Origin of the sequence: 'Nostoc azollae' 0708, assembly GCF_000196515.1 — a bacterium.
Lineage (GTDB): Bacteria > Cyanobacteriota > Cyanobacteriia > Cyanobacteriales > Nostocaceae > Trichormus_B > Trichormus_B azollae.
Genome location: NC_014248.1, coordinates 2,571,029 through 2,975,000, shown reverse-complemented (window position 1 = coordinate 2,975,000; position 403,972 = coordinate 2,571,029). Strand labels below are relative to the sequence as shown.

At 39.0% G+C, this 403,972-nt stretch carries 375 protein-coding genes, 4 tRNA genes and 66 pseudogenes (1 of these 445 only partly in view); 211 read left to right on the top strand and 234 right to left on the bottom strand.

Annotated features, from left to right (window positions below):
• On the top strand, positions 1-254 hold the 3' portion of the coding sequence (locus AAZO_RS38280) for a hypothetical protein (protein WP_266885045.1). 1 nt of this gene lie to the left of the window's left edge; 254 of the gene's 255 nt are visible here — the last part of the coding sequence; only part of the start codon is in view: it crosses the left edge, with 2 bases visible at positions 1-2; it ends in the stop codon at positions 252-254.
• 538 nt (positions 255-792) lie between these two features.
• Here AAZO_RS38280 and AAZO_RS43775 read toward each other — a convergent pair.
• The 3 genes and pseudogenes from AAZO_RS43775 to AAZO_RS13770 form a co-directional block, all read right to left on the bottom strand.
• A pseudogene (locus AAZO_RS43775) lies at positions 793-1,718 on the bottom strand (IS1634 family transposase); the annotation flags it as partial.
• Positions 1,719-2,693: 975 nt separating this feature from the next.
• Positions 2,694-3,371 (bottom strand): response regulator transcription factor, encoded by a 678-nt coding sequence (locus tag AAZO_RS13775; protein ID WP_013191734.1) that lies wholly within the window; start codon positions 3,369-3,371, stop codon positions 2,694-2,696.
• A 331-nt stretch (positions 3,372-3,702) separates the two neighbouring features.
• A complete protein-coding gene (locus AAZO_RS13770; RefSeq protein ID WP_228371191.1) occupies positions 3,703-4,032 on the bottom strand; it encodes a (2Fe-2S) ferredoxin domain-containing protein in 330 nt (109 codons plus the stop codon).
• Positions 4,033-4,605: 573 nt separating this feature from the next.
• Between AAZO_RS13770 and groES the strand changes: the two genes are divergently transcribed.
• Together groES and groL are read left to right on the top strand one after the other, a co-directional pair.
• Entirely contained in the window at positions 4,606-4,917 is a 312-nt protein-coding gene (groES, locus tag AAZO_RS13765) for a co-chaperone GroES (protein ID WP_013191733.1), read from the top strand.
• Between the two features lie 126 nt (positions 4,918-5,043).
• Entirely contained in the window at positions 5,044-6,675 is a 1,632-nt protein-coding gene (gene groL / locus AAZO_RS13760; RefSeq protein ID WP_013191732.1) for a chaperonin GroEL, read from the top strand.
• Between the two features lie 377 nt (positions 6,676-7,052).
• Here the strand turns inward: groL and AAZO_RS13755 are convergent, their stop codons facing one another.
• The 6 genes and pseudogenes from AAZO_RS13755 to nagZ all read right to left on the bottom strand — a co-directional run bounded on the left by AAZO_RS13755 (position 7,053) and on the right by nagZ (position 14,513).
• A complete protein-coding gene (locus AAZO_RS13755) occupies positions 7,053-8,657 on the bottom strand; it encodes an NAD(P)H-quinone oxidoreductase subunit 4 (protein WP_013191730.1) in 1,605 nt (534 codons plus the stop codon).
• A gap of 267 nt (positions 8,658-8,924) precedes the next feature.
• Positions 8,925-9,452 carry a hypothetical protein gene (locus AAZO_RS13750; RefSeq protein WP_013191729.1) on the bottom strand — a complete coding sequence of 176 codons (528 nt, stop codon included), beginning with the start codon at positions 9,450-9,452 and terminating at the stop codon, positions 8,925-8,927.
• Between the two features lie 104 nt (positions 9,453-9,556).
• Entirely contained in the window at positions 9,557-10,468 is a 912-nt protein-coding gene (gene thrB, locus AAZO_RS13745) for a homoserine kinase (RefSeq protein WP_013191728.1), read from the bottom strand.
• 446 nt (positions 10,469-10,914) lie between these two features.
• On the bottom strand, positions 10,915-11,181 hold the full coding sequence (locus tag AAZO_RS13740; protein ID WP_013191727.1) for a lipoxygenase family protein: 267 nt from the start codon (positions 11,179-11,181) through the stop codon (positions 10,915-10,917).
• A 301-nt stretch (positions 11,182-11,482) separates the two neighbouring features.
• Positions 11,483-13,202: pseudogene (locus AAZO_RS13735) on the bottom strand (NADH-quinone oxidoreductase subunit M).
• 219 nt (positions 13,203-13,421) lie between these two features.
• Positions 13,422-14,513 carry a beta-N-acetylhexosaminidase gene (gene nagZ / locus AAZO_RS13730; RefSeq protein ID WP_013191725.1) on the bottom strand — a complete coding sequence of 364 codons (1,092 nt, stop codon included), beginning with the start codon at positions 14,511-14,513 and terminating at the stop codon, positions 13,422-13,424.
• Positions 14,514-14,696: 183 nt separating this feature from the next.
• Between nagZ and pds the strand changes: the two genes are divergently transcribed.
• The 4 genes from pds to AAZO_RS13710 all read left to right on the top strand — a co-directional run bounded on the left by pds (position 14,697) and on the right by AAZO_RS13710 (position 18,802).
• Positions 14,697-16,136 carry a 15-cis-phytoene desaturase gene (gene pds / locus AAZO_RS13725; protein WP_013191724.1) on the top strand — a complete coding sequence of 480 codons (1,440 nt, stop codon included), beginning with the start codon at positions 14,697-14,699 and terminating at the stop codon, positions 16,134-16,136.
• Positions 16,120-17,052 carry a 15-cis-phytoene synthase CrtB gene (gene crtB / locus AAZO_RS13720; protein ID WP_013191723.1) on the top strand — a complete coding sequence of 311 codons (933 nt, stop codon included), beginning with the start codon at positions 16,120-16,122 and terminating at the stop codon, positions 17,050-17,052. The genes pds and crtB overlap by 17 nt, the downstream gene beginning before the upstream one ends.
• 130 nt (positions 17,053-17,182) lie before the next feature.
• A tRNA-Ser gene (locus AAZO_RS13715) sits at positions 17,183-17,274 on the top strand.
• Positions 17,275-17,479: 205 nt separating this feature from the next.
• A complete protein-coding gene (locus AAZO_RS13710; RefSeq protein ID WP_013191722.1) occupies positions 17,480-18,802 on the top strand; it encodes an ABC transporter substrate-binding protein in 1,323 nt (440 codons plus the stop codon).
• A 186-nt stretch (positions 18,803-18,988) separates the two neighbouring features.
• Here the strand turns inward: AAZO_RS13710 and AAZO_RS13705 are convergent, their stop codons facing one another.
• Positions 18,989-19,699, bottom strand: coding sequence for a hypothetical protein (locus AAZO_RS13705; RefSeq protein WP_013191721.1), 711 nt, complete (start codon positions 19,697-19,699; stop codon positions 18,989-18,991).
• Between the two features lie 354 nt (positions 19,700-20,053).
• On the opposite strand from AAZO_RS13705, the gene ygfZ reads away from it, so the two are divergent.
• Complete coding sequence (ygfZ, locus tag AAZO_RS13700) at positions 20,054-21,034, top strand: CAF17-like 4Fe-4S cluster assembly/insertion protein YgfZ (protein WP_013191720.1); 981 nt, start codon at positions 20,054-20,056, stop codon at positions 21,032-21,034.
• A 149-nt stretch (positions 21,035-21,183) separates the two neighbouring features.
• On the opposite strand, the gene AAZO_RS13695 is transcribed toward ygfZ, so the two are convergent.
• Positions 21,184-21,921: a DUF5331 domain-containing protein gene (locus tag AAZO_RS13695; RefSeq protein WP_013191719.1), complete on the bottom strand. Its 738-nt coding sequence runs from the start codon at positions 21,919-21,921 to the stop codon at positions 21,184-21,186.
• 180 nt (positions 21,922-22,101) lie between these two features.
• Here AAZO_RS13695 and AAZO_RS38275 point away from each other — a divergent pair, with 180 nt between their 5' ends.
• Positions 22,102-22,524 (top strand): hypothetical protein, encoded by a 423-nt coding sequence (locus AAZO_RS38275; RefSeq protein WP_041640440.1) that lies wholly within the window; start codon positions 22,102-22,104, stop codon positions 22,522-22,524.
• Between the two features lie 213 nt (positions 22,525-22,737).
• A complete protein-coding gene (locus AAZO_RS38270) occupies positions 22,738-23,001 on the top strand; it encodes a hypothetical protein (RefSeq protein ID WP_228371190.1) in 264 nt (87 codons plus the stop codon).
• Between the two features lie 99 nt (positions 23,002-23,100).
• On the opposite strand, the gene AAZO_RS35405 is transcribed toward AAZO_RS38270, so the two are convergent.
• Positions 23,101-23,253 (bottom strand): hypothetical protein, encoded by a 153-nt coding sequence (locus AAZO_RS35405; protein WP_266889527.1) that lies wholly within the window; start codon positions 23,251-23,253, stop codon positions 23,101-23,103.
• Positions 23,238-23,468, bottom strand: coding sequence for a helix-turn-helix domain-containing protein (locus AAZO_RS33830; protein WP_041640436.1), 231 nt, complete (start codon positions 23,466-23,468; stop codon positions 23,238-23,240). The genes AAZO_RS35405 and AAZO_RS33830 overlap by 16 nt, the downstream gene beginning before the upstream one ends.
• A gap of 412 nt (positions 23,469-23,880) precedes the next feature.
• Between AAZO_RS33830 and AAZO_RS13675 the strand changes: the two genes are divergently transcribed.
• The 3 genes and pseudogenes from AAZO_RS13675 to AAZO_RS13665 all read left to right on the top strand — a co-directional run.
• A complete protein-coding gene (locus tag AAZO_RS13675) occupies positions 23,881-24,450 on the top strand; it encodes a hypothetical protein (RefSeq protein WP_228371189.1) in 570 nt (189 codons plus the stop codon).
• Between the two features lie 285 nt (positions 24,451-24,735).
• Positions 24,736-25,053 (top strand): annotated as a pseudogene (locus AAZO_RS13670) (ISLre2-like element ISCst1 family transposase); the annotation flags it as partial.
• A gap of 274 nt (positions 25,054-25,327) precedes the next feature.
• Positions 25,328-25,844, top strand: a pseudogene (locus AAZO_RS13665) (ATP-dependent helicase); the annotation flags it as partial.
• Here the strand turns inward: AAZO_RS13665 and csx18 are convergent.
• Positions 25,813-25,980 (bottom strand): CRISPR-associated protein Csx18, encoded by a 168-nt coding sequence (gene csx18, locus AAZO_RS35400; protein WP_228371708.1) that lies wholly within the window; start codon positions 25,978-25,980, stop codon positions 25,813-25,815. The pseudogene AAZO_RS13665 and the gene csx18 sit on opposite strands and share 32 nt — an antisense overlap.
• A gap of 595 nt (positions 25,981-26,575) precedes the next feature.
• On the opposite strand from csx18, the gene AAZO_RS43770 reads away from it, so the two are divergent.
• The gene (locus tag AAZO_RS43770; RefSeq protein WP_144031398.1) at positions 26,576-26,830 is read left to right on the top strand and encodes a transposase family protein; all 255 of its coding nucleotides are present in this window, start codon (positions 26,576-26,578) and stop codon (positions 26,828-26,830) included.
• A gap of 195 nt (positions 26,831-27,025) precedes the next feature.
• On the opposite strand, the pseudogene AAZO_RS13655 reads toward AAZO_RS43770, so the two are convergent.
• Positions 27,026-28,135 (bottom strand): annotated as a pseudogene (locus AAZO_RS13655) (ISAs1 family transposase).
• A 54-nt stretch (positions 28,136-28,189) separates the two neighbouring features.
• Here AAZO_RS13655 and AAZO_RS13650 point away from each other — a divergent pair.
• From AAZO_RS13650 to AAZO_RS13640, 4 genes and pseudogenes are all read left to right on the top strand, one after another.
• Positions 28,190-28,603, top strand: coding sequence for a transposase family protein (locus AAZO_RS13650; protein WP_081462785.1), 414 nt, complete (start codon positions 28,190-28,192; stop codon positions 28,601-28,603).
• A 475-nt stretch (positions 28,604-29,078) separates the two neighbouring features.
• Entirely contained in the window at positions 29,079-29,225 is a 147-nt protein-coding gene (locus tag AAZO_RS35395) for a hypothetical protein (protein ID WP_013191716.1), read from the top strand.
• Between the two features lie 29 nt (positions 29,226-29,254).
• Positions 29,255-29,500: pseudogene (locus tag AAZO_RS30365) on the top strand (dynamin family protein); the annotation flags it as partial.
• A gap of 82 nt (positions 29,501-29,582) precedes the next feature.
• Positions 29,583-30,460 (top strand): annotated as a pseudogene (locus tag AAZO_RS13640) (dynamin family protein); the annotation flags it as partial.
• Positions 30,461-30,492: 32 nt separating this feature from the next.
• Here the strand turns inward: AAZO_RS13640 and AAZO_RS13635 are convergent.
• The 9 genes and pseudogenes from AAZO_RS13635 to glmM form a co-directional block, all read right to left on the bottom strand.
• Positions 30,493-31,077: pseudogene (locus AAZO_RS13635) on the bottom strand (Uma2 family endonuclease).
• 129 nt (positions 31,078-31,206) lie between these two features.
• The gene (locus AAZO_RS13630; RefSeq protein WP_013191715.1) at positions 31,207-31,845 is read right to left on the bottom strand and encodes a peroxiredoxin; all 639 of its coding nucleotides are present in this window, start codon (positions 31,843-31,845) and stop codon (positions 31,207-31,209) included.
• 125 nt (positions 31,846-31,970) lie between these two features.
• Positions 31,971-33,152, bottom strand: a complete 1,182-nt coding sequence (gene hpsP / locus AAZO_RS13625) for a hormogonium polysaccharide biosynthesis glycosyltransferase HpsP (protein WP_013191714.1) — start codon at positions 33,150-33,152, stop codon at positions 31,971-31,973.
• 2 nt (positions 33,153-33,154) lie between these two features.
• Positions 33,155-34,330, bottom strand: a complete 1,176-nt coding sequence (gene hpsO / locus AAZO_RS13620; RefSeq protein ID WP_013191713.1) for a hormogonium polysaccharide biosynthesis glycosyltransferase HpsO — start codon at positions 34,328-34,330, stop codon at positions 33,155-33,157.
• 125 nt (positions 34,331-34,455) lie between these two features.
• Positions 34,456-35,436 (bottom strand): hormogonium polysaccharide biosynthesis glycosyltransferase HpsN, encoded by a 981-nt coding sequence (gene hpsN, locus AAZO_RS13615; RefSeq protein ID WP_013191712.1) that lies wholly within the window; start codon positions 35,434-35,436, stop codon positions 34,456-34,458.
• Positions 35,437-35,480: 44 nt separating this feature from the next.
• Positions 35,481-35,963 (bottom strand): glycosyltransferase, encoded by a 483-nt coding sequence (locus AAZO_RS38265; protein WP_266885001.1) that lies wholly within the window; start codon positions 35,961-35,963, stop codon positions 35,481-35,483.
• Positions 35,964-36,012: 49 nt separating this feature from the next.
• Positions 36,013-36,639, bottom strand: coding sequence for a hypothetical protein (locus AAZO_RS38260; RefSeq protein WP_228371188.1), 627 nt, complete (start codon positions 36,637-36,639; stop codon positions 36,013-36,015).
• 93 nt (positions 36,640-36,732) lie between these two features.
• Positions 36,733-38,358 carry a hormogonium polysaccharide biosynthesis protein HpsL gene (hpsL, locus tag AAZO_RS13605; RefSeq protein ID WP_013191711.1) on the bottom strand — a complete coding sequence of 542 codons (1,626 nt, stop codon included), beginning with the start codon at positions 38,356-38,358 and terminating at the stop codon, positions 36,733-36,735.
• 67 nt (positions 38,359-38,425) lie between these two features.
• A complete protein-coding gene (gene glmM / locus AAZO_RS13600) occupies positions 38,426-39,901 on the bottom strand; it encodes a phosphoglucosamine mutase (RefSeq protein ID WP_013191710.1) in 1,476 nt (491 codons plus the stop codon).
• Positions 39,902-40,380: 479 nt separating this feature from the next.
• On the opposite strand from glmM, the gene AAZO_RS13595 reads away from it, so the two are divergent.
• A complete protein-coding gene (locus AAZO_RS13595) occupies positions 40,381-41,097 on the top strand; it encodes a biliverdin-producing heme oxygenase (protein WP_013191708.1) in 717 nt (238 codons plus the stop codon).
• Positions 41,098-41,311: 214 nt separating this feature from the next.
• Here AAZO_RS13595 and AAZO_RS35390 read toward each other — a convergent pair whose 3' ends face one another.
• The gene (locus tag AAZO_RS35390; protein ID WP_187289488.1) at positions 41,312-41,455 is read right to left on the bottom strand and encodes a hypothetical protein; all 144 of its coding nucleotides are present in this window, start codon (positions 41,453-41,455) and stop codon (positions 41,312-41,314) included.
• Positions 41,456-41,621: 166 nt separating this feature from the next.
• Positions 41,622-41,963 carry a CHAT domain-containing protein gene (locus AAZO_RS26725; RefSeq protein WP_049790714.1) on the bottom strand — a complete coding sequence of 114 codons (342 nt, stop codon included), beginning with the start codon at positions 41,961-41,963 and terminating at the stop codon, positions 41,622-41,624.
• A gap of 53 nt (positions 41,964-42,016) precedes the next feature.
• Here AAZO_RS26725 and AAZO_RS30360 point away from each other — a divergent pair.
• A protein-coding gene (locus tag AAZO_RS30360) for an IS5 family transposase (protein WP_085940207.1) occupies positions 42,017-42,810 on the top strand; the annotation gives its coding sequence in 2 pieces (ribosomal slippage) (positions 42,017-42,368 and positions 42,368-42,810; 795 coding nt in all).
• A gap of 861 nt (positions 42,811-43,671) precedes the next feature.
• Here the strand turns inward: AAZO_RS30360 and AAZO_RS13575 are convergent.
• Positions 43,672-45,678, bottom strand: a complete 2,007-nt coding sequence (locus tag AAZO_RS13575; protein ID WP_013191705.1) for a DICT sensory domain-containing protein — start codon at positions 45,676-45,678, stop codon at positions 43,672-43,674.
• Between the two features lie 540 nt (positions 45,679-46,218).
• Here AAZO_RS13575 and AAZO_RS13570 point away from each other — a divergent pair.
• On the top strand, positions 46,219-48,495 hold the full coding sequence (locus tag AAZO_RS13570) for an amylo-alpha-1,6-glucosidase (RefSeq protein WP_013191704.1): 2,277 nt from the start codon (positions 46,219-46,221) through the stop codon (positions 48,493-48,495).
• 204 nt (positions 48,496-48,699) lie between these two features.
• Positions 48,700-49,026, top strand: a pseudogene (locus AAZO_RS42510) (element excision factor XisI family protein).
• A 151-nt stretch (positions 49,027-49,177) separates the two neighbouring features.
• On the opposite strand, the gene AAZO_RS13565 reads toward AAZO_RS42510, so the two are convergent.
• A complete protein-coding gene (locus AAZO_RS13565) occupies positions 49,178-49,504 on the bottom strand; it encodes a DUF2973 domain-containing protein (protein WP_013191703.1) in 327 nt (108 codons plus the stop codon).
• 233 nt (positions 49,505-49,737) lie between these two features.
• Positions 49,738-50,063 (bottom strand): annotated as a pseudogene (locus AAZO_RS13560) (DUF2605 domain-containing protein).
• Positions 50,064-50,282: 219 nt separating this feature from the next.
• Here AAZO_RS13560 and AAZO_RS35385 point away from each other — a divergent pair.
• The 8 genes from AAZO_RS35385 (at position 50,283) to AAZO_RS38245 (ending at position 56,763) form a co-directional block, all read left to right on the top strand.
• Positions 50,283-50,474 carry a hypothetical protein gene (locus AAZO_RS35385; protein ID WP_013191701.1) on the top strand — a complete coding sequence of 64 codons (192 nt, stop codon included), beginning with the start codon at positions 50,283-50,285 and terminating at the stop codon, positions 50,472-50,474.
• Positions 50,416-52,236: a threonine--tRNA ligase gene (thrS, locus tag AAZO_RS13555; RefSeq protein WP_013191700.1), complete on the top strand. Its 1,821-nt coding sequence runs from the start codon at positions 50,416-50,418 to the stop codon at positions 52,234-52,236. The genes AAZO_RS35385 and thrS overlap by 59 nt, the downstream gene beginning before the upstream one ends.
• A gap of 434 nt (positions 52,237-52,670) precedes the next feature.
• Complete coding sequence (locus AAZO_RS13550; RefSeq protein ID WP_013191699.1) at positions 52,671-53,387, top strand: response regulator; 717 nt, start codon at positions 52,671-52,673, stop codon at positions 53,385-53,387.
• A 42-nt stretch (positions 53,388-53,429) separates the two neighbouring features.
• Positions 53,430-55,103 carry a SpoIIE family protein phosphatase gene (locus AAZO_RS13545; protein ID WP_013191698.1) on the top strand — a complete coding sequence of 558 codons (1,674 nt, stop codon included), beginning with the start codon at positions 53,430-53,432 and terminating at the stop codon, positions 55,101-55,103.
• A gap of 3 nt (positions 55,104-55,106) precedes the next feature.
• The gene (locus tag AAZO_RS13540) at positions 55,107-55,550 is read left to right on the top strand and encodes an ATP-binding protein (protein ID WP_013191697.1); all 444 of its coding nucleotides are present in this window, start codon (positions 55,107-55,109) and stop codon (positions 55,548-55,550) included.
• A 175-nt stretch (positions 55,551-55,725) separates the two neighbouring features.
• Positions 55,726-56,166, top strand: a complete 441-nt coding sequence (locus AAZO_RS13535) for a hypothetical protein (RefSeq protein WP_013191696.1) — start codon at positions 55,726-55,728, stop codon at positions 56,164-56,166.
• A 131-nt stretch (positions 56,167-56,297) separates the two neighbouring features.
• On the top strand, positions 56,298-56,573 hold the full coding sequence (locus AAZO_RS38250) for a M10 family metallopeptidase C-terminal domain-containing protein (RefSeq protein WP_041640427.1): 276 nt from the start codon (positions 56,298-56,300) through the stop codon (positions 56,571-56,573).
• The gene (locus AAZO_RS38245) at positions 56,548-56,763 is read left to right on the top strand and encodes a hypothetical protein (RefSeq protein ID WP_041640424.1); all 216 of its coding nucleotides are present in this window, start codon (positions 56,548-56,550) and stop codon (positions 56,761-56,763) included. Before AAZO_RS38250 ends, AAZO_RS38245 begins: the two co-directional genes overlap by 26 nt.
• 61 nt (positions 56,764-56,824) lie before the next feature.
• Here AAZO_RS38245 and AAZO_RS13520 read toward each other — a convergent pair whose 3' ends face one another.
• Both AAZO_RS13520 and AAZO_RS13515 read right to left on the bottom strand, forming a co-directional pair.
• Complete coding sequence (locus AAZO_RS13520) at positions 56,825-57,241, bottom strand: ketosteroid isomerase family protein (protein WP_013191695.1); 417 nt, start codon at positions 57,239-57,241, stop codon at positions 56,825-56,827.
• A 114-nt stretch (positions 57,242-57,355) separates the two neighbouring features.
• Positions 57,356-57,877, bottom strand: coding sequence for an orange carotenoid protein N-terminal domain-containing protein (locus tag AAZO_RS13515; protein WP_013191694.1), 522 nt, complete (start codon positions 57,875-57,877; stop codon positions 57,356-57,358).
• Between the two features lie 268 nt (positions 57,878-58,145).
• Here AAZO_RS13515 and queG point away from each other — a divergent pair, with 268 nt between their 5' ends.
• Both queG and AAZO_RS13505 read left to right on the top strand, forming a co-directional pair.
• Complete coding sequence (gene queG / locus AAZO_RS13510) at positions 58,146-59,117, top strand: tRNA epoxyqueuosine(34) reductase QueG (protein WP_013191693.1); 972 nt, start codon at positions 58,146-58,148, stop codon at positions 59,115-59,117.
• Entirely contained in the window at positions 59,092-59,727 is a 636-nt protein-coding gene (locus AAZO_RS13505; RefSeq protein WP_013191692.1) for an HAD-IA family hydrolase, read from the top strand. The genes queG and AAZO_RS13505 overlap by 26 nt, the downstream gene beginning before the upstream one ends.
• A 243-nt stretch (positions 59,728-59,970) precedes the next feature.
• Here AAZO_RS13505 and AAZO_RS13500 read toward each other — a convergent pair.
• Positions 59,971-60,347: pseudogene (locus tag AAZO_RS13500) on the bottom strand (hypothetical protein).
• A gap of 222 nt (positions 60,348-60,569) precedes the next feature.
• Here AAZO_RS13500 and AAZO_RS13495 point away from each other — a divergent pair.
• Positions 60,570-61,045, top strand: a pseudogene (locus tag AAZO_RS13495) (orange carotenoid protein N-terminal domain-containing protein).
• A 69-nt stretch (positions 61,046-61,114) separates the two neighbouring features.
• Here AAZO_RS13495 and arfB read toward each other — a convergent pair.
• The 5 genes from arfB to AAZO_RS13470 all read right to left on the bottom strand — a co-directional run bounded on the left by arfB (position 61,115) and on the right by AAZO_RS13470 (position 66,333).
• Entirely contained in the window at positions 61,115-61,528 is a 414-nt protein-coding gene (arfB, locus tag AAZO_RS13490) for an alternative ribosome rescue aminoacyl-tRNA hydrolase ArfB (protein ID WP_013191691.1), read from the bottom strand.
• Positions 61,529-61,786: 258 nt separating this feature from the next.
• Positions 61,787-62,533: an ABC transporter ATP-binding protein gene (locus tag AAZO_RS13485; protein ID WP_420807021.1), complete on the bottom strand. Its 747-nt coding sequence runs from the start codon at positions 62,531-62,533 to the stop codon at positions 61,787-61,789.
• A 213-nt stretch (positions 62,534-62,746) separates the two neighbouring features.
• On the bottom strand, positions 62,747-63,964 hold the full coding sequence (locus AAZO_RS13480) for an ABC transporter permease (protein WP_013191688.1): 1,218 nt from the start codon (positions 63,962-63,964) through the stop codon (positions 62,747-62,749).
• Complete coding sequence (locus tag AAZO_RS13475; RefSeq protein ID WP_013191687.1) at positions 63,930-65,432, bottom strand: efflux RND transporter periplasmic adaptor subunit; 1,503 nt, start codon at positions 65,430-65,432, stop codon at positions 63,930-63,932. The genes AAZO_RS13480 and AAZO_RS13475 overlap by 35 nt, the downstream gene beginning before the upstream one ends.
• A gap of 346 nt (positions 65,433-65,778) precedes the next feature.
• A complete protein-coding gene (locus AAZO_RS13470; RefSeq protein ID WP_338026860.1) occupies positions 65,779-66,333 on the bottom strand; it encodes a TetR/AcrR family transcriptional regulator in 555 nt (184 codons plus the stop codon).
• Positions 66,334-66,579: 246 nt separating this feature from the next.
• On the opposite strand from AAZO_RS13470, the gene AAZO_RS13465 reads away from it, so the two are divergent.
• Positions 66,580-67,452 carry a tetratricopeptide repeat protein gene (locus tag AAZO_RS13465; RefSeq protein ID WP_013191684.1) on the top strand — a complete coding sequence of 291 codons (873 nt, stop codon included), beginning with the start codon at positions 66,580-66,582 and terminating at the stop codon, positions 67,450-67,452.
• 187 nt (positions 67,453-67,639) lie between these two features.
• Here the strand turns inward: AAZO_RS13465 and AAZO_RS13460 are convergent, their stop codons facing one another.
• The gene (locus AAZO_RS13460; RefSeq protein ID WP_013191683.1) at positions 67,640-68,044 is read right to left on the bottom strand and encodes a response regulator; all 405 of its coding nucleotides are present in this window, start codon (positions 68,042-68,044) and stop codon (positions 67,640-67,642) included.
• Positions 68,045-68,422: 378 nt separating this feature from the next.
• On the opposite strand from AAZO_RS13460, the gene gyrA reads away from it, so the two are divergent.
• The gene (gyrA, locus tag AAZO_RS13455) at positions 68,423-70,930 is read left to right on the top strand and encodes a DNA gyrase subunit A (protein ID WP_013191682.1); all 2,508 of its coding nucleotides are present in this window, start codon (positions 68,423-68,425) and stop codon (positions 70,928-70,930) included.
• A 697-nt stretch (positions 70,931-71,627) separates the two neighbouring features.
• Positions 71,628-71,807: a chlorophyll a/b-binding protein gene (locus AAZO_RS13445; protein WP_013191680.1), complete on the top strand. Its 180-nt coding sequence runs from the start codon at positions 71,628-71,630 to the stop codon at positions 71,805-71,807.
• A 120-nt stretch (positions 71,808-71,927) separates the two neighbouring features.
• Here the strand turns inward: AAZO_RS13445 and rpoD are convergent, their stop codons facing one another.
• Both rpoD and gyrB read right to left on the bottom strand, forming a co-directional pair.
• Positions 71,928-73,100: an RNA polymerase sigma factor RpoD gene (gene rpoD / locus AAZO_RS13440; protein ID WP_013191679.1), complete on the bottom strand. Its 1,173-nt coding sequence runs from the start codon at positions 73,098-73,100 to the stop codon at positions 71,928-71,930.
• 1,227 nt (positions 73,101-74,327) lie between these two features.
• On the bottom strand, positions 74,328-76,265 hold the full coding sequence (gene gyrB / locus AAZO_RS13435; protein ID WP_013191678.1) for a DNA topoisomerase (ATP-hydrolyzing) subunit B: 1,938 nt from the start codon (positions 76,263-76,265) through the stop codon (positions 74,328-74,330).
• A gap of 215 nt (positions 76,266-76,480) precedes the next feature.
• On the opposite strand from gyrB, the gene miaA reads away from it, so the two are divergent.
• A complete protein-coding gene (gene miaA, locus AAZO_RS13430) occupies positions 76,481-77,380 on the top strand; it encodes a tRNA (adenosine(37)-N6)-dimethylallyltransferase MiaA (protein WP_013191677.1) in 900 nt (299 codons plus the stop codon).
• A gap of 168 nt (positions 77,381-77,548) precedes the next feature.
• On the opposite strand, the pseudogene AAZO_RS13425 reads toward miaA, so the two are convergent.
• Both AAZO_RS13425 and AAZO_RS13420 read right to left on the bottom strand, forming a co-directional pair.
• Positions 77,549-77,946 (bottom strand): annotated as a pseudogene (locus AAZO_RS13425) (helix-turn-helix domain-containing protein).
• A 10-nt stretch (positions 77,947-77,956) separates the two neighbouring features.
• On the bottom strand, positions 77,957-78,229 hold the full coding sequence (locus tag AAZO_RS13420; RefSeq protein ID WP_013191676.1) for a type II toxin-antitoxin system HigB family toxin: 273 nt from the start codon (positions 78,227-78,229) through the stop codon (positions 77,957-77,959).
• Positions 78,230-78,735: 506 nt separating this feature from the next.
• Here AAZO_RS13420 and AAZO_RS13415 point away from each other — a divergent pair.
• Positions 78,736-79,359 carry a TMEM165/GDT1 family protein gene (locus tag AAZO_RS13415; protein WP_013191675.1) on the top strand — a complete coding sequence of 208 codons (624 nt, stop codon included), beginning with the start codon at positions 78,736-78,738 and terminating at the stop codon, positions 79,357-79,359.
• A gap of 109 nt (positions 79,360-79,468) precedes the next feature.
• Here the strand turns inward: AAZO_RS13415 and AAZO_RS13410 are convergent, their stop codons facing one another.
• On the bottom strand, positions 79,469-80,326 hold the full coding sequence (locus AAZO_RS13410; protein WP_013191674.1) for a tetratricopeptide repeat protein: 858 nt from the start codon (positions 80,324-80,326) through the stop codon (positions 79,469-79,471).
• 382 nt (positions 80,327-80,708) lie between these two features.
• Here AAZO_RS13410 and AAZO_RS13405 point away from each other — a divergent pair, with 382 nt between their 5' ends.
• Positions 80,709-81,728, top strand: coding sequence for a hypothetical protein (locus AAZO_RS13405; protein ID WP_013191673.1), 1,020 nt, complete (start codon positions 80,709-80,711; stop codon positions 81,726-81,728).
• Positions 81,729-81,803: 75 nt separating this feature from the next.
• Here the strand turns inward: AAZO_RS13405 and AAZO_RS13400 are convergent, their stop codons facing one another.
• From AAZO_RS13400 to AAZO_RS13385, 5 genes are all read right to left on the bottom strand, one after another.
• Entirely contained in the window at positions 81,804-82,973 is a 1,170-nt protein-coding gene (locus tag AAZO_RS13400; protein ID WP_013191672.1) for a homocysteine biosynthesis protein, read from the bottom strand.
• Positions 82,974-82,996: 23 nt separating this feature from the next.
• Positions 82,997-83,254, bottom strand: coding sequence for a DUF4351 domain-containing protein (locus AAZO_RS26720; protein ID WP_013191671.1), 258 nt, complete (start codon positions 83,252-83,254; stop codon positions 82,997-82,999).
• Positions 83,255-83,339: 85 nt separating this feature from the next.
• The gene (locus tag AAZO_RS33820) at positions 83,340-83,564 is read right to left on the bottom strand and encodes a DUF7873 family protein (protein WP_144031298.1); all 225 of its coding nucleotides are present in this window, start codon (positions 83,562-83,564) and stop codon (positions 83,340-83,342) included.
• Positions 83,565-83,601: 37 nt separating this feature from the next.
• Positions 83,602-83,901 (bottom strand): DUF7873 family protein, encoded by a 300-nt coding sequence (locus AAZO_RS26715; RefSeq protein ID WP_049790713.1) that lies wholly within the window; start codon positions 83,899-83,901, stop codon positions 83,602-83,604.
• Between the two features lie 86 nt (positions 83,902-83,987).
• On the bottom strand, positions 83,988-85,106 hold the full coding sequence (locus AAZO_RS13385) for an AI-2E family transporter (RefSeq protein WP_013191670.1): 1,119 nt from the start codon (positions 85,104-85,106) through the stop codon (positions 83,988-83,990).
• 521 nt (positions 85,107-85,627) lie between these two features.
• On the opposite strand from AAZO_RS13385, the gene AAZO_RS13380 reads away from it, so the two are divergent.
• The 3 genes from AAZO_RS13380 (at position 85,628) to ftsH (ending at position 88,343) form a co-directional block, all read left to right on the top strand.
• A complete protein-coding gene (locus tag AAZO_RS13380; RefSeq protein ID WP_266884946.1) occupies positions 85,628-86,188 on the top strand; it encodes a DUF1614 domain-containing protein in 561 nt (186 codons plus the stop codon).
• Positions 86,175-86,342: a DUF1614 domain-containing protein gene (locus AAZO_RS41410; protein ID WP_266884942.1), complete on the top strand. Its 168-nt coding sequence runs from the start codon at positions 86,175-86,177 to the stop codon at positions 86,340-86,342. The genes AAZO_RS13380 and AAZO_RS41410 overlap by 14 nt, the downstream gene beginning before the upstream one ends.
• Positions 86,343-86,405: 63 nt before the next feature.
• Positions 86,406-88,343, top strand: a complete 1,938-nt coding sequence (gene ftsH / locus AAZO_RS13375; protein ID WP_013191669.1) for an ATP-dependent zinc metalloprotease FtsH — start codon at positions 86,406-86,408, stop codon at positions 88,341-88,343.
• 118 nt (positions 88,344-88,461) lie between these two features.
• On the opposite strand, the gene AAZO_RS26710 is transcribed toward ftsH, so the two are convergent.
• Positions 88,462-88,650: a type II toxin-antitoxin system HicB family antitoxin gene (locus tag AAZO_RS26710; RefSeq protein ID WP_228371187.1), complete on the bottom strand. Its 189-nt coding sequence runs from the start codon at positions 88,648-88,650 to the stop codon at positions 88,462-88,464.
• Between the two features lie 264 nt (positions 88,651-88,914).
• Between AAZO_RS26710 and AAZO_RS13365 the strand changes: the two genes are divergently transcribed.
• The 4 genes and pseudogenes from AAZO_RS13365 to AAZO_RS13355 all read left to right on the top strand — a co-directional run bounded on the left by AAZO_RS13365 (position 88,915) and on the right by AAZO_RS13355 (position 91,252).
• The gene (locus AAZO_RS13365) at positions 88,915-89,178 is read left to right on the top strand and encodes a CHAT domain-containing protein (protein ID WP_013191668.1); all 264 of its coding nucleotides are present in this window, start codon (positions 88,915-88,917) and stop codon (positions 89,176-89,178) included.
• 104 nt (positions 89,179-89,282) lie between these two features.
• Positions 89,283-90,620: pseudogene (locus tag AAZO_RS43765) on the top strand (IS66 family transposase).
• 116 nt (positions 90,621-90,736) lie between these two features.
• Positions 90,737-90,910, top strand: a pseudogene (locus AAZO_RS30330) (CHAT domain-containing protein); the annotation flags it as partial.
• Positions 90,911-91,072: 162 nt separating this feature from the next.
• Positions 91,073-91,252: a CHAT domain-containing protein gene (locus AAZO_RS13355; RefSeq protein WP_013191666.1), complete on the top strand. Its 180-nt coding sequence runs from the start codon at positions 91,073-91,075 to the stop codon at positions 91,250-91,252.
• A gap of 123 nt (positions 91,253-91,375) precedes the next feature.
• On the opposite strand, the gene AAZO_RS13350 is transcribed toward AAZO_RS13355, so the two are convergent.
• Positions 91,376-93,169, bottom strand: coding sequence for a WD40 repeat domain-containing protein (locus AAZO_RS13350; RefSeq protein ID WP_013191665.1), 1,794 nt, complete (start codon positions 93,167-93,169; stop codon positions 91,376-91,378).
• 386 nt (positions 93,170-93,555) lie between these two features.
• Between AAZO_RS13350 and AAZO_RS13345 the strand changes: the two genes are divergently transcribed.
• Entirely contained in the window at positions 93,556-94,242 is a 687-nt protein-coding gene (locus AAZO_RS13345) for an SDR family oxidoreductase (protein ID WP_013191664.1), read from the top strand.
• A 98-nt stretch (positions 94,243-94,340) separates the two neighbouring features.
• On the opposite strand, the pseudogene AAZO_RS13340 reads toward AAZO_RS13345, so the two are convergent.
• Together AAZO_RS13340 and AAZO_RS13335 are read right to left on the bottom strand one after the other, a co-directional pair.
• Positions 94,341-94,797: pseudogene (locus AAZO_RS13340) on the bottom strand (secondary thiamine-phosphate synthase enzyme YjbQ).
• A gap of 24 nt (positions 94,798-94,821) precedes the next feature.
• A pseudogene (locus AAZO_RS13335) lies at positions 94,822-96,033 on the bottom strand (pyridoxal phosphate-dependent aminotransferase).
• A gap of 180 nt (positions 96,034-96,213) precedes the next feature.
• Here AAZO_RS13335 and AAZO_RS30325 point away from each other — a divergent pair.
• The 5 genes and pseudogenes from AAZO_RS30325 to AAZO_RS13315 all read left to right on the top strand — a co-directional run.
• Positions 96,214-96,494 (top strand): annotated as a pseudogene (locus AAZO_RS30325) (DUF2887 domain-containing protein); the annotation flags it as partial.
• 649 nt (positions 96,495-97,143) lie between these two features.
• Positions 97,144-97,578 carry a DUF1830 domain-containing protein gene (locus tag AAZO_RS13330; protein ID WP_013191663.1) on the top strand — a complete coding sequence of 145 codons (435 nt, stop codon included), beginning with the start codon at positions 97,144-97,146 and terminating at the stop codon, positions 97,576-97,578.
• Between the two features lie 292 nt (positions 97,579-97,870).
• Positions 97,871-98,332 (top strand): DUF4079 domain-containing protein, encoded by a 462-nt coding sequence (locus AAZO_RS13325; protein ID WP_013191662.1) that lies wholly within the window; start codon positions 97,871-97,873, stop codon positions 98,330-98,332.
• 152 nt (positions 98,333-98,484) lie between these two features.
• On the top strand, positions 98,485-99,039 hold the full coding sequence (locus tag AAZO_RS13320) for a hypothetical protein (protein ID WP_013191661.1): 555 nt from the start codon (positions 98,485-98,487) through the stop codon (positions 99,037-99,039).
• Positions 99,040-99,174: 135 nt separating this feature from the next.
• Positions 99,175-99,957: an ABC transporter ATP-binding protein gene (locus AAZO_RS13315; protein WP_013191660.1), complete on the top strand. Its 783-nt coding sequence runs from the start codon at positions 99,175-99,177 to the stop codon at positions 99,955-99,957.
• Positions 99,958-100,013: 56 nt separating this feature from the next.
• Here the strand turns inward: AAZO_RS13315 and AAZO_RS13310 are convergent, their stop codons facing one another.
• Positions 100,014-100,784: a response regulator transcription factor gene (locus tag AAZO_RS13310; RefSeq protein WP_013191659.1), complete on the bottom strand. Its 771-nt coding sequence runs from the start codon at positions 100,782-100,784 to the stop codon at positions 100,014-100,016.
• A 504-nt stretch (positions 100,785-101,288) separates the two neighbouring features.
• Here AAZO_RS13310 and AAZO_RS13305 point away from each other — a divergent pair.
• The 3 genes from AAZO_RS13305 to AAZO_RS13295 all read left to right on the top strand — a co-directional run bounded on the left by AAZO_RS13305 (position 101,289) and on the right by AAZO_RS13295 (position 105,061).
• On the top strand, positions 101,289-101,543 hold the full coding sequence (locus tag AAZO_RS13305; protein WP_013191658.1) for a DUF6761 family protein: 255 nt from the start codon (positions 101,289-101,291) through the stop codon (positions 101,541-101,543).
• Between the two features lie 427 nt (positions 101,544-101,970).
• Positions 101,971-103,155 (top strand): homocitrate synthase/isopropylmalate synthase family protein, encoded by a 1,185-nt coding sequence (locus tag AAZO_RS13300; protein WP_013191657.1) that lies wholly within the window; start codon positions 101,971-101,973, stop codon positions 103,153-103,155.
• A 403-nt stretch (positions 103,156-103,558) separates the two neighbouring features.
• On the top strand, positions 103,559-105,061 hold the full coding sequence (locus AAZO_RS13295; RefSeq protein WP_013191655.1) for an MFS transporter: 1,503 nt from the start codon (positions 103,559-103,561) through the stop codon (positions 105,059-105,061).
• A 54-nt stretch (positions 105,062-105,115) separates the two neighbouring features.
• Here AAZO_RS13295 and grxD read toward each other — a convergent pair whose 3' ends face one another.
• From grxD to AAZO_RS13280, 3 genes are all read right to left on the bottom strand, one after another.
• Positions 105,116-105,439 (bottom strand): Grx4 family monothiol glutaredoxin, encoded by a 324-nt coding sequence (gene grxD / locus AAZO_RS13290; protein ID WP_013191654.1) that lies wholly within the window; start codon positions 105,437-105,439, stop codon positions 105,116-105,118.
• Positions 105,440-105,574: 135 nt separating this feature from the next.
• Positions 105,575-105,811, bottom strand: a complete 237-nt coding sequence (locus AAZO_RS13285; protein ID WP_013191653.1) for a BolA family protein — start codon at positions 105,809-105,811, stop codon at positions 105,575-105,577.
• Between the two features lie 117 nt (positions 105,812-105,928).
• Positions 105,929-106,492: a hypothetical protein gene (locus AAZO_RS13280; RefSeq protein WP_013191652.1), complete on the bottom strand. Its 564-nt coding sequence runs from the start codon at positions 106,490-106,492 to the stop codon at positions 105,929-105,931.
• A 489-nt stretch (positions 106,493-106,981) separates the two neighbouring features.
• Here AAZO_RS13280 and AAZO_RS30320 point away from each other — a divergent pair, with 489 nt between their 5' ends.
• The 4 genes and pseudogenes from AAZO_RS30320 to AAZO_RS13270 all read left to right on the top strand — a co-directional run bounded on the left by AAZO_RS30320 (position 106,982) and on the right by AAZO_RS13270 (position 110,019).
• Complete coding sequence (locus AAZO_RS30320) at positions 106,982-107,188, top strand: transposase family protein (protein ID WP_266884922.1); 207 nt, start codon at positions 106,982-106,984, stop codon at positions 107,186-107,188.
• 63 nt (positions 107,189-107,251) lie between these two features.
• Positions 107,252-107,470 (top strand): annotated as a pseudogene (locus AAZO_RS41400) (IS5/IS1182 family transposase); the annotation flags it as partial.
• A gap of 44 nt (positions 107,471-107,514) precedes the next feature.
• On the top strand, positions 107,515-107,667 hold the full coding sequence (locus tag AAZO_RS41395; protein WP_420807065.1) for a hypothetical protein: 153 nt from the start codon (positions 107,515-107,517) through the stop codon (positions 107,665-107,667).
• 240 nt (positions 107,668-107,907) lie between these two features.
• Positions 107,908-110,019: pseudogene (locus AAZO_RS13270) on the top strand (S8 family serine peptidase).
• A 182-nt stretch (positions 110,020-110,201) separates the two neighbouring features.
• Here AAZO_RS13270 and AAZO_RS13265 read toward each other — a convergent pair.
• From AAZO_RS13265 to grxC, 3 genes are all read right to left on the bottom strand, one after another.
• Entirely contained in the window at positions 110,202-110,972 is a 771-nt protein-coding gene (locus AAZO_RS13265) for a lysophospholipid acyltransferase family protein (RefSeq protein ID WP_013191651.1), read from the bottom strand.
• A gap of 117 nt (positions 110,973-111,089) precedes the next feature.
• Positions 111,090-111,587: a tRNA adenosine(34) deaminase TadA gene (gene tadA, locus AAZO_RS13260; RefSeq protein ID WP_013191650.1), complete on the bottom strand. Its 498-nt coding sequence runs from the start codon at positions 111,585-111,587 to the stop codon at positions 111,090-111,092.
• A gap of 19 nt (positions 111,588-111,606) precedes the next feature.
• On the bottom strand, positions 111,607-111,915 hold the full coding sequence (gene grxC / locus AAZO_RS13255; protein ID WP_013191649.1) for a glutaredoxin 3: 309 nt from the start codon (positions 111,913-111,915) through the stop codon (positions 111,607-111,609).
• A 216-nt stretch (positions 111,916-112,131) separates the two neighbouring features.
• Here grxC and glpX point away from each other — a divergent pair, with 216 nt between their 5' ends.
• Together glpX and AAZO_RS13245 are read left to right on the top strand one after the other, a co-directional pair.
• Positions 112,132-113,169, top strand: a complete 1,038-nt coding sequence (gene glpX / locus AAZO_RS13250; protein ID WP_013191648.1) for a class II fructose-bisphosphatase — start codon at positions 112,132-112,134, stop codon at positions 113,167-113,169.
• 119 nt (positions 113,170-113,288) lie between these two features.
• On the top strand, positions 113,289-114,575 hold the full coding sequence (locus tag AAZO_RS13245; protein ID WP_013191647.1) for a glutamyl-tRNA reductase: 1,287 nt from the start codon (positions 113,289-113,291) through the stop codon (positions 114,573-114,575).
• Between the two features lie 86 nt (positions 114,576-114,661).
• On the opposite strand, the gene AAZO_RS13240 is transcribed toward AAZO_RS13245, so the two are convergent.
• From AAZO_RS13240 to AAZO_RS13225, 3 genes and pseudogenes are all read right to left on the bottom strand, one after another.
• Positions 114,662-115,447 carry an ABC transporter ATP-binding protein gene (locus AAZO_RS13240; RefSeq protein WP_013191646.1) on the bottom strand — a complete coding sequence of 262 codons (786 nt, stop codon included), beginning with the start codon at positions 115,445-115,447 and terminating at the stop codon, positions 114,662-114,664.
• Between the two features lie 238 nt (positions 115,448-115,685).
• A pseudogene (locus AAZO_RS13235) lies at positions 115,686-116,966 on the bottom strand (IS701 family transposase).
• Between the two features lie 556 nt (positions 116,967-117,522).
• The gene (locus tag AAZO_RS13225; protein WP_013191645.1) at positions 117,523-118,638 is read right to left on the bottom strand and encodes a branched-chain amino acid ABC transporter permease; all 1,116 of its coding nucleotides are present in this window, start codon (positions 118,636-118,638) and stop codon (positions 117,523-117,525) included.
• A 238-nt stretch (positions 118,639-118,876) separates the two neighbouring features.
• Between AAZO_RS13225 and AAZO_RS38230 the strand changes: the two genes are divergently transcribed.
• From AAZO_RS38230 to AAZO_RS32800, 3 genes and pseudogenes are all read left to right on the top strand, one after another.
• Positions 118,877-119,062 carry a hypothetical protein gene (locus tag AAZO_RS38230; protein WP_013191644.1) on the top strand — a complete coding sequence of 62 codons (186 nt, stop codon included), beginning with the start codon at positions 118,877-118,879 and terminating at the stop codon, positions 119,060-119,062.
• Between the two features lie 44 nt (positions 119,063-119,106).
• A pseudogene (locus AAZO_RS30305) lies at positions 119,107-119,331 on the top strand (cytotoxic translational repressor of toxin-antitoxin stability system).
• A 96-nt stretch (positions 119,332-119,427) separates the two neighbouring features.
• Positions 119,428-120,452, top strand: a pseudogene (locus AAZO_RS32800) (IS630 family transposase).
• Positions 120,453-120,543: 91 nt separating this feature from the next.
• Here the strand turns inward: AAZO_RS32800 and AAZO_RS43760 are convergent.
• Positions 120,544-120,648, bottom strand: a complete 105-nt coding sequence (locus AAZO_RS43760; RefSeq protein ID WP_144031397.1) for a pentapeptide repeat-containing protein — start codon at positions 120,646-120,648, stop codon at positions 120,544-120,546.
• Positions 120,649-121,115: 467 nt separating this feature from the next.
• Between AAZO_RS43760 and AAZO_RS13205 the strand changes: the two genes are divergently transcribed.
• From AAZO_RS13205 to AAZO_RS26695, 6 genes and pseudogenes are all read left to right on the top strand, one after another.
• The gene (locus tag AAZO_RS13205; RefSeq protein ID WP_041643098.1) at positions 121,116-122,699 is read left to right on the top strand and encodes a glucose-6-phosphate isomerase; all 1,584 of its coding nucleotides are present in this window, start codon (positions 121,116-121,118) and stop codon (positions 122,697-122,699) included.
• Between the two features lie 308 nt (positions 122,700-123,007).
• Positions 123,008-123,325: a hypothetical protein gene (locus AAZO_RS13200; protein ID WP_041640409.1), complete on the top strand. Its 318-nt coding sequence runs from the start codon at positions 123,008-123,010 to the stop codon at positions 123,323-123,325.
• Positions 123,322-123,680 (top strand): annotated as a pseudogene (locus AAZO_RS13195) (aspartyl protease). The gene AAZO_RS13200 and the pseudogene AAZO_RS13195 overlap by 4 nt, the downstream one beginning before the upstream one ends.
• Positions 123,681-124,383: 703 nt before the next feature.
• Positions 124,384-124,710 carry a helicase C-terminal domain-containing protein gene (locus AAZO_RS26705; protein ID WP_049790711.1) on the top strand — a complete coding sequence of 109 codons (327 nt, stop codon included), beginning with the start codon at positions 124,384-124,386 and terminating at the stop codon, positions 124,708-124,710.
• A 27-nt stretch (positions 124,711-124,737) separates the two neighbouring features.
• A complete protein-coding gene (locus tag AAZO_RS26700) occupies positions 124,738-125,118 on the top strand; it encodes a hypothetical protein (RefSeq protein WP_144031295.1) in 381 nt (126 codons plus the stop codon).
• Between the two features lie 282 nt (positions 125,119-125,400).
• Complete coding sequence (locus tag AAZO_RS26695; RefSeq protein WP_049790709.1) at positions 125,401-125,862, top strand: hypothetical protein; 462 nt, start codon at positions 125,401-125,403, stop codon at positions 125,860-125,862.
• Positions 125,863-126,621: 759 nt separating this feature from the next.
• Here the strand turns inward: AAZO_RS26695 and AAZO_RS13185 are convergent.
• Together AAZO_RS13185 and AAZO_RS13180 are read right to left on the bottom strand one after the other, a co-directional pair.
• Positions 126,622-127,752: an aldo/keto reductase gene (locus tag AAZO_RS13185; protein WP_013191641.1), complete on the bottom strand. Its 1,131-nt coding sequence runs from the start codon at positions 127,750-127,752 to the stop codon at positions 126,622-126,624.
• A 244-nt stretch (positions 127,753-127,996) separates the two neighbouring features.
• Positions 127,997-128,494: a bifunctional nuclease family protein gene (locus AAZO_RS13180; protein ID WP_013191640.1), complete on the bottom strand. Its 498-nt coding sequence runs from the start codon at positions 128,492-128,494 to the stop codon at positions 127,997-127,999.
• A gap of 579 nt (positions 128,495-129,073) precedes the next feature.
• Here AAZO_RS13180 and AAZO_RS13175 point away from each other — a divergent pair.
• Positions 129,074-129,751, top strand: coding sequence for a riboflavin synthase (locus AAZO_RS13175; protein WP_013191639.1), 678 nt, complete (start codon positions 129,074-129,076; stop codon positions 129,749-129,751).
• A 142-nt stretch (positions 129,752-129,893) separates the two neighbouring features.
• On the opposite strand, the gene AAZO_RS13170 is transcribed toward AAZO_RS13175, so the two are convergent.
• Both AAZO_RS13170 and AAZO_RS13165 read right to left on the bottom strand, forming a co-directional pair.
• Complete coding sequence (locus tag AAZO_RS13170) at positions 129,894-131,483, bottom strand: M23 family metallopeptidase (protein WP_013191638.1); 1,590 nt, start codon at positions 131,481-131,483, stop codon at positions 129,894-129,896.
• Positions 131,484-131,520: 37 nt separating this feature from the next.
• The gene (locus AAZO_RS13165) at positions 131,521-132,333 is read right to left on the bottom strand and encodes a biotin--[acetyl-CoA-carboxylase] ligase (protein ID WP_013191637.1); all 813 of its coding nucleotides are present in this window, start codon (positions 132,331-132,333) and stop codon (positions 131,521-131,523) included.
• Between the two features lie 77 nt (positions 132,334-132,410).
• Between AAZO_RS13165 and pgeF the strand changes: the two genes are divergently transcribed.
• The 3 genes from pgeF to AAZO_RS33790 all read left to right on the top strand — a co-directional run bounded on the left by pgeF (position 132,411) and on the right by AAZO_RS33790 (position 134,141).
• A complete protein-coding gene (gene pgeF, locus AAZO_RS13160; protein WP_013191636.1) occupies positions 132,411-133,187 on the top strand; it encodes a peptidoglycan editing factor PgeF in 777 nt (258 codons plus the stop codon).
• A gap of 593 nt (positions 133,188-133,780) precedes the next feature.
• On the top strand, positions 133,781-133,996 hold the full coding sequence (locus tag AAZO_RS13155) for a hypothetical protein (RefSeq protein WP_041640406.1): 216 nt from the start codon (positions 133,781-133,783) through the stop codon (positions 133,994-133,996).
• A gap of 10 nt (positions 133,997-134,006) precedes the next feature.
• The gene (locus AAZO_RS33790) at positions 134,007-134,141 is read left to right on the top strand and encodes a histidine kinase dimerization/phospho-acceptor domain-containing protein (RefSeq protein WP_144031293.1); all 135 of its coding nucleotides are present in this window, start codon (positions 134,007-134,009) and stop codon (positions 134,139-134,141) included.
• Between the two features lie 90 nt (positions 134,142-134,231).
• On the opposite strand, the gene AAZO_RS38220 is transcribed toward AAZO_RS33790, so the two are convergent.
• A complete protein-coding gene (locus AAZO_RS38220; RefSeq protein ID WP_013191635.1) occupies positions 134,232-134,450 on the bottom strand; it encodes a hypothetical protein in 219 nt (72 codons plus the stop codon).
• Positions 134,451-134,598: 148 nt separating this feature from the next.
• Positions 134,599-136,208, bottom strand: a pseudogene (locus tag AAZO_RS43755) (IS1634 family transposase).
• Positions 136,209-136,460: 252 nt separating this feature from the next.
• On the opposite strand from AAZO_RS43755, the gene AAZO_RS26690 reads away from it, so the two are divergent.
• The 3 genes from AAZO_RS26690 to AAZO_RS13130 all read left to right on the top strand — a co-directional run bounded on the left by AAZO_RS26690 (position 136,461) and on the right by AAZO_RS13130 (position 137,262).
• Positions 136,461-136,679 carry a hypothetical protein gene (locus AAZO_RS26690; RefSeq protein ID WP_049790708.1) on the top strand — a complete coding sequence of 73 codons (219 nt, stop codon included), beginning with the start codon at positions 136,461-136,463 and terminating at the stop codon, positions 136,677-136,679.
• Positions 136,680-136,790: 111 nt separating this feature from the next.
• Positions 136,791-136,967: an ATP-binding protein gene (locus tag AAZO_RS41390; RefSeq protein WP_081462781.1), complete on the top strand. Its 177-nt coding sequence runs from the start codon at positions 136,791-136,793 to the stop codon at positions 136,965-136,967.
• Positions 136,968-137,082: 115 nt separating this feature from the next.
• A complete protein-coding gene (locus AAZO_RS13130; protein ID WP_013191634.1) occupies positions 137,083-137,262 on the top strand; it encodes a hypothetical protein in 180 nt (59 codons plus the stop codon).
• Between the two features lie 11 nt (positions 137,263-137,273).
• On the opposite strand, the pseudogene AAZO_RS13125 reads toward AAZO_RS13130, so the two are convergent.
• Positions 137,274-137,769, bottom strand: a pseudogene (locus AAZO_RS13125) (Uma2 family endonuclease).
• Positions 137,770-137,817: 48 nt separating this feature from the next.
• On the opposite strand from AAZO_RS13125, the gene AAZO_RS30280 reads away from it, so the two are divergent.
• Positions 137,818-138,626 (top strand): IS5 family transposase gene (locus AAZO_RS30280; RefSeq protein WP_228371185.1). Its coding sequence is split into 2 segments (ribosomal slippage): positions 137,818-138,154 and positions 138,154-138,626, totalling 810 coding nucleotides; the frame shifts between segments, so codons are not numbered across the junction.
• Between the two features lie 7 nt (positions 138,627-138,633).
• Here the strand turns inward: AAZO_RS30280 and AAZO_RS38195 are convergent.
• The 5 genes and pseudogenes from AAZO_RS38195 to csaB all read right to left on the bottom strand — a co-directional run.
• Positions 138,634-138,717, bottom strand: a pseudogene (locus AAZO_RS38195) (Uma2 family endonuclease); the annotation flags it as partial.
• Positions 138,718-138,750: 33 nt separating this feature from the next.
• Entirely contained in the window at positions 138,751-139,071 is a 321-nt protein-coding gene (locus AAZO_RS26685; RefSeq protein WP_013191631.1) for a hypothetical protein, read from the bottom strand.
• A gap of 72 nt (positions 139,072-139,143) precedes the next feature.
• Positions 139,144-139,383, bottom strand: a complete 240-nt coding sequence (locus AAZO_RS26680; protein ID WP_013191630.1) for a hypothetical protein — start codon at positions 139,381-139,383, stop codon at positions 139,144-139,146.
• A gap of 185 nt (positions 139,384-139,568) precedes the next feature.
• Positions 139,569-139,829 (bottom strand): hypothetical protein, encoded by a 261-nt coding sequence (locus tag AAZO_RS13105; RefSeq protein WP_041640400.1) that lies wholly within the window; start codon positions 139,827-139,829, stop codon positions 139,569-139,571.
• A gap of 92 nt (positions 139,830-139,921) precedes the next feature.
• Positions 139,922-140,968, bottom strand: a complete 1,047-nt coding sequence (gene csaB, locus AAZO_RS13100) for a polysaccharide pyruvyl transferase CsaB (RefSeq protein WP_013191628.1) — start codon at positions 140,966-140,968, stop codon at positions 139,922-139,924.
• 40 nt (positions 140,969-141,008) lie between these two features.
• Between csaB and AAZO_RS13095 the strand changes: the two genes are divergently transcribed.
• From AAZO_RS13095 to hisA, 3 genes are all read left to right on the top strand, one after another.
• Positions 141,009-141,344 carry a DUF2499 domain-containing protein gene (locus AAZO_RS13095; protein ID WP_013191627.1) on the top strand — a complete coding sequence of 112 codons (336 nt, stop codon included), beginning with the start codon at positions 141,009-141,011 and terminating at the stop codon, positions 141,342-141,344.
• On the top strand, positions 141,341-141,631 hold the full coding sequence (locus AAZO_RS13090) for a DUF3593 domain-containing protein (protein WP_013191626.1): 291 nt from the start codon (positions 141,341-141,343) through the stop codon (positions 141,629-141,631). Before AAZO_RS13095 ends, AAZO_RS13090 begins: the two co-directional genes overlap by 4 nt.
• A gap of 230 nt (positions 141,632-141,861) precedes the next feature.
• Positions 141,862-142,635 (top strand): 1-(5-phosphoribosyl)-5-[(5-phosphoribosylamino)methylideneamino]imidazole-4-carboxamide isomerase, encoded by a 774-nt coding sequence (gene hisA, locus AAZO_RS13085; protein WP_013191625.1) that lies wholly within the window; start codon positions 141,862-141,864, stop codon positions 142,633-142,635.
• A gap of 332 nt (positions 142,636-142,967) precedes the next feature.
• On the opposite strand, the pseudogene AAZO_RS13080 reads toward hisA, so the two are convergent.
• Positions 142,968-144,081 (bottom strand): annotated as a pseudogene (locus AAZO_RS13080) (hypothetical protein).
• A gap of 106 nt (positions 144,082-144,187) precedes the next feature.
• Positions 144,188-145,162, bottom strand: a pseudogene (locus AAZO_RS13075) (hypothetical protein).
• Positions 145,163-145,670: 508 nt separating this feature from the next.
• Here AAZO_RS13075 and AAZO_RS13070 point away from each other — a divergent pair.
• The 7 genes and pseudogenes from AAZO_RS13070 (at position 145,671) to AAZO_RS13040 (ending at position 154,207) form a co-directional block, all read left to right on the top strand.
• A complete protein-coding gene (locus AAZO_RS13070) occupies positions 145,671-146,423 on the top strand; it encodes a winged helix-turn-helix domain-containing protein (protein WP_013191624.1) in 753 nt (250 codons plus the stop codon).
• A gap of 53 nt (positions 146,424-146,476) precedes the next feature.
• Positions 146,477-147,808: a sensor histidine kinase gene (locus AAZO_RS13065; protein WP_013191623.1), complete on the top strand. Its 1,332-nt coding sequence runs from the start codon at positions 146,477-146,479 to the stop codon at positions 147,806-147,808.
• Between the two features lie 29 nt (positions 147,809-147,837).
• Complete coding sequence (gene phoU, locus AAZO_RS13060) at positions 147,838-148,503, top strand: phosphate signaling complex protein PhoU (RefSeq protein ID WP_013191622.1); 666 nt, start codon at positions 147,838-147,840, stop codon at positions 148,501-148,503.
• Positions 148,504-149,065: 562 nt separating this feature from the next.
• A pseudogene (locus AAZO_RS13055) lies at positions 149,066-149,668 on the top strand (Crp/Fnr family transcriptional regulator).
• Positions 149,669-149,818: 150 nt separating this feature from the next.
• Positions 149,819-151,447, top strand: coding sequence for an iron uptake porin (locus AAZO_RS13050; RefSeq protein ID WP_013191621.1), 1,629 nt, complete (start codon positions 149,819-149,821; stop codon positions 151,445-151,447).
• A 565-nt stretch (positions 151,448-152,012) separates the two neighbouring features.
• Complete coding sequence (locus AAZO_RS13045) at positions 152,013-152,693, top strand: hypothetical protein (protein ID WP_013191619.1); 681 nt, start codon at positions 152,013-152,015, stop codon at positions 152,691-152,693.
• A gap of 272 nt (positions 152,694-152,965) precedes the next feature.
• Positions 152,966-154,207 (top strand): S-layer homology domain-containing protein, encoded by a 1,242-nt coding sequence (locus AAZO_RS13040; RefSeq protein WP_013191618.1) that lies wholly within the window; start codon positions 152,966-152,968, stop codon positions 154,205-154,207.
• 59 nt (positions 154,208-154,266) lie between these two features.
• On the opposite strand, the gene AAZO_RS13035 is transcribed toward AAZO_RS13040, so the two are convergent.
• Positions 154,267-155,643 (bottom strand): GAF domain-containing sensor histidine kinase, encoded by a 1,377-nt coding sequence (locus AAZO_RS13035; RefSeq protein WP_013191617.1) that lies wholly within the window; start codon positions 155,641-155,643, stop codon positions 154,267-154,269.
• A 404-nt stretch (positions 155,644-156,047) separates the two neighbouring features.
• Here AAZO_RS13035 and AAZO_RS13030 point away from each other — a divergent pair, with 404 nt between their 5' ends.
• Positions 156,048-156,365: a DUF3155 domain-containing protein gene (locus tag AAZO_RS13030; protein ID WP_013191616.1), complete on the top strand. Its 318-nt coding sequence runs from the start codon at positions 156,048-156,050 to the stop codon at positions 156,363-156,365.
• Positions 156,366-156,895: 530 nt separating this feature from the next.
• Here AAZO_RS13030 and AAZO_RS13025 read toward each other — a convergent pair.
• Entirely contained in the window at positions 156,896-157,426 is a 531-nt protein-coding gene (locus AAZO_RS13025; protein ID WP_013191615.1) for a cofactor assembly of complex C subunit B, read from the bottom strand.
• 125 nt (positions 157,427-157,551) lie between these two features.
• On the opposite strand from AAZO_RS13025, the gene AAZO_RS13020 reads away from it, so the two are divergent.
• The 5 genes from AAZO_RS13020 to rpsN all read left to right on the top strand — a co-directional run bounded on the left by AAZO_RS13020 (position 157,552) and on the right by rpsN (position 162,607).
• On the top strand, positions 157,552-158,121 hold the full coding sequence (locus AAZO_RS13020) for a DUF3611 family protein (protein ID WP_013191614.1): 570 nt from the start codon (positions 157,552-157,554) through the stop codon (positions 158,119-158,121).
• A gap of 79 nt (positions 158,122-158,200) precedes the next feature.
• On the top strand, positions 158,201-159,481 hold the full coding sequence (serS, locus tag AAZO_RS13015; RefSeq protein ID WP_013191613.1) for a serine--tRNA ligase: 1,281 nt from the start codon (positions 158,201-158,203) through the stop codon (positions 159,479-159,481).
• A 440-nt stretch (positions 159,482-159,921) separates the two neighbouring features.
• Entirely contained in the window at positions 159,922-161,010 is a 1,089-nt protein-coding gene (gene rseP / locus AAZO_RS13010; protein ID WP_013191612.1) for an RIP metalloprotease RseP, read from the top strand.
• Positions 161,011-161,399: 389 nt separating this feature from the next.
• Entirely contained in the window at positions 161,400-162,074 is a 675-nt protein-coding gene (nth, locus tag AAZO_RS13005; protein WP_013191611.1) for an endonuclease III, read from the top strand.
• Positions 162,075-162,304: 230 nt separating this feature from the next.
• A complete protein-coding gene (gene rpsN, locus AAZO_RS13000) occupies positions 162,305-162,607 on the top strand; it encodes a 30S ribosomal protein S14 (RefSeq protein ID WP_041640396.1) in 303 nt (100 codons plus the stop codon).
• A gap of 78 nt (positions 162,608-162,685) precedes the next feature.
• Here the strand turns inward: rpsN and AAZO_RS12995 are convergent, their stop codons facing one another.
• On the bottom strand, positions 162,686-163,015 hold the full coding sequence (locus AAZO_RS12995) for a hypothetical protein (RefSeq protein ID WP_013191609.1): 330 nt from the start codon (positions 163,013-163,015) through the stop codon (positions 162,686-162,688).
• A 216-nt stretch (positions 163,016-163,231) separates the two neighbouring features.
• On the opposite strand from AAZO_RS12995, the gene aat reads away from it, so the two are divergent.
• Entirely contained in the window at positions 163,232-163,810 is a 579-nt protein-coding gene (aat, locus tag AAZO_RS12990; protein WP_013191608.1) for a leucyl/phenylalanyl-tRNA--protein transferase, read from the top strand.
• Positions 163,811-163,849: 39 nt separating this feature from the next.
• Here the strand turns inward: aat and AAZO_RS12985 are convergent, their stop codons facing one another.
• On the bottom strand, positions 163,850-164,749 hold the full coding sequence (locus AAZO_RS12985; RefSeq protein WP_013191607.1) for a cell division protein FtsX: 900 nt from the start codon (positions 164,747-164,749) through the stop codon (positions 163,850-163,852).
• Positions 164,750-164,940: 191 nt separating this feature from the next.
• Between AAZO_RS12985 and def the strand changes: the two genes are divergently transcribed.
• The 5 genes from def (at position 164,941) to AAZO_RS12955 (ending at position 170,028) form a co-directional block, all read left to right on the top strand.
• A complete protein-coding gene (gene def, locus AAZO_RS12975; RefSeq protein ID WP_013191606.1) occupies positions 164,941-165,504 on the top strand; it encodes a peptide deformylase in 564 nt (187 codons plus the stop codon).
• 12 nt (positions 165,505-165,516) lie between these two features.
• Complete coding sequence (locus AAZO_RS12970; protein WP_013191605.1) at positions 165,517-165,720, top strand: hypothetical protein; 204 nt, start codon at positions 165,517-165,519, stop codon at positions 165,718-165,720.
• Between the two features lie 425 nt (positions 165,721-166,145).
• Positions 166,146-166,952, top strand: coding sequence for a PD-(D/E)XK nuclease family protein (locus tag AAZO_RS12965; RefSeq protein WP_013191604.1), 807 nt, complete (start codon positions 166,146-166,148; stop codon positions 166,950-166,952).
• 48 nt (positions 166,953-167,000) lie between these two features.
• Positions 167,001-169,304 (top strand): single-stranded-DNA-specific exonuclease RecJ, encoded by a 2,304-nt coding sequence (recJ, locus tag AAZO_RS12960; protein WP_013191603.1) that lies wholly within the window; start codon positions 167,001-167,003, stop codon positions 169,302-169,304.
• Between the two features lie 307 nt (positions 169,305-169,611).
• On the top strand, positions 169,612-170,028 hold the full coding sequence (locus tag AAZO_RS12955; RefSeq protein WP_013191602.1) for a zinc-binding metallopeptidase family protein: 417 nt from the start codon (positions 169,612-169,614) through the stop codon (positions 170,026-170,028).
• On the opposite strand, the gene AAZO_RS12950 is transcribed toward AAZO_RS12955, so the two are convergent.
• Entirely contained in the window at positions 169,976-170,449 is a 474-nt protein-coding gene (locus AAZO_RS12950; protein WP_013191601.1) for a hypothetical protein, read from the bottom strand. The genes AAZO_RS12955 and AAZO_RS12950 overlap by 53 nt on opposite strands.
• A gap of 269 nt (positions 170,450-170,718) precedes the next feature.
• Here AAZO_RS12950 and AAZO_RS12945 point away from each other — a divergent pair, with 269 nt between their 5' ends.
• A complete protein-coding gene (locus AAZO_RS12945) occupies positions 170,719-172,359 on the top strand; it encodes an alpha/beta hydrolase (protein ID WP_013191600.1) in 1,641 nt (546 codons plus the stop codon).
• A 613-nt stretch (positions 172,360-172,972) separates the two neighbouring features.
• Here AAZO_RS12945 and AAZO_RS30275 read toward each other — a convergent pair.
• Positions 172,973-174,407: pseudogene (locus tag AAZO_RS30275) on the bottom strand (IS66 family transposase).
• Positions 174,408-174,913: 506 nt separating this feature from the next.
• Positions 174,914-175,195: an Npun_R1517 family heterocyst differentiation transcriptional regulator gene (locus tag AAZO_RS12920; protein ID WP_013191599.1), complete on the bottom strand. Its 282-nt coding sequence runs from the start codon at positions 175,193-175,195 to the stop codon at positions 174,914-174,916.
• A gap of 1,454 nt (positions 175,196-176,649) precedes the next feature.
• Here AAZO_RS12920 and ndhM point away from each other — a divergent pair.
• Entirely contained in the window at positions 176,650-177,006 is a 357-nt protein-coding gene (gene ndhM, locus AAZO_RS12910) for an NAD(P)H-quinone oxidoreductase subunit M (protein ID WP_041640356.1), read from the top strand.
• A 373-nt stretch (positions 177,007-177,379) separates the two neighbouring features.
• Here ndhM and AAZO_RS41385 read toward each other — a convergent pair whose 3' ends face one another.
• A complete protein-coding gene (locus AAZO_RS41385; protein ID WP_266884809.1) occupies positions 177,380-177,508 on the bottom strand; it encodes a hypothetical protein in 129 nt (42 codons plus the stop codon).
• Between AAZO_RS41385 and AAZO_RS12905 the strand changes: the two genes are divergently transcribed.
• The 3 genes from AAZO_RS12905 to AAZO_RS12895 all read left to right on the top strand — a co-directional run bounded on the left by AAZO_RS12905 (position 177,500) and on the right by AAZO_RS12895 (position 181,913).
• On the top strand, positions 177,500-179,434 hold the full coding sequence (locus AAZO_RS12905; RefSeq protein WP_228371184.1) for a PP2C family protein-serine/threonine phosphatase: 1,935 nt from the start codon (positions 177,500-177,502) through the stop codon (positions 179,432-179,434). The two genes, AAZO_RS41385 and AAZO_RS12905, sit on opposite strands and share 9 nt — an antisense overlap.
• 109 nt (positions 179,435-179,543) lie before the next feature.
• Complete coding sequence (locus AAZO_RS12900) at positions 179,544-181,178, top strand: CHAT domain-containing protein (RefSeq protein ID WP_013191596.1); 1,635 nt, start codon at positions 179,544-179,546, stop codon at positions 181,176-181,178.
• Between the two features lie 90 nt (positions 181,179-181,268).
• Positions 181,269-181,913, top strand: coding sequence for a hypothetical protein (locus tag AAZO_RS12895; RefSeq protein ID WP_228371183.1), 645 nt, complete (start codon positions 181,269-181,271; stop codon positions 181,911-181,913).
• Between the two features lie 330 nt (positions 181,914-182,243).
• Here AAZO_RS12895 and AAZO_RS12890 read toward each other — a convergent pair whose 3' ends face one another.
• The 7 genes and pseudogenes from AAZO_RS12890 to AAZO_RS26670 all read right to left on the bottom strand — a co-directional run bounded on the left by AAZO_RS12890 (position 182,244) and on the right by AAZO_RS26670 (position 189,399).
• Positions 182,244-183,614, bottom strand: a complete 1,371-nt coding sequence (locus tag AAZO_RS12890) for a PrsW family glutamic-type intramembrane protease (RefSeq protein ID WP_013191594.1) — start codon at positions 183,612-183,614, stop codon at positions 182,244-182,246.
• Positions 183,615-183,847: 233 nt separating this feature from the next.
• Positions 183,848-184,296, bottom strand: a pseudogene (locus AAZO_RS12885) (nitrate reductase associated protein).
• Positions 184,297-184,426: 130 nt separating this feature from the next.
• Positions 184,427-184,885, bottom strand: a complete 459-nt coding sequence (locus AAZO_RS12880) for a phosphate-starvation-inducible PsiE family protein (RefSeq protein WP_013191593.1) — start codon at positions 184,883-184,885, stop codon at positions 184,427-184,429.
• A gap of 522 nt (positions 184,886-185,407) precedes the next feature.
• Positions 185,408-187,175, bottom strand: a pseudogene (locus AAZO_RS12875) (molybdopterin oxidoreductase family protein); the annotation flags it as partial.
• Positions 187,176-187,226: 51 nt separating this feature from the next.
• Positions 187,227-187,544: pseudogene (locus AAZO_RS12870) on the bottom strand (ISLre2-like element ISCst1 family transposase); the annotation flags it as partial.
• Between the two features lie 1,180 nt (positions 187,545-188,724).
• Positions 188,725-188,853, bottom strand: a complete 129-nt coding sequence (locus AAZO_RS41380; protein WP_266884798.1) for a hypothetical protein — start codon at positions 188,851-188,853, stop codon at positions 188,725-188,727.
• Between the two features lie 297 nt (positions 188,854-189,150).
• Positions 189,151-189,399 carry a hypothetical protein gene (locus AAZO_RS26670; RefSeq protein ID WP_049790706.1) on the bottom strand — a complete coding sequence of 83 codons (249 nt, stop codon included), beginning with the start codon at positions 189,397-189,399 and terminating at the stop codon, positions 189,151-189,153.
• A 270-nt stretch (positions 189,400-189,669) separates the two neighbouring features.
• On the opposite strand from AAZO_RS26670, the gene AAZO_RS12860 reads away from it, so the two are divergent.
• From AAZO_RS12860 to AAZO_RS12850, 3 genes and pseudogenes are all read left to right on the top strand, one after another.
• Positions 189,670-190,110, top strand: coding sequence for a QcrA and Rieske domain-containing protein (locus AAZO_RS12860; protein ID WP_013191591.1), 441 nt, complete (start codon positions 189,670-189,672; stop codon positions 190,108-190,110).
• Between the two features lie 2 nt (positions 190,111-190,112).
• Positions 190,113-190,912, top strand: a pseudogene (locus AAZO_RS12855) (LysR family transcriptional regulator substrate-binding protein); the annotation flags it as partial.
• 146 nt (positions 190,913-191,058) lie between these two features.
• A pseudogene (locus AAZO_RS12850) lies at positions 191,059-192,158 on the top strand (anthranilate phosphoribosyltransferase family protein).
• Here the strand turns inward: AAZO_RS12850 and AAZO_RS12845 are convergent.
• The 7 genes from AAZO_RS12845 to AAZO_RS12825 all read right to left on the bottom strand — a co-directional run bounded on the left by AAZO_RS12845 (position 192,135) and on the right by AAZO_RS12825 (position 198,098).
• The gene (locus AAZO_RS12845) at positions 192,135-193,040 is read right to left on the bottom strand and encodes an MBL fold metallo-hydrolase (RefSeq protein WP_013191590.1); all 906 of its coding nucleotides are present in this window, start codon (positions 193,038-193,040) and stop codon (positions 192,135-192,137) included. The pseudogene AAZO_RS12850 and the gene AAZO_RS12845 overlap by 24 nt on opposite strands.
• 11 nt (positions 193,041-193,051) lie before the next feature.
• Positions 193,052-193,435, bottom strand: coding sequence for an aspartate 1-decarboxylase (gene panD / locus AAZO_RS12840; protein WP_013191589.1), 384 nt, complete (start codon positions 193,433-193,435; stop codon positions 193,052-193,054).
• A gap of 173 nt (positions 193,436-193,608) precedes the next feature.
• On the bottom strand, positions 193,609-194,118 hold the full coding sequence (locus AAZO_RS12835) for an inorganic diphosphatase (RefSeq protein ID WP_013191588.1): 510 nt from the start codon (positions 194,116-194,118) through the stop codon (positions 193,609-193,611).
• 235 nt (positions 194,119-194,353) lie between these two features.
• On the bottom strand, positions 194,354-194,542 hold the full coding sequence (locus tag AAZO_RS38190; protein WP_081462779.1) for a TLTLP motif-containing protein: 189 nt from the start codon (positions 194,540-194,542) through the stop codon (positions 194,354-194,356).
• Between the two features lie 198 nt (positions 194,543-194,740).
• Positions 194,741-194,929 carry a hypothetical protein gene (locus AAZO_RS33775; RefSeq protein ID WP_144031291.1) on the bottom strand — a complete coding sequence of 63 codons (189 nt, stop codon included), beginning with the start codon at positions 194,927-194,929 and terminating at the stop codon, positions 194,741-194,743.
• 702 nt (positions 194,930-195,631) lie between these two features.
• Positions 195,632-196,603: an Npun_F2552 family protein gene (locus AAZO_RS12830; RefSeq protein ID WP_013191586.1), complete on the bottom strand. Its 972-nt coding sequence runs from the start codon at positions 196,601-196,603 to the stop codon at positions 195,632-195,634.
• 88 nt (positions 196,604-196,691) lie between these two features.
• Entirely contained in the window at positions 196,692-198,098 is a 1,407-nt protein-coding gene (locus AAZO_RS12825) for an aspartate ammonia-lyase (protein WP_013191585.1), read from the bottom strand.
• 117 nt (positions 198,099-198,215) lie between these two features.
• On the opposite strand from AAZO_RS12825, the gene AAZO_RS12820 reads away from it, so the two are divergent.
• The 3 genes and pseudogenes from AAZO_RS12820 to AAZO_RS30260 all read left to right on the top strand — a co-directional run bounded on the left by AAZO_RS12820 (position 198,216) and on the right by AAZO_RS30260 (position 200,219).
• Positions 198,216-198,779, top strand: a complete 564-nt coding sequence (locus AAZO_RS12820) for a Uma2 family endonuclease (RefSeq protein WP_013191584.1) — start codon at positions 198,216-198,218, stop codon at positions 198,777-198,779.
• Positions 198,780-198,800: 21 nt separating this feature from the next.
• Complete coding sequence (gene pgsA, locus AAZO_RS12815; RefSeq protein WP_013191583.1) at positions 198,801-199,310, top strand: CDP-diacylglycerol--glycerol-3-phosphate 3-phosphatidyltransferase; 510 nt, start codon at positions 198,801-198,803, stop codon at positions 199,308-199,310.
• Between the two features lie 174 nt (positions 199,311-199,484).
• Positions 199,485-200,219, top strand: a pseudogene (locus AAZO_RS30260) (Uma2 family endonuclease).
• A 120-nt stretch (positions 200,220-200,339) separates the two neighbouring features.
• Here the strand turns inward: AAZO_RS30260 and AAZO_RS12795 are convergent.
• On the bottom strand, positions 200,340-201,272 hold the full coding sequence (locus AAZO_RS12795; RefSeq protein ID WP_013191582.1) for an NAD-dependent epimerase/dehydratase family protein: 933 nt from the start codon (positions 201,270-201,272) through the stop codon (positions 200,340-200,342).
• Positions 201,273-201,685: 413 nt separating this feature from the next.
• Between AAZO_RS12795 and AAZO_RS12790 the strand changes: the two genes are divergently transcribed.
• Positions 201,686-202,822, top strand: a complete 1,137-nt coding sequence (locus AAZO_RS12790) for a glycosyltransferase (RefSeq protein WP_013191581.1) — start codon at positions 201,686-201,688, stop codon at positions 202,820-202,822.
• 117 nt (positions 202,823-202,939) lie between these two features.
• Positions 202,940-203,698 (top strand): undecaprenyl-phosphate galactose phosphotransferase family protein, encoded by a 759-nt coding sequence (locus AAZO_RS12785; RefSeq protein ID WP_013191580.1) that lies wholly within the window; start codon positions 202,940-202,942, stop codon positions 203,696-203,698.
• A gap of 341 nt (positions 203,699-204,039) precedes the next feature.
• Here AAZO_RS12785 and AAZO_RS38185 read toward each other — a convergent pair whose 3' ends face one another.
• Positions 204,040-204,195 carry a hypothetical protein gene (locus AAZO_RS38185; protein ID WP_228371182.1) on the bottom strand — a complete coding sequence of 52 codons (156 nt, stop codon included), beginning with the start codon at positions 204,193-204,195 and terminating at the stop codon, positions 204,040-204,042.
• Between the two features lie 206 nt (positions 204,196-204,401).
• Here AAZO_RS38185 and gmd point away from each other — a divergent pair, with 206 nt between their 5' ends.
• The 3 genes from gmd to AAZO_RS12765 all read left to right on the top strand — a co-directional run bounded on the left by gmd (position 204,402) and on the right by AAZO_RS12765 (position 207,090).
• Positions 204,402-205,481 (top strand): GDP-mannose 4,6-dehydratase, encoded by a 1,080-nt coding sequence (gene gmd / locus AAZO_RS12775; RefSeq protein WP_013191579.1) that lies wholly within the window; start codon positions 204,402-204,404, stop codon positions 205,479-205,481.
• Between the two features lie 23 nt (positions 205,482-205,504).
• Positions 205,505-206,449: a GDP-L-fucose synthase family protein gene (locus AAZO_RS12770; protein WP_013191578.1), complete on the top strand. Its 945-nt coding sequence runs from the start codon at positions 205,505-205,507 to the stop codon at positions 206,447-206,449.
• A gap of 74 nt (positions 206,450-206,523) precedes the next feature.
• Positions 206,524-207,090, top strand: a complete 567-nt coding sequence (locus AAZO_RS12765) for a 5-formyltetrahydrofolate cyclo-ligase (RefSeq protein WP_013191577.1) — start codon at positions 206,524-206,526, stop codon at positions 207,088-207,090.
• A 38-nt stretch (positions 207,091-207,128) separates the two neighbouring features.
• Here the strand turns inward: AAZO_RS12765 and AAZO_RS12760 are convergent.
• The 4 genes from AAZO_RS12760 to AAZO_RS12745 form a co-directional block, all read right to left on the bottom strand.
• Positions 207,129-207,202: transfer RNA gene (locus AAZO_RS12760), tRNA-Pro, on the bottom strand.
• Positions 207,203-207,341: 139 nt separating this feature from the next.
• Positions 207,342-207,707 (bottom strand): DUF1818 family protein, encoded by a 366-nt coding sequence (locus tag AAZO_RS12755; RefSeq protein WP_013191576.1) that lies wholly within the window; start codon positions 207,705-207,707, stop codon positions 207,342-207,344.
• 76 nt (positions 207,708-207,783) lie between these two features.
• Complete coding sequence (locus AAZO_RS12750) at positions 207,784-208,275, bottom strand: hypothetical protein (protein ID WP_013191575.1); 492 nt, start codon at positions 208,273-208,275, stop codon at positions 207,784-207,786.
• An 81-nt stretch (positions 208,276-208,356) separates the two neighbouring features.
• Entirely contained in the window at positions 208,357-208,593 is a 237-nt protein-coding gene (locus AAZO_RS12745; protein ID WP_013191574.1) for a DNA-directed RNA polymerase subunit omega, read from the bottom strand.
• A 311-nt stretch (positions 208,594-208,904) separates the two neighbouring features.
• Between AAZO_RS12745 and AAZO_RS12740 the strand changes: the two genes are divergently transcribed.
• From AAZO_RS12740 to AAZO_RS12735, 4 genes are read left to right on the top strand one after another with little or no spacing between them, the layout of a single operon-like run.
• Positions 208,905-209,429, top strand: a complete 525-nt coding sequence (locus tag AAZO_RS12740) for a tyrosine-type recombinase/integrase (protein WP_266884769.1) — start codon at positions 208,905-208,907, stop codon at positions 209,427-209,429.
• Between the two features lie 60 nt (positions 209,430-209,489).
• On the top strand, positions 209,490-209,873 hold the full coding sequence (locus AAZO_RS26665) for a DUF4158 domain-containing protein (protein ID WP_049790705.1): 384 nt from the start codon (positions 209,490-209,492) through the stop codon (positions 209,871-209,873).
• Between the two features lie 39 nt (positions 209,874-209,912).
• Positions 209,913-210,056 (top strand): hypothetical protein, encoded by a 144-nt coding sequence (locus AAZO_RS35360; protein WP_187289483.1) that lies wholly within the window; start codon positions 209,913-209,915, stop codon positions 210,054-210,056.
• The gene (locus AAZO_RS12735; protein ID WP_049790704.1) at positions 210,040-210,753 is read left to right on the top strand and encodes a Tn3 family transposase; all 714 of its coding nucleotides are present in this window, start codon (positions 210,040-210,042) and stop codon (positions 210,751-210,753) included. The genes AAZO_RS35360 and AAZO_RS12735 overlap by 17 nt, the downstream gene beginning before the upstream one ends.
• A 278-nt stretch (positions 210,754-211,031) precedes the next feature.
• Here the strand turns inward: AAZO_RS12735 and AAZO_RS12730 are convergent, their stop codons facing one another.
• On the bottom strand, positions 211,032-211,325 hold the full coding sequence (locus tag AAZO_RS12730) for a hypothetical protein (protein ID WP_013191572.1): 294 nt from the start codon (positions 211,323-211,325) through the stop codon (positions 211,032-211,034).
• 775 nt (positions 211,326-212,100) lie between these two features.
• The gene (locus AAZO_RS12725; protein ID WP_013191571.1) at positions 212,101-212,727 is read right to left on the bottom strand and encodes a CPP1-like family protein; all 627 of its coding nucleotides are present in this window, start codon (positions 212,725-212,727) and stop codon (positions 212,101-212,103) included.
• A 699-nt stretch (positions 212,728-213,426) separates the two neighbouring features.
• Here AAZO_RS12725 and AAZO_RS12720 point away from each other — a divergent pair.
• The gene (locus AAZO_RS12720) at positions 213,427-214,143 is read left to right on the top strand and encodes a response regulator transcription factor (RefSeq protein WP_041643064.1); all 717 of its coding nucleotides are present in this window, start codon (positions 213,427-213,429) and stop codon (positions 214,141-214,143) included.
• A 588-nt stretch (positions 214,144-214,731) separates the two neighbouring features.
• On the opposite strand, the gene AAZO_RS30255 is transcribed toward AAZO_RS12720, so the two are convergent.
• A complete protein-coding gene (locus AAZO_RS30255) occupies positions 214,732-214,929 on the bottom strand; it encodes a DUF2811 domain-containing protein (protein ID WP_081462911.1) in 198 nt (65 codons plus the stop codon).
• A gap of 951 nt (positions 214,930-215,880) precedes the next feature.
• Here AAZO_RS30255 and AAZO_RS12710 point away from each other — a divergent pair.
• Positions 215,881-217,596 (top strand): iron uptake porin, encoded by a 1,716-nt coding sequence (locus AAZO_RS12710; RefSeq protein ID WP_013191569.1) that lies wholly within the window; start codon positions 215,881-215,883, stop codon positions 217,594-217,596.
• A 139-nt stretch (positions 217,597-217,735) separates the two neighbouring features.
• Here the strand turns inward: AAZO_RS12710 and hisIE are convergent, their stop codons facing one another.
• The gene (gene hisIE, locus AAZO_RS12705) at positions 217,736-218,386 is read right to left on the bottom strand and encodes a bifunctional phosphoribosyl-AMP cyclohydrolase/phosphoribosyl-ATP diphosphatase HisIE (RefSeq protein ID WP_013191568.1); all 651 of its coding nucleotides are present in this window, start codon (positions 218,384-218,386) and stop codon (positions 217,736-217,738) included.
• Positions 218,387-218,580: 194 nt separating this feature from the next.
• Here hisIE and hemL point away from each other — a divergent pair, with 194 nt between their 5' ends.
• Positions 218,581-219,879: a glutamate-1-semialdehyde 2,1-aminomutase gene (gene hemL / locus AAZO_RS12700; RefSeq protein WP_013191567.1), complete on the top strand. Its 1,299-nt coding sequence runs from the start codon at positions 218,581-218,583 to the stop codon at positions 219,877-219,879.
• Between the two features lie 467 nt (positions 219,880-220,346).
• Here the strand turns inward: hemL and AAZO_RS30250 are convergent, their stop codons facing one another.
• Complete coding sequence (locus tag AAZO_RS30250; RefSeq protein ID WP_338026846.1) at positions 220,347-220,520, bottom strand: metallothionein; 174 nt, start codon at positions 220,518-220,520, stop codon at positions 220,347-220,349.
• A 523-nt stretch (positions 220,521-221,043) separates the two neighbouring features.
• On the opposite strand from AAZO_RS30250, the gene AAZO_RS12695 reads away from it, so the two are divergent.
• Positions 221,044-222,645 (top strand): serine/threonine-protein kinase, encoded by a 1,602-nt coding sequence (locus AAZO_RS12695; RefSeq protein ID WP_013191565.1) that lies wholly within the window; start codon positions 221,044-221,046, stop codon positions 222,643-222,645.
• Positions 222,646-222,920: 275 nt separating this feature from the next.
• Here the strand turns inward: AAZO_RS12695 and AAZO_RS12690 are convergent, their stop codons facing one another.
• A complete protein-coding gene (locus tag AAZO_RS12690) occupies positions 222,921-223,139 on the bottom strand; it encodes a hypothetical protein (protein WP_013191564.1) in 219 nt (72 codons plus the stop codon).
• A gap of 147 nt (positions 223,140-223,286) precedes the next feature.
• On the opposite strand from AAZO_RS12690, the gene cobW reads away from it, so the two are divergent.
• Together cobW and AAZO_RS12680 are read left to right on the top strand one after the other, a co-directional pair.
• Positions 223,287-224,336, top strand: coding sequence for a cobalamin biosynthesis protein CobW (cobW, locus tag AAZO_RS12685; RefSeq protein WP_013191563.1), 1,050 nt, complete (start codon positions 223,287-223,289; stop codon positions 224,334-224,336).
• Between the two features lie 3 nt (positions 224,337-224,339).
• The gene (locus AAZO_RS12680; RefSeq protein WP_041640312.1) at positions 224,340-224,804 is read left to right on the top strand and encodes an ABA4-like family protein; all 465 of its coding nucleotides are present in this window, start codon (positions 224,340-224,342) and stop codon (positions 224,802-224,804) included.
• 50 nt (positions 224,805-224,854) lie between these two features.
• Here the strand turns inward: AAZO_RS12680 and AAZO_RS12675 are convergent, their stop codons facing one another.
• The 3 genes from AAZO_RS12675 to AAZO_RS12665 form a co-directional block, all read right to left on the bottom strand.
• Positions 224,855-225,073: a hypothetical protein gene (locus AAZO_RS12675; RefSeq protein WP_013191561.1), complete on the bottom strand. Its 219-nt coding sequence runs from the start codon at positions 225,071-225,073 to the stop codon at positions 224,855-224,857.
• Between the two features lie 104 nt (positions 225,074-225,177).
• Positions 225,178-225,480, bottom strand: a complete 303-nt coding sequence (locus tag AAZO_RS12670; protein ID WP_013191560.1) for a DUF3181 family protein — start codon at positions 225,478-225,480, stop codon at positions 225,178-225,180.
• A gap of 114 nt (positions 225,481-225,594) precedes the next feature.
• Positions 225,595-225,852 carry a hypothetical protein gene (locus AAZO_RS12665; RefSeq protein WP_013191559.1) on the bottom strand — a complete coding sequence of 86 codons (258 nt, stop codon included), beginning with the start codon at positions 225,850-225,852 and terminating at the stop codon, positions 225,595-225,597.
• A 425-nt stretch (positions 225,853-226,277) separates the two neighbouring features.
• Between AAZO_RS12665 and AAZO_RS38180 the strand changes: the two genes are divergently transcribed.
• A complete protein-coding gene (locus AAZO_RS38180; RefSeq protein WP_081462777.1) occupies positions 226,278-226,556 on the top strand; it encodes a hypothetical protein in 279 nt (92 codons plus the stop codon).
• A gap of 15 nt (positions 226,557-226,571) precedes the next feature.
• Positions 226,572-226,865: a hypothetical protein gene (locus AAZO_RS12655; protein ID WP_013191558.1), complete on the top strand. Its 294-nt coding sequence runs from the start codon at positions 226,572-226,574 to the stop codon at positions 226,863-226,865.
• Between the two features lie 169 nt (positions 226,866-227,034).
• Here AAZO_RS12655 and AAZO_RS42505 read toward each other — a convergent pair.
• The 3 genes and pseudogenes from AAZO_RS42505 to AAZO_RS38170 all read right to left on the bottom strand — a co-directional run.
• A pseudogene (locus tag AAZO_RS42505) lies at positions 227,035-227,286 on the bottom strand (response regulator); the annotation flags it as partial.
• Positions 227,287-227,683: 397 nt separating this feature from the next.
• The gene (locus tag AAZO_RS38175) at positions 227,684-228,106 is read right to left on the bottom strand and encodes a hypothetical protein (protein ID WP_228371181.1); all 423 of its coding nucleotides are present in this window, start codon (positions 228,104-228,106) and stop codon (positions 227,684-227,686) included.
• A gap of 211 nt (positions 228,107-228,317) precedes the next feature.
• On the bottom strand, positions 228,318-228,650 hold the full coding sequence (locus tag AAZO_RS38170; RefSeq protein WP_228371180.1) for a hypothetical protein: 333 nt from the start codon (positions 228,648-228,650) through the stop codon (positions 228,318-228,320).
• A 467-nt stretch (positions 228,651-229,117) separates the two neighbouring features.
• On the opposite strand from AAZO_RS38170, the pseudogene AAZO_RS12640 reads away from it, so the two are divergent.
• Positions 229,118-229,316 (top strand): annotated as a pseudogene (locus AAZO_RS12640) (DUF2795 domain-containing protein).
• Positions 229,317-229,521: 205 nt separating this feature from the next.
• Here the strand turns inward: AAZO_RS12640 and moaC are convergent.
• Positions 229,522-230,025: pseudogene (gene moaC, locus AAZO_RS12635) on the bottom strand (cyclic pyranopterin monophosphate synthase MoaC).
• Positions 230,026-230,058: 33 nt separating this feature from the next.
• On the opposite strand from moaC, the gene AAZO_RS12630 reads away from it, so the two are divergent.
• Positions 230,059-230,132, top strand: a tRNA-Arg gene (locus tag AAZO_RS12630).
• Between the two features lie 167 nt (positions 230,133-230,299).
• Here the strand turns inward: AAZO_RS12630 and AAZO_RS12625 are convergent.
• The 6 genes and pseudogenes from AAZO_RS12625 to AAZO_RS12600 form a co-directional block, all read right to left on the bottom strand.
• A complete protein-coding gene (locus AAZO_RS12625; RefSeq protein WP_013191554.1) occupies positions 230,300-231,529 on the bottom strand; it encodes an MFS transporter in 1,230 nt (409 codons plus the stop codon).
• Positions 231,530-231,576: 47 nt separating this feature from the next.
• Positions 231,577-232,566, bottom strand: coding sequence for a glycosyltransferase family 2 protein (locus AAZO_RS12620; protein ID WP_013191553.1), 990 nt, complete (start codon positions 232,564-232,566; stop codon positions 231,577-231,579).
• A 99-nt stretch (positions 232,567-232,665) separates the two neighbouring features.
• Positions 232,666-233,343, bottom strand: coding sequence for a C40 family peptidase (locus tag AAZO_RS12615; protein ID WP_013191552.1), 678 nt, complete (start codon positions 233,341-233,343; stop codon positions 232,666-232,668).
• A gap of 71 nt (positions 233,344-233,414) precedes the next feature.
• Entirely contained in the window at positions 233,415-233,615 is a 201-nt protein-coding gene (locus tag AAZO_RS12610; RefSeq protein WP_041640302.1) for a hypothetical protein, read from the bottom strand.
• A 257-nt stretch (positions 233,616-233,872) separates the two neighbouring features.
• On the bottom strand, positions 233,873-234,082 hold the full coding sequence (locus tag AAZO_RS12605) for a BrnT family toxin (protein ID WP_228371179.1): 210 nt from the start codon (positions 234,080-234,082) through the stop codon (positions 233,873-233,875).
• Positions 234,083-234,997: 915 nt separating this feature from the next.
• Positions 234,998-235,177, bottom strand: a pseudogene (locus AAZO_RS12600) (ATP-binding protein); the annotation flags it as partial.
• A 386-nt stretch (positions 235,178-235,563) separates the two neighbouring features.
• Between AAZO_RS12600 and AAZO_RS12595 the strand changes: the two are divergent.
• Positions 235,564-236,502: a serine hydrolase gene (locus AAZO_RS12595; protein ID WP_013191549.1), complete on the top strand. Its 939-nt coding sequence runs from the start codon at positions 235,564-235,566 to the stop codon at positions 236,500-236,502.
• A 51-nt stretch (positions 236,503-236,553) separates the two neighbouring features.
• Here AAZO_RS12595 and AAZO_RS12590 read toward each other — a convergent pair.
• From AAZO_RS12590 to AAZO_RS12555, 9 genes and pseudogenes are all read right to left on the bottom strand, one after another.
• Positions 236,554-237,218: pseudogene (locus AAZO_RS12590) on the bottom strand (DUF2887 domain-containing protein); the annotation flags it as partial.
• Positions 237,219-237,231: 13 nt separating this feature from the next.
• Positions 237,232-238,673: pseudogene (locus tag AAZO_RS30240) on the bottom strand (IS66 family transposase).
• Positions 238,674-238,748: 75 nt separating this feature from the next.
• Positions 238,749-238,954: pseudogene (locus AAZO_RS12580) on the bottom strand (DUF2887 domain-containing protein); the annotation flags it as partial.
• 149 nt (positions 238,955-239,103) lie between these two features.
• On the bottom strand, positions 239,104-239,319 hold the full coding sequence (locus AAZO_RS41375) for a Uma2 family endonuclease (protein ID WP_266889504.1): 216 nt from the start codon (positions 239,317-239,319) through the stop codon (positions 239,104-239,106).
• Positions 239,320-239,453: 134 nt separating this feature from the next.
• The gene (locus AAZO_RS41370) at positions 239,454-239,594 is read right to left on the bottom strand and encodes a Uma2 family endonuclease (protein ID WP_266884729.1); all 141 of its coding nucleotides are present in this window, start codon (positions 239,592-239,594) and stop codon (positions 239,454-239,456) included.
• 263 nt (positions 239,595-239,857) lie between these two features.
• Entirely contained in the window at positions 239,858-240,796 is a 939-nt protein-coding gene (dmeF, locus tag AAZO_RS12570) for a CDF family Co(II)/Ni(II) efflux transporter DmeF (protein ID WP_013191548.1), read from the bottom strand.
• Between the two features lie 177 nt (positions 240,797-240,973).
• Entirely contained in the window at positions 240,974-241,318 is a 345-nt protein-coding gene (locus tag AAZO_RS12565; RefSeq protein ID WP_013191546.1) for a type II toxin-antitoxin system PemK/MazF family toxin, read from the bottom strand.
• On the bottom strand, positions 241,315-241,590 hold the full coding sequence (locus tag AAZO_RS12560) for a ribbon-helix-helix domain-containing protein (protein ID WP_013191545.1): 276 nt from the start codon (positions 241,588-241,590) through the stop codon (positions 241,315-241,317). Before AAZO_RS12560 ends, AAZO_RS12565 begins: the two co-directional genes overlap by 4 nt.
• A 187-nt stretch (positions 241,591-241,777) precedes the next feature.
• A complete protein-coding gene (locus tag AAZO_RS12555; RefSeq protein WP_013191544.1) occupies positions 241,778-243,367 on the bottom strand; it encodes a helix-turn-helix domain-containing protein in 1,590 nt (529 codons plus the stop codon).
• 954 nt (positions 243,368-244,321) lie between these two features.
• Between AAZO_RS12555 and fdxB the strand changes: the two genes are divergently transcribed.
• From fdxB to AAZO_RS12505, 10 genes and pseudogenes are all read left to right on the top strand, one after another.
• Positions 244,322-244,615: a ferredoxin III, nif-specific gene (fdxB, locus tag AAZO_RS12550; RefSeq protein WP_013191543.1), complete on the top strand. Its 294-nt coding sequence runs from the start codon at positions 244,322-244,324 to the stop codon at positions 244,613-244,615.
• A 573-nt stretch (positions 244,616-245,188) separates the two neighbouring features.
• On the top strand, positions 245,189-246,154 hold the full coding sequence (locus AAZO_RS12545) for a cytochrome c oxidase subunit II (protein WP_013191541.1): 966 nt from the start codon (positions 245,189-245,191) through the stop codon (positions 246,152-246,154).
• A 41-nt stretch (positions 246,155-246,195) separates the two neighbouring features.
• Positions 246,196-247,842 carry a cytochrome c oxidase subunit I gene (gene ctaD / locus AAZO_RS12540; RefSeq protein ID WP_013191540.1) on the top strand — a complete coding sequence of 549 codons (1,647 nt, stop codon included), beginning with the start codon at positions 246,196-246,198 and terminating at the stop codon, positions 247,840-247,842.
• 163 nt (positions 247,843-248,005) lie between these two features.
• Positions 248,006-248,602 carry a cytochrome c oxidase subunit 3 gene (locus tag AAZO_RS12535; RefSeq protein WP_013191539.1) on the top strand — a complete coding sequence of 199 codons (597 nt, stop codon included), beginning with the start codon at positions 248,006-248,008 and terminating at the stop codon, positions 248,600-248,602.
• Between the two features lie 204 nt (positions 248,603-248,806).
• Positions 248,807-249,379: pseudogene (locus AAZO_RS12530) on the top strand (Uma2 family endonuclease).
• Between the two features lie 476 nt (positions 249,380-249,855).
• Complete coding sequence (locus AAZO_RS12525) at positions 249,856-250,173, top strand: hypothetical protein (protein ID WP_041640272.1); 318 nt, start codon at positions 249,856-249,858, stop codon at positions 250,171-250,173.
• 41 nt (positions 250,174-250,214) lie between these two features.
• Positions 250,215-250,472: a hypothetical protein gene (locus AAZO_RS12520; RefSeq protein ID WP_013191538.1), complete on the top strand. Its 258-nt coding sequence runs from the start codon at positions 250,215-250,217 to the stop codon at positions 250,470-250,472.
• Between the two features lie 352 nt (positions 250,473-250,824).
• Positions 250,825-251,310, top strand: coding sequence for a hypothetical protein (locus AAZO_RS12515; RefSeq protein ID WP_013191536.1), 486 nt, complete (start codon positions 250,825-250,827; stop codon positions 251,308-251,310).
• A 221-nt stretch (positions 251,311-251,531) separates the two neighbouring features.
• Entirely contained in the window at positions 251,532-252,143 is a 612-nt protein-coding gene (locus AAZO_RS12510) for a cysteine dioxygenase family protein (RefSeq protein WP_013191534.1), read from the top strand.
• Positions 252,144-252,329: 186 nt separating this feature from the next.
• Positions 252,330-252,803, top strand: coding sequence for an ArsC/Spx/MgsR family protein (locus AAZO_RS12505; protein ID WP_013191533.1), 474 nt, complete (start codon positions 252,330-252,332; stop codon positions 252,801-252,803).
• 85 nt (positions 252,804-252,888) lie between these two features.
• On the opposite strand, the gene mutL is transcribed toward AAZO_RS12505, so the two are convergent.
• The gene (gene mutL / locus AAZO_RS12500; protein ID WP_041643059.1) at positions 252,889-254,583 is read right to left on the bottom strand and encodes a DNA mismatch repair endonuclease MutL; all 1,695 of its coding nucleotides are present in this window, start codon (positions 254,581-254,583) and stop codon (positions 252,889-252,891) included.
• Between the two features lie 192 nt (positions 254,584-254,775).
• Between mutL and AAZO_RS12495 the strand changes: the two genes are divergently transcribed.
• Positions 254,776-255,102 (top strand): rhodanese-like domain-containing protein, encoded by a 327-nt coding sequence (locus AAZO_RS12495; protein ID WP_013191531.1) that lies wholly within the window; start codon positions 254,776-254,778, stop codon positions 255,100-255,102.
• A gap of 293 nt (positions 255,103-255,395) precedes the next feature.
• On the opposite strand, the gene AAZO_RS12490 is transcribed toward AAZO_RS12495, so the two are convergent.
• The 8 genes from AAZO_RS12490 to AAZO_RS12455 form a co-directional block, all read right to left on the bottom strand.
• On the bottom strand, positions 255,396-256,787 hold the full coding sequence (locus AAZO_RS12490) for a UDP-glucose dehydrogenase family protein (RefSeq protein WP_013191530.1): 1,392 nt from the start codon (positions 256,785-256,787) through the stop codon (positions 255,396-255,398).
• Between the two features lie 80 nt (positions 256,788-256,867).
• The gene (locus AAZO_RS12485; protein WP_013191529.1) at positions 256,868-257,803 is read right to left on the bottom strand and encodes a UDP-glucuronic acid decarboxylase family protein; all 936 of its coding nucleotides are present in this window, start codon (positions 257,801-257,803) and stop codon (positions 256,868-256,870) included.
• Between the two features lie 570 nt (positions 257,804-258,373).
• On the bottom strand, positions 258,374-260,539 hold the full coding sequence (locus AAZO_RS12480) for a cation:proton antiporter domain-containing protein (protein ID WP_041643053.1): 2,166 nt from the start codon (positions 260,537-260,539) through the stop codon (positions 258,374-258,376).
• 256 nt (positions 260,540-260,795) lie between these two features.
• The gene (locus AAZO_RS12475; RefSeq protein WP_013191527.1) at positions 260,796-261,452 is read right to left on the bottom strand and encodes an HAS-barrel domain-containing protein; all 657 of its coding nucleotides are present in this window, start codon (positions 261,450-261,452) and stop codon (positions 260,796-260,798) included.
• A 94-nt stretch (positions 261,453-261,546) separates the two neighbouring features.
• The gene (locus tag AAZO_RS12470; protein ID WP_013191526.1) at positions 261,547-261,741 is read right to left on the bottom strand and encodes an NAD(P)H dehydrogenase subunit NdhS; all 195 of its coding nucleotides are present in this window, start codon (positions 261,739-261,741) and stop codon (positions 261,547-261,549) included.
• 96 nt (positions 261,742-261,837) lie between these two features.
• Positions 261,838-263,151, bottom strand: a complete 1,314-nt coding sequence (gene rodA / locus AAZO_RS12465) for a rod shape-determining protein RodA (RefSeq protein ID WP_013191525.1) — start codon at positions 263,149-263,151, stop codon at positions 261,838-261,840.
• Between the two features lie 99 nt (positions 263,152-263,250).
• Positions 263,251-264,321, bottom strand: a complete 1,071-nt coding sequence (locus AAZO_RS12460) for an Mrp/NBP35 family ATP-binding protein (protein ID WP_013191524.1) — start codon at positions 264,319-264,321, stop codon at positions 263,251-263,253.
• A gap of 133 nt (positions 264,322-264,454) precedes the next feature.
• Positions 264,455-264,979, bottom strand: a complete 525-nt coding sequence (locus tag AAZO_RS12455) for a hypothetical protein (protein ID WP_013191523.1) — start codon at positions 264,977-264,979, stop codon at positions 264,455-264,457.
• Positions 264,980-265,354: 375 nt separating this feature from the next.
• Between AAZO_RS12455 and hemF the strand changes: the two genes are divergently transcribed.
• From hemF to psb29, 3 genes and pseudogenes are all read left to right on the top strand, one after another.
• Positions 265,355-266,401: an oxygen-dependent coproporphyrinogen oxidase gene (hemF, locus tag AAZO_RS12450; RefSeq protein ID WP_013191522.1), complete on the top strand. Its 1,047-nt coding sequence runs from the start codon at positions 265,355-265,357 to the stop codon at positions 266,399-266,401.
• Between the two features lie 374 nt (positions 266,402-266,775).
• Positions 266,776-267,135: pseudogene (locus tag AAZO_RS12445) on the top strand (STAS domain-containing protein); the annotation flags it as partial.
• A 294-nt stretch (positions 267,136-267,429) separates the two neighbouring features.
• Positions 267,430-268,137, top strand: a complete 708-nt coding sequence (gene psb29 / locus AAZO_RS12440; RefSeq protein ID WP_013191519.1) for a photosystem II biogenesis protein Psp29 — start codon at positions 267,430-267,432, stop codon at positions 268,135-268,137.
• Between the two features lie 143 nt (positions 268,138-268,280).
• On the opposite strand, the gene AAZO_RS12435 is transcribed toward psb29, so the two are convergent.
• From AAZO_RS12435 to AAZO_RS12425, 3 genes are all read right to left on the bottom strand, one after another.
• On the bottom strand, positions 268,281-268,643 hold the full coding sequence (locus AAZO_RS12435; protein ID WP_013191518.1) for a phage holin family protein: 363 nt from the start codon (positions 268,641-268,643) through the stop codon (positions 268,281-268,283).
• 435 nt (positions 268,644-269,078) lie between these two features.
• Entirely contained in the window at positions 269,079-269,735 is a 657-nt protein-coding gene (locus AAZO_RS12430; protein WP_013191517.1) for an ExbD/TolR family protein, read from the bottom strand.
• On the bottom strand, positions 269,725-270,513 hold the full coding sequence (locus AAZO_RS12425) for a MotA/TolQ/ExbB proton channel family protein (RefSeq protein WP_013191516.1): 789 nt from the start codon (positions 270,511-270,513) through the stop codon (positions 269,725-269,727). Before AAZO_RS12425 ends, AAZO_RS12430 begins: the two co-directional genes overlap by 11 nt.
• Before the next feature lie 224 nt (positions 270,514-270,737).
• On the opposite strand from AAZO_RS12425, the gene AAZO_RS12420 reads away from it, so the two are divergent.
• Entirely contained in the window at positions 270,738-271,040 is a 303-nt protein-coding gene (locus AAZO_RS12420) for a YkvA family protein (RefSeq protein ID WP_013191515.1), read from the top strand.
• A 54-nt stretch (positions 271,041-271,094) separates the two neighbouring features.
• Here the strand turns inward: AAZO_RS12420 and AAZO_RS12415 are convergent, their stop codons facing one another.
• Positions 271,095-274,325, bottom strand: coding sequence for a glycoside hydrolase family 15 protein (locus AAZO_RS12415; RefSeq protein WP_013191514.1), 3,231 nt, complete (start codon positions 274,323-274,325; stop codon positions 271,095-271,097).
• Positions 274,326-275,248: 923 nt separating this feature from the next.
• Positions 275,249-275,786: pseudogene (locus AAZO_RS12410) on the bottom strand (isocitrate lyase/PEP mutase family protein); the annotation flags it as partial.
• A gap of 293 nt (positions 275,787-276,079) precedes the next feature.
• On the opposite strand from AAZO_RS12410, the gene AAZO_RS12405 reads away from it, so the two are divergent.
• The 4 genes and pseudogenes from AAZO_RS12405 to AAZO_RS35350 all read left to right on the top strand — a co-directional run bounded on the left by AAZO_RS12405 (position 276,080) and on the right by AAZO_RS35350 (position 279,169).
• Entirely contained in the window at positions 276,080-276,325 is a 246-nt protein-coding gene (locus tag AAZO_RS12405; RefSeq protein ID WP_081462776.1) for a helix-turn-helix domain-containing protein, read from the top strand.
• A 304-nt stretch (positions 276,326-276,629) separates the two neighbouring features.
• A pseudogene (locus tag AAZO_RS38165) lies at positions 276,630-277,152 on the top strand (nitrilase-related carbon-nitrogen hydrolase); the annotation flags it as partial.
• Positions 277,153-277,190: 38 nt separating this feature from the next.
• Positions 277,191-278,612, top strand: coding sequence for an aldehyde dehydrogenase family protein (locus AAZO_RS12400; RefSeq protein WP_013191512.1), 1,422 nt, complete (start codon positions 277,191-277,193; stop codon positions 278,610-278,612).
• Positions 278,613-278,722: 110 nt separating this feature from the next.
• Positions 278,723-279,169, top strand: a pseudogene (locus AAZO_RS35350) (DUF3598 family protein).
• A gap of 46 nt (positions 279,170-279,215) precedes the next feature.
• Here AAZO_RS35350 and AAZO_RS12390 read toward each other — a convergent pair.
• Entirely contained in the window at positions 279,216-279,461 is a 246-nt protein-coding gene (locus tag AAZO_RS12390; protein WP_144031289.1) for a hypothetical protein, read from the bottom strand.
• Between the two features lie 56 nt (positions 279,462-279,517).
• On the opposite strand from AAZO_RS12390, the gene AAZO_RS35345 reads away from it, so the two are divergent.
• Entirely contained in the window at positions 279,518-279,685 is a 168-nt protein-coding gene (locus AAZO_RS35345) for a hypothetical protein (protein ID WP_187289480.1), read from the top strand.
• 127 nt (positions 279,686-279,812) lie between these two features.
• Here the strand turns inward: AAZO_RS35345 and AAZO_RS35340 are convergent, their stop codons facing one another.
• On the bottom strand, positions 279,813-279,989 hold the full coding sequence (locus AAZO_RS35340) for a hypothetical protein (RefSeq protein WP_187289479.1): 177 nt from the start codon (positions 279,987-279,989) through the stop codon (positions 279,813-279,815).
• Positions 279,990-280,593: 604 nt separating this feature from the next.
• Here AAZO_RS35340 and hisS point away from each other — a divergent pair.
• The gene (hisS, locus tag AAZO_RS12380; RefSeq protein WP_013191508.1) at positions 280,594-281,982 is read left to right on the top strand and encodes a histidine--tRNA ligase; all 1,389 of its coding nucleotides are present in this window, start codon (positions 280,594-280,596) and stop codon (positions 281,980-281,982) included.
• On the opposite strand, the gene AAZO_RS12375 is transcribed toward hisS, so the two are convergent.
• Together AAZO_RS12375 and AAZO_RS30225 are read right to left on the bottom strand one after the other, a co-directional pair.
• Positions 281,963-282,820, bottom strand: coding sequence for a maleate cis-trans isomerase family protein (locus AAZO_RS12375; RefSeq protein ID WP_013191507.1), 858 nt, complete (start codon positions 282,818-282,820; stop codon positions 281,963-281,965). The two genes, hisS and AAZO_RS12375, sit on opposite strands and share 20 nt — an antisense overlap.
• A gap of 20 nt (positions 282,821-282,840) precedes the next feature.
• Positions 282,841-283,020: pseudogene (locus tag AAZO_RS30225) on the bottom strand (hydantoinase); the annotation flags it as partial.
• Between AAZO_RS30225 and AAZO_RS12370 the strand changes: the two are divergent.
• Positions 283,015-283,353: pseudogene (locus tag AAZO_RS12370) on the top strand (aspartyl/asparaginyl beta-hydroxylase domain-containing protein); the annotation flags it as partial. The pseudogenes AAZO_RS30225 and AAZO_RS12370 sit on opposite strands and share 6 nt — an antisense overlap.
• Positions 283,354-283,362: 9 nt before the next feature.
• Here the strand turns inward: AAZO_RS12370 and AAZO_RS30220 are convergent.
• Positions 283,363-283,617 (bottom strand): cupin domain-containing protein, encoded by a 255-nt coding sequence (locus tag AAZO_RS30220; RefSeq protein ID WP_228371178.1) that lies wholly within the window; start codon positions 283,615-283,617, stop codon positions 283,363-283,365.
• Positions 283,618-283,712: 95 nt separating this feature from the next.
• Between AAZO_RS30220 and AAZO_RS43750 the strand changes: the two are divergent.
• A pseudogene (locus AAZO_RS43750) lies at positions 283,713-283,931 on the top strand (alcohol dehydrogenase); the annotation flags it as partial.
• Between the two features lie 235 nt (positions 283,932-284,166).
• On the opposite strand, the gene AAZO_RS38155 reads toward AAZO_RS43750, so the two are convergent.
• The 5 genes and pseudogenes from AAZO_RS38155 to AAZO_RS12345 form a co-directional block, all read right to left on the bottom strand.
• Positions 284,167-284,406 (bottom strand): ATP/GTP-binding protein, encoded by a 240-nt coding sequence (locus AAZO_RS38155; RefSeq protein WP_228371177.1) that lies wholly within the window; start codon positions 284,404-284,406, stop codon positions 284,167-284,169.
• 14 nt (positions 284,407-284,420) lie between these two features.
• Entirely contained in the window at positions 284,421-285,029 is a 609-nt protein-coding gene (locus AAZO_RS38150) for an adenylyltransferase/cytidyltransferase family protein (RefSeq protein ID WP_228371176.1), read from the bottom strand.
• Positions 284,993-285,199, bottom strand: a pseudogene (locus tag AAZO_RS38145) (nicotinamide mononucleotide transporter). Before AAZO_RS38145 ends, AAZO_RS38150 begins: the two are co-directional and overlap by 37 nt.
• A 296-nt stretch (positions 285,200-285,495) precedes the next feature.
• Positions 285,496-286,420, bottom strand: a pseudogene (locus tag AAZO_RS12350) (IS701 family transposase); the annotation flags it as partial.
• A 72-nt stretch (positions 286,421-286,492) separates the two neighbouring features.
• Entirely contained in the window at positions 286,493-286,678 is a 186-nt protein-coding gene (locus AAZO_RS12345) for a nicotinamide mononucleotide transporter family protein (protein ID WP_013191503.1), read from the bottom strand.
• Between the two features lie 70 nt (positions 286,679-286,748).
• Between AAZO_RS12345 and AAZO_RS12340 the strand changes: the two genes are divergently transcribed.
• Positions 286,749-287,147, top strand: coding sequence for a nuclear transport factor 2 family protein (locus AAZO_RS12340; protein WP_013191502.1), 399 nt, complete (start codon positions 286,749-286,751; stop codon positions 287,145-287,147).
• On the opposite strand, the gene AAZO_RS12335 is transcribed toward AAZO_RS12340, so the two are convergent.
• On the bottom strand, positions 287,144-287,608 hold the full coding sequence (locus AAZO_RS12335) for a hypothetical protein (protein ID WP_041643043.1): 465 nt from the start codon (positions 287,606-287,608) through the stop codon (positions 287,144-287,146). The genes AAZO_RS12340 and AAZO_RS12335 overlap by 4 nt on opposite strands.
• 191 nt (positions 287,609-287,799) lie before the next feature.
• Between AAZO_RS12335 and AAZO_RS12330 the strand changes: the two genes are divergently transcribed.
• The 4 genes from AAZO_RS12330 to AAZO_RS33755 all read left to right on the top strand — a co-directional run bounded on the left by AAZO_RS12330 (position 287,800) and on the right by AAZO_RS33755 (position 288,859).
• The gene (locus AAZO_RS12330; protein ID WP_041640176.1) at positions 287,800-287,982 is read left to right on the top strand and encodes a hypothetical protein; all 183 of its coding nucleotides are present in this window, start codon (positions 287,800-287,802) and stop codon (positions 287,980-287,982) included.
• Between the two features lie 12 nt (positions 287,983-287,994).
• Positions 287,995-288,144, top strand: a complete 150-nt coding sequence (locus AAZO_RS35335) for a hypothetical protein (protein ID WP_187289478.1) — start codon at positions 287,995-287,997, stop codon at positions 288,142-288,144.
• Positions 288,145-288,416: 272 nt separating this feature from the next.
• A complete protein-coding gene (locus AAZO_RS26655) occupies positions 288,417-288,665 on the top strand; it encodes a hypothetical protein (RefSeq protein WP_144031288.1) in 249 nt (82 codons plus the stop codon).
• An 8-nt stretch (positions 288,666-288,673) separates the two neighbouring features.
• Positions 288,674-288,859: a hypothetical protein gene (locus AAZO_RS33755; RefSeq protein WP_144031287.1), complete on the top strand. Its 186-nt coding sequence runs from the start codon at positions 288,674-288,676 to the stop codon at positions 288,857-288,859.
• 1,166 nt (positions 288,860-290,025) lie between these two features.
• On the opposite strand, the gene cydB is transcribed toward AAZO_RS33755, so the two are convergent.
• The 33 genes from cydB to rplC form a co-directional block, all read right to left on the bottom strand.
• Positions 290,026-291,039: a cytochrome d ubiquinol oxidase subunit II gene (gene cydB, locus AAZO_RS12320; RefSeq protein ID WP_013191500.1), complete on the bottom strand. Its 1,014-nt coding sequence runs from the start codon at positions 291,037-291,039 to the stop codon at positions 290,026-290,028.
• An 8-nt stretch (positions 291,040-291,047) separates the two neighbouring features.
• Positions 291,048-292,493 carry a cytochrome ubiquinol oxidase subunit I gene (locus AAZO_RS12315; protein WP_013191499.1) on the bottom strand — a complete coding sequence of 482 codons (1,446 nt, stop codon included), beginning with the start codon at positions 292,491-292,493 and terminating at the stop codon, positions 291,048-291,050.
• 252 nt (positions 292,494-292,745) lie between these two features.
• A complete protein-coding gene (gene prfA, locus AAZO_RS12310) occupies positions 292,746-293,840 on the bottom strand; it encodes a peptide chain release factor 1 (RefSeq protein WP_013191498.1) in 1,095 nt (364 codons plus the stop codon).
• Between the two features lie 98 nt (positions 293,841-293,938).
• A complete protein-coding gene (gene rpmE / locus AAZO_RS12305) occupies positions 293,939-294,172 on the bottom strand; it encodes a 50S ribosomal protein L31 (RefSeq protein WP_013191497.1) in 234 nt (77 codons plus the stop codon).
• Positions 294,173-294,289: 117 nt separating this feature from the next.
• Positions 294,290-294,706, bottom strand: coding sequence for a 30S ribosomal protein S9 (gene rpsI, locus AAZO_RS12300; RefSeq protein WP_013191496.1), 417 nt, complete (start codon positions 294,704-294,706; stop codon positions 294,290-294,292).
• The gene (gene rplM / locus AAZO_RS12295) at positions 294,706-295,161 is read right to left on the bottom strand and encodes a 50S ribosomal protein L13 (RefSeq protein WP_013191495.1); all 456 of its coding nucleotides are present in this window, start codon (positions 295,159-295,161) and stop codon (positions 294,706-294,708) included. The genes rpsI and rplM overlap by 1 nt, the downstream gene beginning before the upstream one ends.
• A gap of 95 nt (positions 295,162-295,256) precedes the next feature.
• Positions 295,257-296,084, bottom strand: coding sequence for a tRNA pseudouridine(38-40) synthase TruA (truA, locus tag AAZO_RS12290; RefSeq protein WP_013191494.1), 828 nt, complete (start codon positions 296,082-296,084; stop codon positions 295,257-295,259).
• Between the two features lie 113 nt (positions 296,085-296,197).
• Positions 296,198-296,548 (bottom strand): 50S ribosomal protein L17, encoded by a 351-nt coding sequence (gene rplQ, locus AAZO_RS12285; protein WP_013191493.1) that lies wholly within the window; start codon positions 296,546-296,548, stop codon positions 296,198-296,200.
• Between the two features lie 33 nt (positions 296,549-296,581).
• Complete coding sequence (locus AAZO_RS12280; protein WP_013191492.1) at positions 296,582-297,526, bottom strand: DNA-directed RNA polymerase subunit alpha; 945 nt, start codon at positions 297,524-297,526, stop codon at positions 296,582-296,584.
• A 348-nt stretch (positions 297,527-297,874) separates the two neighbouring features.
• Positions 297,875-298,270: a 30S ribosomal protein S11 gene (gene rpsK / locus AAZO_RS12275; protein ID WP_013191491.1), complete on the bottom strand. Its 396-nt coding sequence runs from the start codon at positions 298,268-298,270 to the stop codon at positions 297,875-297,877.
• Positions 298,271-298,323: 53 nt separating this feature from the next.
• Positions 298,324-298,704, bottom strand: coding sequence for a 30S ribosomal protein S13 (rpsM, locus tag AAZO_RS12270; protein WP_013191490.1), 381 nt, complete (start codon positions 298,702-298,704; stop codon positions 298,324-298,326).
• 105 nt (positions 298,705-298,809) lie between these two features.
• Complete coding sequence (gene rpmJ, locus AAZO_RS30210; protein ID WP_013191489.1) at positions 298,810-298,923, bottom strand: 50S ribosomal protein L36; 114 nt, start codon at positions 298,921-298,923, stop codon at positions 298,810-298,812.
• Positions 298,924-299,038: 115 nt separating this feature from the next.
• The gene (gene infA / locus AAZO_RS12265) at positions 299,039-299,263 is read right to left on the bottom strand and encodes a translation initiation factor IF-1 (RefSeq protein WP_006276978.1); all 225 of its coding nucleotides are present in this window, start codon (positions 299,261-299,263) and stop codon (positions 299,039-299,041) included.
• A gap of 237 nt (positions 299,264-299,500) precedes the next feature.
• Positions 299,501-300,055 carry an adenylate kinase gene (locus AAZO_RS12260; protein ID WP_013191488.1) on the bottom strand — a complete coding sequence of 185 codons (555 nt, stop codon included), beginning with the start codon at positions 300,053-300,055 and terminating at the stop codon, positions 299,501-299,503.
• The gene (secY, locus tag AAZO_RS12255) at positions 300,055-301,368 is read right to left on the bottom strand and encodes a preprotein translocase subunit SecY (protein ID WP_013191487.1); all 1,314 of its coding nucleotides are present in this window, start codon (positions 301,366-301,368) and stop codon (positions 300,055-300,057) included. The genes AAZO_RS12260 and secY overlap by 1 nt, the downstream gene beginning before the upstream one ends.
• Positions 301,369-301,487: 119 nt before the next feature.
• Positions 301,488-301,931: a 50S ribosomal protein L15 gene (gene rplO / locus AAZO_RS12250; RefSeq protein ID WP_013191486.1), complete on the bottom strand. Its 444-nt coding sequence runs from the start codon at positions 301,929-301,931 to the stop codon at positions 301,488-301,490.
• Between the two features lie 48 nt (positions 301,932-301,979).
• Complete coding sequence (gene rpsE / locus AAZO_RS12245; RefSeq protein ID WP_013191485.1) at positions 301,980-302,504, bottom strand: 30S ribosomal protein S5; 525 nt, start codon at positions 302,502-302,504, stop codon at positions 301,980-301,982.
• 83 nt (positions 302,505-302,587) lie between these two features.
• Entirely contained in the window at positions 302,588-302,950 is a 363-nt protein-coding gene (rplR, locus tag AAZO_RS12240) for a 50S ribosomal protein L18 (protein ID WP_013191484.1), read from the bottom strand.
• Between the two features lie 2 nt (positions 302,951-302,952).
• Entirely contained in the window at positions 302,953-303,501 is a 549-nt protein-coding gene (gene rplF / locus AAZO_RS12235; RefSeq protein ID WP_013191483.1) for a 50S ribosomal protein L6, read from the bottom strand.
• Positions 303,502-303,648: 147 nt separating this feature from the next.
• A complete protein-coding gene (gene rpsH, locus AAZO_RS12230) occupies positions 303,649-304,050 on the bottom strand; it encodes a 30S ribosomal protein S8 (protein ID WP_013191482.1) in 402 nt (133 codons plus the stop codon).
• Between the two features lie 20 nt (positions 304,051-304,070).
• Positions 304,071-304,619 carry a 50S ribosomal protein L5 gene (rplE, locus tag AAZO_RS12225; protein ID WP_013191481.1) on the bottom strand — a complete coding sequence of 183 codons (549 nt, stop codon included), beginning with the start codon at positions 304,617-304,619 and terminating at the stop codon, positions 304,071-304,073.
• A gap of 117 nt (positions 304,620-304,736) precedes the next feature.
• Complete coding sequence (gene rplX, locus AAZO_RS12220; protein ID WP_013191480.1) at positions 304,737-305,084, bottom strand: 50S ribosomal protein L24; 348 nt, start codon at positions 305,082-305,084, stop codon at positions 304,737-304,739.
• Positions 305,084-305,452, bottom strand: a complete 369-nt coding sequence (gene rplN, locus AAZO_RS12215) for a 50S ribosomal protein L14 (RefSeq protein WP_013191479.1) — start codon at positions 305,450-305,452, stop codon at positions 305,084-305,086. Before rplN ends, rplX begins: the two co-directional genes overlap by 1 nt.
• Positions 305,453-305,494: 42 nt before the next feature.
• On the bottom strand, positions 305,495-305,746 hold the full coding sequence (gene rpsQ / locus AAZO_RS12210) for a 30S ribosomal protein S17 (protein WP_013191478.1): 252 nt from the start codon (positions 305,744-305,746) through the stop codon (positions 305,495-305,497).
• Between the two features lie 6 nt (positions 305,747-305,752).
• Positions 305,753-305,980 carry a 50S ribosomal protein L29 gene (gene rpmC / locus AAZO_RS12205; RefSeq protein WP_013191477.1) on the bottom strand — a complete coding sequence of 76 codons (228 nt, stop codon included), beginning with the start codon at positions 305,978-305,980 and terminating at the stop codon, positions 305,753-305,755.
• 3 nt (positions 305,981-305,983) lie between these two features.
• Positions 305,984-306,409, bottom strand: a complete 426-nt coding sequence (gene rplP / locus AAZO_RS12200) for a 50S ribosomal protein L16 (protein ID WP_013191476.1) — start codon at positions 306,407-306,409, stop codon at positions 305,984-305,986.
• A gap of 82 nt (positions 306,410-306,491) precedes the next feature.
• Positions 306,492-307,247 (bottom strand): 30S ribosomal protein S3, encoded by a 756-nt coding sequence (gene rpsC, locus AAZO_RS12195; RefSeq protein ID WP_013191475.1) that lies wholly within the window; start codon positions 307,245-307,247, stop codon positions 306,492-306,494.
• 55 nt (positions 307,248-307,302) lie between these two features.
• On the bottom strand, positions 307,303-307,662 hold the full coding sequence (gene rplV, locus AAZO_RS12190; RefSeq protein ID WP_013191474.1) for a 50S ribosomal protein L22: 360 nt from the start codon (positions 307,660-307,662) through the stop codon (positions 307,303-307,305).
• A gap of 161 nt (positions 307,663-307,823) precedes the next feature.
• Positions 307,824-308,102, bottom strand: coding sequence for a 30S ribosomal protein S19 (gene rpsS / locus AAZO_RS12185; RefSeq protein WP_013191473.1), 279 nt, complete (start codon positions 308,100-308,102; stop codon positions 307,824-307,826).
• Between the two features lie 149 nt (positions 308,103-308,251).
• Positions 308,252-309,115, bottom strand: a complete 864-nt coding sequence (gene rplB / locus AAZO_RS12180; protein WP_013191472.1) for a 50S ribosomal protein L2 — start codon at positions 309,113-309,115, stop codon at positions 308,252-308,254.
• Between the two features lie 131 nt (positions 309,116-309,246).
• Positions 309,247-309,561: a 50S ribosomal protein L23 gene (locus AAZO_RS12175; RefSeq protein ID WP_013191471.1), complete on the bottom strand. Its 315-nt coding sequence runs from the start codon at positions 309,559-309,561 to the stop codon at positions 309,247-309,249.
• Entirely contained in the window at positions 309,554-310,186 is a 633-nt protein-coding gene (rplD, locus tag AAZO_RS12170) for a 50S ribosomal protein L4 (protein ID WP_013191470.1), read from the bottom strand. Before rplD ends, AAZO_RS12175 begins: the two co-directional genes overlap by 8 nt.
• Positions 310,187-310,255: 69 nt before the next feature.
• Positions 310,256-310,891 carry a 50S ribosomal protein L3 gene (gene rplC, locus AAZO_RS12165; protein ID WP_013191469.1) on the bottom strand — a complete coding sequence of 212 codons (636 nt, stop codon included), beginning with the start codon at positions 310,889-310,891 and terminating at the stop codon, positions 310,256-310,258.
• Positions 310,892-311,760: 869 nt separating this feature from the next.
• Here rplC and ndhN point away from each other — a divergent pair.
• Entirely contained in the window at positions 311,761-312,237 is a 477-nt protein-coding gene (gene ndhN, locus AAZO_RS12160; protein WP_013191468.1) for an NAD(P)H-quinone oxidoreductase subunit N, read from the top strand.
• Positions 312,238-312,301: 64 nt separating this feature from the next.
• On the opposite strand, the gene AAZO_RS12155 is transcribed toward ndhN, so the two are convergent.
• Positions 312,302-312,760, bottom strand: a complete 459-nt coding sequence (locus tag AAZO_RS12155) for a hypothetical protein (RefSeq protein ID WP_013191467.1) — start codon at positions 312,758-312,760, stop codon at positions 312,302-312,304.
• Between the two features lie 275 nt (positions 312,761-313,035).
• Between AAZO_RS12155 and AAZO_RS12150 the strand changes: the two genes are divergently transcribed.
• Entirely contained in the window at positions 313,036-313,368 is a 333-nt protein-coding gene (locus tag AAZO_RS12150; protein WP_013191466.1) for a XisI protein, read from the top strand.
• Between the two features lie 176 nt (positions 313,369-313,544).
• Positions 313,545-314,084, top strand: coding sequence for a DUF3172 domain-containing protein (locus AAZO_RS12145; protein WP_013191465.1), 540 nt, complete (start codon positions 313,545-313,547; stop codon positions 314,082-314,084).
• A 220-nt stretch (positions 314,085-314,304) separates the two neighbouring features.
• Here AAZO_RS12145 and AAZO_RS12140 read toward each other — a convergent pair whose 3' ends face one another.
• The 3 genes from AAZO_RS12140 to AAZO_RS12130 are packed head-to-tail and all read right to left on the bottom strand — an operon-like array spanning position 314,305 to position 317,602.
• A complete protein-coding gene (locus tag AAZO_RS12140) occupies positions 314,305-314,835 on the bottom strand; it encodes an AMIN domain-containing protein (RefSeq protein ID WP_013191464.1) in 531 nt (176 codons plus the stop codon).
• A 4-nt stretch (positions 314,836-314,839) separates the two neighbouring features.
• Complete coding sequence (locus AAZO_RS12135; protein ID WP_013191463.1) at positions 314,840-315,352, bottom strand: hypothetical protein; 513 nt, start codon at positions 315,350-315,352, stop codon at positions 314,840-314,842.
• Positions 315,353-315,358: 6 nt separating this feature from the next.
• A complete protein-coding gene (locus tag AAZO_RS12130; RefSeq protein ID WP_013191462.1) occupies positions 315,359-317,602 on the bottom strand; it encodes a cation:proton antiporter in 2,244 nt (747 codons plus the stop codon).
• Positions 317,603-318,835: 1,233 nt separating this feature from the next.
• Here AAZO_RS12130 and AAZO_RS12125 point away from each other — a divergent pair.
• From AAZO_RS12125 to AAZO_RS12095, 9 genes are all read left to right on the top strand, one after another.
• The gene (locus tag AAZO_RS12125; RefSeq protein WP_013191461.1) at positions 318,836-320,530 is read left to right on the top strand and encodes an ABC-F family ATP-binding cassette domain-containing protein; all 1,695 of its coding nucleotides are present in this window, start codon (positions 318,836-318,838) and stop codon (positions 320,528-320,530) included.
• Between the two features lie 581 nt (positions 320,531-321,111).
• Positions 321,112-321,237, top strand: a complete 126-nt coding sequence (locus tag AAZO_RS41365; RefSeq protein WP_266889166.1) for a PIN domain-containing protein — start codon at positions 321,112-321,114, stop codon at positions 321,235-321,237.
• 139 nt (positions 321,238-321,376) lie between these two features.
• The gene (locus tag AAZO_RS12115) at positions 321,377-322,207 is read left to right on the top strand and encodes an AAA family ATPase (protein ID WP_228371701.1); all 831 of its coding nucleotides are present in this window, start codon (positions 321,377-321,379) and stop codon (positions 322,205-322,207) included.
• Positions 322,152-322,409, top strand: a complete 258-nt coding sequence (locus tag AAZO_RS38140; protein ID WP_266889164.1) for an AAA family ATPase — start codon at positions 322,152-322,154, stop codon at positions 322,407-322,409. The genes AAZO_RS12115 and AAZO_RS38140 overlap by 56 nt, the downstream gene beginning before the upstream one ends.
• A 103-nt stretch (positions 322,410-322,512) precedes the next feature.
• A complete protein-coding gene (locus AAZO_RS38135; RefSeq protein WP_013191460.1) occupies positions 322,513-322,965 on the top strand; it encodes a hypothetical protein in 453 nt (150 codons plus the stop codon).
• A gap of 51 nt (positions 322,966-323,016) precedes the next feature.
• The gene (locus AAZO_RS38130; RefSeq protein WP_228371629.1) at positions 323,017-323,247 is read left to right on the top strand and encodes a hypothetical protein; all 231 of its coding nucleotides are present in this window, start codon (positions 323,017-323,019) and stop codon (positions 323,245-323,247) included.
• A 240-nt stretch (positions 323,248-323,487) separates the two neighbouring features.
• The gene (gene gpmI / locus AAZO_RS12105) at positions 323,488-325,086 is read left to right on the top strand and encodes a 2,3-bisphosphoglycerate-independent phosphoglycerate mutase (RefSeq protein WP_013191459.1); all 1,599 of its coding nucleotides are present in this window, start codon (positions 323,488-323,490) and stop codon (positions 325,084-325,086) included.
• Positions 325,087-325,232: 146 nt separating this feature from the next.
• Positions 325,233-325,466 carry a preprotein translocase subunit SecG gene (gene secG / locus AAZO_RS12100; RefSeq protein WP_013191458.1) on the top strand — a complete coding sequence of 78 codons (234 nt, stop codon included), beginning with the start codon at positions 325,233-325,235 and terminating at the stop codon, positions 325,464-325,466.
• 7 nt (positions 325,467-325,473) lie between these two features.
• Entirely contained in the window at positions 325,474-326,268 is a 795-nt protein-coding gene (locus AAZO_RS12095) for a peptidase (RefSeq protein WP_013191457.1), read from the top strand.
• 225 nt (positions 326,269-326,493) lie between these two features.
• Here AAZO_RS12095 and AAZO_RS42500 read toward each other — a convergent pair whose 3' ends face one another.
• The 12 genes and pseudogenes from AAZO_RS42500 to AAZO_RS12050 all read right to left on the bottom strand — a co-directional run bounded on the left by AAZO_RS42500 (position 326,494) and on the right by AAZO_RS12050 (position 336,046).
• On the bottom strand, positions 326,494-326,583 hold the full coding sequence (locus AAZO_RS42500) for a hypothetical protein (RefSeq protein WP_338027199.1): 90 nt from the start codon (positions 326,581-326,583) through the stop codon (positions 326,494-326,496).
• 100 nt (positions 326,584-326,683) lie between these two features.
• Positions 326,684-326,770 (bottom strand): annotated as a pseudogene (locus AAZO_RS42495) (DUF29 domain-containing protein); the annotation flags it as partial.
• A 163-nt stretch (positions 326,771-326,933) separates the two neighbouring features.
• Entirely contained in the window at positions 326,934-327,911 is a 978-nt protein-coding gene (locus tag AAZO_RS12085) for an orange carotenoid protein N-terminal domain-containing protein (RefSeq protein WP_013191455.1), read from the bottom strand.
• Positions 327,912-328,449: 538 nt separating this feature from the next.
• Positions 328,450-329,598, bottom strand: a complete 1,149-nt coding sequence (locus tag AAZO_RS12080) for a glycosyltransferase family 4 protein (RefSeq protein ID WP_013191454.1) — start codon at positions 329,596-329,598, stop codon at positions 328,450-328,452.
• Positions 329,599-329,907: 309 nt separating this feature from the next.
• Positions 329,908-331,551 (bottom strand): MFS transporter, encoded by a 1,644-nt coding sequence (locus tag AAZO_RS12075; RefSeq protein WP_013191453.1) that lies wholly within the window; start codon positions 331,549-331,551, stop codon positions 329,908-329,910.
• Positions 331,538-332,446, bottom strand: coding sequence for a DNA repair protein RecO (gene recO / locus AAZO_RS12070; RefSeq protein ID WP_013191452.1), 909 nt, complete (start codon positions 332,444-332,446; stop codon positions 331,538-331,540). The genes AAZO_RS12075 and recO overlap by 14 nt, the downstream gene beginning before the upstream one ends.
• A gap of 97 nt (positions 332,447-332,543) precedes the next feature.
• Complete coding sequence (gene deoC, locus AAZO_RS12065) at positions 332,544-333,212, bottom strand: deoxyribose-phosphate aldolase (RefSeq protein ID WP_041640179.1); 669 nt, start codon at positions 333,210-333,212, stop codon at positions 332,544-332,546.
• A gap of 199 nt (positions 333,213-333,411) precedes the next feature.
• A complete protein-coding gene (locus AAZO_RS12060; RefSeq protein WP_013191450.1) occupies positions 333,412-334,551 on the bottom strand; it encodes a DNA cytosine methyltransferase in 1,140 nt (379 codons plus the stop codon).
• 435 nt (positions 334,552-334,986) lie between these two features.
• Entirely contained in the window at positions 334,987-335,172 is a 186-nt protein-coding gene (locus AAZO_RS33750; protein WP_144031286.1) for a hypothetical protein, read from the bottom strand.
• Between the two features lie 8 nt (positions 335,173-335,180).
• A complete protein-coding gene (locus AAZO_RS26650) occupies positions 335,181-335,429 on the bottom strand; it encodes a hypothetical protein (protein ID WP_049790701.1) in 249 nt (82 codons plus the stop codon).
• A gap of 272 nt (positions 335,430-335,701) precedes the next feature.
• On the bottom strand, positions 335,702-335,851 hold the full coding sequence (locus AAZO_RS35330; RefSeq protein WP_187289478.1) for a hypothetical protein: 150 nt from the start codon (positions 335,849-335,851) through the stop codon (positions 335,702-335,704).
• A 12-nt stretch (positions 335,852-335,863) separates the two neighbouring features.
• A complete protein-coding gene (locus AAZO_RS12050) occupies positions 335,864-336,046 on the bottom strand; it encodes a hypothetical protein (RefSeq protein WP_041640176.1) in 183 nt (60 codons plus the stop codon).
• Positions 336,047-336,123: 77 nt separating this feature from the next.
• On the opposite strand from AAZO_RS12050, the gene AAZO_RS35325 reads away from it, so the two are divergent.
• Positions 336,124-336,273 (top strand): hypothetical protein, encoded by a 150-nt coding sequence (locus AAZO_RS35325; RefSeq protein ID WP_013191449.1) that lies wholly within the window; start codon positions 336,124-336,126, stop codon positions 336,271-336,273.
• 203 nt (positions 336,274-336,476) lie between these two features.
• Positions 336,477-336,755: a hypothetical protein gene (locus tag AAZO_RS12045; protein WP_049790700.1), complete on the top strand. Its 279-nt coding sequence runs from the start codon at positions 336,477-336,479 to the stop codon at positions 336,753-336,755.
• Between the two features lie 200 nt (positions 336,756-336,955).
• On the opposite strand, the pseudogene AAZO_RS30200 reads toward AAZO_RS12045, so the two are convergent.
• Positions 336,956-337,920, bottom strand: a pseudogene (locus tag AAZO_RS30200) (IS701 family transposase).
• Between the two features lie 496 nt (positions 337,921-338,416).
• Positions 338,417-338,728 (bottom strand): hypothetical protein, encoded by a 312-nt coding sequence (locus tag AAZO_RS12030; protein ID WP_013191447.1) that lies wholly within the window; start codon positions 338,726-338,728, stop codon positions 338,417-338,419.
• A gap of 386 nt (positions 338,729-339,114) precedes the next feature.
• Between AAZO_RS12030 and AAZO_RS12025 the strand changes: the two genes are divergently transcribed.
• Positions 339,115-339,468, top strand: coding sequence for a hypothetical protein (locus AAZO_RS12025; RefSeq protein WP_013191446.1), 354 nt, complete (start codon positions 339,115-339,117; stop codon positions 339,466-339,468).
• A gap of 148 nt (positions 339,469-339,616) precedes the next feature.
• Here the strand turns inward: AAZO_RS12025 and AAZO_RS12020 are convergent, their stop codons facing one another.
• The 6 genes from AAZO_RS12020 to AAZO_RS11990 all read right to left on the bottom strand — a co-directional run bounded on the left by AAZO_RS12020 (position 339,617) and on the right by AAZO_RS11990 (position 346,107).
• Positions 339,617-339,823, bottom strand: coding sequence for a hypothetical protein (locus AAZO_RS12020; protein WP_013191445.1), 207 nt, complete (start codon positions 339,821-339,823; stop codon positions 339,617-339,619).
• A gap of 178 nt (positions 339,824-340,001) precedes the next feature.
• Positions 340,002-341,429, bottom strand: a complete 1,428-nt coding sequence (locus tag AAZO_RS12015) for a YcjF family protein (protein WP_013191444.1) — start codon at positions 341,427-341,429, stop codon at positions 340,002-340,004.
• Between the two features lie 795 nt (positions 341,430-342,224).
• Positions 342,225-342,965: an amino acid ABC transporter ATP-binding protein gene (locus tag AAZO_RS12005; RefSeq protein ID WP_013191441.1), complete on the bottom strand. Its 741-nt coding sequence runs from the start codon at positions 342,963-342,965 to the stop codon at positions 342,225-342,227.
• 56 nt (positions 342,966-343,021) lie between these two features.
• Complete coding sequence (locus AAZO_RS12000; RefSeq protein ID WP_013191440.1) at positions 343,022-344,044, bottom strand: amino acid ABC transporter permease; 1,023 nt, start codon at positions 344,042-344,044, stop codon at positions 343,022-343,024.
• Positions 344,045-344,075: 31 nt separating this feature from the next.
• The gene (locus AAZO_RS11995; protein ID WP_013191439.1) at positions 344,076-345,002 is read right to left on the bottom strand and encodes an amino acid ABC transporter permease; all 927 of its coding nucleotides are present in this window, start codon (positions 345,000-345,002) and stop codon (positions 344,076-344,078) included.
• 37 nt (positions 345,003-345,039) lie between these two features.
• Complete coding sequence (locus tag AAZO_RS11990; protein WP_013191438.1) at positions 345,040-346,107, bottom strand: amino acid ABC transporter substrate-binding protein; 1,068 nt, start codon at positions 346,105-346,107, stop codon at positions 345,040-345,042.
• A gap of 667 nt (positions 346,108-346,774) precedes the next feature.
• Here AAZO_RS11990 and AAZO_RS11985 point away from each other — a divergent pair.
• Positions 346,775-347,332 (top strand): type III secretion system chaperone family protein, encoded by a 558-nt coding sequence (locus tag AAZO_RS11985; protein ID WP_013191437.1) that lies wholly within the window; start codon positions 346,775-346,777, stop codon positions 347,330-347,332.
• Between the two features lie 78 nt (positions 347,333-347,410).
• Positions 347,411-348,055 (top strand): DUF3318 domain-containing protein, encoded by a 645-nt coding sequence (locus tag AAZO_RS11980; RefSeq protein ID WP_013191436.1) that lies wholly within the window; start codon positions 347,411-347,413, stop codon positions 348,053-348,055.
• An 89-nt stretch (positions 348,056-348,144) separates the two neighbouring features.
• On the opposite strand, the gene AAZO_RS11975 is transcribed toward AAZO_RS11980, so the two are convergent.
• Entirely contained in the window at positions 348,145-348,942 is a 798-nt protein-coding gene (locus tag AAZO_RS11975) for a 7-carboxy-7-deazaguanine synthase QueE (RefSeq protein WP_013191435.1), read from the bottom strand.
• A 343-nt stretch (positions 348,943-349,285) separates the two neighbouring features.
• On the opposite strand from AAZO_RS11975, the gene AAZO_RS11970 reads away from it, so the two are divergent.
• The 9 genes from AAZO_RS11970 (at position 349,286) to AAZO_RS11930 (ending at position 358,527) form a co-directional block, all read left to right on the top strand.
• Positions 349,286-350,338 (top strand): anti-sigma factor antagonist, encoded by a 1,053-nt coding sequence (locus AAZO_RS11970; protein WP_013191434.1) that lies wholly within the window; start codon positions 349,286-349,288, stop codon positions 350,336-350,338.
• A 413-nt stretch (positions 350,339-350,751) separates the two neighbouring features.
• Positions 350,752-352,041: a glycosyltransferase family 4 protein gene (locus AAZO_RS11965; RefSeq protein ID WP_013191433.1), complete on the top strand. Its 1,290-nt coding sequence runs from the start codon at positions 350,752-350,754 to the stop codon at positions 352,039-352,041.
• 324 nt (positions 352,042-352,365) lie between these two features.
• Positions 352,366-352,824 carry a ribosome silencing factor gene (rsfS, locus tag AAZO_RS11960; RefSeq protein WP_013191431.1) on the top strand — a complete coding sequence of 153 codons (459 nt, stop codon included), beginning with the start codon at positions 352,366-352,368 and terminating at the stop codon, positions 352,822-352,824.
• Entirely contained in the window at positions 352,821-353,318 is a 498-nt protein-coding gene (locus AAZO_RS11955; protein WP_013191430.1) for a CGLD27 family protein, read from the top strand. Before rsfS ends, AAZO_RS11955 begins: the two co-directional genes overlap by 4 nt.
• A 93-nt stretch (positions 353,319-353,411) precedes the next feature.
• Positions 353,412-354,365, top strand: a complete 954-nt coding sequence (locus AAZO_RS11950) for an asparaginase (protein ID WP_013191429.1) — start codon at positions 353,412-353,414, stop codon at positions 354,363-354,365.
• A 53-nt stretch (positions 354,366-354,418) separates the two neighbouring features.
• Positions 354,419-354,492: transfer RNA gene (locus AAZO_RS11945), tRNA-Met, on the top strand.
• Between the two features lie 798 nt (positions 354,493-355,290).
• The gene (trpB, locus tag AAZO_RS11940; RefSeq protein ID WP_013191427.1) at positions 355,291-356,532 is read left to right on the top strand and encodes a tryptophan synthase subunit beta; all 1,242 of its coding nucleotides are present in this window, start codon (positions 355,291-355,293) and stop codon (positions 356,530-356,532) included.
• A gap of 731 nt (positions 356,533-357,263) precedes the next feature.
• Entirely contained in the window at positions 357,264-357,809 is a 546-nt protein-coding gene (locus AAZO_RS11935; protein ID WP_013191426.1) for a CAP domain-containing protein, read from the top strand.
• Positions 357,810-357,897: 88 nt separating this feature from the next.
• Positions 357,898-358,527, top strand: a complete 630-nt coding sequence (locus AAZO_RS11930) for a ribonuclease H-like domain-containing protein (protein WP_013191425.1) — start codon at positions 357,898-357,900, stop codon at positions 358,525-358,527.
• Between the two features lie 69 nt (positions 358,528-358,596).
• On the opposite strand, the gene AAZO_RS11925 is transcribed toward AAZO_RS11930, so the two are convergent.
• Positions 358,597-359,046 carry a rhodanese-like domain-containing protein gene (locus tag AAZO_RS11925; protein ID WP_013191424.1) on the bottom strand — a complete coding sequence of 150 codons (450 nt, stop codon included), beginning with the start codon at positions 359,044-359,046 and terminating at the stop codon, positions 358,597-358,599.
• Between the two features lie 328 nt (positions 359,047-359,374).
• Positions 359,375-359,497 carry a hypothetical protein gene (locus AAZO_RS41360; protein WP_266889141.1) on the bottom strand — a complete coding sequence of 41 codons (123 nt, stop codon included), beginning with the start codon at positions 359,495-359,497 and terminating at the stop codon, positions 359,375-359,377.
• A gap of 327 nt (positions 359,498-359,824) precedes the next feature.
• Between AAZO_RS41360 and AAZO_RS11920 the strand changes: the two genes are divergently transcribed.
• Positions 359,825-360,541: a response regulator transcription factor gene (locus AAZO_RS11920; RefSeq protein ID WP_041640169.1), complete on the top strand. Its 717-nt coding sequence runs from the start codon at positions 359,825-359,827 to the stop codon at positions 360,539-360,541.
• 240 nt (positions 360,542-360,781) lie between these two features.
• Positions 360,782-361,552 carry an endonuclease/exonuclease/phosphatase family protein gene (locus AAZO_RS11915; RefSeq protein ID WP_013191422.1) on the top strand — a complete coding sequence of 257 codons (771 nt, stop codon included), beginning with the start codon at positions 360,782-360,784 and terminating at the stop codon, positions 361,550-361,552.
• A 276-nt stretch (positions 361,553-361,828) separates the two neighbouring features.
• On the opposite strand, the pseudogene AAZO_RS11910 reads toward AAZO_RS11915, so the two are convergent.
• Both AAZO_RS11910 and pdxA read right to left on the bottom strand, forming a co-directional pair.
• A pseudogene (locus AAZO_RS11910) lies at positions 361,829-362,008 on the bottom strand (IS701 family transposase); the annotation flags it as partial.
• A 153-nt stretch (positions 362,009-362,161) separates the two neighbouring features.
• Positions 362,162-363,199, bottom strand: coding sequence for a 4-hydroxythreonine-4-phosphate dehydrogenase PdxA (gene pdxA / locus AAZO_RS11905; RefSeq protein ID WP_013191421.1), 1,038 nt, complete (start codon positions 363,197-363,199; stop codon positions 362,162-362,164).
• Between the two features lie 239 nt (positions 363,200-363,438).
• Here pdxA and petM point away from each other — a divergent pair, with 239 nt between their 5' ends.
• From petM to AAZO_RS11855, 9 genes and pseudogenes are all read left to right on the top strand, one after another.
• A complete protein-coding gene (petM, locus tag AAZO_RS11900) occupies positions 363,439-363,543 on the top strand; it encodes a cytochrome b6-f complex subunit PetM (protein ID WP_013191420.1) in 105 nt (34 codons plus the stop codon).
• 141 nt (positions 363,544-363,684) lie between these two features.
• Entirely contained in the window at positions 363,685-364,683 is a 999-nt protein-coding gene (locus tag AAZO_RS11895) for an SDR family oxidoreductase (protein ID WP_013191419.1), read from the top strand.
• Positions 364,684-364,996: 313 nt separating this feature from the next.
• Positions 364,997-365,914, top strand: a complete 918-nt coding sequence (locus AAZO_RS11890; RefSeq protein WP_013191418.1) for an NAD(+) kinase — start codon at positions 364,997-364,999, stop codon at positions 365,912-365,914.
• A gap of 321 nt (positions 365,915-366,235) precedes the next feature.
• On the top strand, positions 366,236-366,943 hold the full coding sequence (gene nblR / locus AAZO_RS11885) for a response regulator transcription factor NblR (RefSeq protein ID WP_013191417.1): 708 nt from the start codon (positions 366,236-366,238) through the stop codon (positions 366,941-366,943).
• 149 nt (positions 366,944-367,092) lie between these two features.
• Positions 367,093-369,914, top strand: a pseudogene (locus AAZO_RS43745) (zinc-dependent metalloprotease).
• 95 nt (positions 369,915-370,009) lie between these two features.
• Positions 370,010-370,636: an alpha/beta hydrolase gene (locus tag AAZO_RS11875; protein WP_041643013.1), complete on the top strand. Its 627-nt coding sequence runs from the start codon at positions 370,010-370,012 to the stop codon at positions 370,634-370,636.
• A gap of 265 nt (positions 370,637-370,901) precedes the next feature.
• Positions 370,902-371,114: a protein IsiD gene (gene isiD / locus AAZO_RS11865; RefSeq protein WP_013191415.1), complete on the top strand. Its 213-nt coding sequence runs from the start codon at positions 370,902-370,904 to the stop codon at positions 371,112-371,114.
• A gap of 72 nt (positions 371,115-371,186) precedes the next feature.
• Positions 371,187-372,428, top strand: coding sequence for a bifunctional phosphopantothenoylcysteine decarboxylase/phosphopantothenate--cysteine ligase CoaBC (gene coaBC, locus AAZO_RS11860; protein ID WP_013191414.1), 1,242 nt, complete (start codon positions 371,187-371,189; stop codon positions 372,426-372,428).
• Between the two features lie 264 nt (positions 372,429-372,692).
• Positions 372,693-372,941 carry a type II toxin-antitoxin system Phd/YefM family antitoxin gene (locus AAZO_RS11855; RefSeq protein ID WP_013191413.1) on the top strand — a complete coding sequence of 83 codons (249 nt, stop codon included), beginning with the start codon at positions 372,693-372,695 and terminating at the stop codon, positions 372,939-372,941.
• A 399-nt stretch (positions 372,942-373,340) separates the two neighbouring features.
• Here the strand turns inward: AAZO_RS11855 and AAZO_RS33740 are convergent.
• Positions 373,341-373,762: pseudogene (locus AAZO_RS33740) on the bottom strand (DUF4277 domain-containing protein); the annotation flags it as partial.
• A 410-nt stretch (positions 373,763-374,172) separates the two neighbouring features.
• On the opposite strand from AAZO_RS33740, the gene AAZO_RS30170 reads away from it, so the two are divergent.
• Positions 374,173-374,355 carry a type II toxin-antitoxin system RelE family toxin gene (locus AAZO_RS30170; RefSeq protein ID WP_228371700.1) on the top strand — a complete coding sequence of 61 codons (183 nt, stop codon included), beginning with the start codon at positions 374,173-374,175 and terminating at the stop codon, positions 374,353-374,355.
• Between the two features lie 76 nt (positions 374,356-374,431).
• Here the strand turns inward: AAZO_RS30170 and AAZO_RS11845 are convergent.
• The 3 genes and pseudogenes from AAZO_RS11845 to AAZO_RS11835 form a co-directional block, all read right to left on the bottom strand.
• Positions 374,432-377,602, bottom strand: a pseudogene (locus AAZO_RS11845) (efflux RND transporter permease subunit).
• Positions 377,592-377,840 carry a hypothetical protein gene (locus tag AAZO_RS30165; protein ID WP_085940225.1) on the bottom strand — a complete coding sequence of 83 codons (249 nt, stop codon included), beginning with the start codon at positions 377,838-377,840 and terminating at the stop codon, positions 377,592-377,594. Before AAZO_RS30165 ends, AAZO_RS11845 begins: the two are co-directional and overlap by 11 nt.
• Before the next feature lie 59 nt (positions 377,841-377,899).
• The gene (locus tag AAZO_RS11835) at positions 377,900-379,213 is read right to left on the bottom strand and encodes an efflux RND transporter periplasmic adaptor subunit (protein WP_013191412.1); all 1,314 of its coding nucleotides are present in this window, start codon (positions 379,211-379,213) and stop codon (positions 377,900-377,902) included.
• 555 nt (positions 379,214-379,768) lie between these two features.
• On the opposite strand from AAZO_RS11835, the pseudogene AAZO_RS30160 reads away from it, so the two are divergent.
• The 3 genes and pseudogenes from AAZO_RS30160 to AAZO_RS11820 all read left to right on the top strand — a co-directional run bounded on the left by AAZO_RS30160 (position 379,769) and on the right by AAZO_RS11820 (position 383,816).
• Positions 379,769-381,209, top strand: a pseudogene (locus AAZO_RS30160) (IS66 family transposase).
• A 400-nt stretch (positions 381,210-381,609) separates the two neighbouring features.
• Positions 381,610-381,948 (top strand): annotated as a pseudogene (locus AAZO_RS30155) (sensor histidine kinase); the annotation flags it as partial.
• Between the two features lie 389 nt (positions 381,949-382,337).
• Complete coding sequence (locus AAZO_RS11820) at positions 382,338-383,816, top strand: site-2 protease family protein (RefSeq protein ID WP_013191411.1); 1,479 nt, start codon at positions 382,338-382,340, stop codon at positions 383,814-383,816.
• A gap of 85 nt (positions 383,817-383,901) precedes the next feature.
• Here the strand turns inward: AAZO_RS11820 and AAZO_RS11815 are convergent.
• Positions 383,902-385,070: pseudogene (locus AAZO_RS11815) on the bottom strand (glycoside hydrolase family 10-like protein).
• A 279-nt stretch (positions 385,071-385,349) separates the two neighbouring features.
• Here AAZO_RS11815 and AAZO_RS11810 point away from each other — a divergent pair.
• From AAZO_RS11810 to AAZO_RS11800, 3 genes are all read left to right on the top strand, one after another.
• Positions 385,350-385,730, top strand: coding sequence for a hypothetical protein (locus AAZO_RS11810; protein ID WP_013191410.1), 381 nt, complete (start codon positions 385,350-385,352; stop codon positions 385,728-385,730).
• Positions 385,731-386,367: 637 nt separating this feature from the next.
• The gene (locus AAZO_RS11805) at positions 386,368-386,697 is read left to right on the top strand and encodes a hypothetical protein (protein WP_013191409.1); all 330 of its coding nucleotides are present in this window, start codon (positions 386,368-386,370) and stop codon (positions 386,695-386,697) included.
• A gap of 206 nt (positions 386,698-386,903) precedes the next feature.
• Positions 386,904-387,134 (top strand): bromodomain-containing protein, encoded by a 231-nt coding sequence (locus tag AAZO_RS11800; protein ID WP_013191408.1) that lies wholly within the window; start codon positions 386,904-386,906, stop codon positions 387,132-387,134.
• 631 nt (positions 387,135-387,765) lie between these two features.
• On the opposite strand, the gene AAZO_RS11795 is transcribed toward AAZO_RS11800, so the two are convergent.
• Together AAZO_RS11795 and AAZO_RS11790 are read right to left on the bottom strand one after the other, a co-directional pair.
• On the bottom strand, positions 387,766-388,935 hold the full coding sequence (locus tag AAZO_RS11795; protein ID WP_013191407.1) for a helix-turn-helix domain-containing protein: 1,170 nt from the start codon (positions 388,933-388,935) through the stop codon (positions 387,766-387,768).
• A gap of 626 nt (positions 388,936-389,561) precedes the next feature.
• Positions 389,562-390,773, bottom strand: coding sequence for a glycosyltransferase family 4 protein (locus AAZO_RS11790; protein WP_041640146.1), 1,212 nt, complete (start codon positions 390,771-390,773; stop codon positions 389,562-389,564).
• Positions 390,774-391,010: 237 nt separating this feature from the next.
• On the opposite strand from AAZO_RS11790, the gene AAZO_RS11785 reads away from it, so the two are divergent.
• The 4 genes and pseudogenes from AAZO_RS11785 to AAZO_RS35320 all read left to right on the top strand — a co-directional run bounded on the left by AAZO_RS11785 (position 391,011) and on the right by AAZO_RS35320 (position 395,618).
• Complete coding sequence (locus tag AAZO_RS11785; protein ID WP_013191404.1) at positions 391,011-392,033, top strand: glycosyltransferase family 2 protein; 1,023 nt, start codon at positions 391,011-391,013, stop codon at positions 392,031-392,033.
• Positions 392,034-392,420: 387 nt separating this feature from the next.
• Positions 392,421-393,164, top strand: coding sequence for a transcription factor RcaD (locus tag AAZO_RS11780; RefSeq protein WP_420807049.1), 744 nt, complete (start codon positions 392,421-392,423; stop codon positions 393,162-393,164).
• Between the two features lie 61 nt (positions 393,165-393,225).
• Positions 393,226-394,713, top strand: a pseudogene (locus AAZO_RS11775) (IS1380 family transposase).
• A gap of 353 nt (positions 394,714-395,066) precedes the next feature.
• Entirely contained in the window at positions 395,067-395,618 is a 552-nt protein-coding gene (locus AAZO_RS35320) for a hypothetical protein (protein ID WP_187289691.1), read from the top strand.
• 27 nt (positions 395,619-395,645) lie between these two features.
• Here AAZO_RS35320 and AAZO_RS38115 read toward each other — a convergent pair whose 3' ends face one another.
• Positions 395,646-396,287 carry a hypothetical protein gene (locus AAZO_RS38115; protein ID WP_228371628.1) on the bottom strand — a complete coding sequence of 214 codons (642 nt, stop codon included), beginning with the start codon at positions 396,285-396,287 and terminating at the stop codon, positions 395,646-395,648.
• A 99-nt stretch (positions 396,288-396,386) separates the two neighbouring features.
• A complete protein-coding gene (locus AAZO_RS38110; RefSeq protein WP_081462770.1) occupies positions 396,387-396,665 on the bottom strand; it encodes a hypothetical protein in 279 nt (92 codons plus the stop codon).
• A 274-nt stretch (positions 396,666-396,939) separates the two neighbouring features.
• On the opposite strand from AAZO_RS38110, the pseudogene AAZO_RS11755 reads away from it, so the two are divergent.
• The 4 genes and pseudogenes from AAZO_RS11755 to AAZO_RS11740 all read left to right on the top strand — a co-directional run.
• Positions 396,940-397,217, top strand: a pseudogene (locus AAZO_RS11755) (DNA translocase FtsK); the annotation flags it as partial.
• A gap of 297 nt (positions 397,218-397,514) precedes the next feature.
• On the top strand, positions 397,515-397,778 hold the full coding sequence (locus AAZO_RS38105; RefSeq protein WP_266889125.1) for a transposase family protein: 264 nt from the start codon (positions 397,515-397,517) through the stop codon (positions 397,776-397,778).
• Positions 397,779-398,307: 529 nt separating this feature from the next.
• Positions 398,308-399,001, top strand: a pseudogene (locus AAZO_RS30140) (FtsK/SpoIIIE domain-containing protein); the annotation flags it as partial.
• Positions 399,002-399,138: 137 nt separating this feature from the next.
• Positions 399,139-400,023 (top strand): ParA family protein, encoded by an 885-nt coding sequence (locus AAZO_RS11740; protein WP_013191402.1) that lies wholly within the window; start codon positions 399,139-399,141, stop codon positions 400,021-400,023.
• An 83-nt stretch (positions 400,024-400,106) separates the two neighbouring features.
• On the opposite strand, the gene bioF is transcribed toward AAZO_RS11740, so the two are convergent.
• The 5 genes from bioF to AAZO_RS11720 all read right to left on the bottom strand — a co-directional run bounded on the left by bioF (position 400,107) and on the right by AAZO_RS11720 (position 403,844).
• Complete coding sequence (bioF, locus tag AAZO_RS11735; RefSeq protein ID WP_013191401.1) at positions 400,107-401,276, bottom strand: 8-amino-7-oxononanoate synthase; 1,170 nt, start codon at positions 401,274-401,276, stop codon at positions 400,107-400,109.
• Between the two features lie 27 nt (positions 401,277-401,303).
• On the bottom strand, positions 401,304-401,942 hold the full coding sequence (ruvA, locus tag AAZO_RS11730; RefSeq protein WP_013191400.1) for a Holliday junction branch migration protein RuvA: 639 nt from the start codon (positions 401,940-401,942) through the stop codon (positions 401,304-401,306).
• Between the two features lie 327 nt (positions 401,943-402,269).
• Entirely contained in the window at positions 402,270-402,500 is a 231-nt protein-coding gene (locus AAZO_RS26630; protein ID WP_049790697.1) for a hypothetical protein, read from the bottom strand.
• A 197-nt stretch (positions 402,501-402,697) separates the two neighbouring features.
• Positions 402,698-402,835, bottom strand: a complete 138-nt coding sequence (locus AAZO_RS43740; protein WP_420807064.1) for a transposase family protein — start codon at positions 402,833-402,835, stop codon at positions 402,698-402,700.
• A gap of 250 nt (positions 402,836-403,085) precedes the next feature.
• A complete protein-coding gene (locus tag AAZO_RS11720; protein WP_013191399.1) occupies positions 403,086-403,844 on the bottom strand; it encodes a sucrose-phosphate phosphatase in 759 nt (252 codons plus the stop codon).
• Between the last annotated feature and the right edge of the window lie 128 nt (positions 403,845-403,972).

The window sequence follows — 403,972 nt, the reverse complement described above, 5'->3', positions numbered from 1 at the left end:
TGCTAGAGAGACCTTTGGGATTAGATAGCACAACAAGTTCAAAACTACCAACCAGCAAGGGACTTAAAAAGTCAAATCAAATACGGACAAAAAGTTTAAGAGAAAAAGGAAAGCGAGCATCAGGAGGACTGAAAGGTCATCCAGGGCAGAGACTTCAACTTGTATTGCAGCCAGAAAACATGCTAGAACATCCAACACCATGCTCATGTCTTGGATGTGGGTGTGATATATGTGTTGTAGTAGCAAAAAAATAATCAAGTGACAAGTATTTGATATATCTGCCCCACAAATTATCGTTACAGAAGACAGAGTGCCAGTCAAAGAATGTCCAGAATGTAAAACTTGAGGGGGCGACAAAGAACTTAAAGAGGTTGCTCTCTAAGCATCATAGCCATCAGACCCTGCTGATAAAATGGCTGTTTATTGCGAACGGCAGCCATCATTTCCAAGACCAATTTTTGACACTCATTCATAGAAACTATCCAAAAAGCACTGTGTCTTCTTCTAGTTCTTTGATTGTCACAAGGACGACAAACATAACATTGTTTTCTTGTAACCCATATTCCGCACTTAAATAAGTAGCATAAATCAACTACATTGACAGGGAATTCATAACTATAGTTTTTAAAATCCAGTAGCCATGAAAATATAAATAAATTATGCACGTCAAAGTTCCAGCTTTCTTATTGTGTAAGATAAGCTAGTTAGACAACAATGTTGAAGTTGAACTTCAATTTTTCAGTCACTTATGAAAATACAAGACTATGCAATAGTGAATTAGAGATTTGAAAACTAAGAAAATAAATAATACTTTTGACAAGCTGTAGGTAGGAATTGGGAAATTCGACAAGGTTCCTCTGTCAAGTTCAGAATCCTATGAACTCCTTCTGTAATCAGAAAATGAATCCCTTGAGAACATACGCCAGTTGCTGCCTCTTCCACAGGACCTTCCCTAACAGGTCGGGGAATCCGCCCAACACACTGGCTCTGAAATATCCAATGTAAAGTAGGGGATTGTGTAAGTTTATTCAGTTGATTTTTAACTGTCGCTTTTTCCGTCTTTAACGAGATTCTTAATTTTCTTTGTCCCAGATCATAAAGCAAAAGACACAATGCCATTAACATCATCATTGTCTCTACTCTTTATATATTTTCTACAAAAAGACTATGGGCGAAAAATAACGGGTCTTTGATAAATCTAAATCCTCTTTCTCTTGATTTCTCTTCTCTATATATTCTCAATATTTCTATGGTTTATAATTCGCTTGTCTCTAAAATATTCGTTGCTAAAGTAAATCGACCAAAAGAGTTATGATGTTGGGTGATTAACTCCTGATTTTCTATTAGTTTACCTCTTACTTGATAAACTACTGTTTGTCATTTATTTAACCGGTCAGTAATTTCTAAGTCCGATATTTTATGATATTTTAATTTTGCTGCCAGTTCTTTAATTTTTAATTGCGCGATGTCTATTCAAATTATCCTTTGACTAATCTACTTACTTGTTTACTGATTTTTAGCAACTCCTCTTGAATGCTTTGGGTTAATTTCTTTAAGTCTGCTTTTTTTCTGTCTGCACTTTCTACTCATAGCCATCTTTGCTCTATTCCCCCATAAGATACGTTTTCTTCTTGATAGCTATATCCTTTGATTTCACTTGGTTTCAGTTCTGTACTGGTAAATGCTTTGACCAAGTTTTTGGCTTTTTTAACCGACATTCCACACTTCATTTTGTAGTACAAGCACAGATGTAAAAGGTAGCAAACACAGGTTAAATATAAAAACAGAGTTTATCTAGTAATAAATATACTCAGTATTATAAATACTGCCAAAGAATTGATTCACGATTGCATAGTCTGATCTTTTTATAACTGATTGAAAGGTTCAAATTAAACATTGTTGTCTAACTAGCTTTTTTAAACGCCATAAAAAAGTTGGATTTTCTGTGTGCATAATTTATTCTTTATGCTTACTTGATTGTTAAAAAGAATATTTTTTAATAGATGGTTAATATAGTTTATCTGTACTATTTATCGAATTGCAGAATGTAGGATCAATAATTTCTGGATTCCCCTTCCCCACTTTTGTGAGAACAAGGACAAGGTTCAGGGGAATGAGATTAAAACAGGATCGATCATTCTATGAAGTTCTTTTAATAAGTTGATAGTTTGGTTTGTGGTGGGTTATGTTGTCGTTAACCTACTCTACGGTTATTTCCAGTCGAGGAAATGGGGTATTTGCGTGAGGTCGTGTAGTAATATTTTTAGGTGATATCAGGGTTGGAATATAGGGCTTGAGGACTGTATCATAAATTATGAATTATGAATTATGAAGTTTAAATTTAAAAAATCCAAATTTAGCTTCACAATCCATAATTTACGAGAAATAGTGGGAAGTTTGAAATCCTACCAACCAGTAATAACCTGAAAATCCAAAAAATTTTCATGTTTTTACGTCCTTTAGGGGCTTTGTCCCCAGTCACGCAGTCGGGACATCGACTGTTGGGTTAGGTGATGTCAGACGAGTTATGCCCGCAATCGTTGTTCAACCCCAGAATTCCACCCCTTCAAGGGGTGGGAGTATGTCAAAAGCTTTGAGACTGAGTGCAGAAGAAAAATCTAGTGTTGAGTTTTGAGTTAAGACACTGTAACCCAAAACTCATAACTTTGAAATTTCAGAAATCAGCCAAGCTTTTAAGCCATTTGATTTTCAATTGCCCAACGTGCTAATTCAGTACGGTTGTGGAGATTGGTTTTACCCAACATATTGGAAACATGGCTTTCAACGGTACGCTGACTGACATTTAATTCTTCAGCAATTTCCCGGTTGGCTAAACCCCTAGCTACAAACTGTACTACTTTCAGTTCTGTTGGGGTCAACTGGACATCGAAGGGAACCTGGATACGGGAACCATTTTCCCCTCCTTTTGTTTGGTGTTCTTTCCAACGGATAGTTTGCTTAAGTGAGGATTCTACTTGTGCTACGAGTTCTTCAGGTTCAAAGGGCTTGACCATATATACGTCAGCACCTTTGTTCAGTCCTTTAACTCGGTCTGCACTTTGTCCCTTAGCGGAGAGGAAGAGAACGGGAATCCAACTTGTACGTTCATTTTGTCGTACTTGTTCCACAAAAGTGTATCCGTCCATTTCCGGCATCATCACGTCACAGATGATCATATCTGGAACTTCATGTTCTAAAATTTCCAGAGCTTCTCGTCCATTTTCGGCTGTGATGACTTCGTATCCCCGGAATTCTAAGTAATCCTTCACCAGCAAGATGAGGTTAGGGTCATCATCAATCAATAGAAGTCGTTTGTGATCTTTCATGCTGGGCTCTTTCATAGCAGTGGCACTTGTCGCGCGTCGATCCATCAAGGTCTTGAATAGTTATCCTTTATGGTGGATTATTGAGATGTTGTTTTTTCCCACTTAACTTGCCTTTGCTGCCTAAAAGTCTAAAAGGTGATGGACACTTTGAAGAAAATAGTAGCTAGATGACAAAATTCCAGTAAGGATACGGAGAGCAATAGTATTTATAATGCGTTATTATATGTTGCTTTGAAAGGGGCGGGCTAAAAAACCTGATTGATTAAATAATAATCTGTCTGGCTGACAAGTTCAGTATTTAGCTGAAGATGGACCTGGCTCAAAACTCACCCGCACTTTCATTTGCTTACTTTTGCTCTGCTATATCCCTTGGATGTTAAGCCTCAATCAGAGGTTCACAAGAAACCAGGGAAGTTTCTGGCAAAGGATGGGTTAAAAATGCTTGTGCTTCAACCACCATTATGCCGATTAAGTGTTCTGGGATGATCCGCTCAATGACTTCCGGTTTTGTTTGGCTATACCAGACCCCATCTGGGTAAACTACCATTATCTGCCTAGAACAACAAACACGCAAGCAGTTAGTTTTAGTTCTGAAGATGCAAATGGGATGACTCTCGTGAAATGGGTTGATGTGTCGCTCTTTGAGTCGCAGTTTCCAGCATTCCCAGAATTCTAGATTAGCCTGTTTTGACCAGTTGTGAATCACTATCTGCTCAGAACAAACATAAAGCTGTTCGTTGAAGAATTGCCAGTCCTAGAACGTCTACACAATTACTTAGGGCTTTAAGTTCCTTGGCTTTAGTAGTTTTGGGGATTGGACAGCAATTCTTTAGCTCACTGTATTGTTACTCATTAAGCGACTCCCTGATTACAGTTCTATAACAATTTCTCAGCTTTGCAAATAAAAGTTGTCCATATAAAAATATTCATTACTTACGCAACAGAACCAGACAACAAAAACAATTAGGCATTTATACTTTACCTGAAGTAACTTTTTGGTTCAGGTAGAAGGTGACAGGTGACAGGTGAGTCAGCGTGGTCTTGGGGGTTTCCCCCAAGACCGACTGTCGTATCGCTAAAGCATTCACGCAGCCTGCCGGAGGCATCATCCAAAAGGTAACGGAAAGAAGGCAAAAGGCAGGATGGCAACAACTGACAACTGATAGCTGAATTTAGTTCGGAAACCCGTACAGAAAACATTATTGCCATTTGTCACTGCTTTTCGGTAGATTAGCACTCAGGAGTCGAGAGTGCTAACAAGCGAGCACAAATTAAAATTATGGCAGCTGTATCTCTAAGCGTATCTACAGTTAAACCTTTGGGCGATCGCGTTTTTGTAAAAGTGACCGCCGCTGAAGAAAAGACCGCAGGTGGTTTGTATTTGCCTGACACCGCTAAGGAAAAACCCCAAGTAGGCGAAGTAGTAGCCCTTGGACCTGGCAAGCGGAATGATGACGGTAGCCGCCAAGAATTGGAAATTAAAGCCGGTGATAAAGTGCTTTACTCCAAGTATGCTGGCACCGACGTTAAGCTCGGCACTGAAGAATATGTACTGCTTTCTGAGAAAGATATTCTAGCAGTGGTCAGCTAGTTCGGTGATGAGGGGTCAAACAAGTCAAAAGTCAAAAGTCAAAATTTTGAGTTGGCAAGTTATACCCCAGCAAATGGCTGAAAAATTGACAACTAACAAATAACCAATTCAAAAATTACACAGATTATGGCAAAGCGCATTATTTACAACGAAAACGCCCGTCGCGCCCTTGAGCGTGGTATTGATATTCTGGCTGAAGCTGTTGCTGTCACCCTTGGACCAAAAGGTCGTAACGTAGTTCTAGAGAAAAAATTTGGCGCACCACAAATCGTTAATGATGGTGTAACTATTGCTAAAGAAATTGAATTAGAAGACCATATTGAAAACACTGGCGTGGCTTTAATTCGTCAAGCTGCTTCTAAAACTAACGATGCTGCTGGTGATGGTACAACCACCGCTACCGTTTTAGCTCACGCCATTGTTAAAGAAGGCTTGCGGAACGTGGCTGCTGGTGCTAATGCAATTCTGTTGAAGCGCGGTATTGATAAAGCTACTGCTTTCTTAGTTGAAAAAATTGCTGAACACGCTCGTCCTGTAGAAGATTCTAAAGCGATCGCACAAGTTGCGGCAATTTCTGCTGGTAACGACGAAGAAGTTGGTAGCATGATTGCTCAAGCTATGGACAAGGTGGGTAAAGAAGGCGTAATTTCCCTGGAAGAAGGGAAGTCTATGACCACCGAACTCGAAGTCACTGAAGGGATGCGCTTTGATAAAGGGTATATCTCTCCTTACTTTGCAACTGATGCAGAGCGGATGGAAACCGTGTTTGATGAGCCTTACATTTTGTTAACCGACAAGAAAATCGCTTTAGTACAAGATTTAGTACCTGTACTTGAGCAAGTAGCTCGTTCCGGTCGTCCTTTGGTGATTATCGCTGAAGATATCGAAAAAGAAGCTTTGGCTACTTTGGTAGTTAACCGTTTGCGCGGTGTACTCAACGTTGCGGCTGTTAAAGCTCCTGGTTTTGGCGATCGCCGTAAGGCTATGCTAGAAGATATCGCTGTCTTAACTGGTGGTCAACTCATCACTGAAGACGCTGGTTTGAAGCTAGATACTACCAAGCTGGATAGCCTGGGTAAAGCTCGCCGCATCACTATCACCAAAGACAACACCACAATTGTTGCTGAAGGTAACGATGTTGCAGTTAAGGCTCGTTGCGAACAAATCCGCCATCTGATGGAAGAAACAGAATCTTCCTACGACAAGGAAAAACTCCAAGAGCGTTTGGCTAAATTGTCAGGTGGTGTAGCTGTAGTTAAAGTTGGTGCAGCTACCGAAACCGAAATGAAGGACAAGAAACTACGCTTGGAAGACGCTATCAACGCTACCAAGGCTGCTGTAGAAGAAGGTATTGTTCCCGGTGGTGGTACAACCTTGGCTCACCTTACACCCCAGTTAGAAACTTGGGCTAACAGCAACCTCAAGAATGAAGAGTTAACTGGTGCTTTAATCGTTGCTCGTGCTTTACCTGCTCCTCTGAAGAGGATAGCAGAAAACGCTGGTCAAAACGGCGCTGTAATTGCAGAAAGAGTAAAAGAGAAAGATTTCAACATTGGTTTCAACGCTTCCACCAACGAATTTGTTGATATGTTGGCTGCTGGTATTGTTGATCCCGCAAAGGTAACTCGTTCTGCACTGCAAAACGCAGCTTCTATCGCTGGTATGGTGTTGACAACCGAATGTATTGTTGTTGACAAGCCAGAACCTAAAGATGCTGCTCCTGCTGCTGGTGCTGGTGGTGGAGATTTTGATTACTAAGGTCTTTTCCTAGTTTAAATAACGGCCGCTTCCGTAAGGGGCGGCTATTTTTCTGAATAAACCACGAAGAGGATTTGGTTTTCCTGATCCATCAAAATGTCTTTGACAGACTAGTAGTACCGCAGTGTGGAAGTAAAAATCAATACAGTGTAAGCGTCCCAGAGATTTGGAATGGTTAGTTTATTTACGCCGTACTGTACTATTTTTGGCTCTCAAACTCAAGCTGGTAGTAATGTTGTCGCTCCGTTGCTCACTTTGGTGACAATCCTCAGGTTTCAAAAACGTTACGACAAAATTAATTATAGGGGCAGTTTTACAACCACCCCTAAAACCCCTCTTAATTTAAGATTTAGCAGCGCCCTTGACGAGCTTTATAATTACTCAGATATATTAACGAATTCAGAACTAGCTAAGGTTGGAGCAGTAAAGATTTGTGAGTACAAGTTAGAGGGTTCTTGACGAGCCACAACTGGTAACACTTGACGAGCGTGAGTAGCAACTTCAACAGTCTTCACATCATAGGTTTGTGTAGCTAACTTAGGATAGAAACCAATCCCGATTATAGGAAGTAATAAACAAGCGGTGATGAACAATTCACGAGGTTTAACATCAGCGACTACAATATCTAAATGTAAGTCTTTGCTTTGCTTACCGTAGAATACTTGACGCAACATGGACAGTAAATAGATGGGAGTCAAAATCACACCAACTGCGGATAGGAAGATGACTACTACTTTGAAGCTGGAACTGTAAACATCACTGGTGCCAATACCCAGGAACACCATCAATTCACCGACGAAACCACTCATACCAGGTAAAGCCAGAGAAGCCATTGAACCGATAGTAAACAGAGCGAAGGTTCTGGGCATTACTTTAGCCATGCCGCCCATTTTATCCATCATTAAGGTGTGAGTACGTTCGTAAGTTACACCAGAGAGGAAGAATAAACTAGCAGCAATTAAACCGTGAGAAAGCATCTGTAATACAGCACCGCTGATACCAATTTCTGTGTAAGATGCAATCCCGATTAATACAAACCCCATGTGGGCGATGGAAGAGTAAGCTAAACACCGTTTGAGGTTGGTTTGAGCTAAGGCGCAACAAGCACCGTAAACAATATTGACTACACCTAAAATTGCTAAGATTGGAGCGAAAACAACGTGGGCATCGGTTAACATCTCTAGGTTAAAGCGAATTAGTGCATATCCGCCCATCTTCAACAACACACCAGCTAATACCATTGAACCGGGAGCAGATGCTTCACCGTGAGCATCAGGCAACCATGTATGGAAGGGGAAAATTGGTAGTTTTACACCGTAAGCGATTAAGAAACCTGTATATAGTGCAAGTTCTAGGGCTTGGGGATATTCTTTCATTCCCAATTCTGTCATGTTGAAGGTGAAGTTATCACCATAGAAAGCCATTGCAAAACCAGCTACCAGAATAAATATAGATGCTGCTGCGGTGTAAATAATAAATTTGGTGGCTGCATAGCGGCGGTTTTTTCCTCCCCAGATGGAAATAAGCAAGTAAACGGGTACTAACTCAATTTCCCACATTAAGAAGAACATTAATAAGTCTTGGGCGAGGAATACGCCTAATTGGGCGCTGTACATCACCAACATTAATGCATAAAATAAACGCGGCTTATTGGTTACTTTCCAAGCCGCAAATACTGCGAGTGTGTTGATTAAGCCTGTTAAGAGTATCAAGGGCATTGATAAACCATCAATTGCTAAAGCCCAGTTAAAGCCTATTTGGGGTATCCAAGCGTAGCTTTCTGTCATTTGCAGGGCTGAACTTTGGAAATCATAACCCTGCCAAAGGGCAAAAATCATTAATGCAAAGTCTGCAAAAGCTACTCCTAGACCATACCAGCGAACTGTTTTACCGTCTTTATCAGGCATGAAGGGAATGGCCAGGGATGCCACTAAGGGCAAGAAAATTATGGCTGATAGCCAAGGGATTTGTATCGGATTCATCACTGTTGACAATCAATTTTTAGTTTTTCTTTTAATTACATTATATTAAGGAATCGTTACTTTTGTAAACAATTTCCTTTACATATTTTCAAATGAGAGGATTTTCTAGTAATAAATACTTACCAAAATCGTCTCATAGCCATTCTATGAGTAAAGTTTTGTAACGTCAAGAAAAAAGCGGACTGATTTGCCGCTTCTTTAAGTTTGAATATTTATTCAAATTTTTGATGTTGATTTGATAAAGTATTGATTACTGGGTTTTAATACCTAAACTATGCGGTTTACAATTGTCCATACTTCTCGATCAGAACGAACGTGGGGAACGGAGATGGTTTTCAATCCGGTAATGAAGGGTTTATAGTAAACCTGCCAATACATGGGGGTAAGTTCATCAGCACAAGCTTTCAGAAGTTTAATTTCGGTTGCAAGTTCCCCAGCGAGTTGATTAACTCTCTGTGCATGGGTTTGGGCAATTTTTTTGGCAGCTTCTAATTCTTCTTCTTGTTGGGAAAGACTTTTTGAGAAGACTTCCGACTGATTGAGATAGGTTTGTCTCTGATGTTTTTGTTTTTCTAAAAAGGCGAGCGCTCTATCTATACCTTGAAGTTCCGCGGCAATTTGCGGATTTTCTCTGGCTTGACGGCGATATGCCTCAACTATTGCTAACGCTGAATCATTTTCCCCGGACTCTACATTAGTATTAGTCAGTGCAGTATTAGTCAGTGCAGCCCGTTCTTCCTGGAGTGCTTGAATTTGTGAGTTAAGTTCCTTAATGTTTGCCTGAATTTTCTCCATACATAATAATATATGGGTAATTGCTAATTAGTAATTGTCAAGAAAAATAAAGTCAAAAGTCAAGATTTAAAACCTCCTAACTCCTGACTCCTAACTCCTGAGTCCTAAAAAATAGTTACTCCTTGGATATCGAGGGGTAGCGATTGCGCTACAGATTTAATTCCTACTTGTTTCCAGGCATTTCTCATTGCTGTTGCTACTCCTGGTGTATGCAATTCATCTGTTAAAGCTAACAAAGTCGGTCCTGCACCACTAATTACCATGCCATAAGCACCAGCAGCCACAGCAGCAGCTTCTACAGCGTCGTAACCGGGAATTAAGGCTTGACGATAGGGCTGATGGAGCTTATCTTGTAAAGCAGCCCTTAACCATTCTTCCCGATGAGTTGCTAAACCTCGCAGTAATAAACCAAAATGGGCAGTATTGAAAATCGCATCACCACGACTGACTTCAGTTGGTAAAACTTGCCGTGCTTCTAAGGTTGATAACTCAAAATCAGGAATTGCTATCACTGGAACTATCTGCCGATGCCAGGTAATATCACAAATTTCCCAACCTGTAAGGCCAGTAGCTGCTAGACAGCATCCTCCTAATAAAGCTGGGACAACATTATCAGGATGTCCTTCCATTGCGATCGCTAACTCCATCACCTGCAACTCAGACAAAGGAGAACCCGCCAACACATTACCAGCAACCAACCCACCCACAATAGCAGTAGCAGAACTACCCAAACCCCGCGCCAGTGGTACACCCAACTTAATCTCTATTTTCACAGATGGCGATGTCTGCTCTATATATTGATATAACTTCAAAAAAGCCTGGTATAACAGATTACTCTCATCCGTTTGTACCTTTTCGGCTTCCGTGCCAGAAACTTGAATAATTAACCCCCTCTCATTTCTAGTAAACTTAAATTCGTTGTACAGCTTTAAAGCTGCACCAATGCAGTCAAAACCAGGGCCTAAATTAGCAGTGGTGGCAGGAACCTTAACAGTAATAGTAGAAATGACAGACATTGTGACGATTAAAAATAAAAGTTAAAAATTAAAATTGGCTTATTTGACTAGCATCCCATGTAAAGAGACCATTTTTCCATCAGCCATCAGAAATTTTTTCACCTAAGGATAGGAGGGAGGCGGCAAGGGAGAGAATATTTTTAGCAATGCTCAATACCCAATCACCAATCACCTCAATTAAATAGGAATACTTTGGGGAATACGGGAAGGGAGCAGGTAAATGTAAGGCTTAGATAAAGAAGCATTACGATTAGCTATTTTCTGTTCTATTTCCAGCAGAGCAGTTTGAAACTTCTCAAAAGCCTGTTTTGCCGAAGATTTTCAGAACAGTTTACCTAAAGTCAACAGTGATTTACTAGAGTATAAAGGTGTCATTGTTAACACATCCACCAAAACAATTTGCTTAATCGTTTCCAATCTATTGGGCAACCTTGTAGTCAAAGGAATTATATTATTGCCATCTCTGGTAAATAAATCTGATAAAGATTCATAGAGGGCAAAGGGATGATTAGGATAGGAATCCATCCAGCATAGTCATATTGAGCAAAATTGACAGCCGAGTGTTGAGCAGTTACCGTGAAAATAATTTTAGTAGCAATATTAATTAGATAAGCTATGCTATCCAACTGGTTATTTTTTTCAGGTGGCAGCAGACCCTTAATATTGCCATTAGTAATCAGTTTCTTCTTTCCATCGTTGTAATTCTTGATCATTAACTAGATCCGCATCAGTTTTATAATGGGTGTTCAGAACTAAATTATCGCTGATTGTTCAAGAGTAGTTAGTTAATTTCACTTAAATTTAATCCTTGACCAGGAGAATTTATTATCAAAAATTTTGTATATTGTCAGTTAACAGATAAGAAACTTAATTTTGTGGTCAGATATGAAAGGGCTGTGGGGTTTAGGACAAACTATTTTTACCTACAGCCCACAGCCTGTTTTCAGTTAGGAAGAAGTTGAAAAATTGACTGCAAAACTGTAACTTTTCCCTCTGAATAGAGAAATATCAGGTTTACTTCAAAGTTGCTAAAACTGAGTTAATTTCAGGTTCAGAGATTTTCGGTGTCAAGAATCCATCAGCATAAATGCGAGGATTGCTTTGGGAGATGATTGTATAAGATTGGCGAACATGAGTGTTTACAGCCACGGTCTTGGCATCATACATCTGCATAGCCACCTTGGGACAGAAACCAATGCCGATAATCAGCACTATAAAACAAGCGGCGATAAAGACTTCACGGGGTCTAGCGTCACTGTATACTGCTTGGCTAGGTAGGAGGCAATCTGTACCAAAACAAACTGTTCCTTCATCTTCCTGATTTTCGAGCCCAGCATTATTAATGTCACATATCAATGCTGCATCGTTGCCATAAAACACCTGGCGTAGCATGGAAAGAAGATAAATAGCTGTAAGGATGACTCCGACAGCAGCGAGAAAAACTGTGACGGTGCAGAAAGTAGAACTATACACATCACTGGTTGTCACACCAACAAAAACCGAAAGTTCACCAACAAAACCACTCATTCCTGGTAAAGCTAAAGATGCCATTGCACCTATTGTAAACAGTGCAAATACTATGGGCATCCCTTGAGCAATACCACCCATATCTTTCATTACCATTGTGTGAGTGCGATCGTAAGTAACACCTGCGAGGAAAAACAATACTGAGGCAATGAAACCGTGTGATATCATCTGCAACATTGCCCCATTCATTCCTACATCGGTGAAAGAGGCTAAACCTAACAGCACAAACCCCATGTGAGAAATTGAAGGAAAAGCCAAACGCCGTTTCATGTTGGTTTGGGCAAAGGAATTTAATGCACCATAAATAATATTGACAACACCAAGAACAGCTATCACTGGTGCAAAATAAAGATGAGCATCAGGCAGAAGTTCTATATTCAGGCGAATCAAACCATAGTCGCCCATTTTTAACAACATACCTGCCAAAATCATGGATACAGGGGAAGATGCTTCACCGTGGGTATCAGGCAACTAGGTATGTAAGGGTAAAATAGCTAGTTTAACGCCAAAGGCTATAAATAAACCTGCATATAGTAGCATTTGTAAACTAAGGGGATAATCTTTCAAAGTCAGGGACGTGAGATCAAAACTCATATTGCCGCCACCGTATAAACCCATTGCCAGGGCTGCTACTAAAATAAATATAGAAGCTGCTGCGGTATATAATATAAATTTTGTCGCTGCGTAGCGTCTTCTTTGTCCACCCCAAATGGAAATTAATAGATATATATACGGGAACAAGTTCCACTTCCCAATATACGGGAACAAGTTCCACTTCCCACATGATGAAAAATAACATCAAGTCTTTGGCAACGAACACTCCTACCTGTGAGGAATACAGCACGAACATCAGAAAGTAAAATAAGCGTGGTCTGCGGTCAACTAGCCAAGCAGAAAACATGGAAAGGGTGGTGACAAATCCCCCTAAAAGCACGAGGGGAACGGAGATACCATCAACTGTAACGCTCCAGTTTAGTCCCAACTGAGGCATCCAGGAAAAATTTTCTACAATCTGAAAACTAGCATCACTAGCATCGTAATGCTGCCAAAAGGTATAACAGATTAAGGCAAAGTCAGCAATACCTACACCTAGGGCATACTAACGGATAATTTTACCGTCTTTATATGGTATTACCGGAATCAGGAAGGATGCAAGGAGTGGCAACAAGACAATCGCGGTCAGCCAAGGAAATTGTTCTGCCATCATCTTAATAAGAAAAAATACTCATTTGTGTAATAAAGTTATTGTACTAATGTTTGTAACATTTTCTTTATAATTCTTTATCTCACATAGACATAGATAAATATCAATTGCTGGTTGAGGAGTTGAGGAGTATGAAGGATTAAAAAGTAATTCCCGATTTCCAAAGGGTTTAAGGGTGTAGGATAAGAATAATAGTCCTCTTGCCCAATGCCCCATGCCTTGTTAAATGGTAAAAGTAGAAGTGATCGCTAATTCTGCATTTTTGACTAAAATCTCTTTTTCCAGGGCATACACTGGATATTGGGGAGTTCCTTCCAATAATTTCTCAATTCTCTCCCTTGCTGCTACTACAACTTTCTCATCCAAGCTGCCGTTACTCAAAGAAGCGGTAAAATCCTCAGCTATTTGATATGTCCTTTCTATTGAAGAAGAATTGATATTGCGAGAAACAATAAATAAATCGCAACCTGCATAAAAAGCCCGCGCTACTGTTCCCGACTGCATAAACATCTCAGAGACGGCTTTCATATCCAAGTCATCGGAAACAACCACACCCTGAAAATTGAGTTCTTCCCGCAGGATGTGATTTAAAATCGTCCTTGACAATGTGGCTGGAACTTCAGCATCTATTTGCGGGAACAGGATATGGGCAGTCATAATCAACGGTATCTGTTCCTCAATCAATGTTTTGAAAGGTATTAATTCCCGTCTTTGCAATTCCTCTACAGTTAAATTGAGAGTTGGTAATTCCACGTGAGAATCTTGGCTGGTGTCTCCATGTCCAGGAAAATGTTTTGCACAAGTGATCATACCTCCTTGCTTGAGTCCCCGATAATATTCCCGCGCACGTTGACTAGCGGTTTCAGGAGTAGTTCCAAAAGCGCGGGGTCCAATAATTGGGTTTTGGGGGTTGGAGAAAATATCAGCAACGGGAGACCAAGAAACATTGATTCCTAGTGATCTTAATTCGCAAGCAGTTGCCTTAGCTACTTCTTGCGCATGAAATTTTAATAGATAACTGAGAGGAAATCGAGTAATCGGTAATGGCATTCTAACAACTCTTCCACCTTCATGATCTATGGTCATAAACATGAAAGTACGTTCAGTATATTCACGTATACTGTGATTTAGTTGGTTAAAATTTTCTACCCAAATCTGATATGGTACACCATCAAGAAAGTTTTTGGCGAAAAATATCACCCCAACAGGTTTTAATTCACTTAACGCCCTTTTATCATCATCATTGAGGCTTGTTCCAGAAACACCGAGAATCAGATGATTACCAAAGCTTTGGATATGTTGTGATGGTGACATAACTGAGAAAATAAAGATTAAAATTCTCTCTCAAGCATAAGCCACGTGACAGGAAGCAAAAAGCAAGTTTTTTCCCCACACTCCACACCCTCTTTTTCCAGAAACAAGGCCAAATGTAACAGAATGCAAAGTATAATGAGAACAAGAAAACAATTAAGAAATATTGAAGAACAGTAGGTTGAAATGCGAGTAGCGATCGCCGGTGCCGGTCTAGCAGGACTTTCCTGTGCAAAATATCTCACAGATTTAGGTCACACTCCCATTGTCTTGGAACGCCGAGACGTAGTGGGCGGCAAAGTGGCAGCTTGGAAGGATGCTGATGGAGACTGGTACGAAACAGGACTGCACATTTTTTTTGGGGCTTATCCCAATATGTTGGAGTTATTTAAAGAACTAGACATTGAAGATCGTTTGCAGTGGAAAGAACACGCAATGATCTTCAATCAGCCAGAAGCACCAGGTACATACAGCCGCTTTGATTTTCCAGATATACCCGCCCCCTTAAATGGTGTGGTGGCAATTCTGGGCAACAATGATATGTTGACATGGCCTGAAAAAATTAGTTTTGGTCTTGGTTTAATCCCAGCCATGCTAAAAGGTCAAAAGTATGTGGAAGAAATGGATAAATACTCTTGGAGTGAGTGGTTAAAACTGCAAAACATTCCCCCCAGAGTAGAGAAAGAAGTTTTCATTGCTATGTCAAAAGCATTGAATTTCATCAATCCAGATGAAATTTCTTCGACGGTCTTGTTAACTGCCTTAAATCGGTTTTTACAAGAAAAAAATGGCTCAAAGATGGCGTTCTTGGATGGTTCACCTACTGAACGCCTGTGTCAGCCAATCATCAACTACATCACAGAACGCGGTGGCGAAGTACGATTAAATGCACCATTAAAAGAGATTCAACTCAACGAAGATGGCAGCGTTAAATCCTTCTTACTACGGGGTTTAGATGGGGCAGAAGATGAAGTATTTACAGCAGATATTTATGTATCTGCCATGCCTGTTGACCCTTTAAAGGTGATGTTACCTAAACCTTGGCAGGAAATGGAGTTTTTCCAAAAACTAGAAGGTTTGGAAGGTGTGCCTGTAATCAACGTACATTTATGGTTCGACCGGAAATTAACAGATATTGATCATCTGCTATTTTCCCGTTCACCCCTCCTCAGCGTTTATGCTGATATGAGTAATACTTGCCGTGAATATGCCAGTCCTGACCGTTCTATGCTGGAATTAGTTCTAGCGCCGGCTAAAGATTGGATATCTAAATCTGATGAGGAAATTGTTACTGCAACTATTACCGAGTTGGAAAAACTCTTCCCGCAACATTTTGGGGGAGATAACCAAAGCAAACTGCTGAAATATCACGTCGTGAAAACTCCACGTTCAGTTTACAAAGCCACACCAGGAAGGCAAAAACACCGTCCCTCTCAGCAAACTCCCATTTCTAACTTCTATCTGACTGGAGATTACACCATGCAACGCTACCTAGCCAGTATGGAAGGTGCCGTACTTTCTGGTAAGCTGACAGCACAGGCGATCTCGGAAGCACCACTGATAGCAAATTCCTCTGGCCTGCAAACGCTAACTCGACCGCCCGCAACGAATGCTGCAACTGCCTGATTCCCCCCCGCGCATGAAAACGCTGGTCTCTGTAGACGAGTCCTACAAACTTTGTCAGGAACTCACAGCCAAGTATGCCAAAACCTTTTACCTGGGTACATTGCTGATGAGTCCGGCAAAACGTCAATCTGTTTGGGCAATATACGCTTGGTGTCGCCGTACAGATGAATTAGTAGATGGCCCTGCATCTACTATAACCACGCCAGAAACCCTAGACCTATGGGAAAAGCAGCTGGAATCAATTTTTGCGGGACACCCATTAGACAATTACGATGTAGCTTTAGTAGATACACTCCAACGCTTTCATATGGATATTCAGCCCTTTCGGGATATGATTAACGGTCAGCGGATGGATTTATATCGCAGTCGTTATCAAACCTTTGAGGAGTTATATCTCTACTGCTACCGAGTGGCTGGTACTGTCGGCTTGATGTCAACCACGATTATGGGCATAGATACCAATATCTATACAGCACCATGGCATCAAGACCAACAACCTTATCTTCCTATAGAAGAAGCGATCGCATTGGGTATTGCTAATCAACTGACCAATATTCTTCGGGATGTCGGTGAAGATGCACGTAGAGGCAGAATCTACATTCCCCTAGAAGACTTGGCAAAATTCAACTACACGGAAGAAGACTTTTTTAAAAGTATTGTAGATGACCGTTGGCGTTCCCTAATACGCTTTGAAATCGACCGCGCCCGCAAATTTTATACCAAAGCCGATAGGGGAATTAGTTACCTAGCGGCAGATGCTCGTTGGCCTGTATGGTCTGCATCCATGCTCTATGGACAGATTCTAGATGTGATTGAACGCAATGATTATGATGTGTTCAATCAGCGTGCTTACGTCCCCCAGTGGAAAAAGTTACGTACCTTGCCAGCAGCTTGGATGCGATCGCAAGTGTTATAATCGGTCAATAGTTATTGGTCATTAGTCATTAGTTCAGTCGCAACCGACCACTGACCACTGACCATTGACCATTAACAAAATAACTATTGACCAAATCAAAAACATCTGATAATATTATTATCTATGACCTGGAGAGGTGGCTGAGTGGTCGAAAGCGGCAGATTGCTAATCTGTTGATGGAATCGTAAGGTCCATCCGAGGGTTCGAATCCCTCCTTCTCCGTTTTTAGCTGAGATGTAAAATATATATTTCGTATAGAATGTATTTTGTGTTTTAATATATAAATTAATATTTATTTAGGCATATATACTTCCACTCGGTGATGTTATTATTTAGGCTTTGTAGCCTTGATAGGATTGATCTGGATTTAAAACCTAGTATTATCCTACTTTCAAGCTGCTGAACATCCCAGGAGTGAAAGTTATCCATGTCGAAAATTAGTGTTTCCCTCGCTTTGAGTTTAGTTACCCTAGCCAGTGGCTTTTTCATGGACGCTTGTGAAAATACCACCACCACAACTAACCAAACACCCGATGGAACTGCCGCTACCACAGCAGCGAACACCACAAAAATAGGTAATGCCAAAGGATTAAAAATTGGTAGTTTGTTACCAACAACTGGTGACTTAGCTTCCATCGGTCAGCAAATGGTAGGTTCATCTCCTCTTCTGGTAGAAACCGTTAACGCTTGCGGGGGTGTAAATGGAGAGAAAGTGAGTCTAGTAGAAGTAGACGACCAAACAGACCCCAAAGCTGGTGCTGCGGGTATGACCAAATTAGCTACCGTGGATAAAGTGGCTGGTGTAGTTGGTTCTTTTGCCAGTAGCGTTTCCACTGCGGCTATCTCTGTAGCTACACCCAATAAAGTCATGCTGGTTTCCCCTGGTAGCACCAGTCCCGTATTTACCGATAAAGCGCAAAAAGGTGATTTTAAAGGTTTTTGGACGCGGACTGCTCCCCCAGATACCTACCAAGCATTAGCTTTAGCTCAACTTGCTAAGAAAAAAGGTTTTAAAAGAGTTTCCACCGTCGTGATTAACAATGACTATGGTGTAGGTTTTGAAAAAGCATTTGTACAAACTTTTGAAAAACTAGGTGGCACAGTGGTTAATAAAGATAAACCCGTCCGCTACGACCCCAAAGCCCAAACCTTTGATACTGAAGCCGGTGCCACTTTTGCTGGTAAACCAGATGCAGTCTTGGCTGTGATGTACGCTGAAACAGGAAGTTTATTCCTCAAAGCTGCCTACCAACAAGGTTTGGCGAAGGGAGTACAAATTATGCTCACAGATGGAGTCAAATCAGATAGTTTCCCCGAACAAGTAGGTAAAAGTCCTGACGGCAAATATCTTCTGTCGGGTGCTATTGGTACAGTTCCCGGTTCTGATGGTAAAGCATTAGCGGCTTTCAAAAAACTTTGGCAAGAGAAAAAAGGCGGTTTACCAGGAGAATACGCACCTCAAGCTTGGGATGCAGCTGCTTTGTTAATCTTGGCAGCACAAGCGGCTAAAGAAAATACTGGCGTTGGTATTGCTGGTAAAATCCGGGAAGTAGCTGGTGGAGAAGGGACAGAAGTAAGTGATGTGTGTGAAGGACTGAAACTCTTAAAAGAGGGTAAAAAGATTAATTACCAAGGTGCAAGCGGTAACGTAGATGTTGATGCTAATGGTGATGTCGTTGGTGTCTACGATGTGTGGACAGTAGGAGACGACGGCAAAATTAAGGTAATTGACAAAGTTAGCCCTAAATAGAAGGTCTAGGAGTGTAGGGGGAAATATGATTTTTCTTTTGCCTCATTTCACCTGTCACCTATTCCCCAATACGGTTCAGATAATCCTCCCCTGCATCCCCAGCTTGCCTAAACAGATAATTTTCCTGAACCCGTATTTGACCTATTCCCCATTCCCACCGCTGTCTTAGTCACTGGTGGTTATGCTTTAAAAGCCGCTGAAGTTGTAACCTACACCGACTAATAAACCGACATCAGTTTGATCGAAAAATCCCGCGTTTACAGCTGCTGTGGCGGTAAATCTGTTGTTGAGGGGTATATCAACACCACCAGTGACTAAGACAGCGGTTTCAGAGTTATCACCTGTTTTTAGGGCTACACCTACTCCCACATACGGAGCGATAGGGAGGGATTCAGTAAATGCATCTCCCAGTGACTGAAAGGAAAAGTCGTAGGTGACAGGAATCAAAAATGTCGTATTGTCGCCTAATATGCCTGAGGGTCTTAGAGATAAAGACCTTGTGAAACCAATTTTGCTGATGACTGTAAAGTTACCGTCAGCTAAGGATGAATTCCCACCACTTAAACCAACATTGCCGCCTACTCCAATGTAGCTGCTACCACCACGGGTAGGTCTTGCTAAACTCACATCTGCTTGGGCTACTTGATTGGGCTGTTCTGTGTCTTCTGTTAGCATTATTGATGAAGTAGCTACTGTCCCTGGAACGGGTATCATGGTGCGATCGCCAATTTCCTCGGCGGTGGGACTGGGAAATTGCTGAAGTTCAGCAGCTTTGTTCGCTGTGGGTTCTCCACTCGCTTGAATTTCAAGCGTTACAGCGTTTGCGGACAGGCTACTACTTATAACTGCAAGGGTAGCTAGACTTGGCAAACAAAAAAGATTTGTACGTAGAGACATAATATTCACATTCACTCCTACAAGAATTGTGAAGACAACAAAATAATGATTGCTGTGGATTTAATGTAGCAAATTTGAGCAATACTCAACATTCAACACCAAAAAATCGTTTCTTACATCTTTATTTTGACGTATGCAATTTGGTCATGAGCAATTATTAAATGCTGGAGGTGACAGGAGGCAAAAGAACAATCCTATTTCGGTTATATAAAACCTACACCCTGTTTTCGGTCAATATAGGAATCCGATTTGATTACTATAGTTTCTTTAAACCAAAACAAGTTGAATCGTCAAACTCTTGTTTGCTAATATTTTTGTTGCGAAAACATTGAAACAGGGTGACTGTTGATCACTATGCCAACATCTGCAATTGACGGTAAAGACACAGCAGCTATTCAAACAGCAAGAGAAGGGGTGGTTGTGTGCGATCGCTCTGAATGGGGAATCATCCGTGTAGCGGATGATGATCGTCTGCGGTTTTTACATAACCAGAGTACAAACGATTTCCAACGTCTCAAACCGGGAGAAGGCTGTGATACTGTCATGGTGACATCCACTGCCAGGACAATTGATTTAGTCACTGGTTATGTTTTAGATGATGCTGTCTTCCTGTTGGTTTCACCTGGTCGTCGTCACTTTTTACTGCAATGGTTAGACCGTTATATTTTCTTTACGGATAAGGTGCAGTTAACGGATATCACCGAAGACACTGGTACTTTTAGCCTCATCGGACCCGGTAGTGATGCCATGATTGAGAAGTTGGGTGCTGGCTCACTCATTGGTCAACCCTATGGTAGTCATATCTTGGTGGATGGGTTAAGAGTGGCTGTGGGTAGCGGTTTGGCTTTACCTGGATATACCCTAATTTTCCCGATCGCTCAGAAACAAAAAATTTGGGAGCAAATATTAGAATATGGTGGGTTAGAGTTGAGTGATCGCGGTTGGGAAATGTTGCGAATATTACAAGGTCGTCCTGCACCAGATTTAGAACTGACTGATGATTATAATCCGCTAGAAGTCGGTTTATGGCAGACAGTTTCCTTCAACAAAGGCTGCTACATCGGTCAAGAAACCATTGCCAGATTAAACACCTACAAAGGTGTAAAACAATATCTTTGGGGAATTCGCCTCAATGCGCCCGTAGAACCAGAAACCATAATTACTATTGGAGATGAAAAAGTTGGTAAACTTACCAGTTATACAGAAACTCCAGATGGTCACTTTGGACTAGGGTACATTCGTTCTAAAGCAGGTGGAGTAGGTTTAAAAGTGCAAGTAGGAGAAACTGCGGGAGAAGTCGTTTCCATCCCGTTTGTTTCTCACGAGTATCCGTAGCAGGATCAGTTATCAGTTATCAGTCACAGCAGATTGGAGTTCAATGAAGTACAGAATCTAAGTTGAAACCTAGACAGCAAGAGAGTTTTACTCCTGACTCCTGACTCCTGCTGTATCAGTTATCAGTTATCAGTTCACTGTACACTGTCTTATTTTACACCTTGACAAAACTCATCAATCCAAGAAGGTAAACTACGGGCATTACTACCAGATGAGATAGGAGAAAGGTCTTTGACTGGGATGGTCGTAAATTGACCATTGTGATTAAGTTCTTTGAGGGAAGTGGGAACTTGTTTAGTAATAGTGAGCGATCTCTTGGGTGTTTGTTCCCGTCCCACTCCAGAAAGCGGTTTGGCTGGAGAATGGTCATTCATTGGTGTGGCTAATCCTACCGCTGAAACAGTTTGGTGCTTTTGTTCCACACCTGACGTAATCCTTATTAATACCTGTTTATTGTCCTGGGGCGCTCTGGAATGGGGCTTTTGTGATACCAAAGTCTTGACAGAAGCAGGACGATTACTTTGTGCTAAGGGTGTATCGACAAGGGCAATCTTAGCGGGAGGCTTACTGACAATCTGATTTTTAGCCTGGGTTTTCGTTAAAGAACGCTCTGATTTTAATAATCGGAACTCTTCATCAGGATTAAAGTGAAGACCCAAAGCCGCGACTATTTGATCAGGATTATTATTCAAATCCAGGATAAAAGGAAGTATTTGCTTTAACTGCGGTTCTAAAACAGACAGAGTTGCCAAAATATAACCAGACGAAGGTCGTCGGACACCATTATAGGAACGCCAAATTTTCATTTTGACTAGCCAAGGACGGTTTTCCTCGCAGTAACCCAGCCACTTCAGTTTTAAAGATTGACGTAGCTGCTGAATGTCCATCAGTTGCCTCACTTCAGTGAACAATAGTGCAGTATTTAGTATATTTTTAATTTTAGGTTGTTCTATCTAGGCCAGATGCCTAAAAATGGTGTCAATTAATTATTACCATGTTCGACTCAGCCTCTAATAGTACAAATATCTAGGCCAGATGCCTAAAAATGGTGTCAATTAATTATTACCATGTTCGACTCAGCCTCTAATAGTACAAAACTACAGGCACAACTAGCCAGGAAATACTTTGAGTTACATCCTTCTGCACAAAAGATGATCCAGTTGTTTTCGGTAATTTATGCACCAATAGACAAAAATTCATTCATAAGTTGTCTCAGTAGAATTGGTGCGTTACATGAAAACAATAAACCTTGGGTGACTAAAACCCTCAGTCGCCAAATTGATAAATTGTTAACAGCAGGTTTGTTAGTACAGAAAAGCAGAACAGACCCTGAATGTCACCAGCTACTCACAGAAATTGCTACTCGTCATGCTGTACAAACAGGACAATTCGATATACTAGTTATAGTAGTAGAAGAAAATCTATCAATACAAACTCACTGGCAAAATGGATCTCGGGTTTTTTACTATCTGCGTCAGTGTGTTAGATAAATCCGCATTGGTCTTTATCGTCAAGACCCTGGCTTTATTAATAAGCAAATTTAAGATTACCATAAATATAGTTATAGCGAAGAAAAAATAGTTATAGAAAATCTCTTAGAGCAAATATGTAATAACCACTTTGATGCAGATTGGTTTAAAACCCTACCACTAGGATTATATGAAAGTAGCATATCTAGTATGCTCCTCAATTCAGCATTGAAATTGTCTGAATCCGAAGATGCCTTTGCATTACTGGAAGAAGAATATTATGAACCTGGGAAATATTCCTCAGATTATCTGCATCTGATTTTGACAGAACAAATGCTGTTAAGAGGTTGTACCGAAGATGCACAAGATTGTTTGGAGAGGATATCCGAAGAATATCAAGATAACGCCGCCGTCTTTTGGGGTTGGTTGAGTTTTCTGCGGGTAAATATTAGAGAGGTCCGGAAATTTAGAAAGGAGTATGTGTGTGGCTTTCCATAGTGTTAAGATTAGGAAGGAGCCAAGGAAAGAATCAGGGTTGGCAATAGGTACGGATAGTTCCTATCCATGAAGATGTTGATAACTAATTTATAACTGACCTCATATCCATAACATGTATGAAATGGGCAAAACTAATGAACCAATTCCTAATGTGACTAAACCACAAATAGTAAGAATTACTTGTGAGTAAATTGGGGAATTCAGGCGAAATCTTTCTTGAGGTACCCGGAATGTTTTTACAAGTCTAATGATGACCTGTTCAACAACAATACCCTTGGTGGAAAACTCTTTGTTTCCTGCCTTTTGTTCTGAGTCGCCATAGCATAATCGCTATCATGTTTTTCTACCTGTTCAAGGAGACTAGCAGGGAAAACATTTCCTAATATCTCTAGTGAGTAATGAAATGTGTCCTTTGCTTCCGTTTTCCATATACCGAAATGCAAACCTAAAACCTCAAATGTTGGCATTTTCCTCCAATAGCACAAGCATAGACATACCTGTTGTTTTATCTCTAGTTTCCCTTTCCCCCCTCCTCCTTTCTGATTTATACCTATCTTTTTACTTTCTATCTCACCTTGAAGTTTTTTATGCTACATCTCAGTTCGGGCTAACAAGTCTTGAAACTGATGGTTAGTTATTCCCAGTATTTGTTTTGTACAATGTGGATATTCTTGAATATAGTTAATTTAGTGGATTTTTCCTTTTGGTACACCCTCAAAATTCCCTTCTACCATTTTTTTGACACCAAGTTAATTTTCCTGACAGGTCTATTATACAGATGCCCTCAAACGCCTGAAAAAAGCCAAGGGCAAACGCCAAATATATTTTAATACAATGGGCTGTTTATTTTTTATTCTTGCCTTGTTAAAAGATGTTTCAGTGCAACGCCTGCGGGAAGCAGAAGATTACACCATTTTAATGTCTCGTCAATCAGATCATTTTCTTGGGTTTATTTATGCCAGACTGAAAATGATACTGCAAGTCCAGCAAGGTGATATCACCCAAAAAGAATTTATAGTCAGCCCCCATATTTCATCTGTGGAAGAAGAAAATAGTTTTCAAACATTATTTTGTTCTTTGTGCCTTTACTGGATGAATGCTGAAAGTCCCAAAAAACCCTTACCTAATTTATTAGAACCATTGTATCGGAGAGCGATCGCATCCGATCATCACTGGCTGGCAATGGAAACCCCAGAACTCTTATCCCGACTCAAACCCAGTAGTAACTACAAGCAACAAGCAGAGGTACTTCGAGAAGATAGTAATATTCAAACCATCGTAGACCTCATGGAGCCCCAGGAAGCGTGGAAAGTTTGTCTCAATGCCCTGGTAAATCTCCACAAAGAAGCACAAACAACAGGAAAAGCCGAGTCAGAACTGCGTTTAGCATGGTTCATTACGGGAGCAACGCGATTTTATGAGGTTGGCCAAAACGTGTGCGATCACTAAACCCAAAACAGGCATCGATAAAAATCATTTACCGTGCTATCGAAGTATTGTATATATATGTATCAGATGAAATTACCTAAGTAGATTTATCAGATGAGAGAAATTGAGACAGACTGGTATTCTGGTCAAAAAAAAGGTAGGATTTCCAAATAAAAAACAGGGAACGCCTACCATTAATGACAAAAAATATATATTCAAGTCTTGATTTGACCAAATGTTTGAAAGATTTTCAAGAGTAAGTTAGGCAACTTTTAGAGAAGAAAAGATTAGAGAAGCTGCATTAATATGGATGAATTTATTGCTTCAGCAGTAGGAGAGCATTCTAAAACTCTGGTTAAAGAAAGAGATTATCTTTTACGTGCCTATTGGGAAGAACGTTTGAATTATGCTGAAGTTTTAGCCCGTAAATTACCTATTGGTAGTGGAGCTATGGAACGTTTAATCCGCCAAGTTGTCAATTTAAGAATGAAAGGAAACAGTAGATTTTGGTTAAAAGAAAATGCGGAAATTATGTTACATCTTCCTTGTCAATGGATAGCTGGAAGTTGGCATAATTTCTGTAATTCCATTTTTACCTCTTTTATGCATCTTCAAACCGTCTAATATTCTATACCTACAACTCCCATTTAACAGAATTTTCTATGCTAATCAATACCTGCTTATTTGATTACTGGCGTAAGCAGCTTATTCCCACTAGCCACAAATTATTGAATGCAAGTCTTCTGAGGATATTTTGAGAAGATACTTTGTCTTGCAATTTTATTTGCTTCATGTGATTTATTTTACTTTAATTCCAGAAAAATATTTTAGCGATGTCTGTGGTTAGCGTAGCTAAAAGCACACTTCTCGCCCCACCTCACAACATCGCGTTGCTCCCATCTGTAGTTGTATGGAAGCATATAATGATGGTTCTTATTACGGCAAAGTTGACTATGGCTTCAGTGAAAAAGCCATCTTGGCATTAATTGGACATCCATTAGTGTATTGGGAAGATACGCCTAATATCCGTCTAGAAATCGTCAAGGGAGAACCAGAACTGCTGGTTAAAAAAGAAAAATCAGGCCGTCTCACCTTGGAATTTTCCCCCAAAATCACAGAATCACAGAATATTCCGAATATTAAAGAAACTCCCACCCGCATAAAGGTCATTGAAATTACACCCGAACACCGACCCATAGCTGACATTCTGGGTAGGGACAATCAATTAAACGTACCCATCATTGCCCAAAAACAAGTTTTAGCAGCCATTAATGCCGTCTGTGGCATCCATCGTCAGCGTCCATTCTGATATTGGTGGAGAAGAAGTACCCGCCCAAACGATACGCCATATTCACCTCTTACCTGCCAATACCAGATTAAAAATCACCCTATTATCCCGTCCCTTTGGCCAAGGTGACTTACCATTAAACTACCCAACAACACCGATAAAGTGCAAATAATTACCGCCAATAAACCCAATGGCGCAATAATTAGCACAATCCAGGTAATTCCCCCATTCACAACCGCCACCAACCAACTACGGTAATGCATCAACCTCTTAGCTACAGACAGAGACATAATGAACCTGCCTTTTCAAATTCAACAGGTTCATTATGTCACCCTATAGAAGAGGCGTATTCCAATTTTTATATCCATGTTGAATAGACCTATCTTTAAAAGAAAGTTTGTGGGGAAATAAACAGAAAGAATGTAACTGTGTATATCAATAATGACAATTCCCCTAGAAAGAATAGAATTATACCCCCAGGAATCAAAAAGACTAATTGGGATTAAGAGTATGAAGACTTTATCACATTAGTAGCATTAGCAGAAAAAGGTATCTAGAGAAACAAGCAGAAATTGAAAAAAGAAAAATTCAGTTAATAGCGTCTGGAGGAGGACGTCAAGCAGAAATAACCCCAAAGGAGGGAGTATGTCTATGCCTAGCCTAGTAGACCTCAGACAGCAGCCAACATTTGAAATTCTATGATTATTGTTTGATCTATGGAGGACAAAAGCAAATAACACATTTAATTATTGGGTATAAATTCTGAGGGAAATTTTACCTGTCTCCCAAATAGAAGAAGCAAAAAAAGATGAACGAAAGTATCAAGAAATATGGGAAAGAGTGAGTGAGTATAAATGAATAATAGATAGTGGAGAAAAAGCTATAGAAAGACTAGGTGACTATCAAGAGCGGAAAAAATATTATTCAGGCAAGAAGAAAGTACACACTCTGAAAAATCAATTTATAGTATTGCCAGGAGGTGAAGATATAGTTGATATTTATATTGGAGAATTAGGTAATATAAGTGATATTTCCAGGGGAAACGCACCTTATTTCCTAATAAAAACTAATGAGGATTTTAAAATCATCTATATATATAAGTGCAAAGCTTGATGGATATATAAACAAAATCAATCACTTTTTTATTAAGCGATGAATTAGCTTATCTCCAATTGAATAACTCTTAGCTAAGGATAAATGAGCTAACTATTCATCCATAAATAAGTAAACTTATCTGTAAAAATAAGTAGAAGAAAATATTAAGTAAATTGTTGACAAGTTAGTTGAGGCTAAAGCTAAAACTCTTTCTCAAGAGTTATTATCCATTTCTGCCAAAAACTGTTTATTGTTTATCCCCCGCTTCACGGGGTTCTCTTTACCCAAAAGATCGACTGCTATCTGCCGCATTACTGCAAAGTTTTGTGGAGCATTATCTTTCCTAATCCGGCAGTCATCTTGTTTGAAAGCTACATCTAATACCCAATGCAATGAATTTTCTATTGCCCAATGGCTGCGGACAGAATTAGCCAATTGTTCTGTATTTGAGTCAAGACTACTAATAAAATAACCAGTCTCTACTGTTGTTTTATCATCCAGTTATCCGATAGATTCTACCATCCCAACACTTTTTAGATTTGACCAAACTGAATCAGGGTCAAGCTGAAACCCAATTCCAGGTAACATCACATAATTGCGGATCTCATGACGACCATGCCCTGTTTGTTCGGGTTTATATGTGCTATGTTGAAGCTCTTGAAAACCTGTACTTATCCCTGACTTAAATAGCTGTTCTACTGACTCATACAGATTACCTTGGTTCTTTTTTAAAGTAATTACATAATCTGCATTTTGTTGCGTAATTAACTTTACTATGTCTTTGTGACACCTGATGGCATCAATCCTGACAATACATCCAGCTAATTCTAAAACCTTTAATAATTCGGGAATTGCTGTAATTTCATTTGACTTCTCATGCACCTTCACCTGTCCCAACACTAATCTATTTGTAGTTGCCCATACACTTACCATTTGGATTGCACTCTAGTCACTATTTTTACCATGAGAACTACATAAAGTTTTCCCGTCAATTGCCACAACTTCACCATCCCTTATCTTATGTACTGATTTCATCCAGTTCAAGAAACAATTTTGAAATTTTTGCGGATTCAATTGTGCAAATACCCTTCCAAATGTGTCCTGGGACCGGAGCCCATTTCCTAGTTCTAAAAAGGTTTTTAACCACTTATATTTTGTGCAGCCATACAGTTCAATTGCCACCCAACTATCTGCTTCACAAATTACTGCACAAATTCCAATGGTAAGAATGTCAATTAACTTGTGTCGTTTCCTCCCCTCTACTCTTGGATCTTCCATCTGTGCAAGGTGGTCATTAATCGTGATTTTGGGCTTGAGCTTCACACTTTTTGGGACTTTCTTCTTCTACTTTTACAATGACTTTACCATCAGAGCCTCATTGGTCAACCTCCATATCATCAGCCCTCCCTACCTTTCTCGTTTCTTAATATATGTACCATATTTACATGCGTTCGCCCTGGCGATATTACACTATTTAGAAATAATCGCGAAAACCTAAATGCCAAACAAAGATTTTTGGGAGACAAAGCTTATATAGGAGAAGAATTTATTACCACACCTTATAAGAAGCCCAGAAAAGCTGAACTTTCAGAGATTCAAAAAGAACAAAATAAGAAAATATCATCAAGAAGAATTGGTGTTAAACATCTCATATGTAGAGTCAAAACTTTTCGATTGGCTAGTGATAGATTTCCTTTAGGTGGACATCGTTATAATCCGGTGATAATGGCAGTATGTGGATTAGTTAGGTTAGATCTAAATTATTCATTTATACTAAGTCATAATATTTGAATTATCAGCCTTTAGATTATCTTTTTTAGAAAGCTATGTTTCTCAAAACTTTTAGTAATTTTCATATTTTCATCCCCAAACCCTTATTTTTGCCTTCAGCCATAATTAGTGTTTCATCCCAGTTATACTTCGTGTAACGCTTTCACCGTAAGCTTTTTATCTTTTGTGGACAAGTCTAATGTACTTGAGTTATCCCCTCTCAAATTTTGCCGTATAGCTGAATCCATTCTCCATGTCTTACACTCCCCCAGGTCATCCAATTTTGGATTGATTCTACAGATATAGGACTTACGCAAGTGTCACAATCAAGTTTCTTGTAGGCTGCATCAGACCTAACATCCTCTAAATGAGTCAAAACAACTCTTCCCAGTTCGTCTGTTTACATAATTGAGGTTAAAACTGTGATTTTGCTCTTGGGTACAATTAACAGGGTAAGTTAATATATAAGGGTATTAACTACAGAGGTTGGATATAAATGACATCACCTGATGAACATAATAGAGAACTGCAACGTAAAGTTGAAATGCGACTTCGGGAAATGGAAGATAGAATCCATGCTACTGATACGCCTTTGTATGAAACTGAGAAATATCAACCAGAAAATTCTCAAAATCTGGGATGAAAAAATTGATTCTTGGTGCACTTTTGGTATCTCAAGTTGTTTATGATGCAGTCGAAGAATGTTTTGATGCTTATGAAGAAGAAGTCAGTCAACGCATTGATAATGATATCAATTCTCGTAAATCGGAGTTAGATAATCTCCTCAGACAAAAAACTACAGATGAAATTAATCGTTAAGCTGAATTCAGGCGGTTGAAAACTTTGCAGGAAGGTATTATTGAGCAACTACAAAAAATTCAATCTGCATACAGCAACTTATTAGCTTACTATAGCTAACTAAATTTAGAGACCCACAACAAGATCCCCGACTTCTTAAACAAATCGGGGATCTGAATACCAATTATTAAATCGAGGAAATATGCACCAAAAATATCAAAATTATAGTCAACTAATCCATTCTATTAAATCTGTTTGTAAATTAATGGATTTGAACCCGGAATCAACTCTATATAAAGATGTAATTGCTGTCTGCAATCATTTAAATAATCCTAATTGTCAGATTGCGGTATTTGGTATTTTTAATCATGCTCAATAAAATTTGTTAAATGCGATTTGCCAACATCGCATTTAACAAATTTTATTTAATACCGACTACTGGTGCTGCAATTCCTGTTAAATATGGTTCAACTCTCCGCACACGCATTATGTTGGTAGATGGGACAGAAGTCTATCGCACTGGAACAGGGGTTTTACAACAGTTTGCAGTTTTAGATGGAAATAGACAGATGAGAAAAGATGTTGCATCTGTTGAGGTTTTTTGTCCTGATTCCTTTTTAGAAAGGGGTGTAGAATTTGTATACTTACCGGGAACCAATGACATGACAGATTGTAGATTTACCAGTAACCAATGACAGAGAAGCACAGGATACTTTAGTGCGCGAGCGCTTACTAGAAACAGATTTAGTTATACAATTATTAGATGCTCGTAAATTGATGACTATAGGTGAACGGGAAAACTGACGAGATTGGTTATTAGAACGGGGGATTAAAACCGTTAATTTTGTTGCTAATTTCTTAAATTAACTCTAACCAGAAGAACAAAAACAAGTTTATAATCGTTTGTTATTTGTTGCAGAAAGTTTCCCTGTTGAACTACCAGTGGGTTTTAGTAACTTGTATAGAGTTGATGCTTTACCTGCTTTACGCGCTAGATTAAAAGGTGATGTAGCAGCAGCAAATAGTAGCAGTTTAGTAGCTTTTGAAACAGCTTTACAGAATATAGTTAGAATTTTACAACATCTAATATTTTAGATGATTATAATGGCTATTTACCGAATTTTACCCATATTCAAAACAAATCCCGGTAAAACACTTCCACAACTGACAGTATCAGGATCTTCTAAACATTTCTCTGTTTGTCCAGGACGATAAATATAAACTCGGCGATTTTTTCGGTCGATTAATAAGCCTAATTGTATTCCTGGTTCCTGGATATATTCTGTGATTTTATCTTTTAAAGGTTGCAAGTTATCAGAAGGCGATCCCAATTCAATGACAAAATCAGGACAAATAGGTGCAAACTACTTTTGTTGTTCTGGTGTGAGGGTATTCCATCTGTCTAATTGTATCCAGGAAGCATCAGGAGAAAGTTCTGCACCTGTGGAAAGTTTAAACTCTGTGCTGGAAGAAGAAGCAATACCTGTACCATCTTTTTCTGACCATACCCACAATTGTCCAAGGATGTTAATTTCTCGATTTCCTGTTTCTGAACCTGCTGGTGACATAATTGATATTTGTCCAAATCTATTTCTTTCAATGCGTAAGTCGCGGTTTAGGTGACAGAATTCAAAAAATTGTTCGTCTGTGATTGACATTGATGGTGGAAACTGAAAAACTAAAGGGGATGAAAGCATGGTTAGTTTCTCCTACTTTAGTGACCCAACTCATTTTATCTTATCGTTAGAGTTGTGAATATATATAAAAATGGTGGGTTACGCTATCGCTAACCCACCCTACGAAATGAATATTAATGTTACTGCAAATTATTTGTTAGGTTGGGGAGTCATCCGCAAATAAGGTTTGATTTCTTGATAACCTTTGGGGAATTTCTCTTTCAGAACTTCGGGATCTTTCAAGGATGGAACAATTACGCAGTCGTCACCATCTTTCCAGTCTGCTGGTGTAGCAACGCTGTAGTTATCTGTTAATTGCAAAGAGTCAATTACTCGCAATAGTTCATCAAAATTGCGTCCGGTGCTGGGGGGGTAGGTGAAAGAAAGACGCAGTTTTTTGTTGGGGTCAATGACGAATACGGAACGCACTGTGATGTTGGCAGCTGCTTTGGAGTGAATCATATCATAAAGGTCAGAAACCTTTTTGTCAGCATCTGCTAAAATTGGGTAATTGAGGGTGGTGCTTTGGGTTTCTTCAATATCTCCCACCCAGCCATTATGGGAGTCTACATTATCAACGCTGAGTGCGATCACTTTGACGTTGCGTTTGTCAAATTCTGGTTTTAACTTCCCAACGGTACCTAATTCTGTGGTGCAAACAGGTGTAAAGTCAGCAGGGTGAGAAAACAGCACTACCCAGCTGTCACCTGCCCATTCGTAAAAATTTATGTCGCCCTGTGTAGAGGCTTGAGTAAAGTTGGGTACTGTATCACCAAGATGGAGAGCCATGCTAGATTCCCTGTAATTAGAAAAGATAACTATTTTACTGTGCCATCATGACACAAAACGACTATTATCCCATCGAGATTGCGCTGTTTGCAACAAAATTTTAAATTTTTTAACTCTTGGTGACATTAAAATATAGTATTCTCAACCACAATTTCTCGGTAAGCTTGAATTACTTGTTGTGTGATCGCATCCCAACTAAAATGTTGTAAGGCGTATTTTTGGGCATTTAATCCCCGACGTTGACATTCTTGGAGATTTGACAACGCTGTTGTTAATAATCTCACTATTGATTCTACATCCGTTGTCCCCACCCAACCAGACTCACTATCTAACACCTGTTGATAAATATGCACTTGATCAGAAATAACCACAGGTGTTCCTGCTACCATCGCTTCTGCAACAGCAATACCAAAATTTTCATAGTATGACGGTAAAACAAATAAATCAGCAGTTTGCAATAAACTTATTTTTGCTTCACCAGTCACAAACCCAGTTATCGTAGTATGTGATTTTAACTGGGAATTTTCAATCTCAGATTTAATTTTTTGCTCATATATTGGGTCTTGGGGATTTGTACCCGCTAAAACAAAATGAAAATCCAAACCCTGTATTGATAATTTTTGTAATGCTGGAATTAATAATTCTAAACCCTTTTTTGGATCAATACGTGACATAAATAAAATTACGGGTTTATCATTATCAATACCAAACTTATTTCTAATATTTTCAGTATTATTTTCGGGAGGAATAACACCCAAAGGAATCACTAAATCTTTTGTACTTACTCCAAATCTTGATGATATTTTCGCCTCTTGTTCACTAGTAAAATGAATTCCAGATGCACCTGCTAAATTCCGACGTTCTAATAGTGCAACATAAAGCTGCTTTAATTGTTCTTTCTTCCTTAAATCAGATGGGTCAAGTGTTCCCAAAGGACGTAAAATATAAGGTAAACTTTGCTGACGACAGACAATAGCCGCTGCACTACTGATAGGAGAAAATAAAGCATGAATATGGGCAATATCGAAATATTGAGCGTTATTTTTCAAAAATTTTAATAAATCGAGAGAAAATTTATATCTACGAAATGGTGCACAGCGAAAATAAATGACTTCATAACCATCTTGTTTGATGGGAATATTTAAAGGAACATCCAGCGGCTTTTGACCATTATCACCATTACTATCAGTCGTCAAAATAGTGACTTCTACACCCGCTTTTGCTAATGCTGGTGCTAGTCCTAATACCATTTGACTAGGTCCACCATAAATCAGAGAAATAGAGGGGATAATTTGTAATGTTTTCATTATTAATTGTTGTTGATTAATTGTTCATAAAATTCTAATTGTTGTTTAGCTACAGCTTTGTTAGTATAATTTGCCATTGCTTTTCGATAACCCCTTTGTCCCAAATCATGAACTAAATCTGGATTTTCTATTAACTGCGATAAGCAATTAGACAAAGCCTGATCATCACCTTCAGGGAAGATTAAACCAGCATCACCAATGACATGAGGAATTTCCCCAGAGTTAGAACCAATAACGGGCACTTTACAAGCCATTGCTTCAATTAAAACATGACCAAATTGTTCTTTCCAACCTATAGCAGTCAGGGTTTTAAATTTATAAGTAGTTTCTGAAGTAAGAACCAAAGTATTCATTAAATTAATGTAATTGGCAACTTCATGATGAGGGACACTTTCTGCTATTGTTAGCCTATCTTTAATACCATTTTCAGTGGCTATTTTTAGTAATTCATCATGCAAGTCACCTCTACCTAACAGTAGCAATTTCCAAGATTTATCTTGTATATTTATCAAGGCTTGTAACAAAGTTAATAAACCTTTTTCTAGTACAAATCTACCAACAAATCCTACTATAAAATCATCTTGAAAAATTCCCAATTTAGTAGCTAATTCTGGTTGTGGATTAGGAGTAAAGAGTGTTTCATCTACACCCAACTGGGGTAAAACTTTAATTGCACCTTTATATCCTCGTTGACGTAAGATTTGAGCTCCATCTTGATTACCAGAAATAATTCCATGACTATGATTTAGGTTAAATTTTTCTAGTAAAGCAATTGGTAATTTTAATTCGTAGGGTAAATTCCACCAAGTAAAAAATACATTCTTAGCTTTTAATCCTAATAACTGATTTAAAATAATCATTTGTGTATAAGCCAAACCCCTAGAACCTTGTTCTACATGAATAATTTGGGGACGAAATTTTTGTAATAATCCAATTAAATCTGCACCAAAAGTGAGCAGTCCTTGATGATTTTGGCTAAAATTAGATATTGGCACTATTTTAAATCCATCTTCATCACGATATTCAGTTTCAATAATTCTATTTTGTACACCTCCAGGTTTCCATTTCTTGGGAACTACAACTGTAACTTCAATTCCTGGTTCTAGTTTTGCTAAAACCCGTAATTTTTCACAGTTCAGGTCTACTATATAGGTATGACCAGCAACTAAAATTCTCATGGTAGGATTTGAGGATAAATTTACGAATTTCCTTGAGAAATTTTAAAACATAAAAAATAGATAAACACAGAGACAATCATTTTTTTTATTATTTAATTTATCTGTGTTTATCTGCGGGCACAAAATTAAACTTGTTGATCTAAACGACTGTAAATTTGTCCATCATTCCATGCTGATTGAATCATAGTACCCACAGCTTTGAGAAAACCTAAGAAATAGAAAATACTGCGAGTGGCAACTTTAATGGGAGAAGCACTTTTATAACAAGGGGGATGTCCGAGAACGTGACAATCAAATAAACGTCCGTAAAGTCGTAAAGCTTGGGTAAAGGTAAGATTTTTTAGACCTAGTAGAAAATGATTGTGATAGAAGGTAAGTTGATATTGGAGCGATCGCATACTAATATCATGACAACCTCCAGTGTCTTCCCCTAAATGTACCAAATAAGCTTCCGGGTCATACCAAATTTCATATCCACTCTGCCGAAACCGTAAACAAAAATCTGATTCTTCCCGTACCGCACTACCCCGAAACCTTTCATCAAACTGAATTCCGTACTTGGTAAAAACTTCCCGACGGAAAGACATATTGCAACCTCTAGCAGTTAAAACTTGCTGAGGTTTAGTAGTATGTACTAAATCAATATGATACCAAGCAATACCAGGATCCATTGCTTCCGGGGGTAAATACTCAATTTCCAATTCTCCCCGAGAGTCCCCTAATTTCATTCTGTCAAATACCCTACCTGCAACCGCCCCTATTTTCGGGTTTTCCACATAATTCTTACCATGGGCAGCTAAAAAACCTGGTGTTAACTGTATATCGTCATCAATAAATAAAATAATCTCACCTGATGACCTCCGTACAGCATAGTTACGCGCCCCTGGTAAACTCGCCCAATCTAGGCTAAACAATTTAATTTTACCAGATGCTGCCATGTCTGCCAGGAAAGCTTTAGTTTCTGGTTCATGGGTTTGGGTTTGATCCACTACCAAAACTTCAAAATGGGGATAATCTTGTTTTAAGACATCAAGAATACTATCCTGTAGCAATTTCTCTCTTCGGTATGTAGGTATAACTACGGAAATTAACGGGTAATTATTCATAACGTTTGTTGGTTAAGATTGTATTGATTCATTGGATTCCAATGTTACTTGGCTGCTGCTGTATAGAGAAGATCAAATAATTCATTTTGTTTTTCGGCGTTATTGACGTTTTGGGCTTGGGCTAAAGCCCCGGCGCTTAAATATTCATAATGTTCTCGTTTATCTGATCTATCCAAAAATTTGATAATTTGTTCCAAAGCTGCTTCTGCTAAATAATCGTAAGTACCATTTAAAACTTCCCAATATTCCTCTGTTTGCAATTTTTCCCCATGTAGCCAATTTTTCCATTCTCTAGATTCATTTAGGGGTACTTCTAACAAGAATCCATTTTCACCCGGAGTAATTAATTCTGGTAATGCACATATATTAGTGGTAATTGCTGGTGTGGCTACAGAAAATCCTTCAGCAATGCTAAACCCATAACTATCTTGTAAAGTAGGCATGAATTGAAAATGACTTTTTGATAGTACATCAATCACTTGTTGATTAGGAAGACTTTTGTAGTAATTAACATTATCTAAATCCAATAACTTTAAATCTTCTGCATACTTGTTTCTATCAGGAAAATCTGTAGGTCTACCTGCACCAATACCCAGCCCTGATATAATATTTATTTATTTTGATATTTAAACCTAATGCTTTGGCTCTCTTAGCAACCCTTAAAGCCACAATTCCGCCTTTCCTAGCCAGATGATGACCTATGAAAACGAATTGGAGAGGTTGTTTTTCATCGTAAACTTTAGCATGGTTAACCCTGACAGGAAAGTTGGGATGAATCACGGTTAACTTTTGCTTAACTTTTTCTGCTATATTCCAATTTTCTATCTTTTTTGTGATGCGGAATTTAGCAAAACTTGACATAGCAATGATTTTTTTGCAGTTGTCTAGTACTAACCGATTATTTAAAATAGGGTAGACTGTAGATTCTAATTGATTTCTGGAATTGCTATATAAAGATAGATGGTCTTCAACTGTAAGAAACCAAGGTTTATTGGTATAGATAATTCTATTGAAAGAGTGAATTACTTCGTAGCCATCCCATATTGGTTGCCAAGGGATAAAGCCAGAGAAAGGTTTCCAGAGTTTTTCTATTGGATATCTGCCTGTAGGAAAATTTTTGGTTTTAATGAAAGTATGTCGAGAGTTCCTGGGCAAGTTGGGAGTGCTGATATGTTGTGTACCTGTGATAACTACTTTTACCATTTTTATCTCCTCTGATTTTCTCAAGAGTTAAATTTAGATTTTCTGATTTGTATTCTTCCTGATAATTTATATTCAGATATGTTCATATTTAGATTATTTTTGATACAGCCGTTTTTTCTGACCTTTGGTATTGATGGTTGTTTCTTCTGGCATTTCTTGTTTATCCAGAATTGGTAATTTGAATATTATTCCTGCACACAACCAATAATAAACAGCAACTGGATCGACATCTAGGGGGTAGTAGTAAGTATTGTAACTGATAAATAGTACGAACACCCACATACTAGCACCATAGGTTCGTAAGTTACGGTTTTTTATTGTGCGATATGTCTTAAAAGTAGCAACGGTTAGACTGGTGACAAAGACCAAAAAAGCCAAGACTCCGACAATTCCAACTTCATACAGCACTTTAGGATAGTAGGTTTCCACCAACTTGGTTGAACCAAATACACGGGCAGAGTTCGTAGCTCGACCTAAGCCGCTACCTATAGGAGTATCAACACTTTTCCAGTTTTCTTGCAATTGATCAACTATAAAGTGATGAGGTGGTGATGCATTCCATCGACCGATAAAACTGTTCATTCTGTCTTGTACGATAGTGGGATTAGCTGCCATTGCAATTACCAAAATTACAGCGAAAGCTCCTCCCAAGGGGATAACCTTTTTGAGGTTGACCAATGGACCAGTTAACAACAACAAAAGCGCGAAACATACTGGTACTAAAGCTAAGGCTATTCTTTGTCCAGAGATAACTGCGTTAAAAAAGACTAATCCTAAAGTAACCAAACTGATCAGCCGCCAAATAATAGATTTGTCGCTAAAAGTTGTAGCAAATGTAAAAAAGGTGCTGGAAATTAAGAACCATGCCCACTGCCAAGGGGCTACAAATGTTCCTGGTAAGCGAATTACTCCTTGTTCTGGTGTGTATAAGAGCGCACCACCAACTAAACACCGAGCATCAAGTGTTGCCTTAAATAAAGCGTCTCCTTCAACGCCTACCGTCCCTTTACATACTCCAATTGTGAGGAAGATAAATTGAATAACTCCCAAGATGCCGCAGACTAGTATGAGGAGAATCTGAAGGCGGGATAACAACCAAAAATCCTGCTGATTAAGAATTAGGTAATAGACGCAAGTAATTACAGGAAAATATCCTAGAAATACTTTTAATCCCAGAATTCCTATGCCTATAGGTATATCGCCACGAGCCGGATTTAACTGCTGTCCACCATTTATCATCACTAGGGTGAGGATAGAACAGCTAAGGAGAATCAAAAATGGGGTTTTGATGGATTGAGGAATAATGAAGGGTTGTTTTTGCTTTTTGCAACTTTGCCACAGAGCGATCACTACTGGAACATAGAAAGCATCTTTAGCTAGTTGAAGTACAGGACTGTTGCCCAAGAAGTAAATAATAGTACCGGCGAATGGTACATACATAACAAAGGCAAATAGAGCAGGTAGCGGGTTTTTATAACAAAGGGTAATGACTATGATACCTAATGCACCAGGAACTGCTAATTTAATTCCACCGACGAAAAATAGCAGCATTCCTAAAAATAGTCCGCTTCCTACCAGTTTGCCAACTAAGCTGGTCAACTCTTTACGTGCTATGGTGGCTTTGCGCTTTTGGGCTAACTCTTCTTTCAAGCTCAGGCGGGTTTTCTCTGGTGAAGATTGCTTTTTTCCACGCAGAGATTTCTGCTTTGTTTTTGCCATGACTTTTTTGGAAGATTTATGTTTCTTATGCCTGGAAACTCCTGACTCCTGATTCCTGTATTCTTCTTCAAGCGATGTGTTTTTGTACTTGTGTTACCAATTCATTTGTCCAATAGTTAGCCAGTTCAGCATTAGCAGCTTCTACCATGACTCTGATCACTGGTTCTGTGCCAGAAGCGCGGACTAGGATTCTCCCACTATCTCCCATTGCTGCTTCAGCTTGGGCGATCGCACTTTGTACTGGTTGACAATCTTGCCATCCTAAACGCCGTTCCCTATCTGTTACTCGCACGTTCCGCAACAATTGGGGATAGGTTTGGAAACTTTGATCCACCATTTCTCCTAAGGAAACACCAGCTTCTTTGACTACCGTGGCTATGTGCAGGGCTGTTAATAAGCCATCGCCAGTAATGCCATAATGACGGCAAAGAATATGACCTGATTGTTCACCGCCTAACATTCCGCCAGTCCGTAGCATTTCTGCTTGTACATACTGATCACCTACGGCAGTACGCACCAATTTACCACCCAATTGCTGCCAAGTTTTTTCAAAGCCTAAGTTAGCCATGACAGTAGAAATAATTAGGTTGTCTGGCAGTTGTTGTTTTTGTTGGAGGTGACGACCCCAGAGATAAAGAATATAGTCGCCGTTAACTTGCCTACCAGTATTATCTACAGCTAAAACCCGGTCTGCATCACCATCAAAGGCAAAACCCATATCGGCATTATTTTCTTTAACTGCTCCTTGGAGAATATCCATGTGTGTAGAACCGCAGTTAACATTTATGCGATTGCCATCTGCTTCATTATGCAGACAGATTACCTCAGCCCCCATTTGTGTAAAAACCGCAGGTGCTAACCCCACCGCTGCACCCCATGCCAAATCTAAAACAATCTTCATACCCCGCAGATTGACCGCAGGTTGTAAAGGTTCTTGCAAGGCTTCACCATAATGCCCCACCAACTCTGTCCGGGAGTAATGCCTACCCCAATTATTGACACCAGAGGTATATGAAATATTCCCCCGCAGTCCAGCTTCAATTTCTGCTTGCAATCCTGGTGATAGCTTCGTACCATTTGCACCAAAAAGTTTAATACCGTTGTCTTCCGGTGGATTGTGACTAGCAGAAATCATGACTCCACCAATAGCATCAGTAATGCTAACAAGATAAGCCACACAAGGAGTCGGGCATAACCCTAAATACCAAACTTCTATCCCTGCTGCTGTTAACCCGGCACTCAAGGCCATTGCTAACATATCACTAGAGTTTCTGGAGTCTTGTCCCAAAATAATTGGACCAGATTGAGGTGTATGAGTACACAAGACAATCCCTGCCCAAAAACCTATTTGCACGGCTAAAGGCGCACTCAGTAATTCTCCAACTTTGCCGCGAATGCCATCTGTACCAAATAAAGAAGTAGCTGGTAAGGGAATGAGATTAATCGCTGAACTGCTGCCAATACCTGTTTTCATCCCTTCAGATTCTTCATTAATAGAACCATCCGAAATGCGGCCGTTAGTCCGAGCTATTGATGAAACCATACTTTTAACACTCCACACAATCACACAGGAGAATAGCACTTTACTTTATTTTCAACAATTCTGGGGAAATTCTTGTTCAACAATCAGTGCTTAATCATTTTTATTAATGACTATTTATTTTAACAAATGTATTTTAAGTAAAAATACAGATAGTTACTCATTAGAGATCTCCATGAATGTAGAGACGTTCTATGGAACGTCTCCACAAAGGTTCTAGATATCGCATATTTAATTTTTGGAGATGTCTATTGTTAATGATGAATCTTTTATGTATATGTATATATTTGCTTTCCCATGAAGATACACAAATTTTATTTTTTTTAGGCTCCTTGTATATAAATATACAAGTTAACCACAACTTAAAAAATATTAATATAAATTCTCATCAAATACTTCTAATCTAACGTTTTAATGACATTTTTTAGTCATTCGTAAAACAAAACTCCAGCAGTTAACTTTTTAAAATTGAGAAATTTAACATGAGCAGCAATTTAGCCTCCAAATTACGAATAGGGACAAAAAAAGCACACACTATGGCAGAAAACGTAGGTTTTGTCAAGTGTTTCTTAAAAGGGGTAGTGGAAAAAAGCTCCTACCGGAAATTGGTTGCTAACTTTTACTTCATCTACTCCGCTATGGAAGAGGAGATGGAAAAACACAAGGATCACCCCGTTGTCGGCAAAATTTATTTTCCCCAACTCAACCGCAAGCATACCTTAGAACAAGATTTAACTTACTACTACGGTTACAACTGGCGGGAGCAGATTAAATTATCCTCCGCAGGTGAAGCTTATGTACAGCGTATCCGGGAAATTTCGGCAAAAGAACCAGAATTGTTAGTTGCTCACTCCTATACTCGTTATATGGGAGATTTATCTGGGGGACAAATTCTCAAAGGTATTGCCCAAACAGCAATGAACTTGGGTGAAGGAGAAGGTACAGGCTTTTATGAGTTTGCTGATATTACCGATGAGAAAGCATTTAAAGCCGAATATCGCCAAAATTTGGATGCTATGCCCATTGATGATACAGCAGGTGATCGCATTGTTGAAGAAGCTAATGCCGCTTTTGATGTCAATATGAAAATGTTCCAAGAATTAGAAGGCAACTTAATTAAAGCGATCGGTGTCATGGTGTACAACACCATGACACGGAAACGCACACGAGGCAGCACTGAATTAGCTACTGCTGAATAATCATGGTTTTATAGCAGGAGTCAGGAGTCAGAATTCAGAAGTAAAACCCTTTTGTAGTCTGAATTTTACCATTCATTAATGTCCTAATCACCCTGTCTAGTGCTATAAGTATTTTTAACTTCAAATATCTAGGGGTAATTACCCTGTGATTGTTTTCTCTTGATGAAGGCAACCGGAGGGAGATTACCCCTAATATCAATTCAAAATTCAAAATTCAAAATAGACCAACAGCATGGGTTACACCCGCAAAATTCAAAATTTCCCTATTTAAAATTTCCTTAAATAAACTTTTAAAATCATCAATATCAGCAGTTATACAAGCACTGAGAACTAATAAATTAACTGCTGGTTTCTCCAATTTCAATTTTTCAATTTTATTTAACTTTATTCTTTAATCACCCCAGAACTGAATATAAGATTGCTCAGGTTTTCCAGGGTTAAATTCTGCATTGGTAGCTAAATGAAGAATTCCAAAACGTTGTTTTTATCTTTGTTTTTGTAAATTCTTAATTGTGAATTCTTGATTAATAAATTTTTTTGCCTGACCTCAAATCTTGAGTAATTTTATTTAATTCTACTCGTACTGCTGGCAAAGATTCAAGTTGCGCTTGAGAAAATTCCGATGCGCCCATTCCTAAAACTTGTAAATTATTAATCCGTGTGAAATCAGGTTTTATCAGATTAAAAGCCGGAATTCGAGCAATGCTATACTTTTCTACCAAAAAATGCTCTCCATCATGTAATGATGCTATGGGGAGAGTTCTTAAACCGAATGCTAAATAGAAAAGTATCGTATCTACTTCTTCAGTTTTGAGCGTAGATTCTAAGAGGCTATTGATAAAGTAAATGTAAAGGGGAGTAGACAAGGAATGTTGGAAGGATAGGATACATAAAATGTAGTGTATTTACATAGCTACTGATGGAACGAAAGTCTTACCCCACAGACTTAACTGATATGGAGTGGGAAATCCTGGCCCCATTGATTCCACCAGCCAAAGAAGGAGGGCATCCACCCACAACAGATATGGGTGAAATATGTAATGCCATCTATTTTCATTTGAAAACTGGATGTCAATGGAATATGCTTCCAGGTGACTTCCCGCCAAGGTCAACGGTATATAGCTATTACAGGAAATGGCAGGGCCAGGGGGTTTGGGAAAAATTCAACCATACATTGGGTGGTCAAGTTCGCTCGAAATTAGGTAAATCAACACAACCTATTGCGCTCGCCGCAGACAGTCAGTCGGTCAACACTGACCAAAAAAAGGGGATGTGTATGGTTTTGACGGATGTAAAAAGGTAAAAGGAAGAAAGGGGCATACTTTAGTTGATAGCCTGGGACTTATGTTGAAACTTGTTGTTAGTGAAGCGAATGCCCCAGAACGAATACTTGCTGCCTATGCACTAATGGAACTGCTAGAGGAACCCACAGAATTATTGGAAAAAGTCCAAGTTTTATGGGTTGATTCCGGTTATGACGGTGATAAATTTGCACTTGCAGTTTGGTTCCTGATTCAAGCTCATGTTGAAGTCATAGGACCTACTGAGCAAGAATTTAAAGTTTTACCACAACCCTGGGTAGTAGAAAGAACATTTGGGTGGTTTAACCAATATCATCGTCTAAGCAAGGATTATGAGCGCTTAATACAAATGAGGGAAGGGGCTATATATGCTCTTATGACTAGAATTATGCTACTTCCTCTTGTCTGCTAAACATTTACTTTATAAATCATCTCTAATCGTTTTTCCATCCAGTTATAGAGTTTTTGGGTTAGTTCTAAGTATGATTTAGTCCTAGGTCGGCTGGGACTGGTAATTTCTACATTGAGTTTTTTAAAAATATTAATTAAAGTCTGATTATCAGCATCTTTAACACTAAAACCTTTGGGTTTATTTCCAGGTGTAATGATGACTAGTTACAATTGTTTTGCTCGTGGACATATCCAGACTACAGAAGGTTTTATGGCAGATGGCAGTTTGTTGAGATAATTTAGAAAGTGTTTTGGCTATGTAGTTAGCCATTAATGAAACATTAGCCAGATTTTATCCAAAATATGTTTCATAATCTCTTTCTGAATGTTTTTCAACTTGGTTTACTGCTTCAATAAAGTTTTGGGTTTTGAGAAATCTGTCCTAATCTTCTTCTTTGACAGCGAGTGCAGGTTGATTGTGTAAGTAGGTGGGCGGAAAAATTTATAACTATGTCATGGCGAATGCAGCAAAGGGGAATCAAGCAATCCGAAGGGTTTCCAGTAATTTACATCTTGTTACATAGTTATGTTTCTTTGTGTCTACCTACTTTAAATGAAATTAAAAGTAATTGTACATAAAAATATTAAGGTTAATTCTAAACAATAACTAATGCTTTTTCGCCATTTATTATGAAACATGGTAATATTTTGAATGTAGAGTGGAAAAATGTTTTTGTTTATGTAATTTATGTACAATAATTGTTCATTCATTTTAGAAATTGGTGTTATTTTACAGCAGAATCAAGAATTCAGGTCGCCCACAAGGAGCGACGCTGTATAAATCTAATAAGCTATCAATAGCTTATGAATAGCTTAAACAAAGTTAGTGTGCGATCAATGATGGTTTTTCCTCCACGCTTCCTTGAACAATAGGAATTGTAAAGTGGAACTGACTACCTTGGTCTTTACCATTAGACTCTGCCCAAATTTTTCCGTTCCAGCCGTTGACTATTTGCCGACAAATGGCCAAACCTAGACCTGTACCACCAGCAGTTCTTCGCAACGCTCCTTCTTCTTGATAAAAGCGGTCAAATACTATTTCTAATCGGTTGGGTTCTATGCCACGTCCAGTATCGGCTACCGTGACTTCAACCATTTGATTGCGGTTGCGAGTAGCTTTAATGGAAATTTCTCCTTCTGCTGGTGTAAATTTACAAGCATTATCTATAAGTTTTGCTAGTACCTCCACTAACCAATCACCATCAGCCCTGATTAGAGGTAAAGTTTTACCAATTTGCGTTTTAATTTGCGGTATCTTTTCCGTTGATGACCGTGTACGCAGTCGGCTGAGGGCTAAATCTACACATTCTTGTAAGGTTAAAGATTCTGGATGCCATTCCACGCGACCACTTTCTAAGTTGGAAAGGGTGAGGAAATCTTGCACTAGTTTTCGCATCCGTTCTGAGTCAGAGAGGGCTGTACTGAGCATTACTTGTTGTAATTCCCAGGGCATATCTGGTTCAGTAGCCAAGCTTTCTAGACAAACTTGAATTGTAGATAGGGGAGTACGCAATTCATGCCCGGTAATGGCTATGAGGTTGCTGCGGGTGCGGTCTAGGGCTTCTAGTTGCTGATTGAGTTTTTCTAAGTTGGCAAAGGCTTCTGCTTGAATTAGGGCTGCTCCTATTTGGGTGGCGATCGCTTTGACTAAATCTAACTCCCCTGGTTGCCACTCATGGCTGGGAAAATAACAGTAATGCAATTCAACGATTCCTAGCAGTCGTCCCTGAAATAATACTGGTTCCATTAACCAAGAACGCACGCCAAATTGCTTGACTATTAACGATAAAGCTGGCGAATTTTTAACGCGATAGTCGGCGACAGTATCTGTAACACAGACTCCCTCAAGTTTTTGCAGTATTTCTTGAAACAGAGGATTTAGTTGTAAATCCCACGTTTGACCGAGGACAGATGGTACACCCTGATTTAAAAATTCATGTTCAATTGTGGCTGTGGCATCGGTAGCTTGAGCGCGATAAATTAGACAACGACCTGCTTCTAAATGTTGACCTAATTCTTGAGCCGCTACCTGTAAAATTTCCTGGGAGTCAAGCGATCGCCTAATTGCCGTACTAATTGAATTTACTAACCTTTCTTTTCTGGCTTGGGCAGTAATCGAACGGTAGGCTTTATGTAATTTATATTGACTAGCTTGTAAATAAGTTACTAATCGCTGTACAAAAGGGTCAGTATCAATATCACAAGCATATTCATTTTGAATTGCTGCGCCCAATTCTCTTCTTGATTCCCCGATGCCAAATCTCTGGCATACCTGAGCAACTTTATCCGCCAATTCTGGTCTGTAAACCAAAATCCTGCTTAATATCAACTCTGCGGCTTTGAGACTGACTCCTCTCTCGGAAGTCCAAATCCCCTCGAATCTTCGCGCCGTGTCCATATCTAAACTGGGGATCATATCTGGTAACTCCTGACTTTTGGCGATCGAACCGAGGTTTTCTCGACACACTAAACAGGTAGCATAATTATTAGCTACTACCACTAAATGCCACTCTTGACTTAAAGCATCATCCGGCTCAAAAGCTACCTTTTCATAATATTCCGAGCTATTAACAAACTCTGTTTCAGGTGCGGATAATACGTATATTTGATTACTACGCTGGGAAAGTCGTTGATAGCGATGCGCTTCTTGACGGTAGAATCGCTCTCGTTGGAAACTAGCAATAATCAGGGGTTGATCCAAGGTGGCAGCTAAAACCTGATCTTCCATTGCATGGGAGAGCGCCGTTAGTGAAGCCTTGAAATATAACTGAGGACGCAGGTAGGGTAGTGACTGTAGCAAATCACTCAACACAGAAGTCGAAATGCTCATGAATATCGTTAAACGGCCAATCTAGACAAGATCCACTTCACAGAAGGATTGTACAAATTCAAACTGGTCATTGGTCATTGGTCATTGGTCATTGGCGAAGAGAAAAAACTTTTACCTATCACCCATTACCTATTACCAATTCCCAATTGGTAGGCCTTATAAAGCACCTACCTGTCCAGATATTAACCCAAAACACACCCTGGTAAGTTTGGGTACTGCTGATGCTTGACAAAACTAAAAAAAATTTTAACTGAACATATGATTGAGTATTTTGTATGCCCAGCATCTCTCAATGCTCATCAACGCATAAATTAGTAGAAAATCCCCAGTTTCCAGCCTTGACTTCAGCTTCAGTAGGTATAGATTTATAGGGATTTGGGAACAGGGAACAGGTGACAGGTCTAGTTATCTGTTATCAGGGAAAAGGGAATAGATAATTTTTTATTCTCCGTCATCTCCCCCATCTCCCCCATCTCCCCCATCTCCCAGTTCCCAGTTCCCAGTCCCCAGTCCCCAGTCCTGTATAGGGAAATTTGGCTCATGACACCGGATACGTTGATTACCCCAGACAAAATTGTCCTAGATGGAAAAACTTTCATTTCTGCAGAGCAGATATATGTCCCAGAATGGCCTTGCGTTGTTAGTGAAAGACCACAGCCAACTTTGACGGTTAAAGATGATGATTTGTTTTTGGTGACAGATACGATAGGGAACATTTCTGGTTGTTCTCTTCAGGATGGCAATGCGAGTATGGGTCTGTTTTGTGCTGATACCCGGTTTTTGAGTCGTCTGGAGTTGCAAATTAATGGGCGATCGCCTGTTTTACTAAGTAGCACTGCAGACAAAGGCTTTGCACTCTCAGTTTTGTGTACAAACCCCAGAATTGACAATCACCTGAATGCTGATACCATAGGCATTCGTCGGGAATTGGTACTCAACGGTGCATTATTTGAAGAAATAGAAGTTGCCAACTACAGCACCACCAGCATCACTTTTGAACTCAGTCTCAGCTTTGATGCGGATTTTGTGGATTTATTTGAAGTCCGGGGTCATAGCCGCAAACAAAGGGGTAAATTATTACGATTAGCAGAGCCAACACACTTAGAAGAAACAGGTGATGGTCTCCTACCCCCAGCGACTCAACTCAATCGGGAAGAGTCACTGATACTGGCTTATCAAGGTTTAGATGGTGCGGTAATGGAATCCCGTATACAATTCCAGCATCAACAACCAGATTATTTCCAAGGTTACACTGCGATTTGGAAATTAGAATTAGCTTCTCACGAAACTAAAAAGCTGGGTTATCGACTGCATAAGTTAACCAATAATCAGCCCAGTTCTGGTGTGAATGCTGCTACTACCTTGGCACAAGCTAAAGCATCTGAGTTAATGGAAGAGCAAAATTGGGTACAACAAATTACCCGCATTAGCTCAGATAAAAGTCTTTTCAATCGAGTCATTGAAAGGGCTGAAGAAGATATGTATTTGTTACGCCAATCTTTTGGTAAGTACAAAACTGTTTCGGCTGGTGTACCTTGGTTTTCCACTTTGTTTGGACGGGATTCTATTATTACTGCTTCCCAAACATTGATGTTAAATCCCCAAATTGCTAAAGAAACTTTGATACTATTGGCAGCATATCAAGGTAAAAAGGAAGATGAATGGCGGGAAGAAGAACCAGGCAAGATTTTACATGAGTTACGGATGGGAGAATTAGCACGCTGTCAAGAAATTCCCCACACACCTTATTACGGAACAGTTGATGCGACTCCTCTATGGTTGATGTTGTATGCTGATTACTATGCTTGGACTCATGATCAAGAAACTCTAGAACAACTGTGGCGAAATGCTATATTGGCAATGGATTGGATTGATAGGAATCTCCAAGAAACTGGCTATCTCAGCTATTACCGTAAATCCAAAGGTGGTTTGATTAACCAAGGTTGGAAAGACTCTGGTGATTGTATTGTTAACCGCAAAGGGGAATTAGCCAAAGGTTCAATTTCTCTTTGTGAGGTGCAAGCTTATGTCTATGCTGCCAAAATTAAATTAGCAGAAATTGCTAGGATGAAAGAACGCCTAGATTTGGGAGATCGTTGGCAGCAAGAAGCCAAAAACCTCAGAGTTAGATTTAATAAAGATTTTTGGATTGAAGATGAAGATTTCTGCGCTTTGGGTTTAGATGGAGAAGGAAAACAAGTAGATAGTATTACTTCTAATCCTGGACATTGTTTACAATTAGGGATTTTTACACCAGAAAAAGCCTATAGTGTGGCGGAAAGATTGCGAGCACCTGATATGTTTAATGGTTGGGGAATTAGAACTTTAAGTAGTTTATCACCGGCTTATAATCCAATGGGTTATCACATTGGTTCTGTTTGGCCTCATGATAATTCTCTGATTGCGATGGGGTTGCGATCGCTCGGTTTAATAGATCAAGCTTTGGAATTATTTCAAGGTTTATTTAACATGACTTTTCAGCAATCTTATCAACGTCCACCAGAACTGTTTTGCGGTTATGAATTGAACGGTGATAATGCTCCTGTACAGTATCCTGTTGCTTGTACTCCGCAAGCTTGGGCTACGGGCAGCATCTTTCAACTATTGCAAATGATGGTGAACTTAGTACCAGATGCACAAAATAATTGTTTGCGAATTATTGACCCTGCTTTGCCAGAATCAATCAATCGTTTATCATTACACAATTTGCGTGTTGGTGGGACTATTCTCGATTTGGAATTTGAGCGAGTTGGTAGCACTACTTCCTGTCGGGTTGCGAACAAACGCGGTAATCTGCGAGTGGTGATAGAGGCCTAAACAAGATAAATAGGGATAGATATAAGAGGGATGGGATATTTACAAATCAATTCCCATTCTTCTTTATTGAGTCAACTTCATTGGGTAATCTCCAGAATTAAACCAATTATTTTTGATATTATGATTATAATATATACTCAAAGCATACCAAGTTATAACCATGATTAACTTAGATTTTAGTTCCTTAAACCAGGAGATTGTTTTATAGAAAGAATAAATTACTCGGAAACTATTCAAAATATTTTAAGCAACCATTCTGTCGATCATATAGCTAATGGCACAGAAGTTCAACTTTTATTTGACATAGAACGCCATCATTATCAAGTATTAAAGATCGGCTCGAAAGAATAACGGAGAACTTATGGAGTAATTATTCATGTTGATATCAAAGATGATAAGAGGATATAAAGAGATGGTGAAGAAATCGGTATTGCTAACGAATTAACCGCTGCTGGTGTACTAAAATAAGATATTGTTTTAGGATTTCACGCTCCTTATAAACGCCAATTTACAGGTTTTGCTGTTGGATAATTAGCATTGTAAACAAGTAAATTTATTACCTAAGTTCTAAGCTTTAGTGTAGGTATTACCTGTTTGTTGGAAATTAGTTAAAGCCAAAATTAGGGGTAAAGTACAACTCTAAACCCCTACAGATTCCCAAATTATAAAAATAATGAATTAATTAAGCTTCTTCTGAACGCTCAATTTTTTGACCAGGAGAAGATTCATAAAGAGCATCCAACTTTTGACGCGCATCTTCCACATTAATTGAACGCATCACCAATAGAGGTTCCTTAATTAAATTACCTGCACTATCTAATAATTCTGGATGGGGTATAGATTGTTTTTTTGCTGCATAATAGCCAAAGCTACCTTGATTACCCGCTGAGGATCTTACTGGATAAGGCCGTTCCCTGTCAAAACTGAACATAATCAGATTGCGAATTAAATTACCCACAGCGATAAATGCAAGAACGGTGAAAGCTAATATGTAAAGTAGGTGTAGCATATAATTATCCTCCAAGGGTAACAAGTTTTAAAACTTTAATATCGTAATGCTTGACTTCCGCTAAACCGTGATTTACGGTGGTGGCGAATGTTAAATTGGCTATTTGTGATGTGATATTTTGTAATCCTATGAGGATTAAGGTAACATGGGATACATTATTTCTTTATGAAAATAATGTTAAGGTTTTTTTCCTATCGTTGCGACTTAATGTACTGTTTTTTTAAACAGTTAAGTCACACTTGCTTTGGTTGACGATAGCGCATACCTACTTTCCAACATTTGCCTAATAATTGATGGCAAGGCATTAATGTTGCCATATATATTAATTAATCCCAACTTGTTTACCAGTTGCAGTAAATAGCATCTTAGACCTGCTTAGTTCTGCTTGTGCTTGATTAATTGGATTGAGTAAATCACATTGCTCTTGATCGCTAATAAATGAGACAATGTCATTTTGTAACAGTTCACGTGATCGCGCAAACCAATATTCAAAATCCTCTAACAATATCTCTAGGACGGATTGGAGCAATTCAGGAGTTGGTGAACTGGAATCTCCCATATATAAGAAGCATATTTCTAAATCTCTTTCTAAGATTAACGCTATTTACGATTCTTAACAATACTCTAATTTTTCCATATACATTTTTTCTAAATAAAATCAGTAATTTGAGATACAAAACACTATATAGGCTGAATAAAGGATTTGTCTTGATCCATAAGATGTAGATGAAAATATGTCTAAAGGGGTGTAAGGGAGAAATCCAATGACCAATGCCCAATGAGCCATTTAGTTTTGTCAGAAGCCGCTGGTTGGGATAAATTAGGAGAATCCATGGACAGTGGACTATTATCTTCTAAAGATATTTTTCTCAACTTTATTTTTAATCACTTCGCCAAAAGTTTAACACCCGATGTCGCCAAATCAAGAAACCCAACCAGCAGAGAAAATCTATTTACCGCATACCAGTGAATCAGAGACTCTAAAAAAGATTCGCCATACAGCTTCCCATATAATGGCAATGGCTGTACAAAAGCTGTTTCCCAAGGTGCAAGTTACCATTGGACCCTGGATTGAAAACGGGTTTTATTATGACTTCGATAATCCCGAACCCTTCAGTGATAAGGATTTGAAAGCTATCCAAAAAGAGATGGTGAAGATTATTAATCGTAAACTGCCACTGGTAAGGGAAGAAGTCAGCCGTGAGGAAGCACAAAAGCTCATTGAAGGAATAAAAGAACCGTATAAGTTAGAAATCCTTGCAGATATCAAACAAGAGCCGATCACTATTTATCATTTAGGTGAAGAATGGTGGGATTTGTGCGCTGGTCCCCACGTTGAAAATACCAAAGATATTAATCCCAAAGCTATAGAATTAGAAAGCGTTGCTGGTGCTTATTGGCGGGGAGATGAAACTAAAGCGCAGCTACAACGCATTTATGCGACTGCTTGGGAAACTCCCGAACAACTAGCAGAGTACAAACGCCGCAAAGCAGAAGCACTCAGACGCGACCATCGTAAACTGGGTAAAGAACTAGGTTTGTTTATTTTCGCTGATCCTGTTGGACCTGGTTTACCCTTATGGACTCCCAAGGGAACTTTACTGAGGACGATTTTAGAAGACTTCCTGAAAAAAGAACAGCTAAAACGGGGTTATTTAACTGTAGTTACTCCCCACATCGCCAGAGTTGATTTATTTAAAACATCTGGACACTGGCAAAAATACAAGGAAGATATATTTCCTTTGATGGCTGAAGATGCTGAAGCAGCAGCTATAGAACAGGGTTTTGTTCTCAAGCCGATGAACTGCCCTTTCCATATCCAAATATACAAAGGTGAATTACGTTCTTATCGGGAATTACCGATGCGGTTAGCAGAATTTGGTACTGTTTACCGCTATGAACAATCTGGTGAATTGGGTGGTTTAACGAGAGTGCGCGGTTTTACGGTTGATGATTCTCACCTGTTTGTCACTCCCGAACAGTTAGATAATGAATTCTTGAGTGTTGTAGATTTGATTTTAACTGTATTTAGAAGTCTGCAATTGAAGAATTTTAAAGCTAGATTGAGTTTCCGTGATCCAGCCAGTGATAAATATATTGGTGGGGATGAAGTTTGGGATAAATCTGAAGGTGCGATTCGTCGTGCTGTGCAACAATTGGGAATGGATCACTTTGAAGGTATTGGGGAAGCGGCTTTTTATGGTCCCAAACTTGATTTTATCTTCAGTGATGCGCTGGATAGAGAATGGCAATTAGGAACAGTGCAGGTTGATTATAATTTACCTGAACGCTTTGATTTGGAATACGTGGCTGAGGATGGTGCGCGTAAACGTCCGGTGATGATTCACCGCGCACCTTTTGGTTCTTTAGAAAGATTAATTGGGATTTTAATTGAAGAGTATGCGGGAGATTTTCCCTTGTGGTTAGCACCTGTGCAAATTAGACTTCTGCCTGTGGGAGAAGCACAAATTGATTTTACCAAAGAAGTAGTTGCCAAGATGCTAGCTTTGGGAATTCGTGCGGAAGTTGATTTAAGTGGCGAGCGCTTGGGTAAATTGATTCGCAATGCCGAAAAAGATAAAATACCAGTAATGGCCGTAGTAGGTGTGAAGGAAGTAGAAACCAATTCTTTAAGTATTCGTACCCGTGCATCTGGGGAGTTGGGAGTGATATCTGTAGATCAGGTTGTGGGTAAAATACAGGGAGCGATTAACAACTTTAGCAACTTCTAATACAATTTCTTTGTGAGGCTGCGTCGAATTTTTAGACCTCTTCTTTTCACACTCTAAAAACTTTTTGGGTTTTTAGGGTTTTATTACAGGGTTTTCAGCCTGTTTTCTTATAAAGTTAGGCACACAAGTTTATCAGGAAAAACATAACCCCCAGTTTTACAGTCTTTAAACATAGCTTCAATCCCAAAACCTAGATGATAGATTTTCAGCATCGTTGATATATCTGGCAGATTAGTTGATAGATACCAAGGCTCTGGCTCTTGCTTACCACTTCTATCAACTTATTAGTAGCCTCATTTGCCTGAAAACTAAACAATCTACCTACTTCAATGCGAAAATTCCCGCTACACTACGGACAAATGACCTGAGCAAAGTTGTTAGACTGGTTTAGGCTCATGAAATGTAAAACTGAGTATCACTGGTGTAAGTTGACTATGAGCAAAATTCGCATCGTGCTAATTGAAGATCATGATCTCACTCGTGTGGGCATTCGTACAGCACTCTTGCAAAAAAAAGACATTGACGTTGTCGGGGAAGCTGTCAATGCTGCTGAAGGCTTGAAAATGTTAAAAAAATTACGACCAGATATTGCAGTTGTCGATATCGGTTTACCAGATAAGGACGGTATAGAACTAACCAGGGAGCTAAAAGCTACTGCTGAAGATGAAGATTTAGATACTAAAGTATTAATTTTGACACTGCATGATAATAGAGAGGCGGTATTAGCAGCTTTTGCTGCTGGTGCAGACTCCTACTGTATGAAGGATATCAGATTTGATAATTTGCTGGACGCAGTGCGAGTAACTTACAATGGCAATGCGTGGATTGATCCGGCGATCGCACGCATCGTTTTGCAACAAGCCCAACAGAATCCCATCAAACCAGAACCCATATCCTTTAGGGAACACACAGATATTGATGCAGAATCAGCAGAAAATGAACAGCCTATTGAACCTTATTCCCTCACAGAAAGGGAGTTAGAAGTATTACAATTAATAGTCGAAGGTTATAGTAATGCAGTCATCGCTCAAAGACTTTTTATCACAATTGGAACAGTAAAAACTCACGTTCGTAATATTCTTAATAAACTCTGTGCTGATGACCGTACCCAAGCAGCAGTCCGTGCTTTACGTTCTGGCATCGTGGGATAATAGGTTTGTGGAGTGTAGCTCAGGTCAAAAATGTAGTCAAATATGACTGAAACAGAGGTAGAAAAGCTCAAACTCATGGTGGTAGATGACGAGCCAGATAACTTAGATTTACTCTACCGCACCTTTTGGCGCACTTTTAAAGTATACAAAGCTAATGATGCCCATGAAGCTTTGGCTATTTTAGATCAAGTGGGAGAAATGGCTGTGATTATCTCTGACCAAAGAATGCCAGAGATGAATGGCACAGAATTGTTCAGTCGCACAGTAGAACGTTTTCCCGATACAATTCGGATTTTACTGACAGGTTTTACCGATGTTGAAGATTTGGTAGATGCAATCAACTCAGGTCAAGTATTCAAATACATCACAAAACCTTGGAAACCTGACCAACTCAAAGCATTAGTCGAGCAAGGAAAGGATACATACAGGCTAGTAAAAAAACGTACAAAAGAACTACGTCATGCCCTCCGAAGAGAGTCTTTATTTAACGCCGTCACAACCACAATTCGGGAGTCTTTGGACTATAACAGCATCTTGCAAAAGATAGTAGTTACCATTGGACAAACATTTACAGCTACAAGTTGTGTACTGAGATTGGTAGAGGGTGATCGCTTGACACCAAACCAGTTTTTCTATCATGATCCCAAATTCTCAGATATCACACTCCCCTTTGATTCCAACCCTTTAATTGAAGAAGTCCTCTACACCCAAAAATATCAATTAACCCAAGATACACATCATGACAATTCTTCTCACAGTCTAGTAGTACCATTTACCTACCAACAGCATCTACTAGCTGTCATGACCCTCTATAAATGGGGAAGTGAAAATATTTGGCAAGATGAAGATATCCAAATGATTACAGGTGTAGCAGAACAAGCAGCCTTAGCTCTCTCCCAAGCAAAACTCTACCAAAGCCTGCAAGAAAAACAACAACAAATCCGCGTAGAATTGCAAGTAGCCCGCCAAATTCAAAATAATCTACTCCGTCAAACCCTACCAGAAATTGACGGTGTAAAAATACAAGCCTGCTGTTACCCTGCACGAGAAGTAGGAGGAGATTTTTTTGAAGTCTTTGTTCATCCCAAAGGTGACTTATGGTTAGCAGTCGGTGATGTTTCCGGTAAAGGAGTACCCGCCGCTCTATTTATGGCCAGTGCTATTTCCCTATTGCGTCGGGAATTATCTCAAGAATCACCAGCCGAGCCCAATATAGTCATGCAGAATCTCAACTATGCTCTAGCTGATGACTTAATGAGTAACAATTATTTTATTACTCTTGTTATTGCAACTTACAACAAAGTCACCAAAGAACTTGTTTATGCTAATGCTGGACACATCTATCCCTTATTATGGTCACATCAAGCAACTTTAGTTACTCAACCTTATTACCTCAAAGAACGTAGCATCCCGCTAGGGATTTTACCAAAATGGCACGCCAACCCTGGTCGATTTACTCTTGCACCCGGAGACACATTACTACTAGCCAGTGATGGCATTACAGAAGCAAAAGTATCAAAAAAACCTCATTTACATAAAGATAACAATGGTATCTGTCAGCAAACACACAGTTCCATGCTCAACCAAGAAGGACTTTGGCAACTTATACAAGAGGAACCTCAACCATTGTCTCTGGAAAATTTGCTAAATCGTATTCAAACAGACAACCATGTCCAAGAAGATGACCAAACTATACTCTCCCTGGAGGTTCTGTAACTAATGAAAAGTGAGCTTCACGTACCAAGTGACTTAAGTTTTGTCAATATTGTGGAAACTTGGTTGTTGGGATGCTTGAAAATCCATCTGGGGGACTCTGTGGATTGGTCAGAACAATCTGGACGTTTGCGTCTGGCGTTGGTTGAAGCGTATTCCAACGCTGTACGTCATGCTCACAAAGATCAGCCAAGTTTGCCAATCCTACTGCGTTTAGAACTACAAGATCGCAATTTAGTGATCGAAATTTGGGACTACGGTAAAGGCTTTGATATGTCTACTTACTTTCCTCCCCATCCTACCCAAAAACAAGAAGGTGGTTATGGGTGGCTGATTATGAATCGTCTCATGGATAAAGTTGAATATCGGTTACAGGTGAATGGTGCCAACTGTCTCAAGCTGGAAACCACAATCCCAGAACTGATGGAACAGACAGAAGGCAGACCATAACACAAAACGTGCTTTATTAAGAAATGTAACCAATTTAATAACTTTTACTAAATTTATTTGATTTATTAGCGATATTTATCAAATACTTTAAGATAGAAAGGCTACTTGCAGTGATATGAGGAGAGCCTGACTTTAAAATACCAATATTTAAATACCAAATTTACAACTAAAGCTGATGAGACCTTTATTCTGCCTATCCCCCCGCTATCGTCTTGATGATGAATCACCTTGGTTAGAAGGTATCGACCCCAGTCGTCATTACTGGATTGCGGTGAATGGAGAGAAAAAGGTGACATTTGCCCTTCCAGGCTTAATAGTGTCTTCCATTGACGAGTTCAAACAGATGATTCGTAGATTTCGTTCTCTACAACCAGGCGAAATCCTGAATCTGGCCAGAATTTCCAGCCGTTGCATAATTCGCTGCGTCACGAATAACTGCTATGCGGTGGAAGCAGAAGTCAATAATGCTCCTGTATGTCATCTTTTTGATCAAGAAACTTTAGAAAGTTTGTTAATGACAGCACACCCTAATTGGCAATGTGCGCCATCACATATTGAATTAGGCAGAAATCTATTACTACGTTCTTTGGCTCAACCAACTGCTAGTAAGGGCTAAGTATTCAAAATTTAAAATTTTCGATATTTTAGAGTAAAAAAGGAGTAAATCCCGAATTTATTCGAGAAATTGGGTATTTTAAGTCTTTACAACAGAATTCAGGATTCAGGGGTGAAGATTTTTAGTTATTTATGTGCAACCAAAGGAAAATTTTTACCGTAGATCATATAGGAAATGACCAACTGCAAGGTTTAGCAGGTGATGATATCCTCTGGGGAGGATTGGGTCATGATGTCCTCAACGGAGGACTCGGTAATGATGAATTTCGTTTCCAAGGTAGTGGAGTTTTTAACACTAATTTAGGTGTTGATTTGATTACCGATTTTGCAGTTGGACAAGATAAGATTGCACTTAGTAAACCTACATTCAATGGCATTACTAATGCTATTGAATGTAGGTTTAACTGACTTTACGGTGGTTGCAAATGATCGGTTAGTAGATGCTAGTAATACTCGCATTATCTTTAGTCAAGAAACTGCCAGTCTGTTCTATAACCAAGATGGTAATGTTTTGGGTGCAGCCGCAGTATTTGAGTTTGCTTATTTAGGTAATCCTGATATTACTCTCAATGGTAGTAATTTTAGTTTAATTGCCTAATTTTTGCGCCTGGAATGTGAGATGAAAAAGGTGGGCATTGCCCACCCTAATCCCACTTTTATTATGAAGGTATGAGTGTATATTCTTTGTGGGGTGGACGTAAAGAAAGTAAGTCTTGGGGTGATGCTAAAAGTTTGATTTTGGCTTCAATAATTTCCCGTTGTGGGTTGAAGATAAATAACCACAAAACATTAACACTGCACCAAGAAGTATGTGCTTTACCTGTAACTTGAATTTGGATGTGGTGGTCTGCTAAATTTTCAGTAATTCCTTGCTGGGGTTCGGCTTTGATGTCTTGGGCTTCTCTGTTAAGATAGGTGAGTATATTTTCTTTGCCGACAACAGCAGATTCTAATGGTGGATACATCACACCATCTTCAGCAAATAATCTAACTGTAGCTGTAAAATCACCTGCGTTTAAAGTAGTAAAATAATGCAAGATTGTTAAGTCTGTAATTCCTTCAATAGTAATATTCATGTTTTTAGGTTTGTTATAGGTTTTGATTTAATTTTATTTATAAGAAAATATTCCCAGATAATTACCTGGGAACAAAAATTTTAAAAGACATTGAGGTTGGGAGAATATCAACTATTAGTCAGCTAAAGGGTCAACACCCATTTCTATAACTACTTTGCGAAAAACGGTGATTTGCTGACCAAAATCCAATTCTTTGAGTGTTTCTAACACTTGTGCACCATCACGAGACATCTGATAACCTGCTGGTACAGGTACTACAAAACCCTTCGCCATTAATTCTGCTAATTCGTACCAGAAAGCTAATTTGGTATTAGCACTAAGAATTCCATAAGAACAAGAGATTTGAGTATTTTTTTGGGCAGCTAAGTCACGCATGGCTTCCAACTGCTCTAAATGAGACATTTTTTTGATTTGATTCAACGAACCTTCTGCTAACTGTAATCTAGCAGCACCTGTAGCGGCTGGGGTGATGGATTTACCCATTCCTGTGTAAGCATACCAAAGCACGGCTAGTTGGTCATCCACGGTGAGGGCTTTGAATACAGCAATGGTGGAGGTTACAGTATCAGCTGTTTGGTTGTTGTAGTTGAAGCTGCTAGAAAAGCGAGTTGAAGCTGAATCAGAAGTGAAAGTCATTATGTTCACCACAGTTTATTAACTAAATAGTCTGTTAATTACTGGGAGGCTGGCATCACTCTGGGTTGCTTGACCTCTTGTAAATTATTCTGCATTATTTCTTAACAAATTACAAATAAAGTTTACATATAGATTGAGTAGCAAGATCAAATGTATATATTCAGTAAATAGTGTATAATATAGCCCTTAGTTAAGTTGAAAGTTAAAGATGCACAAGACACAGTAGTATTGAATCAGGGTGTCTCTAGCAAAATGGCAGATAAAAAAAATGAATCAATGTGCTTTAAACAGCAGCTTGGTTAAAGAGAAAGCTAAAGAGTTTGGTTTTCACAAAGTTGGGATTGCCGCTATAGAAGGGATAGAGAAGAAAGACGCTCAGAGGTTGCAAGCATGGACCCAACTGGGTTATCACGCACAGATGGAATGGATGAAGAATCCCCAGCGTCAGGATATTCGGTTAGTGATGCCAGATGTGCGATCGCTTGTCTGTGTGGCGCTGAATTATTACACACCAGATCAACGTCCTGAAGGTGAAGAATACGCAAAAATTTCTCGCTATGGTTGGGGACGGGATTATCACAAAATCATGCACAAAAAGCTCAAGCAATTAGCTACATGGTTAGAATCCTTGAGTGAAGGGATTAAAGCTAGATATTATGCAGATACTGGGCCTGTGCAAGATAAGGTCTGGGCTGAAAGGGCAGGTATTGGTTGGATTGCGAAAAATGGGAATGTAATTACTAGAGAGTATGGTTCTTGGGTCTTTCTGGGAGAAGTATTAACTAATATACAATTGGAGAATGATCGCCAAGCTACACAACATTGTGGAACTTGTACAAAATGTATACAGGCTTGTCCTACTGGTGCAATTACCCAGCCATTTGTAGTAGATGCTAAGAAATGCATTGCCTATCATACCATTGAAAATAGGGCAGATACATTACCAGAATCTCTTACACCCCATTTACATGGCTGGGTAGCAGGTTGTGATATTTGTCAAGATGTATGTCCTTGGAATCAGCGTTTTGCTCAAGTAACTGATGTGACAGACTTTCAGCCTTATAATGGGAATTTAGCACCTAAGCTGGTAGAATTAGCGCAAATCTCAGAAGAGGAGTGGGATAAACGATTTCCAGCATCGGCCTTGCGGCGCATTAAACCAGAAATGTTAAGAAGAAATGCTTGTGCTAATCTTGATGCATCTAGGCTAAAGAATGACCCAGAAAGTAATAATATTTGATTTTGATGGGACAATTGCAGACACAGTAGAGGCTCTTGTCAGTATTGCTAATCGTTTAGCTATAGAGTTCGATTATATACAAATTACTCCCAATGAACTTACACTTTTAAGGAATTTAACCTCTAGAGAAATTATTAGATATTCAGGTGTATCTCTGTTAAAAATACCTTTTTTATTTAAAAAAGTGAAATCAGAGTTAAAGAATAAAATTACGGAATTAGAACCTATATCTGGAGTGAAAGAAGCGTTAATAGAGCTTAATCAAAAAGGATATAGGCTGGGAGTTATTACCTCTAATTCTCAGGAAAATGTCACTGAATTCCTGAGATTTCATAACTTAAATTATCTCTTTGAATTTCTATATTCAGGAGTAACAATTTTTGGTAAAACTACAATAATTAACAATGTATTAAGGCAAAAACAACTGAAACCCGAAACAGTTATTTATGTGGGAGATGAAACCAGAGATATAGAAGCTGCCAAAAAAGCGAATATCAAAGTAATTGCAGTGAGTTGGGGTTTCAATTCTCCAGAAGCACTAGCTAAACAAAATCCAGATTTTTTGATTCACCATCCCAGTGAATTATTAGATGTAGTGAAACTTTGCTAAAAGGTAAGAATGCAGGAGTCAGGAGTCAGAATGTTTGAGAAATTGCTTAATTATCACAATACCTTCGCCAATTTACACAAAAATAGGTCTGAAATCCCATAAAATCGTTACGGTATCAATAGGATTTCAGGGTTTTGGCACAGGTTTTGTTATCAAATAGGTATTTTTGGCGTTAGCCTGAAAAAGCTGAATGCTTACGCTAAAAGCCCAACCTATTGAGTTTGACAAAAATCTAACATGGTATTACTTTTCAGATGCTTGATCTTTTTGCAAAGCTTGTTCTACTAAATCATCACTAATACTTGTTACAGCCTCAGTCCTAGAAGCACCTATTTCCTTAGCCATGTCTAGATAATCGTCAGGATTACCTGTTGGCTGTACTTCAGTCTTAGTCTCTTCTGGTTCAGGAATTTGATATTGAGGTGCACTAGCAGTTTCAGCAGCAGTTCTTCCTTCATCTGTACGGTCAATTTCGCTGACATTGAATTGCTGTGCAGCGGCATAATCAGCTTCAAAATCTACATTTGGTGCTTTTTTTCACCACTAGCTATTTGTTCAGCAGTTAATTGTGCATCGTGAGTGGAAGCTTCATTAGGATTAGGCTGTACTTTATCAGACATAACTAAAACCTTAATTAATATTAATATTGCTGGGGTAAGTGTATCCAAATAACTTACTTAAATCTTGCTCCATAAGAGAGATATTCTTCTCAATTAAAAGGCAGATAAAACCAGGGTTAGCTAATTAGTAGATATCCTTCTTCAGGTGGTAGAGCCTAATTATACAAATCTGATCGTCCTGTAAGTCTTAACTGTAAAATTACTCTGGTCTGGTGATTAATAATGACCGCGAGTTACAACAAGACAATTCCTCAAGCTCAGGGCCAGGAAACTCAAAATTTAGTAGAAGAATTTAATGGCTTAGATACCGATGCTAAATTAGCTTGGCTATATTTTGTTTATGAAAAAATGGGTGATACTATTACTCCTGCTGCTCCCACAGCCGCAGAACCAGAATTAGCTCCAATGTTGCTAGGAGACTATTTACAATTATCGGATGAGGAACAACTAGAAATTTTATGCGGGATATAGTTAACTGTCAGGATACAGACTATTCTCGTGCCTATGGGGCATTAAAAGAAAATAACCAGTTATGAGTTTGGTATGTTTGGGCAGAAGCTATGGGGGATATAGTAGTGGGAATCCCAGATAATTATGAGTCAACTAAGGCAATTAATGATTTACTGCCTCGAATTGAAGAAATAGATTTTGAAGGTCAAATTTCTGTTTTAACAACTATTGCTGGTGAGATGGGTTAGAGCGATGTCAAGCCAACTCCGACGCAAGCAGAAACAGGCAAAACTTCGAGTTTGTAAATACCTCAAAGCTCATTCTGTAATTTTGCCTCGTAGAGCTTTAATTTCGCCGCGCTTAGTTTTACTGTCAATACGTTTATTTTTAACGCGGCCTGTGGGTTTTGTGGGTTTACGTTTTGCAGGAGTGATGGTGATGCTTTTGATTAAGGTTTGGAGACGGTTGAGTGCATCTTCTTTATTCTGTTCTTGAGTCCGATGTTGCTGGGCTTTGATAACGATTATCCCATCTTTGGTGATGCGCTGGTCTCCCAAATTAAGTAAGCGTTCTTTGTAAAGCGGTGATAAAGAAGAGGCGTTGATGTGGAAACGCAGATGAATGGCTGTGGCAACTTTATTGACATTTTGACCACCTGCACCTTGAGAACGAATTGCACTAATACTAATTTCGCTAATAGGGATGGTGGTTCTGTTGGTAATTTGCAGCATGGTGGTTTAAAGTCCTTGTAAAGGATAACAAATAAATCCCATTTGTATAAAATGATGATCGAATGAAAATATCTGTTCAATATATCTCTTCATTAAAATATAATAACTACAATCAGTAAATGACTATTGTTTATCTTGATTAAAAGTTTCAAAAACTTGCCAAGTTTGTTCTGCTATATCTTGAGCAATCCATAAAATATTTTAAATCTTCTCCTTTATTCATAATATCCAGTTTATTTTTGACTTCAATACCTATCATCAAGATAACACAAGTTGATTTAACTCTGCTGGAGTGAGGTGAGAATGGACAACTTCACCATCACGAAACCAAACAATCCTCTTAGTTTGACGTGCAACTTCAGTTTCATGTGTTACCATGACAACTGTAATCCCATGGCTATTTAATTCACCAAAAATATCTAAAACTTCTTGAGTTGTGCGGGAGTCAAGTGCACCTGTGGGTTCATCAGCTAAAAGAACAACGGGACAGTTGACAATGGCGCGGGCGATCGCTACTCTTTGTTGTTGTCCCCCTGATAATTGGGTAGGTTTATTATTGAGACGTTTTTCTAAACCTACTTTGATCAATGCTTCAATTGCCCTTTCTTTTCTTTCCCTAGGCTTAACACCAGCATACACCATTGGCAGCATCACATTTTCCATCGCTGTCAATTGGTTTAATAAATGGAATTGTTGAAATACAAATCCTAGCTTTTTATTGCGAATATGCGCCAATTCTGTATCACCGATTTGGGCTACATTCAGATTATCTAAATAATAATTTCCCGAACTGGGACGATCTAAACAACCGATAATATTCATGCCTGTAGATTTTCCCGAACCAGAAGGTCCCATAATTGCACAATATTCACCTTCTTCTATCACTAAGTTGATATCATTTAGTGCTTTTACTTCTGTTTCACCAATACCATAAACTTTAAAGATATTCTCTAGTCGAATGATTTCTGCTTGTGGTGCAGGATTAGGAATACTAGAATTGGTCATAGTTAGAGTTTTAGACACGGAGATTTATCCTGATTTTGAATTATTATATTTTGAATTATTAATTGCACACAATAACGATAAACTAAACTAGGATTCAATTCCTAATCCCTGTTTTAATTCTTTGCAATTAATGCAACATTTTTATGATTACGATGCTTAATTAGCATAATTAATTTTCCGCCTCATTACTTACTACTTACCAATCAGAATTCCTCACCCACTTCTTAATGCCACAATTGGATCAAGTTGAGCAGCACGACGCGCAGGAACTACGCCAAAAAATAATCCAAGTCCACCAGAAATACCAACAGCCATTGTAATTGAAACAATGGAAATACTCGCTTCTAACGGAGTCAGGACTGATACTAACAGTATGCAACTGACACCAACTGTAGTACCAACTAAACCGCCAATTACTGAAACAATTACCGCTTCAATTATGAACTGAAGTAAAATCTCTTGCTGGGTAGCACCAATTGCTTTTCTTAATCCAATTTCTTGGGTGCGTTCGGTGACAGAAACGAGCATAATATTCATAATGCCAATGCCACCGACAAATAAGGAAATACCAGCGATCGCAGCCAGCATGGTTGTCAACGCAGAGGAAATTTGACTTACTGCTTGTAAAGCATCTTTTTGTGTACGGATCGTAAAGTCATCTTCACCGACGAGTTTATGGCGTTGACGCAGTAAATTGGTAATTTGAAACTCTGCTCCATCCACACTATCAGCATTTTTAGCGGAAGCAACAATGTAGGTTACTTCTAGTCCATAAGGAGAGGTTTTTCCCACTACCCGATTTGCTGATGTGAGAATTGGGACTAATGCTGAACCATCGTAATCTACGCCCAGATTTGAACCTTTGTCTGTTAGTACTCCAATTACTTGAAAGCTGGCATTTTTAATCCGTATCTGCTGACTGACGGGGTTAGTATTCCCAAAAAGTTTCTCTTTTAATTTTGCACCTAACACCACAACTTGGTTGCTGCGCTTCATGTCTATGTCGGTCAAAAATCGTCCTGTCGCTACTTCAAAATCTCGCACTGTCAAAAAACTGGGAGTTGTACCAATAATATTGACATCAGTATTTCGGTTTTTATAAGTAACTACCTGTCTACTATTCAGTTCGGCTGTTGTTACTGCTATTGTGGGTACTTGAGTTGCGATCGCTTTCGCATCTTCTAAAACCAGAGTTCTGGTAACATCTCTAGAAACCCGCTGAGTTTCTTCATTACCGGGAATAACAAATACAATATTCGAGCCCAAGGAATTTAGTTGATTAGCTACAAATTTTTGTCCCCCTTCCCCAATCCCAATCATTGCAATCACTGAGCCATTACCGATAATAATACCCAACATGGTCAGGGTGCTACGTAACTTATTGACGAGTAAGGTTTTACCCGCCATTTGAATGCTTTCTAGGAAGTTCATGATTTTTTTCTTCTTTGGCTTTTTGAATTTTGTAGTCTTTGGGTGGGTTCACAAATATCAAATCACCCTTTTTGACTCCCTCTAAAACCTGAGTTTCGTCTTTTATTTGGGTTCCAATCGTGATTTCTCGAAACTGGGGTTTATTATTTGCATCTGCTATTAGTACGCCGGTTTTACCATTTTCAGTCAAAATTGCTACCGTTGGTAAAGTTAAAGCATCATTAATGCGATCGCCCAAAAACGTTAAATCCACATTTAAGCCAGAACGCAGTTTATCTGCACCACTATCAATCACCACTCGCACCTGAAAAGATGTCACACCTTGTTCTACCACAGCTTCAGGTGCAATCAAGCGTACACGACCTTTAAATACTTGATCTGGATAAGTATCAGCAACAATTTCCACCTGCTGTCCCTGGCTAATTCTACCAATATCAGCTTCCGGAACTTGAGCTAAAACTTCTAAACCCATTGCTAAAGCCACAATTGAACTAGAAGTTGCTGAAGTACTCGTAGAAGCCGAAGTTGTTGGTGTCACAAAAGCCCCTATATTGGCGTATTTTTGAGTCACAACCCCCGCAAAAGGAGCACGAATAATGGTATCTTCCAACTGTACTTCCTGCTGTTTTAACTGAGCTACAGCCCCAGCTACAGACGCTTTAAGTCGAGCAATTTCTTCAGGACGGTTGCCATTTTCCAGCTTTCCCATTGTTTCTTGTTCTTGAGCAACTACGGCTTCCTGACTTTTAATATCTTCGTTGCGGTTGCCAGCTTTTTGCAGTGATAATCGGGCTTGAGCTTCTTCTAAACTAGCTTTTGATCTTTTATTTTCACTAATATATTGTTCTAGGGAATCTTGGGAAATAGCCCCTGCTTTAGCTAATCCTTGATAACGTTTTACCCTGGCTTGGGTAAGTTCTACTTGCGCTTTAGCTGAATCTACAGCAGCCTTAGCTTGATCAATTTCCTGAGAACGATTCCCCCCACGAATGATAGCTAATTGGGCTTTAGCTTGGGCTACACGGGCTTTAGCTTGGGCTATTTCTTCGGGACGGCTTCCTGCTAGACTCTCTGCTAATTGTGCTTTGGCTTCCTCTACATTAGCTTGATACTGGAGAATTCGCATTTTAATCTCGGAATTATCCATACGAGCAATAATTTGCCCCTTCTGGACTTTTTCCCCCTGTTCAATATCCAAATCGGTGATAATTCCCGGATTTTTGGGACTAATATTCACGCTTTGTACTGGTTGCACCTTCCCACTGGCTGTAATCCTCACGGTGACGCTTTTTGCTACAACTGGAACAGTGAGTTTACTAATGTCTTGTTTATTTGTGTTCTGATGTGTAACTTTCAGGACTGTAGTTGTTCCAACGACTAAAACACCAGCAGTTATTAAGCCCATCAACCAGCGTAATGGATGCTTAACTTTTTTGCCAATCAACGGAATTTGTATGTACGTAGTCATCTGATTATTTTGGAGGATTTGTACTAACAACTAAAAATCTTGTTTTAATATGTGAAAATACCCAGATGATTATTTATCAAATATTCTTTTATACTATTTCCTCTAGATTGAGTGTGCCATCACCTGATTGGGTTACTTTTATGAGTTGTGTTGAAGAAATAGTGATTGGTGACTGGAAAAACTCTTCCTTCTGCTCTTTATTTCTCATCGTCCAAAAATAAAATGTAAGTAATCACTTATTAATAATCCAAAAAAAAGTTTTATTTAATTTGTTTTGTGGGACTAATCTTGAATGGGTGCAATTCCCTGGCAGACAATCTCTACAAGATGATGGACAAACATTTGCTCATCTGTGAGTACATCTCCTGTGGGGTGCATCTGCTCTAAGAAAACATAATTCATCAATGATGCTAGATCCTAGCAATATCATAGCAATAGTTTGGGGATCTCTGGGGCGCAGCCTTCCTTGTTCTATTTCCTTCTCTAGGAAATTGGTAAATATCTTTAAATCCCGGCTAGGTCTGGAATTTGGTCTATTGATCATTTCTGGCATGGCAGTACCACGGGAACGCAACATCATCAATCGTGGTACGACTTGACGATTAAACTCTAAGATCTGAAGACACACCTGAATTAGATTTTGCTTCAGATTTCCTTTCCCAGATAAAGCCTCCAGTTCCTTAACTAAAGGAGATTTTTCAGGAATTCCCATTGACGCAAAAAAAAGTTCTTCTTTGGTGGAAAAGGGTTTGAAAATCGACGCTTCCGAAATTCCTGCCTTTTGAGCGATTTCTAAAGTGGAACCACCAAAACCCTGTTGGAGAAAGATTTCACGAGATGCATCTAAAATTTGCTGATTGGTAATTTTTTGTGTACGCGCCATAAATAAGTGTGTATTCACTTATTAATTTACTAATTTTTAATGCTAATATTAAGAATTAGGGGTGTGGAGACTGGGGACTTAGTGGGGAAGATGAGGGAGATGGGGGAGGTGGCGATAATAATTTATTCCTCCTGATTCCTGAACTCCACTCCCTTGTAATTTATGTAGCAAGCAATAACTACTGTAAAGTTTACATTTTGTCTTGAGCAGAGATGGTTTAAGCTATCTGAAAGATTCTTCGATTTGTGGTTAAGAGGCGGTAGTGTGCCAAAACACCTTCATTTAATTTGTCTTATAGTTGTCTGTAGTTTGTGGAATCTGCCAAAAGCAGTTAACGCGCAGGCGCTTATACCTCATACAGTGCAACTTGATACAGCAAAGTTGGAGAAGCAGGGGTTGACCTTGGCCCAAGAAGCGGCTCAATTAGCACAGTTTCAACAAATTGATTTAGCTTTGCCAAGAGCGAGACTGGCTACTCAACTAGCTCCTCAAAATGATAAAGTATGGTTGCTGTTAGGTGGATTACATTTACAAACTAAAGAGTTTGATGCAGCAATTACTGCATTGCAAAAAGCCCAGACGCTTAATCCCAAAAATGCTGATATTTTGTTTGCGTTGGGTTCAGCTAATTTCCAAAAGGAAAATTACCAGGCTTCAGCAGAACATTACCAAACAGGGTTGAAGTTAAAACCCAATGACCAAGAAGGCTTGTTTGATTTGGGTAATGCTTATTATAAGTTAGGTCGTTTACCAGATGCGATCGCTCAATTTAATCAAGCTATTTCCCAAGATAAGAAATTCTGGCCTGCAATTAACAACATCGGTTTAATCAAATATGAACAGGGTGATGTTCAAGGTGCGATTCAGCAATGGCAGGAATCAGTAGCTATTGATAAACAAGCCCCAGAACCTTTATTAGCACTTGCCGTAGCACTTTACACTACTGGCGACCAAAAACAAGGTTTAGCAATGGGAGAAGCGGCAATTCGCATAGACCAACGCTATGCAGACTTAGAGTTTCTTAAACAAAACCTCTGGGGTACACGCTTGCTGGTGGACACAAAAAAATTCCTAGAACTACCCCGGATTCAATCAGCCCTATATCCCCAAGAAGGTATATTAATCCCAAGTCGATAACCTGCACAGTAGGAGTACGGGAAACTGGTAATTGGTAGTTAAATTTACCATTACCAGTTGACTACTCAAATATTTGCCTAATTTCACCCATCTATAGTACATAGATTCTGTAGAGTCATAATAAGTAGCCCAAAATATTTAACATATTTTTTATTGGGTGAACTTTGTTGAGATCAGTCGTCAATTGTCAGGGTTCATTTTTGGGTAGAAGTGCCACGATCTGGTCAACAAATAGTTGATGATCAACAACTGGTTTTGAGATGTAGCCATCAGCACCACTTTGCTTAAGAAAGTTCTCGCGATCGCCTTCCATTGCGTGTGCAGTTACTAAAATTACAGGTAACTCGGCTGTTTGCGGATCAGATTTTAACATTTGTGTGATTTTTATTCCATCAACAGACTTACCGTGATACATACTGCGTGACAGAGAAACATCCATTAAAATCAAGTCAGCCTCTCCCGCTTGGGCAATTTTCATGACTTCTTCCACATCCTCCGTGTGTTTTACCCCCAAGCCACCCCGCTTGGTCAGAATCTTGGAAAAAACACGAGCATTAATCAGATCATCTTCGACAATTAAAACAGTTCTCATGAGAATTTAACTTAAATAAGTGAAGTGTGAGGGAAATCAAGTAATTTAAAACATACCTAGAGAACACTATGCTCATGTATTATTTGTGCATGAACACTGAAAAATCCCCGATTCCAGATAAAAAAACCAATAAAGAACACCATCATCAACGAGGAGTGTATGTAAATTAAATGTATAACAGATTAGCGATTGATCAAAACGGGCGTCTAATTTTCGATTGAATGATCAATTATAAATCCCCAGCATTAAGGATAGTGTTTTTTATCCTCTGAGGATCAAAATTGTGTAAGTATTGCTATTTCATCCGTTAAGCTGTGGTTCCTACAGTGTTAAGTTTCAGAGACTTTTGTGTAGTTAAAATTCAGGGAAAAGAGCTTCATGGCAAAACAGTTAAACCTGCTCTCAACAGGACAGGTCATCACAACAGCCCTGCACACCGAGATGCAACGGTCTTACCTAGAATATGCCATGAGTGTGATAGTCGGGCGAGCCTTACCAGATGTGCGCGATGGCTTAAAGCCCGTGCATCGGCGGATTTTATATGCCATGCACGAACTCGGCTTAACACCAGACAGACCCTATAGAAAATGCGCCCGTGTAGTTGGCGACGTATTAGGTAAGTACCATCCTCACGGAGATCAGTCAGTTTATGATGCCTTAGTCAGACTTGTGCAGGAGTTTTCCAGCCGTTACCCCTTATTGGCAGGACATGGTAACTTTGGCAGCGTTGATAATGACCCACCAGCAGCAATGCGTTACACAGAAACGCGCCTCGCTCCAGTTGGTCATGAAGGAATGTTGACGGAAATTGGTGAAGAAACTGTCGAATTTATTGGCAACTTCGATAATTCCCAACAAGAACCAACAGTATTACCTGCTCAGTTACCATTCCTCTTACTCAATGGCTGTGCTGGTATCGCTGTGGGAATGGCGACCAATATTCCACCGCACAACTTAGGAGAAGTAGTTGATGGCTTAATAGTTTTAATTGACAATCCAGATTTGACGGATGAAAAGTTATTCGAGATCATTCCCGGTCCAGACTTTCCTACAGGTGGGGAAATCGTCGGTAATTCAGGAATTCGGGAAGCATATACCACCGGAAAAGGCGGAATTGTATTGCGGGGTGTGGCAACTCTAGAAGAAATGCTACCCACTAAGGGAAGTAAGCGCCGGACAGCAATTATCATTACAGAACTGCCCTATCAGGTGAATAAAGCGGGTTGGATTGAAAAAGTAGCGGATTTAGTCAATCAAGGGCGTTTACAAGGAATTTCTGATTTGCGGGATGAGAGCGATCGCGAGGGAATGCGAGTAGTCATTGAACTCAAGCGCGACACAAACCCCCAAGAAATTCTCCAGCACTTGTATCATCAAACCGCCTTACAAACAACCTTTGGGGCGATTCTTTTGGCTTTAGTAGAAGGACAACCCCGTCAGTTAAGCCTGCGGCAGACGTTGCAAGAATTTCTCAACTTCCGAGAACATACCCTCAACCGTCGCTACAGTTACGAACTAGGCAAAGCTGAAAACCGAGTAAACCTTGTTGCTGGCTTATTGAAAGCTTTATCTAAGCTAGATGAAGTAATAGCCATTTTACGCCAAGCAGCTGATGGCAGTACAGCAAAAATGAACCTTTGTCGCCAACTCGATTTGAGCGAAGTGCAAGCGGATGCAATTTTGTCCATGCCATTACGCCGCCTTACCAGCTTAGAACAGCAAAATTTGCAACAGGAATTTGACAGCCTCAACGAGCAAATTACCTCATTGCGGAGATTACTCGAAGACAGACGGGAATTACTAAAAGCATTGAAAAAAGACTTGCGAAGTCTCAAACGCAAATACAGCGACCCTCGACGCACCAAAATTTTAGCGATCAACGAAACCCCCATCAAATCAGAAAAAGGAACAACAGAAACAGAGGACAATCCAAAATCCAAACTCCAAACGCCAAAATCGGAACAGCCTCCAGAAGAAGCAATTCTCGAATTTACCCAGCGTGGTTATGTGCGTCGTCTCTCCCCCACAGGAAAAAAGCCGAAAGCAGAAAACGGTTTGCATGAAAACGACTTCATTATTCAAACTGAGTTAACTGACACTGAGAAAGATTTGCTAATCCTGAATACTGGAGGCAAAGTTTACCCAGTCAAAGTAGGAGACATTCCCGCCATCACTGGACGTTCTCCACGGGGAACTCCATTAATTACCATGCTTACTAGTACGGCACAAGGCAATGTAGAAGGTGTTGTCAACCGCTTTGTGTTGCCAGAAACACCAGAAAGGTCTCAAATGCTTCTCCTGACTAAACAAGGGCGGATTAAGCGCCTATCTATGGAAGAATTTGCAAACCTCAGTCGGCGCGGGATCACGATTTTAAAACTTAAAGATGACGATGAATTATCTTTTACCCAGTTCACAACCACAGGTCAGCATCTGATTTTAGCTAGTTCTAGCGGTCGCCTGTTGCGGTTTGCAGTCAATGAAGAACAATTACCAATTATGGGTCGTGCAGCGATGGGTTTACAAGCATTCCGGCTATTGAAAAATCAGCAAATGGTTGGCTGTGCAACTGTTGGCAAAGATGACCAGTTATTGCTTGTTACTCAAGAAGGATATGCTAAACGCATACCAGCCAGTAATTTAAGGGCAGCTAATCGCGGTGATTTGGGTATCCAAATGCTGAAATTCCATAATAAAACTGACAACTTAGCTGGTATGGTACGCGCCACCCCAGGTGTAGAAGTGGCGCTAGTTAGCAATAAAGAGCGAGTGGTGCGAATACCTGTAGACACAGTACCAATCTTAGACAGAGATGCGAAAGGTGAAAGTGTCTTGCAACTCAACCGAGATGAGAAAATTATTACTGTTGTTGAAGTGGGAGTGTAGTTTCAACAAACTAGGGACATAACTAACATTGTTATGTCCCTAAAAAATCAAGTTTAAAAATAGTTGATAATCTGGCTTATTTGAAGAAATCTTCACCGGCGATACTTTGAGGTGCAGTACCTATAACCTTTCTCAAGCTCAAAGTATAAGTAGAGTCTTTGACATAAAACTTTTCATATCTGAGTCCATCAAGCTTTCCTTGACCAACCAGATTGTTCCAATCATTTCCGTTGATACGGATAGTGACAGATGGAACACAGCAGTTGTATTTGACATCTTTTGTGATTAGGCCACTTGAAAAATTCATTGTATTGTAGCGCACGATTTTTCATAAAGACCAAGAGCTACCGTACTGAGACCCTGATTGATTGATTTGATATAGTCTTGAGCTAATGCTTGTTCTTGTCCTAGAGAAAAGAACAAAGAAAGTAACTATCATTTTTTTCATTGTCTAAATCCTCTTGAGTTGTCAATTTCATTCACAGTTTTCACAGGATCTCAGAGATGCTTATTTGACTGCGAATTTTATCTCTCTAAGGAGACAATTAAGAGCTTTTTATTATGTATATGTATTCATCACTTGTAATAATAATTACATATCCCGAAAGATTAACTAATGTTGCATTTATGAAAATATTTGTTATATTAGTTTACATAAAGCAATAAAGTTTAGTAAAACCTAATTGGAGTGCGAACCATGATTAACGCAACAAGAACTATGACTTCCATACCTGAAGACCGCAACGGCTGGCGTTGGGGATTTACCCCACAAGCAGAAATTTGGAATGGTCGTTTGGCAATGATTGGCTTTTTAGCAGCCGCTTTAATTGAGTTGTTTTCTGGCCAAGGCTTCCTACATTTCTGGGGTATTCTGTAAATTTTGAGACACAAAATAAAGATCGTCTGTAAACTAAAAAACCTGGCAGTTAACTAACACTACCAGGTTCTTTATTCAATTATCAGTTACTTATTTTGACCACAACTTACCACTGACCAATTAACGAATGTATTCTTTGAGGACGCTGTTACGATTGGGGTGGCGTAATTTGCGTAGTGCCTTAGCCTCAATTTGGCGAATTCTTTCGCGGGTAACGTTGAAAATCTGACCGATTTCTTCGAGGGTTTTCATTCGACCGTCATCTAGACCATAGCGGAGTCTAAGAACATCTCGTTCACGGGGGCTGAGACTATCAAGGACTTTTTCTAGGTCTTCGCGGAGAAGATTTTTAGAAACTTGATCTTCTGGTGTTTCTCCATCAGATTCGATAAAATCACCCAAACGGGAATCTTCTTCTTTACCAATAGGTGTTTCTAATGAAATTGGCAACTGGGCAGATTTAGCAATAAACCGCAGTTTCTCGATGGTCATTTCCATACGAGTTGCAATTTCTTCTTCTGTGGGTTTGCGACCCATTTCTTGAGATAAAAGTTTGGTAGTTTTCTTGATTCGTGATATCGTCTCGTAGAGATGAACAGGTAGACGAATAGTGCGAGATTGATCAGCGATCGCTCTAGTAATTGCCTGCCGAATCCACCATGTAGCGTAGGTAGAAAACTTATAACCTTTTTCGTGGTCGAACTTTTCAGCAGCCCGAATCAAGCCCAGACTACCTTCTTGAATCAAGTCTTGGAAAGACAAGCCACGATTCATATATTTTTTGGCAATTGAAACCACAAGTCGTAGGTTCGACTGTACCATTTTATCTTTCGCTCTGCGACCAACGTGCAGGCGATAACGGAAGGTAGGTAATGGCAATTGTACCGCTTCTGCCCATTCCTTAAATTGGGGTTCGCGTTCTAACTGTTCGTACAGTCGATCCCGCACCCTTTCCAATTCCAGTAAATCCGCAATTTTCCGCGCCAATTCTATTTCTTCATCTGCTCGTAATAGACGAATACGACCAATTTCTTGCAGATAAAGACGAATCGAGTCTTCAGTATAGTGCTTTTTCTTGCTTTGTGTCCGACGACGCGATTTAGCGGCTTTTCCAGACTTTGCGTCGTCCTCATCAGACTGAGGCTCTAAAAAATCATCAATTTCGCCATCATCGGTAAGCAATAAGTCCTCTTCATCCTCAATCAATAAGAGTTCTTCTTCGATCTCAGGCGGATTTATCATTTCTAGGTCAGGCTGATAAATGCTGTCGAGTACGTTGTTAGCCTGGTTCATGCCGCGTTCCTCATGCTCCTTGCAGAATCAATTACTCAAGATGTGGTTACTGCTCTTTTGATCGAGCTATTTGTTTACCGGAAATAGGCTTTTGGCTAATTTACCTATAATTTTTCCGGTGATTTTGCCTCTAATATGGAGGCGGAGTTTTTACTTTAGTGGCAACTATCACTGTGATGTAACTTGCTCAATTAAAGTAAAATTCATCGCTGTCGCCGTTGTACATAACTTCTGATTGGCTGGCTGAAAACCAGACGCACCTTAATCAAGAAATTAACCACTTCAGACATTTATAGATATGACTGCTGGGAGATTTACTTGTCAAGACTGTTCCGATTGTAGCCTGTTTCACAGAAATTGCACTATTTTTGTGTCTTAATTACGAACTCATTAAGCAACGTGAAGCCACTTTTATCAAAAAGACATTAAAAACGGTAGTCACACCATTAAATCTTGTGGAAAACTTTTTGGTTTTGCAGTGGCATTCTCATTAGATTAAAAGGTAGACACTTGCTCCTGGGACATTCTAGGTTTTAAGTACAACAATAGTTTCCTGGCAACAGAAGATTTAGATGTTAACTCAAGTTAGCAGTACTAATGCACCCGTTTTTACGATTCGTTTATAAATTGGTTATTTTGAGAGAGCAAAGCTGGGCTAACCGCTAGGTAAATAGTGCACCGGTGGTGCTTGTTTCCAGGCACTAAGCCTTGTATATGCTAAGCCGATAACCTTAACTAAGGAGTTAAGGTTGTGGCTGAATAAGCCGATTGACAGATGAATTTAGGTTTCTGTGATTTCGGCCTTATTCACACATTAGCGCAATGCTGAGATTTCTACCTTATGCAACTTGACAAACTGTTTTTATTGTATACAACGATATTTTAATCAGTCTAGAAATATTTTGTCATTCGAGAAATATTTTGTCATTGGAGATACTGCAAGAAAGCTGGAGGCAAAAGATAAAAGGCAAAAGGCAGGAATAAAAGGTTTGTAGGGGTTCGGGTGTAGGGAACCCCATCATTAAAATCAGGGGTTTCAAATTCGGACTTTGTATTTCTGGCGCTGCGGGTCTGGATCTACATTTTTGTATTCTCCATTAATAAGTCGCGAAGCGTCCTGAACGACCTGAAGGATCTGGGCTTGTACCTTTTAGGGTCTAGGACAAACTATATTTCCCTACACCCCACACCCTGCCTAAAGAAATGATGACAGTGATTTGCTGATATTTAGATATCTAAATCAGTAAGGTTAAGTTTAGAACCATAGGTTTCGATAAATTCCCTCCTGGGTGCGACGCGATCGCCCATTAAAATGGTGAAAATGCGATCTGCTTCTGCTGCGTCTTCAATTTCTACTTGCTTCATTTTACGAGTTTCTGGGTTCATTGTAGTTGTCCAGAGTTGTTCTGGCATCATTTCACCCAAACCTTTGAAGCGTTGAATATTGTAGTTAGCTTTGGTGGGTAAGGTAGCGATATGCTGTTGTAATTCGCGCTCGCTATAACAATATTCATGATTTTTGCCTCGTTCCACTTTGTAAAGTGGCGGACAAGCAATATAAATGAACCCTTGTTCAATCAATGCCCTTTTATACCGATAGAAGAAAGTTAACAACAAAGTACGGATGTGCGCCCCATCTACGTCAGCATCAGTCATTATTACTATACGGTGGTACCGTAATTGCGCAGAATCAAATTCTTCGCCTTTTACACCTAAACCCAATGCTGTAATTAAGGATTGAACTTCGTTGTTCTTGTAAATTTTTGCGTCGTCGGTTTTTTCGATGTTTAATATTTTCCCACGTAAAGGAAGAATTGCTTGCGTCCGGCGATCGCGTCCTTGTTTGGCGCTTCCACCCGCTGAATCACCTTCCACAATAAAAATCTCAGATTCTGAGGGGTCACGGGAACTGCAATCTGCTAATTTACCAGGTAAAGGAGAAGATTCTAGGACTGATTTCCGTCTGACTAACTCCCGTGCATGACGGGCTGCTTCTGCGGCTTTAAAGGCTTGAATAGCCTTATCTAAAATCGCATCAGCGATACTGGGGTGAAATTCCAGATATTCAGTCAGGACTTCACCGACAAAAGAATCAACGATACCGCGAACTTCCGTATTACCAAGTTTAGTTTTCGTTTGTCCTTCAAATTCAGGATCCGGTACTTTAACAGAAATAACTGCAGTTAAACCTTCGCGGACGTGTTCACCACTGAGGTTAGATTCATTCTCTTTAATTTTATTCCGCTTGCGAGCGATCGCATTTAATGTCCGAGTTAAAACTGCTTTTAAACCTTCTAAGTGAGTTCCACCATCAATAGTACGAATATTATTAGCAAAACCTAGCACATTGTCAGTGTAAGCATCAGTACACCATTGTAACGAAACTTCCACTTGTACATTATTTCTTTCCCCCTGCACATAAATAATTTCTTCGTGTAAAGGCTGCTTCTCACGATTCATGTAGGCGACATACTCTTTAATACCACCCTTGTATTCGTAAATTTCTATCCTTGGTGTATCGCTTTTGAGGAGTTCGAGACGATGATCGGTGAAAATAATTTTGACACCAGCATTCAAATACGCCAACTCGCGCAAGCGACCTGATAAAGTAATGTAATCAAATTCAATACTGATAGTAAAGATTTGCGTATCTGGCTTGAAAGTAATAGAAGTTCCAGTTCTTGGTTCTTTATAAGGCTTTACTTGCAGTTCAGTAACCGGAAAACTCCGTTCATATCGCTGAAGATGCTCCTTATTATCTCGCCAAACCGTAACTTCCACAAACTCAGACAGGGCGTTAACTACAGAAATACCAACCCCGTGTAAACCTCCAGAAACTTTATAGCCACCACCACCAAACTTACCTCCAGCGTGAAGTACCGTTAATACGGTTTCTAAAGCCGATTTGCCGGTTTTTGGGTGAATATCTACGGGAATACCCCGACCATCATCTGTTACAGTCACCGAACCATCAGCGTTGATATCTACCTCAACATGGGTACAGTGACCTGCTAAAGCTTCGTCTACAGAGTTGTCCACCACCTCGTAAACTAAATGATGGAGTCCTCTCGGACCTGTAGTACCGATGTACATCCCTGGTCGTTTGCGGACGGCTTCCAGACCTTCCAGAACTTGAATCTGATCGGCACTGTAACTGCTCGTCATGAAAATTCTCCTGATGCTTGGGGTTGAACTTGCCTAAAGGACAAAAAAGTCAAATCACCCCAAAATTATAACACAAAAGCCTTGCTGCCGTCTGTAGCGCAATTTAATGGGAAGTTTATATAAGGATAGCAACCCTTTATCAAAAAAGAATTAAAAAGGTGAATTCTGCATTTTTAATTTTTAATTTTTAATTTTTAATTGGAACGAAGCGACTAATGACTAAATTAATTGTAATTTGTGGTGCGACAGGAACGGGGAAGTCTGGTTTAGCTTTGAGTTTAGCTAGGCGGTTGGGTCCGGTGATTCTGAGCGCCGATTCTCGTCAAGTATACCGCGAGTTTGACATTGGAACCGCTAAACCAACTGTGGACGAACAGAAATTAGTGCCACATTATCTAATAGATATCTGTGAACCAACTCAAACAATGACATTAGCAGATTATCAGGAACAAGCACAAACTTTAATTGCTAGTCTTGGTGTTTCCCCATTGTTGTTGGTTGGTGGAACTGGTTTATATATCCGTTCTATTGTCCAGGGGATGAAAATTCCCAGAGTGTCACCACAACCAGAATTGCGATCGCAACTTGAATCTCTTGGTCAAAATCAACTTTACCCGATGTTGCAACAAGTTGATCCAGTTGCAGCCCAAAAGATTCATGCTAACGACTTGGTGCGGACTTTAAGAGGCTTGGAAGTATATTATATTACTGGGATTCCGATTTCTGAACAGCAAGGGGAAAACCCACCCAAATATCCGATTTTGCAAATTTGTTTAGATTGTGAACCAGAACATTTAGATATCAGAATTCGTAGACGCACAGAACAAATGATTACAGATGGACTAGTTGCTGAAGTTGAATATTTATCTCAAAAGTATGGCGCGAATTTATCTTTATTGAATACTTTAGGATATCAAGAAATCAAGCAATATTTAGCTGGTGAAATTACTTTAGATGAAGCTACAGATTTAATTGCTTTGCATACCCGACAATTCGCAAAGCGTCAACGCACTTGGTTTAGACAATCTCCTAATCTTGAATATTTTAATGTGAATAATTCAGATTTATTAGAAAAGGTTCTCACTCGAATAAATGAGTTTATTACAACCTGGTAATAAACGCAATAAGCGTATTTAAAAAACCTCTCTAAGTCTCTCTTATACAAGGAGAAAGACTTTGAATTTATCCCTTATTGTTTCCTTTCTTCATAAGAGAGGGTTAGGGAGAGGTTATTAGAGACTATATTGATGTTTAATTTTTACAAACAACATAAACATTGAAGTTCAAATAAACAAACTAGGAGAAACTTTAAAATATTCTCCTAAAGCTTTTGCTTGTGCTTTACTAATGGAACGTTTATCATTTACAACTTCGGAAACAACACCACTAGAACTAATCACACCTACCAAATCAGCTTGACGAGTTCCACTAGATTCCATAATGTGTTGCAGAATTTCATGAGGTGTAGATTTATCCATTGGATAAATCTACACCTCATAATCTTCAATTACTCTGACAAGCAGTTTGTCCAGAGCTCGCTCCTCTGGAGTAAGATGTTTTTTAAAGTTAGATGTTCTGCAACTTTCAAAATACGTTCATACTCATCTTCTGTTTCAATTACTTGAAGGGGGATCTCTGCTAGTAATTGGCTATAAGTTTTATTATCAAAACTGATCGTCATTTCTCCATTTTTATTTATTGTATTCTGCGTAAGTTAACAAGTATTTGTAGTGAACTTCTTTGGTTTCGTAATTAATCCCTACAATTAAAGGGTAATCATTACCTTTGATATTAAAAACAGTAAAATTACCAACAGCTTCAGCATCACGGGAAATTTTACGCACATCCTCCAGATTTTGCCATTCGGCTTTTTTAACAGTTATATGCCAATCTTCAATCTCTTTTTTGAGATCGGGATATTTTGCTGCATCTTCGCGGAGGTTGCAAATTGAAATTAGGTGCATAGATTTTGGGTTTGGTTTTTAACTTTTTCTGATTTGTGTAAGTCATTAGTTTCTCCAGGTGTCGTCGTTATGTGTATTCTGCTCTCATTCTGAGAGTAAAAAGTCAATCAAACCTTACGAAAAATCTCTCTTAAACCCTCTTCTCTTCGTGTCCTTCGCTTCTTCATGGTTTATTTATTTCTCTGAGGAGTATGCCACAACTACCCCAAACTCTTATTCCTCCGTGTTCTCTATGCCTCTGGGGTTCGTTTTTCCAAACCCTTGACTGCCAACCGACACCAAGGTATCATTAATTATCGAATAGGAGGGCAGTAGCTGCTGGTGCAAAAGCCAGTCCATCTGAATCAACATACTGGGGATAAGCCTGGTTCACATGGCGAATAATAAGTATTTGAAAGCAAGACCTTCACTGAGTTCACACCAAACAAGTATCTGAGCTTTAGTGAGGTGATTAAACACTCATTATAAGCTCCACATAGGTAAAAATCCTTCAGAAGCTTGAGAGAATGTTAACAGCATTTACGGCAGGTTTAGTTTTAATTACCATTTCCGAGTTAGGTGATAAAACCTTTTTTCTCACTGTAGTTTTGTCGATGCAGCACCCCCGACGGGTAGTGTTTGCTGGTGTGACAGCAGCTTTAGGATTAATGACGATTTTATCAGTGATATTTGGGCAATTACTGTCTGCTGTAACAAAAGTCCCAAAAATCTATATTCATTATACAGAAATAGTTTTGTTTATTGCCTTTGGGTTGAAACTGCTCTACGATGCCAGTAAAATGTCTGTGGCTTCTGATACAGAAGTCATAGAAGAAGCAAAAGAAGCAGTAGAAAAGGTACAGTTAGACAGTCAGCAAAAAAGCCTCTGGTCAATATTACTGAAATCTTTTGTATTAACATTGATAGCAGAATGGGGTGATCGCACACAAATAGCCACCATTGCCTTAGCCGCTAGTTACAACCCCATTGGTATAACCGTGGGTGCAATATTAGGACACGCTATTTGTGCTGCGATCGCAGTAATCGGTGGTAGATTAATCGCAGGTAAAATTTCCGAACGACAAATTACCTTCATTGGCGGCCTTCTGTTTATTATCTTCGGTATCGTCGCAACCATAGAAGGAAGTTGAGGTGATAGGCGACAGGTGACAGGTGACAGAAGTAACAATTAAGAATTAAGAATTAAGTTTTTTATTGTTCCCCTACACCCCCACACCCTTAGACCCTTATACCCCTTCTTCATCGTGATGCAGTAGGAGAAGCAGACGGGGAAGGAGTTGGTATTACTGCTGCCTTATTAATTCCATCTTTATACTGAGCAGGTGCTAAAGCTCTGGCAGTCTCAAATAAAAGTTTTGCTTCTTCCACCTTACCCTGTTCCTTGAGCAACATAGCCTTTGCCAATACGGGACGAAAATCCTGGGGATCTTTCTTGATTGCTTGCTCATAAATTGAGATAGCTTGAGTATCGTTTTTCTGAAAAGCATAAACGCTACCCAAAAGCACCTGTACAGCAACCACATCAACACTTCCAGGCTGAATGGTATTTGCTTGAGTAGCAGCAGATAAAGTATCTTGCAGCAAGCCAATAGCAGCTTCTGGGCGTTGTTGACTGATTTGCAAATTGACCATACCCTGTAAAGCTTTGAGATCACCAGGTTTTGTTGCTAAGATTGAGCGATAAGTTTGGGCTGCACCTTCATTATCAGCAATTTGCTGCTTTGCTTGTGCCAGCAGTACACCATACTCAGACTGTTGTGGATTTAATTTAGCCAACTTTTCTAAAGGTTCTATTACTGCTTGAATATCAGCAGGTTTTACTTCACCTCTAGCTTTTTGACTAAGTAATTGTAGTCGTGCTTGCACAAGGCCTTTGAGAGCAGTTTGATTTTCTGGTTCCCGTTGTAAAACCAGTTCATAACCCCGAACTTCATCAGCAAGTTGTGATTTTTGGTTAGATGCAGGAGAATTAGTAGGGTTGACTGATTGGGGATTATTCAAAGCACCAATAATGGGTATCATAGAAACCCCAATAAAAGCGGCAATGGCTAAAACTAAGACGATTTGAATGATCCACCGATTACGGGGTTGAGACACAATCTTTTTCCTTATGGTGAATTTGGACGAAATTAATATTTACACAAATCGCAAAGTTAAGTTTTTCCAAAACTTTGCGGAATACGGTTATTTCACTGTGAATTTTATAACAAAAAACTATCTACACTGCTAAAGTAAGTGATGACTTTAGGAGGAGCATTCAGAATTGTAGCTATGCTATGCTTCCGAAACTAGTGTCAAGGCGCTAAATTACACATTTAGTCTCTAAATGCAAAATTTCGCGCCTTTCTGCTCGAACTGGGCGCTTTAGGATGGCTAGATTAAAAGGAAATATACTTTTATTATCAGCCGATCCAACGGTCTTTCCAGATGACTTTATTAAATCCCACAACGGGATGTGTCTCCGCCGCAAGGAGTTTTTATGAATTCCGACCTGATGCCGTCTCCTGAATCTTCAAATTCTACTGCCTCTAACCAGGCCCCAGCTAAGATTGACTTAGTCACTAAGTCTTCAAAACCTGATAACTCACTTGCTAACCTTGGCGATACTGATACCAATGGGAATGTAGTCAATCGGCAACAACCGATTCCACCTCCCAGTGAACCAATGCAGTATCGAGCCATTGGCTTAGTCCGAGGTCGCTATTGTGCCAGTAGTGATCAGTTTACCCAAGGAAGCTTGGTAACTGCTGATGGTGTAGAACTCAATGCTGTCCTTTTAGGTCGGATTATGAGTTTAGTCAAGAATCACCTGGACTTGGAAAAAGAACATCTGTGGGTAGTTTATCCCCGCACTAGACAAGAAAACGACTCTCTGCACATCCAAATTGTGGGAGTTTGGGAGCCGGAAAATCTGGCTAAAAATTCCCAAGAAGAGGATGGCACAGATTTGGCTTCACAAGTTTTAGAGAGGCCAGAAAATGGTTCTGCTAAAAAATCTGGTCGCCAAAAGCTGACGAAAGAGGAAATTTCCGAAACCCCAAAACCTTCATCAGAAATTCCTGATGGGGAATTTTCCGTACGCGGTGAGGTGGTTTACCAATCTTTTGAAACTAGGAGTTTGGTAGTTAAGATTAAGCAAGCCCCGCGTAAACCAACTGACAAACCCAAGTATTTTAAGTTGAAACTCCAAGGTGTGCTAGCTACTAAGGCTGTGGGCAAGTTTTGGGATTTCAAAGTCAAGCGAGATGCTGATGTATTAGCAATAGAAAATGCGGAAGCGATCGCTGATTTACCCAAAAAACGTAAACCGCCATTTGGTAGAAGCGCTCCCCGTCCTGGTGGTAGCCCCGGTAGAAGACCATTCACACCTAGACGCAATAATGGAGAAACTCCACGTCCGGTGAAGAAAATAGGTGCTGAAGCTTCTGCGGTGTCTAAACCTGTAACCAAACCGCCAGCACCTAAGCCAGTCAAGAAGCCTAAACCCACTGAAGAGTAGGTAATGGGGAGTGGGGACTGGGGACTGGGGAAGTAATTTTCCTGATGACCAATCACCAATCACCAATCACCAAAATTAAAAGTCCGTCCAAGGGTCTTGGGGTAGAAAAGCTCGATCCATGGGAATGGGTGAAACTGTCTCTGTGAGGGTAAATGTGCCTGCTTCTATCCATTGTTTTAACTCTAAGGCAACTTGCCGTGAGAGAAACATACTGGCTAGAGGCGCAACTCGCACCGCTTTACCCTCTATGGTGATTTTTCCTGATTTAAGTTGAGCGTAACTGACTAAACCAAAGGTGGGACGAACACGACGGGGAATGGAAAAGTCTACTATTGGTGCTACTAAGTCTTTATCTTGTACGGCGCAGCGTTCAACTACTGTTTCATTTAAAACGGGAAGTGGAACACCTACTCCTAACATTAAAGATGGTCCATAACTTTTGAAGTAACAACCCCGCACCCAACGAACATCCATTTGTTTGGCATCACCAATTAGGGCTAAAGTTGCCGATGGACCAATGGGTGTATGATTAGCTAATCGCCTTTGTAAGGGGAAGTGCTGGGTACCTTCCCAAGCGACATAACCAATTCCACCACCTAAGAATATTCGCGTCCCAATCCCCACAAGTTGCAAATCGGGATCATTGAGTAGTGGGGAAATTGCACCAGGGTTTGAGTATACGGCATTCCCTAAACGCGGTTGGAGAGGTCCAAGATAAGTATAAAGTGGGCGATCACCTCCATTTACGCCAATAATAAAATTTTGATAAAGATTGCGCGGATTAAATAAATAAAACTGATTGATAGTGTCACGGGTGACTGTAGTTTCAAAAGTAGCCCTTGGGTAACAATCGGTAACTTGCCCTAATGCTCGTACTTGCACGGGTTTACCTGCAATTAAATCTTGGATGACATGGCCACCACCACGTTCTCGCAGTTCTTCCCCGTCCATCGCTTCTACAGCACAACTGGCACCCAAGTATAAATCTACTGCACCAAAACCAGAATATGCTGGAACTCCGTCTATCCAGCAACGGCGAATTTTGATGGGAGGGTCTGTGTGTCCGAGATTAAGAATTCCACCGCTTGACTCCATTGGTTCAAAGGTACCGGTGGTAATGACATCAACTTCTTTAGCAGCTTTGGTGACACCAATTTCTGCTACTCGTGTTTTTAATTCTTCAACCGTCCACACTACGGCGCGTTTCTGGTTGATTTTTTTGTTAATTTCCGCAATAGTTCGCATTTTTCAAGTAGCGGATTGACCTTTTAATTATCGGGTGATATTGGAACCAAGTAATTGTTTAAATCATCCAGACGCGAAAAATCTAACAGCGCGTCTCCTAAATCCTCTAGTTGATTTGTAGATAAACTGTTGATTTTCTGTTCTACTTCCAAGTTAAGAACACCAAACCGACCAGTCAGAAGTCGGATAATTAAAGTCGCTTCTCCTTGTTGTCTTCCGCGTTGTTCTCCCTTTTTCTCTCCTTTTTGCAGGATATCTTGATATATCACAGATTCTTGCATGATTTCCTCCCGGAATAGTTGTTGAATCAAATCTTTCTCAAGGTGAGATATCTTTGAAAGAATAAATGAAATATTATTCTCTCATTCATTGGCAATGACATAATTTTTTCATTTCAATACGGCATTTTTTCATTTCAATACGGCTTGTCCTAACTTTTTGAGAATTTGTAATAGTTTTGGTGGTAAATTTTGGTTCGGTTGCAAAGCATTCTTGCTGCTGATCATAAAGCGAAAATTCGCTATAATCCAAAACTGCTAATCTGGAAATAAAGGTTTTGATGTAAACTAATTGCTTTTCTAGAAACAGCAAATAGGAAACAGGAACTTCTCTTAAAATCGTCGTTCCATCAACTACTATATATAACTATATCTGCTTTGGCTTGAGTGTTAGCCCAATCTTGGGTAGCACATAAGTTAAACAATTCTGCACAAGCTTGCTCATATTGACTCAGCAAGTCTTCTGCTTTCATTTGTAATGTTTGCCTTTCTGGAGAATAAACATAGCCATCTTCAGCTACTGGTGTAAATGTGCGCGAAATCCCCTGAAATATGGGAGTTTTTTGAATTAGTTGATAAATAGCTGTTTTCACTTTTGTGGCGTTAGCCTTAAGGGTTTGTAAAACGGCTATGACTTGATTTAGTTTCAATCTTATATCCTCCTCATCAATAATGATGTAGTATGACAAAGACTATTATGCTACAAATATAGTGAGTTGTCAACTTTACATCCTATTTAGCTATCTTCATCCTTTTGTGTAACTTCTAATTCCTGAATGTCGTTGATATCAGGAGATTCTACCAGCATGAGAAATTCCGTATCTTGTTGATGATTACATACCCATTGATCTAATACATCTTTAACTAATACTTCTTCTACCCAAATTTTAGCGACAACAGTTAGAGGTAATGCTAAAAATAATCCTAAAAAGCCAAAAAAGGTAACGAAAAATAATTGAGAAACTAAGGTGACTGCTGGTAGTAAAGATACCTGATGTGCCATGACTACAGGTGTGATGAAATTACTTTCAGTTTGTTGAATAAAAAAATAGAGAATCAAGACCAAAATAGGTTTCCAGGGAGAATCTAATAGAGCTATAGCCATGGCTGGAACTACACTCATTGTCGGTCCTAAGTTGGGAATTAAATTCATAAATCCCGCCAAAACTCCCAGTGCTAAAGCTGCCTTAACACCCAAAATTGACAAGCCTACCATGCTCATCAAACCCACCACACAGACAGCAATAAAAGCCCCTGTTACCCATCTTTCTAAGGAAATTTCACACTGACTTAGAATCCCCTCTACCCTGCGTCGATAAAATGACGGAAACAGCCGCACAAATACTTTCCGATACGCATTAGGATTGGCTAAAAACATCCCCGTCAAAACTAGCACTAATAAAATATTTAAAACTATTACTAAAGAGCCAGAAACAAAGGCGAAAGAGTTTCCTAATACCCGATTAAATAAAGGTTGTGCTTCTGCGATTAAGCCGTTAAGATCCGGTATAAATGGTACTAATTGCTCAGGAATTTGAGTTCTTTGTTCATCAACCCAAGTATTAATGCGTTCAAAACCTTGGGGAACTCGTAAGGTTAATTCTTGAAATTGCTGGGTAAATGGTGGAACAATTAACCAGAAAAAGCCGATCACACCAGCAAAAAAGATACTTACTGACAAAAAAACAGCTAATCCACGTTTCATCCCCAGGCTTTGGAAACTGCGTGCTAAACGATTTAAGGTAGTTGCTAAGACAACAGCAGCAAATATCAGTAGTAGCACCTCTCGCAGTTGCCACAATATATATAACGATAGAACTAAGGCGATTAAACCGATCCATTGGCCAAGTTTCACTGACTGACTCCCAAAGCTTGGTGAGACGAAATTTTCTAGTTATGCAGATAGGTTAGCTGATTTTCAGGTCTTCCAGTAGAGATATTTCGTTAATTTTGTTTCTGTGCTCGAATTCTAGAAAGTAACACAGTTATCATAATTATAGTAGGTAACATAATTAGAATTAGGGCGTTTGTTGACGTTAGTGGAATCAAAAACATTGGACCTACATACTTTATCAAAACCGAGATTAGAGTTGAAAGCAGAAGTAGTTTAATCAATAAAAATAGTTGATTTTTCATCAAAGTACGGCTTTACACATTTTTTCGGTGGGGTATACGCGAATTTAGACTTTACTGTCTAGTATCTACAATGGATATCACATACAAAACTTTACTTGACCAGATCTGCACCTGTAAAAATACACAAAATTAATTTCTTGAAAATGGGGGAACAACCGCATTTTCTAGTTACTTGGGAATTTTTCCAGGGCTGGACTTGTGTAAGTTCCAAAGTCATTGTCTTTCTATTTTCTCATCCCCATGATCTATCTACCAGTTTCATTACTGTTATTTCTGGCTTTGTTACTGTTGCTGCCATTTATTCGGTTTGCTATCGCAGTAGATGTGGTGGAAATTGCAGTAGCAAAGTTAGGTTTTTCTCCTAGCATTGCCTTTTTATTGTTGTTGCTAGTAATTATTACCAACACTATCAATATTCCTCTCTACCGTCTAGAAACTCCCGTCCAATTAGCGGATGAATTTGCTGCAATGTGGGTAAGGGAATTTTGGGGTATTCCATTAAGTAACGTGCAGAGTTTCACCGTAATAGCTCTAAATGTTGGTCGGGGATTAATACCTGTGGCTTTGGCATTATACCAATTTTCCCATGGAAATGGGTTGGCAATTGTGCTAGTTACTGCCATTGTCACTATTGTCAGCTACTTTGCAGCGCGAGTAGTACCAGGAATTGGTATTCAGATGAATCCGTTACTTGCACCTTTGACTGCGACTGTATCGGCAATGCTAATAGCTTCACCTCATGCTGCACCTGTGGCTTTTGCTGGTGGTGTTCTCGGTACTCTCATTGGTGCTGATTTCTGATTTATTACATCTCAAAGGTATTCAAGGGATGAGTGGGGAGGTATTAAGTATAGGGGGTGCTGGTGTGTTTGATGGTATTGCTTTGTGTGTGTGGGCTATTTGCTTTGTTATTAAGTTGAAAAGAGGTGATAGGGAAAAGCGAATAGGGGAATGAGGAAAATAACCCAATCACCAATTACCCATTACCAATTAGCAAATTTTATTGAGGTAAATGATCATGCCTGTAGAAACTAATAATAATAACCAGATGAAAACTCCGAAGATTCGGCAGTTTGGTGGTAGTTTTTTAATTTTACTGAGTTTGTTGTTGTTGTTGAACTTGATAGTTCCGAGTTTTTTTGGACAACGTTTGCAACAAGTTCCTTATAGTGATTTTATTGCTCAGGTAGAAGCGGGTAAAGTAGATAAAGCGGTTGTGGGGAGTGATCGCATTGAATATGCTATCAAAACCCAAACACCAGAAGGTAAGACCGTTGAACAGGTATTTAGAACCACACCTGTAGCGATTGACTTAGATTTACCCAAAATTCTCCGCGACAATAATGTCGAATTTGCCGCACCACCACGAAACGAAAATGCTTGGATTGGTACTGTATTGAGTTGGGTTGCACCTCCGTTAATTTTTTTTGGAATTTGGGCGTTTTTAATGAATCATCAAGGTGGTGGACCTGCTGCGTTAACAGTAGGTAAAAGCAAAGCACGGATCTATTCTGAAGGTAGCACTGGGGTAAAATTCCTGGATGTAGCTGGTGTGGATGAAGCTAAAGCTGAATTAGAAGAAATCGTTGACTTTCTCAAAAATGCGACTAAATACACCAATTTAGGGGCGAAAATTCCCAAAGGTGTATTGTTAGTTGGACCTCCAGGAACTGGTAAAACTTTATTAGCAAAAGCGATCGCAGGTGAAGCTGGTGTTCCCTTCTTCAGTATTTCGGGTTCTGAATTTATCGAATTATTCGTTGGTGTCGGTGCTGCACGAGTCCGGGACTTATTTGAACAAGCTAAACAACAAGCACCCTGTATCGTATTCATTGATGAATTAGACGCACTGGGTAAATCTCGCGGTGGTGCAGGTGGTTTCGTCGGTGGTAACGATGAACGAGAACAAACCCTGAACCAATTACTAACAGAAATGGATGGTTTTGATGCCAACACCGGTGTAATTATCATCGCTGCTACCAACCGTCCCGAAGTTCTCGATCCCGCTTTACGTCGTCCCGGACGTTTTGACCGTCAAATTGTCGTGGATAGACCTGATAAAATCGGTCGAGAAGCAATTCTTAAAGTCCACGCTAGAAATGTCAAACTTGCGGAAGATGTTGACTTAGGAATTATTGCTACTCGCACACCTGGTTTTGCTGGTGCAGATTTAGCTAACTTAGTAAATGAAGCAGCTTTGTTAGCAGCAAGAAATAATCGTCAAGCGGTACTCATGGCAGATTTTAATGAAGCCATTGAACGTTTAATAGCAGGTTTAGAAAAACGTTCTCGTGTATTAAATGAAATCGAGAAGAAAACCGTTGCTTATCACGAAGTAGGACACGCTATCATCGGTGCATTAATGCCTGGTGCGGGTAAAGTTGAAAAAATTTCTGTTGTTCCCCGTGGTATTGGTGCATTGGGTTATACCATTCAAATGCCAGAAGAAGACCGCTTTTTGATGGTGGAAGATGAAATTCGCGGACGCATTGCCACTTTATTAGGTGGACGTTCTTCAGAAGAAATCGTGTTTGGTAAAGTCTCCACTGGTGCTTCTGACGATATTCAAAAAGCCACTGATTTAGCAGAACGGGCAATTACAATTTATGGTATGAGCGATAAACTCGGTCCTGTTGCTTTTGAAAAAATCCAACAGCAATTTATTGAAGGTTATGGAAATCCCCGACGTTCAATTAGTCCCCAAATGACGCAAGAAATTGACCGGGAAGTGAAGGAAATAGTTGATAATGCTCACCACGTTGCATTAAGTATCCTGCAAAATAACCGCGATTTACTAGAAGAGATTGCCCAGGAACTATTGCAAAAAGAAATTCTCGAAGGTAGTTATTTACGAGAAAGGTTAACTCAAGCCAAAGCACCAGATGAAATGGATGAATGGTTGCGAACTGGTAAGTTAGATGCTGATAAACCTTTGCTGCAAACTCTTTTGGTTTAGAGTTTGTTACAGTCAATAAATGAAAGTGTAGAGACATTTCATGAAACGTCTCTACACTTTGGTATATAAACCTATAAATTTACTGACTGTGGTAAAAGTTCTACAGCATCAAGAAGTTTTAAGATACAAGTTTATAACTTACATAGCGATTCCAGCTAACTTGTTCTTCTGCTGCTTCTATCGCTAGTCTACGATGAAGTTCTGGAGTAATACGAACTTGAAACTTACCACTGTAGGTTTTTTCAGCAATAGGTTCTGGAATTTCCTCGCCATTGGCTTCCATATCCAATACTATATCTTTTACCAAACTCGTAATACCTTCTAGTGCAACATCACGGTTTTCATGGACATAAGATGGGCTAGGAAATTCAGCCTAATAATAATAATTTTTTAATAGATAGAATAGACCTCTTGCAAAATTGTTTGTGTGGTATGATAGAGGGTTTTAGATTTTATGTATTTTTGGTGTTCTTTAGGCTCACTAATTCAAACATAACCCTGTAGATCTAACTTTTGGGTAAAACAAAGATAACCCCCATTATAACATATAATTAATTCTGCAAGAGGTCTAATGTCTATATCAATAGTACCAAGCATATATGATTTATCAAGAGAAATATATCCGTGGTTAGAAAATAATAAATTATGGGCTGCTTTTGAGAATCCGCTGATAATTGGTAATCCTAATTCAGCGTATAGTCAAAAATGGTTATTCCCACCTATGCCAGAAGCAGAGAATGAACTTAAAAAAGTAGCCGATATTATGAGTTCTCAAGCCTTAATTGGTAAAGATGCTACGAAACAGGCTGTTATATCAAAGGCAGAAAATTGGTAAGGATTCAGGTGGTGGGGTATTGACAAGTGTGATAGGTGAGGCAGAATATAGCAGTTATGGAAAAGAAGCTGGGACCAAAACTAGACAGAGATTTATTGAAGTAGTTGGCAACAGAGCAACTGGTAGAAATCATTATTGACCAGGGGAAAAGTATAGAGAACCTAACAAATAAAGTAGTAGAACTGGAAAAAGAAATAGAGAAACTCAAAGTCAGTAGAGATTTAGAGACCATAACATGATCCAAACCACCGTCGGGATACATCCTCAAAGAAACCGAGAACAAACAAGAAGAGAAACCAGAAGAGAACCAGACACGAAAACGGAAATCAGGAGGACAACCAGGGCATAGGGGAAAAAGGAGAAAGGGGTTTGGTGGAGTAGATAGAATAGATTTGAGATGGTGGGACGGCAAGTGTGTGGATGGTGAGGTCAGGGGCAATTGTTTGGCGAACCAATAAAAATCCAAACACAACAAGTAGGTGAGTTGGTGGACAGGCCAATGGAAGTGGATTTGGAGTGTGTGTAGGGAAATACAAAAGGCACACTGGTCACCAGAGATAGTACCGGGACAAGATATAGGAATCACAGGACAAGCTTTTTTGGGATGGATCAATAACTAGGGCCATTGACCCTATGAAAAATAACACTTGTTGTTGTGGGAACTGGGTCAAATAGCAATTGGAGTGGGAACATTAGTAGGTACCAATGAAGGAATAGATAGTGCAGTGGCTCAAAGTATTCATAGGCTCAAACAGTGGATAAAACAAACCCAGCCTCATATCCTTGGGGATGAAACACCATAAGTAGTCAAAGGGGTGAAACAATGGTTATGGATTTTTGCTAATAGTGACTTCCCTTTATTTCATGGGTCCTGATACTCCTTGTCCTGGCGAATTAGAATCCATTGTGGGTTCAAGTTACTCTGGTGTACTCAGTTCTGATGACTTTACTGCCTATAACGGTTATGCGGTCACAGCTCAACAGAAATGCCAGGCACATCTACCCTACCCCGTCACTTCAAGACACTAATCAAGATTCCTGGCTTCAATCACCAAAAAATTGGCACAAAATTCATGGACCTCATAGATGAAGGTTTTAAAAACTACCCTTTATTCCAACAAACCCAAAACCTTCATGAATTCTTGACTTGCCCATCCTAGTTTCAACCAAAAGTTGAATCTTCCATTCATTCATTGATCAAGCCCCAGGGGAACCTGGTAAACTTTTACCTTCCTTAGGCAATAGACCTTGATCATAATTTAGCTGAACCAAGGTTAGGTTTAGCACTGATACAAGGAAAAGTCTCTGGTGGTTCTCTTTCTCTGGAGCTATTCCAACATCCTGCCAATTTATTGACGGTTATACAAACTTGTCGCCGTCAAGCACTTTCTCTAATTGAGTTTTCTGCTTTCCATACACCTTCTTTAATCCCTCTACCTTAGACCTGAATCCTTAGGTAAATTCTACTCTACTTTACTTTGCAACACATGGTATGTCTGATTCTAGAAATCCATCATCAGGAGGGTTTTTAGCCTTATAAGCTAATACTACTGAAGAGGGATTTTTGACAGCAAGTGAAATACAAGAGCTAAATTTACAAGTAGTTCAATTAGCAGTTTTAAGTGCTGGTCAAACAGGTTTGGGGCAAATACATGATCCTGGTATGCTAGGACTAGCAAGAGCTTTTCAAATTGCTGGACTTAGAAGAGTAGTTATACTAAAAACGGTTTAAAAGTGTCATTCTGAACTTTTGCGGAGCGTCTCTAAAAGAGATAGTGAAGAATCTCCGAGATACTAGAGAGCCTACGGCACGCTCCGCGTTCACCCAGTGTCCCGAAGGGATACGCTACACTATCAGTATGACATAAGTCCAAGTTTCACCAGTTTGCAGTATATGAGTTTATGCAATGTTGATGATAAAGCTACAAGCGAATTAATACCAGAATTTGTGGAAAATTTATATACAGATATTCCAGCCAAAGCTTTAAGAAAAGCATTTGTTCAATTAAAGAAAAAGTATCCTAAACAACCATATAAATGGGCATCTCTTGTTTCTTTTGGCATTTCCAGATAACTCATAGATAAAGTCTTGATAACCAAGTTAATTCTAATTAAAGCAGGTGACAGGGTTGAAAGTCTGTTTGCGTCTATGTTTTATTATCAATCCATGTCATCACCTCCTTGACGGTTGCTATATCTAACTCCGTTGCCAAATTTTAATGGTTTTATCCAAACTTCCACTGACCAACATTTCACCAGATGCTGTAAATACCAAAGCTGTCACTATGTTAGCATGGCCTGTAAATGTAGCTAATAGTTCTCCCGTTTCTAAATGCCACAATTTGATAGTTTTATCAGCACTGCCACTAGCGATAATTTGTTGATTAGGACTGAGGACAACTGCATAAACTCCATCTCTATGACTTTTGAGAGTGTGAATTAACTGCCCAGTGACTAAATTCCAAACTCTAATTGTTTTATCTTGACTCCCACTAATTAAGAATTCACTATTAGCACTGATAGCTAGGGAACTAACAATATGACAATGACCCATTAAGGTATGTATTGGTTTGATTTCTTGCTGGTTTTTCTTATTGTAATAAGATGTTAATTGCCAAACTTTGATTTTCCGATAACTGCCTGTAATCAAGATTTTTCCATCTGGGCTTACTACCATTGAGTGGGCTGCTGTATCATCTAAGCATAAGGTATTTTCAACTTGGCGATCGCGCAAATTCCAAAACAAAACTTTTCTGTCATCTCCACCAGTTGCTAACTTTTTTCCATCTGGTGTAAAAGCAACACAACGCACGCTACCATTATGCTTGTGCAGGATATCAATTAAATCCAATGCACCAGTATGCCAAATTTTAATTGTCGAATCTGCACCTACACTAACTAATGTTTGTCCATCTGCACTCAAAGCCAAAGAATTAACTTCATCTACTAATCCTGATAATACCCAAGGATATTCTGATAAAGTCTCAATTAATTGACCTTTACTTAAATCCCATAATTTTGTCTCACCACGACTACCACTAGCTAATATAGGCACAGTTTTACTGTGTTTACAACCAGAACCTTTAATTGTTAGAGTTTTCACAGAATAAGCTAAACAATTGATACCTCTGGTGTGTCCTTTTAATGTTTGCCAGCATTCCCAATCACCAATAATACTCTTTTGGGGATGATCTGATGGTAAGGTTTGAATTGTCTCTACCATTATCAATTCATCAACTAAAGTTATGTTATATTTTTTACCAATTAGTGATTCTAAATACCAAGTTAATCCTCCTGCATATAACAAGCTACTAGGAGTTAAGTTGATTTTAGGTTCAGAAAATTCTAGTTGATTTGTGGGTAAAAAACCAGTGATAATAGTTTGTTTTTCGTAGCCTAATTTAGTATTTCCTGGATAAAACAAACATAGAAAAATTAAGACTTGATAGTTCTTTACATCTTCTTGGGTGACTGACCACCGGATTTTGTCTTTTTTAATACCGTTAAAACTTTCTCCATCTGCCACGTGAACTTGAATACTAATTTTTGGGTTATTCGTCAACGAATAAGTAAACTTACTTTCACTACATAAGTTTCCTTCATCATCTAACACCATATTTTCTAAGGTGTCATGATGATATTTTCTCACCAGTTTTCCCAATCTTTCTGTAATTACCCGATCTACAATTTGTTCACGCACCAGATAATCTTCTGCTTGACTCTGAAAATATTTAGGAAAGGGAACTGTCCAATCTGGAGGGTCTGGATATTCAGGTGGTATCGGTGGAGGGTTTTTGGCTAAAATTTCCGCTTGTTGACGAGAACATTCGAGAATTTTTGCCAATGGTTCACCCCAAAATGCCATAATTTCACTGTGGCAACCTTTGACTTGACCTTCTAGGAGAGATAAATCAGTAGTCTTAGGTTTTTTAACTCTTTGGAGGAAGTCAGTTTGTTGAGCTTTTAGTAAACTAATCCAATCAATCTGCATGATAGTGGCACACTATTGCATATTTACGATAACTTATACCAATGGGTTTAGCCAGTTTGAAAACCTTTAGTTAAAAGAAATTAAGTAATTTCTACAGTCTTATAAACAACAAAATTATATTTATTCTGATGCTTAAAGATGCTTATTCATAATTATCAGACCTTTAAAAAAGGGATTTTAGTGGTATCTATATATTTCGATGATATCCATAAATTCTAACTAACTTAGGAGACAATTTACTGTTTCTAGAGAAACAGTTATAGGAATAAATGAGGTGTATTATTTACCAGACAAGCATTTTTTTTAGTAATCTGATTTCTCAAATTGAGTAAACTAAGATATATTAATTATTTATGTAACCAAAGCATCTATCTGAGAAAATATCTATGTCAAATACATCTTACATTTTTGTAGCTGGTGCAAGTCGCGGTGTTGGTCAAGAAATTGCCAAATATTTAATAGCCCAATATATCAAAGTAAAAGCACTCTTAAGGACTGAAGTTGCTGCTAAGGGATTAGAAGCTACTGGTGTTCTAACAGTGATAGGAGATGCCTTGAATGTGGATGATGTTGAACGAGCAATTTTAGGAAATGAACCTGTCCAAGCTGTGATCAGTACCCTTGGTGGTTTACCTACAAACGATGACAAACCAGATTTTATTGGTAATAAAAACTTAATTGATGCCGCAGTTAAAGCAGGAGTACAAAAGTTTATTCTTGTCACTTCCATTGGTGCTGGTGATAGTGTCGTTGCTATGCCTCCTCAAGCATTAGAGGCACTCAAACCAGTTTTAACTCTCAAAGAACAAGCTGAACAATATTTAATGAATAATGGACTTAATTATACAATTATTCGTCCTGGTGGTTTAAAGTCAGAACCAGCAACAGGAAATGGCATTTTAACCGCAGATCCGCGTATTGTTGGTAGTATTCATCGTGCTGATGTTGCCCAATTAGTTTGTCGCTGCTTAAATTCTACCAATGCTAATTATCAAGTTTTGTCAGCATTAGACAAAAACATGATTTATCCAGGTTTACCAGAATTTATAGAGTTTGATTTGGGTAATTGGTAATTGGTAATTGGTAATTGGTAATTGGTAATTGGTAATTGGTAATTGGTAATTGGTAATTGGTAATTGGTAATTGGTAAAAACTATTACCCAATCACCAGTCACCGGAAATTTTTAAAGTCACCGGAAATTTGTAACAATACTGTTCTTTTTCGCGCACCATCTAATTCAAAAAATAACACAGATTACCACGTTGCTAATGCTAATTTTCCATCAACAATGGGAATTACTTCACTGGTCGTTAACATCATTGCCATGAGGTGAGAATGGGCGTTTATGGGTTCATCTTCAGGAGCATCTCTTAAATGCAAGTCGTTGTGTCAATATTTATTTATCTGTTTCTGGTGCTAATTTCTGTATAAATACTTTTATATCCTCCAATAATCTCACTTCATTTTCGTTGATAGCTAACGCTGTTGTGGTATGCCGAGAAAATACTAAGACTTGACCATTTTTAATTGTTGTTGAATCAATAAAATCCTGGATTTCTGGGGTAATATTATGAACATTTATTCCCAGTTCGGTGGTGATTTCTAATAGTTTGTTAATAATTACCATGGTTGGAATTGGGTTTTTGAAATATTAAACTACAGATAACATCAGCGTGTATCCGATTCCATCTGTGGTTATGATCAGATCATTTTGTAATCCTTTGACTAATCTTTCTATTCCTGCTTTTGCTGTATCTTGTTGTTGTAATGCACCATAAGCAACACGCAAATAACAACCGTCTTCCATTCCAAAGGTTTTGCCAGGTATGACTGCGACTTGATGTTCTTGAATGAATCTTTTCACTAATTCAAAATCATTTATTTGGGTATGCGCTTTTAAGAAAAAGTAAAATGCCCTATTTGCAGGTGTAATAGTACATAAACCTTGGAGTTGCTTGAGTGCATAAATAACTATTTGCCTAGTTTGGACAATTGTTTTTATTTTATCTCTTAAATAGTCCTCTTTTACTTGTAAAGCCCCCAATGCAGCATAGGGGGAAATAACAGGAGGACAAATTAAAATCGTATCTTGCACTTTTTTGACTGCATTTAATAAATGTTGAGGAATTACCATATAGCCAATACGCGAAATAGCAAAATCATAAGCGTTAGAAAAGCTATAAAGCGTTGTATATTTACTACTTCCTATAAATGCACCAGGAGAAGTGTGCTTTACGCCATCATAAGTAAAATATTCATCAGCCTCATCGGTAATGTGATAAATTCCTCTTTCTCGGCAAATTTGATTAACTTGCTTTAATGCTTTTTATCAATAAACTGCACCTGTGGGATTCTTGGGTGAAATTGTGACAATGGCATGGGTTTTGGGTGTAATGGCTTTAGCTATAGATTCAGGAATTAATTGATAATCTTCGGTTGTTGCTACTAATACTGGATGATAACCCGCCATTGTAATCGCCATTTCATGATTGAAATAGTAGGGGATATTTAATATAATTTCGTCACCAGGAGAAGTAATTGCTAAAATGGCGTTCATAAAGCCTATGTTGCTGTCGGCTGTGACGACAATACAATTGTCTCTGTTAATGTCAATGCCGTTAAAATTGGATAAGTTTGCTGTTAGTACTGTTAATAATTCGGGAATTATTGTAACGGCTTTATAAAGATTATTTGTTGAGTCATTAAGGAATTTGGGTAATATTTCTATTGCTTCTGGTGCTGGGCTATAATGAACTACACCTTGTCCTAAAGAAATTGTACCGGGAGAGTTTTTAATAAGTTCTCCGACTACGGGAATAATTGGCGATTGTACCGCATGGAGGCGGTACAATTCATAATTCATAATTTGTAATTCGTAATTTGTATTAATTAAGTAATACAGGACTTGGGTAATAATAGTGTAGGTGAAAATATAAAGCCTGTATTTGTTGAATGGCAAGGGTTTTATGGTTTTCATGAACTGCATTAGCATAATACAATACATACGGAAGAGCCTTAAAATTTTGAATATATCAGGTCTTTCATGGGTAGAGACTCTAGTTTTTATAAACTATTCCAACAATATCCATCTGTGCTATTGTAATTATTAGCACAAACAGCAAAAAATGCGGATAATTATAGATTTGATTCGGTAGCGGTTAAAGAACCTAAATTTGAAATTGATGGTGTTAAAACACACCAGAAAATGATGTCCCAGAGATAGTATATTTTTGTGAGGTTCAGCTTCAAAAAGATGAACAACTTTATAAAAGAGTACTTGCCGAATCTCATTTATATTTTTACCGTAATCGGACTAGAATGTCAGTCCAGTAGAAGTAATGGATAAAAAGTACGGTTTTTGCAGAGGGTAAGATTAAAGAACATAGTATCAGGATTGTATAAAGATGCGTCCCTCACTCTGGAATGCTCCGATAGAATTATTACTGGCAGAAGAAATAAGGTAGCATAACGTATCCGTAAAACCAAGTTGTTCGTATTTTTGAGGCAGACACGCCACGAACTAAGTAGAACAACGTGAAAAAACAAAAGTATGTAACAAAATGTAAATTAGTCTGAAAATATCTTCACTTTTGCCTTTTACCTTGTCATAAAGACAATTTTTAACGCCCACTTACTTAGTTATAGGTAATATGCAAATTAAAAAATTAAATATACAAAAGCTTGTACAGGTTTAACAGGTATGGGGGATTGGCAACAGATTTTATATCTGTTAAGCTAACAAATATTATAAGGAATAATTAGTTAAAATAATATAATATCTAGATCCCCGATTTCTCAAATAAGTTGGGGATATATTCTTTTTATCAGGGAATTTTTATAAAAAAACATAACTTTAGATAGAAATAATGCAGAAAATACTAGTTGGTAGTCGGAGTTACAGCAAGTGGGGATCAGGCGATGTTAGTTTTGCTTATGTAATGTAGAATTGTGGCGTAAAAGCTCCTCAGCAGTTATGGCTCAAATATTAGATCCTCTACCACCGGAGCAATCGGGGAATATTCTCTGCTGCTACGTGAATGCCACGAGTAAAATACAGGTGGCTCGCATCTCCAATATTCCTAACTGGTACTTTGAAAGGGTCGTGTTTCCTGGACAAAGGCTAGTTTTTGAAGCCCCGAAAGAAGCTCATATGGAGATTCATACCGGAATGATGGCCAGTGCCATTTTATCGGATACAATTCCATGCGATCGCCTTGCACTCAGAGAACCCAGTAGTAATGAGGGTGATCAAGACTTAACACCAGGAAAAGAAGCTACAAACACCAATGTCATGGTGTCCGAAATTCATACAACAATTGAAGATACCACAAAACCTTTACAAAATATCACAGCCAGTATGAAAACCTACCAGTCACAGTATGAGTTTTTATTGAACCTGGGAGTGTGACCGCTGGGAAGGTTTGAAATGGCAAAATTTCAAAAATTGCTGGATTAGCATTAGTTGATAAAAAAATAATGTTTCTGAATTTACAGGTTGCTGAACTCAGCAGCCTTTTTTTATGGTGTTCAGAGAGTGATTGCTGAAGCGTATAGGTAAAATATTTCTGGCTTCTTGGGTATTATTTAAGGTTTGTAAGGTTAAAAAAGGATTTTTGCCAGAAAAAGTGGGAAGCTTGAAAGCGCACCAGTAACAACCTAAAAATTCCTTAATTTTCAATTAAAATAACCCAAGAACTCTTATGCATCTACCTTCTTTCTTATGGTTGTGGAAAATAGCCGCTTGGTCTATGGCGCTGTCAATCTTAGCGTATGCTTTTTTATTGATGACAGGTTTGTGTATATGGCAAGTCAGAAACACAGGACGTTCTCCCATCGGTGTTGTATTACCAAGGGTCAATAGTATAGTAAAAACCTTTCATTATACCATAGGCATAACTATGGTTAGTTTAGTGCTGCTGCTTCTAGTGATCGGTATTGTTGGCACTTTAGGGCATTTTGGTTCTTTAGGTCACTCTTCACATCTAGTCGCTGGCTTTATAGTAGTAGCCTTGGTTTTGGTGTCCGCTTTCAGTGCAACTCAAATTAGCCTTGGAAAAACTTGGGCTAGACCTTTACATATAAGTTTGAATACGGTTTTATTTATAGGTTTTGCTTGGGTATCTCTAACTGGTTGGAGTGTGGTGCAGAAGTACCTACCATGAAAAGGTGATAGGCAACAACTAACAGGAAAATGAAGTCATCCTATTTTGGATTGATTCCACTGTAAAATCCAAGGGCTTGTGCCATCAAGAAATTATTCGTCTTGGTTAAAATAAATAGCAGAAGAGTTTTTGACCTGAATTGTGATTTAGCCGTGACAGCCAACTCAACCGATGCCTCAGTTTCTATTTTTCATCTATCTCCCTTGATTAGAATTACCCTGTTGAGTCTATACCTAGCACTTACAGTCCCCTTAACTTTTTTAGCCTCATTTACATCCGCACCCACTCCACCAGCATTATTGTGGGTAGGAATTAGCATCGGATTTATGGGATTATATGCAGTGTTAACGGAAAGAGTAATGGTAGATGACCAGGGAATTCAAGTTACTTACCCCGTTTGGGTTCCGCGCTTTTTTCGTAAAGGTTGGTGTTTACCTTGGTCAGATGTCAAAAGCTTAAAACCCCGCACCACTGGACAAGGAGGTATGGTGTATTATTTCCTCAGCCAAGATGGAAAAGCTTATTTACTACCCATGCGTGTGGCTGGTTTTAATCGGTTGGTAAAGATTATTCAAGCAAAAACAGGCATTGATACTACAGATCTTTGTCCTTTAGCACAGCCTTGGATGTATATAATTTTATTTGGCTTTACCATCCTGTTGCTATTGGTAGATGCTTGGACTCTTAATACAGCAATTAGTCATTAGTCATTAGTCATTAGGAATAGGGAAAGGATTTTCTCCCCATCTCCCCTATATCCCCATCTCCCTCATCTTCCTCAGTCCCCAGTCCCCAGTCCCCAGTCCCCAGTCCCCAGTCCCCAGTCCCCAGTCCCTAAAAACTTGGATAATTTCACAAACCAAGCCATACTCAGGCTAGAGCAAGTTAATCTATCTACGAGGCTGAAAACTCAGGCTCAAAATAATCTGCCAGGATATCCGATTTTACAGGATATTTCTTTTGAGGTCTTTCCTGGTGATCGCATTATAATTGTCGGTCTTGCTGGTGCTGGCAAAACTTCCTTATTACGCCTCATTAACCGCTTAACTGAACCTACCAGCGGTAAAATTTATCTGGGAAATCAAGAGTATCACCAAATTTCTATTATTCAGCTACGTCAAGAGGTGACATTTGTACAACAAGAATCTAAGTTGTTGGGGATGACAGTTCGAGAAGCCTTGGCTTATCCTTTAGTTTTGCGTGGCTGGTCTAAGCATAAAATTCAGGAACGAGTGAGTTATTGGCAAGAACAACTACAAATTCCCGAACAATGGTTAGGACGCACTGAAGTACAGCTTTCAGCAGGACAGAGACAATTAGTAGCCATCGCACGTACCTTAGTCATCCAACCAAAAATTCTACTGCTAGACGAGCCAACTTTCGCCCTAGACCCTGGTAAAGCTTCCCGCTTGATCATCATCCTCAAGGAACTGACTCAAATTCATAAAACCACGATTTTGATGGTAAATCACCAACTTGACCTAGCCCAACAATTTTGTAATCGGTTATTACACCTCCAAAAAGGTCAAATATTAGCAAATCAACACAGTTCTGAGATCAACTGGGAAGACTTAAAAACCACCTTGATCCAAGCAGAATATCAAGCACCTGAGGAATGGATTTAAAGTGGTGATTGGTCATTGGTCATTGGTAAAAACCTTTTCCCACTCCCCAGTTCCCATTAAGAACTTTGAGTAGCAAGAGTAGAACGTGGATTACTGAATCTCTCTTTTGCTAACTTTGTTTGTGATTGTGGAACATTAGCGTTCAAAATTTCCATATTAAATCTATATCCCACATTGCGGATAGTTTGGATTAAACTGGGTTGGCGCGGATCAAGTTCCACTTTTTTCCGCAGTGACAAAACATGAGTATCAATAGTACGCGGATTATCAATAGCGTCAGGCCAAGCACGACGCAGTAATTCCGATCTACTCAAAGGTACTCCCCCAGCTTGCGCCAAAACATACAGCAAACTGAATTCTTGAGGTGTTAAATCAATAAACTCCCCTTGAAAACGGACACGGCGCTGTACTAAGTCAATTTGTAAAGCACCATAATCTAAGTAAGCTGGTGCAGTGGGTGTCCGCTTGCGACGAATTAACGCCTCTACCCTAGCCAGAAATTCTTGCATCCCAAAAGGTTTGCTTAAATAGTCATCTGACCCAGCTTTTAAAGCAGCGACCACATCCGCTTCATTGTTTCGAGCAGATAGCATGAGAATCAAAGGCTGTTCCTGACGATGTAACCAACGACAAAACTCAATACCGTCACCATCTGACAAATCCGCATCTAGAATAACTAAAGTTGGTTGATGGCTTAAAAATACTTCCCTTGCTTGATATATACTGGCGGCTTGATGTACTCGGTATTCTAGTTGTTGCAAGTGCCAACCCAGCAACGACCTCAGATGGGGATTCCCCTCAACGATTTCAATACAAACCGATCCCACAGTGGCAAGACCCCTTAGCGTCGATGACTTTCAAATTAACAATCTCAAGCTCAAGGTTTTGTAGTCTTTGTTACTTCAACTGCTATGATCTTTACAATTTCCCATATAAAACCTTGCAATAAATTTAATTTTGGCTTTGCTGATTTCTAAATTGGCGATTTTTTTGGAGTGAGGCCAGCAATTTTTTGTTTGCTGGTTTTACATCTTCCTAAAGAGGTATAATAAAACTTCACTAAGTCTATAGTCAAATATAGGCAATAGGCAAAAAGAGCTAATTGAAAACCGCAAAAACAGATTTTGGCAGGCAAAATAATAAAAATAGTTTACCAAATTATCAGATTTTGAGGTTTTTAGAATAGGATCTAATTAGGTTTTTAGCTGCTGAGGGGTCAGACCCAAGGTCAAAATCTTAACTTTGGGTTAATACTTAAGAAGGAATTTCTACTTCACTTTCAAGCGTGAATCATTTACAATTCTCATTCCAAAGAGATTAACACAGCAGTTATGCTCCAAGACACACAAACCATCCGTTATTACCAAAGACTTACTGACGCCTTCGTCGAGTTATGGAATCGCGGTTATCGTATGGATGATATGCGGATGTATTTGGATGGGTATCTAGCCGCACTGGGACAAAGTAACGCCATTGAGCCTTATCTGATTCATCGTTTAGAAGAGGAAGCAAGCCGCTACTTGTACGACGTATCAAACTTTGCCATCATACAAGCAGAACCAGAACGACAGCACGGCTACTACTAAAGACATTTCACTGGGCTTTTGGTTACTAACTTGTATTGCCGCAGATGATCATAGCACACTTTTCGTATTGGTCAACTGTATCCAAGGGTATGAAATTTTGGAAATACTGTTTTGAAAAAGAGCATCCCCTCAGTGTTATCCGACTGGGGGGATTTTTGGCTAAGTAGATATGCGTAAATGGCTACACCATGCAAGCAAGCTATCGTAACTCAAAGTGATATTGCAGCAAAATAAAACAACATATATAACTATTTGGTAATCTTATGTTGACTTTATCAATCAAGTAAGCAGGAACTTATCTCTATAGAGAAGTGATTAATTAATCCTGTCTTAACCATCATTTCCATTTGGAGATATAAGATTTGGGTAAACTTAATCTAAGTATTAGTAAAGTTGTAGTGCTGAATTTTATCAATTTATAGTAGATATGATTCAAATTCTTGATTCTACCTTAAGAGAAGGTGAACAAACTCCAGGTGTTTATTTTTCTCCCAAAACTAAGTTAGTAATTGCCCAGTTTTTAGATCGCATAGGAATTGATATTATTGAAGTTGGTAATCCCGCTGTAGACACCGAAATTGCATTAGCTATAAACCAAATTGCCAATGCGGGACTTAAAGCTAAAATTGGCGCTCATTCCCTTTGTAAAATAGATAGTGTACAGAAAGCTCTCGATTGTGACGTAGATTTTTTAGGGATATTTTTTAGTGTTTCCCCGCAAAGATTGTATCGTGACTATAACATCTGTTTAGAGCGAGCTATAGATAAAATTGTCGAAGTCATATCTTATGCTAGAACGCAAAAAAGTGATTTATTAATTCGCTATACACCAGAAGATACTGTGCGCTCACCTATAGAAAATGTAATTGCAGCAGCAAAGGCAGCAGTACAGGCAGGAGCGAATATTATTAGTATTGCTGATACTACTGGATATACAAATCCTTTTCATCCCCAGCGGAGTATTTATTTTTATGTAAAAACTGTGAAAGAAGAACTAGGAAAAGAAGGGTTATATCCACAAATAGAGGTGCATTGTCATAATGATAAAGGGTTGGCTTTAGCAAATGTGCTAGATGCCTATAGAGCAGGTGCGGATATTATTGATGTTGCTGTGATGGGATTAGGTGAAAGAGCAGGAATTGTTGATTTAGCTGAATTATTAATAAATTTAATAGATATGGATGAGGAAGGAAATTTTTGGCAACTTAACTATTTAAAAGATCTATACGATTTTGTCAGTGAACAGTCTCATATCTCGATTCCTCCGCATCAAGCTGTAACAGGTAAATATGCCTTTACCCACTATGCAGGTGTTCACGTTAAAGCTGTAGCAAAAGATGAGAGGCTCTATCAAAGTTTAAATCCACAAATTCTAGGGATAAAAAGTAGCGTAGCTTTAGGTATGCAGTCGGGATGCGCTGCTGTGGAACTAGCTATTAAACAGATTGGTAGGGAAGATTTGGCTAGAAACAAAGATTTAATAACTAAAATTCTCAAAGAGATTAAAGAAATTTCTAAAAGAGGAACACCAATCGACATTGAAAAAGAACTGCCAGAGATCATAGAACGTTGTACTATTAAACAACTTATGACTAAGATGATTTCAGGTTAATGAAAAAAATTTAATATTTCCGTTGAAAGACTGAAATCTAAGAGGATCTCTGAAAACTTTTTCGTAAGCATTCAGCTAATGCCTAACGGCACGCTACGCGAACAGCCATCAGCAGTCAGTTTTTTCCGACTAATGCCAAAAATACCTATTTCATAATTGGCCAATTTCTCAAACATTATGACTCCTGAGACTTGACTCCTGAGTTCTTACACTTTTTTCTGTAGAATTTAATACTTGTATATTCCCCTAAATCCTCTTAAACAGTGGGACTTTGATGAATTTATTACCCTCTTTATTAAGGGGTAAGGGTAGATGTAGATATAGATAAAACCTGATACTTCTCAGACATCCTCTAAAATAACAAAATTTAAGAATAGATCAGCATATTAGTTAACTAGCAGACATGATAGTAATAGCAAAAAGCGAAGAAGAGCAGTCTGAAAATACAGGAGAAGAAAAAAAAGCATCTGGCAAATGGTTGTCAATACTAGGTATAAGTATAGGTGTATTCATTTTTGCACTAGATGTTTATATAGTTAATTTAGCTCTGCCTATTATGGTGGAATCACTGCACACTAACTTTGCAACTATTCAATGGGTAGTTTTAAGTTATCTATTAGCGAGCGCAATTTTTGTTCTGAGTGCAGCAAAATTAGGAGATATGTGGAGCAAAAAGCAGCTTTACATTATGGGACTCATAGTTTTTACCCTCAGTTCCCTCTTGTGTGGACTTGCACCAAATGTCGGTTTTTTAATAGCCTTTCGCGCCCTTCAAGGACTGGGAGCAGCATTTATTTCAGGACTGGGAACTGCAATGATTGTAGAAGTATTTCCAGCAAAGGAGAGAGGACTGGGCTTAGGTATTAGAGCCGGAGTATTTGGACTAGGAATTATGTTAGGACCAACCGTAGGAGGACTACTAATTACTTTAGGAGACTGGCCTTTAATATTTTTAATTAATGTACCAATTGGCATTATTGCTTGTTTAATTGTTGCTTATCTTGTACCGCCTACAGCAATTGATTTCACCAAACCAAGTTTTGATGTCATTGGTACATTAATTCTTACCGTAACTTTGACTTGTTTTACACTTGGCATCACCTTATTACAAAGTGAAGGATTTGGTTATAATACAGCCCTGACTTTACTAATTGTATCTGCCATCAGCTTTGCTTGTTTTTTAGTAGCAGAAGCACGGTTAGCAGAACCAATGCTAGATTTGAGAATCTTTCGATCTCTAGAGTTTAGCCTTGGTTTATCGCTGAGGTTTTTAGGAAACTTCGTGATGGCAGGAGTTATATTGATGCTGCCTTTTTTCTTGAAACTGGTTAAACAGTATCCCACTGAACAAGCAGGTTTATTGTTAGCAGTACCACCAATTATTATTGTATTGACAGCACCGATTGCAGGGATACTTTCTGACCGATTTGGGTCACGTATTATTAGCTTAATTGGACTGGTATTAATGGCGATTGGGTGCTTAGTAGTCAGCACTTTTGATACTCAATTAACTGTAGTCAGTTATATTCTAGGAATCATTCCCTATGGCTTAGGGGTAGGAATGTTTCAATCTCCCAATAATAGCGCCATTATGGGGGCTGCACCAAAACATAGCTTAGGTATTGCTTCAGGTTTGTTGTCTTTATCGAGAATTTTGGGACAAACAGCAGGTGTTCCACTAGTAGGGGCTGTATTTTCTTCTGTGACTGTCACAAATGCTAATTTGACCATTAATATTGACGTTACTAATGCACCTATTGAATCCTTAGTTTTTGGTACACAAATTACCTTTCGTGTTGTTGCTGCTTTGTTGTTAATATCTACAATGCTTGCCGTTAGTTTATGGCAGCTAGAAAAAAATAGTTGGATATTATCATACTCCATTACCAATAAAAAAAGCCCTTGAAAATGGGATATGCCTAATTTTCAAGGACAATCAAAACAGAAAAAATCTAATATCTTAGGAAGCTAGTGCTACTTCCACTGTTTGCTGCAATTCACCTTTTTGATACATTTCAATCAAAATATCAGAACCGCCAACAAATTCACCATTAATGTAAACTTGGGGAATTGTTGGCCACTCGGAATATTCTTTGATTCCTTGACGAATTTCAGAGTCAGAGAGAACATCGAATGTCTCAAAAGGAACTCCCAATGTATTGAGAATTTGGACAACATTGTTAGAGAAACCACATTGAGGCATCAACTTGTTTCCCTTCATGAAAACCATAATCTTGTTTTGTTGTACCAAGTTATCAATTTTCTCTTTGATTTCTGGGGTCATGATTTTTTAGTTCCTTATTGCTAAGATGGGGAAGTTAATAGTTAATGCAATTCTAGATTTTGATTTGTGAACTGGAGGTATTTTATTCTCAACCCAAAATCTAAAATTTAAAATCTAAAATTATTTTGTTGCTTGTCAAGCTTCGGGAGTGGAAGTTTTGAGAGCTAAGGCATGAATCGCTTCAGTAGACATAGCTTGTTGCAACGCAACATATACTAACTGGTGTTGTTTTACCAGTCCCTTCCCTGCAAACTGCGATGAAACTACTGTTACCTGATAGTGATCACCGCCTCCAGTCAAGTCTTGCACCTGAACTTGTGCGTCTGGCAGTTCCGCCTTGATCATTTCCTCAACTTGCTGCGGAGTAATCATCGCAATTCCTGAAAAAAACTTACTTCTCTATTATTAACGCAAGTTGCTAGTTAGGATAGAATGCTGGAGTCAGGAGCAAGAACTAATTTTCTCCCCCAGTCCCCAATCCCCAGTCCCCTATTTTCCCCCTTGTCGCGGATAGGCTGTATCTACAAAACCTAATTCAAGGAGTTGTTGATAGGCTTTTCTGCCTAATTCCCGTGTGGGGTTTTGACTCTTAATAATTTGAATCAATAACGGTATAGCTAGTTCTGGCTGATTTAAGGCTCGATGTACCAATGCTAACTGATAGGTAGCTTCGTCTCGCTTTTGGGCAGTGTCTAGGGCTTTTTTCCGTTGAGAATCGGATACTCTGATATCAATGCCGGAAAAACTGGCATTTAAATCTTGGTAAAAATTAGATAGCTGATTATAAACTTGGCGTGCTTCTTGGAGTTTTTTAGCAGCTAAGGTGTAGTTTTGACCAGAAACTGCTTGTTCTGCATCTTTCATCAAGCGCTCGCCCCCTTGCATGCTCAAAAAGCTGTTATTTTGGCTAGTAGGACGGAGAGTGTTCGGGTCGTTACCATCTATAGGTTGTCCTTGGTTATTACTTACCGGTAACTGTGTTACCTGAGCCTGTACAGGTGATAGCAGACCAAGGACTGCTAGGAGCGATAAGGAAGTAGCAGTAAGGTTCATGGGATGAGTTCGTGTAACAAGTCTATAAAAAATTTAAGCAAACTTCAAGTATCTTAACTCGGTTTGTCTCCGATACAGCACATCTGACTTGAAAAAGCAAAGGATCAATGTTTTATTTTGGTGTATTCCCTACACCCTACTTTCGGTCAGTTTCAGACCCAAGGGTTTTCAGCCTATCTTTTATAATAGACCTGTCAGGAAAATTAACTTGGTGTGAAAAAAATGGTAGAAGGGAATTTTGAGGGTGTACCAAAAGGAAAAATCCACTAAATTAACTATATTCAAGAATATCCACATTGTAGAAAACAAATACTGGGAATAACTAACCATCAGTTTCAAGACTTGTTGGCCCAAGCTGAAATGTAGCATAAAAAACTTCAAGGTGACATAGAAAGTAAAAACATAGGTATAAATCAGAAAGGAGGAGGGGGGAAAGGGAAACTAGAGATAAAAGAACAGGTATGTCTATGCTTGTTCTATTGGAGGACAATGCCAACATTTGAGGTTTTAGGTTTCCATTTCGGTATATGGAAAACGGAAGCAAAGGACACATTTCATTACTGGCTAGAGATATTACGAGATATTTTCCCTCCTAGTCTCCTTAAACAGCTCGAAAAACATGATAGCGATTATGCCATGGCGATAGAACTATTGACGAAGTTTCACTTAATAGTGGACAGCATGGAACAGCCATGAGGAAGGCCTTCAGATAATCAGGAGCAAAAAAAGTATTTTCCAGGTAAGAACAAGCAGCACAGATTTAAAAATCAGTTTGTCAACTTACCAGAAGGAAAAGATATTGTCGATGTAAAAGTAGGAGAAAAAGGCCCAACCAGTGATATTAGCTTATTTCGAGAGCAACAAGAAAAGTCCCATAACAACCAAATGTTTGAAGGAGATAAAGGATATCAAGGAGAAAAGAATATTAGCACACCTTATAATAAACCACGTATAAGAAACCACGTAAAGGAGAATTAACCTCAGAACAAAAGGCAGGAAACAAAGAGTTTTCCACCAAGGGTATTGTTGTTGAACAGGTCATTAGACTTGTAAATATATTCCGGGTACCTCAACAAAGATTTCCCCTGAATTCCCCAATTTACTCACAGGTAATTCTTACTATTTGTGGTTTAGTCACATTAGGAATTGGTTCATTAGTCTTGCCCATTTCATAAATGTTATGGATATGAGGTCAGTTATGAATTTGTCATCAACATCTTCATGGATAGGAACTATCCGTAACTATTCCCAACCTTGATTCTTTCCTTGGCTCTTTCCTAATCTTAACACTATGGAAAGCCAGACACAGACTCCTTTGTAAATTTTTGAACGTGTCTAATGAATTTCTCTAGTTTAGACTGTAAAGCGGTTGAATAAAGTTCCCAGTTTTCCTGCATATTTTCTTGATTAACATTATGAGCGATAGTCTTAATTCCTCGGATTTGCAAAAAATCATAAATGAGCCTGTAAACAGTGTGGGTGTGGTTTTACAACGTGGTGGGGAAGAGTTGATTTTAGAAAAAGTTTTATATCTTTTCACCATCCGTTTAGCTGCGGAGTTTCCCAGTGAACAATTATCTAATATAGCTTGGGGTGTTTGGCAATACACCATACCCAAAACACAACTGGAATTATTTACTATTAAACCTGAGCAATTATAAACGGCTATATCTCAGGCATGGGATGAGAAAAATTTGGCTTTTGCTAGTCATGTTTACAAGTTCAGAAATAATCCTGAAACTTATGTTTATCTGAGTGATCAAGTCACAATTCAATTTGCCACTTGGGTTGATACGGAAAAAATTAAGTCTATATCTACTACTTTCAAATTACTTCAAAATAAACCAATATTATGACTACCCAATAGTATTGGAGTATTCCTTAATAAACAAGCAACGGAAAATCCTGTTACAATTACAAATTAACTGCAATTAATTCCAGAAATTTTGGCTGCTGAACCAAATATTTTTATTCAAGAAGAACCACATTATAAACCTGCTAATTCGCTTTATCCTGAACAATGTTATCTCAACCACAATAGCGGTGATCTGTTGGGAATCTGTTCTCATATTTCTGTAGAACGAGCTTGGGATATTACTCGCGGCTTGCGTTCTGTGGTTGTGGCAGTTGTGGATGACTATTTTGATTTGAATCACCCAGATTTTCAAAGTATGGGTAAAGTTGTCGCTCCTAGAGATTTGAAAGAAAATGATTTTTTACCTTTACCTGGAGAAAAAGAAACTAGTCACGGTACTGCTTGTGCAGGGATAGCTGTGGCGGAATAAAATGCTACAGGAATTGTGGGAGTTGCCCCTGGTTGTGCATTGATGCCAATTCGTATAATGGGATATTTAGATGATGAATCTATTGAAGATATATTTAACTGGGCAATTGATAAAGGTGCTAGTGTAATTTCTTATAGTTGGGGTGCGTCTGCTGTTTATTTTCCTTTATCTTTGCGTCAAAAAGCTGCTATTACCCGTGCTGCTACTCAGGGAAGAAATGGGAAAAGATGTGTAATTTTGTTTGCGGCTGGTAATGCTAACTACCAGATTTATGGTGTTATAAATGAGCAAAATTGGCCGAAGAATATTTTCAAAGGTAAGACAGCTTGCTTAAGTGGTTTTGCTCTTCATCCATATGTAATTGCTGTTGCTGCTTCTACTAGTTTGAATAAAAAAGCTGCTTATAGTAATTGGGGTGCAAATATTTCTGTTTGCGCTCCTAGTAATAATGCTCCTCCGGGGATGTGGTTTCAGGAAACGGGGTTTGTTTACACACAACCCACAATTACTACTTCTATTTCTGGGTTGGGAATGTTGACTACAGATCAGTTGGGGGCTGCTGGTTATAATCCTGGTAATTTTACTAATAATTTTGGCAGTACTTCTAGTGCAACTCCAGTTGTTGATCGTGTAGCGGCGTTAATTTTGTCAGCTAATCCTAATTTGACGGCGTAAGAAGTGAATCGGATTTTACAGGAAACTAGTGATAAAATCGTTGATCCTGATCCTGACTTACAATTAGGTTTACGTGGGGGTAGTTATGATAGTAATCGTCATTGTATCTGGTTTGCTTATGGTAAAGTAAATGTTGCCAAGGCTGTACGTGCAGCACAGCAGTTGCGCATAGTGGCATTAAATACCAGTGAAGAAATACGGGTTGTGAATAAAAAAGAAATAATGATTCCTGATTTTGATAAATTAGGAATTAGGAGTGCGAGCGCTATTAATCAAAATGTCACTGTTGCAGATATTAAGGTGATAGTTAATATTGTTCACGATTTTTTAGGAGATTTAGAAATTTATTTGATTGCTCCTAATAATCAACATGTTTTATTACACAGTCGGACTCTGGGGAGACAGACTCAGTTACAAAGGACTTATACTGTGCGCTCGCATCCTGTTCTTAAACAATTACTGTCCTTAGCAGCTAAAGGAAGTTGGCAATTACAATTTATTGATTATTCACCTCAAGATGTGGGTAAACTGAATGGTTGGGAATTAGTCATAGGATATGGCGGATAAGCACAATTAAAAATTAAAAACTCAAAACCAAGGGTATAGATACCCAGCTTTTCAAAGAATTGGGTATCTGGATTGTTAATCTGTGCTTCATTTACTTGAAAATAGCTGTAATATGGCGGGATAAAAGTATCCAGTGAAATGAGGGGAAAATTTACAGACTTTCAAGCCTGTTTCCTCCTATATCAAGAATTTGGTATTTCTGCGAAAGCATGAGACTTTACTTCTAAACCTTGATGGCTTAATTGTTGCAACTGATTTGTTAAATCTGCTGTCAGACGTTTAGCTTCTTTTTTTAAACAACCGCTGATGTAATCTGTAACTTTTATAGGTTTACCAATGTGAATGTTTACATCAGTTCCCCAATTAGGATAAGGTTGGCTGTAATTGATGCCTACTGTTAAAATTTTGATTTCTAAACCTGGGTGAACAGATGCAGCACTTAAGGCTAAACGAGAAATTCCCGACTTTAAAGCGTGAACTTTTCCATCCCGATAAATACCGCCTTCTGGATAAATAACCAACATTTCTCCCTCTACCATTAACTCCACTGTATGACGTAAAGTTGCGATCGCCGGACGTTGAGTATCAACAGGAAAACCCCCCATTCGCCTGACAAACCAACCTTGTACCCCTTTACATTCACTACTTGTCACCATAAATCGCATATCTCGACCAGTCACACAACGACCCGTAGCGTAGGGTAGGAGCAAAGAATCCCAACGAGAACGGTGGGTAGGTGCAAGAATAATTGGACCACTGGTGGGTATATTCTCTTGTCCAGTGATGTGAATGTCACCAAAGAATAAAGGTAAAACTATGTTACGTCCTAAAAGATACGCCAAAGGAGTTAACCAAGGAGAAACGCGTGAGGTACTACAAGCCACCTTGGGATTGACTAATGTATTTGTGATTTGGGATTGAGGTTTGGTAGAAGCAGAGTAAAATTCCATCATGACGGTGGCTACTAGTTAGGGAGTAAAATGTGACGCAAACTTAATTATGTCCACCGTAAATTTTCTTGAGTAACTTGTGTTTTGCTATCTGGACAGTTTCACCTCTGTCCGTTATTTTTACTGTTGGCGTTTAGTAGTAAACCAAGTCTGTAATTGATGACGACAAGCTGATTCTAGAATACCTCCTACCACTTGCAAGGGGTGATTAGAGGCAGGGCTATTAGGTATGTTGATAACAGTACGAATTGCGCCAGTTTTGGTATCGTCTACTCCATAGACAAGCGTCGCTAAACGTGCATGGACTATTGCACCAGCACACATTGGACAAGGTTCTAGAGTTACGTAAAGGGTATATTTATCCAAACGCCAATTTTGTAGAGATTGACTAGCAGCCCGAATCGCCATAATTTCTGCGTGTCCTGTTGGGTCTTGGTCGCGTTCTTTGCGATTTTCCCCTGTGGCGATTAAATTATCCGCAGCATCAACAATCACGGCACCTACAGGAACTTCTCCAGCATCACCCGCCACCTGTGCTAATTCAAGCGCGTGATTCATCCATTTTTGATGTTTTAGGTATTCTTGGTGATTGGTGATTAGTGATTGGTGATTGGTCATTCGACTTTCCCCTGCACCCCTATTCTTGAATTAAAAGCGGATCTAGTTGACCTTTTATATCCAGGGCGTACAGGTCATCACAACCGCCGATATGCTGATTATTTATAAAGATTTGGGGGACGCTGCGGGGACCGTTGGTGCGTTCTGCCATGTTTGCTCTTGCTGTTTGATTGCCGTCAATTTTGTATTCGGTGAATTTTACACCCTTCCATTTCAGCAGCACTTTGGCTCGGATGCAATAAGAACAGGTTTGGCAGGTGTAAATTTCTACGTTAGCTTTGTTACGCTCTGGGTGACGACCTAAAAGTGAGTTAAGCAGGTTTACCATACTCTGACTCTTAGAGATTTTTCTTATTTATTTTTAGCTTAGAACATTCACCGCATTAATACAAATGCACTGTCATTTTCTTTGATCTGGGCCACATTCGATATAAATAGCAGTAAAACTTAACTTTTTTCTATATGTAACCGCACTTTGGTAGACTTGAAAACTGAAATGGCCAGATACAACGACGCTAAGATAAGCAATTGAGAGGGTAGTCCTGTGGAAAATACACTTGGGTTAGAGATTATTGAGGTAGTAGAGCAAGCAGCGATCGCCTCCTCAAAGTGGATGGGTAAAGGTGAAAAGAACACTGCTGACGAAGTAGCAGTGGAAGCTATGCGGGAACGGATGAACAAAATCCACATGCGTGGTCGTATCGTCATCGGCGAAGGCGAACGCGACGAAGCTCCCATGCTTTACATTGGTGAAGAAGTCGGTATCTGTACCCAACCAGATGCTCAAAATTTCTGTAACCCTAATGAATTAGTAGAAATTGACATTGCTGTTGACCCTTGCGAAGGTACTAACCTTGTGGCCTATGGTCAAAATGGCTCAATGGCAGTTTTGGCAATTTCCGAAAAAGGTGGTTTATTTGCTGCTCCTGACTTCTACATGAAGAAGCTCGCAGCACCAGCAGCTGCTAGAGGTCATGTAGATATCAACAAGTCTGCAACAGAAAACCTCAAAATTCTTTCTGAGTGCCTAAACCGTGCTGTTGAAGAATTGGTAGTGGTAGTGATGGATCGTCCCCGTCACAAAGAACTAATTCAAGAAATTCGCACCGCTGGTGCAAGAGTAAGACTGATTAGCGATGGTGACGTTTCTGCAGCTATCTCTTGTGCTTTTGCTGGTACTAATATCCATGCGTTAATGGGTATCGGTGCTGCCCCAGAAGGTGTAATTTCAGCTGCGGCTTTACGTTGCTTGGGTGGGCACTTCCAAGGACAATTGATCTACGATCCAGAAGTCGTACAAACAGGTTTAATTGGCGAAAGCAGAGAAGGTAATCTTGCCCGTTTGCAAGAAATGGGTATTACTGACGGAGACCGAGTTTACAACTCTGATGAATTAGCTTCTGGTGAAACAGTGCTATTCGCTGCTTGCGGTATCACTCCCGGAACTCTAATGGATGGTGTGCGTTTCTTCCACGGTGGTGCTAGAACCCAAAGCTTGGTTATTTCCAACCAATCTAAAACTGCTCGCTTTGTAGATACAGTTCACTTGTTTGAAGAACCCAAGGTTATTCAACTCCGGTAGTAACTGGTGATTGGTGACTGGTGATTGGTGATAGGGGAAGAAAAACTATTACCAATTACCAATTACCCATTACCAATGATCCATTACCAATGACCCATTACCAATTACCAATTTAAGAAATGAATATTGCAGTGGTGGGGTTAAGCCATAAAACAGCCCCTGTAGAAGTTAGAGAAAAACTCAGTATTCCTGAACCCCAAACCGAAGGTGTGATCGCTCATCTCCTCAGCTATCCTCATATTGATGAAGTCGCTATCCTCAGCACCTGTAACCGTTTGGAAATCTACATTGTCAGTAATCAAATTACCCAAGGTCTTCAGGAAGTTACTCAGTTTCTGGCAGAACATAGTAAATTACCTGTCATATCTCTGCGAAAACACCTGTTTATGTTGATGCATACCGATTCGGTAATGCATATTATGCGGGTGTCTGCTGGGTTAGATAGTCTTGTCTTAGGTGAAGGTCAAATTCTGGCTCAGGTGAAAAATACTCACAAACTGGGACAGCAATTTAACGGTATAAAAACAATTTTGAATCGCTTATTTAAACAGGCGCTGACATCAGGTAAACGGGTTCGCACTGAAACTAGTATCGGTACTGGTGCAGTCTCCATTAGTTCAGCCGCTGTAGAATTAGCCCAGATAAAAGTAGAAAATTTAGCTCCTTACCGTGTAGCTATTCTGGGGGCAGGGAAAATGTCCCGGCTACTTGTACAACACCTCATTTCTAAAGGTGCAACTCAAATTAGTATTGTTAATCGTTCCCGTGAACGTGCGGAAGAATTAGCAAAGCAGTTCCCAGAACAACCTATTCAAATTCATTTGCTGCCGGAAATGATGTCAGTGGTTGCCCATTATGATTTAGTGTTTACAAGCACTTCTGCAACTGAACCAATTCTTGACCGCGCTAAATTAGAAATGATTTTAGACCCTAAGCATTCACTAATGTTATTTGACATTTCTGTACCTCGTAACGTGGATGCAGATGTGAATGATTTGGCAAATGTGCAAGTATTTAATGTGGATGATTTGAAGGCAGTTGTGGCACAAAATTATGAAAGCCGCCGTAAAATGGCACAGGAAGCTGAAAAAATTCTAGATGAAGAAGTAGAAGCTTTTGATGTGTGGTGGCGTAGTTTAGAAACTGTATCTACTATTAGTTCTTTGCGGAATAAAATCGAAAGCATCCGGGAACAGGAACTAGAAAAAGCTTTATCTCGCTTGGGTTCAGAATTTGGTGAAAAACACCAAGAAGTGATTGAGGCTTTAACAAGAGGAATAGTTAATAAAATCTTACATGACCCAATGGTACAATTACGGGCACAACAGGATGTTGAGGCTAGACGTAACTGTATGCAGACTCTGCAAATGTTATTTAACTTAGATACAGGTGAGCAGTTTAGCTGAAATTGTCAGAGATTAGAAATCAGGAGTCAGGAGTCAGGAGTTCTTGAATTTTAACTTTTGACTCCATTGAGAGTTTTTTTAACTACTTATTGACCTAAATAAGCCTCTAAAACTTTGGTATTACGTTGAATTTCTGTAGGAGTACCAACGGCTAAATTTTGCCCTTCAGCCAGAACCCAAACCCGATCGCACAGGGACATAATCACATGCATATTGTGTTCAATAATTAAAAAAGTTAGTCCGGCTTCACAATTCCACTTGAGAATGCGATCGCAAATATCATCAATCAATCTCGGATTCACCCCCGCAGCAGGTTCATCTAATAAAATTAACTTAGGATTAGTCATCAAAGCCCTTCCCATTTCTAATAGTTTGCGCTGTCCACCAGATAAACCACCAGCATAGTCATTTGCTTTTTTTTCCAACCCTACAAATTCTAACAAAAACATTGCCCTTTCTTTAAGTTGTTTCTCTTCTTTTGCAACAACATGAGGTTGAAACTGAACTTGCCAAAAGTTTTCACCAGTTTGTTTTTGTGCTGCTAATAACACATTTTCTAACACCGATAACCGCGAAAGAGTCCGCGCTACTTGAAAGGTGCGGATTAAACCTTGTTGGGCAACTTGGTATGGTTGTAGATTATGAATAGGTTCACCATCAAAAGTCACCCTTCCCTTATCTGGGTGAATGAAATTAGAAAGTAAATTAAATAAAGTAGTTTTACCAGCACCATTAGGACCTATTAAACCTGTAATGCTACCTTTAGCAACTTCTATATTGGCATCTTTAACAGCTTGAATACCACCAAAACTTTTACAAAGTCCAGTAGCAGCTAATAGGGGAAGTTGGGGAGATTCGATATTATTTACCATAGAAACTTATGCTCAACTTATTCTGGAATTTTTAGTGTGATTTCAATTATGGCAATTTACTAATTTAGCCAAAATACCTAAAATCTTCTTGATATCTTTAATATAAAGTTAACTGAAGTCAATGTAAACTACTGAATCTTGCAGTTTTAAAAATTTCCACATATTTCCTGTAGTTACGACTCCATATATCGAATGTATATAATTGCCTTCCTTTTGATTAACGGGACGTAAACAAAAATCAAGGCCAAATGTAGCCCAAACTGGCGTGATAAGAAGGAAATACGTCCGGATTCCAGTTGAACCAATCAATAAATAGAAAAGATATGGCTGTTCTCAACGCTTCTAAAGCTCCAGTAAAAGTATTCAAAGGTTTCTTAGCCCACCTTGGTCTTAATCCTCCAGTCCACTGATGGCCAAGAATAAAAGTGTAGGCACAGAAAACCAAAATAAAATGGCGCAGTAAACTGCTGTTATCTCCAACTTGAGATTCGTTGAGTCCTAACCATCCCTTGGCTTCCCTGTAAACAACTTCTACCCAATTTCTTTGAGAATATGTATCAACTATCCATTGGGGTGTGACAATTGATGAAGAAACATTGGTAATAAGGTAGTCAATATCAGTGGCTTGGGAGAAAGTAGAACCGTTGATGACGATAGCAATATTGCCCTTTCCAGTTAAGGGTGATATTTCTACTTCTTGAGTTACTACCCATAATGTTTTGGGTTTATCTAACTCCAGTTGAATTTCTGTAAAAGCCTCTTGGGGTAAACTTTGTGCTAATTCATCTAATCTAATTATTTGTGGACTATCCTCTTGGTCACTGGCAAGGACCTTGGGATTTTTAGCTAATCCTTCTAAATACTTTCAATTCCGATTTTCTATCTTTAATAAGAAAGATGTATTGTTGCCATATCCAGGATCTATAATTACTATTCCTAGTTGATAATCACGGCTTAAGGTCAGATCTATTAATTTAATTCCTAACTCAGGTTTATTCTCAAATCGAGGGTCTTGTTTCCCTTTGGGTAAAGAATCACCGTGGTGATATAACTCTATATCTAATGGTAAGCTTTTACTGCCATCATTCATATAGATGTGTTGTTACTACTACTATTCCATTATCCCTTGTCCCAATTTCTCCAATACATTTTCTTCCTACTCCATCCCTAAAATTCCTGCTTTTTCTATGGCCATAATCATCAATTATTAAGCTAAATCCTCTGGTGATTCTCCTCTGACTACACTTGTTCATAATCTCTAACCGACGGTCATTGACTTGGGAACTGGACCAAGGTGCTTCAGTTGAAACGTGGTGTAATCGAACGTGGTATTATCGGTGGTACGTCACCCATCGGCCATTCTCTGCCATTTCAAATAGGTTTTTTCTCTGACTTTCACCCAATCATCCCCCTAAATCATGTCTAAACTCTCTTTTTTGCGCTTGATGAGTAAATACATCATCAAATGACACCATCTTTCAAACCATGGTGCCATTGCTGCGCCAGTGGTTTCTTTCATCAGCTTCTTTTAACGTGAAAGCTACACCAAAATTCCATTATACTTCTTTTTACTCTTAACTTTTGTTTCAGTCCCGTTAAATAATCGTGCGGCTATCGTCTCTGCTCCACATTGACCTAATCCGAGCTTAATATTTTCATCTTTTGGTTTAACTATGGTGACAACAGGAGAAGTAATAAATAATTGTTCTGGTGATTTACTAATTATAAAATCACAAACTCCATTTTAACCCTGTTCTGGTTCAACATTAAAGTCAACACCGGAGAATAAACTAATTTCTTCGGTAAAAATATTTTTGATTTCAATTAGAACTGGAGCAATGCTCATTTCTTAACGAGCTTTTTCCCTATTGATTCCTAATGCCAAAGGAACGTTAGTTTTTAGGACAGCATTTAAAATTGGACTACATTCTCTTTATGGTGTGTCTGCAAACAAATCTATTTTTCCATTAATTTTTAAATTAAATTTCTTCACTACCTCCTGTAGTTTAAAATCGCTATAAGCCATTAAATTCACCTCCTGAAAACGGCTGATAATCCCAATGCCCAATTACCAATTACTTCCCAAGAGTAAGTTCTTCCTTTTTACCTAGAAAACCTTGAGGTCGCCAAATCATCAGTACCATGAGAATTAGACCGATAAACATAATCCGAAAAGCACCGATACGTTCCACATCTAAAGGAACTATTTTCGGTAAAAGTTCCCGTGTTAAGGCATCATAAGCAAAGTAAATTACTGCACCCAAAATTGTGCCAATGTTATTTCCAGAACCGCCCAAAATTACCATAATCCAAGCATCAAAGGTAAGTTGGGGTTGAAAATTATCGGGGTAAATGGCGCTGAGTTGCCACGCGAAGAAAGCACCAGCTATACCTGCGATCGCACCGCCTAACATTAAAGATTGTAGTTTATACCAAAAGACATTTTTACCTAATGCTTTGGGAATTTCTTCATCTTCGCGGATAGCTTTGAGGATTCTACCCCAAGGAGATTTTACTAAAAGTTCTAACCGCCAAAAAACAAATGCTAATACTAACAAAGCCAACAACATCAAACCAGCTTTAGGATTGTAGTTATATAGTCCCATCACACCAGCAACATAAATTGTTAATAACAACACACCTAAAATTATTCCCACTATTAAACCTGAAAAGAATTCTTGGTTGTTGCAATTGCTTGGGGATTTTCGAGCCGTTTTCACCCAGCGCCACAAGCAAAAGACGGTGATGATTGTTAGCAGAGTAAGTACGCCAATCATCAGCAATCGCAAAAATAAACTTGGCGTTGTATTCAAGGGTATAACATAACTTTGTACACCGAACGCCCCAGATACCCAAGTATTAGCAATTGGTAACTCCTGATTATTTATTACCAACCGTACCAGTTCTCCTGTGCCTATAGTGACAATACCCAGATAATCTTCCCGCAAGCGTAAAGTTGCAAAACCAATTACTAAACCCAACAAAGCGGCCACAATTGCCCCTGCTATAGTTGAAAATAATAGAGGCACGCCCTTTAAACTTAATAAAACTGTTGTATACGCTCCCAAGGTCATAAAAGCAATATGACCAAAGTTAATTAACCCTGTAAAACCCCACTGCAAATTAAGTCCCAGTCCAAACAGGGTAAAGGTAGCGGTAGAAATAGCGAGAAAAATAAGATATTCAATCATAATTAGTCAGTGGCCATTGAGCATACATGGGGCATGGGGCATGGGGCATGGGGCATGGGGCATGGGGCATGGGGCATGGGGCATGGGGCATAGCGCATTAGATTTTCCCCTATACACCCCTACACCCTACTCCCAATTTCCGAATGCAACAGGCTGAATGTAGTGTACCTTGGGTATTGTCAAGTGTTAACTTGAACTAGGGCTATTGTTACTAGGGCGTGGATAGTTATCAACTATTATGAATTTACTACGGATTAGAATCCATCACCTGATCGAGCAAATAGCCGATGAGGATCTGCAAAGTTTTTGGGAGATTGTCCAAGCCTTGCATTTTGACTCTTATATGGAACAAGTTAAGCGATCACAGCATCCGTGGGACATACTAACCCATAATGAGGCAGTACGATTGTTAATGTTCCTATGAATTTCAAAAATCAACGTTAACAAACAAGAATTGGGTGAGCTAGAGTGAATCTCGAAGTGCTTTATGCAAGGTCTTTTTTAGTAGACCTGAAAAGTTTAGAACCCGCTGCTTATGAACGGGTATATAATTTTGTATTTGTTGAATGTGCTGCTGACAGGTGGCATTGACATAGCCTTCCCGAATTGCGACAGCTGGATAAGGAAGGTATTTTTTATCGCTTTACCATAGATAACTATCTGATAGGCATAGAAATTACGGGAGAAATATAGAAATCATATTTGATTTTTGAAAAAGACTAAGAGATAATACCGAGAAAGTGTCTTGTCTAATAGCTAACAATCAGCAACCAGGAGCTACAATCTAAAATTGCAGAACTACAAGGATTTATAGATGAGCGTCCAGATGCAAGGGAAGTAAGAAAAGCATTGGCAGTGAAGCTGGTTTATCAAAGCTACAAGTATGAGGAAATTCAAACAATTTTAGATGTTTCAGTTGGTTCAATAACAACATGGAAACAAGCCTATGAGAAAGATGGAATTTTAGGACTGCGCCTGAAACACAAAGGGAGAAAAAGCCACTTGAATACTTAAAAAAGAGAAGAAGTACTGGCTTGGTTACAAACGAAGGAATGTTGGGAGCTTGGCGAACTTGAGTATAAATTGGCCTTTGAATATGATGTACTCTATGAATCAAAACGTAGTTATTACGACTTGTTTGATGCGGCAGGAATTAGTTCGAAGAAAACATCTTCAGCAAATTCAAAAGCTAATGAAGAAGCAGTTGCCGCAAAAGAAAAGAGATTTCATCATTGTTGGCGAGCCGCCGAGAAGATATAGAAGCTGCGCTATTGAGAGTTTTGCTATTAGATGAGTGTCATTTACTTTGGGGAGATAGCATTGGATATGTTTGGGGTAGAACTGACCAAGAAATAAGCATTCCAATTAGTATTAGTAACGAACGAGATAAACAAACTTATTATGGAGCAGTTGACTATTTAGGTAAAAATTTATTGTTGAAAACCTATGATACAGCTAACTCAAAAAATACTATTGATTATCTCAGCTATTTACTAGAAGAGTCACCTAACCAACAATTACTTATTTTTTGGGATGGAGCTAGTTATCATCGTTCAAAAGAAATTCAAAATTTTTTAGCATCTATTAACCAAGGTTTACCTTTAGAGCAATGGAAAATTTATTGCGTCCGCTTTGCTCCTAACTGTCCCTCTCAAAACCCCATAGAAGATGTTTGGTTGCAAGGGAAAACTTGGCTGCGACGTTTTTGTGCTTTAATCGCAACATTTTCTCATCTTAAGTGGATGTTTGAGTGGTTCATTCAAAACACTACCTTTGATTTTCCGTCTCTCCAGATGTACGGAGCATTTTCATAAATCAAATACTAGTCCTATAGTCAAATTTTTGCGCGTCATTCCTAAGCCTGATGTTTAAAAAAATACTGTTTCAGCTATTTCTTCTTATAATTCACCCGTAGAGGTCAGCTTTAACCAAACTAGCATGATCGAAGTTGGCAACAGTTAGATCGAAGTCTTCAAAAGTGGATTGGAATAAACTGGCTTGATTCCAGATATAGTAATCCTAAATGAATCATAAGTAAATACTATTAGTGGTTTGTAACTTATATAACTAGAATTTAAAGCTATGAATTACCCTTAATATATCACTTCAACCACAAAACACAAATTTATTTGGTATTTATGTTATCTTTAATTAATTAATTAATTAATTAATTAAGTATTTTCTGAGCAAATTTTCTCACCAATGATTCCGGATTCCTATAGTTTTGCTAAAATTGCAAAGTTTTTTGAAATAAATGTTTGCGTTATCTATCATATTGCATAACGCTGTGTGTCCCTCGCTCGTTTTGAGAGTTTTTTCTGCTACCCCTCTTTATTGAGCCCATAGGGTAAGTTGATATCATCAATCTTGCTCCCCTGCCTCTTGATTACAAACTGTATAAGACAAAGCAGGGATCGCCAAAACCATACATTAAACTGGAGTTTGACCAAATAAACATATGTGAGAATTCCCTCATGATGGATGCTAAGGCTCTTTGGCAACGATACCAAGATTGGTTATATTACCACGAGGGACTAGGACTGTATCTAGATATCAGCCGGATGCGGTTTGATGATAGCTTTGTGGAGTCGTTGCAGTCGAAGTTTGACAAGGCGTTTGCGGATATGGCAGCTTTGGAGAAGGGAGCGATCGCAAACCCCGACGAAAACCGCATGGTAGGTCACTACTGGCTAAGAAATCCCGATTTAGCCCCCTCCCCAGAACTGACCCAAGAAATTGTGCAAACCTTAGAACAAATAGAAGCTTTTGCTGACCAGGTACATACTGGTGCAGTTCATCCCCCCAAAGAAAGCCGCTTTACTGATATCATATCCATCGGTATTGGTGGTTCTGCTTTGGGTCCCCAGTTTGTCGCTGAAGCCCTTTCCCCAGACTCCCCACCCCTTAACATTCATTTTATCGACAATACCGACCCCAGAGGTATCGACAGAGTTCTCTCCCAAATCAATAACCTAGCCAGCACTTTAGTATTAGTCATTTCCAAATCTGGCGGTACCCCCGAACCCCGCAATGGCATGATTGAGGTGAAAAAAGCCTACGCTGCCAAAAATCTAGACTTTTCTAAATATGCAGTGGCTGTTACCGGACCAGATAGCAACCTGGATAAAGTCGCAAAATCTGAAGGTTGGTTAGCCCGGTTTTCAATGTATGACTGGGTGGGTGGACGTACCTCAGAAATGTCTGCTGTAGGGCTAGTACCTGCGGCTTTACAGGGTATTGATATCCGCGCCATGTTAGAAGGTGCCAAAGAAATGGATGACGCTACTCGCGTCGCTGATTTGAAAAATAACCCCGCCGCACTTTTGGCTTTGGCTTGGTACTATTCCGGTAAAGGTAAAGGCGGAAAAGACATGGTTGTCTTACCTTACAAAGACAGCTTGTTATTATTCAGCCGTTACCTGCAACAATTGGTCATGGAATCCTTGGGTAAAGAAAAAGACCTAGATGGTAAAATCGTGTATCAAGGTATTGCCGTTTATGGTAACAAAGGTTCTACCGACCAACACGCCTATGTACAACAATTGCGCGAAGGTGTGCCTAACTTCTTTGCTACTTTGATTGAAGTATTAGAAGACCGTCAAAGAAAATCTCCAGAAATTGATCCTGGTGTAACATCTGGTGATTATCTCTGTGGTTTCTTGTTAGGAACTCGTCAAGCATTGTATGAGAATAATCGTGATTCAATTACAGTCACCATTCATCAAGTTAATCCCCGCACTGTTGGCGCGTTAATTGCATTGTATGAACGGGCTGTAGGTTTATATGCCAGTTTGGTAAATATCAATGCTTATCACCAACCAGGTGTAGAAGCTGGTAAAAAAGCTGCGGCTGTAATTCTCGATTTACAACAAAAAGTAATGACAGTATTGCAAACAGAAAGGAAAGCACTTTCTATTTCTGAAATTGCTGATAAAGCTGGTGCTTCAGAACAAATAGAAGCAATTTACAAAATTCTCCGTCATCTCCATACTAATAATCGCGGTGTGGTGTTAACAGGTGATTTAGCTAAACCTGGCAGTTTAACTGTTTCTCTCAGTTAAATCACATTATTCTTGTTAATTAGATCCTCGATTTCTTGAAGAAATCGAGGATTTTGTTTTTGCATAATCTTTCCCGAACTCCTCTCCGATGAGGAAAGGGGTAGTTAAATTCTCCACCAGGTCAAGAAAGAAATCAATAAATTTAAGCCTCTCCCCCACAGGGAGAGGATTGGAGAGGGGTTATTCAATGTTTATTTTGTATCAATAAAAATAGACAATAGACAGAAAATAATACAGGGTTATTTTGACAGTCAAATAATGATTTTCTAGAATTAGGATAATTAATTGGTAACATGAAGTTTAAAAACATGACTAAATTAACACCAAAATCACCAAGGAGAAGAGGAAGAATTTTTCCTGCTCTGACTTTATCACCGGAAGAATTAGCTAGGCTTAAAGCTGAAGATGAGGCAGAATATCAACGTTATCGAGCAATTTTTGAAAGATTACGTCCTGATTTGATCACATATGATTATGGTTGGTATATTGCGATTGAGCTAAATAGTGGTGATTATGTGATTGATCAAGATAAAGAACCCGCACACAAGAAAGCGCGTGAAAAGTTTCCAAATGCAGATCACTGTGTTTTTTGTTTGAATGAATTTGGAGCAGTTGGCAGAATATGATACAGGGTTATTTTGGTGAGAGGAGGCAGTTATTTTTTGAAATTGAATTACTGCTGATAGTTTGAACTTACCTATAGATGCCCTTTTTGATCCGGGTTTCACAGGTTTTATAGCGTTTAATACACAAGATTTAGATAGTCTCCAATGGGATTATATAGACAAAGAAACTCTGTGAACTACTCAGGGTGAAATTACCTTTAAAAGATATTTCGCTAAGGTGATATTGGATACTCAGAAGTATGAAATTCCTGTGTATGCTGGGGATGAGTTGACGGAGATTTTATTGGGTTCAGAGTGGTTGGAGTTTTTCCCTTTGGTGGTGAATTTTCAAGCTGGTGTTTTGAGTTTGGGATGAGTTTTAATAACGAACCGCAGAGACCGGGAGAGCGCATAGGAAATATAAACTATATACTTATACTCCCAGCATCCTACCTATATTAGACCTCTTGCAAAATTAATTTTTTGTTATAATAGGGGCTTATCTTTGTTTTAGCCAAAAGTTAGAGTTACACGGTTATGTTTGAATTAGTGATCGCAAAGAACACCAAAAATACATAAAATCTAAAATTCCCTATCATACCACATAAACAATTTTGCAACAGGTCTACTGTCTTAAATTAGCTACACTATGATACATATGCAAGTAAGGTATAGAGTTGATATGGAGGCTTGAGCTTAAATGGTAGATTTTAAGAAACTGCTAGAATCCTAAAATCAGCAAGTTGTTATAGAACCAACCGAAATTTTCCGACCCTTACCAAAGCCACCAGGTATAAATGACCTTTACACCAGCCAAGACCAGGTATTAAAAGAATGGTTTAATCGGAAAAAAGAGCGCGATCTTGTAATAAAGTTACATACAGGGGGTGGAAAAACCCTTGGCTAAGATCAGTGATGATAGTGCTATCATTCGTACATTTGATTCTGATTATAATTCAGTGGCCAAGCCTATTACATCCAACTCATGAGCTGGTGTGAGTGAACGAATGATTCTCGCTCCAGAATTGATGTTTCCTATGGATAATATACAGCATATTCTCTAGAATATAGCTAAATGGATGGCTGATGAACAAAAAGAAGGAACTGTAATTCTGACACCATCTAAGGAAACTGATAATTTATGGCAAAATGTGGCAACATTTGCTGATAACACTGATTATGTTAAGGAACTTCAGGATGGTAAATCACGAGGTCTATTTGTATTTTCTAATCGTTACGATGGAATAGACCTTCCTGATTCTAGCTGTAGACTATTGATTATCTCAGGATTGCCTTTTGGTAGCAGTGAATATGAGCAACATAGAGCAAATACATTTGCAGGTGGTTCTGAATTTAGTAGTGCTTTAGCTCAACCTATTGAGCAATGTATGGGACGAGGTGCGTGAGGAGCAGGTGACTATTGTGTAGTAATTGTGACGGGCAATGATATGGCCGCATGGCTAGGGCGTTATGAACAATTCTTGACTAAAAGTACACGCGCTCAGTTTCAAATGGGACAAGAAATTAGTAAAAGTATATCTGATAACAAAGAGTTGCATGAAACTATAATGAAGTGCTTAATAATGAATTGCTTAACTCGTGATACAGATTGCATTGAGTATCATGCAAAATCTTCAGCCATTCTTACAGAATCTATTGAACAAGAACAAAGCTCATTGACTCAAGCTAAAACCGAAAGAAAAGGATTCCAGTTAATGCGTACTGGTTATTTTGATAAAGCAATATCTAAGTTAGAAGATTACTGGGAGAACACAGAAAAAGTTGACCTAACAAGTAGAGGCTGGTTAAAATAATTAGCTGCTCGTGCTGCACATTCTTGGGAAAGAACTGATTTATCTCAAAAATATCAAAAGCAAGGGTATCCAGATAATCCTAGTTTATTACGTCCTAAAATTATTCCCTCATACGTCCAACTGACACAACTAGGTAAGCAAGCTGAAGAAATTGTTAGTCAAATTATTACTTACAAAAGCCTCAGACGTGGTTATACTCGATGGTTTAATCAAGAGGTTTCGCATTTAGTTCCACAAGCATCTGCTAATCAATTTAAGCAAGCACTAGAAAGACTTGGCACTATGTTGGTTTTTGTGTCACAAAGACCAGAGAATATTTATGGTATTGGACCTGATCTTCTTTGGTTACTCAACGAAAATTTAGGATTAGTTATCGAAGCCAAAAGTCGTAAACACCCGAAAAATCCTTTAAATAAGGATAATTATGGTCAATTATTAACATCTGTAGAATGGTTTAAGAAAGAGTATCCAAATTACAAATATATAGCTGTCTCGGGTCATCAGAACATTAATATAACCAAAGCCATAGTCACTAATGATGGTTCTAAAGCATTAACACAAGATCAGTTAAATCAGCTTATTACTGATACTAGACTTTTACTAAAAAAACTATGCGAATCAAATGTTTCTGACGATGCACTTGTTATTAGATGTGAGAACCTACTGTCTACTTCTTCGTTAAAACCCGAGTTATTGATAGAGGAATATCTTGTAAAATTTGCATCTGATACCAACAGAAATTGATGTAATTTAATTACAGCGTATAATTTCAAAATCCTTAATTTATCGATGGAAACCAATCAAAATCAGGTAGCTTTATCGCGTATCTTTTGACATTGCCCGGGTTTGTACTGAGAGGTGCAAGATATGAGTAAACATAAAGCTGATAATGCAAATCAAACTAGGAGCAAGGTTTAAACTTTTTAAACCTTGCTCCTTTTTATTGAATCATGTTATTTATAAATGAATTTATCGACCAATTATGTTGTGTTTTAAATCAAAAGCTAACATTACAACAATAATTTTAATTTCTATGTCACTACAGCCAAAATATTGTTTATTTTCTCGATCTTGCTTATCAAGCTCTCAATTGATATACATAAATAGCAATAGAGAATTTACGGCAATTATAAATTCCCCAGTTAAAAAACACCGAATATAAAAGTGTTATAATAATGGTTTAACGAATTTCCAAAGATATAGGAAAGTCAAACATGAAAGTTAGAGGTATAAAACGTGGTCAAAACATTACATTGAAATCCTAGAATAAATTAATAACATTCGAGATGGAACAGAAATAGTATTAGATTTAGATTTTATTAGGAAGCAAATTTCCGAACCACAATTATCTTTAACAGCAGAGGAAAAATTAGCTAAATTAAATAAATTTATGGTATATGGGAAAATCAACCTGATTTAACAGAAACATTTGCAGAAATTGACTAACAACGCCATACTTACCCTGCTTTTACTGCTCATTGCTGATTGCTAACTCCTGCTATATTAACCCCACAATCTTCTCCCAGCTTTCCCATTTAATCTTTCATGGGTATCTGCTAACAAAGCCGGAATATCTAAACTACCAGGACATTTAGGTAAACATTCACCGCATTCTATACAACGATTTCCCTTCATTCCTGGAAACCAATGACCAGCATTTTCAAACATTCCATAACGATATTTGCCATAATCGTTCATATCATAAGCTACAGCTAAATTTCTTAATCTTAAAACTTCAGGAATATTGATATTCTCAGGACAAGGTAAACAAGCATAGCACTGACTACATTTATCAGTTCCTAAAACCTGATTTTGCTGATTTTCTAATTTTTCAAAAACACTAATTTCTGCTGCTGTTAATTCACCAACATCATCAGCAACTTCTAAAGGTGCAATTAATTCTTCTGGAGTTGCAGCACCTAAACTCAAGGTTGTAATGCGGTTATCACTCAACAAAAACCGATAATTTAATTCTAAAGGTGTAAATGGCTGACAGAGTTCTTTTAAAGTTCCTGGTGGTGTATAAAGTCTTCCTCCCTTATCAGCAGGAGAAATAATAAACACACCCATATCTTTTTCAATTACTGCTTGAATAGCTGAAGTATTTCGTTGGAGAAAATAATAATAATGTAGATTGATAAATTCAAATAAATCTGTATTGATTGCTGCCAAAATTATATCTAAACCACCATGTGTAGAAAAACCAATATGTTTGACTCTGCTATCATTTACTGCTTCTTTTACAGCTTGCATACAGCCGTTTTTGGATTGTACCCATTCTAAATGTTCTCTAGTATTTAAACCATGAATAGCCAAACAATCGAGATAATCTAAATTTAACCGGTTTAATGACTCATCAATACATTGACGCATGGTGTCAGCATTAGCACAGGGGGGAATTTTGGTGGTGATATATAACTGATTTCGCGGTACTGATAAACCACGTTTTATTGCTGCACCTAAATACTCTTCACTTTTTCCATAACCTCTAGCTGTTTCTACGTGATTAATACCTAAAGATAAAGCTTTTTCAATAGTTCTATGGGCATTTTCCGCGTTAGCTAAATAACGCATTGTTCCTAGAGAAAAAACCGAGAACTGTAAATTAGTTTTACCAAAACGTCGATATTGCATAAAGTCAGAGAACAGAGAACAGAGAACAGAGAACAGAGAACAGAGAACAGAGAACAGAGAACAGAGAACAGAGAACAGAGAACAGAGAACAGAGAATAGAGAATAGGGAATAGGTGACAGGTGACAGGTGACAGGTGATAGGTAACAGATAGAAAATTATTCTCCCCAATCTTCCTCATCTCCCCAATCTTCCTCATCTTCCCCACCTCTCTACACCCTACACCCCACACCCTCTTCTTTTTTCTTAACCGTCACCATTACCAAATCGCTTGATCAAGTCTTGAGGACGAAGATTAGAAATAAATTCGCGGAAGGCTTGTTGTTCAGCTTCATCAGCATCACGATCAACGGGTATAGAGGCATCGGCTACTACTTCTTCCATCACCCAAATAGGGGTATTTGTACGCAAAGCAATAGCGATCGCATCACTAGGACGAGAATCAATTTCTTTTTTTACTTCGCCATGCTGAACAATCAAAGCTGCGTAAAATGTATCCTTTTGCAAAGAATGAATAATCACCTTTTCTAAGGTCATATTCCACGCTTCCAAGATATTCACCATCAGGTCATGGGTTAAAGGTCTAGGAGGTTTTTGATGCTCCATAGCACCCATAATAGCTCTCGCTTGTTCCTGACCTATATAAATTGGTAAAGCCCTACGATCTGAACTATCTTTCAGGAGTACAATCGGACTGCGGGTTATGGCATCTAATGCTATACCAGCGACTTTCATTTCAATCATTGGCTAACCCTCAAAAATCCTTTAATCGCTTGAGTGCTATGTGGTAAATAATACCTTTGAAAAGGTTTATTTGGGACAGAAGTAAACATAGGGCTTTTCTTCTCTATAATTGCTTCTATTAAACTCCGAACTTGTAGTGAACACCAGATTATGTCAAATTCACTAAATAGAAAAGTTTTCGGTGAAGACTGGGAATAGGGGTTAAGAAAGACACTTTTAAGTTTTTCGGCTTTATCAAAAGATATTTAGGTAAATAGTGAATCTTTTGTGATCAAAGATTCACTTTGCTCTGTCTAAATAACTTTTGAGTGTCAATCAGAAAAGCTGACTATTCCCCATAGACTATACTCCAAACCTTAGCGGAACATATAACTTTATCATCTACTGAAATTGCTCTCCCAATATAATAAGCATCTTACCCAAGTATGCCTTGAGATTGATGCGAATGTGTGACTGTTCATCTACCAAAAAAAAACAGGTTATAAATTATCTGCAAAAGTTTTACATTTTTGGTCGTAATTACTCAGTTAATTTCAGCCAAAATTAAGCAATAAATAGAGTTACCTTGGCAGAAAAACCGTGTTTACAGGATTAATTCAAGGATTAGGAACAATCAAACCCTTATCGAAGGATTCTTGGCTGATAAATTTTATCAGCCATTCGGATGCAATTATGCAAGATTTAACTTATGGTGACAGTGTAGCGGTAGATGGGGTATGTTTAACAGTCGAAGAAATTTTAAAAGATGGCTTTATCGCCACCGCTTCGCCAGAAACCCAGCGTCGTACAACTTTGGGTAGAGAAGAAATCCAAGCCAGATATGTCAACCTAGAAACGTCGCTGCGAGTGGGTGGAAAAGTCGGCGGCCATTTTGTTATGGGTCATGTAGATGGGATTGGTCAATTAATCTCAGCATCACAAACTGCTACTTCTTGGGAAATGACCTTTGCTGCACCGGATGCGATCGCTCGCTATATCGTCCCTAAAGGTAGCATCGCCATCAATGGTATTAGCCTCACTGTAGCCAGATATCAACACGAACACTCCCAGTTTACAACAGCAGTCATTCCCCTCACATACTCCGAGACAAATCTCAGCCATTTAGTCCCTGGTAGTTGGGTGAACTTAGAAGCAGATATCTTGGGTAAATATGTCGAAAAATTCGTTTATCCCCGCAACCAACACAATCAAGATCCAGATCAAGCTGAATTGGATGTAATTACACCCGCATTCTTAACAGAACACGGGTATTTGTAGAGAACAGGGAACAGGGAATAGAGAACAGGGAACAGGGAATAGAGAACAGGGAACAGGCAAAAGGCAAAAGGCAGAAAGTATTATTCTCCCCATCTCCTCTGCTCCCCTAATTTTTTCACTATCACCTGTCACCTGTCACCTGTCACCTAACCCCTATCTTGCTTGTGTTGCTGAGGCCAGCTTGTAGTTGTACACCAGGGTCAACAGCAACCCAACCGTTTTGGGTCAGGTGGCGGACTTCAAAGTGCAGGTGAGGGCCTGTAGAGTTGCCAGTGCTGCCGACTCGGCCAATTACAGTTCCTGGTTCTACCGACTGACCAGGACTGACAAAGATTTCTGACATATGACCATAGAGGGTTTGTTGAGCAGAATTGTGATTAATAGTTACTGCTAAACCATAGCCACCCATCCAGTCAGCAGTATCCACTTGACCTTTAGCCGCTGCCAAAATTGGTGTCCCTGTGGGCGCACCCAAGTCTGTACCAGCGTGGAAACGTCTATCCCCAGTAATGGGATGAACCCGCCAACCAAATACAGAAGTAATGGGTGCAGCAAAAGATAAAGGAAACATCATTCCCGACCCGCTACGGTAACCTAAGGTGTTACTATAAGGTATTTGTGGTAAAATCGATGCCAGCGCAAAATCATAGGAAATAGTGCTGACACGGGGTGCCACATTATCGTCAGCCATTGGTGGTGGTAAAGTACCAAAACTGGGGGCGATAGGTGTCCCATTCACTATTGTAGTCGGTGAAAATTCGCTGGGATTAGGAATAAACCGATTAGGGCGGTATGCAGTTTTTGTATGACTGCTAGAACCAATGTTGGTATTACGCCAACTGGTATTATTATTCACAGCACTAGCAACAGTCTTAACCACACTGGGAGTTGCTGATTTGGACTCAGCCGCTACTTTCTCGAATCTGGGTGCTTTTTCCAAACTAGCAGTTTCGCTTTTTTGAATCCAAGTGGGTGCTGTTTTCTTGGGAGAATCAGCCACACGGGGACCATCAATAGGTTTTTTACCGCAAGCACCAGCAGCAATTTCTTTTTGTGAGAAAACTGCTTGACAACCACCACCACGTTCTGTAGTTGTTACAGAACTGGGAGCTTCATACTTAGCAGTTGGAGTATTGTTGTAATCTGTAGGGTCAACTAAGGCGTTATTGTAATCTTTGTTTTTCCCTGCGGTTGTCCTGCTACCAGTATCGTTGGAGTTATTCGGTGGTTGAGCCACTTCTGAGGGTTTTTCAGCTACTGAATTAGCCGGAGTTTCAACTTTGGGTTCAGACGTTCTCTCCGTGACTTTAGATTCATAATTCTCCACTTTGGGTTCAGACGTTCTCTCCGTGACTTTAGGTTCAGAATTCTCTACTTTGGGTTTGGAAGTTCTGACTGGTTCTGCTGATTGGGAAACTTGTGTCTGATGGAGTTTCTTTTTGAGTCTGACTCGTCTTTCAGCAAAATCTGGCTCTGATGGTGTAGCTTCAGCAGCAGTCTCTTTTCTCCTTGTATCTTTAACAACTATTGGCCGGGAATTCTCAATAGTGGGAACGATGTTATCTACTGATGATTCCGTTTGAGCAAATACAAGGCCACCACTAAGGAGGCTAACACTACTCAACCAACCAAGGCTCTGTGCTGATAATGTAGACGCAAAGCGTCTCTTTATTAAACCTTGAGTCCGCAAATCATCTAAGCGGTTATCGGCAGATTTATGGCGCTGCGTCATTTGTTCTCTCAGTTGTGTGTAATTAAGTCTAAAAAAGTTAAACAGAAGATTTACAGTAGCCCAAACTGATTGTACCTGGTTCGACAGAAATTTCTGGTGTGATCAGTTCCTTCGAATCATATCCAGCCATTCTTAAGCGGAGATTTCCTTCGGGTGATACCCCGACTACAGTTCGTAAAAGATTATTCACATACACTTCATCACCCATGTTTATCAGTAAATCAATATAACGAGACAACAGTATGACTATTCCTTCGATGTTCAAACACTCTAGACCGGATTCTATTCCTAGTAAAACTGTGGCTGTGAGCATTTCTAAGTTAGGAATGGGCTGAAAATGCTGGGAATCTTGCCACGATTCTAGATTGATGCCGGTTTCGGGTACTGGGTTAGCCCAGTTAATACCAACACCAATCACTGCTTGGGTAATTTGTCCTTTGTGGATTTTAGTCTCAGTTAAAATGCCACCTAGTTTGTGGCCATCCAATACTAAATCATTCGGCCATTTTATCCCTACACTCACATTACACTTTCGTAATTGTGATGCAATTCCCCAAGCACTGGCTAAGGTTAATTGGTAGCTCTCAGTAGCTTCTAGTTTAGGAGTGATGGCCACCGACAGATATAGACCACCAGAAGGAGATAACCACTGTCTTCCCCATTGTCCCTTACCTGCGGTTTGTTGGGTGGCAATAACGACAGTTCCTGGTTTTTTTCCTTGGTTAAGTAGATTCCACGCAGTTTGATTAGTTGAGGTTAAGCTGTCAAAAATATGTAGAGAAAATGGTAAATATGGATATTCTCGCCCTGCTTTGAGGACATTTACCACGAGTTGCTGATCAAATTCCACAGCCGTTCCCCTAAATGCGGTTATTCAAGTTAACATTGATTGGCGGTTTTCAATTTTTTGTTGAGGTTAGGTGAAAGATGCACACTTGGCATTGGCACAATTGGGAAGGTCTACCTTACCTTACTTGTAATCTCTTAGAACTTTGGCCCCACGGATTTTTTACACAACAATTTTGGCCACGTCTACCGCACGAGTTGACAAAGGTTTTGCAACCAGAGGCTTTAGCTTATCGTTTAAAACAGGTGCATGGCAATACTGTTTTGACTCCCCAGGAGGTAGATAGGCATTTACTAAATAGTAATGATAATTTGGCTTTGGCAGATGGTTTGATTAGTGAGCGACCTTTACAAGCGATTTGGGTAGCCAGTGCTGATTGTACACCTGTGCTGATTGGTGATGTTGAAATCGGTCAGGTAGCAGCTTTACACGCAGGGTGGCGGGGTACAGCAGCAAAGATTGTCCCCCAAGCTATTAATAGAATGCAGTCCCAAGGCAGCAAGCTGGAAAATTTGCGAATTGCAATGGGTCCAGCAATAACCGGAGAAGTTTACCAAGTTCCCGTGGAAGTGGCTGCGGAAATTGGAAGGACTATTATACCACATGATGACTCAGAAAGAATAGTTAATGCTTTACATCGTTTACCTGATTCGCCTTTATTTGCAGATCCAGAACCAGGAAAGGTGCGTTTAGATGTACGTCGGGTGAATGCTTTACAGTTGGAACAATTGGGAATTAGTGAAGAACAAATTGCGATCACACCCTATTGTACTTATCAAACTCCTGAGCATTTCTTTTCTTACCGTCGGGAAAAGGAGAAAAAAGTACAATGGTCAGGAATTGTTAGTTTATCTTAGAAAAATCAAATAACAAGTAACAGGGTTAAGAATTTTTTTGTTTCTGATTTTTATTAATACCTACGGTATATTGATAGGTTAGCGTTAGCCTTGCTTTAGGACTATAGTTAATGTCCCAACTACTTTGCCAGTTGCTATATCTGATTGCCATTGATATAGTAGTCCTATTTGCTCGTTGAACAAATTACCTATAGATCTACCCTATTTCTGCTCTATTCCCTATTTTTTGCTTCAACGAATAAGTAAGTGGGCGTTAAAAATTGTCGTTATGACAAGGCAAGAGGTGAACCACCACGGTCTTGGGGAGCCACTGCGGTGGAAGGGTTTCCCGGCATAAAGCAAGTAGCGTGGTTTCCCCCATGTAGGCGCTTCGCCTTCCCACAGGGTGCGGCTGGAGAACCCAAAGGGCAATAGGCAAAGGTGAAGAGGTTTTCAGGCTAATTTACATTTTGTAATATACTTTAGCGGTGGAAAAACATACAAAAGAAATGATTTTTGAAGCTAAATCTAATGCTTTTGCTGCCCGCAGTATTTTTGAACTATTTAATGGACAAATCCCTGAATATATTTATAAATAACCTGCATTAAATCCCATGAATCAAACTGGATTAATTCCTGGAGTAACAATCAAGGTTGATGATCAGGGAAGTGATGAACTAGCGAGAATAGCGAAGATATTTAACATCATGGCTGATTCTCTTGATGATGCTTACAGTAATTTAGAACATAGAACAGAACGTAGCGGTAATAATCTCAGAATTAGAACAGACATTACAAGAATTGAAAATCGCCCAAACATAATTAATTAAAACTGAAAAAATGTCTAATTTAGGACAATTACTAGGGGGTATTACCCATGAGGTTAATAATCCTCTCAGCTTTATTAATGGAAATATTAATCATGCAGGAAAATATATTAATGACTTATTGAAACTAGTAGATATTCTTCAATAAGCATATTTTCATATAGATTCTAATTTTCAAAAATATCTTCAGGAAATTGGTTTTGATTTTCTTTCTGAAGATTTGCCTAAGTTATGGAATTTAACCCACATTCCGCACCCTAAACTGCCACAGAGAGAAATTACGGAGAGAAAAAATCCAAGGGAGCATAAAAACAAACATATGCAGTGAAAAAAGGCATTGGAGAAACAGTAAAGCACCAAAAATACCATCAAAAGCTATTCTCAATAAGGAGCAATAAGAAAGAACACCGCCCAGAGCAGTCAACAGATAAATGAAGATATTCAAGAGATAAATCATAACTTGGAATAATAGATTGAAGTAAAAAAAGAAATTCCGCACATAGTAAAATAGAGCTATAAATCAAAGAGATTAGGTTATTTTCTGATAGAAATTAAATTAATAGAGAGAAAAACTAGGTAACTAATTGATAGGATGCAAAACAATGCTATGGTAAAAGATTCACAATGAAATCTCTCTCTTGAGTCCAGTTATAGATGTGTTTTTATTGGTTAAGTGTAACTAAATGAATAGACTGAAAGCATGGAAAAATCCAGCGTAAAGTGGGGCAGTCAGTTGGTTTGCCCAATTGATTTTCAACTGTTGATTTAGACTCTCTCAAAGGGGTTCTAATTTGTCGTTGCCCTAAAGTATAAACCAGCATACATAAACCAATAATTATTCCCAGGGACTCTATTCTCTCTGGACTTTTTAGGAAAATACTGTCTGCAAAAAATAATGGGTCTTTGACAAAAGCAAACCCTCTCTCGCAAGACTGTTGAGCTTTATTTACATTGAGCTTTATATTCACTCAAGATGGAGTCATGGGTAAGTTCATTTGAATCCAAAAGGTTTGTAGCAATAATAAAAGGCCCTGCCCTCAGAAATTCTGTATTAATTTTACTTTCATTCTGGGAGAATGTAGCTGATATTTCATAGGATATCTCTCCTGAACTATCTTTTCTCTTAGATTTGATTTGAGTAACTTTACTCTGGTTAATTTGGTGATATTTGAATTGTTGTAATAGTTTAGATAACCCCTTGATAGCATCAGCTTCACAAGCAAATTTTTCTGGTGATAACTTTTTGAAATCTTGCACAGCTTTTGATTGTGCCTTGGTAATTTTTTGTGAGAGTTTACCCAGGTCTGATTCTCTTCTTTCTTGACTTTGCACTACTAACCATCTTTGTTCTATTCCTGGATAATTTACTGTTTTTGAAGCTAGTTTATATCCGGGTAAGTTACTATCAACAAATTCTGGTTCTGGTAATGTTGATATTCATCATTGTGCTGATTGTACGCTTAATGGCACTGGACATAACCAGCTTAAATCTGACATCATTTTCAGATTGGATTCTGTATATAAGGCCCAGTCTACTACTATGAGACTGTTAACTTTTAATTGTTTTTGGTACTCTACTGCTATTTTACCAAAGCATGATGAATCTGCTTGGTTTCCCGATGCTAGTTTTAAAAATATATATTGGTATGTCTCCATCTCCTGAACATATCATTTCTATGATGGACTGTTTTAACTCCGCTCTATGGTGACCAGAATAACCGTAGGTGATGGTTATTTCTTTTGGTGATTTTACTGCTAATTCTTCTATTTCTTGATTATTTCCTACTTTTTGACTCTCAAATATTACTTCTGGTAAGCTGGTATTATATTGCAAATGTATGTGCATTTATGATGAGTCTAGCTCCCCTGCTCATAGGGATACTCCAAATTTTTGGGCTGCTTTTAAGGCGACAATAAAAAATATTCTATCCAATCCTTTTATAAATAGTTCATCCATGACTCTCCCCAGTTTATCGTCCTTGAGATATTCTGGTTTTACTCCTGGTCCTATTAGATACTCACAGGCGATTGTTTCAAAATATTGGGGAAACATATATAAGGGTTTTTATACAAATCCTAACCCGTTGATTATCATGGCTCTTACTACATGACCCGGACTTACTTTCTCTCCAATTTCAAGGATTATTTCTACTACTCCTATGGCGTCTATTATTCCTGCTACTATGCCTAAATGGTCTAGGTTTTGAATTTCCATTTTTTGAAGCTTTGATTTCACAACAGAATTATCCACAACTCCTGTTGTGATTAAGTCATTTCTTCTTCTGTTCTAATTTGATTTTTAAATCATTAAATTTTCTTTTCTTTTATCTTCTTTACAAAACTTTATTCTCTCAGTCTATTGCCATTTTCATGATACTTATTCTTATTAAGCCTTTTCTTCCTTGCAGGAGCTTTAGTTATTGTGTACTACTATCTGCGACAGTTATGGTGCGGAAGGTGGGATTTAATGAAAATAGCGAGTGAGCGCATCACCGAAATAGTCATAACTTTAATAAATGTTTATCTTTTAGACCAAGCGGAAATCAAGTCTGTTAATCTTCATAAAGGGATTGATAGCACTTTAGTAATTTTGCAGCATCGTTTAAAAGCGAACTTAAATCATCCAGAAATTGCATTAACTAAAGAACATGCTAATTTGCCTCTAATTGAATGTTATCCGGGATAACTCAATCAAGCAAGAATTTATGAATTCGCTTAGTAATACCATAGATGCTGTTCTGTCTCAGTTTGAAAACATATTACCAATAATGGAACAGGATAAAATTGCCATCCTCAAATTCTAATTCATACAAAATTTGTCAACTCTGATTTTTTAATAGTTGAAATTTCCGATGATGGTGCTGGTATGAATGAACAGGTAAAATCACAAATCTTTGATCCATTCTTTACAAATAAACCCATCGGTAAAGGGACAGGTTTAGGATTATCTATTAGTTATAAAATTCTTGTATAAAGACATCAAGGACTGATTTTGTACGAATCATAACTAGGAAAAGGGACAACGTTTTGTCTTCAGGTTCCAGTTACACAACTAGTAATAATTCAGGAGTCAGGAGTCAGGAATCAGAATGTTTGAGAAATTGGTTAATTATCAAATAGGTATTTTTGGCTTTAGCCTGGAAAAGGCAATTGGTAGAGAAAAGGTAGCTTGGGCAGCAAAAAGTTCTCCCTTGATGGACATTGATAATAATCAATCACCAAGTTTTTGTTATTTTCGAGATAAGCTTCCCTATTTCAGTGGTGAATAATATTTTTGTATTTATCCCCAGACTATTTGCAAGTTCAAAATAAATCCTGGTAAAACATCTTCTCGTGATGAATTTCAACTTGACGCATTTTCCGCTTAATTAACCAACCTAATTTAACTCTATTCATTATTGATATATTCTGGCATTTTTGTTTGCGTTCCCTGCAAACTATCACTGCGTGACATTAATTCTAAAACAAAATCTGGTGCAATTGGTAAGAAATTTTCCTGTTCTTCCGATGTGAGTGCATCTTTCTTTTTTGATCCAACCTACATCAGGAGAACGATTTGCACCATTAGGAAGTTTAACACAGGTGGAAGAATCGAAACAAACTCCTAGTTTAGTTTGACGATTCCAAAACATAAAGTCTGCTGAAATTTCAATATTACGTTTTCCCGTTCCTCCTCCTGTTGGTGATATTATCAATATCTCTCCTTTTGCATTGGGTTCAAATTTGACTTCAGAGGCTATTGATAAAGTAAATGTAAAGGGGAGTAGAAAAGGAATATTGGAAGGATAGGATACATAAAATGTAGTGTATTTACATAGCTAATCATGGCACGAAAGTCTTACCCCACAGACTTAACTGATATGGAGTGGGAAATCCTGGCCCCATTGATTCCACCAGCCAAAGAAGGAGGGCATCCACCCACAACAGATATGGGTGAAATATGTAATGCCATCTATTTTCATTTGAAAACTGGATGTCAATGGAATATGCTTCCAGGTGACTTCCCGCCAAGGTCAACGGTATATAGCTATTACAGTAAATGGCAGGGCCAGGGGGTTTGGGAAAAATTCAACCATACATTGGGTGGTCAAGTTCGCTCGAAATTAGGTAAATCAACACAACCTATTGCGCTCGCCGCAGACAGTCAGTCGGTCAACACTGACCAAAAAAAGGGGATGTGTATGGTTTTGACGGATGTAAAAAGGTAAAAGGAAGAAAGGGGCATACTTTAGTTGATAGCCTGGGACTTGTGTTGAAAGTTGTTGTTAGTGAAGCGAATGCCCCAGAACGAATACTTGCTGCCTATGCACTAATGGAACTGCTAGAGGAACCCACAGAATTATTGGAAAAAGTTCAAGTTTTATGGGTTGATTCCGGTTATGACGGTGATAAATTTGCACTTGCAGTTTGGTTCCTGATTCAAGCTCATGTTGAAGTCATAGGACCTACTGAGCAAGAATTTAAAGTTTTACCACAACCCTGGGTAGTAGAAAGAACATTTGGGTGGTTTAACCAATATCATCGTCTAAGCAAGGATTATGAGCGTCTAACACAAATGAGCGAAGGGGCTATATATGCTCTTATGACTAGAATTATGCTACTTCCTCTTGTCTCCTCAACATTTACTTTATAAATCATCTCTCAGGGTTTTCTCGACAGAGTTGATAAAATTGGTTATCGGTAACTTGGATAATGGGGTTTAAATTGACAGTGATTGCTGTCAACTTAAACCCCATTAGGGATGATATGAACTTTACCTAAACTATAAAATCAGTTGTATGTTTTGTGGCACTACTTGAATTAGTTATACTTAATCCAGGATCAAATTTCAATTTGATTGTGCAACTATATCTATCTAAAGCATCTTGAATATCTGGATTATCAAATTCTTTAGAGTTTCTATTAATAAAACAGCGTTGCCGTTCACTTGATTTGCTTAAATGATCAACAACTGAAGCATAAACAATAGCATCTTGGGGTCTCAAGTCAAGTTCAGACTGATATCTCATAACTGCCGTTAGTATCTTGACTGTCACAGGAATAACTTGGCTAACCGTTAATAACTTATCTACAACCATTTGGAATCTTTGCTGTTCTTCTTTCGCACTATTGACTAAAAACTGAGTAATCTCTTGAAAAGTATTTACCTGCTATTGGTAAGGTAGAGAATGGCCAAGCTGGTTAAGCTCATCTCTCAAATTATGTAATAATTTACCGCGTATTTTTTCTCTGCAAATCAGCGTTTCATAAGGTTCTGTTAAACTGAATGCGGGTAAAATCAAATTGATTCGTCCCGATTCTGCTAAGTTTAACAGTTGTTGACAACTTTCCTGTTGCTCCTGAAGTAGCGCCAGTTCTAAAACAAAATTCGTTTCTACATAAACACCCATTGCAATTAAACCAGTTCCTCCAATTTTAGATTGCCGTGGTGAATATTATCAAATAAACCTGAATTTACTCCCAGACAATATGGATTGTCTGGGAGTAAATTCATAGATGGTAGTGTTAATACTTGATGAAGCTAAGCTGAAACTATTATCTCAAATTCTTCGCTACTAATGTCATATTCTGAGGTCTATTTTATAGGGGAATAAGGCTTAAGAAAACGATCAGTATCCATTTCATAATCTGCCTCTCTCAAATCAATAGATAAGCCTTTATCTTTCCACAAATAAAATTTGTCTGGGAGTGCTAACAGAAAAAAATGTGCTTCTGGCAGTAAACCATGAGAATACATATTGCGGCGCATTTTAGCTGCCAAAATTTTAGATGCACCACGTTTATTTTTAGCTTCAACTAACATTTGAAAATGTCTATTCTTTCCATGTACTGCCATGTCCGCATAATACATATACAACCTCGTAATCAGGGGATAAAAAACTATGTTTATCTATTCTCTAGTAGAAGTTTATATCTCTTTCTAAAATTTCATTTTAGCACTTCCTTCAGTAATTCCCGATGTAAAAAGGCTCCATTTATCAAAGATTGTATTTTATCCGATGACAAAGATTCACTATTTTGATAATGTTCAATCCAAATTTTACTAATTACATTTGCATCATCTGGTAAATTTTCTAAATTCCATCCAGGAATAGCTAAATTTTCCATTAAGCGGTTGATTTTGGGGTCATAACTCAAAGCAAAACAACGACAACCTTCACTAGCTGCCATAATTAAACTGTGTAGACGCATTCCTATGGCCATTTCTACACCACGAAATATACCTTTTAAAAGTTGTGGATCTTCCGCACAGATAATTTTACTCAGATCTTTTAATTGTGATTGAATCTTTTCGGAAATCCCTAAATCTTCACTTTTTTGAAATGGTAATATTAAAATAAATGCTTGTGTAGCTTGTTGTAAATCAACTAAAGCAGCAATTAGCTTTGCTAAGCGCGTTTCTGTAAGTTGGGGATGATTTCTTAAAGTAACCGCAATTCTTGGTTGTGGTAAATATGCTAATCTAGGTACTGGCTTAGACTCTAACGCCCAAACCGGATCTGGTGCAAGGATATAAGGTATACCCCAATCTGATAATAAAGCAGCACTATTACGATCGCGCACACTAACTTGACTACAACCAGCAAAATTCCGCTTTGCTAACCAACGAGTTTGAGGACGCAATAAAGGACCTATTCCCTGTGCCCAAGCCACAGTTTTTAAACCCATGACTTGAGCGATCGCCATTAATCCGCCATAATAAAAAGGGCTAATGGCACTAGTCGCATCCTGCATTAAACTTCCACCACCCCAAATGAACGCATCACAAGAACGCAAAGTTTTGATTACCTGTAATAACTCCATGCGGTTATAACTTTCTATACCATAACGCCGATGAGTTTCTTCAGGATTTCCAGAAAGCACAACAGGGGTTACATCAGGTGGTAGCATTTGCAGAAGTGTGGCTAACAAAGCCTCATCACCACCATTACCCTTACCGTAATACCCAGACAACAAAACACGCATCTTCACCATTTTGAATTTTGAATTTTGAATTTTGAATTTTGAGTTGCTTATGCACGCCCTTTCTATTCCCACCTGGATTATTCACGTTTCTAGCGTCATTGAGTGGATAGCCGCTATTTGGTTAATCTGGATTTATGGTGAACTGACAAAAAACCGCAGTTGGTGGGGATTATCCTTTGCCATGTTACCAGCTTTAATCAGTGCTATGTGTGCTTGCACTTGGCATTATTTCGACAATGCAGAATCTTTAGAATGGTTAGTCACCCTACAAGCTACCATGACATTAGTGGGTAATTTTACCCTTTGGGCAGCAGCAGTATGGATTTGGCGTTCTACCAAGTCTGCAAATACAGTTGAGGCAAAAACTATCAAATCAGAGCAATGATATCAAAGGAAACCCTTTTCGCCCTTTCTCTATTTCCCTACTTGGGTTTCTTGTGGTTTATCAGCCGCAGTCCACAAATCCCTCGTTTAGGCCTATATGGATTTTACGGCACTTTGGTATTTGTCACCGTCACCATCCCCGCCGGTATCTATGCCAAAGTTGCTTATGGAGAAGCTTTAGCCAATATAGACTGGTTACATGGTGGTGCAGAGGTATTTTTAACCCTTTCCAACATTTTACTGGTCTTAGGTTTTAGTAAAGCAGTGCAGGAATTAAGGAATAGGTAACAGGTGGCTAGGGACTGGGGAAGATGAGGGAGATGGGGAAGTAATTTTCCTAATGCCTAGTGCCCAATCACCAATCACCAATCACCAATCACCAATCACCAATCACCAATCACCAATCACCAATCACCAATCACCAATCACCAATCACCAATCACCAATCACCAATCACCAATCACCAATCACCAATCACCAATCACCAATCACCAATCACCAATCACCAATTAAAAATTATGGAAGTAATACCAGCAATTGATTTATTAGAAGGTCGTTGTGTACGACTATACAAAGGCGACTACGGACAATCGCAAGTATTCAGCGAACACCCTGTGGAAGTTGCGAAAATGTGGGCAGACCAAGGTGCAACGAGATTACACTTAGTTGATTTAGATGGTGCTAAAGCAGGTAAAATCGTTAACCTAGTAGCAATTGAAGCTATCAGTAATGCTATTTCAGTACCAATTGAAGTAGGTGGAGGATTGCGCGATCGCTCTAGTGTACAACAATTATTTAATCTCGGTGTACAATGGTCAATCCTGGGAACAGTCGCTGTAGAACAACGCCAGCTAGTCCAAGAACTTTGTCAAGAATTTCCCCAACAGATTATCATCGGTATAGATGCCCGTAAAGGACTAGTAGCAACTCGCGGTTGGTTAGAAACCTCAACAGTTTTAGCTACCCAACTCGCTACCCAAATGCAAGAATTAGGTGCAGCAGCCATCATTTACACTGACATCAACCGTGATGGTACCCTAGAAGGCCCCAACTTAGACGCATTACGAGAACTCGCTGCAGCAATTTCCATACCTGTCATCGCTTCTGGTGGTGTTAGTTCTGTCACCGACTTGTTGAGTTTATTAGCCCTAGAACCCCAAGGTGTCACAGGTGTAATAGTTGGTAAAGCCTTGTATACAGGGGATATTGATCTGAAAGAAGCATTACGTGCGATCGGATCAGGACGCATTCAAGATATTCCACCCAATCTAAATCTTTCTAGCTTCGCTTGATTTAGTCTCATCAGTAATATATCATAGACTTCTAGAATGATTTATCTCCCTAGTGTAGGTAAAATAGTTAATAACTTTACAGATAAATCTAATGTCTAACCAGAAAGTCAACTCCAATCAAAATTCCCAAAAAGCACAAATAAACAAAACTGCTAAAAGCAAAAGACCACAACCACCCAACGGACTAGGAAAACCAAAGACAGAATAAATCAATTGAAAATTCAAAATAGTGCCTCCGGCAGCCTACCGCCAACAAAATTCAAAATAAATGTAGAGTCGCAAGTATAATCACATCTCTACATTTGTTTTAATAATGGGATGTTCCCCCTACTTTATTTATTCTTTACCTGACTCTTAGCCTGTTCTAAAGCTATTTCCTTAATAGCCTGATAAGAATTGAGATTAGAAGTTCCTTCAATGGCTTTAATAGCCAAATCTTGAACTTGTTTTAATGCCGATTCTAATTGTTATGATAGATTTTGTAATCGTGTTTCCTGATTAGTAATAGTTAGTTCTAAAGATTGCAACCTTTCTTCATAAAAACGCTTTTTTCCTTCCACTTCTTTTTCTTTAGCATACAAATCAGCCTTAACCTTAGCCTGATAACTGGCAATACCTTTACCTTCTTCCGTAGCTTTTTTAATAGCTGCTTCTTTCTCTTTGGGAAAAGCTTCTACCTTAGTCTTCAATTCTTCAAATTGTTTTTCCCGCTCAGAAATAGCTTTTTCTCTTACAGTCCATTGTTTTTGCGTTTCTTGTTGCAATTCTCTGAATTCTTTATATATATAAAAACTTCTCCTGTTGTGCATATTCATCACTGGCTAATTTTCGCTGGAGTTCTAAATCATATTTATACTCGGCTGTATCCCGTTGTCTAGTCCTATTCAGATTATCATTGCGTTCTTTAATTATCCGTTGCTGTTCTTCCTGTTCCTTTGTCGAAGTATTCTTAAGTTCTAATATTTCTTGCGATAAAACTTCATAACGTTCGTTATACTCTTCGTGATAAGCCTTTTCATTATTATCGTAAGACTCTAAGACTCAATGAGAGTATCTAAAATATCTTCAGATATCTCTAAATTATGCAGTTGCACTAATTGTTGAATTTCATTGTTTACAGATTCCCCAATTTGTGACAACCGAGAAGCTTTTGTACTTAACTGTTGCGATAATTCATTAGCAGCACTACCAAAGCCCAGTTGAATTTTTACCAAATTTTCAATGGTATTATTCATTTTTTGCTGAATACATACTATTAGGCTGTATCATAGCTATTTTAGGTTCTGTTTGAGCTTCTACTTTGGGCCTTTCTTTCGATACAGTTTGAGATTCCTTGTGTGCTTGTTCCAGTTGATTTTTCAAAGATGCTTGTTCTTTCGCTAACTCCTCATAAGCTTGAAGAATTTCGGGTTTTGTGTTTTTCTCAGTTGGCTTTTTAGCTGACATAATTAACCTGTAAAAAATTCAAAATACTTAACCTACAATTCAGCTAATTATCCTGTGTGATGGGTATCTTGCCCGTCCTAATTATGCAAGATTAATGTCAAAAACCTTATTTAGCATTATTGGAAGTGCTATTAAAAGCTCTCATTGCTAAGTCTTGGGCTTGGTTGAGCGCAGTTTGTAGCTGAGGTTGCTTCTGAATTGTTTCATCCAGAGATTGAATTTTAGCTTCATAACTGTGTTTAGTAGACTCCCATTCTTTTTCAAATAGATCAGCGTCAACTTTCGCTTTTTGACTGGTGTCTTTGATAGCTTATTCCGTGGCTTTTTTAATTGCTTCTTCCAGTTCTATCGAAAATGCTGTCACCTTCTGTTGATATTCCGGAAATAGAGGCTGTTTTTCAGTGAGATTTTTTTCTCGTTCTGCCCAGTCTTTATTTTTTTGTTATGTAGTTTCTTGTATTTCTAGTTCTAAGTTGCGTGTTTTAGCTTGATAGGTATCTGTATTAAGTTTGCGTGTTGTTTCTAATTTATATTGATATTCTTCCTGTTCCTGCTGACGTTCTTTAGCTAATAACTCATTGTAAGTTTGCAGTTTCTCCTCAAATCCTGCGTGTTATTTTTGCTATTCTTTACGTTTTTGAGCAATTTCCTTTTGTAAGGCTTACCTTCTATTAGTTTAGTAGTGTTTTGTTCTAAAATTCTTAATTTCTATTTATGCTCTTGAGTAAAAATATCTAAAGTATCGGCAACAATTCTAGTTCGCTGTAACTCTTGCAGTCGTTCGTTTACTTTCAATTACTATCGCTTGATTAAGTTCATCTAATTTAGAATTTTCTTGAGCTAATTTTTACGAAAGTGCATTAATAATGCAACCAAATTATAATTGTAAATCAGCTAAACCTTTAACAATACTATCAACGGTGTATGTAGACGCTGCTGTTAAAATTTCTTGGGTTTTGGCTTTTTCAGCTTCTTCTTGTTTTGTAGCTATTTTGGATTCTAGTTTTCTTCTTTCTGTACGAATTAGTTGAAATGCTTGCACTAATTGTTGTTTGCTGTCTTTGATTGTACCTGTGGTCATCAGTTTCAATTCCTATAAGAAGTGGTGATTACATGGGTAATAAAACATACGCTATGCAGATATGAGGGAAAGGGAGATGCGGGAGGTGAGGAGAGAAATCAATTCAAAATTTCTTTCTATGTCTCTTCTGTCTCCTGAACTTTTTAGTAGTATTACGTAGTATTACTCTTTAGTAGTATTTTCGTAGTAAGATTTTACTCAAGCAGTTTGTGATTGTCAAGAGAAAATCTCAGTTATCCGGGATAAATACGCAAAGTCGTGGAAAATACAGCAGGAGTCAGGAGTCAGGAGTAAAACTCTCTTGCTGTCTAGGTTTCAATTTAGATTCTGTACCTCATTGATCTGCAATCTGCTGTACTTGTCCGCTGGTTAGGAAATGTGATTTATGATATACTCAATTTGTCATATTCAATACAATCTGTGAAAAATAGATCCTCTGGAATCAATCTGGATGATGAGCAGTTACGGAATTCTCAATACAAGCACAGTTTCAAACTCTTGTGTTATAATGTATACTAGTCACTTAAGTAAATGTTCTGCTAAAGCGGATCTCGGTCAAACCAGCCGCATTCTAGTAGTTGAAGATGAAGAACTCATCCGGGAAATGCTAGTTCTGGCTTTGGAAGGAGAGGGTTATGAGATTATTACTGCTGCTGATGGCCGCGCAGCTGTGGAATTTCTCAAAAGTTGCGAATCTAATTCCGGGGAATCACCTTTTGATTTGGTGGTTTTGGATTTAATGCTACCGCAGATTAATGGACTCGATATTTGCCGCTTGCTGCGTCATCAAGGTAATGCTGTACCGATTTTGATGCTCAGTGCTAAGGGTAGTGAAACTGACAGAGTTCTAGGTTTAGAGGTTGGTGCAGATGATTACTTAACGAAACCTTTTAGTATGCGGGAGTTGGTGGCTCGCTGTCGCGCTTTACTGCGTCGTCAACGTTTAAGTAATTTGCCGCTGATACCTGTACTCAAGTATAAAGAGATTAGTTTAAATCCTCAAGAGTGTCGTGTGTTGGTTCGTGGCAAAGAGGTAAATCTATCACCAAAAGAATTCCGCTTGCTGGAACTGTTTATGAGTTATGCTCGTCGGGTATGGTCACGGGAGCAACTGCTAGATCAGGTTTGGGGTCCAGATTTTGTTGGTGATAGTAAAACTGTAGATGTTCATATCCGCTGGTTGCGGGAAAAGTTAGAGCAAGACCCCAGCCATCCAGAATATATTGTGACTGTGAGAGGTTTTGGCTATAGATTTGGCTAATTGGTAAATATAGTTGTTAGTTTTTAGTAATTACAAAATAACTAACGACTCAAATGCTTTTATTGGGATTTGTGCTGGGTTTGGCAGTGGGTTTTGGTTTTTGGCTTTGGCAACAGATTCAACTCAACAGGTATTTGGAGCGAGTTCTCCAGCCTCTGGGCTCCCATTCTGGTAAGATAGGGTTGCCGCTGCTTCCCTGCTTGCGACAGGAAATGTCAACTGTGAAGCAACAGCACCAAGATTTGCAGTTATCATTGCAAACCTATAAGGAACTGCTAGATTTTGCTCCGTTGGGATATTTGCAAGTAGATGAAGAAAACCAACTATTGTGGTGTAATCAGCAGGCTAGGGAAATATTACATCTTCACAGGTGGGAACCGGGACAGGTGCGTTTGTTGCTGGAGTTGGTAAGATCCTATGAATTGGATCAGTTAATTGAACAAACTCGTGATTGGCAAAAGCCGCAAGTGCGAGAATGGATTTTTCATCCTTCTCTTGATAATCCTAAGGCGATGTTGGAGTTAAAGCCTTTAGCTTTACAGGCTTTTACCTTGCCTTTGCCTCAAAGAGAGGTGGGAGTATTTTTAGAAAATCGTCAACCATTGCTGGATATGAATCACCAGCGTGATCGCTCTTTTTCTGATCTAGCCCATGAACTGAGAACACCTTTAACTTCCATTCGGTTGGTAGCGGAAACTCTGCAAACACGCTTAGAACCACCTTTAGACCGTTGGGTTAACCGCTTGATGCAGGAAGTTGACCGGCTGATTAATTTGGTGCAAAGCTGGTTAGAACTGACGGAAATAGAAACTAATTCGACGATGGTGCTGAATCTGGAATCGGTGGATGTGCGATCACTCATTGCATCGGTTTGGGAAACAATAGAACCATTAACACAAAATCAGCATTTAAGTATTTCTTATACTGGAACACAAAAGATCTGCATTCAAGCCGATAAATCCCGGATGTACCAGGTATTTGTCAATTTATTGGATAACAGCATTAAATACAGCCCTGCGGATACAACTATTTTCATTGAAATGAAAGTGATCTCAGTCAATGAATTTATTATGGGCGATCGTTTCTCTCAAGCCCTAGAAATTAATATCATAGATTCTGGTATTGGTTTTGCAACCACAGATTTACCCCATGTCTTTGAGCGGTTTTACCGAGGAGATAAAGCCAGACATCATGAGTCACTTCCCGAAGGGAAAACAATAACAGCAATTACAGGTAGTGGTTTGGGTTTGGCAATTGTCCAGCAAATAATCATTGCCCATGGTGGTATTATCAAGGCCATGAACCATCCAGACACCGGAGGCGCTTGGATACAAATTCAACTCCCTGAAGTCGTGGCAAACTCGCCAAGGCAAGATTATAGTTAAAAAATATTTTCAACTTTGAGATTAAAAATGTGAAAGCTGTCATTAATAATACCAATCCCGAAAATACTCCGCCTACACGAGCGATTAAGCGATTAGAACGTGATGTATTACGTATGGGAGCTTTAGTAGAACAGTCATTCCGGCTTAGTCACCAAGCCTTATTTGCCCGTGACCTAACAGCAGCTGAAGAACTTCCCAGACTAGATAAGAAAATAGATCGCTTTTATAGACAAATAGAATCTGACTGTACATCCATCATAACATTGCAAGCACCTACGGCTCAAGACCTGCGTTGTTTAAGTGCTTTTATGCAATTAGTACGGGATTTAGAGCGGATTGGGGATTATGCCAAAGATTTAGCCGAAATAGCCATTAAAATATTTCCTTATCCACCTCATGCTTCTCTACCAGAAATTGCACTCATGTCTAACAATGCCCAAGCAATGTTAGCAACCAGCTTACTAGCTTTAGCAGATTTAGATGAAATCAATGGTCGGCGGCTCAAGTATTTAGATGATGACGTAGATCATGCTTATAATCAATTATACCATACCCTAGCACACCAAAAAGATGTTCCAGGAGTAATTGAGCCAATTTTACTCCTAACATTAGCAATTCGCTGTTTAGAACGAATGGCAGATCACGCTACCAATATTGGCCAACGAGTAGCATATATAGTCACAGGACAACGGTAGTATCAGTTATTCAGTTATCGGGGTTTCAGTTATCGGGGTTTCAGTTATCGGGGTTTCAGTTATCGGGGTTGAGGAATGCGCCTTACCTTTACTCTTAATTTATCACTCTTCCCTATTAAGTATTCCGTATATTTCACCAAAAGCTTACCTGTTCTTAAACTTCCACTATTAGAGTAGATGGAAGATAGTTGACAAATATCTTCTATCTAAAACCTACAGCAGGAGTCAGGAGTAAAACTCTCTTGCTGTCTACGTTTCAATTTAGATTCTGTACCTCATTGATCTGCAATCTCCTGTATTATCCATAAATTTACTTGATTAAAGATATCTGCGATAATGTCTTTATTTTTGGAAAGATGGTAAAAATCAGAAAAAATTGTTTGGTAATGAGCAAAACTGAACAACATGATCAATTATGCACTTATGGCTAACCCACATTTATAGATTTTAGTTGAACATTATCATTAATTATAGCAATAGATGCTTTTTACTTATGAATTATCAGCTTACTTATGAAGTATCAGCATAATGACTCTCAATTTCCGACCCATCTAACCAGAAAATGACTTTTTGTACAACCGATACCCTAACATCTACTGCAAATAAACAGTTAACTCAAAATTTATTTACTCATCGGTCAATAATCCCAGTAAAACATGATTTTTTATGGCGTATTGAACGAGGCATAGTTCCTACCTTAACTTGGAATGAAGACGGAACATACATCAGCTTGGGTTATTGGGGTCCAGGAGATATACTTGGCTATCCTTTATCCAAAGTCAACCCCTACCAAATTGAATGCTTGACTAGTGTTGAAGCAATCATTACCCCACCTCAACTCTGGCATGAAGATATAAAGGCATTACTATACCACATCCAACAAGGGCAAGAACTAATAAGCATATTGCATCGAAAGCCTATTTCACTAAAATTGTGGCAATTTCTAGTATAGTTGAGTGAAAAATTTGGTCGGGATTTAGAGCAAGGTAAATTAATTGATTTAAATATTACTCATCAGGATATATCAGATGTGCTAAACACAACTAGAGTTACAGTTACACGAATATTACAGCAATTATTACAGCAATTTGAAGAAGAAGGGAAAATATTGCGTCATAAACGCAGTATTGTGCTGAAATTACCTGGTAAATTAACTATGATTTAGTATCAAATACTAATTTGGGAGTTGTGCTAACCAGCACAAATAATATATAGTGGTTGCAGATAAGTTATATGTAAATCCCCTGGTTACAGATAAGGACTTCGTCATAACTTTTGAATTCGTTGAAGTGTGTGTGAGTGAGAGATTAATAACATGACAAAACTATTTTGGAATGTTCTGAAAGTAAGTCCAGTTATTGCAGCTACTTTTCTGTCTGCTAATAGTGTGATCGCTGCTGAAGTTAACGAAGAACAAGCAAGCACTTTTGCTCAGTTGTCCAAAGAAGCTAACAACATAGGTCAAGTAACATCCGTTTCTCAATTTTCCGACGTGCAACCCACAGACTGGGCGTTCCAAGCTTTGCAGTCTTTGGTTGAGCGTTACCGTTGTATTGCAGGTTATCCCAACGGGACATACCGTGGTAGTCGTGCTATGACTCGGTATGAATTTGCAGCTGGTTTGAATGCCTGCTTAGACCGAGTTAACGAACTGATTGCTACAGCTACCCCTGACCTGGTAAACAAACAAGATTTAGCTACCTTGCAGCGTTTACAAGAAGAATTTTCTGCTGAATTGGCAACTCTGCGCGGTCGTGTAGATGCTCTAGAAGCGCGTACGGCTGAATTAGAAGCTAATCAGTTTTCTACTACCACCAAGCTGAAGGGTGAAGCTATTTTCAGCGTGTCTCAGGCTTTTGGTGGTAAGCAGGCTGATATCACAGATGGTAACGGTGATAATGATGACTTAAACAGCAACGCAACTTTCTCCAATAGGGTAAGATTGAGCTTAGAAAGCAGCTTCATGGGGACAGATACACTGCAAACCCGGTTGGAAGCGAAAAATATTGTCGAGAACGATGCTGTTACAGGAACTAACATGACCCGTCTGGGCTATGACGGTGTTACAACTGCTGGTAATAGCGTCAGAATTGATAAACTAAACTACGCTTTCAATTTTGGTGAAAAAATCCGCGTCAAAATTGATGCTGTAGGTGCTGAGTTGAACGAAAACGTCAACGTCTTCAACCCTGATTTCAGGAGCAGTGCTTCAGGCGCTCTCTCCCGTTATGGAAGGTTCAGCCCCATCTATCGTCAAGCTGGTGATGGTGCAGGTATCACTGTTGATATCAGCCCTAGTGATAAATTTACGTTGAGTGCAGCTTATCTTGCTACAGGTAGAAATGATGCGGCTGATCCATCTGATGGTGAAGGTGTATTCGATGGTAGTAATACAATTTTTGGTCAGTTAGCATTCAAGCCCAATAAAGCTTTTAATATAGGTTTAGCCTACGCTCGGACTTATCAGACTGCTAATGACGTAAACTTATTTGGCAGCACTGGAACCACCCTTGCTAATAATCCTTGCAGTGATGCTAAAACTGAAGCTGACAACTACGGTTTACAATTTACCTTCAATCCCAATGCCAAGATCACATTAGGTGGTTGGGTTGGTTACACCACAGCTAATGTTCTAACTGGTGACACCAGCAGAGATGCAAATATGTTTTACTGGGGTACTACCCTTGGTATTAAAGACTTCGGTAGAGAAGGTAACACCTTGGGTTTAATCTTCGGACAACCACCCAGAATTACTGATAGTACCAAGAATATTAGTAATACAGACAGCAACGCTACTTCCTATCATGCAGAGGCTCTCTACAAGATGAAGATTTCCGACAACATTCTGATTACCCCTGGTTTGTTGGTGATCATCAACCCTGAACACAACGATAGCAACGACACAATTTATGTAGGTACTCTGCGTACGACCTTCAGTTTCTAAATTGAGTGATGAGTTAGTAGGATAGTAGGCGTTTCATCAAACCTACAATATTTAACCCGCCCAATGGCGGGTTGTTGTTTGGAAATTGCTAGCTGTATATTTGCTTTATTTTATAAGGATTCTAAATTTGCTATAGTTCTTGTACAAACTGAAGTCTGGGTAATGGTTCTAATGGAGTAACTACAGGGGAGTAGTGGCAATAACAGATAACTACCGATTCAAAGCCACCTGTAGGTAAATACTGAGGCACCGTTAAAAATTCCTTAGATGCTCAATCTTCTAAGTACCTATAATTTATCCTCTTCAAGTCTTAATGTCACTCTTGGTTTATCTGAAGGCATAGCAGTTAGTTTATGTTACTTACAGCCATTATCGCTCTAAGTCATGGAATGACTTACCAATAGTTACCTGTGGACAAATGCATCACCTGACATCTAACCTGACATCTAAAATATAGATAGCATGATATCTACTATGCAAGTCAACTGATAACTGAAGAAACTATCCGAGTAAAGCCACGTCATCACATCTATCACACATCATTGGAAATAATTGGAAATATCCTATGAGTAGTCTTATTCGTTGGAAATCAAGCACTGCTGCACTGATAGCAATGGCTATTACTACCGGTGCAGTTACTCCTTTATTTGCCTTTGCTCCTGCTCAGGCACAATTCAATATTAATCAACCCCGAACAGTTACTATTCCGGCAAATGTGACTTTGCCTGTTACATATGAGAAAGAGAAGGTAATTGTTAATCCTGGAGAAAGATTGCCCCTAACTCTGAGAATAGCTAATGATATTATCGACAGTAACAGAAATGTTTTGATTCCTGCCAGAACTGAAGTGGTAGGAGAATTAGAACCAGTCAGTATAAACAGTGGTTACTACAATGAAAATAAAAGAGGTGTACGCTTTGTAGCACGAGAATTAATCTTTGCTTCTGGAAAACGGCAACAAATTTATGCTAATTCTAGAACTATTAGTGAAACCCAAAGAATTTCCAAGGGAACTGATACTAGAAAGGTATTAACAGATGCTGCCATTGGTGCTGGTGCTGCTAGTGTAATTTCACTACTGACAGGTAATAAGAAAATTGAAGTTTTAGAACCAGTTGGTGGTGCTGCTGCCGGTGCTTTAGCTAGTGTGCTGTTGCGGAAAAAACAAGTTGATGTTTTTGTCCTCCGACCAGAAGATGATTTAGATATCATACTTCAGTCAAATTTGGTACTTTCTCGTAACTAGACTTAACTTAATTTAAGTTGTGACTTTAATTACCAATATATTTTGTCAGATCCCATGCTTCTTCCAGAAGTCGGGGATCTCTCTTTTGAGAAGGAGGGTATCTACTGCTATATTATTAACACTAAATTCATCTTGAACAGTGAGAGATAAACTACAGTTAAAACTATTGGCAAATTATAAACAACACAGGAACTGTTTAATGTCAAAATTGTCTAGGTAGTTAACAAAGTAGTTAACAAAAAGAACAAATAATTTTTACAGGAGTAAAATCAATGTTTACTTTAAATCCCTTGCAATCCAAAATAGCCTTATTCATGGCTGTGAGTATCACGGTAGGTACTGTAGCACCTTTGATGACTGTTGCACCTTCTTTTGCTCAAACCAGTTTTTCTGATGTTTCATCTAACTACTGGGCATCACAATTTATACAACAGTTATCACAACGGGGTGTAATTGCAGGATTTCCAGATGGTACATTCCGTGCAGAAGAGCCTGTGACACGGGCACAATTTGCTGCCATGATTAATAAAGCTTTTAGCAAGTCTGCACAGCGGCAGCCAATCAATTTTAACGATGTACCCAGTAATTATTGGGCATATAGCGCCATTAGACAAGCTTATACCATCGGTTTCTTATCTGGATATCCGGGCAATACTTTCAAACCTAATCAAGCTATTCCCCGTGAACAGGTTTTAGTTTCCCTGGCTAACGGTTTGGACTATGTTGCTACCAGTAATGTGGAATATACTTTACAGTACTACAACGATTCTGCTAGTATCTCTGGCTATGCTCGCAGTCCGATCGCAGCAGCAACTGATAGAAAAATTGTTGTTAACTATCCTAATGTTAAGTTTCTCAATCCTGGTGTGACTGCTACTAGGGCGCAGGTAGCAGCTTTTATTTATCAAGCATTGGTTAGTTCTAATCAAGCTTCTGCGATTAATTCACCTTATATTGTTTCTCTAGTTACGCCACCACCACCACCCATATCTGTAACCATTCCTCAAGGAACTATTATTCCTGTGAAGTATGAAAAGGCTGGCAAAATCCTCGTTACCAAAGATGAAACTGCACCTTTAACTCTAACAACATCACAAAATGTCATTACCCAAGATGGTACAGTAGTTATTCCTGCTGGTAGTGAGATAATAGGTGAACTTAGACCTGGTCAAGGTGGTTCTCAATTTATTGCTCAAAAATTAATTTTGACGACAGGAAAAGAATATAATCTTGTTGCTAGTTCTGATGTGATCACCAAAACTGAAACTGTTAAAAAAGGAATTAGCACCAGTTCAATTATCAAAAATACTGTATTGGGTGCAGGTGCAGCAGCAGCAGTATCTGCGGTGACAGGCGATCGCGCTATTGCCACAGAAGAAGTCCTTGGAGGTGCTGGTATTGGGGCGCTAATTGGTATTTTATTTGGTAGAAATAGCGTTGATTTAATTGCCATTGAACCTAATACAGATTTAGAAATGACAATTAATCAAAACTTAGTAGTTTCTCTACAATAGTGACTGGGTCGTGGGGACTGGGAACTGGGGAAGATGAGAGGGATGGGGAAGTAATTTTCCTAATGCCCAATGCGTAATGAGTAATTTTTAACTTCAGGTAACCAAATAATAAATGTAGTTCCTGGATGCTGAACTGAAGAGATGTTTGAGTTAAATGCAGGACTAAAGACTTCTATTTCTCCGTGCATTTGTGCTATTAGTTGTTTAGCGATCGCAATTCCTAAACCGGTACCAGGAATTTCTGTTTGTGCCTGGACACCACGGTAACGTCTTTCACCCAAATGCTGTAAATCTTCTGCTGGAATACCGGGTCCATTATCATTAATAGCTATGCCTTGAAAATTAGCTTTCTTTTGTCCTGCTTGAATCCAAATTGATCCACCAGCAGGTGTATATTTCAGAGCATTATCAATAATATTACTTAAAACTTCTCTTAATGCTTTGATATTAGCTTTTACTAACGGTAAATTTTCAGGGATATCAGCTATCAATTCCAGATTTCGCTCTTGGGCAATTGCTTGAGCCGATATTAATAATGGTAATAATAAATCTGTTAAGTAGCAATCAGTAACATCTTCTCCTGTTCCCGGCAATAATAGCGGTGGCTTGGCATCTTTCTCCACAGATGCTTCAACAACAACCTTAGATTCTGGGAGAGGGATAGCTGTTAAATCTGAACTGGTTAGATCAATGACTTGATCAAACTGTTGCAGCAATTCTTGGAGGCGATCGCTCTCTCGTACAATACTAGTAGCCACATCTCGATTCTGGTCTGCTGGTCGCAGTCGCTTAAACAGCAATTTACCAAAAGTGCGTATTGCCGTTAAAGGGTTGCGAAACTGGTGCAATAGATTATCTAATAAATCCCGTTGTTCTTCTTGCAGAACTTGCTGTTGATGCAACTGCTGTTGCAACCATGCCCGACGCTGATCTAAAATACAGGCGATCGCCAAAATTTTGGCGATCGCCTGTATTTCATTTTCTTCCCTTTCATTCCAAGCTCGATCATCCCTTCCTATCACCAACAACCCCATCATCATCCCTTCATAAATCAAAGGTGAGACAATTTGATTACCAGTAAAAATATCCTCACTTTCTAGATGGGGTTGTGCTGTATTTGTACTTCCAGATTTCTCTGACGACTCAGAAGCAGCAGATCCTGCTGTCAACAACTTTCCCCCTTGATTTGGTAATGCTAAAACATGACCAAATTGTGTTTGTTGATTGACCATCACCTGATTTAGCTGATCCCCCTGCCTTAATACTGCTGTTTCTGGGTAAACTAACACAGGAATAAATTGTGCCTCACCTCTAGGTGTATCTACGAAATCTTGTGTTAAATATACAACAATCAAAGACGCTCCCAGTCCTTGGGTTAATAGCGAAATTTGCTCTCGACACAGAGCAATAAAATCAGAACTGGCAGACATTAACATTTTTTAACTCTTGCTCAGGATGATGGACTACCAGGAAAAAATACAAAAGATGCTAAGTTTTTTACTCACTTATTTATAAAGCTTAACTATATTTTCTCACTAATGCTTTATTCTGGGGAATGATATTGACCAATTCCAGAAAAACCAAAATCACTATCCAGTTAAAAAACTTGCACAAACCTGATCAAACAAGCTTATTTCTCCTAAATCCTGTAGAGGTTAAGCAATACGCAATCCCTGATAACTACTAATTTGAAGCCTCCAGCCTCCTGCATCCTGCCTCCTGAATTTTCTTGTATCAAAACATTAAAAACCATTGATTTTTTAAACTATAACTTATATAATTACGACGGGTTTTGTAGCTATGACTACAATCTTATAGCTTGAAAGAGGAGGACAATAGGTTGGCAAGGAGACGTAAACGGAAAAGTCGTCGTCGCCAAGAAGGACGACGCATCCTAGAACACGTGCCTCAGTACAGCATCGAAAGTGGCGAAGATAAACCGGTGACAGCAGCGAGAAAATTCATTCAAGCTGAAGGTATCTTGCCTCCTGCCTTGCTACTTGTAAAACGGAATGAACACACCACAGACCGTTATTTCTGGGCTGAAAAAGGTCTGTTTGGCGCTCAATACGTAGAAGAAAATCATTTCTTGTTCCCCAGCCTAAGAGTCCTGGAAGCTCCTGCTGGTCAAGAATTAGTGACTGTGGCTAGTCGTTAATATCTAAAATGATCTCTTACGCATTGAATGTGACTTCTTACTTCTGACTCTCACATTAATTAACTGGCGAAATTGATCAGTTTATGCAAAAATTCAATTTTTTTTAAGTTTGTAGCTGAACTGCCAGTAGAGATTATCCAAATTAGAACATCAACTCCTTTGCAGCCTACGGTTGCAGGAGTTGATATCTAGTGTGCTGATACATCTGGTAATAGCAACAAAATCAAGCATATAAAAATGCGTCTTACTTTGAATATCCTGATTTCTATTGCCAAAAATATATGTCAGCGGATTTAAATTTGTGCCAAAACCAAAATAGTCTGCAAAACGTCCTGCCGATTTGTTTTAGATACTCATAAACAACTCATAAAGCCAATACACAACCATCCTGAATATCACACTTCATGTGGTGAGTTGTGGTTCATCATACTGTTCTTTAGCCTTTACCCAAAAAGCATAAATTTGGTGATGCCTAAATGCTGTAATACTTCCGATGAAGCAAATAGCAAGATGGGACTAGCAAGCAAAGTTCAATCAACCGTCTTTAACTGTAAAGCCCTCTGTAACTCAGCAAGTTCATCTCGATGAGCAATAACAGTGATTTTACTTGAGGAGAGTTGTTCGTTTTGGATTGCTTCCATTTTTAGTGACACCTTCTCAAGTCTTCCAGCTTTTTGCCAATAAAATATACCACTTAATGGTGATAACAGCACTAAAGCCAGCAAATACGGACTCTGGCTAGAAAAAAGCTGGGATAAAACTAGAGATAGACAAGTAAGGCCAACAGCCGCTAAAAAAGTCAAGAATACAGCTAAGAACCAGCTAGGTCGGACAAATCCTTCAAAAGATACTTGATTCTTATCTTTATCAACAGATATGACTCGGTAAGACCGTGAGCGAAAATACTCCTTCAGTTGGGTCATCAAAGCAGCTTCATCTTGCTCAGATACCAATTGCGCTTTTTCTATGCGGTCTTTAGTCGAAGCACGGATAAAGAAAAACAGCCCAACCGATAACAACAAAGTTAGCAGGAAAGTAGATGGAACAATAGCAGTATCCATAATTAATTGTTAATGTTTCACTGGATCGGATGTATTCATTATCAATTATTCTGGAATTTACGGACAACAAACAAAAACCTGCAAATGGAAGTTCTCTGGAATTTTTAATTAATCCCCAATCCCTTATGTCACAAAACTCCGAAACACCATCCTCTAATCTTCGGGTAATTGCCCAAAATTTCCGCTTGGCAGGTTGGATTAGTTTCTGGATTCAACTTGTACTAGGTGTTATTTCTGGGATAATAGTCTTATTATTTGCCATCTTCAGTCAAAGATCAGGAAGTCCAAATAACAATCCTGGAACAGGATTTGGTGTATTTCTGGCCATTTGCGGACTAGTTGTTTTAGGTGCGGGCATTTACTTAGCCTACCGTTATACCAGAATTGGCAAACAACTAGATTCCTCAAATCCTACCAATCGCCCCCGCAAATTGGAAACCTTGCAGGTATTAAGATTGGGATTATGGGTGAATTTAGCAGGAATACTCGTGACACTTTTGGGAGCGCAAGCGATAGTTGGTACACTGGTAGCTAGGTCAATATCTCCACAAGCTGTAACAACCCAACTCTTTGACCCCACTCGGATTATTAGTGGTTTAGATATGCTAGTAGTCCAGGCAAACATAAATACTGTATCAGCGCATTTCTCAGGGCTTGTAGCTTCGCTATTCCTGTTAAATCGCATTACTAAGTAATAGGCATTGGGTATTGGGCATTGGTAAAATGATTAGCTGTTTCCTGTTCCCTTTTCCTTTAACAATTGACAACTGACAAATGCTAGATATTAAACAAATTAGAGAAAATCCCCAACTCGTACAATACAAGTTGAACAGTCGTAGTGGTAAATACGATATTCAGTCTATATTAGATTTGAGTCAGAAACAACGGGAACTAGAAGCAAAACGTAATGAACTGCAAGCCCGTAGTAATGAAATTGGTAAACTGGTAGGACAAAAGGTAAAATCTGGTGTTAATCCTCAAGACCCAGAAATCCAACCTTTAAAGGAAGAAGGAAACGCCCTCAAAATCACATTAAGCGAATTAGAACCCCAGGAAAAAGAATTAAAAGCGCAAATTCAAGAATTACTCTTAGCGCTGCCTAACCTTCCTAGTGATTCTACCCCCATGGGTGCAAGTGAAGAAGATAACCCAGAAGTGAGAAGATGGGGAGATCAATATAAACGGGAAAATCCGAATATTTTACCTCATTGGGAAATCGGCGAAAAATTGGGAATTTTGAACTTTGAAAGAGCAGTAAAAATTGCCCAAAGTCGGTTTGTGAGTCTTATTGGTACTGGTGCAGCATTAGAAAGAGCATTAATTCAGTTTATGCTCAGTAAACATATTCAAGCTGGGTATATAGAAGTTAGTCCACCGTTGTTAGTAAATACAGATTCTTTAACCGGAACAGGACAATTACCGAAGTTTGCAGAAGAAAGTTTTAAATGTGCAGATGATGAATTGTGGTTAATACCAACTGCGGAAGTTCCTGTGACTAACTTTTATCGAGGAGAAATTATCAACGCGGAAGAATTACCAATTTATCACTGTGCATATACTCCTTGTTTTCGTCGGGAAGCGGGAAGTTATGGACGTGATATGCGGGGTTTAATTCGTTTGCACCAATTCAATAAAGTTGAGTTGGTGAAATTAGTAAAACCGGAAAATTCTTTTGATGAATTGGAAAAATTAGTAGAAAGTGCAGAGTCAATTTTACAGGCTTTAAAATTGCCTTATCGGGTGATTAATTTGTGTACTGCTGATGTAGGTTTTGGGGCAACAAAGACTTATGATTTAGAGGTTTGGTTGCCTTATTCTAGTAAGTATCGAGAGATTTCTAGTTGTTCTAATTGCGGTGATTTTCAAGCAAGAAGGGCGGATATCCGCTTTAAGGAAGCTGGTAAAAAAGGAACGCAGTTTGTGCATACTTTGAATGGTTCTGGTTTGGCCGTAGGAAGGACTATGGCGGCGATTTTGGAGAATTATCAGCAACCAGATGGGACGATTCAAGTACCGGAGGTGTTGCAGGTTTATTTGGGTAGGGAGGTTTTGTAACTGGAATTTTAGAAAATTAATTTTAAGTAGTTTGAATTAAAGATTAAGATGTAGTGCTGGCATCTTACCTGTGAGTAAGACGCTTGCACTATAGTTAGTATACATGAACTAATAGATCTACCTAGTTACTTACATTCGTGATATATGAAGATCAGAAAACTAAGAATTAAAAATTTACGTGGCTTGAGTCATATTGAATCTGGGTTCGATAAACCCACTAACATTTTTATTGACATTACCTGTGATGTTTACCCTACTTTTGCAAGCTTGCTTATAAACTCACAGACCCCTCATTTTTTGGCTTAAAGTCTGGAAATTGGCGAAAATCGATTGGCTGTTTTCGTACTTGGTTGCGACAAACAACAGCAGATTTCGTTTCTACGTCCTTTCCCAAACTACAATAAGAATATATATCCTAAATATTTTGATTAAATTGCTCTATGTCAGTTTTAGCAGCGATCACAGTCTTGGCTACTTTGATATTGGTACACGAGTTAGGACATTTTATAGCAGCACGTTCCCAAGGCATTTACGCTAACCGCTTTTCCTTGGGTTTTGGTCCAATCCTGTTGAAGTACCAAGGATCACAAACAGAATATACCATCCGTGCTTTCCCTTTGGGTGGCTTTGTTGGCTTTCCCGATGACGATCCAGAGAGCAACATTCCCCCCAACGACCCCAATCTGCTGCGGAATCGTCCTATTTTAGATCGAGTGATCGTCATTAGCGCCGGAGTGATAGCTAACTTAATATTTGCCTATTTGGTGTTAGTTCTACAATTAGGTATCGTTGGTATTCCGCAAGAATTTAAATATCAACAAGGTGTAATTGTCAAACCTGTTAACGAACAATCTATCGCTTACCAAGCAGGTATTCGAGAAGGTGATATTATCCTGAGTGTCAATGATCACGAACTCGTTGCTGGAAACAGTTCTACTTTGTTACTGACTAAAGAAATTCAAACTCATCCCAATCAGCAAATTGACCTGAAAATTCAACGCCAAAACCAAGCAATACCCTTGAAATTAACTCCTAAACAGGGTGCTGATGGTAAAGGTTTGGTCGGGATTGAACTGGGACCTAATGGTGGAGCAGTTTATCGTCATACCCACAATCCTGTGGAAATTTTCACCGTTGCCGCTAAGAGATTTCAACAATTAGTTGTTGGAACGATCAAAGGATTTGGACAGCTAGTAACTAACTTTCAAGCAACAGCTAGTCAGGTTTCTGGACCAGTTAATATTGTCAAAATAGGGGCTAAACTAGCTGCTGATAATAGTGCTAATTTGTTGTCCTTTGCGGCAATTATCAGTATTAACTTGGCGATTATAAATATTTTACCTCTTCCTGCTTTGGATGGTGGACAACTGGCTTTTCTCCTCATTGAAGGTTTACTTGGTAAGCCCTTACCAGCAAAAATTCAAGAAGGTGTAATGCAAACTGGTTTAGTGCTACTCTTAGGATTAGGTATTTTCTTGATTGTCAAAGAAACTACTCAATTAGAATGGGTACAAAATCTGTTGCAGTAAGTTTAGAGCAGGTGACAGGTGACAGGTGAAAAAGTGAAAAGTCTTTTATTGATATCCTAACTACCTTTGCTCTTAACTATAATCGAATGTAAGTATTCAGCTAATGCCTAACAGCACGCTACGCGTTAACATTCACGTAGTGTGTCGTAGACATAGTTCCTCTGAAAGAGGCACAACCATCAGCAGTCAGCTGTTTCAGGCTAACGCCAAAAATACCTGTTTGATAGTTAACCAATTTCTCAAACATTATGACTTCTGACTACTGAGTCCTTACAGTTGAATTTTAGATTTTGCATTTTAGATTGAACATGAAAAAAATCGAAATCCTCAATCTAAAAATATTGTTAGTAAATAAATCCCAAATAGTGAATTTCAACATCGAAAATTGATTGACTCGTAAATTATTAACTAAAAAACAACGGGCTTTAGAAATCCTTTCCCGTCTCCACCATCTTTATCCTGATGCAACTTGTTCTTTAAATTATTCAACTCCTGTACAATTATTAGTGGCGACAATTCTTTCTGCTCAATGTACAGATGAGCGTGTAAATAAGGTGACACCAGCTTTATTTAGGCGTTTTCCTGATGCGGAAGGTTTAGCAAATGCGGATATATTAGAATTAGAAGAATTAGTTCGTTCTACAGGTTTTTATCGCAATAAAGCTAAGAACATTAAAGCCGCTTGTCGGATGATTGTGACTGATTTTAATTCCGTTGTTCCTAATGAAATGCCAGAATTATTAAAAGTTCCAGGAGTTGCTAGAAAAACTGCAAATGTGGTTTTAGCTCATGCTTATGGTATTAATGCAGGTGTGACTGTAGATACTCACGTTAAGCGATTGAGTCAGCGTTTGGGGTTAACGAAAAATACAGAACCGATTGGTATTGAAAAAGATTTAATGAAATTGTTACCCCAAGCAGATTGGGAAAATTGGTCTATTCGTTTAATTTATCATGGTCGGGCTGTATGTAAAGCCCGTTCTCCAGGTTGTGATGTTTGTAAATTGGCTGATTTGTGTAATATGAAGTTGTTTCACGCAGAGATACAAAGAGGCAAAGAGTAAGGCCGTCATTTAACTGCACGTCCCACCACCGGGAGTCTTACCCACCTTTAAGGTCTCTGTGGCTACACCCATTTTACTATCAAGCCGTCCTAGAAGGACGGGGTTTCAGACCCAGGAGTTTTGATGAAAATTCATCGTCATAGATGAATATAAAAAGTAATCACTAATGACTAATGACCACTAGCCATAGTACAATAGAAAACCCTGCCTTTTAGTACATTAGTGATTTTATGGCAAAGAAGAGCATGATTGAGCGCGAGAAGAAACGCGCTAAGTTGGTGGAAAAGTATGCTGCAAAGCGGGAAGCCCTGTTAGAAGATTTCAGACAAGCAGAATCTCCCCTGGATAAGCTGGAAATCCACCGCAAAATTCAACAACTACCCCGCAACAGTGCGCCTACTCGTAAGCAAAACCGTTGCTGGTTAACTGGTCGTCCTAGAGGAGTATACCGTGACTTTGGACTATCTCGGAACGTTCTCCGGGAATGGGCGCACCAAGGTTTATTACCTGGCGTTGTTAAGTCTAGCTGGTAATCAGTGAACAGTAATCAGTGAACAGTAATCAGTAAATAGGCTGATAACTGATGACTGATCACTGATCACTGAAAAGTATTATTGACCACAACACCGATCAATTCCCAGGCTTTCTAAGAGTAGATCGCTAACGGCGTTGGCGATCGCAAACTCTCCATAAAAACTTTTAGAAAAATCAAATGCTTGCATCTCTATGACAATGGCAATTACCAAAGATCCTAAGTCATTTTCTCCTTCCATCCTCTGTCGCATAAAAATCTGCGCTGCACGTTGAGCAATTTTTTGATTCACTATTTCGGGAATAAATTCTGTATCCAGCCACAGTAGTAGGCGTTTTTGCAACCATTCACCTTCTAACAGAGGATTTTCAGAGGGAGGTAGAGTAATCGGTGGAATTGGCTGAGTCATGTTTGTATATATTAAATAGATTTTGTTTACCAAGGGTAATCTCATACCATTTTGAATTTTGGATTTTGGATTTTGGATTGTAACAGTCTTGCTGCACAAGCCTTTGGTCTTTCCATCTATCACAATCATTTTTCAACTTGGTATTCAGAAGGACGCAGGAAGGCCGATAACAGCCAAATGTGTTACTTTGGGGGTTTTTTCATGATTTTCTAAACTATGCAATATGATGTCGCCGCTATTATTCGAGGTTATGCACAAGGTTATTTTCTCATGGCTGATGAGAGCGCTCGCCTGGGATGGTATGGAAGTAAAGAACATACTTTAATTCCCTTAGATGATAGATTTCGCTACCCCAAGTCCCTCCAGCGTGTCCTCAACCAAGAAAAATTTACAGTAGCAATTAACCGTGATTTCTTCGGTGTGGTTGCTGGGTGTGCTAACCGTGAAACAACTTGGATTTCCCCGGAATTAAAAAAGATTTACTGGTTACTTTACCAGACTGGTTATGCTTATAGTTTTGAAACTTGGCAAGGTAATAAACTTGCAGGGGGAATTTTAGGAATTGTCATTGGTGGTGCTTTTATTGGTGAATCAATGTTTTACAACATTCCTGAAGGTTCTAAGGTGGCGATGGTAAAACTAGTAGAAAGGCTGCGTCAAAAAAAATTTATACTGTTTGATGCACAAATGATGAATCCCCATCTAGCTAGATTTGGTGCTTATCCCGTCAGTAATCAAGAATATGAAAAATTACTCCAACAGGCTTTACAGCATCCCTATTCTCTAGAAGAATAAGGGTTTAGGGGTGTAGAGAAAACAATTACGAATTACGAATTACCTAGCGAATTTACGAACAGCGAATAAGCTACCCATTAATCCTACTACTGCACCAAATCCTAAGAGAATTAGAGGCAGCAATAAAGTTTGGTAGGCAGTGAGTTGTAAACCCTTGCTAATAAATTGGAGAAAATCGGGTTGGTTAGCTAGTAAGCGGTTAAGGAATTGTTGAGTTAGAGAAGTGAAACTCCAAGAGATCGCAGCACCAACCAAACCAAAGGAAATTCCTTGTAAAATAAATGGTAGGTAAATCCAAGCAGAAGTTGCTCCCACCAGTTGCATCATTTCAATTTCCCGACGACGTGCCATGACAATCAAGCGAATAGTTGTCGTTGTCACTGCGATCGCAGTTGAAGTCAAAATAATGGTAATGGTTAAAGTAACCCAACTTAAACCCCTATGCAACTGAGCAATACGTTTTACCGCTTCATCTATATACTGCACCACATCCACACCTTCCAATTTAGCTAACCGCGTCGCTAAATTAGGCACAACTTGCGGATTCAAGGCTTTTACCTTCATCTCATCCACCAGAGGATTACCCCCTAGTTGTTGGTTAGCACCTTCAATATCAGTCAAACCCAGTTCTTTAACCAACTTTGTCCAAGCTTGTTCTTTAGTAATTACTTCAACAGAAGCTACTTCCGGCATATTTGCTACCAATGGTTCAATATTGACAGCTTGAATACCCGATTCCAGATAAACAGATAATTGCAACTGACTACCGAACTGCTTGAGGAGTCCTTCTACTTGCCAAGAAGTTTGCAGACTTAATCCAACCAAAAATAATAACACCGTCACCGTACTGACAGCAGCCCAATTCATCCACCCTCCCCGCAACAACCCCAGGAAAGTTTCTTTCAGCAAGTAGTCTAATTTAGTCAGAAATTTCAACATTGAAAATTTAAAATAGTAATTGGTAATTGGTAATTGGTAATTGGTAATTGGTAATTGGTAATTGGTAATTGGTAATTGGGCATTAGGAAAATTACTTCCCCATTTCCCTGATATTCCCCAGTCCTTAGTCCCCTACCAACTGAGGTTAGAATTAAATTTAGTAAGACATTCACTATTAAGCCACGAGAATCATGCCCTCTGATATTGCTGTAGAAAAGAAAAAATTAAAAAATCCACCTTTGAGGCTTCATTATTTGGGCGATCGCGTCCTGCGTCAACCCGCAAAGCGCGTTACCAAAATAGATGATGAACTTCGCCAATTGGTGCGGGAAATGCTGCAAACTATGTACAGTGAGGATGGCATCGGTTTGGCTGCACCCCAAGTTGGAATTAATAAACAACTTATTGTCATCGACTGCGAACCAGACAAACCAGAAGCACCTGCACTGGTATTAATCAACCCCGTCATTAAACAGGTTAGCAGTGAGCTTTGTGTTGCTGAAGAAGGTTGTTTAAGCATCCCTAAAGTCTATTTGGATGTCAAACGACCCCAAGTAGTAGAAATCGCCTATAAAGATGAATATGGTCGTCCTAAGACATTAAAAGCTGGCGACTTACTCGGAAGATGTATTTTACATGAAATGGATCACCTCAACGGTGTGCTATTTGTAGACCGTGTAGAAAATTCCTTAAGTTTGGCACAGGAGCTATCTAAAAATGGCTTCTCGTATCAAGCAGTGAAACCAGTAGCATAGGTGATCTAGAGCGTGTATTTAACTCCAAAAAGCGGTTTATTCTTAGGCAGTTCTTGTGTAACAGCGATCGCTGCTGTCGGTTCAGTATTTGAACTGAGTTCTGGACAACCAGATTTAGGTGTCCAAACCACTGCCATTATCCTAGCCTTGAGCATTCCCCTCACCGTATTATTTTTTATTGTTGCAGTCAGGGATGCACGGGCTAACATGAAATAAGCATCAGGTACATAAAAAAGGTAAAAGGATGAAAGAAACTTGAAAAATTCAACCTTTTGCCTTTTATTTTTTGGTACTTGGTAATTGCTACATATAGCAGGGAAGAGGTGATAGCGTGAAAAGTCTTTTGGTATCTAGGTTTTATCATTACATTGATGTCCTAACCGTCTTGTCCGTTGCTATAACTGGAAAATTTCGCAAAAATAAATTTTGATAATTTCCCCATCATAGAGGATTGCGTTTTTTATTTTTTACTGGTAGGATGACCATGCAAGGGTTATATAATTGACCATTACTTACTTTACAAACAAATAGCTTTTTTTTACAATCAATTATAGCATAGATAGTATTATGGTACCGCGCCTGCCCAAAAAAGTCAATAACCCATGCAAAAAAAATGACGCAGCGGGAAGAAGAAATCAAAAGTGTTACCAACATATACCCATCTACTCCGACTTTCTCAAGGACATTTAAACTTACTTACAGCTTGTCCACGTAAATTCCAGCACACCTACTTAGAACAACTCACCACACCCACAGATCCCCAACAGGAAGAATATCAGACTTTAGGTAGTCGATTTCACTTGCTCATGCAGCAGCAAGAAATGGGTTTACCAATTAATAGTTTTCTCCAAACAGATGCTCAACTGCAAAAATGGGTGACATCTTTTGCTAAAGTTGCACCAGAAATATTAGCACCTAACACTGATGAAGAAACTTTCCGTGAAAGTGAACACTATCGCACTTTGCAAATTCAAGATTACTTACTCACAGTTATCTATGATTTGTTAATTACAGATAACCAGAAAGCACAAGTTCTGGATTGGAAAACCTATCCCCAACCCCCAAATAAAGGCATTTTAGCAAAAAGTTGGCAAACACGGCTTTATATGTATGTTCTAGTAGAAACTAGCAATTATTTACCAGGAAACATATCTATGATTTACTGGTTTGTCCAAGCTAAGGGCAAAACTAAAAGCATTCGATTTAATTACAATATCCAAGAACACCAAAAAACAGAACAGGACCTAAATTACATACTTGTTAGTTTAAATAAATGGTTAGAAGGATATCAAAAAAATCAACCCTTCCCCCAAATACCAGCAGTTAAAAAATATTGTGAATCTTGTCAATATGCTTTTCGTTGTTACTCTCAATCAAGTAATTCAGTAGAAATAAATTCAAATTTATTACCCAATATTGATAATATCCCAGAAATTTCATTTTCATAAAATATCAAAATATGTCTTATTTTTAATTCTTCACTTTTAAATAGTTCAATGCAGTGGATTTTAGCAGAAACAGAACAACCGCCTAAGTCGTTTATCGAAGCGGTGAAACAGTACACACCTCTATCAAGTGGAATTTTTGCTGCTCAATTACTTTGGCAACGGGGAATCAAAGATACAGAAGAACTAGCAACATTTGTTAATTTTCAAGCTTATCAACCAGCAAGCCTGTTTGAACTTGAGACAGAGATGAATTTAGCAACGCAACGCTTAAAAAACGCTGGTGAAGCTAATGAGAAAGTTGCTATTTGGGGAGATTTTGACGCTGATGGGATTACCTCTACTGCTGTTTTATGGGACGGTTTAGGACAATTTTTTATTCAACATCAACAGTTAATTTATTACATACCTAATCGTTTAACTGAATCTCACGGACTTAATTTAGCAGGAATTGACAACTTAGCTAAACAAGGTTGTAGATTAATTGTTACTTGTGACACAGGAAGCACAAATATAGATGAGATTATTTATGCACAACAATTAGGAATAGATGTCATCGTTACAGACCATCATACCTTACCGTCCGAACGTCCACCAGTTGTTGCAATTATCAACCCGCGTTATTTACCAAAAGAACATCCATTATTTCATCTTTCTGGAGTAGCGGTAGCTTATAAATTAGTGGAAGCACTATATAAAACTTTGCCAGATGTACCGGAAAATCCCTTAACTGATTTATTAGATTTAGTAGCGGTAGGTTTAATTGCCGATTTGGTACAATTGAGTGGTGATTGTCGCTATTTGGCACAGTTGGGGATTCAACAACTCCAAGGAGATTATAAAAAACCAGTTGCAGAACGCAGACGCCCAGGAGTAGGGAAATTATTAGAATTATGCCAAAAAAGTGGTGATCGCCCCACAGATATTTCTTTTGGTTTGGGACCACGTATTAATGCCGTTAGTCGTATACATGGTGACGCTAGATTTTGCGTAGAATTATTAACAAGTCAAGATATTAAACGTTGTCATCAACTCGCAGAAGAAACAGAATTAGCTAACACTCGTCGCAAGTCATTACAAAAAGATGTCCAAAATCAAGTCTTACAAAAAGTCTCTCAATTAGATTTATCAACTACCAGCGTCATCGTTCTAGAAGATCCACAATGGGCTGTAGGTGTGTTAGGTTTAGTCGCTGGACAGGTAGCACAAGAAACAGGCCGTCCGACGATTTTATTAAGTACAGAAAGTGGAGAATCTGAACCAATTTTTGCACGAGGTTCTGCGCGTTCTATTAATTCTGTTGATTTATATCAGTTAGTTAAAGAACAAGCACATTTATTACATCGTTTTGGTGGACATCCTTTTGCAGCAGGTTTGAGTTTGTTGGTTGAAAATATTCCTTTGTTTACAGATGCAATTAATCAAAAATTACGGCAATCTTTACGAGGAATTGACCTTACACCCACAGTACAAGCAGATGTGGTGGTGACAGTTGCAGATTTGGGTAAAAACTTATTTTTAGAACTCAAAATTTTAGAACCTTGTGGAATGGGAAACCCAATTCCCAAACTATTAATTAAAAATTGTTGGTTTGAAAATTCTTGGCATCGTAATCAACAGGACTTACATGGCAAAAAAATCCAGTACATAAAAACTGAGTTTGATATTCGGGATGATTCTAGTAAAAACTCTTTTCCTGGGATTTGGTGGGGACATTATAAAGAAGAATTGCCTATGGGTAGATGTGATTGTATCGCAGAAATAGACTATAACAGCTTTAAAAAAGGCTATGAAATTAGATTAATTGCTGTGCGTTCCTCTGTAGAATCAGAAGTCAAAAATCAGAATTCAGCATTGATTTTAGATTGGCGAAATCAGCAATTATCAGAAGTAAATAAGAAAAACGAAATATTGCTTATTGAATCTTGTCCTAAGAGTTGGGATGATTTAAGGGCATGGTTAAGAAGGTCGATTTATAATCAACAACAACTAGCCTTAGCTTGGTCAAAACCCCAAAAACCAAAGCCCAAAGAAATTTGGCTGATGCTGGTGGGAATTGCTAAATACTTGCAGCGTACAAATGAACAAGTTACGCGCGTGCAGCTTTTAAATAAATTGGGTATCAGCGACTTGAGTTTATATTTAGGATTTAAGGCTTTAAAATATCTAGGTTTTATAGTTCACAGTCAAGACCATTATTTACAAATGACTTGGAATTCTGTGATGAGTAACGAAACTAAGGCTGATAATGCGATTAATCGATTTTTAGTCGCAGTACAAGAAGAAACATTTCAACAAGAATATTTTACCACAGTTCCCATATCTATTATTCAAGCGCTCGCTTGTAATCAGTAAGTGACCAAAAAAAAGGAATCTATCTAAAGATAAGTAAATACGGAGATAAAAACTTGTATCTATTTTACAAAATAAAGTGCGGAATGTGGCTTAAAAACTATCGTTTTGAATTTACTGTGAATGTAGTTTATTCATGCTGCTTATTGAAGTGCGGAATGTGGGATATTAAATCTTACTTGCATGATAAATTGAGCAAGCTGAAACAGGAAGTTAATGAATCTATTCCATCTGTAACTTCACGCTAACTAAACTGTGAATCCTAGAATGTTTGCGTTATGTTGGAGTCGGAAAGTCAGGGGAAATGATCATGAAAAAATGGCTTTGGCTAATATTGTTAATGTTGGTTACAACAATAGCCTTGATGGGGAGCACTAGTTTTTTCCCACATCCTGAAACTTTACCTATCGTTGAAACTACTCCTAAACAACAGCCTCAACCACAACCTCAAAATAAAAATACTAATACTCTATTAGTTTCTGCTGATAGACTTTTGGCACACATTCGAAAGTTGAATTTTCAACGATATACACCAAAAGAACGATCGCATAGAGCTAGGTATATCACAAATGAATTACAAAAATCCGGCTGGAAACCTCAAATCGAAAAATTACCCACTGGAGTAAATATTTTTGCCCAAAAACAGGGAAAAGACAAAGGCGCTGGTGCAATTCTCATTGCTGCCCATTATGATACTGTTGATTTATCTCCCGGTGCAGACTACTAGGAAATGTCAAAGTCCAGTTTTTTGGATTATTAAGCTGAGAATAAAGACCTTGAAAAATCATTTTTACAGCAATGCGACTTCTGATAAAATGCTTGATTAAATGCGTTCCCGGTTCAGCAAAAACATCATCATAACTTTGGCTATATCCAAAAGGACGAGAACAGTATTTACGATTATCTGGAATTGTTAGCATAAAAAAATTGGGTTCTTTATATTCATCAGGAACTCTAAATATTCCATATACATGATGTTCACCCTGCCAAGGTTTAACAACTACTTGGGTAGCTTGTATTTGGGAATTTTGTTTTTTTAAACTTAGTAAATTCACAAGACTGCAATTAGAATCATTCACAGGCCACAAAATAATAACAATTAGTAACGAAAACAGAAAAATTAAACCATAAATAATGGTACGGCGCATATCAAAATCCTATCTGATTTATGAAAATGGATTCAGATCCCCAAATTCTTCAACAACTTGGTGATCTATCTCCTGAGTGTTTGATGTTTAATTACAGCAGATTGTCAGTAAAGGAGGTACAAAATTTAAAAATAAAGTCATACTCCAAGAGACTTTCAACCCTGTTACCTGTTTCCTGTACCTTCTTCCCTGTTGTATGTTCACCTACTTATCGTAGTCAAAGACACCAAAACCAGCTACAATCCCCTAAGTTGAAGTGCAGTTTAAAGATGTTTACAGAAAAAAGCCGGAAGAATCTGAAGATAGTTGCAGGTGTACTGAGTACCATTGCAGTTACAAATTTTTTGGGAGCAAATACTTCCGCACAAGCGGCAGAGAAACTGGTTGTGCGCTATGGTGCTTTAGAAGAATCAGCTTCCCTTCCAGATTTAAAAAAAGCTGCGGAGACTGGAGAATTACCCGCTAGTTTAGGAACTTACACCAAAAGATTAACTGAACAACAACGCAACTTCCTGGTGCGCGGTTTAAAAATCAGAGTACCAGTGAATGTTGTCACCCTCAATCGCTTACTCAATACTCAACTTGGTAACACCATTCTCAATGACATCTCCAAAGCTTTAGTCCGCGAAGATAAAGCCGGAGTTCAAGCACTCAGAGGAGGTTTAATTTTAGGTGCTAATTCATCCCAAGGTCTATCTGTACTCAGTTTTATTGCTGCTTACCCCAGCCAAAACCTAGAAATTAACGTACCACAAGCTTTAACAGTGGCGAGAAGTTTAAATATGGCTTTTTGGCGGACTCAGCAGTTTATGCTGGCTATGACTCCCCGAATAGACCCTAGCAAAATAAAACTTGCTTATTCCCTAGACCCTACACAACCGGGAAGCAGCCAGGTACAAATATTAAACGTAAATTTAAATGATGAAAAGCGCCAACGTAAAATCCCCCTCGACATTTACTGGTCAAATTCTGCCAATACCGAAAAACCAGTAATTGTCCTTTCTCATGGTTTTGGCTTAGTTCGCACAGATTTACGCTATTTAGCAGAACATCTCGCATCTCATGGTTATGTAGTCGCAGCCCCAGAACATCCTGGTAGTAATCTGAAAGCTAACAAAGGTATAAATTCCTTAAATCCCCAGGAATTTTTAGCCCGTCCCCAAGATATTAGTTTTGTTATTGATGAATTAGAAAAACTTAACAAAATCACTGATAATCCATTACAAGGAAAATTGGCCACTAATAATGTCATGGTTGTTGGTTTTTCTTTTGGTGGTACTACAGCTTTAGCATTAGCCGGTGGTGAGTTCCAAATTGCCAATCTTAAACAAAGCTGTGAGCAAAAAGCAGCTAAATTAACTTTGGTAGAGGGTTTTTTATGTGTAGCTAAAAAATTACCAGAGAATAGCTACCAATTCCGAGATGAGAGAATAAAACAAATAGTAGCCTTAAATCCTGCAACTTCTTTATTATTTGGCGACACCGGTTTAACAAAGGTAAAAGTACCGACTCTAGTTTTGACTGGTTCAGCTGATGACATCACTCCAGCTTTCAGCGAACAAATTATCAGTTTTGCAAAAATTCCCTCTCCTAAATGGTTGGTAGCTGCGGTTGGTGGTACTCATCTCAGTGTGGTAGATCCTAGCGTTACTTCTGATTCACAAGAAAAAACAAACCCATCCATTTCCAGTCGGGAAGTAGTGGGTAAGCAAGCGGCTGATGTTCGCAAATATGTCAAGGCTGTTACTTTAGCAATGGCAGCACAGTCAACTGCAGAAGCGAGTAAATATGCTGTTTTTCTGACCCCTGATTATGCTCAAATAGCTTCAACTCCTGTTTTCCCATTTCGTCTACTTACCGAAGTTCCACCCACTGCATTGGGTTTGATCCCAGGGTTGATGAAAAATTGATTAAAAAATAAAAAGGCTTGGTTTCTCTTCCAAGCCCAGACTTCACTCAGGGTAAAATATAGCTTACTTTATAAATATTCAGCAATTTTCACATCCTCCTTAAGGATGAATCTACAACCTAGCAAGCCAGTATGAATGAGATTTATAACTTTGCATAAGAGGACTTTCCTTCAGTGCTGAAGAAATTTTGCTTTCTGAAAGCTAATATCATTTTTTATGTTGAAATTGAGATTTTGAACTAAAAATCCCTTTCTGGGTTTTTTTCTGAGATTTTAACCGATTTTTTTGCACAAAAAAAGTATAAAAAAGGCTTGGTGTTTTGCCAAACCTTACATCACAGAAGTGAAAGACTCTGGCAAATTTTATAATTCCTTATCTTCGTAATTCATCCACCCTAATAAATATTTATCCTGGTATTGCTGACAATAACATTGATTTATCCAGGTTTTCCGTTTGTTCAGGAAACTCTAACTAACCTAAGTTCGATGTAAATATAGCAACCATTAAAAATAGATGAGAAATGTACTTTATAAGCTAGTACACTATGGCGGAAATAAACCACCCATTCCAAATTCCTGACAAGCTATGCTGTTTTTAATGTAAGGACTCAGGTCTAAGGTAGAGGGATTAAAGAAGGTGTATGGAAAGCAGAGTGAACCATGGCTTTCATAGGTTGGTCAAAACACTCAATTAGAGAAAGTGCTTGACGGCGACAAGTTTGTATAACGGTCAATAAATTGGCAGTATGTTGGAATAGCTCCAGAGAAAGAGAACCACCACAGACTTTTCGTTGTGTCAGTGCTAAACCTAACCTTGGTTCAGCTAAATTATGATCAAGGTCTATTGCCTAAGGAAGGTAAGACTTTACCAGGTTCTCCTGGGGCTTTATCAATGAATGAATGGAAGATTCAACCTTTGGTTGAAACTAGGATGGGCAAGTCAAGAATTCATGAAGGTTTTGGGTTTGTTGGAATAAAGGGTAGTTTTTAAAACCATCTATGAGGTCGATGAATTTTGTGCCAATTTCTTGGTGATTGAAGCCAGAAATCTTGATTAGTGTCTTGAAGTGACGGGGTAGGGTAGATGTGCCTGACATTTCTGTTGAGCTGTGACCGCATAATCGTTATAGGCAGTAAAGTCATCAGAACTGATTACACCAGAGTAACTTGAACCCACAATGGATTCTAATTCGCCAGGACAAGGAGTATCAGGCCCATGAAATCAGGGGAAGTCACTATTGGCAAAAATCCATAACGATTGTTTCACCCCTTTGACTACCCAGGGTGTTTCATCCCCAAGGATATGAGGCTGGGTTTGTTTTATCCACTGTTTGAGGCTATGAATACTTTGAGCTACTGGACCATCTATTCCTTCATTGGTACCTACTAGTGTTCCCACTCCAATTTCTATTTGACCCAGTTCCCACAACAAGAAGTATTCTTTTTCATAGGGTCAATGGCCCTAGTTATTGATCCATCCCAAAAAAGCTTGTCCTGTGATTCCTATATCTTGTCCCGGTACTATCTCTGGTGACCAGTGTGCCCTTTCTGTTTCCCCACACACACTGCAAATCCACGTATATCTTTCATATTCTACTATTTGGATTGGCCTGTGCACCAACTCCCCGACTTGTTGTGTTTCCACTTTTATTGGTTCGCCAAAGAATTGCCTCTGACCTCACCATCTACACACTTGCTGTCCCACTATCTCAAATATATTCTATCTACTCCACCAAAGACCTTTCTCCTTTTTCCCCTATGCCCTGGTTGTCCTCCTGATTTCCGTTTTCGTGTCTGGTTCTCTTCTGGTTTCTCTTCTTGTTTGTTCTCGGTTTCTTTGAGGATGTCTCCCGACGGTGGTTTGGATCATGTTATGGTCTCTAAATGTCTACTGACTTTGAGTTTCTCTATTTCTTTTTCCAGTTCTACTACTTTATTTGTTAGGTTATCTATACTTTTCCCCTGGTGAATAATGATTTCTACCAGTTGCTCTGTTCCTAGCTGCTTCAATATGTCTCTGTCTAGTTTTGGTCCCAGCTTCTTTTCCATAACTGCTATATTCTGCCTCACCTATCACACTTGTCAATACCCCACCACCTGAATCCTTATTTTTAATGTTTAATGTTTAATGTTTAATTTTTAATTTTTAATTAATCTTGCAATCTCTAATGTTTTGAGATATTGAATACAATAATTGGTAAAATCCACCTGGTTTAGTTTGGTAGCAAACTAAACTACGTGGGTTCTGGTAATAGAAACAAAACCCTAAAAGTTTTAAATTCCCCTGAGTATAAATTTCAAACAACCCTAACCCATATTTAATAGGAAGAGATGAATGGATTGAGTAGACTCTAGATAATTGGTAGTGCAAGAGGTAGATAATAATGTAGATGCTTACTTGAACTTCGGTTTAGGTGATATTTTCACCTGTAGTTCGAGAGTCCGATTATACAGGTTAAGTTATGATCAGAGCAAATGGTTAGGCGCAAATGTAAATAAATTAGTTATTTGATGCCCGAAACAGAATTTGCTACTACTCAAAGCCACTCCCTTAATTATTGGCTGTTATCAGTAAAGTTCCGTAAGCGCATCAGCTGTCGTCTCATTTGAGGAGAGGCTTTGAACTCAGAAACCTCCTGTGCTTTCACAGATGCTTGCAATGTTTCCAAAAAGTCATCAGATCCTTCAGTTAGTGCATCTAGTAGCACCTGTAATAGTTGTTCGCGATCGCCTAATAGACTCTTTTCCTCAATCAAACGGAATTTAAGATGAATTTCGCACTCATAAACACCCACTTCGAGATTATTGATTTGCCGCGGTAATGCTTTGGAGTTCATAGTCTTGAGGATTCCTTTACTTGGTGTTCATGCCGATGAGAAGCCAGATATCTAGAAAAAAACTCTTCATATCTCTTTATGAATACAAAGAAGTCTTTGAATGTAAGAGTGTTTCCTCATTCATCATATTTGCATTCCATTTCTTTCTCCCCCCCATTTTGGTTCCAACTGGATTTTTACTGTCTAGATTTTGATGATCCTGTGTTAGTTATGCCATATCTAAGTCCTAAACTATTATTCAGTTTTTCACATTCCATTCAATAAAGTTTTTGTAAGAAGTTGCCATACCTTTTTAACAGTTTTTACATTAACTTTATCTAAACGTCAAGAAATGTTCAACTTTTTACAAAACTCTCAGTAATTTTGCTTAAGAAGAATTACTATAAACATTTCTGTAATTCAAGCTGAATAGGACTGTTGACGACTTGAGTAAAACTATCAGATGTGAGCTTTTTCTTCCAGGAAATTTAGGAGTAGCGAATTCCTAAACAGATGAACTGTAAAATTAATTGTCTTCTGGAGAATCACATACAGACATAACCTGATTATTTTAGCCCAGAATTTGATCAATAATTCCTTGATGCGATAAGCCTCCGTATTCATCTGTGGAATCCAAAATTGGTTTGACTGCTCGCTTACGAAGAAGCCCAAATTCGTAAGAATTCAGGAGTCAAAAGTCAGGAGTCAGGAGTCAGAATGTTTGAGAAATTGGTTAATTATCAAATAGGTATTTTTGGCGTTAGCCTGAAATACCTGACTGCTGATAGCTGAATATACTACAAACGGGTGAAACTTAGACTTAGTGTCATACTGAGCTTAACGTAGTGGAGCGAAGTATCTCGGAGATTCTTCACTTCTTTCAGAATGACACTTTTAAACCGTTTTTAGTATAGCTCAATGCTGACTCAAAATCGAGTAGGAAAATTGAGCCTGCTGCTTTCTTCAAGATTAAGACTTGAGGGGGCAGGAGATAGAAAAATGGCGCTTAAGCATTACGTCATACGCTATCAATTACAACTAATCAACCGGACTTGATATCAAAAGGGGAGATTGTTAAGACAGTCTGTTGTTGAAGTGGGTTAGGGTATGAAGTGCATAATTTCGTCAATGCACTCAGAGGTTTTACACCTTACCGCTAATTATTCATTGCTGCTGTAAGTTGGGCTTTTGTTACCACAAGATTCTAGAATAATGCTGTTGGCGCAACTTGCCATTATGCATCATGCTGATCACTAACGGCTGAAGGTTTACCTCAAAAAATACAGCAGATTGCAGATCATCAATGAGGTACAAAATCTAAATTTAAACCTAGACAGCAATAGAGTTTTACTACTGACTCCTTACTCCTGCTGTATATCCGTTATAAAGTTAAAGCTAGGCTTAAGAGAGAATTAAGCTCAGGCATAGCAGTTAAAATGATTGCAGTGTAATTAACCAGAATCTTACACATTTTTATGGATAACCCGATGCTGCTCAAGTCCACAACCCGTCATATTCGCATTTTTGCGGCGGAAATGGACAAGGATGATTTAGTTCCTAGTAATCAGGTCTTGACTTTAGACATTGACCCAGACAACGAATTTAATTGGAATGAAGACACGCTACAAAAAGTTTATCGCAAGTTTGATGAACTAGTAGAAGCTTCCAGTGGTGAAGACCTAACAGATTATAACTTGCGCCGGATTGGGTCAGACCTAGAACATTATCTGCGAGCGCTCTTGCAAAAAGGTGAAATTAGGTACAATCTCTCCAGCCGCGTTAATAACTACAGCATGGGATTACCCCATGTAGCTGGTAACGCAAATCCATAAGGTTAAGAGTTATTGTTGGTGAGTAAGAGGCAGTTATCAGTTATCAGTTATCAGTTATCAGTTATCAGTTATCAGGAAACAGGGAACAGGGAACAGGGAACAGGGAACAGGGAACAGGGAACAGGCAATAGATAATTATTTATTCCCTGTTCCCACCCTGTCACCAAGTTAAACTTTGGTGACAGGGTGGGAATTAGTTGCTTTTATGATATGGAGTCTCAGGAAAAGAGAAGCTATGATGACGCTGTAGGATTGACTCAGGAGTATGTGTTTTGGATAAGCAGGCAGTATATGAATTTCAGCCTCTGCTGGTAATCATCAGCTAAAATCACGATCCAAATTTGGATATATTGAGTATAAAAATATGGGCGGTTTAAATTGCCGCTACCCATGCTGTTAAATAAATTGCCAATCGCTGATCGGTGCGACAAATATGGAAAATGACGCGGTAACGCTCTCCTGCCCAAATGAATATTGTCAAGCTGCCAACCCGTTGACCCACAAGTTTTGCCAGCGATGTTCCACTCCCTTACCCAAGCGTTATCTATGGGTAGTGGCAGATAGTTTGAATCTGGTTAGTCCTGGAGAAATTTTAGCCGATCGCTATTTGGTTATTGGTCAATCAATTATTTTTGATCTCAAGCCTGGTTTAGTACCGCAAATACCGGAATTAGATAATTTAGATCGAATTAGAGCTTATCTAAAACTAATTCCTTATCGCTTAAACATACCTCAAGTATATGGGATGCTCTCTCTCGATGAGAGACAATCTCAACCAAAAATATTACTTTTGGAAAAACCACCTATCTTGGTTGATAGCACCGACTCTCAGGTATATCTGTGTAGTAAGTTAACTAGGGATTGGGGTGATGCCTCATCAATGCGGCAAATGAATTGGCTCTGGCAGATAGCTCATTTGTGGGAACCCTTGTTAACTGAAGGAGTAGCTTCTAGTTTATTAGATCCTCATTTATTGAGAGTAGAAGGGGCTTTAGTAAGGTTACTAGAATTGCATTTTGATTCTCCAACAGTACCAACATTGTCACAATTAGGTGCATTTTGGGAACAACTACTCAAAGATGCCAAGCCTGCGATCGCAGAATTCCTCAAGCAAATCAGCGATGGTCTAATTCACGGAGAAATCAGTTCATCTGAGCAATTAATTGCCGTTTTAGATCAAGGACTGGCAGGATTAGGGACAGCCTCATCTGGAAGAAATGCGCCTACCCAAAACACCACCATTAAAATTATTACCCAAACTGATACAGGCCCTAGTCGTCAACGCAACGAAGATGCCTGTTACCCTCCTCGTGGCCTAGTTGTAAGCAAACCGCCCCAGCAAACTGCCTTAGCTATTGTTTGTGACGGCATAGGTGGACATGAAGGCGGCAACATAGCATCAAATTTAGCCATTGAAACCATTCAGCAACAAATTATCCAATTAACATCTGTTCCTTATGAAAATATTGATCCCTTACTACTGCTAAACGACTTAGAGCAAGCAGTATCTCTTGTTAATGAGAAAATCAGCCACCGCAATGACACTGAGCATCGTCAAGGCCGTCAACGCATGGGAACTACCTTAGTGATGGCTTTGCCTATTGCCCATGAAATGTATATTACCCATATTGGTGATAGTCGTGCCTATTGGATTACTCGCCACGGCTGTTATCAAGTTACTCTGGATGATGATGTGGCTTCCCGTGAAGTACGGTTAGGTTATACAATTTATCGTGAAGCATTACAACATAGTGGTTCTGGCTCTTTAGTCCAAGCTTTAGGCATGAGTAAAAGTGCTTCATTGCATCCCACTTCGCAACGATTTATCATTGACGAAGATGCAGTGTTCTTACTCACATCCGATGGCTTGAGCGATTTTGATCGAGTCGAAGAGTGTTGGGAAACAGAGATATTACCAATTCTTGCCGGTGAGACAAATATAGAAAATGTTGCCTCTCGGCTCATAGAAATTGCTAATACGAAGAATGGACATGATAATGTGACCATTGCTTTAGTACATTATCAAATCAACTATTCAGAACCAGATATTATTCTCAAAGCAGCAATTCCTACTATTTCAGCCAGTAAAACAGTAGATTTGACACCAAAAGTTGCTAATGGGATCGATTTAGGCGATTTCCATCAGCAAACTCAAGTAATTCAGGAAGCCAAGCCTGCCCGCACTTCTCAACTACCCCTACAATTACTAATTATTTTAGGAATTCTGTTAGCCGCTGGTTCACTGGGATATTGGTTGAAAATGCAAAGACAGCTACCATCTACAATAGTTGATCCAGCAACTCCATCTCCCAGTCCACAGCTAGAAACAAGGACAACACCAAGACCAATGACAACACCAAGACCAATACCCTTGGAAACACCAGATAATTTGCCATCACCAGTAGTTCAAACACCTGATTCCCAGTGATTCTCATCACCGTCATGGGATATGATAATTCAGGTGAAGAACAAAATCAAAAATTCACTTTCTGAACAAAATTTGCTTGTTGGTTTTTAGAGTTTAGTTTCCTGAATCCATGTCCTGCCTGAATGTGGCGATCGCTCCTCTGGTAAATACTGGCACTGATAACTTCGCTATTTGGGTAGTCAAAGCTCCCTATCCCAGTGGTTATGTTTTGCGTGACTGTGTTTTTTCTCCTGAACTTGGCCAAATTTGGCAAGAATGGCAGCAGATGTTTGCTGGTCATAGTCCCCTAGATATTGCTTCGGTTTCGACAATACGAGGTGTAAATACATTACCTATTGAAATGAGTTCGCCCTTGACCGGTCAAACTACTAGTCCTTACAGTAGTCGGTTGATGCAATCTCTGGGTATAAGTTTATGGCGTTGGGTCTTTGATGGGGCAATTCTTGGTAGTCTAGAACGCAGTCGCGGTATGGCTATGGGTCAAAATAAGCGTCTGCGCTTTCGATTAGAAATTCGTGACCCTGATCTGATTGCTCTGCCTTGGGAAATTATGCAACGCGAACCTGGCCAATCGGCAATATCTCTTTCCCAAGATATTTTATTTAGTCGGACTATTAGTGAAGTTGAACCCCTGCCTAATTTGCGAACAGATCCGACTTTAAATGTCTTATTAGTGTTAGGACATGATGACAATCTACAATTAGAAAAAGAAGCCGCTATTCTGGAAAAAATTTTGTCAGAATCTAGTCCATCTGAGACAAATTCTGTAGCAGGTTGTATGGTGAAAACACTCCTGCAACCTACTCCACAACAGCTAATTCAAGAGTTAGAAACAAAAGTATACAATGTCTTTTTATTCGCAGGACATGGTTTACCTGCTGCTGATGGTGGTTTATTGTTTTTGGGTGCAAATATGTCCCTCAATGGGATAGAATTAGCACAAGTTTTAACCCGTACAGGTGTAAAATTGGGGGTTTTTAACGCCTGTTGGGGAGCGCAGCCAGCGGTAATTAATCAACAAGTTATACCTGCTAGTAGTTTGGCAGAAGTGCTAATCCGTCATGGTGTACCTGCGGTACTAGCGATGCGGGATGAAATTGCTGACCAAGAAAGTCAAAGTTTTATTCAAGCTTTTACAGAAGCATTGCGAGCGCGTAAACCAATTGATGAAGCAGTGGCAGGAGCCAGGCAAGAACTGTTAACAATATATAAGTTCAATCAACCTGCTTGGACATTACCAGTTCTTTACCTACATCCAGATTTTCATGGTGACTTGATAAAAAGTGTTGATGAAGGAATTACGGAATTACCAGATACTGCTATCTCAGGGATTAATTCACCCAAACCCACAGCATCTTTACGATCACTTTCACCAGAAGGTAAAACTTGGTTATTGCGTTCAGGTGTCACCCGTATTGGTCGCACCAAAGACAATGATATTGTTCTTCCTGAACTCTATGTTTCCAAACGTCACGCTGAAATCCTCTGCCGGAATATTTTCATTGGTGGTCAATCTATCACCACTTATTATCTGCAAGATTTCTCTACTTATGGTACAACGTGGTGTTTGAGCGCCAATGGTTGGCAACAAATCCTCCGTGAAGAAGTACCTTTGTTGTCGGGAATGCAGTTAAAATTTGGCAGCGTCAAAGGGGAAACATGGGAATTCTTGATTGAAGGTGACTCGGGACTCGGGACTCGGGACTCGGGACTGGGGCGTGATGAGGGAGATTGGGGAGAATAACAACTAACAACTGACAACTGAATTGTTTTTTGCGGAAATTTGATTTTTCCAGTTGTAGCTGTCAATAGGGCTAATGAATTATGAGGTGAGATGATGATTAATAATAAAATTAATGGTTTAGATACTTGTAACTTTTTACCATCTCCAATGGATTTAGAGATATTAGAAGCACTACTACAGCCAGAAGATGGGACTTATCCCTGGAATTTGGTAGATGAGGAATCTGAAGCTTATTTTAACGAACTAGAGCAACAATTTGGATGCGATGATTTACTAGGGGAAGACTTGACTAGGGGAGCGGAAGATTTTTATCATAATTTAGATACTATCTGGTCTCAAGTCTACCATTCTAAAACTGATCATGATGAACAGCCTGCTAAGGGGCTAGAATCAAGTTTAAACAGTGTTTTTGCTGCTTTTGTCCCCTCAAATTGGCTGAATACCATCGCTCAAAAAGCTTTAGAAATTATCAATTTAGAACTATCAGCAACTGAACAATTAGTCGAATGTGTTCAAGCTTTGCTGCCAAATTTCGGAACAGAAGATTTATTTGTGTTAGTCCGTCATGTTGAACCCGCAATGCGGAGTTATGACCAAAATAAATTGGCCGTTATAATCAGCAATATTGAAAATCGAGGATGGACAGGCTTATCAGAAATAGAGCAAGCAAAAGCGGCTTTTGCGATCGCTCAATATGCCTTCAAAGAAATTTCTTACTCCGAGAATGAATCCTGAAATTATGCCCTAATTAACGGGTTTTGATTAAATTCAGATGTTCATTATTTGCAATTCTGTGTAGCGCTATTCTTCTGTGTCTAAATATTGTTGCGCTCCATTTTCATTTTTTATTCCTGATTTGTCCATTGTAGTCTAGATATAGACGAATTGGAATAAGTATCCATATATCCTAAGATATAGAATGTGATTAGAGCAGCAACTAATGGGGAGTTGGGAAGATGGGGCAGATGGAGAAGATGGGGAAAAATGAATTAAAAAATTTCTGCCTCCTGTCTCCTAACTAATAAATAATAACCAATTACCAATCACTAATCACCAATCAAAGTTTTACTTTGGTTCGAGAAAACGAGTAGCAAAATTTTGCGATCGCGTTGGTGATAGGACTCGTGCTTTGAGGATGGCAGCCATCAAAAAAGCGTAAGATAAAACCCCGACAATAACCAATAGCAAGGCATTAATAGAACCTGTCGCATTCCACAAAGCATGGAGGGCAGAAGCACTCAAATAACCAACCGCGAGAATCTGCCAACCCATCAATGGCTTCAGAACCGCTAACCCGATAAAATAACCCAAATAGCCGCTGTAAGCCATGTGTCCAGCAACAGAACCTAAAATGCGGGGAATTAGTAGTTGCAAACCCACTAATTGACCAGCACCTACCCCTGATTGTTGGGTGACATTTTGGGTAATGACTGGTACATATTGACCAAGAGTTTCCAGCAAAGTGAAACCTACAGCTGAAGCAGTTCCCAGCAAAATACCATCTAGAGGTTCCCACACACCTATACGTTCTCGCCAAGGTGATGGCAAGGAGTTACCGATAAAATATGCACCTAAAACGGGTACAGCCTTGAGAAATTCCTCCATTAAACCAGCGCCAAACAACATTCTCACCAGTAATTCTGTGAAGGTAATTGACTCTTGAGATGAAGGTAAATTACCAGGAAGAACTACACGAAATACAAAGATAAAAAAATCTAATAAAGGACTGAGCAAAATTAGCATTGTACTCAATGCCATAGCAATAAGTATCCACCAAGGCTTCTGTTTACCGCAAAGTTGGTAGACAAAATAGTAAGCAGCAGAGGCTATGTAAGACCCGACAATTACTTGATTTGCTTGGGGATTGCCTACGGTACCAAACATCAGCACTACAAAAATAACTGTTAATATTCCCGGTACAAGGTAAGCTTTGCGAGTTAAATCTTTACCAGTGGAAATAATTGGAAATAGTTGTGTGAAGCTAACTGAGTCATGCTGAGATTGCCGTTGCTGATTTTTGGCAGATGCTATGACTGTGCCTTGGTTCATCCTCATTACTGTTGGTTGAGGGACGAATTCATACTCAAAGATGAATTGTGGCCCATCAGCACCCAAAGAAATGCGATCACCTTGGTGCAATTCTTGAGAACCTTGTAACAATTGTCCATTTAAAAAAGTGCCATTGGCACTATTCAAATCGCAAATTACCCAACTGAATCTACTATCTGGAGATAAAGAGAGAGGACGAAGCACCGCATGACGACGAGATACCATCCGGTACATCATGGCATCCAAGACAACTTGGCAGCTAGGGTCGCGTCCAATGACCATTTCTTGATTGGGAAGCAGTGAGTAGCGAGATTCTGACCCAGAAGCTACGACCTTACTAGACACTAGCCGCAGAAATGCATTATGTCTTGCGTTTTTGCCTGTCATCGAATTAGTGAGTGTGTCTAAACAAATTCTATGGCTTACGCCACGCTATCAAATGTTTTGGTAGTAGACTTAACTTTAGCCTTATTAACAGCAGCACCATTGATAAATACACTATAACTTCACCAACTGTAGCTTTGGTCCAATTCAAAATACAAAATCCTAAATTCGTCAATTTATAGTGGTTTTACCACTGAAGACCGTATGGATAAAGCACAATAGTAAACCCGTACTGGCTAAAGCAGATTAAATTCTGCCATTGCTTTGGGAAAATTTTTGTTTTCATGTCCCGAACGGCTAAGTTTAATTAGGACAAACCGTTGTAATGGAGTTAACATTCCCCACTGTTGCAAGGTAATGGTGACACCTATTTCTTGTAGTTTCTCCTCAAGGCTAGGTGGTACAGTCGTAGTATTCATCCAAGGGGGAAGAGATTCAACAGGTAATTTGGTAGCTGGTGTCCCTGTAAGTTCCAAAATTAAATTTTGTAGATACTCTTGATGAGATTGAATCTCTGTTGCAGTAGAACAAGGTAATTCGACTAAATTACCACGTTCTGATAGATTCGATTCCAATCAGACAATCTTAGCTTGATACCACAGGTATCTAATTTCTAACATACCTGCATCAATATGCAACGTAAATTATCAACAAAGTCACCTTCAAATGCAAATAATTCTGTCATCTGATTTTGGATTTTGAATTTTGGACTTTCCTCAGTCTTAGTCCAACTATTTGGGATTGATTCTAAAAATAAATCAGGCAGTGTTTAGCATTAAGGAATTATTGGTCATCCGATTACAATCCGTTCTGGTTTAATGTTCTGTTTTGGAATTGCTACTGCGAATTATAAAATAACTAACTGATAGGGCAAGAATAGCAATTCCTAAACCAATAATTTCTATACCATCGGTTATTTTTAAATCAAGGATAATGATTTTTCTGGCAATAGCAATTAACGAAGTTACAATAACTAATTCAACTTGTAAAACGTGCTTTTTTAGATAACCACTGATATTTTCTAAAATTTCTAAAGCAATCAAAACATTGAGAAATAACCCAAATACTTTAAACAAATTCTGATTCAAACTTCCTTCTGATTGGGAAAGTATTTGCTTGACTATAAATATAGCTAAGTCGGCTAAAACTGCAAAAATGACTAACACCATCAGGATAGATAACAATTTTGATACTACTACCTCTACATTTTCTATCAAATACCTAAAATTTTCATCACTGATAGCTTGTATCAACTGTTTGATTAGCTTTTTCATTTTTTTTGATAGACCTCATTTAAAGTTACAGCAGCAGTCAGCAGTAAAAATCTTTTTGTAGATGGAGAAAGTAACTAAACTTTGTACTTTCTGCAATATGGAAGAGGCTGCAAGTTAAAAACTACAAAAATAAAAAAAATAAAAGTCCTCATAGATAAATCTACAGCATAGAAAAGATGATAGTATTTTCTAACTTAACAAACTTTGCAACTGGGAAAAAATTTAATTCTTCAAGGTTAATAGTTGATGATTCATAGTCAGAACTCAACAAATATCCTAATTCTATAAGTTTAAATGTAAAAAGTCAGGAGTCAGGAGTCAGAATGTTTGAGAAATGGTTAATTATCAAATAGATATTTTTGGCTTTAGTCTGAAAAGGCTGACTGCTGATGGCTGTTCGCGTAGCGTGCCGTTAGGCATTAGCTGAATGCTTACCTTTAAGTATCAGAAAAAATAATCATAAGCATTCATAATTTACTATGGTTAAATCAGTAATTCCTGATTATGAATATACATAGTAGCTTACCACTGTGAGGACAAAAGCTGATAATTTTTGGTAGTAGTTTCTACATTAATCAGTATTAATTCCACAGCACAAGCTTTTAATTCAGGTTGGAGAGAATCTGGACAAGATTGTGGGTGGGTAAGAAAGAGTATTAGCTTCTGCATTATGAGCCTATAAAGCACCCCAGTGCATGAGTACAAATACTGTCCCAGGAGAGCCTTAGTGATTTTAGCAGGAAAGTTGCCTAAACCGCGACGCGATCACACCTCCACCAATTGATGATCAATAATACCCAACTGTGATGCATCACGGGGATGAATTTCTATAAACGGTTCTGGGTGCATTTGGCGAATTTTATCAATCCTACCTGTGCGGGTTTGGGTGTGCCAATGTCCATATAATTAATCGCCCAGTAGTTAATACAAAAGGATAATCAGGATCAGGTGCTTCTGCTAAGACTTTAGAGTAAAATATACCAAACTGAGCGGGTCCATCTGGGGTATAAAACCGTAAATTGGTATATAAACCTTTAGTTTCTGAATTATTATCTTGGGAATATGGCCAATGAGTCAGTCCTTGTGCTGCTAAAAATTCATGACTCAAACCCGACATATCACAAGGACGCTGACGAGTTAATTGTACAAACTCAACATAAACTTCCACAGAATAATTAAAAGCAAACTTATCAGCAAAACCTAATATTCTTCCCACTTCCGCGAAGATTTACCAGTCAAGTTTTGCTTCCCTTGGTGGTTGATGAAAACTCTGACATATAGTGACACGACGTTCAGAATTAGTCATAATTTCGGTTTTTTCACCCCATTGTGCCCCAGGTAGCAAAAGGTGAGCATAACCAGCAGTTTCCGTAGGATAATAAGCATTGTTAAAATCGTAAAAGGCGATTTTAACAATGCTTTCTTAGTCCTTTATAAATCTGGCATACTGATAGCGGGATTAGTTGCTGCAATCCATACATAATAACTTAACATGATCGGATTCTAAACCAGTAATCATATCCCAAGCAGTTAAACCTGGAATCGGTGAAATTTTCCCCCTTTCTAAACCCCAAAAATCCTCAACTTCTGTGCGATGTTGCTCATTTTTTATTAACCGATATCCCGGTAACAAGTGTGCTAAACCTCCGGCTTCTCTTACTCCAATAGCATTAGGTTGACCAGTTAAAGAAAAAGGACCCAGTACCAGGTTTACCGATTTGTCCAGTCATCAAATGTAAATTAATAATAGTTCTAACTTTTGCAGTACATTCAGAAGATTGATTAACCCCCATTGACTACATAGAAAGAACAGATTTTGCTTTCCCCCAATATTTAGCCGTTGTTTCTAAATCTTGAACAATAATTCCACATTGACGCACTACTACACCAGGAGAATAATGACGAATTACTTCTGCATAAGCTGGAAAATTGCTAGTGCAATCATCCCTAAAAGCTGTATCTATATCATTCCATTTCATTAATAAATAGGCTATACCATTGAATAAATCAATATCTGTACCGGGACGAATGGCTAAATGTCAGTCTGCGAATTCTACGGCGGGAGTGCGATGCGGGTCAACAACTACCATTTTGACGTGACGATTTTTTGATGATATTTTGCCAATCTGTTAAAAACAATTGGGTGACATTCTGCGGTATTTGTCCCAATTAAAAAAGCACAATCAGTTAATTGCAAATCATCGTAAAAAAAAGGAGGACCATCAGCACCAAAACTCTGAATGTACCCAGATACCTCACTAGACATACACAACCGCGAATTAGCATCGAATATTGATTAGCACAGAAAATTCTGTTAAATGGGAGTTGTAGGTCTAAAATATTAGACAGTTTGAAGATCGATAAAAGAGGTAAAAATGGAATTACACAAATTATGCCAACTTCCAGCTATCCATTGACAACAAAGATGTAAAATAATTTCCGCATTTTCTTTTAACCAAAATTCACTCTTTTCTTTCATTTTTAAATTGACAACTTGGCGGATTAAACTTTCCATAGCTCCACTACCAATAGGTAATTTACGGGCTAAAACTTTAGCATAATTCAAACGTTCCTCCCCATAGGCACGTAAAAGATAATTCCTTTGTTTAACCAGAGTTTTAGAATGCTCTCCTACTGCTGAAGCAATAAATTCATCCATATTAATGCACCTTCTCTAATCTTTTCTTCATGGGCCTTAAAAGTTTGTCCATTCCATTGGGGAATGTTATTTTCTTCCAAAAGTTTCGTAACTTGCTCTTGAAAATTTTTCAAACATTTGCTTAAGTCAAGACTTCAATATATATTTTTGTCATTAATGGTAGGCGTTCCCTGTTTTTTCTTTGGAAATCCTACCTTTTTTTTGGCCACAATACCAGTCTGTCTCAACTTCTCTCATCTGATAAATTTATCTAGGTAATTTCATCTAATATCTATGTATGTATTATTTGAAGTTGACCGTAAATGATTTTTATCGATGCCTGTTTTGGGTTTAGCGATCGCACAGTTTTTACCCCACCTCACAAAATCGCGTTGCTCCCCATGCTTATCACTTTTAGCGGGATTCCGAGGGTATACGTGTTCAATAGATGTTCCTGCAAAATCATAAACTCTGCTTTTATCATGACATACAGGTTTTCCATTCGCTCCATTTTTATCCCATTGCTAATAATATTCAACAGACAGAAGAAAATACCTAAGCGGTTTATTGCTTGTACCAGTTCCTTAATATTGAAGCAGTGTTAATGAATTTCTAAAAGTTTGTTCTGCAGCTTTTGATTGGATCGTTATGTTATTAGGGTTTCAATGCTATACAATTGGAAATTGTTGCGAATATTAAGAGCTTCTTTAGAAGAAATACTTTTTAATGAACTTATATGTTCACTACATATTAATTTATATCTAAAAAAAATTCTCTCTAACATTTCAACTATCTCTGAAAAGTTCTTATGATCTAGTTCAGATGAGGCAAGCAACAAGGGAATTGATAAAGTATGTCCAAGTTCAATTAAAAGAATATTTAAACGAGTTCTATCCCAACCATTTATTTATAGGTTGCTGTTCTGGATATAACCATTCCCCTTTAACTAATTTTCGACATTGAAGTATGTGTCCTTTAATATGTTGCATTGTTTTTCTAAAATTCTCTGTATTATTGGTTGTTATATGATCTTTCTTTTTGATGTTCTGGAAAAAATTTATCAATAAACATATCAAACACAGCATTTTGTTTTGGTCTATTACCGTGGAAAGAATCATAGATCCAATTCAAATAGTCGCTGGTATTAGACGGATAATCAGCAAGAAAGAATGTCATCCCATAATTCTTCAACTCTTCTCTGTTATTGAGGAATATTTTCTAAAATATCTAAAGTTTTAGCTCTTAATAAACCTCCATCTGTCAAATTTGTTCCTCTATCATTAATAACTTGAAATAATCTAAAAGCTTCCTCCTTTTTATCACTAGCCATTTGTAGTACACTAAAGTCATTATCTAAAATTTTCTGAACAATTTCAAGGTAATCAATTTCTTCTTCAATTGTGCTACGTTTATCAACAATTGATTTTAATGTTTTATCCAGTCCTTTATATGCAGATCAAATTTTATAATTTGAATACCTTAATGGTGAAGTGTTAACACCACGAATTAAATCACTATAGAAAGAATGATCAGATTTTGAAAGTTCTAAAACCTCTACAGGTGTAACCACTCTCTGAATTTCTTGTTCAAATTCAATAAATCTATTGAACAATTCTTTACTTCGTCTTTATATAATTTGTAAATTATTATTGCCTCCTGATTTTTTAGCATCAGATTCTAAAATTTTGTAAAATTTAATCAAACAAGCTACCAATAAAGTAAATGTTGCTATTCTTTGCTGCCCATCAATAAATAATTCCATGCTGATCTTGATCAAATGTACCATAAACAGAATATTTAACAATAAGAACTCCACCAAGAAAATGATTAATATCTTATCCTTGCTTTCTTTTGCCAAAACAAATTGTTTAGTCATTTATCAAATCTGATACACACTCTGAGTTCCAAGCATAGGCTCTTTGATTATTTGTAATAAAAAATGTAGATTGGCGTTTAAAGAGAACACCTACAGAAAGATAGCTTGGATCAATCTTCATATAATAACAATAAAATAAATTGGTGTATTTATTCATTACTGAATAAATAATATTACAAACTGTGTCAAAAGGTCAAAATAATGACAGTCTCTAAGCTGATGAGTAATAATGAGTGCTAGTTAAAAATCAGACCATAAATTACAACATCTATGAAACGACGTGAATTCTTTAATTGGGTGGGTTTAGGTTTATTAGCTAGTTCCTTACCTGTAGCGATCGCAGCCTGTTCTACTGAAACAACCACATCAGCATCTTCTACATCTGCTGCAGCTACTCAAAAATGGCAAAAAGTGGGTACTGTGGCAGAATTAGACAAAACGGGACAATTATTAGTAGCAGATTCCCCAGTGGGTGCAGTTTTAGTAGTAGGTACATCCAAAGCCGCCAAAGATTTGATTGCTGTTAACTCTACCTGCACTCACAAAGGTTGTACAGTTGCTTGGAAAACAAATAAAAATCAGTTTGTCTGTCCTTGTCATGATGCAGAATTTGCTCGTGATGGCAAAGTACAAGAAGGCCCAGCCGAAACACCATTAAAAACCTACCTCACTAAGATTGAAAGCGATTCTGTATTTGTGAAACAAGCTTGATTTGTAAACTGTTTCACAGACCAACTCATGCCAAACTGACATTAGGGGGTGAACACTTATTACCCCGTGTCGGTAAAATCTGTCAAGAATGGGAATCAGCCACACAAGAATTAACAGATTTAATGGACGGAAAATGGACGGAAAGCAGTCAGAATTGTGTATTGCGGCAATTCATTCTGTCTGTGCTTCTTACCTACCACCAGTTCTACAAAAATTTTGTCATGATTATCCAGATGTGCAACTACGAGTAACATCTTTAGGAAGTGATCGCTCCCTCAAAGTTCTCAAAGATGGCCTAGTAGATTTAGCAATTGTCATGCACAATCGGTTTATAATCACTGGCAAAGAAATGCTCGTACAAACATTATATTATGAACCCATAGAAGTCTTAACAGCAGCTAATCATCCCCTAGCCAAGTTTGAATCTATGCCTTGGTCAGTGTTAATTCTTTATACCCAAGTGGTATTTAAAGATGGTTATGGAATGTAGCGTTTAATTCAAGATTGCTTTGATCAACTAGAAGCGAAACTTCAAGCAGCCTTAGAAGTTAACACCTTAGATGCTTTTCGGCGAGTAGTCCGTCAAGGAGAACTAATAGGTTTACTACCCCATTCCGCATTAATAGAAGCAAAATTTGATCCCAGTCTTGTAGTCCGTCCTCTAGCTAGCAATAGTAATTTACCAGATAATTCCAGTTTGACTCGTCGGGTAGTCATGGTAAGAACTCAACACCGTCTGGAAATTCCTCCTATTCAACACTTTTGGCAACTAGTACAGGACAACATAGCGCAAGCGTCTTAATGGAAGTTGTAGGAAGATGAGGAAGATGAGGAAGATGAGGAAGATGAGGAAGATGAGGGAGATGAGAAAGATGAGGGAGATGAGAAAGATGGGGAAGTAATTTTCCTAATGACCTCCAATGCCCAATGACCAATGACTAATGACTAATGACCAATATATTTAGAGAATCTATCCAAAAAGTCGGTAGTGGTAGTGGTAGTCACACTTCAGAAAATCTCACCCGTGCTGAAGCTGCTATTGCAATGAAAATGATGTTATTAGCCGAAGCGACACCAGCACAAATCGGCGCGTTTTTAATTGCTCACCGGATCAAGCGACCCACTGGGGAAGAGTTAGCCGGGATGTTGGATGCTTATAATGAACTCGGTCCTAAGTTGCAACCCATAACTCAACCCGTCATAGTTTTAGGCATACCCTATGATGGCAGAACCCGTACTGCACCAATTAATATGATTATAACTTTATTAATTAATAATTAGCTGCGACGGGACAACCTGTGATTATGCATGGAGGCGGTGCCTTTGGCGAGCGAAGCTATTGCTATTCGACAAAATATGGTTTATCTTTAATCGAGATTTGGCAAGGTTTAGGAGTAGATTGGACTAATTTACCTCTGCCTACAACTCAGCAGGTATTTGAAAAAACTGGAATTGGTTTTATTCACACACCAACACTTTTTCCTCTGACCCAAACTATTTGGGAATACCGCGACCGACTAGGTAAGCGTCCACCACTGGCAACAATGGAATTAATATGGTATCCCTATGCTGGTTATGCTCACATTATTGCGGGTTTTGTCCATCCACGGACCGAAGCAATGTTTTAAGTTGCTTTAGAACTGCTCGAATTGAAGAAATATACCTTTGTCAAGGGTTTAGAAGGTAGTTGTGATTTACTGGGCGAGCGCACTGCCATTATCGGCTTCTCATCATCCAAAACACAAGAATTAGAACGCTTACTCCTCGTACCCCATGAATATGGCTTTACACCTAAAAACGTTAGCCTTGGTACGACAGAGGAAGTCATCAAGGATATACAGTCCGTTCTAGCTGGAGAACCAAGGGAATTTATGCAAACAGCTTTATGGAATGGCTGTTTTTATCTATGGCACAGCGGCATTTGTCCACATATTCCAGCGGGTATAGACAAAGCCAAAGAATTATTTAGTAGCGGTGTAGTAGCCGCTAAACTGCGAGAACTGATTCCTGTTCCCTGTCACCTGTTAAGAGTTCTCCACAGACAATAACATACCCTCACAAGCCAGTAAAACATTGGGAAAAGCAGATTTAACTTGGTCTTGAATTTTATCAAGAAAAGTATCATTATCATCTGGGTGATGGTGGGAGATAACTAATCTTTTTACATCAGCAGTTTGAGCTAAATCAACTGGAGTTTTCCAAAATAATTCAGCATACTCATGGTTTTTACCAGTCGGTGGAGTGTAAGTAGCATTAGTAACGAGTAAATCAGCACCTTGAATAATATGTAAAATCTGCTTTTGCTCTTCTATATCAAGACTTTTATGTAAATCTGTCGCGTAGGCAATGCTATGCTCTCCCCAAGTCACCCGGTAGCCGATTGACTTCTGATTCTTATTGATTATTGCCATCGTTATTTTCACTTCACCTAACTCTACTGCATTGCCAGGAGTCAAATTATAAAAATTCAAATCTGATTCCATCACCTGTAAAGGGTAAGGAAAGTGAGGTTGTAGCATCTGATCGCACAAACATTGTTTGATTGATGCACCATTTGAGGCAGCTGTTCCGTAAATATGAAAGCAATTACTTGCAATAAATGCCGGCGCAAAAAAGGGAAATCCTTGGATTCGATTTGATTGGGAGTTGGTAAAAAATAAATGGGCTTCTAAGGATTTTTGTTGCTGCTGCCACATTTTCCCCAAGATGCGTAACCCAGTACCCCCATCAAAAATTAAGTGTTGTCCTGCTACATATATTTCTACACAAGCAGTATTACTACCATAGCGGCAGGTGTGACTGTTCGGGGTAGGAATTAAACCTCTTACACCCCAAAATTTAACCCAGAACTCCCCAGCAAGGTGATTGTCCATGGGAGTCACTTGTTCATTAACGTAGTTTTTGGAATTAGATAGCTCAAAATTTGACATTTTTTTTGAAATTAGAGCTTACTGAGCAAATCATCGTAGTTTCGCACTTCTAAAATCTGGTTTTTTTCATCCACAATAACAACTGTAGGAGAGTAATGTTTTAACTCTTGTAGTGTAAATTGCCCGTAAGTCATTATAATCAAGCGATCGCCAATAATGCCTAAACGTGCGGCTGCCCCGTTTAATTCTATTATCCCTGAGTTAGCTGGAGCAGGAATAGCGTAAGTAATAAAACGCTTACCATTAGCACTATTCACTACTTGTACTTGCTCATAAGGTAAAATACTAGCTTTATCTAAAAGAACTTGGTCGATACTGATACTACCCACGTAGTTAATATTTGCCCCCGTGAGGGTACAGTTATGAATTTTAGCCAAAAGGAGAGTCCGCTGCATTTCGTTTTGGGGTTTTCTGCCACAAGTGGGAGTAGTTTCAGTCTATTAATCAGGTTTTAGTTGGTAATGGGGACTAGGGACTGGTGATTGGTAATTGGAAAAACTCTTCATCCTAGTCCCTCATCTTCCTTCCCCATCCCCAGTCCCTAGTCCCCATTACCCATCATCTATTATTATTTATCAGCTTTGATGAACTTTTCTACTAAGGGTGCAACCCTGTCTACATCTTGCCAGCCGAGAATTTCTGTCACCTTTTTTTCCAAACTTTTATAAGAACGGAAAAATTCAGCAATTTCGTCTAAACGGTGGGGAGGTAAATCTTTCAATGATTTTACATGGGCGTAGCGTGGATCTTTATCGGGAACACAAAGAATTTTTTCATCGCGATCACCACCGTCAATCATTTCTAAATAACCAATTGGTCTTGCAGCAATGACACAACCGGGAAAGGTTGGTTCATCCATTATTACCATGCCATCCAGAGGATCACCATCATCAGCTAAGGTATTAGGTATAAAACCATAGTCATAAGGGTATTTTACTGAAGAATAAAGCACCCTGTCTAGAGCAAAAGCTTGTAATTCCTTATCGTACTCATATTTATTTTTACTCCCGCCTGGAATTTCAATCAGAACATTAATCACACCCGGTTTTGGTTGGGCAGGAATAAGAGATAAATCCACAACAAAACTCCTTCGCTAACAGTGAATCTAGGTAGAACGCAGTTTGGTTCCCCGTGTAAGATTTTAGGACAATTGTGCATCTCTTCCCAAGGTCTTTGTACAAAAGACGCAGAACCCCGACTTCTGTGAGAAATCAGGGATCTTTTTGTATGGCTAGCGCCACGCTGCGCTATAACGGAGAATTTAGGATTACTTTAGGATTACTTTAGAATTGCCTAACTTGGGTTAGGAACATTTATTTATTGCTTCTTACTAAGTGGTAACTCAGGTTCTGCTGATTGTTCTGAACATCAGGTGAAGAATAGTGGGAAATGATAAATACAGGTAGGGTAAGGGTTATGAGTGCGATTGCCGTTCCCACAATGTCTGCCAAACGTTGGGAATATGTATCGGAAGAATTGGCAGACTGGCTATTTGAATTCATACAAAATTGCAGTTTTTCTGATCACTGGTAGGTTTACTCTCGATGATAGAGTCTCAGTTTCTATTTTAGCTATTTTTCTTGAATTAACTTGGTATTCATCATTAATTTTATCCAGTTTCAAAAGTGGCATACTAAATTTTTGTTCGCAACAACTTTATTACAAATTAGATATCAAACACCCAGAGTTTAATCTTGTAACTAATGATTTGCCATTATCACTGAACCAAAGTCATCAATCATTGACATCACAATAATATTTACTGCATGATTCTTTACCTTTTTAATGAAATTGAGGTTAAACAAACAAAGTTCATCGGTATGAACTTGTTTAATTAAAACGCTCAAACAGCTATATATAGCTGTTTGAGCATTCTTTGGGTTCAACACATAGTTATTTTAGTTAAAGCCACTGAAAGCATCACGGTCTCCTCAATGGTTTAACTACACATACACTCTGAGTCTTGACGATTCCGTAAAATTAGCAGTAAATTCTTTTTAGAATCAGATATATCTACCGTATAAATACAGTTACTACCTTGGGCAGCAAACTAAATTTATGCACCGTAAATACAATTCCATAATCTCTGTAAATAGACTTTATCGCTGTGAGTTAGATCACAACATTTGTGTAAACCTATATTATTTGTGTAAACCTATATATAGATAGAGATTTCCTTCAACCTGAAATATAAATAGCTGATGAATTGATATATATAATTTTTGGTTAATAAATGGTTAACCATAACAAACAGTTAGCCACCATGAAAAATGTATACCAATAAACAATAAAGTTGATCATGAAAAAACCGCCTCTAGTGGGGGCGGTATGCTTAAGCAATCGGAGGGTAATTACACCTTACTTAATTCATTAGACCTCTTGCAGAATTAAAATTCTATGTTATAATTATCCTTTGTATTTGTTTTAGCAAAAAGTTAGAGTCACACGCTTATGTTTGAATTAGCGACCCCAAAGAACAGCAAAGATACATAAAATCTAAATCTCTCTATTATACCACAGAAACAATTTTGCAAGAGGTCTATTTTAGAAATGCTGTATTCTAGTTTGCATTTGTCCTAGATTGTATTTTTTCATCCTTTACCATAAGCACTAATAGGTTCTTTGATGAATCGGATGTAAAGATGCCTAAAGGTAGATGTAATGACGCGAGGCATGGCAAAATCAATGGGCATTAATGTTTCTGGAAGTTGCCAATCCGTAATTTGTAATAAATCTGGTGATAGATTGGGAAATTCAATATCTGTTAATTCTGGGCAAATTCCTAATCTTTGAGAAGCCGCAACCGTAGGAACTTGTTCAGGTGAAACCTGTAGAACTTCCAACATTGCTCGATCTAAAGCAAATACATTTGCTGAGGCTGCTAAAATACCCAAATTACGAGGTTCACCACCACTTGGTCCATTTCCTTCATGACCAATAATCCCATCTAAAATAGTTAAACTGGGATTAATTGCTCTCGCAGTTTCTACTAACATTTCTCCAAATCTTTTTGCATCTTTACCAGCTTCAAAATGCCACCAAGCTTTCATTTTACCGGGAACACAACCAAAGAGGTTTTTTACTCCTAAAGTTACAGTTAATTGGGCATGAGATTTAACTTTAGGCAGGTTAATTATCACATCTGCCTCCATTGCTTCTTTAGAAAGTAACAGGTGATTAAAATTATCATTAACCGTTTGATAACGGTTCCCATTAAATTCAACAATGGGGATATTTAATTCTTCTAAAATTGATAATAACCCATTGGCTATGGCCACACCTTTAGCACTACCAAAAGCGGGACTATCTCCTAAAAATGGCTTACCACCTGAGGCTATCACCATTTCAGCAACAGCGCGGACTAATTCGGGGCGGGTGGTACACTCTTTTGTAGGACGTGAACTTGTGAGTAAATTGGGTTTAAGAAGGACGTGATTGCCTGGTTTCACAAAAGGAGCTATTCCCCCTAATGGTTCTAACAGCGTTTCTAAAGATTCTTTTAAAGCATCTTGTTCGTAGGATTTAGCTCGGATTAAACTAACGGATGATTTTGGTGTCTGCATAATTAATAATTGCGTTATTATCTAATAATATAGATGAATTTGAATTAATCCTTGAGGGTTTAGCATTGCTAAACCCTTACTTCTTTCTTTATAAAGGCACAATTGCGCTCATCTGCTCTAAATCTAAGACGGTTGCTAATTCTGCTTCTGTCATTAAGCCTTTTGCAAGAACTATCTGACGCAGAGATTTCCCGGTCTCTAAAGATTCTTTAGCGACGGCAGCAGCATTAAGATAACCAATGTGGGGATTTAAGGCGGTGACTAATGCTAAACTACCTTCAGCGTAGGCTAAACATCTTTCTTTATTGGCAGTGATACCTTGGATGCAGCTTGTAGTTAGAGCAGAAATTGTATTTCCTAAAATCTCGATGCTGTGAATTAAATTGTAGGCGATGAGGGGCATCATCACATTTAATTCTAATTGTCCGGCTTGGGCTGCAAGTGAGATGGCATTATCGTATCCCATCACCTGAAAACATACCATTGATGTCATCTCTGCCATTACCGGGTTATATTTCCCAGGCATAATAGAAGAACCCGGTTGGACTGGAGGTAGTTGAATTTCCTTCAACCCGTTTTTGGGTCCTGAGTCCATTAACCGTAGGTCATGGGAGATTTTAACTAAATCCTGGGCTAAATTTCGCACTCCCCCGGAAACATTCACAAATGCACCCATACTTTGCATAGCGGCCATTAAATGCGGTGCGGGTTCTAAAGGCATTTCTAATAATTGCGAAAGCACTTCTACTACCCGTTTGCGATATTCAGGATGGGTATTCATTCCTGTTCCGGCTGCACTACCACCTAAACCCAAACTCATCAAATCACCAGAAGCGATATATAATCGGTTTTGATGTTCCATGAGGATTTGCGCCCAAGCCTGGAAGTTTTCACCCAAACGCACAGGTACTGCATCTTGTAAGTGGGTTCTGCCAGATTTGACGATATCTTGAAATTCTACTGCTTTGGCTTCTAGGACAGAAATTGCTGTTTCTAAAGCGGGATGTAATGTTTTAGAAAGTGCTAATAAGCTACCGATACGGATAGAGGTAGGAATAACATCGTTGGTAGACTGTCCATAGTTAAGATGATCGTTAGGACTAACGCGCTTATAGTTGCCCTTTTCATCTCCCAGAATTTCTAAAGCGCGGTTGGCTAGAACTTCATTAACATTCATGTGGTGAGAAGTTCCCGCACCGGCTTGATAGATATCAACGACGAATTGATCCCGGAGTTTACCTGCTAATATCTCATCAGTTGCTTGGATGATGACTTGGCTAATATCTGCGGGAATACAACCGAGGTCTCCATTGACAATAGCAGTAGCTTTTTTAACGTAGAGGCAAGCACTTATGTAGGTAGGTAAGGGCTTGATGCCGCTTATAGGGAAATTTTCGATAGCGCGTTGAGTTTGGATACCGTAATAAACATTACTAGCAATTGAGCGATCGCCCATCGAGTCCCGTTCAATGCGAAAATCTGTATTGGTAGTCATCGTCTGCTGTGGAATAATCTCAAAATATAAATCATCCCATGCAGATACACCAAAAGCCCAATTTAGAAATCTTTTTTAGGATAAACTTGAGGTTAAATCCTGGGAGGTAAAAATATTATGGTAGCAACATCAACCCGTCATTTAAGTTTAGAAGAATTTTTAAAACTACCAGAAACTAAACAGACAAGTGAATATATCAACGGAGAAATAATTCAAAAACCCATGCCTCAAGCTCAACATAGGACAATGCAAGGTGAGTTAGTTACTAACGTTAATAATGTAGTAAAACGTCAAAAAATCGCTCGTGCTTTCCCAGAATTACGCTGTACCTTTGGTGGACGTTCTATAGTTCCAGATGTAACGGTATTTGCATGGAATAGAATTCCTGTGGATGGAAATGGAAATATTGCCAATGTTTTTAATACTTATCCTGATTGGACAATTGAAATCCTTTCTCCTGAACAAAGTGCAACTAAGCCTACCAAAAATATTTTACATTGTTTAAATCATGGTACTAGCTTAGGCTGGTTAATTAATCCTGAAGAATCTAATATTATAGTTTATCCACAGAACCAACAACCAATATTTTTACATAAAGCAGAAGATATATTACCAGTTCCAGATTTAGTTGGTAATTTACATTTGACTGTTGGTCAATTATTTGACTGCCTAAAATTATAAAAATCATCAACTGAAAACTGCATGAATTTACCAAACTTAATTACTTTTTCAAGACTTCTGGGAATACCATTTCTACTGTATGGTTTATATATTCCCACACCCCAGTCCCAATGGATATGTTTAACTGTATTTTTAATTGCAGCCTTAACTGATTGGTTAGATGGATATTTAGCGAGGAAACTAAATGAAATTACTGATTTAGGAAAATTTCTTGATCCTTTAGTAGATAAATTATTAGTACTTGCACCGTTATTAGTGTTAGTTGAATTAGGAAAAATACCATCTGGGGCAGTGTTTCTAATTTTAGCACGAGAATTAGCGATCGCGGGTTGGCGTGTCAATCAAACCACCATCAGCGGTGCCAATATTTGGGGTAAATTAAAAACACTCAGTCAAATCATTGCGATCGCTCTACTCATAGCACCTTTATCACCAGTTTGGCAACTTTCGGCTTTAATTGCCTTTTGGGTATCAGTAATTTTAACTGTAGCTTCTGGAATCATCTATCTATTACCATCCAAGTTAGAATAAGTTTGGTCATAAAGGCTGGCATTTTCGGGTTAATAAACCACATCTTTTTGTTTCACACAGAAGCTCAGAGGCGTAAATAGATAAAATATAACATATATAATATAATGAGGGTATTTTAAATATACCGCTCCTCAATTATTTACAAACTCTTTACTATTCCCTATTCCCTAGCTTATGTATCACACAGATCCACGAATTCCCGCAAAAGAAACCCTAGCTACCATGTATGATTTTCCCAGTGAGTACCCGCAGGATTTAGGTTTGCCTGACGAATTTCATCTTTTACAACCCAAACTTTTAACATATACCTTTTCTCGTTGTAATTATCCCGGAGATCAAGTATTTGTTGCTTCAGATTTAAATCTTTATTATGAGACCAGGAATCCTTTATAGTATAAACGCCCAGATTGGTTTGCTGTAGTGGGTGTTTACCGTGTTTTCGCTCAAAGAGAGTTACGTTTAAGTTATGTAATGTGGCAAGAAATAATTGATCCTCTTGTCATGGTAGAATTTTTATCTCCAAAAACAGAAAAAGAATACTTAGGAAGAACTTTAAGGGAAGTTAATCAACCCCCAACTAAATGGGAAGTCTATGAACGAATTGTCAGAGTGCCTTACTATGTTATTTTCGATGTTTACACCGATCAATTACAAGCATTTCAATTAGTTGCTGCTCGCTATTAAGAAATAGATGTGAGTTCTGGTAAAGTTTGGATGCCAGGAATAGAGTTAGGTTTGGGACTTTGGCAAGAAAGTTTTGAAGGAATTGAACGTTTGTGGTTACGCTGGTATAACAGCGGAGGGAACTGGATTCCTACACCTTTAGAACTTCTGGAACAGGAAAAAATGCGGTCTGATGAATTAGCCGCTAAGTTGAGAGAATTGGGAATTAATCCTGATAATTTGTAATATCATGTTCGTTTGAATAGTTATCATATCTGTTTGGCTGGTAATTGGTGATTGGTGATTGGGAGAACCTGATTACCCAGTCCCCAGTCCCCAGTCCCCAGTCCCCAGTCCCTGATTAGATTACACAGCTTTCAAAATCTCATCATCTACAGAAAAATCTATCTCTGCTTTATCTGCACCATTGACTAAATAATCATTGTGCAAAGAATCTTGCAAACCAGAAACTAAATCATAGTCCGGTTGCCAATTTAATTCGGTCATGGCTTTATTTACCGATGCAAAAAAGTGTTGTACACGCATGGGGAAAGCTTTACGTTTGCCAAAATCAAACTTTTTCGGATCGTAATGCACAATTTTAATATGATCAGCAGATTTGCCAGCAGCAACAGCGCACGCACGGGCTAAACCATCGAAAGTCACAAAGCGATCGCCTGAAATATTATAAATCTGTCGAACCACTGTTTCATTACTAATCACCTGTGTCATTGCCTTGGCCAAATCCTTAACATGACCTAACTGAGTAATATGCATACCATTTCCAGCAATTGGAATCGGGCGATCACGCACAATTCTATCAAAAAACCAGCTTTCCAAAGGATTATAATTCTGCGGTCCGTAAATATAAGTTGGACGAATCGAAGTAAAAGGAATTCCTAATTGCTGCAAGTAAGCTTCCGTCTCATGCTTACCCTTGTGACGACTCTTCGGATCAAGAGTATCACCTTCCATATGGGGCATTTGATCAGATTTCAGATATACCCCCGCAGAACTCATATACACAAAATGTTGTACCCGTCCTTGGAAAATTTCCGCCAACGGTTTAGTATCAGCAAGTTCCCGACCATTATTGTCAAAAATGACATCAAACTCTTCTTGTGCTAATTTTTCTGTAAGCTGGGTTGAGTCAGTGCGATCGCCTATAATTTGTCCTACACCATCAGGTACTGGATGATTACCACGATTAAACAAAACCACCTCATGTCCAACTTCCACCAACAGCTGAGTCAAGTAGACACCAATGAACCGAGTCCCACCAATAACCAGAATACGCATAAAATCCCAATTCCTTAGTAACTTAGGTCGCAAAATCACCCCTGTCATTGAGGTTATCAGAGGAAATAGCGAATAGGGAATAGTTAAAAAGCAAAAGACAAAAGTTAATTAATTTTCCCCCGCCCCCAGTCCTTCACAAGGGTAGGTTTTTTACTGGATCGTGAGGGCAAGACTTGGTGGACAACGTGGATAAGGTAACAAGGGAGGAAAACCGTATAAATCATGTACTGTTGATCACAAGAACAGACCCTCAAAAGACCATTGTGTGTATAAAATCTTCCTTGTCTTCCTTGTCTTCCTTGTCTTCCCTTCACAGATAATATTAAAAACCTACCGCTGTGATGCCCCCAGTCCCCAGTCCCCAAATTCTGAATTTTGAATTTTTAATTTTGAATTTTTAATTGGTATTGGCTGTGCCTTTGAAATATGCCTTAGTTCATGAATGGCTAACACCTAAAGCCACAGGTGGTTCAGAACTCGTAGTCAGGGAAATATTGAATCACATAGATGCTGATTTATATGCCCTGATTGACTTTGAATCCAGCAACCCTGAAAGTTATCTCCACAAACGTCAGATTGGTAAAACCTTTCTCCAGCACTTGCCATTAGCTCGCAAAGGTATACAAAAATATCTGCCTTTGTTACCATTAGCCATCGAACAATTGGATTTGCGGCAATATGACGTAATTTTGTCTTCATCCCACGCTGTAGCCAAAGGCATCCTATCAACCCCTGATCAGCTGCATATTTGTTACTGTCATAGCCCAATGCGCTATGCTTGGGACTTGACCTTTGATTATCTCAACCAAAGCAAACTAGGAGAAGGCGGCATTGGATGGATCACCAGATATTTGTTGCATAGTTTACGTCAATGGGATGTATTGAGCGCCAACCGCGTAGATTATTTCATTGCGAACTCTCAACATACAGCCCGACGGATTTGGCGTTGCTATCGACGAGAAGCAAAAGTAATTTACCCACCAGTAAACATCGAAAACTGTCCCTTTTCATCTGACAAAGAAGATTTTTATCTGATCGTTTCCCGATTAGTCAGCTACAAACAAGTATCCTTGATTGTTCAGGCTTTTAATCAGCTAAAACGACCATTGGTGGTGATTGGTACAGGACCAGAAATGAAACAGCTGCAAGAGATAGCAAATCCTCATATCCAAATACTGGGATGGCAACCAGAGGATGTGGTAAAAACATATATGGCTCGTGCTAAAGCCTTTGTCTATGCAGCTCGTGAGGATTTTGGTATTGCCTTAGTAGAAGCGCAAGCTTGTGGAACTCCAGTCATTGCTTATGGTGCAGGAGGGGCGCTAGAAACAGTCAGAGATATTCGTACCTGTATGGACACAGGAACAGGTATATTCTTCAAAGAACAAACAATAACAGCTTTAGTGGAGGCAGTAGAAAAATTTGAGGCCTATCAGGATTTTCTAAAATATGAGTATATAAGATTACACTCGACTCAATTTTCTCAACAAGTTTTTGCAAATCGCTATCTAGATTTTCTCAACCAGTGTCAAGAAAAAATTCTTCCCTGAAGTGATGGTCAAAATTTTTGTATTTATTTTTTAGGCTTTTGGGAATTTAATCCCAGAATCACTGCCTTTTAGCTTTAAGATCGGGACTATGTGTGGTGTGGATTATTAAGGAGTATGATGACTGCCCAGAGCTCACTCCTCTCCGGCAAGCGATACCCACGTAAAGATGCCAGTGCCTCAATGCGTACTTTAGCAAAACGTGGTCAAAAAACTAAACCCCCTAAGATACAACCTAGAGGTTTGGTTTTTCAGGGTTTAAACGGAGAGTTTGCCAAACGACTATTTGATATTGCATTTTCGCTGTCGGTTTTGATCTTGTTTTTCCCAATATATATAATCTTGGCCTTACTGATTGCTGTCAGTTCAAAAGGGCCAATCTTTTATGTCCAAGAACGGGTTGGTAAAAACTATCGCCGATTTAAATGTATTAAATTCCGCACTATGGTGAGCAATGCAGATGAAATGCTTGCCCAAATCATGGAAACATCCCCAGAGTTGCGCCAGGAATTTACCAGCACGTTTAAACTCAAACAAGACCCCCGAATTACCAAAATCGGCCACTTCCTGCGAATTACGAGTTTAGACGAATTTCCCCAATTTTGGAATGTCTTAAAAGGGGATATGAGTGTTGTTGGACCACGCCCTTTAGTAGCCGAAGAATTACCAAAATATGGCTGTCACATCGAGCATATTTTAACCATCCGTCCGGGAATTACTGGATTATGGCAAGTGTCTGGACGGAATGATATTCCTTACCCCCAACGAGTTCAAATCGACTTGCACTACGTCAAATTTAGGAATTTTTGGCTAGATTTAGGGATCATTTTGAAAACCATTGATGTAGTCATCATACCTAAAAATAACGGGGCATATTAACGTAAGTTGCTGTTTGAGAATAGGAGTTCAGGAGTTCAGACGTTTAGGAGTATGGCTTACGCCACGCTGGGTTATCAGGAGTTTAGGAGCAAACATTAAGTTCTTTCAGTTTTTTCTTCTGCTTTCCTTATCTACTGACTACTGACTCCTGTTGTAAATTTTATTGAATCTTTATAAAAATCAATAATCAATGCAGTTTTGGACAAGATTCAGAAGGATTATTAAATTATAATAAGATTTGTGATTTAGATAATGAGAGACTGACTTGTTAAAGTGCTTTTTATTCAGTATATTGGTTTACATTTAAGTTTTGATAAGTAGGTGGGTGTTAGAAATTGTCGTTATGACAAGGCAAGAGGTGAACCAGCGTGGTCTTGGGGAGCCACTGCGGTGAACGGGTTTCCCGGCATAAAGCAAGTGGCGTGGTTTCCCCCATGTAGGCGCTTCGCCTTTGCCCAGGGTCTGACTGGAGAACCGGAAGGGCAAGAGGCACTCATGCAATAGGGAAGAGGTTTTGGTCAATTTTACTTTTCGTTACATACTACTCTCCGACAAGCCGCTGCGCGTCTACGGTTTTTTTGTGCCTTCCTACTTAGCAATTAAGACTCGTATATTTACAATCAGGCAATTTTAGCCATGATTTGCTAATTTGGCTGAAATGATCTGTAACTTTTACAACTTCAAAACCAAGGGATAATTGGGTATGACGCAACAAAAACGAGCGTTGATTACTGGTATTACAGGTCAAGATGGTTCTTATCTGAGCGAGTTTTTACTAGAACAAGGTTATGAAGTTCATGGGATTATTCGTCGCACTTCCACCTTTAACACAGACCGCATTGATCATATTTATGAAGACCCCCATAAAGCTGGGGTAAAATTATTACTTCACTATGGTGACTTAACAGATGGTACTACTCTGCGCCGGATTTTAGAAGAAGTCAAACCTACAGAAATTTATAACTTAGGCGCTCAGTCTCATGTCAGAGTTAGCTTTGATTCACCAGAATATACAGTAGATTCGGTCGGAATGGGAACTTTACGTTTGTTAGAAGCCATCCGTGACTATCAACAACGCACAGGTATTCAAGTACGTTTCTACCAAGCTGGTTCTTCAGAAATGTATGGCTTGGTGCAAGCAGTACCCCAAAGTGAAACTACACCTTTTTATCCCCGTAGTCCCTATGCTTGTGCTAAAGTTTATGCCCACTGGCAAACAGTAAATTATCGAGAATCTTACAACTTATTTGCTTGTAATGGTGTTCTTTTCAACCATGAATCACCCCGGCGTGGTGAAACCTTTGTTACCCGTAAAATTACGAGAGCAGTTGCTCGCATAGTGGCTGGCAAACAGAAAAGTATATATATGGGCAACTTGGATGCCAAACGTGATTGGGGTTATGCTAAAGATTATGTAAAAGCCATGTGGCTTATGTTGCAGAAAGACGAGCCAGATGATTACGTGATTGCTACGGGTGAAACTCGCTCAGTGCGGGAGTTCTTGGCATTAGCATTTGGTTATGTGAATCTCAATTGGGAAGATTATGTGGAGTTTGATCAAAGGTATTTAAGACCTGCGGAAGTAGATTTGTTAATTGGTGATCCTACTAAGGCACAGCAGCAGTTAGGTTGGAAACCTTCAGTTACTTTTGAAGAACTGGTTTCTTTGATGGTAGAAGCTGATTTACAGGCACTGGGTTACACTTCCCCTAATGGCAATGGTTCACAACAACCCCCAGATATTGCTACTATTCGTCAGGAACTAGGTGCTCTCCACTTTTGATTTACACTGCTAAGGATAAAAATATGACTGCCTTAGAACTAACAAATAAACGCATTCTTGTCACTGGTGGTTCGGGTTTTCTAGGTCGTCAAGTGATAGATCAACTGTGCAAAGCTGGGGCTGACCGTGAGAAGATTACAGTTACGCGATCGTACAATTGTGATTTACGAGTATGGGAAAATTGCCAACGTGCAGTTGACCAACAACATATAGTCATTCACTTAGCTGCTCATGTTGGTGGTATTGGTCTAAACCGCGAAAAACCTGCAGAGTTGTTCTACGATAACTTGATGATGGGAGTCCACCTAATTCATGCTGCTTATCAAGTGGGTTTAGAAAAATTCGTCTGTGTTGGTACAATCTGCAGTTATCCTAAATTCACCCCAGTCCCCTTTAAAGAAGAAGATTTGTGGAATGGCTATCCAGAAGAAACTAACGCCCCCTATGGAGTGGCTAAGAAGGCGCTGTTAGTTCAACTACAATCCTACCGTCAGCAGTACGGCTTTAATGGTATTTACTTGCTACCTGTGAACTTATACGGGCCTGAAGACAATTTTAACCCCAGTAGTTCCCACGTTATTCCGGCTTTAATTCGTAAAGTTCACGAAGCCCAAATTCAGGGAGAAAAGCAACTTCCTGTTTGGGGTGATGGTTCTCCTACCCGCGAGTTTCTGTATTCCACAGATGCGGCACGGGGTATTGTTATGGGTACTCAGTTTTTCAATGAATCTGAACCCATTAATTTGGGTACGGGTGATGAAATCTCCATTCGCGATTTAATTAATCTGATTTGTGAGTTGATGGAGTATGAAGGGGAGATTGTTTGGGAAACTGACAAACCTAATGGACAACCACGACGCTGTTTAGATACGGAAAAAGCGAAGGAAGCCTTTGGATTTACTGCTCAAGTCAGTTTCCAAGAAGGGCTCAGAAATACCATTGATTGGTATCGTCACAACGCTGTGTAAGAAAAATTTATGTGTAGGGGTTTAGCAGTGCTAAACCCTAAAAAACTTTGATTCAAAACATTGAAAATTGAACATTGCAAAAAGTTGATTCACCACTAAAGAAGACAGAACTCCGCCGTAGTTTGCTGAAAATTCGTCAATATATGACTGTTCCAGAGTGGAGAGAAAAGAGCGATCGCATTTCTTCTCAACTCCAAACATCTGTTATTTTTAACCAAGCAACTACTATCCTGGCTTATTTCAGCTTTCGTCAAGAACCTGATATTGGCCCACTTTTTAGCGATTCTCAACGCCGCTGGGGTTTTCCCCGTTGTGTTGGTAAGTCCCTATTTTGGCACTTATGGCAACCGGATGATATGCCCCAAATGGGCAATTATGGAATTCCTGAACCACACCCAGAAGCGCCAATCATCAATTCTGCTGAAGTCGATTTAATTCTCGTCCCCAGTGTAGCTTGCGATCGCCAAGGATACCGTTTAGGTTATGGTGGTGGATATTATGACCGTTTGTTGACTTCTCCCACTTGGGCGAAAATACCCACCATAGGAATCGTCTTTGATTTCGCTTATTTATCCCAACTACCAATTGATAATTGGGATAAACCATTAAAAGGTGTTGTCACTGAAACAGTCGTATATTAAGTTCAGTGATTACTATTGTTTGAATAACTGATTTTAAATCGGAGCGGCGGGATTCGAACCCACGACCTCCACTACCCCAAAGTGGCGCGCTACCAAGCTGCGCTACGCCCCGTTAACTTAACTTTTAGATTCTCAATTTAAGATTTTGGATTGGGGGTTTATTCCAAATTTGTGAATCTAAACTTAATTAAGTCACTCTTACGAGAGTAACACAAGTTCCAAGAAAATAGCAAGCCTTTTATTCAAAAAAATTAAAAAACTTTCAGCATTTCTGTAGCTTGCAGTAATTCTGGTACAGCTTCAGGATCCCATTTTCCTTCTACACACCGCCCTGTATTGAGGATGAAGTGTAAACTATAGGATTGGGGATAGCCTTCTACCTCCATCCATAATAAATCGCTTTCTGCTTCACAGGCAATTTTTTCTTGCTCCATTAATTCTGTGGCTAAATGCTTCATTGTGTCTGCAAGCTGATTGAATAAGCGGCAAAAGTCGTTTAATTCAAGTTCGGTGAATTCTATCGCCCAGTCGTCTGTACCAACTAAGCCTTTGAATTCTGATGCGTCTGGGTTCCAGCCTATACGCCAACCTATTCCGCTTTTGATGACTCTTTGCATGATTATTTTTTCAACGCAGAGGAACGCAAAGTAAAATGCTGAGGGGTTGATTAGTTGGATGTGAGGAGATATATATTTAAGATGGCGGGTTAAAGATATTTACAAGGACTTGGACTAGGCTGTTGCGTTGTTTGCGGGTGAGTTTAGCTATGGCGGTGCAATCCCCCTCTAAGGGATTTTGCTTTAAGGAATCATTACCCGGATATGATGCTTCATATATTGTTTCATTGGCATCCAGGTAATCAGCTAAGGTGAGTTTCCAATCTAAACGATATATGGGGTATCTGCCTTTGACATAAATGTGATAGCGAATGAAACGACTTGCTAAGGTGTTATTTTCAGCAATTTTTCCAGTATCTTTATTTTTGTATAGGTTTTCTTTTGGCATATCTGGTAATTGTGTATACACCAGTTGCCAAACATCACTAGGACTAATTCTCTGAGCTACTGCAGGTGAAATAGTGAAAAAATTTGCACTTCCTGAACCTAAAGTAATGAAACTAACTGTGATTAAACCAGTGATCAGTCCTAAGTTAAACCGTACAAATAAAAGTTTTTTCTTTTTCATATTATTGTGTAGTGCAAAAAGGGAACTGGAAACTGAGAACAGAGACAAAACTCTTCCCAATCTCCAATACCCTATCAGTAGTTATAATTCGCCGATAATCTCTGGCTGAGTCATTTCATCAGACATCTCAATAATTGCTCTGAGTACGGGTTTCATCATTGCATCTTCATTATTCTCAAAATCTTCATAACGCCGACGCTTGGCACGATTCGCCACTTGAACTGTGATCCGATAGCGATTTGAGGCCGCGCTAATAAGCTCCTCAGCCCGATGCATAATCTGAGACTGGGTTGTCTCGAACTTGGAACGCTTGAGCATAATTAGTGGTTGTTGGGATTCTATCCCAGAATAGCACCAGTCAGTAGGGGTTAATCGCAACTGTATTTGGGGTAAAGACAAGATACGCGCAAAATTTATCACGATATAAAGTTGTGTAAAGTAGTCATGTATTTATGTCTTTCAAACATTGCCTAGTTGGGTTCAATTTAGGCAATGTTTGATGGAGAGAGAAACAGATAATAAAGCTTTCAGCCATTCTTACTCAACCACCCCAGCTTCCCTTTTCGGCAAAGATGGTTTCTCACCCTCCTCCCCCTGTCAAAGTAGCTTCAAAGCGAGAGCGGGAATATTTGCGTCCAAAGGAAGTGGAAGCGATGATCAAAGCGGCGCATTCATTCGGAACGCACGGAGTTCGAGATGCAGCCATTATTTTACTGATGTTTCGGCATGGGCTTAGCACGGCAGAGTTAGTTTCTCTGAAATGGTCACAAATTGATTTGAACGATGGCTATATAGAGATAAGAAGAGTAAAACATGGGCATGATAGCATTCATCCCCTACGCGCTCCTGAATTGAGCGCATTACGTCAGATTAAACGAGATTATCCTGAAACCCAGTATGTATTCGTCTCCGAGCGCAAAGCTCCCCTGTCCACCCGAACTATCCCTCACATTATAGCCAGAGCCGGAGAATTAGCTGGACTTAACGAATCTGTTCATCCTCATCAACTGCGTCATGCTTGTGGCTATTATCTTGCTTCACAGGGTCATGATACCAGAGCGATTCAGGACTACTTAGGACACAAAAATATTCACCATACAGTTCGCTACACGCAGATGTCCCCCCAAAGATTTGAATCGTTTTGGACAGATTGAGCCTTCTGGGGCGATAACAATGCTCCTGTAAACTGAAAATAACCATCTTTTCTCTCACTCGTGGCATCAATTGAACGGACAGCTTATCCCAGATTCAAACGGTACTATACCGCCAATGAACTCGATAGAACTTACACTCCCACGAGGATAGAGATAGCATTCGCGTTAAAAGTTACGACTTGGGAAGATAACTATTTTAATTTGCTAGTTTTACTCAAAGTATTTCAGAGATTAGGCTATTTCCCCCAAATAGCAGACATCCCTCTCACTATGATCAAGCATATTCGGATGGCACTGGATCTTCGAGAAGATAGGAGTTTTAGCTATCAATATCCACCAACTTTATCCCGTCATAAAAAAGCGATTCGCTCTTACTTCCCTTTATTATGGCGATTTTATAAAAGTCATCGTAGTGCATTCTTTCGAGTATTTAAATCCCTGTAGATAGAATCTACCAGTAGTGACGATAAGTTGGTTAAAGCCGTGGAAATTTTACTGTCTAATTCCCATCGGCGGGGGGAGTGGATAGGAACAGAAGTTGATTTATCTTTTATTTCACAGCAATGGCAAACGTTAGTGATAGTTCAGTCTAAAGATGTTACCAAAGGTGATGCGCCTCAATTTTGAGATTTGTATTTTTTCTTATGTCGCTGTTGAACTAAAGTCAGGGGATATTTGTGTCTTTAACAGTGAGGCTTATGCTGACTATAGAGAACAATTACTTTCTTGGAACGACTGTCAGCCATTAGTTGAAGCATACTGTCAACAATTAGGCTTTCCTACTCAGGCTGAAGATTTTGTCGAGAATTTAAAAAATTCATTAACCCAAACAGCATCGGCAGTAGATCTAGGCTATCCGAATAATACATCTGTCATTATTAGCGAGCAAGGAGAACTTGTTTTAAAAAGTCCATTAGCTAATCGTGAGAGTGCTTCTCTCAAAAATTTAGAGGCCTTAATCTCTGCAATGCCAGACCGTAACTTAATTGATATTCTCAGAGATGTGGATTACTGGACAAACTTTACCCGAAATTTTGGTCCTTTGAGTAGTTCTGATTCAAAATTAGACCGGTCTACAGAACGCTATTTATTAACCACTTTTACTTATGGATGCAATCTAGGGGCGACTCAAGCTGCACGTCACATGAGAGGCGTTATTACATCAAGAATGCTTAGTTTTCTCAATCAGAGACATATTAGTTTAAGAGGATTTAGCGGCTTTGAGTCCTTATTTAACCAGTCAGATCAAGCATTTGGTGATTATCTGATTGATCTTGATGCGATTCTACCAGCACTAGAGGAAAAGTTAAATTTAGGCTTCTGAGTAAATTTGTTACAAGACTTTACATCGTGATAAATTTTGCGCATATCTTGTCTTTACCCCTATTTCTGTTACAAAAACGGCAACGCAGACTAGGTGTTCCCATGTATCGTACATAATCTTCTGAATGGAGTGTGATCGCTTTGCTCGCCATAGGCATCGCTACCTTACTCCATAGCAAGTTCGCCCAAATTTGCCAATTAACATAAAACCATATCTAACAGCAAATACCACAGAGGTTGCTGTCTTATCTATACAGGCTCTAGCATCACCAACTGGCTTTATTTTTCATGTTCTTGTTGATGATTATTGATGTGATTATCGACTTCCAATAACTTGGACATAAATACATCCGGTTTTCTACTAATAACAGATATGACTTTATCAATAGCAACTACTTCACTGATTTTTACAACCCTTTCCCACAAAGTATCTTCTTCTGTCTCTTTATTGTGAGTTCTGTGTTTAAACCACAACAATTCATCGGAAACTCTGATAATTGTGGCAAAAAACCATTTATCTCTCATCAATAACCATATTTCTTGATCTACGTAGGTTTGTAGAATAGATTTCATAATACCTAAGATAATTAAAAGTTATTGGGCTACATAGTATGCTTTTATAAAAAAATAATACAATTGTGAATATACGGAATATTTAACTTCTAAGCCTGTGTAAATTTTAGCACATATTATTCCAGTTTGCTACCGGTTAGAAACTTTAAGCTTGCGGTATTAGTACACGATGGCGGAAATAAACCACCCATTCCAAATCTCTGAAAAGCTTATGCTGTATTCATTCTTAATGTTTAATTGTAACTGCCCAGGTATGAATGTCAGGGATATTCCGATGAGGGAAGAAAGATGGTAATGTTCAAGCACTAGTCCAGAAGAAAAATATCAAAGAATAGAGAAGCTAGAGCAAGAAAATACAGCACTGCGGGAATAGATAGCAGAGCTAGAGAGACCTTTGGGAATAGATAGCAAAACAACTTCAAAAATACCAGCCAGCGACGAACTCAAAAAATCAAATCAAATACGGACAAAAAGATTAAGAGAAAAAGGAAAGTAGGCATCAGAAGGACATATAAGTCATCCAAGGCAGACATTAGCCAAACAATGGGGCAGCGAATATCTTGAGAAAAGTAAAGGCGACATTGGGATTAAATCTCATTGGAGTTACTAGAGATGCATTAACTACGCCTTTAAAAGTCCCTTTTTGGACTGCTTAATAATCTCCGTGGCTATCTTCCTGGAGAGTGTCAATTTTACCCCCTAACTTGATTTAGTTGATACGTTATTTCTGTCTGGGATATTTTAGTTTGAATCACATTTCAGTATCCAATCTTAACTAACGCAAAAAGCTGCTAATTACCCACATCAAGATAAAAGTCAGAACCGTAGAGAACTGATTTTTTGTCACACTGATAAATGGCATTTGCTGTAATACCCAGGTAGCTATCAATCCCCCAGCTATTAAACCAACAATTAGTCCAGCCAATGTTAACAAAACTCCTCGACCAAATTTGTTTTCCTTACGATTAAGAAAATAAATACTGATTCCTACACCTACCACTAATGCTAACTGCAAAATCTGATCACTTGCCGCAGGGAAAAACACAGTGATAGCACTTAAACCCAAATACCAAGACCCTTGTATCAGTACCTCTGGCAAACTCGGTTGATCCAACATTCTTTGGAGCCACATAGGTGACTGTTCACGAGGAATAGGACTTTCTTTCTGAGGAGATTGGACTCGCATTTCTGGAAAACGAATACGCTCAGGTACTTTAATTTTTCCTTCTTGGCGCATCCGTAAGCGTTCCATTAGAATTGCATCATAGGCTGCTTCAATCAATTCTAAATACTTCACATCACCACCATGTTGCTCTAACAGGCGATTGCGAGCATCCTGAATTTCATCGAAGCTAGCATCTTCTGATACCCCAAGTTTTTCGTAGGGATTTTGATCGCTCATGGCAGTTTGTAAATTCAGCCTTGGTAAGCGGTAGTCTTTTGTGGAATAAAAAACAACCTTAATTTTTATTTTGATCGAAACAGTTGTTCCAACCTGTTCTTATCCTTTAACAGGATATTAGCACGGGTTAGTTTGTTTGACCCACGAATTTTAACTATAGTTACTTTAACATATTGTCATCGTACAGTGCATAATCAATCCCATCGCCTTTTGGATAGAACAGCAGGAATACTGTTTTGCTTGCTAAAATCCCAAGTTGCACATTTACGTAGGCAGATGCAGAGGAGCTATCTCTATGCCACTTTATGCTAACAGGGGGTGTTTACTACAACTTTTACCTCGAAATTGGAATAATGCAATTTAAATGCTAATTAGCTGAATCAACGCAAATATCATGATGTTGCAGTTCACTTCTAAAGGTTGGAAGGTTTATGTTGATGCTTTCATTGACCCCACTACTATGAATATCTGGGTTCACAGGTAGTGTCAGAACAACCATTTAGTAGATATACTGAAGTGCAGACCTGATTACCATAAGATTGATGCCTAAATCCTTCATAATTCTGATTACAGTTTATTTGAACAATCAGGATACTCGTAGCTGGCCTTTGTAGATTCTTAATAAGTGCCAAAGTGGAAATTGTGTTTTTACGCAATGACCTTGTTAATCATAATGAAGTTTTGTGTAAAGTGATGGTCATGGCTGCTGCCAAGATTCTTGTAGTTGATGACGACCCAGCCGTTCGGAATTTAATCCAACGCTTTTTGATTAGACAGAACTATCAAGTAGAAGCTGCCGAAGATGGTAAGGCAGCCCTAGCTCTATTTGAGCAGTTTAACCCAGACTTGGTAATTCTAGATGTAAATTTACCAGATGCCATCGGGTTTAACCTGTGCCAAGACATGCAAAGCCGTAATGGTGTTTTTGTACTCATGCTGACTAGCCGGACGGATGAATCCGACAAAATTCGTGGTTTTTCTAAAGGTGCTGATGACTATCTCACCAAACCATTTGGGTTAGGAGAGTTAGAAGTCAGAGTAGCAGCTATTTTGAGGCGTCAGCGGGTTGTGACGACCGCAGAACAAAAACGCCTGATTTTTGAAAAATTAATGATTGATCCGGTACGGAGGGAAGTATCATTTAATAACCAACCAGTGCCGTTAACTGCTTTAGAATTTGATTTGTTACATTTTTTAGCTAGTCATCCAGGTCGAGTTTGGCGGCGATCAGAACTTATTCAAGAGGTCTGGGACTATGAATATGTGGGAGACCAGCGAGTTGTCGATGTCCACATCGGTCAAATTCGCAAGAAGATTGAAATTGATGCTGGTCAACCGGCATTAATCCAAACTGTACGGGGTGTAGGGTATAAATTTGAATGTCCTACTCAACCGCAGCAAGACGTTAAATCCTAATCTTCAGGTAAGAATTCAGGAGTCAGAACATTTGAGAAGTTGGTTAATTATCAAATAGGTATTTTTGGGGTTAGCTTGAAAAAGATGACTCCTGTTCGCGTAGCGTGCCGTTAGGTATTAGCCGAATGCTTACATCTTCAGTAGATTATAAAGTTTGTTCATTTCTAACCAATGAACATTTTAGCAAAACTCTTGGATATTAAAAGAGTCTGTTCTCATGAGTATTTCGACTCTTAGTTCTGGCTGCCCTTAGCACTTGCTTTTAAACCAATGCTGTTTTCCGGTGTGTTCACTCAGGCAAACAACTGTATTTTACTAAGTTGATGAAAATTTTTGATCTGCTGAATTTCAACTAATAGCCCTTGATGGGTTAAACCATCAAGGACATACAGTATTTGCCAGAGCTATTAGAACACGCTCAAATTCTCAAATCCTGATTATACGAGAGTTATCAAAAGCTGTAGTGTGGGTCTAGACAGCCGCTAGGCATCATGCTATCTGCTATCATTCTGATCGATAGCAGATAGCAGCATTTCCAATGTAAGTATGTATAATCTATGGCGACATTAAGGCTGTATATATTCCAACTCAGCATTCATGAAATAAAGTTTCTAAGTAGATACGATCTGCACAGCGATCGCTATCTCCATTTTGGAGCAAAAACAGCGATAACGCCGCAGTTAATACTCGGGTTTGATCCCAATCAGGATGAGTTTCTAAATAGTTTTTTAGGGATTCCTGGAGTGTTTCAGGGATTTCAGTAAAGATACTAACCTTTGTGTTTATAAGATTTTCCTTCTATAAAGCCCATCAAGAGATGTTGCTTGCGTTAAGAGTTTTCAGCAATTGTTCGCCAGGTTGACAATCCGCACTCATATCTGAGGTAAATAATTTCCAAACTCGATGCTAAGGATGGGACGGACTAAAAAAGCAAGCCGAATCATTGTGTGCTAAGAGGGGGTTGGTTTGTCAATGCTGCGAAATTTTAAAACTTAGTAGATAAAAAATAATGACTGACGAAATAATCAAGACTATAGCTATATTTTTGTTACTTAACTTAATAAAATCTCAGTTCAGTTATGAATGTTGTTTAGTTACCAAAGCATAAAATCCCCAGTAAGTCAGTAAGACTTGATTGGTTCGTAGAGCTTCTGTGGAAAACTAGTAAAGTTCCTGTGGGAACTCTGTGGAATCAATGAGGATAATTGCAGCTAATGATAAGAATTACAAAGATATCAAGGTTTGGTAACAATTTAGCTTAAGCAAACTACGGAAGCTATATATAGCAATAGAGGCTACTAAGTACAATAATCTTAAGAAGTGGTAGAGGGGGATAATTACAAATTGCCATTTACAACCAGATAACTAGAAACTTGGCTTAGTATAGAAAAATTTAATAATTGTTTGTATCCATTTGTGACACAACTAGTGTTTAATATAACTAAACAGTTAGTTGCTGCAAAAATCTTACTTCTCACTGGTTGCAACCACCAAAAGTAAGTTATATTCAGCGCCTAATTTCTGCAAAAAGACAGAAATATACTTTTTTAGCTCAAAGATTTTATGTTAAGACTCTCCAGAGTTAACTAAGTATTTTTGGAGAAAAACCCCCATAGGTTAGAATTGTCCATACCTAATTTCTTTGATTGGCAATCCTAGAGGGATCTTAACTCTTGATATGAAATATTTTAGATGAAAATTTAAGTTTAGATGAAAACTTAAGTGTGAGGAGTCACCATGAAAAAAAAATTACTGAATTCGGGTGGAATTGGTTTACTCTGCTTGCTTTCTGGATTATTTACTGTAAAAGCAATGGCTGCTGATAGCCAACTACAGGATTTACCTAGTGTCAACCAAACTCAACAAAGTGATGATTTATCTGTATCTGCGACCCCAGTAGTTGCATTAGATGAGATTGAACAGGTAAATTCCGTGTCCCAATTATCAGATGTACAGCCTAAAGATTGGGCTTTTGGTGCATTACAATCTTTAGTTGAACGATATGGTTGTATTGCTGGCTATCCAAACGGCAGTTTTAGCGGCAATCGGGCGTTGAGTCGTTATGAATTCGCTGCTGGTTTAAATGCTTGTTTAGATAGAGTTAATGAGTTAATTGCTTCTAGTACAAGTGATTTATTAACAAAACAAGATTTAGCCACTCTCCAAAAACTGCAAGAAGAATTTTCTGCCGAACTCGCAACACTCAAAGGTCGAGTAGATGCTTTAGAAGCTCGTACTGCTGAAATTGAGGCTAATAGATTTTATACAACAACTAAGTTGAGTGGTGAAGCCATTATCGCCGCTATTGGTGCTACAGGAGGCGCTTCTGGTAGTGACCCTAATATCATCCTCACTAATAGAGTCCGCTTAAACCTGACCACCAGTTTCACAGGTAAAGACTTACTCATCACCGGGTTACAAGCTCATAACTTCTTAAGTGATGGCAGTAGTCTCCAGGGTAGTTTGGGATTATCATCAGGATTGAGTGCTAGTAGTGCGCGGACTAGCTTTGAACCCCAATTTCCTGGAGTCGACGTAAAGACTTTAACTGCTGTTGGTGCCAACTCACTGGAACTGTATAAACTGCTGTATATCTTTCCTGTAGCAGAAAAATTAACCTTATTTGCGGGGACTGCGGCGGAAGTTTCTGATGCTTTTCCTGCTATTACTCCCTTTTATGGAGAAGGACAAGAATCTATTTCCCATTTTGGTAATTTAAACCCTGTTCTCCGCGTTTCTGGTGGTACTTCTGGTTCTGCTTTAGCTTCTGCGGCTGGTTTTATTTATAGTTTTTCACCAAAACTGGATTTGAGAGCTTTGTATGGTAGTGTTAATGCCAACATTCCTCAAAGCAACGGTAGTACACCTTTGGGATCTGGTGTATTTAGTGGTAGTAGCGTAATTGCAACCCAACTGACTTTTAAACCCACCAAATCTATAGATGTGGGATTAAACTACTCCAATAGTTATCACGAAATTAATATTTTAGGCACAGGTTTAACTAGTAGTGACATTGGTGCTTTGTCTGGAGTTGATTTAGGAACACCTGTAAAGATGAACTCCTTTGGTGGGACTGCAACCTGGCGATTTTCCCCAAAGATGGCTTTATCTGGTTATGGTGCAGCAATTTTTGTGGATGATTCTTCTCCTGCTGTTGATGCTTCCACAACTTTTACGAGCTGGATGGTAGGCTTGCATTTTAATGATTTACTCAAAAAAGGGAATAATGCAGGTTTGATTTTTGGACAGCCTCTTTATCGTACTCAGGCTAGTGGTGCAGCCACACTAGGTACAAATAGAGGAACACCTTACCATCTAGAAGGTTATTACCGTTTTCGTATTAACGACAATGTGAGTATTACCCCTGGTGCGTTTGTCTTGTTTAATCCTGAAGGAGATAGCACCAACGCAACTACAACTGTAGGTCTAGTGCGTACTACCTTTACTTTTTAGGTGATTGGGGATTGGAGACAGAAAGCAGCAGGCAGAAGGCTTACACCACGCTGCGCTATCAGGATAAATAAGGAAGAGGGAAAAATAAATTGTCCTCACCATCTCCCTCATCTCCCCCATCTCCCCCATCTCCCCAGTCCTATTTCCGGCGTTCTTGCAATTTACGATATACAGCTTTTAGGTCAACTTGATGATGTGCGATCGCCACGAGGGTATGATAAAACAGGTCTGCAACTTCAGCTGTGATCGCATCAGCATCATCATCTTTACACGCCATAACTACCTCGGCGCCTTCCTCACCAATCTTTTTCAAAATTTTATTATCACCACCTGCCAATAACTTACAGGTATAAGAACTTTCATTGGGATGATCACGGCGATCGCATATTACCTGGAAAAGCTGCGATAGCATATCCGCTGGTGGAGGGGCTATTTTCCCATCAACTTGGTGAAAACAACTACGCTCCCCAGTATGACAAGCAATATCTCCCAGCTGCTCAACTCCAATCAGTAAAGCATCACTATCACAGTCATAACGCATACTCTGCACCTTCTGAATATGACCAGAAGTAGCCCCTTTATGCCATAACTCCTGACGGGAACGACTCCAAAACCAAGTTTCTCCAGTTTCTAGGGTCTTGTCTAAAGACTCCCGATTCATCCAGGCCATCATTAAGACAGTACCATCCAGATAATCTTGGACAATTGCCGCCACTAAACCCTTGTCATCGTAGCGGATTTTTTCAACAGGGATGGCAGATTGTAGCGCTCGCAGTTCGGGAGAAGACATACCAAAAACTTTTGTAAGTTAACAATAATCAATGAATTCAAGGTGCTAACAGGAGTTTACCAGAAAGAATAATAATATTATTATTGTCATTTTTTTTGGTTTAATCAATTCTATTACTATAGAAATTCTAAGCATTTTTTCGCCCTATCCTAAGATAGAAGCTCGATTTAGTCACCACTTATAGGAGATAACCCTTGGTAAACACCACCATTAAAACCACAAAATCACAAGAAATTTTTGCGGCTGCTCAAAACCTGATGCCAGGAGGAGTTAGTTCTCCAGTCCGTGCATTTAAATCCGTCGGTGGACAACCCATAGTATTTGATCGCGTTAACGGAGCCTATATTTGGGATGTAGACGGCAACCAATACATCGACTACGTGGGTACTTGGGGACCGGCTATTTGCGGTCATGCCCATCCAGAAGTGATCACAGCACTGCATACAGCCTTGGAAAAAGGCACCAGCTTCGGGGCACCCTGTGCGTTAGAAAATGTCTTAGCCGAAATGATGATAGATGCTGTTCCTAGCATCGAAATGGTCAGATTTGTGAACTCTGGAACTGAAGCTTGTATGGCCGTACTGCGGTTAATGCGAGCCTTCACCAAACGAGATAAAATCATCAAGTTTGAAGGTTGCTATCACGGACATGCTGATATGTTCCTCGTTCAAGCGGGTTCTGGTGTAGCTACACTGGGTTTACCCGATTCCCCAGGAGTTCCCAAAGCAGCAACCAGTGACACATTAACAGCACCTTATAATGATTTAGAAGCTGTCAAAGCTTTGTTTGAAGAAAACAAGAATCAAATTGCTGGTGTGATTCTCGAACCAGTAGTTGGTAATGCTGGCTTTATTACTCCCGATGCTGGTTTCTTGGAAGGATTACGAGAACTTACGCACGAACATGATGCATTACTAGTATTTGATGAAGTGATGACTGGCTTCCGTATTGCCTACGGTGGCGCTCAAGAAAAATTTGGCATTACACCAGATTTGACAACACTCGGTAAAATTATCGGTGGTGGCTTGCCAGTAGGAGCCTATGGTGGTCGCCGCGATATCATGTCAATGGTTGCTCCTGCTGGTTCTGTATATCAGGCTGGGACTCTTTCTGGTAATCCCCTGGCTATGACTGCGGGAATTAAAACACTGGAATTACTTCAAAAACCAGGTAGTTACGAGTACCTAGAACGCATTACCAAGAAACTAGCCGATGGGTTGCTCAAAATTACCCAAGAAACTGGTCATGCCGCTTGTGGTGGTCATATCAGCGCCATGTTTGGCTTATTTTTCACTGCCGGGCCAGTCCATAACTATGAAGATGCGAAAAAGTGTGATACAGGAAAATTTGGGCGTTTCCATCGTGGGATGTTAGAGCGTGGTATCTACTTAGCACCATCTCAGTTTGAGGCTGGGTTTACTTCTTTGGCTCACACAGATGAAGATATTGACAAAACTTTAGCTACTGCAAAAGATGTGCTTTCTAGTCTGTAACCTTTTCCTACCAAGAAAAGCTAGGGCGTACACACAATTGCTACCTGTCTTCGTTTCAGCCTATTTCGCCCCCTAAGTACCCCAATTATGGGGTACTTAGAAAATTCTTGTCTCACCAGAATTGGGGGTTAGGGGGGTTGATTAAGGGCTGGGCTAAATTACTTGTGTGTACACGGTAGCAAAGAAAAGGGAGATGAGGATAAGCAAGTCGGTGGGATTAAACTGAACTATGTAGAGTTTTGTAGGGAAAAGGGTAAGAGGAAAAAACTTTTCCTCTTACCCTTTTCACTGCTTAATATAGTTATATTTATTTGCACCTACCTAGTGGTCTCTTAAAGACACTTTGAGGGGTAATGATAGGAAGAAACATTTCTATTCTTCCCCTGCTCCCCTTCACCCGTCATTTTTAGGTTGACAGACTGCTAAGTTCCCCTTTTCCTTTTCCTTAACAGCCACATCCATTATGACTACGGCCTTTCATGCCCTTCAGCACAGCCATCAAAGCAATAGTATTTACCATCTTTGCGGATAGCGTTTTCTAGAGAAACTACACATAAACAACGATGACAAGCGCATTTCATGTGATGAACAATTGTCATAAATTTCTCCATTTTTTGATTGGAGATAAAAATATAACACATGAACAATTATTCATGCTTTCCTAAAATTAAAATTAACCGTAATCAGATATAGCAGGAGTCAGGAGTCAGGAGTAAAATTCTCTTGCTGTCTAGGTTTGAATTTAGATTCTGTACCTCATTGATCTGCAATTTGCTGTAAAAGCAATCCTTACCCATGAAGCTTTTCCCAAACCAACTAACAATTTTGAGATGGTTAACTGAGCAGTATGAGATACTTAAGTGATAGCAATACTAATTTCATAATTGGTTTGTATAACATACAATCGATCTTTCAGCAATATCACTTAACAAAAGCAGCTACTACAGCATGATTTTAATGAGATAATAGTTAAGACAACAACTTTGGTTCAAAGCGAAGTTAATTTCGCTAGGTTTACTATAACTTGAATTATCATCCGTATAACTTTAGAAACTCTTTAACAACATTTCCACAAAAATTGCCTGACAAAGTTAGGATTTACTCTCAATAATGTAATGAGAGTCTAATTTTTCCCTTATCCTTCGTGCAGCGAGTTAACAGTGCATGAGCTACTGCTTCAATCCTACCTGTGCCCATCCCAAAAATTTGTCATCTAGCCAGAGGTGTAATTCTTGTGGCTCACCATTACTATTGCGCGATCGCTATCAGATTATTAAACGGTTAGGTCAAGGGGGCTTTGGAGCTACCTTTGTAGCCGTAGATGAAGTCCTACCAGGAGAACCTTGTTGTGTAATCAAGCAACTCCGTCCGTCAGGAACAGCCCCACACATATTACAAATGGCACGGGATCTGTTTGAGAGAGAAGCTAAAACACTAGGTAAGATTGGTAATCATCCCCACATCCCAAGGTTATTAGACTATTTTGAAGAAGAAACACAATTTTATTTAGTTCAGGAATATATCAGTGGTGCTACTCTCCAACAAGAAGTGAAAAAAACCGGATTTTATAGCGAAGCTGGAGTGAAACAGTTCTTAACAGAGATTTTGCCATTACTGCAATACATTCATGACCTCAAGGTAATTCATCGTGATATCAAACCAGCTAACTTAATTCGCCGCACTCAAGATGCCAGACTAGTATTAATTGATTTTGGCGCTGTCAAAAACCAAGTCAGCCAAATTCCGCCTAACCAATCGGGACAAACGGCATTAACAGCTTACGCGATTGGTACTCCTGGTTTTGCCCCTCCAGAGCAAATGGCCATGCGTCCAGTTTACTCTAGTGATATATACGCACTAGGAGTGACGTGCATTTATCTACTGACAGGGAAAACTCCCAAAGACATTCCATACAATCCCACAACAGGTGAAATGATGTGGGAACAGATGGTAAATATGAGCGGCCATTTAACCACTGTTTTAAAGAAAATGTTGGAGGTTTCAATCCGCAATCGTTACCAGTCAGCTTCAGATGTACTCAGGGCGATGGGTATGGAACCATATCTAGACAGTTTAGCCAAAGGACTAATTGTAAAAACTGAAACTGATAGTAGAGATAAAATACAGAATCGACCAGAAAATCCTGGTAATTTGTCGAGTAATCCTACTTCCGGTAGCAATGATGGTGTGGCACAGCTAGCAGCTGCCATTCGTGCTAGAAGAGCTAAATCACCAGAAACATCTGGATTGCGGGCTGGACGAAACCAGAACAAGCAGTTGATATCTAAACCGTCCAGTGCAGCTAACAGCGATCTCAGTGGTTCTCAAATTAATCGCCGATTAAATTCCGAAACTCTCCTCAAAGCATACTTAAAAGGCAGAAGGGATTTTGCCTGTTTCAATATCAGTCTTTTGAACTTAGAAGGTGCAGACTTATCGGGAACTAATTTCCATTCCGCTCAATTAAGAAAAACCAACCTCCAAGGTGCTAATCTTGAAAATACGGACTTTGGTAGAGCTAGTTTAATGCAAACAAACTTAAGAGATGCTAATTTGACAAAAGCTTACTTAAGCCATGCTGATTTAGAAGGAGCAGACTTAAGAGGAGCTGATCTCAGTTATGCTTATATAAGTCAGGCTAATCTCCGGGGAACTAATTTGTGTGGTGCTAATCTTACAGGAGCAAAAGTTACTGACGAACAACTGGCATTAGCAAAGATTAATTGGCTAACAGTACGTCCCAATGGCAAACGCGGGTTTCTATAAAACTGGCTGATTTGGTGATTTTGAATAAATCTGATTTAGATGATACTGACAATGAAATAATGGCAGGCCTTGTCATTTTCTGCTATTTATATAAAAAACTTCTAACACTTTCATCTCTGGGAGATTCAGAATTTTATCTACGGGAACTTTCCTTGCGATCGCCGAAACTTTTGCAAAATTTACCTTATTTTATTTAGTTAGGGTAAAAATTTTCAGGTTATCTGAACCTTTTCAGGGGTCTAATTATGATAGTTTTGAGTCATTCTTAATATGTTCTAACATTTAGTGGTATTAGGATATTCAAATTCACCAGGTTGACGAATGAGAAGTTCATTTAAAATCAACTGTTCTGCAGGGTTTATTACCTGTAATCGAACCACATTAGGTTCGACAGTTTGCCAGGAAACTCGATATTGATATTTGGCATTAGTCCAGGTGAAGACAGGACGAGCTTTAGTACCAGATGCTTTAGCACCAACTAAATATAGAAGCATTTTAATAAAACTTAAATATACGCAATAAAGTGCAAATTTATAGGATTAATGTTTTACTTGATTTTGTATTCTTCTAGTAGAAACGGAGCAATTAATTATTCTGGGGCATAATGATGTATTATTAATTAATAAAACTACACAGCAAACATGGCTACAAAAATTCCCGTTACAGTAATCACAGGCTTCTTAGGAAGCGGTAAAACCAGCCTCATCCGTCACCTCCTCCAAAACAAGCAAGGACGACGCATAGCAGTATTAGTCAACGAATTTGGCGAACTGGGTATAGATGGAGAATTATTAAAATCCTGTCAAATTTGCCCGGAAGATGAAACAGAAGAAAATCCAGAAAATAATATATTTGAACTCACAAACGGCTGTTTATGCTGCACCGTCCAAGAGGAATTTTACCCGACAATGCGGGAGTTAATTAAACGCCGAGATAGTATTGATTGTATTATTATTGAAACCTCTGGGTTAGCTTTACCAAAACCTTTAGTTAAAGCTTTTCGTTGGCAGGAAATTCGCAATGCAGCTACAGTAGATGCAGTGATTACAGTTGTAGATTGTGCTGCGGTGGCTGCGGGAACATTTGCCAGTGATTTAGATGCGATCGCTGCACAACGGCAAGAAAATGATAACCTAGAACATGAAACACCATTGCAAGAATTATTTGAAGACCAACTTGCTTGTGCAGATTTGGTAATTTTGAATAAAACCGATTTAGTGGATGGTGCAACACAAGCGCAAGTAATTGAATTAGTCAAAAATGAATTACCCAGAGAAGTAAAAATTGTCTCTAGTGATTATGGTAAACTAGACGCATCCATACTATTAGGATTTGAGTCCGCAGTTGAAGATAATTTAGATTTTCGTCCTAGTCATCATGACACAGAAGAAGACCATGATCATGATGATGAAATTAACTCAACTCATGTCATTTTAGACCGCACTTTTGACCCAGAAAAGTTGCAATCAATATTAGAAAAACTGGCACAAGAACAAGAAATTTACAGAATTAAAGGTTTTGTTGCCGTTACAAATAAACCCATGAGGTTAGTTATGCAAGGTGTAGGGAGAAGATTTGATCAATTTTATGACCGTCCTTGGAAGCCAGAAGAAGCAAAAAAAACCAGTTTAGTTTTTATCGGTCGTGATTTACAATCTTCAGAAATAGAATCTCAACTTGTTGCTTTGTAAAGTATTAATATGACAGGTTTATTTAACAGTGCAAATCTTTTCGTTTTGCCTTTTTGGGCATTAATGATTTTATTACCGAACTGGAAAGTTACTCGCAAGGTAATGGAATCTTATCAACCTTTTGTGGTTTTAGGTGCTGCTTATGTGTATTTATTTGTCACCAGCATTACCCCAGAAAATGCTGCAGCTTTATCAAATCCTCAATTAGCGGATATAGCTAAGTTTTTTAGTAATGAAACAGCCGCTGCTACAGGTTGGATTCATTTTCTCGTAATGGATTTATTTGTTGGTCGGTGGATATATTGGGAAGGACAAAAAACAGGGATTTGGACAATTCATTCTTTGGCTTTATGTTTGTTTTCAGGTCCAATAGGTATACTCTCTCATATTTTCACTTCTTGTATTTTTAAAGCCTTTTCTAAAGGTTGTGAAGGTTTGACACCAGAAGGAAAAGCTGCTGTTAATTAAATTTAGATAGGGGTAAAGCATTGCCCTTTACCCCTAAAATATCTAATGACTTATGCCATCTGGGCTATTCTATAGTTGGCATCTAGCCAGCAGCGTGGTAATTCTTCACCGGATGGAAATACTAACTGTTCTTTTTTATAGAGGTCTGTTTCCTGTTCTTCTTCTCCTTCTTGGTCTTTGGCGTGGATAATGTCTCGATTTGGATCTATCAATTCTTGGAGATCCATAATTCTCACTAAATCGCTGCTATTTTTGAGTTGTAAAAACATATACAAAACCCTCCATTTATTATTTGGTCTGGTGTTAATGTGTGTTTTTTAACCGCAGAGGTACGCGGAGGTAAACGTGGAGGAAGAGGGAGGAGAAGTTAGAATTATCTTTGGTATTTTTCGAGAATATCTACTAGGTTTACTTGGCATTGCAGAGGTAGTAAATCAATTAATGCTAGTTCTTTTCTACCACCACCAATTTTGACGGGAATAGATTCTAATATTTGAATGACTCGGTTTTCGTTGACTTTTCTGTCGGTAATCAAAGGATACAATTTTTCTGCCACTACATTATGAAGTTTGGCATCAGCTAGATATAAATGCCACTTAGCTATATCTATATAGATATTTTCGCCAATTTCTGCTGCTAGGGCTTCTAGTAATTCTGTGGTATTAGTTTTAGCCATAACCCTATATTTAAGTGAGAATGGAACTTTTAGCTTACTCCATTTTATCTGTTAATTGGGTAATTTGTCTCTACTCCCACAGGTTAAAATTGCCCTAGCTTGAGTAATCTCTCTTCAGGTTGATTTAGGTGGTGTTTGGTCGTAATTAGCGATTGCACCAATATAAATTAGATGCAACAATATTACTCCTACCCAGCCTAGAGTTAATGGTGTTAACCATTCCCAAGATGTGGTTTTCAAGATGTGGAAAAACCATAACCCAGAATTGACAGTAGCAGCAACAGCTACATGGAAGGCAAAATTCATGCGGTCATCTAATTTGCGGAAATCTGGATCTTTGCGATCTGGTTTGCGAGGCCAACGAGGAGGCATAAATAATTAATATTTGTGAATTTCTTACAGATGTTAATACACTTTACCCATTTTAAGGTTTTTTGGGTCAACTCCTGCCGGGAATTAAAATAATTCGTAATTTCACGAAAAATACACAAAAACTCTCCATTTCCTAGTCTGCGGAGATACAAATTTAGTATCGGCGGAATAAGTAGGGGTAAGAGAAAAAAAGAAAAAGTTGAGGGTGGGACACAGGGCGTTATAAAATATGAGACATGAGGCAAAAAATTTTAGCAAAAGACTTATCACAAACAGAGTTGCTCCAAAGCATTGAGCGAAAAGGAATTGCAGAGAAATCCATGGGTCAGAAAGTAGAGATATGACTGAATCTAATAGAGCAGTTACAATCAGAAGTTAAAGAATTACGGGCAGAAAATTAAGGGTTAAGAGATGAAAACAACTGATTGAAGGGAGAAAAGGGTCAGCCAGAGATAAAAGCCAAGAATCAAAAAGGCTTCACAAGCAATCACTCATCGGAGAAAGAGCGACAAACGCCAAAAAAGGACAACAAAGGCAGTAAGAAGGCTTGGACTAAAATAGACAGAGAAGAAATACTAGAATATCCCCAAGAATTACTGCCAGCAGAGGCGCAGTTCAAAGGGTATGAAGAAGTAATCATCCAAGACATCATCCTGGCAACCGATAACGTACTATTCCGGAAAGAGAAATACTACTCACTATGAGAAGGAAAAACCTATTTGGCAGAACCTCCTTGGGGTTATGAGGGAGAATTCGGTCTAGGAATAAAAACCTTGATTATCAGCTTGTACTATGGGGGCAACATGACCCAAGGCAAGTTGTTAGAGTTCTTAGAGGATATTGACTTGCTGGAGCATTTTCAACTACCAACTAAATGGAAAAATGCTCTCCAAGTATTACCTCAAGAAACTGTGTTGAGTGAGGCAGAGTTTCATACCCTACTGGATACACATCTGCCTAAACTGGGTTCACAAAAACGGACTCGGATTATGGAAGCAGCAGTGCATTTCTAAGGTTGGGAATATTCCCTGTTTGGCGACTATTGTTTACGAAAAATCTGCTCTCAACCCTTTTGGTTGCTCATGGATGCCTGAATAACTTCTTCCCCCGAAGTATTCAGGGGATACCAAATTTATCTGCGTCCATCTGCGTTCATCTGCTGTTAATTCCTTGTTCCTGTCACTAAACTGATCTGAAAATTTCTACCTCAGTAGAAAATAAATTAGCGTAAGCAGACTCTATTGTGTGCAGTAACTTTAAAATGTCGTATGGTTTAGTTACCCAATGGGAAATACCCAAAGATAAAACTAAATCTTCTGGATAGCCATAAGCAGTAGGGAATACAATAGCTAAATTGATGCCTTGTTTTTGAAGATATTGGTAAACTTCAACTCCTGTGATTTCTGGCATTCTATTATCTAGAATTAATAAATGTAGTCGATACTTAACTACTTTTTATAAAGCTTCTTTACCATCTTTTGCTTCTATGATATCCCAGCCTTATTCATGCAGCAGAAAGGAGAGCATTTCTCGAGTATCATCATCATCATCTGCAATTACCAATTGGCGCTTTTTAAAATCTTGATTATTCATAAATATTTACTTGGTTATGGGTAGAGAAAAAATATCAGTTATTGGTTCTGATTTAGAAGTATTTAATCCGGGAATAGATGTAAAACTGACTTGTGCAAATTCAGAATAGGGCATTTTCTCAACTGTAACTTTCACTGTTCCACCTTTACCTGGTCTTTCAAAAGAGTTGATAAAACAGTGTAGCAGCTTAGGTAACAGAGTTCTGATATCTGCAAGTTACTGAAATTGGATCTGGCCATTAAGTAAGAATTTCTACTTTCCGAATAGTAGCTTTACTTGCTAAAAGGTCTACTAAATCGCCCAAACTATCAGTAAGTGATAGAGGTTGAATTAAACCGATTTCTAATGATGCAAAATTGAGCCAAATTTTGGCACGATGACGGAATATTTGAATAGATTGTTCTGGTTGTTGCAGTAATTTCATTGCATAATCCAAACGCTTAACAGCATAATCCAAACGTTTAATACCTACCATCCGGGAGCTAATCTTCAGTTTTAAAAGTGCGGCTTGATGCTCTTGGATAATATCTTGACGCAGTTCTTCTAATGGCTGATAATCATCAACAGTTGATGTTGACACACGGCGAATCTGTTTTTCTAAATTCCCAATCAATAATTCTGCTTCAATACCGTGGGATGCACACAACAATATTTCTTTCAACCTTTGTCCAGCATCAGGACGACGGACGGAGATACTTAATATACCTACAATTTCGCGGTTTTCGTCCTGCAGGGGAATTCCTTGACAAGTGAAGGGATGAAATCCTTGAATAAAATGCTCTGCAGCTACAATTTCTACATAATCTTCTTCAGCTAAGGAAGTCCCGATACCATTGGCACCAGCGACAGCTTCTGATAGCAGGGAACCCTGACTAGGAAATGATTCGGAAGCTTGTACGGTTTACATCTAGTAGAATAGCTTGGCGATCAGTCAACATCACTGCATGACGATCTGTCCCAGCTGCCTGTGATAGTGTTCGGAAGTAAGGCGCAGCTACATTAATCAGATTACTCTGTTGCGCTACTAAACGTTCAGTCTCTAAGCTGGACAGTTTCTCTGCTTGCAGCGCGAGGTTATTAGCCCCTTGCAAATGCGATCTTTCCCAAGGAGGATAGATTTCTGAGCGCAACATCTCAGCACAAATTCCACCTGTTCCTGTGTATATACGTCCTGCTTCTACTGCATTATTTCCCTGATCGGACATAGCTTTAACATCTCGTGGTTGAAAAATATCACTTAAAACTTACGCTTTGATAGCAAAAATCAATGGTTTCAGCAGGGTGTAGGATGTAAGAGAAGAAAAAGAAAGTATTGGGAAATTGTCAAGGTAATTCTTCTGTTTCCCTCTTATTCTTTCTCTACTCGTTTCACCGCACCTTGTTCAAACAAATAATTCCGGTGCATAAATACTGTCATTTATCATGTTTATTTTATTTGTTTGTATCATGTCTCAACAGCTATGACAATCCTGGTTAACCAGCGATTCTTTTTAAAGTCCTGCCAAAAAAGCCGAGAAAAAGAGAGAAAGTATCACATTTCACCCACAAATTTTTACATCAATCAAGTGGATGAATTTTTATGCTCTTTAATTAAGATTTATTCATCTTTTTGATAGAGGGAGTTAATCAGTCCACTTGTCAAGATGGTAATGATATTGAGCGGTGGATGAAAATGACTAAAGCAAACCCAGTTGAACTCCAAAAACATTTGAATGGTGTTGACTATCCTGCCACTAAATAAAGAAGAATTGATTGAAACAGCTAGAGAACAAGGAGCAGATAAAAAACTGATCTCATTACTAGAACAATTACCAGACAATGAAGAATATGAACATCGTGCTGAACTTAACAAAGCTATAGGTGAGATTTAGTAGGTCAGGTAATGGGTAATGGTTTATTTCTTCAACAATCACCAATTAGCCTACCTAAAATCGTAAGAATTCAGGAGTCAGAATGTTTGAGAAATTGGTTAATTATCAAATAGGTATTTTTGGCGTTAGCCTGAAAAAGCTGATTGCTGTTCGCATAGCGTGCCGTTAGGCATTAGCTGAATGCTTACCTAAAATCTAAAATCTATCATTCAAAATCGGTATAATCTCCAGATTTACCACCAGTCTTACTTACTAAACTAATTGATTCAATTTGAATAGATTTCTCTAAAGCTTGGGCCATATCCTACAAAGTCAGAGCCCCAAGAGAAACTACCGTTAAAGCTTCCATCTCCACACCAGTTTCCGCTTTAGTTTTCACCGTGGCATGAATTTGATAACCAGGTAGTTGCTTATCTGGCTTGATATCAACTGTAATTTTTTGCAAAGGCAAGGGATGACAGAGAGGAATTAAATTGGCGGTCTGTTTAGCAGCCATAATCCCCCCTAACCTAGCAGTCGCTAAAGCATCCCCTTTAGGAGCATTTCCCGCTTCAATAGCCGCGAAGGTTTCTGGCAGCATCCGCACTCTAGCAGTAGCCACAGCTTCCCGCACAGTGGCAACTTTACCAGACACATCAACCATTTGCGCCTCTCCCTGGGGGTCGAGATGAGTCAGTTGAGAAGAATTTGAAAAAATATCTTGCGTCATTTGGGAAGTATGTGTTATCATAGGCTTGGTTAAGGGCGTGTAGCTCAGTGGACTAGAGCACGTGGCTACGGACTACGGTGTCGGGGGTTCGAATCCCTCCTCGCCCGTTCAAGAACAATAATAATAAATAAATTGCACAAACTCTGTAATCGGGTTTGTGCAATTTATTTTTCAGGAGTCTGGCTATTGCCACGCTTCTCTATCAGGAGTCAGGAGGAAAAAATTTCTCTTCTAACCAATGCCCAGTGCCCAATGCCCATGCCCTGCCCTGCCTTCATTCTCTTTTTAAGGCATAAACATCTTCACCACGACCAAAGGCAAAGCGGAGAGACTTGGGTAAATTTTGACTCGACTGGGTCACAAAAATCAGAATTCCTAGAACAGTTAAACCGGTGGCAAAACCAAACGTACTGCGATAGCCGATTTGTTCAGCAACAAAACCCACAACTGGTCCGGCTATAGTCAGTCCAACATCAAATCCCATTAAAGATACACCAAATATCCGCCCCCGTTCGTGGGGTAAGGCTCTATCTGTCATCATTGCAGAAATCATGGGAATAGCAGTACCAGAAGCTGCACCTTCAATAACGGCTCCTACTAAGAAAATAAAGGCGTTGTTGGCTTGCCAAATAAATACCAATGCCAGAGTATAAGCAACTAGGCTGAAAGTTACAAATAAACCGCGTCCATATTTATCAGAAGCTCTACCAGCAAACAATCTAATACTAAAACTAGATATAGCAGCTGCGGTAAAAAACAACCCGGCATTTAAATGTATTCCGGTTGATTTAATATACAAGGCGATAAAAGTATGTACCGTACCTAATGACAAACCAATCAGTAGCAGCACAATTGCAGGTACACGCACACGAGGACTGATGAGTAATTGCCAAAATCCATCATCAGTGGTGTTTACGGGTTTTTCAACTACTGCTGGATTGACTATGGGCAGGATACATATTAAGCCCAAACTACCTAAAACAGCAGAGGCAATAAATAATGGTGTGTAACCAGCGACTGCCTGTAAATATCCACCTAAAGCTGGACCTAGTGCCACACCGATAGGATTAACTAAACTCATATAGCCAATAACTTCTCCGCGACGGTGTTCTGGTGATAAATCTCCCACCAAGGCGATGTAAGCTGTACCAAAGGCGGCAATACTGATGCCATGAAAGGCACGAATTACCATTAAAGCTAGAAGTGATTTTACTACTAAATAACCCAAGGGTGTGATCGCAGCCACTGCCATCCCAATCAGCAACACAATCTTTCTACCCCGATGGTCTGCCAACATTCCTAGTTGGGGGCGGAATATTAACATCCCAATGGCAAAGCTACCCATAACAACACCAATTTGTTGCTTGCTTGCCCCAAGAGACTCAATATATAAAGGTAAAGTCGGCAACAACGAAGCTAAACTTGACCAGAATAATAAACCCGCTGCAAATAATATCAGCAGGTTGCGCCGCAGATTAGCGTCAAAAGTATCAAAAGCTTTCACGGCAGATGAAATTTTAATGTTAAGTAATTTGTCTTTCTATTGTTACCTTACTTAACATTTTTCGCCACTACTTCCCGCACCCGATATATCGGCCTTCCCTGAGATTCATGATAAGTACGCATTAACAATTCTGCCAAAAGACCGAAGCAAAATAACTGCACACCTGTTACAAGCAACAAAACTGCCAAAATTAGCAAAGGACGATTACCTATATTCGCATGGAAAAACAACTTTACGAAAGTTAAGTAAATTCCTATTCCTCCCCCAGAAACCATAGACAATAACCCTAACAAACCAAAAACGTGCATAGGACGGGTGAGGAACTTTTTCATAAATAGAATAGTTAACAAATCCATCAACACCCGGAAAGTCCGAGAAATTCCATACTTACTCTTGCCAAAGCGCCGCGCATGATGACGCACAGGCAATTCTGTAATTCTTGCGCCTTCAATATATGCCAAAGCTGGTAAAAAACGGTGTAATTCGCCATAAAGATTCATATCTGCAACTAATTCGCTACGATAGGCTTTTAGAGAACAACCATAGTCGTGAATATAAACGCTAGTAGTGCGACGAATTAACCAATTAGCAATTTTAGAAGGAAGCAACCGATTTACTGCCCCATCTTGGCGATTTTGCCGCCAACCACTCACCAAATCATAACCTTCATCCAACTTTGCCAATAACATGGGAATATCAGCCGGATCATTTTGCAAATCAGCGTCTAAGGTAACAATTGCTTTCCCCGTCGCATAATTAAAACCAGCAGACATGGCCGCAGTTTGTCCGTAATTACGCCGCAAAATCACAGCTTTTAAATCAGTGCGAATTTGTGCCTGTTCCTTGAGAAATTCCGGCGAACAATCAGTAGAACCATCATCCACACAGATAATTTCATAACTTACCTCAATAGCAATCAAAATAGAAGAAATTGCTTCTAGTAATAAAGGCAAGCTTTCGACCTCATCTTTTACGGGTACAACTACGGATACATCTGGTAATTGATGATTGGTGATTGGTAATTGGTAATTGGTCATTGCTGATTAGTGATCGCTGATAGTTAATTTCACATTGTAGGGTGGGTTAGGACTTGATATAGATCCCCGACTTCCGTAAGAAGTCGGGGATCTGGGTAATTAAGAATTACCAACATAGCTTCTTACAACTCTACCAGCACCGCGCAATTGTTTATAGTAAGACTGACTGACTTTATCACCTTGTTCTGAAAGTTGATCAATTCCTATTCCGTTATGTCCTTGTTCTTTTCCTGAACTGTGAATATAAAAACCATCACCTAAATACAAACCCACGTGGGTGGCTTTTTGGCGAGTGCCAAAAAAGATTAAATCACCTGCTTGTAATTCATTAATATCAATTGGTTGAGTAAAAGCTTCTTGTTGATAAGCATCTCTCGGCAACCAAACACCCACGGATACAAAGGCTCTTTGTATTAAACCAGAACAATCATAATTTGGTCCGACTGTTCCACCCCACAGGTAATAATTTGTTTGCTGCATCGCTTGTTGGGTAAATGCGATTACCTCTGGTAGCAGTTTTTTAATGTCTAATTCTGAAAAAAATGCAGCGTCGTAGGGTACAGTAGCAGGTTGTAATAGGAACAAATCATTAACAGCAACCCACCCTGGATAATCATCTTCACATAGATAAACTTCAACTGCTGCATCTTGATGATTTGATGTTATCCGTAAATTGCGTCCAGCAGCAGCTTGAGTTGCCAAGCCGACACATTCAGGAGAATCATATAAATTGATGTCAGCTATACACTGGTATTCTTCCAATTTTGGATTACTCATCTTTTAGTGAAATAATTGATTTATAAAAAATTGAGTATCGCCGCATATAGCATATTTATTTGTGATTTTGGCTATTCTTTCCCTTGTACTGCAGTGTTGGGTTGCTGTGACTGGGCGATCTGAATTAACAATCTCAATGCCTCATTCACTACTTCATCATTGGGAAAAGCTTGGGTCATATTGGTATCTAAAAGTACTAGAGTTGTTCCTCTACGATATCGCTCAACATATTTGCCTCTAAGAGGGTGTTTGAAAACTTTTTCGCGTGGTATCCAGCACTAGTATATGCTCCGAAATCCCCCTTAAAAAGAGGAACTTTGAGGATCTTTCCCCCCCTTAGAAAGGGAGCTAGGGGGTATCTCAAGATTTTTGATACATAACATAATCAAGGAGTGTTAAAACATCCTCTAACACCTCCCTGCATTTGAGAGACGTCATACTCAGGATGTAGTTCTCAATTCCCTTCTTCATAAAACTTTCTCTCCAGTTGGGTGGCTTTTGGAGCAGAGATAATTCTCATCTTGTCTCCTCAATCAGTGTGGGCAACAACTAAAATTTTTCCAAATCTGGATATGCCAATAATAACGTAGCGACTTTCCCCAATGGAGTGGTCAGGATGAGGAAAACTGGGAAAACTGATAGATAAGGGGTCATTAAAAATTGTTGCGGCTTCTTGGAAGGAAACACCATGCTTATCAAAGTTTAACTCCGCTTTGTTTGGATTCCACTTAAATTCCATGGACAATTCCGTTTAGAGTAAGCCACAAAATAAATGATCCTGTCTTGTCATGCTGTATCCTTTAGGGACACTGCGTAAATGCGGAGTGTGTTATAAGCCATATGTAGTAAAATGTATTAAACTAGAAGTAAGCATATTAGAGAGTCTTCACTACACTTCGTTCCGTATGGCTTACGCCACGCTGCGGTAACAGAATGACATTGGGTATTTCTTTTTGTGGCGTTCTCTTATGTACTTAGTTTAGGGTAGATATTGCTGTCAATCCTGATTCAGAAACCACCCGTGACATCATCACACAACAGCTTATCCTCCTCTTTCAAACCCACATTAGGATTCTGCAAATAATACTTCAACCAATCACAACCATCCACAAGTCATCAGTCTAAATTCCGCACAGGCCACACACAACCGCGCTGTTTTGTCATTGGATGCGGTAGCGATAGTTTGCCGTCGGGGCTGAAACTCGCACTATTGACTGTATCCTGATGTCCTTTAAATTGGTTGCGTTCTTTGATATCGTCGAGGATATTATTTAATGTTTGGCAATTACCCTGATTATGAAAATCTAAATTATTTCATTGGTGTTGATTATTCATCACCTAAATTTTGGTGATTCTTGTAAAATGGGATTAATATCAAACCAAGATCCATGTTCATTGATATATTAGACCTCTTGCAAAATTGTTTCTGTAGTATGATAAAGGGGTTTAGATTTTAGATATTTTTGGTGTTCTTTGCGATCTCTAATTTAGATATAACCATGTAACTCTAACTTTTGGCTAAAACAAGGCAAAACCCTTAGTTTAACATAAAATTAATTCTGCAAGAGGTCTATTAAAAAACCAACAGATCCGGAATTAATATATTCTAGTTTTCATGACCTGTAATATTTTTGGTTTTTGACAATTCCTTTAATAATTGCCAGGTAGGATCATCAGGTGCAAGGCGGTTAATAGTAAGTTTTAATTCTTCAATAATCATTGCGCCACGCACTTGAGAAAAATCAATAAAATATTGTCTATCTTCAGCTTTCCCCACGACCAGCGTCTTAGAAAGGTTGCAAATCTGAAAAAACCTTGTTAAATCCAGTTTCATGGTTGGTAAATTGCCTGAAAATCGCCTGATAATAATAGCTACCTCGTAATTAGATAGGTAATGCTAGGATTAAGCGATAAAATAGAGTCATAATCAATTAAAATACAGGTAATTTAAAGATTTTTGCACATTTGATCAGACAGGGATACCCAACACGACAAGAGTTAGACTGATTTGGTTACTCATATCTTGCACCTCTCCGTACAAACCCAGGCAACCTAAAAATATGGGCGATAAGACCACCTTATTTTTATTGGTTTTTATCGGTAAATCAAGGGTTTTGGTAAAATACTGTATAATTTAGTTCCATCAATTTTTCTTGGTGCAAGATGTGAGGTTATACAGTGTAAATCCGGAATCGCTTACCATAAGGATATTTTTGACAAATGGTTTTTTCTAAAAAAGACGAACAACTAGAACATCTCGGTAATGAAATTTTAGAGGTAATTTGGTCTAATTTTGCAAGTTTAAACCGTGACCAAATTGCTTTAACTTGGGTGGTGTATGATCCTCCTGTTCGTGTTAATACAGGTGGTGCTTTGACTCCTGATGCTTTTTGGAATCATCCTGTACGAGGATTTAGTTATCGTGGTGGAGAACGCATCTATCCCGCTAGTGTAGTGAAGTTGTTTTATTTAGTAACGGTTCACGAATGGCTAGAAAAAGGTATGAGTAATACTTCCAAGGAATTGGAACGAGCCTTGGGTGATATGATTATTAATTCTAGTAATGATGCTACCAGTTTAATTGTTGATATTCTCAGCGGTACTACTTCTGGTCCAGAGTTACCCACTGGCCCTTTTGAAACTTGGAAATATCAACGCAATATTATTAACCGCTATTATCAGTCCTTGGGTTGGGAAGAAATGGGGACTATTAACGTCTGTCAAAAAACCTGGGGTGATGGTCCCTATGGACGGGAAAGAGCATTTTATGGAGAGATGTTTGAAAATCGGAATATGCTGACTGCCAATGCTACTGCTAGGTTATTGCATAGTATCGTGGGTGGGGTTGCGGTTTCAAGTGGGCGATCGCAATCCATGATGTGTTTACTCAAACGCAGTATTAAAACTGATGAGTTACCCAAATATGTCGAGGAAGACCAGGTTACAGGCTTTCTAGGCGGTGGATTACCCCGAAATAGTCAAATTTGGTCAAAAGCTGGTTGGACAAGTTCAGTGCGTCATGATGCGGCTTATATTGAATTACCAGACCAGCGTCCTTACTTGTTAGTAGTATTTACGGAAGGGAAAGAACAAGCTAAAAGTCGGGAAATTTTACCCTTTGTCTCCAGAAAAATTGCCGAAGCTGTAAGCAATTTATAAACATTATTTAAGTGGTGCGTTAAGGACAGTTAACGCATCCCACAACATTTATTAATCCGGCAAAGCTTGCAACCAAACCTGCAAATCAGCCAAACTGGTAAAATCTAACAATGCTTCGCTCAAATCTTCCAGCACAGGTAATGGTAAAGCAGAAATTGACGCGCGTGTTTCGACCGATAATTCTCCAAATTGCTTAGTCAATAGTCGGATAACCAGATTAATTGTTGCTTGTTCTACTCCTTCTTCGCATCCTTCTTACCGTTTTTCTTCTTTAATTTCTCGATAAACTCGCGATTCTTTGAGTTTAATCCCTAGCATAGATTCTACCTCCCTGTGGCTGAGTTGTTCAAACTGGTACACCATTGTCCTCATGATCATCTCTATTATGGCGGGACTTGATGGCTCTGGTATTTCTGCACTGGTTCTGGTTAACAAATACCTTACTGCTTCTGGTGCTTGACTTTCTTCTAAGGTAGTGAGTACCAACCATCAATGCTATCCATACAGGTAATTGCCGAATATCTCCCAATTCTTCTAAATATAGGATGTACTTGATTACCATTGAGTAAGCTACGATGAGGATAAATATCGCTTTGTTCTGTCTTGCGAGATGGATAAATTAACACTGCTTGCCAATGGCTAAATCTAGCACGGTTGCGGTAAAAATATAGTGAAGATTCGACAAATACTCTTTCATAAAGCTGCTCATCTTTTCGTCAGGATTCAGGTCTAAGGAAGAGGGATTAAAGAAGGTGTATGGAAAGCAGAGTGAACCATGGCTTTAATAGGTTGGTCAAAAAACTCAATTAGAGAAAGTGCTTGATGGCGACAAGTTTGTATAACCGTCAATAAATTGGCAGGATGTTGGAATAGCTCCAGAGAAAGAGAACCACCACAGACTTTTCCTTGTATCAGTGCTAAACCTAAGCTTGGTTCAGCTAAATTATGATCAAGGTCTATTGCCTAAGGAAGGTAAAAGTTTACCAGGTTCCCCTGGGGCTTGATCAATGAATGAATGGAAGATTCAACTTTTGGTTGAAACTAGGATGGGCAAGTCAAGAATTCATGAAGGTTTTGGGTTTGTTGGAATAAAGGGTAGTTTTTAAAACCTTCATCTATGAGGTCCATGAATTTTGTGCCAATTTCTTGGTGATTGAAGCCAGGAATCTTGATTAGTGTCTTGAAGTGACGGGGTAGGGTAGATGTGCCTGACATTTCTGTTGAGCTGTGACCGCATAACCGTTATAGGCAGTAAAGTCATCAGAACTGAGTACACCAGAGTAACTTGAACCCACAATGGATTCTAATTCGGTAGGACAAGGAGTATCAGACCCATAAAATCAAGGGAAGTCACTATTGGCAAAAATCCATAACCATTGTTTCACCCCTTTGACTACCCAGGGTGTTTCATCCCCAAGGATATGAGGCTAGGTTTGTTTTATCCAGTGTTTGAGGCTATGAATACTTTGAGCCACTGGACCATCTATTCCTTCATTGGTACCTACTAATGTTCCCACTCCAATTTCTATTTGACCCAGTTCCCACAACAACAAGTGTTGTTTTTCATAGGCTCAATGGCCCTAGTTATTGATCCATCCCAAAAAAGCTTGTCCTGTGATTCCTATATCTTGTCCCGGTACTATCTCTGGTGACCAGTGTGCCCTTTCTGTTTCCCCACACACACTGCAAATCCACGTATATCTTTCATATTCTACTATTTGGATTGGACTGTCCACCAACTCCCCTACTTGTTGTGTTTGGATTTTTATTGGTTCGCCAAAGAATTGCCCCTGACCTCACCATCCACACACTTGCCGTCCCACTATCTCAAATCTATTCTATCTACTCCACCAAACCCCTTTCTCATTTTTTCCCTATGCCCTGGTTGTCCTCTTGGTTTCCGCTTTCGTGTCTGGTTTTCTTCTGGTTTCTCTTCTTGTTTGTTCTCGGTTTCTTTGAGGATGTCTCCCGACGGTGGTTTGGATCATGTTATGGTATCTAAATCTCTACTGACTTTGAGTTTCTCTATTTCTTTTTCCAGTTCTACTACTCTATTTGTTAGCTTCTCTATACTTTCGCTCTGGTCAATAATGATTTATTTCTACCAGTTGCTCTGTTCCTAGCTGCTTCAATATGTCTCTGTCTATTTTTGGTCCCAGCTTCTTTTCCATAACTGCTATATTCTGCCTCTCCTATCACACTTGTCAATACCCCACCACCTGAATCCTTACATCTTTTTGAAACTACACCTCGTAGAAATATACTACTCCTGCACCTTCGGTTTCCAGTGGTAAAAATACTCCGTCAATTTCAAATTTGGGTTCTTTGACAGCTACGGAATCAAATCGGTAAGGATCCGGATTTGTTGGCAGATTTGTCAATAGTTTAAATAACAGAGAAGCAGAGAAGGAGATTGTTGAAATAGTTTGTAAAAGATTGAATTTCGACGCATAAATAACTTTACTTTTGCAACCTGGAACAACTTTAGTCACATATCTCTTTATAATGGGTTTTTGTATCACCAAATATTTTGAGGTTAAAAATTTGTAAAATTTATTATTTAAAATTTAACCCGCGGATAAATTTCCTGCAAACGAACTTTTACATTTCTTCTATGGAGAAGAACTGACCGCTCAATTCATAAACCTGCAATTGCCAAAGACTATTATTTTCATCTTCCTGTTTATAATACTGCTCAATATAAGGTTCAATTTGACTGACAAGCACATATTCACAAAAACTGGAACCAGAGCGATATTTTCTGAATTTATCCCCACGATCATGACCTTCGGTGGAAGGTGAAAGAACTTCAACAATCAGTAAAGGATTGAGAATTTCATCAGTGCGATGCGATCACTATTAAATTCTGGGTCACCATTAATCACAAGAACATCAGCATAAGTTCCATAATTAAAGTTAGGAATCCAGATTCTTAAGTCCCCATTATAAGTTTAAAAGTTAGTATCGCGGAGCGATAACTTGAGAAAAGTTGTGATATTTACAGTAAAACGGCTGTGAACTTCTGAACCTCCCGGCATAATAATAATTTCTCCATTACGGTATTCGTGACGTTCTTCGGCGGTTTCTTCCATCTCTCGATACTCATCTGGAGTAAAGTGAGTGTCACTTCTGAAGTAATAATCGGCGGGTTGGTATTAGCAATAACCACCATCTCACCTCATCAATAATGAAACCTGAAACTATTATGACTATACGCATTCAGCAATCAAATATCAGCAGTCAGCTTTTTCAGGCTAACGCCAAAAATACCTATTTGATAATTAACCAATTTCTCAAACATTCTGACTCCTGACTCCTGAATTCTTACTTATGAGTTACAGCAACGATCAGCATTTTATGTCCTGTGTATATCTACACAAGGCTCACCATGACAATGATTAACTTCCACAGATACATGAGCAAGAGATGGGATATCTTTTAGTAGGTTTTTATAATATTCTGATGTTTGTGGGTAATGAGTAACCAAAGAAATTGTAGCTGCTAAATGATGCTGACCCACATACCAAATATGTAAGTCTGTAACTCGATTATCAGCGTCTTCTTCAATGGCATTGACAACAGCTAACTTTGTTTGTTTATCAATTGCTCCATCTAGCAAAATTAAACCAGTATGATGCACCAATCCATAAGACCATTTGGCAATCACAGCTGCACCAATAAATCCCATAGCCGCATCGATCCAAACCCAACCCAGAAACTTACCAGCGAATAAAGCTATAATGGCAAAAATAGAAGTTAGTGCATCTGCTAAAACGTGGACGTAAGCAGCACGAAGGTTATGGTCATGATGATTGTGATCATCTTCATGTTCATGGTGATGATGATCTTGCAATAAAAAAGCACTGGTTACATTGACAACTAAACCAATAACAGCAACACGAATTGCTTCGTTAAACAGAATAGTGTGCGGCTGAAAAAAACGACCTAGTGATTCAAGTCCCATCACAAAAGCGATGACAGCAAGTGCTACAGCACTAGCAAACCCTCCCAGTACGCTAACTTTTCCTGTGCCGAAGGTATATTGAGGATTACTGGCGTTACTTCGTGCATATTGATAGGCAAAAATCGTAACTCCAAACGCTGCAACATGGGTTGTCATGTGCCAACCATCAGCAAGCAAAGCCATTGAACCAAAAATTGTTCCAGCGACAATTTCTACAACCATGGTTAATGCTGTTAGCAGCATGACTATTTTGGTATTTCTTTCTGCATGATTTTGGTCAACAGAAAAATCGTGAGAATGATGCCATTGTTCAAGCGTATGGATATGCACGGAACTTTCTACACTCCTTTCGTCAATATATTCAAGATTACAGCCATCTTTTCAAATTTTGTGCATAATTATTCTAGCTAAAATCTTCAATGATCTTAATCATGAGTGCTATCGCCCAGCGTGTAGGATGGGTAAAAGAACAAAACCCATCATCTACAAGCATTAAAGCCATTCTACTCACCCTGGTAAATCCAAAGCAATCAACAAAGCCTGCGCCAAATGTGTCAATACAGCTTCAGAAAGCACTCCTCTCAAACGCAAAAAGCGGGTTTTAGACAATACCCGCACCTGATCTGCCATTGCGATCGAGTCTTTCTTGAGTCCTCCATCTGGTGCTAAAATTAAGACTTGAGTGGGGTAAACTCGCTTCCCATCTTGATAAGTGGTACAAGGTACTGCTAAAACTACCGGGCTAGATACATTAATCACGTCACGACTGACAATAATTACGGGGCGAGTTCCTCCCTGTTCTGAACCTTCAGTCATCTCCAGACGGGCATCATACACTTCACCCCGTTTCATCTTGGAATTTCCCCTAACTGCAACGCCTCCCATTGCGCTGGCGCAAATTCAGCCTCCATCTTTAAGACTTCTACTTGATAATCTGGATCCCTTGCCATTTCTGCCAAAGCAGTATCAATTTCGGCTCTTTTTTGGGCTGCTAACTCCCGCTTTAAAGCCTGGACAACAAAATCATTTCGACTCTTGGCTTTCCCTTCCAGCACTGCCTTATCTGTAGCTTCCAGCAGTTCTTTCGGGATAGTTAGCGTCGTGCGAATGGTTTCTGCCTTCATAGCGCGTTCATCGTGTGATGTCTGAAGTGATGACTTATATGATATCGTTTCAGGCACCAAATAGTAAGTAAAAGATGAACTCTAAAGAAATACAGGTGACAGGTGACAGGTGACAGGTGACAGGTGACAGGTGACAGGTGACAGGTGACAGAAAGAAATTTACCCATTACCCATTACCCATTAGCAATTAAAGTATATTCAAGACCTTTCTCAATAATATTTGGTCTTCTAATTTGGGTTTAAGACGGCCACTTTCCACATCACGAATCCAGCTTTGGCTTTTACCAGTGAGTTTTGCTAGTTCTCTTTGGGAAAGATCGATACTTTTTCGTGCTTGTATAACCTGTTCTGCTAATAAATCATCTGTGCTTTTGATGATTTTTTTACTCCTAATGGCACGCCGCTTTTTTTTCTCTGCTTCTGAACTTTGTTGTTCCCATTCTGGAGGAAGTTCAAAAGATGAAATCCGCGCATTCATCAGCAACTTCCATTTACCACGAGGTCCGCTATCTGTAAGTCGAGTATGACCACTACCATCATTAATCCAAAATTCCAAGGCTTCATGTGGATCTTCGGGAATATCGACTAATTTAGCCCACAAAGGTTGAATTTCTCGCGGGTAAGTAATTGGGTCAAAAATTGCTTTGACTCCATAATGATTGAGAACTTCCAAATCATTTTCAAATGTTCGCAAGAGGCGCTTACGTTCATCTCTTTGTCTAGCGGCTAGGTGAATTTTTTCCTCACCATAAGCAACACGTAATAAGGTAGGAACTGTGATGCGTTGTTCTCTACCCATTTTGGTTTTAAATAATAACCATAACATCAGTCTGACAGCACCTTCATGTTGCTGCCAAAGACTCATAACTGTAGTTAACAGCGTTTTTGGAAGACTACCATATTGATAGAATCGACTGCGTTCTTTACAGCCTTGTTTATTTAAGAAATGTTGCGCCCAGATGCCAGCTTTAATTTTAAATGTCAGGCCAATCAGATATTTGCACCCCTGATCATCTTCTTGAAAATGGTGCTGTATATCTGTTAAATGCCACAAACGACTATCTAAAACAGAAAATCCGGGAACTCTACCCCTTTGAGGCCAGTCAATAGAAACAATCAGTGAACAACCTTGCTGGACGATGTTTTTGATTAGACATAGCTTGGCAACTTTATTGAGGTCTTTGCGTTTTTCTAACCCCAAATATTTTTCAATTTGGCGTTCATCAATCGCAAATTCCTGATCCCAAGGTTGTTCTAAGGTTGTAGCATGGGCGGCAAAAATCAGATGAATACAAGCAGCCCGAATATCGAGACTTTCGATTGCTTGTAAATCTTTAGCCAGGTTGCTAACTTGAAATGGGTCTTGGATGTGAAAGGAAATTGCACCCCGACCTTGATTAACTTGTCGGCTATAATGTAAATTACCTTCTGCGTCTGTCTCCCAATTTAATGATTTACGTTGCGCTAGTAGATTGCAAGCTTCCCAAATAACTATTGCCGAAGCAAAAGGGTTATTCTTGCCATTAGAAAATAAATCAGGACTGGTAGGTTCTCGCGCTTCAACTTTGCATCTGCCTTTTTTAGCTTGCCAAGGTATGGGAGAATTGCTTGGACAGGCAATTACACATTGCGGTTCTGGATAATAACCCTCACAATTGTTACACAGACAAGGATCAATCCAATATTTATCATTTTCAATTTTGATTGCACCCGTAGGACATTGGGGGCGGCAGTTATCACATCCATCGCAATTTTTGTTAGGAATTGTATAAGGCATAAGGCTTCTTCCTACTCTAATTGCTGAGATGTTTGGCTCAATTCTACCCTCGATGTCTCCTCTTGATTCATAACTTGCTACCAAATTATCTCCATGAGAAGAAAAGTTTTTCTCGCCTCACTTATCAGTTATCAGTTATCAGTTATCAGTTATCAGTTATCAGTTATCAGTCATCAGTTCTAAGTAGTTTGTTTTTCCTAACTTCTGCGTTGGAGTTTCCTGCTTACTGACTTCTGAGTTCTCGATTTTGTTGTATTATCTGTCACTGATTTCAGATCCTGAAAATTAGGGCTTCATTGCTTCTTTATTAACTATACATTTCATAAAGAGCTTGCTAAGTTTGTTCAGAATAAGCTTAGGACAATTTCTTAATATTTGTATTGTATATTGACCGAAGATACTGGGTGAAAGTGTTTTTAAATAACATCTAACTAATGTCAAACTGTTCTAATTTAGTATTTAATTGTCTTGACAACTAATATAAATTTGTGTCTCGTTATAAACGTTACATTTTTTCGAAATTAAGCTCTTTGTCCTACACTGAGTTAATGCCAAAATATAACTTTTACTCTCATGGGATTTGTATAGATGCTTGCATAAAAAATAACTAAAACTTAGTTTGTATCTACAAATACGGTTAAAGTAGATTTTATATCCAAATTTTAAATATTATATTTGCAAAATAATATCAAGGGAGAAGTTATTACTTAAGTCAATAAATCATTGAGCTAATGCCTTATATAGGACTGCTTATGAAGATGTATCTCAATTTTATTTAATAAGAATTAATAGCATTTATTATTTTCAATAACCTCGAACCAATTGACACTATTTAGCAAGTCAGTAAAATTTGATAAAAAAGTTAATTTTTCTCATCAAAACTCCAAAATATTAGGCTATTATTAGGATTAAATCACCAACTAAGTTGTAAGCGAAATTGCTGAGGATAGATTCATGGCAACATTAACAGGCGTAACATTTGGCGGTAAGACTTGGACACCTAAATTTGCCCAAGCAATTGATAAAGATAAATGTATCGGTTGTGGCAGATGTATTAAAGTATGCGGTCAAAGTGTTTTAGATTTGAAAGCATTGAACGAAGAGGGTGAATTTGTAGAAGATGAAGATGATGAAGAAATTGAACGGAAGGTAATGTCAGTTGAACATCCAGAAAACTGCATTGGTTGTGAAGCTTGTTCTAGAATTTGTCCCAAAAACTGTTATTCTCATACAACATCAGATAACTAAGATGTAAGAATTTAGGAGTCAGGATTCAGGAGTCAGGAGTCAGAATGTTTGAAAAATTGGTTAATTATCAAATAGGTATTTTTGGTATTAGCCTGAAAAAGCTGACTGCTAATGGCTCATGGCTAAATGCTTACACTAAGATTTTTGGGAATTAGCTACATTGTTTAATTCCGTAAATACCCTAAAGAAGGTAATTAGAGGGGAATACTTCATTCTTATTATAAGTGGATAAAAGTTCAGGCTAAACAAAAATATAAATCATAAATTGTTATTCTTAAACAGAAATAGGTTACAAGATTAATCATTTCTTAAAAAAGTTGGGAATGGGAACATTTTTAGAGGGAAGGTTATGAAAAAATCTGGAAGTTTTACCCATTTTCGGTAAGGTGCAAGTTAGAACGTTAATAAGTGAAAATCAAAAATACCTCTGAAATTGTTCAACCTATTAGCCATGAATATATTATTTGGCTAGGGGTAAATATCAACAGCAGGATGCGATGCACTAAATCAGTGAAAAATTAACAGATTGATAACTAGTCACTGATAACTGATAACTGATAGAGAGCAGGTAGTATGCAAAAAGTTCCTGTATCGTTGTGGACGCTTTTAGCTGGGATGATAATTTCCCCTATTAGCATCTGGATTGGTCAAAATCATCATCTACTTCCAGTACAAGCATCGCAACAAGCGCCTTTGGTAGACGGATTTTTTAATATCATGTTTACCATTGCGATCGCTCTATTTTTAGTAGTAGAAGGAACGATTTTAATTTTCTTGTTTATGTATCGTCGCCGTCCAGGTGACAATAGTGATGGTACGCCCATAAAAGGTAACTTAGCCTTAGAGATTTTTTGGACAGCAGTACCAACTGTCATTGTGGTTGTTTTAGGTATTTACAGCGTAAATATTTATAACCAAATGGGAGGATTAGAACCGGGTAGTCATCCTCATGGCCATGTTGCTCATGTTTCTGGTACGGCGATAGCTGCTAGTATGAGTGATGGTTCTCAATCTTTAGTTACTCCCAATATTGGTATTGGTCGAAGTCCCCAAACTCAAGGTAAACCAGCAGATTTGGTAGTTGATGTCAAAGGGATTCAGTTTGCGTGGTTATTTAACTATCCTCAAACTGGTATTTCTGCTGGAGAACTGCACGTTCCTGTTGGTGCTGATGTGCAACTGAATTTATCAGCAGATGATGTAATTCATTCCTTCTGGGTTCCCCAATTTCGCTTGAAACAAGATGCAATTCCCGGTGTACCGACCGAACTGAGATTCGTGGCTACAAAACCAGGTACATATCCAGTAGTTTGTGCAGAATTGTGTGGTGGCTATCACGGTTCTATGCGATCACAAGTTATTGTCCACACCCAAGGAGATTTTGATAGTTGGTTAACAGAGAATCAGTTAGCACAACAGCAGGGAAAACCTCAAGTTGTAGCTGTTAATCCCGCTGATTTATCCACATCTGAATTTCTTACTCCATACATTAATGATATGGGAGTAGGTGCAGCAACTCTATCTCAAATTGAAAAATAGCAGTGTTCAGTTGACTACTGAACAAATTCGCAAAATAGCTTATGACACAGTTAGAAGTTCCACTAAATACGCCACACATCTCAGATCATAAGGCGTGGAAATTGAAGGACTATTTCACCTTTAATATTGATCACAAAGTAATTGGGATTCAATATTTGGTGACGGCCTTTGCATTTTATTTGATTGGTGGGTTGATGGCGATCGCTATCCGCACCGAGTTAGCAACACCAGAAGCAGACTTCATTGATCCAAATCTGTACAACGCTTTCATGACCAATCATGGGACAATCATGATTTTCCTATGGATTGTTCCCAGTGCAATTGGGGGATTTGGTAATTATCTAGTTCCCTTGATGCTGGGTGCTAGAGATATGGCGTTTCCCAAATTAAATGCGATCGCCTTTTGGTTAAATCCACCCGCAGGATTATTACTGTTACTAAGTTTCATTTTTGGTGGTTCTCAATCTGGTTGGACAGCTTACCCACCTTTAAGCTTAGTCACAGCACCAATCGCGCAAACAATGTGGATTTTGGCGATTGTATTAGTAGGAACTTCCTCAATTTTGGGTTCATTAAACTTTGTCATCACCATTTTGATGATGAAAGTTCCTAGCATGAAATGGGATCAAGTCCCCTTATTTTGCTGGGCAATTTTAGCAACTTCCATACTCGCACTTTTATCTACACCAGTATTAGCAGCAGGTTTAATTCTGCTGTTATTTGATATTAACTTTGGGACTTCCTTCTTCAAACCAGATGCAGGTGGTAACGTCGTTATTTACCAACATTTATTCTGGTTTTATTCCCATCCAGCAGTTTATTTAATGATTCTGCCGATTTTCGGAATTATGTCAGAAGTTATTCCCACCCATGCACGGAAACCTATTTTCGGTTATAAAGCGATCGCCTATTCCAGTGTCGCCATTTGCGTCGTCGGTTTATTCGTCTGGGTACACCATATGTTCACGAGTGGAACACCCGGTTGGATGCGGATGTTCTTCACCATTTCTACCCTCATAGTTGGGGTTCCCACAGGTGTAAAAATCTTCGGTTGGGTTGCAACCCTCTGGGGTGGAAAAATCCGTTTTACCAGCGCCATGTTATTTGCGATCGGCTTATTATCCATGTTCGTCATTGGTGGTTTAAGCGGCGTAACAATGGGAACAGTACCCTTTGACGTTCACGTCCACGACACATATTATGTAGTCGCACATTTCCACTACGTTTTATTTGGCGGTTCCGTTTTTGGTATTTACGCAGGTATCTATCATTGGTTCCCCAAAATGACCGGCAGAATGATGAATGAAACCTGGGGAAGAGTTCACTTTGTTCTCACTTTAATTGGTACCAACTTAACATTCCTACCCATGCACGAATTGGGTTTACAAGGAATGCCTCGCCGAGTTGCCATGTATGATCCCCAATTTATCAGCTTAAACCAGCTTTGCACCATTGGGGCATTCATTTTAGGTATTTCAGTAATTCCCTTCGCTTACAACGCTATTAACAGTTGGAGAAACGGCGAGTTCGCAGGTGATAATCCTTGGGAAAGTTTAACTTTGGAATGGACAACTAGTTCCCCTCCAATTCTTGAAAACTGGGAAGTATTACCCGTTGTCACTCATGGACCCTATGACTATGGTCAGATTCATGATGAATCTTCTTCAGTGACAGAAGCTGTAAGTTAAAACGCAGAAATTGTAGGTTGGGTTGCGCTGTCGCTTAACCCAACCAACCCAACATTTTGGGGGGTTTTCTTCCGTCCGAAAATGTTGAGTTTCCTTAAGTCCGAAAACGTTGGGTTTCCTTACTTCAACCCAACCTACATTTATTAGTAGGTAGGTAAATGAAATGACTGCAATTACAACTAGTGAACATCACGAAGGTGGACAGGAAGCACATCCAGATTTAAGAGTTTGGGGACTGTTAACTTTTTTGGTTTCTGAATCTTTGATGTTTGGTGGATTTTTCGCCACCTATTTGTTTTTTAAAGGTACTACGGCAGTTTGGCCACCAGAAGGAACAGAAGTAGAATTATTTGTACCCACAATTAACACTATCATTCTTGTTTCTAGCAGTTTTGTCATTCACTTCGGTGATATGGCAATTAAAAAAAATAGCGTTAGTTGGATGCGGTTTTGGTATTTTATCACCGCAGTTATGGGTGCTGTATTCCTAGCCGGTCAGGTTTATGAATATATGAACTTGGGTTATAGTCTAACCACCAATGTTTTCGCTAATTGCTTTTATTTGATGACGGGTTTCCACGGGTTGCACGTCTTTATCGGACTGTTGTTAATTTTGGGTGTGTTATGGCGTTCTTTGCGTCATGGTCATTATTCTGCTACCAAACATACAGGCATCGAAATGGCAGAAATTTACTGGCACTTCGTTGATATAATCTGGATTGTTCTATTCACTTTGGTTTACATTCTCAACGCATTTTAAAATGGGTAATGAGTAATTCCCAATGACGAATTACTCACCCTTGCTTCTGGTAAAAAACCTTATTAAAGTAATTTCTCTCTGCGCTTTTGCGTCTGGATCAGGAAATAAAATTAAATGTAATTCACTGAGAATTTTAGTAATTCACATCAGCAATAGCCGCAATTTTGCTATAATCATGATGACTTCAATGTAGTCTGTTACAGCATGATGATTAGCACTGTTGAGCGTTGTTATAGTTTAGATGAATATCGCGCCATTGAAGAAAAAGCTGAAGGGCGCAATGAATATCATGATGGAGAAATCGTACTAATGACTGGATGCTCACTCAACTATACCAGTATAGGTGGTAATATTTTTTCATTTCTAAAATTTCTCCTGGGTAATAGCAACTTTGAGGCAATTAATAGCGATTTGCGGCTATGGATTCCTGAATATAAACGTGGATTATATCCAGATATAATGGTTTTTAAAGGTGAACCGCAACTAAATAAAAATCGCACCGATGAAGTGTTAAATTATATTTAAATTGTGGAAGTATTATCTCCTTCAAAAGCATATTATTACGGCATAAGCAAGTTTATTATGTATCGTTCAATTAGCAGTTGTTGTGAATACTTATTACTTGAACAAGATGAAATTTTTATAGAAAAATATAGTAAGCAATCGCAAGCTTGGTTATTAAGTGATTTTAATAATTTAGAAGAATATATTTTCTTGGAGTTAATTGGAGTTAAATTACCAACATCAGAAATTTATCGCGGTGTTGATTTTGAGTAAACAATCTCACGAGCATGACGAAACTTTGCCTGTATCTGTTCCACAACTGTTTCTAAAGGAACTCCTTCTCCTCTTTCTAATTCTGCTCCTGCTTTATTAAGCTTAACTCTAACATCCTCTACCCATTCTTCATATTCTCGTTGTTTTTTCTGTAAAATCTGTAGAGCTTGTCCTTTGTTTAGAATTATGTGGAACTGGAATTAGCCAAGTTATAGCCATTTTATATATTGTTGTTACTTCACAAGATTCTAGAGCGATTATTATTGATGAACCTCAGTCGTTTTTACATCCAGGAGCGACATAAGATTTAATAGAAATTATCAAGGTGTTTCCTCAGCATCAATCAATATTTTGTTACAACTCACTCACCAGCAATTATTGGTGCTGCTGAACCTTCTACTATCGTACAAATTAAATATGATGAAGCAGAATATAAAACATTTATATCTGTAAGTGACTCAAAAAAGGCACATGATATGTATAGCCTTATAAATGAAATTGGAGTTCAATTATCAGATATTTTTGGTGCTAATCGTATTCTTTGGGTAGAAGGTGCAACTGAAGAAGAATGTTTTCCTTTAATTTTGAAAAAAATTGCAAAAGAAAAGCTCAGAGCAACTAGAATTTTGCGTGTTCATTCCACAGGTGCATTATTAGATAGGAACAATTCTAAATTAGCTGAGACTTTCTTTTGGCTTTATCAAAAAGTTAGTAATCAAGACAGTTTAGTTCCACCAACAATTGGTTTCGTATTTGATAGGAAGGTAAAACAGATAAACAATGTTAAAATTTAGAAAAAATAAGTAAGAATTTAATTACTTGGGTAAAACTAACTATGTACGAGAATTATATATTGTATCCCAACGCAATAACATATGTAATTAATAAAGAATTACAAAATGCAAGGATTCTTGCAGAAGAAGATAAATTAGAACAAAAGCATATAAACCAATGGCTGGAGGAAGATTTCACAAACAGGAATTATTTATCGAATGAGGTTAAACCAGAAAAATATCATGATGAGGAATGGATTTATCAAAAAAATCATGCTTCCCATATCTTAGAAGATTTGTTTCAAGAGTATCAAATATAATTTTTAAAACCTCAACACTCCTATGAGATTACAGAGTGGATACTAGAAGATCATGAAAATTATTTCAGTGAATTAAGAAACAGAATTAAAAGCTTTTTTAAATAAAAGGGCTATTAATATATTTATTAATCCATTCATCATAATTTTTGGCTCTCCTCTGGTCTATATTTAGATTAACACAACTCAAAATTATAGTTGCTCCTCCGTTAAAATTACACTGAGTATCTCTCCTTTTAAAAGGAACTACCATAAGAAATAATTAAATTCATTGACATGACTACGATTTAAATTATTCAATAATAGATAGGAAGAATCCTAAATATTCCAGAGAAAATGGGATTGATTACCTATTATGCAAATTGATACAAACAGATTGTCATGGTTTGACGTATCCAATGATGTCAAAGAACTATTGATATTAGCCACACAAACTTGGGATAATACAGAAGCTTCTGACAGTTATATACAACAGGCTTTAGCTAAAACAGAAGAAAACACAGGTGTTTTAGTTGCTGCTTATAGATATTTTTACTACAAAAATAATTATGTTCTAGCACTGACAACAGCAGAAAAAATAACCGCTAAAATTAAAAAAGAGGAAAATCTACCAGATAATTGGCAAGCACTTCTACCTATTTTAGTTCAACGTCACCAAGAACCACAAATCAGATTTTTCTTAAATGCTTATGCTGCTTCTGGTTTGGTATTAGCTAAATTAGGGAAAATAGAACAAGCTAAAGAAATCAGTGCCAGAATCAAAGGTATTGATGATAAAAATAATTTTGGTGCAGGTATTCTTCTAGATATTTTGACCCGTCCACCAGAAGAAGATGATTAAATGTGGATTGGGTATACAGGAAAAACAACTGACTAATTACTAACCATGAACAATTGGTTTTCTATCAACCCAACTTCTTATCAATCCTTCTCACTTTCTACTAATAATATTCTCTTACCTCCTGCTCCTGAATCTCCTATGACTCCTATAACTAAAATGCCTCGAAAATCTCCTCCTATGCTTTTCTTACCTGTTTATTCACAGTCGGTACTTTAAAAAGTATGCAAGGTAAGGATTGGTTTGTTGCTGAAAATGGACAGCATCAAGTCTGTAAATCAGCAAGAGAATGGGATTTATTACGTGATAATTATCGTCTATATCGGTTTCTCACAGAAGTAGAAGATGTTCTCAAAGATGTTGAGGATCAATCAACTCATCTTCCTGAACTGAGAATGTTAGTTAGACGATTAATTATTAATTCCTATTGGGTGCAAAGTCAATTTTTACAACCTGATCCAAGATCAGGAATCTCGGTGTTATTGTTATATGATGAATTAGGATTTCCCTTAACAGTGCAAACAGTCTCATTTGCACCAGGGACGACTTCTACTATTCATAATCATGGAACATGGGGAATAGTTGCCATATTAAAAGGTCAGGAAAAGAACACACTCTGGCAACGTAATTCCACACTAGAACTTCCAGAGAAACTTGAAAAAGTAGGAGAAATTGATTTAAATCCCGGAGACTTAATCAGTTTTGCCCCTGAAACAATACATCATGTTCAAGCTGTTGGGGAAGAACCAACAGTTACATTTAATATTTATGGAGAAACTGACCCGAAAGAAAGATTTGAATTTGATGTAATTAACAATATTGCCAAGAAATTTTAAATGTAGTAGCAAAAACAGAAATAACTGATTATTGTGATCAATACATAGGAATTAATAGGTAAAAATATCCAGCATATTTACCTATTAATCAAACCCATAATCTTTCATCTGCGTTTATCTGTGTTTATCTACGGTTAATTATTTCCTATCCAGAAATTGAACTATAACTCTATAGGAGAAATAGCAATGGCCAGAGTAATTTTCTATGAAAAACCAGGCTGTAAAAACAATACCAGACAAAAAGTATTACTCACAGCGGCCGGCCATGAAGTTATTGCATATAGCTTATTAACAGAACCTTGGACTGTAGAAAGATTGCGGTCATTTTTTGGTGATCGCCCCGTCCTCGAATGGTTCAACAAAGCCGCACCTCGGATAAAATCTGGAGAGGTGAACCCTGAGAACATGGACGCTGATACGGCTTTAGTCATGATGCTCAGGGATCCCCTATTAATTCGTCGTCCTTTGCTAGAAGTAGGAGAAAGACGGGAAATAGGCTTTGATGTCGAGAAAATTGACGCATGGATAGGCTTAAAAGCTGTTGATGACTCTTTTAAAGAAATGAGTGAAAACCTAATGCAGCTAGACCTTCAAGGCTGCGCTCATGGAAAAAATCACGAACACCATCATCATGGTGATGGTAGTTGTAAACATCACTGAAAAGAACAACATTAGACCTCAATAGTTATCGCTTAAGGGGAAAAGGGGAAAGAACTTTTTCCCTTAATTTTTAATTTTTAATTATTTAAATTCCATGACTTTTCCCAATCACCCAATGGCGACGGAAAAAACGAGATAAAGCTGATTCTTCTAAGGATAAATAAATCGGTCTACCATGTGGACAGGTGCGGGGGTTGCGTGTGCGTTGCCAATCATTTAATAATTGCTGCATTTCTGGTAAGTTCATTGGTGTACCATTACGAATAGCAGTTCGACAAGCAACAGCAACCTGGGCTGTTTGTAAGTCTCCTCCCCAACTTAATTCTAAAAGTGCTTCGCAGCTATCTTCTCGGTGTTGCAACATTGCGGGAATATTGCGTACTGCCCAAAGTTTTTCTCCAAATGGTTCAATATCTAAACCTAGACTTTGCAATTGAGTGACTTGGGCTGAAGATAATTGATAAAGAATGATTGGACTTTCAATCGGTACAATTTGCCAATTATCACATAATTGCTCATACAAAACTCGCTCATGGGCTATGTGTTGTTCTACTAACCACATTCCCCCTGAATGTTCAGCTACAATATAAGTATTACTAACTTGGGCGACAGCTTGTAATAAATTTTTAGTGTTGCTATCTGTACTTTTATAATTAAAGTTATAACTGCCTTTTGCTTCTGCTACTTGCAGTAATTTACTAACTCTGGTTGTGTAGACTGATTCTTTGATATTGGCTTCAGAAATAAGTAAGGCTTGGTTAATGGCTTGAGTTATTTGTTCTTGCCAATAACTCAAGCCATTAAGATATATTTCGGTTTTGGCGGGGTGACGATTCCAGTTGATTTGGTCGGGAGAAACTGTAAGATGCAAAAAACACACGGGATAGCGATCGCGTGGTAATGTTCTATGAAATGCTGAGAAAATTGTTTGTTCTAATTCCGGCGATTTGATAATTCTGCCATTAATCGCTACTTTCACCCAGTCAGGACGGTTACGATGGCACCTATCCGGTAAACCTATCACTAATGTAGATAGGGGAGTAGAGACGCTGCAAGCAACGTCTCTACTGGGAACTGGGGATTGGGAATTGGGTACTTTTAATTGTACCTCTTTTAAATCACTTTGTCGCACTTGGGGCAAAATTTGTGGAATAATTTTTTCCACACTCAATCCAGAATAAATAGTGAACCATTCTCGGTAATTCTGCCAAACCTGGTAAGTAACCTGGGGATGACACAAAGCAATCTGTTGAACTACATTTTGTACAGCTTTGATTTGCTGTGTCGGTGTGGGTAAACCTTGACGACGTGGCAGACAATTAGCAAATAAATTATTAACTGTAACTACTGTACCGGGAGCGATCGCAGTTACTTTCCTATTTACAACTTTTCCACCATCACCATAAACAAACTGCCATCCTTCAGTTCCCCCCACAGGACGACTAAGAATTTCTAAATCGGCCAAAGTTGTTAAACTATGTAATGCTTCACCGCGAAAGCCTAAACTAGTAATGTTCCACAAATCAGCAGGAGAGTGAATTTTACTGGTGCTGTGTGCTGTTGCAGCTTGTTGCAGATCATCAAAGTTCATTCCCCAACCATTATCTGCTACACGCACTCCCCACTGTTGGGGATTTATATAAACCACAATTCGCGTTGCACCAGCATCAAGAGAATTTTCCACCAATTCCCGCACCACAGAAGCTAAAGAATCAATTACCTCTCCAGCCGTAATGAGATATACAACTTCTGTCGGTAAAGCTTTAATAGTAGATGCCACCATAATGGAATTAAAAATTAATAATTAAAAGTTAAAACTTGACATTAGCCTACATCATTTTGACTTCTGAGTTCTAACTTTTGACTCTTTGTGATTCATATCACAACATGATTTTTGATTAATTGTAAAGAAAGCCGAATTAAAGCAATTTATTTGATAAATTGCTGGTGAGGTTATAAGCAAAAAAAGCTTATGAGTAATTTAGTTGCTGATGTTCATGATTTGAAATCGCGTCTGGAATGGGGGCAACCCGCTTTTACAATTATTGATGTACGCGATCGCCATACCTATAATCACGGCCACATCAGTGGGGCAATCTCCATCCCCTTGGATGACTTAGCTGACCGTGCTAAATCTGCTCTACATAAAGAACGGCATATCTATGTTTATGGCGAACATGATACACATACAGCCCATGCAGCTCGAAAGTTACGAGATGCTGGCTTTAGTCATGTATCGGAAATCCAAGGTGGTCTTAACGCTTGGAAAACAGTCGGTGGCGCTACAGAAGGTATCTAAGTTGTAAGCATTTAGTTATCAACTAACACCAGATTGCAGACCAACTTCTCACTGTTGTTCGACTTCTCAATCCGTCACGACAGGAGAAATATACTCACCAGATATATTTATCTTAGATCACTCATAAACAACACGATTCCCGGCTTCTTTAAAAAGTCGGGAATCCATCCTTTCTTCAAGTTATAGTAACTGCCAAAGTGGTTATGACATCAACAGATGATAAAACATTTTAATTATGGGGTTCCCCACACCTTTTTCATCTGTCCCCTATCAGCTGCTATAAAACGAGTTGTTCACCTTCCCACACCTACATATTGGAACCCGTCCCTTACCATCGCTTCAGGGTCTAAGAAGTTACGACCGTCAATCATGACAGCGTGGTTCATCAACCTTGCCATTTTCCCATAATCTAAAGTGCTGAATTGTTGCCATTCGGTCACAAGTACTAATGCATCACAGCTATCAGCTAATCTTTCAGCATCAGTTTCTACTAACACTCCCGAAAGACCATGACGCATACCTGTTTGAGAAATAATCGGGTCGTAAGCTTTGACTTTCGCACCGAGTCGGTTCAGTTGCTCAATCAAGTTCAGTGCTGGTGCATCGCGCAAATCATCTGTATCGGGTTTGAAAGTCAAACCCAGTAATCCCACAGTTTTACCTTTGAGGATTTTCAGAGCTTGTTGGAGTTTTTCCAGAGCAATTAAACGTTGACGTTCATTCACACTCACAGCAGCTTTCATGAGTTGGGCTTCATAGCCATAATCATCAGCAGTATGAATCAGTGCAGAAACATCTTTGGGGAAACAAGAACCACCCCAACCAATACCAGCTTGTAAGAATTTGTTACCAATCCGGGAATCTAGACCAATACCTTTTGCTACTTGAGTGACATCAGCACCGACGCGATCACAAATATTTGCAACTTCATTAATAAAACTAATTTTAGTCGCCAAAAAAGCATTAGCAGCGTATTTGATCATCTCCGCTGAACTCAAGTCAGTCACCAAAACTGGTACAGGAGGTAAAGACTGATCAGCCGCAAACTTGCGTTCCACAATGGGCGCATAGAGATCCTTCATCATCCCAATCGCTTGCAGACTATTACCTCCCAAGACAATCCGATCAGGATTAAAAGTATCGTAAACAGCCGAACCTTCCCGTAAAAACTCTGGATTGCTAACAACATCAAACTGAGCAGAAATCTCAGGTAGTTTTTCTTCACAGGATGATCCACTAATTGGTATCAATGTTTTTTGGCGTTCAGCAATACCATCTAAAACAATCATTCGCACCCAGTCACCAGAACCGATAGGTACAGTAGATTTATTGACAATTACCTTATAACCACCATTGAGATTTGCCCCAATACCACGAGCTACAGCTTCTACATACCGGGTATCACTTTCACCATTAGGCAAAGGAGGAGTTCCGACAGCAATAAACAGAATTTCTCCGTGCGCCACTCCCGCAGGTAAATCTGAGGAGAATTGAATATTTCGACTATTAATGGCAGACTGCATAATTTCGGAGAGTCCCGGCTCGAAAATTGGCGACTGGCCAGACTTCATTAATTTTACTTTTTCTTCGTTGTTATCTATGCAAATAACATCATGACCGATATAAGCTAAACAAGCGCCTGTAACCAAACCTACATAACCAGTCCCAATTACGCAAACACGCATTTTATTAAACTCCTCGTTTTTTGTCATTGGTCATTGGTCATGAGTCACTAATTCACAAATGACTGATGACCACTAACTAACTAATTGTTACTGTCGATACGTTGACGGAAATCTTCTATTGTCAGTTTTAACCCCTCTAGCAGCGGAATGGTAGGTTGCCAATTTAACCAGGTTTTTGCCCTGGTAATATCAGGACGACGACGACGGGGATCATCAGAAGGTAGCAGTTCAAACTTAATTTCTGCATCTGGGTTCACCATGTTTTGTACTGCCTGTGCCAGTTCTAAAATGGTGTATTCATCCGGATTACCCAAATTGACAGGGCCAATGTAGTCACCATTCATTAACTTGATCAGGCCGCTAACTAGGTCAGAGACATAACAAAAACTACGAGTTTGTTGACCTTCACCATACACAGTTAAAGGATTACCCCGTAAAGCTTGAACTATAAAGTTACTGACTACCCGACCATCGTTTTCTAACATTCTTGGTCCATAGGTATTAAAAATTCTCGCCACCCGAATATCGACTTTATTTTCTCGGTAGTAGTCAAAGGCTAAAGTTTCCGCTATTCTTTTGCCTTCGTCATAGCAAGAACGGATACCAATGGGATTGACACTACCACGATAATCTTCTGTTTGGGGATGGACTTCTGGATCACCATAGACTTCACTGGTGGAAGCTAACAAAAACCGAGCTTTCAGTCGTTTGGCTAATCCCAACATATTCAGTGTTCCCATCACGTTAGTTTTAACGGTTTTAATGGGGTTGTACTGATAATGTACCGGAGACGCAGGGCAAGCCAAATGATAGATTTGATCCACTTCTAAGCGAATTGGCTCAGTGATATCATGACGTATCATCTCAAAGTAAGGATGATCAAACCATTTGAGGATATTACGTTTATGACCTGTATAGAAGTTATCCAAGCATATAACTTCATGACCATCAGCCATTAGTCGGTCGATTAGATGGGAACCAATGAACCCAGCACCGCCAGTTACCAAAATTCTCATAGTTTCCGAGTTATTTTACAGATATAGCCAACGGGTATAGTCCTTTACTGTCAGATTAACCAGTTTGCTACAAAAATAGATTATGAACGAAAATCACTAAACAATGTGTTTCATCATCAGTATATGTCCCAACTTTTCTGGGGACTGCTATATTTATGGGTTAAGTGATTTTCCTACAAATACCCGGTAAACTTAATAAATATCTTCTAAATAATTGGTAAATTTTCAGTTACAGTTCATCAAATCTTTAAAAAAAGATCAATTTTTTAGAAACTGTATTTATAAGAATTCAGGAGTCCTAGGAGCGAAGCATTCAGACAATAGCTTTTGGCAAAAACTGATAATTGCTCACCCGAGTACTGATACTTCCAGCACGCTACGCCAACACCCGTACAGGAGTCAGAATGTTTGAGAAATTAGTTAATTATCAAATAAGTATTTTTGGCGTTAGGCTGAAAAAGCTGACTGCTGATGGCTGTCCCTCTTTTAGAGGAACTATGTTTACGACATACTAGGTGAACGTTAACCCTTAGCCTGCCGTTAGGCATTAGCTGAATGTTACCTGTATTTTTACACGGTGATAGTCTGATTAGGGATTCTTTTGGAAAAAACTAGTTTCTGATTTTGTTGTGGTTCTCCGAAAATGATAATGGAGCAAGTGAGTTGCCTAGCTAATTCGTTGGTGATATCGCTCATGGCCAATCCGCCAGGAGTAGTACGATTACGCGTTAAAGGTAATACCACTAAATCATATAATCTTGCTGCTTGCAAAATTGCTTGAGCAACATCTTCATGAGTAATGACTTGAACTTCTGGTGGATTTGCCAGAGTTAATTTAGAGACTAATTGAGAGAGTTGCGATCGCCTAGCAGCAACTTGAATCGCGCCGGTGCGCCGTTGTCTGCGGTTAGCTTCATTCACACAAACATTCAATACAGTCACTTGGGCTTGATTGGCATCTGCCAAAGTCTGAGCAAATTGTACTGCCGTTAGTGTTGGGGTGACTATGTTTTCTATTGGCACAAGAATGCGCTGAATTCTTTTCGGTGATTCTACCAAACGCGCTACCGCCACTGGACAATGGGAAGCCCAAAGCACATTATCAATCACATTGCCTAATAAACGCGCTCTCAAACCAGTACGTTTACCCCAACCCATGATAATCAAATTCGCCTTTTGTTCACGAGCAGCCCTACAGATTCCTGGAGCAAAAGCATCATCAATTCTAAGTAATGGTTCAGCCTTTGCTCCTAATAATTGACTTTGTGCTATGGCTTTAGCCAATAACTTTTCACTGCGTTGCCAGGCAACTTCTAACTGGGGTGTATCCATTTGTGAAGTAGCATGAGCGATCGCTAATGGTAAGATTTTTCCTTGGGACTGATTAGCTAATAATGCCGCCATCTCAATTAAATGTTTTTGAGTCTGGGGATTATATACAGGTACAACTATCGTTAAGTTAGGATTTCCTGACTCTGATTCCTGGTAAGGCGATTTAATTGGTGATGTTTCCGGTGCTATTGAACCAGTCAAACCAACACCATCCCCAGCCACCAACCTTGTCAGCCAAGGTCCCAAAGTTGCTGTTATCAGCACTAAAACAATCACACTATTTAATACTTCTGGGGACAGTAACCTAGACTGATATCCAGCTAATACTACCGCTAATGTCGTCTCTACCAGGGGAATAGATAGTGACCAAATTGTTAGAATTTCTTGCCATTTATAGCGATACAACAGTTTTGCCAACACAGAAGCCATAAATTTGCTGGCAATTAAAACCACAAAAATGATTAATAATAACTTGATTGTGTTATAGCCCTTAAACAAGACAGGTAAATCAATTTTTAAGCCTAAATACATAAAGAAAATGGGAATAAATAATACACTACCTATAAATATCAATTTTTCTTTAACTGCTCCTTCACCTACAGCCTCATTTACCGCCAAACCTGCTACAAAGAAACCAACAATTGTGTCTAATCCCATCAATTGAGCAATGACAACGGACATAAACACAGACAAGAACACACATAAAAACTTGTTTCCCTCATCATCTCCAGAACGGCGTAAAAATTCCTTAACTGCCCAATTAAAACCTACCAAAACCAGCATAAAATAGATAATTACTGAGCCGAATATCCTGATAATTTGATTCAGGTTAAATGCCCCATGATCAACAATAGAGAGACATACAGATAATATTAATAGTGAGCCGATATCAGAAAAAACTGTGGCTCCCATCGTCATAGCGATCGCCTTGTTATTAAGTACTCCCAAACGGCTGATAATCGGATATGCCAAAAGAGAATGGGAGGCCAACAAACAGCCAATTAAGATAGAACCATACCAACCCAAGCCGAAAAACCTTCCTCCTAATGTTCCCAATATCAAGGGTAGAGTAAAAGTCAAGCTACCAAAAACTAAAGAACAGCCTTTTTGTTGACGAAAAAATTGGAACTTAAATTCCAATCCGGCTATAAACATCAAGTAAAATAACCCAAGATCTGATAGCAATCTCATCATTAATGATTCCGGCTTGAATAAGTGCCAACCAGATGGACCAAGCACAATTCCAGAACAAACCAAACCCACTAAAGCTGGTAATCTTAGCCTCTCAAACAGGATAGGTACAACTAAGATCACTAATAGTAAAATACCAAAGAGAATAATGGGTTCCTGGCCAAGAACTTGGGAGGTTGGATCTAAATTGAGAACTTGTGACTCAAGTTGCATCATGTAAAACAGTTATCAGTTATCAGTTATCAGTTATAGCAGGAGTCAGGAGTCAGGAGTCAGGAGTAAAACTCTCTTGCTGTCTAGGTTTCAATTTAGATTCTGTACCTCGTTGATCTGCAATCTGCTGTATTAGTTATTATTTACTACCTATTGCTATTACCTATACCCTAAACGGAATCTTGAAAATCGGTTCGAAATGAGGCATATATATTAGAAACTTACACCCTACACCCTACACCCTTATCATTGACAACTAAGGATGGATTTGACTCAAAATAAACCGTAGACGGTCATAATCATCTTTTAGCAACACACTGAGATTTCTTCCAGCTTTGATCAGCCATTCTCGGTCAGCGTTGCGTAACTGGTAAACTTCACGAATTGCAGATGCGGCCAAAGATTCTACTGGCGCACCGTTAATCAAAAGCAGAGTCCGCAAAAAATCTAGTTTTTCAGTGAACTTGATAATTGCTTCTGGTTCACAATGATAAACAGCCTGATGTATCTGGGGTGGACGGGCCGGGAGATACTGATACACCTCTTGGTTATAACTTAGATTTTGTGATTGCTGCTCAAATCCCACAATTGCTGCCCGAAATTCAGTTCTGAGCATAGCAAAGATTTGAGGTTGTTCTTCTCGCAAAGTTTGCAAAGACAACCCCAAGGCCCTAGCCCGGTGTACAGAATCTATAGGCATAGTTGTAGCATAATATACTACAGCATAAACTTGATTACCAGATTCTTCATCCACAGCACAAACCCAACTACCAAAAGGTGGCATGGGTGGAAAACTCAAATCATCTGGTTCTAAACACTGTGCCAAAAATTCCGTAGTTGTGGTTTCAATCACCTCCCCAATGTGGTGAGGATGGCGATAGCCTGTAGAAAACTGTGGTAAAGGTAGACGCATAGCAATCAGTTAACAGTGATCAGTTATCAGTTATCAGTTATCGGTTGTTTTATATCAACTACTGACTAATGATAACTGACCACTGACTAAATTATTATTTGCCTTTTTTCTTGGCTGTGGTTTCTACGACTTCTAATTCTGGCAAGCGGAAAGTAATAATCTTATCCCAATTACCACCTTCAAATAGTACAGCTACCTTGCCATCACTTACCCGTTGAACAAGTCCTTCATACCGATAATATGTGTCTGCGGGATTTTTGACCCGAACAGTTGCTCCAGGCAGAATCATGTGTTTACCCTCGTTTAGTTCCTGTTAATAGCTTAATGTTTGTTAGTGGGCATTGGGCATGGGGGGATTGGATTTTCTCCTACACCCTTACACCCCTTAATAATATTTCTGGCGTTGCCGAAAATTGGCTACAGATTCTACTATTCCCAGAGCGATAAAGTTGGTCAGCATAGCTGAACGACCATAACTCATCCAAGGTAATGGTATACCTGCTACAGGTGCTAAACCAACGGTCATTCCCACGTTGACAATCAGTTGAAACACAATCATGGATAGAACACCAATAGCCAGGAGCGAACCAAAATTATCTTTGGCAGTTTGAGCTACGTGCAGTAGACGGAAGCAAATCAAACAGAAACAAAATAAAACTATTAAACAACCGACAAAACCGAATTCTTCACCAACAGCAGAGAAAATAAAATCTGTATGCTGCTCAGGTACAAAATTTAATTGAGTCATCGGACCTTTAAATAAACCCCATCCCCAAATTCCACCAGCACCAATTGCAATGCGAGATTGAATCAGGTGATAACCAGCACCGAGAGGATCATGTTCAGGATTAATAAATACACTCAACCTATCTTTTTGATATTCTTTTAATACATGATTCCAGGCGAAAACCCCTAATTCACCACCTAGCATATTCAGCGCCGAAGAGGCGAGCGCACCAATATAAAATCGCCTCCAAGGTAGAGTTTGCCACCCCACAATCCCCATCGCACTAGCCCAAGCTAAACCCAAGGGACTAAAAGATAGTTCTTTAAGCAACTTTATTGGCTCTGACAAAGGCCAAGGAATACTAAACAAAATGGCTGACATCACAGGGGAAATCAACAGAATCAACCAGCCAGGATTAGCATTTGCCCAGTAAAGCATTCCTAAGAGTATCGCCCCAAATACCAGCGATGTTGCCAAATCTGGTTGTAAAAATATTAATCCCCAAGGTATAGCAGTAATAGCTAAGACCCGGAACACGCTCTCTAAGGTAGAAGCAGTTCGCCTATGTAACAAAGCTGCCAAGGTGATGATCATAGCTATTTTGGCAAATTCCGAGGGTTGGACGTTAAAGCCAAAAATACTAATCCATCGCTGTGCGCCTTTAGCACTGGTACCAGCGATCATCACAATCATCAAACTGAAGTTAGTGAGGGCGTAAGTTATCCAGTGAAACCTCATGAGGTTTTCGTAGTGATAACGAGCTAATAACAGGGCTATAATTGAGCCGATGATAGCTACCAGCCAGTGCCACCACCAGTCAGTTACTGGTTGCTTGAGTTCTGTACTCAGAATCATTAGACCGCCAAACATACTGACTGCAACAGGCAGACAAAATAAAATCCAATCTACCTGCTGCCACGGCTTAACCCAATATTGCCAGCGGATTTTGGGGAGTGAAGATTTTAAGAACATTGTGGGAAGAGGAACTTGAGCATTAAATGGGGAGGATGGGGAGGATGGGGAAGATAGGAAAATTACTTCCCTATCTTCCCCATGCCCAATGCCCAATCCTTATGTTAGTGCAGCGACTGATACTTTACCCGCAATAGCGAGAGCGATCGCTGTGAGGGCTTTGGCAGAAGCTGAATCTGGATCTCCAACCACTATTGGCACACCACTATCACCTCCCATTCTGGTGGAAATTTCTAGAGGTACACATCCTAATAGTGATACCCCTAATTCTGCGGCAGTTTTTGAACCTCCACCGGAACCAAAAATGTCATATTGGTTATCTGGTTGATCTGGAGGAATAAAATAGCTCATATTTTCCACAATTCCCAATACTGGAACATTTAGCTGCTGGAACATCCGCAAACCTTTGCGCGAATCCAACAGGGCTACAGTTTGGGGTGTGGTGACAATCACCGCCCCTGCCATTGGCACAGCCTGGGTTAAAGTTAACTGAGCATCTCCAGTTCCTGGTGGCATATCGACAATTAAATAATCAATTTCTCCCCATTGCACCTGATACAAAAACTGACGAATTACGCCATTCAGCATGGGACCGCGCCAAATAACTGGCTGATCTCGGTCAATCAAAAAGCCCATTGAGACTAATTTAACGCCATGATTAAATGCTGGTTCGAGAATGTCCCCTGTATCTGTGCAGCGAACAGTAATTTGAGCATCAGCTAAACCCAGCATTGTAGGGTCATTAGGCCCGTAAATATCAGCATCTAGCAAACCTACTTTTGCTCCTGTTTGTGCTAGAGCTACAGCGACATTTACCGCTACTGTACTTTTACCAACGCCACCTTTGCCGCTGGAAACAGCAATAATATTTTTTACACCATCAACGCCTGTGCGGTCAGGTAAGCTTTTTTGCTGGGGTGTTTGTGCTGTTACGTCTACACTGATATCTGTCACACCTGGCAGTTTGTTAACAGCTTTTTTACAATCTTCAACAATAAATTCCCGTAAAGGACAGGCAGGAGTCGTCAACACCAAAGTAAAGCTGACCTTGCCACCGTCAATTTTTACATTGCGAATCATGTTCAGTTCTACCAGACTTTTGCGAAGCTCTGGATCTTCGACTGGTCGCAATACTTCTAGAACTGACTGGGAATCTAGGACTTGATACATAGCGTGTATACCGTTGCCGCCTTAATAAACCTTAAAAAATTTTCATTTTCACCTACTTGCATCTTAACTTTCTTAGGACATTAGTTATTAGTTATTGGTCATTGGGTATTGGGTTATTCAATTTTCCCTCAGACTAAAAATCAAAACAACTATTATCCAAAGATTTTTTCTTTCCTGATACTGTGGGCAATGCTGACTTTTCTACGGCTTCAATGAGGGAACGTGCTACCCGATCTGCATAGGGACGAGATAATGACCAAATTAGGGGTGATAACCAACCACGTAAAGTTACAGAATAAGATAAATAACTACCACACACCGTTGACTCCACCTGGTAAATGACCCGCTCTTCAATGCCTGGAATTGCTAGTACACGGATACTCAGCATTTCTTTGGGATTTACCTTTTCCACAAAAATCTGGATGGGAATTGGCCAAAAGCGTGTTACTGCTTGGAAAATCAATCCGGGTTTGGGTACTAATCCTAATGGTACATTGGTACTTTTAAGTAGTGGATGCCAGGAAACATCTCTTAAATCCACTACTTTTTGCCACAGTTCATCTACAGAGGCAGAACTGATTTCTCGATACGTCCGCACTAGAGAGGCGCAAAACCGACGACGTTTGTGGTTGATGAATTTGGAAAACCAACCTTGCACTGTCCTAATCCTCCTGGCTACAATCTGTCTGGTTACTCTGGCATCTGGGAAAATTGTAATAGACTTCTTTACTCACCACAGATACCATACAGAAAATCGGCTGCTTTGTAGACTAATTCTCTAGGTTCTGGTATTCATAACAGAATTGTTTCCACAATAATTGCAAAGAAACTTAATGAATATACAAGCCTATACGCATTTGAGGGACAATAAACTCTAGTCAAGATAATCAATCGGTTTTGACCGCTAAGAAAAATCAGTTTCGGGAAATCGATTTCGGGAAATCGATCCAGATTTTGGGTTCTGATTGTCAACAAATTTTTAAAATGAAAATTTGTAGCTTTCTGGAAATTGTAATTTTAGGTTCGGAAATCTATGTTGAGCAACTCGCAAACCCCCACTTTAGCAGTAGAATCATCCAATTTTCTTCCGGCTCCTGACGCTCAAGCTAGAGTCAGTCAGTTTATGCAGCAACTGCAAGATGAAATTACTCAGGCTTTGAAAGCACTGGATGGTGTTGGTAAGTTTCAAGAAGATAGTTGGCAGCGTCCAGAAGGGGGTGGGGGGCGATCGCGTATACTGCGTGATGGCGCAATTTTTGAACAAGCGGGTGTAAATTTTTCTGAGGTGTGGGGTTCTAATCTACCCCCGTCCATTTTAGCGCAACGCCCAGAAGCAAAGGGACACGGTTTTTATGCAACAGGTACTTCTCTGGTGTTACACCCTCGTAATCCTTATGTGCCTACGGTTCACTTGAATTACCGCTATTTTGAAGCAGGTCCAGTTTGGTGGTTCGGTGGTGGTGCTGATTTGACACCTTATTACCCCTTTGCTGAGGATGCAGCCCATTTCCATCAAACTCTGAAACAAGCTTGCGATCAACATCACTCGGAGTATTATCCCGTGTTCAAACGGTGGTGTGATGAATATTTTTATCTCAAGCACCGGGATGAAACTAGAGGTATTGGTGGTCTATTTTTGGATTATCAAGATGGTCAAGGCAGTATATATAGGGGTCCAGATCCCAATGGGGAAGCGGCTGATTATAGTAACCAGGTAGGAACAATCGCACCACGCACTTGGGAAGAGTTGTTTGCTTTGGTGCAAGATTGTGGCAGAGCTTTACTACCAGCTTATGTTCCCATTGTCAAACGGCGACATGGGATAGAATATGGCGATCACGAACGTAATTTTCAACTATACCGTAGGGGCAGGTATGTAGAATTTAACTTGGTTTATGACCGGGGTACAATTTTTGGACTGCAAACAAATGGCCGTACAGAATCAATCCTCATGTCCCTACCACCTTTAGTGCGTTGGGAATATGGTTACAAACCAGAACCAAATACTCCTGAAGCTGAATTGTATGAAACTTTTCTTAAGCCTCAAGATTGGATAAACTGGAAAATAAATCAACAGTAACAAGTATTTGAGGCTCAGTAAAATTCCACACATTTATTTAGAGGAAGTAGATTAGGACTTTTGTGGTGGAAAGTTTGCATATCCGTCATTATTTTGTCCTCTTCTTTACTCAGGACTCAGAATCTAGATAATCAGCACTGTTTTAGTGAGTTAAACTACTAAAATACAAACATTTAGCAAAATTTTTGCAACTGTAGCTATAGCTTGCTCATTTTCAGCGTCAGACCAAGAACATCTTGTAACTCGTGAGTGAATTAACTTCCTCAGAATTATGGATGAAAAAAATACCAGTAATGGTGAAATTTAAAGATTGCTAGAATAGCAAGTTTTTTAGCTCACTGATTCATCTTCAGGGCAATATCACGGAGAATACAGTGAATATAGACCAAAAAACCCATACAACTCAAGACGGGAAGACTGTGATTGTCTTGAAACCAACAGATCGTCTAGACATCACCACTGCTTGGCAATTTCGTCTGAAGTTACAAGAGTCTATTTCTAAATTGAGTCGTCATGTAGTTGTGAACTTGGGAGAAGTAGATTTTATTGATAGTTCTGGTCTCACCTCTTTGGTTGCTGGAATGCGTGATGCAGATAAAGCTAAGGGTAGTTTCCGCATTTGCAATATCCATCCAGATGCCAAACTTGTGTTTGAAGTGACAATGATGGATACGGTATTTGAAATCTTTGAAACTGAAGAAGAAGCATTAACAACAATCTTCCCCAATTCAGTTAATAAAGAAAATAATAGTTTCGACCAACTTCCCCAAAATACTCCAGAGACTATGGCAGGTGATAGGTGATAAGTAACAGGTGACAGGGAACAGCGAACAGGGTAGTAATTACGTATACCTTGCTGGATCGGAGGCACTATTACGAATTACCAATTTTTTTGTAAGCTCTTGATGCTTTCCACCCCACACCCTACCTCTTCTTTGTGGAATTCGGCCTCCTGTCTTCTTAACATAACTTGGCAAAGTAGCCTTTAAACGAGAAAATAAGAATACGTCGCCCTTAACATTTTCTTTGTGAATAACGTCCGTACTGTCTCTGATACAAAACGAACTTTCTATAATCTTCATACTCGCCCAATCAACACTATTTACCGCCGGGTAGTGGAGGAGTTGATGGTGGAAATGCACCTATTGTCGGTAAATGTGGATTTTAGATACAATTCAATTTATGCATTAGGCGTAGTTACAGCTTTTGACCGCTTTATGCAAGGCTATCAACCAGAACAAGATCAAGCATCTATTTTTAACGCCATAATTCAGGCTGTAGAGCAAGATCCGCAACGCTATCGACAAGATGCGGCTAGATTACAAGTTGTAGCTCAAAGTTTGCTAACTAAAGATTTAATTTCGTGGTTGAGTCAAACTACTTATTTAGATCAAGATCGTGATTTGCAAGCACAACTGCAAGCGATAGCTAACAATGCTGAATTTAAATACAGCCGCTTGTTTGCCATTGGTCTGTTCTCATTATTAGAAATGGTAGATTCTGAACTTGTCAAAGATGAGAAGCAACGTAATCAGGCACTAAAAGCGATCGCGCAGGGTTTACATTTATCTGAAGAAAAACTTACCAAGGATTTAGAGTTATATCGCTCTAACCTAGATAAATTGGCACAAGCACTGATAGTAATGGCAGATATGCTGGCAGCCGATCGGAAAAAACGCGATCAGCGTCAACAAAAATCGACTGCCCCGCTAGCTCCTCCTAGTAACAACGAATAATTTAGAATTTATAATTCGTAATTCGTAATTAAAGCTGGCAGCTCATAAGATTGTAGATGAACAGTAAACTTGTTTACAATTCAGCCAATTTACATTTTAGTAAACACTAAATTACGAATTACGAATTAGCGATTACGAATTATTTACACAGCAAGTAATTTGTAGATTATGTTGTTGATAATAGTGAGTGTGAACGCTCCTAAAACAGCACTCCAAATACCATAACGTAAGCGGAAACCCTCTACTAACCAGGCAGCAATACTAAAACAAACAACAGCAATCATGAATGTAAAGATACCAGATAATAAGTCAAAGGTGACTAAATTTGGTATCGTAAATACAAACCCTAAAATTGGTCTAACTAATGCTGTGATAATACCAAGCACTGCTGCGGAAAAGATGGTTTTACCTGGAGTATCAATTTCAACTCCCAAAGGTAATTTACTAATAATCCACAAGCTGATAGAAGTGACTAACCAAACAATTAACAGTGTCACAATATTCATTGCCGCAACCCTTGAAACGTAAATGGCGATTGGCGATAAATTACTTGGTCTATTGATAAGGCAAAGGCTAAAGGAAAAAGGCTAAAGGCAATATTAGAAAGCGTATGATGGGGAATTTAAGCCTGCCAACGCCAGCGACCAATAGAAGAGGGAAGAGTCAATTACTCAGAACTCAAACAAGGATCTAAACTATTGCCTCTTGCCTCTTCCCTCTTCCCTCTTGCCTTTCCCGACGGAGGTTGATCAGACAATCTTTGTAGCTTAACCAATTATTTATAAATTAGCAGAGGTTTTTTCTAGAACGGTAATTTATTTTAGATATCTTTAGGTTTATCTAATTTTTCTTGATATTGGTAAAAATAAAATTCCCCCAAACTCTCGTTATTGATAAGGGCTAGAGGGAATTTTCACCTATAAAATTTTAGACAAATTAGTTCACCTTTTAGGTGCAGAATTACTGTTTTCTGGTGCTACAGGAACTGGAGGTATGCTGTCATTAGGAACTATTGGTGAATTAGGATTGATACCTTGCCCAGGAGCAGGAAATGGATTTGGGGCTGAGGGTAGAGAAGGGTTAAAATTATTTTGTAGATCACTCCCTGGAATTGGCACGGTATTAGGTATGGGAACAATCGGGGTGGTAGAAAAGTTGGGAGAATTTGTGAGTGGTTGAGATGGACCGGGAATAATTCCCAAAGACACACGATTTCCTCCTACTTGTCTGAGCAAATCTAAGGTTTGAATGACATCGTTGTAAGTTGATGTCCGTGATGCATTCAGCACCAAAATACCATTAGGATTTGCTTCCACATACTGTTGTAATCTTGCTTCCAACTGATCACGTTGGATAGGTTCTTTTTCAATGTAAATTTGACCAACAGCATCAATAGTTACAGGCAATATGTCTTTCTGTAAACTAGCACCAGAAGTTGTACCTGTACTGGCTTTGGGTAAATCAACATTAATTGCTTGTTGCCGAGTAAATTGCAACGCTGCTAACAGAAAAAAAGTCAGGATACAAAAAACGACATCGATTAAGGGGATGATTTGAATTTGGACTTCTTCAATGGGAGTATGTAGGTTAACTTTCATTTTCTAGCTCTTGTGACGAGTTAGGATGGGGATTTGGGGCTGTTTCCTCTAAAGAAGGTTCGGGGGTTGTTGTATTCAAGTTATTTTTACGACGTTTACGGGGTGAACTAAAGCTTTCTGCAGTATATTCCCGTACCGTTGATGTACTTTTATTGGGGTCTGGTGGAGACTGACGGTAAAGTAACTCTAAATCATTGCCGGCTTTATTAAAAACTTTGAATTGGTTAACAACAAAACCTTGAAACAGACGATAGAATGCTAAACTAGCGATCGCAACTATTAAACCAGCAGCCGTACTAATTAGAGATTCTCCAATCCCAGTCGTTACTCCTGCTGTAGATTCATTACCCAAATCACCAATGCGGATTGAACGCAAAGACTGAATCAAACCTAAAACCGTACCCAACAATCCTAACAGCGGCGAAAGAGCAATCACAGATTCTAAAAGTTTTTCGCCCCGTCGCATCCCCGCTAGTTCTTCAGCGGCTGTGGACTCTAGAGCTAGTCTAAAGGTTTCTGCATCGCTTTTTTGCAAGCGTAGGGGTGCATAGAGAAAACGTCCAATCGGTTGGTCCACAGCTTTTTGAGCTATTTCCGTAGCTATTTCCCAATTCTCAGTAGCAGCATCAAGGACGCGCTCAACTATTTCCTTTTCTTGCATTAAAATTCGCAACCAAAACCAAAGACGCTCAAAAATGACACTTAAAGACAGGACTGATAGCACCAGTAGAGGCCACATTGCTGGGCCGCCCTTATGAAACAAATCTAAAATATCCACTGTGTAGGTTTCCTCCCTCCATTACTAGAGCAACAATGGCAAAGCATTTTAATTTTAGAGATTAATTCACCATTACCATATTCACTTACTCTATCGCTATACAAGCAGTTAACAAAGCATGACGATTACCATCATCTATACACAGATAATAAATAGGACGGTTATTCCCACCGGGAGTTTAGAGGATGATTTGGCAAAATTAGAATTAACTAGAGGTTAAAAATATGAACTTCTCAATTCAATCGCTTTATGCCTGGTATGGCAATGTACTGCGCAATCCTAAGTACCGTTGGTGGGTAATTCTTGGCACCATAGCTTATCTTCTCAGCCCCATAGATATTGCTCCAGACTTTATACCTGTGGTTGGACAAATTGATGATCTTTTGCTTTTGACATTGTTAGTTTCGGAAGTTTCTGGATTAGTAATTGATGGTTGGAAAACTAAAAAAGGTAATGTAGAAACTAGTGTTAATGAGTCTACACCTACAGACAATACTGTTGATGTGGATGCTGTTTCTGTGAAGTGATTTTTTTAACGTAGAGGAACCCGGAGGTAATCGCAGCGAAAAGTTCCTCTGCGGTTAAATATCTTCTCCAAACTCTATCAAGTATCTAAATGCTTTCAAAATATAGTTAGCTGAATTTTGAGGAGAGGTGTTATAAAAATGTGGCCATGCTAAACCTTTATCTTCATCATAATTATGAATGCGATGGGGATGATTTTCTAGCCATGTTAACCGCACAGCATGACCAATTAACACATCTAAAACTATATACTCTTCAATTTGCAAGCTGGGGTTATTAGCGGCTATTGCTGCTAGTTCCAATAAGGCTTCTAGGTTAACTTGGCGGTATTCTGGAGCTTCAATTTTATTTAGTAAATGCTCTACTAATAAAGCAAAGTTTCTTTCTCCTGCTGTCATTTCTGATAGCATGACTTCACTATCTAAGCGATTGCGTCGTTCTAGTTTATCGCCAATTACTAGACCTTTACAATGTTGCATTAATAGCCAAACTTGTTTAAAAAAGTCTTTAGGAACTCGGTTAAGTGTGCCTTCTGCTTGGCGGAATCTGCGCCAATTTTCGGGAGGAGTTTCAATTTCTTCGTTAATTGCTGGTAGAACTACCCAAGCAATATCACTTTCTTTTTGCTTGACGTGCAATGATTCTTGTTGACGCAATAAACCACTAACGCCTGTATATCCTATTAATACTTGATGTAGGCGTGTTTTTACTTCAAATGGCGAAAGCTGCATTAAGTAATCATAGGCTTCGTCTTGCGTAACGCCCATTTCTTGAGCTAGTTCACTGGTAATTAATAAAATTAGATAGCCGACTCTGAGGGTTAGTAATCCTTGAAATAATTCCGGTTCTGATTTGATTAATACTCCCAAATAAATTAAAATTTCTTGTGTCAATACGCGATCGCGTATATCCTCACGACAGAAGTTATTAATTTTTTCGGCAATTTCATTGTGGGACATGGGTAAAACAATCAGGGAAGCTTTGCTATAAGCTCGACCCACTGCAATTTGTTTACCTCGTACCACTATACTGGTGATGGCATCAGATAAGCCAATATCCACCATTTGGCGTAAACCAGCAGCTCGACGCACTACTGCCCAAATACCAAAATCCCCGGCTTTTGTGTAAACTTCATCTAGTAACTCTGATACTGTTACAGGATGTCCTGGACCTCCGTATCCTGTATCAAATTCTAATCCCTGTAATCTTTTTAAGGTTTGCAGTAATTCGATTTGCTCATATATATTTTCTGATGTCCGCAAATGTCTGAGTAATTCTCCCAAGTTGGTTTCACATTCCATTTGGAATTCTTGGGTATGTCCTAACCGCCAATTTTTTTCAGGATGATAAGCTAAGTAATAGCAACGTATACCAGCATTCTTAACAGCTGATTGGGCAAATTCTCCATTGGGAAGAAAATCAATCGTTTGGATTCCTGCTGTTAGCATTAATTGATTTAGTCGCCCTAATTTTACTTGCACACCGTTACAAATACCATCTTTCAGTTCTTGCATCAATTCTAATAATACTTGGGAACCAATTTCTAACATGGTGTGGGTTAACATTAAGGTGAGAGTCGGACGACCTAAGTCACTCCAATATTTTTCAATGTAGGCTAATTCACTTCTGAGTTGATCTACTAGAAAATGGTAATCAAGAGTTAAGTAAAACTGCTGTGAATCTAGGAAGGATGGCAAAAATACAACTGTTTCACCACAAATTCTAAAAATTCTTGATGTTGTCAAACTCCGCAACCGCCGAATTGGACGACCAGTTAAACCCAATTTATCATTGCGTCCGATTTGTGTATAAATTTGGGAAAGCTCGCCTGCTTTTCTAACTTGAATTGGTTCGATTTGGGTAGGAGTTTGAGTTTCAATTCCGTGAACTTGTAGTTTTGCTTGTAATTCCTCATCTTCTGCTAATAAGGCAATTTGTATTAATGATTTGCGTTTTTTGTTTACACATAAATGCCTGCCTAAAGGATCAATTTCTCCAATAGCGAGTAATCCTTCACTCAACATTTGACCAAGTAAATATAAACTTTGCGCCCACACTAAGGGGATATTTTCGTTAGGTAAACGGCTTTGAGTCTGTGGTGCTAATTTTTCGGCTTCGACGTTCTCAGCCGGGACATAATACAGTTCTGGTAATAACTTTATGCCATCAATTTCTATCAGCAATGATTCTAATAGTGTTTGATATTTTTTAACTTGCTCTTGCTGACCACGAAATAGTCCATCAAGAACTAAATAAGTGAAAAATAATGGCCATTCACATTCGATGTTCTCGAACTGCTTGAGTTCTCCAGGTTCGTAATGTAAGCGGTGGGGATCTTCTAAAACTGTTTGGTGTCCATCACGGAGAAATCGTTTACAACCGTATTTACCTGCCAGTTTTCTGATAATTTTGTTGAAGGTGCGATCGCGCAGTGTCTCACCAGAAGATTCCCTCAACTTCACATCTTCTACAGCAAACGCCGGATAACTAATAATACTCAACAGTGCTGCATCAACTTCTTTAGAACCTGATTCTCTTGGTAATAAAGATTCTAGTGTAATTCTCGCCCTCGCGATTTCATCTGGTAATACATGAATGATGGAATTTTGACTTCCATGTATACCAAATAAATTCAGCCCGTTCATAGCTTCTAAAGCTGCTTTTGCCATACCTATGGAACTGGCATTTAATTCAGCACTACCATGATTAATTTTATTACCTCTTTCCCATATACCATAATCAGGAGTGCGGTAAGCGCGTCCAATATAATAAACCAAATTTTGAACAAAATTGACTTCATCCAGTGTATAAACAATTGACAAACTCCCAGAGGTCATTTGCGCTAACATCAGTAGAAATATTGATGTGGCATCAATTTGCAAATGTCCCCATTCATCATCCCCAACAACAATATCACCAGTAGCTGTGTTGTATTTTGCGTGCAGTCCATCTAGTAGAAATTGAGTATGTTTAAATGTTTCTACTTTATGAGCCTGTCGCATCATGGCGAAAAGTAACCCACGCATCAACTTGACTACGCTGTGTTCTAGTTCGTAAGTTCTTCCTTCATCATTGTCTAACTTGCGATAGGCAACAGCTAATCCCCAAACTGCTAAAATGCTATAAACATTATCTCGCACCCAAGCATCTGTATAATCACCATGAGCGGTAATTGCTGTACTCGCTGGTAGCAAACCAGTAATCGGATTTTGGCGAGACAGAATAATTGTCTTGATTTGTTGATAGTAGACATCCAGCCGAGTTGTCAATGCTGTAGGTGTTTTCATAAGTTGGTTGGGAATTGCTAGGCAAATGTAACCCTGTAGCGGTGAATAAAATCAAATGATAGCGATGAGTACATTACTCATCAGAGGATGTTTTAAAAGGGTCTTTTAATGTCATCTCGATTTCATTCCGCTCAGAATGACAAAACTATACCTCCTGAGACTTTTACAGAATCCTCTCAGGTTTAGTGTTTGTTTATAGTTTTTCAATTGTCAACAAAAATATCGCTTCAGTAATTATATTTAATAGTATTCACCCAAAACCCACTTGAATTATTTCTTCAAATTTTCCTCTGTTTAGCATAAAATTTACCCTATATTAAGCTTTTTTTTGTTATTACTAAAGCAGAAGAAACAAAACAACTCTTCAAGGTGACATACTCAGAATCAGATTTTTTACATTCATTATTATATAATATATATTTAAATTATTTTCATCGCAAGTACAATTTGTAACTTAAAAGAGAGGATGTATGATGTATTTACGTTACAACAAAAATCATGCTCTATTGATCAAAGTAGTTTACTCCCAAGTAAAAGTTAATGGTAAAACCGAGTTAGTGCCACTATAAGTATATGCTGATGGTTCGCTTAAACCTTACCACGGGTAACTTATAGTCATTGGAAGTTTCTGATTAGACATCTTGTGCATATTTGCAAGATGGAGTATATTTAATCAATTGCCATCTAATAGCTGAATGTCTCGTACCGCCGTGAATTCAAAATGCTTCTTGCAGAAGAGCTACCCTAACAAAATAGTGCTTCCAGCAGGCTGCGCCAACAAAATTCAAAATGTATACGGCGTGAGCTTTTCAGAGATTTGGAATGGTTGGTTTATTTACGCCGTACTGTAGTAAGGTAATTTAATTCTGATACTAGCGTTCAATTTGCAGATATTTAGGAACATTCATGAGTTTTTGAAAATCTTAAACATCCATCAAATCTGGTAAATTATTGGTAGTTACCTGTTCTTTGAGATGACGAAAATAAGAACTCATTACCTCAGTGACAGCCATGAGTGCGGTAAGGGGGAAAAACAAGTTTAAAGCCTAAATTTTGTAATTCTGCTGGAGAAATTTCGGGAGTTTTCCCACCTTCACCAATATTTGCTACCAACGGTATATTAGGAAAAGCTACGGCTATGGTTTGCAGTTCTGCTATAGACTGGGGTGCTTTTACGAATAGCGTATCCGCCCCAGTATTGATCTAAGCTTGCCCGCATCTAATAGCTTGCTCTAAGCCCAAAGGTGCGCGGGCATAAGTACGAGCTGTGATCACTAAACCGGTATCAGCATGGGCTTCTACAGCAGCAGGTATTTTACCAGGGTGTTTATTCATGGGTATAACGCGCTTCCCTTCAAAATGACCACACTTTTTCGGCCATTCTTGGTCTTCTAAAATTACTCCAGCTAACCCAATTTTTACCGTATCTTTTACCGTCCGCATCATATTTAAAGCGTTACCCTAACCAGTAGACCTGTCAGGAAAATTAACTTGGTGTGAAAAAAATGGTAGAAGGGAATTTTGAGGGTGTACCAAAAGGAAAAATCCACTAAATTAACTATATTCAAGAATATCCACATCGTAGAAAACAAATATTGGGAATAACTAACCATCAGTTTCAAGACTTGTTAGCCCAAGGTGAAATGTAGCATAGAAAACTTCAAGGTGACATAGAAAGTAAAAACATAGGTCTAAATTAGAAAGGAGGAGGGGGGAAAGGGAAACTAGAGATAAAAGAATAGGTATCTCTATGCTTGTTCTATTGGAGGAAAATGCCAACATTTGAGGTTTTAGGTTTCCATTTCGGTATATGGAAAACGGAAGCAAAGGACACATTTCATTACTGGCTAGAGATATTACGAGATGTTTTGCCTGCTAGTGTCCTTGAACAGGTAGAAAAACATGATAGCGATTATGCCATGGCGACTCAGAACAAAAGGCAGGAAACAAAGAGTTTTCCACCAAGGGGATTTTTTTTGAATAGGTCATTAGACTTGTAAAAATATTCCGGGTACCTCAAGAAAGATTTCCCCTGAATTCCCCAATTTACTCACAAGTAATTCTTACTAACTATTTGTGGTTTAGTCACATTAGGAATTGGTTCATTAGTTTTGCCCATTTCATAAATGTTATGGATATGAGGTCAGTTATGAACTAGTCATCAACATCTTCATGGATAGGAACTATCCGTAACTATTCCCAACCCTGATTCTTTCCTTGGCTCTTTCCTAATCTTAACACTATGGAAAGCCAGACACAGACTCCTTTCTAAATTTTCAGCCGTCTCTAATTCACCGCTGATAAAAACAAATTGCTGCTAGTATTGCTTTTATTCGTTCTGACTGTCGTTTAATTGTTCTCCCTGAATATTTCCTTACAGGTTTTCCGATGGGAGAATCTATAGAAGTATGGACAAAAAAGCCTGTTTAGAAATGTCAGGGGCTCTGAATATGAAGCACTTAGTAAAATTGCCCAGAAATATACAATCTTTTTAGCTGGTGTAGTTAATAGTTCTATCCATGCTGCTTCTGTAGATGGTGGTTCTAAAATTATTGATTATTGGGGTATCGTATTAACAGAAATATGGTCAGCTGAAAGTATGGCAGCATTTACTGAAATTAATTTAGCAGGATGAAGGAGTGATCGCACTCGACCAGGGTTAAATAATTGACTCTCCCTTCAACGCTTTGAACTTTACGCTGAAAGTTACAGTCAGTAACATTTCTATCCCCCTAATACTATAGTAGATGGGACAATAGACCGTAAGCGTTTCATCCAAACACAGCAAGAAACTATTGAAAGACTCACAAAGTTAGGGATAATTTGAACAATAACTAATTCCCTGTTAAGAGTTAAGAGTTCCTAATGACAAAACCAATAGAAGTCCGTAACCCCCGCACAGGTAAATTTGATTACGTTATTATCCCTCCTCCACCAAAGTTCCTTTCACACCAATGTCACCGTCTCCGTAGGGGGCAAATTCATTGGCAAGAACTCGGTATAGAAGGTAGAATTGAGGCGATCCAACAGTGGAAACAAGCTATATTAGCTAATCGCAAACAGCTAACGGATGCATTAGTAAATGATACTGGTAGATTATCAACATCAGTTTTAGAAATAGACTCTTTTTTACATGGTATTGATAGATGGTGTAATTTAGCACCCCAGTTACTACAGGAAACTGCAAAAAATACATCTATTCCCTTTATTGCTTTACAACAAACTGCTGTTCCTTACTCCCTAGTCGGTGTCATTAGTCCTTGGAATTTTCCCCTGTTGTTATCTACATTTGATACAATTCCCGCTTTATTAGCAGGTTCTGCTGTCATCGTTAAACCTAGTGAAATCACTCCTCGTTTCGTTGCACCTTTAATAACTACATTGAATACTATTCCTAAATTACGTGATGTCTTAAATTTTGTTGAAGGTGCAGGACAAACAGGGGCAGCTCTAATAGAAGATGTAGATTTAGTCTGCTTTACAGGCAGTGTAGAAGTGGGGCATGTAGTTGCAGAAGCAGCAGCCAGAAACTTTATTCCTGCTTTCTTAGAATTAGGTGGAAAAGACCCAGCAATTGTTTTAGAATCTGCAGATTTAGATTTAGCAACTTCTGCAATTTTATGGGGTTCTGTTGTTAATTCTGGACAGTCATGCTTATCAATTGAAAGAATCTATGTGGCTGAATCTATATTTCCAGAAGTTTATCATCAATTAGTAGCTAAATCTTCTCGCGTACAACTCGCTTATCCTGCCGTTGAAAGTGGGGAATTAGGTCCAATAATTTCCGAGAATCAAGCAGCAATTATTAATGAACATCTGCAAGATGCAATATCAAAAGGTGCAGTAATTCATTGTGGTGGTAAAGTTGAAAAATTAGGTGGAGGTTGGTGGTGTCGTCCCACAGTTCTCACTGAAGTTGACCATTCCATGAAAGTGATGACTGAAGAAACATTTGGTCCTATTATGCCAGTCATGCCTTTTTCTACAGTAGAAAAAGCAATAGATTTAGCCAATGATTCTATTTATGGATTGAGTGCTGCTATATTTGCTGAATCAGAGGAGTTAGCATTAGAAGTTGGTATGCAAATAGATGTAGGTGCTATTAGTATTAATGATACTTGTTTAACAGCTATGATGCACGAAGGAGAGAAAAACGCTTTTAAATTTTCTGGTTTGGGAGGTTCGCACATGGGTGCAGCAGGGTTTAAACGCTTTATGCGAAAAAAAGCTTTTTTAATTAAAACCAACACTAATAAAGACCCTTGGTGGTTTAATGATGAAGAATAGGGGATTGGGGAATGAGTAAAAGGTTGTCCCAATCACCAATCACCAATCACCAATCACCAATCACCAATCACCAATCACCAATCACCAATCACCAATCACCAACTATCAATATGTCTAATATTCGTCTAGAAACGCCTGTTTTAGCCCGTCATGAAGGTTAATGGTAAGTAACTTATACTCTAGTTGATACAACCGGAAAAGTTCTGGATATTCATCCATCTCATTTAAGTTGTCAATTTCCTGAAAATAGTCTTTATTCTTACTATCAAATCAATCGTTATACCTGGGCTGATGGTAAATAGGAAGAACATCAATTTCCAGGTATTTATCAAGATACAAAACTTTTGTTTGATACTGAACGCATTCAAGGTAAAGCCAGGGAAGTTGATGATTCAACCGTTATTTTGTGGTTTGGTTATAAACAATTCCCAAATATGTATTTATATGAAATGATTCAAATCAATCCTGATAATAATAATCGCGCTCGCACTTGGCATTGGTTTAAAAATGACAAAATCTATCAACGTACTCTTATTCAGGAGGAACGGGTAAGGTAGTCATATTTGTAGAGTGGGAAATGCTTGCCCTACTGACTGCGGTTATCTATGAAAGTTTTGCGGACTTTAAATGGCGCTGTCGTTTCCAGTAAGAAAATCTAAAGAAAGCTCCAGCAAAAATAGGGATGCTGACACCGGAAGAAAATTCAAAGCGAACTTGTTGACCGATATATTCTACTTTTAATAAACCACTGGTAATTGAGGTATCAGAAGACTGAATACTTCCACTTGTTTGATTAAGGCCCAAGCCTGTGATCGCATATATTTCCAGGCTAAAAGTACCTGTTCCCAAAAATTGCAATGCTTGCTTCTGAGCTTAGCGTGTAAGATTCAGTGCTAGGTGAACCATTGAACAACGCGGTAGGTCCAAATGTGGCTGTACCACCAGCAGCTAAAGACATATTGGTAGGTACTGAAAACATTGTCAGTGGTAGCGTGAATGGCTGTAAGTTTAAGCTGCTTAGTGCAGCTGGAAAGGTAACTCCTGCTGTCACATTATATTCGTCTAAGGTGTGAGTTAGTCTATAGTTCCTGGCTGAGGTAGAAGTATTAGTGATACTCAAAGGACCTATAACACTAGCATTAAGGGTGAAACGCACTTCAGTTCTTTGCTGTCCTGCTAGAGGATTATACTTAGCTAGGGTTAATGTACTGATATCATTACCCGTAGGATCTCCGTTGTTGTAGGAGGCGCTACTAGTAAAAAATTTAATGCTTGAGCTTGTTGAGGAGAGATAACGAGCGAGCCTATAGAAACAGAAGCGGCTATACCAGCTACATAACCCAACTTTTTCGCTTGATGCGTTAAATTCATACTCATGAAACCTTAGTGAGTGAACAAAAAACAAAAGTTATTCTCTATACATATCCAGCATACAAAATCTGAAATTTGCTACAAATCTAAAATTTGCTACAAATCTAAAATTTGCTACAACGGATAGGTACGAGATTAAGTGACTATTTTCCTAAAAAAAATCATTAATAATATGGTAAGCAAGGAGTCCTACAATATATATAATTGTAGCATTAGCTTTACTTATAGCTTATTGTTTTATACAATAAGCTATAAGTCTAAGCAACAGATTTATATCAAATTAGTAAATCATTAAATATGCAAACTCTACTTAAGTAAAACTGCTACGATAAAAAATACCTTAAATCAGCGATAAATTTACTGAAACTTTATAAATCGGTCGTATCTCAATATTTGTCGGTTAAGGGGCATAGGGGAAACAAAAAATATTGACACTTTACCCTTTAACCTTTTCCCCAAGGAACTGACAACTTTCAGATTGTTAACTGAGTAGTATTGGGTTGTGTTTTTGTGGCTTTCAATTCTCACAATCAATATTCCTTGTAACTCCTAAAGTTGTTTGATGTAGGATTGCTATATATCCGAAATTTCAATTTTATAAGGTATGGGTATGGCAAAAAGTGACAAAATCAACTTTTCTACCCCTAGCGGGTTTCCCGAATTTCTGCCTAGCGAAAAGCGTCTAGAAGTATATTTATTAGATATAATCCGTCGTGTTTTTGAAAGCTATGGCTTTACACCGATTGAAACCCCAGCAGTAGAACGGTTAGAAGTACTGCAAGCTAAGGGCAATCAGGGGGATAATATAATCTATGGTATTGATCCAATTTTACCACCAAATCGCCAAGCAGAAAAGGATAAATCTGGCGAAACTGCTTTGGAAGCTAGGGCTTTAAAGTTTGATCAAACTGTTCCTTTTGCGGCTTATATTGCACGTCATTTAAATGAATTAACTTTTCCTTTTTCTCGTTATCAAATGGATATGGTTTTTCGCGGTGAACGGGCAAAAGACGGGCGGTTTCGGCAGTTTCGTCAATGTGATATTGATGTGGTGGCTCGTGGTAAACTCAGTTTGCTATATGATGCCCAAATGCCGGCAATTATAACTGAAATATTTGAAGCTATTAATATTGGTGATTTTGCAATTCGCATCAATAACCGCAAAATTCTGACAGGGTTTTTTCAGTCTGTGGAAGTTCCGGAAAACCAAATTAAAGCTTGTATTGCCATTATTGATAATTTGGAAAAAATTGGAGAAGCAAAAGTTAAGTCGGAGTTAGAGAAAGAAGGTATTTCTTCCGAACAAACTGAGAAAATTATTGAGTTTATTAAAATTGATGGTAGTGTTGATGATGTTTTAGATAAACTCAATCATCTCGCGCAAAGTTTTCCCGAAGCAGAACAATTTAACTTAGGAGTTACTGAATTAGCAACGGTAATTAATGGAGTTAGAGATTTAGGAGTTGCTGACAAACGGTTCTGTATTGATTTATCAATTGCTCGTGGTTTAAATTACTACACTGGCACGGTTTACGAAACTACTTTAATAGGACATGAAGCTTTGGGTAGTATTTGTTCTGGAGGCAGATATGAAGAATTAGTGGGAATGTTTTTAGGCGAAAAAATGCCTGGAGTGGGTATTTCTATTGGTTTAACTCGGTTAATTAGTCGGTTATTAAAAGCGGGTATTCTCAATACTTTATCTGCAACACCTACCCAGGTGGTGGTAGTGAATATGCAGGAAGATTTGATAGCTGTTTATTTAAAGGTATCACAGCAATTAAGACAAGCAGGGATTAATGTTGTAACTAACTTTGAAAAACGTCCTTTGGGTAAACAATTTCAAGCAGCAGATAAACAAGGAATTCAATTTTGTGTTATTATTGGTGCTGATGAAGCCGCAGCCCAAAAATCATCATTAAAGAATTTGAAAAGTGGTGAGCAAGTGGAGGTAGCTTTGGCAGATTTAGCGGAAGAAATTAAAAGAAGGCTGACGTAAATTCAGCATTGTTCAGGGTACTATTGTCAGTGATATCTGCTGGAACGACGTTAAAACTGTTATTAGACCTTATAAAAATTCTCGTAAAAGTCTTCCACACCCCTACACTCGATCCTGGATGTCGTTCTGGCGTAACGCATACCACCAGGTGGCCGCATTGATTGCAATCACAGGTTTGCCTATCGATCCACCGTTCCGCTTCATCGGCGAGCCGAAGTATACTCAAATTAGTACGAACCTGCATGATCGCCTCCATATCATCACCATCAAGTTCCTGAAGATGGTAGCGAAGCTTATCCTCAGAGACTTCAGCAATTGAGAGTGCAGTAGGGCAACGCAGTCCCTTCAGCCGTAACACCTCCACCCCAATGTCATTGAAGAACCAGCATACCATTTTGTCAGCCACAGGCTGACAAGGGGTGAGCACCCCAATCTTGTTGACTTTGAAACTTGCCAGAGTTGCCTGACATCCGATAGGACCTGAAGCCACTTTTAGCCCAGCATAGTCCTCAAGCCGTTTCACAAAAGTTTTCTTCCCCTCAAGTCCTTCCCAGAAAATCTCGGCACTCATTCCCATGATCACGTAATCCACACCTGCGGTCATCACCCGATCAATTGCAAAGAGAATTTCGTCGCCGAGTTGGTCTAAAAGACGCACCATCTTTTCATGACTACTCAAGTCCTGGTTTCGAACATGAATCCGGGACATATGAGACGTAACACCCCGTACACCCATCGCGTGAAAATCAGGTTCGACAATCGTATTTGTGCTTGGTGCAAGCACCCCAAATTTCTTTCGCCATCCTAATCCATCTGTCATATTGAGTTGAATTACCATATTAGGGAGTTAAGTTCAAGTCAATAGTCTAAATTTATTTTCAAATAATGCCCAATCAGTGAACCCACAACTTGCCCATTATTGTAAATCAAATTTCCCCGCAAAAAGGTACTTTTTACCCTTCCCGTTAACTCCATCCCTTCAAAGGGTGTGTAACTTTGTTGTGATTGCGAGTCAGCAGCACTTACCAAAATGGTCTCTTTATTGAAGAATGTGTTGAATTACATCAAATAAAATATCCTGAATATGGGACTGATGAGGCATTAGAAAAAGCACTTGCTTTAAGAGAAAAGTATTTTAAAAATTTGGCTCAGATAATATAAAAAGTTAAGTTAAAGAATGATAAAATAATCAGAAATGTGTATTTTGGACCATTCCATCCCGGCTTGCATATCAAGCTTCATGTTAACTATAACCCTCACATGAATCGTGGCTATCTAGGATTAATTGTGCCAGAGGGTGATGTAGCTATCAAAATATGCCATGATAAGCTTTATTGGCATGAGGGAAAATTCATGATTTTATATCATAGCTCCACCTTGCTAAAGTGCGCCGGTTAGCATGAACATTTCCACATCAGTAGTGAAATGAGCTATAGGTGGGTTCCAACCTTTTTTCAGGACGACGCGCTGTGTAGATTCACCTGTACTTTTCTTGATGGATATAATCTGAGCCGTACCGAATTCACCAGTAACAAAGTTGTTTAGCTCAAAAGGTAGTTGTGGAAAGTTGAGAACTGAGTTAAGTGATTCTTCAGTTTCCACGTGTTTGCGTCCTGTGGAGGTTTTATTGTTCATTTGAATACCTGTGTCTGTGTGTAAAAGACTCACATTGTTATGAGATAAATATGAATTTTTATTTGCAGGTTGTATCGTGATACCTTGTTTGATCACAAGATTTTTGGAAAGCTGCTTCTGTGCTTGGTTTCTTGATGTTACATTATTAAGAATATACCCCAGACGCAAGGGTTCGCTTACTCAATCTGTTCTACGCTGGTAAAATTAAAGTAGTAGTTAACCCAACAGAATTTAACGCCTTAGAATCCATACCTAATGCAGTGCAACACCTCCTTACTCGTGAAAATTGTGGCAAAGTAGTGGTTAAATTTTAAATGTGGGGTGACACACCTGATGGGCATAACACCGCACCCAATATTAGCACTATGAGAAATATAATCTTGAGGATTGATTCCTTTGGCTAGGTATCAATTAAGGTGATCGCATAACTAAAACGGAACTGCGATCGCTTCTTTTATGACTCCAATAACTGATCTATTGCCATACAAGCCTTTTGCCAGAGTTGTTCCCAGTCGGCGTTGATGATAATATAAGGTCGATGACGTGATTTTAAAGCTTGAATACAGAGCGATCACGAAATTCTTCTCGATAGTTATACAGAAAACGCTGTGAATCATCTACCCAAGGCACATCTACATTCAGCAGCAAATATAAATCATACTGTCGTCGATTCCCTTCATCTTCAGTCCACTGGGGACATTGACCAAACAGCACATCACTCCAAATCTTAGTTGTAATCAAGTCAGTATCACAAAATATTTGTCGCACTAAAGCATCCTCAGCAGCCATTTGTCCCTTAGCAATCAAGGGGGAATATTAGTAAAATCACAAGGTCCTCCTTTAAAATCTAATAATCCCCGCGCATACTCACTCACATAAACAGTATTGTAATAATTAGCTAAATTTTGCCTCAGCATCGATTTACCTGTAGATTCTGACCAAAAAATGCACACACGACGCATAAAATAAGGCGGTATATAATGCCAATTAGCAAGGGTATTTTGCCGCACCTGCGTACCGGAAATACGTGCATGGTCTACAGGAATATAACTAGCACCCAAAATTGTCGCCAACTGCCAACCATAATTTTCCGATGCAAAAACGTAATCTGGTCCCGTTGGTAATACCCGACGAATACTTTCATAGCAAATCTGCCAAAAATCGGCATTATCTTTTGGTTGTTGGGGATTTTCATCAGTGACATGAACAACATTTACATCAGCAAAAGTCCTCCTCATCCAGTGATAGCAAAAATCTCCGGTAATAGGTTCTGATTGAATAGAACAAACCAAAACTGTCAAACTATCAACGTAACTTCGTGCTAAATCTACAAGATATTGATGTCCTAAATGTGGGGGCATAAACTTGCCCAAAATCATCCCAGTTGTAGGTTTTTGTAAGCCTTTTTCCATTCCTTATACCCCAAAGCAGCTAAAACTAAAAATACTGTATAGAGTATCGTTGTGGGATAAAGATGTTTAACCGCATAGACTCCCACTGCCATCGCATCCACACTTATCTAAATCATCCAACACTCTAATATTTTCTTAGCCATTAACGACTGGGCAATTAAACTTAAAATAATAATACTTGCATCAGGGTAAGGTAAAGCAGCATTCGTATAATTATTGATGATATAACCTCAAGATAAACTGCCAATAAATGCCACCCCAGACCAAACAAATTTTCCCTGTTTAGAGATGCGATTAACAGAAAGAGGAGTGTCATTCTTACCTCCATGTAACCAAGCATAGCAACCATAGATTTTAGGAGTTAGGCATTGACAAAAAAACTCATCCATGAGTATTACGCAGCACCAGCATTGGTAAGATTTTCCACAATGTAGTCGCGCACGACTAAAGTGAATAAGTTCCTTTACAATTCATACCAATTAAAAATAATGTTCACTTCAAACATGATTTCTGTGTTTTAATTCCTTGGCTATCTCTAAGCATAAATCGACAAATTGCACATACTTGTTTGATGGCTCTATGAAAACTTTCAATCCCCCAATAAGTATCATGAATTGTCACAAATTCACTTTTGCTGATTTGATTGAGAGCTTCTTCATCTGGTAGATACACTATATAGTCTCTAGATTCTTCTTTTTTGAACTCTTGCCTAAACAATTTGATCAATCCAAATGCTCTCAAATGAGTTATCAAACCTTCATCGAGAATTTCTAAACTCCTTAATAGACAATACTTTTTCAGTTTATTTGATACGGTTCTATTTTTCTCAGTCCCAAATAGAAAAGCCAATTTCTGGTTTTTTAAAAATTTTAAGTTTTCTACCCCTGAATACCAACTGTCTCCTGTAAATATTCTTGTTTTTACACTCCAATAAATCACTTTCTTGAGCATTTACTAAAAATAATCGTTCTTCGTCTTTCCCTGCTTTTGGTCGTATATTCTGTAATTTATTCGTACTGAATTTCCATACACATCACTGTAGTACAGTGTGATTGAATTTATTCCTTTCATGCTCTTATGATATTTACCAGACCAAAAACAACTGATGAATTCTGAATTTATCGGGTCATTATACAACTTTTATACTAGTGTGTCATCTACACTTAAAATCCCTCCTATTATATTATATTTATTATTTTCCTTACTGTATCGAATAAATCTTTCGTTTCCTATCTCTGTCTGAGCAATAATCTATTTACACTGTCATGTGAAACGTTTTCCGATATCTCTGCTAATCTACAACATCCCCCATCCTTTGGTTCTCATAGCAACAACAGAGTGTAATATTCCAGATTGCATTCTGCTGTAGAAGGTTTGGTTATTTCTCTAATTCTCCAATACCTCCTAAGTAGATGACATTTTTTATTACTACACTCTTTTGCTACTTTGTCAATGCGTAAGTCCTAGATTTGTAAAAAGATATAAATCACCTGAAGAATGACATCTGAGTAAAGACGTGCTTCATAGAAAACAAAGATATACAAAAATACCATTACTAAACCTGTAGGCCAGCACCAGATATTTTCTTTAACAGTCAACCAGACGCTGACAAGACCGAAAATAGCTGCAATGATTTCAATAGAACTCATGCAATTTTCGATATGTAATTTGTGACTAAAACAGTAATAATTGTAAATTCATAACAAATAGGTAGTTTAAATGCAACCCGAATCAGAAAAAATTCTAAAAATTGCTCAACAAGCATTTGAGTACTTTACAAACGGTCTAGAAAATGGTAATTGGCAAGATTTTATAGATATGCTGACAGATGATTTTACCTTTTGGTTTCCCATGGGAAAATTTCACGGTTTAAATACAGGTAAAGAACGGGCTAAAGAGTTTCTTGAATACGTTTACGAAGCTTTTCAACCAGGAATTAAACTTACTTCTTTACATAGCATTACCAGCAACGAAAAAACCGTTATTTTTGAATTTCGGGATGAAGGTAACTTATTTGGACAACCTTATAAAAATCGGGTTGCTGTTGCCTTTGATGTGCGGGATGATAAAATTTATGGATATAGAGAATATTTTGGCAGTGATGGTAAATCCTATTAGTTTTTTCCCCTATCCACACTATTGATTTCTCGACATTTCACCTCAGCAGCTTGATACGCTATCAAATATTCCTGATCACCTAACATCAAATCACCATAATACTCATAAGGTATTTTACCATAAACTGGTAAAGGATCATCTTCTGGATAGTCTTCTTTTGATTCCTCAATTATGGCTTTTAGCTTTTTAACAGTCAGACTTTGCGCCGGAAAATACCAAATATTGTGAGGATTTCTTTGGAGATAAGGAAAAGTAGGATCAATAATCACATCCTGTAACTCAATCCAAGCGTGTTCAACAGGTTTGTATGGTTGCCCAGTAAACACCACAAAACCTTGAACATACCTTGCACCCTCAGTTGCTAAAACCGCTTTATAAGCATTTTCAAAAGGGGCCTTGGCTTTACTTTTGATGCTTTCAGCAACTTCCTGAGACAATGATTCATCTAATGATTTATTCATGGTGGAAATTATCTTCCTCTCATTACTGTCAATTCCATCATCTCTTAATTTCTGCATTTGTAAAGTGATGTTTACCAATTTATTCACGGGAGGAATAGAGAAAAATATAAATAATACTTGTAGCTCAACACGTAAGGATTCAGGTGGTGGGATATTGACAAGTGTGATAGGAGAGGCAGAATATAGCAGTTATGGAAAAGAAGCTGGGACCAAAAATAGAAAGAGAGTTATTGAAGCAGTTGGCAACAGAGCAACTGGTAGAAATCATTATTGACCGGGGGAAAAGTATAGAGAAGCTAACAAATAGAGTAGTAGAACTGGAAAAAGAAATAGATAAACTCAAGGTCAGTAGAGATTTAGAGACCATAACATGATCCAAACCACCCTTGGGAGACATCCTGAAAAAAACCGAGAACAAACAAGAAGAGAAACCAGAAGAGAAGCAGACACGAAAACGGAAACCAGGAGGACAACCAGGGCATAGGGGAAAAACGAGAAAGGTGTTTAGTGGAGTAGATAGAATAGATTTGAGATAGTGGGACGGCAAGTGTGTGGATGGTGAGGTCAGGGTCAATTGTTTGGCGAACCAATAAAAATCCAAACACAACAACTAGGGGAGTTGGTGGACAGGCCAATCCAAATAGTAGAATATGAAAGATATACGTGGATGTGCAGTGTGTGTGGGGAAACACAAAGGGCACACTGGTCACCAGAGATAGTATCGGTACAACATATAGAAATCACACTACAATCTTGTTTGGGATGGATCAATAACTAGGGCTATTGACCCTATGAAAAAGAATACTTCTTGTTGTGGGCACTGGGTCAAATAGAAATTGGAGTGGGAACATTAGTAGGTACCAATGAAGGAATAGATGGTCCAGTGGCTCAAAGTATTCATAGCCTCAAACAGTGGATAAAACAAACCCAGCCTCATATCCTTGGGGATGAAACACCCTGGGTACTCAAAGGGGTGAAACAATGTGGTTATGGATTTTTACCAATAGTGACTTCCCTTGATTTCATGGGTCTGATACTCGTTTTCCTGGCGAATTAGAATCCATTGTGGGTTCAAGTTACTCTGGTGTACTCAGTTCTGATGACTTTACTGCCTATAACGATTATGCGGTCACAGCTCAACAGAAATGTCAGGCACATCTCTACCCTACCCCGTCACTTCAAGACACTAATCAAGATTCCTGGCTTCAATCACCAAGAAATTGGCACAAAATTCATGGACCTCATAGATGAAGGTTTTAAAAACTACCCTTTATTCCAACAAACCCAAAACCTTCATGAATTCTTGACTTGCCCATCCTAGTTTCAACCAAAAGTTGAATCTTCCATTCATTCATTGATCAAGCCCCAGGGGAACCTGGTAAACTTTTACCTTCCTTAGGCAATAGACCTTGATCATAATTTAGCTGAACCAAGGTTAGGTTTAGCACTGACACAAGGAAAAGTCTGTGGTGGTTCTCTTTCTCTGGAGCTATTCCAACATCCTGCCAATTTATTGACCGTTATACAAACTTGTCGCCGTCAAGCACTTTCTCTAATTGAGTTTTTTGACCAACCTATGAAAGCCATGGTTCACTCTGCTTTCCATACACCTTCTTTAATCCCTCTACCTTAGACCTGAGTCCTTAAGGGCAAACTAAAAGGATTGGCTTGTAACGCAAAATACAAATCCCTAAAAGCCCATTTATAAACTAAATATTCAGTAGGGTGTGTTACGGCTATGCAAGAATTTGGGAGTTTTAGAGAGTGACAATTAACCGTTACGCACCGATAGATATGGTACTTTAAGCGTTGCTATAATGCAATCTACAATGTAGGGGTTACTTTATAAACTATCCCTAATAGGGATTAGTTGGAATTGCAATGCAATATTGAACAAATCTTTGTGTGGAGATGTGACCGTTTCAATCCCTAATAGGGATTAGTTGGAATTGCAATAGCGGGACGCTGAAAGCCTATATACTATATGTAGTTTTCTAAGGTTCCATTGCACGGATGGTATTATCATAGTCCATTCTAGAAAATGTGTCAAGGGCAAAAAGCGCTGAAACCCAGTGTGGGTAAGGTGCGCGGATAGGTGAATAACATTAACAGCTGCAAAATCAAGCCTATCAAGGGATACAGCCATTTTTTCAGTTTCTTGATTTTTAACACCTATCCATCCGCGCAAAAAAGCTAGTTATACTGCAAACGGGTGAAACTTGAACTTATGTCATACTGATAGCGCAGTGTGGCGTAAGCCACGGGTAACATAGTGCAGCCAGCGTATGCCTTCGGGACACTGCGTTAACACGTAGCATGCCGTAGGCTCTAGTATCTCGGAGATTCCTCAATATCTCTTTCAGAGACGCTCTGAGAAGGTTCAGAATAATACTTTTAAACCGTTTTTAGTATATCAACTATTCCCCATACTCTCCACCAGTCACCTTTCCTCGGAAGACAATATACTGATACAGATTATAAAACAACATCACCGGAATCAGAAAACCGATAAAAATGATCATTATTACCAAGGAACTAGGATCAGCAGCAGCTTCATAAATCGTAATTTGTCTGGGGATAATGTAGGGGAAAATAATCAAACCCAAACCCAGAAACGTAAGCACAAATAACAAAATAGTCCAGATAAAAGGTGCGCGTTCTTCCTTGCGGTTTAAACTTTGTAGAAGTTGCCAAATTAACCACACTCCCAAAACTGGAATCAAAGCAAAGATATAAACCAATGGCTGTTGAAACAAACGCATCCTCGCACCTTCATAAATTATGGGTGTGGTAATTGTAATCAACACTGCACCAATTAAAGTCGTCCAAGCTGCAAGTTTCGCGGTTTTATAGTGAGTATTTTGTAATTCTCCGGTAGTTTTCCAAACTAAATATGTAGAACCAATTAAAACGTAGCCTTGAATTAAAGTTAACGCGACCAAGATAGAGGGTAAACTTAACCAGTCCCAAGTGCTACCAATAAAATGCCCATTTTCATCAACTTTGATACCTTTTAAAACTGCACCTAATGCAAAACCTTGACCTAGTGCAGCAGTGAAACTTCCCACCCCAAAAGCCAAATTCCAAAATATTTTACGTTGGGATAATTCCCTAAATTCAAACGCTACACCCCGGAAAATAAAGCCGAATATCATTATTAAAATCGGGATATACAAAGCATTTAAAATTGTGCTATAGGCAAGAGGAAATGCACCAAATAAACCTCCAGCCATGAGAACTAACCAAGTTTCATTAGCATCCCAAATATTACTTAAGCTAGTCATCAAAATTCCCCGACGTTGTTCATCAGAAGATGTGAGAGATAATATCCCCACCCCTAAGTCAAACCCATCTAGTATGACGTAAAGAAAGAGGAAAAAAGCTAAAATCACAAACCAAACTTGAGGGAGAAAATATTGTAGCGTCTCCATAGAATCTCCTACTGTTGGGCTTCTACAGGACGTTCATCTGGCACAAATTCTGCTGGTGTTGTATCTACTGCGGGTTTGGTAATTTCTACACCAGGAATTGGTAAATCAAGATTTGGCCCGGTGCGAATAATGCGACTACTAAAGTACAAGGCGGCAATAAATAAAAGAGTGTAAACTGTAGTAAAGCTAGTTAGGGAAACTAAAACATTACTAGCAGGTAAATGAGAAGCTGCGTCTACTGTGCGTATTTTTCCATACAATACCCAAGGTTGTCTTCCTACACAACGTACTATCCAACCTGACTCTACAGCAATGTAACCTAAAGGTGCAGCAAATACCCAACCCCACATTAACCAGCGTTGCTGACTAATATTATCGGCTGAAAGTTTACCCCGTAACCATTGCAGGGAACTTAATAACATCAATCCAGCGAAGAAAAAGCCAATGCCGATCATGATGCGGAAGGCATAATAAATTAAACCTACCATTTTTGGTCTATCTTCTGGTTTCCACTCTTTTAAACCCCGTACTGGTTGAGAAAGATTTTGTTTAAACTCCAGAATGTAACCTAGTGCGTTGGGAATAGTAATTTCCCAGTCGTTTTTCTCGGCCTTTGCGTTGGGAATAGCTAATAAACTCCAATCAGCAGGTTTTCCCGCAGGTGAAAATTTCCATTGTGCTTCCATTGCCGCCAGTTTGGTGGGTTGATAGTGATAAACCTGTTCACCACTGAGGTGTCCGATATATATTTGTAGTGGAGCTACTGCGATCGCAGCTGCTAAAACTATCTTTAAAGACTTAGAAAAAAAAGCTGTATTTCGTCTTTGCAGAATATACCAAGCACTAATTCCCCCAATCACAAATAAAGATGTTTCCAGTGTGGCAAAAAACATATGCAGCACACTGTTAATCATGAAGGGATTTAAAATTGCTTCAAAATAATCATGGACAACAAATTTACCATTAACTAATTCCCCACCAGCAGGAGTTTGCATCCAGGAATTTGCTGTTAAAATCCACAATGTTGACAGGTTAGCACCAACAGCTACCAAAATTGTCGAAAGATAATGAATCGTTGGGTTGACGCGCTCCCAACCAAATAACATAATTCCTAAAAAAGCAGCTTCCAGCATAAAAGCCCAAGAAGCTTCAAAGCCAATAACGCTACCAAAAAAGTTACCTACAGCTTCCGAAAATGGAGCCCAGTTTGTTCCAAATTGAAATTCCATTGGGATACCAGTAGCTACACCAATACCGAAATTAAGAACATAGAATTTAGACCAAAAATGAGCGTGTAAATAATAATCTGGGTTACGAGTTTTTAGCCATAGTCCTTCAACTATAACTAGATAAATGCCCATTCCTGTAGTCAGAACAGGCCAAAGTATATGAAAAATTGCAGTGAGTGCGAATTGCATCCGTGATAAGACGATGGAATCGGATAAAAATTCCATGAATTCTCTCCATTAGGTCGCTACTCTTTCTAGGATAAAGGTTACCTGCTGATGCGAATACCTCTAAAGTCTACATTTAAACTATGAAAACCAATTTTGTAGAACATGATTAATACAGGAATTTTCAATAAAATATGATAGACCAGCTTGGTGTATAATTTCTACGTCATTACACAAGCTATAGCCATACAACAATATCCCCGATTTCTCTAAGAAGTCGGGGATCTGAAGGTTTGATTTGTGAAAATCAAATTAGTTGTTAGAGGCAACTAATTCTGCTAAACGCTCTTGTTGATATTGAGATATACAAGATTGGACTATGGTTTCTAAATCACCTTCTAAGACAGGGTTAAGGGTAAAGTTGTTACCTAAACGGTGGTCAGTTACCCGACTATCTTTATAATTGTAGGTGCGAATCTTTTCAGAACGGGAACCTGTACCGACTTGCGATCGCCTCATCGAAGTAACAGCCTCTTGTTGTTCCCGTAACTTAATTTCATAGAGTTTAGCCCGCAAAATTTGCATAGCCCGTTCTTTATTTTGCAACTGGCTACGTTCTTCTGTACAAAAAATTCTGATTCCTGTCGGTTTGTGGAACAAGTCCGCAGCCGTTTCCACCTTGTTTACGTTCTGTCCACCAGCACCACCAGAACGGGCTGTACTCATTTCAATATCTTTCGGGTCAATATGTATTTCTACATCATCCACTTCCGGCATAATAGCAATAGTAGCTGTAGAAGTATGAACCCTGCCCCCAGATTCCGTAGCTGGAACGCGCTGCACACGATGTACTCCCGCTTCAAACTTCAGCTTGCTGTATACCCTATCACCTTGAATTTCTAAAATCACCTCTTTGAAGCCGCCCATCTCACCTAGAGACTGACTGACTAGCTTCACTTTCCAACCCTGAGTATCAGCATAGCGGGAATACATCCGCAGCAAATCTCCAGCCCAAATACTCGCTTCATCGCCACCAGTACCAGCGCGAATTTCCAACATGATGTTTTTATCATCATTGGGATCACAGGGTAATAGCAACACCTTCAAGCGACTTTCTAAATATTCCAGCTTTTCTTCCAGTTCTTTGACTTCCAAAGCCGCCATTTCTTGCAACTCAGGATCGCTATTTGACTCTTTCAGTACCTGACGCGCCCCTACTAATTCTTCCTGAGCAATTTTCCAAGTTTCATAAGTATTAACTACCTCTTCCAACGAAGAACGAGACTTAGCAATTTTTTGATACTCATCAGGGTTTTTAGCCGTATCAGGGTCGGCCAGGCGACGAGTCAATTCATGAAAAGTTTGTTCAACAGATTGAAGTTTCTCCAGCAGGTATGTTTCAGCCATGAGTACAATCCCATTAAAATAACAAGTTGGCTCGAGCATTAAATGACAATCGACCCTGCATTAATGTAGGGTCGTCGTTAACAGCTACAGCCAACCGGCTACTTTTTGTTTTTGCCGCTCTGCTCGCCAGACATACCGTATTTGCGGAGGAAGCGTTCAACTCGACCCTCAGCATCAATAATTTTCTGTGTACCAGTATAAAACGGGTGGTTTCCAGACCAAACATCTACGTGCAGTTCGGGTTTAGTAGAGCCGATAGTCATCACAACTTGACCGTTGCAGTAGACCTTAGCCTCTGGATACCACTGGGGATGAATATCAGGTTTAGCCATTGTTCCTTTTGTGGTGAATCTATATCAATTAGAACTTTCAGGTTTCCACCGGGATTAAGGATTAGAAATGATGGGTACGGAAATTTGCCCAGTCCCCAGTCCTCAGTCCCCAGTCCCCTATCGTTTGGAGTATTGAGGTGCTTTCCGAGCTTTGTGCAAACCGTATTTTTTCCGTTCTTTAGCTCGTGGGTCACGAGTCAGATAACCTTCAATTTTCAAAGGTGAACGATTATCTGGATCTAGTTGACACAAGGCACGGGCTACACCCAAGCGGATAGAATCTGCTTGTCCTGTCAAACCACCACCTTCTGCTTTAACCAGAATGTCATATTCGCTTTCTAGTCCTAAAGTCTCCAGGGGCGCTTTGATAGCTCCGAGGTAGTTGGCATTGAATTGGAAGTATAATTCTCCTTCTTTACCATTAACCACAAAGTTACCTTCGCCGGGAACCAGGCGTACCCGTGCTACTGCTGATTTACGGCGACCAGTACCCCAGTAAACGGCGCGACCGCTATTGGCTTCTGCTACTTGCATTAGTTTTCTCCAGGAATTGTATTAACTATTAGTTCTTTAGGTTTTTGAGCCTCATGGGGATGAGTAGGTCCAGCGTAAACTTTCAATTTGGTAAATAATTGCTTACCTAAGCTGTTCTTAGGCAGCATACCTTTAACAGCGTGTTCTAAAATCCGTTCTGGTAGGCGCTGTTGCAATTTAGCAAAGGTCTCTGTTTTCATCCCACCAGGACGACCAGAATGGCGACGGTAAAATTTTTGAGTACGTTTTTTGCCTGTCACCGCTACTTTTTCTGCGTTGATGACAACAACGAAATCACCTGTGTCTAAGTGGGGAGTATATTCAGCTTTTCTTTTACCTCTTAGAACCATAGCAATTTCGCTGGCCAAGCGGCCAAGGCGTTTGTCGGTGGCATCTACTACGTACCACTCGCGCTCAAGAGATGCTTGAGGAGGAAGGTAAGTTTTACTACTCATTTTTATTTGTCCTTTGTCAGTTGTCAGTGGTCAGTTGACAGTTATCAGTGATCAGTTGACAGTTATCAGTGGTCATTCTTCCCTGTTCCCTGTTACTAATGACCAAACAGTAAATATGGTTGGGTGTCGTACCAAATTTCTTTGGGAAAAGGAAAATCTGGATACTCTACTCGCAACAAGCATAAGCCTTGGGGAGGCGCGGCATATTTCACTTTTTCCCGGCGTTCTTCTTTCCAGATTTCAGTGAAATTATCGAGTGTCACTTGTCCAGAACCTAACTGTACTAGCATCCCGACTAAAAGCCGCACCATCCCATACAAAAATCCATTTGCCTGAATTTCAATATGGATAAATGGCCCACTACGATGACACTCGGCTACTTGTACTTCTACCCAGGAATGTGATCTGGCTGATCCTGCACGATGAAAAGCAGCTAAATGATGTTTTCCCAGCAGAGGTTTAAGGGCAGCTTGGATTACAGATTCATCCAAGGGCGCATAATAATAATGCCAACTGAAGGGGTTTACGAACAAGTTCGGTAAAACTTCAGTGTATATTGTGTAGCGATAACGTCGAGAAACTGCACTAAAACGAGCGTGCCAAAAGTCATTTACACTGGCAGAAGCTCGGATTAATATATCCGGCGGTAGATAACTGTTTAGAACTGTTGCCCACTTGTGTGCGGGAATAAAACCAGTAGCATCAAAATGAGCTATTTGAGCCGCTGCGTGAACTCCGGCATCGGTTCTTCCTGCACCATGGAGTGTGACATGATACCCCAGAATAGTAGCTATAGCTGTTTCTATTTCTTCCTGGACGGTTCGCTGGCATGATTGCCGTTGCCAGCCACGAAAATGAGTTCCTCGGTATTGAATAACCAAGGCGACTCGATAAGTTGGTGTAGGCTGGCGGCTTTCTAACATACTTGTTTGTCAGTTGTCAGTGGAAGAAGGCAATAGGCAATAGGTGATGGGCAATAATTTAATCTTCTTATTTCCCTCTGTTCCCTGTTCCCTGTTCCCTATGACTAATAACTTTAAACTAGTTCGATAATTGCCATTTCCGCGTTGTCGCCCCGACGTGGAACAGTATGGAGAATACGAGTATAACCCCCTTGGCGGTTAGCATACCGAGTGGGAGCTTGCTCAAATAGAGCGTGAACCAGTGCTTTGTCGTACATATAGCCTAGTGCAGCCCGACGTGCTGGCAAAGAGCCGTTTTTAGCCAGGGTAATCATTCTATCAACTTCACTACGTACTACTTTAGCACGAATTAAAGTCGTAGTAATTCGACCATGACGGATTAGCTCTGTAGTTAGCGCTCGCAACAGAGCGCGGCGCTGGTCAGCTGGTTTACTGAGTTTTTTGACTCGACAACGGTGACGCATAATAATGGACTACTTGTTATTAACGATTGTGGCTTAGGTTGGAGCAGAACCTCTTTCTTGCGGTAGGGTAATGCCTAAGCGTCGCTGTAAAGCTTCCACTACCTCTTCCGCTGACTTTTGACCAAAGTTTTTAATTTCTAGGAGGTCTTCTTGGGTGTAATCCAACAAATCTGCCACAGAGTTAACTTGCGCCCGTTTGAGACAGTTATAAGCTCGGACAGAAAGTTGCAATTCTTCAATGGGAATTTGAGCAGTTGGATCGTCTGGAATATCTGAACCTGTATCTGTTGGTTCCAGGGAGATATCTTTCAAGGGGTTGAATAAATCTACCAAAATTCCAGCTGCTGAGGATAGTGCTTCTTGAGGGGAAATACTACCATTAGTCCAAACTTCTAACAGCAGTCTATCTTTGAGCGATCCATCCCCACGAGCTTCTTCAACGCTGTAGTTGACTTTTCGCACTGGCATAAACACAGAGTCGATTTGGAGAAAGTCCAAAGATGTAGCTTCTTCTCTTCCCCTCTCTACAGTGCGATATCCTTTACCTCTCTCAATGCGAAATTCCATTTCCAGTTTGCCACCGTCTGCTATGGTAGCTACATACTGGGTTGGGTCAATGACTTCTACTTCACTGGGTAAATCAAAATGTGCCGCAGTGACTGTTACTGGTCCGTTAACAAGTAACCGACCAATCTGAGGCTGAGAAGAATAGTTTTTGAGTATGACTTCCTTCATTCGCATCAGGATTTCCAGCACGTCTTCTCGCACACCTGGAACTGTGGCAAACTCATGACTAACACCGTCAATACGCACTGCTGTAACTGCTGTACCCTCTAAATTAGAAAGTAAAACCCGCCGCAGCGCGTTGCCTACTGTTATTCCTTGACCACGTTCTAGAGGCTCAAGAACAAATTTACTGTAATGACTCCGACTTTCCTCTGTATTAGACTCTACACATTCAATTTGAAACTGCGCCACGGAGTAGCCTCCCTTGTTAAGGTGCTGCTAGCAGGCAAATAAATTGCCTCTCGAATTTACTTTATTGCCTGATCTGTTGTTAAGGTTGATCAAACTGCCAACATTTTAAAGTTGGTAAAGTTTAGATCCCGAATTCAGTACCACAGGCACTGATAATTTTGAGTATTTTCTAAAGTTGTGCAGCCCTCCCTATGGGAAGAGCTGACGTGCTTTTTCATCACGCAAGGGTTATAAAGTTTACCAGCATTCACCGTGCAAAAGCAGTTTAGACTTTATATGACCTAGATGGCATTACAGGTGTTTTACCTTTGCTTCAATTTTCCACTTTCATCGCTCAACAGGTTTTGTCTAAACGCGACGACGCTTAGGTGGACGGCAACCATTGTGAGGGATGGGGGTAATATCCCGAATTAGGGTAATTTCCAATCCTACTCCTTGCAGTGCGCGGATAGCAGTTTCTCTTCCTGCACCCGGACCACTGACCATCACTTCAATTTGACGCATCCCTTGATCAATGGCTCGACGGGCTGCACTTTCAGCGGCAGTTTGGGCAGCAAAGGGAGTTCCTTTTTTTGCCCCTTTAAATCCACTAGAACCAGCACTAGCCCAGGAGATGACATCTCCATTTTGATCGGTGATGGTGACAATGCTATTGTTGAAAGTAGACTGAATGTAGGCCATACCGTTAGGTACGTTCCGTTTTTGCTTTTTGCTCCCGGATTTTTTTGTTGGTTGTCTCGCCATATTTGTTTAGTGAATTTGGGGTAAAAAGTGCTTGGGTTAGCAAGCAAAAAACTTTATTTGCCAGGGGCTTTCTTCTTACCTGCCACTGTCTGCCTTCTCCCACGTCGGGTTCTAGCATTGGTGCGGGTTCTTTGTCCTCTAACGGGTAAGCCCATACGATGACGACGGCCTCGATAACAGCCAATATCAACGAGGCGCTTTATGTTCATCGCCTCTAAGCGGCGCAAGTCACCTTCAACTTGATAGTTGCTTTCAATTTCTCCTCGCAGAGCAGCTATATCAGCATCATTTAGGTCTTTAACGCGGGTGTCTGGGTTCACACCTGTTGCCGCTAGGATTTCTTGCGACCTTGATAACCCAATTCCGTAAATGTAAGTTAGACCAATCTCAATGCGCTTATCGCGGGGAAGGTCTACTCCGGAAATCCGTGCCACAATGAATATCTCCCTCTTTTGTTCTTAATCGCAGTTGCCAAAACGTGATTAATCGCGTCCTTGGGTGGTGAATTAGTCTGCACCAAGCTGTAGTAGTTAGAGTGTTTATCCCTGACGTTGCTTGTGCTTGGGGTTTTCACAAATTACCATGACGCGACCACGGCGTTTGATCACGTTACATTTTTCACAAATTTTCTTGACTGAGGCTCTGACTTTCATGCCTTTTTACTTGACTCCAAATAGTAAATTATAGCATTTCTAGAGAAAATAATTCAGTTAAGTAAATGGGGAATCCCCAAAAAATCTGGTTTATGGTAGGATTTTGGACATAAATTTACTTCTTCCGTAGCCGGTAGGTAATTCTACCTTTTGTGAGGTCGTAGGGAGTTAACTCCACTTTGACGCGATCACCAGGTAAAATTTTGATGTAATTACGGCGAATTTTGCCGGAAATGTGTGCTAGGACGTTAAAGCCGTTGTCCAGGTCAACTCGAAACATCGCATTGGGCAATGATTCGGTGACAGTTCCTTCCATTTCAATCAAATCTTGTTTAGACAAGTTTTTTCCTCAACTCTATAATTTATTGTTCCCTTGCCACAGATACAATTGGCACGAAAACACAATTTGCGAAATATATCAACAGTTTATTAATATATCTGAGCTAAAAGGGATTAAGGACTGGGGATTAAGGACTGGGGACTGGGGACTGGGGACTGGGGATTGGTAAAATAAAGATAAATATTTACCTTTGCTTGCCTTATCTCCATTGATCCTCTGCTTCCCCCTACTGTCCCCTTAAGCAGCTATGAGATTTTGTAATTCGGTGGTGACTTCTTCTGGAGACTGATTACCGTTAACTGTGAGGAGTTTATGGCGAGCGCCATAATAATCAATCAAGGGTGCGGTTTCCTCACGGTAGACTTCTAAACGACGACGAATCACATCTTCGCTATCGTCTTTCCTGCCGCGTCCCAGCAACCGAGAGATGACAGTTTCATCTGGTGCATCCAAGTTGACTACTTTTTCGCCACCCTGTCCTATAGTGGTCAGTAATTCCTCCAAAAAAGCTGCTTGCGTTACTTTACGAGGAAAGCCATCTAAAATCCAGCCATTTTGGGCATCTGGTTGATTAAGACGTTCTTTAACCAAATCTTCCACAAGTTGATCGGGAACTAACTCGCCCTTATCCATATAAACTTGTGCTTTGAGACCCAAAGGCGTTTGATCTTTAATCGCTTGCCGTAAAATATCACCAGTGGAAATATGGGGAATATGCAAAAATTCAGCCAAGTTTTTAGCCTGAGTTCCTTTACCAGCACCTGGCGGTCCCAAGAAGATTAATCGCGTCACTATTGTTTCACCATTCCTTCATACCGTTGAGAGATAACGTAGGTTTGGATTTGCCTTGCGGTATCAATCGCCACGCCAACTAAAATTAATAAAGAGGTAGCTCCCAAACCTCTAAAGGTTGGTACATTTAAAGTGCTTTCTACAGCAGTAGGGATAATAGCCACTAAGCCTAAAAAGAGTGCGCCTAAAAAAGTTAGTCTGCTGCTGACACGCTCAATGTACTCACTGGTAGCCTTACCAGGACGAATACCGGGAATACTCGAACCCATTTTCTTCAAATTCTGGGCTACGTCTACTGGGTTGAGAATCAACGAAGAATAGAAGTAGCTGAAGAAGACAATAGAAATCATGTATACCAAAGCATACACCCAAGATCCAGAACCGCTAGGACTCAGGTAAGTGTTAACTATATTGGCCAAGTCCGCATTTTTAGTGAAATTGGCAACTAGTAGTGGCAAACTGAGGATAGCCGCAGCAAAAATGATGGGCATTACGCCACCTTGATTCAGCCGCAAGGGTAAAAAGCTGCGCTGCTCTGCCAAGACTCGCCTACCTACTTGACGACGAGCAGAAATAATAGGGATACGGCGCATTCCTTCCTGAACAAACACAATTCCGATAATGGTTGCTAAGAAAACCAATACCAGGACAATGACGCGACCAACTATTTCCCTTCCGCCTACTTGTACCAAGTCGATGGTGTCACCCAATGATTTTGGTAGGGAGGCAACAATATTGACAAAAATCAACAAAGATGCACCATTACCAATACCCCGTTCTGTAATTAGTTCTGATGCCCACATGACAAACATAGAACCAGCGGTAAGAGCGATCGCAGTTTCTGCTACAAATATTGGTCCTGGGTTCAAGGCAAATTGTTGGAGGAATAATGCCGAAAAAGCCACACTTTGAATAATTGCCCAGGCTACAGTCACATAACGGGTAATTTGTGATATTTGGCGACGACCTGCCTCACCTTCATTTTTCTGTAAATTTTCTAAAGAAGGAATAGCAGCAGTCAACAATTGGATAATAATGGACGCATTAATAAACGGCAAAATCCCCAAGGCAAATACGCCTAAAGTAGAAAGTCCTCGTCCCGAAAATATATCCAATAAACCGAATATGGAATTATTACCCGATATAGCTTCGGCAAATCTCTCGCGGTTAATTCCTGGAACTGGTAAAAAGATACCCAGGCGAACCAAAATTAAAATACCGACTGTAACAAGCAGCCTACCTCTCAGTCCGGCTGCTTGCGCCATCTGCATAAAAGTTTCTTGAGCCGTTGGGGCTTTGTCTCGACTGATCATAGAGTTCTACCTTTGAAGTATGAAGTCTGAATTGTGAAGAATATGAAGTCTGAAGTGAGAAATAAATTTGAAGTATTAAGTTGTTCATTTTTTATCCTTCATCCTTCATCCTTCATCCTTCATAGGACTTCGCAACTCCCACCAACTGCCTCAATTTTGATACGAGCTTGTCCAGTGAAAGCTGCTGCTTGCACCTTGAGAGGAACATTCAACTCCCCATTGCCCAAAACTTTTAACGGACCTTTAACAGCAGTAAGAATACCTGCTTGTCTTAAAGACGCTAAAGTTACTTCTGTATTAGCTGGTAGGGAGGTTAGCTTCTCTACATTAATCGTAGTGTAAGTTTTACGATTAACGAGAGGGAAACCCTTCAACTTCGGTACTCGGCGGTACAATGGCTGTTGACCACCTTCAAACCCAGGTCTAGTACCACTACCAGAACGGGATTTTTGTCCCCGCATCCCTAAACCAGCACTAGCGCCTTGACCGGCAGAAATACCTCTACCTACACGCTTACGGCGTTTTTTTGAGCCTTTTTGAGGCTTAACATCGTTGAGTCTCATATTGTGATTAGTAGTTTTTTACACTAAAAAAGCATCCCATCTAATCTACTAGATGTAGAGTTTCTCGATCGCAATACCACGATCTTCAGCTACTTCAGCAAATGTACGCAGCGTAGATAGAGCATTAACTGCAGCTCTGGCATTATTCAGAGGATTATTAGATCCGAGTTGCTTGGCGAGAACATTACGAACTCCTGCCAACTCTAATACAGTCCGAACTGCACCACCAGCAATTACCCCTGTACCTGGAGCTGCTGGTCGCATCATCACCTTAGCACCACCACCAATACCATCAATGGGATGAGGGATGGAATTAGATTTCGTAATGGGAATATCAATGAGATGCTTTTTGCCGTCAGCGACACCTTTTTTCACTGCGCCAATTACATCAGAGGCTTTACCCACGCCCACACCGACTTGACCGCGCTCGTTACCAACGACCACAATAGCCCGGAAGCTGAGTTTTTTACCACCTTTAACAACTTTACTAACACGGCGGATTTGGATGACTCGCTCTTGCCAGTTAGTTTCTTCTTTCTTTGCTCGGTTTGCTTTACGACGACCCGCTGCCATAATCAAAGTTCTCTCAACGTCAGTTGTCATTAGTCATTAGTCATTAGCCATTAGTTTTTCCCAATGCCTAATGCCCGATGACTTTAGAAATCTAAACCAGCTTCGCGTGCTGCTTCAGCTAGTGCTTTGATGCGTCCATGATAGAGGTTGCCACCGCGATCAAATACGACTTTGGTGATGCCTTTTTCTAATGACCGCACTGCTATCAACTTACCAACTTGCGCTGAAGCATCACAATTAGCCCCAGAAGCTAAATTAGATTTCAACTCTGGTTCAACGGTGGATGCTGCCACGAGGGTTTGATGTTGGGTATCGTCAATTACCTGAGCATAAATATGCTCATTAGAGCGAAATACAGCTAGGCGTGGCCGTTCTGGGGAACCACTGACTTTGCCACGCACGCGCCGATGACGACGATTTTTTGATTCTCTACGAGTAAGTTTCATGTTTACTTCTTACCTTTACCACCGGTCTTACCAGCTTTCCGTCTGACCACTTCACCGACATAGCGAATACCTTTACCCTTGTAAGGTTCTGGTGGACGAACGGCACGAATTTTAGCTGCTGTGTTACCTACAATTTCTTTGTCATAGCCGCTGACTATGACATTAATAGTACCTTCCACTGCAAACTGAATTCCGTCTGGCGGCTCAATTTGCACCTGATGGCTATAACCCATATTCAAAACTAGGTTACGGCCTTGAACTTGGGCGCGATAACCGACCCCTTGAATTTCCAAACGACGTTGAAAACCTTGGGAAACTCCTTCCACCATGTTGGCCACCAAGGTGCGGCTTAAACCATGCATCTGCCTGGAAGTACGAGTATCATCACGACGAGTTACTAGTAATGTTTCCCCTTCTTGGGAGACTGTGACATGAGGAGGTAGATTGCGAGAAAGTTCTCCTTTTGGGCCTTTCACTACTACCTTAGAGCCATCAATCGCCACCTGTACTTTAGCGGGAACAGTAATTGGACATTTACCAATACGAGACATGACTTAATTTTGTCCTTTGTCAGTTTTGAGTTGCGAGTGATGAGTTTTGGTTAATAACCCCTAAAAATTCTGATAGCGTGGCGTTAGCCATACTCCTGAACTCCTGAACTCCTGATAGCGGAGCTTGGTGCAGCCATACTCCTTGTCTTACCAAACGTAGCAAAGCACTTCACCACCCAAGTTCTGACGACGCGCTTCGCGGTCGGTCATGATACCACTGGATGTAGAAATAATGGCAATACCGATACCACCTAGCACTCTTGGTAATTCTTTTCGATTGGAGTAAACACGCAAACCAGGTTTACTCACTCGTTTCAATGCTGTGATCAAGGGCTGACGATTTTTACCCTTGTATTTCAAGGAAATCACCAGATTTTGTTTGATCCCTTCTCCAGATTCGGAAAATTCAGCAATAAAGCCTTCGTCCTGAAGGACCTTAGCGATATTGCGAGTCATTTTGGTTGCTGGCACTTGTGTAGTTTGATGCCTTGCCAGATTAGCATTGCGGATGCGCGTCAGCATATCTGCAATTGTGTCGTTAGCCGCCATCGTTCCCTCTTTAGATGAACTTATTGATCGCGAAAGGGCATTCCCATTTCTTTGAGTAAGGCGCGACCCTCTTCGTCATTTTTTGCTGTGGTGATAATTGAAATATCAAGACCACGGATTTGATCGATGCTGTCGTACTCAACTTCTGGAAAAATTAGCTGTTCTCGTACACCCAGAGTGTAGTTACCCCGCCCGTCAAAGCTTTTAGGACTAACACCGCGAAAATCGCGAATTCTGGGCAGTGCCAGGCTAACCAGTCGGTCGAGAAAGGCATACATCCGTTCGCCTCTGAGAGTCACCATGATGCCAACTGGCATACCTTGACGAATTTTGAAGCCTGCGATCGCCTTTTTTGCCCTTGTCACTACTGGTTTTTGACCAGTAACCAGTGCAATTTCGTTTAAAGAAGCTTCTAATGCTTTCGCATTTTGAGCCGCTTCTCCCAAACCCCGGTTAACAGTTATTTTTATGACCTTCGGTACTTGATGAACGTTGGTATATTGAAACTGTTGGGTCAGCTTCGGGACAATTGTCTCTTGGTATAAATTCTTGAGTCTGGTTGTCGCCATAGTTTTTTGTCCTGATTATCCCTGGTCTTGGTCAGGGAATTTTAGATTTTGGATTTTAGAATTTGAATTAAAAATATCTAAATCTATTCAAATCTAAAATCTCACCCTATTTACAGGTTATTTGTCTAAAATCTCGCCTGTTTTTTGGAGCATTCTAACTTTCTTCCCTTCGGCTGTGAAAGTGTAGCAAACGCGACTGGCAATGTTTTGTTTGCTGGAATAGAGCATCACGTTAGAGCTATGAATAGGAAATTCCTGAGTAACGATTTTCCCAGATTCCCCTTCTTGCTGAGGTTTAACGTGCTTAGTTTTAATATTCACACCTTTGACCAGCACTTTGCTGAGTTGGGGTAGTGCTTTGATTACTTCACCAACTTTACCTTTATCCTTACCAGCAATTACTTGTACAGTGTCGCCAGTTTTGACGTGCATTTTATGAAAAACTTTCGGTTCTGGCTTCGCCATTACAGCACCTCCGGCGCGAGAGAAACTATTTTGGTAAAGTTTTTATCGCGTAATTCCCGTGCTACAGGGCCAAATACCCGTGTACCTCTGGGATTACCATCTTTGTTAATGATAACTGCCGCGTTATCATCAAAACGAATGCTCATACCGCTGTCTCTATTAATACTTTTCCTAGTACGAACAATTACAGCTTCGACAACATCAGACTTTTTTACAGCCATGTTGGGTTGGGCATCTTTAACAACGGCGATAATTTTATCGCCCACACCGCCATAACGACGGTTTCCTCCGCCTAATACACGGATGCACATTAACTTACGCGCTCCGCTATTATCAGCAACATTTAGGTAGCTCTGGGGTTGAATCACAATTAGTCTCCCGGTTAGAGTTGTTAATTTTATAACAACTATTTATGTTGTAGCTTTAGCATTGAGGATTTCTGTGACTTGCCAACGCTTAGTTTTGCTCAGGGGTCGAGTTTCCTGAATACGCACACGGTCGCCCACTTTACAGTGATTATCTTCATCGTGAGCCTTATAGCGCCGGGTTTGAACTACAATTTTGCCGTACTTGGGGTGAGGAGAGCGGTTTTCTACAGCCACCACGACCGTTTTTTGCATTTTGTCGCTCACTACCAAGCCAACTCGTTCTTTGACTGCCATAATCTCCTACTTTTCTTCTTTAGTCGATTGACTTGCTACCCGGCTGCGTTCTCCCTCTACTGTTAATAGTTGGGCTAAACGATGACGGGCGTGTCTGAACTGGTGGGGTTTTTCTAGTTGTCGAGTGGCTTTTTGCAAGCGCAGCTGAAATAGTTGTCTTTTAATAGCGACAATTTCTTCAGCCAGTTTGTCGTCACTTAATTCTCTAGCTTCTGAAATTTTAGAAAGAGCCATATCCTACTCCTGCTCCTGTGGTTGAGAGCGGACAATAAACTTAGTTTTAATTGGCAGCTTATAGGCAGCTAATCGCATGGCTTCACGAGCTATTTCTTCAGAAACACCAGCGATTTCAAATAAAATTCGTCCAGGCTTGACTACTGCTACCCAAAATTCTGGATTACCTTTACCAGAACCCATCCGAGTTTCTGCTGGACGCATGGTGACAGGTTTGTCGGGGAAAATGCGAATCCAGATTTTGCCACCCCGACGGATATAACGGGTCATTGCCCGACGAGAAGCCTCTATTTGGCGGGAGGTAATCCAAGCTGGTTCTTGAGCTTGGAGAGCAAAATCCCCAAAGTTCAGGGTACTACCACGGTTGGCCAGCCCCTCCATTCGTCCGCGTTGTTGTTTGCGGAATTTAGTTCTTCTAGGACTTAACATGGTTTGCTATTTTTCGGTGGTCATCAGTTGTCAGTTGTCAGTTGTCAGTTTTTGCCACTAACTTATGACTACTGACTAACGACTATGCTTCATTTGATCTATCTTCAAACTGCTGGCGACGGCGTTGTTGTTGACGACGACGAGGTTCGCGTTCGCGTGTTGTTGGTTGGGCTGGTGTTTCTTCCTGTCCAGGGATAATTTCTCCCTTGAAGACCCAAACTTTGATGCCCAGAATGCCGTAAATTGTTTGTGCTGTACAGTAAGAATAGTCAATATCAGCCCGTAATGTATGCAGAGGTACTCTGCCTTCGCGTGTCCACTCTGTCCGGGCAATTTCCGCACCGTTGAGCCGACCACTGACTTGAACTTTTATTCCTTGTACACCCGCTCTTTGAGCGCGTTGAATAGCTTGACGAACTACTCGCCGGAAAGAAACACGGCGTTCTAATTGTTGAGCAATATATTCAGCAATCAGGTAAGCATCAGCATCAACTCGTTGAACTTCAACTACGTTAATGCGAATTTGGCGATTGCTGCCCAAAAGCTCTTGGAGTCCGGTACGGAGTGATTCTATACCTTGTCCACCACGACCTACTACAACACCTGGTCTAGCTGTCCGGACCTCTAGGTCGATTTGGTCAGCTTTGCGCTCAATACGTACTTCGGAAATACCAGCGTTGTTTTGAGCGTATCTACCCAGTTTTTGGTCTATGTATTTACGAAGTTTGTGGTCTTCTTGTAGTAGTTCTGGATAACGATCAGGAACGGCAAACCACCGAGATTGATGTTCTTGAGTAATACCCAGACGAAAACCGACTGGATGAATTTTCTGTCCCACAAATGCTTCCTCTAAAATTTCTTACTGTACGCAATTAGTTGTGTCTGTCTCTTGGTTATTTGCCAGTGACACCAGCGCCAACAGCGACAGTTATATGACACGTTGGTTTGCGAATTTGGTAAGCTCGACCCTGCGCTCTGGGTTGAAACCTTTTTAGAACTGGCCCTTGGTCAGCATACGCCTGAGTAATAACTAGTTCGCTTCGGTCTAAGCCTTCGTTATGCTCTGCATTAGCAGCCGCGCTTCTTAGTACCTTTAATACTGGTTCACAGGCGCGATAGGGCATGAATTCTAGGATGATGAGTGCTTCTCGATATGACCGTCCCCGGATTTGATCGAGTACCCGACGCACTTTATAGGGAGAAATGCGGATATAACGAGCGATTGCTTGAACTTCTGTAGTATCAATTGCCATAATTGTCTCCGTTTTTGTCATTTGTCTTTAGCTAATACTCCCTTCCCACTAAAAGAATAAGGTCATAGTAATTAATAGGGTAGAGGGATAATGCTTCTGCGTAAGGTGGAATCCCACACCCCTAATTTCATACTGGGAAGGGAGTAACTAATGACTAATGACTATCTCCCTGATTTTTTGTCACTTTTACCATGACCTCTGTAGGTGCGTGTCGGGGCGAACTCTCCCAACTTGTGGCCTACCATCTGTTCATTGACAAAAACTGGAACGTGCTGTCTACCATTATGAACAGCTATGGTATGACCTACCATCATCGGTAAAATTGTCGAAGCTCTCGACCAAGTTTTAATTACTTGTTTTTCGTTTTTAGCGTTCAGCTTTTCAATTTTGCTGAGTAGGTGATCAGCAATGAAAGGACCTTTTTTTAAAGAACGACCCATAGTTCGATTTTGGATTTTGGATTTTGGATTTTGGATTTAGAATTTCGGATTTTGGATTTTGGATTTTTAGGTTTCTCATTGAGGTTTCCCCAATTTTCGATGCCTACAAGTAGACCCGATCTAAAATCCAAAATTTAAAATCTCAAGTTCTAAGACTGACGACCACCGCGACCGCGCTTAGAAGACTTACGACGGCGACGTACAATTAATTTAGTGCTTGCTTTTTTCCGCTTGCGTGTCTTCGCACCTAAAGCTGGTTTACCCCAAGGTGTCACAGGACCGGATCTACCAATGGGCGCTCTACCTTCACCACCACCATGTGGGTGATCCACGGGGTTCATGACGCTACCTCTAACCTTGGGACGACGACCTTTCCAGCGGTTTCGTCCGGCTTTACCAGCACTCAGGTTTCTCGCGTCAGTGTTGCCTACTTGGCCAATGGTGGCGTAACATTCACGACGAATCATGCGAACTTCACCAGAAGGTAATTTGAGAGTTACATAATTACCTTCTTTAGCCACAACTTGGGCTGTTGCACCAGCGGCACGGACAATTTGACCGCCTTTGCCTGGTGTCATTTCTACGTTGTGAACGTTAGTACCCAAAGGAATTTTGGATAAAGGTAAGGCATTACCATCTTCAAAGGGAGCATCAACGCCAGCAATAATTGTTGTGCCGACTTTCAAGCCATTGGGATGTAACATATACCGCTTTTCGCCATCTTCATATTGAACTAGGGCGATTCGCGCATTCCGGTTAGGATCGTATTCAATTGCTGTGACTGTAGCAGCAATATCCCGTTTATCTCTCTTAAAGTCGATAATCCGGTATAGTTGTTTGTGTCCGCCTCCCCGACGACGGCTGGTTATCCGCCCTTGATTGTTCCGACCTTTGGGACGATGTACTGATTCGGTCAGTGATTTTTCCGGGTCAGTTTTGGTGATTTCCGCAAAGTCGGAGATTGTAACTTGGCGAGTACTAGGGGTATAAGGGCGATAAGAACGAGTACCCATAAGTAATTTTGGATTTCGGATTTTCGATTTGGGCTTGAGAATTTTATTGATTTCGATTTCTGATTTTTAATTGTTTTTTGGCGATTATTTACTAGCCCAATCTAAAATCTAAAATCTAAAATCTAAAATTCTTAGACATCTGGGAATAGAAGTTTTCTGATTTTGTCTTCATCCCCAGGTGCAACGGTGACAATAGCTCGCTTGTATTGGGGCTTGTAACCGATGAATTTACCAACGCGACGCTGTTTGCGTGGTGGTAAGGCAGTGTTGATTTTTACAACTTTGACTTGAAACAAGTCTTCAATTGCGGCTTTAATTTCTGGCTTGCTCGATTTTGGAGTTACTTCAAATGTGTATTTATTTTGCTCCATCAATATGGTCGCCTTTTCTGTCAGAATCGGTCGATGCACTAGGTCGGCAAGGTTGCGGGGGTCAAAGTTAGGCACTGTAGACCTCCTGAATTTTTTCTAAAGCTGCTGGTGTCACAACGATTTTGTCAGCGTGGAGCAAATCGTAAACATTTAACTGGTCAGCGGCAATTAGCTTTAAGTTCTCTATGTTGCGGGCTGACAAAAGTACGTTTTCTGCTATTTCAGACAAAATTAACAAGGATTTTTGTTCTTGTGCTGCTCCCCAACGGGCTAATGCTGCTACCAGGTCCTTGGTTTTAGGTCGTTGTAGTTCGTTGCTAAATTCTTCTACAACAATTAAATCTTCGGCCCGACTAACGAAGGCTGTCCGCAGTGCCAAACGTCTCTCTTTACGGTTTAGCTTTAGGTTGAAATCTCTCGGTTTAGGTCCAAAGATCACACCACCACCACGCCATAAGGGTGAACGAATAGAACCAGCACGGGCGCGACCTGTTCCTTTTTGCCGCCAAGGTTTGCGACCACCACCACGGACTTCGGAACGAGTTTTTGTGCTGGCTGTTCCTTGGCGAGAATTGGTCATTTGTCTGACGAGGGCGCGATGTACTATATGCGCCGCTGTTTCTTGTTTGGCAACTCGCAAGTCAAAGCTGGTTTCGCCAACTTGCTCTCCTTGCCAATTTTTAACTACACTCTCAACCATCTTTGTGTCCTTTGTCGGTTGCCAGTGGTCAGTTGACGCTGACAACAGCTAAACAACTAAAACTATTTACTATCTACCAACTTTATTTGTGGGTACGATATTCACTAATGCACCTGGTTTACCAGGAATGGCACCCTTAATCAGGATTAAGTTGCGATCTGCATCTAGTCGCACTATGGTCAGTTTGCGAATTGTGACTCGAGTACCTCCCAAACGTCCTGCCATCCGTTTTCCGGGATAAACACGACCAGGGGTTGTACCAGCACCGATGGAACCAGGCGCTCTGTGGTTTTTGGAACCATGTGACATGGGACCACGACCGAAGTGATTACGCTTCTGGTTGCCGGCAAAACCGCGACCGATACTTGTACCGATTACGTCTACAATCTGACCTGCACTAAAAATATCTGCTTTAAGTTCTTGACCTAAAGCATAATCACCGGAGGCATCAGTGCGATACTCGTTTAAGTGCCGCAATGCTGGAGCTGATGATTTAGCTAAGTGTCCTAGCAGGGGTCTGTTTAAGACCTTGGGTTTTACTACGCCATAACCAACTTGAATGGCACAATAACCGTCAGTCTGTTTTGTTTTAACTTGTGTAACAGTGCATGGACCGGCTTGAATTACGGTAACAGGAATGGCTACTCCTGCTTCGTCAAATATTTGGGTCATGCCCAGCTTGGTGCCGAGAATACCTACAGACACAGTAACCGGTTCTCCTTTCTACTTGCTGACCTTGGAATCGGATTTTTAGAGACAAGTTTGAATAACGTCATCCGAGAGAGTTTATCCTCCGAAATTTGGACTGGCGTTAGACAGTGCAAATTTTTCGTGACGTAACAACGAGTCTGCTGTTTGGTGAATCCGTTTATTGTTCACTCACTTGGTTACCAGAACAGTAATAATTACCTTCCTTATGAAAAGGTTTTACTAAGGTGTTACTTCTGAAATCAATCAAGAGGTTATTGCTTTGCGCTGTGTGCAGCAATGCTTTCGTCCAAGCGATTGCTCGGGCACTCTCCGACTGTAGTGGGACTTAAGTGGGGAATTACCGCTCAGTATCCGTTTCCTGAAAATTGCTATTCAGGCTCTACTTCTCTAAATACCTTAAACTATTGTTTGAGGATTTGCCTTTTTTTAGGGGCTGCGGGAGTGAACATGGGCTGAAGCTTTTATTTTGGCTTTGGGTTGATAGCCATTAGCTTCTGAGTTTGACCTGAAAGTTTTTCTAGTTTAGCAGTCTCTTGTACATTTACACCAGATTATATCTGGGCAAATTGTGAGGGCATCAAATCTTCGATGCTTCACGGGTTGAGGGTGCTAAGTTAACAAACTATACTTAATTTTAGTATTTGGTCACAATCATCAATCAATCTAATACTATAAATCATTAATTTATTTTTGTCTAGTAATTTAGTGGTAAGGTTTTGCCTGGGGGATCAATAAACAAGGGAAATTACATGATTGCCTACGCTTGATGCCCGATATTGCTAAAATTCTGTGACTTAATCTAACTTAATCTACCATCAAAGGGTGAATAATAGAGATATCTAAGTGGGATAAGACGAAAATCTATGGCACTAATTACCACTGGCAATGGTTTAATCCGCGATTTGGAGAAATTTGGCGCTCTGGGTGTATATGTTCCTCTGGAAGGAGGCTATGAAGGTCGGCATCGTCGGCGATTGCGGGCTGCTGGCTATATTAGCCTCCACATTACTGCCAGGGGACTAGGAGACGTTGCTGCATATTTGACAAGAGTTCATGGAGTTAGACCTCCTCATCTGGGCAAAAAAAGCACTGGTAGTGGTGCAGCTGTGGGTGAGGTGCATTATCTACCACCGATGATCAGTTCTCATCTAGAACAGCTACCACCTAAGTCTAAGGGTCTATTGCTATGGATTATTGAGGGACATATTCTTTCTAATCAGGAAGTTGAGTATTTGGCTAACTTGCCGAAGTTGGAACCACGGGTAAAAGTTGTGATTGAACGGGGTGGCGATCGCTATTTCCGTTGGACTCCTCTAGAAAAGACGCTGTTAGCTAGTTAGTCACTCGTTAGTGGTCAGTGGTCAGTTGTTGTTTAACTGACTGCTGACTCTAATCATCTGTGCTTCAAAAGCTGATGGTGTAGATTAAATCAAATTCTCGATAGATGCCTAGACGGCAAGAATGAGCAGGTTTTTCTTGCAGTTCGCAATCTAAACGACCTATAATTTGTGTTACTGGTCGCCGCAAGGGTTTCTCAAATTGATACCATTCTCGGTTACTCCATTCAAAGATGGTTGCGTCTAGGGAATTTTGTAATTCTGATGCTAAAAGTAAGAGTTCTAATTTATCTTTGCTACTACCAGTGATAAAGCATTTGAGGGAAACTGATTGAGTAATTAGAGGTCTAGGTTCGTTTGCGGCTATGGTGTTGCATTCTCCCAACTCAATATCATAAGGCTCTAAATGCAGATTTTCTAGTTGCTGCCAGGAGTTGGCTATCTCATTGAGGCGGTTATCTAGATATGGTAGCAGTCCTAGTTTGGCATCAGTTAACAGTTGGCGGATATTAGAAGGCTGGGTCATTACTGGGTTTTTTCTCCACTATGCAGTCAGATTATCGTTTTGTTGAGTAGTTTGGGAGATAAACTTTGGAAAACTTTGTTTATGAGAATTTTTTGAGAAAGACTCTGTTGGTAAGTTAGCGATCGCGCTGTTTTAGCCAAAAGTTAGAGTTACAGGGTTATGTTTGAATTAGCGAGCCCAAAGAACACCAAAAATACATAAAATCTAAAGCTCTCTATCCTACCACATAAAAAATTCTGTAATAGGTCTATTATTGATGAGGAAGTAATCGAACAATGGCTACCATTGATGAATACCGACAGCATATAAAAGGTCCCCTAACTGCACGCGCTCAATTAGTTTGGGATAAACGCATTCAAGCTGAAACTATTTTTGATACTGAATACGACCACTATCAACTAGTATATGTTGGTTGGGGTAACTCCAAGCAAGTTTATGGTACTGTCCTGCATCTTGATATTAGTGATGGCAACATTTGGGTTCACCAGGATGGCACAGAAGTTGGTATTGCTAATGAATTAGTTAAACTTAGTGTTCCCAAGAAAGACATTGTTTTAGGTTTTAATCCTCCGAAATTGCGACATTACACCGATTTTGCAGTGGGATAAACTCTAAAAAGCATGTACTGAGTATTTCACTTTTTAAGTGAATAACATACCCATTCCACAAGAGCTATGGGAATTAGATCGAAAATAAGGGACAATTTTCCTCAAGACTCGCCATACTAAGGTAGCGAGAGAATCAAGCACTCCCCCCAAGTTGGCGTGAAGGTGATTAAGCAAAAATGAGACGTAAACCTACTGGTAGATCAGCTACTACTTCTAAACCCTCTGTTTTCCAATCCCCTATATTTAACTTCACCACCATTGCTATTTTGGGAGGTGTATTGATTTTGGGTATTGGGATTGGGATTGCTTTTAGTTCTACAACTACTTTGACTCCATCAAATGTAGCTTCCCGTGAATTTATTGATACGAGGGCACCAAACCCTGAAATTTGTGTGCAGTATGGCGCTAGTGCGATGGTGATGGATGCCAGACTGTTTGTGACTCTCAATCCTTTTAATGTTTATGTTGCCCAACCGAATATCCGTCCTGGATGTGTTCTCCGGCAGAATAACTGGGCAATTTTAGAAAATAAAAAACTTGTCACATCAGATCAGGTGAGAGAATGTAAAAATCGCCTGAATACTTTTGGCTTTACTGGTAACTTGGACAGTGAAAAGCCAGATATTAGGTGTATATATCAAAATGAATCTGCTCAAAACTTTTTCTTATCTCAACCGGGAGCAGTTGGACCTTCTCAGGATACAGAAAGATTCTAAAAATGTAATAATTCAGGAGTTAGGAGGTAGAAGAAAGATAAATATTCCCTATTTCAAATTTTGACTTTTGAATTTTTATTTAATAGTGGGTAGTGGTTGACCAAATTCAATTATGGGAATATTGATAATTTGATCTGTATAGTTCTGGGAATTAGGAACATTGGGTGAAGAATTGGGGATGGTAATGGTATTCGGATGATCTGAGAAATTGGGAGAATCATTAAGTTGGATAGTTGAGAAGGGTTTTGAGTGTTGAGGGCGGTAAAATCATAAATGGTTGATTGCCTAGAGAAGTGCTATTATAGGAAAATATGGGGCGTAAAACCCAAGGATTTGGGTTTTTTGGGCAAAGGGGCTGAAGTTTCACTTGGTTACCATCTATAAAACCTTCTGGTTTTAAATCTATGACTATGCGGGTAATGTTAGGGCTATATTGGGAAACGCGAATTCTTTGGATGGTTCCAGGATAGTTTTTTTGGGTGTCAACATTACCTAATTTGGTGTTAGGCAAATCTACAACTAAAGGCGGGGGTTGATCAAGGTAGAAATACTCAGGGGTTGTGGCTGAGGAAAGGGAAATTTCTAGTTGCTGTGATTTGGCGTTAAAGTAACATTTGTTGAGTCTCCCGAATGTTGCAGCGGCGATACTATTGCCATTATTGAGGGTAATGCCTGGATATAATAAGCTAAATAAGCTAACTTTAAAAGGATATAAGGAGAAAATTTTCTGGTTTCTGAGTTTAATTTTCATTATGTTAATGGCTGTTTGATTTGGGTTTTGCTTTTTGATCTGTTTGTGGTATAGCGGTAAATTCTAAAGTTGTGGAATTTTGATTAAGTTTTATTTGACCGGGAATATTATCTAGATTGATTTGTGACATTTGAATTGCAATCGGTTGAATTGCTTTTATCTGAGAAGCAGGATCTTGACAGAAATTGGCAATGTCTATTTTGCCAGATAAATCTAGGTTTTGATTTTCTAAGATGCCTGTGAGATTAAGCTGTTGTTCTGTATCTGCATTGGTGATTACTGGTGATAATGAGGCATTTAGGTAAATACCAGATTGTAGAATATTGAGAATCAGTTTGTTTGTTTGTTTGCAGTTTGGCAAATTTTTGGACAGGGTAAGACTATAGCGGCTGTTAATGGGGGAGGTAGCGTGGAGATGATTTTCACCATATGCGGTGACTGTTTTGAATAAGATTAGAACTGATGTGATCGCTACTCCATACAACACTAAGGACTTAAAATTGAAATGATTGATCATAGGTGATTAGTGATTGTTGGTGATTGGTGATTGGGGAGAATTATCTATTCCCTGCTGTGAATTACGAATTATTTCTTGGTGGGTAACTTCTGGTAGTAGGGAAGTCAGATGTGAGGTAATTTGACTGTAGCGACGGGTGATGAGTAGTGAGGAACGGCATTTTATTGCTAGTTCATCTGTGTATCGTCCTAAAGTTTGTCTTTCAATACCCCAAGCGCGACTGGTACCGGCAATGGTTAGATCAACATTTTCTGAGGCTGTAACTACGGCTTCCATTGGTTCTGGGGCGGCTACGGTTTTGATTTCTATGCGCTCGCGTACACTAGCTGGTAATCTCTCGATCATCGCGTGTAATTCATAACTTAATTCATCTTGGGTTTGATTTACTGTTAAAGCTTGTAAAATATGTAACATACAAGTATCGCGGTTAATGAGTAATCGCAGGGCAAGAATCAAGGCTAAGTCATCGTGGATGTTTGCAGAGTAGGGAACTAACAAACTTTCTAAACGTTCTCCACCTTTATCCACAAATACTGCTACATCTACTGGGGCAGTAGTGAGAATTTGTCCAACTCTTCCACCTAAGCGGTTGTTGCTAAAGGCTGGACGATGCCATCCGACAAGAATTAAATCTGGTTGTTCTATTTTGGCTATTTGTGCTGTTTCTCTAGCGACATTGCTGGATATGCGAACAATGGGATGTATGTGAGAGTATATGCTTGGTGGTTCTAAGGTACTAATTAATTCTTCTAGTTGTTGACGACGTTCGGCAATTAATCGGTTTGCTTCAGTTGGGGTGCTTTCAAAACTATAGTCTTCTTCTAATTCAATCAGGCTGAAAGGATTGATAACAGCCGATCGTCCATAGTTAAAAGCTATACTTACTGCCAACTGTAACAAACCTTTTTGGGTGGTGGGATTAGCTACTGGTACTAAAATGCGGTAGGGGGTAACGAAAGATTCTATGCTTTCTGTAACCTCTGTATATGTTTCGTGTTCTGCTTCTGCTTCTACTACATCTAACCTGATTAAGCGTTTTGGATATGTCCACTCCAGTAATGGTGATGTCATAAATGTTGTCACTAAGGCCATAATGACTAGCATTGTGAAAAGTAAGGGTGAAATCACACCCAACTCTAAACCAATATTTAAAACTATTAATTCGGTTAAACCACGAGTATTCATTAACCAACCAAGTGCAGAAGCTTCTCGCTTGTTAATACCACTGACACGAGCTGCTACATAAGTACCAATGTATTTGCCTGCGATCGCAACTCCTAAAATCAAGGCACATAATAACCATAATTCCGGACGGTTCAGTAAGCCAATTTGTGTTTTTAAACCGCTGTAGGCAAAAAACACTGGCAATAGAAAAATTAAGACAAAATCTTCGGTTTTTATGGCTAATTCTCTGACTAATTCAGCATCTTTAGGCATGGCTGCCCCTAATAAAAATGCCCCAAAAATTAGGTGAATGCCTATCAATTCAGTAATCAGTGCGGAGGCTACAACTCCCATATAAATTAAAGCCAGAACAAATTGGCTCAAACGTCCAGCGCGGCGATAATGGGTAATTAGACGTTTGAGAAACCAACGCCCGACGCTGAACATAAAACCTATGTAAAGAAGGCTGGCAATAATTGTGAGGATAGCTTGTCGGTCAATGCTACCATGACGAGCGACAGCGATTGCTAGAGCTAACAAACACCAAGCTGTTACATCATCTACCGCAGCACAAGTTAAAGCTAATGTCCCTAACCTTGTTCCTTGCAAATTATTTTCAGTGATAATTCTTGCCAACACAGGAAAGGCTGTGATTGACATTGCTGCACCTAAAAATAAGGTAAAGGCGGTAAAAGAGACACTACCATTGGAAACTAGAGGATAAAGCAGCAAAGATAAAATTGTCGCGAGAGAAAAAGGAACAACAATGCTGACATTTGAGGTCAGTACAGCCGCTTGTAAATTACCGCTGAGATATTTTGAATTTAGCTCTAAACCAATCAAAAACATGAAAAATATTAGCCCTACCTGAGATAAAACATTCAGGAAAGGTATCGTTTCTGGTGGAAACAGTGTAGCTGCTGCATGGGGGGCAATTAAACCAAATAAAGATGGTCCCAGCATAATCCCGGCCACAATCTCACCAATTACTAATGGTTGTTTTATTGATTTAAAGGCCAGTCCTACCAGTCGTGACAGTCCAATCACAATTAACACTTCAACCAGAACGAGAATAACTGTGTGCATAGTTTCCTCACTATTTACTATCCGGTTTCACTAAGATGATTCTTTACAACTGTCGAAATTGTCAACCTTTTGGTAAAGATAAAGTTGAATTTTCCATAAATTGTTAACACTTTTTAATAAAAATATAGCTTCCTTAACCATGAATTAATCAGGATTCAGAAGATACTCAAAGGATTTTTTGATAAATCGGCAAATAATATATCAACAGATTGGATATTTGTACAAGTTCAACGAATTAACTCCTATAATATAACTGTAACTTACTCTCTGAGTTTGATTAAATCATCCCTAATTTTAAGAAAAAAATGTAATCATATTTTCACTAAAGGAAATCAATTAAACTCTGTCCAATCCAGGAGAATCCTATACTCAAGCTGGAGAACAATAAACTGATACGATACCCAATAGATATCCAAGCATTGCTATCAATATACATTAATATCTAGCTGACCATGCAAAACCAGGCTAAATAATAAATAAGCCTAATTACTTTGGCTGGTTTTCTGATCAGGGTATACTAAACTGCTATCATTTAACAAATAACATCCGTTTGTCAAGGATAGCGTTTGCCAATTACAATCATGAGGCGAAAACCTAATTAAATAAGAGTTAATAGCAATAAAGGCTGAAGAACTAACTCAAAATATAATATTTAAATTTGTAAAGTGATAAGATATATAGGAATCCGATTTGGTTCCTGATTGCTTGCGTGACAAAGCCACAATTACTTGTGTAGGCAGGCAAAAGGCAAGATGATTCTAGAAGATTTAGGTGTACCTAGTTTCGCAAAAATCAAATAGGAGTCCTTACGAATCATATTCAATTCACACCTCCTATGAGGTGATAGCTTTACAACCAGATGAAACGAAGTTAAAAATCAAAGTCCTAGAGTCTGGCATTTTTGCCATTTTTATAAGTTATCAATGAGGTATCCAAAACTTTATATTCTGCTAAATCCTCCTTTTTAAGGAGGACTTTAAGCAATTTATTAACCCCTGTTTAAGGTGTGAACTGGCGTTAGTTAGGGGATATGTCGATACGACATGCCACTTGTGCATTCATCTTCTTAATTCATTTAAAATGATACGTGTGTTTAATTAGTCTGATCCGTAATGTATTATTTTACAATAAAAAACTAATGAGGGTGTTGATATCAATTTGTCGTTAAATTTTGTTAACATTAAATACGGCTTTAGCTTTACCCCTCCTAATCCCCTACCTGAGAGATACTGGATGCTGCGACTCGAACATATTAGTAAAATTTATCCTACTGGCGAAGTTCTCAAAGATATCAACTGGGAAGTTAAACCAGGCGATCGCATTGGCTTAGTAGGCGTTAACGGTGCAGGAAAATCCACCCAACTGAAAATCATTTCTGGCGAAATGGAACCCACATCTGGAGAAATTATCCGCCCTAGCAGTTTGCATATAGCTTACCTAAACCAAGAATTTGAAGTAGATCCAAGTCGCACTGTTAATGAAGAATTTTGGACAGTATTTAAAGAAGCTAACCAAGTGCAGTTAGCTTTGGCTCAGGTGCATCGAGATATGGAAACCTCTACGCCCGAAGAACTAGATGAACTGATTAACCAGATGGATCGCTGGCAACGCAAGTTTGAAGCTTTGGATGGTTACAGCTTAGATACTCGTATTGGTAAGATTTTACCAGAGATGGGGTTTCAGGTAGAAGATGGTGATCGCCTGGTTAGTGCTTTCTCAGGTGGTTGGCAAATGCGGATGAGTTTGGGTAAAATCCTGCTGCAAAACCCAGATTTGTTACTGCTGGACGAACCGACAAACCACTTAGACTTAGAAACCATCGAGTGGTTAGAAAATTACCTCAGAGGACTAATTACTCCAATGGTCATAGTTTCCCACGACCGGGAATTTCTTGACCGACTCTGCAACCAAATTGTAGAAACTGAACGTGGAGTTTCAACTACATACCTTGGTAATTACTCATCTTACCTGCAACAAAAAGCTGAAAATCAATCAGCGCAATTGAGCGCCTTTGAACGCCAGCAAAAAGAATTAGAAAAGCAACAAGCATTTGTTGATAGATTCCGCGCTAGTGCAACCCGTAGTACCCAAGCGAAAAGCCGGGAAAAACAACTAGACAAAATAGAACGGATTGAAGCACCCACTGGTGGAGTAAGAACACTGCATTTTCGTTTTCCACCCGCACCCCGCAGTGGTCGGGAAGTGGTAGAAATTAAAGAATTAACTCATATTTATGGAGATAAAATTCTCTTTCTAGGTGCAAATCTGCTGATTGAACGGGGAGATAGAATTGCTTTTCTCGGTCCCAATGGTGCTGGTAAATCTACACTGTTGAAAATTATTATGGGTGCAGAACTACCCACCGAAGGAACTGTGAAGCTTGGTGATCACAACGTTATTCCTGGTTACTTTGAGCAAAATCAAGCAGAAGCTTTAGACTTGACGAAAACAGTCATGGAAACAATTCATGATGAAGTTCCCGAGTGGACAAACGAACAAGTTCGCACACTTTTAGGACGTTTTCTATTTGCTGGTGATACTGTCTTTAAGAAAGTTGCGGCATTAAGTGGGGGAGAAAAAGCCCGTTTAGCATTAGCAAAAATGCTTTTACGTCCAGCAAATTTACTCATTCTGGATGAGCCGACAAACCACTTAGATATTCCAGCCAAAGAAATGTTGGAAGAATCTTTGCAAAACTATGATGGTACAGCCATTGTAGTATCCCACGACCGTTTTTTTATCTCTCAAGTAGCTAACAAAATCGTGGAAATCCGTGATGGTGAATTCCAAGTTTATTTGGGAGATTATCATTACTATCTCAACAAGATTGCTGAAGAGAAAGAACAAGCTAAGTTAGCGGCTATGGAGGGAGAAAAAGCGGCTAAAAAGGCAGCTAAGGCTGCTAAGTCTGGGGGAAAGCGGAAATAGAGAAATGAATGGGTGACTGATTGTAATTCTAGCTTTCTGTCACCTGTTTTCTAACTAGCAACTTATATTATATGAGAGGTAATAATCATGTTATCAACCAATATTCGTCAAGAATTACTTATTAACAGAGTTGAGCAATTAGTATCTATTTTGATGTAAGAGAACCCTATCTTTAAAAAAGAGGAGCTTAATTAATTAAGCAGGAATAGTCAAATATCTTGTTAAACTCTTTTTAAGAAATTTACCATTATAAGAATTTAATAATATCACAGATAGTGAATTAAAAGATCATTCTGATGGAGTAATCTCAGTAGAGGTTTCATCAAAAAAAGGTGATGATTTCACACCTGAACAAATGGCTATTTTTTTGTGACGAGGTAATTAAACGAAATAGGTGATTTATTTATGGATTATTTGTAAGATACTAACATTGTTGCTCTAGCTATTAGAGGCAATCTTAAAATCAGTGAAAAAATTGAAGATATTAAAGCTCAAAAAAAATTATATCTATTAGCTGTATTACCTATTTTGAAATTAGGAGAGGATTTTTAGCGGTTGATGCTTCTAAGCAAAGAGAAAGATTGAAAAAATTTTGTCAAAACTATCCAATTATTTCTTTAGATGATTTGGGAATTTTAGAAGAAGCTGCTGAAATTAACGCTAATTTAAGCTTAAAGGGTTTACTTATTCAAAGTGAAGATGTTTGAATTTCTGCAACTGCAATGATTAAAGGTTTAACGTTGTTTCTAATGAAAGTGATTTAACTAGAGTGGATGGTTTAAGTTTAGAAAATTCGTTGCAGTGATAAAATTGCAAAATTGGGAATTGTAGGGGTTTAATAAATAAATATTATCTAAACTCAGAGTTCAACTCTATAAGAGTCTTTTTGATACAGAAGTAGATTTAGAACCATTGACTGTATTCATTGGTCCTAATGCTTCTGGTAAATCTGATATTTGTGAAGCTTTGGCCGTATTATCTGATTTTTTGCAAAGGCTAATAGATACCACAAATCATAAGAAAATTATACGAACTGTTTCAGATTGTTTACAGAACTTACTTAAAAATGTGCACAGTATTGAATCTAAATTTTGGCATGGAAAACCAGATTTTTTTAGCTTTCAGGTTAGTACCCTTCCCATAGCAGGAAATTCTGATGGAGAATCTACAGCTATCATTAATTTAGGAGTTTATTCTGATTATTCTGAGCAAGCTGTGAAGTTAGGTAATGTTCAAAAGATTAACACTCTACTAGATAGATATACAAGTCTATTAAGAGAATTTTTAGTTTCTAATCATTTTTCTACTTCTCCGCTATACAAAGCTCTGAAAAAGGTTAATGTTTACGATTTTGTTCCAATTTCTATCTCTTTCACAAGTTCATCAAATGCCAGGATGGAAAGGACTGGAGAAGGACCTGCTTATGCTTTACTTGAGATTTTGCTTACTAATCATAAGGGTTTCGATGAATTACAAGAGCGGTTAACACAGCTTGTTCCTAATTTTAAAACAATTGTATTGCCCCGTGGTGAAAGTCAAACCTTTTCCCTAGAATTAGTTGATATATATTCAGATCATCATATCCCGGCTGCTGATATATTCAGATGGTACATTGAGACTTTTGGCTTTTCTCACTGCAGTATATCAAGAAAACACTCCAAGTATTATTTGTCTTGAAGAAATAGAAAATGGAGTTCATCCTTGGTTACCGCACAAAATGATGGAGTTGCTAAAAATTGTTTCCACTGAAGGAATAACTGGTAAGCCTGTGCAGGTTTTAATTAGAACTCATTCTCCTGTGCTTTTAAATTACGTCGAACCCCATCAGGTGCGTGCTGTTGAGTTAGATAAAGAAGGTAAAGCTCAAGTTCATACATAAATTACCTATAGATTCATTCTGTCCGCTTTCAAAAAGCTTTAGAGGCTTATGATGGAGCACTAGGTGAACTTTGGTTTACGAATGTGTTTGGAGGAAATACAGCATGAATCGTCGGGTTCAGATTAGATCAATTGCTGAAGGTGAGGCAGAACTGGGGGCAAGTATTCCTTATATTAAACCAGAAGATGGTGGCAAGGTAATGGAAAGGAAAAATGAAGCTGTACTGCATAGTTTAATTAGACGAGAATTGGTAAATGCTGGATCTCCTGATCGTGATTTTGTCCAAAGATATCCGTCAATTCAAGAAATTCAAGAACTTACTTTACGCACTTGGCATTCTATTTTAGATCCAAAATATCTAGCCCAAATTGTTATCTTATGGAAACCCGAAGAGGTAGATATGATCCTCATTGTGGTTGATGCAGATGATAAACTAGAACCAAGAGAAATTGATTTAGAACGGGCTTTGAATAAAATTCGTGATAATCATTTAGATATTAACGAGCAACCAATTAATGATCGCAGTACTGTAGGTTTAGCAATTAGAAATCTTTAGACGTGGTTACTGGCTGATACCCAAACTGTTTCGACTATTTTAGGTGTAAAATTGCCACCTCTGGAAAATTTAGAAAATTTAGATAATACCAAGCACATTTTGGAGAATGCGCTCGCTAAATCAACATACTTGTCAGAAGACAGCACCAATCAGCGTCGGCTACAAATTCGCTGGAACTTAGGTAAACAGATTGATTTAGCGATAGTCAAAACTTGCTGTCCAGATTCCTGCTTTTGTACAATCTTTGCTGTTAGCGACAAAAGCTATTATACCGATTTTTGATATAAATTTAAGATGGAGATTTGGACCATACCTGCGGCGTGCAATGCGATCGCATCAAATCTAAGCAAGACAGTGATCGCATTCGTTTTTGGGTTTTCAGCTTGCTTGTTTACAGGATTTAAGAGGCACTGGGCTGATAGTAAGAACGCACCTGAGAAATTAATCAGCAGAATTTAACTTCCATAGGTGATTAGCAATGGTATCATTCGGTTATTACAAAAAGTAAAGGGCAATTTTACTATGACCAAAGCACCTGTTGCTCCTGTGGTGCTAGTCATTTTAGATGGGTGGGGCTACTGTGAGGACAAGCGAGGAAACGCGATCGCTGCTGCTAAAACTCCAATTATGGATAGTTTATGGGCAGCTTATCCCCACACCCTCATTAGCACATCAGGAAAAGCCGTAGGGTTGCCAGAAGGTCAAATGGGCAACTCGGAAGTTGGTCATTTGAATATTGGCGCTGGGCGTGTGGTTCCCCAAGAACTGGTACGCATCTCTGATGCGGTTGGAGACGGTTCTCTAGCCTCTAACCCGGCACTTGTCAAAATTTGCCAGGAAGTTCGCTCTCGCAATGGCAAGTTGCATCTAGTAGGGCTTTGTTCTGAGGGAGGGGTACATTCGCATCTTACCCATCTGTTTGGACTACTTGACTTAGCCAAGAAAGAGCAACTGTCACAAGTGTTGATTCACGCCATTACTGATGGACGTGATACACCGCCAACGGACGGTATAAAAGCAATTCAACAACTGCAAGACTACATAGATTGTACCGGAATCGGGCAAATAGCTACAGTCAGCGGGCGCTATTATGCAATGGATCGTGATCACCGTTGGGATCGAGTCCAACGTGCTTACGATGTCATGACACAAGATGGCGCTGGTAATGGACTGACGGCTGTAGAAGTGTTGCAAGCATCTTACGATGAAGGTATCACTGACGAGTTTGTTCTCCCTGTCCGCCTGACTCCTGGCGCAGTGGAACCCGGTGATGGGGTAATATTTTTCAATTTCCGCCCCGATCGTGCCAGACAATTAACTGAAGCTTTTGTTAGTTATAAGTTTGACGGTTTTGAAAGACAGCAAATTCAGCTGCTGTCCTTTGTAACTTTTACCCAATATGATCCGGAATTACCGGTTTTTGTGGCTTTCGCACCTCAAAATCTCAGCAATATTCTGGGTGAAGTTATTGCTGATCGAGGTTTAAAACAGTTTCGGACTGCGGAAACGGAAAAATATGCTCACGTCACCTATTTCTTTAATGGGGGACTAGAAGAACCTTGTGATGGAGAAGACCGGGAACTAGTCAGTAGTCCAATGGTGGCTACTTATGACCAAGAACCAACAATGTCAGCAAAAGCGGTGACTGATGTGGCGATCACAGCGATTACAAAGGGGATCTACTCTCTGGTGGTAATTAACTATGCTAACCCTGATATGGTGGGGCATACGGGACTAGTAGAAGCTACACTCACAGCAATTGAAACAGTGGATAGCTGTTTGGCTCGTCTCATCGACTGTATTGGCAAAGTTGGGGGTACGGCAATTATTACTGCTGACCACGGGAACGCTGAGTATATGCTAGATGACGAAGGTAATCCTTGGACGGCTCACACCACTAACCCTGTTCCTTTAATCTTGGTAGAAGGCGAAAAAGTCAAAATACCTGGATATGGAACAAATGTGGAATTGAGAAATGATGGCAAGTTAGCCGACATTGCTCCAACTATTCTGGATATTTTACAGCTACCCCAGCCACTGGAAATGACTGGGCGCTCGCTCCTTAAAGTAGCAGAATATGAGTTGAAACCTACTCGCACTCCTGTACAACTAGGTTTGTAAAATAGATTCAATTCCTGACGATTATAAATAGCGGCTATACTAACAAAGTCGACATACATAGACTGACAAAAAATCCAGCCTGAACCTGTGTAGCCGCTATTTATATTGATGTTTGTTAACTTTGAATTTTGAATTTTGAATTAGTTATGACACTTACTAAGATCGTGCAAGGTATTTGGGCATTTTCCGCTTTAGGTTTGATTATTCTTGTATTACTACATAGTCCTAAAGGTGATGGTATTGGTGCGATTGGTGGACAAGCACAATTATTCAGCAGCACCAAGAGTGCAGAAAATACTTTAAATCGGGTTACTTGGGCATTAGTAGTAATTTTCCTCGGTTTAACTGTGGTTTTAAGTGCTAATTGGTTGCCTAAGTAACTAAGTAATGGGTAAAAACACTCAAAAGCTGATATCCAAAACTGGAAATAAAGGATTTTGGCAACCCTTACTAGCAGTTCTGTTTTTAGCAATAATTACAGGACTGTTAGTTGTTTTTACTAACTTTCCAGTCAATACTATTTTCAGAGAAGAGGAAAACAACTTCCAATTATTGACTTCTAGACCTATTCTCCAAAAACCCCATCCTTTACCAGCTACTTTAGAAAAGTGGCAAGATAAAACCAATAGCGGTGACTATTTTGATCAAATTCAATCTACTAAAGTTGGTTATTTAATTTGGTCAAATTTTCCAGTAAAGGTGAAGATAGAAACACCAACAGGAGTAAGTGAAAAACAGGCACAACTATGGGTTAATAGTGTTGTACAAGCTGTTCAAGAGTGGAATGTTTATTTACCTTTGCAGATTGTTGAAGAAGCTGAAATTGCAGATATTAAAATTTTCCGAAAAGCGCCACCTTTACAAGTTGAACCTAATAGTAAAATCCCCCGTGCGCGTTCGGCTTTAACTGTTTATGATTTATATACTAAAAATAATATTTTATCTCACCATTTCACAATTCTGTTGAGTCCTAGTCAAACTGGTGATTATGTGCTTTCAGCAGCACGTCATGAACTCGGACACGCTTTAGGAATTTGGGGTCATAGTCAGTTACAAACTGATGCGCTTTATTTTTCTCAAGTTCGCCACCCACCACTTATTTCTGTGCGAGATGTAAATACTTTAAAAAAGGTTTATGAACACTCTACAAGTTTAGGGTGGTCTGTTTTGGAGAAGGATTGAATTTAGATCACGTAAAGGAACAAAGGTAATATTTTAAGATGAAGGCAACCAGTTTTTACGTAAAATACGAATCTAAGCTGTAGGGAGATAGTTCTGGTAAATTGGTTAGTTTTGTTTTGGTTTTAGTTTTGGTTTTAACCTAATCTAAGGCATTGCTATCAATGAGATTGATGTTTTCTTCTAAATGGTATCGTTACGTAAGTTAGTGGTTAATTCTTCATTTATTTAATTACCAAAACTAATAATTTCTGCTGCCCAATGGTTAGTATTTCTGGGCTTTTCTATATGCCAATTTTGATAAAGTAATAACTGTATAATAATCTGTTCTAATATACTTCTTACTCGTCTTTGTTTCGTTTTTAGCCAATGCTTCTAACTCTTCTATTAAGTTATCGTAGTAAATATCTTCTAACTGACGAGACTTGATAGATTTAATTGTCTCCTCTAGGGATTGTAGGTAATTAGATTCATATAGTTCTTTTGTGTCAATGACTGTTTTCATTATTTGCTGATTTAGCTTAATACTTTATATTGCGTTTAAATAATTAATATGGTTTTTCCTTATCGTTTTAATAATAACAAATTTTCCCGTTGGTGTCAATAACGTTTACTCTATTATTGGGAGGCTGTAAAAATAGCTCAATTTAAACAGCCTCCTTATTTGATTAAACTTGACGTAGGTTCATCAGTTCTTGAGGAGATGCAAGCATATCAATCGCAAGGAAGAAGATTTTTCCTTCGGGATTGATTAAAAACCGCCAAGATATATTCATACCGACGGTAACACCAAACCAAGGAGTTTGTACTACACCCGTGATTTTCAGTTGTTTAGAACCATCTGGTTGAACTTCACAAATACCTTTTTGTGGCATCATATTAAGTCCTTGGGCTTCTTCACGCATATATTTAGCGATCGCTTTTTGGCCTACAATTGGCTTCTGGAATGGTGGTTGTAGCGCACCTTCGTTTGTGAATAGTGCAATAGCAGCATCAAAGTTATCTGCATTCATAGCTTCAATGTAGCCCAACACAGCTGGTTCTGTAATACCGTCAATTTTAACTGAGGAAATAACTGGAGTCGTCCGTTGGAACGCAGGTTCTGTATCTGCCTTATCTGCCTTTGGGTAACTACTTGGGCCAAGTTCAGAAGTATCAAATCCCATATCTACTACTGTATTCCGTAATACAGTAATTTGCTGACCTTGGTCAAGTTTCTGTGTGGCTTCTAATACTACTTTTACACCAGGAGACATTTGATAACCAACTGGGATGGGAGTGATGATTCCCTGTTTCATCAATTCTCCTAACTCGTACCAGAAAGCTAGTTTGGTATTGACACTAAAGAATCCATAGGAACGACTAATAGGAGTATCAGCACGGCTGGCCAAATCCCGCATCACTTTTGTTTGTTCTTCACGAGACATTTGCTTAATTTGCGTAAGCAAACCTTCGGCTAGTTGTAAGCGTGCTGCTCCGGGTGCTGCTGGAGTAATAGTTTTACCCATCTCAGTATAAGCATACCAAAGATATGCTAATTGATCATCAACGTTAAGTTGAGCGAACAAAGCTATGGTAGCAGGAATGGGGCTAGGAACTTGAGTATTGGAAAAAATAGTTTGAGCAGACTGGATAGTTAAAGCCACAGTCGGAATCTCCAAGATTATTTGTTAATTAGTCGCTTTGAAGGATTAAGTTAAAAATGTTCATTGTTAACTTAACTTCCATGTGAAGTAATGTAACGATATTTTTAATGTTTGTAAAGGAACAGGAATCACGAATTGACGAAAAGTATCAAATATGAATTCAGATAATTAAGTGGAAAGCAATTAATATTTAGCAACTAATTATACAATATATCTTACCCTCCAGAAGTAGAGAGAAAGACTGTTTGGTTATAGCCAATGCTTAAAAGATTTATGTAACTAGTACAGTACGGCGTAAGTAAACCAACCATTCCAAATCTCTGAAAAGCTCAAGCCGTATACATTTTGAATTTTGTTGGCGCAGCCGGCTGGAAGCACTATTTTGTTAGCTTAGCTGTTCTCAAAGAAGCATTTTGAATTCACGGCGGTACTAGTATATTAGTAGGGTGCGGTGCGTCAGACTTGATAATTCATGAACAATCAACATATTTTCCATATCTGACGCACCCTACAAGAGACATTAAGTGTGAATTTTTCCTTAAACACCCCAACTTAGTGTTAAAGGTCGCTGTGCAAGAACTCGGTTATAAAGTTCTTCTAATTGCGTGATATTATCATTCAGGGTATAACGTTCTAATACTCGCTTTCTGGCTTTCTGCCCCAACAGGGTTGTTAACTCTGGATGATCTTGGAATAGTGGTAAAAGTGTTCTGAGTTGTGATCGCACAGAACTGGTACTAATCACTACACCTGCACCTTTTTCCAATACTTCCCCATCTGCACCCACATCAGTGGCTAAACAAGCTACACCACAGGACATTCCTTCTAAAAGAGATAAAGATAGACCTTCAACCAAAGAAGGTAAAATAAATACATCTGCACCGCGTAATATTTCTATGCGGCGGTTTTCATCTGCTATAAATCCTAACCAGTGGATACCGTATTCTGCACCATAAAAAGTTTCTAAGGAAGATTTTAACGGGCCATCACCAACCATTAACAATTTACTATCAGTCGCCATATCTGACTGCTTCCAAGCGCGTAGCATGGATTCAACGTTTTTCTCTGGGGCTATGCGACCTTGATAGACAAATAAGCGCTCTGCACCAAATTCGGCTTTTATTTGAGAACTACCAGGAGAATACTTAGCAGTATCAACACCGTTAGGAATAACAGCAATTTTTTCTTCCCTAACTCCCATGCGTGCCAATAATTCCCTTTGAATTTGGGAAAAAACGATGACCCGATCATAGTGATCTAAAAAAGGTGCGTATAGTTGATAAGCTAAAAGCTGGGTACCAGAAATTAATTTTGCCCCTTTACCAGCAAATGGAGTGTGGAAAGTGGCAATGAGAGGGACATTTAATTCTTCACAAATTTCTGGTAAAACAAAATCCAGAGTCGATAGAGTCAAGGAAGCATGAACAATATCTGGCTTGATTTCCCTTAGTGACTGAGTTAAAACCTTAGTCGCTTTAAAAGTGGGAATAGTGTAAACCTGAGATTTGTAAATGAAGGGTAAAGAAACTTCCTGAAAATTAGGCCAGTTATCTGCTTGGGATTCTTCTTGAGCAAAGTGAAGAAAGCTAACTTGATGTCCCCGGTCTAGCAACGCATTAGTAATTTCTCGACTGTAGGTGACATTGCCGCAAAATGGCGATTTTTTTCCAATCCAGGCTATACGCATTCTTTGATATGAATAAAATCGGCTTGAGATTATCTGTTTTTTATACTTAGCTGTTTTTATCCTGTTATACTTGCTGAATTTTTGATCATGCTTAACTAAGCCCATATTTAATTTAGTTTAATAAGCTTATATTTAAGCCTATTGAACGAGAAATTTTATGGCTGTAGTGTTACACTTTGTAAGTTGTTAATTAATGAATTGAATTACAACTTAATCAGAATAATCTTTGGTTAATCCCCAGCAAGTATTAGATGAATTTTGGCTGGAACAAGTTTAGCACGAAAACCAACGATTTCACTAAGTTAATCACTAACCACGGGAATTGTACCAGGTTAAGATACCTCCCAAGAAAACGATGATAGCTAATGCCAAAAAGACTGACTGTAAGCCAAGAAAGGTTTCGGCTACACCTGCTAATGCTAGGGGTAGGGTGAGGGCAATATTAATCACATTATTTTGCAGGCCAAACACTTTGCCGCGCATTTCTGGGGGTGTTTCGGTTTGAATAGCCGTTTGCATTGGGATACCCACCAAAGCACCAAATACACCAACTAAAGCTAGTAATAGCAGCACTGCACCTAGCTGGGTTGTGAAGATGGAAAGACCGAATAAAGATGCTGCCATGCCGAGACAACCCCACAGACTAAGTTGCCTATAGGAAAAGCGTTGTCCAAATTGACCGAGAATGGTTGCACCACCGGCGATACCAACACCACCAGATGCGAGTAAAAAGCCGAATTGGGAAGCTTTGAGATTGGGGATAATTTCTGCCATGCGAACCGCGAGTACGGTTAAGGCTGCAAAGACAGAAAATAAAATAATTAGTTGTAATAAAGCATTGCGGACACGCTGATTTTCTTGGAGATAACGCAAACCATCGCGCAGATCAGAGAAAACATGAGGGAATTCTGTTTCTGGGGGGTTGGGTTTTTCGTTAGTTCTGAGCAGTAATAAAATAATTCCGGCGATCGCATAACTACCACCAACCAAAATTTCTTTACCCAGTCCTCCACTACCACCGAATTGTGACCAAATTCCATCTGCTAATACCAAAACTGGTTCCCCCAGAGCAAAACCGACAATTACCGATGCCATCATCGTAGTTGTGTACAGGGAATTAGCAGAAAGTAAATGCTGTTCTTCCACCACCAAAGGAATAGCAGCCTGTTCTGCTGGTGCAAAAAACTGTGTCAACGTAGAAACCAAAAAAGTTACTGCCAAAATCATCAGAAAACCCACCGGCAAAACTCCTACAGGTTGCCAATCATAGGTTAACCAAAGTAAAAAAGGAATGGCTAAAACTAGAATACCGCGCCAAATATTCGATGCCACCAGCACAACTTTTTTTGACCAGCGATCTACAAACACACCAGCGACTGAACCAAACAGCACTGCGGGAATGGTAAAAATCATCATTAACGCCGATACCCAACCACTAATGCTTTGACCACCCTGTTGAAACTCGCTATTAATCAGAGCAATCATCAGCACCAGATATACTTTATCCGCCAGTTGACAGAAAATTTGACCACCCCAAAGAGCTAGAAAATTCGGGTTTTTCAGGACAGGAAAAAATCCTTGTTTTTCTACATCTCGTGATGCCGTTTCTCCACCCGAACCAGAGCCATTTAATTGTGATGTTTCTGTTGAAATCGCTTCTGGCAAAGTCTGTTGTGTTCTATTAACTTTGCCATTTTGTTCAGTAATTGTCAGGGCGATGTCAGAATGCAGTGCCGATGGTTTAGGGATATCAGTTAAATTAACTTCTGTTGTCCCTTTTTGATCATTAGCAACTTCTTTGACAGACATTTCTTGCTTATTAATTTGGCCAGGCTGAGACTGGGGAACAGAATTTAAATGATTAAGTCTTGTAGATTCTGATACCCTAATCTTGTTTTGAGCTTGGCTAGGTGATAGAGGCGGGACTTTTCTATCCAAATCAGACGATTGCATCATGGTTAGCGGCAAAATAAGAATCAATCAAGGTAGCAGAGCGAATAGGACGGCCAAGGTGGTACTGAGTGTACTGGCGCAAAATATGCTCAACAGATAACCAGCCAAAATCTGAGGCTGCATCTATTTGCATTATCTCTGGTTGGGACAAATGTTGGAGCATATTTAGTTCTTTTGCACCCAGGCGACTGGAAATTTTGGGTATGTCTTGGTGATGGACAAGGGTTTCATAGGGAGGATTGGAGACTGGGGAATTTTCTTCCTTTCTTTGTTTTTCCCTTTCTTGTCTTAACTGTTCCCAAGCTTGTAAGCAAATCGTCCCTCCAGCAGAGATGCTAAATCCTACTTGCCAGTTGGGATTTGTTAAGTCTGGTGTGAGGGGACGCTGAGTTAAGCAACAAAATTGGACTTGAGGTGTTAGTCCTGCTAACGCTAAGAGGTGAAAAACTCCATGGGCTAAATGTGCTACTACATCTAGTCCCTGAGTTTTGGGTAAGGCTTCTAGACGCTGGAGATGTTCATTAAGTAATTCATAAAGTTCTGTTTGGGGTTGTTCGCTTAATGCTTGACATAAAACTATTTCGGCTAAATATTGACTAGCTGTTAGTTTTCCCAGGTCTTTAGTTAGACTTGGATAAGTTTTTATAGTTTCCGCTTGGGTAATTTTATCTAGGGTTGGTGTAGCTGGTTGTGACGATCGCCCTTGGGAAATTAGTAATTGATTAACTACGAATATTCCGCTTCTACCGCCCAAGCTGGAGTTGTGTTTACGCGCCCCAGTTGCGATCGCCCGAATTAAACCGAATTCCTTAGTTAAAATTGTCACTATTTTATCTGACTCTCCCAACGCCTGGGTTTTGAGATTAATGCCAGTTGCTTGATAAGTTCTACTCATTAGTTATTAGTCATTAGTTATTAGTCATTGGTTATTAGTCAGTAGTCAGTGAGAAAACAACTGACTACTGACTAATAACCAATGACTATTCAGCTTTTTACGGGTGATCGCGCTGACGGAGTAAATCTATACCGCGAGATGTACCTAACCTAGTAGCACCAGCCATGATTAAATCTAAGGCTTCATTGTGGGTACGAATCCCTCCTGATGCTTTGATTCCCACCCTTTCCCGTACTATTTGCTTTAATAAGCGCACATCTGCTACAGTCGCACCACCATTCCAACCTGTACTGGTTTTTAAGAGTGCTGCACCTGCATCCATAGCTAGTTCGGCTGCCAGTTTTTTTTCTGCATCCGTGAGCAGGTTGGTTTCTAAAATGACCTTTACAGGTTTTCCAGCCTCTTCACAAATTGTAGCAATTTCCTGGTGAACTTCTTCAGTTTTGCCAGCCTTCAACCAGCCCAAATTCATCACCAGATCCAACTCGGTTGCACCGTTTTCCACCGCTTCTTGAGCTTCATACAACTTAACTGCCGAAGTCGTCCCACCCGTGGGAAAACCAATAACAGTACAGACGTGCGGATTTTTGTTGCGAAGCAGTTCCACAGCTTGCTTGACATAACAAGGATGAACGCAAACCGCTGCAAAGTTAAATCTGTGGGCTTCCTCACACCATTGTTCAACCTGCTCTGGAGTAGTAATTGGTGAGAGCACAGAGTGGTCGATAAATGGCGCAATATCAATGTTAGGATAGTCTGCTGCCATCATTTATTTTGCCAGTGATAGATTATTAAAGTTTATGAAAAAAAACATTTCTTATATATTAGACCATATATATTACGAATATATCCTGAAAATCAGCACATTGTTGAAACTTCAATGATGAGTTGTTAACTCAGTAATTAATATTATACCTAAGTATTCAACTTGACATCTTAGATTATATCCCCGACTTCTCACACAATTAGGGGATCTTCTTTTTCGTAACTTCAGTTCCTAAAAAATCCAGAATAGTCTCAGCTAATGCTTTTGCTGCTAAGTATGGCACACCATTACCAACAGTTTTAAACATATTCGTAAGAGACATATTTTCTGGAAGTGAAAAATCAGCGGGTAAAGATTGAATAGCTAAAGCTTCAGCTACAGAAATACGTCGCACTTTGTAAGGATGTAAATGTACTTCATTATTCCCATAACAAGCGGTAGGAGAATAACGCCATCGGTGCAGACGTTTAAATGATTTTTTTGAATCATCTCCCTCATTAATAGTAGCAAATTTAGTGATACCTGCTCTGGGTTGAAAATAATGTTTAGCGTTGGGATGGTTCAGCACATCATTGTTTCTAAACCAATATTCAACCGTTAGTTGTTCAGGAATGTTATTAGGACAAGGAATTATAGAATTCTCTTTAAATGGTTGGCTTGTATTCCAAGGATAAGCAAAGACTTTGGATTGAGGATATAAAATATATTTTTCCCAAGGAAAGGTAAAATCATCTTCAATTCCCATTTCCTCGAGGAAATGGGAATTGAAGCCAATTGAAATAATTCTGTCTCTATCTTGCGGGACACCATATTCAATAGAATTAATTAACCGTTCTGTCAAAATATAACCAGCTTCTTGTAATTTAATTTTTAATTCTTCAAAAAATAAACGGTGTTTTGTAGTTCTCCACAACCCTTTCACATTTTCAAATAAAAAGAAATCGGGTAAGTTTTGATAAATCAATTCAATATAAGAGGCTGAAAGTTTACCATTATCACCTAAATGTCCTTTGTTTTTTCCACCAATAGAAAAATCAGGACAAGGTGGACCACCAATAAAACCAACTATATTGTTTGATTTACGGGAACTTTTAACTAATTCATTTAGCTGTTGTGCTTGTGTTCCTGCTATTAATTTGCTTACGTCTGCGGCTTCTGCTTGGTGATATCCATATTCAGGAGATGGGAGTTGGAGAATTTCCCGTGAATAGCGATATGCGGACATGAATGGGGGGAAGATTTCGTTGACGTAAACGATGTTATAGCCAGTGGTTTCAAACCCTAAATCGAGGAATCCTGAACCGGAGAAAAAGGAGAAGATGGAAATAGTGTCATTCATTGATAAAATCAAATGATGCCGTTTTTGTAGAATTAATTAGTAAGGATTCAGGTCTAAGGTAGAGGGATTAAAGAAGGTGTATGGAAAGCAGAGTGAACTATGGCTTTCATAGGTTGGTCAAAAAACTCAATTAGAGAAAGTGCTTGACGGCGACAAGTTTGTATAACGGTCAATAAATTGGCAGGATGTTGGAATAGCTCCAGAGAAAGAGAACCACCACAGACTTTTCCTTGTGTCAGTGCTAAACCTAACCTTGGTTCAGCTAAATTATGATCAAGGTCTATTGCCTAAGGAAGGTAAAAGTTTACCAGGTTCCCCTGGGGCTTGATCAATGAATGAATGGAAGATTCAACTTTTGGTTGAAACTAGGATGGGCAAGTCAAGAATTCATGAAGGTTTTGGGTTTGTTGGAATAAAGGGTAGTTTTTAAAACCTTCATCTATGAGGTCGATGAATTTTGTGCCAATTTCTTGGTGATTGAAGCCAGGAATCTTGATTAGTGTCTTGAAGTGACGGGGTAGGGTAGAGATGTGCCTGACATTTCTGTTGAGCTGTGACCGCATAATCGTTATAGGCAGTAAAGTCATCAGAACTGAGTACACCAGAGTAACTTGAACCCACAATGGATTCTAATTCGCCAGGACAAGGAGTATCAGACCCATGAAATCAAGGGAAGTCACTATTGGTAAAAATCCATAACCACATTGTTTCACCCCTTTGAGTACCCAGGGTGTTTCATCCCCAAGGATATGAGGCTGGGTTTGTTTTATCCACTGTTTGAGGCTATGAATACTTTGAGCCACTGGACCATCTATTCCTTCATTGGTACCTACTAATGTTCCCACTCCAATTTCTATTTGACCCAGTGCCCACAACAAGAAGTATTCTTTTTCATAGGGTCAATAGCCCTAGTTATTGATCCATCCCAAACAAGATTGTAGTGTGATTTCTATATGTTGTACCGATACTATCTCTGGTGACCAGTGTGCCCTTTGTGTTTCCCCACACACACTGCACATCCACGTATATCTTTCATATTCTACTATTTGGATTGGCCTGTCCACCAACTCCCCTAGTTGTTGTGTTTGGATTTTTATTGGTTCGCCAAACAATTGACCCTGACCTCACCATCCACACACTTGCCGTCCCACTATCTCAAATCTATTCTATCTACTCCACTAAACACCTTTCTCGTTTTTCCCCTATGCCCTGGTTGTCCTCCTGGTTTCCGTTTTCGTGTCTGCTTCTCTTCTGGTTTCTCTTCTTGTTTGTTCTCGGTTTTTTTCAGGATGTCTCCCAAGGGTGGTTTGGATCATGTTATGGTCTCTAAATCTCTACTGACCTTGAGTTTATCTATTTCTTTTTCCAGTTCTACTACTCTATTTGTTAGCTTCTCTATACTTTTCCCCCGGTCAATAATGATTTCTACCAGTTGCTCTGTTGCCAACTGCTTCAATAACTCTCTTTCTATTTTTGGTCCCAGCTTCTTTTCCATAACTGCTATATTCTGCCTCTCCTATCACACTTGTCAATATCCCACCACCTGAATCCTTACATTAATTAAATATTAATATGTGTTCATCTGATTGGGAAAAGTTCTTATCTGAAGGAAAACGAGCAGTTGAAATAGTTCATAGAAGGTTAATAAATCGTCGTATCAATGGTGGTGAATTGAGAATAACAGAATTTGGTACTGATCAAGGAAGATATTCCAGTATATAGCAATGATAATCAGCGTCAGTTATTTTGGATATCAGTCAAGAGTAGACCTCTTGCAGAATTGATTTTATGTTATAATGAGACACTGTCTTTTTTCTATCTAGTCAAAAGTTAGAGTTACAGAGTTATGTTTCAATTAGGGAGCGCAAAGAACACCAAAAATACATAAATAAAATCTAAAACTCTCTATCATACCACAGAAACAATTGTGCAAGAGGTCTAGTGTTTCCGGTTTAGTAGAAAATCCGCATATCTTATCTTTTGGTTATCAAGGTTGGATGTGTGGAGAGGTAGAAAGTAAGCAATGGGTGAACCCACCTGCTACTATTATTTGGTTTTGTTTAGTCAATGGAATGTTATGGGGTGCTATTCCTCCTAGTAGGTTAAGTACCCGTTGGTTTATTTATGCAGAGCCTTGGGGTACATCAGTAGATAGTAGAAAAACTGGTCAGTTAGGTCAGAAAGTATATCTTTATCCTAGTTAGCTTGTTCCTCCATCAGCTTTAATAAGTAAAGTAGAAATTATCGCTTATCTTCAGCGACTAGCACAAGAATAATAAAAAGGTTTTAAATATGTCTGAACCATTTGTAGACCTTAATGTAATGCTATCTTCAATCTTGCCAGGACTTACGCAACTGGCACAAATAGCGGGCGGGATGTAGCCCTGGCACGGAACAATTGAACTCAAACCAAGCACATAGGAAGACTTGGGCATTTTAGTTGCTGAATTAAATAATTAGAAAGCAATCTATGCTTGTTTTGATAAACAGTTTGACCAGTTTGATAGGCTAAATTCTTTAATCTAATCCAAACTAACATTGCACAAGCAATATGATTTCTTTTAAGCCTAGCTTTACGACATTGACAAGATTCAATGCCACTTATTTGTTTAATCTCTCGGTGAAACTCCTCGATTTTCCAACGAATTTTACACACCTCTTGTACAACATTCGTAGAACTTTGAGATAAATCCTTAGTAGCGACATAATCCGTTCTGTTGGTAGAAACAGCAACCCGGAATAGTTTCACTTTTTTCTGAGCGGGAAACCCTTTAATTTTTATGATTTTACCACATTCTAACTCTTCAGTACTCCATTCTAATAATTCAATATGTTTATCTTTTCCCTTGGCAAATGTATCATCAACTAACCGATTTTTTTTTAAGGGCAATAATAAATTTTGTCTAAGCTATCAATATACAGCATGAAACTTTTTACTGCATACCATGTGTCCATCAAAACCCTATCAAAGGGGAAAAGCTGATGATACACCAGGTTTTGTAGCATATTTTTCATATGGTCTATCTTGGTTTTACCATCCACATCAGCATTAAAAATACTGTAATCTATTACCCCAAATCTTTGAACTTTAGGATTCACATATACACAACTGACTACACCAATTCCTTTGAGTATGCCATGTTCATTACCACTATATTGTCTCCTCACCATCTCTATTTCTTCAGAATATCTTTCGTGTAAAATACTATCATCAAATATGATGTACCCATTACCATTAGGTTCTACTACCTCTTTCACCTTATCCCATAGTAAACGAGATGTTAACTTTTCGGTTTTTAAATAATAGTTAATTGCATCATGGCTAATAGTTTCTAAATGCTCTGCTAAATTAGTAATTGTATAATTAATTTGACTACTTTATAAGTATTGGCAGTAATCAAGTTTAGTAAATCTCATTACCTTCAGCAACATTTATCTAATACAATCTCCTACCTATTTTCTCATGAATATTTGAATAATGTTTCCTGTTGCAGCTACTTCTGATGGGTTGATAAAGCTTTCGGTATCCGATTTATTTAATACCGATGTACTATATTTCACCCATCGCCTGTGCCACTTGCCTAAGTCCTGCTTGCAATTCAAGAAACTGAAGAACTTATTAAGTTAGGTTTTGATATTAGTGTCCTTATATTGTCACACCACTGGGATGGTATGCGAATAAATATCCAGAAATTGCGGAACATTGTAATGAAGCTTTGCTGGAATTAATAGATCAGCAATCTGCATCTACTCCTGCTTTTGTTGGTGCTGGGTATTATGATAGTGATGTACATTATTTTTAATAGATCCCTAAAATTATCATCTAAATGGGTAACTTAAAAAAACTTAAACCCACTCTAATCAATTATCTATAAAAGTTAGTTAATCCATATTGCCATGATTCAAACCGTTTAACTATTTTATCAAAAGCTTCATCCCCTTCTTGCTCCTCTAAATTTTTAGGCACAAATTGGGGAATATATTTATCTTGAAAACTCACAATTAATTCGATAATTTCCTTGACTGCGTTCAGAGTTTCACTTTTCAATTTATTTTGAAAGTTTTTACCTATGAAAATTATTGCAGCTTCATCTACTTCAAATCTTGCTTCTGTAATTTCATCAATAACTTGATCATAAACACGCTGTTTATCTTCTTCATTGGGAGACTTTAGCAAAACTGTGATAATATGTGTTCTCTGATCATTGCTCAGTTTTTTATTGAGGTATTTGAGATAATTAATGCTTGAATCAAGTGTCTCTAAACTGATGGGAGCTTTAATCTCAACTATATATTGGAGTTTCTTGTGAGGCGTATAGATAGTTAACAGACCATCTGCTATAGTACTCTCTAGAAAAGGTTCTATAGTGGTTTTTGTCTTTATCTGGGGTGATTTTTCCAGCTTTTGTATACATTTTCGTAACTAAGGATGTTTAGGTTGCATAGGATATCATCAGTTTAAAATGTTTAAACTAAAAAGAATGTTCAGCGGCTTTATATTAATCGCAGTACAACTAATATACTGGCTCACTCAAGTTTTTGATATTTTATAAGTGCTGTAGGTTGTCGGCACTTATAAAATATCAAGAAATTATCAATTGGGTAAAAACTCAAAACCTCCCCTTAGACACCAGCGAAGCTTTGAAATTACCTGATCATTTACTCGGTATTACTCATGATGACCTAGTTCAAGTCCTATATTCATCAGATGATAGATACTATGTGGTAATCATGATTAAATATCATAACTCAGGTATTGCTAGCCGAGTCAAAGGAATATTTGCTTGTGATGCACCTTTAGAACCCAGATATTTGACCAAAATTCCTAATGTTTGTCACCGGATCAATATTTTAGGAGAATACCAAAAACCTTATAAAGTAGCCTGGGTGTTTACAAATATTGAGGTTGATAAGTAATACAATGCTTGTTTATGTGCAGTCCATCGTCAATTTAACTAATTATTTTATAAATTTATGAATAGGTATTTGCGCGACTTAATCCAAAAAGATATCTCTACTTGATAGGTATCTATAAGGACAACCTATCGAGTGTTGTCTTCAGTCATTAATTGCTTTCTTCAGCAAGTGCTTCTAGATGAAAAGCAAGATTATTGAGTGCGAACTGAATTTCTGTGCTGTGAGGAATACTTCTCCATTTTGGAGTTGTTGCATGGTCTAATGCAGTTGTATCTATATATCGCGCAAAAACAATGAGTTTTTCCGAGTCTGTTACGGCTGTAGCCAAATTTTCCAAAAATTCTTGAGGTGTCATAGGTTTGCGAGGAATGTAAACATCTAAGAAATTCTGAGATCTTATGAGAATAACTGGTACACCTCTATGAATCTGTTCAAAATTGCCTTAAATTTGTCATAATTGCAAAATAAAACCCGCCTTGACTTGAGAATTATTCCGGTGAAAGCGGGTTTAAAATTCTTGATTTGGTGCAAAACTATCCAACAACTTCAACTGCCTTTGCTTCCGGTAACAAACGTTTCACACCTTGCTTAACAAAAGCTTCCAGAACAGCCAGTTTTTGACTCTGTTGGAATACTGTTTGTAAAACTTGGTGTAATTTTTCCAGGTTCAAACCATTTCCTGTTTCTAATGCTATTTCTTGCTGTTCAAAATACTGAACTAAACTTAACCCAGCAACTCTGGTTAGATAAGCAGCACTCACTCCTTCTACCATTCCCCCAGCAACGAAGGTGACAGCGTTAGTTTTGAGAATACCAGTCACAGCCCTTGTAGAAAGTTCTACTAATCCTAATTTCAACATTAAGCTTCCCATAGTTTCGGCTACTTGTTGCGCCTGTTCTAAGAAAATTTTTTGCTGATAAATATTGCCCAAATCCATAACCATTTGGGCGTTAATGGCCGCAGTTGCGAGAATATCTAATGCGGGGATTGGGTTTGCAAAGGCAGCAGCGGCAGCTATCCACTGATTTTGTTCTATGATGGGTGTAGACAGATCGCACCGTACTCTATTTAAACAATCTTTCGCTTCAGCTTTCAATAACAGCACTTTCCGCATCGTTGTTGTATAAACTAGCTGCTTTCCTTGCTGCGCTAACACTTCCCCGAACTGTTGTGTCAACTGTTGAATGTCTGCTGCTGGTTGTTCCATCCATTCTTGCACAGAACCATCAGTTTCATATTTTCTAACTTTCACAGGTAATGGAGAAGCAGCAGTAGCCACCACATTTCCTTGCATTCTTTGTTTCAATGATTGCAAAACTGTAGCACGTTCATCTACTTGATACTGGTCTTGTTTATTAAAAACCAGTAATGTTGACTGTTTTGCGGCTTTTAGTTGTTGCAAAACTTGAAATTCGGAATCTGTCAAATCACCTTTTGTGAGGAATAAAACAAAATCATATTTTTGCAATTCTGATAATGTGACAGCATCAGAATTTTTACCCACTCCTGCAAATAAAGGTGCTGTTTCTGTATATTGTAGAGACGTTGTAGATAAAGTTTCTACATTTTTGAGAATTTGAATAACTGTACTTTTACCTACAGACTTACCACCAGTAACAGCAACTTGAATTTCTCGTCTGTCTAACTCTAAGGGTAATTTAGCAAATTGTTCGCGTAGGCTTTCTAAACCTGGATGGTTTGCTGCTTCTTGTGCGAGTTGATTAATTATAACTTCTGTTTGAGAAATTCCTCTTTCCACAGATGCCCTATCTATAACCATATCATTTAGCTGTTCACCAGGGCGATTTTTCTGCAATAACCAGAAACCCCCACCGACAGCTAAAGCACTCAGAAGTCCGAATTCTCCCACCTGTACTATGGAATCATGCCAAGTGTCTAACATCCACAAGGAGAAGGACAATCCCAGTCCTCCCACCAATATTGGTTTATGTAACTTCACAATTCTGATTCTCCGCGCTTGGATAGCTTTATATTCAGAATAGATCAAAATCGGTTGATCCGAGTGAAATAGATGAACAGATTTAACTATAAAATACAATTATGGACTAGCTGACTAAATATTCTCTTATTTATAAGTTGAGGTTAATACAGATGACACAAGAATTAACCGAGATCCGAAATAGTATTACAGAAGGACGTTACACACATGCTTTGGCAATTGTGGATCAATTAGAAGGAATAAGTAAAAAGGCAATTATGAGGCAAATTAAATTTTTTCTGAAGGTCCGGTTGATATATTTAATTAAGAATCACATAGAATAGCGATTAACAAATTATTGGGCTGCTTCTATTGGTTATGCAATCTTAGGAATTCAAGATGTGAATCTGAAAGATAATAAAAAATCGTATGACAGCAATGAAGATGAATGGCGAATTTTTATCGAAGATCAACTTAGACTAGCAATAGGAGATGCAAGTTTAGATATTTTGAATTATACTTTGAAACGACAATAAATTTCGCAAATGCTTCATCAAGAGAAATTATTATTCAATACAACTGAGTTATTAACAATGACATATAACTATGCAAATAGAGAATTACCAGACATGATAAATAATTGTCTTGCTAAATTAGTTACCAGGTGGTGAAGATTGGATAAATGGCTAAATCGTAAGAATTCAGGAGTCAGCAGTCAGAATGTTTGAGAAATTGGTTAATTATCAAATAGGTATTTTTGGGTTTAGCGTGAAAAAGCTGACGGCTGATATGTTTTCATGACTGCTATACAATTACCTAAAGAATTTGTGATAAAAACTTTCGCGTTCTTTCCTCCTTCGGTTCAGTAAAAAAGGTATCAGGAGTGGCTTCCTCAACTAAATAACCAGCATCCATAATAATCACTCTATCTGCAACTTCCCGCGCAAATCCCACTTCGTGAGTCACAACAACCATTGTCATCCCCTCACTAGCAAGATTTTTGATTACATCTAAAACTTCTCGCACCATTTCCGGATCTAAAGCGGAAGTTGGTTCATCAAATAACATAATTTTTGGTTGCATAGCTAACGCACGCGCTATAGCTACTCGTTGCTGTTGTCCACCAGATAACTGTCCCGGATATTTATTTGCTTGTTCTAAAATTCCCACTCTTTCTAAGAGTTGCATTGCTAATTCTTCTGCTTTAGCTTTTGGTAATTTACGTACCCAAATTGGTGCTAAGGTGATATTTTTTAAGACTGTTAAATGGGGAAATAAATTAAACTGCTGAAATACCATTCCCGCTTCTTTGCGAATTTTCTCAATATTTCGCAAATCACGACTGAGAGTAATTCCATCAATACTAATACTTCCTTGTTGATATTCTTCTAAAGCGTTAAATGTACGGATAAAAGTTGATTTTCCTGAACCGGAAGGACCCATTAAAACGACCACTTCTCCGCGATTGATTGTTAAACTCACTCCCTTCAGAACGTGAAACTTACCATACCACTTGTGAACATCTTCAGCAATAATAATTGGTGTTTGTGCTTGCATTGATTTAAACCTCAAGTTAATAAATATTAATTTTTTTTTAATTAATTATTTAAATCTTAATTACCTAACTGCTTTTCTAACTTACGAGAGGCCAATGACATGGAGTAGCAAAATAAGCAATAAATTAAGCCAATAAATATATATACTTCCGCATATCTACCAAGAAACTGCGGTTGGGCTAAAATAGAACGAGCAATTCCTGTTAATTCCACTAATCCAACTAGGGATAAAAGCGAAGTATCTTTAAATAAGCTTATAAACTGTCCGACAATTGCGGGAATAACGGCACGTAGAGCTTGAGGTAAGATAATTAATATTACTACTAACGGTGTATTAAATCCTAGTGCTTTTGAAGCTTCAGTTTGTCCTCTAGGTATTGATTGTAATCCACCACGCACGTTTTCAGCCATGTAAGCAGCACTAAATAGTACAAGTCCAGCAATTCCTCTAATTAAGCGATCTAAACGTAACTCCGTTGGTAAAAATAAAGGTAACATAACTTGAGCAATAAACAAAATTCCTATGATTGGTAATCCTCTAACTATTTCAATGTAGAGGATAGAAAACCAACGAGTTAGGAATAAATTACTTGTACGACCTAATGCTAATATCACACCTATAGGAAAGGACAGTACAATACTAACTATAGCCATTAATAGTGTAAGTAATAGTCCATTCCACAGATTTGTTGATACAGATTGTAAGCCAAATCCTCCTCCAATAAGCCATATATTAATCGGAAAAGATAATAACCATGTTGGTGCAATCCAAGGAGTGATAGATTGAGAAAATCTGCGCTTGATGATATTTGACTTCTTGGTAAATAGACTTAATGTTATTAAAGTTAAAATTGTAATTATTCCTAGAACAATCCAAATTCGCCAATATAAGCTTTGGAGAAATCTACCAACTAAAAATAAATGTAAGTTTACTGGAATGACTTGCCATTGTGCTTGATCAAATGCCCAAAGTAAGCATCCTTTAACTATCCAGAATAAAAAGTATAGGCAAATTATAGTTAATAATGTATTATACCAGGTACTAAATAGATTTTTGCGTAACCAAGTCACTTTATTCATTTATTATTTATTTCCTGTTTATTTCCTGGAACTATCTTTCTTTAATTTGTACGCTGCGATTTAATAAATTCATCATCAATGAAATAATTAAACTGAGAGTAAGATAGGTGAGCATAATTAATATCATCACTTCTACGGCTTTTCCAGTTTGATTAAAGGTGGTAGAAGCAACAAAATAAATATCAGGATAACCGATAGCGATCGCTAAACTGGAATTTTTCGTTAAATTCAAATATTGACTGGTCAGTGGGGGAATAATGACCCGTAAAGCTTGAGGAAAAATCACCAACCGTATCAGCAATGTTGGCTTTAGTCCTAGAGATAACCCTGCTTCCCATTGTCCCTTAGGTAATGATTTAATTCCTCCTCTCACAATTTCGGCAATAAACGCACCTGTGTAAAATGTTAACCCCAGCAGTAAAGTTGAAAATTCTGGGGAAAAGGTAAAACCAGGAAGTTCTATGCCATTTTGACTAAGGTGAATTAACCCCCACACATAAAATTTATTTTCTACTTTCGGAAATACAAGAAAAACGCCAAAATACCAAAACAGTAACTGTAATAATAATGGTGTATTCCGAAAAACTTCTACATAAACTAGACTGATATTTCGCACTAGCCAATTATCAAATAAACTCGCTATTCCCGCAGTTATCCCTACAATTGTCGTTAGAAGAATTCCAGCTATTGCCACCCGCAAGGAGTTAATTAAACCTACCCATAAAGCCAGAATATAGGTGTCAGTTGGTTTATAATTAACCAGAGTTTCACCAATATCAAAAGACGCTTCCTGCTGGAGAAAATCAAAACCGAATTTTATACCTAATTGCTGTAAATTCCGGTTTAAATTCATCCACAAAATAGCAACTATAGCTATTACTAAAATTACAGCGATACATTGCACTGCAATTCGCCAAAAACGATAATCACGCCATATCGGTGGTTTAGTATTAGTCATTGGTCATTAGCAATAGGGAATAGCGATAACTGATTCATTACCGAAATGGTGGAGAATAAAGTAATCCACCTTTTATAGCAAGTTGATTTTGACCACGGGGGAGATTGAGTTTTGTTTTTCCACCCAGGTTACGATCGTAAACTTCACCATAGTTACCAACGTGCTTGACTATCCTCGCTGCGAAATCATTTGTTAAGCCAAGTCCTTCACCTAAATTTCCTTCTGTTCCCAAAAAACGCTTAATATCTGGGTCATTACTATTAGTAAGTTGTGCGATATTCTGAGAATTAATTCCCAACTCTTCAGCCTTTACCAATGAATAAACAACCCATTTAACGATATCATTCCACTGAGGATCTCCTTTAGCAACTGCTGGTGCTAGAGGTTCTGAAGACAGTAATTCATCCAAAATAATATTATCTTCCGGTTTGGGTAAAGTCGTACGTCGAGAAATCAAAGCCGAACGATCAGTAGTCACACCATCACAACGTCCTTCAGCATAGGTTGCAAATGTAATATTAACGTCTTCAAAAACAACGGGTTTATAAGTAATAGAACGTTTCCGCATTTGGTCTGCTAAATTTTGTTCTGTAGTTGTACCAGTTTGAGTGCAAATTGCTTTATTTTTCAGATCTGCTAAAGATTTGATTCCACTATTTTTACTAACCATAATTGCTTGACCATCATAAAAAATCACAGGTGCAAATTGCAAACCAACTGAAGTCTCTCTACTCATTGTCCAAGTAGTATTGCGGCTGAGTAAATCTATTTCCCCAGTTTGTAAAGCTGTAAATCTTTCTTTAGTATTCAGGTTGCGAAATTCTACTGCATCTGGATTATCAAACAAAGCCGCAGTTACAGCACGACAAACATCTACATCAATACCGCTATATTTAGCGTCAGTTCCCACAAAGCTAAATCCTGGTAATTCACCGCTAACACCACAAATCAACTTGCCACGGTTTTTAACTGTACTACCAATATTACGAGATACTTGGGTTGCAGGAGCGCTGGCTGTATTTACCTGTGTTCCTGACTCACCACTACAAGCAGCAAGGGTAAAGAATAGAGGAGCGCTCGCTAATATAAAAGCAGATTTAAGCATATATTTGAAATTTGTTTAACAAGATGTATATATGAAGTAACCCAATTTATGTCAACCTCATAATAGAATTTAAACTCACAACCTCTACTCCACAGTAGTTGTATTTTTGATTCATGGATGTTGAAAGTCGAAAATTAATGAATTGAATTAGTTAATTTTTTCAAAATTTACATATAAGTAGAACGACGTGAAAAAACAAAAGTATGTAAAAAATGTAAATTAGCCTGAAAACCTCTTCACTCTTGCATACATGAGTCTCTTTTGCCCTTCGGGTTCTCCAGTGGCAGCCTGGGGGAAGGCGAAGCGCCTACATGGGGGAAACCACTTGCTTTATGCTGGGAAACCCGTCCACCGCAGTGGCTCCCCAAGACCGCGCTGGTTCACCTCTTGCCTTGTCATAACGACAATTTTTAACCCCCACTTACTTAATATGCGAATAATCTCCAATTAGAATTAGTGAATAAATAATTATTAATTAATCAGCCACACTCAAACATGAGTTTACCAAAATTTTGGTACTTACTCTCACTTTTTTCGCTCAAGTTGTGGAATCTGCATAAATTCTAGACAACTGCCAAAAAGTAGCTGCATCAATCTAAATCAATGTCCATAGCAGGTTACACTAGGTGTGGTGACAGCCGCTCCACCGTTCCTTAATGAGGCTTTTATGGGAGCTAATCTGAAACAGATAGCCAATTACTTAGACAACCTTGGCTGGGAATACCGTTTTGATGAAGAAGAAGACCGGATTATTACAGGTGTAGAAGCTGATCACCTAGAAGATTTTCTGATAGTCGTTCAGTTGGATGAAGATGGAAAATTTTTCCGAGTCTTTGCACCTCAAGTTCTCGCAGGAGTGAAAGAGCATCCATACAAAGCTTCTATCCTGCAAACCATGCTGGCCATTTCCTGGGAAACCAAAATGCTGCAATGGGAGTATGACCCCTCCGATGGTGAAATCCGTGCCATTATTGAGTTTCCCCTCGAAGACTCAATTCTCACCGAAAGACAATTTCACCGTTGTTTGAGTGGATTAATTCAGGTTGTTGACAGCATAGCCTTACCGCGACTACAACAGGTGATGGCCACAGGAGAAGATCCAGGCAATCTAGAACTTGGAGAAAGACTGTTACTAAGTATCCAAGAAGAAGCACCAGGATTACTGGATCTGCTAGAAAAAGCAATGGAAGCTCGGAAAAAGCGGGGAAGTTTTCCCAATGAGTGAGGCGGAATATCACTGAAATAGCTATACTCCAAAGTGATAACCTCACTAATATACTGAAATTTTTTAAGGCTGGATTTTATGACATCCTATACAACCTCCTCAGCTAAAGCGGAAATGAGTGAACTCCGACGCTTAAAAAGCTTGCTACCGCCAGAATTGCAGAGTTGGGTAACAGTTGAAGGCACAACCGAGGTCAATCCACCCCTAGTTCGTTGCGAAGAAATTGGTAAAGACCAGGTAGAAATTCAAATCGACTTGGTAAAATGGGATGCTTTGGCAATGGATCAGCGTAATCTCCTATTCTGGCACGAAGTAGCTCATGTGCAGAACGACACAATTCCTAAAGACGGCTGGGAAATGGCAGCACTAGCAATCGGTTTAGGTGGTGCTGTGGGAGAGTTATGGGTACATGATGGCTTGCTACTGGTCTTAGCTTTAGCTTTGTGTGGTGTTTCTGGTTGGCGACTGTATCAAAAAAATAATGGTGACAAGCAACTCAAAGAATTAGTTGATGCTGACGAAAAAGCGATCGCACTAGCTACTCGTTTTGGTTATAGTCTCCCCAACGCCTACAAGAGTTTAGGTAGTGCCTTAAAAACCTTAATTGACACCACCCCCGGTAAGCGTCAGCGTTCTCGCTACGAAGCTAGGCTTTCTGCTCTTAAACGCAGCGCCAATAAAGCCAAAGCCAAATCTAAGCCCTCTGATGAAGGTGGATTGTAGACGACTAGGAGACTGGGGACTGGGGAGATGGGGACTGGGGAGATGGGGAAGTAAAATCATCCTCCTCATCCTCCTCATCCTCCAACAACCTACATCTGATTCAGCATTTTATGGGTCTGCGGGATCACCCGCACTTGTTTAACAAACTTCTTCATCAAAGCTTGCCATTCTAAAACTTGCTGTGGAGCAGGAGCTTCCACAGGTACTGAACTGAATTGTTGAGACTCCGCTAAAGGTGTCACAGGTTGTAGAAAGATGGGGATATCCTGACCAACCTCAGCAACTAACAAAGCCGAGCGTTCGAGTTCGCCAGGATCTGTCCTTTGAGAGACAATTATCTTGACAAAAATATCTAAATTTGCCTCAAAGCATATTTGGAGGAATTCTTTATGTTCTGTCCAATGAGTTTCGCCACTCACACTAGGCAATTTTAAATCCATACCTACAGAGTCGAGGTAGGGGAGAATCATGGCCAATTGATCAGGGCGATGTCCTCCAGTTTCCAGGTAGATAGGTAAATTGGTCTGGGCTCGCACTTCGGGTAAAAATTGCGCCAAAAATGGGGCATGAAGAAGTGGTTCGCCTCCAGTTAAGCTAATGCTATCGTGTAGAAAAGGTAAATTTTGCCTTTCCACCCATTTTATCAACGTGGCTGGAGGAATAGGATTAGAGTGCATTTCAAAATCTCTCAATCCAGGGGAAAGCTCTATTTTACATAGAGATGGTGCATCCCATGTATGGGCGCTATCGCAAAAGTGACAACGCAAGTCACAAAGACCAAAGCGAATAAAAATTTGGCGTGTGCCGACATTGAGTCCTTCCCCTTGAATAGCAGAAAAAACTTCAACCAGGCGTGCAGTAGGTTTAACCGTAGTTTTAGCAATCATGAGATGATAGATAGCGGTGCGATGATCACACCGTAGGCACAAGAACAGCAAAAACAGGAATATTTGCAGCTTCTTGTTCCATTGTGAACTGTATTTAGCGATCCCCAATCTCTGAGCGAAAAACTGACTATTTGTACCAATACTTGTCGGTTAAGAAGGAAAAGGGAATGGAGAAAGAAAAAGAAAAAACCGTTCTTTCACCTTTAAACTTTTCTCTTTAACCAATTAAAAGTTTAAGTTACAAAACCCCGTGCAGTATTGTTACCTCTCCTTAATCCTACTTTTTAGAATTTAGGTTAAGTAATTTTCCAGGACAAAATAATGTTTGGCAGATTAGATTTAGATGGCAACTAAAGTGCATAGCTTCATGAGTAGCCAACCCACAGAGGCAGATTTCCCAGTTACTTACCTGAACGATACAGCTATAGTGCAGGTGTCTATGCGTTTGAGCGTGCTTGAGGCTGTTGGCTTTAAGCAAACCTGCCAAAACTTAATCCAAGCTGATTCACATCCCCAGCAAGTTGTCCTTGACTTCCAAAATACTATTTTTATGGATAGTAGTGGTTTAGGGGCTTTGGTAAGTAATTTTAAATATGCTCAACAAAAAGGAATCGCATTCACACTTCGTAATGTTACCCCTCAAGTTATGGCAGTGCTAAACCTGACCGGATTAGATCAGGTATTTTCTATTGAGTCTATTAACAGAATCGAACCCATAGAATCCAGCGGCCTTGGAGATAGTCAGAGAAACATGATGCCTCGAAAAGTAGAGCCGTTACCTCAAACTCATCCTTCTGTGGCCTCTTGGATGAAAAGACTGATTGATATAGTTGGATCATTAGTAGGTTTAGTTATTACAGGTGTTTTACTTATTCCCATTGCGCTCGCTATTCAAATAGACGATCCCGGTCCTATTTTCTTTAGTCAAATTCGTTGCGGCTGGATGGGTAAGCGTTTTTCTATTTGGAAATTTCGTTCTATGTGTGTTGATGCGGAAGCTAAAAAATCTCAAGTCAAAAACCAAGTAGAAGGTGCTTTTTTCAAAAATGACAACGATCCGAGGATTACAAGAATAGGACGCTTTTTGCGTCGTACAAGTCTAGATGAACTACCACAATTCTGGAACGTCCTCAAAGGTGAAATGAGTTTGGTAGGTACTAGGCCACCTACCCCAGATGAAGTAGAAAGATATGAAGTACCAGAGTGGCAGCGTTTCGATGTCAAACCAGGAATGACAGGCGAATGGCAAGTAAACGGACGCTCCACAGTACGCAGTTTTGAAGATGTAATTCGCTTGGATTTGCAGTATCAGAAAAATTGGACTTTACTTTACGATTTAAGACTGATTCTCAAAACCATAACTATATTGTTTAACAAAAACAGTGGTGCTGTTTAACTGATAACTGTTAAACAGCACCACTGTTGAAGCTAAAAACTACCAAGTTTCATTTCTGAATTTACCCAGACCTGTAAAAGCGGGTCTGGGTAAATTTTGCTCTAAGCTCAGTGTTTATAGCACCTTCCAGCGAAATATAAGTAAATAAATGAGCATCAGAAGTGTTTTTATACTGAATTCAAGTTCAACCACACATAACATGGAAGTTGTCTTAATGTAAGATTACTGAAAAATTTGAATCTTCTTTAACAAAAGATATCAAAATTTACACAATCTTCAACGAAAAGTTACTGACAAGCACGAAGTATAAAGAGATAATGAAGTTATCCAAGAGATAGTATACTCCTAAGTGACTTTGACGACAGATACTGATTGTCAGTTAACAACAACCAGGAAACTCCGACTAATTTGTTATGCGGATTTTAATTTACTCCTACAATTATTACCCAGAGCCTATTGGTATTGCGCCGCTAATGACTGAATTAGCAGAAGGACTGGTGAAACGTGGACATCAAGTACGGGTAGTTACAGCTATGCCCAACTATCCTGAACGTCAAATTTATGAGGACTATCGCGGCAAACTGTATTTAACAGAATATAAAAATGGTGTTCATATCCAACGCAGTTATGTTTGGATTCGCCCCCAACCCAACCTATTAGATCGGGTAATGTTGGATGCTAGTTTTGTAGTCACCAGTTTTTTACCTGCAATCATGGGCTGGCGACCTGATGTGATTCTTCTGACCTCCCCATCTCTTCCAGTTTGCTTACCAGCAGGCCTTTTAGGATGGTTACGCTCCTGTCCAGTCATCTTAAATTTACAAGATATATTACCTGAAGCAGCTATCCACGTTGGTTTACTGAAAAATCAATTACTAATCAAGATATTCACAGCACTAGAAAAATTTGCCTACGCCTCGGCCACTAAAATTAGTGTAATAGCTGATGGGTTTGTAGAAAACTTACTTTCCAAAGACGTACCAGCCAACAAAATTGTGCAAATTCCTAACTGGGTTGATGTCAATTTTATTAGCCCCTTACCAAAAGAAAATAACCCCTTTCGCGCTACACATAACCTGAATGGTAAATTCGTAGCTTTGTATTCTGGCAACATCGCCTTAACCCAAGGTCTAGAAACAGTAATTAAAGCAGCCGCCAAATTAAGTCATATCACAGAAATTGCTTTTGTGATTGTTGGTGAAGCCAAAGGCTTAAAAAGACTGCAACAGAAATGTTTGGACGAAGGAGCAGACAACGTTTTGTTATTACCATTTCAACCTCGTCAAGACTTACCGCAAATGTTGGCAGCAGCAGATGTAGGGCTAGTGATACAAAAGAAAAACGTGATCTCCTTCAATATGCCATCAAAGATTCAGGTTTTACTTGCCAGCGGTAGAGCGTTGGTTGGCTCCGTACCTGATAATGGCACAGCAGCCAGAGCAATTAAACAAAGTGGTGGTGGAATTATAGTTCCTCCAGAAGATTGCCAAGCCTTAGCAACAGCGATTTTGGAATTGTACCAAAACCCGGCACAAGTAAAGACTCTGGGCTGCAATAGCCGTCAATATGCTGTTGAGCAATACGCCTTTGAACAAGCCTTAAATCATTATGAGACATTGTGTTATTCATTGACCGCCGATGCTAAAACCATTCAGCCTGCAGTTGTCACAACAGCAGCTAATAAAAAGGGTGTAGGGGTGTAGCTCACAGGTGTAGGGGGAGAGAAAGAGGCTGAACCGTATTGAGAGGGGTTTAGGGGGAAGGATTCTGCTTGCTGCTTCCTAGCTAATTGTGAAGCCAGCACCATAAACACCTATTTTTTTGTTAGTATTTAAAAAAACCTATTCACAGAATCGCAAGTTGTTTGTAAGTGTAGTAGTTGCCAACGTAGTTAACACAAGCTCACATTCTCAACTTTTGATGATTCAAGATTTGTCAAAAACTTTTGCCTGAGTTTTGTTGGTCATTATCTTGACTACGACATATCAGACAAATTGTGAAAAAAGGAAAAACGCACCTGAGGTTGAATGACTAATTATTTCCAAGGAAATTTCCCATTAGAATCTGTCCCGCTAACAATAACTACAGTGAAAAGCCCAATGGCTGGGACTGAAGATGTGAGCGGAAAATTAGCGATAACCATTGCTGAAGCAGGATCAGAACGCAAAGCTGGTGAGATTTTATTGCTCAGAGTAGCAGATATCTGTTACCTATCTGATTATTTTGTGATGATGACTGGCTATTCTAGGATACAAGTGAGGGCGATCGCCTCAGCAATAGAAGCAAAAGTCGAAACTGATTGGCAACGTCGTCCCTTAAGGACAGAAGGAAAAGCTGAGGGAAGTTGGATATTACAAGACTATGGTGACGTCATTGTTCACATCATGATGCCTAAAGAACGGGAGTTTTATAATTTAGAAGCGTTCTGGGTTCATGCCGAACGCATTTCGCTACCAAACGCTGATGACGGTAACCCAAAATTATGAGAGCCTCGGTTTTTGATTGCCCAGTTCCTACAGAACAACAACCGCTTAATGAGTACGAAGAATTAAAAAATTCCTGGCTATTTCGCGATACGACCTTAACCTGGGGTAATTACACCAAGAAAATTTTTTGGATTTGGGGTTGGTCGTGGCTGGTGGCAGGTCCAGTAGCAGCGGCCAGCTTTCCTCCACAAAAGCATATTTTTTATTTTATTCTTTGTGGATCTGCTGCCGCTAGTGTAGGACTAGTGCTGCTGTTAATGCGGTTGTATTTGGGTTGGTTCTACGTGCGTGATCGCCTCTACAGTCCCACCGTATTCTATGAAGAATCTGGTTGGTATGACGGACAAACCTGGACAAAACCCCAGGAAGTCATTAGCCGTGATCGCTTAATTGTCACCTATGAAATCAAACCCATCCTCCAACGCTTGCAAATTACCTTTGCAGGTTTGGCTTTAATGTATCTTATTGGTACTATACTTTGGCATTTGCTATAAATTAGTCATAAGTTATTAGTCATTAATGTTACACAACTAACAATTGATAACTGACAACTGACGACTAACAACCTACAAAATAGATATAAACCCATGACAATGGGAAAACGAACACAAGCTACAGCACTGGAAGTCCGGTTGCTGCGGGAAGGTATTATCGAATCTCGGCATATAGTCCAGGCTGTAGTTAGCGACAAACGGGGACGAGTTCTGTCTGTTGCTGGCAACGCCGAAACCGCTGCATTTGTCCGTTCTGCCCTTAAACCATTTCAAGCACTGGCTCTCACCAGCACAGGCACACTGGAACGGTATGATTTGAGCGATCGCGACTTAGCAATTATCACCAGTTCCCACAAAGGCAGCATGGAACAGGTGCGACAGGTATTTAACATACTTTGGCAAGCTGACCTTGACCCCACAGCCCTACACTGTCCAATTCCCCAAGGTAAGAGCAGTGCATTAGAATATAACTGCTCTGGCAAACACGCAGGAATGTTAGCTGTTTGTCAGCAACGCCATTGGCCTTTAACCAGCTATTTGGATCGTAAACACCCAATTCAGCAGTTAATTATCACCAAAGTTGCAGAATTGCTGCGAATGCCAGCAGAAGAATTTCTCACCGCCCATGATGACTGTGGCGCACCCACATATTTAATGCAACTTAGTCAAATGGCATCTTTATATGCTGTACTTGCCTCTAGCAATAGCTTGGATATGGAGCGCATTGTCCGCGCCATGAACCATCATCCCACGATGGTGGCTGGAGATGGGGAATTTGATACCGAATTAATGCGCCTAACTCCCAGTGAACTGGTCAGTAAAGCTGGTGCAGAAGGTGTGCAGTGCATCGGCCGACTTGGTGAAGGCATGGGATTAGCAATTAAAGTCATGGATGGAGCTAAACGCGCAAAATATGCCGTAGCCATTCACCTGCTGCAACAAATGGGCTGGATTACTCCCAGCGTCGCCCAGAGCCTATCTGAGAAGTTTATGAACCTGGGAAAATACAAACGTTTGGAAGTAATTGGAGAATTATCGCTTTTGTAGTTGACAAACTTTTGACTTCGCGTTATATTAAGGAAGTGGAGAAACAAAAGCAACGCGGGATAGAGCAGCCTGGTAGCTCGTCGGGCTCATAACCCGAAGGTCAGTGGTTCAAATCCACTTCCCGCCACTAAATTAAAAGATGAAACCCTGTAATCTTAATAGATTGCGGGGTTTTGTTTTAGGCGGTACTTGAAGCTTATCGAAAAAATGAAGTTGTATGTTAATGAAGTTGTATGTTAATGAAGTTGTATGTTAATGAAGTTGTATGTTAATGAAGTTGTATGTTAATGAAGTTGTATGTTAATGAAGTTGTATGTTGAGGAAGTTACTTGAATGAAAAAGTAGATAGCAGCTGATATATTAGGTCTGTGATAATTAGGCATTTCTTGATAATTGATAATATGCTATCTCGTAAGGTGTGTTATCCAGAAGTACGGCACTCTCTTTTATTGATATTTAATCGGTGCGTTACCCTAACACACCCTACTTTTATAATGAGGAGTTGGTGTTATGGAATGTTTGGGTTAGTGCGATTTGTGAACGTATAATTGAACATTTATCCTAAGCATTCAGCTAATGCCTAACGGCACGCTATGCGAACAGCCATAAGCTTTTTCAGGCTCACACCAAACAATACCTATTTGATAATTAACCAATTTCTCAAACATTCTGACTCTTGACTCCTGAATGCTTAGTATTTATCATCTTGTACATCCTTAAATCCTGTAAATCCTGATTCAGACAATTTTCAATCACGATTTACAAGATGATACTATCAAAGATAGTGATTGGAGCAATAAAATTATGATTTCGATTAATGAACCTCAACAGCAATTACAGGATTATGAGGAATAATGCTCTTTATCAGCAACCTCAGCAAGTTGTAGAATTAAAATTAACTTTGTTCTCTAATTTAACCTAATCTGTGACTACTACACCCCTTTTCCGCAACTTGCCACAAACTGCTTCAGTTCCCGATATCTTGGGACGCTTTGGCCCCTTTGGTGGTAAATATGTTCCTGAAACTTTGATGCCTGCTTTAGCTGAACTGGAAACAGCGTATCAGCAATACCGCAATGAACCTAGTTTTCAGGCAGAATTACAAGGTTTGCTGCGAGATTACGTAGGACGTGCGACACCTTTATACTTTGCTGAACGTCTTACAGCCTATTATGCTCGTCCTGATGGCACAGGAGCGCAAATTTACTTAAAACGTGAAGATTTAAATCATACTGGGGCTCATAAAATTAATAATGCCATTGGTCAAGTATTGTTGGCAAAGCGCATGGGTAAACAGCGGATTATTGCCGAAACTGGTGCAGGACAACATGGTGTAGCGACGGCGACGGTTTGCGCTCGTTTCGGGTTGGAATGTGTAATTTATATGGGTGTTCACGATATGGAACGCCAAGCTTTAAATGTATTTAGAATGCGGCTGATGGCGGCTGAAGTTCGTCCTGTGTCTGCGGGTACGGGAACTCTCAAAGATGCGACTTCTGAAGCTATCCGCGACTGGGTGACAAATGTGGAAAGCACCCACTACATTCTGGGTTCTGTAGCTGGACCCCATCCTTACCCAATGATGGTACGTGATTTTCATGCGGTTATTGGTGAAGAAACTCGCGCTCAAGCTCAGGAAAAATGGGGCGGTTTACCTGATATTCTGATGGCTTGTGTGGGTGGTGGTTCTAATGCTATGGGACTATTTCACGAGTTTGTTAAAGAGCCATATGTGCAGTTAATTGGTGTGGAAGCTGCTGGTGAAGGTGTGAATACTGGCAAACACGCGGCTACTTTGACAAAAGGACAAGTTGGTGTATTACATGGCGCGATGAGTTATCTGTTGCAAGATGATGACGGACAAGTAATTGAGCCACACTCGATTAGTGCAGGTTTGGATTATCCTGGTGTGGGTCCAGAACACAGCTATATGAAGGATATTGGCCGGGCTGAATATTATAGTGTGACAGATGCTGAGGCTTTGGAGGCATTTCAACGCCTATCGAAGCTAGAAGGAATTATACCAGCATTGGAAACTGCTCATGCGATCGCTTATTTAGAAACTTTGTGTCCTCAAGTTAGTGGTAGTCCTCGTATTATTATTAACTGTTCTGGACGAGGTGATAAGGATGTGCAAACAGTAGCAAAATTTTTAACTCCTCAGTAAAGATGTAAGTAAGTTAGTAATAATTCAGGAGTCAGGAATCAGGAGTCACAATGTTTGAAAAATCGGTTAATTATCAAATAGGTATTTTTGGTGTGAGCCTGAAAAAGCTGACGCCTGATTGCTGAATTCTTACGAAAGTTATCAACTTATCCCTACGCGAATAACTTTTCTGTGAATGTTTACTTGCTAGTTTTAGTATCCATGACATCTGTCAGTGGATACTATTTTTTATATATTTTTTTGATTAATAATGTAGTGTCAATAAAAGTTAATCACGGGATGCATTGACTACAGACAAATGCTGGATACTAATTTTGGGGAAAAGGTCATAAAATTGGCAGATTTTCAGGAAAGTGAACTGACAAACCTGATATATCAAATAAGTAAGTGGGGGTTAAAAATTGTCGTTATGACAAGGCAATAAGTGAACCAGCATGGACTTGGGGAGCCACTGCGGTGGAGGGGTTTCCCAGCATAAAGCAAGTGGTTTCCCCCATGTAGGCGCTTTGCCTTCCCCCAGGCTGCCACTGGAGAACCCGAAGGGCAAAAGAGACTCATGCAAGAGTGAAGAGGTTTTCAGGCTAATTTACATTTTTTTACATACTTTTGTTTTTTCACCTCGTTCTACTTAATTCCTCAGTTGATGAATACTTGACAGTATCCTGGTACTTCTTCTGACCATTAGAAGATAGAGTATATGTCTAATAAATCCATACAATACCTAATTCTCTATGTTCCGACAAACTGCTTTTGGCATGGCTTTAAGTACGCTTGTCCTTGCTAGTGGATTGATGACTGCTCCTATTCCCGGTAATAATTTTACTAAAAAAAACGCTCATACTCAGTCATTCAATACTTCTAGTCAGGCAGCTCTGTCGAATTTTAATTCTCAAAATTCTACTTTAGAAAAATTAGTTTTTGAGCAAATTAATCAATATCGGGCCTCTCAGGGACTTTCACAGTTAACGTTAAATGCAAATATTACTCAACAGGCCAGAATTCACAGTCAAAATATGGCTAAGGGTACAGTTAAGTTTAGCCATCATGGTTTTGAACAGCGCGTTAAAGCTATTCCTCTTAAATATGATAGTGCGGGGGAAAATGTGGCTTTTAACATTGGATATAGTGATCCAGCACATCAAGCTGTGGTTGGTTGGCTCAATAGTCCGGGACATTTGAAAAATATTCAAGGAAAATATAAACTTACAGGGGTAGGTGTAGCCACTAATGCTAAAGGTGAAGTCTACCTCACGCAAATATTTATCAATACTAGATAGATTTTATTGCGGACTTTCTGCACATAATAATTTAGTGTCTGAGAGTGTAATTTCAAGACACTATAATTAATTTATTTCTGAAGATTTCATGACATTACCAGATTTTCAGGTTAGCGATCGCGATTTAGATGCAGCTTCCCTCTCTGAATATTTGCAATCTGAGGCCATTGCTGTTGATACGGAGACTATGGGATTATTACCGCAGCGAGATCGCTTATGTCTCGTCCAGTTGTGCAATTCACAAGGGAAAGTGACAGCTATCTGCATCGCTAAGGGACAAACAGAAGCTCCAAATTTAAAACAACTTTTGGAAGCAACCCACATCCTCAAAGTATTTCACTTTGCGCGGTTTGATGTTGCTACTTTGCGTCATAACCTAGAAATTCAGGTTCAACCTGTTTTTTGCACCAAGATTGCTAGTAAATTAGCCCGTACTTATACCAATCTTCACGGACTCAAGGATGTGGTGCAGGAGTTAGAACAAGTAGAACTTGATAAAAGCGCCCAAAGCTCTGATTGGGGTAACGCGGTTAATTTATCTGAGACGCAACTGAGTTACGCCGCCAATGATGTGCGCTACTTACTCAATGTACAACAAAAGCTCACCCAAATGCTGGAACGAGAAGGACGTTGGGAACTTGCTCAACAATGTTTTCAAGTTCTACCAACATTAGTTTCTTTGGATTTATTACAATTCAAAGATTTATTTGAACACTAGGAATAATTAGTAATTCGTAATTATTGATTTTCTCCTATCTCCTCCCAGTTCCCAGTCCCCAATCCCCAATCACTTCTGCTGAGTCTCTATATGATTTTGAATGCGGGAGACAACATTGTAATCATCTGCAGCTGCGGGAGTTCTTGATTCTATAATTCCTTCTGTTGCGCCACCAATCGCTTTCCATGCACCAAAGCCACCTTTGAGTTGAGATACATTTTTAAATCCAGCGGAACGTAATATTTGGGCAGCTTGAGTAGTTTGTCCATCATTAGTGCCGTAAATGTAAATATCGCGGCTGGTATCTAAAGATATTGCTGCACGCTCTGTTAGTTCATCTATGGGCATAGACATTGCTCCCATAATATGACCTTCATTATAGATTGAGCGATCGCGCACATCCAAAATTGTGAACGCTGGTTCACCCCATTCCAGGCGAGACTTAACTACATGAACATCAGACTCAGCCTCTATTGGTGGCTGTTGGGCAATAATGCCACTCATGAGATTGTTAGCCATAGCTTTTCATATCGAGTAGGTTAACAAAAACTTAACAAAATCTAAACACTACCTTTATCTTTCTTCAGTTATAAGCCTGGTAAAATCTCTCTTGAGATATATTAAAATGATAAAAAATCCTTTATCTTTCTTCAGCTATAAGCCTGGCAAAATCTCTCTTGAGATATATTAAAATGATAAAAAATCCTTTGGGATTTGAGCAAATTAAAATTAATCTAAATAATAAAATTTTTTAGAATTTATCAAATATAGTGTGACGACAAACTACAAGAGATTGCAGATCAATGAGGTACAGAATCTAAATTGAAACCTAGAGAAAAAGAGAGTTTTAGTCCTGACTCCTGACTCCTGCTGTATACGCAGTAAATATTAACTGTGTATACCAGAACGGATGAGAAATTTTAGTGCGTTTTAACTCTTCTGTATTACTCGCTGTTTTTGTTGCAGCCATTTTTTTATATATGTACATAATACGCTTATTTATTTTTTGCGTGATCGCCTAATGTACTTAGCATCACTGGTGCGCCTAGTTTTCAAGATATTGTAAATTTATACCAAAATTTTAAAAAAAAATACCAAAATCATACATTACCGATACATTTTAGAAGCTTTATTATGAAGTTTGCATAAATTTCCGGAAAAATTAAGTGTTTACGAAGATTACAACATTTTTCATACTTAGTTTATAGTAGGAGCAAATATACTCTTCAAAAAGAACACCTAAACTCATCTATCGCTACAGAAAATCAATAAATCAATAAACAGACTGCATTGCACTATGGATACGCTTCCCATGACTACCCCTAAGATTATGATTGTCGATGACGATTTCAGTGTCAGAAATCTCGTCTATCGGTTTCTCAGTCGAAAATATCGAATAGAATCGGCCGCAGATGGTAAGAGTGCTATGGCATTATTTGAACAATTCAATCCAGCTTTGGTAATTCTGGATTGGAATTTACCAGATGTTAATGGCTATAAACTCTGTCAAGAAATGCAAAGTCGTACAAATGTTTTAGTTTTGATACTTACTAGCCGGAATGATGAGGCTGATAAAATTAGCGTTTTGGCAGCAGGTGCAGATGATTTCATGACTAAACCATTTAGCTTAGCAGAAGTAGAAGTTAGAGTAGAAGCACTTTTAAGACGAATTCGTTACATCCACCCTAGTCAATCACAACGCCTTGTTTTTAAACAACTGGCAATTAACCCAGAAGGTCGAGAAGTGACACTAAACGATAAACCTTTAGCCTTAACTGCTTTAGAGTTTAATATCTTACATTTTTTAGCCAGTCATCCCGGTCAAGCTTGGAGTCGTCCGCAACTAATCCAAAAAATTTGGGGTTGTGATTATGTGGGAGATGGACGAGTTGTAGATGTGCATATTGGTCAGCTGCGTAAAAAAATGGAAGTTGACTCTAGTACACCAGAATTTATCAAAACAGTACGGGGTTATGGTTACAAGTTTGAACCACCGGAAGGCTCTAAAGTTTAAACTCTCGATACTAAGAGCAATTCATGAACACATTATTGAATTGAGGCTTGATTAGATAATTCGTCTTATTTTTGATTTTTGCAGCTAAAGTCTATCAGGGAATTTGTGTCTACTCAAGCCTCATGGCAATTTTGAATTTTGAATTTTTGTTTAAGTCTCCCTAATTAAGTTATTCCATAACTATAAAATGTAGGCTCAATATATATATTCTTTTTAAGATTAATTAAATTAAAGAAACTAATGAAAATTACCGTCATGAGTTTTAACCTCCGCTACGACAAACCGGATTCGGGGGTCCGTCAGTGGGAAAAGCGTATAGGTGCCATCGCATCGGTCATTCAACACTATCAACCTGATTTAATTGGTACACAAGAGGGTAAAACCCCTCAGCTTAGTAATTTACAAGCACTTTTACCAGAATATAAATTTATTGGGGGCGATCGCACTGGGACAGGAGAAGGTGAACACTGTGCAGTTTTTTACAATCCCCAACGCTTAGAACTTCAGCAAACCAAAGATTTTTACCTCAGCGATACTCCAGAAATTCCTGGTAGTATTACTTGGGACACTCGCTTACCACGCATGGCAACTTGGGCTAATTTTACAGTTGGTAATCCTAGTATTTCTCTAACTATTGTCAATACTCATTTAGATCACGAAAATGCTAAAGCTAGAGAGTTAGGTGCAGCTTTAGTTATTCTACGTTTAATGGAATTTCCGTCAGAAGATTATTTACTGCTAACAGGGGATTTTAACGCTAATCCCACTACCTTAGCACGGATGATCTTAGCCGATAATTACAAAATACAAGATGCTTTAGCAACTCTTCCCTTAGACAAACAGAAAACCTTTCATGAGTTTACAGGTGAAGCTTGGGATGCGATAGATACGATATATTGTGATCGCCGTTTCCAAATCGAACAAGTAATTATTGACCGTCAACAGTGGGAAGATATTTGGCCTTCTGATCATTTTCCTGTAATTGTAAAATTACAGACAGTTTCATCTTAATTAAATTGGGAGCATCCCAAATGTGTAAGTCTCATGTGTAAGTCTATTCTCATGCTGTAGTTGCTTCCCGCAGGGTATGAAGCGCAGCACAATGTTCACGCAGTGTCCCCAAGGGGGATACACCTCACTCCGTTCCGTATGGCTTAAGCCAAGCTTCGCTAACAGAATGACAATTTACTAGGAGTTACGCATTGACAAAAAAACTCATCCATGAGTATTACGCAGCACCAGCATTATTGGTAAGATTTTCTACAATAATGTAGTTGCGCACAACTAAAGTGAACATAATTTCTGTGTTTTAATTCCTTGGCTATCTCTAACCATAAATCGAAAAATTCCACATACTTGTTTGATGGCTCTATGAAAACTTTTAATCCCCCAATGAGCATCATGAATTTTTACAAATTCACTTTTGGTGATTTGATTGAGAGCTTCTTCATCTGGTAGATACACTATACCCCACCACCTGAATCCTTAGCCTGAATCCTTAGCAAGATCCTTTGGCTTTACGAATATCCTAGACTTGAGTCCGGTATTTAAATCAAGTACATACCACAACCTACTTTTATTTGGGTTAGATGTTCAGGGGGCTAGGCTTCACTGTACAACCTACACTCTATACCTCTGTTTCACTAACTCAACTCCTAACTTGATCGCTGCTTTCATACTTGTTGCGTCAGCAATACCCTTTCCCGCAATATCAAATGCGGTTCCGTGGTCCGGTGAAGTTCTGACAAATGGTAAACCAATGGTGGTATTTACAGCGCGGTCAAAGGCCATCAACTTGACGGGAATTAAACCTTGGTCATGGTAAAGTGGCAAGTAAGCATCAGCGGGATTTTTGATATCAGAATTACCATACCAAGCTTGACCAGGTTTAACCCACATTGTATCTGGCGGTATAGGTCCTTCTAGTTCTAAGTGGGCGCGTTTTTGCCGTTCTTCCTGTAACCAGGGAATTAGCCAATCTATTTCTTCTCGTCCTAATTGTCCCATTTCTCCACTGTGGGGATTTAAACCTGCGATCGCAATTCTTCCATTTTCGATACCAAAATCCCTTTGTAAACACTCCTCTAATAAATCAAGTTTCATTGTTAATAATTGCGGTGTTAAGGTTTCAGATACTTTACATAAAGGAATATGTGTAGTAGCAAGTAGAGCGCGGATAGTCCAACCTGTAAAGGGCGAGCGCGCTACAAATAACATTCCAAAACGCTCCACACCTGCTTTTTCGGCTAACAGTTCCGTTTGTCCTGGGTAATTGCATCCAGCCGCTTTCCAAGCAGATTTAGCGATGGGTGCTGTGACGATACCATCAAAATCACCAGCCAAAGTTTGCGCTATGGCACATTCCATATAAGCAAAACTCGCCGCACCACTAACCTCATTACCCACCCCGGTCATAATTTCGTCTGAATGTGGCACATCAATCACAGATAAATCTGCTGGATTTGCCAAATATACCCAATTACTCGTATTAGCAGTTAAATTCTTATACTCTTTAGTGAGTAAATCACGACAACCCACTACAACCACATGACAGTTTTGGGTAACTTCCGAATCTGCCAAAGCCTTCAAAATCACCTCTGAACCGATTCCAGCAGGATCTCCCAATGTTACCGCCAAACGTGGACCTTGATTAGTCATGAGTCAGTGGGAAAATTACTTTCTGTTAATTAACCTATATCGCCGTATCCCAGCGCCAATTCCAATTAGCTGCTAAAGTAGTTTAGAATTATTCACAAAGGTCTAATCCAATAGCAGTAACAGACCTAGTTTACCTGATTTATGACGGGCAAAAATAAGATTTCAAACATCAACTCTAATTTACCCCTCTCAGAAACAGGAAACATAAATAAACAATTCACAAAGGAGAATCACAGAAAATGGGCAGCGAAATCTTAAATGCAGCTATGTTGTCTTTCGGCTTAATCTTCGTAGGCTGGGGCATTGGTGCTTTGTTACTGAAAATTCAAGGCGCAGAAGAATAAGCAGAGATCCAGGGGGTAGGGGCAGGAAGAGAAAAATTAATTCTTGCTCCTGAACTCCTGAGAAAAATGTAAAGTTTTATTTCCATAGCTAAATTCTGTTAAGATTCTTTTCATAAAACATTAAAATTTATAAAGACCCTCATGACATTATTAATCGTCGGTGCCACTGGCACCTTAGGAAGACAATTGGCTCGTCGTGCTATCGATGAGGGATATAAGGTACGCTGTTTAGTCCGAAGTACGAAAAAAGCTTCATTTCTTAAAGAATGGGGAGCAGAACTGGTCAGAGGAGACTTGTGTACACCCCAAACCCTAGAAGCAGCATTAGCAGGTGTAACCGAAGTGATAGATGCTTCTACATCTCGCCCCACAGATTCATTAACTATTAAACAGGTAGATTGGGAAGGTAAGGTAGCATTAATTCAAGCAGCAAAAGTAGCTGGTGTGGAGCGTTTTATCTTCTTTTCAATTCTTGATGCTGATAAATATCCCAACGTACCGCTGATGGAAATTAAGCGGTGTACCGAATTGTTTCTAGCTGAATCTGGCTTAAATTATACAATTCTCCGTTTAGCTGGGTTTATGCAGGGATTAATTGGTCAATATGGCATACCCATTTTGGAAAATCAGCCGGTGTGGGTGACCGGTTCTTCATCACCTGTAGCTTATATGGATACTCAGGATATTGCTAAATTTGCTATTTGCGCTTTGAGTGTGCCAGAAACCCAAAATCAAGCTTTCCCTGTGGTTGGTACTCGTGCTTGGAGTGCAGAAGAAATAATTAACATTTGCGAACGCTTGTCTGGGAAAGATGCCAGAGTAACACGGATGCCCATTGGCTTACTGCGTAGTGTACAGGGGTTGCTGCGGTTTTTTCAATGGGGATGGAATGTTGCCGACAGACTAGCTTTTACAGAAGTTTTAGCCAGTGGAATAGCCCTAAATGCTCCAATGGATGAAGTATATACAGTATTTGGTTTAGACAAACAACAAACAGCTACTGTAGAAACATACTTGCAAGACTATTTCAGCCGGATTATGAAAAAGCTGAAAGAGTTAGACTATGAAAAAACTAAGAATAAAAAGCAAAAAGATACAAAGACTCCTTTTAAACAGTCTTCAAAAGTTAATAGCCAATAAAATAATTGATTAATATGGAGTTAGTAGTGGCGCATTAACTACGCCTTTAAGAGTCTACTTTTGGCTACTTAAGAATCCCTGTCTCTTTAGAGCGGGGAGTGGACACTCCACTTGTTGGGTTTTGCACCGTATTCAGGGATTAAATTTATGATACCATCAAATCTCTGAGGTCTAAACCCCTCAAATGGCTTTCATCACCGGATTCAAAGACATTAAACACTAAAAATTTTTTGGGTTTTTAGGGTTTAATTCCGGGGTTTTCAGCCTATTTTCTTATAAAGATTAAGAATCGCCTAAAATTGGATATTTAAGTGTGCCGAAAGCAGGCATTATTTACAACGACATCAAGCCGATAGCGGTTCGTGTCGCTATCGAACTGAAAAATCAGCTAACCGCAGCTGGTTGGGATGTGTGTGTGACAACTAGTATGGGTGGTATACTCGGCTATTCCCATCCTGATAGTTCAGTATGCCACACGCCGATTACAGGTCTAAAACCCCCTGGTTTTGACTCAGACATGGACTTTGGGGTGGTGTTAGGAGGAGACGGTACTGTTTTAGCAGCGTCTCGTCAAGTGGCACCCTGTGGTATCCCTTTGTTGACGGTGAATACTGGTCACATGGGATTTTTGACAGAAACTTATCTTAACCAACTGCCCCAAGCCATTGAACAGGTAATGGCAGGTAAGTATGAAATCGAAGAACGAGTCATGCTCACCGTCAAAGTTGTACGGGAAGAGGCAGTATTATGGGAAGCTCTCTGTTTAAATGAAATGGTGCTGCATCGAGAACCTTTAACGTCGATGTGTCATTTTGAGATTGCAATTGGTCATCATGCAGCGGTGGATATTGCAGCCGATGGTGTAATTGTTTCTACTCCAACTGGTTCAACTGCTTATTCATTAAGTGCCGGTGGTCCTGTGATTACTCCTGGTGCACCTGTATTGCAGCTAGTACCAATTTGTCCCCATTCCCTAGCTTCTAGGGCTTTGGTGTTTCCTGATAGTGAACCGGTTAACATCTATCCAGTGAATATTCCCCGGTTGGTGATGGTGGTAGATGGAACTAGCGGGTGCTATATTATACCAGGAAATCGGGTATATTTGGAGCGCTCACCATATAATGCTCGCTTCATTCGCTTACACTCACCAGAGTTTTTCCGTATTTTAAGGGAAAAGTTAGGTTGGGGTCTACCACATATTGCTAAACCAAATTCAGTAGAATTACCTTAGTACCCAGTAGTAAGTAGTCTGTTATCAATCGTAGTCAAAACTGGTTTTCTTCCCGAATTGACAGTTAGGCAATTGTATTGGGAATGAGTAATTAAATTTGCATCTTGGGAAAGTCGATGTTTTATCCAGAACGTGCTAAAACATCGTTAATACCAATTTGTAACAAGTAGTATTGCCTGAAATTTATGCAACAAAGCAATAGCTAATAACTGATGGAATACAGTTTTTTCCATTACTAATTACCAATTACTAGTTACCAATTACTAGTTACCAATTACTAGTTACCAATTACCAATTACTAATTACCAATTACCAACTGATATGATACTTCCTCACAGTGCCTGTGTTCTGGTGATTGAACCCGATGATAGTCTAGCTCATCAACTGGCTTTTGATTTGGAAGAAGCTGGCTATGATGCGATTGTGGCTCATGATGCAGTCAGTGGTTTACAACAATACCGTGATGCCCGAGGTGGGCATAGTCATCGCCAACCTGCTTTAATAGTTATAGACCGGATGCTGACTGGAGAGTCAGGACTCTCGTTGTGCAGAAATCTTCATACTATCGGTAACTGTTCTCCTGTATTAATTTTAATGGCTAGAGATACAGTTGATGATCGTGTAGCTTGTCTGGAAGCTGGTGCTGACGATTACATTCTCAAACCCTATCGCTCGGAAGATTTTTTGAAGTTGGTTCGTTTGTATCTCAAACCTGATGTTGATACCACAGAACAGCTACGCTTTGGGGATTTGGTTTTAGATATCGGAACCCGTCGCGTCATCTACAACAGCAGAACCATCGAATTGACAATGAAGGAATTTGAATTATTAAAGTTCTTTATGGAACATCCCCGTGAAGTATTAACCCGCGAACAAATTTTAGAAAATGTTTGGGGTTACGATTTTATGGGTGAGTCAAATGTGATTGAAGTATATATTCGGTACTTACGTCTGAAAATTGAAGAAGAAGGACAAAAGCGCTTAATTCAAACGGTTCGTGGTGTAGGGTATGTATTAAGAGAATCCTAATAAAATAAGCTGAGTATCAGAGTGCTGTCAACTCGTAAATTTTTTAATGTAAAAGCAATGTCCTTGCTACGGAAACGAGCCATTAAATTAAACCTACTATCTCTCCCTACTTTGCCTCGCTGAATATGGTATATCTCGTATAAGACATGATGAACAAATTAACATTTTATATCGTTTTGTTACACAGTTTGTTTTTAGGGATAGGAACTGCTGGCGCTCAGTCATTGGAGACAGAAGCATAGAAAAAGATGGTAACTTCGGCTCAGCTAACTTTACCAGCATCGAAAATATGGGTACTTAATCAGAATAAACAAGTAGAAAAACAAGCTTTTATGTGGGTAGTAGATGATCCATAAAAAGCCAGAGAGCAGCCATTTCTAGAAATTGCCCAAACTGCTAAGAAGCTAACCAAAAAGCCGACCAATAGTGTTAAACCTGGCAAAGAAGATGAGTTGGAAGCATTTGATGAAGTTGTTAAAGACTGTCAAAATTAGAGGGTATATTTACTCTTTATCGCCAAAAAGACAAGAACAAAATATATTCAGAAATTAAGCCAGCGCAACTACAAAAAAACTTCTTAGCTACGTCCACGTTGGAATCTGGCATTGGTGAAGGAGGGATTTATACTGGTATGCCATTGCAAGATTTTCTGTTTTATTTCCAACGAGTAGATAATGACTTGCAGTTTGTCGTTCGTAATGTTAATTTACCCACCCGTACAGAAGATCCCCAAGTGCGCTCGCTCTCCCGATCTTTTAGTGACTCTGTATTGTACAATCTTCCTATTAAAAGCATTCATCCTCAATGAAATAGTATCCTCATTGATTTAGAGGATTTACTGCTGACAGATTTAGCTGGATTATCTGCAAGTTTAGAATTAGCTGCTAGTCCAGACAAAAGTTATTTTGGTAATGCTAAAGTTTTTCCCAACAATGTAGAAATTGAGTCAGTTTTCAATTTTACTGGTACTAGCAAGGAGCAAGAGCAAGATTCTAGTGTACTAGCTGATAGTCGAGGCTTCACTTTGCGGCTTCACTATAGCCTTTCCCAATTGTCTAATAATAATTACCAACCCCGTTTGGCAGATGATCGGGTAGGATATTTTCTGACTGCCTATCAAGATTTATCCACAGATGATAGTAATGATCATTTTATGCATTATGTCAATCGTTGGAACTTAGAAAAACAAGATCCTAACGCCGAAATTTCTCCACCGAAAAAACCAATTGTTTTTAGATTGATAATGCCGTCCCTTTTAAATATCGTGATGCTATTAAAGAAGGGGTATTAATGTGGAATCAAGCTTTTTTGAAAGCGGGATTCAAAGATGCAATAGAAGTCCGACAAATGCCTGATAATGCTAGATGGGATGCTGCTGATATTCGTTACAATACTATTCCCTGGATTAATACAGTAGACGGATATTTTCCTCTTGGTCCATCCCGTGTCAATCCCTTGACTGGTGAAATTTTGGATGCAGATATTCTTGTAGATGCTAGTTTTATCCGAGCCTTAAAAAATAATTATCGGCAAATTGTTTTACCTTCACCAACAGCAAATCCTACTACCTTATCAGCGTTGATGGAAAAAAAATCGCCTGCTTTGTCGCCAAGGTGATAACAATACTAAAGGATTAGTTGGCAACTTATCTAGGCTACCGGGACAGTATGATTTATGCTCTGCTATAGAAGCAGCTAATAAGTTTGCTTTTGGTTCATTGGCAATGTCATTTTTAACAAAAACTACTCCTAATAAACACAAATTTAAGGATTATATCCATCAATATTTAATTTACGCTTAATTATTATTCATGAAGTTGGTTATACTTTAGGATTACGACACAATTTTCGTGGTAGTACCTTATTAGCACCAGAGGAAATGAATAATCCTGAAATCACTCGCACTAATGGATTATATTTCTCCCAATATAGCTCCGCGCGGTACATCCCAAGGAGATTATTTTCCGAATCAGGTGGGAAGCTATGATATATGGGAAATACAGTATGCTCACACTGCTTTTGGAGCGAAAAGTTCCATAGCATAAAAACCATTTTTAGAAGAAATTCCTAAACAATCGACAAAACCAGAGTTGAGTTATTCTCCAGATGAGGATACATCTAGTATTGATCCGACATCTGCTCCTTGGGAGCATAGCAGTAATATTCTAATTTATTCACAATGGCAGTTGGATAATTCTCTGATTATGTGGGAACCTTTAAATCAAGGCTATCCAATTTCTGGACAAAGTTACAGTGATTTAAGGGAAAGATTTAACATTATATTTGGCAAGTATTTACAGCAGTTATATTATACTAGTAAATACATTGGTGGACAGTCTTTTTACCGTGTTCATCCTGGTGAAAATCAAGGAAGATTACTATTTATCACTGTACCTGTCGAACAACAACGGCAAGCATTAGGGACATTGCAAAAATATGTTTTTGCTGAGGATGTGCTGAAGTTTTCACCAGAACTAATAAATAAACTAGCCCCAGAACGTTGGATACATTGGGGTAGCAGTCCTGCCAGGGAACACTTAGATTACCCAGTTTATGATTTAGTATTGTTTTTCCAAAGTACGGTATTGAGTGATTTACTCTCAGGCGATCGCCTCTCTCGGATGAAGGATCTTGAACTCAAAAGCGCAAAAGGAGAAGCACTAAGTTTACCTGAGTTCTTTGGGACTTTACAAACCGGAATTTGGACAGAAGTTTTACAACCAAGAAGAAAATTAAAAATTTCTAGTTTGCGGCGGGGTTTACAACGGCAATATGTGAACTTCTTAACAGCAATGGTATTACGAAAAGTAGATGTACCACAAGATGCTCGCACATTAGCCTGGTATAAGCTCAAACAATTAAACAATGAACTCCGGGGAATGAATTCTGATGACGAATATACTAAAGCGCATTTACTAGAAATCGGCGATCGCATTGAAAAAGCTTTAAATGCACCGTTGCAGGGGAATTAATAAACAGTTATCAGTTATCAGTTATCAGTTGTTATTCTCCCCCTACTTCGCCTACTCTCATGCATCCTGCTCCCTCTACACCCCATTTCTTACTCATGACTCAAACATTAGATTTCATCAAATTTTCGCCCAAAACACAGCAAGCGCCCACCGCTTTAATTATCACATTACACGGTTGGGGTGCAAATGCTCAAGATGTTGAAGCTTTAGTGCCTTATGTCAACTTACCTGATTATGAATTCTTTCTTCCCAACGCACCTTATCCATATCCATATTCTCCTGTGGGTAGGGCGTGGTATGACTTACGGGATGGGAATATGTATGAAGGATTGGCAGAAAGTCGGCAATTGTTGATAGATTGGTTACTTTCTTTAGAGAGTAATACAGGTGTGCCGTTATCACGCACTATTTTGAGTGGGTTTTCTCAAGGTGGTGCCATGACTTTAGATGTGGGATTAACTTTGCCCCTTGCTGGTTTAGTTGTGATGAGTGGGTATTTACATCCCAACATAGGAAATCTTCATCAAAATAGTTTTCCACCCACATTAATTATGCATGGAATACAAGACCAAGTTGTACCATTACAGGCTGCTATTAAAGCAACAGAAGTTGCCCAATCCCTGGGAGTGGCGGTGGAATATCATGAATTTGACATGGGACATGAAATTAATTTGCAAATGTTAGAGGTGTTGAGAAATTTTGTTATTAAGACAATTAGTTAGACTCAATAATTTTGGATCTTGGGTTTTAGATTTTAGATTTTGGCCTGTAAAAGACTTACTACATAAGCTTTGTAGCTTTCTTTATGCCACAGTCATTTTGCAACTTGAACTTAAGTTACAAATTTTTTACAACCTTAGGGTGGAAATCAGCTAAATTTTTACAAATTAAATGGCCACTAATTAGTAATATAGATTGGGTGGAAGATTTTAACGCAGCTCCACCTAAAGCTGAATGCGAATGCTGCAAAAGGGAGGGGCAAGCATTATGACAACTCTAAGCATTTCCAGGAAAGAAATTGCTGCTATGACAGCAACAGAAGTAAAAGATTTAGCTAACCGTCTGGAATTAGATAATTATAGTAATGCTTTTGAGGGTTTAAATGATTGGCATCTACTGCGAGCAATCGCGTTTCAGCGTCCAGAGTTGGTTGAGCCGTACATCCACCTTTTAGATTTAGAACCCTACGACGAAGCCTAGAGATTTTAGATTTTGGATTTTAGATTGGGTTTGACAGGCTAAAATCAAAGATAATTGGAATTTTGCCTCCACATGCAATCATCTGCAAATCCCAAATCCCAAATCCCAAATCCTCAATCCAGACGAGTTATTGTTGCTATAGGCGGCGGTATCGCCGCCTATAAAGTCTGTGAATTAGTTTCTACTCTGTTTAAGTCTGGGGTAGAAGTGCGAGTTATTCTTACTAAGTCTGCTCAAGAATTTGTCACTCCTTTAACTTTAGCCACTTTATCCCGGCATCAAGCTTATACTGATGATTATTTTTGCCAACCAATTTATTTTCGTCCCTTGCATATTGAGTTGGGTGAATGGGCCGATTTAATCGTAATTGCGCCTTTAACTGCTAATACTTTGGCTAAATTAGCTTATGGAATGGCAGATAATTTACTGACAAATACTGTTCTCGCTTCTACTTGTCCCGTGTTGTTAGCACCAGCCATGAATACAGATATGTGGGAACAGGTAGCGGTGCAAAGAAATTGGCGGCAGCTGTTGACAGATAAGAGGTTTCATGGTATTGAAACTGGTTCTGGTTTGCTGGCGTGCGATCGCATTGGTGCTGGCAGAATGGCAGAACCCGCAGAAATATGTGTTTATATTCAATCTTTATTACATACCCAAGGGAAAAGAGATTTAGCTGGCAAGCAGATTTTAATCAGTGCTGGAGGAACGCAAGAATATTTAGATCCGGTGCGATTTATTGGCAATCCCTCCACAGGTAAAATGGGTTTAGGATTAGCACAGGCAGCACTGCACAGAGGTGCAAAAGTAATATTAGTGCATTGTCCAGCGAGTTGGGATGTACCTTTGGGAGTGGAAGGAATTGAGGTAGTTAGTGCAGACCAAATGCAGCACGTAATGTTAGAGCGTTTAGCTAATGCAGATATAACTGTCATGTCTGCCGCAGTTGCAGATATCAAGCCTCAAGAATATAGTACCGAAAAATTACCCAAGCGATCACTCCCCGAAAATTTACCTCTTGCACCAGTACCGGATATAGTTGCTGAATTAGGAAAACGCAAACAACCCCATCAATCATTAATTGGTTTTGCAGCACAAACAGGCGATATTATTACTCCTGCGCGGGAAAAATTGCAGAGAAAACAATTAGATGCAATTGTAGCGAATCCTATTGATAAGACTGATAGTGGTTTTGGTAGTGATAATAATCAAGCGGTGTTTTTAGATAAGCAAGGAAGAGAGGTAGAAATTCCGGCTTGTTCTAAGTTGGAAATGGCGCATTATTTATTTGATTTTCTTGTTGGTAATTGGTGATAGAGAAACATTCAATGTGTCACCAAAGAAAATATATAGAAAGAACATTAGGGTTATTGATACTAACCCTAATATCTATGAATGAGAATTATATACATGAGCAACTCTCTAAGAATTAAGACGTCTTTTGATAGCAGTAGGATCAAGATTTACTTCATCATCCTCATCTACATCTATATCATCTTCTGGAGTTAGAGGCTCGAAATTATGACGAGTTGGAAGTTCAGGTAAACATTTGATCTAACCCTATCAATGTGAGGCACTATGTCTGTCATCATTGCAAGTGAAGCGCGTGCTAACTTTCCCGATATTATGAACCGTGCTGAATTTCGTGGTGAAAGAATATTAATTCAGCGTCATGCTAAACCTGCGGTAGCAATAATTAGCATTGAGGATTTAAAACCCACATTCTGGGCTTCAATAAGTAGCATTGAGGATTTAAAACCCACATTCTGGGCTTCAATAAGTAGCATAAATAAACTACTACATGCAATTCAGAACTATAGTTTTTAAAAAAATCCACTAGCCATGAAAATATAAATTATGCAGGTCAAATTTCCAGCGTTCTTATTGTGTAAAAAAAAACTAGTTAGACAAAAATGTTTAATTTGAATTTTTAAATCACTTATGAAAATATAAGACTATGCAATAGTGAATTAGAGATTTGAAAACTAAGAAAATAAATACTACTTTTGACAAGCTGTAGGTAGGAATTGGAAAATTCGACAACCTTCCTCTGTCAAGTTCAGAATCCTATGGACTCTTTGTGTAATCACAAAATGAATCCCTTGAAAACATACGCCATTTGCTGCCTCTTTCAGAGGACCTTCCCTAACAAGTCGGGGCACCAACCCAACGCACTGGCTCTGAAATATCCAATAATTATTGTCCTAGATTATTTAGGCAATTATTATACTCTCCATGCAAATGCAATGAGGTTGAATCTAAATGGGAATATTTGGTTGCTACTCCATATTTTTCTACTACTTCTAAGGCAATTATTAGGAATAATTTAGTTAATCCATATTTGTATAGCTTATCCATTACTCTGCCTATTTTATCATCATTTAAATCTTCCCCTTCAATTCCCGCTCCTAGTAAATGTTCTATGGCTTTTCCCTCAAAAAATTGAGGAAATAAATATAATGGTCTCCATAGAAAACCTAGTCCATAATGATTGCTTTGACTATTTCTCCTGTATTAACTTTCTCTCTACTATCTATTAAGAATATCTCATTGATTCTTTCTACAATTCCTATCTCATCTATTATTCCTTTTATTATTCCCAAGTGCTCCAAGTTCTTACTCTCAAACTCTTCTTTTTGGTAATTCATATTTTTGGGTATTTTTAGTTAATTCAGGCTCCTTTACATTCATTTTGTCATCTTTTATCCTGGATTTATTGTCGATACCCCACCACCTGAATCCTTACGTATTGTCTATTTTTTCTACTATTTAAATTATGTGTTTACTACGTGGCTTTTTGTAAGGTTTTTACATTTATCTATGTATTTCAAGATGAAGTACATAGTGTGGGTTTAAACTAGTAGAAGCAATAGAAGATACCATTGATTCTGCTAAACTGGGCCGTGCAATTGAAGAAAACGAAGGATTTACTACCATAGAAGAAATAATAGCCAAATGTCCAAATGAGTGAACGTTAATTATACTTTGAGGATTGCTAAAACTGCGGAAAAAGACTTATTAGACATCTCCAAAATAGTATAAACAAGTTGTATCGAAAATACTCTCACTTCAGGGTAATCCTCGTCCTCAAGATTATGCAGCTTTAAAAGGTTATCAAGGTAATTATCGTATTGATCAGGGTGACTATAGAATTTTGTACACCATTGATGACGATAATAAATTGGTTGATATTTTACGAGTTGGTAAACGCAATAATGATAAAGTTTATCCAAACCTGTAACTCTATCAAGCGAAACTTACCCCTTACTTCACCTTGCAAACCTTATTTCCTCCTTTGCACCTCTGCGTGAGAAATCTTATTTATATAAAACTTCCTGATCATCCTCACTCGTTTCCGAATGGGGATACTTTTGAACAGGTTGGAAACACTCACGAATTGTGCCAATGATGATATACAGAATTGGCACAATAAACAAACTTAAAAAAGTCGCTACAAACATACCACCAAACACCGCTGTACCGAGAGATTGACGACTACCAGCACCTGCACCAGTAGCTACAGCTAAAGGAAAAATACCCAAAAGAGTAGAAATAGCAGTTATCAAAATGGGACGCAAACGACCTTGTGCAGCTTCAACTGCGGCTTTAGTAATTGATAAACCCTGTTGTTATCGTAACTGGTTAGCAAATTCCAGAATCAAAATCGCATTTTTACTTGCTAAACCAATCAACATTACTAATCCAACTTAGCAAAATACATCATTACTTAAACCCCGTAAAGATTGCGATGCTAAAGCCCCCATAATAGCTAAAGGAACTGAAAGCATAATAATCAAAGGATCAACATAGTTTTCATACTGAGCAGCTAACACCAAAAATACAAAAATTAAACCCAAACCAAAAATTATTGGTGCTTGTCCACCAGACTCTTTTTCCTCAGCTACAATACCCGACCATTCATAACCCATACTGGTGGGTAAAATCTCCTTAGCTAGTTTTTCCATAGCCATGCTTGCTTGTCCATAACTCAATCCAGGAGCAGGAGAACCGTTAATTTCAATGGAACGAAATAAATTGTAATGATTAATAGTTTGTGCTCCCGTAGTCGAGGTCAATTTTACCAAACTATTTAAAGGAATCATTTGATCATTTCCCGAACGCACATACAAGGAATTGATATCATTTGGGTTAGCACGAAATTGAGAATCAGCTTGAATATATACCCGGTAAGTGCGAGATAGGAAATTAAAATCATTGACATATCTTGAACCCACATAACTTTGTAGAGTTCTAAAAATATCGTCAATTTTAACTTGTAGAGATTTAGCTTTATTGCGGTCTACTTCAATTAAAATTTGTGGTGTATTAGCCTTGAAAGTGCTAAATACAGCCTGTAATCCAGGAGTTTGATTACCCCGCATCATAAATTGACCGACAATTTCCAACATGGAATTTAAACTATTAGTACCAGCCACATCTTGTAACTGAAACTGGAAACCAATAAAACTACCTAAACCACGAATTGTGGGAGGATTAACTGGGAAAATACTAGCTTCAGTAATGCTGGAAAATATTTGTCTTAATTGACCAATTATGGCTTGGACAGACTGATTAGGCTTTTTCCGTTCATCCCAAGATTTCAGGGTACTGAAAATTACGCCACTATTAGCACTATTACCACTGAAACTAAAGCCACCAATAGCAAAAGTTCATGTAACTTCTGGTAATTTGAGGATTGCTGTTTCTACCTGACTCATCACATTGCTTGTGTATTTGAGTGAAGAACCTTCTGGAGCTTGAATAATAGTAATGAAATAACCTTGATCTTCATCAGGTAGAAAAGATATTGGTACATTTAAATAAAGCCAACCAGTGAAACTAATTAAGGCTATAAATATTACTAAAACAATAGCTTTAACTCTCGTCAACAAGATCAAAAATTGCTGATATCCCCGCCCTATGGCTTCTAAAAAGCCGTTGATGATACCAAAAGTAAAACCAATAATACCTCTAGTTGGAGGACTTTGGCGTAACAATAAAGCAGCGAGGGAAGGTGTGAGAGTCAGGGCTAAAAAAGTGGAAATAGCGATAGAACAAGCAATAGTCAGCGCAAATTGTTTATAAATTTGTCCGGTTGAACCAGGGAAGAAAGCTACTGGTACAAATACAGCCATTAACACCAAAGAAGTAGTAATTACCGCCCCAGTGAGTTCAGTCATGGCTAAAGACGCAGCTTTACGGGGAGTAATGCCTTTTTCCTGAATTAAACGGGAGATGTTTTCAACTACAATAATTGCGTCATCAACTACCATTCCTGTTCCTAGGGTTAAACCAAACATGGTTAAAGTGTTGATGGAAAAATTAAAGACTTTCACGAAAGCGAAAGTACCAATTAAAGATAGGGGAATAGTGATGACAGGAATTAAGGTAGTGCGCCAATCTTGTAAGAAAATAAAAATGACAAGAATAACGAGTGAGATCGCTTCTAAAAGAGTCTTAATTACTTCTTTCAAAGACCCTTCTACAATGGTTGTCGTATCAAATGCCACCTGATACTTCATCCCTCGTGGAAAGCTTTGGGAGAGTCGCGCCATTTCCCTTTTCACAGACCTAGCAACGTTTAAAACATTACTGCCAGGTGTAGCTAATATCCCTATACCTACACCTTCTTCACCCTTAAATCTCAGAAATGAGCTATAGTTTTGAGCACCCAGTTCTGCTCTACCCACATCCTTCAATTTAATCAAACTACCGTCAGCCGCAGTTTTAATCACTAAATTGTCAAATTCCTGTGTTTCTGTTAGCTGACTAATAGCTCTTAAATCAATTTGATACATCTGACCTTCTGGGGCTGGTTGTTGTCCAATTTGCCCCACACCCACCTGTAAATTTTGCTCATTGAGAGCATCAACAACATCATCGGTGCTTAAATTGCGAGTAGCCAATTTATTTGGATCAAGCCATAGACGCATTGCATAACGACGTTCACCAAAAATTCGCGCCTCACTGACACCTTTAATGCGTTTCATGGCATCAGCTATATATAGATCAGCATACTTACTTAAAGTAACGTTATTAAACTCTTTGTTTTCACTGTACAAACCCATGGCCAACAGGATGTTGTTAGACTGCTTGTTAACAGTCACTCCCGTTTGCTTGACTGCATCTGGTAACTGTGGTTCAGCCAAAGAAATACGGTTTTGGACATCAATTGCGGCAATATCCTTGTCCCGCGAAGCATCAAATGTGACTGTAATGGTGCTAGTGCCATCATTACTACTACTTGAAGTCATGTATTTAATGCCTTCGATACCATTAATTTGCCGTTCAAGAATAGAGGTGACAGTGCTTTCTACCACTTCTGCACTAGCACCAACATAGTTAGAAGTGATAATAATTTGAGTCGGACTAATTTCTGGATATTGTCTTGTAGGTAAGGTGGGAATACTAATTACTCCTACCAGGAAAATGCTAATAGCACAGACACTGGTAAATACCGGTCGCTTAATAAAGAAATTAACAAACATAATTTGTAATTAATTCGTAATTGATAATTGGTGATTGGTGATTGGTGATTGGTGATTGGTGATTGGTGATTGGTGATTGGTGATTGGTGATTGGTGATTGGTGATTGGTGATTGGTGATTGGTGATTGGTGATTGGTGATTGGTGATTGGTGATTGGTGATTGGTGATTGGTGATTGGTGATTGGTGATTGGTGATTGGTGATTGGTGATTGGTGATTGGTGATTGGTGATTGGGCACCAGGAAAATTATTTCCCTATCTCCCTCATATTCCCCAGTCCCCAATTCCCATGCCCCAGTTACTCAGGAATTATTGGTAGTCCATCTCGGAGATTTTGTACTCCTGAAATTATTAGTTTTTCATCTGCTTTCAATCCTTCAATCACTTGGTAAGTATTACCTTTAATATCCCCTAACTTCACTTGCTTTTGTTTAGCTATTAATTGGGAATTGCCTTGAGGAGATTTTTCGGTTTGGGCTACAACAAAATTTTCTCCTGCTATTCTAGATACTGCTGTAGTAGGAATAAGAACCCCTGAACGCTGATCCCAAATCACTTTTGCTCGAATTAATTGATCTGCTCGCAACTGACCTGCGGAATTATCATAAAGTGCTTTAACGAGTATAGATTGAGAATTCTTGTTGATATTTGGAGAGATAAAAAATACTTTGGTAGTAGCCAAGGTTTGACCTTGGGCATTCATTAGTTCTACTGGTAGTCCTTCACGTAATCGGAGTCCTTTCTCCAATGGAATAGGGATTTTCACGTCTAAAGGTCGATTTTGGGTAATAGTAGCTAGTTTCGTAGAAATATTTACTACATCACCTATTTTCACAGGAATATCCCCAACTTTACCACTAAAGGGAGCAATGATTTTATAATACTGAAGCTGAACTTGTTGTTGTCTAATATTTGCATCAGCTTGTTCTAAGGATTTTTCCGCTTGAGATATGCTGGCTTTTTGGGCTTGAATTCGAGAATTTATGGCATTGAGTTCGGCTTTAGCTGTGTCTAGTTTATTTGAATACAAATCTTTTGTCTGACGAGCTACAGCCCCTTGATTAGCTAATTCAGAATAGCGATTGTAATCTTGTTGGTTTAACCGTAAATCAGCAACTTTACCTAGTTTTTCTGCTTCCAACGATTGGAGTGTAGCACGGGTATTTTCTAGTTGTGCTTTTGCTATTTGAGCAGCAGCGGATAAACTATTAACTGCTTCTTGTTGCTGTCTAGCATCTATTTGCATAATGGCGGCACCATCTGAGACTGAGTCGCCTGATCTTACAAATATCTGGGTTACTTGACCCTGAATTCTGGGTTGGAGATTAACTGATTGCCTGGATTCTAAATTAGCAATATACTCTGTAGTATCTTCGACTGTACCTGTTTCTACAGTTGATAATTTGACTTTTACTGCTGGGGGTTGAGCATTAGCTAATGCTGGACTTGGTTTTTCAGGAGTCAGTAACCGCGAATTTATGGCTCCTCCACCCCCAATGATTAGCACGAGAGCTATCAATAATCTCAGCCACCGTTGTTGTGATTTGGGGGGTGGCTCAAATGCTGGCTGGGAAATATCTGGAAAATCAGTTTCAGACTCAGGGGATGTCATGGGTGATAGGAAGGAATTTGCAGGGATGAATAGTTAAAATTCTATCTCAGTATGCAAATATATATGTTGATATTGATTTGGAAATTATCCATTTAGCATGAGGTATTTCAAACCATTATGTGCTACTAGTGGTATATCTAAATATACAGATTCCATCATTTTTTCCAATCTATCAAAAGGTCAACTATACATAATTTCTTAGACGATTTAATCACAGGATGATATGTAAATTAGTTGAGAGCATCCCAAATCTGTAAGAATATAGATAATTAGTGAATAATTACTAAAAAGTCTGACTCATGAATATTGGTATTTTATGATTTTTTTGGATTAGTGGCGATTAGCAGCAATCAATATTTTTTACCAGAAATTAATATTCAGTTGAAAAAGATTGAAAAGCTGATGTAATAAGCTTTTTTACCTTCTGCTTTACTGGTTTGGTGCGATCGCAGAAATATTAACCCATTAATCGGCTAACCTTATAAGAGGATCTTAGTAAGGATTCAGGTGGTGGGGTATTGACAAGTGTGATAGGAGAGGCAGAATATAGCAGTTATGGAAAAGAAGCTGCCACCAAAACTAGACAGAGAGATATTGAAGCAGTTGGCAACAGAGCAACTGGTAGAAATCATTATTGACCAGGGGACAAAGTATAGAGAACCTAACAAATAGAGTAGTAGAACTGGGAAAAGAAATAGAGAAACTCAAAGTCAGTAGAGATTTAGAGACCATAACATGATCCAAACCACCCTTGGGAGACATCCTCAAAAAAACCGAAAACAAACAAGAAGAGAAACAAGAAGAGAAGCAGACACAAAAACGGAAACCAGGAGGACAACCAGGGCATAGGGGAAAAAGGAGAAAGGGGTTTGGTGGAGTAGATAGAATAGATTTGAGATAGTGGGACGGCAAGTGTGTGGATGGTGAGGTCAGGGGCAATTCTTTGGCGAACCAATAAAAATCCAAACACAACAAGTAGGGACTTGGTGGACAGGCCAATCCAAATAGTAGAATATGAAAGATATACGTGGATTTGCAGTGTTTGTGGGGAAACACAAGCGCTACTCTGGTCACCAGAGATAGTACCGGGACAAGATATAGGAATCACAGGACAAGCTTTTTTGGGATGGATCAATAACTAGGGCCATTGAGCCTATGAAAAACAACACTTGTTGTTGTGGGAACTGGGTCAAATAGAAATTGGAGTGGGAACATTAGTAGAGGTACCAATGAAGGAATAGATGGTCCAGTGGCTCAAAGTATTCATAGCCTCAAACAGTGGATAAAACAAACCCAGCCTCATATCCTTGGGGATGAAACACCCTGGGTAGTCAAAGGGGTGAAACAATGGTTATGGATTTTTGCCAATAGTAACTTCCCTTGATTTCATGGGTCCTGATACTCCTTGTCCTGGCGAATTAGAATCCATTGTGGGTTCAAGTTACTCTGGTGTACTCAGTTCTGATGACTTTACTGCCTATAACGGTTATGCGGTCACAGCTCAACAGAAATGTCAGGCACATCTACCCTACCCCGTCACTTCAAGACACTAATCAAGATTCCTGGCTTCAATCACCAAGAAGTTGGCACGAAATTCATCGACCTCATAGATGAAGGTTTTAAAAACTACCCTTTATTCCAACAAACCCAAAACCTTCATGAATTCTTGACTTGCCCATCCTAGTTTCAACCAAAAGTTGAATCTTCCATTCATTCATTAATCAAGCCCCAGGGGAACCTGGTAAACTTTTACCTTCCTTAGGTAATAGACCTTGATCATAATTTAGCTGAACCAAGGTTAGATTTAGCACTGATACAAGGAAAAGTCTGTGGTGGTTCTCTTTCTCTGGAGCTCTTCCAACATCCTGCCAATTTATTGACGGTTATACAAACTTGTCGCCGTCAAGCACTTTCTCTAATTGAGTTTTTTGACCAACCTATGAAAGCCATGGTTCACTCTGCTTTCCATACACCTTCTTTAACCCCTCTACCTTAGACCTGAATCCTTACGGATCTTGATTTAGTCTCTCCATGAAATAATTCTGAGCAGCATACTTATGGAGAAAAAGTAATTATGCATCCTGCATCCTGCCTTCTGAACTCCCGAACTTATCAAGACTATCACTTGTGAGGTTATCACCGTAAATAAAGATACTTATGACTCTCTACAACAGGAACTAGCAAAACTACATTAAGCTGTAGACAGTTTGAGCCAAGCTCAGTTATCAACTCTTGTGAAGTATAATTATGAGCAAATAGGTTTATTTCTGGAATATACACGAGCTGCGATCGCAATATTTGCTCGCCACATGCATTATAGCTATGAAGAATTTCTGACTATTAAAAATGAGCCAAATTAGTGGCTAACTACACTCAACTCCCTCACAGATAGTTTTTTTAGCAATGCTATTGATGCTTTAGAAGATGTAAGTCTAGTTAATCAAAAAAGAGTAATTCATATTATTACTGTTTTCAGTAAAAATAACCGATTAGCTATCTGCATCAGGGATACTGGTTCAGTAATATCCCCAGAAATTATGCCCAAATTATTTGACCCATTATTTACGACTAAAGACATAAGTAAAGGTACAGGCTTGGGACTTTCTATTAGTTACCAACTTATAGTAGGGAAACATCACAGTAATTTATGTTGTCACTCTACCCTGGGAGAAGGAACGGAATTTGTGATTGAAATTCCCATTAGTCAATTAGCAGGACCTAATAAATTATTATAAATAATATATTCTTTAGTGAGATTCTCCAGAATTCTTGATATTTGGGTGACAAGTACCCAGATGCTATAATTAAAATACGAAAATATAGCAGTAAATATTAATTTTGTCAATTGAACTAACTATTGCCAAATAAAAGCATTATTTGGGTAGACTAAAACCTGCGTTATAGATTAGTTATTGATCATATAGCAACTGCCACGGTGGTTAGGACAACAACAGATGATAAAACTTAGATACAAAAAGACTTGTAACTCTGTCACCCTTCGGGTTTGTCAGCGCGGTCTTGGGGGAAACCCCCAAGACCGCGCTGACTCACCTGTCACCTGTGAGCTGCTATATCTACATAACCGGACTTGTTCTGGCTTGATCTCAATAGCAAAGGTTTGAAGATGTTTACTTCATCAGAAACTCCTATAATTGCAGCAGTTGTGCTGGTAGCGTTCGGAATTTTGGGTTGGGGCTTTTACCGCGCCAGACCTTTTGGTAAACTGGGAATCCTAGCCTGGTTACAGTCAGTAGTATTGATGACTCCTTGGCTGTTATTTTTTGGCTTGTTTGCTGCCGGAATTTATATCAATATAGCGGGTATATTGTTATTGGTAGTTACTTCTGCTGGTGTGTATATTTTCTTAGGTAGACAGTTACGCCAAGCTGGTCAAGATGCCATTCTGAAACAACGGGCAACAGAAAGACTTGCAGATGCAGCTACATCAAATACCAATAATCCAGTAGTGATTGCAGGAGTGAAACTGCAACCAATAACAATACCAGAAGAAGATTTGAATACCATTAAAGGTATTTTCGGTATTGACACATTTTTCGCCACAGAAACCATCCCCTATCAAGAAGGTGCGATTTTAAAAGGCAATTTGCGGGGAGAACCAGAGGAAGTTCATAACCATCTTATGAGAAGTTTGCAGGAACGTTTAGGTGATAAATATCGCCTGTTCTTAATGGAAAATACAGACGGTAAACCGGTGATGATTGTTTTACCTAGTCGTACTGACCCAAAGCCGATCCAGTTACCACAAAAAGTCTTTGCGGTGATTCTCTTGGTAGCAACTATCGCCACCAATTTAGAAGCGGCAGGATTATTGCTGAATTTCGATTTAGTTGCCAATCCAGGAAGGTTTTCTGAAGCTTTGCCTATCGGTTTGGGAATATTTACAATTTTGATAGCTCACGAAATTGGTCATTGGTTTCTGGGACGAAAGCACCAGGTCAAATTGAGTTGGCCTTTTTTCCTACCAGCTGTGCAGATTGGTTCTTTTGGGGCAATTACTCGCTTTGAGTCTCTATTACCTAACCGTAAGGCATTATTTGATATTGCTTTGGCAGGGCCAGCTTTTGGCGGTATTGTTTCTTTGATCATGCTGGTAACAGGTTTGTTACTTTCTCAGCCTGGTAGTTTATTTCAATTACCAAATAAGTTTTTCCAAGGCTCAATTTTAGTAGGTAGCTTGGCGCGGGTTGTGCTGGGTTCGGCTGTACAAGGGCCGTTTGTAAATGTTCATCCTCTAGTGATCATTGGTTGGTTGGGATTAGTGATTACGGCTTTAAACCTAATGCCTGCTGGACAACTAGATGGTGGGCGCATTGTCCAGGCGATTTATGGACGCAAAACAGCAGCAAGGGCAACTATTGCGACTTTAATTTTGCTGGCGTTGGTGTCTTTAGGTAATACGCTGGCTATGTATTGGGCGATTGTGATTTTCTTCTTACAACGGGATGCAGAACGCCCTAGTTTGAATGAAGTTTCTGAACCTGATGATGCTAGGGCTGCTTTAGGTCTTTTAGCTCTATTTTTGATGATTGCTACTCTCTTACCTTTAACACCTGCTTTGGCTGGAAGGCTGGGAATAGGGTAATGGGGAAGATGGGGAAGATGGGGAAGATGGGGAAAAATGAATTAAAAAATTTCTGCCTCCTGTCTGGTAACCAATCACCAATCACCTACCCTTTCCACCCTGCTAGTAGCCTAGTATAGGTTGCTGGTTTGGGGAAGATTTGCTGGAAACCGACTTGACGTTCTAGGGCTTTTTCTTGGCTGATGTTCCAGAGGGTTTCATAAAAGAAGAAGAAAATTCCGGCAAATTTGCGATCGCGCACTTTCTGTACTTGAGTTCTAATCTGTTGCATGGAAACCGAGCGATTTTTTAACCAGCTCAAAATGCCAATACTCACAGGTATATGTTTCCGTGCGACTTTCACTTCTGGCTATTCTAATTTGCTGCAAAACACATTTAAATCATCACGATATATAATAATATGCACAACCAAGTCTTCTATTAATCCCATTCGTTCCCATTTCTGCCAGTCTGCTAAAAAATATTCATAGAAAAAACGGTGGGGATTGGGAGCTACGGAAACTAGACAATTCTTTTTATTAGCTTTAATAGCTGTAAATACCCGCTTCATGAAGTTGGTAATTTTGTTGGCTCTCCAGCCCAGCCATTCTGGATCTTTGGGATTTTTAGATGGTGCTTGACCACGGTGTTCTTTTTTGTATAACGCCACTGTGTAGGCATCATAACCCAGTTCTGATGGTAAGCCGAAATGGTCATCAAATTGAATACCATCAATCAATATTGTAGTTTTTGAGGATTTCCACAATTAAATAAATCTTGGATAAATTGCTGTACATCAGGAGGAAAAGGACTCAGCCATACGCGATTGTGTGTTCCTTCTTTGACAATTTTGGTATCGTCGCGGCGACTAGCAAGCCATTGAGGGCGATTTTTGGCTAGAAGGTAATCAGCAGGAGCCATAAAGCCAAATTTGAACCAGGGAATGACGGTTAAGCCTTGTTTATGTCCTTCTGTAACAATTTCTTGGAGCATATCTCGTCCTTGTAATCCCCGTGTGGGATCGAGGGATTTGCCAATTACTTGAGCACTAACTTTGGTAGGATAGAGCGTATAACCCCAGTTCTAAACAGCGGGATAGACTGTATTAAAATTGAAAGTATCTAAATTTCTCAGGGCTTTTTGCAAGCTATCGCGGTCAAAAAAAAGATCACTATCAATATTGGTTAACCACACCCCGCTTAACTCTGAAGTTTGCTGTGGAGTGATCGCAGTTTGAGCTTTTAAAGGTAATGATAATATCATCACAGCTAACATACTCAAGATAAATACAGCTGAAAACAACCCTGATTTTAGATTTTGACGCACATTTCACCTCGGAAATTTTCCCAAGATTGCCTATATCTCAAACAAAAGCTCAATGTAGAGACTCAGATCACAGCCGAGAAGTTGCCTTGTAGTTTAACATTCGCCAAACATATCTATGATTGCCTCAATAACTACGGTTTTACTAGTAGAAAGTAAAAAAATTGGCTTAAATTTTCCGGATATACAAAAAATTTTGAGTTTATTGTTACACATAATTATGTAAGCACTATGAATATCAAACTCGATAAGTACACCCCAGATAGCCTGGCATCTTTATTTGTCCTTCTGATGGAAGAAGGCATGACTCCAAATCAAATTATGGTCGGTATTGTCCGTCTGGCAACGGATTCTAAAGAATTAGAAGGCACTATTGTATCAGCTGATTGTATCCGTTTTCTGGTCGCAACAATGCCAGTAGATACCACTGCACCAGGGGTTACAGAATTTATTCTGTCTTTAGCACAAGAGGGAGTTACTACTTTGATGTTGTTCGATGCTTTGGGTTTTGCTTGCTATGTTCGTGGCTTATTCGATTCCGCCAATATTATTCGCTTGACTTATCAGCGATTACAAGCAGACAGAATTATTTCTCAAATCCTGCGTGATTAAAAACTAATGAAAAATCAATGTTTTTTAGACAGTATATGCAAAATCAAAAAACGCCCAACCACAAAATGGATGAACTGCTCAATGATTTATATTTTTTCTGTGAGACTTTTAGCCAGTTGCAGTGAAGTGATGACAAGTTTAACAAACTGCTACAACATTTAGGGGTGTTGTACAGTGCTTCATCAACAACTGGCGAGTGGGTATTTGTTCTCAGGGTTGGCTGCAATCCTTCCCTATGAACAATTCTTACTGATTTTGTCTTCTTTCTTGATATTTCTATTAAAACGGCAACCGAAAAATTTTGTCTGCCAAATTGCCAAAACCACGGATTATTTGGCTAACGGTTGAATTGATTGCATAGAAGGGGCGTTGAGGAGCGTCCCTTTTCCTATTTTGGATTTTGGATTGACCCCACGGACAAATCTAGGGGCTGATACCATCAAAGAATTAGTGGTCATATAGATTTTGAATTCGGAATTCCTTTCTGTATCAGGCTGGGAGCAACATACAGCAGATTGAAATTTAAAAGCTGTATAAGATAATGATTGTCCTGATAATTACGCCTCAACGGTCATCCTAAATAGAATTTGTTTAATTTATTCTGGTAATATGGCTAATAAAAATAAGTGCGAAAGAAATGTTCACTAGTCAAGAAAACTCATTAATAGCTAATACTTTAGTCAACGAAATTAACGATACTCTAGCTGAGAAATTATGTGGTGGGACTATTACTACTCCTCAAACTACACAGGAAGATGGCCTTAGCACTATGCCCAGAACAGCTAATAAAACAAGTATGCCATCTCTTAAAGCCTCTGATGCGCTTGGTTTAACACCCTTTGTTCCTCATTTGCCGACAACAAAATTGCCTCGTTTAGGTCCGCTTGACCCCACCAAAAGAACGGCTAATACACCAAAAAATGCTGTTACCATAACCATACCGCTACCACTACCTGTTTGGAGTTGAATCTATCTCTTTGGATTTATGAATTGATCATCAATAATCCTTATAGTTGACAGGTAAAGCAGATACCCCCCGTATAATACTCGGTTAAGAGCCTGAAAATTGTCACTTGGGAATAGTTTAAGGGTAAAGGTTTTTTCCTTTTCTTTTCACCTTACCACTTAACCGACAAGTGTTGGATACTACCTAAGTAAGTGAGGCGATCATTTATGTTTCAGCAAATCATCAAATCCCAGCAGTTAGTTGACTTATCAACAGTGGAACAGCAGCTTTTCTATGGTGGAAAATCCGATCCTATGGAATTGGGTAAAATACCTAATGTACTAGGTAATGGTTTTCCTAATGTAGCTGCTTTTAACCCCTTTGGGAATACGGGAACAGGCAAGACCAACGAAAAAATCAAGGCTTATAATAATAATGTTGGCACAATTCTTTACTAGTAAACTATGGTGGAAATAAATTACCCATTCCAAATCTCTGAAAATATTACGCTGTATTCATTTTGAATTTTGTTGGCGTAGCCTGCTGGAAGCACTATTTTGTTAGCCTAGCTCTTCTGAAAGAAGCATTTTTAATTCACGGCGGTACTAGTAGCGTTTGTCGTTGTTGAACGCTATGGATAGCGTATCTTGGTCTATGCCTGCGGTAGCTACGCTAAGAGGTTGTTTTAAAAGTTTCTGGCTGTGACTTGAGGGACTTATTGATCCCCCTTCTTAAGGGGGATTTAGGGGGATCTAAAAGTTTTTGATATACTGAAAAAGGTTTAAAAGTGTCATTCTGGACCTTCGCAGAGCTTCTCTCAAAGAGATAGTGAAGAATCTGCGAGATACTAGAGCCTACCGCACGCTCGGGGTTCACGCAGTGTCCCGAAGGGATACGCTGCACTACCTTACCCATGGCTTACGCCACCCTGCGCTATCAGTATGACATAAGTCTAAGTTTCACCGGTTTGCAGTATACATTACTAAGGACTTTTCAAACATCCTCTAAAGCCATATTTTACGGAGCATCCCAATTTTGAAAAAAAAAAATTTCAATTTTGTACCTCCTACAACCTGCAATGAGATTTAATTAAGGCACATTTTTACAAATAATATGTTTTTTTTCATCAAAACTGATCACACCTTGTTTTTGTAATTGAGTAAACAAGCGTGTAATTGTAGCTCTAGTTGTGTAACAAGCATTGGCAATATCTTGATGTGTGAGACGAAAAGTGAGCCGAGTTCCTCCTGGTATTGGTTCACCAATTTGCTGTTTTAAAATTTCTAATAAATACAGTAATCGATCTTCTACTTTTTTTGTGGCTGCAATTACTAACAAAGATTCTGTTTGTTGTAATCGCTGTTGGATTTTTGGTAATAGGATATGGCTCAGTGATGGTAAAACCGTAAGCTCGGATATATAAATGGAGACTAATTCTATATCTGTAATGGCTGTTCCTTGGTAAATCGGTAAGGATGTCATACTAGAGCTAAACAGCATTCCTGATGTTACTAATCCTGTCAGGACTTCTTTACCTGTGTCGCAAAGGGTACTAAGTTTAACTACACCCTGAACCACATAGTAAATTAATAACGGATTCAGAACAATACTTTCTCCTTTGGAATGTTTATTTATCGGGCGATCACCAATTAAGTATTTTTGATCCTGAACAGCAGTTGATTTTACTTGCTGAAGCCCAGTGATCTTTCGTATTAACCAATACAAAGTAACAGATTGCTGTTCATTTTTTACCAGAGATTTTACTTTCAAAGAAGCATTAAAATAATGGCCATGACGTGGTTTTAAGGATAATAATATTTCTCTTGTTTGCGGAGATTGAGATATCTGGATGAGTTCACTGTAAAAGTGCTGGTATTGTTCCCTTGGAATGAAGTTAATTATGGGTTTACCAACCAGGAAATTTTGAGCTATGTTGAGTAACTGTGCTGCTGTATGGTTAGCTTTTTGGATGATACCTTGTTGATTGGTGACTAAATAACCATCTGGTGCAAACTCAAATAATTCTTGGTAGTGCTGGCGTTCTGTTTCCAGTAAGTTGCGTGTTTGAATCAGTTCTTCATTTTGGTGATACAGTTCTTCAGCTGCTAGTTGCAATTTATTTGATGTATACTTAAGTTCCTTAAAAGCTTCTGGTACTAAATCAGAAGGAATCCAAGGTAATACAATAGCAGTCTGGTACAAATCTGCTAAATACTGATGCAGTAGTTCTGCACGTTGATAAAATAATTCGATGTTCACCTAGAATTCCCACTTTTTAGTTGCAGAGGTTGATGGAAAAATTACACTATTTTAAATTTGGGAAAACAGTTGGCAAGTTTAAACTTCTAAAAATTAAATTGTATATAATATAATATTTAATCTTAAGCAATAATGGCTACTGTAACTACCTATAAATTAGTAAATTTATGTTAACTAATCAATACAAATATAAATGATTATTTTGATCTAACCAATAATCTTGTGTATGTTGAATTGAGCATGATAAAAACTACAAATATAGAGACGCTGCATACAACATCTCTACAGTCATGTGATTCAATTGATCAAAAACAAAGCTGGATTTTATTTGTATTTAAATATACGTAGATAGTTAATTTTGAGATTGGCGAGCACCTGGTTTTTTCTGTAAATTTTGCTGAATCATGCTGTGTTTGCATCTCATACCACTCATTCAAGCAATATTGAAACCAACAAAAGCAGTATTCATACCAGCAAAAATTGCACAAGCTAGAATCTGGTATTTGATCACCACTTAAATGGGGTGTGACGCTATTGCGAGGACAGTGGATGTAACTACTCATGAATTTTGACTCCTTAAATTTTGGTAGCTTCCTTTGATAATTTAGTAGTTATAATCACTAATTTTATAAGCAAATTTCCTCATAACGCTGACCAGCAATTTCCCAAGTAAATTGAGTTTCTACCAATTGTCTAGCGTGAGTAGAGAGTTGATATCTGAGTTCTGGCTGTTCAAAGAGTTGAGAAATAGCAGCTACGTATTCTGTGGGTTGATTTGCTCTTAATGCTCTTAGTGGTGTGTTTATGCCATCTACAGCTAGTCCTTCTAAACCGCGATCGCTCCCCACCACCGGTATACCCGCAGCCATCGCTTCCAACGTTTTATTTTTAATTCCAAATCCTGTTCGCATTGGTACAACACAGATAGTAGATTTATGCAAATATTCTCCCATAGAAGGTACACGACCAGTCACATTAATTCCGGGTTTTTGCCCAAGTGATAAAATTGCTGGTTCGGGACGAGAACCGACTATATCAAAGGTAGTGTCAGGATAAAGATTTTGGATCTCTGGTAATACTTCATTGCTAAAAAAATAGACAGCATCAATATTAGCTAAATTATCCATTGCCCCAATAAAAATTATCCGATGTCCACCAGGATCTGTAGGACGGTTGGGAAAGGTGACTAAGTCCACACCATTAGGAATGACAGCAATTTGAGAACTCTGTCGAAACTGTTGTAGTTGTTGTTTATCTTCCACTGTAGTAACTACTATATGTGAGAATTTAGAACAGTAAATCCGTTCATAATGACGTAACAATGGCAGATTAATTTTATCTCTAAATTGATTTTCTGATGTGCCAGTTGCTAACTGATCCAGACAAGTACCATACACAGAACTATGAATATTAACTATAGTTTTTACCTGAGTTTGAAAATAGGGACGTATATAAATTTCATTGACGCTATGTTCACAGGTAATTACATCACATTTACCTGATTTAACAAAGTTGTCAATCCATGCTTGCATCTCTATTGAGTAGCGGTTAAGGACGCTTGGTGGTGTCCCTGTGAAGAAAAATGTACCTAATCGCTGAATTTTCTTAAGTATTACCGCTGATGTTTGCCCATCTGAGGGACGTTCAAACACAACTAAGTTATCTACGCAATCTCGTAAACCTTCTATTTCCGAGTTTGTGACATCGGACTCACATTGAGTTACCAGGGTAATACTATGGTTTTGGCTGAGATACTTAAGTAAATTAAATGTCCTGACTTGGGTTCCTCCCCTGGTTGGTGGATAGGGAAAAGTTGAAGATACCATGAAGATATTCATAAATCTGATAATTTCAGGAAAATTGTTTAGTTTGCATATAGACTAGATTTACCACAATATAATAATGTTAATTACTTAAAATACCTAGAATAATACGAATTTTTACTGAAAGTTTTGTGATTAGCAAGTTCATAATATGAAAGTTCAAAGTGATTAGCAAGAGATTTTCAGCAAAATCAAAGTTTAGCAAAACTAGTTAAAAAAGTACATTTATATCAGCAGCAATTTTCTTCTATTATGCCTAAAGTTAGTGTTTGCATTCCCACTTACAACCGCGCACATTTACTTCCTTATGCAGTCAATAGTGTGTTAGCTCAAAGTTACACAGATTTTGAACTAATTATCTGTGATGATGGTTCTACAGATCATACTGCGGAAATAGTCAGTCAATGGGATGATCGACGAATTCGTTATATTAGACAACCTGTTAATGGTGGTCGTAGTCGAAATATGTGTTCTTGTTTTAAAGCTGCTTCTGGTAGTTATTTTATTAAATTTGACGATGATGATGCTATTACTCCTGAATTTTTAGAGAGAACTGTAGCGGTTTTGGATGCAGAAAGGAGTGTAGATTTTGTTTGTACAAATCATTGGATTATTAATCAAAATAATGAAAGAGTTGAATCAGCTACTAAGGAAAATTCTAGTAAGTGGGGAAAGGATAAGCTAAAACAGGGTCTAATTCCCGATTTAATTCGGGAAACTTTTATCAACCAAAGTTTACAAGTTGGTTCAACTTTATTTCGTCGCGATTGTTTAATGGAAGTGGATTATATGCGTCCAGAAGCTGACGGATGTGAGGACTTTGATTTGCTGGTCAGGTTGGCTATTGCTGATAAACAGGGGTATTTTTTACCTGAGTTTTTAATGGAATATCGGTTTCATCGTGGACAGGCTAGTTTAAAACAAAATCTGCATTTTCTGCGTGCTAAGGTTTTTTGTATTGATAGTTACAAGTTTGCTGCTCAGGAGTTGGAAAAATTGCGATCGCACAAATTAGCTACTACCCAGCAAGCTTTGGGTTTAAGGCTAATTGAAAAGGGTGATACGGTGGAGGGAAGGAGAATTTTACAGCAATCAACGCAGGTTTTGGGAAGCAATAAAAAAATCATGTTTGGCTTGATGCTATCTTATTTACCTATTGGTTTACGTAAGTTGGCTTTACAAGTTTTTCGTCGATTTGGTCCCAAGGATTATACTGAGCAGGTGCGGGAAGCTAGTACCGCCGTGAATTCAAAATGCTTCTTTGAGAACAGCTAAGCTAACAAAATAGTGCTTCCAGCCCGCTGCGCCAACAAAATTCAAAATGAATACAGCGTAAGATTTTCAGAGATTTGGAATGGTTGGTTTATTTACGCCGTACTGTACTAGTGTTTAATTTCTTGTTATTTGCGTCATGGGGGTAGTGTTTCGTGCAAAGGAGCAGAGGAGCAAAGACGCAAAGGAAAGAAGGCTAATTTCCTGACTGATGCTTAGAGTTGTATCTAATAGCCAATGGTAATTATATAGAGTGACAATAAGTATTGCTTGTCAATTTTGTTTCATTCATGCTAGAGTAGTCAGGTTTCAAATACAACTAGATTACTCCTATGGATACAAATGAGTTAAAGTTCCTTCTAAAGCTATTGTGATGTGCTAAATATCGTTTTGACTTATTCTAGCACTTTTAGCTCTTTTAAGGGAAAGGACAAAATTTGTCGAGATTTAGGCGATCGCGAACTGGTAGACTATTCACGAGAGATTGCTACAGTTAAAAATTTACCCCCAAGTCAGGCTCTGTTGAAATTAGACCCAGCGGAGTTGCCCGTCACTGACAAAGAGCGTAAGGTGTTCGATAAACTCAGTAAAGCTACTGCTAAAACCGCCCCCAGTGAAATCACTTCTCTGAAAGCTGCGGAACGAGCCGAGATATTGAAAAACTTGACTGAACGGGGTTTAATTTCAGCAGAAATCAAAATTCCAAGAATTAAAGCTGAGGTTTGGCTGACTAAAAGAGGGATTAAGTTTTTGCGGGATGAATACAGTCCCGAAGGAAAGGCGAATATCAACCTGGATTTGTTGGGTAATTATTTGCGGTTTTTACGGGAGAATTTACGGGTTAAGCCAGAACATGTTTCTCCACCAGAACCTAGCGGTGAAGAGCCAGGTGTGGAAACTATCATCAATACCAGTGATGAAGAAATTTTACAAATTATTGAGAAATTAGATAGTGAACTGGGTACAGAGAATTATTTACCAATTTTCCATTTACGGCAAAAGTTACAACCGCCAATGTCACGGGATGAATTAGATCAGGCTTTAGATCGGTTACAAAAAATTGACAAAATCGAGCTAAGAGGACTTGTCCACGCTCAAGATTACACCCAACCCGGATTTCTCACAAAAAGATAAAACAAAGGGGTCAAAGACTGCGAAAATGTATATATAGCAAGCATTTCAGCAGTTGGAAACCATGACCCCATCTTCAACAGATTGTATACCAAAACAGTTGAAATTTGAGCAACAAAAATGGCTGCCAGTCATAGTCAATTTCCAGGGTGGACAAGTAAGAGCAGATGCAGGATTAAGCTTAATTGCTGAAATAGACAGAAAATTGCAAATCACATCACAGTTTGCACAATGTTTCCAAGATTAGCGAAAGCCAAATCGGATTGACCATTCAATAGAGAGCTTAATTAAACAAAGAATATACGGGCTGGTCATGGGGTATGAAGACTTGAATGACCACGAATAATTACGTCATGACCAGATGTTTGCTATAGCTTTAGGAAAAAGCATTGGAGTAGAGAATGAACCTGCAACATTGGCAGGAAAGAGTACATTAAATCCCCTGGAACATTGTCCTGAAGATGTGGAACAAGGAGCAGACAGCGGGTACCATAAAATCGGGCATTCTCCATCAGAAATTGAAAGCTTATTTATCAAAATATTTCTAGAATCTTACGCCAAAGAAACAAGAGAAATTGTTTTGGATTTAGATGTAACTGATGACTTAGTACACGGCTATCAGGAGCAAGTTTTCTTGAATACTTATGATGGGGGATACTGCTATGCTCCACTTTATGTTTTCTGTGGAAAACATCTATTAGCAGCCAAACTTCGCCCTTCAAACGTAGACCCAGCATTTGGGGCATTATCAGAACTACAAGGAGTGATTAAACAAATAGGTCAAGAATGGAAGAATGTTGAGATTTTAGTAGGTGGAGATAGTGCTTATTCTAGAGACGATATCATGACATGGTGTGAATCCCAAATGGGTGTGGATTATGTTTTTGGATTGGCGCAAAATAGTCGTTTAATTGGGATGACTAGAACGACTCAAAGTAGAGCATCCCTTGAGTTTGAGCAAAAACTATCAACAGTAGTCTCATTCTTAGAAACTATGTTTAAACCAGATGAAGAACTTGCAGAATTTGCTGGTGACTTGATTAATAACTCAATTTGGTATAAATCGTTAGACTATAAAACTCGTGAATCTTGGAGCCGTAGTCGTCGTGTTATTTTTAAAGTTGAATATGGAGTAAAAGGGACTAATGTTCGTTTTGTTGTAACTTCACTTTCTACTAATAAAGTACCTCCTAGTCAACTATATAGACAAAAATATTGTCAGCGAGGGGAGATGGAAAATCGTTTTAAAGAACAACAATTAGAACTTTTTAGTGATAGAACAAGCAACCATACATTTGCGGGAAATCAATTAGGTTTATGGTTCTCTTCTATAGCTTAGGTTTTGCTCAATGCCTTGGGTCAAAAATGTTTAGCTAAAACCGAATTACAAAATGCTACTGTTGGGACTATTCGTACCAAATTATTGCAGTTAGGAGCTTTAATTACTGTAAGTACACGTCCCATTTTAATTGCGATTACTAGTTCTTGCCCATACAGACATATCTTTGCTACTGCTCATAGACGCTTAATAATGCTCACTAATACTGCTTAATTTGAAGTTAAATTGCCTTTTACTTATTTCTAATTAATCATACTTCGCCCTTGGGTTGATTCAAGTCTTGTTTTGTCATGCTTAATTTTATGAACAGAGCATTTTGATTTTACTACCAATAAAAAGATAGTGACTTTTTTAGCTTTATAAATGCGATTTTATATTTAATTTATCTCTGCGATTCAATTTTGATTGATGATGTATCAAAATTTAGTCTCACATCAGGTCATGTAAATTTATTTTTTACTGCTTGTGAGAAATCCGGGTCAAGAGCAAGTTAACGCAGGAATTAGCCAGCGTTCAGGTAGTCCGTTGTTTTTTATTAAACTCACAATTAATTAAAGAGCAATGTTATGGTGTCTATTGATGAGATCATTCTAAGAAGTATCACCCCCTTCGATAATTTTCGTTCTGTTAATTTTTGGTACAAACAGCAACAGCCAGAACCTACGGTTGATTCTATCCATCAAGAAGTGATCGCTAAAATTGAAGCAATACTAGATCAAGTTGCCCAGAATCATCACACGCCCACTGTGATACTTGATGGTGATGCTGGTTCTGGTAAGATTTATCTGTTGGGTAGACTTAAAAAGAAATTCAACCATAAAGCATTTTTTATTTACATTCCTCCATTTCCTCAGAGTGATTACATCTGGCGGCAGATCTTGCGCTATACTGTCCATAGTTTGGTACAAATTCCAGTATCCCCTGAATACTTCGGGGGAAAAAGTTATTCACGCATCCATGAGGAATCAAAAGGATTGAGAGCAGATTTTTCGTCAAAAATAGTCGCCAAACAGGGAATATTCCCAACCTTAGAAATGCGGTCACGAATATATTCAAAAAAGCTAATTCCCAACTTACGAGTAGTAGGAACAAGAGACATAAAAGTATCCCAAGCCTGAGTCCCTTCGAGAGTCTGAGTGGCATAACTAATATTGCCTCGCTGCACCATACATAGTTCTAGCAGCTAACTCAGCTGGGTTATTGTGCAAAGGCAATTCAGGATGCTCTAAAACATAAAGCAACTCAGAAATTTTGATCAGAGTTAATGGTTTTCGCTCATCCAATTGTTGATAACCACTGTCAGTGTGGAACAACTTCCAAAACTTATACCGGAGTTTATCTGCCGTTTGCTGACTGGGAGAATCTTGATCAGGGAGTAAGTCTCGGTAGTAATTGCAGAAATCATCCAGGAATTTATCTAAAACCTTTTGGTGACAAGCAATAAACACACTTAACTTCTTATAATTTCTTCCTTCATCTACCCAACACAAAGCGATATGATCAGTCAGTAACTTCAATTGAGGAGCATCATCACAGACCAGAGTTTGCACCACTGGCCAATCAGTTTGTTGATGATAGAAAGCAATAGCTGCTGCTTCCATAATCCGAGTCCGTTGTTGTGAACCCAGTTTAGGTAGATGTGTATCCAGTAGGGTATGAAACTCTGCCTCACTCAACACAGTTTCTTGAGGTAATACTTGGAGAGCATTTCTCCATTTAGTTGGTAGTTGAAAATGCTCCAGCAAGTCAATATTCTCTAGGAACTCTAACAAATTGCCTTGGGTCATGTTACTCCCATAGTACAAGCTGATAATCAGAGTTTTTACTACTAAACCGAATTCTCCCTCATAACCCTAAGGAGGTTCTGCCAAATAGGTTTTTCCTTCTCATGGTGAGTAGTATTTCTCTTTCCGGAAGAGTACGTTATCAGCTGTCAGGATGATGTCTTGGATGATTACTTCTTCATACCCTTTGAACTGCGCCTCTGCTGGCAGTAATTCTTGGGGATATTCTAGTATTTCTTCTCTGTCTATTTTAATCCCAGCCTTCTTACTGCCTTTGTTGTCCTTTTTTGGCGTTTGTCGCTCTTTCTCCGATGAGTGATTGTTTGTGAAGCCTTTTTGATTCTTGGCTTTTATCTTTGCCTGACCCTTTTCTCCCTTCAATCGGTTGTTTTCATCTCTTAACCCTTGATTTTCTGCCCGTAATTCTTTAACTTCTAATTGTTACTGCTCTATTAGATTCAGTCATATCTCTACTTTCTGACCCATGGGTTCTTCTGCAATTCCTTTTCGCTCAATGCTTTGGAGCAACTCTGTTTGTGATAAGTCTTTTGCTAAAATTTTTGGCCTCATGCCTCATATTTTATAACGCGCTGTGTCCCACCCTCAACTTTTTCTTTTTTTCTCTTACCCCTACTTATTGCACCGATACGCTAAGGATTATCATGGTGCTGCTGTTAGTCCAGCTTTTATCCGTGTGAAACTTAAGCCTAATTTGTGTGTAAAAGTTAGTTCACTCCTGAGATTGTCGGCTGGTTTACAAGTGAAGTTGGAGTTAGAAAACCCACCTTTTATTGCTCCCCAAGCTGGTTATGTTAGTATTGATTTACCCTGTACAGATAGGCAAATTGCAAAATTTGAGGAGATCATATTCAGAGATAATTTTTACCAGCTACTGCACCTATAAAAACTGTAATTGGAATGGGTATTAATGGTAATTAGACCTGTCAGGAAAATTAACTTCGTGTCAAAAAATGGTAGAAGGCAATTGTGAGGGTCTACCAAAAGGAAAAATCCACTAAATTATATTTAATAACATCCACATCCTAACAAATACTGGGAATAACTAACCATCAGTTTCAAGACTTGTTAGCCCAAGGTGAAATGCAGCATAAAAAACTCCAAGGTGACATAGAAAGTAAAAAGATAGGTATAAGTCAGAAAGGAGGAGGGGGGAAATGGAAACTAGAGATAAAAGAAGAGGTATATCTATGCTTGTTCTATTGGAGGAAAATGCTAACATTTGAGGTTTTAGGTTTGCATTTCGGTATATCTAAAACGGAAGCAAAGGACACATTTGATTACTGGCTAGAGATATTACGAAATGTTTTGCCTCCTAGTCTCCTTGAACAGCTAGAAAAACATGATAGCGATTATGCCATGGCGATAGAACTATTGACGGAGTTTCACTTAATAGTGGACAGGATGGAACAGCCACTAGCAAGGCCTTCAGATAATCAGGAGCAAAACAAGTATTTTTCAGGTAAGAAGAAGTAGCACACATTTTGTCAGCTTACCAGAAGGAAAAGATATTGTCGATGTAGAATTAGGAGAAAAAGGCCCAACCATTTATAATAGCTTATATCGGGAGATAAAGCATATCAAGGAGGAAATAATATTAGCACAGAAGCACAGGTTATAAGAAACCACGTAAGGGAGAATTAACCTTAGAACAAAAGGCAGGAAACAAAGAGTTCTCCACCAAGGGTATTTTTGTTGAATAGGTCATTAGACTTGTAAAAACATTCCGGGTACCTCAACAGGGATTTACCCTGAATTCCCCAATTTACTCACAAGTAATTCTTACTATTTGTGGTTTAGTCATATTAGTAATTGGTTCATTAGTTTTGCCCATTTCATAAATGTTATGGATATGAGGTCAGTTATGAATTTGTCATCAACATCTTCATGGATAGGAACTATCCGTAACTATTCCCAACCCTGATTCTTCCCTTGGCTCTTTCCTCATCTTAACACTATGGAAAGCCAGACACATACTCCTTTCTAAATTTCCGGACCTCTCTATTTGTTAGAAGCTGATTTATCTGAACCGAATACTTGTCATTTTTTGGTGGGTGGAACAACTGGAAGCGGAAAAAGCGAGTTTTTGCGAGCGCTCCTCCTCAGTTTACTCTACTGTCATTCTCCCCAACATTTAAAAATCGCCCTAGTTGACACCAAATGGGTAACATTTCCAGAGTTTGAACAAATATCATGGTTATATTCACTTATTGTCAAAGATAGCGAGCACGCTATAGAACTAATGGAAGAATTAGTTGCAGAAATGGAATGTCAGTATCAAAAATTTAAAAAAGCTAAATGTGCAGATTTAACCACCTATAATCAACGTTCCTCCCAACTTTTACCCCGTATAGTCTGCATTTTTGATGAATATGCTGACTTTATGGCAGAAAAAGAAATTCGCACAGCATGAGAACAAAGTATCAAATGTTTGGGCGCAATGGCAAGAGCAGCAGGAATACATCTCATTATTGCGACCCAAAGACCTGAAGCTAGTATTGTCACCCCAATTATTCGTTCCAATTTACCGGGAAGAATGGCTTTATGTACTTCCAGCAGATTCCAGCATTGTCTTAGGAGGAAAGTAAACAACAGCAGCTTATTTACTAGGTAAAGGTGATTTACTTTACCTAGCCGGCAATCAATCCCATCGTTTACAAAGCTTATTACCCCAAACAATTCGGATACCTTCAGTTTAGATAGAACATCTCCAGGGAGCAAAGATAACTAAAAGCACATTTTCGCATCCTCCAAAAGACTAAATGAGCCAAAGTTTCAATTTATTAGATAATATGTACGCTACCTAAATGGGAATACGTCAGCAGAGGAAGTAAAAATGGGATATGTAATTGCAACCGCAAATATGAAGGGTGGTGTGGGTAAAACTACACTCACCGTTAACTTAGCCACTTGTTTGGCGAAAAATTATGGCAAAAAGGTACTTGTCTTAGATTTAGATAGTCAAATTAGTGCCACACTTAGTCTTATGTCACCGGTAGAGTTTGCAAAACGTCGTAAACAAAGAAAGACTTTTAGATATTTGATAGATGAAATTATTAACCCAGATCCAGATGCTGAATTAACAATTCATGACATCATTTACCCTGAAGTATGTAAGTTGCCAGGATTGGATATTTTGCCTGGAGATATCGACTTATATGATGAATTTGTCGTTTCAGAAATGTTGCATAATCAATCTGTAGCTTTGGGAGAAAATTATTTTGAAACTATTTGGAACCGCTTTGAAAGAGTTTTAGTTAGGGATATTTTAAAACCTGTGCGTGGTGAATATGATTTTATTCTTTTAGATTGCGCCCCCGGTTACAATTTGATGACTCGTAGTGCCTTAGCCACAAGTAATTTCTACATTCTTCCCGCTAAACCAGAACCCTTATCTGTGGTGGGTATTCAATTACTAGAAAGACGCATCGCCCAATTAAGAGACAGTCATGAACATGAAGCAAAGATTAATATCCAAATTTTGGGTATTGTCTTTAGTATGTCCAGTGCTAATCTCTTAAATGGCAGATACTATAAACAGGTAATGCACCGTGTAGTGGAAGATTTTGGTGTTGATAAAATCTGTAAAGCACAAATTCCTGTTGATGTAAATGTTGCTAAAGCGGTTGATAGTTTTATCCCTGTTTCTTTACTGAGTCCTAACTCGGCAGGTTCTAAGGCATTTATGCAACTAACTCAGGAGTTGTTGCAGAAGTTGTAAAAGCATGGTGTGTGGGTGTATAGGTCTATAGTAAAAAACCTAATTCTTACTTCTGGTTTCTGTCACCTGTCACCAATCACCTTTTATAGTTGCATTGCTTTCAAAGCATTAACTAATTGATCAATATGTCCTCTTTCATGGGTTGCCATTAGTGATATTCTAATCCGACTGGTACTCACTGTGGGAGGACGAATTGCGGGAGCAAAAATTCCTGCTTCTTGAAGATGTTTTGCGGCTTTTAATGCTGTGGCTGCATCAGGTAATTGCAAACATAATATCGGTGATTCCGTAGGTACTAATTTTAAATTAGGTAAATGCTCTTTGATTAATTGTTTTAAATCATTTACATTCTGCCATAATTGCTGACGAAGTTCTGGTTCTTGTTGTACTATTTTCAAAGCTGCTAAGGCTGCGGCTGTGTCTGCTGGTGAAAGGGCAGTGGTGTAAATCCAACTGGGGGCGCGATTTCGCAAAAAGTCAATGAGGGAGTTGCTTCCGGCTATATATCCCCCTAAACTTCCCAAGGCTTTACTCAGTGTGCCAATTTGAATTAATTCTCTACCTGTACAACCGAAATGTTCTGAACAACCTGCACCAGTTTTACCGATGACTCCGGTGGCGTGTGCTTCATCAATTAACAGCATACAGCTAAATTCTTCAGCTATGTCTAATAATTCTGGTAAAGGACATAAATCACCATCCATGCTAAAGATGCTATCGGTGATTATTAAACAGCGACGATAATTTTGTCGTTCTTGATGGAGCTTTTCTGTTAATTGGGCTATGTCACAATGGGGATATTCAATTACTTTTGCACCGCTAAGAATTGCCCCGTTTTTTAAGCTGGAATGATTATATTGATCTGATAATATTAAGTCTCGCTTGCCAACTATGGCGGTAATTGCACCTAAGTTAGCTAAATATCCTGAACTAAATACTACTGCATCTTCCGTTTGTTTGGTAGATGAGAGCATTTGCTCTAATTCCCTGTGTAATTCTAGATGCCCACTGAGTAATCTAGAACCCGTGCTACCAGTTCCATTTTGTTGAATAGCTTTGATTGCAGCTTGTTTTAAGCGTTCATCTGCTGCTAATCCTAAGTAATCATTACTGGCAAAGTTAATCACCTCATACCCAGATAACATAACTTTTGCACCAGGACGATTGTGAATGGTTTTTACTGAACGATACCAGTCAGCCCGATGTATAGTTTCTAAAGATTCCTCTATCCAACCATAGGGGTTATTACTCATCACGCACAACTGTATGTATTACGATTTCTACACTCCGGCTTGGGTACTGCTAAGATGTCCGATCGCTTGTTTAATCCAATCTTCCACATAGGCATCTTTGGGTAAACCAATATTTTCGCTAACTACGTGCAAGGCATGACTGACTTCATGGGCAGTATATCCCAAAGCAAAGAGTGTCATTTGCACTTCTTCCAGTATCCCTGGTGCTGGCCCACCTGTAGCCACGAAAAAGGCTGCTGATTTGCGCCATTCAATCAACTTGCTTTTCAGTTCTAAACAGATGCGTTCAGCGGTCTTTTTGCCCACACCAGGCGCTTGAATTAAAATTTGGGTATTAGCAGCAATAATCGCTTGAACTAACTCTGGTAATTCCAAAGTGTCCAAAAGTGTGATTGCTAAGGCTGCACCAATACCAGTCACACTTAATAAATGACGAAATAAATCCCGTTCGGCTGGTGAAGAAAAACCATAGAGTAAAGGCACTTCTTCCCGAACCTGGTAATGGGTAAAAATTTGTACCACATCTCCAGTAGTCGTTAATTGGTTGGCTAAACGTTGCGGAACTTGCAAATCGTAACCCAACCCGTTTACCTCTAAGGTCAAAATGACACGATTAGAGCTAATTGCTTGGATACAAGCGACGATACCTTTTAGATAGCTAATCATTAGACTTGTCCACAAAAGATAAAGAGCTTACTGTCAGAGCGTTACACGAACTATAACTGGGATGAAACACTAATTATGGCTGAAGGCAAAAATAAGGGTTTGGGGATGAAAATATCAAAATTATTAAAAGTTTTGAGAAACATAGCTTTCTAAAAAAGATAATCTAAAGGCAGATAATTCAAAATATCATGACTTAGTATAAATGAATAATTTAGATCTAACCTAACTAATCCACATACTGCCATTATCACCGGATTATAACCATCTCCGGCTAAAGGGAATCTATCACTAGCCACTCGAGAAGTTTTGACTCTACATATGAGATGTTTAACACCAATTCTTCTTGATGATATTTTCTTCTTTTTGAATCTCTGAAAATTCAGCTCTTTTGGGCTTATTATAAGGCGTAGTAATAAATTCTCCTCCTATATAAGCTTTGTCTCCGGAATATCTTCCTTTGGCATCTAGGTTTTGGGGGTTATTTCTAAATAGTGTAATCTTGCTTATCTTACCTAATTCTCCAATATAAATATCAACTCTATTTTCACCTCCTGGCAATACTCTAAATTGATTTCTTAGAGTGTGTATTTTCTCCTTGCCTGAATAATTTTTTTCTGCTCTTGATAGTTACCTGGTCTTTCTATAGCTTCTTCTGCACTATCTATTATTAATTCATACTCACTCAGTCCTTCCCATAATTATTGATACTTTCACTCATCTTTTTTTGCCTCTTATATTTGGGAGATAGGTAAAATTTACCTCAGAATTTCTACCCAATAATGAAATGTGTTATTTGCTTTTGTCCTCCATAGATCAAACAATAATCCTAGAATTTCAAATGTTGGCTTCTGTCTCAGGTCTACTAGGTATAGACATACTCCCTCCTTTGGGATAATTTCTGCTTTACGTCCTCCTCCAGACGCTATTAACCTAATTTTTCTTTTTTCAGTTTCTGCTTGTTTCTCTAGATACCTTTTTTCTGCTCATGCTACTAATGTGATAAAGTCTTCATGCTTAATCCCAGTTAAGCTTTCTGATTCCTAGGGGTATAATTCTATTCTTTCTAGGGGACTTGTCATTGTTGATATACACAGTTACATTTTTTCTATTTATTTTCCCACAAAATTTCTTTTAAAGATAGGTCTATTCTAGGAAACCAAAATAATATAATCCTTCCATAATCCCTGCAGCATGAAAGTTTTGTGCGAGGTAACGGTGTGCAGCAGGATTCTGCTTATGCCATTGGAGTAACTCTGGACGAGCATTCCCGACAATGATTCCCCTTTCGTTACCTACAGCGAATAAAGCAATATCATTACCTGAATCGCCACATACAACTGTTTGCTCGGCTGCAAATTTCCACTTGCGACGTAGAAACTGCATTGCTTGACCTTTATCGCTGGTAAGAGGTACAATGTCAAGGTCTATACCGCTACTATAAATTAACTTTATATTTAAGTTACAAGTTTCTAACTCTGCCTGAAGTTGTGGAAGTATACTCAGAGCTTCTTCTTTGACGAAAAAACTCACCTTGAAAGGACGCTGTTCTGAGTCCGGTTGTAAATTTAATTCAGGAAATTTCTTTGTTACAGATAATATTTCAGCCCGCTGCCATCCAGGTGAGAGAATGCTGTCCCATTCTGGATCAGTGTTTGAACTACCATCAAGATAGATTTCCGTTCCCACAGAGAGAACAAGTGCATCTGGTGAAAAAAATCTTTTTTCCTGTTGCAGTTCTTTATAAAGAGTAGGTGATCGCCCAGTGGAGTAAACTATCTTTGTAGCATGTTGTTGACGATGATGTTGGAGGCGATCACTCAATTCTATCAGTGCTTTGTCATCATCTGTAACGGTATGATCTATAAAAGTATGATCCAAATCAGTCACGAATAAAAATTTCACAGCATACTCCTTTTCAAGCAGCAAAAATCAGGTTGGGTTAGCGACAGTGGAAAGTAACAATAAGCATCTATTAAGTTAGCATCCAGCAGATAGTTCTCAATACAAGCACCATGAGTAAGGAAAGTACG

What these genes read in the sequence shown, in the direction of transcription:
- AAZO_RS13775 (WP_013191734.1), bottom strand. Translation starts at nt 3,371, where the DNA reads ATGGATCGACGCGCGACAAGTGCCACTGCTATGAAAGAGCCCAGCATG.
- groES (WP_013191733.1), top strand. Translation starts at nt 4,606, where the DNA reads ATGGCAGCTGTATCTCTAAGCGTATCTACAGTTAAACCTTTGGGCGAT.
- groL (WP_013191732.1), top strand. Translation starts at nt 5,044, where the DNA reads ATGGCAAAGCGCATTATTTACAACGAAAACGCCCGTCGCGCCCTTGAG.
- AAZO_RS13755 (WP_013191730.1), bottom strand. Translation starts at nt 8,657, where the DNA reads ATGAATCCGATACAAATCCCTTGGCTATCAGCCATAATTTTCTTGCCC.
- AAZO_RS13750 (WP_013191729.1), bottom strand. Translation starts at nt 9,452, where the DNA reads ATGGAGAAAATTCAGGCAAACATTAAGGAACTTAACTCACAAATTCAA.
- thrB (WP_013191728.1), bottom strand. Translation starts at nt 10,468, where the DNA reads ATGTCTGTCATTTCTACTATTACTGTTAAGGTTCCTGCCACCACTGCT.
- AAZO_RS13740 (WP_013191727.1), bottom strand. Translation starts at nt 11,181, where the DNA reads ATGATCAAGAATTACAACGATGGAAAGAAGAAACTGATTACTAATGGC.
- nagZ (WP_013191725.1), bottom strand. Translation starts at nt 14,513, where the DNA reads ATGTCACCATCACAACATATCCAAAGCTTTGGTAATCATCTGATTCTC.
- pds (WP_013191724.1), top strand. Translation starts at nt 14,697, where the DNA reads ATGCGAGTAGCGATCGCCGGTGCCGGTCTAGCAGGACTTTCCTGTGCA.
- crtB (WP_013191723.1), top strand. Translation starts at nt 16,120, where the DNA reads ATGCTGCAACTGCCTGATTCCCCCCCGCGCATGAAAACGCTGGTCTCT.
- AAZO_RS13710 (WP_013191722.1), top strand. Translation starts at nt 17,480, where the DNA reads ATGTCGAAAATTAGTGTTTCCCTCGCTTTGAGTTTAGTTACCCTAGCC.
- AAZO_RS13705 (WP_013191721.1), bottom strand. Translation starts at nt 19,699, where the DNA reads ATGTCTCTACGTACAAATCTTTTTTGTTTGCCAAGTCTAGCTACCCTT.
- ygfZ (WP_013191720.1), top strand. Translation starts at nt 20,054, where the DNA reads ATGCCAACATCTGCAATTGACGGTAAAGACACAGCAGCTATTCAAACA.
- AAZO_RS13695 (WP_013191719.1), bottom strand. Translation starts at nt 21,921, where the DNA reads ATGGACATTCAGCAGCTACGTCAATCTTTAAAACTGAAGTGGCTGGGT.
- AAZO_RS38275 (WP_041640440.1), top strand. Translation starts at nt 22,102, where the DNA reads ATGTTCGACTCAGCCTCTAATAGTACAAAACTACAGGCACAACTAGCC.
- AAZO_RS33830 (WP_041640436.1), bottom strand. Translation starts at nt 23,468, where the DNA reads ATGCCAACATTTGAGGTTTTAGGTTTGCATTTCGGTATATGGAAAACG.
- csx18 (WP_228371708.1), bottom strand. Translation starts at nt 25,980, where the DNA reads ATGCATTACCGTAGTTGGTTGGTGGCGGTTGTGAATGGGGGAATTACC.
- AAZO_RS35395 (WP_013191716.1), top strand. Translation starts at nt 29,079, where the DNA reads ATGACATCACCTGATGAACATAATAGAGAACTGCAACGTAAAGTTGAA.
- AAZO_RS13630 (WP_013191715.1), bottom strand. Translation starts at nt 31,845, where the DNA reads ATGGCTCTCCATCTTGGTGATACAGTACCCAACTTTACTCAAGCCTCT.
- hpsP (WP_013191714.1), bottom strand. Translation starts at nt 33,152, where the DNA reads ATGAAAACATTACAAATTATCCCCTCTATTTCTCTGATTTATGGTGGA.
- hpsO (WP_013191713.1), bottom strand. Translation starts at nt 34,330, where the DNA reads ATGAGAATTTTAGTTGCTGGTCATACCTATATAGTAGACCTGAACTGT.
- hpsN (WP_013191712.1), bottom strand. Translation starts at nt 35,436, where the DNA reads ATGAATAATTACCCGTTAATTTCCGTAGTTATACCTACATACCGAAGA.
- AAZO_RS38260 (WP_228371188.1), bottom strand. Translation starts at nt 36,639, where the DNA reads ATGGTAAAAGTAGTTATCACAGGTACACAACATATCAGCACTCCCAAC.
- hpsL (WP_013191711.1), bottom strand. Translation starts at nt 38,358, where the DNA reads ATGGCAAAAACAAAGCAGAAATCTCTGCGTGGAAAAAAGCAATCTTCA.
- glmM (WP_013191710.1), bottom strand. Translation starts at nt 39,901, where the DNA reads ATGGTTTCATCAATAGCTCGGACTAACGGCCGCATTTCGGATGGTTCT.
- AAZO_RS13595 (WP_013191708.1), top strand. Translation starts at nt 40,381, where the DNA reads ATGAGCAGCAATTTAGCCTCCAAATTACGAATAGGGACAAAAAAAGCA.
- AAZO_RS13575 (WP_013191705.1), bottom strand. Translation starts at nt 45,678, where the DNA reads ATGAGCATTTCGACTTCTGTGTTGAGTGATTTGCTACAGTCACTACCC.
- AAZO_RS13570 (WP_013191704.1), top strand. Translation starts at nt 46,219, where the DNA reads ATGACACCGGATACGTTGATTACCCCAGACAAAATTGTCCTAGATGGA.
- AAZO_RS13565 (WP_013191703.1), bottom strand. Translation starts at nt 49,504, where the DNA reads ATGCTACACCTACTTTACATATTAGCTTTCACCGTTCTTGCATTTATC.
- AAZO_RS35385 (WP_013191701.1), top strand. Translation starts at nt 50,283, where the DNA reads ATGAGCCATTTAGTTTTGTCAGAAGCCGCTGGTTGGGATAAATTAGGA.
- thrS (WP_013191700.1), top strand. Translation starts at nt 50,416, where the DNA reads ATGTCGCCAAATCAAGAAACCCAACCAGCAGAGAAAATCTATTTACCG.
- AAZO_RS13550 (WP_013191699.1), top strand. Translation starts at nt 52,671, where the DNA reads ATGAGCAAAATTCGCATCGTGCTAATTGAAGATCATGATCTCACTCGT.
- AAZO_RS13545 (WP_013191698.1), top strand. Translation starts at nt 53,430, where the DNA reads ATGACTGAAACAGAGGTAGAAAAGCTCAAACTCATGGTGGTAGATGAC.
- AAZO_RS13540 (WP_013191697.1), top strand. Translation starts at nt 55,107, where the DNA reads ATGAAAAGTGAGCTTCACGTACCAAGTGACTTAAGTTTTGTCAATATT.
- AAZO_RS13535 (WP_013191696.1), top strand. Translation starts at nt 55,726, where the DNA reads ATGAGACCTTTATTCTGCCTATCCCCCCGCTATCGTCTTGATGATGAA.
- AAZO_RS38250 (WP_041640427.1), top strand. Translation starts at nt 56,298, where the DNA reads ATGTGCAACCAAAGGAAAATTTTTACCGTAGATCATATAGGAAATGAC.
- AAZO_RS38245 (WP_041640424.1), top strand. Translation starts at nt 56,548, where the DNA reads ATGCTATTGAATGTAGGTTTAACTGACTTTACGGTGGTTGCAAATGAT.
- AAZO_RS13520 (WP_013191695.1), bottom strand. Translation starts at nt 57,241, where the DNA reads ATGAATATTACTATTGAAGGAATTACAGACTTAACAATCTTGCATTAT.
- AAZO_RS13515 (WP_013191694.1), bottom strand. Translation starts at nt 57,877, where the DNA reads ATGACTTTCACTTCTGATTCAGCTTCAACTCGCTTTTCTAGCAGCTTC.
- queG (WP_013191693.1), top strand. Translation starts at nt 58,146, where the DNA reads ATGAATCAATGTGCTTTAAACAGCAGCTTGGTTAAAGAGAAAGCTAAA.
- AAZO_RS13505 (WP_013191692.1), top strand. Translation starts at nt 59,092, where the DNA reads ATGACCCAGAAAGTAATAATATTTGATTTTGATGGGACAATTGCAGAC.
- arfB (WP_013191691.1), bottom strand. Translation starts at nt 61,528, where the DNA reads ATGCTGCAAATTACCAACAGAACCACCATCCCTATTAGCGAAATTAGT.
- AAZO_RS13485 (WP_420807021.1), bottom strand. Translation starts at nt 62,533, where the DNA reads ATGACCAATTCTAGTATTCCTAATCCTGCACCACAAGCAGAAATCATT.
- AAZO_RS13480 (WP_013191688.1), bottom strand. Translation starts at nt 63,964, where the DNA reads ATGAACTTCCTAGAAAGCATTCAAATGGCGGGTAAAACCTTACTCGTC.
- AAZO_RS13475 (WP_013191687.1), bottom strand. Translation starts at nt 65,432, where the DNA reads ATGACTACGTACATACAAATTCCGTTGATTGGCAAAAAAGTTAAGCAT.
- AAZO_RS13460 (WP_013191683.1), bottom strand. Translation starts at nt 68,044, where the DNA reads ATGAGAACTGTTTTAATTGTCGAAGATGATCTGATTAATGCTCGTGTT.
- gyrA (WP_013191682.1), top strand. Translation starts at nt 68,423, where the DNA reads ATGGCAAAACAGTTAAACCTGCTCTCAACAGGACAGGTCATCACAACA.
- AAZO_RS13445 (WP_013191680.1), top strand. Translation starts at nt 71,628, where the DNA reads ATGATTAACGCAACAAGAACTATGACTTCCATACCTGAAGACCGCAAC.
- rpoD (WP_013191679.1), bottom strand. Translation starts at nt 73,100, where the DNA reads ATGAACCAGGCTAACAACGTACTCGACAGCATTTATCAGCCTGACCTA.
- gyrB (WP_013191678.1), bottom strand. Translation starts at nt 76,265, where the DNA reads ATGACGAGCAGTTACAGTGCCGATCAGATTCAAGTTCTGGAAGGTCTG.
- miaA (WP_013191677.1), top strand. Translation starts at nt 76,481, where the DNA reads ATGACTAAATTAATTGTAATTTGTGGTGCGACAGGAACGGGGAAGTCT.
- AAZO_RS13420 (WP_013191676.1), bottom strand. Translation starts at nt 78,229, where the DNA reads ATGCACCTAATTTCAATTTGCAACCTCCGCGAAGATGCAGCAAAATAT.
- AAZO_RS13415 (WP_013191675.1), top strand. Translation starts at nt 78,736, where the DNA reads ATGTTAACAGCATTTACGGCAGGTTTAGTTTTAATTACCATTTCCGAG.
- AAZO_RS13405 (WP_013191673.1), top strand. Translation starts at nt 80,709, where the DNA reads ATGAATTCCGACCTGATGCCGTCTCCTGAATCTTCAAATTCTACTGCC.
- AAZO_RS13400 (WP_013191672.1), bottom strand. Translation starts at nt 82,973, where the DNA reads ATGCGAACTATTGCGGAAATTAACAAAAAAATCAACCAGAAACGCGCC.
- AAZO_RS26720 (WP_013191671.1), bottom strand. Translation starts at nt 83,254, where the DNA reads ATGCAAGAATCTGTGATATATCAAGATATCCTGCAAAAAGGAGAGAAA.
- AAZO_RS13380 (WP_266884946.1), top strand. Translation starts at nt 85,628, where the DNA reads ATGATCTATCTACCAGTTTCATTACTGTTATTTCTGGCTTTGTTACTG.
- ftsH (WP_013191669.1), top strand. Translation starts at nt 86,406, where the DNA reads ATGCCTGTAGAAACTAATAATAATAACCAGATGAAAACTCCGAAGATT.
- AAZO_RS13365 (WP_013191668.1), top strand. Translation starts at nt 88,915, where the DNA reads ATGTCTATATCAATAGTACCAAGCATATATGATTTATCAAGAGAAATA.
- AAZO_RS13355 (WP_013191666.1), top strand. Translation starts at nt 91,073, where the DNA reads ATGAGTTTATGCAATGTTGATGATAAAGCTACAAGCGAATTAATACCA.
- AAZO_RS13350 (WP_013191665.1), bottom strand. Translation starts at nt 93,169, where the DNA reads ATGCAGATTGATTGGATTAGTTTACTAAAAGCTCAACAAACTGACTTC.
- AAZO_RS13345 (WP_013191664.1), top strand. Translation starts at nt 93,556, where the DNA reads ATGTCAAATACATCTTACATTTTTGTAGCTGGTGCAAGTCGCGGTGTT.
- AAZO_RS13330 (WP_013191663.1), top strand. Translation starts at nt 97,144, where the DNA reads ATGGCTCAAATATTAGATCCTCTACCACCGGAGCAATCGGGGAATATT.
- AAZO_RS13325 (WP_013191662.1), top strand. Translation starts at nt 97,871, where the DNA reads ATGCATCTACCTTCTTTCTTATGGTTGTGGAAAATAGCCGCTTGGTCT.
- AAZO_RS13305 (WP_013191658.1), top strand. Translation starts at nt 101,289, where the DNA reads ATGCTCCAAGACACACAAACCATCCGTTATTACCAAAGACTTACTGAC.
- AAZO_RS13300 (WP_013191657.1), top strand. Translation starts at nt 101,971, where the DNA reads ATGATTCAAATTCTTGATTCTACCTTAAGAGAAGGTGAACAAACTCCA.
- AAZO_RS13295 (WP_013191655.1), top strand. Translation starts at nt 103,559, where the DNA reads ATGATAGTAATAGCAAAAAGCGAAGAAGAGCAGTCTGAAAATACAGGA.
- grxD (WP_013191654.1), bottom strand. Translation starts at nt 105,439, where the DNA reads ATGACCCCAGAAATCAAAGAGAAAATTGATAACTTGGTACAACAAAAC.
- AAZO_RS13285 (WP_013191653.1), bottom strand. Translation starts at nt 105,811, where the DNA reads ATGATTACTCCGCAGCAAGTTGAGGAAATGATCAAGGCGGAACTGCCA.
- AAZO_RS13280 (WP_013191652.1), bottom strand. Translation starts at nt 106,492, where the DNA reads ATGAACCTTACTGCTACTTCCTTATCGCTCCTAGCAGTCCTTGGTCTG.
- AAZO_RS30320 (WP_266884922.1), top strand. Translation starts at nt 106,982, where the DNA reads ATGCCAACATTTGAGGTTTTAGGTTTCCATTTCGGTATATGGAAAACG.
- AAZO_RS13265 (WP_013191651.1), bottom strand. Translation starts at nt 110,972, where the DNA reads ATGATGGAATTTTACTCTGCTTCTACCAAACCTCAATCCCAAATCACA.
- tadA (WP_013191650.1), bottom strand. Translation starts at nt 111,587, where the DNA reads ATGACCAATCACCAATCACTAATCACCAATCACCAAGAATACCTAAAA.
- grxC (WP_013191649.1), bottom strand. Translation starts at nt 111,915, where the DNA reads ATGGTAAACCTGCTTAACTCACTTTTAGGTCGTCACCCAGAGCGTAAC.
- AAZO_RS13245 (WP_013191647.1), top strand. Translation starts at nt 113,289, where the DNA reads ATGAATATTGCAGTGGTGGGGTTAAGCCATAAAACAGCCCCTGTAGAA.
- AAZO_RS13240 (WP_013191646.1), bottom strand. Translation starts at nt 115,447, where the DNA reads ATGGTAAATAATATCGAATCTCCCCAACTTCCCCTATTAGCTGCTACT.
- AAZO_RS13225 (WP_013191645.1), bottom strand. Translation starts at nt 118,638, where the DNA reads ATGATTGAATATCTTATTTTTCTCGCTATTTCTACCGCTACCTTTACC.
- AAZO_RS38230 (WP_013191644.1), top strand. Translation starts at nt 118,877, where the DNA reads ATGAATTTACTACGGATTAGAATCCATCACCTGATCGAGCAAATAGCC.
- AAZO_RS13205 (WP_041643098.1), top strand. Translation starts at nt 121,116, where the DNA reads ATGGATGCTAAGGCTCTTTGGCAACGATACCAAGATTGGTTATATTAC.
- AAZO_RS13200 (WP_041640409.1), top strand. Translation starts at nt 123,008, where the DNA reads ATGACTAAATTAACACCAAAATCACCAAGGAGAAGAGGAAGAATTTTT.
- AAZO_RS26705 (WP_049790711.1), top strand. Translation starts at nt 124,384, where the DNA reads ATGGCTGATGAACAAAAAGAAGGAACTGTAATTCTGACACCATCTAAG.
- AAZO_RS26695 (WP_049790709.1), top strand. Translation starts at nt 125,401, where the DNA reads ATGTTGGTTTTTGTGTCACAAAGACCAGAGAATATTTATGGTATTGGA.
- AAZO_RS13185 (WP_013191641.1), bottom strand. Translation starts at nt 127,752, where the DNA reads ATGCAATATCGACGTTTTGGTAAAACTAATTTACAGTTCTCGGTTTTT.
- AAZO_RS13180 (WP_013191640.1), bottom strand. Translation starts at nt 128,494, where the DNA reads ATGATTGAAATGAAAGTCGCTGGTATAGCATTAGATGCCATAACCCGC.
- AAZO_RS13170 (WP_013191638.1), bottom strand. Translation starts at nt 131,483, where the DNA reads ATGACGCAGCGCCATAAATCTGCCGATAACCGCTTAGATGATTTGCGG.
- pgeF (WP_013191636.1), top strand. Translation starts at nt 132,411, where the DNA reads ATGCACACTTGGCATTGGCACAATTGGGAAGGTCTACCTTACCTTACT.
- AAZO_RS13155 (WP_041640406.1), top strand. Translation starts at nt 133,781, where the DNA reads ATGAATCAAACTGGATTAATTCCTGGAGTAACAATCAAGGTTGATGAT.
- AAZO_RS33790 (WP_144031293.1), top strand. Translation starts at nt 134,007, where the DNA reads ATGTCTAATTTAGGACAATTACTAGGGGGTATTACCCATGAGGTTAAT.
- AAZO_RS38220 (WP_013191635.1), bottom strand. Translation starts at nt 134,450, where the DNA reads ATGATTTATCTCTTGAATATCTTCATTTATCTGTTGACTGCTCTGGGC.
- AAZO_RS26690 (WP_049790708.1), top strand. Translation starts at nt 136,461, where the DNA reads ATGAAAATAGCGAGTGAGCGCATCACCGAAATAGTCATAACTTTAATA.
- AAZO_RS13130 (WP_013191634.1), top strand. Translation starts at nt 137,083, where the DNA reads ATGTTTGAGAAATTGGTTAATTATCAAATAGGTATTTTTGGCTTTAGC.
- AAZO_RS26685 (WP_013191631.1), bottom strand. Translation starts at nt 139,071, where the DNA reads ATGGTTGTAGATAAGTTATTAACGGTTAGCCAAGTTATTCCTGTGACA.
- AAZO_RS26680 (WP_013191630.1), bottom strand. Translation starts at nt 139,383, where the DNA reads ATGGGTGTTTATGTAGAAACGAATTTTGTTTTAGAACTGGCGCTACTT.
- AAZO_RS13105 (WP_041640400.1), bottom strand. Translation starts at nt 139,829, where the DNA reads ATGGCAGTACATGGAAAGAATAGACATTTTCAAATGTTAGTTGAAGCT.
- csaB (WP_013191628.1), bottom strand. Translation starts at nt 140,968, where the DNA reads ATGGTGAAGATGCGTGTTTTGTTGTCTGGGTATTACGGTAAGGGTAAT.
- AAZO_RS13095 (WP_013191627.1), top strand. Translation starts at nt 141,009, where the DNA reads ATGCACGCCCTTTCTATTCCCACCTGGATTATTCACGTTTCTAGCGTC.
- AAZO_RS13090 (WP_013191626.1), top strand. Translation starts at nt 141,341, where the DNA reads ATGATATCAAAGGAAACCCTTTTCGCCCTTTCTCTATTTCCCTACTTG.
- hisA (WP_013191625.1), top strand. Translation starts at nt 141,862, where the DNA reads ATGGAAGTAATACCAGCAATTGATTTATTAGAAGGTCGTTGTGTACGA.
- AAZO_RS13070 (WP_013191624.1), top strand. Translation starts at nt 145,671, where the DNA reads ATGTATACTAGTCACTTAAGTAAATGTTCTGCTAAAGCGGATCTCGGT.
- AAZO_RS13065 (WP_013191623.1), top strand. Translation starts at nt 146,477, where the DNA reads ATGCTTTTATTGGGATTTGTGCTGGGTTTGGCAGTGGGTTTTGGTTTT.
- AAZO_RS13050 (WP_013191621.1), top strand. Translation starts at nt 149,819, where the DNA reads ATGACAAAACTATTTTGGAATGTTCTGAAAGTAAGTCCAGTTATTGCA.
- AAZO_RS13045 (WP_013191619.1), top strand. Translation starts at nt 152,013, where the DNA reads ATGAGTAGTCTTATTCGTTGGAAATCAAGCACTGCTGCACTGATAGCA.
- AAZO_RS13040 (WP_013191618.1), top strand. Translation starts at nt 152,966, where the DNA reads ATGTTTACTTTAAATCCCTTGCAATCCAAAATAGCCTTATTCATGGCT.
- AAZO_RS13035 (WP_013191617.1), bottom strand. Translation starts at nt 155,643, where the DNA reads ATGTTAATGTCTGCCAGTTCTGATTTTATTGCTCTGTGTCGAGAGCAA.
- AAZO_RS13025 (WP_013191615.1), bottom strand. Translation starts at nt 157,426, where the DNA reads ATGGATACTGCTATTGTTCCATCTACTTTCCTGCTAACTTTGTTGTTA.
- AAZO_RS13020 (WP_013191614.1), top strand. Translation starts at nt 157,552, where the DNA reads ATGTCACAAAACTCCGAAACACCATCCTCTAATCTTCGGGTAATTGCC.
- serS (WP_013191613.1), top strand. Translation starts at nt 158,201, where the DNA reads ATGCTAGATATTAAACAAATTAGAGAAAATCCCCAACTCGTACAATAC.
- rseP (WP_013191612.1), top strand. Translation starts at nt 159,922, where the DNA reads ATGTCAGTTTTAGCAGCGATCACAGTCTTGGCTACTTTGATATTGGTA.
- rpsN (WP_041640396.1), top strand. Translation starts at nt 162,305, where the DNA reads ATGGCAAAGAAGAGCATGATTGAGCGCGAGAAGAAACGCGCTAAGTTG.
- AAZO_RS12995 (WP_013191609.1), bottom strand. Translation starts at nt 163,015, where the DNA reads ATGACTCAGCCAATTCCACCGATTACTCTACCTCCCTCTGAAAATCCT.
- aat (WP_013191608.1), top strand. Translation starts at nt 163,232, where the DNA reads ATGCAATATGATGTCGCCGCTATTATTCGAGGTTATGCACAAGGTTAT.
- AAZO_RS12985 (WP_013191607.1), bottom strand. Translation starts at nt 164,749, where the DNA reads ATGTTGAAATTTCTGACTAAATTAGACTACTTGCTGAAAGAAACTTTC.
- def (WP_013191606.1), top strand. Translation starts at nt 164,941, where the DNA reads ATGCCCTCTGATATTGCTGTAGAAAAGAAAAAATTAAAAAATCCACCT.
- recJ (WP_013191603.1), top strand. Translation starts at nt 167,001, where the DNA reads ATGCAGTGGATTTTAGCAGAAACAGAACAACCGCCTAAGTCGTTTATC.
- AAZO_RS12955 (WP_013191602.1), top strand. Translation starts at nt 169,612, where the DNA reads ATGAAAAAATGGCTTTGGCTAATATTGTTAATGTTGGTTACAACAATA.
- AAZO_RS12950 (WP_013191601.1), bottom strand. Translation starts at nt 170,449, where the DNA reads ATGCGCCGTACCATTATTTATGGTTTAATTTTTCTGTTTTCGTTACTA.
- AAZO_RS12945 (WP_013191600.1), top strand. Translation starts at nt 170,719, where the DNA reads ATGTTTACAGAAAAAAGCCGGAAGAATCTGAAGATAGTTGCAGGTGTA.
- AAZO_RS12920 (WP_013191599.1), bottom strand. Translation starts at nt 175,195, where the DNA reads ATGAACTCCAAAGCATTACCGCGGCAAATCAATAATCTCGAAGTGGGT.
- ndhM (WP_041640356.1), top strand. Translation starts at nt 176,650, where the DNA reads ATGGATAACCCGATGCTGCTCAAGTCCACAACCCGTCATATTCGCATT.
- AAZO_RS12900 (WP_013191596.1), top strand. Translation starts at nt 179,544, where the DNA reads ATGTCCTGCCTGAATGTGGCGATCGCTCCTCTGGTAAATACTGGCACT.
- AAZO_RS12895 (WP_228371183.1), top strand. Translation starts at nt 181,269, where the DNA reads ATGATGATTAATAATAAAATTAATGGTTTAGATACTTGTAACTTTTTA.
- AAZO_RS12890 (WP_013191594.1), bottom strand. Translation starts at nt 183,614, where the DNA reads ATGACAGGCAAAAACGCAAGACATAATGCATTTCTGCGGCTAGTGTCT.
- AAZO_RS12880 (WP_013191593.1), bottom strand. Translation starts at nt 184,885, where the DNA reads ATGAAAAAGCTAATCAAACAGTTGATACAAGCTATCAGTGATGAAAAT.
- AAZO_RS41380 (WP_266884798.1), bottom strand. Translation starts at nt 188,853, where the DNA reads ATGGCTAGTGATAAAAAGGAGGAAGCTTTTAGATTATTTCAAGTTATT.
- AAZO_RS26670 (WP_049790706.1), bottom strand. Translation starts at nt 189,399, where the DNA reads ATGACTAAACAATTTGTTTTGGCAAAAGAAAGCAAGGATAAGATATTA.
- AAZO_RS12860 (WP_013191591.1), top strand. Translation starts at nt 189,670, where the DNA reads ATGAAACGACGTGAATTCTTTAATTGGGTGGGTTTAGGTTTATTAGCT.
- AAZO_RS12845 (WP_013191590.1), bottom strand. Translation starts at nt 193,040, where the DNA reads ATGTCAAATTTTGAGCTATCTAATTCCAAAAACTACGTTAATGAACAA.
- panD (WP_013191589.1), bottom strand. Translation starts at nt 193,435, where the DNA reads ATGCAGCGGACTCTCCTTTTGGCTAAAATTCATAACTGTACCCTCACG.
- AAZO_RS38190 (WP_081462779.1), bottom strand. Translation starts at nt 194,542, where the DNA reads ATGAATTCAAATAGCCAGTCTGCCAATTCTTCCGATACATATTCCCAA.
- AAZO_RS12830 (WP_013191586.1), bottom strand. Translation starts at nt 196,603, where the DNA reads ATGCAGACACCAAAATCATCCGTTAGTTTAATCCGAGCTAAATCCTAC.
- AAZO_RS12825 (WP_013191585.1), bottom strand. Translation starts at nt 198,098, where the DNA reads ATGACTACCAATACAGATTTTCGCATTGAACGGGACTCGATGGGCGAT.
- AAZO_RS12820 (WP_013191584.1), top strand. Translation starts at nt 198,216, where the DNA reads ATGGTAGCAACATCAACCCGTCATTTAAGTTTAGAAGAATTTTTAAAA.
- pgsA (WP_013191583.1), top strand. Translation starts at nt 198,801, where the DNA reads ATGAATTTACCAAACTTAATTACTTTTTCAAGACTTCTGGGAATACCA.
- AAZO_RS12795 (WP_013191582.1), bottom strand. Translation starts at nt 201,272, where the DNA reads ATGCGTATTCTGGTTATTGGTGGGACTCGGTTCATTGGTGTCTACTTG.
- AAZO_RS12785 (WP_013191580.1), top strand. Translation starts at nt 202,940, where the DNA reads ATGACTGCCCAGAGCTCACTCCTCTCCGGCAAGCGATACCCACGTAAA.
- AAZO_RS38185 (WP_228371182.1), bottom strand. Translation starts at nt 204,195, where the DNA reads ATGAGTGCCTCTTGCCCTTCCGGTTCTCCAGTCAGACCCTGGGCAAAG.
- gmd (WP_013191579.1), top strand. Translation starts at nt 204,402, where the DNA reads ATGACGCAACAAAAACGAGCGTTGATTACTGGTATTACAGGTCAAGAT.
- AAZO_RS12770 (WP_013191578.1), top strand. Translation starts at nt 205,505, where the DNA reads ATGACTGCCTTAGAACTAACAAATAAACGCATTCTTGTCACTGGTGGT.
- AAZO_RS12755 (WP_013191576.1), bottom strand. Translation starts at nt 207,707, where the DNA reads ATGCAAAGAGTCATCAAAAGCGGAATAGGTTGGCGTATAGGCTGGAAC.
- AAZO_RS12750 (WP_013191575.1), bottom strand. Translation starts at nt 208,275, where the DNA reads ATGAAAAAGAAAAAACTTTTATTTGTACGGTTTAACTTAGGACTGATC.
- AAZO_RS12745 (WP_013191574.1), bottom strand. Translation starts at nt 208,593, where the DNA reads ATGCTCAAGCGTTCCAAGTTCGAGACAACCCAGTCTCAGATTATGCAT.
- AAZO_RS12735 (WP_049790704.1), top strand. Translation starts at nt 210,040, where the DNA reads ATGCGCCTCAATTTTGAGATTTGTATTTTTTCTTATGTCGCTGTTGAA.
- AAZO_RS12730 (WP_013191572.1), bottom strand. Translation starts at nt 211,325, where the DNA reads ATGAAATCTATTCTACAAACCTACGTAGATCAAGAAATATGGTTATTG.
- AAZO_RS12725 (WP_013191571.1), bottom strand. Translation starts at nt 212,727, where the DNA reads ATGAGCGATCAAAATCCCTACGAAAAACTTGGGGTATCAGAAGATGCT.
- AAZO_RS12720 (WP_041643064.1), top strand. Translation starts at nt 213,427, where the DNA reads ATGGCTGCTGCCAAGATTCTTGTAGTTGATGACGACCCAGCCGTTCGG.
- AAZO_RS12710 (WP_013191569.1), top strand. Translation starts at nt 215,881, where the DNA reads ATGAAAAAAAAATTACTGAATTCGGGTGGAATTGGTTTACTCTGCTTG.
- hisIE (WP_013191568.1), bottom strand. Translation starts at nt 218,386, where the DNA reads ATGTCTTCTCCCGAACTGCGAGCGCTACAATCTGCCATCCCTGTTGAA.
- AAZO_RS30250 (WP_338026846.1), bottom strand. Translation starts at nt 220,520, where the DNA reads ATGTGTTATATTTTTATCTCCAATCAAAAAATGGAGAAATTTATGACA.
- AAZO_RS12695 (WP_013191565.1), top strand. Translation starts at nt 221,044, where the DNA reads ATGAGCTACTGCTTCAATCCTACCTGTGCCCATCCCAAAAATTTGTCA.
- AAZO_RS12690 (WP_013191564.1), bottom strand. Translation starts at nt 223,139, where the DNA reads ATGCTTCTATATTTAGTTGGTGCTAAAGCATCTGGTACTAAAGCTCGT.
- cobW (WP_013191563.1), top strand. Translation starts at nt 223,287, where the DNA reads ATGGCTACAAAAATTCCCGTTACAGTAATCACAGGCTTCTTAGGAAGC.
- AAZO_RS12675 (WP_013191561.1), bottom strand. Translation starts at nt 225,073, where the DNA reads ATGTTTTTACAACTCAAAAATAGCAGCGATTTAGTGAGAATTATGGAT.
- AAZO_RS12670 (WP_013191560.1), bottom strand. Translation starts at nt 225,480, where the DNA reads ATGGCTAAAACTAATACCACAGAATTACTAGAAGCCCTAGCAGCAGAA.
- AAZO_RS12665 (WP_013191559.1), bottom strand. Translation starts at nt 225,852, where the DNA reads ATGCCTCCTCGTTGGCCTCGCAAACCAGATCGCAAAGATCCAGATTTC.
- AAZO_RS38170 (WP_228371180.1), bottom strand. Translation starts at nt 228,650, where the DNA reads ATGTCCGATCAGGGAAATAATGCAGTAGAAGCAGGACGTATATACACA.
- AAZO_RS12620 (WP_013191553.1), bottom strand. Translation starts at nt 232,566, where the DNA reads ATGACCAATTACCAATTACCAATCACCAATCATCAATTACCAGATGTA.
- AAZO_RS12615 (WP_013191552.1), bottom strand. Translation starts at nt 233,343, where the DNA reads ATGAGTAATCCAAAATTGGAAGAATACCAGTGTATAGCTGACATCAAT.
- AAZO_RS12605 (WP_228371179.1), bottom strand. Translation starts at nt 234,082, where the DNA reads ATGGAATTTAAGTGGAATCCAAACAAAGCGGAGTTAAACTTTGATAAG.
- AAZO_RS12595 (WP_013191549.1), top strand. Translation starts at nt 235,564, where the DNA reads ATGGTTTTTTCTAAAAAAGACGAACAACTAGAACATCTCGGTAATGAA.
- AAZO_RS41370 (WP_266884729.1), bottom strand. Translation starts at nt 239,594, where the DNA reads ATGGAAGAAACCGCCGAAGAACGTCACGAATACCGTAATGGAGAAATT.
- AAZO_RS12565 (WP_013191546.1), bottom strand. Translation starts at nt 241,318, where the DNA reads ATGAAACGGGGTGAAGTGTATGATGCCCGTCTGGAGATGACTGAAGGT.
- AAZO_RS12560 (WP_013191545.1), bottom strand. Translation starts at nt 241,590, where the DNA reads ATGAAGGCAGAAACCATTCGCACGACGCTAACTATCCCGAAAGAACTG.
- AAZO_RS12555 (WP_013191544.1), bottom strand. Translation starts at nt 243,367, where the DNA reads ATGCCTTATACAATTCCTAACAAAAATTGCGATGGATGTGATAACTGC.
- fdxB (WP_013191543.1), top strand. Translation starts at nt 244,322, where the DNA reads ATGGCAACATTAACAGGCGTAACATTTGGCGGTAAGACTTGGACACCT.
- AAZO_RS12545 (WP_013191541.1), top strand. Translation starts at nt 245,189, where the DNA reads ATGCAAAAAGTTCCTGTATCGTTGTGGACGCTTTTAGCTGGGATGATA.
- ctaD (WP_013191540.1), top strand. Translation starts at nt 246,196, where the DNA reads ATGACACAGTTAGAAGTTCCACTAAATACGCCACACATCTCAGATCAT.
- AAZO_RS12535 (WP_013191539.1), top strand. Translation starts at nt 248,006, where the DNA reads ATGACTGCAATTACAACTAGTGAACATCACGAAGGTGGACAGGAAGCA.
- AAZO_RS12525 (WP_041640272.1), top strand. Translation starts at nt 249,856, where the DNA reads ATGTATAGCCTTATAAATGAAATTGGAGTTCAATTATCAGATATTTTT.
- AAZO_RS12520 (WP_013191538.1), top strand. Translation starts at nt 250,215, where the DNA reads ATGTACGAGAATTATATATTGTATCCCAACGCAATAACATATGTAATT.
- AAZO_RS12515 (WP_013191536.1), top strand. Translation starts at nt 250,825, where the DNA reads ATGCAAATTGATACAAACAGATTGTCATGGTTTGACGTATCCAATGAT.
- AAZO_RS12510 (WP_013191534.1), top strand. Translation starts at nt 251,532, where the DNA reads ATGCAAGGTAAGGATTGGTTTGTTGCTGAAAATGGACAGCATCAAGTC.
- AAZO_RS12505 (WP_013191533.1), top strand. Translation starts at nt 252,330, where the DNA reads ATGGCCAGAGTAATTTTCTATGAAAAACCAGGCTGTAAAAACAATACC.
- AAZO_RS12495 (WP_013191531.1), top strand. Translation starts at nt 254,776, where the DNA reads ATGAGTAATTTAGTTGCTGATGTTCATGATTTGAAATCGCGTCTGGAA.
- AAZO_RS12490 (WP_013191530.1), bottom strand. Translation starts at nt 256,787, where the DNA reads ATGCGTGTTTGCGTAATTGGGACTGGTTATGTAGGTTTGGTTACAGGC.
- AAZO_RS12485 (WP_013191529.1), bottom strand. Translation starts at nt 257,803, where the DNA reads ATGAGAATTTTGGTAACTGGCGGTGCTGGGTTCATTGGTTCCCATCTA.
- AAZO_RS12480 (WP_041643053.1), bottom strand. Translation starts at nt 260,539, where the DNA reads ATGCAACTTGAGTCACAAGTTCTCAATTTAGATCCAACCTCCCAAGTT.
- AAZO_RS12475 (WP_013191527.1), bottom strand. Translation starts at nt 261,452, where the DNA reads ATGCGTCTACCTTTACCACAGTTTTCTACAGGCTATCGCCATCCTCAC.
- AAZO_RS12470 (WP_013191526.1), bottom strand. Translation starts at nt 261,741, where the DNA reads ATGATTCTGCCTGGAGCAACTGTTCGGGTCAAAAATCCCGCAGACACA.
- rodA (WP_013191525.1), bottom strand. Translation starts at nt 263,151, where the DNA reads ATGTTCTTAAAATCTTCACTCCCCAAAATCCGCTGGCAATATTGGGTT.
- AAZO_RS12460 (WP_013191524.1), bottom strand. Translation starts at nt 264,321, where the DNA reads ATGTATCAAGTCCTAGATTCCCAGTCAGTTCTAGAAGTATTGCGACCA.
- hemF (WP_013191522.1), top strand. Translation starts at nt 265,355, where the DNA reads ATGTTGAGCAACTCGCAAACCCCCACTTTAGCAGTAGAATCATCCAAT.
- AAZO_RS12435 (WP_013191518.1), bottom strand. Translation starts at nt 268,643, where the DNA reads ATGAATATTGTGACACTGTTAATTGTTTGGTTAGTCACTTCTATCAGC.
- AAZO_RS12430 (WP_013191517.1), bottom strand. Translation starts at nt 269,735, where the DNA reads ATGAAAGTTAACCTACATACTCCCATTGAAGAAGTCCAAATTCAAATC.
- AAZO_RS12420 (WP_013191515.1), top strand. Translation starts at nt 270,738, where the DNA reads ATGAACTTCTCAATTCAATCGCTTTATGCCTGGTATGGCAATGTACTG.
- AAZO_RS12415 (WP_013191514.1), bottom strand. Translation starts at nt 274,325, where the DNA reads ATGAAAACACCTACAGCATTGACAACTCGGCTGGATGTCTACTATCAA.
- AAZO_RS12400 (WP_013191512.1), top strand. Translation starts at nt 277,191, where the DNA reads ATGACAAAACCAATAGAAGTCCGTAACCCCCGCACAGGTAAATTTGAT.
- AAZO_RS35340 (WP_187289479.1), bottom strand. Translation starts at nt 279,989, where the DNA reads ATGAGTATGAATTTAACGCATCAAGCGAAAAAGTTGGGTTATGTAGCT.
- hisS (WP_013191508.1), top strand. Translation starts at nt 280,594, where the DNA reads ATGGCAAAAAGTGACAAAATCAACTTTTCTACCCCTAGCGGGTTTCCC.
- AAZO_RS12375 (WP_013191507.1), bottom strand. Translation starts at nt 282,820, where the DNA reads ATGGTAATTCAACTCAATATGACAGATGGATTAGGATGGCGAAAGAAA.
- AAZO_RS30220 (WP_228371178.1), bottom strand. Translation starts at nt 283,617, where the DNA reads ATGAACAATAAAACCTCCACAGGACGCAAACACGTGGAAACTGAAGAA.
- AAZO_RS38155 (WP_228371177.1), bottom strand. Translation starts at nt 284,406, where the DNA reads ATGGCTGCTGAGGATGCTTTAGTGCGACAAATATTTTGTGATACTGAC.
- AAZO_RS38150 (WP_228371176.1), bottom strand. Translation starts at nt 285,029, where the DNA reads ATGGAAAAAGGCTTACAAAAACCTACAACTGGGATGATTTTGGGCAAG.
- AAZO_RS12345 (WP_013191503.1), bottom strand. Translation starts at nt 286,678, where the DNA reads ATGAGTTCTATTGAAATCATTGCAGCTATTTTCGGTCTTGTCAGCGTC.
- AAZO_RS12340 (WP_013191502.1), top strand. Translation starts at nt 286,749, where the DNA reads ATGCAACCCGAATCAGAAAAAATTCTAAAAATTGCTCAACAAGCATTT.
- AAZO_RS12335 (WP_041643043.1), bottom strand. Translation starts at nt 287,608, where the DNA reads ATGAATAAATCATTAGATGAATCATTGTCTCAGGAAGTTGCTGAAAGC.
- AAZO_RS12330 (WP_041640176.1), top strand. Translation starts at nt 287,800, where the DNA reads ATGGAAAAGAAGCTGGGACCAAAAATAGAAAGAGAGTTATTGAAGCAG.
- cydB (WP_013191500.1), bottom strand. Translation starts at nt 291,039, where the DNA reads ATGGAGACGCTACAATATTTTCTCCCTCAAGTTTGGTTTGTGATTTTA.
- AAZO_RS12315 (WP_013191499.1), bottom strand. Translation starts at nt 292,493, where the DNA reads ATGGAATTTTTATCCGATTCCATCGTCTTATCACGGATGCAATTCGCA.
- prfA (WP_013191498.1), bottom strand. Translation starts at nt 293,840, where the DNA reads ATGGCTGAAACATACCTGCTGGAGAAACTTCAATCTGTTGAACAAACT.
- rpmE (WP_013191497.1), bottom strand. Translation starts at nt 294,172, where the DNA reads ATGGCTAAACCTGATATTCATCCCCAGTGGTATCCAGAGGCTAAGGTC.
- rpsI (WP_013191496.1), bottom strand. Translation starts at nt 294,706, where the DNA reads ATGCAAGTAGCAGAAGCCAATAGCGGTCGCGCCGTTTACTGGGGTACT.
- rplM (WP_013191495.1), bottom strand. Translation starts at nt 295,161, where the DNA reads ATGAGTAGTAAAACTTACCTTCCTCCTCAAGCATCTCTTGAGCGCGAG.
- truA (WP_013191494.1), bottom strand. Translation starts at nt 296,084, where the DNA reads ATGTTAGAAAGCCGCCAGCCTACACCAACTTATCGAGTCGCCTTGGTT.
- rplQ (WP_013191493.1), bottom strand. Translation starts at nt 296,548, where the DNA reads ATGCGTCACCGTTGTCGAGTCAAAAAACTCAGTAAACCAGCTGACCAG.
- rpsK (WP_013191491.1), bottom strand. Translation starts at nt 298,270, where the DNA reads ATGGCGAGACAACCAACAAAAAAATCCGGGAGCAAAAAGCAAAAACGG.
- rpmJ (WP_013191489.1), bottom strand. Translation starts at nt 298,923, where the DNA reads ATGAAAGTCAGAGCCTCAGTCAAGAAAATTTGTGAAAAATGTAACGTG.
- secY (WP_013191487.1), bottom strand. Translation starts at nt 301,368, where the DNA reads ATGATCAGTCGAGACAAAGCCCCAACGGCTCAAGAAACTTTTATGCAG.
- rplO (WP_013191486.1), bottom strand. Translation starts at nt 301,931, where the DNA reads ATGAGACTCAACGATGTTAAGCCTCAAAAAGGCTCAAAAAAACGCCGT.
- rpsE (WP_013191485.1), bottom strand. Translation starts at nt 302,504, where the DNA reads ATGGCAGCGGGTCGTCGTAAAGCAAACCGAGCAAAGAAAGAAGAAACT.
- rplR (WP_013191484.1), bottom strand. Translation starts at nt 302,950, where the DNA reads ATGAAACTTACTCGTAGAGAATCAAAAAATCGTCGTCATCGGCGCGTG.
- rplF (WP_013191483.1), bottom strand. Translation starts at nt 303,501, where the DNA reads ATGTCTCGTATTGGTAAATGTCCAATTACTGTTCCCGCTAAAGTACAG.
- rpsH (WP_013191482.1), bottom strand. Translation starts at nt 304,050, where the DNA reads ATGGCGGCTAACGACACAATTGCAGATATGCTGACGCGCATCCGCAAT.
- rplE (WP_013191481.1), bottom strand. Translation starts at nt 304,619, where the DNA reads ATGGCGACAACCAGACTCAAGAATTTATACCAAGAGACAATTGTCCCG.
- rplX (WP_013191480.1), bottom strand. Translation starts at nt 305,084, where the DNA reads ATGGCGAAGCCAGAACCGAAAGTTTTTCATAAAATGCACGTCAAAACT.
- rpsQ (WP_013191478.1), bottom strand. Translation starts at nt 305,746, where the DNA reads ATGGCAGTCAAAGAACGAGTTGGCTTGGTAGTGAGCGACAAAATGCAA.
- rpmC (WP_013191477.1), bottom strand. Translation starts at nt 305,980, where the DNA reads ATGGCTCTTTCTAAAATTTCAGAAGCTAGAGAATTAAGTGACGACAAA.
- rplP (WP_013191476.1), bottom strand. Translation starts at nt 306,409, where the DNA reads ATGTTAAGTCCTAGAAGAACTAAATTCCGCAAACAACAACGCGGACGA.
- rplV (WP_013191474.1), bottom strand. Translation starts at nt 307,662, where the DNA reads ATGGCAATTGATACTACAGAAGTTCAAGCAATCGCTCGTTATATCCGC.
- rpsS (WP_013191473.1), bottom strand. Translation starts at nt 308,102, where the DNA reads ATGGGTCGTTCTTTAAAAAAAGGTCCTTTCATTGCTGATCACCTACTC.
- rplB (WP_013191472.1), bottom strand. Translation starts at nt 309,115, where the DNA reads ATGGGTACTCGTTCTTATCGCCCTTATACCCCTAGTACTCGCCAAGTT.
- rplD (WP_013191470.1), bottom strand. Translation starts at nt 310,186, where the DNA reads ATGGTTGAGAGTGTAGTTAAAAATTGGCAAGGAGAGCAAGTTGGCGAA.
- ndhN (WP_013191468.1), top strand. Translation starts at nt 311,761, where the DNA reads ATGGCACTAATTACCACTGGCAATGGTTTAATCCGCGATTTGGAGAAA.
- AAZO_RS12155 (WP_013191467.1), bottom strand. Translation starts at nt 312,760, where the DNA reads ATGACCCAGCCTTCTAATATCCGCCAACTGTTAACTGATGCCAAACTA.
- AAZO_RS12150 (WP_013191466.1), top strand. Translation starts at nt 313,036, where the DNA reads ATGGCTACCATTGATGAATACCGACAGCATATAAAAGGTCCCCTAACT.
- AAZO_RS12145 (WP_013191465.1), top strand. Translation starts at nt 313,545, where the DNA reads ATGAGACGTAAACCTACTGGTAGATCAGCTACTACTTCTAAACCCTCT.
- AAZO_RS12140 (WP_013191464.1), bottom strand. Translation starts at nt 314,835, where the DNA reads ATGAAAATTAAACTCAGAAACCAGAAAATTTTCTCCTTATATCCTTTT.
- AAZO_RS12135 (WP_013191463.1), bottom strand. Translation starts at nt 315,352, where the DNA reads ATGATCAATCATTTCAATTTTAAGTCCTTAGTGTTGTATGGAGTAGCG.
- AAZO_RS12130 (WP_013191462.1), bottom strand. Translation starts at nt 317,602, where the DNA reads ATGCACACAGTTATTCTCGTTCTGGTTGAAGTGTTAATTGTGATTGGA.
- AAZO_RS12125 (WP_013191461.1), top strand. Translation starts at nt 318,836, where the DNA reads ATGCTGCGACTCGAACATATTAGTAAAATTTATCCTACTGGCGAAGTT.
- AAZO_RS38135 (WP_013191460.1), top strand. Translation starts at nt 322,513, where the DNA reads ATGAATCGTCGGGTTCAGATTAGATCAATTGCTGAAGGTGAGGCAGAA.
- gpmI (WP_013191459.1), top strand. Translation starts at nt 323,488, where the DNA reads ATGACCAAAGCACCTGTTGCTCCTGTGGTGCTAGTCATTTTAGATGGG.
- secG (WP_013191458.1), top strand. Translation starts at nt 325,233, where the DNA reads ATGACACTTACTAAGATCGTGCAAGGTATTTGGGCATTTTCCGCTTTA.
- AAZO_RS12095 (WP_013191457.1), top strand. Translation starts at nt 325,474, where the DNA reads ATGGGTAAAAACACTCAAAAGCTGATATCCAAAACTGGAAATAAAGGA.
- AAZO_RS12080 (WP_013191454.1), bottom strand. Translation starts at nt 329,598, where the DNA reads ATGCGTATAGCCTGGATTGGAAAAAAATCGCCATTTTGCGGCAATGTC.
- AAZO_RS12075 (WP_013191453.1), bottom strand. Translation starts at nt 331,551, where the DNA reads ATGCAATCGTCTGATTTGGATAGAAAAGTCCCGCCTCTATCACCTAGC.
- recO (WP_013191452.1), bottom strand. Translation starts at nt 332,446, where the DNA reads ATGAGTAGAACTTATCAAGCAACTGGCATTAATCTCAAAACCCAGGCG.
- deoC (WP_041640179.1), bottom strand. Translation starts at nt 333,212, where the DNA reads ATGGCAGCAGACTATCCTAACATTGATATTGCGCCATTTATCGACCAC.
- AAZO_RS12060 (WP_013191450.1), bottom strand. Translation starts at nt 334,551, where the DNA reads ATGAATGACACTATTTCCATCTTCTCCTTTTTCTCCGGTTCAGGATTC.
- AAZO_RS12050 (WP_041640176.1), bottom strand. Translation starts at nt 336,046, where the DNA reads ATGGAAAAGAAGCTGGGACCAAAAATAGAAAGAGAGTTATTGAAGCAG.
- AAZO_RS35325 (WP_013191449.1), top strand. Translation starts at nt 336,124, where the DNA reads ATGTGTTCATCTGATTGGGAAAAGTTCTTATCTGAAGGAAAACGAGCA.
- AAZO_RS12020 (WP_013191445.1), bottom strand. Translation starts at nt 339,823, where the DNA reads ATGACACCTCAAGAATTTTTGGAAAATTTGGCTACAGCCGTAACAGAC.
- AAZO_RS12005 (WP_013191441.1), bottom strand. Translation starts at nt 342,965, where the DNA reads ATGCAAGCACAAACACCAATTATTATTGCTGAAGATGTTCACAAGTGG.
- AAZO_RS12000 (WP_013191440.1), bottom strand. Translation starts at nt 344,044, where the DNA reads ATGAATAAAGTGACTTGGTTACGCAAAAATCTATTTAGTACCTGGTAT.
- AAZO_RS11995 (WP_013191439.1), bottom strand. Translation starts at nt 345,002, where the DNA reads ATGACTAATACTAAACCACCGATATGGCGTGATTATCGTTTTTGGCGA.
- AAZO_RS11990 (WP_013191438.1), bottom strand. Translation starts at nt 346,107, where the DNA reads ATGCTTAAATCTGCTTTTATATTAGCGAGCGCTCCTCTATTCTTTACC.
- AAZO_RS11985 (WP_013191437.1), top strand. Translation starts at nt 346,775, where the DNA reads ATGGGAGCTAATCTGAAACAGATAGCCAATTACTTAGACAACCTTGGC.
- AAZO_RS11980 (WP_013191436.1), top strand. Translation starts at nt 347,411, where the DNA reads ATGACATCCTATACAACCTCCTCAGCTAAAGCGGAAATGAGTGAACTC.
- AAZO_RS11975 (WP_013191435.1), bottom strand. Translation starts at nt 348,942, where the DNA reads ATGATTGCTAAAACTACGGTTAAACCTACTGCACGCCTGGTTGAAGTT.
- AAZO_RS11970 (WP_013191434.1), top strand. Translation starts at nt 349,286, where the DNA reads ATGGCAACTAAAGTGCATAGCTTCATGAGTAGCCAACCCACAGAGGCA.
- AAZO_RS11965 (WP_013191433.1), top strand. Translation starts at nt 350,752, where the DNA reads ATGCGGATTTTAATTTACTCCTACAATTATTACCCAGAGCCTATTGGT.
- rsfS (WP_013191431.1), top strand. Translation starts at nt 352,366, where the DNA reads ATGACTAATTATTTCCAAGGAAATTTCCCATTAGAATCTGTCCCGCTA.
- AAZO_RS11955 (WP_013191430.1), top strand. Translation starts at nt 352,821, where the DNA reads ATGAGAGCCTCGGTTTTTGATTGCCCAGTTCCTACAGAACAACAACCG.
- AAZO_RS11950 (WP_013191429.1), top strand. Translation starts at nt 353,412, where the DNA reads ATGACAATGGGAAAACGAACACAAGCTACAGCACTGGAAGTCCGGTTG.
- AAZO_RS11935 (WP_013191426.1), top strand. Translation starts at nt 357,264, where the DNA reads ATGTTCCGACAAACTGCTTTTGGCATGGCTTTAAGTACGCTTGTCCTT.
- AAZO_RS11930 (WP_013191425.1), top strand. Translation starts at nt 357,898, where the DNA reads ATGACATTACCAGATTTTCAGGTTAGCGATCGCGATTTAGATGCAGCT.
- AAZO_RS11925 (WP_013191424.1), bottom strand. Translation starts at nt 359,046, where the DNA reads ATGGCTAACAATCTCATGAGTGGCATTATTGCCCAACAGCCACCAATA.
- AAZO_RS41360 (WP_266889141.1), bottom strand. Translation starts at nt 359,497, where the DNA reads ATGGCTGCAACAAAAACAGCGAGTAATACAGAAGAGTTAAAACGCACT.
- AAZO_RS11920 (WP_041640169.1), top strand. Translation starts at nt 359,825, where the DNA reads ATGGATACGCTTCCCATGACTACCCCTAAGATTATGATTGTCGATGAC.
- AAZO_RS11915 (WP_013191422.1), top strand. Translation starts at nt 360,782, where the DNA reads ATGAAAATTACCGTCATGAGTTTTAACCTCCGCTACGACAAACCGGAT.
- pdxA (WP_013191421.1), bottom strand. Translation starts at nt 363,199, where the DNA reads ATGACTAATCAAGGTCCACGTTTGGCGGTAACATTGGGAGATCCTGCT.
- petM (WP_013191420.1), top strand. Translation starts at nt 363,439, where the DNA reads ATGGGCAGCGAAATCTTAAATGCAGCTATGTTGTCTTTCGGCTTAATC.
- AAZO_RS11895 (WP_013191419.1), top strand. Translation starts at nt 363,685, where the DNA reads ATGACATTATTAATCGTCGGTGCCACTGGCACCTTAGGAAGACAATTG.
- nblR (WP_013191417.1), top strand. Translation starts at nt 366,236, where the DNA reads ATGATACTTCCTCACAGTGCCTGTGTTCTGGTGATTGAACCCGATGAT.
- AAZO_RS11875 (WP_041643013.1), top strand. Translation starts at nt 370,010, where the DNA reads ATGACTCAAACATTAGATTTCATCAAATTTTCGCCCAAAACACAGCAA.
- isiD (WP_013191415.1), top strand. Translation starts at nt 370,902, where the DNA reads ATGACAACTCTAAGCATTTCCAGGAAAGAAATTGCTGCTATGACAGCA.
- coaBC (WP_013191414.1), top strand. Translation starts at nt 371,187, where the DNA reads ATGCAATCATCTGCAAATCCCAAATCCCAAATCCCAAATCCTCAATCC.
- AAZO_RS11855 (WP_013191413.1), top strand. Translation starts at nt 372,693, where the DNA reads ATGTCTGTCATCATTGCAAGTGAAGCGCGTGCTAACTTTCCCGATATT.
- AAZO_RS11835 (WP_013191412.1), bottom strand. Translation starts at nt 379,213, where the DNA reads ATGACATCCCCTGAGTCTGAAACTGATTTTCCAGATATTTCCCAGCCA.
- AAZO_RS11820 (WP_013191411.1), top strand. Translation starts at nt 382,338, where the DNA reads ATGTTTACTTCATCAGAAACTCCTATAATTGCAGCAGTTGTGCTGGTA.
- AAZO_RS11810 (WP_013191410.1), top strand. Translation starts at nt 385,350, where the DNA reads ATGAATATCAAACTCGATAAGTACACCCCAGATAGCCTGGCATCTTTA.
- AAZO_RS11805 (WP_013191409.1), top strand. Translation starts at nt 386,368, where the DNA reads ATGTTCACTAGTCAAGAAAACTCATTAATAGCTAATACTTTAGTCAAC.
- AAZO_RS11800 (WP_013191408.1), top strand. Translation starts at nt 386,904, where the DNA reads ATGTTTCAGCAAATCATCAAATCCCAGCAGTTAGTTGACTTATCAACA.
- AAZO_RS11790 (WP_041640146.1), bottom strand. Translation starts at nt 390,773, where the DNA reads ATGAATATCTTCATGGTATCTTCAACTTTTCCCTATCCACCAACCAGG.
- AAZO_RS11785 (WP_013191404.1), top strand. Translation starts at nt 391,011, where the DNA reads ATGCCTAAAGTTAGTGTTTGCATTCCCACTTACAACCGCGCACATTTA.
- AAZO_RS35320 (WP_187289691.1), top strand. Translation starts at nt 395,067, where the DNA reads ATGGTGTCTATTGATGAGATCATTCTAAGAAGTATCACCCCCTTCGAT.
- AAZO_RS38115 (WP_228371628.1), bottom strand. Translation starts at nt 396,287, where the DNA reads ATGACCCAAGGCAATTTGTTAGAGTTCCTAGAGAATATTGACTTGCTG.
- AAZO_RS38105 (WP_266889125.1), top strand. Translation starts at nt 397,515, where the DNA reads ATGCTAACATTTGAGGTTTTAGGTTTGCATTTCGGTATATCTAAAACG.
- AAZO_RS11740 (WP_013191402.1), top strand. Translation starts at nt 399,139, where the DNA reads ATGGGATATGTAATTGCAACCGCAAATATGAAGGGTGGTGTGGGTAAA.
- bioF (WP_013191401.1), bottom strand. Translation starts at nt 401,276, where the DNA reads ATGAGTAATAACCCCTATGGTTGGATAGAGGAATCTTTAGAAACTATA.
- ruvA (WP_013191400.1), bottom strand. Translation starts at nt 401,942, where the DNA reads ATGATTAGCTATCTAAAAGGTATCGTCGCTTGTATCCAAGCAATTAGC.